General features: G+C 68.7%; 397 protein-coding genes, 3 tRNA genes, 1 other RNA gene, 34 pseudogenes and 1 riboswitch (1 of these 436 only partly in view). Of the genes and pseudogenes, 228 read left to right on the top strand and 207 right to left on the bottom strand.

Translation table 11 applies throughout. From position 1 onward, the window contains the following. The first annotated feature begins 226 nt into the window (after window positions 1–226). On the top strand, window positions 227–1,663 hold the full coding sequence (locus C6A87_RS07865; protein ID WP_311116722.1) for an APC family permease: 1,437 nt from the start codon (window positions 227–229) through the stop codon (window positions 1,661–1,663). Window positions 1,664–1,806: 143 nt separating this feature from the next. Next, a complete protein-coding gene (locus C6A87_RS07870; protein WP_311116723.1) occupies window positions 1,807–2,892 on the top strand; it encodes a PucR family transcriptional regulator ligand-binding domain-containing protein in 1,086 nt (361 codons plus the stop codon). A gap of 41 nt (window positions 2,893–2,933) precedes the next feature. On the opposite strand, the gene C6A87_RS07875 is transcribed toward C6A87_RS07870, so the two are convergent. The 20 genes and pseudogenes from C6A87_RS07875 to C6A87_RS07970 form a co-directional block, all read right to left on the bottom strand. After that, complete coding sequence (locus C6A87_RS07875; protein WP_311116724.1) at window positions 2,934–4,493, bottom strand: gamma-glutamyltransferase; 1,560 nt, start codon at window positions 4,491–4,493, stop codon at window positions 2,934–2,936. A gap of 38 nt (window positions 4,494–4,531) precedes the next feature. Continuing rightward, entirely contained in the window at window positions 4,532–4,921 is a 390-nt protein-coding gene (locus C6A87_RS07880) for a gamma-glutamylcyclotransferase (RefSeq protein ID WP_311116725.1), read from the bottom strand. Then, the gene (locus C6A87_RS07885; RefSeq protein ID WP_003929105.1) at window positions 4,918–5,607 is read right to left on the bottom strand and encodes a GntR family transcriptional regulator; all 690 of its coding nucleotides are present in this window, start codon (window positions 5,605–5,607) and stop codon (window positions 4,918–4,920) included. The genes C6A87_RS07880 and C6A87_RS07885 overlap by 4 nt, the downstream gene beginning before the upstream one ends. After that, complete coding sequence (locus tag C6A87_RS07890) at window positions 5,604–6,464, bottom strand: hypothetical protein (RefSeq protein ID WP_311116726.1); 861 nt, start codon at window positions 6,462–6,464, stop codon at window positions 5,604–5,606. Before C6A87_RS07890 ends, C6A87_RS07885 begins: the two co-directional genes overlap by 4 nt. Beyond that, window positions 6,461–7,849, bottom strand: coding sequence for an allantoinase AllB (gene allB / locus C6A87_RS07895; RefSeq protein WP_311116727.1), 1,389 nt, complete (start codon window positions 7,847–7,849; stop codon window positions 6,461–6,463). The genes C6A87_RS07890 and allB overlap by 4 nt, the downstream gene beginning before the upstream one ends. A 2-nt stretch (window positions 7,850–7,851) precedes the next feature. Then, window positions 7,852–8,631 carry an ABC transporter permease subunit gene (locus tag C6A87_RS07900; protein WP_311116728.1) on the bottom strand — a complete coding sequence of 260 codons (780 nt, stop codon included), beginning with the start codon at window positions 8,629–8,631 and terminating at the stop codon, window positions 7,852–7,854. Further along, window positions 8,628–9,446, bottom strand: coding sequence for an ABC transporter permease (locus tag C6A87_RS07905; protein ID WP_003929101.1), 819 nt, complete (start codon window positions 9,444–9,446; stop codon window positions 8,628–8,630). Before C6A87_RS07905 ends, C6A87_RS07900 begins: the two co-directional genes overlap by 4 nt. Then, the gene (locus C6A87_RS07910) at window positions 9,443–10,246 is read right to left on the bottom strand and encodes an ABC transporter ATP-binding protein (RefSeq protein ID WP_311116729.1); all 804 of its coding nucleotides are present in this window, start codon (window positions 10,244–10,246) and stop codon (window positions 9,443–9,445) included. Before C6A87_RS07910 ends, C6A87_RS07905 begins: the two co-directional genes overlap by 4 nt. Further along, window positions 10,243–11,496, bottom strand: coding sequence for an amidohydrolase family protein (locus tag C6A87_RS07915; RefSeq protein ID WP_311116730.1), 1,254 nt, complete (start codon window positions 11,494–11,496; stop codon window positions 10,243–10,245). The genes C6A87_RS07910 and C6A87_RS07915 overlap by 4 nt, the downstream gene beginning before the upstream one ends. Further along, a complete protein-coding gene (locus tag C6A87_RS07920; RefSeq protein WP_311116731.1) occupies window positions 11,496–12,053 on the bottom strand; it encodes an ABC transporter substrate-binding protein in 558 nt (185 codons plus the stop codon). The genes C6A87_RS07915 and C6A87_RS07920 overlap by 1 nt, the downstream gene beginning before the upstream one ends. A 19-nt stretch (window positions 12,054–12,072) precedes the next feature. After that, window positions 12,073–12,549: an ABC transporter substrate-binding protein gene (locus C6A87_RS07925; RefSeq protein WP_311116732.1), complete on the bottom strand. Its 477-nt coding sequence runs from the start codon at window positions 12,547–12,549 to the stop codon at window positions 12,073–12,075. Between the two features lie 23 nt (window positions 12,550–12,572). Further along, window positions 12,573–13,526 carry a 2OG-Fe(II) oxygenase family protein gene (locus C6A87_RS07930; RefSeq protein WP_311116733.1) on the bottom strand — a complete coding sequence of 318 codons (954 nt, stop codon included), beginning with the start codon at window positions 13,524–13,526 and terminating at the stop codon, window positions 12,573–12,575. 232 nt (window positions 13,527–13,758) lie between these two features. Further along, entirely contained in the window at window positions 13,759–14,556 is a 798-nt protein-coding gene (locus tag C6A87_RS07935) for a M15 family metallopeptidase (protein ID WP_311116734.1), read from the bottom strand. 112 nt (window positions 14,557–14,668) lie between these two features. Then, window positions 14,669–16,276, bottom strand: a complete 1,608-nt coding sequence (locus C6A87_RS07940; RefSeq protein WP_311117851.1) for a hypothetical protein — start codon at window positions 16,274–16,276, stop codon at window positions 14,669–14,671. Window positions 16,277–16,383: 107 nt separating this feature from the next. Beyond that, window positions 16,384–17,429 (bottom strand): annotated as a pseudogene (locus C6A87_RS07945) (hypothetical protein). Window positions 17,430–17,446: 17 nt separating this feature from the next. Next, a complete protein-coding gene (locus C6A87_RS07950; protein ID WP_311116735.1) occupies window positions 17,447–18,673 on the bottom strand; it encodes an acyl-CoA dehydrogenase family protein in 1,227 nt (408 codons plus the stop codon). 67 nt (window positions 18,674–18,740) lie between these two features. Further along, window positions 18,741–19,694: a LysR substrate-binding domain-containing protein gene (locus C6A87_RS07955; protein WP_311116736.1), complete on the bottom strand. Its 954-nt coding sequence runs from the start codon at window positions 19,692–19,694 to the stop codon at window positions 18,741–18,743. Between the two features lie 63 nt (window positions 19,695–19,757). Continuing rightward, window positions 19,758–20,749: pseudogene (locus tag C6A87_RS07960) on the bottom strand (isopenicillin N synthase family dioxygenase). Window positions 20,750–20,865: 116 nt separating this feature from the next. Then, window positions 20,866–21,639, bottom strand: coding sequence for a GolD/DthD family dehydrogenase (locus C6A87_RS07965; RefSeq protein ID WP_311116737.1), 774 nt, complete (start codon window positions 21,637–21,639; stop codon window positions 20,866–20,868). A gap of 45 nt (window positions 21,640–21,684) precedes the next feature. Further along, complete coding sequence (locus tag C6A87_RS07970; RefSeq protein WP_311116738.1) at window positions 21,685–22,605, bottom strand: sugar-binding domain-containing protein; 921 nt, start codon at window positions 22,603–22,605, stop codon at window positions 21,685–21,687. 177 nt (window positions 22,606–22,782) lie between these two features. Between C6A87_RS07970 and C6A87_RS07975 the strand changes: the two genes are divergently transcribed. From C6A87_RS07975 to C6A87_RS07990, 4 genes are all read left to right on the top strand, one after another. Further along, the gene (locus tag C6A87_RS07975) at window positions 22,783–23,820 is read left to right on the top strand and encodes an NAD(P)-dependent alcohol dehydrogenase (protein WP_311116739.1); all 1,038 of its coding nucleotides are present in this window, start codon (window positions 22,783–22,785) and stop codon (window positions 23,818–23,820) included. Beyond that, the gene (locus C6A87_RS07980) at window positions 23,817–25,379 is read left to right on the top strand and encodes a sugar ABC transporter ATP-binding protein (protein WP_311116740.1); all 1,563 of its coding nucleotides are present in this window, start codon (window positions 23,817–23,819) and stop codon (window positions 25,377–25,379) included. Before C6A87_RS07975 ends, C6A87_RS07980 begins: the two co-directional genes overlap by 4 nt. Then, window positions 25,376–26,416, top strand: coding sequence for an ABC transporter permease (locus C6A87_RS07985; protein ID WP_311116741.1), 1,041 nt, complete (start codon window positions 25,376–25,378; stop codon window positions 26,414–26,416). Before C6A87_RS07980 ends, C6A87_RS07985 begins: the two co-directional genes overlap by 4 nt. Before the next feature lie 70 nt (window positions 26,417–26,486). After that, complete coding sequence (locus C6A87_RS07990) at window positions 26,487–27,536, top strand: substrate-binding domain-containing protein (RefSeq protein ID WP_311116742.1); 1,050 nt, start codon at window positions 26,487–26,489, stop codon at window positions 27,534–27,536. Between the two features lie 244 nt (window positions 27,537–27,780). Here the strand turns inward: C6A87_RS07990 and C6A87_RS07995 are convergent, their stop codons facing one another. Continuing rightward, complete coding sequence (locus C6A87_RS07995; RefSeq protein ID WP_311116743.1) at window positions 27,781–29,175, bottom strand: aspartate aminotransferase family protein; 1,395 nt, start codon at window positions 29,173–29,175, stop codon at window positions 27,781–27,783. A gap of 151 nt (window positions 29,176–29,326) precedes the next feature. Then, a complete protein-coding gene (locus C6A87_RS08000; RefSeq protein ID WP_311116744.1) occupies window positions 29,327–30,820 on the bottom strand; it encodes a CoA-acylating methylmalonate-semialdehyde dehydrogenase in 1,494 nt (497 codons plus the stop codon). 130 nt (window positions 30,821–30,950) lie between these two features. On the opposite strand from C6A87_RS08000, the gene C6A87_RS08005 reads away from it, so the two are divergent. Beyond that, window positions 30,951–32,570: a PucR family transcriptional regulator gene (locus C6A87_RS08005; protein ID WP_311116745.1), complete on the top strand. Its 1,620-nt coding sequence runs from the start codon at window positions 30,951–30,953 to the stop codon at window positions 32,568–32,570. Here the strand turns inward: C6A87_RS08005 and C6A87_RS08010 are convergent, their stop codons facing one another. Together C6A87_RS08010 and C6A87_RS08015 are read right to left on the bottom strand one after the other, a co-directional pair. After that, a complete protein-coding gene (locus C6A87_RS08010) occupies window positions 32,571–33,923 on the bottom strand; it encodes an APC family permease (RefSeq protein ID WP_311117852.1) in 1,353 nt (450 codons plus the stop codon). 68 nt (window positions 33,924–33,991) lie between these two features. Further along, a complete protein-coding gene (locus C6A87_RS08015; RefSeq protein ID WP_311116746.1) occupies window positions 33,992–35,107 on the bottom strand; it encodes a P1 family peptidase in 1,116 nt (371 codons plus the stop codon). A gap of 129 nt (window positions 35,108–35,236) precedes the next feature. Between C6A87_RS08015 and C6A87_RS08020 the strand changes: the two genes are divergently transcribed. The 5 genes from C6A87_RS08020 (at window position 35,237) to C6A87_RS08040 (ending at window position 39,033) form a co-directional block, all read left to right on the top strand. Continuing rightward, entirely contained in the window at window positions 35,237–35,848 is a 612-nt protein-coding gene (locus tag C6A87_RS08020; RefSeq protein ID WP_311116747.1) for a TetR family transcriptional regulator, read from the top strand. Window positions 35,849–35,939: 91 nt separating this feature from the next. Then, the gene (locus C6A87_RS08025; RefSeq protein WP_311116748.1) at window positions 35,940–36,788 is read left to right on the top strand and encodes a TIGR03619 family F420-dependent LLM class oxidoreductase; all 849 of its coding nucleotides are present in this window, start codon (window positions 35,940–35,942) and stop codon (window positions 36,786–36,788) included. Window positions 36,789–36,824: 36 nt separating this feature from the next. Next, window positions 36,825–37,379 carry a nuclear transport factor 2 family protein gene (locus C6A87_RS08030; RefSeq protein WP_311116749.1) on the top strand — a complete coding sequence of 185 codons (555 nt, stop codon included), beginning with the start codon at window positions 36,825–36,827 and terminating at the stop codon, window positions 37,377–37,379. A 95-nt stretch (window positions 37,380–37,474) separates the two neighbouring features. Next, entirely contained in the window at window positions 37,475–37,912 is a 438-nt protein-coding gene (locus C6A87_RS08035; protein WP_311116750.1) for a hypothetical protein, read from the top strand. Beyond that, the gene (locus C6A87_RS08040) at window positions 37,909–39,033 is read left to right on the top strand and encodes a subtype B tannase (protein WP_311116751.1); all 1,125 of its coding nucleotides are present in this window, start codon (window positions 37,909–37,911) and stop codon (window positions 39,031–39,033) included. Before C6A87_RS08035 ends, C6A87_RS08040 begins: the two co-directional genes overlap by 4 nt. Here the strand turns inward: C6A87_RS08040 and C6A87_RS08045 are convergent, their stop codons facing one another. Then, complete coding sequence (locus tag C6A87_RS08045) at window positions 39,034–39,477, bottom strand: hypothetical protein (protein WP_311117853.1); 444 nt, start codon at window positions 39,475–39,477, stop codon at window positions 39,034–39,036. A gap of 40 nt (window positions 39,478–39,517) precedes the next feature. Continuing rightward, window positions 39,518–40,345: an SDR family oxidoreductase gene (locus C6A87_RS08050; protein ID WP_311116752.1), complete on the bottom strand. Its 828-nt coding sequence runs from the start codon at window positions 40,343–40,345 to the stop codon at window positions 39,518–39,520. Between the two features lie 201 nt (window positions 40,346–40,546). Here C6A87_RS08050 and C6A87_RS08055 point away from each other — a divergent pair, with 201 nt between their 5' ends. From C6A87_RS08055 to C6A87_RS08090, 8 genes are read left to right on the top strand one after another with little or no spacing between them, the layout of a single operon-like run. After that, on the top strand, window positions 40,547–41,359 hold the full coding sequence (locus C6A87_RS08055) for an ABC transporter permease (protein WP_311116753.1): 813 nt from the start codon (window positions 40,547–40,549) through the stop codon (window positions 41,357–41,359). A 9-nt stretch (window positions 41,360–41,368) separates the two neighbouring features. Then, the gene (locus tag C6A87_RS08060) at window positions 41,369–42,217 is read left to right on the top strand and encodes an ABC transporter permease (RefSeq protein WP_311116754.1); all 849 of its coding nucleotides are present in this window, start codon (window positions 41,369–41,371) and stop codon (window positions 42,215–42,217) included. A 15-nt stretch (window positions 42,218–42,232) separates the two neighbouring features. Further along, entirely contained in the window at window positions 42,233–43,426 is a 1,194-nt protein-coding gene (locus C6A87_RS08065) for an MCE family protein (protein WP_311116755.1), read from the top strand. Then, the gene (locus C6A87_RS08070; protein WP_311116756.1) at window positions 43,423–44,454 is read left to right on the top strand and encodes an MCE family protein; all 1,032 of its coding nucleotides are present in this window, start codon (window positions 43,423–43,425) and stop codon (window positions 44,452–44,454) included. The genes C6A87_RS08065 and C6A87_RS08070 overlap by 4 nt, the downstream gene beginning before the upstream one ends. Next, window positions 44,454–45,536, top strand: coding sequence for an MCE family protein (locus C6A87_RS08075; RefSeq protein ID WP_311116757.1), 1,083 nt, complete (start codon window positions 44,454–44,456; stop codon window positions 45,534–45,536). The genes C6A87_RS08070 and C6A87_RS08075 overlap by 1 nt, the downstream gene beginning before the upstream one ends. Beyond that, window positions 45,533–47,002 (top strand): MCE family protein, encoded by a 1,470-nt coding sequence (locus C6A87_RS08080; protein ID WP_311116758.1) that lies wholly within the window; start codon window positions 45,533–45,535, stop codon window positions 47,000–47,002. The genes C6A87_RS08075 and C6A87_RS08080 overlap by 4 nt, the downstream gene beginning before the upstream one ends. Continuing rightward, entirely contained in the window at window positions 47,002–48,198 is a 1,197-nt protein-coding gene (locus C6A87_RS08085; RefSeq protein ID WP_311116759.1) for an MCE family protein, read from the top strand. The genes C6A87_RS08080 and C6A87_RS08085 overlap by 1 nt, the downstream gene beginning before the upstream one ends. After that, window positions 48,198–49,715 carry an MCE family protein gene (locus C6A87_RS08090; RefSeq protein ID WP_311116760.1) on the top strand — a complete coding sequence of 506 codons (1,518 nt, stop codon included), beginning with the start codon at window positions 48,198–48,200 and terminating at the stop codon, window positions 49,713–49,715. The genes C6A87_RS08085 and C6A87_RS08090 overlap by 1 nt, the downstream gene beginning before the upstream one ends. Before the next feature lie 6 nt (window positions 49,716–49,721). On the opposite strand, the gene C6A87_RS08095 is transcribed toward C6A87_RS08090, so the two are convergent. Beyond that, window positions 49,722–50,237 carry a hypothetical protein gene (locus C6A87_RS08095; protein ID WP_311116761.1) on the bottom strand — a complete coding sequence of 172 codons (516 nt, stop codon included), beginning with the start codon at window positions 50,235–50,237 and terminating at the stop codon, window positions 49,722–49,724. A 125-nt stretch (window positions 50,238–50,362) separates the two neighbouring features. Here C6A87_RS08095 and C6A87_RS08100 point away from each other — a divergent pair, with 125 nt between their 5' ends. The 3 genes from C6A87_RS08100 (at window position 50,363) to C6A87_RS08110 (ending at window position 51,971) form a co-directional block, all read left to right on the top strand. Then, entirely contained in the window at window positions 50,363–50,782 is a 420-nt protein-coding gene (locus C6A87_RS08100; RefSeq protein WP_311116762.1) for a hypothetical protein, read from the top strand. Window positions 50,783–50,886: 104 nt separating this feature from the next. Further along, complete coding sequence (locus C6A87_RS08105) at window positions 50,887–51,450, top strand: hypothetical protein (protein WP_311116763.1); 564 nt, start codon at window positions 50,887–50,889, stop codon at window positions 51,448–51,450. Then, window positions 51,447–51,971, top strand: coding sequence for a hypothetical protein (locus C6A87_RS08110; RefSeq protein WP_311116764.1), 525 nt, complete (start codon window positions 51,447–51,449; stop codon window positions 51,969–51,971). Before C6A87_RS08105 ends, C6A87_RS08110 begins: the two co-directional genes overlap by 4 nt. Before the next feature lie 28 nt (window positions 51,972–51,999). On the opposite strand, the gene C6A87_RS08115 is transcribed toward C6A87_RS08110, so the two are convergent. From C6A87_RS08115 to C6A87_RS08125, 3 genes are all read right to left on the bottom strand, one after another. Continuing rightward, a complete protein-coding gene (locus C6A87_RS08115; RefSeq protein WP_311116765.1) occupies window positions 52,000–53,613 on the bottom strand; it encodes an FAD-binding protein in 1,614 nt (537 codons plus the stop codon). Between the two features lie 108 nt (window positions 53,614–53,721). Continuing rightward, window positions 53,722–54,333: a PaaI family thioesterase gene (locus C6A87_RS08120; RefSeq protein WP_311116766.1), complete on the bottom strand. Its 612-nt coding sequence runs from the start codon at window positions 54,331–54,333 to the stop codon at window positions 53,722–53,724. After that, the gene (locus C6A87_RS08125; protein ID WP_311116767.1) at window positions 54,330–55,889 is read right to left on the bottom strand and encodes an FAD-binding protein; all 1,560 of its coding nucleotides are present in this window, start codon (window positions 55,887–55,889) and stop codon (window positions 54,330–54,332) included. Before C6A87_RS08125 ends, C6A87_RS08120 begins: the two co-directional genes overlap by 4 nt. A 232-nt stretch (window positions 55,890–56,121) precedes the next feature. Here C6A87_RS08125 and C6A87_RS08130 point away from each other — a divergent pair, with 232 nt between their 5' ends. Then, window positions 56,122–56,739, top strand: a complete 618-nt coding sequence (locus tag C6A87_RS08130) for a PadR family transcriptional regulator (protein ID WP_396837077.1) — start codon at window positions 56,122–56,124, stop codon at window positions 56,737–56,739. Between the two features lies 1 nt (window position 56,740). Here C6A87_RS08130 and C6A87_RS08135 read toward each other — a convergent pair whose 3' ends face one another. Beyond that, a complete protein-coding gene (locus C6A87_RS08135; protein WP_396837078.1) occupies window positions 56,741–58,360 on the bottom strand; it encodes a 3-ketosteroid-delta-1-dehydrogenase in 1,620 nt (539 codons plus the stop codon). Between the two features lie 195 nt (window positions 58,361–58,555). Between C6A87_RS08135 and C6A87_RS08140 the strand changes: the two genes are divergently transcribed. The 3 genes from C6A87_RS08140 to C6A87_RS08150 are packed head-to-tail and all read left to right on the top strand — an operon-like array spanning window position 58,556 to window position 61,539. Beyond that, window positions 58,556–59,713 carry a Rieske 2Fe-2S domain-containing protein gene (locus C6A87_RS08140; protein ID WP_311116770.1) on the top strand — a complete coding sequence of 386 codons (1,158 nt, stop codon included), beginning with the start codon at window positions 58,556–58,558 and terminating at the stop codon, window positions 59,711–59,713. Next, on the top strand, window positions 59,710–59,973 hold the full coding sequence (locus tag C6A87_RS08145) for a hypothetical protein (protein ID WP_311116771.1): 264 nt from the start codon (window positions 59,710–59,712) through the stop codon (window positions 59,971–59,973). The genes C6A87_RS08140 and C6A87_RS08145 overlap by 4 nt, the downstream gene beginning before the upstream one ends. A 51-nt stretch (window positions 59,974–60,024) precedes the next feature. After that, a complete protein-coding gene (locus C6A87_RS08150) occupies window positions 60,025–61,539 on the top strand; it encodes an HNH endonuclease signature motif containing protein (RefSeq protein WP_311116772.1) in 1,515 nt (504 codons plus the stop codon). Between the two features lie 105 nt (window positions 61,540–61,644). Here the strand turns inward: C6A87_RS08150 and C6A87_RS08155 are convergent, their stop codons facing one another. The 5 genes and pseudogenes from C6A87_RS08155 to C6A87_RS08175 form a co-directional block, all read right to left on the bottom strand. Next, a complete protein-coding gene (locus C6A87_RS08155) occupies window positions 61,645–62,721 on the bottom strand; it encodes a hypothetical protein (protein ID WP_311117854.1) in 1,077 nt (358 codons plus the stop codon). Between the two features lie 151 nt (window positions 62,722–62,872). After that, a pseudogene (locus tag C6A87_RS08160) lies at window positions 62,873–63,828 on the bottom strand (alpha/beta hydrolase). Window positions 63,829–63,839: 11 nt separating this feature from the next. Next, window positions 63,840–64,718 (bottom strand): SDR family NAD(P)-dependent oxidoreductase, encoded by an 879-nt coding sequence (locus tag C6A87_RS08165; protein WP_311116773.1) that lies wholly within the window; start codon window positions 64,716–64,718, stop codon window positions 63,840–63,842. Beyond that, the gene (locus tag C6A87_RS08170; RefSeq protein ID WP_311116774.1) at window positions 64,711–65,187 is read right to left on the bottom strand and encodes a polyketide cyclase; all 477 of its coding nucleotides are present in this window, start codon (window positions 65,185–65,187) and stop codon (window positions 64,711–64,713) included. The genes C6A87_RS08165 and C6A87_RS08170 overlap by 8 nt, the downstream gene beginning before the upstream one ends. 74 nt (window positions 65,188–65,261) lie before the next feature. Further along, complete coding sequence (locus C6A87_RS08175) at window positions 65,262–66,824, bottom strand: acyl-CoA synthetase (protein WP_311117855.1); 1,563 nt, start codon at window positions 66,822–66,824, stop codon at window positions 65,262–65,264. Window positions 66,825–66,942: 118 nt separating this feature from the next. Here C6A87_RS08175 and C6A87_RS08180 point away from each other — a divergent pair, with 118 nt between their 5' ends. Beyond that, window positions 66,943–68,865, top strand: coding sequence for an NAD(P)/FAD-dependent oxidoreductase (locus tag C6A87_RS08180; RefSeq protein WP_311116775.1), 1,923 nt, complete (start codon window positions 66,943–66,945; stop codon window positions 68,863–68,865). After that, window positions 68,862–69,740 (top strand): annotated as a pseudogene (locus C6A87_RS08185) (SDR family NAD(P)-dependent oxidoreductase); the annotation flags it as partial. The gene C6A87_RS08180 and the pseudogene C6A87_RS08185, both read left to right, overlap by 4 nt. A 14-nt stretch (window positions 69,741–69,754) precedes the next feature. Here C6A87_RS08185 and C6A87_RS08190 read toward each other — a convergent pair. Together C6A87_RS08190 and C6A87_RS08195 are read right to left on the bottom strand one after the other, a co-directional pair. Then, on the bottom strand, window positions 69,755–70,384 hold the full coding sequence (locus tag C6A87_RS08190) for a Dabb family protein (protein ID WP_311116776.1): 630 nt from the start codon (window positions 70,382–70,384) through the stop codon (window positions 69,755–69,757). Beyond that, a complete protein-coding gene (locus C6A87_RS08195) occupies window positions 70,377–70,718 on the bottom strand; it encodes a hypothetical protein (protein WP_311116777.1) in 342 nt (113 codons plus the stop codon). The genes C6A87_RS08190 and C6A87_RS08195 overlap by 8 nt, the downstream gene beginning before the upstream one ends. Window positions 70,719–70,818: 100 nt before the next feature. On the opposite strand from C6A87_RS08195, the gene C6A87_RS08200 reads away from it, so the two are divergent. Beyond that, on the top strand, window positions 70,819–72,057 hold the full coding sequence (locus C6A87_RS08200; RefSeq protein ID WP_311116778.1) for an NADH:flavin oxidoreductase: 1,239 nt from the start codon (window positions 70,819–70,821) through the stop codon (window positions 72,055–72,057). On the opposite strand, the gene C6A87_RS08205 is transcribed toward C6A87_RS08200, so the two are convergent. The 5 genes from C6A87_RS08205 to C6A87_RS08225 all read right to left on the bottom strand — a co-directional run bounded on the left by C6A87_RS08205 (window position 72,000) and on the right by C6A87_RS08225 (window position 77,309). Beyond that, window positions 72,000–72,953: an alpha/beta hydrolase gene (locus tag C6A87_RS08205; protein WP_311116779.1), complete on the bottom strand. Its 954-nt coding sequence runs from the start codon at window positions 72,951–72,953 to the stop codon at window positions 72,000–72,002. The two genes, C6A87_RS08200 and C6A87_RS08205, sit on opposite strands and share 58 nt — an antisense overlap. Then, complete coding sequence (locus C6A87_RS08210) at window positions 72,950–73,828, bottom strand: IclR family transcriptional regulator (protein WP_311116780.1); 879 nt, start codon at window positions 73,826–73,828, stop codon at window positions 72,950–72,952. Before C6A87_RS08210 ends, C6A87_RS08205 begins: the two co-directional genes overlap by 4 nt. Window positions 73,829–74,091: 263 nt before the next feature. Next, complete coding sequence (bphC, locus tag C6A87_RS08215; RefSeq protein ID WP_311116781.1) at window positions 74,092–75,000, bottom strand: biphenyl-2,3-diol 1,2-dioxygenase; 909 nt, start codon at window positions 74,998–75,000, stop codon at window positions 74,092–74,094. Window positions 75,001–75,013: 13 nt separating this feature from the next. Next, window positions 75,014–76,204 carry an acyl-CoA dehydrogenase family protein gene (locus tag C6A87_RS08220; protein WP_311116782.1) on the bottom strand — a complete coding sequence of 397 codons (1,191 nt, stop codon included), beginning with the start codon at window positions 76,202–76,204 and terminating at the stop codon, window positions 75,014–75,016. A gap of 70 nt (window positions 76,205–76,274) precedes the next feature. Continuing rightward, on the bottom strand, window positions 76,275–77,309 hold the full coding sequence (locus C6A87_RS08225; RefSeq protein ID WP_311116783.1) for a ferredoxin--NADP reductase: 1,035 nt from the start codon (window positions 77,307–77,309) through the stop codon (window positions 76,275–76,277). A gap of 128 nt (window positions 77,310–77,437) precedes the next feature. On the opposite strand from C6A87_RS08225, the gene C6A87_RS08230 reads away from it, so the two are divergent. Then, the gene (locus C6A87_RS08230; protein ID WP_311116784.1) at window positions 77,438–79,051 is read left to right on the top strand and encodes an NAD(P)/FAD-dependent oxidoreductase; all 1,614 of its coding nucleotides are present in this window, start codon (window positions 77,438–77,440) and stop codon (window positions 79,049–79,051) included. A gap of 53 nt (window positions 79,052–79,104) precedes the next feature. Here the strand turns inward: C6A87_RS08230 and C6A87_RS08235 are convergent, their stop codons facing one another. Beyond that, window positions 79,105–79,965: an alpha/beta fold hydrolase gene (locus C6A87_RS08235; protein WP_311116785.1), complete on the bottom strand. Its 861-nt coding sequence runs from the start codon at window positions 79,963–79,965 to the stop codon at window positions 79,105–79,107. A 664-nt stretch (window positions 79,966–80,629) separates the two neighbouring features. Here C6A87_RS08235 and C6A87_RS08240 point away from each other — a divergent pair. Both C6A87_RS08240 and C6A87_RS08245 read left to right on the top strand, forming a co-directional pair. Then, window positions 80,630–81,274 (top strand): MspA family porin, encoded by a 645-nt coding sequence (locus tag C6A87_RS08240; protein WP_311116786.1) that lies wholly within the window; start codon window positions 80,630–80,632, stop codon window positions 81,272–81,274. Window positions 81,275–81,513: 239 nt separating this feature from the next. Next, entirely contained in the window at window positions 81,514–83,754 is a 2,241-nt protein-coding gene (locus C6A87_RS08245; RefSeq protein WP_311116787.1) for a SpoIIE family protein phosphatase, read from the top strand. A 24-nt stretch (window positions 83,755–83,778) separates the two neighbouring features. Here the strand turns inward: C6A87_RS08245 and C6A87_RS08250 are convergent, their stop codons facing one another. From C6A87_RS08250 to C6A87_RS08260, 3 genes are read right to left on the bottom strand one after another with little or no spacing between them, the layout of a single operon-like run. Then, complete coding sequence (locus tag C6A87_RS08250) at window positions 83,779–84,585, bottom strand: ABC transporter ATP-binding protein (RefSeq protein WP_311116788.1); 807 nt, start codon at window positions 84,583–84,585, stop codon at window positions 83,779–83,781. Further along, window positions 84,582–85,679, bottom strand: a complete 1,098-nt coding sequence (locus tag C6A87_RS08255) for an iron ABC transporter permease (RefSeq protein ID WP_311116789.1) — start codon at window positions 85,677–85,679, stop codon at window positions 84,582–84,584. The genes C6A87_RS08250 and C6A87_RS08255 overlap by 4 nt, the downstream gene beginning before the upstream one ends. Continuing rightward, window positions 85,679–86,659 carry an ABC transporter substrate-binding protein gene (locus C6A87_RS08260; RefSeq protein ID WP_311116790.1) on the bottom strand — a complete coding sequence of 327 codons (981 nt, stop codon included), beginning with the start codon at window positions 86,657–86,659 and terminating at the stop codon, window positions 85,679–85,681. Before C6A87_RS08260 ends, C6A87_RS08255 begins: the two co-directional genes overlap by 1 nt. Window positions 86,660–86,733: 74 nt before the next feature. Continuing rightward, a riboswitch (cobalamin riboswitch) is annotated at window positions 86,734–86,854 on the bottom strand. Window positions 86,855–87,422: 568 nt separating this feature from the next. Between C6A87_RS08260 and C6A87_RS08265 the strand changes: the two genes are divergently transcribed. Next, the gene (locus C6A87_RS08265) at window positions 87,423–88,778 is read left to right on the top strand and encodes a PE-PPE domain-containing protein (RefSeq protein WP_311116791.1); all 1,356 of its coding nucleotides are present in this window, start codon (window positions 87,423–87,425) and stop codon (window positions 88,776–88,778) included. Between the two features lie 153 nt (window positions 88,779–88,931). On the opposite strand, the gene C6A87_RS08270 is transcribed toward C6A87_RS08265, so the two are convergent. Together C6A87_RS08270 and C6A87_RS08275 are read right to left on the bottom strand one after the other, a co-directional pair. Beyond that, window positions 88,932–90,293, bottom strand: a complete 1,362-nt coding sequence (locus C6A87_RS08270) for an NAD-dependent succinate-semialdehyde dehydrogenase (RefSeq protein ID WP_311116792.1) — start codon at window positions 90,291–90,293, stop codon at window positions 88,932–88,934. Between the two features lie 11 nt (window positions 90,294–90,304). Beyond that, window positions 90,305–91,825, bottom strand: a complete 1,521-nt coding sequence (locus tag C6A87_RS08275) for an amino acid permease (RefSeq protein WP_311116793.1) — start codon at window positions 91,823–91,825, stop codon at window positions 90,305–90,307. A 150-nt stretch (window positions 91,826–91,975) separates the two neighbouring features. Between C6A87_RS08275 and C6A87_RS08280 the strand changes: the two genes are divergently transcribed. From C6A87_RS08280 to C6A87_RS08320, 9 genes and pseudogenes are all read left to right on the top strand, one after another. After that, window positions 91,976–92,716: a GntR family transcriptional regulator gene (locus C6A87_RS08280; protein WP_311116794.1), complete on the top strand. Its 741-nt coding sequence runs from the start codon at window positions 91,976–91,978 to the stop codon at window positions 92,714–92,716. Next, the gene (locus C6A87_RS08285) at window positions 92,713–93,474 is read left to right on the top strand and encodes a hypothetical protein (RefSeq protein WP_311116795.1); all 762 of its coding nucleotides are present in this window, start codon (window positions 92,713–92,715) and stop codon (window positions 93,472–93,474) included. Before C6A87_RS08280 ends, C6A87_RS08285 begins: the two co-directional genes overlap by 4 nt. Window positions 93,475–93,573: 99 nt before the next feature. Continuing rightward, window positions 93,574–94,776: a cytochrome P450 gene (locus tag C6A87_RS08290; protein WP_311116796.1), complete on the top strand. Its 1,203-nt coding sequence runs from the start codon at window positions 93,574–93,576 to the stop codon at window positions 94,774–94,776. 12 nt (window positions 94,777–94,788) lie between these two features. Beyond that, window positions 94,789–94,977 carry a ferredoxin gene (locus C6A87_RS08295; protein WP_311116797.1) on the top strand — a complete coding sequence of 63 codons (189 nt, stop codon included), beginning with the start codon at window positions 94,789–94,791 and terminating at the stop codon, window positions 94,975–94,977. A gap of 5 nt (window positions 94,978–94,982) precedes the next feature. Beyond that, window positions 94,983–96,368, top strand: coding sequence for a glutamine synthetase family protein (locus tag C6A87_RS08300; RefSeq protein WP_311116798.1), 1,386 nt, complete (start codon window positions 94,983–94,985; stop codon window positions 96,366–96,368). After that, window positions 96,365–97,072 carry an ABC transporter substrate-binding protein gene (locus tag C6A87_RS08305; RefSeq protein WP_311116799.1) on the top strand — a complete coding sequence of 236 codons (708 nt, stop codon included), beginning with the start codon at window positions 96,365–96,367 and terminating at the stop codon, window positions 97,070–97,072. Before C6A87_RS08300 ends, C6A87_RS08305 begins: the two co-directional genes overlap by 4 nt. Further along, the gene (locus tag C6A87_RS08310; RefSeq protein ID WP_311116800.1) at window positions 97,073–97,789 is read left to right on the top strand and encodes a gamma-glutamyl-gamma-aminobutyrate hydrolase family protein; all 717 of its coding nucleotides are present in this window, start codon (window positions 97,073–97,075) and stop codon (window positions 97,787–97,789) included. It abuts the gene before it with no gap. Then, on the top strand, window positions 97,786–98,631 hold the full coding sequence (locus tag C6A87_RS08315; protein WP_311116801.1) for a gamma-glutamyl-gamma-aminobutyrate hydrolase family protein: 846 nt from the start codon (window positions 97,786–97,788) through the stop codon (window positions 98,629–98,631). Before C6A87_RS08310 ends, C6A87_RS08315 begins: the two co-directional genes overlap by 4 nt. Beyond that, window positions 98,628–100,134 (top strand): annotated as a pseudogene (locus tag C6A87_RS08320) (PucR family transcriptional regulator). The gene C6A87_RS08315 and the pseudogene C6A87_RS08320 overlap by 4 nt, the downstream one beginning before the upstream one ends. Here C6A87_RS08320 and C6A87_RS08325 read toward each other — a convergent pair. From C6A87_RS08325 to gabT, 4 genes are read right to left on the bottom strand one after another with little or no spacing between them, the layout of a single operon-like run. Further along, window positions 100,076–101,197 (bottom strand): CoA transferase, encoded by a 1,122-nt coding sequence (locus C6A87_RS08325; RefSeq protein ID WP_311116802.1) that lies wholly within the window; start codon window positions 101,195–101,197, stop codon window positions 100,076–100,078. The pseudogene C6A87_RS08320 and the gene C6A87_RS08325 overlap by 59 nt on opposite strands. Continuing rightward, complete coding sequence (locus tag C6A87_RS08330) at window positions 101,194–102,654, bottom strand: aldehyde dehydrogenase family protein (protein ID WP_311116803.1); 1,461 nt, start codon at window positions 102,652–102,654, stop codon at window positions 101,194–101,196. The genes C6A87_RS08325 and C6A87_RS08330 overlap by 4 nt, the downstream gene beginning before the upstream one ends. After that, window positions 102,651–103,847, bottom strand: coding sequence for an acyl-CoA dehydrogenase family protein (locus C6A87_RS08335; protein WP_311116804.1), 1,197 nt, complete (start codon window positions 103,845–103,847; stop codon window positions 102,651–102,653). The genes C6A87_RS08330 and C6A87_RS08335 overlap by 4 nt, the downstream gene beginning before the upstream one ends. Window positions 103,848–103,868: 21 nt before the next feature. Beyond that, window positions 103,869–105,221: a 4-aminobutyrate--2-oxoglutarate transaminase gene (gene gabT / locus C6A87_RS08340; RefSeq protein WP_311116805.1), complete on the bottom strand. Its 1,353-nt coding sequence runs from the start codon at window positions 105,219–105,221 to the stop codon at window positions 103,869–103,871. 126 nt (window positions 105,222–105,347) lie between these two features. On the opposite strand from gabT, the gene C6A87_RS08345 reads away from it, so the two are divergent. From C6A87_RS08345 to C6A87_RS08360, 4 genes are all read left to right on the top strand, one after another. Further along, window positions 105,348–105,887, top strand: a complete 540-nt coding sequence (locus tag C6A87_RS08345; protein ID WP_311116806.1) for an isochorismatase family cysteine hydrolase — start codon at window positions 105,348–105,350, stop codon at window positions 105,885–105,887. A gap of 222 nt (window positions 105,888–106,109) precedes the next feature. Then, window positions 106,110–106,463 carry a Fe-S protein gene (locus C6A87_RS08350; RefSeq protein WP_311116807.1) on the top strand — a complete coding sequence of 118 codons (354 nt, stop codon included), beginning with the start codon at window positions 106,110–106,112 and terminating at the stop codon, window positions 106,461–106,463. 97 nt (window positions 106,464–106,560) lie between these two features. Continuing rightward, a complete protein-coding gene (locus tag C6A87_RS08355; RefSeq protein ID WP_311116808.1) occupies window positions 106,561–108,567 on the top strand; it encodes an NAD(P)/FAD-dependent oxidoreductase in 2,007 nt (668 codons plus the stop codon). Continuing rightward, entirely contained in the window at window positions 108,564–109,346 is a 783-nt protein-coding gene (locus tag C6A87_RS08360) for a glucose 1-dehydrogenase (protein ID WP_311116809.1), read from the top strand. The genes C6A87_RS08355 and C6A87_RS08360 overlap by 4 nt, the downstream gene beginning before the upstream one ends. On the opposite strand, the gene C6A87_RS08365 is transcribed toward C6A87_RS08360, so the two are convergent. Further along, on the bottom strand, window positions 109,343–112,111 hold the full coding sequence (locus C6A87_RS08365) for a LuxR C-terminal-related transcriptional regulator (RefSeq protein WP_311117856.1): 2,769 nt from the start codon (window positions 112,109–112,111) through the stop codon (window positions 109,343–109,345). The two genes, C6A87_RS08360 and C6A87_RS08365, sit on opposite strands and share 4 nt — an antisense overlap. A gap of 123 nt (window positions 112,112–112,234) precedes the next feature. Continuing rightward, entirely contained in the window at window positions 112,235–113,209 is a 975-nt protein-coding gene (locus C6A87_RS08370) for an NADPH:quinone oxidoreductase family protein (RefSeq protein WP_311116810.1), read from the bottom strand. 122 nt (window positions 113,210–113,331) lie between these two features. Here C6A87_RS08370 and C6A87_RS08375 point away from each other — a divergent pair, with 122 nt between their 5' ends. Beyond that, window positions 113,332–114,348 (top strand): alpha/beta hydrolase, encoded by a 1,017-nt coding sequence (locus tag C6A87_RS08375; RefSeq protein ID WP_311116811.1) that lies wholly within the window; start codon window positions 113,332–113,334, stop codon window positions 114,346–114,348. On the opposite strand, the gene C6A87_RS08380 is transcribed toward C6A87_RS08375, so the two are convergent. Further along, the gene (locus C6A87_RS08380; RefSeq protein WP_311116812.1) at window positions 114,324–115,667 is read right to left on the bottom strand and encodes a flavin monoamine oxidase family protein; all 1,344 of its coding nucleotides are present in this window, start codon (window positions 115,665–115,667) and stop codon (window positions 114,324–114,326) included. The genes C6A87_RS08375 and C6A87_RS08380 overlap by 25 nt on opposite strands. Window positions 115,668–115,757: 90 nt before the next feature. On the opposite strand from C6A87_RS08380, the gene C6A87_RS08385 reads away from it, so the two are divergent. Further along, entirely contained in the window at window positions 115,758–116,735 is a 978-nt protein-coding gene (locus C6A87_RS08385) for a TIGR03617 family F420-dependent LLM class oxidoreductase (protein WP_311117857.1), read from the top strand. A 40-nt stretch (window positions 116,736–116,775) separates the two neighbouring features. Next, a complete protein-coding gene (locus tag C6A87_RS08390) occupies window positions 116,776–118,326 on the top strand; it encodes an NAD(P)/FAD-dependent oxidoreductase (RefSeq protein WP_311116813.1) in 1,551 nt (516 codons plus the stop codon). An 18-nt stretch (window positions 118,327–118,344) separates the two neighbouring features. On the opposite strand, the gene C6A87_RS08395 is transcribed toward C6A87_RS08390, so the two are convergent. Further along, the gene (locus C6A87_RS08395; RefSeq protein ID WP_311116814.1) at window positions 118,345–119,487 is read right to left on the bottom strand and encodes a hypothetical protein; all 1,143 of its coding nucleotides are present in this window, start codon (window positions 119,485–119,487) and stop codon (window positions 118,345–118,347) included. Continuing rightward, a pseudogene (locus C6A87_RS08400) lies at window positions 119,487–120,624 on the bottom strand (phosphotransferase family protein). The gene C6A87_RS08395 and the pseudogene C6A87_RS08400 overlap by 1 nt, the downstream one beginning before the upstream one ends. A gap of 61 nt (window positions 120,625–120,685) precedes the next feature. Here C6A87_RS08400 and C6A87_RS08405 point away from each other — a divergent pair. Next, window positions 120,686–121,288 (top strand): TetR/AcrR family transcriptional regulator, encoded by a 603-nt coding sequence (locus tag C6A87_RS08405; RefSeq protein ID WP_311116815.1) that lies wholly within the window; start codon window positions 120,686–120,688, stop codon window positions 121,286–121,288. 17 nt (window positions 121,289–121,305) lie between these two features. On the opposite strand, the gene C6A87_RS08410 is transcribed toward C6A87_RS08405, so the two are convergent. From C6A87_RS08410 to C6A87_RS08490, 17 genes and pseudogenes are all read right to left on the bottom strand, one after another. Then, window positions 121,306–122,082: an enoyl-CoA hydratase gene (locus C6A87_RS08410; RefSeq protein ID WP_311116816.1), complete on the bottom strand. Its 777-nt coding sequence runs from the start codon at window positions 122,080–122,082 to the stop codon at window positions 121,306–121,308. A gap of 13 nt (window positions 122,083–122,095) precedes the next feature. Then, entirely contained in the window at window positions 122,096–123,661 is a 1,566-nt protein-coding gene (gene nuoN / locus C6A87_RS08415; RefSeq protein WP_311116817.1) for an NADH-quinone oxidoreductase subunit NuoN, read from the bottom strand. After that, window positions 123,658–125,238: an NADH-quinone oxidoreductase subunit M gene (locus C6A87_RS08420; RefSeq protein WP_311116818.1), complete on the bottom strand. Its 1,581-nt coding sequence runs from the start codon at window positions 125,236–125,238 to the stop codon at window positions 123,658–123,660. The genes nuoN and C6A87_RS08420 overlap by 4 nt, the downstream gene beginning before the upstream one ends. Further along, window positions 125,232–127,139 carry an NADH-quinone oxidoreductase subunit L gene (gene nuoL / locus C6A87_RS08425; RefSeq protein WP_311116819.1) on the bottom strand — a complete coding sequence of 636 codons (1,908 nt, stop codon included), beginning with the start codon at window positions 127,137–127,139 and terminating at the stop codon, window positions 125,232–125,234. Before nuoL ends, C6A87_RS08420 begins: the two co-directional genes overlap by 7 nt. A 44-nt stretch (window positions 127,140–127,183) precedes the next feature. Then, window positions 127,184–127,483: an NADH-quinone oxidoreductase subunit NuoK gene (gene nuoK, locus C6A87_RS08430; RefSeq protein WP_311116820.1), complete on the bottom strand. Its 300-nt coding sequence runs from the start codon at window positions 127,481–127,483 to the stop codon at window positions 127,184–127,186. Next, complete coding sequence (locus C6A87_RS08435; protein WP_311116821.1) at window positions 127,470–128,207, bottom strand: NADH-quinone oxidoreductase subunit J; 738 nt, start codon at window positions 128,205–128,207, stop codon at window positions 127,470–127,472. Before C6A87_RS08435 ends, nuoK begins: the two co-directional genes overlap by 14 nt. 9 nt (window positions 128,208–128,216) lie before the next feature. After that, on the bottom strand, window positions 128,217–128,741 hold the full coding sequence (gene nuoI, locus C6A87_RS08440) for an NADH-quinone oxidoreductase subunit NuoI (RefSeq protein ID WP_396837024.1): 525 nt from the start codon (window positions 128,739–128,741) through the stop codon (window positions 128,217–128,219). After that, a complete protein-coding gene (nuoH, locus tag C6A87_RS08445; protein WP_311116822.1) occupies window positions 128,734–129,966 on the bottom strand; it encodes an NADH-quinone oxidoreductase subunit NuoH in 1,233 nt (410 codons plus the stop codon). The genes nuoI and nuoH overlap by 8 nt, the downstream gene beginning before the upstream one ends. After that, window positions 129,963–132,343, bottom strand: a pseudogene (locus tag C6A87_RS08450) (NADH-quinone oxidoreductase subunit G). Before C6A87_RS08450 ends, nuoH begins: the two are co-directional and overlap by 4 nt. Continuing rightward, window positions 132,340–133,683 (bottom strand): NADH-quinone oxidoreductase subunit NuoF, encoded by a 1,344-nt coding sequence (gene nuoF / locus C6A87_RS08455; protein ID WP_311116823.1) that lies wholly within the window; start codon window positions 133,681–133,683, stop codon window positions 132,340–132,342. The pseudogene C6A87_RS08450 and the gene nuoF overlap by 4 nt, the downstream one beginning before the upstream one ends. Next, the gene (gene nuoE / locus C6A87_RS08460) at window positions 133,683–134,564 is read right to left on the bottom strand and encodes an NADH-quinone oxidoreductase subunit NuoE (protein ID WP_311116824.1); all 882 of its coding nucleotides are present in this window, start codon (window positions 134,562–134,564) and stop codon (window positions 133,683–133,685) included. Before nuoE ends, nuoF begins: the two co-directional genes overlap by 1 nt. After that, on the bottom strand, window positions 134,564–135,892 hold the full coding sequence (gene nuoD / locus C6A87_RS08465; RefSeq protein ID WP_311116825.1) for an NADH dehydrogenase (quinone) subunit D: 1,329 nt from the start codon (window positions 135,890–135,892) through the stop codon (window positions 134,564–134,566). Before nuoD ends, nuoE begins: the two co-directional genes overlap by 1 nt. After that, entirely contained in the window at window positions 135,892–136,530 is a 639-nt protein-coding gene (locus C6A87_RS08470; RefSeq protein ID WP_311117858.1) for an NADH-quinone oxidoreductase subunit C, read from the bottom strand. Before C6A87_RS08470 ends, nuoD begins: the two co-directional genes overlap by 1 nt. 41 nt (window positions 136,531–136,571) lie before the next feature. Continuing rightward, entirely contained in the window at window positions 136,572–137,126 is a 555-nt protein-coding gene (locus C6A87_RS08475; RefSeq protein WP_311116826.1) for an NADH-quinone oxidoreductase subunit B family protein, read from the bottom strand. Further along, complete coding sequence (locus C6A87_RS08480) at window positions 137,117–137,491, bottom strand: NADH-quinone oxidoreductase subunit A (RefSeq protein WP_311116827.1); 375 nt, start codon at window positions 137,489–137,491, stop codon at window positions 137,117–137,119. Before C6A87_RS08480 ends, C6A87_RS08475 begins: the two co-directional genes overlap by 10 nt. A gap of 162 nt (window positions 137,492–137,653) precedes the next feature. Next, entirely contained in the window at window positions 137,654–138,073 is a 420-nt protein-coding gene (locus C6A87_RS08485; RefSeq protein WP_311116828.1) for a hypothetical protein, read from the bottom strand. A 78-nt stretch (window positions 138,074–138,151) separates the two neighbouring features. Continuing rightward, complete coding sequence (locus tag C6A87_RS08490; RefSeq protein ID WP_311116829.1) at window positions 138,152–138,544, bottom strand: nuclear transport factor 2 family protein; 393 nt, start codon at window positions 138,542–138,544, stop codon at window positions 138,152–138,154. Window positions 138,545–138,586: 42 nt separating this feature from the next. On the opposite strand from C6A87_RS08490, the gene C6A87_RS08495 reads away from it, so the two are divergent. Then, window positions 138,587–139,216: a class I SAM-dependent methyltransferase gene (locus C6A87_RS08495; RefSeq protein ID WP_311116830.1), complete on the top strand. Its 630-nt coding sequence runs from the start codon at window positions 138,587–138,589 to the stop codon at window positions 139,214–139,216. Between the two features lie 7 nt (window positions 139,217–139,223). Here the strand turns inward: C6A87_RS08495 and C6A87_RS08500 are convergent, their stop codons facing one another. The 10 genes and pseudogenes from C6A87_RS08500 to C6A87_RS08545 form a co-directional block, all read right to left on the bottom strand. Continuing rightward, the gene (locus C6A87_RS08500) at window positions 139,224–139,637 is read right to left on the bottom strand and encodes a hypothetical protein (protein WP_311116831.1); all 414 of its coding nucleotides are present in this window, start codon (window positions 139,635–139,637) and stop codon (window positions 139,224–139,226) included. Between the two features lie 20 nt (window positions 139,638–139,657). Then, window positions 139,658–140,092 carry a hypothetical protein gene (locus C6A87_RS08505; protein WP_311116832.1) on the bottom strand — a complete coding sequence of 145 codons (435 nt, stop codon included), beginning with the start codon at window positions 140,090–140,092 and terminating at the stop codon, window positions 139,658–139,660. Next, window positions 140,089–140,418, bottom strand: coding sequence for a DUF6285 domain-containing protein (locus C6A87_RS08510; protein WP_311116833.1), 330 nt, complete (start codon window positions 140,416–140,418; stop codon window positions 140,089–140,091). The genes C6A87_RS08505 and C6A87_RS08510 overlap by 4 nt, the downstream gene beginning before the upstream one ends. Continuing rightward, the gene (locus tag C6A87_RS08515) at window positions 140,415–141,383 is read right to left on the bottom strand and encodes a phosphotransferase family protein (protein WP_311116834.1); all 969 of its coding nucleotides are present in this window, start codon (window positions 141,381–141,383) and stop codon (window positions 140,415–140,417) included. The genes C6A87_RS08510 and C6A87_RS08515 overlap by 4 nt, the downstream gene beginning before the upstream one ends. Then, complete coding sequence (locus tag C6A87_RS08520; protein ID WP_311116835.1) at window positions 141,380–142,618, bottom strand: acyl-CoA dehydrogenase family protein; 1,239 nt, start codon at window positions 142,616–142,618, stop codon at window positions 141,380–141,382. The genes C6A87_RS08515 and C6A87_RS08520 overlap by 4 nt, the downstream gene beginning before the upstream one ends. 42 nt (window positions 142,619–142,660) lie before the next feature. Further along, window positions 142,661–143,278, bottom strand: coding sequence for a TetR/AcrR family transcriptional regulator (locus C6A87_RS08525; RefSeq protein WP_311116836.1), 618 nt, complete (start codon window positions 143,276–143,278; stop codon window positions 142,661–142,663). Between the two features lie 5 nt (window positions 143,279–143,283). Then, complete coding sequence (locus C6A87_RS08530) at window positions 143,284–144,189, bottom strand: hydroxymethylglutaryl-CoA lyase (RefSeq protein ID WP_311116837.1); 906 nt, start codon at window positions 144,187–144,189, stop codon at window positions 143,284–143,286. After that, a pseudogene (locus C6A87_RS08535) lies at window positions 144,186–145,387 on the bottom strand (CaiB/BaiF CoA transferase family protein). The gene C6A87_RS08530 and the pseudogene C6A87_RS08535 overlap by 4 nt, the downstream one beginning before the upstream one ends. Continuing rightward, window positions 145,384–146,589, bottom strand: a complete 1,206-nt coding sequence (locus tag C6A87_RS08540; RefSeq protein WP_311116838.1) for an alpha/beta fold hydrolase — start codon at window positions 146,587–146,589, stop codon at window positions 145,384–145,386. Before C6A87_RS08540 ends, C6A87_RS08535 begins: the two are co-directional and overlap by 4 nt. Before the next feature lie 2 nt (window positions 146,590–146,591). Continuing rightward, a pseudogene (locus C6A87_RS08545) lies at window positions 146,592–147,706 on the bottom strand (homogentisate 1,2-dioxygenase). Between the two features lie 109 nt (window positions 147,707–147,815). On the opposite strand from C6A87_RS08545, the gene C6A87_RS08550 reads away from it, so the two are divergent. Further along, window positions 147,816–149,141, top strand: coding sequence for an HNH endonuclease signature motif containing protein (locus C6A87_RS08550; protein WP_311116839.1), 1,326 nt, complete (start codon window positions 147,816–147,818; stop codon window positions 149,139–149,141). A 32-nt stretch (window positions 149,142–149,173) separates the two neighbouring features. Here C6A87_RS08550 and C6A87_RS08555 read toward each other — a convergent pair whose 3' ends face one another. From C6A87_RS08555 to C6A87_RS08565, 3 genes are read right to left on the bottom strand one after another with little or no spacing between them, the layout of a single operon-like run. Continuing rightward, complete coding sequence (locus C6A87_RS08555) at window positions 149,174–149,563, bottom strand: nitroreductase/quinone reductase family protein (protein ID WP_311116840.1); 390 nt, start codon at window positions 149,561–149,563, stop codon at window positions 149,174–149,176. Between the two features lie 15 nt (window positions 149,564–149,578). Further along, window positions 149,579–150,745 (bottom strand): acyl-CoA dehydrogenase family protein, encoded by a 1,167-nt coding sequence (locus C6A87_RS08560; protein WP_311116841.1) that lies wholly within the window; start codon window positions 150,743–150,745, stop codon window positions 149,579–149,581. A 34-nt stretch (window positions 150,746–150,779) separates the two neighbouring features. Continuing rightward, window positions 150,780–151,343: a TetR/AcrR family transcriptional regulator gene (locus tag C6A87_RS08565; RefSeq protein WP_311116842.1), complete on the bottom strand. Its 564-nt coding sequence runs from the start codon at window positions 151,341–151,343 to the stop codon at window positions 150,780–150,782. Window positions 151,344–151,734: 391 nt separating this feature from the next. Here C6A87_RS08565 and C6A87_RS08570 point away from each other — a divergent pair, with 391 nt between their 5' ends. Together C6A87_RS08570 and C6A87_RS08575 are read left to right on the top strand one after the other, a co-directional pair. Then, a complete protein-coding gene (locus tag C6A87_RS08570) occupies window positions 151,735–152,712 on the top strand; it encodes an alpha/beta hydrolase family protein (RefSeq protein WP_311116843.1) in 978 nt (325 codons plus the stop codon). Window positions 152,713–152,795: 83 nt separating this feature from the next. Then, window positions 152,796–153,794 (top strand): MDR family oxidoreductase, encoded by a 999-nt coding sequence (locus C6A87_RS08575; protein WP_311116844.1) that lies wholly within the window; start codon window positions 152,796–152,798, stop codon window positions 153,792–153,794. Here the strand turns inward: C6A87_RS08575 and C6A87_RS08580 are convergent. The 4 genes from C6A87_RS08580 to hisN all read right to left on the bottom strand — a co-directional run bounded on the left by C6A87_RS08580 (window position 153,754) and on the right by hisN (window position 159,640). Beyond that, window positions 153,754–156,027: a molybdopterin-dependent oxidoreductase gene (locus C6A87_RS08580; protein WP_311116845.1), complete on the bottom strand. Its 2,274-nt coding sequence runs from the start codon at window positions 156,025–156,027 to the stop codon at window positions 153,754–153,756. The two genes, C6A87_RS08575 and C6A87_RS08580, sit on opposite strands and share 41 nt — an antisense overlap. A 30-nt stretch (window positions 156,028–156,057) precedes the next feature. Beyond that, window positions 156,058–157,275: an acyl-CoA dehydrogenase family protein gene (locus C6A87_RS08585; RefSeq protein WP_311116846.1), complete on the bottom strand. Its 1,218-nt coding sequence runs from the start codon at window positions 157,273–157,275 to the stop codon at window positions 156,058–156,060. Window positions 157,276–157,340: 65 nt separating this feature from the next. After that, on the bottom strand, window positions 157,341–158,732 hold the full coding sequence (locus tag C6A87_RS08590; RefSeq protein WP_311116847.1) for an acyl-CoA dehydrogenase family protein: 1,392 nt from the start codon (window positions 158,730–158,732) through the stop codon (window positions 157,341–157,343). Window positions 158,733–158,860: 128 nt separating this feature from the next. After that, on the bottom strand, window positions 158,861–159,640 hold the full coding sequence (gene hisN / locus C6A87_RS08595; protein ID WP_311116848.1) for a histidinol-phosphatase: 780 nt from the start codon (window positions 159,638–159,640) through the stop codon (window positions 158,861–158,863). Window positions 159,641–159,663: 23 nt separating this feature from the next. On the opposite strand from hisN, the gene C6A87_RS08600 reads away from it, so the two are divergent. Next, a complete protein-coding gene (locus C6A87_RS08600; protein ID WP_003928954.1) occupies window positions 159,664–160,059 on the top strand; it encodes a hypothetical protein in 396 nt (131 codons plus the stop codon). Between the two features lie 11 nt (window positions 160,060–160,070). On the opposite strand, the gene C6A87_RS08605 is transcribed toward C6A87_RS08600, so the two are convergent. Further along, window positions 160,071–161,447 carry an FAD-dependent oxidoreductase gene (locus C6A87_RS08605; RefSeq protein ID WP_311116849.1) on the bottom strand — a complete coding sequence of 459 codons (1,377 nt, stop codon included), beginning with the start codon at window positions 161,445–161,447 and terminating at the stop codon, window positions 160,071–160,073. Window positions 161,448–161,643: 196 nt separating this feature from the next. Between C6A87_RS08605 and prfB the strand changes: the two genes are divergently transcribed. From prfB to ssrA, 9 genes are all read left to right on the top strand, one after another. Further along, a complete protein-coding gene (gene prfB, locus C6A87_RS08610) occupies window positions 161,644–162,759 on the top strand; it encodes a peptide chain release factor 2 (RefSeq protein WP_311116850.1) in 1,116 nt (371 codons plus the stop codon). Between the two features lie 8 nt (window positions 162,760–162,767). Further along, a complete protein-coding gene (locus C6A87_RS08615) occupies window positions 162,768–163,751 on the top strand; it encodes a mechanosensitive ion channel family protein (protein WP_311117859.1) in 984 nt (327 codons plus the stop codon). Further along, entirely contained in the window at window positions 163,748–164,257 is a 510-nt protein-coding gene (locus C6A87_RS08620) for a hypothetical protein (RefSeq protein ID WP_311116851.1), read from the top strand. The genes C6A87_RS08615 and C6A87_RS08620 overlap by 4 nt, the downstream gene beginning before the upstream one ends. A gap of 44 nt (window positions 164,258–164,301) precedes the next feature. Continuing rightward, a complete protein-coding gene (gene ftsE / locus C6A87_RS08625; protein WP_311117860.1) occupies window positions 164,302–164,991 on the top strand; it encodes a cell division ATP-binding protein FtsE in 690 nt (229 codons plus the stop codon). Beyond that, window positions 164,992–165,888 carry a permease-like cell division protein FtsX gene (gene ftsX, locus C6A87_RS08630; RefSeq protein ID WP_311116852.1) on the top strand — a complete coding sequence of 299 codons (897 nt, stop codon included), beginning with the start codon at window positions 164,992–164,994 and terminating at the stop codon, window positions 165,886–165,888. 2 nt (window positions 165,889–165,890) lie between these two features. After that, the gene (gene smpB, locus C6A87_RS08635; RefSeq protein WP_311116853.1) at window positions 165,891–166,388 is read left to right on the top strand and encodes an SsrA-binding protein SmpB; all 498 of its coding nucleotides are present in this window, start codon (window positions 165,891–165,893) and stop codon (window positions 166,386–166,388) included. 17 nt (window positions 166,389–166,405) lie between these two features. Then, a complete protein-coding gene (locus tag C6A87_RS08640; RefSeq protein ID WP_396837079.1) occupies window positions 166,406–167,230 on the top strand; it encodes an EamA family transporter in 825 nt (274 codons plus the stop codon). A gap of 235 nt (window positions 167,231–167,465) precedes the next feature. Continuing rightward, window positions 167,466–169,601 (top strand): putative bifunctional diguanylate cyclase/phosphodiesterase, encoded by a 2,136-nt coding sequence (locus tag C6A87_RS08645; RefSeq protein ID WP_396837080.1) that lies wholly within the window; start codon window positions 167,466–167,468, stop codon window positions 169,599–169,601. 79 nt (window positions 169,602–169,680) lie between these two features. Next, window positions 169,681–170,048, top strand: a transfer-messenger RNA (tmRNA) gene (gene ssrA, locus C6A87_RS08650). Window positions 170,049–170,248: 200 nt separating this feature from the next. Here ssrA and C6A87_RS08655 read toward each other — a convergent pair. Continuing rightward, entirely contained in the window at window positions 170,249–171,019 is a 771-nt protein-coding gene (locus C6A87_RS08655; protein ID WP_311116855.1) for a uracil-DNA glycosylase family protein, read from the bottom strand. Window positions 171,020–171,466: 447 nt separating this feature from the next. Between C6A87_RS08655 and C6A87_RS08660 the strand changes: the two genes are divergently transcribed. Beyond that, window positions 171,467–171,658 carry a hypothetical protein gene (locus C6A87_RS08660; protein WP_311116856.1) on the top strand — a complete coding sequence of 64 codons (192 nt, stop codon included), beginning with the start codon at window positions 171,467–171,469 and terminating at the stop codon, window positions 171,656–171,658. A 10-nt stretch (window positions 171,659–171,668) separates the two neighbouring features. On the opposite strand, the pseudogene C6A87_RS08665 reads toward C6A87_RS08660, so the two are convergent. From C6A87_RS08665 to C6A87_RS08675, 3 genes and pseudogenes are all read right to left on the bottom strand, one after another. Beyond that, a pseudogene (locus tag C6A87_RS08665) lies at window positions 171,669–172,557 on the bottom strand (NYN domain-containing protein). Window positions 172,558–172,595: 38 nt separating this feature from the next. After that, on the bottom strand, window positions 172,596–173,312 hold the full coding sequence (locus C6A87_RS08670; RefSeq protein WP_311116857.1) for a cutinase family protein: 717 nt from the start codon (window positions 173,310–173,312) through the stop codon (window positions 172,596–172,598). A 136-nt stretch (window positions 173,313–173,448) separates the two neighbouring features. Beyond that, window positions 173,449–173,928, bottom strand: coding sequence for an acyl-CoA thioesterase (locus C6A87_RS08675; RefSeq protein WP_311116858.1), 480 nt, complete (start codon window positions 173,926–173,928; stop codon window positions 173,449–173,451). Between the two features lie 36 nt (window positions 173,929–173,964). On the opposite strand from C6A87_RS08675, the gene C6A87_RS08680 reads away from it, so the two are divergent. Continuing rightward, on the top strand, window positions 173,965–175,014 hold the full coding sequence (locus tag C6A87_RS08680; RefSeq protein ID WP_311116859.1) for a DUF2993 domain-containing protein: 1,050 nt from the start codon (window positions 173,965–173,967) through the stop codon (window positions 175,012–175,014). A gap of 1 nt (window position 175,015) precedes the next feature. On the opposite strand, the gene C6A87_RS08685 is transcribed toward C6A87_RS08680, so the two are convergent. From C6A87_RS08685 to C6A87_RS08700, 4 genes are all read right to left on the bottom strand, one after another. After that, window positions 175,016–175,627 carry a cutinase family protein gene (locus tag C6A87_RS08685; RefSeq protein WP_396837081.1) on the bottom strand — a complete coding sequence of 204 codons (612 nt, stop codon included), beginning with the start codon at window positions 175,625–175,627 and terminating at the stop codon, window positions 175,016–175,018. A 130-nt stretch (window positions 175,628–175,757) separates the two neighbouring features. After that, a complete protein-coding gene (locus tag C6A87_RS08690; protein WP_311116861.1) occupies window positions 175,758–176,075 on the bottom strand; it encodes a nuclear transport factor 2 family protein in 318 nt (105 codons plus the stop codon). A 30-nt stretch (window positions 176,076–176,105) separates the two neighbouring features. After that, window positions 176,106–176,945: an aminoglycoside phosphotransferase family protein gene (locus C6A87_RS08695; RefSeq protein WP_311116862.1), complete on the bottom strand. Its 840-nt coding sequence runs from the start codon at window positions 176,943–176,945 to the stop codon at window positions 176,106–176,108. Between the two features lie 20 nt (window positions 176,946–176,965). Further along, on the bottom strand, window positions 176,966–178,129 hold the full coding sequence (locus C6A87_RS08700) for an LLM class flavin-dependent oxidoreductase (RefSeq protein WP_311116863.1): 1,164 nt from the start codon (window positions 178,127–178,129) through the stop codon (window positions 176,966–176,968). Between the two features lie 98 nt (window positions 178,130–178,227). Between C6A87_RS08700 and C6A87_RS08705 the strand changes: the two genes are divergently transcribed. Then, the gene (locus C6A87_RS08705) at window positions 178,228–179,229 is read left to right on the top strand and encodes a tocopherol cyclase family protein (RefSeq protein WP_396837027.1); all 1,002 of its coding nucleotides are present in this window, start codon (window positions 178,228–178,230) and stop codon (window positions 179,227–179,229) included. A gap of 90 nt (window positions 179,230–179,319) precedes the next feature. After that, complete coding sequence (locus C6A87_RS08710; RefSeq protein WP_311116864.1) at window positions 179,320–180,651, top strand: APC family permease; 1,332 nt, start codon at window positions 179,320–179,322, stop codon at window positions 180,649–180,651. Between the two features lie 4 nt (window positions 180,652–180,655). On the opposite strand, the gene C6A87_RS08715 is transcribed toward C6A87_RS08710, so the two are convergent. After that, window positions 180,656–181,510: a methyltransferase domain-containing protein gene (locus C6A87_RS08715; protein WP_311116865.1), complete on the bottom strand. Its 855-nt coding sequence runs from the start codon at window positions 181,508–181,510 to the stop codon at window positions 180,656–180,658. A 535-nt stretch (window positions 181,511–182,045) separates the two neighbouring features. Here C6A87_RS08715 and C6A87_RS08720 point away from each other — a divergent pair. The 4 genes and pseudogenes from C6A87_RS08720 (at window position 182,046) to C6A87_RS08735 (ending at window position 187,582) form a co-directional block, all read left to right on the top strand. After that, window positions 182,046–182,720, top strand: coding sequence for a PAS and ANTAR domain-containing protein (locus tag C6A87_RS08720; RefSeq protein WP_311116866.1), 675 nt, complete (start codon window positions 182,046–182,048; stop codon window positions 182,718–182,720). A 14-nt stretch (window positions 182,721–182,734) separates the two neighbouring features. Then, window positions 182,735–183,097 carry an anti-sigma factor antagonist gene (locus C6A87_RS08725; protein WP_311116867.1) on the top strand — a complete coding sequence of 121 codons (363 nt, stop codon included), beginning with the start codon at window positions 182,735–182,737 and terminating at the stop codon, window positions 183,095–183,097. Continuing rightward, window positions 183,097–187,277, top strand: a pseudogene (locus tag C6A87_RS08730) (SpoIIE family protein phosphatase). The gene C6A87_RS08725 and the pseudogene C6A87_RS08730 overlap by 1 nt, the downstream one beginning before the upstream one ends. After that, the gene (locus tag C6A87_RS08735; RefSeq protein ID WP_311116868.1) at window positions 187,277–187,582 is read left to right on the top strand and encodes an STAS domain-containing protein; all 306 of its coding nucleotides are present in this window, start codon (window positions 187,277–187,279) and stop codon (window positions 187,580–187,582) included. Before C6A87_RS08730 ends, C6A87_RS08735 begins: the two are co-directional and overlap by 1 nt. A 6-nt stretch (window positions 187,583–187,588) precedes the next feature. Here the strand turns inward: C6A87_RS08735 and C6A87_RS08740 are convergent, their stop codons facing one another. The 3 genes from C6A87_RS08740 to C6A87_RS08750 form a co-directional block, all read right to left on the bottom strand. Further along, window positions 187,589–188,551: an ATP-dependent DNA ligase gene (locus C6A87_RS08740; RefSeq protein ID WP_311116869.1), complete on the bottom strand. Its 963-nt coding sequence runs from the start codon at window positions 188,549–188,551 to the stop codon at window positions 187,589–187,591. 104 nt (window positions 188,552–188,655) lie between these two features. Next, a complete protein-coding gene (locus C6A87_RS08745) occupies window positions 188,656–189,870 on the bottom strand; it encodes a sulfotransferase (RefSeq protein WP_311116870.1) in 1,215 nt (404 codons plus the stop codon). Further along, the gene (locus C6A87_RS08750; protein WP_311116871.1) at window positions 189,867–190,937 is read right to left on the bottom strand and encodes a hypothetical protein; all 1,071 of its coding nucleotides are present in this window, start codon (window positions 190,935–190,937) and stop codon (window positions 189,867–189,869) included. The genes C6A87_RS08745 and C6A87_RS08750 overlap by 4 nt, the downstream gene beginning before the upstream one ends. 141 nt (window positions 190,938–191,078) lie before the next feature. Here C6A87_RS08750 and C6A87_RS08755 point away from each other — a divergent pair, with 141 nt between their 5' ends. Then, window positions 191,079–193,106 carry a TRAP transporter fused permease subunit gene (locus C6A87_RS08755; protein ID WP_311116872.1) on the top strand — a complete coding sequence of 676 codons (2,028 nt, stop codon included), beginning with the start codon at window positions 191,079–191,081 and terminating at the stop codon, window positions 193,104–193,106. Next, on the top strand, window positions 193,103–194,122 hold the full coding sequence (locus C6A87_RS08760; RefSeq protein ID WP_311116873.1) for a TAXI family TRAP transporter solute-binding subunit: 1,020 nt from the start codon (window positions 193,103–193,105) through the stop codon (window positions 194,120–194,122). The genes C6A87_RS08755 and C6A87_RS08760 overlap by 4 nt, the downstream gene beginning before the upstream one ends. Before the next feature lie 6 nt (window positions 194,123–194,128). On the opposite strand, the gene C6A87_RS08765 is transcribed toward C6A87_RS08760, so the two are convergent. Both C6A87_RS08765 and C6A87_RS08770 read right to left on the bottom strand, forming a co-directional pair. After that, a complete protein-coding gene (locus tag C6A87_RS08765; RefSeq protein WP_311116874.1) occupies window positions 194,129–194,566 on the bottom strand; it encodes an acyl-CoA dehydrogenase in 438 nt (145 codons plus the stop codon). Continuing rightward, on the bottom strand, window positions 194,500–195,252 hold the full coding sequence (locus C6A87_RS08770) for an acyl-CoA dehydrogenase family protein (protein WP_311116875.1): 753 nt from the start codon (window positions 195,250–195,252) through the stop codon (window positions 194,500–194,502). The genes C6A87_RS08765 and C6A87_RS08770 overlap by 67 nt, the downstream gene beginning before the upstream one ends. A 116-nt stretch (window positions 195,253–195,368) precedes the next feature. On the opposite strand from C6A87_RS08770, the gene C6A87_RS08775 reads away from it, so the two are divergent. From C6A87_RS08775 to C6A87_RS08835, 13 genes are read left to right on the top strand one after another with little or no spacing between them, the layout of a single operon-like run. Continuing rightward, window positions 195,369–196,547, top strand: a complete 1,179-nt coding sequence (locus C6A87_RS08775; protein ID WP_311116876.1) for an acyl-CoA dehydrogenase family protein — start codon at window positions 195,369–195,371, stop codon at window positions 196,545–196,547. 55 nt (window positions 196,548–196,602) lie between these two features. Beyond that, entirely contained in the window at window positions 196,603–197,760 is a 1,158-nt protein-coding gene (locus tag C6A87_RS08780) for an amidohydrolase family protein (protein WP_311116877.1), read from the top strand. After that, window positions 197,760–198,044 carry a hypothetical protein gene (locus C6A87_RS08785; RefSeq protein ID WP_311116878.1) on the top strand — a complete coding sequence of 95 codons (285 nt, stop codon included), beginning with the start codon at window positions 197,760–197,762 and terminating at the stop codon, window positions 198,042–198,044. The genes C6A87_RS08780 and C6A87_RS08785 overlap by 1 nt, the downstream gene beginning before the upstream one ends. 46 nt (window positions 198,045–198,090) lie before the next feature. Next, the gene (locus C6A87_RS08790; protein ID WP_311116879.1) at window positions 198,091–198,921 is read left to right on the top strand and encodes an ABC transporter permease; all 831 of its coding nucleotides are present in this window, start codon (window positions 198,091–198,093) and stop codon (window positions 198,919–198,921) included. Beyond that, the gene (locus C6A87_RS08795; protein WP_311116880.1) at window positions 198,921–199,775 is read left to right on the top strand and encodes an ABC transporter permease; all 855 of its coding nucleotides are present in this window, start codon (window positions 198,921–198,923) and stop codon (window positions 199,773–199,775) included. Before C6A87_RS08790 ends, C6A87_RS08795 begins: the two co-directional genes overlap by 1 nt. A 1-nt stretch (window position 199,776) precedes the next feature. After that, window positions 199,777–201,156 (top strand): MCE family protein, encoded by a 1,380-nt coding sequence (locus C6A87_RS08800; RefSeq protein WP_311116881.1) that lies wholly within the window; start codon window positions 199,777–199,779, stop codon window positions 201,154–201,156. After that, the gene (locus C6A87_RS08805) at window positions 201,153–202,202 is read left to right on the top strand and encodes an MlaD family protein (protein WP_311116882.1); all 1,050 of its coding nucleotides are present in this window, start codon (window positions 201,153–201,155) and stop codon (window positions 202,200–202,202) included. The genes C6A87_RS08800 and C6A87_RS08805 overlap by 4 nt, the downstream gene beginning before the upstream one ends. A 23-nt stretch (window positions 202,203–202,225) precedes the next feature. Then, window positions 202,226–203,245 carry an MCE family protein gene (locus tag C6A87_RS08810; protein WP_311116883.1) on the top strand — a complete coding sequence of 340 codons (1,020 nt, stop codon included), beginning with the start codon at window positions 202,226–202,228 and terminating at the stop codon, window positions 203,243–203,245. Continuing rightward, window positions 203,242–204,348, top strand: coding sequence for an MCE family protein (locus C6A87_RS08815; protein WP_311116884.1), 1,107 nt, complete (start codon window positions 203,242–203,244; stop codon window positions 204,346–204,348). The genes C6A87_RS08810 and C6A87_RS08815 overlap by 4 nt, the downstream gene beginning before the upstream one ends. A gap of 5 nt (window positions 204,349–204,353) precedes the next feature. Continuing rightward, a complete protein-coding gene (locus C6A87_RS08820) occupies window positions 204,354–205,583 on the top strand; it encodes an MlaD family protein (protein ID WP_311117863.1) in 1,230 nt (409 codons plus the stop codon). Then, window positions 205,580–206,830 (top strand): MCE family protein, encoded by a 1,251-nt coding sequence (locus C6A87_RS08825; RefSeq protein ID WP_311116885.1) that lies wholly within the window; start codon window positions 205,580–205,582, stop codon window positions 206,828–206,830. The genes C6A87_RS08820 and C6A87_RS08825 overlap by 4 nt, the downstream gene beginning before the upstream one ends. 27 nt (window positions 206,831–206,857) lie before the next feature. Further along, on the top strand, window positions 206,858–207,430 hold the full coding sequence (locus tag C6A87_RS08830) for a hypothetical protein (protein ID WP_311116886.1): 573 nt from the start codon (window positions 206,858–206,860) through the stop codon (window positions 207,428–207,430). A gap of 11 nt (window positions 207,431–207,441) precedes the next feature. After that, window positions 207,442–208,179, top strand: coding sequence for an RsiV family protein (locus C6A87_RS08835; protein WP_311116887.1), 738 nt, complete (start codon window positions 207,442–207,444; stop codon window positions 208,177–208,179). Here C6A87_RS08835 and C6A87_RS08840 read toward each other — a convergent pair. Next, entirely contained in the window at window positions 208,169–208,624 is a 456-nt protein-coding gene (locus C6A87_RS08840; RefSeq protein ID WP_311116888.1) for a DUF2599 domain-containing protein, read from the bottom strand. The genes C6A87_RS08835 and C6A87_RS08840 overlap by 11 nt on opposite strands. Before the next feature lie 8 nt (window positions 208,625–208,632). Further along, a complete protein-coding gene (locus C6A87_RS08845) occupies window positions 208,633–210,105 on the bottom strand; it encodes an aldehyde dehydrogenase family protein (protein ID WP_311116889.1) in 1,473 nt (490 codons plus the stop codon). 94 nt (window positions 210,106–210,199) lie between these two features. On the opposite strand from C6A87_RS08845, the gene C6A87_RS08850 reads away from it, so the two are divergent. Then, a complete protein-coding gene (locus C6A87_RS08850) occupies window positions 210,200–210,994 on the top strand; it encodes a GntR family transcriptional regulator (RefSeq protein ID WP_311116890.1) in 795 nt (264 codons plus the stop codon). 8 nt (window positions 210,995–211,002) lie between these two features. Here C6A87_RS08850 and C6A87_RS08855 read toward each other — a convergent pair whose 3' ends face one another. From C6A87_RS08855 to C6A87_RS08875, 5 genes are all read right to left on the bottom strand, one after another. Beyond that, window positions 211,003–212,211, bottom strand: coding sequence for a CoA transferase (locus C6A87_RS08855; protein WP_311116891.1), 1,209 nt, complete (start codon window positions 212,209–212,211; stop codon window positions 211,003–211,005). 22 nt (window positions 212,212–212,233) lie between these two features. Continuing rightward, window positions 212,234–213,355: a hypothetical protein gene (locus tag C6A87_RS08860; RefSeq protein WP_311116892.1), complete on the bottom strand. Its 1,122-nt coding sequence runs from the start codon at window positions 213,353–213,355 to the stop codon at window positions 212,234–212,236. A gap of 192 nt (window positions 213,356–213,547) precedes the next feature. Further along, a complete protein-coding gene (locus C6A87_RS08865; protein WP_311116893.1) occupies window positions 213,548–215,116 on the bottom strand; it encodes an AMP-binding protein in 1,569 nt (522 codons plus the stop codon). 79 nt (window positions 215,117–215,195) lie between these two features. Beyond that, the gene (locus tag C6A87_RS08870) at window positions 215,196–216,635 is read right to left on the bottom strand and encodes an FCD domain-containing protein (protein ID WP_311116894.1); all 1,440 of its coding nucleotides are present in this window, start codon (window positions 216,633–216,635) and stop codon (window positions 215,196–215,198) included. A 4-nt stretch (window positions 216,636–216,639) separates the two neighbouring features. Then, window positions 216,640–217,500 carry an enoyl-CoA hydratase/isomerase family protein gene (locus C6A87_RS08875; RefSeq protein ID WP_311116895.1) on the bottom strand — a complete coding sequence of 287 codons (861 nt, stop codon included), beginning with the start codon at window positions 217,498–217,500 and terminating at the stop codon, window positions 216,640–216,642. Window positions 217,501–217,615: 115 nt separating this feature from the next. Here C6A87_RS08875 and C6A87_RS08880 point away from each other — a divergent pair, with 115 nt between their 5' ends. From C6A87_RS08880 to C6A87_RS08900, 5 genes are read left to right on the top strand one after another with little or no spacing between them, the layout of a single operon-like run. Next, entirely contained in the window at window positions 217,616–218,842 is a 1,227-nt protein-coding gene (locus C6A87_RS08880; RefSeq protein WP_311116896.1) for a cytochrome P450, read from the top strand. 15 nt (window positions 218,843–218,857) lie between these two features. Continuing rightward, window positions 218,858–220,123, top strand: coding sequence for a MaoC family dehydratase N-terminal domain-containing protein (locus tag C6A87_RS08885; protein WP_311116897.1), 1,266 nt, complete (start codon window positions 218,858–218,860; stop codon window positions 220,121–220,123). Beyond that, the gene (locus C6A87_RS08890; protein ID WP_311116898.1) at window positions 220,120–220,968 is read left to right on the top strand and encodes an enoyl-CoA hydratase-related protein; all 849 of its coding nucleotides are present in this window, start codon (window positions 220,120–220,122) and stop codon (window positions 220,966–220,968) included. The genes C6A87_RS08885 and C6A87_RS08890 overlap by 4 nt, the downstream gene beginning before the upstream one ends. Next, the gene (locus C6A87_RS08895) at window positions 220,965–222,428 is read left to right on the top strand and encodes a phosphotransferase family protein (protein WP_311116899.1); all 1,464 of its coding nucleotides are present in this window, start codon (window positions 220,965–220,967) and stop codon (window positions 222,426–222,428) included. The genes C6A87_RS08890 and C6A87_RS08895 overlap by 4 nt, the downstream gene beginning before the upstream one ends. Beyond that, window positions 222,392–224,557 (top strand): acyl-CoA dehydrogenase, encoded by a 2,166-nt coding sequence (locus tag C6A87_RS08900; protein WP_311116900.1) that lies wholly within the window; start codon window positions 222,392–222,394, stop codon window positions 224,555–224,557. The genes C6A87_RS08895 and C6A87_RS08900 overlap by 37 nt, the downstream gene beginning before the upstream one ends. Here the strand turns inward: C6A87_RS08900 and C6A87_RS08905 are convergent. Beyond that, on the bottom strand, window positions 224,531–224,986 hold the full coding sequence (locus C6A87_RS08905; protein WP_311116901.1) for an OB-fold domain-containing protein: 456 nt from the start codon (window positions 224,984–224,986) through the stop codon (window positions 224,531–224,533). The genes C6A87_RS08900 and C6A87_RS08905 overlap by 27 nt on opposite strands. Window positions 224,987–225,034: 48 nt before the next feature. Between C6A87_RS08905 and C6A87_RS08910 the strand changes: the two are divergent. From C6A87_RS08910 to C6A87_RS08940, 7 genes and pseudogenes are all read left to right on the top strand, one after another. Further along, window positions 225,035–226,197 (top strand): annotated as a pseudogene (locus tag C6A87_RS08910) (thiolase family protein). Further along, complete coding sequence (locus C6A87_RS08915) at window positions 226,176–227,729, top strand: AMP-binding protein (protein ID WP_311116902.1); 1,554 nt, start codon at window positions 226,176–226,178, stop codon at window positions 227,727–227,729. Before C6A87_RS08910 ends, C6A87_RS08915 begins: the two are co-directional and overlap by 22 nt. Window positions 227,730–227,740: 11 nt before the next feature. Further along, window positions 227,741–228,604 carry a mycofactocin-coupled SDR family oxidoreductase gene (locus C6A87_RS08920; protein ID WP_311116903.1) on the top strand — a complete coding sequence of 288 codons (864 nt, stop codon included), beginning with the start codon at window positions 227,741–227,743 and terminating at the stop codon, window positions 228,602–228,604. A 6-nt stretch (window positions 228,605–228,610) separates the two neighbouring features. After that, window positions 228,611–229,615 (top strand): LLM class flavin-dependent oxidoreductase, encoded by a 1,005-nt coding sequence (locus C6A87_RS08925; RefSeq protein WP_311116904.1) that lies wholly within the window; start codon window positions 228,611–228,613, stop codon window positions 229,613–229,615. Further along, window positions 229,612–230,637 (top strand): spirocyclase AveC family protein, encoded by a 1,026-nt coding sequence (locus C6A87_RS08930; protein ID WP_311116905.1) that lies wholly within the window; start codon window positions 229,612–229,614, stop codon window positions 230,635–230,637. The genes C6A87_RS08925 and C6A87_RS08930 overlap by 4 nt, the downstream gene beginning before the upstream one ends. A gap of 2 nt (window positions 230,638–230,639) precedes the next feature. Then, complete coding sequence (gene fadD4, locus C6A87_RS08935; protein WP_311117864.1) at window positions 230,640–232,169, top strand: fatty-acid--CoA ligase FadD4; 1,530 nt, start codon at window positions 230,640–230,642, stop codon at window positions 232,167–232,169. A 146-nt stretch (window positions 232,170–232,315) separates the two neighbouring features. Continuing rightward, window positions 232,316–235,141: an MMPL family transporter gene (locus C6A87_RS08940; RefSeq protein ID WP_311116906.1), complete on the top strand. Its 2,826-nt coding sequence runs from the start codon at window positions 232,316–232,318 to the stop codon at window positions 235,139–235,141. Here the strand turns inward: C6A87_RS08940 and C6A87_RS08945 are convergent. Both C6A87_RS08945 and C6A87_RS08950 read right to left on the bottom strand, forming a co-directional pair. Continuing rightward, on the bottom strand, window positions 235,131–235,841 hold the full coding sequence (locus tag C6A87_RS08945; protein WP_311116907.1) for an HAD family hydrolase: 711 nt from the start codon (window positions 235,839–235,841) through the stop codon (window positions 235,131–235,133). The genes C6A87_RS08940 and C6A87_RS08945 overlap by 11 nt on opposite strands. A gap of 494 nt (window positions 235,842–236,335) precedes the next feature. Continuing rightward, window positions 236,336–236,971 (bottom strand): hypothetical protein, encoded by a 636-nt coding sequence (locus tag C6A87_RS08950; RefSeq protein ID WP_311116908.1) that lies wholly within the window; start codon window positions 236,969–236,971, stop codon window positions 236,336–236,338. Between the two features lie 218 nt (window positions 236,972–237,189). Here C6A87_RS08950 and C6A87_RS08955 point away from each other — a divergent pair, with 218 nt between their 5' ends. Next, window positions 237,190–238,125: a DUF808 domain-containing protein gene (locus C6A87_RS08955; RefSeq protein WP_311116909.1), complete on the top strand. Its 936-nt coding sequence runs from the start codon at window positions 237,190–237,192 to the stop codon at window positions 238,123–238,125. 5 nt (window positions 238,126–238,130) lie between these two features. Here the strand turns inward: C6A87_RS08955 and C6A87_RS08960 are convergent, their stop codons facing one another. Beyond that, window positions 238,131–240,122: a DUF1214 domain-containing protein gene (locus tag C6A87_RS08960; protein ID WP_311116910.1), complete on the bottom strand. Its 1,992-nt coding sequence runs from the start codon at window positions 240,120–240,122 to the stop codon at window positions 238,131–238,133. Between the two features lie 167 nt (window positions 240,123–240,289). Here C6A87_RS08960 and C6A87_RS08965 point away from each other — a divergent pair, with 167 nt between their 5' ends. Continuing rightward, window positions 240,290–240,592, top strand: coding sequence for a hypothetical protein (locus tag C6A87_RS08965; RefSeq protein WP_311116448.1), 303 nt, complete (start codon window positions 240,290–240,292; stop codon window positions 240,590–240,592). Window positions 240,593–240,656: 64 nt separating this feature from the next. Here C6A87_RS08965 and C6A87_RS08970 read toward each other — a convergent pair whose 3' ends face one another. Further along, the gene (locus C6A87_RS08970; protein WP_311116911.1) at window positions 240,657–240,851 is read right to left on the bottom strand and encodes a hypothetical protein; all 195 of its coding nucleotides are present in this window, start codon (window positions 240,849–240,851) and stop codon (window positions 240,657–240,659) included. A 30-nt stretch (window positions 240,852–240,881) separates the two neighbouring features. Here C6A87_RS08970 and C6A87_RS08975 point away from each other — a divergent pair, with 30 nt between their 5' ends. Beyond that, on the top strand, window positions 240,882–241,304 hold the full coding sequence (locus C6A87_RS08975; protein ID WP_311116912.1) for a hypothetical protein: 423 nt from the start codon (window positions 240,882–240,884) through the stop codon (window positions 241,302–241,304). A 51-nt stretch (window positions 241,305–241,355) separates the two neighbouring features. Continuing rightward, window positions 241,356–241,955, top strand: a complete 600-nt coding sequence (locus C6A87_RS08980; RefSeq protein WP_311116913.1) for a GNAT family N-acetyltransferase — start codon at window positions 241,356–241,358, stop codon at window positions 241,953–241,955. On the opposite strand, the gene mbtN is transcribed toward C6A87_RS08980, so the two are convergent. Genes mbtN through crcB (C6A87_RS09010) form a run of 6 tightly spaced genes read right to left on the bottom strand, consistent with a single transcriptional unit; the run spans window position 241,952 to window position 246,784 of the window. Then, complete coding sequence (mbtN, locus tag C6A87_RS08985; protein ID WP_311116914.1) at window positions 241,952–243,127, bottom strand: mycobactin biosynthesis acyl-ACP dehydrogenase MbtN; 1,176 nt, start codon at window positions 243,125–243,127, stop codon at window positions 241,952–241,954. The genes C6A87_RS08980 and mbtN overlap by 4 nt on opposite strands. Beyond that, window positions 243,124–244,704, bottom strand: coding sequence for a long-chain-fatty acid--ACP ligase MbtM (mbtM, locus tag C6A87_RS08990; protein ID WP_311116915.1), 1,581 nt, complete (start codon window positions 244,702–244,704; stop codon window positions 243,124–243,126). The genes mbtN and mbtM overlap by 4 nt, the downstream gene beginning before the upstream one ends. After that, complete coding sequence (locus C6A87_RS08995) at window positions 244,701–244,961, bottom strand: acyl carrier protein (protein WP_311116916.1); 261 nt, start codon at window positions 244,959–244,961, stop codon at window positions 244,701–244,703. The genes mbtM and C6A87_RS08995 overlap by 4 nt, the downstream gene beginning before the upstream one ends. 49 nt (window positions 244,962–245,010) lie before the next feature. Next, the gene (locus C6A87_RS09000; protein WP_311116917.1) at window positions 245,011–246,030 is read right to left on the bottom strand and encodes a DUF190 domain-containing protein; all 1,020 of its coding nucleotides are present in this window, start codon (window positions 246,028–246,030) and stop codon (window positions 245,011–245,013) included. Beyond that, window positions 246,027–246,392 carry a fluoride efflux transporter CrcB gene (gene crcB, locus C6A87_RS09005; protein WP_311116918.1) on the bottom strand — a complete coding sequence of 122 codons (366 nt, stop codon included), beginning with the start codon at window positions 246,390–246,392 and terminating at the stop codon, window positions 246,027–246,029. The genes C6A87_RS09000 and crcB (C6A87_RS09005) overlap by 4 nt, the downstream gene beginning before the upstream one ends. After that, on the bottom strand, window positions 246,389–246,784 hold the full coding sequence (crcB, locus tag C6A87_RS09010) for a fluoride efflux transporter CrcB (RefSeq protein ID WP_311116919.1): 396 nt from the start codon (window positions 246,782–246,784) through the stop codon (window positions 246,389–246,391). The genes crcB (C6A87_RS09005) and crcB (C6A87_RS09010) overlap by 4 nt, the downstream gene beginning before the upstream one ends. Before the next feature lie 60 nt (window positions 246,785–246,844). On the opposite strand from crcB (C6A87_RS09010), the pseudogene pgm reads away from it, so the two are divergent. The 10 genes and pseudogenes from pgm to purU all read left to right on the top strand — a co-directional run bounded on the left by pgm (window position 246,845) and on the right by purU (window position 257,470). Then, window positions 246,845–248,480 (top strand): annotated as a pseudogene (gene pgm / locus C6A87_RS09015) (phosphoglucomutase (alpha-D-glucose-1,6-bisphosphate-dependent)). 13 nt (window positions 248,481–248,493) lie between these two features. Then, window positions 248,494–249,760: pseudogene (locus C6A87_RS09020) on the top strand (MFS transporter). 53 nt (window positions 249,761–249,813) lie between these two features. Then, window positions 249,814–249,886, top strand: a tRNA-Ala gene (locus C6A87_RS09025). Window positions 249,887–249,988: 102 nt separating this feature from the next. Next, complete coding sequence (locus C6A87_RS09030; RefSeq protein WP_311116920.1) at window positions 249,989–250,246, top strand: DUF3297 family protein; 258 nt, start codon at window positions 249,989–249,991, stop codon at window positions 250,244–250,246. A 495-nt stretch (window positions 250,247–250,741) separates the two neighbouring features. Continuing rightward, window positions 250,742–251,866: an LLM class flavin-dependent oxidoreductase gene (locus tag C6A87_RS09035; RefSeq protein ID WP_311116921.1), complete on the top strand. Its 1,125-nt coding sequence runs from the start codon at window positions 250,742–250,744 to the stop codon at window positions 251,864–251,866. Next, on the top strand, window positions 251,863–253,014 hold the full coding sequence (locus C6A87_RS09040; RefSeq protein ID WP_311116922.1) for a sulfotransferase: 1,152 nt from the start codon (window positions 251,863–251,865) through the stop codon (window positions 253,012–253,014). The genes C6A87_RS09035 and C6A87_RS09040 overlap by 4 nt, the downstream gene beginning before the upstream one ends. Further along, window positions 253,014–254,258 (top strand): DUF1214 domain-containing protein, encoded by a 1,245-nt coding sequence (locus tag C6A87_RS09045; RefSeq protein WP_311116923.1) that lies wholly within the window; start codon window positions 253,014–253,016, stop codon window positions 254,256–254,258. The genes C6A87_RS09040 and C6A87_RS09045 overlap by 1 nt, the downstream gene beginning before the upstream one ends. A gap of 1 nt (window position 254,259) precedes the next feature. Further along, the gene (locus tag C6A87_RS09050) at window positions 254,260–254,766 is read left to right on the top strand and encodes a VOC family protein (protein ID WP_311116924.1); all 507 of its coding nucleotides are present in this window, start codon (window positions 254,260–254,262) and stop codon (window positions 254,764–254,766) included. Continuing rightward, complete coding sequence (locus C6A87_RS09055; protein ID WP_311116925.1) at window positions 254,763–256,208, top strand: carboxylesterase family protein; 1,446 nt, start codon at window positions 254,763–254,765, stop codon at window positions 256,206–256,208. Before C6A87_RS09050 ends, C6A87_RS09055 begins: the two co-directional genes overlap by 4 nt. A 359-nt stretch (window positions 256,209–256,567) precedes the next feature. Beyond that, window positions 256,568–257,470, top strand: a complete 903-nt coding sequence (purU, locus tag C6A87_RS09060; protein WP_311116926.1) for a formyltetrahydrofolate deformylase — start codon at window positions 256,568–256,570, stop codon at window positions 257,468–257,470. Between the two features lie 78 nt (window positions 257,471–257,548). Here the strand turns inward: purU and C6A87_RS09065 are convergent, their stop codons facing one another. Genes C6A87_RS09065 through C6A87_RS09075 form a run of 3 tightly spaced genes read right to left on the bottom strand, consistent with a single transcriptional unit; the run spans window position 257,549 to window position 259,835 of the window. Further along, window positions 257,549–259,054: an HNH endonuclease signature motif containing protein gene (locus C6A87_RS09065; RefSeq protein ID WP_311116927.1), complete on the bottom strand. Its 1,506-nt coding sequence runs from the start codon at window positions 259,052–259,054 to the stop codon at window positions 257,549–257,551. A gap of 41 nt (window positions 259,055–259,095) precedes the next feature. Continuing rightward, a complete protein-coding gene (locus C6A87_RS09070; RefSeq protein WP_311116928.1) occupies window positions 259,096–259,308 on the bottom strand; it encodes a hypothetical protein in 213 nt (70 codons plus the stop codon). After that, window positions 259,305–259,835, bottom strand: coding sequence for a DUF2243 domain-containing protein (locus C6A87_RS09075; RefSeq protein WP_311116929.1), 531 nt, complete (start codon window positions 259,833–259,835; stop codon window positions 259,305–259,307). Before C6A87_RS09075 ends, C6A87_RS09070 begins: the two co-directional genes overlap by 4 nt. 242 nt (window positions 259,836–260,077) lie before the next feature. On the opposite strand from C6A87_RS09075, the gene C6A87_RS09080 reads away from it, so the two are divergent. Then, window positions 260,078–260,278, top strand: a complete 201-nt coding sequence (locus C6A87_RS09080) for a LuxR C-terminal-related transcriptional regulator (RefSeq protein WP_311116930.1) — start codon at window positions 260,078–260,080, stop codon at window positions 260,276–260,278. A gap of 51 nt (window positions 260,279–260,329) precedes the next feature. Here the strand turns inward: C6A87_RS09080 and C6A87_RS09085 are convergent, their stop codons facing one another. The 3 genes and pseudogenes from C6A87_RS09085 to C6A87_RS09095 all read right to left on the bottom strand — a co-directional run bounded on the left by C6A87_RS09085 (window position 260,330) and on the right by C6A87_RS09095 (window position 263,472). Next, entirely contained in the window at window positions 260,330–261,691 is a 1,362-nt protein-coding gene (locus C6A87_RS09085; protein WP_311116931.1) for a hypothetical protein, read from the bottom strand. 371 nt (window positions 261,692–262,062) lie between these two features. After that, window positions 262,063–262,739 (bottom strand): annotated as a pseudogene (locus C6A87_RS09090) (Crp/Fnr family transcriptional regulator). A 178-nt stretch (window positions 262,740–262,917) separates the two neighbouring features. After that, window positions 262,918–263,472 carry a hypothetical protein gene (locus C6A87_RS09095; protein WP_311116932.1) on the bottom strand — a complete coding sequence of 185 codons (555 nt, stop codon included), beginning with the start codon at window positions 263,470–263,472 and terminating at the stop codon, window positions 262,918–262,920. Between the two features lie 48 nt (window positions 263,473–263,520). Here C6A87_RS09095 and C6A87_RS09100 point away from each other — a divergent pair, with 48 nt between their 5' ends. After that, entirely contained in the window at window positions 263,521–264,285 is a 765-nt protein-coding gene (locus tag C6A87_RS09100; protein ID WP_311116933.1) for an endonuclease/exonuclease/phosphatase family protein, read from the top strand. 33 nt (window positions 264,286–264,318) lie between these two features. Here the strand turns inward: C6A87_RS09100 and C6A87_RS09105 are convergent, their stop codons facing one another. Continuing rightward, a complete protein-coding gene (locus tag C6A87_RS09105) occupies window positions 264,319–265,563 on the bottom strand; it encodes a sulfotransferase (RefSeq protein WP_311116934.1) in 1,245 nt (414 codons plus the stop codon). A 27-nt stretch (window positions 265,564–265,590) separates the two neighbouring features. Between C6A87_RS09105 and C6A87_RS09110 the strand changes: the two genes are divergently transcribed. From C6A87_RS09110 to C6A87_RS09125, 4 genes are all read left to right on the top strand, one after another. Further along, window positions 265,591–266,166 carry a TetR/AcrR family transcriptional regulator gene (locus tag C6A87_RS09110; RefSeq protein ID WP_311116935.1) on the top strand — a complete coding sequence of 192 codons (576 nt, stop codon included), beginning with the start codon at window positions 265,591–265,593 and terminating at the stop codon, window positions 266,164–266,166. Further along, complete coding sequence (locus tag C6A87_RS09115) at window positions 266,163–267,275, top strand: DUF1214 domain-containing protein (RefSeq protein WP_311116936.1); 1,113 nt, start codon at window positions 266,163–266,165, stop codon at window positions 267,273–267,275. The genes C6A87_RS09110 and C6A87_RS09115 overlap by 4 nt, the downstream gene beginning before the upstream one ends. A gap of 128 nt (window positions 267,276–267,403) precedes the next feature. Further along, entirely contained in the window at window positions 267,404–268,288 is an 885-nt protein-coding gene (locus C6A87_RS09120) for a universal stress protein (protein WP_311116937.1), read from the top strand. Further along, window positions 268,285–268,950 (top strand): hypothetical protein, encoded by a 666-nt coding sequence (locus tag C6A87_RS09125; protein ID WP_311116938.1) that lies wholly within the window; start codon window positions 268,285–268,287, stop codon window positions 268,948–268,950. The genes C6A87_RS09120 and C6A87_RS09125 overlap by 4 nt, the downstream gene beginning before the upstream one ends. Here C6A87_RS09125 and C6A87_RS09130 read toward each other — a convergent pair. Both C6A87_RS09130 and C6A87_RS09135 read right to left on the bottom strand, forming a co-directional pair. Continuing rightward, complete coding sequence (locus C6A87_RS09130) at window positions 268,922–270,061, bottom strand: acyl-CoA dehydrogenase family protein (protein ID WP_311116939.1); 1,140 nt, start codon at window positions 270,059–270,061, stop codon at window positions 268,922–268,924. The two genes, C6A87_RS09125 and C6A87_RS09130, sit on opposite strands and share 29 nt — an antisense overlap. Continuing rightward, on the bottom strand, window positions 270,062–271,294 hold the full coding sequence (locus C6A87_RS09135) for an acyl-CoA dehydrogenase family protein (RefSeq protein WP_311116940.1): 1,233 nt from the start codon (window positions 271,292–271,294) through the stop codon (window positions 270,062–270,064). A 330-nt stretch (window positions 271,295–271,624) separates the two neighbouring features. On the opposite strand from C6A87_RS09135, the gene C6A87_RS09140 reads away from it, so the two are divergent. Continuing rightward, complete coding sequence (locus C6A87_RS09140; RefSeq protein WP_311116941.1) at window positions 271,625–272,509, top strand: hypothetical protein; 885 nt, start codon at window positions 271,625–271,627, stop codon at window positions 272,507–272,509. Here C6A87_RS09140 and C6A87_RS09145 read toward each other — a convergent pair. From C6A87_RS09145 to C6A87_RS09155, 3 genes and pseudogenes are all read right to left on the bottom strand, one after another. Continuing rightward, window positions 272,490–274,339, bottom strand: a pseudogene (locus C6A87_RS09145) (putative bifunctional diguanylate cyclase/phosphodiesterase). The gene C6A87_RS09140 and the pseudogene C6A87_RS09145 overlap by 20 nt on opposite strands. 7 nt (window positions 274,340–274,346) lie before the next feature. Then, window positions 274,347–276,522 (bottom strand): annotated as a pseudogene (locus C6A87_RS09150) (Rv1355c family protein). Next, window positions 276,519–277,268, bottom strand: coding sequence for a hypothetical protein (locus tag C6A87_RS09155; protein WP_311116943.1), 750 nt, complete (start codon window positions 277,266–277,268; stop codon window positions 276,519–276,521). The pseudogene C6A87_RS09150 and the gene C6A87_RS09155 overlap by 4 nt, the downstream one beginning before the upstream one ends. 604 nt (window positions 277,269–277,872) lie before the next feature. Here C6A87_RS09155 and C6A87_RS09160 point away from each other — a divergent pair. The 3 genes from C6A87_RS09160 to C6A87_RS09170 all read left to right on the top strand — a co-directional run bounded on the left by C6A87_RS09160 (window position 277,873) and on the right by C6A87_RS09170 (window position 280,661). After that, a complete protein-coding gene (locus C6A87_RS09160) occupies window positions 277,873–278,325 on the top strand; it encodes a MaoC family dehydratase (RefSeq protein WP_311116944.1) in 453 nt (150 codons plus the stop codon). A gap of 90 nt (window positions 278,326–278,415) precedes the next feature. Next, window positions 278,416–279,756: an NAD(P)-binding domain-containing protein gene (locus C6A87_RS09165; RefSeq protein ID WP_311116945.1), complete on the top strand. Its 1,341-nt coding sequence runs from the start codon at window positions 278,416–278,418 to the stop codon at window positions 279,754–279,756. Then, a complete protein-coding gene (locus tag C6A87_RS09170) occupies window positions 279,753–280,661 on the top strand; it encodes an alpha/beta fold hydrolase (protein ID WP_311116946.1) in 909 nt (302 codons plus the stop codon). The genes C6A87_RS09165 and C6A87_RS09170 overlap by 4 nt, the downstream gene beginning before the upstream one ends. Here C6A87_RS09170 and C6A87_RS09175 read toward each other — a convergent pair. Both C6A87_RS09175 and C6A87_RS09180 read right to left on the bottom strand, forming a co-directional pair. Then, window positions 280,632–281,453, bottom strand: coding sequence for a mycofactocin-coupled SDR family oxidoreductase (locus tag C6A87_RS09175; RefSeq protein WP_311116947.1), 822 nt, complete (start codon window positions 281,451–281,453; stop codon window positions 280,632–280,634). The genes C6A87_RS09170 and C6A87_RS09175 overlap by 30 nt on opposite strands. Then, a pseudogene (locus C6A87_RS09180) lies at window positions 281,450–282,621 on the bottom strand (acyl-CoA dehydrogenase family protein). Before C6A87_RS09180 ends, C6A87_RS09175 begins: the two are co-directional and overlap by 4 nt. Before the next feature lie 119 nt (window positions 282,622–282,740). On the opposite strand from C6A87_RS09180, the gene fabG reads away from it, so the two are divergent. From fabG to C6A87_RS09205, 5 genes are all read left to right on the top strand, one after another. Next, window positions 282,741–283,499, top strand: a complete 759-nt coding sequence (gene fabG / locus C6A87_RS09185) for a 3-oxoacyl-ACP reductase FabG (RefSeq protein WP_311116948.1) — start codon at window positions 282,741–282,743, stop codon at window positions 283,497–283,499. Beyond that, complete coding sequence (locus C6A87_RS09190; RefSeq protein ID WP_311116949.1) at window positions 283,499–284,713, top strand: acetyl-CoA C-acetyltransferase; 1,215 nt, start codon at window positions 283,499–283,501, stop codon at window positions 284,711–284,713. The genes fabG and C6A87_RS09190 overlap by 1 nt, the downstream gene beginning before the upstream one ends. Then, the gene (locus C6A87_RS09195) at window positions 284,710–285,903 is read left to right on the top strand and encodes an acyl-CoA dehydrogenase family protein (RefSeq protein ID WP_311116950.1); all 1,194 of its coding nucleotides are present in this window, start codon (window positions 284,710–284,712) and stop codon (window positions 285,901–285,903) included. Before C6A87_RS09190 ends, C6A87_RS09195 begins: the two co-directional genes overlap by 4 nt. A 3-nt stretch (window positions 285,904–285,906) precedes the next feature. Then, window positions 285,907–286,575: a GntR family transcriptional regulator gene (locus tag C6A87_RS09200; RefSeq protein ID WP_311116951.1), complete on the top strand. Its 669-nt coding sequence runs from the start codon at window positions 285,907–285,909 to the stop codon at window positions 286,573–286,575. Between the two features lie 81 nt (window positions 286,576–286,656). Then, on the top strand, window positions 286,657–287,841 hold the full coding sequence (locus C6A87_RS09205; protein ID WP_311116952.1) for a CoA transferase: 1,185 nt from the start codon (window positions 286,657–286,659) through the stop codon (window positions 287,839–287,841). Here the strand turns inward: C6A87_RS09205 and C6A87_RS09210 are convergent. From C6A87_RS09210 to C6A87_RS09235, 6 genes are read right to left on the bottom strand one after another with little or no spacing between them, the layout of a single operon-like run. After that, entirely contained in the window at window positions 287,818–289,356 is a 1,539-nt protein-coding gene (locus C6A87_RS09210) for a class I adenylate-forming enzyme family protein (protein ID WP_311116953.1), read from the bottom strand. The genes C6A87_RS09205 and C6A87_RS09210 overlap by 24 nt on opposite strands. Continuing rightward, window positions 289,349–290,917 (bottom strand): class I adenylate-forming enzyme family protein, encoded by a 1,569-nt coding sequence (locus tag C6A87_RS09215; protein WP_311116954.1) that lies wholly within the window; start codon window positions 290,915–290,917, stop codon window positions 289,349–289,351. The genes C6A87_RS09210 and C6A87_RS09215 overlap by 8 nt, the downstream gene beginning before the upstream one ends. Then, a complete protein-coding gene (locus C6A87_RS09220; RefSeq protein WP_311116955.1) occupies window positions 290,914–292,359 on the bottom strand; it encodes an AMP-binding protein in 1,446 nt (481 codons plus the stop codon). The genes C6A87_RS09215 and C6A87_RS09220 overlap by 4 nt, the downstream gene beginning before the upstream one ends. After that, on the bottom strand, window positions 292,359–293,138 hold the full coding sequence (locus tag C6A87_RS09225) for an enoyl-CoA hydratase/isomerase family protein (protein WP_311116956.1): 780 nt from the start codon (window positions 293,136–293,138) through the stop codon (window positions 292,359–292,361). The genes C6A87_RS09220 and C6A87_RS09225 overlap by 1 nt, the downstream gene beginning before the upstream one ends. Further along, window positions 293,135–293,947, bottom strand: coding sequence for an enoyl-CoA hydratase/isomerase family protein (locus tag C6A87_RS09230; RefSeq protein WP_311116957.1), 813 nt, complete (start codon window positions 293,945–293,947; stop codon window positions 293,135–293,137). Before C6A87_RS09230 ends, C6A87_RS09225 begins: the two co-directional genes overlap by 4 nt. A gap of 13 nt (window positions 293,948–293,960) precedes the next feature. Further along, on the bottom strand, window positions 293,961–294,758 hold the full coding sequence (locus C6A87_RS09235) for an enoyl-CoA hydratase-related protein (RefSeq protein ID WP_311116958.1): 798 nt from the start codon (window positions 294,756–294,758) through the stop codon (window positions 293,961–293,963). Between the two features lie 108 nt (window positions 294,759–294,866). On the opposite strand from C6A87_RS09235, the gene C6A87_RS09240 reads away from it, so the two are divergent. The 3 genes from C6A87_RS09240 to C6A87_RS09250 all read left to right on the top strand — a co-directional run bounded on the left by C6A87_RS09240 (window position 294,867) and on the right by C6A87_RS09250 (window position 297,819). Then, the gene (locus tag C6A87_RS09240) at window positions 294,867–295,649 is read left to right on the top strand and encodes a GntR family transcriptional regulator (protein ID WP_311117865.1); all 783 of its coding nucleotides are present in this window, start codon (window positions 294,867–294,869) and stop codon (window positions 295,647–295,649) included. Further along, window positions 295,646–296,566: an enoyl-CoA hydratase/isomerase family protein gene (locus C6A87_RS09245; RefSeq protein ID WP_311116959.1), complete on the top strand. Its 921-nt coding sequence runs from the start codon at window positions 295,646–295,648 to the stop codon at window positions 296,564–296,566. The genes C6A87_RS09240 and C6A87_RS09245 overlap by 4 nt, the downstream gene beginning before the upstream one ends. Before the next feature lie 77 nt (window positions 296,567–296,643). Beyond that, window positions 296,644–297,819, top strand: coding sequence for a thiolase family protein (locus C6A87_RS09250; protein ID WP_311116960.1), 1,176 nt, complete (start codon window positions 296,644–296,646; stop codon window positions 297,817–297,819). 61 nt (window positions 297,820–297,880) lie between these two features. Here C6A87_RS09250 and C6A87_RS09255 read toward each other — a convergent pair whose 3' ends face one another. Beyond that, on the bottom strand, window positions 297,881–298,639 hold the full coding sequence (locus tag C6A87_RS09255; protein ID WP_311116961.1) for a TetR family transcriptional regulator: 759 nt from the start codon (window positions 298,637–298,639) through the stop codon (window positions 297,881–297,883). Window positions 298,640–298,894: 255 nt separating this feature from the next. Here C6A87_RS09255 and C6A87_RS09260 point away from each other — a divergent pair, with 255 nt between their 5' ends. The 8 genes from C6A87_RS09260 (at window position 298,895) to C6A87_RS09295 (ending at window position 307,424) form a co-directional block, all read left to right on the top strand. Next, entirely contained in the window at window positions 298,895–299,656 is a 762-nt protein-coding gene (locus C6A87_RS09260) for a crotonase/enoyl-CoA hydratase family protein (protein ID WP_311116962.1), read from the top strand. 32 nt (window positions 299,657–299,688) lie between these two features. Next, window positions 299,689–300,486, top strand: coding sequence for an SDR family oxidoreductase (locus tag C6A87_RS09265; protein WP_311116963.1), 798 nt, complete (start codon window positions 299,689–299,691; stop codon window positions 300,484–300,486). 156 nt (window positions 300,487–300,642) lie between these two features. After that, complete coding sequence (locus tag C6A87_RS09270) at window positions 300,643–301,476, top strand: enoyl-CoA hydratase (RefSeq protein WP_311116964.1); 834 nt, start codon at window positions 300,643–300,645, stop codon at window positions 301,474–301,476. Further along, window positions 301,473–302,723, top strand: coding sequence for an amidohydrolase family protein (locus C6A87_RS09275; protein WP_311116965.1), 1,251 nt, complete (start codon window positions 301,473–301,475; stop codon window positions 302,721–302,723). The genes C6A87_RS09270 and C6A87_RS09275 overlap by 4 nt, the downstream gene beginning before the upstream one ends. A gap of 2 nt (window positions 302,724–302,725) precedes the next feature. Further along, entirely contained in the window at window positions 302,726–304,348 is a 1,623-nt protein-coding gene (locus C6A87_RS09280) for an acyl-CoA synthetase (RefSeq protein WP_311116966.1), read from the top strand. After that, window positions 304,345–305,184, top strand: coding sequence for an amidohydrolase family protein (locus C6A87_RS09285; RefSeq protein ID WP_311116967.1), 840 nt, complete (start codon window positions 304,345–304,347; stop codon window positions 305,182–305,184). The genes C6A87_RS09280 and C6A87_RS09285 overlap by 4 nt, the downstream gene beginning before the upstream one ends. Window positions 305,185–305,186: 2 nt before the next feature. Beyond that, entirely contained in the window at window positions 305,187–306,227 is a 1,041-nt protein-coding gene (locus tag C6A87_RS09290) for an acyl-CoA dehydrogenase family protein (RefSeq protein ID WP_311116968.1), read from the top strand. Between the two features lie 3 nt (window positions 306,228–306,230). Further along, a complete protein-coding gene (locus C6A87_RS09295) occupies window positions 306,231–307,424 on the top strand; it encodes an acyl-CoA dehydrogenase family protein (protein WP_311116969.1) in 1,194 nt (397 codons plus the stop codon). On the opposite strand, the gene C6A87_RS09300 is transcribed toward C6A87_RS09295, so the two are convergent. From C6A87_RS09300 to C6A87_RS09315, 4 genes are all read right to left on the bottom strand, one after another. After that, window positions 307,394–307,771, bottom strand: a complete 378-nt coding sequence (locus tag C6A87_RS09300) for a hypothetical protein (protein WP_311116970.1) — start codon at window positions 307,769–307,771, stop codon at window positions 307,394–307,396. The two genes, C6A87_RS09295 and C6A87_RS09300, sit on opposite strands and share 31 nt — an antisense overlap. A gap of 13 nt (window positions 307,772–307,784) precedes the next feature. Next, the gene (locus C6A87_RS09305; protein ID WP_311116971.1) at window positions 307,785–307,967 is read right to left on the bottom strand and encodes a hypothetical protein; all 183 of its coding nucleotides are present in this window, start codon (window positions 307,965–307,967) and stop codon (window positions 307,785–307,787) included. A 178-nt stretch (window positions 307,968–308,145) separates the two neighbouring features. After that, the gene (locus tag C6A87_RS09310) at window positions 308,146–309,291 is read right to left on the bottom strand and encodes a thiolase family protein (RefSeq protein ID WP_311116972.1); all 1,146 of its coding nucleotides are present in this window, start codon (window positions 309,289–309,291) and stop codon (window positions 308,146–308,148) included. A gap of 25 nt (window positions 309,292–309,316) precedes the next feature. Then, the gene (locus C6A87_RS09315; RefSeq protein WP_311116973.1) at window positions 309,317–310,126 is read right to left on the bottom strand and encodes a thioesterase family protein; all 810 of its coding nucleotides are present in this window, start codon (window positions 310,124–310,126) and stop codon (window positions 309,317–309,319) included. 88 nt (window positions 310,127–310,214) lie between these two features. Here C6A87_RS09315 and C6A87_RS09320 point away from each other — a divergent pair, with 88 nt between their 5' ends. Continuing rightward, the gene (locus C6A87_RS09320; protein WP_311116974.1) at window positions 310,215–311,414 is read left to right on the top strand and encodes a cytochrome P450; all 1,200 of its coding nucleotides are present in this window, start codon (window positions 310,215–310,217) and stop codon (window positions 311,412–311,414) included. 3 nt (window positions 311,415–311,417) lie between these two features. Here C6A87_RS09320 and C6A87_RS09325 read toward each other — a convergent pair whose 3' ends face one another. Continuing rightward, window positions 311,418–311,792, bottom strand: coding sequence for an NYN domain-containing protein (locus C6A87_RS09325; protein WP_311116975.1), 375 nt, complete (start codon window positions 311,790–311,792; stop codon window positions 311,418–311,420). Between the two features lie 105 nt (window positions 311,793–311,897). After that, window positions 311,898–313,112: a CoA transferase gene (locus C6A87_RS09330; RefSeq protein ID WP_311117866.1), complete on the bottom strand. Its 1,215-nt coding sequence runs from the start codon at window positions 313,110–313,112 to the stop codon at window positions 311,898–311,900. Between the two features lie 204 nt (window positions 313,113–313,316). Between C6A87_RS09330 and C6A87_RS09335 the strand changes: the two genes are divergently transcribed. Then, on the top strand, window positions 313,317–314,780 hold the full coding sequence (locus C6A87_RS09335) for an aldehyde dehydrogenase family protein (RefSeq protein ID WP_396837082.1): 1,464 nt from the start codon (window positions 313,317–313,319) through the stop codon (window positions 314,778–314,780). A gap of 59 nt (window positions 314,781–314,839) precedes the next feature. Here the strand turns inward: C6A87_RS09335 and C6A87_RS09340 are convergent, their stop codons facing one another. Continuing rightward, the gene (locus C6A87_RS09340; protein WP_311116977.1) at window positions 314,840–316,051 is read right to left on the bottom strand and encodes a cytochrome P450; all 1,212 of its coding nucleotides are present in this window, start codon (window positions 316,049–316,051) and stop codon (window positions 314,840–314,842) included. A 93-nt stretch (window positions 316,052–316,144) separates the two neighbouring features. Here C6A87_RS09340 and C6A87_RS09345 point away from each other — a divergent pair, with 93 nt between their 5' ends. Next, a complete protein-coding gene (locus C6A87_RS09345; protein WP_311116978.1) occupies window positions 316,145–317,623 on the top strand; it encodes an aldehyde dehydrogenase family protein in 1,479 nt (492 codons plus the stop codon). On the opposite strand, the pseudogene C6A87_RS09350 reads toward C6A87_RS09345, so the two are convergent. From C6A87_RS09350 to C6A87_RS09360, 3 genes and pseudogenes are all read right to left on the bottom strand, one after another. Continuing rightward, window positions 317,610–319,258 (bottom strand): annotated as a pseudogene (locus C6A87_RS09350) (acyl-CoA synthetase). The gene C6A87_RS09345 and the pseudogene C6A87_RS09350 sit on opposite strands and share 14 nt — an antisense overlap. Before the next feature lie 69 nt (window positions 319,259–319,327). Continuing rightward, a complete protein-coding gene (locus C6A87_RS09355; RefSeq protein WP_311116979.1) occupies window positions 319,328–319,942 on the bottom strand; it encodes a cysteine hydrolase in 615 nt (204 codons plus the stop codon). Beyond that, window positions 319,939–320,949, bottom strand: a complete 1,011-nt coding sequence (locus tag C6A87_RS09360) for a Rieske 2Fe-2S domain-containing protein (RefSeq protein WP_311116980.1) — start codon at window positions 320,947–320,949, stop codon at window positions 319,939–319,941. The genes C6A87_RS09355 and C6A87_RS09360 overlap by 4 nt, the downstream gene beginning before the upstream one ends. 117 nt (window positions 320,950–321,066) lie before the next feature. Between C6A87_RS09360 and C6A87_RS09365 the strand changes: the two genes are divergently transcribed. Further along, complete coding sequence (locus C6A87_RS09365; RefSeq protein WP_311116981.1) at window positions 321,067–322,695, top strand: NAD(P)/FAD-dependent oxidoreductase; 1,629 nt, start codon at window positions 321,067–321,069, stop codon at window positions 322,693–322,695. Beyond that, window positions 322,692–323,810 carry an alpha/beta hydrolase gene (locus tag C6A87_RS09370; protein ID WP_311116982.1) on the top strand — a complete coding sequence of 373 codons (1,119 nt, stop codon included), beginning with the start codon at window positions 322,692–322,694 and terminating at the stop codon, window positions 323,808–323,810. The genes C6A87_RS09365 and C6A87_RS09370 overlap by 4 nt, the downstream gene beginning before the upstream one ends. On the opposite strand, the gene C6A87_RS09375 is transcribed toward C6A87_RS09370, so the two are convergent. Further along, window positions 323,807–324,421, bottom strand: coding sequence for a TetR/AcrR family transcriptional regulator (locus C6A87_RS09375; RefSeq protein WP_311116983.1), 615 nt, complete (start codon window positions 324,419–324,421; stop codon window positions 323,807–323,809). The two genes, C6A87_RS09370 and C6A87_RS09375, sit on opposite strands and share 4 nt — an antisense overlap. A 67-nt stretch (window positions 324,422–324,488) precedes the next feature. Between C6A87_RS09375 and C6A87_RS09380 the strand changes: the two genes are divergently transcribed. The 3 genes from C6A87_RS09380 to C6A87_RS09390 are packed head-to-tail and all read left to right on the top strand — an operon-like array spanning window position 324,489 to window position 327,009. Further along, window positions 324,489–325,586, top strand: coding sequence for a phosphotransferase (locus C6A87_RS09380; protein ID WP_311116984.1), 1,098 nt, complete (start codon window positions 324,489–324,491; stop codon window positions 325,584–325,586). Further along, on the top strand, window positions 325,583–325,957 hold the full coding sequence (locus C6A87_RS09385) for a nuclear transport factor 2 family protein (RefSeq protein ID WP_311116985.1): 375 nt from the start codon (window positions 325,583–325,585) through the stop codon (window positions 325,955–325,957). The genes C6A87_RS09380 and C6A87_RS09385 overlap by 4 nt, the downstream gene beginning before the upstream one ends. Next, complete coding sequence (locus C6A87_RS09390; protein ID WP_396837030.1) at window positions 325,954–327,009, top strand: TIGR03857 family LLM class F420-dependent oxidoreductase; 1,056 nt, start codon at window positions 325,954–325,956, stop codon at window positions 327,007–327,009. The genes C6A87_RS09385 and C6A87_RS09390 overlap by 4 nt, the downstream gene beginning before the upstream one ends. Before the next feature lie 55 nt (window positions 327,010–327,064). Here the strand turns inward: C6A87_RS09390 and C6A87_RS09395 are convergent, their stop codons facing one another. After that, the gene (locus tag C6A87_RS09395; protein ID WP_311116987.1) at window positions 327,065–328,561 is read right to left on the bottom strand and encodes a carboxyl transferase domain-containing protein; all 1,497 of its coding nucleotides are present in this window, start codon (window positions 328,559–328,561) and stop codon (window positions 327,065–327,067) included. A gap of 78 nt (window positions 328,562–328,639) precedes the next feature. Here C6A87_RS09395 and C6A87_RS09400 point away from each other — a divergent pair, with 78 nt between their 5' ends. Continuing rightward, window positions 328,640–329,671 carry an LLM class F420-dependent oxidoreductase gene (locus C6A87_RS09400; protein ID WP_311116988.1) on the top strand — a complete coding sequence of 344 codons (1,032 nt, stop codon included), beginning with the start codon at window positions 328,640–328,642 and terminating at the stop codon, window positions 329,669–329,671. 14 nt (window positions 329,672–329,685) lie between these two features. Then, window positions 329,686–330,924: a cytochrome P450 gene (locus C6A87_RS09405; protein ID WP_311116989.1), complete on the top strand. Its 1,239-nt coding sequence runs from the start codon at window positions 329,686–329,688 to the stop codon at window positions 330,922–330,924. A gap of 87 nt (window positions 330,925–331,011) precedes the next feature. Here the strand turns inward: C6A87_RS09405 and C6A87_RS09410 are convergent, their stop codons facing one another. From C6A87_RS09410 to C6A87_RS09425, 4 genes and pseudogenes are all read right to left on the bottom strand, one after another. Then, on the bottom strand, window positions 331,012–331,215 hold the full coding sequence (locus C6A87_RS09410; protein WP_311116990.1) for a YbdD/YjiX family protein: 204 nt from the start codon (window positions 331,213–331,215) through the stop codon (window positions 331,012–331,014). Further along, complete coding sequence (locus C6A87_RS09415) at window positions 331,149–333,455, bottom strand: carbon starvation CstA family protein (protein ID WP_311116991.1); 2,307 nt, start codon at window positions 333,453–333,455, stop codon at window positions 331,149–331,151. The genes C6A87_RS09410 and C6A87_RS09415 overlap by 67 nt, the downstream gene beginning before the upstream one ends. A gap of 113 nt (window positions 333,456–333,568) precedes the next feature. Beyond that, window positions 333,569–335,114, bottom strand: a pseudogene (locus C6A87_RS09420) (ATP-dependent DNA ligase). Window positions 335,115–335,162: 48 nt separating this feature from the next. After that, window positions 335,163–336,680, bottom strand: coding sequence for a molybdopterin-dependent oxidoreductase (locus C6A87_RS09425; RefSeq protein WP_311116992.1), 1,518 nt, complete (start codon window positions 336,678–336,680; stop codon window positions 335,163–335,165). Window positions 336,681–336,794: 114 nt separating this feature from the next. Between C6A87_RS09425 and C6A87_RS09430 the strand changes: the two genes are divergently transcribed. The 3 genes and pseudogenes from C6A87_RS09430 (at window position 336,795) to C6A87_RS09440 (ending at window position 340,452) form a co-directional block, all read left to right on the top strand. Then, window positions 336,795–337,562, top strand: a complete 768-nt coding sequence (locus tag C6A87_RS09430) for an SDR family NAD(P)-dependent oxidoreductase (protein ID WP_311116993.1) — start codon at window positions 336,795–336,797, stop codon at window positions 337,560–337,562. A 71-nt stretch (window positions 337,563–337,633) separates the two neighbouring features. Then, window positions 337,634–339,370 carry a ubiquinone-dependent pyruvate dehydrogenase gene (gene poxB, locus C6A87_RS09435; protein WP_311116994.1) on the top strand — a complete coding sequence of 579 codons (1,737 nt, stop codon included), beginning with the start codon at window positions 337,634–337,636 and terminating at the stop codon, window positions 339,368–339,370. A 30-nt stretch (window positions 339,371–339,400) separates the two neighbouring features. Then, window positions 339,401–340,452: pseudogene (locus C6A87_RS09440) on the top strand (phosphotransferase family protein). 4 nt (window positions 340,453–340,456) lie between these two features. Here the strand turns inward: C6A87_RS09440 and C6A87_RS09445 are convergent. Further along, the gene (locus C6A87_RS09445) at window positions 340,457–341,221 is read right to left on the bottom strand and encodes a sulfite exporter TauE/SafE family protein (RefSeq protein WP_311116995.1); all 765 of its coding nucleotides are present in this window, start codon (window positions 341,219–341,221) and stop codon (window positions 340,457–340,459) included. A 239-nt stretch (window positions 341,222–341,460) separates the two neighbouring features. On the opposite strand from C6A87_RS09445, the gene C6A87_RS09450 reads away from it, so the two are divergent. Further along, window positions 341,461–341,907, top strand: coding sequence for a homocitrate synthase (locus tag C6A87_RS09450; protein ID WP_311116996.1), 447 nt, complete (start codon window positions 341,461–341,463; stop codon window positions 341,905–341,907). Between the two features lie 77 nt (window positions 341,908–341,984). On the opposite strand, the gene C6A87_RS09455 is transcribed toward C6A87_RS09450, so the two are convergent. Further along, window positions 341,985–343,466 (bottom strand): cytochrome P450, encoded by a 1,482-nt coding sequence (locus C6A87_RS09455; protein WP_311116997.1) that lies wholly within the window; start codon window positions 343,464–343,466, stop codon window positions 341,985–341,987. A gap of 128 nt (window positions 343,467–343,594) precedes the next feature. On the opposite strand from C6A87_RS09455, the gene C6A87_RS09460 reads away from it, so the two are divergent. Further along, entirely contained in the window at window positions 343,595–344,233 is a 639-nt protein-coding gene (locus C6A87_RS09460) for a TetR/AcrR family transcriptional regulator (RefSeq protein ID WP_311116998.1), read from the top strand. Window positions 344,234–344,281: 48 nt separating this feature from the next. Beyond that, window positions 344,282–345,154, top strand: a complete 873-nt coding sequence (locus tag C6A87_RS09465; protein WP_311116999.1) for an SDR family oxidoreductase — start codon at window positions 344,282–344,284, stop codon at window positions 345,152–345,154. 4 nt (window positions 345,155–345,158) lie between these two features. Here C6A87_RS09465 and C6A87_RS09470 read toward each other — a convergent pair whose 3' ends face one another. From C6A87_RS09470 to C6A87_RS09485, 4 genes are read right to left on the bottom strand one after another with little or no spacing between them, the layout of a single operon-like run. Next, window positions 345,159–346,325 carry an AAA family ATPase gene (locus tag C6A87_RS09470; RefSeq protein ID WP_311117000.1) on the bottom strand — a complete coding sequence of 389 codons (1,167 nt, stop codon included), beginning with the start codon at window positions 346,323–346,325 and terminating at the stop codon, window positions 345,159–345,161. 34 nt (window positions 346,326–346,359) lie between these two features. Further along, on the bottom strand, window positions 346,360–347,073 hold the full coding sequence (locus tag C6A87_RS09475) for a GAF domain-containing protein (RefSeq protein WP_311117001.1): 714 nt from the start codon (window positions 347,071–347,073) through the stop codon (window positions 346,360–346,362). 29 nt (window positions 347,074–347,102) lie between these two features. Next, on the bottom strand, window positions 347,103–348,167 hold the full coding sequence (locus C6A87_RS09480) for a DNA polymerase IV (RefSeq protein WP_311117002.1): 1,065 nt from the start codon (window positions 348,165–348,167) through the stop codon (window positions 347,103–347,105). Next, on the bottom strand, window positions 348,164–348,781 hold the full coding sequence (locus tag C6A87_RS09485; RefSeq protein ID WP_311117003.1) for a helix-turn-helix domain-containing protein: 618 nt from the start codon (window positions 348,779–348,781) through the stop codon (window positions 348,164–348,166). Before C6A87_RS09485 ends, C6A87_RS09480 begins: the two co-directional genes overlap by 4 nt. Window positions 348,782–348,869: 88 nt before the next feature. Between C6A87_RS09485 and C6A87_RS09490 the strand changes: the two genes are divergently transcribed. The 4 genes from C6A87_RS09490 (at window position 348,870) to nrdE (ending at window position 352,914) form a co-directional block, all read left to right on the top strand. Next, window positions 348,870–349,421 carry an NAD(P)H-dependent oxidoreductase gene (locus C6A87_RS09490; protein ID WP_311117004.1) on the top strand — a complete coding sequence of 184 codons (552 nt, stop codon included), beginning with the start codon at window positions 348,870–348,872 and terminating at the stop codon, window positions 349,419–349,421. 569 nt (window positions 349,422–349,990) lie between these two features. Next, on the top strand, window positions 349,991–350,245 hold the full coding sequence (locus C6A87_RS09495; RefSeq protein WP_311117005.1) for a redoxin NrdH: 255 nt from the start codon (window positions 349,991–349,993) through the stop codon (window positions 350,243–350,245). Window positions 350,246–350,320: 75 nt separating this feature from the next. Continuing rightward, window positions 350,321–350,779 (top strand): class Ib ribonucleoside-diphosphate reductase assembly flavoprotein NrdI, encoded by a 459-nt coding sequence (nrdI, locus tag C6A87_RS09500; RefSeq protein ID WP_311117006.1) that lies wholly within the window; start codon window positions 350,321–350,323, stop codon window positions 350,777–350,779. Then, window positions 350,746–352,914, top strand: coding sequence for a class 1b ribonucleoside-diphosphate reductase subunit alpha (nrdE, locus tag C6A87_RS09505; protein WP_311117007.1), 2,169 nt, complete (start codon window positions 350,746–350,748; stop codon window positions 352,912–352,914). The genes nrdI and nrdE overlap by 34 nt, the downstream gene beginning before the upstream one ends. A gap of 95 nt (window positions 352,915–353,009) precedes the next feature. Here the strand turns inward: nrdE and C6A87_RS09510 are convergent, their stop codons facing one another. Next, entirely contained in the window at window positions 353,010–353,396 is a 387-nt protein-coding gene (locus C6A87_RS09510) for a DUF5997 family protein (RefSeq protein WP_311117008.1), read from the bottom strand. A 40-nt stretch (window positions 353,397–353,436) separates the two neighbouring features. Here C6A87_RS09510 and C6A87_RS09515 point away from each other — a divergent pair, with 40 nt between their 5' ends. Together C6A87_RS09515 and C6A87_RS09520 are read left to right on the top strand one after the other, a co-directional pair. Continuing rightward, window positions 353,437–354,144, top strand: a complete 708-nt coding sequence (locus tag C6A87_RS09515) for a LysR family substrate-binding domain-containing protein (RefSeq protein ID WP_311117009.1) — start codon at window positions 353,437–353,439, stop codon at window positions 354,142–354,144. Between the two features lie 146 nt (window positions 354,145–354,290). Then, a complete protein-coding gene (locus tag C6A87_RS09520) occupies window positions 354,291–354,635 on the top strand; it encodes a cupin (protein WP_311117010.1) in 345 nt (114 codons plus the stop codon). A gap of 4 nt (window positions 354,636–354,639) precedes the next feature. On the opposite strand, the gene C6A87_RS09525 is transcribed toward C6A87_RS09520, so the two are convergent. Both C6A87_RS09525 and C6A87_RS09530 read right to left on the bottom strand, forming a co-directional pair. Beyond that, the gene (locus tag C6A87_RS09525; protein WP_311117011.1) at window positions 354,640–355,056 is read right to left on the bottom strand and encodes a VOC family protein; all 417 of its coding nucleotides are present in this window, start codon (window positions 355,054–355,056) and stop codon (window positions 354,640–354,642) included. Window positions 355,057–355,060: 4 nt separating this feature from the next. Further along, the gene (locus tag C6A87_RS09530; RefSeq protein WP_311117012.1) at window positions 355,061–355,465 is read right to left on the bottom strand and encodes a VOC family protein; all 405 of its coding nucleotides are present in this window, start codon (window positions 355,463–355,465) and stop codon (window positions 355,061–355,063) included. Window positions 355,466–355,584: 119 nt separating this feature from the next. On the opposite strand from C6A87_RS09530, the pseudogene C6A87_RS09535 reads away from it, so the two are divergent. Then, a pseudogene (locus C6A87_RS09535) lies at window positions 355,585–356,951 on the top strand (OFA family MFS transporter). Next, on the top strand, window positions 356,948–357,100 hold the full coding sequence (locus C6A87_RS09540; RefSeq protein WP_311117013.1) for a hypothetical protein: 153 nt from the start codon (window positions 356,948–356,950) through the stop codon (window positions 357,098–357,100). The pseudogene C6A87_RS09535 and the gene C6A87_RS09540 overlap by 4 nt, the downstream one beginning before the upstream one ends. Before the next feature lie 8 nt (window positions 357,101–357,108). Here C6A87_RS09540 and C6A87_RS09545 read toward each other — a convergent pair whose 3' ends face one another. Together C6A87_RS09545 and C6A87_RS09550 are read right to left on the bottom strand one after the other, a co-directional pair. Next, a complete protein-coding gene (locus tag C6A87_RS09545) occupies window positions 357,109–357,669 on the bottom strand; it encodes a hypothetical protein (protein WP_311117014.1) in 561 nt (186 codons plus the stop codon). A 15-nt stretch (window positions 357,670–357,684) separates the two neighbouring features. Further along, entirely contained in the window at window positions 357,685–358,866 is a 1,182-nt protein-coding gene (locus tag C6A87_RS09550) for an NAD(P)/FAD-dependent oxidoreductase (protein WP_311117015.1), read from the bottom strand. Window positions 358,867–358,973: 107 nt separating this feature from the next. On the opposite strand from C6A87_RS09550, the gene C6A87_RS09555 reads away from it, so the two are divergent. The 3 genes from C6A87_RS09555 to nrdF all read left to right on the top strand — a co-directional run bounded on the left by C6A87_RS09555 (window position 358,974) and on the right by nrdF (window position 362,466). Beyond that, a complete protein-coding gene (locus C6A87_RS09555; RefSeq protein WP_311117016.1) occupies window positions 358,974–359,714 on the top strand; it encodes a TetR/AcrR family transcriptional regulator in 741 nt (246 codons plus the stop codon). Window positions 359,715–359,832: 118 nt separating this feature from the next. Then, window positions 359,833–361,362: an NAD(P)/FAD-dependent oxidoreductase gene (locus C6A87_RS09560; protein ID WP_311117017.1), complete on the top strand. Its 1,530-nt coding sequence runs from the start codon at window positions 359,833–359,835 to the stop codon at window positions 361,360–361,362. A gap of 141 nt (window positions 361,363–361,503) precedes the next feature. Beyond that, window positions 361,504–362,466, top strand: a complete 963-nt coding sequence (nrdF, locus tag C6A87_RS09565; protein ID WP_396837083.1) for a class 1b ribonucleoside-diphosphate reductase subunit beta — start codon at window positions 361,504–361,506, stop codon at window positions 362,464–362,466. Between the two features lie 2 nt (window positions 362,467–362,468). Here nrdF and C6A87_RS29175 read toward each other — a convergent pair whose 3' ends face one another. Then, window positions 362,469–363,674: an ATP-binding protein gene (locus C6A87_RS29175; RefSeq protein ID WP_396837084.1), complete on the bottom strand. Its 1,206-nt coding sequence runs from the start codon at window positions 363,672–363,674 to the stop codon at window positions 362,469–362,471. Continuing rightward, window positions 363,653–364,831: pseudogene (locus tag C6A87_RS09575) on the bottom strand (PAS domain S-box protein); the annotation flags it as partial. The pseudogene C6A87_RS09575 and the gene C6A87_RS29175, both read right to left, overlap by 22 nt. Here C6A87_RS09575 and C6A87_RS09580 point away from each other — a divergent pair. Continuing rightward, the gene (locus tag C6A87_RS09580) at window positions 364,727–365,095 is read left to right on the top strand and encodes a response regulator (protein ID WP_311117021.1); all 369 of its coding nucleotides are present in this window, start codon (window positions 364,727–364,729) and stop codon (window positions 365,093–365,095) included. The pseudogene C6A87_RS09575 and the gene C6A87_RS09580 sit on opposite strands and share 105 nt — an antisense overlap. Here C6A87_RS09580 and C6A87_RS09585 read toward each other — a convergent pair. After that, a complete protein-coding gene (locus C6A87_RS09585) occupies window positions 365,073–365,726 on the bottom strand; it encodes a response regulator transcription factor (RefSeq protein ID WP_311117022.1) in 654 nt (217 codons plus the stop codon). The genes C6A87_RS09580 and C6A87_RS09585 overlap by 23 nt on opposite strands. A 203-nt stretch (window positions 365,727–365,929) precedes the next feature. On the opposite strand from C6A87_RS09585, the gene C6A87_RS09590 reads away from it, so the two are divergent. Next, complete coding sequence (locus C6A87_RS09590; protein ID WP_311117023.1) at window positions 365,930–366,058, top strand: hypothetical protein; 129 nt, start codon at window positions 365,930–365,932, stop codon at window positions 366,056–366,058. Between the two features lie 268 nt (window positions 366,059–366,326). After that, entirely contained in the window at window positions 366,327–366,671 is a 345-nt protein-coding gene (locus C6A87_RS09595) for a DUF3349 domain-containing protein (RefSeq protein ID WP_311117024.1), read from the top strand. On the opposite strand, the gene C6A87_RS09600 is transcribed toward C6A87_RS09595, so the two are convergent. After that, the gene (locus C6A87_RS09600; RefSeq protein WP_311117025.1) at window positions 366,668–367,714 is read right to left on the bottom strand and encodes an NAD(P)-dependent alcohol dehydrogenase; all 1,047 of its coding nucleotides are present in this window, start codon (window positions 367,712–367,714) and stop codon (window positions 366,668–366,670) included. The genes C6A87_RS09595 and C6A87_RS09600 overlap by 4 nt on opposite strands. A gap of 152 nt (window positions 367,715–367,866) precedes the next feature. Next, entirely contained in the window at window positions 367,867–369,009 is a 1,143-nt protein-coding gene (locus tag C6A87_RS09605) for an iron-siderophore ABC transporter substrate-binding protein (RefSeq protein ID WP_311117026.1), read from the bottom strand. 199 nt (window positions 369,010–369,208) lie between these two features. Here C6A87_RS09605 and ctaD point away from each other — a divergent pair, with 199 nt between their 5' ends. Both ctaD and serB read left to right on the top strand, forming a co-directional pair. Then, window positions 369,209–370,954, top strand: coding sequence for a cytochrome c oxidase subunit I (gene ctaD, locus C6A87_RS09610; protein ID WP_311117027.1), 1,746 nt, complete (start codon window positions 369,209–369,211; stop codon window positions 370,952–370,954). Between the two features lie 31 nt (window positions 370,955–370,985). Continuing rightward, window positions 370,986–372,235, top strand: a pseudogene (serB, locus tag C6A87_RS09615) (phosphoserine phosphatase SerB). A 3-nt stretch (window positions 372,236–372,238) separates the two neighbouring features. On the opposite strand, the gene C6A87_RS09620 reads toward serB, so the two are convergent. Continuing rightward, window positions 372,239–373,681 (bottom strand): PLP-dependent aminotransferase family protein, encoded by a 1,443-nt coding sequence (locus C6A87_RS09620; protein ID WP_311117028.1) that lies wholly within the window; start codon window positions 373,679–373,681, stop codon window positions 372,239–372,241. Between the two features lie 64 nt (window positions 373,682–373,745). Here C6A87_RS09620 and C6A87_RS09625 point away from each other — a divergent pair, with 64 nt between their 5' ends. The 8 genes from C6A87_RS09625 to C6A87_RS09660 all read left to right on the top strand — a co-directional run bounded on the left by C6A87_RS09625 (window position 373,746) and on the right by C6A87_RS09660 (window position 379,962). Then, on the top strand, window positions 373,746–373,898 hold the full coding sequence (locus C6A87_RS09625) for a hypothetical protein (protein ID WP_311117029.1): 153 nt from the start codon (window positions 373,746–373,748) through the stop codon (window positions 373,896–373,898). Then, window positions 373,898–374,581 carry a YitT family protein gene (locus C6A87_RS09630; RefSeq protein WP_396837032.1) on the top strand — a complete coding sequence of 228 codons (684 nt, stop codon included), beginning with the start codon at window positions 373,898–373,900 and terminating at the stop codon, window positions 374,579–374,581. The genes C6A87_RS09625 and C6A87_RS09630 overlap by 1 nt, the downstream gene beginning before the upstream one ends. Before the next feature lie 63 nt (window positions 374,582–374,644). Further along, complete coding sequence (locus C6A87_RS09635) at window positions 374,645–375,511, top strand: ABC transporter ATP-binding protein (protein WP_396837033.1); 867 nt, start codon at window positions 374,645–374,647, stop codon at window positions 375,509–375,511. After that, window positions 375,508–376,341 carry an NUDIX hydrolase gene (locus C6A87_RS09640; RefSeq protein WP_311117030.1) on the top strand — a complete coding sequence of 278 codons (834 nt, stop codon included), beginning with the start codon at window positions 375,508–375,510 and terminating at the stop codon, window positions 376,339–376,341. The genes C6A87_RS09635 and C6A87_RS09640 overlap by 4 nt, the downstream gene beginning before the upstream one ends. Next, the gene (locus C6A87_RS09645; protein ID WP_311117031.1) at window positions 376,338–377,018 is read left to right on the top strand and encodes an enoyl-CoA hydratase; all 681 of its coding nucleotides are present in this window, start codon (window positions 376,338–376,340) and stop codon (window positions 377,016–377,018) included. Before C6A87_RS09640 ends, C6A87_RS09645 begins: the two co-directional genes overlap by 4 nt. Before the next feature lie 10 nt (window positions 377,019–377,028). Continuing rightward, entirely contained in the window at window positions 377,029–378,006 is a 978-nt protein-coding gene (locus C6A87_RS09650) for a methyltransferase domain-containing protein (protein WP_311117032.1), read from the top strand. Continuing rightward, window positions 377,940–379,166, top strand: a complete 1,227-nt coding sequence (locus C6A87_RS09655; protein WP_311117033.1) for a THUMP-like domain-containing protein — start codon at window positions 377,940–377,942, stop codon at window positions 379,164–379,166. Before C6A87_RS09650 ends, C6A87_RS09655 begins: the two co-directional genes overlap by 67 nt. Before the next feature lie 88 nt (window positions 379,167–379,254). Next, window positions 379,255–379,962 carry an esterase gene (locus C6A87_RS09660; RefSeq protein WP_311117034.1) on the top strand — a complete coding sequence of 236 codons (708 nt, stop codon included), beginning with the start codon at window positions 379,255–379,257 and terminating at the stop codon, window positions 379,960–379,962. Here C6A87_RS09660 and C6A87_RS09665 read toward each other — a convergent pair. Further along, on the bottom strand, window positions 379,955–381,505 hold the full coding sequence (locus C6A87_RS09665; RefSeq protein ID WP_311117035.1) for an alanine/glycine:cation symporter family protein: 1,551 nt from the start codon (window positions 381,503–381,505) through the stop codon (window positions 379,955–379,957). The two genes, C6A87_RS09660 and C6A87_RS09665, sit on opposite strands and share 8 nt — an antisense overlap. Before the next feature lie 108 nt (window positions 381,506–381,613). Continuing rightward, entirely contained in the window at window positions 381,614–382,906 is a 1,293-nt protein-coding gene (locus C6A87_RS09670; RefSeq protein ID WP_311117869.1) for a PQQ-binding-like beta-propeller repeat protein, read from the bottom strand. Window positions 382,907–383,025: 119 nt separating this feature from the next. Between C6A87_RS09670 and C6A87_RS09675 the strand changes: the two genes are divergently transcribed. Beyond that, window positions 383,026–383,763: an acyltransferase gene (locus tag C6A87_RS09675; protein WP_003928718.1), complete on the top strand. Its 738-nt coding sequence runs from the start codon at window positions 383,026–383,028 to the stop codon at window positions 383,761–383,763. Window positions 383,764–383,775: 12 nt separating this feature from the next. On the opposite strand, the gene C6A87_RS09680 is transcribed toward C6A87_RS09675, so the two are convergent. Genes C6A87_RS09680 through C6A87_RS09690 form a run of 3 tightly spaced genes read right to left on the bottom strand, consistent with a single transcriptional unit; the run spans window position 383,776 to window position 387,397 of the window. Further along, window positions 383,776–385,002 carry a glycosyltransferase family 4 protein gene (locus tag C6A87_RS09680; RefSeq protein WP_311117870.1) on the bottom strand — a complete coding sequence of 409 codons (1,227 nt, stop codon included), beginning with the start codon at window positions 385,000–385,002 and terminating at the stop codon, window positions 383,776–383,778. Window positions 385,003–385,004: 2 nt separating this feature from the next. Continuing rightward, window positions 385,005–386,603, bottom strand: a complete 1,599-nt coding sequence (locus C6A87_RS09685) for a glycoside hydrolase family 57 protein (RefSeq protein WP_311117036.1) — start codon at window positions 386,601–386,603, stop codon at window positions 385,005–385,007. Further along, complete coding sequence (locus C6A87_RS09690) at window positions 386,600–387,397, bottom strand: class I SAM-dependent methyltransferase (RefSeq protein WP_311117037.1); 798 nt, start codon at window positions 387,395–387,397, stop codon at window positions 386,600–386,602. Before C6A87_RS09690 ends, C6A87_RS09685 begins: the two co-directional genes overlap by 4 nt. 207 nt (window positions 387,398–387,604) lie before the next feature. On the opposite strand from C6A87_RS09690, the gene C6A87_RS09695 reads away from it, so the two are divergent. From C6A87_RS09695 to mnmA, 6 genes and pseudogenes are all read left to right on the top strand, one after another. Beyond that, window positions 387,605–388,396, top strand: a complete 792-nt coding sequence (locus C6A87_RS09695) for an electron transfer flavoprotein subunit beta/FixA family protein (RefSeq protein WP_311117038.1) — start codon at window positions 387,605–387,607, stop codon at window positions 388,394–388,396. Window positions 388,397–388,437: 41 nt separating this feature from the next. Further along, a complete protein-coding gene (locus C6A87_RS09700; RefSeq protein ID WP_311117039.1) occupies window positions 388,438–389,394 on the top strand; it encodes an electron transfer flavoprotein subunit alpha/FixB family protein in 957 nt (318 codons plus the stop codon). A gap of 148 nt (window positions 389,395–389,542) precedes the next feature. Next, a pseudogene (locus C6A87_RS09705) lies at window positions 389,543–390,410 on the top strand (GNAT family N-acetyltransferase). Further along, window positions 390,407–391,261 (top strand): lysophospholipid acyltransferase family protein, encoded by an 855-nt coding sequence (locus C6A87_RS09710; protein WP_311117040.1) that lies wholly within the window; start codon window positions 390,407–390,409, stop codon window positions 391,259–391,261. Before C6A87_RS09705 ends, C6A87_RS09710 begins: the two are co-directional and overlap by 4 nt. A gap of 46 nt (window positions 391,262–391,307) precedes the next feature. Beyond that, window positions 391,308–392,513 (top strand): cysteine desulfurase family protein, encoded by a 1,206-nt coding sequence (locus tag C6A87_RS09715; protein ID WP_311117041.1) that lies wholly within the window; start codon window positions 391,308–391,310, stop codon window positions 392,511–392,513. 2 nt (window positions 392,514–392,515) lie between these two features. After that, window positions 392,516–393,589, top strand: coding sequence for a tRNA 2-thiouridine(34) synthase MnmA (mnmA, locus tag C6A87_RS09720; RefSeq protein ID WP_311117042.1), 1,074 nt, complete (start codon window positions 392,516–392,518; stop codon window positions 393,587–393,589). A 7-nt stretch (window positions 393,590–393,596) separates the two neighbouring features. Here the strand turns inward: mnmA and C6A87_RS09725 are convergent, their stop codons facing one another. Continuing rightward, window positions 393,597–394,235, bottom strand: coding sequence for a sensor domain-containing protein (locus C6A87_RS09725; protein ID WP_311117043.1), 639 nt, complete (start codon window positions 394,233–394,235; stop codon window positions 393,597–393,599). A 35-nt stretch (window positions 394,236–394,270) separates the two neighbouring features. Between C6A87_RS09725 and C6A87_RS09730 the strand changes: the two genes are divergently transcribed. Continuing rightward, entirely contained in the window at window positions 394,271–395,281 is a 1,011-nt protein-coding gene (locus C6A87_RS09730) for a methionine synthase (RefSeq protein ID WP_311117044.1), read from the top strand. Window positions 395,282–395,395: 114 nt separating this feature from the next. After that, window positions 395,396–397,165 (top strand): diguanylate cyclase domain-containing protein, encoded by a 1,770-nt coding sequence (locus tag C6A87_RS09735; protein ID WP_311117045.1) that lies wholly within the window; start codon window positions 395,396–395,398, stop codon window positions 397,163–397,165. Window positions 397,166–397,172: 7 nt separating this feature from the next. Here the strand turns inward: C6A87_RS09735 and C6A87_RS09740 are convergent, their stop codons facing one another. Next, window positions 397,173–398,792: a 4-coumarate--CoA ligase family protein gene (locus C6A87_RS09740; RefSeq protein WP_311117046.1), complete on the bottom strand. Its 1,620-nt coding sequence runs from the start codon at window positions 398,790–398,792 to the stop codon at window positions 397,173–397,175. Window positions 398,793–398,819: 27 nt separating this feature from the next. After that, window positions 398,820–399,221, bottom strand: a complete 402-nt coding sequence (locus tag C6A87_RS09745; RefSeq protein WP_311117047.1) for an MmcQ/YjbR family DNA-binding protein — start codon at window positions 399,219–399,221, stop codon at window positions 398,820–398,822. Window positions 399,222–399,308: 87 nt separating this feature from the next. Between C6A87_RS09745 and ligA the strand changes: the two are divergent. Next, window positions 399,309–401,422: pseudogene (gene ligA, locus C6A87_RS09750) on the top strand (NAD-dependent DNA ligase LigA). A 22-nt stretch (window positions 401,423–401,444) separates the two neighbouring features. Here ligA and C6A87_RS09755 read toward each other — a convergent pair. Beyond that, on the bottom strand, window positions 401,445–402,104 hold the full coding sequence (locus C6A87_RS09755; RefSeq protein WP_311117048.1) for an amino acid-binding protein: 660 nt from the start codon (window positions 402,102–402,104) through the stop codon (window positions 401,445–401,447). 108 nt (window positions 402,105–402,212) lie between these two features. On the opposite strand from C6A87_RS09755, the gene gatC reads away from it, so the two are divergent. From gatC to C6A87_RS09780, 5 genes are read left to right on the top strand one after another with little or no spacing between them, the layout of a single operon-like run. Continuing rightward, window positions 402,213–402,512, top strand: coding sequence for an Asp-tRNA(Asn)/Glu-tRNA(Gln) amidotransferase subunit GatC (gene gatC, locus C6A87_RS09760; RefSeq protein WP_311117049.1), 300 nt, complete (start codon window positions 402,213–402,215; stop codon window positions 402,510–402,512). Then, a complete protein-coding gene (gatA, locus tag C6A87_RS09765) occupies window positions 402,509–403,999 on the top strand; it encodes an Asp-tRNA(Asn)/Glu-tRNA(Gln) amidotransferase subunit GatA (RefSeq protein ID WP_311117050.1) in 1,491 nt (496 codons plus the stop codon). Before gatC ends, gatA begins: the two co-directional genes overlap by 4 nt. 17 nt (window positions 404,000–404,016) lie before the next feature. Then, window positions 404,017–405,048: an ATP-dependent 6-phosphofructokinase gene (locus tag C6A87_RS09770; RefSeq protein ID WP_311117051.1), complete on the top strand. Its 1,032-nt coding sequence runs from the start codon at window positions 404,017–404,019 to the stop codon at window positions 405,046–405,048. A gap of 58 nt (window positions 405,049–405,106) precedes the next feature. Continuing rightward, a complete protein-coding gene (gatB, locus tag C6A87_RS09775; RefSeq protein WP_311117052.1) occupies window positions 405,107–406,609 on the top strand; it encodes an Asp-tRNA(Asn)/Glu-tRNA(Gln) amidotransferase subunit GatB in 1,503 nt (500 codons plus the stop codon). After that, window positions 406,610–407,974, top strand: a complete 1,365-nt coding sequence (locus tag C6A87_RS09780; protein ID WP_311117053.1) for a HAMP domain-containing sensor histidine kinase — start codon at window positions 406,610–406,612, stop codon at window positions 407,972–407,974. Window positions 407,975–408,014: 40 nt separating this feature from the next. On the opposite strand, the gene C6A87_RS09785 is transcribed toward C6A87_RS09780, so the two are convergent. Continuing rightward, window positions 408,015–409,118 carry a PQQ-dependent sugar dehydrogenase gene (locus C6A87_RS09785; RefSeq protein ID WP_311117054.1) on the bottom strand — a complete coding sequence of 368 codons (1,104 nt, stop codon included), beginning with the start codon at window positions 409,116–409,118 and terminating at the stop codon, window positions 408,015–408,017. A gap of 154 nt (window positions 409,119–409,272) precedes the next feature. Here C6A87_RS09785 and C6A87_RS09790 point away from each other — a divergent pair, with 154 nt between their 5' ends. Beyond that, window positions 409,273–410,106: a DoxX family protein gene (locus C6A87_RS09790; protein ID WP_311117055.1), complete on the top strand. Its 834-nt coding sequence runs from the start codon at window positions 409,273–409,275 to the stop codon at window positions 410,104–410,106. A 6-nt stretch (window positions 410,107–410,112) separates the two neighbouring features. Here the strand turns inward: C6A87_RS09790 and C6A87_RS09795 are convergent, their stop codons facing one another. Next, the gene (locus C6A87_RS09795; protein WP_311117056.1) at window positions 410,113–410,454 is read right to left on the bottom strand and encodes a PH domain-containing protein; all 342 of its coding nucleotides are present in this window, start codon (window positions 410,452–410,454) and stop codon (window positions 410,113–410,115) included. A gap of 434 nt (window positions 410,455–410,888) precedes the next feature. On the opposite strand from C6A87_RS09795, the pseudogene C6A87_RS09800 reads away from it, so the two are divergent. From C6A87_RS09800 to C6A87_RS09815, 4 genes and pseudogenes are all read left to right on the top strand, one after another. Beyond that, window positions 410,889–412,666: pseudogene (locus C6A87_RS09800) on the top strand (acetolactate synthase large subunit). Beyond that, the gene (gene ilvN, locus C6A87_RS09805; protein ID WP_311117057.1) at window positions 412,663–413,166 is read left to right on the top strand and encodes an acetolactate synthase small subunit; all 504 of its coding nucleotides are present in this window, start codon (window positions 412,663–412,665) and stop codon (window positions 413,164–413,166) included. Before C6A87_RS09800 ends, ilvN begins: the two are co-directional and overlap by 4 nt. 50 nt (window positions 413,167–413,216) lie before the next feature. Next, window positions 413,217–414,218: a ketol-acid reductoisomerase gene (ilvC, locus tag C6A87_RS09810; protein ID WP_311117871.1), complete on the top strand. Its 1,002-nt coding sequence runs from the start codon at window positions 413,217–413,219 to the stop codon at window positions 414,216–414,218. A gap of 88 nt (window positions 414,219–414,306) precedes the next feature. Continuing rightward, the gene (locus tag C6A87_RS09815; RefSeq protein ID WP_311117058.1) at window positions 414,307–414,927 is read left to right on the top strand and encodes a DUF3159 domain-containing protein; all 621 of its coding nucleotides are present in this window, start codon (window positions 414,307–414,309) and stop codon (window positions 414,925–414,927) included. Window positions 414,928–414,937: 10 nt separating this feature from the next. Here C6A87_RS09815 and C6A87_RS09820 read toward each other — a convergent pair. After that, a pseudogene (locus C6A87_RS09820) lies at window positions 414,938–416,372 on the bottom strand (phytoene desaturase family protein). A gap of 32 nt (window positions 416,373–416,404) precedes the next feature. On the opposite strand from C6A87_RS09820, the gene serA reads away from it, so the two are divergent. Genes serA through C6A87_RS09835 form a run of 3 tightly spaced genes read left to right on the top strand, consistent with a single transcriptional unit; the run spans window position 416,405 to window position 419,624 of the window. Further along, entirely contained in the window at window positions 416,405–417,991 is a 1,587-nt protein-coding gene (gene serA, locus C6A87_RS09825; RefSeq protein WP_311117059.1) for a phosphoglycerate dehydrogenase, read from the top strand. A gap of 8 nt (window positions 417,992–417,999) precedes the next feature. Next, on the top strand, window positions 418,000–419,010 hold the full coding sequence (locus C6A87_RS09830; protein ID WP_311117060.1) for a 3-isopropylmalate dehydrogenase: 1,011 nt from the start codon (window positions 418,000–418,002) through the stop codon (window positions 419,008–419,010). A 38-nt stretch (window positions 419,011–419,048) separates the two neighbouring features. Continuing rightward, complete coding sequence (locus C6A87_RS09835) at window positions 419,049–419,624, top strand: hypothetical protein (protein ID WP_311117061.1); 576 nt, start codon at window positions 419,049–419,051, stop codon at window positions 419,622–419,624. An 18-nt stretch (window positions 419,625–419,642) separates the two neighbouring features. Here the strand turns inward: C6A87_RS09835 and C6A87_RS09840 are convergent, their stop codons facing one another. Continuing rightward, on the bottom strand, window positions 419,643–420,851 hold the full coding sequence (locus C6A87_RS09840; protein ID WP_311117062.1) for an MFS transporter: 1,209 nt from the start codon (window positions 420,849–420,851) through the stop codon (window positions 419,643–419,645). Window positions 420,852–420,967: 116 nt separating this feature from the next. Here C6A87_RS09840 and C6A87_RS09845 point away from each other — a divergent pair. From C6A87_RS09845 to C6A87_RS09860, 4 genes and pseudogenes are all read left to right on the top strand, one after another. Continuing rightward, window positions 420,968–421,752 (top strand): annotated as a pseudogene (locus C6A87_RS09845) (fumarylacetoacetate hydrolase family protein). 2 nt (window positions 421,753–421,754) lie between these two features. Further along, complete coding sequence (gene gltX, locus C6A87_RS09850; RefSeq protein WP_311117872.1) at window positions 421,755–423,239, top strand: glutamate--tRNA ligase; 1,485 nt, start codon at window positions 421,755–421,757, stop codon at window positions 423,237–423,239. 118 nt (window positions 423,240–423,357) lie between these two features. Next, window positions 423,358–423,432: transfer RNA gene (locus C6A87_RS09855), tRNA-Gln, on the top strand. Window positions 423,433–423,493: 61 nt separating this feature from the next. After that, window positions 423,494–423,566: transfer RNA gene (locus C6A87_RS09860), tRNA-Glu, on the top strand. 76 nt (window positions 423,567–423,642) lie between these two features. On the opposite strand, the pseudogene C6A87_RS09865 reads toward C6A87_RS09860, so the two are convergent. Next, window positions 423,643–424,340 (bottom strand): annotated as a pseudogene (locus tag C6A87_RS09865) (IclR family transcriptional regulator). A 38-nt stretch (window positions 424,341–424,378) separates the two neighbouring features. Here C6A87_RS09865 and leuC point away from each other — a divergent pair. From leuC to C6A87_RS09880, 3 genes are all read left to right on the top strand, one after another. Further along, window positions 424,379–425,824, top strand: a complete 1,446-nt coding sequence (gene leuC, locus C6A87_RS09870; RefSeq protein ID WP_311117063.1) for a 3-isopropylmalate dehydratase large subunit — start codon at window positions 424,379–424,381, stop codon at window positions 425,822–425,824. A gap of 16 nt (window positions 425,825–425,840) precedes the next feature. Next, window positions 425,841–426,434 carry a 3-isopropylmalate dehydratase small subunit gene (gene leuD, locus C6A87_RS09875; protein WP_311117064.1) on the top strand — a complete coding sequence of 198 codons (594 nt, stop codon included), beginning with the start codon at window positions 425,841–425,843 and terminating at the stop codon, window positions 426,432–426,434. 201 nt (window positions 426,435–426,635) lie between these two features. Beyond that, window positions 426,636–427,292 carry an HU family DNA-binding protein gene (locus C6A87_RS09880; RefSeq protein WP_311117065.1) on the top strand — a complete coding sequence of 219 codons (657 nt, stop codon included), beginning with the start codon at window positions 426,636–426,638 and terminating at the stop codon, window positions 427,290–427,292. Between the two features lie 89 nt (window positions 427,293–427,381). Here C6A87_RS09880 and C6A87_RS09885 read toward each other — a convergent pair whose 3' ends face one another. From C6A87_RS09885 to cofC, 3 genes are read right to left on the bottom strand one after another with little or no spacing between them, the layout of a single operon-like run. Then, on the bottom strand, window positions 427,382–428,314 hold the full coding sequence (locus tag C6A87_RS09885) for an NUDIX hydrolase (protein WP_311117066.1): 933 nt from the start codon (window positions 428,312–428,314) through the stop codon (window positions 427,382–427,384). Between the two features lie 40 nt (window positions 428,315–428,354). Then, a complete protein-coding gene (locus tag C6A87_RS09890) occupies window positions 428,355–430,541 on the bottom strand; it encodes an RNA degradosome polyphosphate kinase (protein WP_311117873.1) in 2,187 nt (728 codons plus the stop codon). A gap of 48 nt (window positions 430,542–430,589) precedes the next feature. Beyond that, window positions 430,590–431,255 carry a 2-phospho-L-lactate guanylyltransferase gene (cofC, locus tag C6A87_RS09895; protein WP_311117067.1) on the bottom strand — a complete coding sequence of 222 codons (666 nt, stop codon included), beginning with the start codon at window positions 431,253–431,255 and terminating at the stop codon, window positions 430,590–430,592. A gap of 53 nt (window positions 431,256–431,308) precedes the next feature. Between cofC and C6A87_RS09900 the strand changes: the two genes are divergently transcribed. Genes C6A87_RS09900 through C6A87_RS09910 form a run of 3 tightly spaced genes read left to right on the top strand, consistent with a single transcriptional unit; the run spans window position 431,309 to window position 434,535 of the window. Continuing rightward, entirely contained in the window at window positions 431,309–432,286 is a 978-nt protein-coding gene (locus C6A87_RS09900) for an NAD(P)H-dependent glycerol-3-phosphate dehydrogenase (RefSeq protein WP_311117874.1), read from the top strand. 6 nt (window positions 432,287–432,292) lie between these two features. After that, window positions 432,293–433,402, top strand: coding sequence for a cystathionine gamma-lyase (locus C6A87_RS09905; RefSeq protein ID WP_311117068.1), 1,110 nt, complete (start codon window positions 432,293–432,295; stop codon window positions 433,400–433,402). Window positions 433,403–433,431: 29 nt separating this feature from the next. Continuing rightward, window positions 433,432–434,535 carry a D-alanine--D-alanine ligase family protein gene (locus C6A87_RS09910; protein ID WP_311117069.1) on the top strand — a complete coding sequence of 368 codons (1,104 nt, stop codon included), beginning with the start codon at window positions 433,432–433,434 and terminating at the stop codon, window positions 434,533–434,535. Here the strand turns inward: C6A87_RS09910 and C6A87_RS09915 are convergent. Together C6A87_RS09915 and C6A87_RS09920 are read right to left on the bottom strand one after the other, a co-directional pair. Continuing rightward, window positions 434,532–435,098, bottom strand: a complete 567-nt coding sequence (locus C6A87_RS09915; RefSeq protein ID WP_311117070.1) for a DUF3515 domain-containing protein — start codon at window positions 435,096–435,098, stop codon at window positions 434,532–434,534. The genes C6A87_RS09910 and C6A87_RS09915 overlap by 4 nt on opposite strands. Before the next feature lie 10 nt (window positions 435,099–435,108). Then, on the bottom strand, window positions 435,109–435,351 hold the full coding sequence (locus C6A87_RS09920) for an Lrp/AsnC ligand binding domain-containing protein (RefSeq protein WP_311117071.1): 243 nt from the start codon (window positions 435,349–435,351) through the stop codon (window positions 435,109–435,111). Between the two features lie 97 nt (window positions 435,352–435,448). Here C6A87_RS09920 and C6A87_RS09925 point away from each other — a divergent pair, with 97 nt between their 5' ends. Next, on the top strand, window positions 435,449–436,411 hold the full coding sequence (locus tag C6A87_RS09925) for a thiamine-phosphate kinase (RefSeq protein ID WP_311117072.1): 963 nt from the start codon (window positions 435,449–435,451) through the stop codon (window positions 436,409–436,411). A 26-nt stretch (window positions 436,412–436,437) separates the two neighbouring features. After that, window positions 436,438–437,115 (top strand): uracil-DNA glycosylase, encoded by a 678-nt coding sequence (locus C6A87_RS09930; protein ID WP_311117073.1) that lies wholly within the window; start codon window positions 436,438–436,440, stop codon window positions 437,113–437,115. 11 nt (window positions 437,116–437,126) lie between these two features. On the opposite strand, the gene rpmB is transcribed toward C6A87_RS09930, so the two are convergent. Continuing rightward, window positions 437,127–437,321 carry a 50S ribosomal protein L28 gene (gene rpmB / locus C6A87_RS09935; protein ID WP_003928664.1) on the bottom strand — a complete coding sequence of 65 codons (195 nt, stop codon included), beginning with the start codon at window positions 437,319–437,321 and terminating at the stop codon, window positions 437,127–437,129. 220 nt (window positions 437,322–437,541) lie between these two features. Between rpmB and C6A87_RS09940 the strand changes: the two genes are divergently transcribed. The 7 genes from C6A87_RS09940 (at window position 437,542) to C6A87_RS09970 (ending at window position 446,134) form a co-directional block, all read left to right on the top strand. After that, window positions 437,542–439,182, top strand: coding sequence for a DAK2 domain-containing protein (locus C6A87_RS09940; RefSeq protein WP_311117074.1), 1,641 nt, complete (start codon window positions 437,542–437,544; stop codon window positions 439,180–439,182). Beyond that, window positions 439,183–441,444, top strand: a complete 2,262-nt coding sequence (gene recG / locus C6A87_RS09945; protein ID WP_311117075.1) for an ATP-dependent DNA helicase RecG — start codon at window positions 439,183–439,185, stop codon at window positions 441,442–441,444. Further along, on the top strand, window positions 441,441–441,779 hold the full coding sequence (locus C6A87_RS09950; RefSeq protein ID WP_396837034.1) for a hypothetical protein: 339 nt from the start codon (window positions 441,441–441,443) through the stop codon (window positions 441,777–441,779). Before recG ends, C6A87_RS09950 begins: the two co-directional genes overlap by 4 nt. Beyond that, on the top strand, window positions 441,776–442,486 hold the full coding sequence (locus tag C6A87_RS09955; RefSeq protein ID WP_311117076.1) for an HNH endonuclease family protein: 711 nt from the start codon (window positions 441,776–441,778) through the stop codon (window positions 442,484–442,486). Before C6A87_RS09950 ends, C6A87_RS09955 begins: the two co-directional genes overlap by 4 nt. Window positions 442,487–442,625: 139 nt before the next feature. Then, the gene (locus tag C6A87_RS09960) at window positions 442,626–443,630 is read left to right on the top strand and encodes a hypothetical protein (protein WP_311117077.1); all 1,005 of its coding nucleotides are present in this window, start codon (window positions 442,626–442,628) and stop codon (window positions 443,628–443,630) included. A 690-nt stretch (window positions 443,631–444,320) separates the two neighbouring features. Beyond that, on the top strand, window positions 444,321–444,557 hold the full coding sequence (locus C6A87_RS09965; protein WP_311117078.1) for a hypothetical protein: 237 nt from the start codon (window positions 444,321–444,323) through the stop codon (window positions 444,555–444,557). Window positions 444,558–445,486: 929 nt separating this feature from the next. Continuing rightward, a complete protein-coding gene (locus C6A87_RS09970; RefSeq protein ID WP_311117875.1) occupies window positions 445,487–446,134 on the top strand; it encodes an FHA domain-containing protein in 648 nt (215 codons plus the stop codon). Here the strand turns inward: C6A87_RS09970 and C6A87_RS09975 are convergent. The 3 genes and pseudogenes from C6A87_RS09975 to C6A87_RS09985 all read right to left on the bottom strand — a co-directional run. Further along, window positions 446,118–447,587, bottom strand: coding sequence for a hypothetical protein (locus C6A87_RS09975; RefSeq protein ID WP_311117079.1), 1,470 nt, complete (start codon window positions 447,585–447,587; stop codon window positions 446,118–446,120). The two genes, C6A87_RS09970 and C6A87_RS09975, sit on opposite strands and share 17 nt — an antisense overlap. Then, complete coding sequence (locus C6A87_RS09980) at window positions 447,584–449,353, bottom strand: AAA domain-containing protein (protein ID WP_311117080.1); 1,770 nt, start codon at window positions 449,351–449,353, stop codon at window positions 447,584–447,586. Before C6A87_RS09980 ends, C6A87_RS09975 begins: the two co-directional genes overlap by 4 nt. 986 nt (window positions 449,354–450,339) lie before the next feature. Then, a pseudogene (locus C6A87_RS09985) lies at window positions 450,340–450,990 on the bottom strand (serine/threonine protein kinase); the annotation flags it as partial. A 252-nt stretch (window positions 450,991–451,242) separates the two neighbouring features. Between C6A87_RS09985 and C6A87_RS09990 the strand changes: the two are divergent. Next, window positions 451,243–451,416, top strand: a pseudogene (locus C6A87_RS09990) (hypothetical protein); the annotation flags it as partial. Window positions 451,417–451,425: 9 nt separating this feature from the next. On the opposite strand, the gene C6A87_RS09995 reads toward C6A87_RS09990, so the two are convergent. From C6A87_RS09995 to C6A87_RS10015, 5 genes are all read right to left on the bottom strand, one after another. Beyond that, window positions 451,426–452,631, bottom strand: coding sequence for a Dyp-type peroxidase (locus C6A87_RS09995; RefSeq protein WP_311117081.1), 1,206 nt, complete (start codon window positions 452,629–452,631; stop codon window positions 451,426–451,428). After that, complete coding sequence (locus C6A87_RS10000) at window positions 452,624–453,127, bottom strand: copper chaperone PCu(A)C (protein ID WP_311117082.1); 504 nt, start codon at window positions 453,125–453,127, stop codon at window positions 452,624–452,626. Before C6A87_RS10000 ends, C6A87_RS09995 begins: the two co-directional genes overlap by 8 nt. After that, window positions 453,120–454,535, bottom strand: a complete 1,416-nt coding sequence (locus tag C6A87_RS10005; protein WP_311117083.1) for a PepSY domain-containing protein — start codon at window positions 454,533–454,535, stop codon at window positions 453,120–453,122. The genes C6A87_RS10000 and C6A87_RS10005 overlap by 8 nt, the downstream gene beginning before the upstream one ends. A gap of 127 nt (window positions 454,536–454,662) precedes the next feature. Beyond that, a complete protein-coding gene (locus C6A87_RS10010; RefSeq protein ID WP_311117084.1) occupies window positions 454,663–455,202 on the bottom strand; it encodes a hypothetical protein in 540 nt (179 codons plus the stop codon). A gap of 64 nt (window positions 455,203–455,266) precedes the next feature. Then, a complete protein-coding gene (locus C6A87_RS10015) occupies window positions 455,267–456,106 on the bottom strand; it encodes an aldo/keto reductase (RefSeq protein WP_311117085.1) in 840 nt (279 codons plus the stop codon). Between the two features lie 299 nt (window positions 456,107–456,405). On the opposite strand from C6A87_RS10015, the pseudogene C6A87_RS10020 reads away from it, so the two are divergent. The 4 genes and pseudogenes from C6A87_RS10020 to C6A87_RS10035 all read left to right on the top strand — a co-directional run. Further along, a pseudogene (locus tag C6A87_RS10020) lies at window positions 456,406–457,328 on the top strand (alpha/beta hydrolase). Window positions 457,329–457,582: 254 nt separating this feature from the next. After that, a pseudogene (locus C6A87_RS29180) lies at window positions 457,583–457,987 on the top strand (DsbA family protein); the annotation flags it as partial. 127 nt (window positions 457,988–458,114) lie between these two features. Continuing rightward, complete coding sequence (locus tag C6A87_RS10030) at window positions 458,115–458,750, top strand: vitamin K epoxide reductase family protein (protein ID WP_311117086.1); 636 nt, start codon at window positions 458,115–458,117, stop codon at window positions 458,748–458,750. 65 nt (window positions 458,751–458,815) lie between these two features. Then, window positions 458,816–461,373, top strand: the 5' portion of a protein-coding gene (locus C6A87_RS10035) for a pyruvate carboxylase (RefSeq protein WP_311117876.1). The gene runs 886 nt beyond the window's last position; 2,558 of the gene's 3,444 nt are visible here — the first part of the coding sequence; the start codon lies at window positions 458,816–458,818; its stop codon lies off the right edge, out of view.

Consider the following 461,373-nt stretch of genomic DNA (forward strand, 5'->3'; position numbering starts at 1 on the left):
TGCGTGACTGTCACAGCATCGACGCAACGCCACCGCCGGACAACGCTGCCCGCGCAGCTTCCAACAACCTGTGTGACGAGCCGCCGCTGCGACGGCCCCGCCTCCCACAACGTGTTGGAAGAAGCCCGGCCCGCGCTGACAGGGCGCGGGGTCGTCTCGCACAATTCAGCCCGCAACTCGACGGAGCCGGCGATCTTCGGCTCCGCAGGCGAAGGAGGATGAGCCCATGTCCGACGTGGTCAACGCGGACGACACTCGCGACCGCGAGTCGTCACCGGATGGCCGTCGTGGCCACCTGCGCGGAAATCTCGGCGTCCCTGCCATCGTCCTGATGGTGGTGGCTGCGGCGGCGCCGTTGTCGACCATCGGCGGCAACGTGCCGATCGCGATGGTGCTCGGTGACACCACCGGCATCCCGGTCGCGTTCCTGGTCGCGGGTGCGATCTTCCTGCTGTTCGCGGCGAGCTTCGTCGCGATGTCGAAGTACGTCAAAGATGCCGGCGCGTTCTACGCCTACATCCGCACGTCGCTCGGTAAGGCGGCCGGAACCGGCGCGGCCGTGCTCGCCCTACCGGCGTACATGGCGACGCTGCTGGGGGTCTCGGCCTACGACGGTGTGATCCTCGCCGGGCTCATCGAGCGCTTCAACGGCCCGGCCATCCCGTGGTGGCTGCTGACCGCCGGAGTGCTCGCGGTGGTCGCCTGGCTGGGGTATCGCGACATCGACCTCAGCGCCAAGGTGCTGGGCATCTTCCTGGTGTCCGAGGTCGCGATCCTGTTGGTGCTCGACCTGGTCATCGTGCTCCGGGGCGGCGAGCAGGGCATCACGGGCGATTCGTTCACCCCGCAGGGCCTCGCAGGCGGTGTGGGGATCGCGCTGCTGTACGCGCTGTGGGGCTTCGTCGGCGTCGAGGCGACCGCGGTGTTCCGCGACGAGGCCAGGGACCCCGACCGCACGGTGCCCCGGGCCACCTACTGGGCGGTGGGCATCGTCGCGGTGTTCTACGCGTTCTCCAGCTGGGCCCTGATCGAGGGCAACGGCGGCTCCGGCGCAATCCAGGCCGCCGTCGACGACCCCGACAACTTCATGGTCAACACCGCCCAGAAGTACCTCGGGATGGTCGGGCGCGACCTGACCACCATCCTGTGGTTCGTCAGCGTGTTCGCGTGCGCACTGGCCTTCCACAACATCAGCTCGCGCTACGCGTTCGTGCTCGGTCAGAGTGGCGTCTTCTCGCGCAAGATCGGCGAGGTGCACCCCAAGCACGGCTCGCCGGCCAACGCCTCGCTCGTCATCACCGTGGCATCGTTCGTGGTCATGGGCATCCTGGCGGCGCTCCAACTCGACCCGGTGCTGCAGATCTTCGGGCCTCTGGGCGGCCTCGGCATCCTGGCGCTGGCCATTCTGTGGCTGCTGACGACGATCTCGGTGGTCATCTTCTTCGTGCGGCGCGGCAACTCCACGGGCAAGGTGGTGTTGGGCTCGTTCGCGACGCTCGCGCTCGCGGGTGCGCTGGTTCTGGTCGTGTCGAACCTCACCCTCGTGGTCGGGGGCTCGCCCACCCTCGCGGTGGTGTTCGGTGCGATGCCGCTCGTGTTCTTCGGGGTCGGCATGCTGCTGAGCCGCCGGTCAGACGACCTGGGGTCGATCTCGGCGAAGTGATCCCGGGACGGCCGGTGACCACCTGCGGCTCGGGGCAACGCCCCAGCCGGTGGTCACCGGCCGCACCGGTGCCCCGGGTGCGCTGATACCGTCTGCCCCGCCGACGGGTCCGCCGGGGCAAGTCGATCAGGAGAAGGGACGTCATGTCGCGGGTGTCGCCGCTGAGCGTGGCGGCGGCGTTGACCGTTCCGCCACTGGATCAGGGTTCGGTCGTCGCCGGTCACCGGGGCCTGACCCGCGAGGTCCGGTGGGTGGACATCATGCACGCGCCGGCCGAGTCCTTCGTGCGGGCCGGCGACCTGGTGCTGACGACCGGCGCGGACGTCCGACAGAGCGGTGTGCTCGAATTCCTCACCTTCCTGGTCTCCTCGCCGGCGGCCGGGGTGGTGGTGAGCCCGCCGCCCCAGGTGGCCGTCGACGAACTATTCAGCGCACTCGTCCCGCTCGCCGATCGCCACGACTTCCCGCTGGTCCATCTGCCGTGGGAGGTCGCCTTCTCCGAGGTCCAGCGCACGCTGCTGCCGCTGCTCACCTCGTCACGGCACGATGCTCACGTCCAGATGGTCATCGGACGCCGCGAACGGGCAAGCGCCGATTGGAACGACGTCGCCGACGCGTTCGCGAACGCGCTTCAGGAACTCGCCCGCTCGGCGGGTATGACCGTGCGGTCATCAGTCACCGACGACCTCGTGATGAGCCACTTCACGTCGGCCCCGCCGGCGACGACGGTGTCCGAACTACTCGACGCCGCACGCAGATCCAGTGCCTTCCCGGACGGGCTCGCCAGTTGGGTGCTGCTCCCGCCGGAGCAGGGGAGCGCGTTCACGCTCCCGTCGTCGGTGCCGGCGGCGGTGCCCGACGGTCCCGGACATTTCGCCGAGGTGCTCCGTCGCCACCCGCGCAGCATGGCGACCGTCCTGCAGACCTTGCAGCCGCTGATCGACTACGACAAAACCCGTCGTGGCCAGCTTGTCCGCACGCTGGAGGTCCTGCTCGACGAGGCCACGAACACCAGTGCGGCAGCCAGAACGCTCTTCCTCAACCGCCACAGCCTGCTGTACCGGATAAAGCTCATCGAGGAGCTCACCGGCCTGTCGCTCAAGAACCCCGCGGACCGATTCCATCTGGAGGTCAGCGTTCGCGTGCTCCAGCTCAATGAGGTCGGCACCGACAGCCTTCAGGGGAGCTCCCGACCCGGCGCTTCCGTGGATCACGGGGCTGTCGGCTGAAGGGGGGCGCCCCGGTAGCCGTGTGCTGAACTCGCGTCCACTCAGAACGCCATCGCCGCCGATTCCATGCGATGGTCGGCTCCGCCATGCAGGAGCCCGGACGGCGCGCGGGTGACGCCCTGCCCGCTGCCGAAGAAAGTGTCAGAGACCACGGTGTGGTGTCCTCGTGCGGCCAGGTGCTGGGCCAGCTCGGGTGCCTGCCTCGCCAGGGCGGGTTCCAGTAGTGCGGTCCGGCCGTCCGGGTCGCTGAGGAAGCGTGGGCTGTCCACCGCCTGCTGGATGTTCATTCCGAAATCCAGTACGTTGACCAGCATTTGGCGCACCGTCTCTACCCTCGTCTTGCCGCCCGGTGATCCCACGATGACCCTGATGGCGCCGTCGGGATCGAACACCATTGCCACACAGGGATTCTGCTCGAGTCTGCGACCCCCGCACACCGAATTGGGCAGTGTCGGGTCGACGTGGGCGAAGTACAGCGAGCTGTTGGTGACGATTCCGGTTCCGTCGACGACCGCACCGCTGCCGAATGGTGCGCCGATCGTCTGCATCAGGTGCACAGCGTCGCCGTTGCCGTCGACGACCACCAACGTGATGGTGTGCGAGGGACCGGCAGTGTCCACGAGGGTCGTGGCGGCCTGCGGCCCGATATGTGCGAGTAGTTCTCCGATGCGTCCGCTACCGGTGAGCCAGTCGAAAGACTCTGGCGGCAGCGGTGATTCACCGAGGTGCCGCGTGCGGTCCCGGCGCACGAGTTTCGCCGATTCCAGACTGAAGTGCACATAGTCAGGGTCGGTCGGACCGGCGAAGGGCGGCAGGCGGTCCATTAGGTGTAGGCCCTGGATGAAGGCGACGTCGCCCAGCGGCGCCGGCGCGCACACCACCCGGTGCCCCCGGAAGTGGCCGATCAGCGGTGCTGCCCAGCGGGGCCGATAGTCGGCGAGATCCGCCATGGTCAGGGTGCCGCCGTGCTCCTGATAGAACGACGTCATCGTCCGTGCGAGTTCACCTGTGTAAGCCGCGTCCGGTCCTGCGGTCGCCAGCGTGCGCAGGGTCGCGGCCAGGTCGGGTTGGCGCAGGATCGCGCCGACAGGAAACGCGTATCCGTCCCGCAGGTAGGTCTGGGCACTGGCCGGCCACAACCGCATCTTGTCTGCGGCCTCGTTCATGTTGTCGTGCAGGACTGCTGACACCGCAAAACCCGCTTCGGCATAGGCGATCGCGGGCTGGAGCGCCTCCGCGAAAGACCACGTGCCGCGACTGGCCAGCAGTTCCGCCCATCCTGCGGGTGCACCCGGCACCAGGCTGCCCAACAGGCCGGCGCTGGCGGCTTCCAGCGCCGGCCCGTCGACCAAACCTTCGGTGTCAGGTGTGAAGAGTTCTGCCCGGGTGGCATACGGCACCCGGCCGTGAAACTCCAGGACCTCGGTCACGCCACTGCTCGCGTGGTGCACGGTGGCCCAGCCACCACCGCCCACGCCGCTGGAGAACGGCTGGACCACAGCGGCCACCATCGCGGCGACCACGGCGGCATCCACCGCGTTACCGCCGTGTGCCAGCACGTCGAGCGCCGCCTCGCTGGAGAGCTGATGCGGGGTGGACACACATCCGCGCGTCCCCCGCGTGTTCACTGCAGCGGCGTTCACCGGGTGAGCAGGTAGTCGCGCCAGCCGCTGCCCGCCTCGATCTCGGTGATCCCTGGGTCGGAGGTGGCGATCCCCCGCCGTAGCACCATACTCAGGGCGCCTGCGCCATCATCGAGTTCGATGATCGACAGCTCCAACTCCGGAGGCTCGTAGGGCAACACCTCCTCGCGCAGCACCGCATAGCTGACGCTGTACAGTTCGCCGGGCACGGACCATCCTCCTTCGGTCGGGACCAGCGCTGGAAATTCGTTGTGGCAGGCGAAGAATCGATACCGCGCTGCGGTACGCGCGGCACCCAGCGGGGTACCGCTGCGCTGTAGCGGGCCGTTGAGCGAGCCACCCGCCATCGCCTGTCCATTGACGAAGAACTGCACCTGGGCGGTCACTTCCGTTCCCCCCGCGTCCCTGTGAGATGGTCGTTCATCACATGTTCCCGGTGTCCGCGGCGGGCGTGGGCTCGCATTTCCGCGACGGCGATCTCCTCGTCACCGCTGGAGAGCGCATCAAGCAGCTCCCGATGCTGGATGACCGGTTCGTACCCTTCCTGTTGGACGTAATCGTCGCTGGGATACATGTAGGTCCCGACCGCGAGGCCGCGGGCTGCACCGGTGAAGGCCGCCTTGTTGATCGCCGAATGCAGATCCAGGTGCGCCATCGCATAGGCAGGGGAGTGAATACCGTGCTTACGATACGCATCCTCCAGCGGCTGCAGATGGGCGTACAACTCCTGCCATTCCACGTCAGCGACCTTCTCTGTGAGCAGGGTGGCCACCAACTGGTCAACCGCCAGCCGTAGCAGGTGCAGCTCCTCGCGTTCACGTGCGCTGATGCTGACCACCTCGAGGTGCCCGCGACGGAGCCGGACGATCAGCCCTTCGCTGGCAAGGCGCTGCAGCGCTTCCCGCACCGGGGTCCGGCTGACTCCCAGGTCACTGGCGATCTGCTCCTCGACCACGCGGCGCCCGCTGGACATCTCACCGGAGACGATGGCCTGGCGCAGGTAGGTGTAGGTGCGCTCCCGGGCCGACGGTGCGGCGGCGCCGGCAGTGCCGGGATCCTCGGGTGGGTTCATCGTGCGTCCATCCAGCGCCGCATGCCGGCGGCCCGGCAGTGATGGGTGATGCGCTGCATGTAGGTCCCGGACATCACGACGCAGCCTGCGTCGAGAGCCTGTTCGACCAGTGAAGACCGGCGATTGTTCAGATCGAAGTACGCTGCGCCCGGTCGCAGCGCTGCCGGGAGGTCGAACGCGAACGGGGTGTCCTCCGAGGCGGCGGTTTCGCCCCAGGTGGTGGTGTTGATGATGACGTCGGCGGCGAGCTCGGCGATACCGGCGGCCTCGGCGACCCGGGCGCCGAACATCTGCCCGATGGGTTCGGCCTTGGCCAAGTCGCGAGCGCTGATCACAGCGTCGACGCCCGGCCATTCCCGTTGCACCGCCAGCAGCGCCGATCGGGTGGATCCGCCCGATCCCAGGACCAGCACCTGATTCGGCGGTGTGCCGCCGATCAGGCGTCGCAGCACGGCTCGGACCGCCCAGACATTCGAGTTTGCCCCGAATGCTCTCCCAGCCCTGGCGAACACGGTGTCGACCACGCCGGTGGCCTGCGCCGACGGGGACAGGTCCCCGACTAGGGATGCCGTCTCGATCTTGAAGGGGCTCAGCACGATTCCGATATCCCAGTTCGTGTCGGCGATCAGGGACCCGGCATCGGGAAACGGCTCGGCGGTGCTGACCTCGAGACCGACGTCCGCCAGGGCGCGGCGCAGCAACGGTGAGGAGAGCGGCTTGGCGGCGGTGGTGCCGATGGCCGCCAGCCGCACCGTCCCCTGACCAGACGGGGAAAGTGCTGGAACGGACCTCATCTCCTGGGCGCAGAATTCGTCGACGATCGACGTGGTGGCAGCAGGTGTCTCGGTAATGCTCACAGCGGTCCCCCCAGGGTTGTCGGTTTTCTGTCGCGTGGTGCCAGGTGTCTACCCCGGGGCGGGCCCACGATCTCGCCGTGTTCAGCGATCAACTCGCCGCGCAGGTACGTCGCCTCCACCGAGCCGGTCGTCTCCCAGCCTTCGTACGGGGTGACGGGATGTTTCGAGTGCAGGTGAGCACCGGTGACCACACCCGGCGCGGCGGGGTCGACGATGACGAAGTCGGCGTCGGCCCCCACATCGAGATGCCCCTTTCGGTCATCGATTCCCCAGATTCTGGCCGGGTTCGCCGCGCACAGTCGAACGACGTCGTTGATGGTCAACCGTCCCTGCGCGACCTGCGTCAGCATGAGCGGCAGGCTGGTCTCCACGCCTATCCAACCTCCGTGCGCGCACCACACGTTGGGCTCGGCCTGCTCCTCGCCCGAGTGTGGCGCGTGGTCGGTGGCGACGATGTCGACGTCCCCGCTACTGATGCCGGCCCACAGCGCGGCGCAGTGCTCGGCGGGACGCACCGGGGGATTGAGCTTGACCAGATTGGCGAATTCGTCGTACGCCGAGTCGTCGAGCAGCAGATGCCCGACAAGGGCTTCGACGGTCAGTCGATGCCCCAGTGCGCGCAACATCTTCACTCGTTCCAGCCCGTCCCGGGTAGACAGGTGATGGATGTGCAGTGTGGTCCCGACCGCGCCTGCCAAGGTCGCGATCCGCGTGACGGCTTCCACCTCCACCAGTGGCGGTCGACTTTCCAGATGCGCCCGCACATCGGTACGGCCTTGAGCGCGTAGCTCTTTGGCGAGTTGTTGGAGCAGTGGGTTGTTCTCCGCGTGGACGCCCACCACCAGTCCGGATTCCTCGGCCGCGCGCAAACCGCGGTAGATGGCGCCGTCGTCGGGGCAAGGGTTGTCGCCGGTGGTTTGGCCCATGAACAGCTTGAGTCCGATCGCACCTGCCCCGGCGAGTTTCGGGATCTCGTCGGCGTTGTCGTGACCGAGCATGCCGTACAGGCCGAAATCGACGTGAGACTTGCCGGCGACCGTGTCCAGCTTGTGCTCGAAGATGTCCAGGGTCGCCACTGGCGGCACGGTGTTCGGCATGTCGAAGACCGTGGTCACCCCACCGACGGCGGCTGCCCGACTCCCGGTGCCGAAGTCCTCCTTGTACGCCATGCCCGGCTCGCGGAAGTGCACGTGGGCGTCAACGACGCCGGGCAGGATGTACCGGCCGGTGGCATCGATCTCCTTGTCCGCGTGCGCAAGTGAAGTACCGATCGCGCACACTGTTCCGTCGGCGACGGCAAGGTCCGCGCGGATCAGGCGTTCGGGGGTGACGATGGTGCCACCACGGACGACGAGTTCGTAGTTGACGGTGGGGGCGGTGCCCATTCCTAAACCTCCTGTGTGCCGACGGCGACGGTGTACCCGCGGCGTTCGGCGATATGGGTGATCACATCGGGAGCGGCGTACGCCAGCAACCCGAGAGTGGCGGCCACAACGGTCGCCGCCCACAGCATCGGGGTGTCGCGGTTGGCCTGTGACAGTGCCATCAGGCTGCCGAGACCAGGCCTGCCGGACAGCCACTCCGACAGGATTACGGCCATCACCGACAGCGGCACCGTGATCCGGAGGCCGACGACGAGCCCGGCCCAGGCTGACGGCAGGTAGATGGTGCGACAGCGGCGCGCGAAGCCCGCCTGATACAGCCGTGCCAGGTCGTCCAGCGCGGACGGCGCCGATCGCACGCTGGTCACTGCCGAGACGAAAAGGGTGAAGGTGGCGACGATGACCACACACAGCACCGATGTCCAGAGTCCGCGGCCCACGACCAGGGTGATCAGCGGGGCCACCCCGACGATCGGGATCGTCCGCAGCACCAACGCGTATCCGGTGACGGGGCGTTGCAACACCGGCCACCGCACCACAGCGACTGCCAGCGCCAGGGCCAACACTGCGGCCACCACGATTCCTGCCGCCGCAGCAGAGGCCGTTGCTCCTGCCCGTGCCGCCAAGAGCCCGGAGTGCTCGAGGATGTGGCCGAGGGTGGCCACCGGCCCAGGCAGGCTGTAGGCGGGGATATCGTGGGTCAGGATCGCCAGTTGCCAGGTCGACAGGAGCAACACCAGCGAGAGCACCACGCCGGCGACCACACGCACGTTGGTAGTGGTCATTGCAGCGCCTTCCGGATCGGCGCCATGATCAGCGCCACCGCGCCGAGCAGGCTCACCGCCACCGCGCAGGCAAGGATGATCGCGGCCCACAGCAGCGGCGCCTGATAGCTGTACAGTGCGTTGGCCATCAGGCCGCCCAACCCGCGTTCGCCTGCGGCACCGGACCATTCCGCGACGATGGCGCCCACGAAACAGGCCGGCAGCATCGCGCGAAGGCCGATGTCGACGATCGGTACGGTGCGTCCGAGTCCGACGAACCGCCACCAGCGCAGTGCGCTCGCCGAATACAGCGCGCCGAGTTCACCGCGACCCACCTGGGTGGCGTGTGCCGCCGACCCGAGCATCGCCGCCACCGGTACCAGCCCGCTGAGCACCGTGACGACGATGATCAGTGAGGTGCCTCGAGGAATGAATATCGACAGCACCGGCGTCAGGCTGATCAGCGGCAGGCTCCCGACGACCACGCTGACGCTCACCAACCAGGGTGACAGCCAGGGCGCCATCCCTACCAACACCAGGCCGACGGCGGTGACTACAAGCAGCAAACCGGCACCGGTGACCGCGGCCACGAGCGTAGGCTCGGCGTTGTACCAGATGATTTCCCACTGTCCCACGAGTGCGCCGAGCGCACTGTGCGGCGCGATGAAGCTGGGGCCGAGGACTCCGCTGGTAGCAGTGCCCCACCACAGCATCATTAGAGCGGCGATCCCCCCTGCGATCCAGAGGAGTTCACGTAGCACGACGGGAATCTGCTGCCGTTCGCCACGTCTGGGGATTCCCACGCTGTCGATGGCGGGCGCCAGTGCGGCGGTCATGACAACTCCAAGCTGGCGCGGATATCGGCACAGATTTTGGCGAACTCAGCGGAATCCCGGAAACTCCGACGATCGCTGCGGGCGATGTCAACGTGGTGCAGTGCGCGCGGCGTGCACGGTCGTGGCGAAAGCACCATGATGCGGTCCCCGAGCAGTACCGCCTCCTCCACCGAATGCGTCACCATCAAGCAGGTGGTGCCGGTGTGGTCCAGGATGTCGAGCAGTTCGAAGTTCAGCTGCGCTCGGGTGAGTTCATCGAGGGCGCCGAACGGTTCGTCGAGCAGCAACGCCCAGGGCTTGGTAGCCAGCGCTCGAGCAACCGAGACGCGCTGTCGCATACCTCCGGAAAGCTGGCGCGGACGGTGCCCAGCCCAGTCAGTCAGGGAAGTGATCGCCAGCAGATGGTCCACCCAGGCGGCATCTTTGGGCAGCCCTGCCAGATCGAACGGCAACTCGAGGTTCTTGCGCACCGAACGCCACGCCAACAGGGACGGATCCTGGAACGCGAAGCCGATCCTCCGCTGGTCGCGCAAGTCGTGTGGTGACGCCCCGGAGTAGCTCAGGGAGCCGTGGGTGGGATTGATCAAGCCGGCCGCAAGTCGGAGCAGCGTCGACTTCCCACATCCGGACGGACCCAGCAGCACGCCGACATGCCCGGGTTCCAACGTCAGTGACACCTGGTGGACTGCAGGTACCGAGGTTCGCCCGTTCCGGTACTCATAGGAGACGTCCGTAATGTCCAGTCCCAGCGAATTGCCCTGGGCAAGAGTGGCGTTGGTGTACATGCTCAGATTGCTCATGCCATGCCTCCGATGCTGAGAACAGGTCGACCCGTATCGTGACCACGATCGGCGCCGACGGCGACTCCACTCACCCACAGTGCGTGTACGGCCACCCGCGCGGCCAGCACGATCTCGGGCAAGTACCAGTCGTCTCGGTCGAGCAGCTGTGCCCACTCGCCGATATCGACCACTAGGAGATCGGCCCGGCTACCGTCGGCCATCGGCTCAGGGCGTTGCGCACCCATTGCGCCGGCGTGGAAGCCCAGCGCCAGAATGTCGGCAGCGCTGACGGTTTCGTTCGACTGGGCCTGGGCGATGCCCCGGAGCAGCCGCAGTTCGGTCCATGGATCGCTGTCTTCATTGAGTGACAGTCCATCGAGTCCCATCGCGGTCGGCAGACGGGCGGCCCGCGCCGCGGCAACGGGTGCAAAGCCGGAGCACAGGCGCAGGTTTGAGCTGGCGTTGACGGCCAGCCCGCAGCCGCGCTCGGCAAGCAGTTCCAGTTCGTCGGAGCGAAGCTGGGTGCCATGGGCGAAGGTGACGTGCGGCCCCAGAATTCCACGGCGGTCCAACCAGGCCACCAGCCCTTCGGGATACACCTCGTCGGCCCAGGCCCGCTGCGACGGAGACTCCAACAGGTGGGTGTGCAGACGCACACCGTGATCGAGCGCGAAGTCGTTGAGCTCCAAGAGGGTGTGTTCACTGACCCACTGTGGGCCCACCGGGCCGAGCTGCAACTCGAGGTCGGGCGCGCGCTGTGCCAGCCGCTGGAACATCTGCAGGCGCGCAGACAACTCCGTGGCGGTATACCCCGTCTCGTCGCGACCCCGCATCCGCCCTGCCGCGTCGGCGAACGGCACAACGACTGCGGTGCGAATCCCGGCGGAACGCGCTGCGGCACAGGCCGTGTCGATCTCATATTCGAGATCTGGCGTTCCGGGGTTGACACACAGGACCGTGGCGCCGATCCCTTGGCAGAGCATCTGCTCCGCCGCTCGCCCCACCAGGTCGGTCTGGTCCCGGCGATCGGCGGACAGTCGGTCGATCCACACTTCCAACGGCCCATCTGCGATACCGGCAGCGGTCAGTCCGCGGCCCCGGCCGTGGTCGTGGCTGTTGACCAGCGGGGGCATGGCCACCAGCGTCGATCCGTGCGCCGACGCCTGCGTCTGCACCGAGAGGATCCCGGAGTCGACGGTCAGCTTGGCGGGTCCGGTGGCACGGTGCCCGTCGGGTCCGAGGATTCCGGCCACCACATAGGTGGACATCAGGTGTCCTTGGCGACCGCAGACAGAATCGACTGAGTCATCACGGTGTTCACGTCCACCGGCGCGTCGATCGCTCCGGCATCGGCGTAAAGGACGGCCACGGTGGCGAATGTCGCGGGCTCGATCCACATCAGGCCGTTCTGCTGGGCCGCACCCGAGGTGATGAGCGGGACCGCAGCCGCAGCAGAGACTTTCTCGTCGGCCAGTACGGCCCCGGTCTCCTGGTGGTATTGGTCCCAGGTGTACTGGGCGATCTCTTCAGGGTGGGCGACGAAGTACTCCCATCCCCGCATGTCGGCGCGCAGCCACCTGGTCAGCGCCTCGGCTTTACCTGACACCGTCTCCTCCGTCGCGAACAGGGCATTGCCGTAGTCGGGATTGCCCAACTCGGCGAAGTACACAATGTCGACACCCACACCTTGCTGCTGCAGCGAAAGCCCCTGCTGCGTGCCGTAGCCGATGTACCCGTCGACCTGGCCGGAACTCAGGATGGACGGGTCCGTGCCCACCGGCACCATCGTGACGGTCGCGGGGTCGACGCCTGCCTTCGTCAACATGGCCTTGAGCAGAGCATGCTCACCGGCCAGGCAAGCCCACCGTTTTTCCGCTCATCTGGTCCAAGGTGGTCACCGGATTGGACTTCAGCGACATCAGCGCGTTCGGTGTTTCCTGATAGATGGTGGCGAACGCCTGGATCGGAATGCCCTGGCTGCTGGCCTTGATGATGTCGGATCCGTTCGCGTCACCGATGTCAGCCTGGCCGGTCACGACCACGTTCACCGGGTCGATGTTGGGACCTCCGGAAAGGAATTGGGCGTTGATACCCTCTTCCTCGAAGTAGCCGTTCTTCAGCGCGGCGAAGTGGCCGCCGAACTGTGCCAGCTTCTTCCATCCGAGTTGGGTGGTAACTGTGGTCAGGCCCGGCACATCAGTCTGCGACGCTCCGCCGGCGCAGGCCGCCAGCGCGGGGCCTGCTACCGCGAGTGCACTTACGCCGAACAGGCCGCGGATCAACGTGCGACGGTCAACGGGTCGCGTCAGTGGTTCGTACATGGATCTCCTGTCCGAGAAAGGTTTCAGCGCACTGCAGAGGTGCGCCGGTTATGCAGCCATTCGCTCATGAGCACGGTGCCGGTCGGCTGAACGGCGGTGTTAAACGGTGTCAGCGCGCGACTGTCGTTGGGGCGGTAGAAGAATGGAATCGACACCCGGGGCGTCTGGGTGGAGGAATCCTCGACACGTGCCGCGGTGACCTCGTGTGGCACCGCCCACCACCGGTTTGCGGTGAGATATGTCAGCAATGCGCCGATGTTGACCAGGTAAGTCTCGGCGACGGGGGGCACATCCACCCACCGGCCGTCCCGGCGTTGCATCCGCAGGCCACCGCCACCGCCGTCATCCTGGTAGAGGATGGTGAACAGCGTGTCGTCGGTGTGCACTGCGTTGCGCGACCCCGTGTCGTCTGGGCGTGCCGCTGGATAATAGTTGGCGGCGAGGTCGGCCCAGTTCGTGGCGACCAACTCCTGCCAGACGGCGAGCTCAACACCCAAGGTTGCGGCCATCACCTCACCCAGCACCATCGCGGATTCCTGCATCTGCCGGTAATAGGCGTGCCAGGCCTCGGTGAACGCGGGCAGGGTCCGGGGCCACAGGCTGCCTCCGATCGCGCCGGGAGGTGCATCGAAGTGACCCCCGGGATCGGGGGTGGCGAGGGTCGGCGAGATCCGTGGTCCGATATGGAACATCTCTTTGCGCTTGCCCGAATCCCGTTCGCTGCCTTCGGTTGGCCCGTGCCAGCCGATATAAGGATTGCCGCCGGGATCACGCAGCGCCTCTTTGCTGCCCTGAGGCAATCGGAAGAACTCGAGGGTCTGTTCGTACACAGCGGCCAGGACGGGCTCGGAGATCGGAAGCCCTGTCAGGGCAAAGGCTCCAGACTCGGTGCACACCGCATCGAACTGGGCGAGGGTGTCGGTGTCGCCGGTGCGGGCGGCGATCACGAGGTCAGGTAAAGCGAACTGCCGAATCATGGAGGTCTCCGGTCTTCGTCCCGAAAGGGACCCTGGCTGCTTTGGATCCAAGAATGGATCCAAACTATTGCCGTGGTGTTTCGGCCGTATCCAGAGCAGGTAAACGCTGTGACGACCGTTCGCAAAATTTCAGCTCTACGGCAAACCTTCAGGCGCGGGCAGTCGGGCTGGCCCTTCTGCGCGAAGCAGGCCCAAAAGCGCTGAAGTAACCCGGCCGCGGATTGGATTGCGGTCAGCCCACATTCACCAGCGACGACGGTGTGACCGGGAAGTCGAAGTAGGTGTCGGGGAACGGCTCGGGCTTATACGTGAAGTGCCACCACTCGTTCTCATAGTTCTGCAGGCCCTGTTTCTCCAGCCCGTCCTTGAGCAGCAGCCTGTTCTTGAGCTGCTCGCCCTGGATGCGGGGGTCGAGCGTGTGCGACAGCGTGTCGAAGCAGTCGTACCCGGTGCCCATGTCAAGGGAGTTGTCGGGGAAGCGTTCCGGGGCCGGCGCCGCGCAGTCGACCAACGGCTGCCCCGGCACGTACGCGGGCTGCGGGGGCGCGGGCAGCGGCACCAGCGTCAGATCGACGGTGCTTCCCCGGCTGTGGCCCGACTGTTCGGCGATGTAACCGTCGGCGAAGAGTTGTGTCTTGTCCACGCGCGGATAGAACTCCGTTTCCATCTGCCGATCGGACAGGTCGCCGGCCCAGGCGACGAAGGAGTCGACAGCGCGTTGGGGTCGGTAACAGTCATAGATCTTCAGCGAGTAGCCCTGCGCGACGAACTCTTGTTGGGCGCGCTGCAACGCCTCTGCCGCCGGGCGGGTCAGGATGCACATCGGCGCCTCGTAACCGTCCACGGGTGCGCCTGTGAAGTTGTGCGGCGTGATGTAGCGGATGTCCAGCAGAATGGAGGGATCCACGCTGGTGACCGACACGAAATCCGGCGGAGCATCCGCGACGGGCTCGGCTGCTGCGGCCGGTGCCGACGCAAGCGCGACCAGGAACGTGGCGGCGAGGACCGCTGACTTCGACTTGTTGGGCATGCCCCATTCCAACACTCAAACGCGATCGTCGCAGCGGCACCGAAAACTCGGAGGCGACGAGCCACGGCCCGTTACAGGCGGTGCGGGACAGGTGGGCCCGCGCTCGAGGCACTCAGCGACTGGTGGAACAACACGGCGAAATCCCGCCCGGCTCCGACGACCGGCTGCAGAAACACGACGACCGCACCTCGGGATCGGCCCGACCCAGCGCGACGTCGAGCAGCGGTTTGATCACCCGGCCCTGAGCGCCGCGGCCGAGGAGTTCGTAGCAGCGGTGTAGCCCGATCAGCGCCCAGACGTTGTTCGGGTGCCGGTTGGACCGCGGTACATCGTCATTGAGGCCGAGGTCGGCTTCGTAAACGCGTGCCGCATCGTCGACGTGGCCCTGCTCGAGCAGCAGCGCGCCGAGGGCGTGCCTGCTGGGCATCATCCATCCCCACGGTTCGTCGTAGGGCAGGGTGTCTTCGTTGCGCACCGCCTGACGCAGATGCCGGAACGCGGAATCGTAGGCGCCGCTGTGGTAGTCGATCTCGCCGGCCAGGACTTCTCTAGCGACGCCCAGGATGTCGACGCACATCACCACGTGCAGGTGCCGAGATTCGGCGACCGTGGCCGCGGTCTGCTCGAAGAGCCGTTGAGCCGCGCGGGCCTGATCGTGTTGCTTCAGCGCGGCGTGGGCCACTCCCTTGCCGTAGTAGTTCATCGCGGCGGTCATGCAGAACAGCGACGGATCCTTCGGCAGCGGGGTGTCGATGAGTTCCTGCCAGCGGCCGAACCGCACCAGCGCGTGCGTCCCGATCGACATGTAGCCCTCCAGCCAGTCGGCCATCGGCGGGCTCTCGATGTGCACGAGCTCAACGGGGATGGTTTCGCGCATCCCACGCACCGCCTCGATCGCCGGTCGGTACTGGCCCAGCAGCATCGCGCCGTAGAGCTTGAAGTGATAGTTGTGCACGCGGTAGTTCGAGTAGAAGTTGTGTGCTCCGGCGTAGCGCCAGTACTTGACGTCCTTGTCGATGCCGACGCTGTTCCAGTCCACGACGTCCTGGTAGTTGCCGCACAGCACGTCGATGTGGGTGGGCATGTGCGCGAGATGCCCGGAGTCCGGTACCAGCCGCCGCAGTTCGTCGCCGACGCGCAACGCGGCCTCCGGGGTCGGTGACATCTCCATCAGGTGGATGTACAGATGCCACAGGCCCGGATGCGGCGCAAGGCCGCGGTCGCGTCGATGCTGGATCGCGTTCTCCAGCAACGCTCGGCATTCCAGCGTGGCTGCTCCGCCGACCGGTTCGCCGGTGCGGGGATCCCACATGTTCCACGGCGTCAGATTCATCAGCGCTTCGGCGAGCAGTGCCGCGACGTCGGGATCGTCGCCGAACGTCGCGTAGACGCAGCGCATCGCCTCGGCGTACTGCTCGTTCCAGCCGTCCAGATCGCCCGGTGTCTCGGCTTGATATCGCGCTTGCAGTGCCGCGATCAACGCCCGCTCCACCGGCGATGCGTCGACCGACCGCGCCAGTGCCGCCGCGCACGCGTGCCGGGTGCGGGTCAACGTCTCCTGAATCTCGTTGTCGTCAAATAATTCCCACGGCTTGTTGTAGTTCGGGCCCGCGACATAGGCCAGCCCCCACCACGCCATCGCACATCCCGGATCGTGGGCCAGCGCCTGCTCGAAGCAGTGCGCCGCCTCCTCGTGGTTGTAGCCGAACGTCCAGTTCAAGCCACGGTCGAACCATCGCTGAGCCTCGGCCGAGGAGGTCGTCACTGGGCGCGAGTACCCACCCAGGTCGAAGTCGTAGTAGTCGTGGTCGACCAAGAGAGCCCCTGTCAGCCGGCGAGCGCCGGTTGGAGGCTACCGTGCAGTTCGCGCCAGGCTTCGAGCACTGCTTCGAGCTGTTCGGCGGAGTCCGGCCCAGCCCGCACTCGGTGGACAGGCCGAAGGAGGGCAGGAATTCGGCGGCGATCGCCGCGCGGCGCCGTGCGCCGGCCGCCCCGTCCTCGGCGTGGACGAGACCGAGGTAGAACTCGGTGTGCGGTTCCACGGCGAGGTCCGCCAGTGGCTGCCAATGCGCCCGCCGTGTCCACGCCGCCACGGTCGCGGCCTGAATCGCGTTGATCGGGCGGGTGATATGCCGGGACAATCCGTTGGCCAGCGCGACGATCGCCGACGCGTCCCGGGGCAGGATGTGCCGTCCGCCGCGCGCGGCGGCCTCGTCGCTCGGCGGCTCACCCATGAACGGGGACGCCCCGAACTTGGAGTCCCCATAGCAGAGGTGGAACGTCAGATCGACGTCGTCAGCCACCCACTGCGCGAGCCGAGCGGTGGCCGCGAAGATCGGCTCGGTGTCACCGTAGGGGTTCGGGAACCAGCCCTCGATCGTGGCGAGCTCGGTGGGTAGGTCCCACTGGACGGCGAGGTCGGTGTGCGGGACAGCGTCCTGGATCGCATCGACGCTGCGGCGCAGCGCATGTTCGTAGGCCAGCGCCACCTCGACCCGAGAGTCGAACTCCACGAACGAGTTCACCGCGTTGAGTGGCGTGGCGATCGATACCAGGAACCGGGAATCATCGGCGAGCACGCCGGCATCCCGCGCGGCCCGGAACTCGTGATAGGACGCGATGGCCGAGGTGTGGTAGTCGATGTCGCCGAAGACCACCGCCGTTCCCGGCCGAACCCGGGCGCGTACCCCGTCGGAATCGAGAGTGGGGTTGGACAGGAACTGCGACGAGTGCACCAACACCCAGTTGGCGCGGTCGCCGGGCTCCCCGTCGGGTACCCGCGTCACCCCTGGCTGGAGCCGCTCGCCGACCAGCCGGAAGGCGGCCTCGGTGGTGGGGACGTTGATGCTGCCGGTGAGGTAGAAACTGGTCATCGACTTTTCCTTAGGTTTCAGAGAAGCAGGCCGAGGCGTGGGGGAACGGTGCCGTCGAGGGTGTGCCGGCCGAGGTGGACGTATTTCCAGCGGGCCGGGTCGTGCAGGGTGTGCACGCGGACGTTCCGCCAGTGGCGGTCGAGCGCGAACTCGGCGTCGGTGGCCGAGGTGCCGGCGAGTTCCAGTACCCCGCCGGCGATCTCGACGGCGAACTCCTGGGCGAGCGCTTTGGCGGCGGCGACCTGAAGGGAGGCCTGCGCGGCGGCGACGCGGGTCACCTCCGGCAGGCTCAAAGCCTCGTCGACCAACGCGGACCCGCGGGCCAGCAGCGCTTCCAGCGCATAAAGCCTGGCGGTCAGTTCGCCGATGCGGCGGATGACGTGCGGTTCGTCGGCGGCCCGGTCGACGCCCGCCTCGAACCACGGCCGGCTGCGGGTGGCGATGAAATGGGCGCCGTCCTCCAGTGCCGCCCTGGCGATCCCGACGTCGATCGCGGTGTGCAGCGCCTGATCGAAGGCGCCCAGCACCGACGGCGGGGCGGTGACCGGATCGGGATCGGGGCCTTCGTCGATGATGTACTGCTCGGCCACCGGGACGTTGTCGAGGACGACCTCGCCGCTGGCCGTGCCGCGCTGGCCGAACGACGACCACCGATCCAGGTTCAGCGCCACCCCGGGATCGGTGGGCCGCACGAAGACCGTGGCGCCGTGGTCGGTGCCGTCGATGCGCGCCGCCACCGCGATCCACGTCGCACCGAGTGACCCTGTCGCGTAATACTTGACGCCGTTGAGCACCCAGGCGTCGTCGGAGCCTCTGCGCAGCACAGTGTTTCGGTCGACGCTCAGGCGCGTCCCGCGCTCCACCGAGGCGTTGCCCAGCTGTGCGCCCGCCAGCACGTCGGCATAGATCGTCGGTGCGGGTTCGGTGTCGCCGAGGCCGCGGATCGCTGCGTTGATGACGAAGTGGGCCAACAGCAACTGGCCGACCGCTGAGTCGGCGCGCGAGAGGATGCGCAGCACCTCGACCGCTGTCGAGCGGGGCAGGTCCGGTCCGCCGAACGTGGCCGGGACCAGGATGCCCAACAACCCCGACTCGCCGATGCGGGCCAGCGCCTCGGTCGGCAGCGCACCGTCCAGTTCGCGCTGCGCCGCTCCCGCGGCGATCTCGGCGGCGACGGCGGACGCCGTGGCCAGTGCCTGCTCGCCGGTCCGAAGAACGGGAACGGTGGTCTCGACGGTGGTCATCGGTGAGCTCCTCACGTTGTGGTGCGCCACGGAAACTACGGAGCCGGGGTGTCTGGGTCGAGATGGTTCAAGCGACGCTGGAAACGTGTGCAGGAACGCTGTACACACCGTCGTCGGAGAGCCGGGAGCCGGCGGCGGTGATCAAGCCGACCACTGCGGCGAGCATGCTGCCCGGAGTCGGGGCGGACACCGTGGCCACGGAGACCCGGCGCAGTGGCCGATGGCCGGTGACTCTGCGCACGGCCACGTCGCGTCGCGCCTGCGCGGCGGCGAGCGACGGCACCAGCGATACGCCGAGACCTGCTGCCACGAAACCCTGAACCGTCGAGTAATCCTCGGCGCGGAAGGTCACCGACGGTTCGAAACCTGCGCGCTTGCAGGCATTTCGAAAGACACGCGTGTCGGGGCAGGCTCCTGTCTGGGAGCTGACCACCCAGTTCTCCCGGGCCAGCGCGGCCAGCGGGACCTCGGCGCGCTCGGCGAGGCGGTGGGAGAGCGGGAGCACGGCGAAGAACTCGTCGTCGTAGACACCGACAGTGGCGATCCCCGGATACTCGGGGCGGTCGCCGGGCACCTCGGTGACCATCGCGGCGTCCGCGTCCCCCGCCCGCAGCAGGTCGACGCCATCGTCTGGATCGGCAGCGACCAGCTCAACCTCGACGCCGGGCAACGCGGCCCGGACCCGCGCGATCGCCGGGGGCAGGATGGCGGCGGCGGCGCTGGCGAACGACGCGATCCGCAGGACGCCGCGCCGCGAGGTGCTCAACTCGGTGAGGTCTTGCTCCGCGGCGGCGATCGCGCCGAGGATCACCGGCACGTGCTCAAGAAGACGCGCGCCGGCCTCGGTCAGGCGCGTCCCCGACGGTCCACGCTGCAGCAACGTGCAGCCGAGATCGCGCTCCAGCGCGGCGACCTGTTGCGACACCGCCGAAGTGGTGTAGCTCAGCGCCGCCGCAGCCGCGCTCAGCGACCCGGCGCGGGCGATCTCCTGCAGGACCACAAGACGGCGCACATCGAACACGTCGCGAACGCTAGAACCGCGGACGGCCCCCGGACAGGGTTGAAATCAGCGGGACGGCAACCCTCAAATGACCGGCAGCGGCCTGGCAGGAACGATGCCGTGATGCAGCTCGGCGACGTCGGGATGGGCGCGGGTACGCGACTTCCACGCGTTCTCGCCGTAGGTGTGGAAGATCGGATTGTCGGGATCGGCCTCCACCCCGCGGGACAGCGCCGCCAACTCCGGCGGCAACGTGATGATCGGGACGAGGGCGTCGAGTGCCGGATTGAGGAAGTAGGGGATGGAGACGCGATCGGTGCCCGGTTCCGGGGCGAGCACCCGATGCTGGGTGGCGCGCAGATAACCGCCGGTGGCCACCTCGAGCAGTTCGCCGATGTTCACGATGAACGCCCCAGGCAGCGGCGGCACGTCGACCCACTCCCCGGAATCGAGCTCCACCTGAAGGCCCACCGATCCGGGCTCGACGAGTAGGAGGGTCAGCACCCCGGAATCCTTGTGGCCGCCGACGCCCTGCGCGGTGTCGGCGGTGCCCGGGTAGCGGACCACTTTGATCAGCGTGGCGGGCCGATCGGCGAATGCCGCGTCGAACAGGTCCTCGGCGGCGCCCAGCGAGACGGCCCAGTGCCGCAGCAGTCGCAGCCCCACGGCCGACAACGCGGCGTCCCACCGTTCGAACGCCGACCGGAAACCCGTCGGCCGTGCCGGCCACAGGTTGGGGCCCTGTACCGCCAATAACCCTCGGCGGCCGGGATCGTGTCCCGCTCAGGCCCGATGTCGATCTGCTCGCGCCAGTCGACCAGGCCGTTCGTCAACTCGCCGCCCAGTCGTGAGTAGCCGCGGAACTGCGGACTTTTCAGCTGGCTGATCTCATTCTTCTCGTCGCGCGGCAGATCGAAGAACTGCCGCGCCAGCGAAAGGATCTCGGCGATCTGCGCGTCGGGGACGCCGTGCCCGGTCAGATAGAAGAATCCTGACGTGTGGGCCGCCTCCCGAAGCGCGACACGAAACGTGTCGGGGTCGGACTCGGCGGTGGCCAGATCGAGCACGGGAAGCATGAGACGACTCTGCGCCATTTCGCCGCCGCGGCCAACCCGTGTGAACGGATCCTTCAGGTGTGTGAAGGATCGCTTCGGTGGGTCGGTGACGTCCACCGCCGACGCCGCCGTCCGACTCACTTGATGGTGTAGCCGCCGTCGATGAGCAGGTCGGCGCCGGTGATCATGCCCGCCGCGTCGGAGGAGAGATACACCGCAGCCGCGGCGATCTCGTCGGGATACGCGAAGCGGCCCATCGGGATGAGCTTCTTCAGTTCATCGCCGCGCGGCCCTTCCCAGGCCTTGCGGCCGAGGTCGGTGAGCACCACTGTCGGCGAGATCGTGTTGACCCGGACACCGCGGGGACCCCATTCGGCGGCGAGCACCTTCGAGACCCCGACCACACCGAATTTCGACGCGCAGTAGGCGACGTGCTGATCGAGGGCGACCGTTGCCGCCTGAGACGCCATGTTCACGATTGCGCCGCGGCCCGCCTCGAGCATGTGCCTGCCCACGGCCTGACACATCAGGAAGGTGCCCTTGAGATTGATGTCGATGGTCTTGTCCCAGGCGTCGATCGGCAGATCCTCGGCGGGAGCCAGCATGACGACCCCGGCACTGTTGACCAGGATGTCGATGCGCCCGAACGCGTCGACCACGGAATCCACGGTCGTGGTGATGGCCGCGGGATCGGCGACGTCGCAGGCGAATCCGCGGCTGTCCGGTCCGGCTTCGGCGGCCCGCGCCGCAGCGGCGTCCCCGTCGAGGTCGACGACGGCCACGCGGGCGCCCTTGGCCGCGAACGCCGCGACGATCGCGGCCCCGATGCCGGAGCCGCCGCCGGTCACCAGCGCAACCTTGTCGCTGAGCGGAAAGCTCAGGTCCACAACGGGTTCGGTGTTCGATGTCATGTCCGTCCTTGTCCTCGTCGTTGATCGTCGGTGATGTCAGGGTATTCAGGTGAGCATCGCGGTCGCGATCTCGGTGTCGGTGACGAGTGCCGATATCAGGCCGGATCTCAGTACAGCCCTGGTCGCCTCGATTTTCGCCGAACCGGTGCTGAGTGCGATGACCGTCGGGATCGCGCGCAGCGTCTGCTCGCTGATACCCATCCGGCGTTCGTCCAGGTCGCCGATCCTGTTCCCGTCGGCATCGAGCAGCAGAGCGCACGTCTCGGCGCAGACGCCGGCGGCCTGCAAAGCGGTGGCCTCCGCGACGGGAAGCGAGGGATACACCTGGGAGGTGTCCGGCCCCCACGCGCCGACGGAGACCAGCGCGCAGGTGACGTTCGCGTGCTGGGCGCAGGTGTCCTGGATCTGCTGGCTGCTCGCGAGGCTCTTGGCCGTTCGGGCGTCGGACACCACCAGTGGTGCATAGAGCGGCCACGACGTGCCGCCGGTGATCTCGCTGATGCGCCGGGTCAGGTCCGCGCCGTTATAGGAGATGGCGCCGGCCAACCCGGTCAGTTGCACCACGTCGCACTTCGGCAGTGACCCGAGGTAGGGCGCGATGTGGGTCATGGTCCTGCCGCAGTCGACGCCGACGACGTCGTCGTCGCGCAGGATCGACTGCAACAGGTCGGCCATCGCCTTGGCGACGGCCTCGATTTTGTCGGCGGCATTCTTGGACTCCGCGGCGACCGCATACACGTGCTGCAGGGAGTACTTGCGTTGCAGTGCAGTCGACAATTCGACGTCGAGAGCTCCCGGATCGTGGACCGTGATTTCCACCATCCCGGTTTCGAGGGCCTCCTCGAGCATCCGGGCCACCTTGAACCGGGACAGGCCGAACTCCTCGGCGATCTCGACACGGGTGCGACCCTCGAGGTAGTAGCGGCGTGCGATCACTGCGCGCTGGAACAACTCGTCGGGTCCCATGACGCCCTCCTAGGCGACTGGCGGGGGTGCGCTCATATGAGCGGGGTCGCTTGACACATGAGCATAGCGGAGACAATGATCCTGGTCACAAGCATTCAGAGGCCAACAAGTGCGACAAATGAGCGCGGCGGTCGGACGAGCATCGGCAGGCCGTCGGCATCGACGAAGGGGATCGAAATGACCGCTGCGGTCGAACCCGTGCCGGCCACCATGCGGGCCAGCGTCATGACGGGTGTACGAAGCCTACAGATCGTGGACCGCCCGGTACCGACGCCCGGCGAACGTCAGGTCCTCGTCGAGGTCGCCGCCGTCGGCGTGTGCGGCTCCGACGTGCACTACTACCTGCACGGCCGCATCGGCGATTTCGTCGTCGACGAGCCCATGGTCCTCGGGCACGAATTGTCCGGCCGCATCGCCGCTGTCGGGGCGGGGGTCGACCCGGGCCGGATCGGCCAGCGTGTCGCGGTCGAGCCGCAGCACCCGTGCCGCCGCTGCACGCAGTGCAAGGCCGGGCGTTACAACCTGTGCCCGCACATGGAGTTCTACGCCACCCCGCCCGTCGACGGAGCCTTCTGCCGGTACGTGCTCATCGACGACGACATGGCTCATCCGGTACCCGATACGATCTCCGACGAGGCGGCGGCGCTGCTCGAACCGCTGTCGGTCGCGATCGCCACGATGCGCAAGGCGCAGGTCGCCCCGGGAACGTCGATCCTGATCGCGGGTGCGGGACCCATCGGCGTGATCTGCGCGCAGACCGCCCGGGCCTTCGGCGCATCGCGCATCGTCGTCACCGATCTCGTCGCGGAGCGCCGGGAGAAAGCGCTGCAGTTCGGCGCGACCGAGGCGCTCGACCCCACCGTCGTGGACGTCGCGGCGATCGACCCGGTCGATGCCTTCGTCGACGCCACCGGTGTACCGGCCGCCGTCGTCAGCGGGATCAAAGCCGTCGGGCCGGCCGGACATGTGGTGCTGGTCGGAATGGGCGCCGACGAATACGCACTGCCGGTCAGCCACATCGCCAACCGCGAGATCACCGTGACCGGGGTATTCCGCTACACCGACACCTGGCCCGCCGCAATCCATCTCGTCGCCAGCGGTGCCGTCGACCTGGACGGCATGGTGACAGGGCGCTACGACCTGGAGCATGTCGGTGAGGCCCTCGACAGCGACTCCGATCCCGCCAGCCTCAAATCGATCGTGGCGCCCAGGTGAACGCGGCACAGGCACCGGGCACCGCCACGCAGTCGCAGCTGCGCTGCACCGACATCCACAAGAGCTTCGGCGGAGTGCCGGTGCTCAAAGGTGTCGCGCTGGAACTGCAGCCCGGCACCGTCACCGCGTTGGCCGGAGAGAACGGGGCGGGTAAGTCGACGCTGATGAAGATCATCAGCGGGCAGTACACCGCCGATCGCGGCGTGGTGGAGGTCGGAGACACCACCCTGACCCCGGGCAACCCCAAAGACGCCGTGCGTCACGGAGTGGCGATCGTGCCGCAGGAACTGGCCTCGATCGAGGACATGACGGTCTACGAGAACCTCTTCGTCGGAAGGGAACTCAAGATCGGCCCGTTCCTGAACCGGCGAGCGATGATCGACGAGGCGCGCGACGCGCTCGGGGTGTTCGGCATCGAGATCAACCCCTCCGCGCGGATGGGCAGCCTGCCCGTCGGCTTGCGTCAGATCGTCGAGATCGTCAAGGCCGCCCGTGCCGGCGCCCGGGTGGTCATGCTCGACGAACCCACGTCGGCGATCTCCGAACGAGAGGTGGAAGGCCTCTACAAAGTGGTCCGCACCCTGCGCGAGCACGGAGTCGCGATGGTCTACACGACCCACAAGATGGCCGAGATCCGCGCCATCGCCGACCGGGTCGTGGTGCTGCGCGACGGCGGGCTGATCCTCGACAAGGGCATCGACGACGTCACCGACGACGAGATCGTCACCGCGATGATCGGCCGCGAACTCGACGCGCTGTTCCCCGAGCGGCCGACGCCGGGCTCCGAGACGGTGCTCGAAGTGCGCGACCTGCAGGTCGAGGGCGCGACCGGGCCCGTGTCGTTCACCGTGAAGGCAGGCGAGATCGTCGGGCTGGCAGGTCTTGTCGGCGCCGGGCGAACCGAACTGCTGGAAGCGATCTTCGGTGCCCGCACCAGCACCGGCGGCGTCATCACCGTGCGGGGCAAGGCCGTCAAGCGCAATCATCCCGCCGCGGCGATCACCGCCGGTATGGCGATCGTGCCCGAGGACCGCAAACTGTCCGGTGCCGTGCTGTCGATGAGCGTGCTGGACAACGGGACCCTGCCGCGGTTGTCGTCGTTCTCAGTGGCCGGCTGGTTGCGCGGCAAAGCCCGTACCAAGGCGGTGTCGGAGGTGATGTCCTCGGTGCGACTGCGCAGCCGCGGGCTCAGCCAGGAGGTCGGCACACTGTCCGGCGGCAACCAGCAGAAGGTGGTGCTCGCGCGCTGGCTCACCGGCGACGTCAACGTGCTGCTGCTCGACGAGCCGACCCGAGGGGTCGACGTCGGTGCGCGCAGTGAGATCTACCGCATCGTGACCGAATTCGCGGCCCAGGGAATGGCGGTGCTGATGGCGTCGTCGGATATGCCCGAGGTCGTCGGCCTTTCACACCGGGCCTTCGTCATGCGGGGCGGCACCCTGGTCGGCGAGCTCGACCGCGATGCACTCGATCATCCCGAAGTACAGGAATCCGTGTTCCGCCTGGCGACCGCGCTGGACGGCGGACCCAAGACCACGACGCAGCAGGAGGCACCATGACGACCGACGTCGACGCAGACCAGCAGCCACCCGGGCCCGCCAAGGCTCCGACCGTGGCGTCGCCGGTCACCGGGGAACCGGTGAAACTGTTCTCCCGGCAATGGATCTCGGATACTCTGCTGCGCTACTCGATGGTGATCGTCGTGCTGTTGGTGATCGCCTACTTCAGCTACCGCAGCGCGCGTTTCGCGACACCCGAGAATCTCGTCACCATCCTGGTCGCGGCCGCCCCCTTCGCGTTGATCGCCCTGGGCCAGACGCTGGTGATCCTCACCGGCGGCATCGACCTGTCGGTGGGCAGCGTGATCGCGGTGTCGGCGATGGCCGGGGCGGCGACGGCCAAGGCCAACCCCGGGCAGGTCTGGATGACGGTCACCGTGGCGATGGCCGTCGGGCTCGCATTCGGCTGCATCAACGGAGTCCTGGTGTCGCGCATCAACGTGCCGCCGTTCATCGCGACGCTGGGCACGTTGACCGCCGGCTCCGGCGTCGCCTACGTCATCGGCGGTGGCGCACCGATCAACGGCCTCCCCGCCGAATTCGGCTCGATCGCGAACACCAAGATCCTCGGCCTGCAGATCCCGGTGCTGCTGATGATCATCGGCATCGTCGCGCTCGCCATCATCATGAAGCGCACCTCCTACGGGATGCGCGTGTACGCCGTCGGCGGCAACCGTAACGCCGCCGAACTCGCCGGCATCAATGCCAAGAACGTGCTGTTCAGCGTGTATGCGTTCTCGGGTCTGCTCGCCGGCCTCTCCGGCGTGATGCTGGCCTCGCGTGTCATCTCCGGTCCGCCGAACCTCGGACAGGGTTACGAACTCGACGCCATCGCCGCCGTGGTGATCGGTGGCGCCAGCTTGATGGGTGGACGCGGCAGCATCTGGGGTACGACGTTGGGCCTGTTCATGATCATGACGCTGAACAACGGTCTCGACATCCTCGTGGTTCCTGCGTACTGGCAGGACGTCATCAAGGGCGTGTTGATCGTCGCCGCGGTCGCGGTCGACGTGTGGTCATCCAGGAGGCGAACCTGACTTCACTCGAACGCTGACCCGCGCACAGTCTTTCACCGTCGAAACACTGCAATCGAAAAGAGAGAATGACATGAGACTCACCACCAGAATCGCGGCGATCGCCTCGGTGGGCGCCCTCGGCCTCGGGCTGACCGCCTGCGGCGCGGGTGACACGACGGCCAACAACGACACCACCCGCATCGGTGTCTCGGTGTACGACATGAGTTCGTTCATCACCGCGGGCAAGGAAGGCATGGAGGCCTACGCCAAGGACAACAACATCGAACTGATCTGGAACTCGGCCAATCTGGACGTCTCCACCCAGGCCAACCAGGTCGACTCGATGATCAACCAGGGTGTCGACGCGATCATCGTCGTTCCGGTGCAGGCGGATTCGTTGGGCCCGCAGGTGGCCACCGCCAAGGAGAAGGGCATTCCGTTGGTGCCGGTGAACGCGGCGCTGAACAGCCCGGACGTCGCCGGTAGCGTGCAGCCCGACGATGTGGCCGCCGGTGAGCAGGAAATGCAGATGATGGCCGATGCGCTCGGTGGTCGCGGCAACATCGTGATCCTGCAGGGCCCGCTGGGGCAGTCCGGTGAGATCGACCGCACCAAGGGCATCAACAACGTGCTGGCCAACTACCCGGATATCAAGGTGCTGGCCATGGACACCGCGAACTGGAAGCGCGACGAGGCCGTCAACAAGATGAAGAACTGGATCTCCGGTTTCGGCAACCAGATCAACGGTGTGGTCGCCGAGAACGACGACATGGGTCTCGGGGCCTTGCAGGCCCTCAAGGAGTCCGGCCGCACCGACGTGCCGATCGTGGGTATCGACGGCATCGAGGACGGTCTCAACGCCGTCAAGAGCGGTGAGTTCATCGGCACGTCGCTGCAGAACGGCACCGTCGAGCTGGCGGCGGGCCTTGCCGTGGCCAACGCGTTGGCCAAGGGCGAGGAAGTCAACACCGAGCCGGTGTACATCATGCCCGCCATCACCAAGGAGAACGTCGACGTCGCGATCGAGCACGTGGTGACCGAGCGGCAGCAGTTCCTCGACGGCTTGTCCGAGCTGATCAAGAAGAACCTGGAGACCGGCGATATCGCCTACGAGGGGATCCCGGGGCAGACGCAGCCCTGATCGCAGTCATACGCGACGAGGACCGGCCCGCCATCGGCGGCCGGTCCTCGTTGTCGTTGGGGGGTGCTCACCGGATCGGGTGTCGCCCGAGCGGGTTTCGCTCACCCGCAAGGTTGGGCGAGTGTGCGCCTCGCGTTCTTCTACGGCGCGTTCTTTTTGGACGGGGAAACAGCACAGCGCCTATGCGGATCGCGGAGCCGCGATCTGCATAGGCGCTGGAGCAGGAGAAGCGAGCGGACCTCGGTCAGACGGTGTACTCGTCGGCCACGCTCAGCGCGGCGTCGAGGATCCGAAGTCCTTCGGCGACTTCGTCATCGGTGACGTTGCACGGCGGCACCGCGTGGATCCGGTTGAAGTTCGCGAAGGGCAGCATGCCGCCGGACTTGCACGCCGCCAGCACCGCGGCCATCGCGGGGCTGGATCCGCCGTAGGGCGCGAGCGGCTCGCGGGTCGCCTGGTTGGCGACCAGTTCGATCGCCCAGAACACCCCGAGGCCGCGGACCTCGCCGACGGAACGGTGGCGGGCGGCGAGATCCCGCAGGCCCGGGCCGAGGATCTGCTCGCCGATGCGGGCCGCGTTGGCGACCATGCCCTCGTCCTCCATGGCGTTGATCGTCGCGACCGCACAGGCGGCGGCCAGCGGATGCCCGGAGTAGGTGAGACCGCCCGGGTAGGCGCGGTCGGCGAAGGTCGAGTAGATCGCGTCGTTGATCGCGACGCCGCCGAGCGGGACGTAGCCGGAGGTGACGCCCTTGGCGAAGGTGATCAGATCCGGCACCACGTCGAAGTTCTCGATCGCGAACCACTTACCGGTACGGCCGAATCCGGCCATCACCTCGTCGGCGATGAACACGATGCCGTGGCGATCGCAGATCTCTCGGACACCGGCCATGTATCCGGGCGGGGGCACCATGATGCCGGCCGTTCCGGGAACCGATTCGAGGATGATCGCCGCGATCGTCGACGGGCCTTCCATCTGGATCAGACGATCGAGATGTTCCAGCGCCCGCTGGGTTTCCTGCTCCTCGGTGTCGGCGTGGAACGTGGAGCGATAGAGGAACGGGCCGTTGAAGTGCACGATGCCGGCGTTGCCGTGGTCGTTGGGCCAGCGGCGGGGGTCACCGGTGAGGTTGATCGCGGTCTCGGTGCCGCCGTGGTAGGAGCGGTAGCGCGACAGCACCTTGTAGCGGCCGGTGTGCAGCCGGGCCATCCGCACCGCGTGCTCGACGGCGTCGGCGCCGCCGTTGGTGAAGAACACCCGATTCAGGTCGCCCGGCGTGCGCTCGGCAACCAGCCGGGCCGCCTCCGAGCGCGCGTCGTTGACGTGCTGAGGCGCGATCGTGCACAGAGTCGCGGCCTGCTCTGCGATGGCGGCCACGACCTTCGGGTGCTGATGGCCGATGTTGGTGTTCACCAACTGCGACGAGAAGTCGAGCAGCTTGTTGCCGTCACCGTCCCACACGTAGGACCCCTGCGCGGCCAGCACCGTCATCGGCTTGATCTGCGCCTGCGCCGACCACGAGTGGAACACGTGCTTGCGATCGAGCTCGTAGGCGCGTTGCCCGCGGGCGATCGCGGCGTCGAGGTCTTCGCCGGTGGGCAGCGCGGCGCTCGAGGTGGGCTGTTCGGTGATGGTCACTGGCGATCCTTCGACGAGAAAGTGAGTGCGGGGCGGGATATGGGACCCGCGTGGCAGGGGATGGGGCTCACCACCGCGAGCGTGCGTGTTCTGCGGGCGACACACCGGGTGTCGGCTGCAGACACGCACGCTCGCGCAGTGGTGTTGGGGGTCAGGCGTTTTCGGGGAAGCCGAGGTTGATGCCGCCGTGGCTGGGGTCGAGCCAGCGGGTGGTGATGGCTTTCTGGCGGGTGAAGAACTGCACGCCGTCCATGCCGTGGGCGTGGCTGTCGCCGAATAGGGAGGCTTTCCAGCCGCCGAAGCTGTAGTAGGCCATCGGGACGGGGATGGGGACGTTGATGCCGACCATGCCGACCTCGACCTCGTTCTGGAACTTGCGGGCTGCGCCGCCGTCGTTGGTGAAGATCGCGGTGCCGTTGCCGTAGGGGTTGGTGTTGATCAGTTCCAGGGCCTGCTCGTAGGTCTCGACACGGACCACTGACAGGACGGGGCCGAAGATTTCGTCGGTGTAGACGCTCATGTCGGGGGTGACGTTGTCGAGCAGGGTGGGGCCCAGCCAGAACCCGTCAGCGCCGCCGTCGGCGGATACGGTGCGGCCGTCGACGACGACTTTGGCGCCGGCGGCTTCGCCGGCGTCGATGTAGGAGGCGACTTTGTCGCGGTGGGCCTTGGTGACCAGGGGGCCCATGTCGGAGTCCTTGGTGCCGTCACCGATCTTGAGGCCGGTGGTGCGTTCGGTGATCTTGGCGACCAGGTCGTCGGCGATCGGTCCGACGGCCACACACGCCGAGATCGCCATGCAGCGTTCCCCGGCCGAGCCGAACCCGGCGTTGACCATGGCGTCGGCGGCCAGGTCCAGGTCGGCGTCGGGCAGGATCACGGCGTGGTTCTTGGCCCCGCCCAGAGCCTGGACGCGCTTGCCGGCGGCGGTGCCGGTGGCGTAGACGTACTGGGCGATCGGGGTGGACCCGACGAAGGACACGGACTTGATCTTGGGGTTGGTGAGCAGTTCGTCGACGGCGGTCTTGTCGCCGTGCAGCACGTTGAACACCCCGGCGGGCAGGCCGGCTTCTTTCCACAGGTTGGCCAGCCACAGCGAGGCCGACGGGTCCTTCTCGCTGGGCTTGAGCACGACGGTGTTGCCGGTGGCGATGGCGATGGGGAAGAACCACATCGGGACCATGGCGGGGAAGTTGAACGGGGAGATGATCGCGACCGGGCCCAGGGCCTGGCGGATGGAGTGCACGTCGACGTTGGTCGAGGCGTTCTCGGTGAACCCGCCCTTGAGCAGGTGGGGGATGCCGCAGGCGAACTCCACGACTTCCTGGCCGCGCGACACTTCGCCCAGGGCGTCGGAGACGACCTTGCCGTGTTCGGCGGTGATGATCTCGGCCAGCTCACCCTTGCGCTCATTCAACAGCTCGCGGAAGGCGAACAGGATCTGGGTGCGCTTGGCCAGGGAGGTGTCGCGCCAGGCCGGGAACGCCGCAGCAGCGGCATCGATCACCTTCTGAGCGTCGGCGACCGAGGCCAACGCGACCTGACCGGTCACCGCCCCGGTGGCCGGATTCGTCACCGGCGCCGAAGCGCCACCGTTGCCCGCGAACAGGGCGTTGTCGACCCAATGGGAGATGGTCGTCGTCATGAAATGGCTCCTCGTCGCCTCGTCATCTGCCGGCGTCGTGCACCGGGGGTGCATCCAGTGTGGAGCCGCGCGGGCGCGCTGCGCCCTTGCACTCCGTATCGATCTCGCGCGCGCTGCTTACACTATGTAAATGGCGATCACTGTGGGAGAGGTCATCGATCTCCCCGTCGTGCAGCGTGGGTCACCGGAGGTCCTGAGCGCGTGTCGCTGGTCGGAGCCGGTGCGTTGGCTCCATGTCGGCGGGGTGGCCGATCTGTCGTCCCTGCTGCAGGGCGGTGAGCTGGTGCTGACCACCGGTTCAGGGCTCGGAGGCAAGCCGAAACGCTATCTGCAGGGTCTCGCCGACGCCGGCGCCCTCGGAGTCGTCGTCGAGCTCGGATCGACGACGACGGCGCCGCCACAATCCCTGACAGCACTGGCCAACGAACTCGATCTCGCGTTCGTCGTGCTCCATCGACAGATCCGGTTCGTCGACGTGACCGAGGTCGTGCACCGCCGCATCGTCGCCGAGCAATACGAGGAGGTCGCGTTCGACCGGCGCGTCCACGAGGCGTTCACCGAACTCAGCATGAAGCGTGCCTCGGTGGCCGGGATCGTCGACGCCGCCGCACGCATCCTCGATCTCCCCGTCGTGCTGGAGGACCTCGCGCACCAGGCCATCGCGGTGTCGGCCAGCGGTGCCAAGACAGCTGCGCTACTCGATGACTGGGAGAACAGATCGCGTCGCACCCGAACAACCGGCGGCGGACCCGAACAGTGGGCGCTCACCGCGGTCGGGCCGCGGGGCGAGGAGTGGGGCCGGCTGATCGTGCCGCTGCCCGCCACCGACCGGCCGCGGGTGACGATGGTGCTCGAGCGTGCGTCGGCGGCGTTGGCGCTCAACCGCATGGTCGAACGGAACAACACCGGACTCCATCAGCAGGCGCAGAGCGGACTGATCGACGACGTTCTGCAGGGTCGTGTCGCCGACGAACGGGAAGCCGCAGCGCGCGCCCACGCCCTGGGGCTGTGCAAGGCGACACGCTACTTCCCGCTCGTGGTGAGCGTCGAGCGCACCGGTGTGGCAGCCGATCCACTCGTCGCGCAACGGCGCAACGTCACACTGCTCGACGCCGTCGCGCACACCGTGAACGCCGCCGGCCACACCGGGGTGTTCTCCAGCCGCCGCGACGGAGAGATCGGGGCGTTGCTGGCGCTGAACGCCACCCGCGGGGGGGTGGACAAGGCGCTCGCCGATCTCGGTGCACGCCTGCGCACCGACCTCCGCCGGGTCGACGGGGTGACCCGTTCGGTGTGCGCGGTGGGCGCCGCCGAGGCCGAGATCACCGACGCGATCCGCGGGCTCGGAGAGGCCGGTCACGTCGCGGAGGTCGCGCTCGCGATGCGGGACAGTTCACGGCCGTACTTCCGGGCCTCCGACGTGCGGCTGCGCGGGTTGATGACATTGCTGCGTGACGATCCGCGGGTGCAGCGGTTCGCCGAGACAGAACTCAAGCCACTGCTCGATGTCGGTGCCGCCGCGGACCTCGACGTGCTCCGTGAATACCTGAGCATGGCGGGCAACAAAGCCGCCCTGGCACAACGGCTGCACATCAGCCGGCCTGCCCTCTACAAACGGCTGGCCGCCATCGGACAGACCCTGGGCGTCGACCTCGACGACGCCGAATCGATGACGTCGCTGACGGTGGCGCTGATGGTGCTCGATGCGCGGCAGCGCATCGAGCCCGCCAGCCTGGCCGACGGCAACTGATCAGTTCGTCGACGACAACGACCGCGACGGCCGCCAGGCCACGAAACCGAGCACGAGCCCCACGAACGGGATCGCGGCCAGGATGGTGCTCAATGTCGCGCTGCCGCCGGTGACCAGCGTGAAGTTCGACAGCACCAGCCAGAGGCTGGCCAGCAGGCCGGCGACCGCCACGGCCGGGGCGATCCGCGTCGTCCAGAGCCGTCCGGACACGCGGTCCCGCGCCCGCAGGAAGAACACCAGCACGGCGATCGAGGTGGTGAGCATCAGCGTCACCATGCCGACGGTCGCGACACCGGCCATCGAACCGAACACCCCGACCAGTGGATCGATGCCGAGGAGTGCCAACACCGCGATGATGACCGCGGCGGTCAGGGTCTGCACCACCGACGAGAACGACGGCGACTCGTGCAGGTCATGCACCTTCGCCAGCCGTGCCGGCAGCAGTCCCTTGCCTGCCAGTACGAACTGATAGCGGGCGATCACGTTGTGGAACGACAGCACGCAGGCGAACAGGCTGGTCAACAGCAGGACGTTGACGATGTCGCGACCGACGGTGCCCAACATGTCACCGGTGGTGTCGAGCAGCATGTTGCCCTCGCCGTCGAGGGTCCGCTGCGCCACCGCGCCCACCTGGTCCGGCCCGATGGCAACCACGAAGGCCCACACCGTGATCGCGTAGAAGGCGCCGATGAGGATCACTGCGGCATAGGTGGCGCGGGGGATCGTGCGTGCCGGCTCGCGCGCCTCGTCGCGGAACACCGCGGTGGACTCGAACCCGATGAACCCGGTCAGCGCGAACAGGATCGCGATGCCGATGGTGCCGCTGGTGAACACGGCCGGATCGAAGGAGGCGAACGTGATCCCAGCCGGACCGGGGTTGGCGACCATCACGACGTCGAGCACCACGACGATGCCGATCTCCAGCGCCAGCGCCACCCCCAGCACTTTCGCGCTGAGCTCGATGTGCCGGTAACCCAGCACGGCGACGACCGCGAGAACGGCGAAAGAGTAGACGGGCCACGGGATCACAGGCCCGCCGTAGTGGATCACGGTGTCGTTGATGGCCCAGCCGATGTAGCCGTAGATCCCGATCTGGATGGCGGTGTAGGCGATCAGCGCGACCACCGCGACGCCCTTGCCCATCCGCTCGCCCAGACCCACCGTCACGTAGGAGAAGAACGCGCCCGCTTCAGGCACGTGCGGCGTCATCGTCACGAATCCGACGCTGAACACCAGCAGGACGAGTGCGGCGATGACGAAGCCCATCGGCGCGCCGGCGCCGTTGCCCAGTCCCATGGCCAACGGCATGTTGCCGCCGATCACGGTCAGCGGGGCGGCCGCCGCGACGACCATGAACACGATGCCGACGGGGCCGAGGTGCCCGGTGAGGCGCCGCCCCTCGGTGCGGGTGGGTGCAGTGGTCACGAGATCTCCTGAGACGAAGGGGGGTTGATATCCAGCGCCTGCCGCAGCAGGCCGTGATCGAGAGCGTGGGCGGTGAAGCCGTTGTGGCCGGTCATCGTGGTCGCGGCCACCATCGCGTTGACGATGGCCTCCTCGGTGGCCTCGATCGTCAGATCGAACAGCCGGGTCATCAGCTGGGGCGCGACCATCCGCACCGCCACTTCGGGCCGGGAAACGTTGACGTCCTCGTCCCACGCGTACGGCGGGATTCCGCGATTGCCTGTGGAGAACGCCAGCATGAGGTCGCCGCTGTACTGCTCGCCGGTGCCGCCCAGGCGACCCACCGCCAGCGCCGCGCGCTGTGCCAGCCGGGTGCACTGATGGGGGAGAAGGGGCGCATCGGTGGCGACGATGACGATGATCGACCCCGACCCGGGCTCGTAGCGGGGCGGCAGGTCCGGCAGTGGAACCTCCGAGGGGCCGATGAGTTCGCCGACGGGGACGCCGTTGATCCGGAGTCGTTCGCGCCGGCCGTGATTGGCCTGGACCAGCACGCCCACCGTGTACCTGCCGGTGGCGGTATCGGTGACCCGCGACGAGGTGCCGATGCCGCCCTTGAAACCGTGGCAGATCATGCCGGTGCCGCCCCCGACATTGCCCTCGGCGGGCGGCGCGGCCGAGGCGCTGTCGAGCGCGGAGCGCACGTGCTCCGGCCGGACATGGAAGCCGTTGATGTCGTTGAGCAGGCCGTCGTAGGTCTCACCCACCACCGGCAGCGACCAGTAGAGCCCCTCGCCGCGGGCGCGCACCTGGGCCGCCACCAGCTCGTCGCGCACCACGCCGACGCTGTGGGTGTTGGTCAGTCCGATGGCGGTGGTCAGCTCGCCGGACTCGCGGATCCACTCCAGGCCGGTCAGTTCGCCGCTGCCGTTGAGCCGGTGGGAGCCGGCGAACACCGGCTCGGTCCAGATGTCGTCGTGTGGGACGACCACGGTCACGCCCGTGTGGACGGCCGGGGGACCGTCGGCATCGAGGGTCGTGTGCCCGACCCGCACGCCTGCGACGTCGGTGATGGCGTTGGCAGGTCCGGTGGGGTGTTCCCCGATCACCAGGCCCAGGTCTCTGGCACGCACTCGGTGGGCTCGTTTCTTCCGATTCTTTTCCTAAGTGGAAAAGAACTATGCGCCCGTGTGGTGCGCCGCGCAAGCGGAACGGCAGAATATCTTCGACGAGGAGCCGACAGCGGAGGAGGTGACCACGTCGTGGGGCGGCCGAATCGGCAGGAAGAACGGCGCGGCGACATCATGGATGCCGCGATCGCGCTGATCGAACACCACGACGTGGCCACCCTCAAGCTGGCCGACGTCGCCGCCGAACTCGGTCTGACGACCAACGCGGTGCGCTACTACTTCAAGGACATGTCGCAACTGTTGTCGGAGTTGGCGCTGCGCTCCGACGTCCGGTTCTACGACGACCGGCAGCGACTGGCCGCCGAGGCCGCGGACCCCCCGGCGCAGCTGGCGGTGACCATCGCCGCGGGTCTGCCCAGCGGACCTGAGGACGCCGAGTGGCGTGCCATCTGGCGCGCCGTCCTGGCCGCCGGTTTCGAACTCGACCGGCGCGCCGATGTGCAAGGCATCTACCACCGTCAGGTCGGCCTCTACGCCGATCTGCTGGCCGCCGGCGCGGAATCCGGGGCGTTCACGCTGACGCATCCGGCCGACGACATCGCGATGACGCTGATGGGGATGGAGGACTACTTCGGATACCGCATCGTGGCGCGGGACCCGCAGATCCACCGGCCGACCGCGCTGCGACTCATGCGCCAGTACGCCGAATTGGCCACCGGCGCAACGCTTCCCGAGACGGTCTGACGTCCCCTCTTGGCCCACCTGAGATCGCCGGCCCCGGTTCCGTGCAACCCCGACCCGGGGATGTTCCCCGCACACGGCTATAACTACAGTGATGCTGATCGGACTGTCGACGCCCGTCGTGGTGCAAACCCCGGCGGCGGCAAGTTCCTGGGAGGCCGGCGCCGGTATCGAAGACGTCGCCCGCATCGCCGAAACCGCGGACCGACTCGGCTTCGATTTCCTGACGTGTTCGGAGCATGTGGCGGTTCCTGTCGAGGACGCCGCTGTCCGCGGTTCGGTGTACTGGGATCCGCTGGCCACCCTCGGATTTCTGGCGGCCCGGACCAGCCGCATCCGGCTGGCCACCTCGGTGCTGGTCCTTGGTTATCACCATCCGCTGGAGATCGCGAAGCGCTACGGCACCCTGGACCGGGTCAGCGGCGGGCGGCTGGTCCTCGGCGTCGGCGTCGGCTCGTTGCGTGCGGAATTCGATCTGCTCGGCGCGGCGTGGGAGGACCGCGGTGCCAGGGCCGACGACGCGATCCGCGCGCTGCGTGCTTCGCTGTCTACGCCCGAGCCCTCCTACCAGGGCGAGTTCCACCGCTACCGGGGAATGACGGTCGAACCTCACGCCGTGCAGCCGCGGGTACCGATCTGGGTGGGCGGACGCAGCAGGCGTTCGCTGCGTCGCGCGGTCGGACTTGCCGACGGCTGGATGCCCTTCGGCTTACGACCCGCCGAGATCGCCGAGATGCTGGCCGGTGTCCATATTCCGGACGGTTTCGACGTCGTGCTGCCGGTCGGTCCGCTCGATCCACGCGCCGGCGACGAATGCCTGCGCCGGTTGCGGACGTTACGCTCGGCCGGGGCCACGGGCGTCACCTGTTCGGTGGCCGCGTCCTCGGTCGAGGATTACTGCGACCAACTCGCCGGCCTGCGTGCTCTCGTGGACGAGTTGTGACGCCGTGCGCCCAGCCACCCCGGGAAGGAAGCATCGATGACAAGTGAGCCGGAGGCCCTCGAAACCCGTTTGCGGCGAATGGAACAGCGCCTGCAGGCCCTCGAGGACGAGCGGGAGATCGCGCGTCTGATCGCGAGTTACGGTCCGAGCGTGGACGCCGCGGATGCGGTTGCGGCAGCGGCACTGTGGAGCGCCGACGGCACTTACGACGTCGAGGGCTGGCACATGTCAGGCCGCGACGACGTTGCGGCGATGGTGGATTCGGATCACCACCGTCATCTGGTTGCCAACGGGTGCGCCCACTTCCTCGGCCCGGCAGTGGTCACCGTCCGCGGAGACGACGCCGTCGCGGTGTGCGAGTCCCTGGTGGTGCTGCGGGCAGACGACGGTTATCCGCAACGGGAGCCCCGGGCGACCCGAGACGGGGTGCCCGGGCCGGAGTACGTGGTCTGGCGCGCGGCCGCCAATCATTTCCGGTTGTGTCGCGTCGACGGACGCTGGAAGGTGGCGGCACGCACAAGTCGCCTGCTCGACGGGAGACCCGCGGCCCACGAGCTGCTCACCGCGGGGGTCGCCGGCCGGACCGTGTGACGGCGTGCGGGGAGCTGAACCGCGGTATCCGTCGCCGGGCCCTGCGAGTCCGTACGGTGGAGGCAACCCGTAGCAGCTCCACGAAGAAGGCAGCGATGGCCGACTCGCAGATCAGCCGCAGAGCACTGCTGGCGGGTCTGGGGTGCGCGGTCGGAACCCTGGCGTCGGCCTCGTGCTCGGGCCCGGTCCCCGATGCACCCACCGTCGCGGCGCCGCCGGGCCTCACGTTCGACCCAGCCGCATTCTCCGAGAAGACCACCACCGTCGCGACCGCCGCAGGCGACAAGCAGGTCACCTATCGGTTCTTCGGCCCGATCACCTACGTCGCGAATCCGGTCGACGCGGACTACCAGAGCCTGGTGGTCAGCGTGCCGACGGCCATCGACGGGCGAGCCGTCGACGCCACCGGCGCACCGATTGTCTTCGCCAACTCGGTGGGCGGCTATCTGCCGGCCTCGGTCAAGGACGTCACCGGCGTCGGCGAGGCGGGCAGGAGGGGGCCCCCACCCCCGGGCTGCCCGGCGGCGAGGTGACACCCGGCGGCAACGCCATGGTCGACGCCCGCGGCGACTTGGTGAGCCTCGCTGCGCTGGCGGTGGCGGCCGGCTACGTCGCAGTCGAACCAGGCTGTCGCGGAAGGACTCTGGTCACCCCCGACGGCGTCTGCTACGGCACCGCCCCGGCTGCGGTCGTCGACCTCAAAGCCGCCGTCCGGTACCTCCGGTCGAACGCGGCCACGATGCCGGGTGACACCGACCGCATCGTGTCCACCGGCACCAGCGCCGGCGGTGCGCTCTCGGCGCTGCTCGGCGCGTCCGGCGACAGTCCGCTCTACGCCGGTTACCTCGACGACCTGGGTGCAGCCGATGCCGGCGACGCGATCTACGCCAGCGGTGCGTGGTGTCCCATCACCGACCTCGAACACGCCGACGGCGCCTACGAGTGGAACTGGGGTGCCAATCCGCTGTCCACCGGCGGACAGGTCGACAGGGAGGTGTCCGCAGCGCTCGGCGCGCAGTTCGCGGAGTACCTGAAGGCCGCGGAGATCCACGGCCTCAACGACTTCGGCGTCTTGAATGCCGCCAACTACCCGCACTACCTACTCGAGCACTCACTGCAGCCCGCCGCCACCACCTATCTGACGAACCTCACCGAGCACGACCGCGCCGGGTACCTCGCGCAGAACCCGTTCATCACCTGGACGGCCGGTGAAGCGACGTTCGACTGGACCGGCTTCGTCGGACACGTCGGCACCCGACGCAAGACCGCGCCCGCCTTCGACGCCTTCGACCTGTCCACCGCAGAGAACAACCTGTTCGGCGCGGGCACCGTCGCCGCGCGCCACTTCACCGCCTACAGCGCGGCCCGAAACACCGACGGCGCGGTGCCGCTGGCGGCAGGCATCCCCGAACTGTGCGATCTGATGAACCCGATGTACCACCTGTCCCGAGCTGAAACCGAGGTGGCGCCGCACTGGTGGATCCGCGTCGGCACCAGCGACACCGACACCGCGCTGAGCGTGTCGGCCAACCTGGCCGCCGCAGCGGCCGCCGCCGGCGCCTCGGTCAGCCACCGCATGTACTGGGATGAAGGGCACGGCGCGAACCCCGACGCCGCGGAGTTCATCACGTGGATCGACCGGATCTCCCGGTGATCAGAGTCGCACCAGCGCGAACGGATAGGTGAACGTGCCGCCCGGTGCGCCGTCGCAGCCTGCGCCGAACGACGAGGTCAACGTCCCCTGCAACGTCGCGGCATCCCAGTCGTACACGTCGCGGGTCGGGATCACCGGACCGTAATAGACGTTTCCGCACCGCAATCCGTCGGGGACGTCGACGGTGAGGGTGTACCTGCCGTCGGCGAGGCGGGCGTCGCCGCTGTACTCGAACGCCCTCGCGGTCGGCATCGGTATCGCCTTGATGTGGGCGCAGTCCTCGGCAGCGGGGATGCAGTAGGTCACCGCCCACGTCCAGGTGTGGAAGTCGTACCGTCCCTGGATGTTCAGCGAATAGTTCGCGAAGAACGGCGCCGCCTGCGCCGCCGGCGCGGCCCAGGCCAGCGTGAGCACCGCCACCGCCGCCCAGCCGACTCTGTGCATATTCATGGTGTGTCCTTTGGATATTCGGGCGCGGCGCCGATCACATGTGCGAGCCGCCGTCGATGCGGACCTCGGTGCCGGTGATGAAGTACGCGTCGTGACTGCCGAGCATCGCCACCACGCCGGCGACGGCGTCCGGGGCGGCGAAGATCGCGCCGCCGTCCAGTGGCAGCATCGGCGCGACCTTACCGAACAGCGTGTAGTCGGCGTCCTCGGGCAGACCGGGCCCGATGCTCTGCCGGGATGCGCCGGTGCCGTCGGTCATACCGGACGAAATAGAGCCGGGCTGAACGCAATTGAACCGGATGCCCGCCTTGGCGAACTCCAGGGCCCATGAGTGGGTCATCGCCAGCACCCCGCCCTTGGACGCGGCGTAGGCGGCCATGTAGGGGTGGGCGAACTGCGCCGAGGTCGAGCTGAAGTTGACCACGGCAGGGCCGCTGCCCTTGTGCAGCGCCGCGATCGCCTCGCGGGTGACCAGGAACGTCCCGATCAGGTTGATGCGCAGCACCTGCTCGAAGTCGGCCAGCGTGGTGTCCGTCAGGTGCGCCGACCGCAGGATCCCTGCGGCGTTGACCAGTGTGTCCAATCCGCCCAGCGCCGTGATCGCCTCGGCCACCCCGGCCGACACAGAGGCTTCGTCGCCGACATCCATCACGACCGTGGTCAGGCCGGTGCCGAGAGCGCCGGCCTTCTCCACGGTGTCGGCGAGACCGTCGGCGCTGATGTCGGCGGCCGCCACCCGGCCGCCCTCGCCGAGAATGCGCAGCACGCACGCCTGCCCGATGCCCGAACCGCCGCCGGTGACGAGCACCCGTCGATCGGCGTAACGCACCAGGGAGGACGACCCTGCCGAGGTAGAGGACACAGCGCAACTCCTGTCGGTTCGAGGCGGTCGCTGTCGAGTGTGACACCGGCCGTCCACGTTCACGTGCGATCGGAGCGCAGTGCCGGGTGCTTCCCGGTGGATGGGACGGGGTGTGTCCCACGCCACGGCCAGCTGTCAACGTGTGTCTCGCCGCGCAGTCGGCAGGGTTTCAGTCGGTATCGAAGAAGGGTTCGGCGGCACATGGTGAACAAGGCCGCGGACCGCTGGTCCATCGGACTGCCGGCGCTGAGCGCCGGGATGTCCGGGCCCATGCAGGGCGTCGGGGGACTGCTGTCGATGTCCGCCGACGCCGTGAAGTTCTTGTTCCGGCGCCCGTTTCAGGGCAGCGAATTCCTGCTGCAGTCCTGGTTCGTGGCACGGGTGTCCCTGGCGCCCACCCTGCTCGTCGCCATCCCGTTCACCGTCCTGGTCAGCTTCACGCTGAACATCCTGCTCAGTGAACTCGGTGCCGCCGACCTGTCCGGTGCCGGGGCCGCGTTCGGCGCGGTCACCCAGGTGGGTCCCATGGTCACGGTGCTCATCGTGGCCAGCGCGGGGGCGACCGCGATGTGCGCCGACCTCGGGTCGCGCACGATCCGCGAGGAGATCGACGCGATGGAGGTGCTGGGCATCAACCCGGTGCAGCGCTTGGTCACCCCGCGCATGCTGGCCTCCGGCCTGGTGGCGCTGCTGCTCAACAGCCTGGTGGTGATCATCGGGATCGTCGGCGGCTACGTCTTCTCGATCTTCGTGCAGGGGGTCAACCCGGGTGCGTTCGCTGCGGGCATCACGCTGCTCACCGGGGTGCCCGAGGTGATCATCTCCTGCGTCAAGGCCGCGCTGTTCGGCCTGATCGCCGGTCTGGTGGCGTGCTACCGCGGGCTGAGCATCACCAGCGGCGGCGCCAAGGCAGTCGGCAACGCGGTCAACGAGACCGTCGTGTACGCCTTCATGGCGCTGTTCGTCGTCAACGTCGTCGTGACGGCGATCGGCATCCAGATGACGTCGGGTTAGGGGGCGGCGATGGCGGCGATACGCGCACTGCACCCGCGGCTGGCCCAGCAGGCAGGCCGGCCGGTCGACACCCTGGGCCGGATCGGGGACCACACGGCGTTCTACGGCCGTGCACTCGCCGGTGTCCCGCATGCAGCGGTGCACTACCGGCGTGAGATCGTCCGGCTGATCGCCGAGATCAGCATGGGGGCAGGCACTCTGGCGATGATCGGCGGTACGGTCGTCATTGTCGGGTTCCTGACGCTGGCAGCCGGCGGCACCCTGGCCGTGCAGGGCTACAGCTCGCTCGGCGACATCGGCATCGAAGCGCTGACCGGCTTCTTGGCCGCGTTCATCAACGTGCGGATCTCCGCACCGGTGGTGGCAGGAATCGGATTGGCCGCGACGTTCGGCGCGGGCGTCACCGCACAACTGGGCGCGATGCGCATCAACGAGGAGATCGACGCGCTGGAGACGATGGGGATCCGCCCGGTCGAATACCTGGTCAGCACCCGCATCGTCGCAGGCATGATCGCGATCGCGCCGCTGTACTCGATCGCGGTGATCCTGTCGTTCGCCGCGAGCAAGGTGACCACCGTATTGCTGTTCGGGCAGTCGGCCGGCCTGTACAACCACTACTTCACCACCTTCCTCAACCCCCGGGACCTGCTGTGGTCCTTCCTCCAGGCGATCCTGATGGCGATCGCGGTCCTGTTGGTGCACACCTATTTCGGCTACTTCGCCAGGGGCGGACCTTCAGGGGTCGGCGTGGCGGTCGGTAACGCCGTCCGGACCTCGCTGATCGTCGTGATCTCGGTGACGCTGCTGGTGTCCCTGTCGATCTACGGCGCCAACGGCAACTTCAACCTGTCGGGTTAGCGGGGGGAGCAACTGATGGCAGCGAATCGACGTTCCGGACGTCCACTGATCGGTCTGGCCACGGTGCTCGCAGTGGTCGCGGTGATCGCGGTCGCGGTGGGCCTGTTCCGCGGCAGCTTCACCAGCACAGTCCCCGTCACCGTCCTGACCCACCGCGCCGGCCTGGTGATGAACGCCGATGCGAAGGTGAAATGGCATGGTGCGCAGGTTGGTTCGGTGCAATCCATCGCGGCACTGCCGGACGGCAGGGCCGCGATCGAGTTGGCGATGGACCCGTCCTACCTCGACATCATCCCGTCGGACGTCCGGGTGGACATCGCCTCGTCGACGGTGTTCGGATCGAAGTACGTGGACCTGGTGCCCCCGGCCGTGTCCTCACCGCAGCCGCTGCAGGCGGGCCAGATCCTGAACGCCGAGCACGTCACCGTCGAGATCAACACGGTGTTCGAGCAACTGTCCTCGGTGCTGGCGAAGATCGAGCCCGCCAAGCTGAACCAGACCCTCGGTGCGCTGGCCACCGCGCTGGACGGCCGCGGTGACCAGATAGGGCAGACCATGTCGGACTTCGACGCCTTCCTCGCCAAGATCGAACCGAGCCTGCCGGCCATGGAGCACGAACTCACGGTGGCCCCCGTGGTCATCGGCACCTACGCCGACGTCGCGCAGGATCTCGTCGACACCGTCGAGGCCGCCACCACGGTCGGTGAGACCCTCGTGGCAGAACAGGAACACCTGGACAGGCTGCTGGTCAGCGTGATCGGGCTGTCCGACATCGGCAACGAGGTGGTGGGCGGCAACCGCCAGGCCATCAGCAACGTGATGGAACTGCTGGTGCCCACCACCGACCTGCTGAACCAGTACCACGAGGCGCTCAACTGCGGCCTCGGTGGCGCCGTCCAGTTGGCCAAGGCGCCCGGTACCCCGGTGCCGGGCGGCCTGCTGCTGCAGACGATCGTGCTCGGCCAGGAACGCTACCGCTACCCGCAGAACCTGCCGAAGGTCGCGGCCAAGGGCGGTCCCCAGTGCACGGATCTGCCGAAAGTCGGCTTCCAGAAGCATCCGCCGTTCGTCATCACCGACGTCAACGCCAACCCCGCGCAATACGGAAACCAGGGCATCGTGCTGAACTCCGACGGCCTCAAACAGCTTCTGTTCGGCCCGATCGACGGGCCGCCGCGCAACGGCGGACAGATCGGGCATCCGGGATGACGGACGTGGGCAAGGCCGCGACCAAGTTCGCGGCGTTCGGGCTCACGATGGTGCTGCTGACCGTCGGACTCTTCATGATCTTCGGCGAGTACCGGTCGGGATCGGCCAACCGGTACTCGGCCGTCCTCGCCGACTCCTCCAGCCTGGAGAGCGGAGACTCGGTGCGGGCCGCCGGGATTCGGGTCGGAACCGTCAGGGCCGTCGCGCTGCAGGACGACGGCACCGTGGTGGTCGACTTCGACGCCGACGACAACGTCCGGCTCACCGAGAGCACCAAGATCGCGGTGCGGTATCTGAACCTCGTCGGGGACCGATACCTGGAGCTTCTCGACGAACCCGGCACGGCGAAGATCCAGCCCCCCGGCTCCCGGATCGGTGTGGAACGCACCGAGCCCGCACTGAGCCTCGATCTGCTGCTGGGCGGCCTCAAACCCGTCATCCAGGGACTGAACCCCGCCGATGTCAACGCGCTGACGGGCTCACTGATCCAGATTCTGCAAGGGCAGGGCGGAAACCTGGAGTCGTTGTTCAGCAGAACGTCCTCGTTCACCAACGCGCTGGCCGACAACGGACAGACCGTCGAACGGCTCATCGACACCCTCAACGACACCATCACCACGGTCGCCGCGGACGGGGAGAACTTCTCCACCGCCATCGACCGGCTCGAACAGCTGGCCACCGGGCTCGCCCAGGACCGCGACCCGATCGGTGCAGCCATCACCGCGCTGGACGACGGCACCGCGTCACTGGCCGGTCTGCTGACCGAGGCCCGGCCGCCACTGGCGGGCACGGTCGACGAGTTGAACCGGCTGGCGCCACTGCTGTCGAACGAAACCGATTTGGCCCGGCTGGATCTGACGTTGCAGAAAACCCCACAGAACTATCGCAAGCTGGTCCGGCTGGGCTCCTACGGAAGCTGGCTGAACCTGTACATCTGCGGAGTCTCGATCCGGGTCAGCGACCTGCAGGGAAGGACCGCGCACTTCCCGTGGGTCATCCAAAACACCGGAAGGTGCGGTGAGCCCTGATGCAGAAGTACCGCGGATCTTCGCTCATCCGAGCCGGTTTCCTCGGCGTGGTCCTCATCGCGCTCGTGATCACCGTGGGCCTGCAGCCCCAGCAGCTGTGGGCGATGGCGACCTCGGTGCGGTACCAGGCGGTGTTCGCCGAAGCCGGCGGACTGACGTCGGGCAACGACGTGAAGGTGTCGGGGGTGACGGTGGGCTCCGTCTCCGACGTCGAACTCGCGCGCGGCACAGCGCTCGTCACGTTTGCGGTGAACAGCGCGGTGCGCGTCGGCAGCGACACCACCGCCACCGTGGGCATCTCGACCGTGCTGGGGGAGCGGGTGCTGGTGCTCAAACCGGCGGGCAGCGAGGGCCTCGGCACGATGGGTGTCATCCCGCTGAACCGCACCGGTTCGCCCTACTCGCTGACCGATGCGGTGGGGGAATTCACCTCCAACACCGAAGCCACCGACACGGCCGCGATCAACCAGTCCCTGGACACGTTGTCCGACACCATCGAACGGATCGCGCCGCAGCTGGCGCCGACGTTCGACGGGGTGTCGCGGCTGTCGAAATCGCTGAACAGCCGCAACGAGTCGCTCGGCGCTCTGCTGGACGCCGCCTCCGACGTCACCGGCGTGCTGTCCGAGCGCAGCGCCCAGGTCAACACATTGCTGCTCAACGCCAACGACCTGCTGGCGATGCTGCAGGAACGCCGGTACGCGATCGTCAACCTGCTCGCGAGCACCACCGCGGTGGCGCAACAACTGTCGGGGATGGTGGCCGACAACGAGCAGGAACTCGCGCCGACCCTGGAGAAGCTGAACACGGTCTCGGAGATGCTCGAACGCAACCGGGACAACATCACGGCCTCCCTCAAAGGCCTCGCCAAATACCAGGTCACTCAAGGTGAGGCCGTGAACAACGGGTTCTACTACAACGGGTTCGCGTCGAATCTGCTGCCCGGCCCGGCGATCCAGCCGTTCCTGGACTACGCGCTCGGTTTCCGCCGGGGCGTGGACGCCGGGCAACCCCCGGACAATGCCGGGCCGCGCGCCGAGTTCCCCTGGCCCTACAACGGTATTCCCGGAGGGTCGCGATGACCGGACGACTGAAGCGGGCGCCGCGCGTGCGGGCGCTGCTGCTGGCCGCACTGGCCGTGATCGCCGTGGCGGGCGCCGGAGTGATCGTGTACCGGCACTTCTTCAGCCCGTACACCGTGACTGCGTACTTCCGCTCGGCCACGGCGATCTACGCCGGAGACGACGTGCGGGTCGCCGGGGTGCGGGTGGGCACGATCGAGTCCATCGAACCGCAGGGCACCAGCGCGAAGCTGACGCTGGCCATCGACCACGATGTGCCGATTCCCGTGGACGCCGAGGCGATCATCGTGGCGCCCAACCTGGTGTCGGCCCGGTACGTCCAGTTGACGCCGGCGTGGGGCGCGACACCGGAGACCAGCGGGCCGACGATGGCCCACGGCGCCGAGATCGGTCAGGACCGCACGGCGGTGCCGGTGGAGTGGGACGAGATCAAAGAGCAGCTGACCCGCTTGGCCACCGAACTGGGTCCGCGCGGCGGGGTCTCGGAGACCTCGCTCGGACGGTTCATCGACACCACCGCCGACGCGATGGCCGGCAACGGGGACAGGTTGCGCGACACCATCACCCAGCTGTCCGGCGTCGGGCGCATCCTGGGCGAGGGCAGCGGCGACATCGTCGAGATCATCACGCATCTGCAGACGTTCGTCACCGCGTTGCGCGACAGCAACGTTCAGATCGTGCAGTTCCAGGACCGGTTGGCCGATGTCACCGGCGTCGTGAACGGCAGCCGCTCCGAACTCGATTCAGCGATCACCAAGTTGTCCGAAGCCGTCGGCGAGGTCCGGCGGTTCGTCGAGGGCTCGAGGAGCCAGACCGCCGAACAGGTGCAACGCCTCGCCAACGTGACGCAGGTGCTGGCCGACGACAGCACGGTGCTCAAGAACATCCTGCACGCCGCGCCGAATGCGCTCGTCAACGGCTACAACATCTACAACCCCGACAGCGGGGGACCGCGCGGCTCCTTCGCGATGAACAACTTCGCCAACCCCGTGTCCCTGATCTGCTCGTCGATCGCCGCGGTCGAGAACGTCACCGCCGAAGAGTCCGGCAAGGCGTGCGCGCAGTACCTCGGACCCGCGCTGCGGTTGATGAACTTCAACTACCTGCCGATGCCGTTCAACGCCTACCTGGGGCCTGCGCCGCAGAACGTGATCTACTCCGAGCCCGGGCTCGCCCCGGGCGGAGGGGGGACCCCGCCTGCGCCGGCCGAGATACCCCCTGCGGTGTCCGCCTACACCGGCGCCGGAGACGTTCCGCCGCCGCCGGGATGGACGGATCCACCGCGCCAGCCCGGCGCCTTCGCACCCGGCGGACTGCCCGCCAACCCGTCGCCTGCGCTGTATCCCGGCGCGCCGATCCCACCCGGGGTGCCCGGCCTGCCACCCGCGCAGCCGAAGCCGACCTCCATCGCCGAGATGATGCTGCCCGCCGAGGCCGCGGCGACGCCGTCAGAAGGGAACCCGTGATGGCACGTCCCGTCAGCCGGCAGACGCGCCGATGGGCGGCGCTGGCCTGCGCTGTGGCGCTGACCGCCACGGGATGCTCCTTTGACGGGCTGAACTCCCTTCCGCTGCCGGGCACCGTCGGCACCGGACCGGACGCCGTCGTCTATCGCCTGAAACTCGCCAATGTGGGCTCGCTGGAATCCAATTCGCCGGTGATGCTGAACGACGTCGTGGTCGGCGCGGTGCGCGACATGACCTTCGACGACTGGCACGCCGAGGTCGACGTCTCGGTGAAGCCCGACGTGGTGGTGCCGGCCAACGCGGTCGCCACCGTCGGGCAGACCAGCCTGCTCGGCTCGATGCACGTGGCCCTCGACCCGCCCGTCGGGGAGGAGCCCACGGGTCGGCTGCAGCCAGGCGCGTCGGTCCCGCTGAACAGGTCCTCCACGTATCCGTCGACCGAGCAGACGTTGTCCTCGTTGTCGGTGGTCGTCAACGGTGGCGGGCTCACCCAGATCGGTGACATCATCAGCAACTTCAGCGCCGCACTCGACGGGCGCCAGGACCAGATCCGCAGCCTGCTCACCCGGATGAACGACGTCGTCGGCATCCTCGACGGCCAGCGCGACAACATCAACGCCACGATCGACGCGCTGCACCGGCTGACCACGACGTTCGCCGGCCAGCGGGAAGTGCTCACCGCGGCACTGAAGCGCATCCCCGAAGCCCTGGAGGTGCTCAACCGGCAACGGCCGCGCATCGTGACCGCGATGCAGAAGCTCGGCGAGTTCAGCGACACTGCAACGCATCTGATCGACGAGTCGCAGGACGACATCGTGCGCAATCTGCGCAACCTCGACCCGGCGGTGCGTGCCCTCGCCGACGTCGGGCCCGATCTGGCGACGGCGCTGTCGTTCCTGCCGACCTATCCCTATACGCAGGAGTTCATCGACCGGGGCATCCGGGGCGATTACATGAACCAGTTCATCGTCTTCGATTTCACGATCCCGCGCCTCAAGAGCGGCATGTTGCTGGGCACCCGGTGGGGCGAGCCGGGCGCCTCGCTGGTACCGGCCCCCGGGGATCCGTGGTACTCGTCGTACACGCTCGACCCGCTCCAGGCTCCGGTGACACCGGTCCCGACGGAGGTCGCGACCCTGCCCCCGCTCATCGATCCGCCGGCCACGGGCGGGCAACCTGCCGAAGGCGGCAACTGATGCTGACACGTTTCGTCCGGATCCAGTTGATCGTGTTCTCGATCGTCTCCGTGGTGGGGCTGTCGACGATGGTGTTCGGCTACCTGCAAGCCCCGATGCTGCTCGGCATCGGCCGCATCGCGGTGACCCTGCACCTGCCGAACACCGGCGGCCTGTACGAATTCTCGAACGTCACCTACCGCGGAGTCGAGGTCGGCAAGGTCACCGGAATCCGGCCGACGAACGAAGGTGTCACGGTCACCATGTCGCTGAAGACCTCACCCCGGATCCCGGCCGACCTGAAAGCCAACGTGCGCAGCGTCTCCGCGGTCGGCGAGCAGTACGTCGACCTCGAGCCGCGCTCGGACGACGGTCCCTTCCTGGAGGACGGTTCGGTGGTCACCGGTGACCAGACCTCGATCCCGCAGGCCGTCGGCCCGATGCTGGACCAGATGAGCGCCCTCGTCGACAGCATCCCCACCGGCACGCTGAGTGGTCTGCTCGACGAATCGTTCAAGGCACTCAACGGAACCGGCTACGACCTCGGCTCGCTGCTCGACTCGTCGGCACGACTGGCCGCCGACGCCAACGCCACCGGTGACCAGGTCCGCACCCTGATCGACGACAGCCGGCCGCTGCTCGACGGTCAGGCCGACAAGGCCGACGCGATAACCACGTGGGCGCGCAGCCTGGCCGGGATCACCAGGCAGGTCGCCGATAACGACCAGGCCGTCCGCACCATCCTGCAGACGGGTCCGGATGCCGCCGACGAAGCGAGCCGGTTGCTCGACGAGGTCAAGCCGACGCTGCCGGTGCTGCTGGCCAACCTGACCGCCGTCGGCCAGGTCGGTGTCGCCTACCATCCGTCGCTGGAACAACTGCTGGTGCTGCTGCCTCCGTATCTGGCCGCAACCCAGTCCTACGGCTCCTCGCTGAACAACCCGACCGGCATGGCGCTGTCGGAATTCACGCTCACCCTGGGAGATCCGCCCGCCTGCACGGTCGGCTTCCTGCCACCGTCGTCGTGGCGCTCGCCGGCCGATCTGACCGACGTGGACACCCCCGACGGCCTGTACTGCAAGCTGCCGCAGGATTCGCCGATCGGTGTGCGCGGGACCAGGAACTTCCCGTGCATGGAGCAGCCCGGCAAGCGCGCGCCCACGGTCGAGATCTGCGAGAGCGACAAGCCGTTCGAACCGCTGGCGATGCGCCAGCATGTGACCGGGCCGTACCCGATCGATCCCGCGCTGATCGCGCAGGGCGTCCCGCTCGACGACCGGGTCACCTTGGACGAGGGGATCTTCGGGCCGCCCGCGGGCACACCGGTGCCCGAACCCGCTGCCGGTGGTGCGCTTCCCGTCGCGCCGAGCGCTATCGACACCGCGGACGGCGGACCGTCCGTCGCGGTCGCCACCTACAACCCGGAGACCGGACAGGTCGCGGCCCCGGACGGGACGGTGTTCACGCAGTCGAATCTTGCGGCGTCGAACCCCGCGCCCACAGCACCCGCCGGCTGGCAGGACCTGTTCCCCAGGTGAGCAGGCTCAGCCGATCTTGACCAGTTTGAACGGCATGTTGATGTACACCGGCCTGCTCACCCCGCAGGCGCCGCTGACTCCGGTGGTGATGTCCTCGCCGACAAGGGTGTCCGACGTCGGGTCGGCCACTGCGCCCTCGGCGTTCATCGCCTTGAACCGGAAAACCTGAAGGCCGGGCGCCGAACTCCCGTCGGGGCACGGGATCCAGTTCTCGACGGTGTGCTTGACGTACCAGACGCCGCTCTTCTGGTAGATCGGGGCGCTCCAGCCCCATTCGCTGTCGACTGTGCCCGTGCACTCGCCGGGATAGCTGCACTGCGTGCGGATCGTCCAGGTGCTCCGCAGGCTGGCCTGGGCGTAGAACACCTCGTTCTTGCGCGCCCGCTCGCCGTTGGACGTGGCGACGTAGGTGCCGTTGAGGCCCCAGTCCGTGGTGTCCGCGACCGCTGTCGGCAGACCCGCGGTGACACCGCAGATCGCCATCGCCGCGACGGTGGTCGCCAGCGCAGGTACCCGGATCATGGCTGCTCCTCACCCCGTCGACGGCAGACGCCGGCGGCGCACGAAGCTAACACCGGGACGTGCGCGGCGACGGACCGGTTTCCGCTGAGCGGACTTCCGCAACCGCTTCCGGCGATACCGCTGCCATGCTGTCCGTCGTGCACAGGGAGATCGTCGCCGCGGCATCGCTGACCGCCGGACTGCTAGTGTCGGCGCCGGCCGCCCAGGCCGACCCGCCTGCGCTGCGACAGGTCACCTACACCGTGACCTCGATGCAGCCGGTCACCGCCGAGATCTACTACCGCGACAGCGATCCGCCGACCTGGGCCGAGTACAGCCACAACCCGTACCGCTTCAGCCCGAAGGCGCGGGTCGACATCGGACCTGACCAACCATGGGTGCTCCATGTGGTGTTGGCAGATCCGGACCGCTGGGCGATGGTGTCGGCGACCGCTGGACCACATGTGGGGGATCCCCAGATCAGGTGTGAGCTGGCCGTCGACGGGGTGGTGGTCGCCACCGGGGAAGGGCCGCGGGGCGCACTGTGCTCACTGCGGCACTGGTGACGCCGCCCGCTGGGTGGGAAGGCGCCGCCGGTGCTGCGGCGGCGGGTCTTACCGTGCCGTCGAAGGGTCGCCGCACCAGCCGGGGGGACGGAGGAAATGCGCAGATGTCGAAGGTCGAGGCCCCGCAGGCAGAAGCTGAGCAGGTGGAAGCCGTGGGCTCGGTTGACTCCGGCGGTCGCCGCCGGCCGCGGTGGCCGGTCGTGGCCGGTGTCGCGGCGGTGCTGTGCTCGGTCGTCATGGCGGCAGCCAGCGGCCACATCCTGTGGGAGCACCGCAACCAGGCGCGGGATCAGCAGAACCGGGCCGAGTTCGTCGCCGCCGCGAAACAGATCGTCGTCACCCTGATGTCGATCGACTTCCGCGACCCGCAGGCCGGTGTGCAGCGCATCCTCGACAACTCTGCCGATCCGTTCCGTACCGAATTTCAGAGCGGGGCCGACGACTTCGTCAAGTTGTCGACCGATGCCGGGGTCACCACCAAGGCCACCGCGAACGCCGCAGCCGTGCGAGCGACCACCACGGAATCGGCGGTGGTCCTGGTCGCGGCCACATCCACGGTGACCAACGCCAACGGTGTCGCCGAAGCCCCGCGCAGTTGGCGGCTCGCCGTGGACCTGCAGCGCGACGGAGACCGGATCAAGATGTCGAAAGTCGAGTTCCTCCAGTGACCGTCGATACTGCGCCCCGGCGCACCGCTCGGCCAACGGTGTCCCGCCGGTGTCTGCTCGTCGTGTCGGCTCTGTTGATCGCCTCGGCCACGGTGCTGACGACGCTCTACGTCACGCAGTACCGCGTCGACCGCCAGACAACTCCCGCCGCGGAAGAAGCGGTGGTGGAGGCGGTCTCCGAGGCGACCGAGGCCCTGCTGTCGTACGGCCCCGACACCATCGACACCGACCTCAGCGCCACCGGATCGTTGACGACCGGCGAGTTCGCGACGTACTACGGAAAATTCACCGAGAACGTCGTCGCACCCGCGGCGCGCGAGCGCGGCGTGAAAGCCCAGGCCCGCGTCATCGATTCAGCCCTGATGGAACTCCACCCCGAGCAGGCCAAGGTGCTCGTGTTCCTGAATCAGGCGACAACCAGCCGTGAGCGACCGGAGCCCGCGGTGACCGCCAGCAGCGTGATCGTGAGCGCGACCAAGGTCGACGGCGACTGGCGCATCTCCGCACTGGATCCCGTGTAGGCGCCGCCCCTGGGACCAGTGGTGTCCGTCACGCGGGTGTCGCGTCGGTGGTCACCGTCTTCGTGGCGGCGTCGGCGCCGGAGCGGCGGCCGCTGAAAATGCAGTCGGCGATGGACAATCCGCTCACATAACTGTTGGAGCAGATACCCACTGCGTTACGGCCGGCGGCATACAGGCCGGGCACGGTGCCACCGTCGCGGTGCACGACCTCGCCGGTGGCCTCGTCGACCACGAGCCCACCGAGGGTGAGGCCGGGGATGGGGAAGAACATCGAGGAGTCCGCCGAGATGTTGATCGCATAGTAGGGCCCGCTGCTCATGCTCGCGCACAGATCGCGCTCCTTGTGCGCGGGATCACCTGCGCCGCTGAGCAGACCCTTCCGGTAGGCGTCGACCGTCCGGCGCAGTCCGGCGGGATCGATGCCGCTCTTCGCCGCGATGCCCTCGATCGACCTGGCCTTCTTGTGGCCGGTGGTCAGCAGATAGATCAGCTGTAGACGTTGAAACAGCTGGGTCTGCTCACGGATCTGGGAGCGCACCTTGCGCCACGTCGCAGCGTCGTAGACCGCCCAGCCGGAGCCGCCGAACTCCCGCATCATCACATCGCCGTGAGTCGCCCCGTAGAGGTCCTCGTTCGCGATGCGCCGCCCGTCCTCGCCGACGGTGAGCCCCTCCAGAAAGGCACTCGGAGGTGCGAGGAATCGCCAGGCCGTGACGTTGCCCATCTTGTCGGCGATACCGCCGGCCTTCAATCCCAGCGCGATGCCTGTTCCGTCGTCCCCGGCGGTGCCGAGCGGCGAGACCTTCATGAACTTCGGTGCGAACGTCTGCATCCATTCCCGGTTGTAGACGAATCCTCCGGCGGCCAGGATCACGGCCTCGGCATGGGCTTCGCCGTCGACTGCCGCGGCGTCCCAGAGCTTTTCGGTGTGCGCCACCACGCCCCTGACGACGCCGGGCAGCCAGTTGCCGACCTTGCCCGTCACCTTCGTCAGCGCGGCGTGCCTGCGGACGTGCTTGTGGTTCGGGTCCATCGCGCGGTAGCGCACCCCGGTGATCCGGCCGTCGTCGGCCGTGATCAGGGCATGCACCCGGGCCAGCGGCAGGACAGTGACCCCCTTGGCCTCGGCTGAGCGCCGGAGGTGCTCGAAAAGCGCGCGGCCGGAACTCATTCCGGGTGAGACGACGCGATGGCCCCGTGGTGCGGGACGCGCCGTCGTCACGTACGGGTGAGCCTTCTCGTTACCGGAGTAATACAGGTAGTGGTCGTCGGTGGGATACGAGGTCTTGTACGACGAGACCGGGCCGCCCCGGAACGGAACGCCCTGGGCTTTGAGCCATTCGATCAGGGCGGGGCTCTGATCGCAGAACCTTGTCAGGGTTTCCGGGGTGACGGCGTCGCCGACCTCCTGCCGAAGGTAGGCCAGCATGTCCTCGGTGCTGTCGGAGTGTCCACCGGCGCGTTGCTCGGCAGTTCCACCGCCGGCATAGACGATTCCTCCGGACAACGCCGTCGCGCCGCCGCCGTATCCGCGGTCGACCACGAGCACGCGTGCACCGCGGTCGGCTGCCTCGATCGCCGCCGCGGCTCCTGCGGCGCCGAAGCCGACCACGATGACGTCGAAATCACATCCTGTAGTCATGGAAACTCCTGTCGGAGAGGTCTGTCGCGTTGTGAGCGTGCGTGGTCTCGGGGATTTTCGCGGCGTGTCGCCTGCAGACCCGCACGCTCGCGGTATGGGGGGCCGGCGTCATGGCTTTGCTCTCGGGCGGATGAACACACCCTCGGCCTCCACGCTCACCGCGCCGTGCTCATCGCTGATCTGGCCTCGGGCAATGGTCTTCGATCCTGCATCGTGATCGACCCACGCCTCCACGTGCAGCGGGCCCAGGCGCGTGGGCGCCACATATCGGATGGTCAGGGTGCCGGTGACCGCGGGCTTTCCCGGCCGGTGCGCGGTGGCGCCCAGGATGTGGTCGAGTAGCAGCGCGCAGATCCCGCCGTGGACGTGGCCGGCCGGGCCCTCGTAGGCCGGCCCCAGCGTCACATTCGTTGTCACCCTTCCGGTCTCGTCACGGTGGACGTCCAGCGGGGGAGCGATCGCGTTGCGCGTCCCGATCGCCACGTTGCCCCAGGTGAGAAACCTGCCCTCGGTGGTGGTCCGCACCGGGTGCGGCTCAGGATGCAGACGACTGCCCAGCAACTCGGCGGCCTCGTCGATCAGCCGGTGAGCCCGCCGCACGTCGGCATCGCCGACCTCGCTGCGGATCGTCACGTCGACGAGCCGGCGCAGCGACCGGGTCAACGGTCCGTACAGTTCCTCGGTGCGGCGGGCCTCATCGGGGTCGAGGGGTGTGTTCACCCTTGGCCGCCCCCGCCGGCCATGTCCAGCGCGGCGAGATGGCTGAACAGCAGCGACGCGCCGATCGGATTGCCCCCGCCCGGGTACGTGGTGCCCGACACCGCAGCCATCGTGTTGCCCGCTGCATACAGCCCCGGGATAGGGACGCCCCCGGTGGTCAGGACCCGCGCCCGCGCGTCGGTGCGCAGTCCGCCCTTGGTGCCCAGGTCGGACAACCCGAAGGTGGCCGCGTGATACGGCGGGGTGTCGATCGCGACCAGCGGCGATTCACCGTTGGTGAACACCCGGTCGTACGGTTCGGCGCCACGACCGAAGTCCTCGTCGACTCCGGCCGCGGCGAGCTTGTTGAAGCGCTCGACGGTGGCCTCCAGTTCGCCGGCCGGCACCCCGATGGCGTCGGCGAGTCCGGCGAGGGTGTCGGCGGTGTGCCACAGCCCGGCAGCGCGGTACTGCTCCGGATCCACCATCGACACGTTGGTCGCGCCGACCGGCGGCACCGCCCCGGCACGGTTGTCGTAGACCATCCAGAACGGCAAACGTGTTGTGCCTTCGCCCATCTGGCGGATGACCTCGCGTCCGAGCCGGTCGTAGGGTGCGGACTCGTTGACGAAGCGGCGGCCGTCCTGGTTGACGAAGATGCCGCCGGTGAACCACAACGCGAACGCCGAGCGTCCGTCGGGATGCGTCATCCCGGGCGACCACCACGCCTGGTCCATCAGGTCGAGGTCCGCGCCGATCGCGATCGCGGCCCGGTGTGCCCGGCCTGTGCTTCCCGGCCCTCCCATCGTGTCGTCGGCACTGCCGGGCACACCGTACTCGGAGCGCATCGCGGCGTTCTGCTCGAAGCCACCGCTGGCCAGCAGAACCCCACGCCGGGCCCGGACGCGGATTCTGTTGCCGCCGTGCTCGATCACCGCGCCGACGACGCGTTCACCATCGGTGAGCAGTTCGACGAGCGCGGCGTTGCGCCGGCAGGTGACGTCAGGCAACTGCGCCATCGCGGCGAGGAATCTGCCGACCAGCGCCCGTCCGCCGACGAGCAGGTCAGGTGCAGCGGCGCCGAGGCGTTCGGTGTCCAACGGCCCGCGTACCAGACCGGCGTACTCGCCGAGCGCGTCGTCGGGCAGGGGCACCGGGACGGTATGCCGGTAGCCGTCCCCGCGCGCTCCCGGCGCTGAACCGAAGTAATCCGGCCACGGCAGAGCGGCGAACTCGAAAGCCGGATCCTGCTCCAGGTACTCGATCAATCCGGCGCCGCCGCGGACGTAGGCGTCCTGCAGGGCGCGTGGGGTCCGGTCGCCGACCACGGCGTGGAAGTAGGTCAGCGCGTCGTCGACGGTGTCGTCGGTCCCGGCGCGCAGCAGCACCGGGTTGCACGGGAACCACATGCCACCGCCGCCCGAGTAGGCCGTGGTGCCGCCGAACTTGTCGGTGGCCTCCACCAACAGCACCGACAGTCCCTCCCGCGCGGCGGTGTAGGCGCCCGCGACACCGCCCCCGGATCCGGCCACGACGACGTCGAACTCGGCATCGAACGCAGTGGCGGGATCAGTCACGGGCACCGCCGTGTCCGCCGTGACAAGCGGTCATGCCCCTCCTCGGTGTTAGGTCGACCCGGTGTCGGATCACTGTGGCCCGGTCCCATCGGTGGCGCAACGGCCCCTCCCGGTCAGCGGTAGTGACGAGACGCCGCGATCCGCGCGTTGCTAGCCTTGGCCGGTGACGGAAGAGGCCGACGACGCGCCTGGTGGGCTGAATGTGTCGCCCACAGGGTGGGCCTTGCTCGGGATGCTCTCCGGCGGTGCGGAACTGTCGGGTTACGACATCAAGAAGTGGATCAATTGGGCCATCCAATTCTTCTACTCCAGCCCGGCGTACAGCCAGATCTACTCGGAGCTCAAGCGACTGGAACGGCTCGGACTGGTCACCTCGCGCGTCGACGCCGGCATTCGCAGCCGGCGGATGTACAAGATCACCGACAAGGGTCTGGTCGCGGTCACCCGTTGGGCCAACGAGGAATCAGTGGAACCGCCGACCCTGAAACACAATCCGCTGCTGCGGGTGATGCTGGGCCACCTGCTCAACCCCGGGCGGCTCCGGGAGATCCTCACCGAGCACGCCGCGTACGCCGAGCAGATGCACCAGGCCGCAGCCACCGAGGTGCGGTGGACCGGTGAGCAGCCCGCCTGGTCGTACGCGCGGCTGGCCCTGCGGTGGTCGGAACAGTATTACGCCGCCGAGCGTGATCTGGCCTTGCAGATGATCAAGGAGCTCGACGCCGTCGACGAGACCTTCGGTGAGTCCGGCCCGGCGGGTGTGGAGTTCCCGGTGCGCGAGTACTGGTACGAGGTGGAGCGGCGGATCGCCGCCGAACGCGAGCCCGACGCCGAAGCACCCGGGAACTGACTCAGGCGAGGCGGCCCGCGGCGTGCCGGGCGGCGATGTAGCCGAACACGACACCCTGCCCGATCGTCGCGCCCGCGCCCGGATAGGTCTTACCGAACGTGTTCGCGGCGGTGTTGCCGATCGCGTACAGCCCGTCGATCGTCGAACCGTCCTCACGAAGCACCCGGCCGCGGGCGTCGGCGCGCAAGCCGCCACAGGTGCCCAGGTCGCTGAGCACCACCTGCACCGCGTAGTACGGTCCCGAATCCAGCGGGCGCAGATTGGGATTGGGGTCGACCGTGGGATCGCCGTAGTAGCGGTCGTAGGCGCTGGCACCCCGGCCGAAGTCGTCGTCGACGCCCGCCGCGGCCAGTGCGTTGAACCGGTTGACGGTCGCGGCGAACGTCTCCGGTGCCACACCGATGCGCCGAGCCAGCTCCGGAAGACCGTCGCTGCGGTGGGCGATCCCGGCGTCGTACCACGTCCGGGGAATCGGCATGCGCGGGAACAACTCCGCCGCCATCAGGTAACTGTTGCGGTAGCGCTGGTCGAAGACCATCCACATCGTCTCGACCGGGTCGCCGGCCTGTTCGCGTCTGAGCATCTCCTGCCCGAAGGTCATGTAATCGGTGGCCTCGTTGATGAATCGCCGGCCGTTCTGGTCGACCAGAAGGCATCCCGGCAGGGACCGCTCGGCGAGCATGACGGTCGGGGCGCCGCCGGGGAGGGGGGCGAATGCGGGGAACCACCACGCCTGATCCATCAGTGCGGTGTCGGCGCCGAGATCCTGGGCAAGCCGGATGGCGTCGCCGGTGTTGCCTTCCGCACCCAGGCTGAGGTGCTCACCGAGCTGATCGGACTGGAACTTGTGCCGCCAGCTCATCAGATGGTCGAAGCCGCCGGCGGCCAGGACGACACCGCGACGGGCCGTGACCTGCACCTCGGTGCCTGCGCGGTCCACCACCGCACCGGTCACCCGGTCGCCGTCGACCAGCAGCGTCGAGACCGGCGAGTCGGTCCACACCGGAATTCGTGCGTTGAGCACACCGGCGAACAGGCCGGCGGCCAGCCCCTGGCCTCCGGCGGCGTAGCGGCGACGCAGCGCCAGCCCCCCGATGCCCTGCACCGCCCGCAGCAGGATGCGCGGCCAGGACTTGCGCGGCGTCCGGGCCATCAGGTTCAACCACCGGTAGTCCGCGCCGGTCACCGGCATCGGGAAGTCGGATTCCATGACCCCCGGGCGTAGCCGGGCCAGTTCGGTCCCGAGCACCGCGGTGTCGAACGGACGGCACTCGCAGGTGCGCCCGACGGCGCTGCCGCCGGGCTTCTCCGGGTGATAGTCCGAGTAGCCCTTGGCCCAGAGGAACTTCATCGTCGTGGTGCGGCGCAACATCTCGATGGTCGCGGGACCGTACTGCACGAACGCGTGCGCCCTGTCGACGGGGGCGTCGCCGTCGACCAGGGCGTCTAGGTATTCGCGACCGAACTCCAGGGTGTCCCCGGAACCGGCCTCGGCGAGGATCGGGTTGCCCGGCATCCAGAACGCGCCCCCGGAACGGGCCAGCGAGCCACCCACGTACCGCGTCTTCTCCACGATCAACGCCGAAAGGCCCGCCTCGTGCGCCGCCAGGGCGGCGGCCATGCCGGTGCCGGATCCGACGACGAGCAGATCGACGGTGAAGTTCTCCCGAGATGTCACCGGGCGATTCTCGGGGCGGTCGGCCACGGTGTCCCCGGTGATGCCCGGTCAGTGGAACATCACCCGGCTCACCCGGGAACACCGGTGCTACAACGGAATTTCGCTAGCAGCACGCAACAACAGTGAGGATGACCGGCGATGACTTCGGTGCAGCCCGACAATGCCACAGAGGTCCGGCAGATCGAGGCGCAGGCCGCGCCGACCAGGTATGCCCGGGGCTGGCACTGCCTCGGGTTGACCCGCGACCTCGGCGACGGAAATCCCCATCCGGTCGATGCTTTCGGCACCAAGCTGGTGGTGTTCCGCGGCGAGGACGGCAAGATCAACGTCCTCGACGCGTACTGCCGGCACATGGGCGGAGACCTGTCCGACGGTGAGGTCAAGGGCAACGAGATCGCGTGCCCGTTCCACGACTGGCGGTGGGGCGGTGACGGTCGGTGTAAGCAGATCCCGTACAGCCGTCGCGTGCCCAAACTGGCGCGGACCGCGACGTGGCCGACCCTGGAGCAGGACGGCATGCTGTTCGTCTGGAACGACCCGGAGAAGAAGGCCCCGCCGGCCGACGTGACAATCCCGCACATCGAGGGGGTCGGCACCGACACCTGGACCGAGTGGCATTGGTACAGCACGGTGGTGCACACCAACTGCCGCGAGATCATCGACAACGTCGTCGACATGGCGCACTTCTTCTACATCCACGGCGGGCTTCCCACGGGCTTCAAGAACATCTTCGAAGGCCATGTCGCCACGCAGTACTACCGCAGCGACGCCCGCCCCGACCTCGGCAGCGGGGAGGGCGCCAAGATTCTCGGCACCACCTCCGTGGCGTCCTACTACGGGCCGTCTTTCATGATCGACGACCTGACCTACCACTACGAGCACGGGGACCAGCGCACCGTGCTGCTCAACTGCCACTACCCGATCGACGCCGATTCCTTTGTGCTGCAGTACGGCATCACGGTGGAGAAGTCCGACGCGCTGCCCGAGGACGCGGCGGTGCAGATGGCCGTCGCCCTGGGCGATTTCGTGAAGATGGGGTTCGAGCAGGACGTCGCGATCTGGCGGCGCAAGGCCCGTATCGACAACCCGCTGCTGTGCGAGGAGGACGGCCCCGTCTACCAGTTGCGCCGGTGGTACGAGCAGTTCTACGTCGACGCCGCCGACGTCACCCCGGACATGGTGGACCGCTTCGAGTTCGAGATCGACACCACCCGTCCGCGCGAAGCGTGGATGAAAGAGGTCGAGGCGAACCTGGCGGCGGGCCGGTTGCCGAAGCTGGTGGGCCTGACCAAATGAGCGTGCGCCCCGACAACCGGCTCGCCGATGCACCGATGCAGCCGGTGGACTGCGGGGCGTGCGGGGCACGTGTGCTGGTCCGCAAGAGCAGCTGGGAGCAGACCAGCGTGCAGTGGGATGCTGCGTCACTGGCGTTGTGTGAAAAGCGTCGAGGTGCGATGCGGACCGCGGGGAGCTTCCTGTCAGGATGCATCGACCTGCGCGAATCCATCGAATCCGCGGTGCTGCGGGGGGCTCTGCGAGTCCTGTCGGACACTTAGGTGTTGCGGAGCAGGACTGTCACCGATGTCCTGATTTCTGTCGGTGGTCGAATGTATGTTCGAGTTATGGCGGGCGGGGACCTACAGGACGCGATGACCGCGTTGCGGGCCGCCTTCGACGAGGTCGCCGGCTGTGAGGTCGACCTGCTGACCCGGCCCGATCTTGTTGCCGCCCTTGACGAGCTGGAAACCCTGTCGTGTCGGCTGCCCGCTGTGGGTTACCGGTTGTTGGCGCGGTTGCAGGTCGAGGCGACTCCGCAGCAGATGGGTGCGAAATCGTGGAAAGAGGTGTTGACCGTCCGGTGGCGGATCTCCACCGGTGAGGCCCACCGCCGGCTGGCCGAAGCCGCGGTGTTGGCGCCGCGGCCGTCGGTGACCGGGCCGACCCTGCCGCCGGTGTTGCCCGCAACCGCGGTCGCCCAGGAACACGGGCTGATCAACGCCGAACACGTCGATGTGATTCGCCGATCGCTGACCAAGGTGCCGGGCTGGGTGGACACCGCCACCCGCGAGCAGTTCGAGCTCGACCTGGTCCGTACTGCAGTGGGCAATGGGCCCAAGGAGCTGAAGGACTCGGCCGATCGCGCCCTGTTCCTGCTCGATCAGGACGGGCCCGAACCCGATGACACCGAACGCGCCCGCAAGCGCGCGGTGACCAGGAGCAAGCAACGCCCCGACGGGATGACCGACCTGTCTGTGACGTTGACCCCGGAGGCGTGGGCGGTGTGGGAGGCGATCTTCGCGAAATTCGCCGCGCCGGGCATGTGTAATCCCGACGATCCCGAACCGTGCACGTCGGGCACACCGTCACAGGCGCAGATCGACAACGATCAGCGCAGCCTGGCCCAGCGTCAGCACGACGCGATGGTCGCGGCCGGGCGCATCGCGTTGATGAGCGGCGACCTCGGCCAACTCAACGGATTACCGGTGTCGGTCATCATCCGGACCACCCTGCAGGACCTGGAATCGCGCGCCGGGGTCGGCACCACCGGCGGCGGCACCGTCATGCCGATCGCCGAGGTGATCCGGATGGCCGGGCACGCCAATCACTATCTGGCGGTGTTCGACCGCGCGACCGGCTCAGCGCTGGACCTGTTCCGGGCCAGGCGGACCGCCACGGCGGCGCAGCGGATCATGCTGATCGCCCGCGACGGGGGCTGCACCAAACCGTGCTGCACCGTCGGGGCGTACGGTTCCCAAGTCCATCACGTGGTCGCTGATTGGGCCAAGGGCGGCAACACCAACGTCGACGAACTCGGGCTGGCCTGCGGACCCGACAACCGCAGCGTCGACGACAACGGCGGCTGGACCACGCGGATGAACGACCGCTGCGAGGTCGAATGGATCCCACCACCGCACCTGGACACCGGCCAGACCCGCACCAACAACTACCACCGACCGGAACGGCTACTACGGCCACCGGACGACCCGGAACCTGAGATTTCCGTGTCGGCCGAGCCCACCGCGGGCGGTAACGTCGGCGACGCGGAATCCGACGTCGTACGGCCCGCCGACGATCCCGGTGAACCCGGCGGACCCGCACCACCGGAAGGCCGGGCGGCCTGACGGCCGTGGCCCTCACTCACCATCACCCGGGTGGGCGGGATAACGGTCCTCCAGAAGGCAAGTCGCGGTGGTGAACGGTGCGCTGCCCTTATGAGGTACCGGCGCTCAGGACATGACGAACGCGCTCAGCGGCGCTTCCTCCGGGTAGATGGCCGGGCCGCCGAGGTCGTAGGCGGCGTTCAGCGCGCCGATGAACGCCGGATCATGCAGCGGTGCGCTCGGGATGTCGATCGTGATGCCTTTGCCGGCGAGATCGTCGACCATCATGTCGATGGCCTTGTCGATCGTCAGGTCATCGGAGTGGTCCATGTTCTTCTTCAACTCGTCGTAGTCGGAGTACACCTCCGCCGACCAGTGCACCAGGAACCGGAGCTCGTCGGTGTGGTGACGGGCGATGACGTCGTCGCCGTTGCGCAGCACCCAATGGTCGCGCGATTCCGGGTCGCCGGCGAACACCGTGTCGAACGACAGGCCGGGCGGAACCTGTTGATCCAGTGGGCCGTTGGCCTCGCCGCGGTGCACCAGCATCTCGTTCTGTACCACCACTCCACGGTTGTAGACAGGGGGCAGAACCCGCCTGGGGGCCTTCAGCGGGCCGTCGGGCCAGTAGGTGAATCCGCTGCCCTCGTCGAGGGAGAACCAGGTGATCACCTGTGCCATCTTGATCAGATAGTCGGTGAACAGCCCCGACTTGCCCATCACGCTGACCAGCCAGGTCGGGGCGTTCTCGTACCGCACACCGCGGAAGCTCGGCGAATCCAGATGGCCGGGATCGCGGTTGCAGCACGGGCCGTTGATGTTGAACAACATCATCTGCGGCTTGGCGTACTCCGCTCCCCAATACGATTTCGCTTCGTCCAGGAACTGCGCGTTGTAGAAGCAGTCGTGCAGCTCGGGGTAGAGCAGAGTGCCGTAGTTGGCGAGATGCCCCCGAAATGTGGGTGTCAGGAACAGATCGAGGGTGGGGGTGAAGCCCTCGGGGAACTGCCCGCTCATCGTCGCCATCAGTTCTTCGGGCGACGAGAAGTGCTGGGCGATGATCAAGCTCCAGGGCGCGTCTTTGCGCACCACATCCAGCAGGCGCTGTCGCTGATCGTCGGTGTAGACGTTGTCGACCTCGCGCGGGGGAGCCACAGGGCGCAGGATGTCAGACAGCTCCATGCGCCGTTCGTCGGTGAGCATCACGGGCACTCCTTTTCTCGGGATCCGGCGTGGATGCGCCGTTGCTGCGGTCAATTGTGGGTTCCGCCAACGCCGTCGGGACCGGAGATGTCCGGCCATCGGGAGGTTGGTCGTCCCGGCAAATGGCGCAACGCGTCAGACGTCGAAAAGCTCAGGTGTCGAAAAGAACAGGGTGGTCGAACTTGGCGCGCAGCAACGCGCCGATCTCGGCCATCGCCAACCGTCCCCGGGCGGTGGCCTCCGGGCGCATCAGGAATCCGTGGTAGATACCGGGATAGCGGGTGACGGTGGTCTGCACCCCGGCGTCCCGCAACCGTCCGGCATAGCGTTCGCCCCAGTCGGTGATCGGATCGAGCTCGGCGGTGACCACGATCGCCTGTGGCAGCCCGGCGAGGTCGGTGGCGTAGGCCGGTACCCGCCGGGCGTCGTGCGGAGAGCCTGCGCCGATGTCGGCGAGCTCGTGCAGATAGACGATGTCGTCGTGAACCAGCATGGGCGCGTCCATATTCGACAAGATCGACGGCGCGGCCATATCGCGGTCCAGCCCGGGATACATCAGCACCTGGGCGAACAACCGGAAACCGCCGTCCTCACGGGCGGCCAGCGCGACCGCCGCGGCCAGGCCGCCGCCCGCGCTGTCTCCCGAGACCACGATCCGGTTGCCGTCGAAGCCGAGCCGTTCCGCGCCGTCGGCGACCCAGCGGGTCACCGCCCACGCGTCCTCGAACTGTCCGGCGGTGGATTCTCCGGCGCCAACCGGTAGTCCACGGCCACCACGGCGGCACCGCTGGCCGTGGCGAGCGCCCTGGCCATCGGCTCGAAGGAGCGGTTGGAACCCATCACCAGCCCACCGCCGTGCAGGTGGACGAGTACCGGTGCGGGGCTGTCGGTGTCGCAGGGCCGGTAGATCCGCACCGGGATGGGTCCGCCGGGACCCACGACCTCGGCGTCGTCGACAGCGGCCATCGCCGGCATGTCGGCGGGCAGCGGCGCTGATTCGAGTGCATCGCGTACCGACTGCAGCCCCCGTTCCCGGATCGGGACCGGCGGGCCGAAGGCGGCGACCCGGGCTGCCGCGTCGGGGTCGAGTGCGGGCCGGTGAGGCATCGTGGCCCGCCTCAGTGCCTGGCCGGGTCGAAGCGACGTTTCGTGCGCAGCTGCGGCGGTGTCTGCGTGCTCAGCACGTCGGCCCGTTCGGCCATCGCCGATGACACGTATTCCGGCTGCGTCAGCAGATAGAACGCACCCCGGGCGGACTGTTCGAACACCACCTCGGCGGCTTCGACGGGATCCATTGCGGCGGCTTTGATCTCGAGCATGGCTTCACGCTGCGACTCGGCCGCCGCCACGTCGGCGCCTGCGGCAGCGGGATCGACGCCGCCGGCGGTCTCGAAGATGTTCGACTTCACGGCTCCGGGCAGCACGGCCTGCACCTGGATCACGTCGTCGTGGCCGGCCAGTTCGACGTCCAGGCGCAGGCATTCGGTGAGGGCGAGCACCGCGTGCTTGCTGACGATGTACGGCGTCTGCAGCGGGACGGCAGCCACCCCACCGATCGAGGAGAGATTCCACACCCAGGCGGGAAGGCCGGTTGCGATCATCCGGGGCAGGAACGCGCGGACGCCGTGGAAGACACCGCTGACGTTGACGTCCATCACCCGGTGCCAGTTGTCCACCGGGGTGTCCCACAGGTAGCCGAACTGTTCGACGCCGGCGTTGTTGACCAGCAACCGCACTGGGCCGATCTCCCGGTAGACGTACTCGGCGAGCGCGGCCATCGCGTCCGCGTCCCGGACGTCGCAGGTCCGGGCGTACGCGGTGCCGCCGTCGCCGGTCAGTTCGTCGCGCATTGCGGCGATCGCGGGCCCGTCGACGTCGGTCAGCACGACCGTCATGCCGAGCCGGTGGGCCTGCCGGGCCAGGCCGGCGCCGATACCGGCACCGGCTCCGGTGATGACGGCGATGCCGCCGCCGAAAGTGTCCCGCGCACTACGCATGCGTCGACTTCGCCCGGTGCTCGGCGAACGGAATCGAGTCCTCGGCGTCGAGGATCACGGTCATCGAGGTCAGCTCCAGGCCGGCACCGGCGCGCCGGATACCGACGTCGACCACCCCGGAGGACACGTCGAAGGGCACGTTGTTGGTGACCTGGTTGACGTACAGGTAGAAGCGGGCCTTGGTGACCTCGCCGTCGGTGCCGGTGCGGAAGAGGTTGGTGGCGTGATGCCGTAGCGGGTAGGGGTTCTCGTCGCGGTGCTGGCTCAGCCAGGCCAGCGTTTCCGGGCCGCCGCTCACCTCGGCGGCGAGCAGCTCCTCGAACGGGCAGTTGCCGGAGTCGGAGCGGCTCAGGTACTGCATGTCGTCGGCCACCCAGGCGCTCAGCACGTCGAACTCGCCCTGGTCGTAGTGGTACCAGAAACCGGCGATGAACTCCTGGATCTCGGGCAGGGTGATCTCGTTGGTCATGCTGACGAGTGAACCGCCACCGGGTGCGTGGCGACACACCGTCGCCCGGTCAGCGGGAACACCTCAGCCCCCGACTAGCTGAAGCGTTCCCGCAGAACACGCTTGAGCAGTTTGCCGCTCGGGTTCTTGGGCAGCGCGTCGACGAAGAACACCTGCTTCGGCGTCTTGAAGCCCGCCAGGTGGGCGCGGCAGTGCGCGACCACGTCGTCCTCGGTGACCTCGACACCGTCGCGGGCCACGACCGCGGCGACGACCGCTTCCACCCACACCGGGTGCGCGATGCCGAACACTGCGACCTCCTCGACCGCCGGGTGGCGGTAGATCGCCTCCTCGACCTCCCGGCTGGCCACGTTCTCGCCGCCGGTCTTGATCATGTCCTTCTTGCGGTCGACCACGTGGAGCAGGCCGTGCTGGTCGTAGTAGCCGAGATCACCGGAGTGGAACCAACCACCGCGGAAGGCCTCGGCGGTCCTTCTGTCGTCGTCGAGGTAGCCGAGCATCAGATGCGGACTGCGGTGCGCGATCTCGCCCACCACGCCGGCGTCGACCGCCGTGTTGTCGTCGTCGAGGATCGCGGTCTGGACGTTGACCACCGGGCGGCCCGCCGAACCGGCGTGGGCGTCCTGTTCGTCGGGGCCGAGCGCGGAGGCCAGCGGCCCCATCTCCGTCTGGCCGTAGAAGTTCCACAACCGCAGATTGGGTAGGCGCTCGCGCATCTCGGCCAGGATCTCGACGGGCATCGCCGACGCGCCGTAATAGCCCTTGCGCAGACTCGACAAGTCGACTTGATCGAACACAGGGGAGCGCAACAGCGAGATCCACACCGTCGGAGGCGCGAAATAGTTCGTCACCCCGTGCTTTTCGATGCCTCGCAAAACTGCCTCGGGGTCGGGGCGGGGCAGGATGATGCTGGTGGCGCCGAGATAGACGTCGGTGATGAGGAAGTTGTCCAACTGCGCGCAGTGGTAGAGCGGCAGCGAGTGGATCTCGACGTCGGAGCCTTCCATCGACCCGGCGATGATCGAGCTGACGTAGTTGCCCATCAGGCTGCGGCTGGAGTGCATGGCGCCCTTGGGATGCGACTCGGTCCCGCTGGTGTACATCAGACGGACGAGCTGATCGTCGTCGATGTGGGGTTTCGGTGCGTTCGACGTCGTCTGTGTCCACTGCGCGAAGTCGGTCCAGCCCGCAGGCAGGGACTGGCCCGGCAACACGAGCGCCGCCGTGGTCCGGACCGTGCCGCCGAGCCGCATGGCCTCCTGTGCGGTTGGCGCCAGGTCCGCTTCGACGATGAAGCCCGTCACCCTGCTGTGGCCCAGGATGAACGCGATCTCTTCGGCGGTGAGCATGAAGTTGACCGGGACGAGGACCACCCCGGCCCGCGCGGTGGCGAACGCCAGCACCGCGTACTGCCAGCAGTTGTGCGCCAGCAGCGCCAACCGGTCACCGGGGCCGAAACCGTTGTCGGACAACGCGGCAGCAGCGCGGTCGACATGATGCTCGAACTCGGCGAACGTCAACTCCACGTCACCGTCGACGACCGCGAGCTTGTCCGGATGCTTGCGTGCCGGCCGACGCGGGATGTCGCCGAGGGCGTGGCTGCGCGCCGAGGCGAGTACGGCCTGCAGGTCGTCCATACCCGGACAGTACGTGCCGCGCCGTGACGAGCGGCCGATCACGTCCCGCTCGGTGGACAGGGGCCGTGCCAGGCCCGGCGTCGCGGTCACATACTCGACCGCGGACCCGAGGAGGATCATGACGACCGGTGTGACCGTGGCAGCTGCGGACGGGGCGCTCGACCCGGACGAGATGCGCGCCAACCTGCGCCGCGCCGATGCGGGAATCCTCGTCGCGGTGCTGGCCCAGCTGCGGGGCGACCCCGGCGTCGTCGAGCGGTACGCGGCACGGATCTCGTTCGTACCGGATCCGCCCGAGATCATCGGAGCCACCGACCCGGCCACCCTCGACGCGCTCGTCGACGAGGTGGCCGCAGCAGTGGCCGCGCCCCGGCGCGACGACGGACTGCGCTTCGACGACCCCGCACTGTTCAGCCGCATCGCGCCACTGGCGCTCGGCGCCGAGGTGGGGGAGGACTACCTCGGTCTGCTGCTCGAGCAGGGCGGATTCCACCCCTCGCAGCCGGTGCTGCCCCGAACCGCGACGTTGCCCGACGGTTTCAAGGTGGTGATCGTCGGCGCCGGCATGGCCGGCATGGCGGCGGCGCTGGAATGCGCTGCGGCGGGCATCGACTTCGAGATCATCGACCGCAACGGCGAGGTCGGCGGTACCTGGTACACGACTGTGTATCCCGGCATCGGAGTGGACACCCCGTCGGCGTACTACTCGCTGTCGCGCGACATCAACGGGGACTGGACAAGCTACTACCCGCAGGGCGCGGAGTACCAGCGGTACCTGCAGTCGGTGGCCGACAAGAACGCGCTGCGCGACCACATCCGGTTCGGCACCGAGGTCGAGGCGTTGACGTGGGACGACCAGCGCGCCATGTGGGAGATCCGCACCAGGGCGGCAGACGGCGCCCGCGCGGTGAGCCATGCCAATGTGGTGATCCCGGCCGCCGGATACCTCAACCGCCCCCGGTGGCCCGACCTCGTCGGCCGGGAGTCCTTCGGCGGTGTCAGCGTCCATTCGGCCCAGTGGGATCCCGACCTCTCCCTGGCCGGCAAGAAGGTGGCGATCATCGGCGCGGGATGCACCGCCGTACAGATCGTCGACGCGTGCGTCGACGAGGTCGAGCACCTCACGGTCTTCCAGCGCCAGCCCCACTGGGTGGCGCCGCGCAAACGTCTGACCGACGACGTCCCCGAACACCGGCGCTGGCTCAACGCCCACGTCCCGTTCTACGCCAACTGGGTGCGCCTGAAATCGTTCTGGGGCACGGCGGACAACAACTATCCGGTGATCGTCCGTGATCCGGAATGGGCGGCCGATCACCTGTCGATCTCACCGGCCAACGACGTCCTGCTCCGGCTGTGCCTGGACTACATCGAGCGCACGTTCGGGAAGGACTCCGAACTGGCGAAGAAGGTGACCCCCGACTTCGCGCCGTACGGCAAGCGCATCATCCGCGACCCCGGCGGCTACTACGCGGCCCTGACCCGTGCCCACGTCGACGTCGAAGCCGCCGAACCGGCCCGCGTCAACGAACGCGGCATCGTCACCGCGGACGGCCGACAGATCGACCTCGACGTGATCATCTACGCCACCGGCTATCACCTCGACTTCCTGTCCACCGTGGACATCCGCGGCCGCGACGGGCTGCAGCTGAAGGAGGTGTGGGGGGACAGCCCGGCCGCCTACCGCGGCGGACTGGTGCCGGGCTTTCCCAACATGTTCATCTCCTCGGCGCCGAACTACAGCCCGGGGCACGGCGCCGGTCACAACTTCGGCGTCGAGGTGATGGTGCACTACGTGATGGAGTGCCTGCAGCTGATGGCGCAGCGCAACGCCGCCACCCTCGAGGTCACCCCGCGGGCGTTCACCGACTACGTCCGTCACATCGACGACACGATGGCGCAGACCGTGTGGTGCCACACCCCGACCGCACACACCTACTACCGCTCCGGCGGCGGGCGCATCGTGACGGCGTTCCCGTTCCGGCTGATCGACGTGTGGCAGAGCCATCGCACCCCGAACGAAGAGGATCTCGAACTCCGGTGAGTGAATTGTTGACCGGCAGAACGGCTCTGGTCACCGGCAGCAGCCGGGGGATCGGCCGGGCCATCGCGCAGCGGCTCGCCGCCGAAGGCGCCACCGTGGCTGTCACCGCGAGGTCCTACCGGCCGTCGCCGTCCACCAGGGCGGGGGAACAGGTGGAGCTTCCCGGCACCATCGGCGAGACGATCGCCCTGATCGAGGCCGCCGGCGGTCAGGCGTTCGGGATCGCCTGCGATCTGGAGGACGCCGACGCCCGCGCCGGCCTGGTCGAGCAGGTCGTGGCACAGACCGGCCGGATCGACATCCTGGTCAACAACGCCGGCTACGCCGACTACTCCGTCGTCGCGGACATGCCGATGGACACCTTCGAACGCACCGTCGAACACTATGTGCGCACGCCTTTCGTGTTGACCCAGAGCGCCGTTCCGCACATGCGGCGCCAGGGTGCCGGCTGGATCGTCAACATCGGATCGGTGACCGGGCTGGCCCCCGCACGGCCCTACCGGGAATACAACAAGTCCTCCGGCGACGTCATCTACGCATCGATGAAGGCCGCCTTGCACCGGTTCACCCAGGGGGTGGCGGCCGAACTGCTGGACTCGAACATCGCGGTCAACGTGGTCGGTCCGTCCAGTGCGGTCCGCACCCCGGGCGCCGCGAGCCTGATCCCGGACACCTTTCCCACCGAGCCCGTGGAGTATCTGGCCGAGACGGTGCTCGCGATGTGTCACCTGCCGGCGTCCGTGCGCACCGGTCTGGTCGCATTCAGCCTGCACTACCCGTGGTCGCAGCGGTTGCCGGTGCACACTCTGGACGGCGCCACGGAGCTGCCGCCGCTGGAGCCGCCGGCCACCGCGAACCCGAACATTCTGCCGGCCTGTAGCGGATCGCCTCAGCGCAGCACCCGCGTGCTGTCGAGGCAGAAGCTGTGGCACACCCGTTCGCGGACAATCGCGTTCGGGCACTCGGGGTCGAACCACTGGTCGACGACCGCCCAGTGGATCGGATGCATCAGGTAGGCGCCCATGATGCCGTCGGCGTCGGTGAACTCCTGCTCGAACACGTGCGTCCACTGCGTGTCACCCACGGTGTGGTCGGGCCTGCTCAGTTGCCACGCGCTGATCGTCGAGACGAACCCGGGCAACAACGTCAGATCCGCCTCGAAACGTGACAGTGTGTCCGCGGCGGCGTCGGGTGCGACACGCAGCAACAGTGTCCGATAGACGGTCCCTGGAGCACGGTCGGAGATGGTCTGAGCCAGACCGTGGTAGCCCGCCCCGTTGACCCGGGTGACGGCCGGATCGCGGAGGATCTCGTCGAACTGATCGGCCACCGCGGACCAGTCCCCGGCGCTGTCGAAACGCAGGTGCAGCAGCAGGTCGCCGCCGTTGCGGCTGCCGGGCAGGGTCGGTGCGACCAGATGCGTTGGTGCGCAGCACTGTTCGGCCAGCCGCTGCAGTTCCCCCTGTACGCGGTGCCGTTCGTCCTCGGCCACGTCGACGAGGCGGGTGACGCTATACATCGCAGAGCCGCTCGACGTCGGCGTATCCCGCGGCGGCGCTGCGCTCCCGCTCGACGATCAGGTGGGCCACCGCGTCCCACCACGCGCCAAGGGACGGGTCCGGCCTGCCCTGCCAGGTCATCTCCCACCACGCCTGCGCACTCGGCAGCGTCCAGGTGATGGTGACGGTGTTGGGCTCGTCGTCGAACCAGATCGGCGGTGAGACCAACACGTCGCGCAGCGACATGCCTCGCTGCCGCGCGCCGGGGGCGTAGCCTTCCAGGTAGGTGTCGACGAACTCGCGGGCGCATCCGGGGCGGGTGACCACCCGGTCGATGACGAAGACCTCGGCCATGGGAGCGAGACTAGGGATCACGCTGCGGGCCTGCGGGTTCGATCCCGGCCATCGGGATACCGCCGTTGACGGCCCCGCTCATGTGCCCGACGGTAGCGTGATGAGCGACCTCATTCCGGACGCGTTCGCGCCTGCCGGCCTCGGACCGGTGCGGTTACGCAACAGGATCGTCAAAGCCGCGACCTCGGAGGGGCGTTCACCCGACGGCATGGTGACCGACGACCTGATCGCGTTCCACCGCCGGTTCGCCGAGGGCGGTGTCGGGATGACGACCGTCGCGTACTGCTGCGTCTCCGAACACGGCGCCAGCGCCCCGGGGCAGATCGTGATGAACCAGGCCGCGCTGCCCGGCCTGCGCAGGCTCACCGACGCCGTGCACGACGCGGGTGCGGCGATCTCGGCGCAGCTCGGCCATGCCGGCGTGGTGGCGCCCAAGAAGCTGACCGGGGTCACCGCGGTGGCGCCGAGCCGGTTCGTGAACCCGACGTCGTTCGCGTACTGCCGCGAGATCCGCCGCGACGAGATCGCCTCGGTGATCGACCAGTTCGGGCAGGCGGCGCAGATCGCCGTCGATGCCGGGTTCGACGCCGTCGAACTGCATTTCGGGCACCTCTACCTGCCCAGCTCGTTCCTCAGCCCGCTGATCAACCGCCGTAAGGACGAGTACGGCGGCGACATCGACAACCGCTCGCGGCTGGTGCGCGAGATCGCGCGCCGGGTCCGCGACGTCGTCGGTGACCGCATCGCGGTGATCGCCAAACTCGACATGGACGACGGCCTGCCCGGCAGCATCTGGATCGACGAGGCCCTGCGCACCGCGCAGCTGCTCGACGCCGACGGCGCGCTCGACGCGCTGGAGCTGACCCAGGGATCGTCGGTGTACCGGCCCATGTACCTGTTCCGCGGTGACGTGCCGGTCCGGGAGTTCGCCGCGGTGATGCCCCCGCTGCTGCGCCCCGGAGTGCGGCTGATGGGCAAGTCCGTGATGGGCAGCTATCCGTACGAGGATCTCTACATGCTGTCGGCGGCAAGGCAATTCGTACCCGTCATGAAGAACACCGAGCTGATACTCCTCGGCGGCATCACCAACCGCGAACACGTCGAGACCGGCATGCGCGAAGGGTTCGGATTCGTCGCCATGGGCCGGGCGCTGCTGCGCGAACCGCATCTGGTGAACAGCATGATCGCCGACCCCGGGGTGCGCAGTCGGTGCAATCACAACAACAGGTGCATGGTCACCGTGTTCGGCCGCACGCACTGCGTGCTGGATCCGGAGCAGCGCTACGGCGAGGTGGCGCCGATGCCGGCCACCAGATCGGCGACGTCCGCGCAGACCTGAGTGCGGGCGCGCCGGCAGATGTCGAAAGACGGCATCGTCATGAATCCGTGGACGCCGCCTTCGAAATACCGGCACACGGTCCGGACGCCCGCCGCCTCCAGCGCTTCGACATAGGCCAGGCCTTCGTCGCGCAGCGGGTCGTGTCCGGCGACCACCGCGACAGCAGGCGGCAGGCCGGACAAATCCGCGGCGCTCAGCGGTGAGGCGTACGGATCGCGCCGGTCCTCGGCAGACGGCACGTACTGGTCCCAGTACCACTGCAGGGCAGGCCGGGGATTGTAGAACCCCGCACCGAACTGCCGGTAGGACGCGGTGTCGAAATCGGCGGCGATGACAGGGTAGAGCAGCACCTGACCCGCCAGCGCGGGCCCGCCGCGGTCCCTGGCCATCAGCGCGGTGACGGCGGCCAGATTGCCCCCTGCGCTGTCGCCGCCGACCAGCACCGCCGACGCGTCGCCGCCGAACTCGTCGATGTGTGCGGCGACCCAGGCGGTGACGGCGTAGACGTCCTCGGCGGCCGCCGGCCACCGGCCCTCTTCCGAGGCGCGACGGTAGTGCACCGACACCACCACTGCCGACATCCCGTTGGCGAAGGCCCGGCACAACCCGTCATGGCTGTCCAGATCGCAGAACACCCACCCGCCACCGTGTGCGAAAACCATTGTGGGAAGGGGTCCGTCGGCTCCGGCGTGCGGTCGGTAGACGCGCACGGGCACCGGCCCGGCCGGGCCCGGTATCGTGCGGTCCTCGACGGAGGCCACGGGCTCGGGCTCGGCGGGCGCGACGAAACGGGAGCGGATGACGGCGCGAGCCTGCTCGCCGGTCATCGTGTGGACGGGGGGAAACCCGGAGTCCAGGGCCTCGATGATCGCGGCGATCTGCGGGTCGAGGCTCATGCGTGGTGCTGCATGGTGGGCTGGCCGGGACGCGCGACGGGGCCGCCGCGCAGCGGGCGCGCCTGTTGCAGGGTCGGAGCCACTCGGGTGGGGCCGCCTTCGACCGCCCGCCAGATGCGCATCGCCGCCATCCGGACGGGAGCCACCAGGCGCTGGTCGAACTTCATGTGGCTCATCGGGCCGCACACCGACACCGCCGCGGCCGCCTGGCCTGGATCGCCGATCGGTGCGGCCACGCAGCCGAAGCCGGGTACGGACTCCTCGCGGTCGAACGCGATGCCGTGCGAGCGCACCTTCGCCAGTTCGGTGCGTAACTGGGCGTGCGTGGAGATGGAGTACTTGGTCAGTCGCGGGAGAAGGTCCGCTTCGTGCACCTCGAAGTCCTCCTCGGCGGTGTAGGCGAGTATCGCCTTGCCGACCGCGGCGCAGTGGGCGGGCCGGCGGCCACCCACGCGGGTGGGAAGGGCCGCGGTCATCCGGTTGCCGACCTTCTCCATGTACACGACGTCGGCTCCGTCGAGCACCGCAAGGTGCACGACCAGTCCGGTCGCGGCGTGGAGTTCGTGCAGCATCGGGATCGCGGCCTTGTGCAGGCGGTCCTGGTGGACAGCGAGCGAACCTAGCTCGACCAGCCGCATGCCCAGCTCGTAGTCGCGGCCGTTGCGCCGCAGCCAGCGCAGCTGGACCAGACGTTCCAGCATGCGGTGCGCCGAGGACCTGGGCAGACCGGTCCGTCGCACGATCTGCGCGAGCGTGAGCCGGCCGGGTCCGTCGAACGCGTCGAGCACCAGCGACACCCTGTCGATCACGGCGCTGGGGGTTTCGGGGGCGGCCTTGACGGCGGCGGACACGGGGTGGTCGACGGTCACGGTCATCGGGAACCTCCGAGGTCATATTTCTAATAGGCATATGCCTATTGGTCATATAGAGGTACCACATCGTTGTGCCCGCTGTCACATGAATCAGGCAAACGTTGCGGGCACCACAAGCGGCCCGCGCGGTCGCCGTTGCGGCTGCCGCGCGGGCGGTTTCGGGGCACGGGCCGCTCGCTGCGGTACCACGCAGCGACCACGGGCGTCAGCTCCGTGGTGTGTCCGCTGGTAGCGCTATGGGGCGGGGAGGGGTGGAACGTCGGCGGTCACGGGCGCATCGCGGCGGGCAGGTCGTCGACCCACTGATGGCCCCAATAGCTGTCGGCGGTGATCTCTTCCGCCGTGTACCAGGTTTCGTCGACCAGCATCCCGTCGGTCCCGAACTCGATGTCCCAGTCGCCCGGGGCTCGCACGTAGAACGACACCATCTTGTCGTTGGTGTGCCGGCCCAAGGTCGACGACAGCTGGAAGCCGTCCTCGGCGACCCGGTCGAGTGCCTGCCCGACGGCGTCGAGCGTGTCGACCTCCACCATGAGGTGGATCAGCCCGGGATCGCGCAGCGTGGCGGACGGGCACAACGCCAGGCTGTGATGGCGTTGGTTGACGCCGAGGAACCGCACACGAATCGGACCGAACTCGGGTGGCGCCGGAACCCGGAACGCGCCCCGCGACTTGAATCCCAGTACGTCGGTGTAGAACTCGAAGACCCCGTGGACGTCCATCGCGGGCAGCACGACGTGGCCGAGGCCCTGCTCGCCGGTGACGAACTTCGCCCCGAACGGCGTGACGACGGGGCTGTGGTCGAGCACGGCCCCGTGGAAGACCTCCAGTGAAGTGCCGGCCGGGTCCCGGAACGCGATGACCTCTTCGGCCCTGCGGAGGTCGGCCTCGGCCGGCGACAGCTCCTCGAACGGGGTGCCGGCACCTGCGAGAGCACGCTTGACCTCCTGGAGAGCGGTGTGGTCTCGCACCTCCCATCCGACGGTCACGATCTTGTCCGTGTCGCCGGGGGTCACGATGACGCGGGCGGCCCGTTCATCCATCCGCAGGTACAGCGCGTCGGGATCGGGTCCGCTGCCCTGGGCGAAACCCAGTACGTCGAACGCGAACTGGCGCCACCGTGCCATATCGTTGGCCTGCACGGTGACATAGCCGAGACTCTTGATCGCACTCATCGTCTGACCGTCCTCAGATCATCGCCCGCAGCGGACCCTGCGGGTCCACCCCGAGTGAGCTCAGCGCCGAGGCGTGGTAGACGGTCCCCGGCACATGGATGGCGTGTGCCTGAGCGACATGGACGTCACGCCAATAGCGTTGCAGTGGTTTGTCCATGCGGGCGGCGTTGCCACCGCAGCGGGCGAAGATCTCGTCCACGGCGGACACCGCGCGCCACACCGCACGCACCTGGGTGCGCCGACCGGCCGCCCGGTCCTCGAACGACACCTCAGTGCCGGCGGCCACCATGTCGTAGATGCGGCAGGCGTTGGCCAGCAGCTCCTGGCGGGCGGCGTTGATGTCCGCGGCCGCCTCGCCGATCGCGTACATGACGTACGGGTCGTCCTTGATCGCCACCCCACTGGAGTTCACGCGCTGGCGCTGATAGTCCAGAGCGGCCGCCAGCGCCCCCTCGGCGATGCCGATGGTGGCCGAGGAGATGCCCAGCGGGAACATCGTCGACCACGGCATCAGGTACAGCGGCTCGGTCATCCCGGCTTCCCGCTGGGCGGTGCCGTCCATCACCTTCATGCCGTCCATCGTGCGGTAGGAGGGCACGAAGGCGCCGTCGACGATGACATCCTTGGACCCGGTTCCGCGCAGGCCGACCACATCCCAGGAGTCCTCGACGATCTGGTAGTCCGTGCGCGGCAGGATCATGTGCAGCATCTGCGGCGGCATCAGTGGCCTGCCGTCGCTATCGCCGACCATGGCGCCCAGGATGATCCAGTCGCAGTGGTCGGTTCCGGAGCTGAACTGCCAACGGCCGGTGAAGATGTAGCCACCGTCGGTGGGGACGGCGACACCTTGAGGAGCGTAGGGGGAGGCCACCCAGGTGTCGACTCCGCCTTCTGAGTCGCACCAGATTTCCTGTCCGACATGGGGATCGGCGTAGGCCAGCTGATACGGGTGGACGCCGACCACGCCGTTGATCCAACCGGCGGACGGGTCCAGCGCCGCAGTGGCCATCACCGTCTCGGCGAATTCGCGCGGGTGGACTTCCAGACCGCCGTGCTGCGTGGGCTGCAGCAGCCGGATCGACCCGGCCTGCTTCATCGTCTTCACCGTGGCGTCGGTGAGCTTGCCGATCTTCTCGGCCTCCACGGCCTGCTCGCGGAGCTGGTCGGCCAGATCCGCGATGCGGTCGATCACCCGTTGCGTCATGGTTTCGATGGTGCCGCGTCAGGCCCCCGCCCGGGGGCGGTTTCCCGGTCAGCGGACGTGATTCGCCGGGTCAGAACTCGACCTGCACCGTGTCCGACAGCGGGCGGGCCTGGCATGCCAGGAACAGACCGTCGGCGATGTCGTCGGCTTCCAGGATCGAGGCTTCGCCGAGGTCCACCTCGCCGTCGACGAGGGTGGCCGCGCACGATCCGCAGTTGCCCTCGCGACACGAGTACGGCACCTCGATGCCCGCTGACAGCATCGTGTCCACCAGGTTGCTTCCCGTCGGCCAGCGCAGTCGGTGGACCTGCCCGTCGATGGAGACCTCGGCATCGGCCGCGCGGCCGTCGTCTGCGACGGTGGCGACCGGAACGTCGGTGAACGGATCGCCTTCCAGGGACTGGAAGACCTCCAGATGGATGTGGTCGCGGGGGACGCCGGCTTCGGTGAGCGTGTCCTTGACCACCGCCATGAACGGCGCCGGTCCGCAGATGAAGGACCGGTAGCCGGCGAAAAGGCTGGCGAAGCTGCTCAGCTGCGTGCGAGTCGGTAACCCCTGCACGGATTCCAGCCAGTGCAGCACCGTGAGACGTGGTGCGTACCGCGCTGCGAGGTCACGCAGCTCTGCGGCGAAGATCACCGAGTTCTCCTCCCGGTTGGCGTAGCACAGCACCACCCGGCCGGTGCCTACCGTGAGGACCGACTTCAGGATCGACATGACCGGCGTGATGCCGCTGCCTGCGGCCCACAGCAGGAAGTCACCGTCGAGCTCCTTCGGGGTGAAAGTCCCGGCCGGGGGCAGGGATTCGATGACATCGCCGACGGAGACGTTGTCGCACAACCAGTTCGATCCGTAACCGCCGTCGGTGCGTTTGACGGTCACCTTCGGGGCATCGTCGGTGTGCGGCGAACTGGCGAGCGAGTAGCAGCGCGCCACCGAACCGGTCCGCTCACTCGGGATCCGCAGCGTCAGGAACTGGCCGGGGCGGTAGCCGAACCGCGGCCTGTGCTCGTCGGGCACCGAGAGCACCAGTGACCTGGCGTCGGGGCATTCCTCGATGACGGCGGTGACGGTCAGCGGGACGGCACGGGACGCGGAGCTCATGAGCGGCCATCCTGGCTCAGACCTGTCGGCGGGGTGGCGGCGTTACCGGTGGACGGGACGAAATCCCGGTGACCGTTGACCGGGAGACGTGCGCGGCGGGGCGGTACCGCGGTCCTAGCGTTCAACACGTGAGTAGCGCGGCTGAGAGTTCTGTCGATGTCGTCGTGGTCGGCGCGGGCTTCGCCGGCCTGTACGCCCTGCACAAGTTCCGGGCGCAGGGATGGTCGGTGCGGGTGTTCGAGTCGGCGCCCGAGGTCGGCGGCACGTGGTACTTCAACCGGTACCCGGGAGCGCGGTGCGACGTCGAGAGCCTCGACTACAGCTACTCCTTCTCCGACGAACTCCAGCAGGAGTGGACCTGGACGGAGAAATACGCCACCCAGGGCGAGATCCTGAGGTACATCAACTGGGTCGCCGACCGGCTCGACCTGCGCTCCGGCATCACCTTCGAGACCAGGGTGATCTCCGCGGTGCTGGACGAGAGGACGCTGCGGTGGACGGTGCGCACCGACGGCGGCGAAAGCGTCAGCGCGCGGTTCGTGGTGATGGCCACCGGCCCCCTGTCGTCGCCGTTGACGCCCGACATCCCCGGGCTCGACACCTTCGGCGGCGAGATCTATCACACCGCCGACTGGCCGCACGACGACGTCGACTTCACCGGTAGACGAGTCGGTGTCATCGGCACCGGCTCGTCGGGAATCCAGTCCATCCCGATCATCGCCGAACAGGCCGACAGCCTCGTGGTGTTCCAGCGGACACCGAATTACAGTGTGCCCGCGGGTAATCGGGATCTGTCGGCCGACGACGTCGCCCAGGCGAAGGCCACCTATGCCGAGCGGCGGAGGATGTCCTGGCGCAGCGGGGGCGGCTCGCCGCATGTGGCGCACCCGAAGCTGACGATGGAAGCCACCCCGGAAGAGCGCCGTGAGGCGTTCGAGAAGCGTTGGCAGCTGGGCGGTGTGCTGTTCTCGAAGACCTTCTCCGACCAGATGATCAACCCCGAGGCCAACGAGGAGGCCCGGAAATTCTACGAGGAGAAGGTCAGAGCGGTCATCGACGACCCGGCGGTGGCGGACCTGCTGATCCCCACGGATCATCCGATCGGCACCAAGCGGATCTGCACCGACACCAACTACTTCCAGACGTTCAACCGGCCCGACGTGAGGCTGGTCAGCGTCCGGGACACCCCGATCACCTCGATCGACGCCACCGGTGTCAACACCACCGGGGAGCATTTCGCGCTGGACGCGATCGTGCTGGCCACCGGGTTCGACGCGCTCACCGGAACGCTTGCGAAGATCGACATCGTCGGGCGTGACGGACAGAAACTGGTCGACGACTGGTCGGGGGGTCCGCGCACCTACCTCGGTCTCGGCGTCGACGGCTTCCCGAACCTGTTCCTGGTGTCGGGTCCCGGCGCACCGGCGGTACTGGCGAACATGGTGCTGCACGCCGAGGCGCACATCAACTGGATCGCCGACGCGATCGCCTACCTGAACGAGCGCGACCTCGCCGCGATCGAGGCAGGCACCGAGGCGGTGGACAACTGGATCGCCGAATGCAACCGCCGGGCCGAGGGCACCCTCTTCCCGCGGGCCAATTCCTGGTACATGGGGGCCAACGTGCCGGGTAAGCCGCGAGTGTTCATGCTCTTCATCGGTGGCTTCGGCGTCTATCTCGACATCTGCGCCGAGGTTGCCGCCGCCGGGTACAAGGGCTTCCACCTGATCGACGCGCCGTAGCGCGACCGCGCCGGCCCGCGGTCTCCGCTCGGGTGAACCCGGGGCGCGCAGGCCTAAGCGCCGCCCCCGGCGAGGAACGCCAGGACCGTCCGCTCGAACGCGTCCTTCGCCTCGATCATCACCCAGTGCCCACAGTTCGGGAACACGTGAAACTCCGCGTTCGGGATCGTGCGCATCGGCACCAGAGCCATGTCGAGCGGACTGACCCGATCGTCACGGCCCCAGGTGAGCAGCGTGGGGGCCGACACTTTGTGCATCGTCGCCCACGGCATCGGCACGTCGGCCTTGCGCATCATCGCCATCATCGCCGCGAACGCGGCCTTGCCGTACATCCGCCGGGCGGCCGCGAGGGTCTCCGGGTCAGTGGCCAGCGCCCAGCGTTCCTCGATCAGCTCGTCGGTGACCAGAGCGGGGTCGTAGACCATCGAGCGCAGCCAGTCGATCAGGCGTTGGCGGGTGGGCTCCTCGGTGAACTCCTGCAGCAGTCGGATGCCCTCGCTCGGGCCGGGGCTGAAGATGTTGGTCCCGATGCCGCCGATGGTCACCAGCTTGCCGATCCGGTCGGGGTGGTTGATCGCGAAGTTGATGCCGACCCCGCCCCCCATGGAGTTGCCGATGACGTCGACCCGGTCCAACCCCAGCGCGTCGGCGAACGTGATGACCGCGCCCTGGGCGTCCAGCAACGGGTGTCCGCCGAAATCGTCACTGACGCCGAAGCCCGGGAACTCCAGAACCAGGCACCGGAAGTGCCGCGCGAACACCTCCAGGTTGCCGCGGTAGTTCCGCCAACCTGTCACCCCCGGCCCGGAGCCGTGCAAGAGCAGGAGTGCCGGACCGTCGCCGGCCTCGTGATAGCGCAGCACGCCGGACGGAGTGCTGATCTCCCGCAAGGTCTCGTGGTAGTCGACTGTCATCCTGTGATTCCACCTCATCGCCCGCGGGGCGACGACCAGGGTTCCGGTGAGTGGCCGTCGGCTTCGGCCGCGTGCGCGGGCCCGCGGGCGGGATGTGACGAGGGTCGCATTTCTTAATGACCGGCCGAAACTGCCAGGCGACGGTCCGTAGCGGCCCAGCGAATCGCATACCGGGCCGTCACCAGCGGAATTGGGAAGAAGAGGCAAACTCGGCATCACGCGGGGGCAACAAAAGTCTGTGAGAAGTCTGCAAATGAATTCAACATGGCTGAAAACCCATTTTTATTGAATGCGCAAACAACTGACCGTGGTTGTCTCTCGCGTCAATTATTTTCCGGGATCTGTTTCTGTGAAATGTGCGGTGCTTCCCATCGTGATGATCGAGATGAATGCGCTGGTCACAGCCATATCGGCGAGGTGTGGGCCCCGCCTCTATTGTTGCTTCTGCAAATAGACTGGAGGTTGGCTGTGAAAATCGGCTCCGAGATGTTGCACGGCGGGCGCATCCGTTCGATATGAATTACATTAGGTCCGGCTTAAGGCCACGTGAGAAAGCGGAAATTCAGGAGGTCCTGATCTCCCGCCCATCCGGGTCCGGAAGGTCGCCAGTATTCAGCCAGGTACGACGATCGACGGCTACGCCGTCGAATTCCAAGGGAGATCCATGAAGACAATCAGTCGGATGTTGATCGCGATGGTCGCGGCCATCGCTGCGCTGTTCGCCAGCACTGGCACCTCTCATGCGGGGCTGGACAATGAGCTGAGCGTGGTCGACGGCCAGGGCCGGACGCTGACGGTTCAGCAGTGGGACACGTTCCTCAACGGCGTGTTCCCGTTGGACCGCAACCGGCTGACCCGTGAGTGGTTCCACTCGGGTAAGGCCAGCTACATCGTGGCCGGCGAGGGTGCCGACGAGTTCGAGGGCACGCTGGAGCTGGGCTACCAGGTCGGCTTCCCGTGGTCGCTGGGTGTGGGCATCAACTTCAGCTACACCACTCCGAACATCGCGTTCGACGGTTACGGGCTGGACTTCGCCGACCCGCTGCTGGGCTTCGGCGACAGCATCGTGACCCCGCCGCTGTTCCCGGGTGTGTCGATCTCCGCGGACCTGGGCAACGGCCCCGGCATCCAGGAGGTCGCGACCTTCTCGGTGGACGTGGCCGGCCCCGGCGGCTCGGTCGTGGTGTCCAACGCCCACGGCACGGTGACCGGTGCTGCCGGTGGCGTGCTGCTGCGTCCGTTCGCCCGCCTGATCTCGTCGACCGGTGACAGCGTCACCACCTACGGCGAGCCCTGGAACATGAACTGACCCATCTCGACGGTGGCCCCCCGGCGCGAGCCGGGGGGCCACTTTCGTCCCGGCACCCGCACCCGGCAGGACCGTCCGGGCCGATCGGGGCCCCGTCGCCCGACCGGCTGGTTTGATGGCTGCCAGGTGTCGGCCCGAAAGCCGGGCCACTGACTGAGCCGAAGCGGAGGGCACACCATCGGTCATCGAACGCTAGGGGCTTCACACGGACGGGAATCCGGTCCGTGCCGGGGGTTCGCGTGACCGGCGCCGATGGCCTGGTCCCGGTGGGCACACCGATCGACCTCGACAACTGCGCCCGCGAACCGATCCACATCCCCGGCAGTGTCCAGCCCCGCGGGGTACTGGTGGTGGTGGATGAGCCCGACTTCCGGATCCGGCAAGTCAGCGCCAACGTCGCCGACGTGCTCGGCCACGCGGTGGAGGACGTGCTCGGCCGCCATCTCTCGGCTCTGATGGGCGCCGACCAGTCGGCGAAAGTGGCCACAGCGGCATCGATCGTCGGCGACCTGCACCGACGCAACCCGGTCGAATGTGTGCTCGACGTCGCCGGCACCGCGCGTGCGTTCGACGCGATCCTGCATCGCGAACCTGGGGGAGTCCTGCTCGTCGAGCTCGAGATCGCCTACGGTGAGCGGCCCTACGCGTTCCCCAACACCTATGCGGCGGTGCGTAGTTCCGTCGAGGAGCTCAACCGTGCGGTGGGGCTGACCGAGCTGTACGGGGTGGCCGCCCGTGCCGTGCGCGAACTCACCGGCTTCGACCGGGTGATGATCTACCGCTACGACGCGGAATACAACGGTGAGGTGGTCGCGGAATGCAAACGCGAAGACCTGAACTCCTTCCTCGGTCTGCACTACCCGGCCACCGACATCCCCGCCCAGGCGCGGGCGCTGTACGAGAAGAGTTGGCTGCGGCTGATCTCGGACGTCGACTACGTTCCCGTGCCGCTGGTGCCCGCCGTCGACCCGGCCGGCGAGCCGCTGGATCTCACCCATGCCACCTTGCGCAGCGTGTCGCCCATCCATCTGGAGTATCTGCGGAACATGGGTGTGCACGCCTCGATGTCGATCTCGCTGCTGCGGCATGGGCGGTTGTGGGGTCTGATCGCGTGCCATCACTACGCCGGACCGCACCTGCCGCCGTACGGGGTACGGGCAGCCGCGGAGTTCCTCGGATCCACGCTGTCGCTGCGGCTCGTCGACCAGTTCGACGACGACCGGTTGCACCGACGACTGGCCGCCCAGGCGGTACTGGCCAAACTCACCACAGCCACGCTGGACGCCGCCAAGCCGCTGGCGACGGCTCTGCTGAGCGGACCGGACCTGCTCGACCTGGTACCCGGCGACGGCGTCGTCGTCGACATCGGGGGCCGGCGACGGGAGACAGGCTCGGTGCTGGCGCCCGAGGTGGTGGCCGCGGTCGTGGCATGGGCTCGAGAACTCGAGGACGACATCGCACACACCGAGAGCCTGCAGGCGGCGATACCCGGACTCGAGCCCGGGCCGGTACCCGCGGCCGGTGCACTGGTGCTCAAACTGCCTGAAGGCCAGTACGTTGCGTGGTTCCGGCGCGAGGCATTGCGTTCGGTGGACTGGGGCGGCGACCCGCACAACAAGGCGATCGCCGTCAGCGAGGGCGACGGCGTCAGGCTCAGTCCCCGTAAGTCATTCGACCGGTGGCGTGAGGTCGTCCGCGACCGGAGTGAGCCGTGGACCGAGACCGAGATCGACTCCGCCGACGCGATGCGCCGCCACCTGGTGGAGGTGCTGTACCACCGCACGCGAGGAGCGCTGGTCGTCGCGGAGCTGGTGCAGCGCAGCTTGATGCCCGAATCCGTTCCGGTACTGCAGGACTGGCAACTTTCTGCGCACTATGAACCGGCCGAGGGCGACCGTGTCGGCGGTGACTGGTACGACGCGTTCGAGCTGCGCGACGGCAGGCTGGTCGTGGTGGTCGGGGATGTCGCCGGACACGGAGTCACCGTCGCCGGCACGATGGCGCAGTTGCGCAACGCTCTTCGCGCGCACCTGTTCGCCGGGGCGGCGCCGGACGAGGCCGTCCGGCTACTCAACGAGTTTGCGCTGCACATGCTGCCGGGGGCGTTCGCCACGGCGCTCGTCGTGCGGATCGACCTCGACTCCGGCCGGGTCGAGGCCACCGCGGCCGGGCATCTGATGCCGTTCCTGACGAACGAGGTCTCGCCCGCGCCGGCGGCGCCGATTCGGCTTTCCCCGCCGATCGGTGTCAACGGCGGGGTCTACACGCTCAGCGAATTCACCCTCGAACCGGGGCACGGCATGGTGATGTTCTCCGATGGACTGGTCGAGCGCCGCGGCGGGGTGATCGACGACGGCCTCGACCTGGTGGCCGCGACGCTGGGCCGCGAGTCGGTGCCCGACGCGTCGTCGATCTGGTCGGCGATGGCGGCCGGGCACACCGACGACGACGTCACCGTCGTCGCGCTGCGCCGGCTCTGAATGCCCCCGCCCGGGCTCCGCGCGTCACCATTGTGTGGCCACGAGCCGATCCGCACCGCATGACGGGTCGAAGGTCACGTGCGGCCTCCCTGTCTGCGGGTGCGGGCCGACGGCGGCGGTCACGCCCCAGACCTCGGCGATCAGCTCGGCGGTGAGCACGCCTTCGGGCGGGCCGGCGCACACCTGGATCCCGTCGCGCAGCACCACCACCTCGTCGCAGTAGTGGGCGGCCAGGTTCAGGTCGTGCAGCGCGATCACCGCCGTCACGCCGAGCCGGGCGGGCAGCGCGAGCACGTCGAACTGGTGCCGCACGTCGAGGTGATTGGTCGGCTCGTCCATCACCAGCAGCCGCGGTTGCTGTGCCAGCGCCCGCGCCACCAGAACCCGTTGCCGCTCCCCGCCCGACAGCAGCGCGAAAGCCCGATCGGTCAGATCGACGGCGCCGACCAGAGCCAGCGACTCGGCGATGACCGCGTCGTCGGCGGCACTGTCGCCCTGGAACCTCCGCTTGTGGGGCGCCCGGCCCATCGCGACGACGTCGCGCACCTGCAGGTCGAAATCGCCGGTAGCGTCCTGTAATACGGCCGCAGCCGTCCGTGCCAGCTGCCGTGGCCGCATCGAGGTGACGGAGACGCCGTCGATCGTGATCGAACCCGACGCCGGCGACAGGATCCGGAGCACCGCTTGCAGCAGTGTCGACTTTCCGCAGCCGTTGGGGCCGACGACGCCGATCACGGCGCCCGGGTGCGCGGTCAGGCACACGCGGTCCAGCACGCGCCGCGCGCCGCGGATCACGCAGAGGTCGGTGATCTCCAGCCGTGCCGCGTTCACTGCTGCGCTCCGGTGGCGGCACGGCGCGCATCCCGGCGCAAAAGCCACAGGAAGAACGGACCGCCGCACAGTGCGGTGAGGACGCCGACCGGAATCTCCTGAGGCGAGGCCAGAGTCCGCGCCGCGATGTCGGCAAGAACCAGGAAGCTGGCGCCCGCCAGTGCCGCAGCGGGTAGAGCGTGCCGATGATCGCTCCCGACGATCAACCGCACGGCATGCGGCAGGATCAGACCCACGAACCCGATAGGGCCGCTCGCGGCGACCAGCACACCGGTCAGCAGAGAGGTCAGGACGAACATCTGGGCACGGAAGCGGGCGGTGTCGACGCCCATCGTGGTCGCCGCGGCATCGCCGGCGAGTAACACGTTCAGGGTGCGGGCCTGAGCCAGCAGCAGGATCAGTCCGGTGACCACGACGGCCAGCGGCAGCCACAGGGTGTCCCAGCGCGCGCTGCCCAGTCCGCCGAGCAACCAGGTCAGCACCTGGCGGGCGCGGTCTCCACTGTCTGCGGTGAGCAACATCAGACTGGTGAGCGCCGAGAGCACGTAGGACACCGCGACACCGGCCAGGACCAGCCGAGTGGTGGTGATCTGGCCTGCGGCGCTGGACAATCCGTAGACCAGGGTCAACGCAGCCAACGATCCGGCGAACGCGGCCACGGAGGGGGAGAGCCAGCCGGCGAAACCGATCCCGGACACGATCACCGCCACAGCCCCCACCGAGGCGCCCGAGGACACCCCGAGAAGGAACGGCTCGGCCAGCGGATTGCGCACGAGCGCCTGAAGGGTCATGCCGATCACCGCGAGGCCCGCGCCGACCACCGCGCCGAGCAGCACGCGGGGGGCGCGCACCTGGGTGACGACCGTATGGACATGCGGAGCGACGTCGGCGTCGACGACCGACGGGAACAGCGCGGCCCCGACACTGCGCACGACGTCCGCAGGCGCTATGGCGATGGAGCCGATGGCCAGGCCGGCGACCATCGAGCCGACGAGCAGGACCGAGAGCCCGACGAGCACGAGCGGGTAGGGCGGACGGCGGCTTCCGCCGCGGCCGGGCTCGGTCCGGTCGACTGCGACCACCGGAGCGCTCATCAGAACCGGTCGGGATGGAGTTGCCGCGCCAGGGCTTCGACCGCGAACGGGGCACGGATGCCGAGCACCGCGTCCTGCAGGGTCAGCACCGCGAAGCGGTCGTCCCGGATCGCGGTGACGGTCGCCAGTTCCGGTCTGCTCTTGAGGAACTGCTTCTTCTGCTCCACCGACGGGGTGCCGAAATAGTCGTAGATGACGATCACGTCGGGGTTGCGCTCGATCACCTGCTCCCAGGACACGTCGGCGAACGTGTCGTCGAGGTCGGCGAAGATGTTCGTCGCGCCCGCCAGGTCGATGATCTGGTTACCGATGCCCTGCCGGCCCGCGGTGAAGGCGGAGTCCTCGCCGCTGTCGTACACGAACGCCTTGAGCGGTTCGACACCGGCGACGCGCTCCCGGGCGCTGTCGACGCTGGACTGCATGGTCTCGACCAGGGCGTCGGCCCGCTCTCCGACGCCGAAGATCTCAGCGATGGTGCGGACTTCGCCGTACACGTCGTCCATCGTGATGGGTTCGGTAGCACAGTATTCCGGGTTGAGATACGTGGTCACCCCCGCGTCGGTGAGTGCCTGCCTGGACCGCCCGGCCGACTCGTCGAACGCGCTGGCGTAACCGCCGTAGACGAAATCAGGTGCGACCGAAAGCAGTTGCTCCAGCGACGCATCCTTGTTCGACAGCTCGGGGATGGCGCGGTAGGCCTCGTCGTGGCGGGGCAGGGGAGGGTTGTCCGGATAGACGGTCGCCGCGACGGAGTCCCGCAGGCCCAGTTCGAGCATCAACTCGACCGGGTGCTGGAAATATCCGATCGCGCTCCGCGGCGGTGTCTCGACGACGATCTGTTGGCCGCAGTTGTCGATCGTCACCGGGAAACCGTTGCGGTCCACCGCTTCCGGCGACTCCGATGCTTCGGGTGCGCAGCCCGACACTGCGACTGCGAGGGCGGACAGCACGAGTGCGCCGCGTCGGCGCGACTGCGTCATGAATGGTGTCGTGAAAGGCATTGCATCGGCTCCATCCGGGATCTCCACGTCCCAGCGAGAGGGGCCGACGAGAGCAGTATCCTGACTCCCGGATCGACGCTCGCCCCGACCTTCCAGCCTGGCGGCCGTGGTCGACGAGGGGTTCGCTCCCCGGTCACAGTGGCGGGACCATGCCGGATTCACACCGGCTTCCTGCCTGCTCGTCGGAGCCGGTCAGGCCGACCGGCCACGCTGACAATAGCTGACAAGCACTCGGTCCGGTCTGCGGGTGTGGTCCCTGTGCCTTTTCGGCCGTGGACGCTCGCGCGATCGCCGTCGTGCTTTCCCTAGAAAATACTTCGGCATTGTTTTCTCGGCAGGCGTACCGCCACCACACGATTGGGGCGAAAAGTGCACGCAATTGATTCCGAGGGAAAGTAATTGCAAACGTCGCATAAACTATGGATTTCCGATCTTGTCCGCAGACTTTATAATCGTTTACTGAGCCTTATTCAGCAACGTCGGACATGCACGCAGCTCCGTGCGCCCGGGCATCTCCGATATCCGAAGGGGTAGTAAAGCGGCCGCCGCGCAGGACCAGTAAGGAAACGGTATACGCGGTGATTGCGGACATTGCGAAAGATGGTCGCCCGGCCGCTGGGGCGATGGCGAAATGCTTTGCCAGAACAATGGCTATTAGAACGCCTGACAAATAGCTGGCAGGTGCCGAATTTCTCCAATTATTCTCCTGGGGTGGCCGGATCCCGGCCGAGAAGCTTCTGCGTTGGACGGAGAACCGATGAAAAATGGTGCACGCAAGGCGGGTGTCTTTTGCGGAGCGGCGGTCGCCGCCACAATGCTCGCTACCACTACGGCGACCCAGGCGGCGGAGGCTCAGTCCTCGGCGCTGATCATCGGCGGCATCTATACGCCGTCGCTGTCGAACCTTGTTATGCGGAATATCCTCGGCGGAAGGTTCCGCAACCAGGAACTCGTCAGTGTGGAGTGGCCCGCCGAGGCACGGCCGTTTACCGGCCTGTTCAGCGACAGTCTGACCGAATCGGTCAATGTCGGCATCGAGAGCCTCACCAATCAAATCCAGCTCGCCCTCGACCGGATCAAGGACGAGGACGGCAATTACGTGGAGGGCGAGCGGGTCACGGTGGTCGGCCTGTCCGCAGGCAACCTGGTCGTCGATGATGTGCTGCGTAACCTGCAAGCTCAAACCAACGCTCCCCCTAAGGAAGTCTTCGACTTCTACACCGTCGAGGACACCACCCGCCAGAACGACAAGGTGGTGTACAACCCGATACTCAATTACACGTTCAGGCCGCCACCGGTGACCCAATACGATCTTGTGACTGTCACAGGGGAGTACGACGGGTTCGCGGACTTCCCGCAGCGCTGGTGGAACCTTCTGGCTGTCGCCAACGCGGTGCTGGGTGAGATCTTCGTCCATGTGCCGGTCATGTTCGACAACCTGGACAGGGTGCCGGAGGACAACATCACCGTCACCACGAACGTGCTGGGCGGAGTGACGACGAACTACTTTGTGCGGCAGCCATTGCCGCTCGTGATTGTGTTCCCATTCCTGCTGCCGATTGAGCCGTTACTGCGGACGATCGTCGACGCCGGGTATACCCGCGACGCTCCCGACCCCAACACCGCTGGTTCGCCCGCCGCGACCCCGTCCACCCCGACGGTCGAGGAGGACGTCGCCGGTGACGTGGAGCAGCCGGCCGACGCTCAGACGGCACCTACCGCCCGTACCGCGGCCGGCGACACGGCGACCGCGCCGGCCGCCGAGGAGGACACCTCGAGCGATGCCGAGGTGGCCGACGATGTTTCGGGTGATGCCGAGGTGGTCGAGGATGTTTCGGGTGATGCCGAGGTGGTCGAGGATGTTTCGGGTGATGCCGAGGTGGTCGAGGAACTCGATGCCGAGGTGGCCGAGGATGTTTCGGGCGATGTTGAGGTGGCCGCGGAACTCGATGCCGAGGCTGAGGTCGATGCGGCGGTAGAGCAGAGCGACAACGCTACGGCGCCGTCGATGGACGCGGGCCAGGGATCTGAGACGACGTCCGGCACCGACGGAGTGGATTCGGACTCCGTCGAAGCGGAGTCGACATCCGCAGCGTGACCTAGCCGTACAGTCCGCCGACCGAGGTCTTCGTCACGTCAAGTCGCGTCCCGCTGTCGGCGGCATCTGGGTTGGCGAAACTGTAGGTCGCCGAGACGAGTTGGTGCACGCCCTTGGCGCGGTCCCGCTGTAGTGCGGTCCAGTGGGCGCGGGTCAGTCCGCGACGATGAACACCTGCTTGTTGACGAACTCGTCGATGCCGAGGGCGCCCAGCTCGCGTCCGAACCCTGAACGCTTCACCCCACCGAACGGGATGTCGGGCCCTTCCCCGGCAGGGGTGTTGACGTTGACCATCCCGGCGTCGAGTCGTCGCGCCACATTCTCCGCGCGCGTGACGTCGCTGCTGAACACCGACCCGCCCAGCCCGAACACCGAGGAGTTGGCCAGCGCGACGGCTTCGTCCTCGTCACGTACGCGGTAGACGACCGCAACGGGTCCGAACAGTTCCTCGGTGTAGGCCCGCATGTCCGGGGTGACGCCGCTCAGCACGGCCGGGGTGTAGAACGCCGCCGGCGCTTCAGCGAGCACTCCACCGGCGTGCAGGATGGCGCCCTTGTCGACTGCGTCGGCGACCTGCGTGGCGACCGTCTCAGCGGCTGCGCGCGAGGACAGCGGGGCGATGTCCGTGGCGGGGGGACTGGCTGCCAGCGCGGTCAATTCGCTGACGAAATCGTCGTAGAGATCCTCGACGACGATCATTCGCTTGTTCGAGTTGCACGCCTGTCCCATGTTGTAGGTGCGGAACTCCCAAGCGGTGCGGGCGAGTTCGGCGGCATCACCGTCGAGGACGATGAACGGGTCGGAACCGCCGAGCTCGAGTAGACACTTCTTCAGTGCCCGGCCGGCGGTCGCTGCGACCGCAGCGCCGGCGCGTTCGGACCCGGTCACCGAGACACCCTGCACCCGAGGATCTCCGATGATCGTCTCCACCTGGCCGAACGTCGCGAACACATTCGTGTACACCCCGTCGGGCACACCGGCGTCCCGCAACAGCTCCTCGATGGCCAGCGCGCACTGCGGCACCGATTCGGCGTGCTTGAGCAGGACCGCGTTGCCGAGCACGAGGTTCGGCGCAGCGAATCGCGCGACCTGATACACCGGGAAGTTCCATGGCATCACGCCGAGCAGCACACCGACCGGACGGCGGCGGACCATCGCGGTGCCCCCGGAGAACGACGGGATGCGTTGATCGGCCAGCAACTCCGCGGCGTGGTCGGCGTAGAACTGGAAGATCGACGCGGAGAACTCGGCTTCGCCGGTACCCTCGTCGAGCTTCTTGCCCATCTCCGTGCGGGCCAGCTCACCCAGATCCGGTGCGCGCTTGCGCAGCAGCTCTGCGACATTGCGTACCACGTCGACCCGCGCTGCCAGCGGCTGCTCCCGCCACGCCCGGTACGCGTCGTCGGCCGCGGAGATCGCCGCGGCGATCTCCGCATCGGTGGTGGTGTCGAAACTTGCCAGTACCTCGCCGGTCGCCGGGTTGACTGTCCGGTAGGGCGGTTGCGTGGCGGTCACAGTGTGTCCTTCTACTTCTCGGCAGGGATGGCGTCGGCGTAAGGCGCGGTGCTCTTGTCGTGCAGGGGGTGGATCATCATGTACACCAGCCCGATTCCGATGACCACGGCCGCAGACAGTGCGACGATCCAGTTGTCGTACCACGGTGCGTCCGGCGTGCGCGGCCAGGCCATGTTGATCATCGCGATCACGCCGTACACCAGCGCGGCGATGTTGACCGGCACGCCCCACTTGCCCAACGAGTACTTGCCGCTCGGCACCCAGCCCTTCAGCCGTGCCCGCAACGCGGCCAGGACCACCATCTGGAAGCCGATGTAGATGCCCAGCGCGGCGAAGCTGATGATCTTGGTGATGGCGTCGGTGGAGAACTTGGAACCGAGGATGATCACTGCGGGCACGGCGGCGGCCAGCAGCAGCGCGTACGGGGGCACGTGGCGCGTCGGCGAGAACTTCTTCAGAAGCGCACTGCCCATGATCATCTCGTCGCGTCCGTACGAGTACGCGAGCCGGCTCGCGGCAGCCTGCAGGCTCATCGCGCAGGACAGGAACGAGATCAGCACGATCACCAGGATGATCTTCGAGCCCACCGGTCCGAAGGCCTCGCCGAGCACCGTGCTGACTGGGTCGGTGTCCTCACCGGCGATGACGGCGGGGATGTCGGCGACCGCGAGGACCAGTGCCAGGCACACGAAAGTCGCTGCGGCGCCGCCGATGTAGATGGTGCGTCGCATGGCTTTCGGGATCAGCCGGCCGGGATCGCGAACCTCCTCGGCGACGTCACCGCACGCCTCGAAGCCGTAGTACTGGTACAGGCCGATCAACGCCGCGGCGGCGAACGCCCACATGTAGTCGCCGTCGCCGCCTGCACCGAAGCTGTCGAAGATGATGCCGATGTTGTGCTCGCGGTGCGCGATCAGCAGCCAGCCACCGACCACGAGCGCGCCGATGATCTCCGCGCTGAACCCGATGATCGCCGCTTTGGCAAGGACTTTCGTGCCCATGAAGTTGATCACGGTCGCCAGTGCGAGCAGCAGCAGGGAGAACGCGATGACGTTGTTCACCGTGGCGTCGATGCCGAAGGTGGCGGCGATGAACGGTCCGGAGCCGTAACTGACCGAGGCGATGGTGACCAGCAGGGCCACCAGATACACCCAACCGGTCATCCATGCGTACCGGCGTCCCCACAGTCGGCGGGCCCACGGGTAGACGCCGCCGGCGACCGGGTACTGGGCCACGACCTCGGAGAACACCAACGCGACGAGCAGTTGCCCGACGCCGACAATGAGGAGGCTCCAGATCATCGGCGGACCGCCTGTCGCCAGGGCGAAGGCGAACAGCGTGTAGATGCCGACCACGGGCGACAGGTAGGTGAAGCCCAACGAGAAGTTGGCCCACGGGCTCATGTCCCGCTTGAACTCCGATGTGTAACCGAGGGCCCGCAGATGGGAGGCGTCGGTGTGGTCGTGGAAGTCGTGGAAGCTCTTGCCGGATTCGTCGCCGCGCGCGTCGGAGGTGGGTTGCGTCGTGGACATGAGCCTGCTTTCTGCCGGTGGGTACATGCAGGAACCCGAGTGATCCGAAAAACTACAGTCCTATTGTTTAACCGGCAACAGAAACGACGGAATTGCTTCGAGATCGGGTAGATTGCGACGTCGGGCCTGCTGGACGCGGAGGAGGTGGCCGTGTCGTCGTTGTCGCCGCTGGTCGCCACCGAGGCACCGGTCGGTCGTGCCGACGAGATCGTCCAGCGCATCACCGAGGCCATCCATCTCGGGCTGCTCGACGACGGCGAACGTCTCCCGGTGGAGGTCGATCTGGCGGCGCAGTTCGGGGTGGCGCCGATGACCGTGCGTGAGGCGCTCGCGACATTGCGCGAACAGAAGCTGGTGGAGACGCGCAGGGGCCGCAGCGGTGGGTCGTTCGTCCGACGCCCGCCGGGGCCGCCGGTAGACCAGTTGACCGCGCGGCTGGCCGCGATGAGTGCCTCTGACCTGCGTGACCTCTTCGACGAGCACACCGCGGTGTCCGGTCAGGCGGCGCGGCTGGCTGCCGAGCGTGCGGCCCCGTACGCGGTCCGCAGACTGTTCGCGCTGACCGACCAGCTCGGTGCCGCGGCCACCCTGGGCGATCGCATCCGCGCCGACAGCCGCTTCCACATCCAGGTGGCGATCGCGTCGCAGTCGGCCAGGCTGGCCCGGCGAGAGGCCAACCTGCAGGCCGAGGCCGCCGGGCTGGTGTGGCTGCCGATCGGCCCCGAGATGGATGTCGCCGCGCACGTCCAGGAGCAGCACGCGATCGCCGCGGCCGTGGCGTCCGAGAACGCCTCTGAGGCGCGCAGGCTCGCCGAAGCCCATGTCATGGGCCAGCTCGCCAGATTGACCAAGATCAACCTTGACCTCACCAGCACCGGGTCCTCCTCATGACGACGTCGCAGGCGGCTCGCCAACTCGCCGAGGCCGCGTCGTCGTCCCTGGAGCCGTACTACGAGTTGCTCGGCGAGATCGCCGAGGACGTGCTGCGGTGCCGGCCCCCACGGGCGGCGCTGAGCGAGGCGCATTTCAGCGGACTGCACCGCCGGCTCGCCGAGAGACTCCATCGGGAACGCGCGGTATGGGGCATGGGCTTCATCGCCGCGCCGTTCGTGGTGGACGGGATGGAGCGCTACCTGGCCTGGTGGCAGCGCACCAACGACCGGGTGACCCGCCTACGGCTGAATTTCGACCTGACCAGCATCGACGTCTACGACTACCTGCAGATGGACTGGTACCAGCTGGCCAAACGCGGTCAGCAGCGCGTCGCCTACGGGCCCTACGTCGACTACAGCGGCTCCGACATGTACACGATCACCGCCACCGTGCCGGTGGTGGCCGGCGGGACATTCCTCGGTGTCGCGGGAGCCGACCTGGTGGTCGGTGACGTCGAGCGCCGACTGCTGGACGTGCTGCGCCAGGTCGAGGACGACGCCGTCGTGGTCAACGCCGAGCGTCGGGTCGTCGCGGCCAACACTCCGCGCTGGTTCGTCGGCTCCCGGCTGTCCGCGATGCCCACGGCGGGTCCGGAGCCCGACCCCGCGGCGTTCCGGGACGTGGCGGAGATGCCGATCGGGACGGGCTGGGTGCTGGCCATCGCGTGGCCGGAGGCCGACGCGGATGCGCGTGGCCCGGGTCCTGACGGCGCGTAACCGACTCTTAACGACGAATCTCGTTCCAGCTGTTGACTGCAAGGATCTACTTCTAGAGTATTTAGTGACCACTCGGTCGCACTCTCGGAGGTAGCACTGATGTCGTCGGCCCTCTCCGGCTCTGTCCCCGTGTTCGAGGTCGCCGACCCGGCCTTCTCGATCACCTCGGCCGAGGTGCACGCGGCCCGCGAGCGCAGCTGGTACGCGACCACCGAGTACGGCCTCGCCGTCCTGCGCTACGAGCAGGTGAACCGGCTGCTCAAACACCCCAAGCTCAGGCAGGGCAGCGCGGCATGGCCGGCCCACAACGGCGTCACCGAAGGGCCGTTCGCCGACTGGTTCGCCAGCTGGATCCTGAACAAGGAGGGCGAAGAGCACCATCGGCTGCGCCGGCTGATGAACCCGGCTTTCTCCAGCAAGCTCATCGGCGGGCTTGTCCCGAGGTTTCAGGCGCTGGCCGAAGAACTCATCGACGGCTTCGCCGAACCCGGCCGCTGCGAGTTCGTCAGCGAGTTCGCCGAACCCTACGCCGCCCGCGTCATCGCGATCATGCTCGGCATCCCCGAGAGCGAGTGGAAGGTCATCGCCGCCGAGTCCGCCACGATCGGGTTGGCACTCGGCGTCACGATCCGGCAGGACCTGCCGAAGATCGAGGCCGCACTCAAGACGCTCTACGAGTACTGCGACGCGCTGATCGCCGACCGGCAGGCGAACCCGCGGGACGACTTCGTCACCACACTGGTGAACGCGTCCCGCCCCGAGGACGGCCGACTCAGCGACACCGAGCTACGAGATGCCATGGTGCTGCTGATCTTCGGTGGATTCGACACCACCCGAAACCAACTCGGCCTGGCGATGCAGACGTTCATGGCCCACCCCGATCAGTGGCGGCTGCTGGCCGAACAACCGGAGCTCGGCGGCAAGGCCGTGGAGGAGGTCATGCGGGTCAACCCGACCGTGCGCTGGGTGACCCGTGAGGTGCTGGAGGACTTCGAGTACGAGGGCGTCATGCTCACCGCGGGCACCACGGTGCACCTGTACAGCGAGTCGGCCGGGACCGACCCACTGGTCTTCGATCCGGGATTCGACATCACCACAGAGCGCAAGCCGCACTTCGGATTCGGGGGCGGCGCCCACCACTGCCTCGGTCACTTCGTGGCGCGCTCGGACATGAGTGAGGCGCTGCCGCTGCTGGCTCGCCGGATGCGCGATCCGCACGAACTGCCCGGCGCCACCTGGTTGCCCGACTCGGGCAACACCGGTCCGATCACGCTGCCCATCGGCTTCACGCCCGCCCCCTGAAAGGACGACCGCATGCACGTCACCGTAGATCTCGCCAAGTGTCAGGACCACGGCCAGTGCGCCATCGCCGCACCCGCCGTGTTCACCCTCAATGACGACGGAAACCTGGAATACGACGGTAATCCCGACGATTCCGAACGCGCCTACGTCGAAGACGCGGTCGATGTCTGCCCCGTCCAGGCCATCGTGGTAAAGGACTGATCCCGATGACCGCCACCCCTCTGGACACGCACCGCGAGGCCAACGCAGGCAGCCCCGAGTTGGCCGCCGTGCTGTCCACCATCGCTGATCGCGGCGTCGAATTCGTGTACTTCCAGGCGGTCACCATCACGGGCCGGGTCGTCGGGAAAGTGGCCCCGGCACGCCATTTCGAGCGGCTCGCGATCCGCGGCGTGCAGCAACACCAGACAGCGGTCGCCAACCTCCAGGGCACCCGGGAGGGAGTGCTGCTCGCCGGTGGGGTGCACGCGCCGGAATACACGGCGATCCCGGATCTGGAGACCTTCGCGGTGCTGCCGTGGGACACCAGCTTCGCGCGCGTGTTCTGCCGCCTCTACGAACCCGACCATCTGCCGGACCGGGCCGGTGCCGAATTTTCCTGTGACAGCAGGGGTCTGCTGCGACGGATGCTGGCCGGTTTCACCGACCGGACCGGGCTGGAGCTGCGCACCGGCTGTGAACCCGAGATGACCTGGCAGGGCGAGGGTCTGCAGGCCCAGTTCCGTCCCGGATCGAGCCCGGCGTACCACATCGAACACCTCGAGCGGAACCGGCCGATCGTCAAGAAGGTCGTCGAGTACGCCCAGGCACTGGGCCTGGACATGATCGAGGGCGACTACGAAGACGAGTTCCAGGTCGAACTGAACTTCATGTACGACCGTGCCGACCTCACCGCCGACCGGTTGACCACCTACCGCCAGATCTGCAAGCAGGTGGCCCGCGAGCTCGGCATCCACGCCAGCTTCATGCCCAAGCCCGCGACCGGCATGATGGGCAACGGGTGCCACCACAACTTCAGCTTCTGGCGCGAGGACGTCAACGTGCTCGCCGAACCCGGCGTCACCGAACTGCATCTGAGCGAGGTCGGGCGACACGCACTGGGCGGGCTGCTGGCCCACTCCGCGGGCGCCATGCTGATCAACGGATCGACCGTGAACTCGTACAAACGCTACTGGGACGCAGGACAGTTCGCGCCGTCCCGGATCAACTGGGGCCTGGACAACAAGACCTGCACCGTCCGGTTGTCCGCGGTCGGGCGCCTGGAGTACAAGCTGCCCGACGCCGCGGTGAACCCGTACCTGTCGCACGCGGCGATCCTGGCCGCGTGCGAGGACGGCATGAAGAACGCCATCGACCCGGGCGAACCCACCCAGGGTTCGTCCTACGACGCACCGGTCGACGACCGCTTCCCGGCGCTGCCGCTGACTCTCGGCGAAGCCATCGGCGCCTTCCGCGCCGACCAGGTGCTCAACCAGGCGTTCGGCCCGGAACTGTCGGCGTTGCTCGTCGACTACCACGCCGACGAATGGGCCAGGTACTGCGGACACGTCACCGAATGGGAGCGCGAGATGTATTGGAACGACACGCCATGACCGACACCTTGAAACTCGCCTGCCTGGACGCCGAGGCGCCGCCACTGTTCTCGCTGTGGACGCCGGAGAACGGTCGGCAGGGTTATGAACCCGGCGTCGCCGAGGCCCTGGGCGCCGAACTCGGCAGGCCGATCGAATGGGTCCGGGTGCCGTGGGTGGACATGATCCCGTCGGTGCAGCGCGGTGAGGCCGACGCGGTGCTGTGCGGGCAGGGCATCACCGCAGAGCGGCAGGCTCGGGTGGATTTCACCCGTCCGTACGCGATCTTCCACGAGGGCGTGCTGGTCCGGCGCGGGTCCGGTATCCGGTCGGCACAGGATCTGTTGGGCCGCAAGGTCGCCGCCATTGAGAACAGCACCAACATGTCGCTGGCACAGACGTTCACCGGTGCCGAACCGGTCGCGTTCGGCGCAGGCTCGGACGACGTCTACGCCGACATGCTGGCCGCGCTGCGGACCGGGGAGGTGGACGCGGTGGTCGACGACGACGTCGTGTTCGTCCCGCTGGGCGCCACGCACCCGGACTACGAGCTCGCTTTCACGGTGCAGACCGGTAACCGGTGGGGAATAGCGGTGGCCAAGGACCGTCCGGACACGCTCGCCGAGATCGATGCGGGCCTGGCCAGGCTCATCGACTCGGGTCGCCTGCGCAAGGTCTGGGAGCAGTGGCTGCCGACCCTCGACTATCCGTTCGCGGGAGACTGAGTGATCCGACCGCTGATCGCGGTGGTCGGTCGCCGGGCGCCGCAGGTGCCGATCCTGCGGTTCTCGGCGACCTTGGCCGCCGAGGCGATCTGCGAGGCGGTCTGGGCCGCAGGAGGAGAGCCGGTTGTCCTGCACGGTCCCGCAGCTGACCCGCTGACCGAACTGGCGCGCAGGCTGTCTCGTTTCGACGGGGTGCTGTTGCCGGGGGGCGCCGACGTCGAACCGTGCCGCTACAGCGCGGAGGCGGCGCCGGAAACCACCGGCACCGTGGCCTTCCAGGACGACTTCGACCTCGGTGTGGCACAGGCGGTGAGCACGCTGGATATGCCGACGCTGGCGATCTGCCGCGGCATGCAGGTGCTCAATGTCGCACTCGGCGGCACCTTGATCCAACACATCGTCGAGACGGAAGCACCGCATCACAACGCAATCCACCATGTTCGCGTCAAACGTGGATCACGACTGCATGCCATCGTCGGGGAGCAGACCATCGACGTGTCCTCCTACCATCATCAGGCCGTCGACCGGCTGGCGCCCGATCTGGTCGTGTCCGCACTCGCCGCAGACGGCGTCGTCGAGGCCGTCGAGCACCGCCGCGCCGACGTCGTCGCCGTGCAGTGGCACCCCGAGGACCGCCACCGCGTCTCGGCCACCGACGCTGCGCTGTTCACCGACCTGGTGGACCGCGCGAGGAAACGAAAGGACTCCAGCACATGACCGCCGCCGATCGGGTGAGCCTGCGCGACGTCACCCCGGAGCAGCCCGCCCCGGAGACCCCGTGCGCCCGCTTGTGCGTGCTGGCCTCGCTGAACTTCCCCGACATCAGCGCCGAGGACGCCGCGCTGATCCGGCGGTTCACCAAGGTCGCACTGACCACTCTCGTCGAGCTCGGCGCCGCCTACGAGCTCTGGGACACCACCACGGCGTTGGAGAACCCCTCCGCGGCAGGGCAGTTCGACGGGCTGCTGCTGCTCGGCGGCGGTGACATCGACGCGTCGTGTTACGGCGGGGCGGCGCAGCACCCGAAGTCCTACGGGGTCGATGCGCGCGCCGACCGCGACGCGTTCGCGGCCATCGCCGCCGCCGAGGCCGCCGGCCGCCCGATCCTCGGCATCTGCCGCGGCAATCAACTGCTCAACGTCGCCCGAGGCGGCACCGTCCTCGGCGACATCGTCGACTACGCGCTGCACCACGGCGCGCCGGGGGAACCGGAGTTCGTCGACGAGCCGGTCGACATCATGCCGGGTACCCGACTGTCGGCGATCCTCGGCGTAGACCGGGTGACGGGACGCTCCGGACACCACCAGGCCGTCGACACCCTCGGACAGGGTCTGGTGGTCGCCGCCCGCGCGCTCGACGGGATCACCGAGGGCGTGGAGGATCCCGACAAGTTCTATCTCGGGGTGCAGTGGCACCCCGAGGACGAGGACGGCCCCGAGGACGACAGGATGCGGCTCTTCGGGGCATTCGTGGCCGCGGCGGCCGCTGAGCGGTCCAGGGAAACCACGGCTGCGGACCGGGTGAGCCAACAGGGCTACGGGGTAGCGTCGCAGGTGTGATCACCGCGCGCAGTCTGTGCCGGTACCAGAGCCTCGGCCTGGCCCTGGTTGCCGGCGAGCGGGCGGCCGACCGCCCCATCGCATGGGCGCACGCCATCGAACTAGCCGATCCCACACCGTATCTGGCCGGCGGCGAGCTGGTGATGACGACGGGCATCAACATCGGAGCCGACGCAGCCGCGCAGCGTGACTACGTCGCGCGACTGGCCACGGCCGGGACGGCGGCGCTGGCGGTCGACACCGGCACCACGCTCGCGGAGGTCCCCGCCGGGGTGCTCACCGCGGGTGACGAGCACGGTGTTCCCGTCCTGCGGGTGCCGGCGTCGACGCCGTTCATCGCCATCGCCCGGGTGGTGATCGACGCCGTGAAGGCCGACCAGCTGCGCTCGGTGCAACGAGTGGTCGACCAACAGGAGGTGCTGGCCCGGGCAACGCTGAGGGCAGGCATCCCCGGCGTGGTCGGTGCACTCGCAGACTGTCTGTCAGCGGTCGCCGTCGCCGTCGCCGCCGACGGCAGGGAGCTCGCGGCGGGCGGGAGCACCGATACCGAGCTGATCGCGTCGTTGTCCGGGGCCGCGCGGCGGGCGCGGGATCGCGGCGGTTCTGTCAGCCCGCACGGGGACGGCTGGTTGACGATCCAACGGCTGCGGGCGGCGCAGGCCGTTCGCGGGCACCTGGTGGTACGGACCGACGGACCGCTGTCCGATGCCGACAGGGTGCTTGTCGCACATGCGGTTTCGCTGATCTCCCTCGCCCTGGAGAAGCCGGCGAGAGTGCAGGACGCCGAGCAGAGGCTGCGCTCGGCGCTGACTCGGCAGCTGCTCGGGAACCCCGAGGCCGTGGACGAAGGTCTGCTGCGTTACTTCGGGTTCGTCCCGGACGGTGACGTTGTCGTGGTCGTGTTGCAGCACCTCGGTCCGGTGTTGACCGCCGAGGAAGCCGTGGGCCAGGCCCCTGGCCGACGCGGGGCCCTACCTGCTGACGACAGCGGAGCGAGAGATCGTGATCGTGCTCCCCGCGGAAGGCAGCGCAGGACGGATCCGCACCCTGATCGGCACTCAACGCGCACCGAGCGGGGGAGTGAGCCGGGCCGTGCCGATAGCCGAGGTCGCCACGGGTGTGGAGCAGGCGCGTATCGCCGCGCGGTCCACCGCGGGCCAGTTCGCCGCGTACGCCGATCTCGGGCCGCTCGCGGCGTTGCTGGACAGCTGCACCCCCGGCGAATTGCGGCTGCTGGCATCGGTATTGGACCCGCTGAGCGACACCGACGAGGATCTCGTCGCTACCCTGGCAGCTTTCCTGCGGCACAACGGCCAGGCGGAGGCCGCCGCCGCCGAGTTGCAGGTGCACCGCCACACGCTGCGGAACCGGATGCGGCGCATCGGTCATCTGCTCGGTGACGACCTGAACTCCGCCGACTCGCGGACGCAGCTGTGGTTGGCGATCAGGGCTTCTCAGCTCCTGCGGAGTCACCGAGGGCCGGGGGGCCACAGCGGTAGGTGACCGGCGTCGCCGACATCGTGATCGGGTTGGCGACCTGCGGGGCCCGGCTGCCTGGCACCTGCACCGTCGCGCCGATGCCCAGCCGCTCGGCAAACGCGAACGCCTCGGAGAGGTCGTTGATCGGGCCCGCGGGCACCCCGGCCGAGGTCAGCGTGGTGTACCAGTGTTCGGCGCCGTGCCGCTTCAACGCCGGTTCCAGCGCCGCGCACAACGCATCCCGGTTGGCGACCCGGAGCGGGTTGGTGGTGAAGCGCGGGTCGCGGGCGAGTTCGGGCAGGCCGATCGCCGTGCTGAACGCGGCGAACTGTCTGTCGTTGCCGACCGCCACCGCGATCGGTCGGTCGGCGGTGTCGAACGTCTGGTACGGGGCGATGCTCGGGTGCCTGTTGCCCATCATCGCCGGCACCACGCCTGCGCCCAGGAAGCCGGACGCCTGATTGACCATCGACGACAGCAGCACCGAGAACAGGTCGGTGTCCACGCGTTGCCCCTCACCGGTGCGGTCGCGGTGGGCCAACGCGGCCAGGATCCCGCTCAGCGCGTGCAGGCCGGCGAGCACGTCGACCAGGGCCACGCCGGCCTTGGTGGGGTGGCCCTCGGTGCCGGTGACGCTCATCAGCCCGCCGACGGCCTGCACCAACAGGTCGTAGCCCGGCAGTGCCGCCCCGCCGCCGCGGCCGAAACCGGTGATGGCGCAGTAGATGACGTCGGGCCGGACGCGGCACAGCTCCTCATAGCCCAGCCCGAGTCGCTCCATCGTGCCGGGCCGGAAGTTCTCGACGACGATGTCCGCGCCGGCGACCAGGTCGCGTGCTGCCTGCTGCCCGCCGGGATCGGACAGGTCGAGGGTCACCGAGCGCTTGTTGCGGTTGACGGCATTGAAATACGTTGCCACGCCCGAGGAATCGTAGGGCGGCCCCCAGTGCCGCGTGTCGTCACCGGTGCCCGGCCGTTCCACCTTGACGACCTCGGCGCCGAAGTCGCCCAGCATCATCGTCGCGTACGGCCCGGCCAGCACCCGGCTGAAGTCCACGACCACGATGCCGTCGAGCGCACCGGTCATGAGCGTGCCGCCCCGCCCCGCAGGTACACGGTGGTGGAGTGGGTGAAGAACTCGCGGGCGGCGGTGCCCTGTTCCTTGGGGCCGAGCCCACTCCTCTTGGCCCCGCCGAACGGCACGTGCGGGTCGGCTCCGGCGGACTCGGAGTTGACGTGCAGCACCCCGACGTCGATGTGGTCGACGGCCTGCAGGGCGCGGGTCAGGTCCTGGGTGAACACCGCTGCGGAGAGCCCGAATTCGCTGTCGTTGGCCAGGGTGAACGCCTCGTCGGCGTCGGCGGCCCGCCGCACGGCCAGTACGGGTCCGAACAGTTCGTCGGTCCAGACGTCGGCGGGTGCGCCGTCGAGCTGCAGGATGGTGGGGGCGACGAAGTAGCCGTCGGCCAGAGGTCCCTCCAGATAGGGCCGTCCGCCGGCCAGCACCGTGGCGCCCTGGGCGACGGCGGCGTCGACCCCGCCGGTCACGGACTGACGCGCCGCGGCGGTGATCACCGGACCCATCTGCGTCGTGTCGTCGACGGGGTCACCGACCTGCAGCGCCCGGGCGCGCGTGAGCAGTGCGTCCAGGAACGCGTCGGCGATGCCCGGGGTGACGATCAGACGCGAAGTGGCGGTGCACTTCTGGCCGGTGGACCGGAACGCGCCCAGCATCACCTGCTCCACCGCGAGGTCGAGGTCGGCGTCGTCGAGCACCACCGCGGCGTTCTTGCCTCCCATCTCGGCCTGCGCGGGCACGCCGCGCGCCGCGGCCGAGGCCGCGATGCGCCTGCCCACCGCGGTGGAACCGGTGAACGAGATCCCGGCGATCCCGTCATGGCCGACGATCGCCTCGCCGACGTCGGAGTCGCCGATCAGCAGGTTGAGCACACCCGGCGGCAGACCGACCTCGGTGAACGCCTCCGCGAGCCGGATCGCCAGCAGTGGCACGGTGCTGGCCGGCTTCCACACCACGGTGTTGCCGTAGACCAGCGCGGGTGCGATCTTCCAGGCCGGGATCGCGATCGGGAAGTTGAACGGGGTGATCACCGCGACGACGCCGAGCGGTCTGCGGGTGACCAGGATCTGTTCCCCGGCGCGCGGGGATGCGTAGAGCTCGCCCGAACTCCGGTCGCCCTCGCTGGCGTAGTAGCGCAGGATCTGCGCCGCGCGTCGCACCTCGCCGACGCCTTCGGCGCGCGTCTTGCCCTCCTCGGTGGCCAGTTCGAGCCCCCACTGCTCGGCGTTGCGCTCGACGACGCCCGCGGCGGCCGACAGCAGCGCGCCCCGCTGGTGGATCGGCGTGGCCGCCCACGACGGTGCGGCGCCGGCGGCCGCCGCCACGGCCGCGTCGACGTCGGCCGGCAGCGCGGCACCGCCCTCGGCGACCACGTCGCGCGGCCGGGTCGGGTTGACACTGTGCAGCGGTGCACCGTCGCCGGCGATCCACCGGCCGTCGACCAGGTGCCGGACCGCGGTCGTCATGAGCGGAACGCCGCGTGGCCGGTCAGCGCCTTGCCGATGGACAGCATGTGCATCTCCGAGGTGCCCTCGTAGGTCAGCACGGACTCCAGGTTGTTGGCGTGGCGCAGCGGCGAATACTCCAGGGTGATGCCGCTGCCGCCCAGCAGGGTGCGGCATTCGCGGGCGATCGCGAGTGCCTCGCGGACGTTGTTGAGCTTGCCGAGACTGATCTGCTCCGGGAGCACACCGCCGGCGTCCTTCATCCGGCCCAGGTGGATCGCCAGCAGCATGGCCTTGCCGAGTTCGAGGGTCATGTTGGCCAGTTTCTCCTGTGTCAGCTGATAGCCGGCCAGCGGCTTGTCGAACACGTCGCGGGTCCGGGTGTAGGCGATGGTGGTCTCCAGGCTGTCACGGGCCGCACCGAGCGCGCCGAACACGATGCCGAAACGGGCCTCGTTGAGGCACGAGAGCGGGGCACTCAGCCCGACGGCATGGGGCAGTAGTGCCGACTCGGGCAGCCGGACGTTGTCGAGCACCAGCTCCGAGGTCACCGACGCCCGCAGCGAGAGCTTGCGGTGTATTGCGTTAGCGGTGAACCCCGGTGTGTCGGTGGGCACCAGGAAACCCCGGATCCCGTCGTCGGTCTGCGCCCACACTGTGGCCACATCGGCCAGGTTGCCGTTGGTGATCCACATCTTGGTGCCGTTGAGCACCCAGTCGCGGCCGTCGCGGCGCGCCCGGGTGCGCATGCCGGCCGGGTTGGACCCGAAGTCGGGTTCGGTCAGGCCGAAGCAGCCGATCGCCTCGCCCGAGGCCAGCCGCGGCAGCCACTCGTTCTTCTGGTCCTCGGAGCCGTAGCGGTGGATCGAGAACATCGACAGGGAGCCCTGCACGGAGACGAAGCTGCGGAACCCGCTGTCACCGGCCTCCAGTTCCAGGCACGCCAGCCCGTAGCCGACGGCGTTGGTGCCAGCGCAGCCGTAGCCCTGCAGGTGCATACCCAGCACCCCGAGCTCGCCGAAGCGCCGGCCCAGTTCCCGGGGCAGCGTGGCCGACTCGAACCAGCCCTCGATGTTCGGCCGTAGTTCGATGTCAACGAATTTCCGTACCGTGGAGGCGATCTCGCGTTCGTCGTGATCGAGCAGCCGGGCGGTGTCGAACAGTTCCAGCGGGGCGTAGACGGACTTGCGGCGCGGTGCTGTCGTGGTGGTCATCGGGTCAACTCCTGATCGGGACTACAGGGCGGCGAAACCGTCGCCGACGACGTCGAAGGCCTCGGCGAGCAGTTCGTCGGAGATCGAGAGCGGGGGGAGGAACCGCAACACGTTGCCGAAAGTGCCTGCGCTCAGCGGCAACACGCCGTTGCGCTGGCAGTGCCGGGTGACGGCGGCCACTGCGGCGGGATCGGGCTCGCGGGTGCCGGGCACCACGAGTTCGGCGGCGATCATCGCCCCGCGTCCCCGGATCTCGCCGATCACGCCGGTGGTGGCCGCGATCCTGCGCAACGCCGCGGTCATCAGGTCCCCGAGGGCGCGGGCCCGCTCGACCAGTCCGCGGGTCTCGATCTCCTCGAACACCCCGAGTGCGGCTGCGCACGCGACCGGGTTGCCGCTGTAGGTGCCGCCGATACCGCCCGGGTGCGCGGCGTCCATCACGTCGGCACGTCCGGTGACCGCGGCCAGCGGCAGCCCACCGGCCAGCCCCTTGGCGGTGGTGATCAGGTCGGGCACCAGCCCGTCGTGCTCGCTGGCGAACCAGGCGCCGGTGCGCGCGATGCCGGTCTGCACCTCGTCGGCAACCAGCAGGATGCCGCGCTCGCGGCAGAAGCGGGCGACCGACTGCAGGAAGCCCTCGGCCGGGACGATGAAGCCGCCCTCACCCTGGATCGGCTCGATCACCACGCAGGACACCGCGTCGGCACCGATCTGGGCGTCGACGAGCTGGGCGAAGTGGGCGAACGCCTCTGCGGCGCAGTGCTGCGGACCCGAGGGCCACCGGAACGGGTAGGCCATCGGCGCCCGGTACACCTCGGGGGCGAACGGACCGAAACCGTGCTTGTACGGCGCGTTCTTGGCGGTCATCGACATGGTGAGCAGCGAGCGGCCGTGGAACGCGTGGTCGAACACCACCACCGCCGGCCGCCCGGTTGCCGCGCGGGCGTATTTCACCGCGTTCTCCACCGCCTCGCTGCCGGTGTTGAACAACGCGGTCCGCTTCTGGTGGGCGCCGGGGGTCAGTGCGTTCAGCTTCTCGGCGACCTCGATGTAGGGCTCGTACGGGGTGGCCAGGAAGCAGGTGTGGGTGTACTCGGCGAGCTGCGCCGTTGCACGGGCCACCACGGCAGGGGCCGCGTTGCCCACGGTGGTGACCGCGATCCCGCTGCCGAGGTCGATGAACGAGTTGCCGTCCACGTCGACGATCACCCCGCCGCCGGCCGCGGCGACGTAGACACCGGCGGCGCTGGTCAGGCCGGCCGGGAGCGCGGCACTGCGGCGGTGCGCGAGCTCGACGGACCGGGGACCGGGGATCTCGGTGTGCACCCGGCGGGCCTGGGGGAGGGTGGGGCCGCCGATCACGGACGCAGTCATGGCGCAAGCGTAGGAACACCGGCACGCCCCGCCCATGTCCGTGACGGACAATCGCCCGGCCGCCGATGTACACACCGGCGCTGCGTGCGCGGAATACTTTCGTGCTGCGCGGTTATCAATACCTCCATGAGTGATACCGCGCTTCTGGTGATCGACATGTTCAACACCTACGATCACCCCGACGCCGAGAAACTGGCCGAGAGTGCCGCCGAGGTCGTCGCACCGATCGCGGAGCTGGTCGAGCGGGCCGGCCTGCGCGACGACGTCGACGTGATCTATGTCAACGACAACTACGGCGACTTCGCCGCCAACCATTCCGACATCATCCAGGGCGCACTGGAGGGCTCCCGCCCGGATCTGGTCCGGCCGCTGGTGCCCAGCCCGGACACCCGCTTCCTGACCAAGGTGCGACACAGCGCGTTCTACGCTACCCCACTGGACTACCTGCTCAGCCGACTCGGTGTGCAGCGCATCGTGCTCACCGGGCAGGTCACCGAACAGTGCGTCCTGTACACCGCGCTCGACGGTTACGTCCGGCACTACGACGTGGTCGTCCCGCCGGATGCCGTGGCGCACATCGACGCCAAGCTCGGCGAGGCCGCGCTGGAGATGATGAGCCGCAACATGAAGGCGGACCTGTCGAAGTCCACCGACTGTCTGCCCTGACCACGCGAAACGCTGCGCAGGCCCGGGCTGCGGCAGGGCTGATCAGGAAGCTGTTGGTTTCGGCCGGAGTCGCAGTGGCACTGTCGATCTCCGGTCTCGTCGCGTCGACACCGGCGGCGGCCCAGCCCTGTGTGGGACCCAAGGCCGTCGTCGCCGGGCACGGCACGCCGTGAGCCCCGGTGCCTGCCGGGTGTCCGGGCCCGGCTGGGGTAGCCTCACCGCATGGAAGTACTACGTTCTGTAGTTGTATTGCTGCACATCGTCGGCTTCGCGATCACCTTCGGCGCCTGGGTGACCGAAGCGGTCGCCGGGCGGTTCCGGACCACCCGGGTGATGGACTACGGCCTGCTGGTCTCACTGCTGACCGGCCTCGCGCTGGCCGCGCCGTGGCCCGCGGGCATCGAACTGAACTACCCCAAGATCGGGATCAAGCTGGTGATCCTGGTGATCCTGGGAGGATTGCTGGGCATGGGCAGTGCCCGGCAGAAGCGCACCGGTGAAGCGGTGCCGCGTGGCCTGTTCTACGGAGTCGGGGTGCTGTCGTTCGCCGCGGCGGCACTGGCTGTCATCTGGTAGGGCCCACCGCTCGCCCGGTGCGGTGCCCGACTTCCCGGCGCGCGCGGAAGTCGCCAAACACTGACCATCCACTGAAGGCCGAGCGTATGGTCGGTCCGTGCCCCATCTCACCGGCGCGGAGGTGCGCAGTCCCGAGCTGACCCGGTTGACCGGACTGCCGTTCGACGACGACGACGAGGTGCTGCGAGCGGCCATCGACGACGCCAGTGTGCCCGCGCTGTTGATGTCGATGGTCCACATGACCGGCGACCTGAACATCCTCGACGAACTGCCGCGCCCGTTCATGCTCATCGCGATGGATCTGCAGGGCGGCATGAGCGAGCCGGACAAACAGGCGGTGCGGGACAAGGCTTATCAGGTCGCCCGCGAGTACCGCGACAGGGGCTGCCCGCCACCGTTCGTGCCCGACGAGCACCAGCTACGGGTGATGCTCGACGTGGTCTCGGCCGGTCAGGTCACCGACGAGTTCGTCGACTACATCGCCGCCGATCTGAGGGTCACCGACGACGACCAGTGCGGTCCGGTGTGGGCATCGGTGCCCGAGCAGCGTGCCGGCTTCCCCGTCGTGGTCATCGGCTGCGGCGAGGCCGGGCTGCTGGCCGGTATCAAGCTCAAGGCGGCCGGTGTGCCGTTCACCATCGTCGAGCGTCAGTCCGGCGTCGGCGGAACCTGGCTGGCCAACCGCTACCCCGGCTGCCGAGTCGACATCGCCAGCCAGTACTACACGTATTCGTTCGAGCCGACCGACCATTGGCGGCACCACTACGCCACCCAACCCGAGATACTGCAGTATCTGCGCGATGTCACCGACCGCTACGGACTCGCCGAGCACATCCGGTTCGACACCGAGGTGACCGGCGCGGTGTGGGACGCGGCGGCCGCGCGGTGGCGGGTGCGGGTGCGTCGCACCGGCACCGGCGAAGGCGCTGACGAGGAGCTGACCGCCCGCGCCGTGATCTGCGCCGTCGGCCAGTTCAGCACCCCGGTCATCCCGGACATCAACGGAGCAAACACGTTTCGCGGGCCGTCCCGCCACACCGCAGACTGGGACAACTCCGTGGAGCTGACCGGCAAGCGGGTCGCGGTGATCGGCGCCGGGGCCAGCGGCTTCCAGCTGGTGCCCGCGATCGCCGGCACCGCCGCGCATGTCGACGTCTACCAGCGCACCCCACAGTGGATGGCGCCCAACGTGCACTACCACGAAGCGGTCAGCGCCGGGGCCCGTTGGGCCACCCGGCATCTGCCCTACTACGGGCGATGGTTGCGCTTCGTGTCGTGGTGGCCGATCGCCGACGCCCTCGACGAACAGATCACCATCGACCCCGGCTGGGACACCGGTGGATTGTCGGTCAGCGCAGGCAATCAGGCGATCCGGGACATGTTCATCGCGTGGATGCGCGCGTTCACCGACGACGAGGAACTGCTCGACAAGGTCACCCCGAAGTACCCGCCGATGGGCAAGCGCACCCTGCAGGACGACGGCACCTGGCTGACCACCCTGCAGCGCGACGACGTCGAACTGGTCACCGACGGGATCGCCGAGATCACCGCCGACGGTGTCACCGACGTGCGTGGCGTGCACCGCAAGGCCGATGTGCTGGTGTGGGCCACCGGTTTCGACGTCAACCACCAGCTCGGCCCGATCGACATCCGCGGTACCGGTGGCGTCGGGCTCAACGAGGCGTGGGGCGACGCCGGCTACGCATACCTCGGGATCACCGTGGCCGGGTTCCCGAACTTCTACTGCATGTTCGGCCCCGGCACCAACGCCGTGAACGGCGCCAGCATCATCTACAACTCCGAATGCCAGATGCGCTACATCCTGGGCTGCATCGACATGACACTGGCCGCCGGTGCGGCCGCCGCCGCGCCCAGGGCCGAGGTGTGTGCCGACTACGACCGCCGCAGCCAACACCGGCTGACGTCGATGGTCTACGCCCACCCTTCGGTCAGCAGCTACTACAAGAACAGTGCAGGCGAGTTGCCCACCCTGTTCGCGTGGCGCATCGCCGAGTACTGGAAGTGGACGTCTCGGCCGTTCCCGGCGGACTACGAATTCACGGTCACGGAATTCACGGACACGACGGGGCAGGGGAACTCATGACAGGACGGCTGGCAGGCAAGGTCGCGCTCATCAGCGGCGGGGCCAGGGGCATGGGCGCGTCCCACGCGCGGGTGATGGCCGCCCACGGCGCCAAGGTGGTGTGCGGCGACATCCTCGACATCGAGGGCCAACACGTGGCCGGCGAACTCGGGGACGCCGCGCGCTACGTCCATCTCGACGTCACCAGCCCCGGCGACTGGGACGCGGCCGTGGCCACCGCCGTCGCCGAGTTCGGCGGGCTCGATGTCCTGGTCAACAACGCGGGCATCCTCAACATCGGTACCGTCGAGGACTATCCGCTGTCGGAGTGGCAGCGCATCCTCGACGTCAACCTCACCGGGGTCTTCCTGGGTATTCGCGCGGTCACCCCGACGATGAAGGCCGCGGGCGGAGGATCGATCGTCAACATCTCCTCGATCGAGGGGATGGCGGGCACCGTCGGGTGTCACGGCTACACCGCGACGAAGTTCGCGGTGCGCGGCCTCACCAAGTCCACGGCACTGGAGTTGGGGCCATTCGGGATTCGCGTCAACTCGGTGCATCCGGGCCTGGTGAAGACGCCGATGGCCGACTGGGTGCCCGAGGACATCTTCCAGTCCGCGCTCGGCCGGATCGCCCAGCCGCACGAGGTCAGCAACCTGGTCGTGTATCTGGCCGGCGACGAGTCCAGCTACTCGACCGGGGCGGAATTCGTCGTCGACGGCGGAACCATCGCCGGTCTGGCACACAAGGATTTCTCCGCCGTCGACGTCGCCCGACAGCCGGACTGGGTGACCTAGGACCGGCCGGTCCGATCCATCCGCCTGCCCAACTCGGCGCGCGAGCTGATGCCCAGCTTGCGGTAGATCTTGGTGAGGTTGTGCTCGACGGTCTTGGCACTGATGAACATCGCCGCGGCGATGTCCTTGTTGGTCGCCCCGGCGGCCGCCATCTCGGCGACCCGCTGCTCCGACGGCGTCAACTGGGTCAGATCCTCGGCTGGGGCGACCACTGCGCGCGCCAGTTCGGACTGCGCCCGCTGCGCCCACAGCGGGGTGCCCAACGTCTGGAAGGTCCCCAGCGCCTCGTTCAGATTCGCTGCCGCGGACTGCTTCTGGCGTAACCGGCGTTGCAGCTGGCCGAGCAGGAGCTGAGTTCTGGCCGTCTCGAACGGCATCGGCAGACCTTCATGCTCGACCATCGCGCGGTGCGCGGCCTGCTCGGCGGCCGCCACTTCGCCGCGGGCGGCCAGCAGCATCGCGCGACACCGCGCGCCCACCGCGCGCATCCAGTGCCTGCCGTGCTCGAGGCCGTTCTGTTCCAGTGCGCTGGTGAGGAATTCGGCCTCGTCGAGCCGTCCCGCGCCCACCATCGCCTCGATCACGTCGGGCAGATGCCACGCGTACATCAATTCGGTGGCAGGCATCTGCGCGGTGTCGAGGAACTTCACGTCGAGTGCCTGCAACGCCTCCCGGTGATTCCCGAGCGATTCCTCAAGGAAGCACAACGTCATTCCCGGCCAGTCGGCGATGTGGGAGGCCTGCCGGTTGGCGATGGCACCGAGCACCCAGCGGGCGTCGGAGCGGGCGTCGTCGACGCGACCGGCGTAGGCGGCCAGCGCGCCACGCACGGTCATCGGGATGATCAGCACGTCGTCGCCACCGAGCTGTTCCGCGCGTTCCACGGCTTCGGCCGCCTCGGCCTCGGCGGCGGCGAGCTGACCGCGCCACAGGTGGTTGATCGCGAGAAACCCGGCGATGGCCATCATGTCGCTCTCAGCGCCGCGATCGACACACATCGCGCGCACCTCGGTCAGCTCGCGGTGCGCCTGCTCGAGCCGACCGGTCCACGACATCGCCAACGCGTGCACGAACGGCGCCCGGAAGATGATCGGCACGTCGAGAGCCGGGTCGTAGAGCTCCATCGCGCGCCGCAGGGACTGCTCGTCGAGCCCGTGCCCGCATTGGAATTCCACGTGCACCGACCACGCCAGCGCGGCGCTGATGATGCCCGGAATTCCGAGCTCCTCGGCCAGCTTGACGGCGTCGCGGACGTACCGGCGCGCGTCGTCGAGCTCGCCGATGCTGTTGAGCGCGAACGACAACCGCAGCAGCACCTGCACCAGCACCGGGACGTTGCCCGCGCCGTCGTCGAGTGCGCTGCGCAGCAGTGCGACCGCCTCGGTGTGTTCGTTCTCGTACATCCGGACCGTGGCGAGCAGGCTCGACGCCAGCGCCCGCAGGATCGCGGGCTCCATCGAGTCGACCTGGCCCAGCACGGCGGCGGCTTTGGCGGTGTCGCCGGCCAGGAAGTGGTTCTCCGCGGACCTCATGCGGCGCACCGGGTTGTCTCCGCCCAGCCCGATGGCCAGGTCGACGAGCTCCGCGGCCGCCGCCGGGGCGCCCCGGGCACGGGCGGAGTCGGCGGCCTGATCCAGCGCGGTGAAGATCTCGTCGTCGCCGCTGGCCGACGCCAGGGCCAGGTGCCGCGCTTTGAGCTCCGGCTGGGTCTCGAGTGCGCCCATCGTGCGGTGCATCGCGCGGCGCGCTGTCGGTCCGGCGTCGGTGTAGACGCCGCTGGCCAGCAGCGGGTGGGTGAACCTCACCCGGTTCCCGTCCAGAGTGACGATGCCGGTGGACTCCACCTTCTCCAGGCGGGCGGTCACCTCCGTGGTCGTCGAGGCATGGGCGCGCGCCAGCAGGTCCACTGTGGGGGCGGCCACGCACGCGACGCTGAGCAGCAGCGAGCGGGTCGATTCGTCCAGCTGCCCGATCCGGCGCCGCACCACCTCGGTCAGCGTGGCCGGCAGCGGCGGCTCAGCCGCGGTCGGGCCGTCGCCGATGGAGTGCGCCAGCTCGAGAGCGAAAAACGGGTTGCCGCCCGAGATCTCGGCGATGCGGAGCACCGACGGCCGGGCCAGGGTACGGCCCAGGCGCTCGGAGATCAGCGAGTGCAGTTGACCCGTGGTCATCGGCCGCACCGACACGCGCTGGAGCCCGTCGGGCCGCTCCAGCCTCAGCCAGCCCGCGGTGGTGCCCTCGCCCGGGGCGCACCGCTCGGTCACCAGCACGCCGAACGGTCCGCGCAGCCGGCGTACCGCGAACTCGACGGCCGCCCGGCTCGACCGGTCCAGCCACTGGGCGTCGTCGATCGCGATCAGCACCGGGGAACGCTCGGCCAGAGTGTGCAGCACCGACACGAAACCCGCGGCCACGGTGCGCTGATCGGTGGACGGACCGTCGTTGCCTGCGCGCAGCAGCACCCGGTCCAGCGCCAGCTTCTGCAACGCGGGCAACGAGGCGTAGCAGTCGTCCTCGACATCCGCGAGCAGGTCGGCCAGCGCGGCGAACGCCATCACCGATTCGGCCTGGCCCACCCGGGCCGTGAGCACCCGGAAACCCCGTTCGCCGGCCAGCTCGAGCTGACGCAGCCACAGCGTGGTCTTGCCGATCCCCGCTTCGCCCTCGACGACCAGCGCAGTGGGCGCCGACGCCGCGGCGGCCAGGAAACCAGCAACGCGCCGATCGTCGACTGGTTGCTCTCCAGCGTGGGACACGGCCTCCATCATCGCAGCGGGCAAAGACCGGCGCACCACTTCGGCGCATTCGGTTACCGGCGGGTCACTTTCCGAACGGCGACATCATCGACCGGTGGCATCATCGAACCTTGACGTCATCGAACAACTACGTCATCGAACAAGTACGACGACCTTGCCCCTGGCCGAGCGATCCTCCAGCGACGCGATCGCCTCGGCGGCCCGCTCCAGCGGATAGACCACCGGGGTGGGCGCAGGCACCGCACCCGACGCTAGCAACGGCTCCAGCTCGGCCCACTGCTCCTGCAGATAGCCGGGGTGGGTCATCGTCCATGCTCCCCACCCCACGCCGACGGCGTCGACGTTGTTGAGCAGCAGCCGGTTCACCTTCACCGTCGGGATCTCCCCGCCGGTGAAACCGACCACCAGCAGCCGGCCGCCGGGCGCCAGCGAGCGCAGTGAATCGGTGAACCGGTCACCGCCCACCGGATCGACCACGATGTCCACCCCGCGCCCGCCGGTGAGGTCCTTGACCGCGTCCTTGAACCCGTCGGCCAGCACCACGTCGGACGCGCCTGCGGCGCGGGCCACCTCGGCCTTGTCCTCGGTGCTGACCACCGCGATGGTGCGGGAGGCGCCGAACGCAGGCGCGAGCCGCAGCGTCGAGGTGCCGATGCCGCCGGCCGCCCCGTGCACCAGCACCGTGTCGCCGGGTTGCAGACGGCCGCGGGTGCGCAATGCGAAATGCACGGTCAGATCGTTGAACAGAATGCCTGCGCCGGCCTCGAAGGACAGCGAATCCGGCAACTTGAACACCCGCTCCGCTTGCAGCGCAACGACTTCGGCCATCGCTCCGCACAGCATCGTCAGGCCGGCCACCCGGTCGCCGGGCCGTACGTGCGCGCCGGCGGGTGCGCTGCGCACCACCCCGGCCACCTCCGCGCCCGGGGTGTAGGGCATCTGCGGCTTGTACTGATAGAGCCCGCGGGACTGCAGCGCATCGGGGAACGCCACCCCCGCGGCGTGCACGTCGACCAGCACCTCGCCGTCCGCGGCGGTGGGATCGTCGATCTCCACGAGGCGGGCCGCCTGCGGGCCCGTCAGTTCGGCAATCTGTATCGCACGCATTCCCGGCCTTCCTGATTGTCGTCGCAGACCATTTAACTCACCCGCGATTCGGCGGCTCACCGCCGGTCTCCACCGGGTACAGTCCCGTACCGGGCAAAGTCGCCGGAACACAGGAGCTGCGCATGGCACGAGGAACCAGCACGCAGGCGCGGCGCCGGGGGTTCGCCCCCGCGCAGGCACTGCCGCCTGGACGCATCGTCGACGTCCGCTCCCGCGACGGCGTCCGGCTGCACGCAGAGGTCTTCGGGCCGGAGGACGGCTACCCGATCGTGCTCGCGCACGGCATCACCTGCGCGCTGCGGGTGTGGGCCTGCCAGATCGCCGACCTCGCCCGCGACCACCGGGTGATCGCCTTCGATCACCGCGGCCACGGCCGCAGCTCGATCCCGCCGCTGCGCGGTGGCTACAGCCTGGACTATCTCGCCGCCGACCTCGACGCGGTGCTGGAGGCCACGCTGGCTCCCGGCGAACGCGCCGTGATCGCGGGCCACTCGATGGGCGGCATCGCGATCTCGTCGTGGTCGGAACGGCTGCCGCACCGCGTCGAGCAACGTGCCGACGCGGTTGCGCTGATCAACACCACCACCGGCGACCTGCTGCGCAACGTCAACCTGTTGCCGGTCCCGCCGGCGCTGGCCGAAGCCCGGGTGCGGGCGGCCGGATCGATGCTGCGCCGGTTCGGCGGGGTGCCGCTGAGTCGGGCCGTGCACCGGCCCAACCGCCGCTTCGTCGCGTCACTGGCCGTGGGCCGCGACGCCGACCCGGCGGTCGCCGACTTCGTCTACGAGCTGTTCAACTCCACGTCGCCGGCGGGGCGCGGCGGGTGGGCACGGGTGCTCGTCGATCACCTCGGCCCGCGGCACATCGCGCTGTCGAACCTGACGGTGCCGACACTGGTGATCGGCAGCACCAAGGACCGGCTGCTGCCGATGGCGTCGGCCCGCCGGATCGCGGCCACCGCGCCGAACCTGGCGCGATTCGTCGAGCTGCCCGGCGGGCACTGCGCGATCCTGGAACGGCCCGACGAGGTCAACGAGCATCTGCGCTGGCTGATCGGGTCGGTCAGGGAGAGTTCCCGGGCAAGCGGGGCGGCGGGGAATGCGGCGTCCGACGATCAGGGCCGGCGCGCCAGCTCCTGATGCGCGTCGGCGGCTGCGCGCAGCCCCGACCGCACCGCGCCGTCGAGGAACCCGGTCCAGCGGTCGGCGGTCTCCGTGCCCGCCCAGAAGATGCCGTCGACCGGGGCGCGCAGCCATCGGCCGTGCGCGGTCCACGCCCCCGGCGGCACCGCCGCCGTCGGCCCGCCCGGGGCGAAAGCCTCGACGCCCCAACGATGGTCGAGGTAGTCGAGCGGGCGTGCCGCGGCTTGCCCGAACAGCGCGGTGAACCCGGCCAGTGCGACCTCGCGACGCTGCTCGTCGGGGAGCGGGTCGAACGTGCGCGCGTCGGTGAACCCCAGCAGGATGCCGGGCCCGTCGTCGCCCGGGCTGCAGTCGAACGTGATGAACACAGGACCCTCGTCGGACAGCGCCTCCCCGGAGTAGCCGGCCTTGCGCCAGAACGGGGTCTCATAGGCCGCGTAGGCCTTGCTCAGATGACCCTGCGGCCAGTGCCTGCTGAGCTCGCCGTAGTCCGCGGGCAGCGGCGGATCGAACTCGATGCCGGTGCGGTGCTCGGGCGGGACCGCGACGATGACCGCCGCGCCCCGGTATTCGGCGCGGTCGGTGGTGACGGTCAGCATGTGGTCGGCGCCCCGTGCGATCCGGCGCACCGGCGCACCGAGCACCACGCGTTCGCCGAGCTGTTCGGCCATCCGTTCGGCGATCTGCTGCGTGCCCGCCGGGAACCGCTCCTGCTGGGCGCCTCCTTCGACATCCAGCATCCGGCTCAGCCCGCCCGCCGCCTTGACGTAGCGCACCGCGTGCAGCATCGACACCGCGTCGGGCTCTGCGCCCCAGGTCACCCGGGACATGATCGTCATCAGGTCGCGGGTGGAGGCACCGGCGTGCAACGAGCGCAGCCAGCCGTCCAGCGAGACGCCGTCGAGGTTGCGCGCGATCGGTGAGGTCCACGGCTGTTCGACAGGTACCCGCCGGCAGACCCGCTCGAAGCGCCACTGGATCCGCGACACGTCCACCAACTCGATGATCGACAGACGTGGGATCGTGCTGCGGTAGGAGCGCACCGAACCCCGCCAGCGGATCAGGTTCTTGCCCTTGCCGTAGGTCGGGGTCCGTTCGCAGCCCAGCTGGTCGGCCAGCGCCAGCACGGCGTCCTGGGTCGGGCCCACGAACGTCGCGCCGAGGTCCACCGGGACGCCCGCGACGGTGCCGGTGTGCGAGCGGCCGCCCACCCGGTCGCGGCCCTCGACGACCACCACGTCGTGCCCGAAGCGGGTCAGTTCCCGCGCCGCGGTCAGCCCCGCGAAGCCCGCTCCCACCACGACGACGTCGACCATGCCCCCATCCTCGCGATTCCGGCGCGCAACCGCACCGATAGTGGCGAGATACGCGCCGGATTCGCATTAGGCTCGGCCGTTGTGCAGGTGATGACCGCGTTGTTCGGGCCGATGGACGCCATGGATCGGACACGCGCGCTGCGCGAGGCCGGCGCCAGCGGGGTGTTCACCTTCGAGGGGCCGCACGACGTGTTCACGCCGCTGACCCTGGCGGCCACCGTCGGCGGGCTGGACGTGATGACCAACGTCGCGATCTCCTTTCCCCGCAACCCGATTCACCTGGCCCATCAGGCCGTCGACCACCAGCTGCTGTCGGGTGGGCGGTTCACCCTAGGCCTGGGCACCCAGATCCGCACCCAGATCGAGAAGCGGTTCGGCGCCGAGTTCGACCGCCCGGTGGCCCGGATGGCCGAACTCGTCGGCGCGCTGCGGGCGATCTTCGAGGCGTGGAGCACGGGGGAGCGGCTGAACTTCCAGGGCGAGTTCTACCGGCACACACTGATGACGCCCACGTTCAGCCCGCGGTCGAGCTTCGCTCCGGTGCCGATCTTCGTCGGCGCGCTGGGCCCGAAGATGACCCGGATGACCGCCGAGGTGGCCGACGGGCTGCTGGTGATGCCGTTCGGGTCGAAACGTTTCCTGCACGAGGTGACGATGCCGAACGTCGATGCCGGGCTGGCCGCGGCGGGCCGCGACCGCGCCGACCTCGCCGTCGTCCCCGAGATCATCGTCTCGGTCGCCGACGAGGACCCCGACCACACCGCGACCCGCCGGCTGCTGGCCTTCTACGGGTCGACTCCGGCCTATCGTCCGGTGCTCGACGCGCACGGCTGGGGCGATCTGCAGCCCGAACTCCGCGCGCTGTCCAAGCAGGGCCGCTGGGAGGACATGGGGCGGCTCATCGACGACGACGTGCTGCACACCATCGCCGCGTGCGGCACCCCGACCGAGATCGCCAAGCACATCGAAGACCGGGTGGCCGGCGTGTCGGACCGCATCTGCCTCTACCAGCCCGGACCCATCTCGGTGGATTCGTTGGCCCGGATCGTCGACGCGCTGGCCGACTGAGTCCTAGGGTGGTACGCGAGCGGACCAATGGAGGTTACGAGTGGACCAGCGCTATCCGGAGACGGAGTTCTCCGACGTTCTGATCATCGGCGCGGGCATTTCGGGTATCGGTGCCGCATACCGGATCCAGGAGCGGAATCCCCAGCTCACGTACACGATCCTGGAGCGCCGTTCGCGCATCGGCGGCACCTGGGACCTGCACCGCTACCCGGGCATCCGCTCCGACAGCGACATCTTCACGCTGTCGTTCCCGTGGGAGCCGTGGGCCAGGCCGGAGAACGTCGCCGACGGTGAGGACATCCGCACCTACCTCACCGAGACCGCGCACCGGCACGGGATCGACCGGCACATCCGGTTCGACACCCGGGTGAACTCGGCGGACTGGGATTCGGAGACCGACACCTGGCAGGTGCAGACCGAGCAGGACGGGACGCCCCGCACCTACCGGGCCCGGTTCCTGTTCTTCGCCACCGGCTACTACGACTACGACCACCCGTACCGCCCGGACATCCCCGGGTTGGAGAACTTCTCCGGCACGGTGGTTCATCCCCAGCAGTGGCCCGAGGACCTGGACTACAGCGGGCGCAAGGTGGTGGTGATCGGCAGCGGCGCGACCGCGATCAGCCTGATCCCGTCGCTGACGAAGAAGGCCGGCCACGTGACGATGCTGCAGCGCTCGCCGACCTATCTGCTGTCCGGGCAGCGGATCAACCCGGTGGTGAACCTGCTGCGGAAGGTGCCGCCCCGCCGGCTGGGGTACCGGCTGGCATGGCTGTACAACGTGCTGTTCATCGTGGCCGTGTACGCGATCTCGCGCAAAGCGCCCCGGTTCGTCCGTCGGGCGGTCCGCGCGGTCGCCAAACATTATCTGCCCGAGGGCTATCCGGTGGACACCCACTTCAATCCCACCTACGACCCGTGGGATCAGCGGCTGTGCCTGATCCTGTCCGGGGACTTCTACGACGCCATCGCCACCGGCCGCGCCGAGGTGGTCACCGACCGGATCGACCACGTCGACGCGTCGGGCATCGTGCTGCAGTCAGGTGACCGCATCGACGCGGACGTGATCGTCACCGCCACCGGAATCCAGCTGCAGGCGCTGGGCGGCATCACGATCAGCGTCGACGGCGAAGAGGTCCGGCCTGCCGACCGGTTCGTCTACAAGGAACACCTGCTCGAAGACGTGCCGAACATGGCGTGGTGCGTGGGATACATCAACGCGTCCTGGACGCTGCGCGCCGACCTGACCGCACGCGCGGTGGCGAAGCTGTTGGCCTACATGGACTCTCACGGATACACCCACGCCTATCCGCATCTGGGCACGACGCCGATGACCGAGAAGCCTGCGTGGAACATCAATGCCGGCTACGTGCACCGGTCCGCGCACGTGCTACCGAAGTCGGGGACCCGGCGGCCGTGGAACGTGCGGCACAACTATGTGCTCGACGCCATCGACCACCGGCTCGACCGCATCGAGGAGTCGATGGTCTTCGGCCGCGCCCCCGCACCCGATGCCGCCCCCGCGCCGACATTGCATTCCAGTAGCGAGATACCGAGTGAGGACCTACTGGAACACAATCTCGGCGGGTGACGGTCGGGGAGCTGGGCGTCAGGGAGCGACGGTGAGCCAGTCGGCGAAGCCCGACGGGTCGTGACGGCCCAGCGCGCCGTGTTCGAACAGCCCCCAGCCCTCGCACTCGGTGCCGTCGGCGTCGCGGCACACCGCGCGGCCGACGTGGTCGATCACGCCGAACGCGGCGCGGCCGATGATCGCGGGGTCGGTCATGTCGTAGGTCAGGCGTTCGGTGAAGTTCTCGCCCTTCCACACCCCGTGTAGCCAGTCCGAGTCGCCGCCGTAGCCGCCGCCGACGTGGATCGGTACCGGGAGCCTGGACTCCACGTCGAAACGCAGCGGGCTGCCGTCGAACGCCGTCGCCTCGATGGTGGCGCCGGTCGGTATCCGGGTGCCGGAGCGGTAGTGCACCGTGACCCGGGGCCAGCCCAGCTGCTCGATCCGGCCGTCCTTCCAGATCCGGGTGCAGTCGTTGAGCGAGCGGAAGCCGTGCGGGTCCTCCTGCATGATGATCACGAGCGCGAAGTCGTCGAACGCCATCGGCACGTACAGCCACCACATGCCCTCGAACGGCGGATCATCGGGCCGCCCCGGGGGTTCGGCCTCGCCGACCGGCCGGATGCCCCAGGACCGGTCGCGGGTGCCGATCCAGTTGGCGGGATCGACCGCGATGTCCTGCCCGTCGATCGCCAGCTGCCCGCTCCACGAACCGACCTGGGCGAAGCGTTGCGCGTCGAGGGTCACCCGGGTACCGCGGCGCATGATGTGCGGCTGCTCCTGCACGACGTCGAACAGCCCCTCCCAGGTGAGATCGGCTGCGATGCCTTCGGTTTCGTCGAGAATGATCCGCAGTTTGCGCAGGGGTTCGACGACCTCGACACGGTAGTTGCCGACGTGCTGGTTGAGCCTGTCCTGGTCGATGGCATCCGACAGGTGCACCGCGGTCTGGGTGTGACCGCTGCCGCCGAATCGGCCGCCGCCGCGGCGTGACACCAGCATGAACGCGTCTTTGACGCCCAGGTTCGGGTAGTAGCCGATGCCGGTGACGACGAAGATGTCGCCGGTGCGGTCGTGGGCGTTGAAGTAGGACCGGTCGTAGAAGTTGCGGTCCGAGGACCCCGGCCACGCGATCGGCTGGGGCACCTGGTGCACCGGATATTCGTCCATCGGTCCGAGCATCAGGGGGCCTCTCCGATCAGTCGTTTCAGCAGCGATCCGTGGTAGAACAGCGTCTCGACGTCACCGGGTTTCTCGATCTCCCCGAAGTGCACGCGACGGGCCCCGGTGCGCATGAACACACAGCACCACACCACCGCCGAGTACACGTGGAACCAGCGCAGGTCGCCGACCTCGACGCCGGTGAGGTCCCGATAGGTGGCGCGCACGTCGTCCTCCCGCAGGAAGTCCGGCATCCCCGGCAGCCCGGCCAGCTTGGTCAGTTCCTGGAAGACCATGTGCGCGAAGCTGATCCATGCCAGGTCGAGTTCGCGCGGGCCGACGGTGGCCATCTCCCAGTCGAGCACGGCGACGGGGGAGAAGTCGCGGTACATCACGTTGCCGATGCGGGAATCACCCCAGCACAGCACCGGTTCGGTGGCCGCGACGTCGTCCGGGAAGTGGTCGTCCAGCCAGGTCAGTGCCCGGTCGACCAGCGGCGAGCGGCCGATGTCGGGCACGCTGAACTCGTACCAGCTCTTGAGCCAGCCGAAGTGGCGGTGCAGCGCGGTCTCCCCGGGCGGGTCGACATCCTGGAGGAAGCCGAACACCTGCTGCGCGTCGGGAATCGAGTGCAGGGTGGCCAGCACGCCGACGGTGTGGTCCTGGAGCTGACGCTGTTGTTCCGGGTCGGCGTCGAAGAGCCAGTTGTCGCCGAAGGTGTAGGGCATCACGTCGGGAGGCACGATGCCGTCCACGCGGTCCATCAGGAAGAAGGGCCAGGCCCAGCACCTCGCCGGTGGGTTCGAGCCAGCGCACCGGCGGCACCGCGACGTCGGTGAGTTCGGCGACGCGTCTCATCACCTCGTGCTGGTGGTCGAGCCTATAGTGTTCGAACACGGGGATGTCGGCGTCGGTGGGCGCCACCCGGGCGACCCAGTGCTGCTCGACGGGCTCGCCTGCCTGCAGCCATCGCCCACGCAACAGGATCGTTTCGGAGGACATGCCATTGGCGTCGATGCCGCTTTCCACGGTGATCTCGGGCGTCGTGTCCGGCAGCAGCGTCGAGAGCCACTGGGACAGTGCCGCAGGCACATTCGACATGTCACGGCTGGAGCGCTGGAGGCGGTCCACATTGTCGACGGCTGGTTCGGTGGTCACAGACAGGATCCTTCCCGCCCCGGCACAGGCGTGGCACTAATACGATACCGTGGGTAGCGATATGAAAACAGACCCGAGGCCGGGTGACAAGACCCCGGGTGCCGGTCGCCCGCGGGATCCGCGCATTGACGCTGCCATATTGCGCGCGACCGCGGATCTTCTTGTCGAAATCGGCTATTCGAACGTCACGATGGCAGCCGTCGCCGAGCGGGCCGGCACCACCAAGACGGCGCTGTACCGGCGGTGGTCGAGCAAGGCCGAACTCGTGCACGAGGCCGCGTTCCCGGCGACGCCGTCAGCGATGGACACCCCGCCCGGTGACATCGGCGCCGACCTGCGCGCGATGATCGAGGCGGCCCGCGACGTGTTCACCAGCCCCGTGGTCCGGTCCGCGCTGCCCGGGCTGATCGCCGACATGTCCGCCGACCCCGACCTCACCGGACGGGTCGGGGCGCGCTTCACCGATCTGTTCGGGGCCGTGCGCACCCGGCTGCACGGCGCGGTCGAGCGCGGCGAGGTCCGCGCCGACGTCGACCCGGACCGGCTGGTGCACCTGATCGGCGGAGCGACGCTGTTGGCGCTGTTGCAGACGCCCGAAGACCTGGAGGACCGGGCATGGGTGGACCGGACGACCGACATCCTGCTGCACGGAGTGCTGGCCTGACCCGCACGCCCGCGCGGTCAGGTGGGCCGGATCTGCTCCTTGTTGCGCCGGGTCACCGCACCGAACCGGTTGCCCAGCCCGTCGAGATCGCGGTGCTGGGCGAACGCGATCTTCTCCTCGGCCGCCAGCGCCGGATCGGTCACCGCCGCGGCGCCGGTCGTATAGATCTCCTTGAGGCCGCGCATCGTCGGACCCGGCACCTCGGCGATCTGGGCGGCCAACTGCACCGCCCGCTCCAGCAGCCGGTCGTGCGGCACCACCTCGGTGACCAGCCCGATCCGCTCGGCGCGTGCGGCGTCGACGACCTCACCGGTCATCGACAGCCGTCGGGCCATCGCGGCCCCGACCAGCTGAGGCAGCCGCGCCGTCATCCCGCCGCCGGGCAGAATCCCCACCCGCGCATGGGTGTCGGCGAACACCGCGCGCTCGGAGGCGATCAGGAAATCGCAGCCGAGCGCCATCTCCAGCCCACCCGTGAACGTGGCCCCGTTGATCGCACCGACCACCGGGGTGCGCATCTGCGCCACCGCGGCGATGCAACTGTGCGACCGGAACTCCTCGAAGTACGAAAGCCCGTCGCGTGAAGCCTCTTTCAGGTCCACACCGGCACAGAACGCCGGATCGGCGCCGGTGAGCACCACGGCGCGCACCGCCTGATCGGCGTCGGCGGACGTCAGCGCCGCGTAGGAGGCCCGGATCAGGTCGCGGCTCAACGCGTTCCTGGCGGCGGGGCGGTTCAGCGTGATCACCCGCACGCCGCCGTGGTCGGCGGTCAACACCAGTTCAGAGGTCATGTGCACGTTGCTATCAGAAGAAGCGGTCGGCAGAGTCGGCGAGGTCCAGAAGCGGTTGCGGCAACGCGCCGAGGACGAACGTGACGGCTGCGGTGACGGTGACCACCGCGGTCGTCAGCGCACTGGGCACCACCACCTCCGGCGCATCGGCGGGGCGTTCGGTGAAGAACATCAGCACGATCACCCGCACATAGAAGTACGCGGCGATGGCACTGGCGACCACGCCGACGACCACCAGGGGCAGCGCGCCGCCTTCACCCGCGGCCTTGAACACCGCGAACTTGCTGACGAAACCGCTCGTCAACGGAATCCCCGCGAACGCAAGCAGAAACAGCGCGAACACGGTGCCCACCACCGGGTAGCGCCTGCCCAGACCGGCCCAGCGCGCCAGCGCACTGTCCTCCTCGCCGTCGGCGTCGCGGACCAGGCCGACGACCGCGAACGCGCCGACGGTGGAGAACCCGTACGCGAACAGATAGAACAGCGTCGACGAGACCCCGGCGGCGTTCCCGGCGATCACGCCGGTCAGGATGAAGCCGGTGTGCGCGACCGCCGAGTAGCCCAGCATCCGCTTGACGTCGTTCTGGGTGACGGCGGTGACGGTGCCGACGACCATGGTCACGATCGCGATCGCCCACAGCACCGGGCGCCAGTCGTCGCGCAGCTCGGGCAGCGCGACGTAGAACAGGCGCAGCATCGCGCCGAACGCGGCGATCTTGGTGGCGGCCGCCATGAACGCCGTGATCGGGGTCGGCGCCCCCTGGTAGACGTCCGGGATCCAGGAATGGAACGGCACCGCACCGACTTTGAACAGCACACCCACCAGCACCAGCCCGGTACCGATCAACGCCAGTGAGGTTTTTCCGGTACCGGAGGACACCGCCTCGGCGATCCCCTGGAACCGCAGGGTGCCCGCATACCCGTACAGCATCGCCGCGCCGTACAGGAAGAACGCCGACGCGAACGCGCCCAGCAGAAAGTACTTCAGCGACGACTCCTGCGACAGCAGTCGTCGCCGCCGCGCCAGTCCACACAGCAGGTACAGCGGAAGGGACAGCACCTCCAGCGCGATGAACATCGTCAACAGATCGTTGGCGGCCGGGAACAGCAGCATCCCGGCCACGGCGAACATCGTCAGCGGGAAAACCTCGGTCTGAACGACGCCCGCGCGGGTGGCCAGCTTCTCGGCCACGCTGCCCGCGACCGCCGACGCCTGCGGTGTGAACGCGTCCAGCCCCCGGGACTCGATGTCCGGCGACGCGGGCTGCCGCTCGCCGATCAGCAGGATTCCGAGCACGCCGACCAACAGGATCGTGCCCTGCAGGAACAGCGCGGGCATGTCGACCGCGATCGCGCCCATCACCGCTTCGACACCGTTGCCGCCGTGCAGATCACGTGCGATCAGCACCACCGCGCCCAATGCCGCCAGCAGGCCGGCGACGCTCACCGTCACCTGCGCGGGGTAACGCTGCCTGCGGGGCAGCAGCGCCTCGACGAGCACGCCGAGCACCGCCGCCGCCAGCACGATCAGCATCGGAGAGACGAGTCCGTACTCGACGGACGGGGTAGGCAGGTTCATCGCAGCGGGCCTTCCGCCATCCGGGGCGCCGGGTCGGGTTGGTCGATGGTGGTCAGGGTGTGGGTGACCGCCGGGTTGATGACGTCGAGCGCGACCTTCGGATACACCCCGAGCACCAGCAGCAGCGCGATCAGCGGCGCCACCACCGCGATCTCGCGCGGCACCAGGTCGCCGATCCTGTGCTCACCCTCGGCCAGTGCCGCCGGGACCGGGCCGGTCATCATCCGCTGGTACATCCACAGGATGTAGATCGCCGAGAGCACCAGCGCGCCCGCGGCCAGCACCGCGAACACCGGGTAGCGGGTGAACGTCCCGATCAGCACCAGGAATTCACTGATGAACGGCGCCAGCCCGGGCAGCGACAGCGTCGCCAGCCCGGCCACCAGGAAGGTGCCGGCCAGCACCGGGGCCAGCTTCTGCACCCCGCCGTAGGCGGCGATGAGCCGGGATCCGCGCCGCGACACCAGGAATCCGGCGATCAGAAACAGCGCCGCCGTCGAGATGCCGTGGTTGACCATGTAGAGCGTCGACCCGGACTGGCCCTGGGTGGTCATCACGAAGATGCCCAGGATGATGAAACCGAAATGGGAGATCGACGTGTAGGCGATGAGCCGCATCACGTCGGTCTGGCCAATGGCCAGCACCGCCCCGTAGAGGATGCCGATCACCGCCAGTGTGATGATCAGACCGCTGAAATACGTTGCCGATTCCGGGAACAGCGGCAGACAGTAGCGGATCATGCCGAAGGTGCCGACCTTGTCCATGATCGCCATCATCAGCACGGCGCTGGCCGGGGTGGCCTCGACCGCGGCGTCGGGCAGCCAGCGGTGGAACGGCCACAACGGCGCCTTCACCGCGAACGCGAACATGAATCCGCCGAACAGCAGGTGCATCACCACCGGGTTGACCACGAACTCGCCGCTGGCTACGGCGGCGACGATCGCACGGAAGTCGAAGGTGCCCGCCTCGAACGCGTCGCTTCCGGCCGTCGCCACATACAGGCCGACCACCGCGGCGAGCATGATCAGCCCGCCGAACAGGTTGTACAGCAGGAACTTCACCGCGGCCCTGCTGCGCTGCCCACCGCCGAACCCGCCGATCAGAAAGTACATCGGGATCAGCATCGCCTCGAAGAACACGTAGAACAGCAGGATGTCCAACGCGACCAGCGAGATCAGCACCATCCCCTCGACGGCCAACGTCAGCGCGAAGTAGATGTGCACCGACCGCCCGCCCCAACTGTCCTCGTCGCGGGCGTCGTTCCAGCCTGCGACGATCAGCAGCGGCAGCAGTACCGCGGTCAGCACCACCAGGGCCAGCGCGATGCCGTCCACACCGAGGATGTAGCCGGTGCCGAAAGACGGTATCCAGCGGTAGTTCTCGACGAACTGGAACTGCTCTCCGCCGGGGTCGAAGCCGACCGCGACCACCCCGGCGACGGCCAACACCACCAGCGACACCGCCAGCGCAACCCATTTCGCCAGCGTGCGCGCCGCCGCGGGCAACACCATCACCACCAGCGCACCGACCATCGGGACGACCCACAGCACGGTCAGCAACGGGAACGAGGTCACCACAGATTCACCGCCAGGATCATCGCGAGGACGAGGGCCGCACCCGCCAGCATCGACAGCGCGTAGGAGCGTGCGAACCCGGTCTGCAGACGGCCCAGCCCGTGGGAGACACGGGACACCCCGGCCGCCAGGCCGGTCGCCGCGCCGTCGACCGCCTCGTCGTCCAGTTCGACCAGTTCCCGGGTCAGCGTCAGGCCGGGGCGCATCAGCACCGCCTCGTTGAACGCGTCGCCGTACAGGTCGCGACGCGCGGCCATGGTCAGCGCCGAACCGGCGGGAACCTGTTCGGGCACCGGCCGCGTCCCGTACATCCGGTACGCGATCGCGATACCGACCGCCACCACCGACAGCACGATCACCGTCACCACCCACACGGGGAGCACGTGGTGGATCTCGCCGCTCCCGACCACCGGCTCCAGCCAGTGCTCCAGGGTGCCGCCGACGGCCAGCGCCGCGCCCGCGGTCACCGAGCCGATTGCCAGCACGATCATCGGCCACGTCATCACCGCGGGCGCCTCGTGCGGGTGCGCGTGTTCTCCCGTCGCTTCGCTCGCCCCGTGGCCCGCCCAGCGCTTCTGCCCGAAGAACGTCATCAGCATCACCCGCGTCATGTAGAACGCGGTGATCCCGGCCCCGAGAATCGTTGCACCGCCGAGGATCACGCCCTTGAGTCCGCCTGCGCCGAGGGCGACCTCGATGATGCCGTCCTTGGAGAAGAACCCGGCCAGCGGCGGGATGCCGATGATCGCCAGATAGCCGAGGCCGAACGTGACGAAGGTGACCGGCAACGCCTTGCGCAGCCCGCCGTAGCGGCGCATGTCGACCTCGTCGTCCATCGCGTGCATCACCGAGCCGGCCCCGAGGAACAGCCCGGCCTTGAAGAACCCGTGGGTCAACAGGTGCATGATCGCGAACGCGTACCCGACCGGGCCCAGACCGGCGGCCAGCACCATGTAGCCGATCTGGCTCATCGTCGACGCGGCCAGCGCCTTCTTGATGTCATCCTTGGCGCAGCCGACCACCGCGCCGAACAGCAGCGTGACCGCACCGACGACCACCACCGCGGTCTGCGCGTGCGGGGCCAGGTTGAACACCGGGCCCGAACGCACGATCAGGTACACGCCGGCGGTGACCATCGTGGCGGCGTGGATGAGCGCCGACACCGGCGTCGGGCCCTCCATCGCGTCTCCCAGCCACGACTGCAGCGGCACCTGCGCGGACTTGCCGCACGCCGCCAGCAGCAGCATCAGCCCCATCGCCGTCAGCGTGCCCTCGCCCAGCCGCGGTGCGGCGTCGAACACCGCGGTGAACGACACCGCCCCGACCGCACTGAACATCACCATCAGGGCGATCGCCAGCCCGACGTCGCCGACCCGGTTGACGACGAACGCCTTCTTGGCCGCCGTGGCCGCCGACGGTTTGTGCGACCAGAACCCGATCAGCAGGTACGACGCGAGACCGACGCCCTCCCAACCCATGTACAGGCCCAGGTAGTTGTCGGCGAGCACCAGCAGCAGCATCGCGGCGACGAACAGATTGAGGTAGGCGAAAAACCTGCGCCGGTCCGGATCGTCGGCCATGTAGCCGATCGAGTAGATGTGGATCAACGAGCCGACACCGGTGATCAGCAGCGCGAAGCACATCGACAGCTGGTCGAGCTGCAGCCCGAAGTCGACGCGCAGCTCACCGACCGGCACCCAGCTGAACAGCGTCTCGTGGGTGGCGCGGTGTTCGGCGTCGCGGCCCAGCATGCCGGCGAACAACACTGCGGCACACACGAACGACGCTACCGCGGCCGCGGTGCCGAGCAGGTGCCCCCAGCGGTCCGAGCGCCTGCCTCCCAGGAGCAGGACGACGGCACCGGCCAGCGGGAGCGCGATCAGAAGCCACACGGGTGCAGTCATCCGGTCCTGTCCTCAGTTCCTTCTCTTCTTCGCGCAAGCGCTCATCAGTTCTTCAGCAGGCTGGCCGCGTCGACGTTCGCCGAGCGCCGGGTCCGGAAGATCGTCATGATGATGGCCAGCCCGATCACGACCTCGCACGCCGCAACCACCATGGTGAAGAACGCCACCACCTGTCCGTCGAGATGCCCGTGCATGCGCGAGAACGCCACGAACGCCAGATTGGCGGCGTTGAGCATCAGCTCCACGCACATGAACATGACGATGGCGTTGCGGCGCAACAACACTCCCGCCGCGCCGATGGTGAACAGCAGTGCCGACAGGTACAGATAGTTATCGGGGCTCATGCCCACCCCCGTGGGTCCGCTCGTCATGCTCCTGGGCGGGCACCGTGCGCACCTGCAGGATCGCGCTCACCGACAGCTCCGCGGCGGTCCCGTCGGGAAGCCGGCCGGGCACGTCGACGGCGTTGTGGCGGGCGTACACGCCGGGGTTGGGCAGCGTCGTCGGATGCGCACCGGGAGCGAAACGTTCGATGGCCAGCTCGCGTTGGGTCTTGCGGCGCTGGAACCGTTCCCGGTGGGTCAGCACCATCGCGCCGAGGGCCGCGGTGATCAGCAGGGCGCCCGTCAGCTCGAACGCCCACAGGTACCGGGTGAAGATCAGTGCCGCCAGCCCCTCGACGTTGCCGTCCCGGTTCGCCTGCTCCAGACCGACGAAGCCGTCTCTGGTGACGTTGCCGATACCTGCCACCAGCAGCACGCCGAAGCCGAGGCCGGCAGCGATGGCCGCCACCCGCTGCCCGCGCAGGGTCTCCACCAGTGATTCCGAGGAATCCACGCCGATGAGCATCAGCACGAACAGGAAGAGCATCATGACCGCACCCGTGTAGACCACGATCTGGACGACCCCGAGGAACGGCGCACCCTGCGCGATGTAGAGCACCGCGAGCGCAATCATGGTGGTGGCCAGTGAGATCGCCGAGTAGACCGCCTTCCGGGCGGACACCACACCGAGCGCGCCTGCCACCGACACCACCGCGAGCACCCAGAACAGCACCGCCTCACCCATGTGCGCCCCTCATTTCGCGTCCCCGGCGGCGGGACCGATGTTGCCCAGGTAGTAGTCGTCGTCGGTGGTTCCCGGGGCCATCGCGTGCGGAGGGTCCTGCATGCCCGGCTGCAGCGGGGCCAGCAGTTTGTCCTTGCCGTAGATCAGGTCGGCGCGGTTGTCGTCGGCCATCTCGTAGTCGTTGGTCATCGTCAGCGCGCGGGTGGGGCACGCCTCGATGCACAGCCCGCACCCGATGCACCGCAGATAGTTGATCTGGTACACCCGGCCGTACCGCTCGCCCGGCGAATACCGTTCGGACTCGGTGTTGTCGGCGCCCTCGACGAAGATCGCGTCGGCCGGACAGGCCCACGCGCACAACTCGCAGCCGATGCACTTCTCCAGGCCGTCGGGGTACCGGTTGAGTTGATGGCGGCCGTGGTAGCGCTTGGCCACCGGTCCGGGCTTCTCCGGGTACTGCTCGGTCACCGGCTTCTTGAACATCGACCCGAAGGTGACGCCGAAACCGGCGACGGCGTCGAGGAACCTAGGCATCTGCACTCTCCTTCGGACGGTCCCGGGCGGGCAGCGGGGGTACCGGGTACGCGGCGACGGCGGCCGGCACGGGTTCAGGCCGGATCCGGCCGGCCCGCAGCCGTTTCCACCCGAGCAGCGCCAGCAGCAGCACTGCGACCACGGCAAGCCCGATCAGCGCGGAAGCCCACGGCTGCAGACCCCGGTCGCGCAGCGAGTCGGTGGTGGCCACGATCGCGATCCAGACCAGCGACACCGGGATCAGGATCTTCCAGCCCAGTGCCATGAACTGGTCGTAACGCATGCGCGGGAGGGTGGCACGCAGCCACATGAACACGAACAGGAACACCCACACCTTGGCGGTGAACCACAACAGCGGCCACCATCCGCTGTTGGCGCCCTCCCACAGGCTGATCGGAAAGGGCGCGCGCCAGCCACCCAGGAACAGGGTGGTGGCCAGCGCGGACACCGTGGTCATGTTGACGTACTCGGCGAGCATGAACATCGCGAACTTCAGCGACGAGTACTCGGTGTGGAATCCACCGACGAGCTCACCCTCGGCCTCCGGCAGATCGAAAGGCGCGCGGTTGGTCTCACCGACCATCGACGTCAGGTACACCAGGAAGGACGGCAGCAGCAGGAAGATGTACCAGGTGTCGGCCTGGGCGGCGACGATGCCCGACGTGGACATCGTGCCCGCGTAGATGAACACCGCGACGAACGACAGCGCCATCGCGATCTCGTAGGAGATCACCTGCGCCGTCGAGCGCAATCCGCCCAGCAGCGGGTAGACCGACCCCGACGCCCAGCCGGCCAGCACGATGCCGTACACCCCGATCGAGGTCACCGCCAGGATGTAGAGCACCGCGACCGGCAGGTCGGTCAGCTGCAGCGCGGTGCGATGGCCGAACACCGAGACCTCGCCGCCGAGGGGGATCACGGCGAACGCCATGAACGCCGGGATGACCGCGATCACCGGTGCGGCCAGGTAGATCCCCTTGTCCACACCGGCCGGGACGAGGCCTTCCTTGAGCGCGAGCTTCACCCCGTCGGCCAGCGACTGCAGCAGCCCGCCGGGGCCGACCCGGTTGGGGCCGAGCCGCAACTGCATGCGGCCCAGGATCTTTCGCTCGATGAGGATCGCCGAGAGCACGGTCAGCAGCAGGAACACGAAGATGCCGAGGGACTTGGCCAGGATCAGCCACCACGGGTCGTGGCCGAACAGCGTCGGATCCGGGTAGGTCATGACCGGCTCCGGCCGTTGCCGATCGACACCACGGCGCCAGTGGTCACACCGAGGGTCCGGTGCACATGACTGCCGGGGGAGTTCAGGGGCAGCCAGACCACCCTGTCGTCCATGGCGGTCACTTCCAGCGGCAGCGAGATCTCACCGCGATCGGTGCCCACCGTCAGCAATTCACCGTCGGCGACGCCGATCTCCGAGGCCGTCGCCTGCGACAGCCGGGCCACGGGCAGGCGCGCGGTGCCCGCGAGATGGGGCTCGCCGTCCTGCAACCGGCCGTCGTCGAGCAGCATCCGCCAGCCGGCCAGCACCGCCTGACCGGCCTGCGGCTGCGGCGGCGACGGGTCGACCGGGGCCGGGACGGGCCGATCGCCGGCCCACAGCCCGAGCCGGGCGCGCTCGTCGGCCGCCGACGCCAGACCGAGATCGACCCCGGCCTCGTCGGCCAGGAAGCTCAGCACCCGCAGATCCGAGACCGCGTTGGTGTGCAGGGCCTGCCGAAGGAGCGGATCCGGCCCTCCCAGTTGACGAACGAGCCCGCCTTCTCGGCGACCGGCGCGACCGGGAACACCACGTCGGCATGTTCGGTGACCGCGCTGTGGCGCAACTCCAGGCTGACGACGAACGGTGCGGATTGCACCGCGGCCAGCGCGGCGTACGGGTCGGGGAGATCGGCCAACTCCACGCCGCCGATCAGCAGCGCGCCCAGCGCGCCGTCAGCGGCGGCGGACAGGATGGCCGCGGTGTCCCGGCCCGGGACGGTGGGCAGCCCGTCGACATGCCACGCGTCGGCGACCTGGCTGCGGGCCGACGCATCGTGGACCGGCCGGCCACCCGGCAGCAGGTTGGGCAGCGCGCCGGCTTCCACCGCACCCCGGTCGCCGGCCCGCCGCGGGATCCACGCCACGCGGGCGCCGGTGGACTCGGCGAGCCGGCCCACGGCGGACAACGCGCCGGGCGACGCGGCGAGACGTTCGCCGACGAGCAGCAGCGCCCCGCGCATCGAGAGCAGTGCGTCCTCGGCCAGGCCGTCCAGCGCGTTCGCCTCCGAGCCCGGGGCGCAACGGATCAACCGGCCCGACAGCTTGTCCAGGCTGCGGGTGGCCAGCGGCGCCACCGCCAGCACCTGCAGCCCGCGCTTGCGCACCGCCTTGCGCAGCCGCAGGTACACGATCGGCGACTCCTCTTCCGGTTCCAGGCCGGCCAGCAGCACCGCGGGCGCGTTCTCCAGGTCGGCGTAGGTCACCGTCATCGGCAGTCCCGCGACGTGGGCGGCCAGGAAATCGGCCTCCTCGGCGCTGTGCGGCCTGCTCCGGAAGTCGACGTCGTTGGTGCCCAGCACGATTCGGGCGAACTTCGCGTACGCGTAGGATTCCTCGGCGGTGACCCGGCCGCCGACCAACACGCCGGCGTTGCCCACGGCCGCGGTCAGCCCCGCCGCGGCGACGCCGAGCGCCTCCGACCACGACGCCGGTCGCAGGACGCCCTCGTCGCGTACCAGCGGTGTGGTGAGGCGGTCGCCGACCGTCGCGTAGGTGAACGCCCAGCGCCCCTTGTCGCAGTTCCATTCCTCGTTGACCTCGGGATCGTCGCCGGCCAGTCGGCGCAGCACCTTGCCGCGACGGTGGTCGGTGCGCTGTGCGCATCCCGACGCGCAGTGCTCGCACGCGCTGGGACTGGACACCAGGTCGAACGGGCGCGCCCGGAAGCGGTACGCGGCGCCGGTGAGCGCGCCGACGGGGCAGATCTGGACGGTGTTGCCCGAGAAGTAGGACTGGAACGGTTCGCCGGGTGCGATGCCGACCTGCTGCAGCGCGCCGCGTTCCATCAGATCGATGAAGCGGTCCCCGGCGATCTGATCCGAGAAGCGGGTGCAGCGGGCGCACAGCACGCAGCGTTCCCGGTCCAGCAGCACCTGGGAGGAGATGTTGATCGGCTTCGGGAACGTGCGTTTGACGTCGTCGAAGCGGGTCTCGGTGCGCCCGTTGGACATCGCCTGGTTCTGCAGTGGGCATTCGCCGCCCTTGTCGCAGACCGGGCAGTCCAGCGGGTGGTTGATCAGCAGGAGCTCCATCACGCCGTGCTGCGCCTTGTCCGCCGCCTCGGAGGTGTGCTGGGTGCGCACCACCATGTCGGGTGTCACCGTCGTGGTGCACGAGGCCAGCGGTTTGCGCTGACCCTCGACCTCGACGAGGCACTGCCGGCACGCGCCGACCGGGTCGAGCAGCGGGTGGTCGCAGAAACGCGGGATCTGCACGCCGATCAGCTCCGCCGCGCGGATCACCAACGTGCCCTTGGGCACCGAGATCTCGGTGCCGTCGATGGTCAGCGACACCATCTCCACCGGTGGCGCGTCGTGACTGTGCTCGGCGAGCGTCATGCGCCGACCCCTTCCGGTGCGGCCAGCATCGAGGCGAACGGATCGAACGGGCACCCCGCGCGGTCCAGGTGCGCCTCGTACTCGGCGCGGAAATGCTTGAGCGACGACAGGATCGGGCTCGCAGCGCCGTCGCCGAGTGCGCAGAACGACTTTCCGAAGATGTTGTCGGAGATGTCGAGCAGCTTGTCCAGATCCGCTTCCGTGCCGGTGCCGGTCTCCAGTCGCTGGTAGATCTGCGCCAGCCAGTATGTGCCCTCCCGGCACGGCGTGCACTTGCCGCACGACTCGTGGGCGTAGAACTGCGTCCAGCGCCGTACCGCCCGCACCACACAAGTGGTTTCGTCGAAGATCTGCAGAGCTTTGGTGCCGAGCATGGACCCGACCCCGGCCATGCCCTCGTAATCCAGTGGCACGTCCAGGTGTTCGGCCGTCAGCAGCGGTGTCGACGAGCCACCCGGGGTCCAGAACTTCAACTCGTGGCCGGCGCGCACCCCGCCCGCGTATTCGAGCAACTGCCGCAGCGTGATTCCCAGTGGCGCCTCGTACTGGCCGGGAGTGGTGACATGACCGGACAGCGAGTACAGCGTGAACCCGGGCGACTTCTCGGTGCCCATGGACCGGAACCAGTCGACACCGTTGCTCAGGATCGGCGGCACGCTGGCGATCGACTCGACGTTGTTGACCACCGTCGGGCACGCGTACAGGCCGGCGACGGCGGGGAACGGGGGACGCAGCCGGGGCTGGCCCCGCCTGCCCTCCAGCGAGTCCAGCAGCGCGGTCTCCTCACCGCAGATGTAGGCGCCGGCCCCGGCATGCACGATCAGCTCGAGGTCGAAACCGGATCCGTGGATGTCGCTGCCCAGATGCCCTGCGGCATAGGCCTCGGCGACCGCGGCCTGCAGCCGCCGCAGCACCGGCACCACCTCGCCGCGCAGGTAGATGAACGCGTGGTGTGCCCGGATCGCGTACGCGGCGATGATCGCACCCTCGACCAGGAAGTGCGGGGTGGTCATCATCAGCGGAATGTCCTTGCACGTCCCGGGTTCGGACTCGTCGGCGTTGACCACCAGGTAGTGCGGCTTGGCCGCCGCGCTCGGGTCACCCTGGACGGTCTGGTCGTTGCGCTCCTGCGGGATGAACGACCACTTCGTTCCCGTCGGGAACCCGGCCCCGCCCCGACCGCGCAGGCCGGAATCCTTGACGATGCCGATCACGTCGTCCGGGCTCATCGCCAGCGCCCGCTCCAGCGCCCGATAGCCGCCGTGGCGGACGTAGGTGTCCAGCGACCAGGGCTCCGGTTCGTCCCAGAAGCTGCTCAGCACCGGAGTCAACGCCGTCATCACGAATCCGTCGCTCGGGGATCGGTTTCCGGCGTCCCGCCCTGTGCCGGCACGTCGGCCGACGGCGCAGGCGCCGGTTCGTCCTTCACCGTTTCGGCGGCCTCGGCCTGATCCCGGCCGGACGGACCGGCCGGCTCGTGCCCGGTGCTGTCCGTCGGGGTGCCGGCCTCGGGCGCCGTCATGTCGTGGTCCCGGGCGAACCGCAGCCCCGCCAGCGTGGCCGGGCCCACGACACCCGGGGTGCCGGTGTCGCACGGACCGTCCAGTCCGGCAAGAATTCTCGAGGTGTCCCGGAACGTGCACAGTGATCCGCCGCGCGACGGCGCCGGCGACTCACCCGCACGCAGAGCGTCCACCAGCGCCCGCGCCGACGACGGGGTCTGGTTGTCGAAGAAGTCCCAGTTCACCATCACGACGGGCGCGTAGTCGCACGCGGCGTTGCATTCGAGATGCTCCAGCGTGACCCGGCCGTCGTCGGTGGTCTGACCGGGCGTGATGTCCAGATGACTCTGCAGGCTTTCCAGGATCGCGTCACCGCCCATCACCGCGCACAGCGTGTTGGTGCAGACCCCGACCAGATACTCGCCGGTGGGTTGCCGCCGGTACATCGAGTAGAAGGTCGCGACCGCGGTGACCTCGGCGTCGGTGAGCCCCAATTGCCCTGCGCAGAAGCGGATTCCTGCCGGCGTCAGGCAGCTGTCTTCGGCCTGCACCAGGTGCAGCAGCGGCAACAGCGCCGACCTGGCCTGCGGATAGCGGGCGATGATCGTCGCCGCGTCGGTCGCCAACCTGGCCGTGACCTCGGCCGGGTACGCCGCGGCACCGTGGATCGGCGGGCCGGGCTCGTCGGGCCGCTGGCCCAGCTCCAGAAAGACACTCATCACCTGTCCACCCCGCCCATCACCGGGTCGATCGACGCCACCGCGGTGATCGCGTCGGCGACCATGCCGCCCTCGCACATCGCCGCCACCGCTTGAAGATTGGTGAACGACGGATCCCGGTAGTGCACCCGGTAGGGACGTGTCCCGCCGTCGGACACCATGTGCACGCCGAGCTCACCCCGCGGTGACTCCACCGCGACGTAGACCTGACCGGCCGGCACCCGGATACCCTCGGTCACCAGCTTGAAATGGTGGATCAGGCCCTCCATCGAATGACCCATTATCTTGGCGATGTGCTCGGGGGAGTTGCCCAGCCCGTCGGGCCCGACCTGTAGGTCGGCAGGCCACGCCAGCTTCTTGTCGGTGATCATCACCGGTGCGCCAGTCAGCCTTTCGAGCCGCTCGACGCACTGCTCGACGATCCTGATCGATTGGTGCATCTCCTTCACACGGATCAGGTACCGGCCGTAGGAGTCGCACTGGTCGTCGGTGACGACGTCGAAGTCGTAGGTCTCGTACCCGCAATAGGGTTGGGTCTTGCGCAGGTCGTGCGGCAGCCCGGTGGACCGCAGGATCGGACCCGTGATGCCGAGCGCCATGCACCCGGTGAGATCGAGATACCCGACACCCTGGGTGCGGGCCTTCCAGATGTAGTTCTCGTTGAGCAGATTCTCCATGTCGCGCAGGCGTTCGGGCAGCAGTGTGAGCAGGTCGCGGATCTGGGGGAGTCCTTCGGCGGGCAGGTCGGCGGCCACGCCGCCCGGCCGGATGTAGGCGTTGTTCATCCGCAGTCCGGTGATCGTCTCGAACACCGACAGGATGAGCTCGCGTTCCCGGAAGCCGAGGAACATCGCCGTCATTGCGCCGAGTTCCATGCCGCCGGTGGCCAGCGCGACGAGATGGCTGGAGATCCGGTTGAGTTCCATCATCATGACCCGGATCACCGAGGCCCGTTCGGGTATCGCGTCGGTGACCCCGAGCAGCTTCTCCACGGCGAGGCAGTAGACGGTCTCGTTGAAGAACGGTGACAGATAGTCCATCCGGGTCACGAACGTGACGCCCTGCGTCCAGTTGCGGAACTCCAGGTTCTTCTCGATCCCGGTGTGCAGATAGCCGATCCCGCACCGGGCTTCGACGATCGTCTCACCCTCGATCTCGAGAATGAGGCGCAGCACGCCGTGCGTCGACGGATGTTGCGGGCCCATGTTGACGACGATGCGCTCACCGGCGTGTTCGGCCGCGTTCTGCCTTGCCGCAGAGACGACCTGGTCCCAGTCCTGGCCGCCGACGACGACCACCCGCTCGGGCGGTGGGGGTGAGGTGGCCATCAGTTGTATGCCCTCCGCTGGTCCGGCGGGGGGATCTCGGCACCGTGGTACTCCACCGGAATCCCGCCCAGCGGATAGTCTTTGCGCTGCGGATGGCCCACCCAGTCGTCGGGCATCTCGATCCGGGTCAGCGCCGGATGGCCGTCGAAGATCAGGCCGAAGAAGTCGTAGGTCTCGCGCTCGTGCCAGTCCGTGGTGGGGTAGATCCGGAACAGCGACGGAATGTGCGGATCGCCGTCGGGTGCGGCCACTTCGACACGGATGCGGCGGTTGTGCGTGATGGACATCAGCGGGTAGACCGCGTGCAGCTCACGGCCGATCTCGTCGGGATAGTGCACGCCGCTGACGCCGAGGCACAGTTCGAAGCGCAGCGCCGGATCGTCGCGCAGGGTCTGCGCCACCGGCACCAGCCGGTCGCGGTGCACCTCGATGCTGAGCTCGTCGCGGTAGACCACCACCCGTTCGATCGACTCGGCGTAAACGTCTTCGCCGAGGGCGGCTTCCAGCGCGTCGACGACGTCGTCGAAGTAGCCGCCGTAGGGACGCGGCGAGCTGCCGGGCAGGGCGACCGGACGGACCAGCCGCCCGTACCCGGAGGTGTCGCCGGTGTCCCTGGCACCGAACATGCCGCGCCGCATGCCGATCACCTCGGGGCGCGGGTCGCCGTCGGAATCGGCCGTCACCGCAGCAGCCCCTTCAACTCGATCGTCGGCGTCACTGCCAGCGCGGCCTGCTCGGCCTCGCGGATCGCCTCCTCGCGGTTCACGCCGAGCGGCATCTGCTGAATCTTGTCGTGCAATTTGAGGATCGCGTGCAGCAACATCTCCGGCCGGGGCGGACAGCCGGGCAGGTAGATGTCCACCGGCACCACATGATCGACGCCCTGCACCACCGCGTAGTTGTTGAACATGCCGCCGGAAGACGCGCACACCCCCATGGCCAGCACCCATTTCGGTTCGGCCATCTGGTCGTAGATCTGGCGCAGCACCGGCGCCATCTTCTGGCTGACCCGCCCGGCCACGATCATCAGATCGGCCTGCCGCGGCGTGGCTGAGAACCGTTCCATGCCGAACCTGGAGATGTCGAAACGTGGCCCCGCGGTGGCCATCATCTCGATCGCGCAGCACGCGAGGCCGAAGGTCGCCGGCCACAGCGACCCCTTGCGCACGTACCCGGCGACCTTCTCCACGGTCGACAGCAGGATGCCACCGGGCAGTTTCTCCTCTAGTCCCATTGCAGGCCTCCTCGTCGCCAGACATAGGCGTAGGCAACGAACACCACGACCATGAACAACAGCATCTCCACCAGCGCGAACACGCCGAGGCTGTCGAACGCGACGGCCCACGGGTAGAGAAAAACGATCTCGATGTCGAAGACGATGAACAGCATCGCCGTCAGGTAGTAGCGGATCGGGAACCGATGTCCGGTGGCTGCCGCGCCCGGGTCGGACGGGTTCATCGGCTCGATACCGCACTCGTAGGCTTCGAGCTTGGCCCGGTTGTAGCGCCTCGGGCCGATCAGCAGCGCGATCCCGACGGACCCGACGGCGAACACAGCGGCGATCGCACCAAGCACCAGAATCGGCGTGTACAAATCCATACTGCGTTGCAGCTCCTCGGGGCAGTCGATGTGAGCTACCACACAGCCTAGCCGTGTTTGCGATCCGCGCCACATATTTTGGCTAGTATCGCCAGTGGCGTCGTCCGGCGATCCCGCCTGCCCCGAATATGCAACTGCGGCAGGGGTTTTCCCTGATCAGGGTCAGGACGAGGGGCGCAGGAGCGACACGACCGCGTCGCCCAGCCGGATCGGGTCGATCGGATGCGGGACGGCAGCCTCCGCGCGCGACCACCTGGCCAGCCACGCGTCGTCGGGGCGTCCGGTCAGCACCAGCACCGGCGGGCAGTGCTCGATCTCGTCCTTGAGCTGCTTGGCGATCCCCATCCCACCGACGGGCGCGGCCTCCCCGTCGAGGATGACCAGGTCGAATCCGCCCTCGTCCAGACGCCTGATCACCATCGGCCCGGTGGCGACGTCGAGGTAGGTCAGTTCCGGCAGTTCCGGGTGGATGCGTTTGCCCAGCGCGAGCCGGACCTGGTCCCTGGTCCCGGGGTTGTCGCTGTAGACGAGGATCCGCAGCGGGTCCTGCGCCGGCGACGGCTCCGGAGATGGCACAGCCATGGGCGCGATGTTAACCCGCGACCGTCACGTCGAGGTTCGAACACCGAAAAGGGCTGCTGCGTGGCTGTTTTCCGAAGGTCACGACGATGTCTGCGACAGCAGCGGGGCGATCTCGGCGGGGTCGAAGTACTCGTCGATGCGGGTGATCAGGCCGTCGGGGCCGACCTTGATCACGATGCACACGCGCATCGCGATCGTCGCTCCGGTGCGGCCACGCGCATGCAGGACGTGCTGTTGCACGAATCCTCCGTCGAACATCTGCCGGTCCAGAACCTCGTACCGGCGATCGAGGGTGGCATCGACGAACCACGTGATGATCTTGACCGATCGGGCATGGTCGTTGTCCCGCGTGTCGCCGCTCTTCCACACCGCCACGACCGGGCTGAACAGCTGCGCCACCGTCGCGATGTCGCTGCGCTCGATCGCCGTGAACAACCGGTCGGCCACATCGGTGGCCACTGCGTCGGGCATAGGGTTGACCTCAACTTCGGTTCAGGTTGAACACTCGCGAGTATGGATCTGACTCCCACCCTCTCCGGTTTCAACGACTTCTACAAGCACACGACCCCGCCGTGGGTCATCGGCGAGCCGCAACCGGCCGTCCTCGGGCTCGAACGCGCCGGCCTGATCACCGGCCGGGTGCTCGACGTCGGATGCGGCACCGGGGAGCACACCATCCTGCTGGCCGCGGCGGGCTACGACGTGCTCGGCGTGGACGGCGCACCGACCGCTGTCGAGCAGGCCCGGCGCAACGCCGAGGCCCGCGGTGTGGCCGCGCGCTTCGAGATCGCCGACGCGCTGCACCTGCCTGAGCAGCCGAAATACGACACGATCGTCGACAGTGCGCTGTTCCACATCTTCGACGACGGCGACCGCGTGTCCTACGTGCAGAGCCTGCGCGGCGCGACCCGGCCGGGCTCGCGGGTGCATGTGCTCGCGCTGTCGGACGCGGGCCGCGGATTCGGCCCCGAGGTCAGCGAGCCCGTCCTGCGCGGCGCGTTCGCGACGGGCTGGGAGGTCGAGGCGCTCACCGAGACCACCTACCGGGGGACCGTCGGTGAGGCGCACGCCGACGCGCTGGGCCTGGCGGTCGGCACCGTTGTCGACGAACCCGCGTGGCTGGCACGATTCCGCAGGTTGTGAGCGCGACTCAGCGCAGCTGAACCACCGAGCCGCTCTCCGCGGCGACCCACACCGCCCCGTCCGGGGTGACGGTGATTCCGTGCGGTTCGGAGACCGTCGGCGGCAGGCCGTACTCCTCGACGGTGCCGTCGCGGCAGATGTGCCCGACGCGGTCGACGGCCCACTCGGTGAACCAGCAGCCGTGCGCGCCGGCGACGATCGCGTGCGGACGACATGCCGGGTCGGGCAACGGGAACTCGGTGACCTCGCCATCGGCGATCCGCCCGATGCGACCTGCGCCGATCTCGGCGAACCACACCGCGTCGTCGGCCCAGGTGATGCCGACCGGGGCGGCTCCGGGAGCGGGGAGGGCGAACTGTTCGAGAGCACCGTCCGGCGCCACGCGCACCACCGCGTCGGCCTGGTTGGCGGTGGCCCACACCGCCCCGTCGGGACTGCCGGTCAGGAATGCGGGGAACGCGCCGGCAGCGCGACGTGCGTAACGGATCCGTCCCGGTCGAGGCGCCCGATCCGGTCGGCCGTGGACTCGGTGAACCACACCGCGCCGTCGTCGGCGGCCCAGATGCCGTACGGGCCGCTGCCGGGCGCGAGGTGCACGGCCCGGAGCGCGCCGTGGGCGTCCAGCGCGCCGATGCGGTCGTCACCGTTGCAGGTGAACCACACCGTGCCGTCGCGCGCCACCGTCACCACCGACGGCCGCGAGGTCGGGGACCCGACCGGGAAGCGCTGTTGCCCGCCGTCGGCGCTGAGCCGGGCCACCGCGCCGCTGTGCACGAGCGTGACCCACAGCGTGCCGTCGGGCGCGGCCGCGATGCCGTACGGGTCGATGCGGTCGGTCAGGTCGATCTGCGTGACGGAGGTGACGCGGGCACTCATCGCCCGTCGGCATACCCCGGATGGTCGATCGACAACCGGTGACGCACCATCTCGCGCAGGCACGCCATCACGTCGTCCGGTCGGCCGTCGAGCTCGCCGCCCCGGATCGCCTGCGCCAACGACTGCTCGTCGGGGTGACCGAGATCGGCCAGCGCCGCGCGCACCCGCACCTCGTCCGCGTCGAGCAGTTCTCGCTCCACGATCCGCAGCACATTGGCCGCGACGCGGGAATGGAAGCCGACCTGACCGCCGACCGCGCGGACGTCCTCGTCGAGGAAGTCGGCGACGGCGGCGACGAGTTCCGCTGCGGTGGGCCGGCGAGTCATCGGGGACCCCCTCCGGACAGCAGATCCAGGACATCCCATTCGGTTTCGCTCACCCGCCGGCCGATCGCCGCGAGCTCGACCGACGGAGAGTCGCCGGACAGGTGACGCTCGGCCTGGTGCCGGCAGATGACCCCCCACCGCAGCGTCGCCACCGTCAACCACCAGCGAAAAGCGTTGCGGTCCAGCGCGCTGTCGGCGGCGGTCTCGTAGGCCTGCAGGAATGTCTCCACGCTGCCGAGCCCGCCTGCCCCGAGCGATTCGGGGGCGCCGAACCGCCATGCCCGGATGCAGAACCACGCGAGATCCTCGTAGATCTCGCCGATGTGGGTCAGCTCCCAGTCCAGCACGGCGGCCAACCCCGAACCGTCGACGATCAGGTTGCCCATCCGGAAATCGCCGTGCACCAGCCGCATCGGCGACGGGTCGGGACGCGCGTCTGCCAACCGACGGAAGGCCCACTCGAAAGTGGCTGTGGTATCGCCTATCTCGTCCAGACGGGTGCGCCAGCCCGCGAGCTCGTCCGGGGCCGTCAGCCCGATCCCCGCCGTGTCGGCGCGGTGGATCGCTGCCAGCGCCGTCGCGCACTGCTCGAGCAGGCGTGCCCGACCGGCGTCGTCGAGGCCGCGGAAGATGCGGCGCACGATGGTTTCGCCATCGATCGCGTCGCAGATCAGGTACGGATTTCCGACGGCCTCAGGCGAATTGTCAGCGGCCAGGATGTGGGGGACCGGCGCACCCGCGGCGGCGGCGCGCTGCTGCACCTGCGCCTCCAGCTCCATGCTGGCGTGGATGTCGTCGCGGGCGCCGGTGCGCAGGATCAGCGGGCGGGTCTGCGTGCCGCTCTGCGCGGTGAAGGCCCAGGTGGTCCGGCTGGCGCCGCCGGTGAGCGGCTGCAGGTCCGCCACCGTGGTGTCGCCGAGCACCGGCCGCAGCACCCCTTCGAGCGCCTGGGCGAGCTCGCTCACTTGCGGCCGAACCCGAACAGTCGCTGTGCCACCCTCCTGATCTGAATCTCCTCGGCGCCCTCGGTGATCCGGTACCGGCGGTGGTGCCGGTAGATGTGTTCGAACGGCTCGTGCCTGCTGTAACCGACACCGCCGAGCACCTGCATCGCCCGGTCGGCGGCCTCGCACACCAGGCGGTTGGCCCGGTAGTTGGCCATCGACACCTTGTCCGACACCTCCATGTGGTGGTTGCGGTCCAGCTCGGACGCGGCGTAGCGCACCAGCAGACGCACCATCTGCGCCTCGGTCTGCAACTCCACCAGCGGCCACTGCACGGCCTGATGGGTGGCCAGCGGTTTGCCGAACACCTTGCGGTCGTTGGCGTAGGCCACAGCGCGGTCGATGCAGTACTGCGCGGCGCCCAGGCTGCTGGCGGCCTGTCTGATCCTGTTCTCGTGCAGGAACGTCTGCCCGACGTCCAAGCCGTGATCCACCTCGCCGAGCACCGCGTCCGACGGCACCCGCACGTTCTCCAGCAGCACCTCGCCGTGGTCGGTGGGCATGTTGAACGTCCACCAGTAGTAGGGCACCGAGAAGCCCGGGGCCTCGGTGGGCACCAGGAATGCGGTGATCCCGCGTGCCTGGCCCGCCTCACCGGAGGTGCGGGCGAACACCAGGTCGTGCGTCGCGCGATGCACTCCGGTGTTGAAGCGCTTGGCGCCGTTGATGATCCAGTCATCACCGTCGGGCACGGCGGTGGTCTCCAGCCAGGTCGCGTCCGACCCGTGATTGGGTTCGGTCAGCCCGAACGCCATCGACCGCTCACCGGTGATCAGCGCATCGGTCCACTCCCGCTTCTGTTCCTCGGTGCCGAAGCGGTCCATCATGATCACCTGCGGGAAGTTGCCGACGATCGACGATTCGTCCTGCAGGTCGTTGTGCAGTCCCAGCCCCTTGTGGGCCAGGTGCTCCCGGATCACCGCCATGTCGAGGTTGCTGCCGTCCCGGCCGCCGAACTGTGACGGCAGTCCGTACCGCAGCCAGCCCGCCGCATCTGCGCGCCTGCGCATCTCGTCGAGCAGATCCTCCCACTCCCGGCGCGGGACGCCGCCGTTGTCCCAATCGGTGCGGGCATGCTCGCGGCGCTGGTCGAAATACTGGATGTGCTCGCGCTCCAGCGGTTTGATCTCGGCTTCGATGAACGCATCCATCTCGGCGAGCAGTCCGGGCAGATGATCGGGCAACGTGAAGTCCACCGGTTCTCCTTTGAACGTCGTCGTGGTCAATCTGGGTCGTGATCAATGTCCGTACAGGGTCTTCTTCCAGATGCGCGACAGCGTGGCGATCGCGGCCTCGTCGTCGATGTCCACGCCGAGGCCGGAGCCGCCGACGAACACGGTGGTGAAGTTCTCGAACAGCAGCGCGATCGCGGCTGCGGTGTGCTCGGGCTGCAGTTCCCCACCGTAACCCTGTTCCTGGGCGCGGCGGACCGAAGCGGCGACGATGTCCATGCCGAAACGCCGGAATTCGTTCTGCACCGCCGCGAATCGCGGCTGGGTGGCGGCGAGTTGCGCCACGGCGATCATGATGCCGATGTTCTGTTTGAACATCGTCCAATAACCGGTCACCACCGTGCTGAAGAACGCGTCGTCGTCCGGCGATTCGGGGAGCGGGACGGTCAGCCCCGACGGGGCGACGACATCGTGCAGGAACGACTGCGCCAGCGCGGCGAGCAGGTCCTCCTTGTCCGTGAAATACCGGTAGAACACCGCGGGTGACTTGCCCGCTGCCGACGTGATGTCGGTGAGCGTGGTGCCGTGGAAGCCACGCTCGGCGAACAGCTTCCGGGCGGCCTGCTCGATCGCGCCGCGGGTCTGACGGCCCTTGGCGCTCAGCGCGGCGGCTCCCGGCGGCACGGTCGCTAGCCCAGAATCCGGTCGCCGGCGCGCAGCAGCGAACTCGGCAGCTCGTGACCCACCGCGCTCTGCGCCACCCGCGCGGCGGCGATGGCCGCCGCCAGATCCACGTCGACGCCGACGCCACTGTCGCGCAGCAGATAGACCAGATCCTCGGTGGCGATGTTGCCGCTGGCGCCGGGGGCGAACGGGCATCCGCCGAGTCCGCCCACCGATGCGTCCAGCCGGGTGACCCCGGCGCTCACCGCGGCGTAGGCGCTCGCCAGCCCGGCGCCCCGCGTGTTGTGGAAATGTGCGCCCAGCGGCAATCCGCCGGTCGCGGGCCGGATCAGCGTGACCAGCTCGGTGACCCGGCGCGGTGTCGTGGTCCCGATCGTGTCGGCGATCGCCAGCCGGTCGACACCGGCGTCGACGCCCGCGCGGACGATGTCGAGCACCCGCTGCGGCGCTGTGGGGCCGTCGAACGGGCAGTCCCAGGCGGTCGCGACGATGACCTCGACGGACACCCCGCTGTCGTGGGCGATCGTCACGATCTCGGGAATCTGCGCGGTGGCCTCGGCCGACGACCGTCCGACGTTGGCGCGGCTGTGCCCGTCCGCGGCCGAGACCACGTACTCGATCGAGCGCAGGCCCGCGGCGATCGCGCGCTTGGCACCGTTCGGACTGGCCACCAGCGCGGAGAACTCGATGCCGGGGAAGTTGTGCAATTCGGCGGCCAGCTCGGCCGCATCGGCCAGCGCGGGCACCTTCGACGGCGACACGAACGCCGTCGCCTCCATCTCCCGCACCCCGGTGGCGGCGATGGCGGCGAGAAGCTCGAGCTTGGCGGACAACGGGATCGGATCCTCGATCTGCAGTCCGTCACGCATCGACACGTCACGGATGTCGACGTGTGCGGGCAACCCGGTCACAGCACCCCCTCCTCTCTGAGCGCAGCCAGTTCGGCTTCGGTCCTGCCGAGCAACCCACGGTAGACGTCGTCGTTGTGCTGGCCGGGCCGGGCAGAACCGGCGTACCGGATGGTGCCCGGTGTCTCCGAGAGCACGGGCACGACGCCGGGTCCCTTGACGTTCCGTTCGATCCGCTCGTCCCAGTGGTCGGCGATCATGCCGCGCGCCTGCAGCTGCGGATCGCGGACGACCTCGGCGACGGTGTTGATGGGACCGCTGATCACCCCGGCCTCCGACAACGTGGAGATGACGTCGGCCGGCTGGCGCTGCGCCGCCCACGCGCCGATGATCTCGTCGAGTTCATCCTGATTGCGCCCGCGCGCAACGTGGTTGGCGAACCTCTCGTCGGTCGCGAGTTCCGGTTGGCCCATCGCGGCGCACAACCGGCGGAACACGGTGTCCTGGTTGGCGGCGATCACCACCCAGCTGCCGTCCGCGGTCGGATAGATGTTCGACGGTGCGATGCCTTCCAGCCGGGTCCCGGACGGCCCGCGCACCACGCCGCCGATGTCGTAGTCAGGGATGGTGGATTCCTGTACCGCCAGGCAGGATTCGGTCAGCGCGGCATCGACGATCTGGCCTTCACCGGTGACCGACCGGCGATACAGGGCCGCGAGCGCGCCCTGTGCGGCGAACATCCCGGCCAGGCTGTCGCCCAGCGACAGCGCCAGGCGCGGGGAGGGCCACCGGGGAAACCGTTCATGTGCCGCAGCCCGCTGGCCGCCTCGGCCACCGACGCGTAGCCGGCCTTGTGCGCGTCCGGGCCCGTCTGGCCGTAGCCCGAGACCCGCACCAGAATGATGCCGCGATTGCGTTCGCGCAGCGCATCGTAGCCCAGTCCCCACTTCTCCAGGGTGCCCGGCCGGAAGTTCTCGACGATCACGTCGCACCGCTCGACCAGGTCGAGGAACAGGTCACGCCCCTGCGGGACACGCAGATTCAGCGTGACGGCTTTCTTGTTGCGGGCGTGGACGGTCCAGAAGAAGTGGTGTCCGTCGAGCTCAGCCTGCCCCCAGGTGCGCAGCGGGTCCGGCGCTCCGGGCGGTTCGATCTTGATGACCTCGGCGCCCATGTCACCGAGAAGTCGACCCGCGAACGGGCCCGAGATCAGCGTGCCGACCTCGATCACCCGGATGCCGTCGAGCGGACCTGTCGTCATCGAGCGCCCACGAAGTCGTGACGCTCCAGCCAGTCGGTGACGATGCCGACCGCTGCGCGCAGCTTGTCGCGCTGATCGGCTCCCGCGTAATAGTGGTTGGCTCCGGGGATCTCGTGCATCTCCTTGTCGGGATGCCCGATCGCGTCGAACAACCGGCGGGTGTGGCTGGGCGTGCAGGCGTCGTCGGCGAGGTTGCCGATCACCAGCGCCGGCACGGCGATGTCCGGGCCTGCCTTCAGCGCATCGCCGTTGGCGTCGTCATAGCTCCACTGCGACAGCCAGCTGCGCAACGTGCAGAACCGGGCCAGCCCGACCGGGCTCATGTTCACCACCTGGGGGTCGCCCAGATAGCAGGTGCCGGGGGTGCGCTCGTTCGGATCGACCGTCGGATCCAGCCACCGCGGATCGGCCATGGTGCCGTGCACCACGAACGCGTACTCGTCATCGGGACGTCCGGCGGCCCTGAGCTCGGCCAGTTTTTCCTTGACCCACTTGGTGATTCGCCGGTTGCGGGCGATCTGCGCCTGATGGTAGCGCTCCAGGAACTCGGGTGTGTAGGGCGGCTGGTGGGGGTTGTCCGGGTTGTACAGGTCCAGTTCGGGGTCTCGCTGGGACGGGTCGTTCTCGTCGAGGATCGAGGCGTCCATCCACTCGGTCATCGTGCCGTGCCTGCTGATGTGCGCGGCGAGCAGCATGATTCCGTCGGCGGGGATCAGGCCGAGCTTCGTCAGATCGGGCCCGTCGCCGGACGGGCTGGCCGTCACCGTGGGGTTCTGGGCCTGCTGCTGATAGAAGGCCGACAGGGAGCCGCCACCGCTCCACCCGGCGAGGACCACCTTCGAGTAGCCGAGCCGGTTCTTGGCGTCCTTGATGCACTCGCCGAGGTCCTCGACGACCTTCTCCATCAACAGCGCGGAGTCGGTGCCCCGGAACCGGCTGTTGCAGTAGATGACGTGATGTCCGGCGCGGGCCAGCGCGTTGATCATCGGCAGGTAGGCGCCGCCGCCGATGGGGTGCATGAACACCAGCACGGTATCGGACTGCACGGTCTTCGGTTTGAGCAGGTAGCTCTCCAGCACCACCAGCTCGGCGACACCGCCGTAGACGTCCCGCACACCCGAATTGTTCTGATAGGCAACCAGATAGGGGATACGGTCGTATTCGTACCTGGTCGTCGTGGTGGTGTCTGCTGTGGTCGTCATACTCAGTGCTGCCCCAGGTCGTTGGCGAGAATCTCGGCGGACGGCACCAGTCGGCGCCGGGTGTCGACGGCGATGACCGACCAGTCCACCCGGTCGTAGTCGTCGAACTTGCGGCGCGCGCGCTCACGGGCCTTCTCCGGCGCCCCGTGGTGCACCCCCTGCGGAGCGTGCGACACCAGCCCGGGTGGCATCGGGATGCCGTACAGGGACCCGTCGTGGAAGAACGCGATCTCGTCGTAGTCGACGTTGCGGTGATACCACGGTGTGCGTTCGGTGCCCGGGACCATCTCGGCCGGCTTCGGCAGGAAGTTCATCACGTAGACCCCGGTGGCCTCCATGAACAGGTGCACCGTGGGTGGCAGATGGACGCTCTCGGACGTGATGACCGTGTAGTCGTCGATGTTGAACGTGAACGGGAAATTGTCGCCCCGCCATCCTTCGACGTCGAGCGGATGATGTTGGTAGAACAGCGAGGTCGTCCCGGCGCCGCCTATCTCGGAATGGACCAGTCGCACCTCGTACTCGCCGTCTTGCTGCGGGCCGTCGCCGGTGTCGAGGGGCAGGGGTTCGGGGATCACCGCCTGGGCGGGGTCGAACGGGAAGTGCCTGCCCAGGGTTCCCGCGGGTGGGACGCGGAACTCGTCGGTGGCCTGGATCATCAGCAGCGTGGTCTCGGTCGCCGGGATCTGCCGCCAGGTGCACGCCTTGGGGAGGTAGATCCAGTCGCCCTGGCGGTAGTCGAGCGGTCCGAACTCGGTTTCCAATGTCCGGCGCCGCGATGGACGAACGACAGCAGGTCGCCGTCGACGTGGCGGACGAAGAACGGCATCTCCTGGGCGCGCCGGGACAGCAGTACCTGGCAGTCGGCGTTGGAGAACATCAGCAACGGGCTTCCGTGTGCATCGGTGGCGTCGCTGGGCTTGAGTTCGCTGCTCAGGACGTCGGTGGGGCGGAGCGGGCCGACGGTCCGGTACGCGGTGGGGTCGTTGCGCCGGTACATGTTCGCCGTGCGCCCGACGAACCCGCCGCGGCCGAGCTCGTCATCCTTGAGGCCATCCAAATCGGCGTGAATCCGCTTGGGAGTTCTGCCTTTTCGAAGGTGCACGAACGATTCCACCGCGATCTCCTCGACTAGAAGTAAAAGTGACTTTAGTTTTATGTCACATTCGGGTCAATAGGTTAGGGAGAGCACTTTTTTGTCGGACCGTCGAACTAGTGTTCGAGGTATGGAGTTGGTGGCCGAGGCGGTGGGGACGATCACCGAGCAGGTCGCCGTGCTGTCGAAGGCCGCCGAGGAGTTGTCCCACCGCGAGCTGATCGGCATGTTGGCCGAGCTGACCACGGTGTTGCGGTCGGTGCCTGCGGTGGAGCACAAAGTGCTGAGCCGATTGACGGAGGAGACCGAACCCTGCCGACTCGGCGAATCCTCATGGAAGAAAGTCCTGACCACCGCGCTGCGGGTCAGCGGCGCCGACGCTGCGCGCAGGCTCAAGCGAGCAAAAACGCTGGGGCCGCGCCGGGCGATTACCGGTGAACCGCTACCGCCGCTGTGGGAGGCCACCGCGGCGGCGCAGGCCCAGGGCCTGCTCGACGCCGAGCATGTCGAGGTGATCGCGGATTTCCACCGTGCGCTGCCCGCCTGGGTGGACGTGGGTACACGCGCCGCCGCCGACGCCCAACTGGCCACGCTGGCGTGCGGGGTCGACCCGCGCGCGGTAGCGCGTGCGGCGCGCCGCCTCCTTGGTCATGTCGACGCTGACGGGCCGACACCCGAGGACGCCGAACGCGAGCGGGCCCGTAAGCGCGGCATCACCGTCGGGGAGCAGCAGCCCGACGGGATGAGCCGGATCAGCGGCTATCTGACTCCGCAAGCCCGCGCGGTATGGGATGCCGTGTTCGCCGCGCTGGCCGCCCCCGGCGCCAACACCGACGAAGACGGGCCCGACACCCGCACTCCGGCCCAGCGCCGCCACGACGCATTCCTGACCGTCGGTAGTAATGCGCTGAGTTCGGGCGAACTGGGCACCCACAACGGACTACCGACCACGGTGATCGTGTCCACCACCCTGCAGGAACTGCAGAAAGGCGCCGGGGTCGCGGTCACCGGCGGTGGATCACTGTTGCCCATGCGGGATCTGATCCGGATGGCCGCGCGCGCCCACCACTACCTCTACGTCTACGACCAACACAGCGGCCAATCCCTGTATCTGGGCCGATCGAAGCGGTTGGCCACCGCAGCGCAGCGGATCGTGTTGCACGCGCGCGACCGCGGCTGTACGCGGCCCGGGTGCAGCGCTCCCGGGTATTGGTGTCAGGTCCACCACGCCACCGCCGACTGGAAAGACGGCGGCCACACCGACATCGACGACCTGACCTTCGCCTGCCCGTCAGATCACCGGATGCTCGACAAGACGGGCTGGAGCACCACCCGCAACACCAAGAACCAGACCGAGTGGATTCCGCCGCCGGAGCTGGATACCGGCCAACACCGCATCAACGGCTACCACCACCCCGACCGCTACCTCCTCCCCGAAGACGACCAAGGCCCATGAGAGACGACAAGGCCCATGAGAAGCGCTGCCGCTCAATCGATCAGGTCGACCCGCACGGTGAGCAGATTCGTCCCGAATGTGCGCACGCCGACGTTGTTGTACTGCGGCAGGGTGCGCATCCGTGCCCGGGCGTCGTCCTCGGGGAGCAGGTGCGCCGTCCCGCGGTGCCAGCGTCCGTTCAGTCGCACGCGGACGTCAGGGTCGGCTTTGATGTTGCGGATGTAATCCGACTTCTCGCCGAATTCGGAGACGAACCAGAAGCTGTCGCCGATGCGGCGTCCGCCCAGCGGGGTGGTCCGGGGTTCGCCGGATCTGCGCCCGGTGGTCTCCAGCAGCGTCTGAAACGGTAGGCGCCGCATCACCCGGTTGGCGACGTTCTTCTGGAAGAACTTGGTGACGCGGTCACGCAGCGTGTCCGTCATCGAACCTCCCCGGTCTCACACCATCGCGGTGCGCGGAATCTTCCTCCCCATTGTGAGGGCGCCGGCCAGTTCACGGCTGGTGTCGTAGTCGAAAATGACATGGCCGATGATCACGTCGACGTCGCGTTTGATGCGTTGCAGCGGGTTGTCCAGAAAGTGGGCGCTCGCGCCGGACGCGGCCAGCAGGTCGGCGACGATCGCCCGCGACTCGTGCACGATGTGCGCCGCCGCGAGCCTGGCCTGCCCGCGCACCGACCGTTCCACCGGTTCCCCCGCGGCCACGATCGCCTCGATCTCTGCGACGGTGTCGGCCAACAGGCTGCGCAACGCGCGCAACCGCACGTTCGCCTCGCCCAGATGCATCGCCGCGACCGGCTTGTCCTTCTGCATGACGCCCTCGTAGGCCAGGAATCTCTGCGAGAGCCGTTCGCCGTAGATCTCGGCGGCGCGCTCCGCACTGCCCAGCGCCGGCATCGCGGCCAGCAGCGCCAGCGCCGGCACCATCGGCCATCGGTAGGTGTCGGCGTCGTGCAACGCCGCGCCGGGCGCCGTCCCGGTGTAGATGTCGGACACTTCGACGACCCGGTGCGACGGCACGAAGGCATCGTCGATCACCACGTCGTTGGATCCGGTGGCGCGCATGCCGTCGGTGTGCCACACGTCCTCGATGCGGGCGTCCTGGATCGGCAGCAGTGCCAGCACCGGGTAGATCGTGCTCGGATCCCCGGCCGTGCGCTCGCACAGCGCGCCGACCATGATCCAGTTGCCGTCCATCACCCCGGTCGCCCACGACCACCGGCCGGTCAACCTCAGGCCGCCGTCGCAACTCACCCCGTGCCCTGTCGGGGCCAGCGGCGCCGGCGCCAGGAACGGACGCGTCGCGAACGCCTCCTGCTGAGCCTGCTCGCTGAACAGCGCGAGCATCCAGTTGTGCAGTGCGTAGAAACCGAGCGTCCACGCGCTCGACGCGCACCCGTGGGCCATCCGGCGGACCGGGTCCAGGATCGCCGGGAAACGCGCCTGCATCCCGCCGTAGCGCGCGGGGACCAGCAGGTCGAAGAAACCGGACGCCGTCGCGTCGGCGACGGTGTCGGCGGGCAACCGGCGCAGCCGCTCCGCCTCGGTCGCGCGGGCGGCGAGCCGGTCGACGAATTCGGGGGTGACAGGCGGGGCGGTGGACATGGCCGGAAATTACCATACCTTTAGGTATGGAAGGTCAGCGCGAGAGCATCAGTTCCAGGAAGCGCTCACGTTGCGCGTCCACGGCCGGCCCCGGCGGAATGTCGGAGAGATGAAGGAAGCCGATTCCCGCGGCGAACGTGGCCCGTGCCCGCATCTCGGCTTCTGCGGTATCGAACCCCGCGTCGACGAACGCCTGCCGGACCGCGGCGAGCACCAGGTGATCGGCATGCCGCACGCCGGCGGCGACGACGGGGTCGGTGCGAGCCCATTCCCGCATCGCGCGCTCCAGCGTCCACTGCCGGTCGCCGAGCAGTGAGGCCATCATCCGGCTCAGCCGCTCACGAGGGCCCAGGTGCTCCAATTGCCCGAAATGCCGGCGATCGCGGTCCTGCAGCTGCGCCCAGGACTGCACCAGTGCGGCGCGGTAGGTGGTCATGTCCGTGAAGTGCCAGTAGAAGCTGCCCTTGGTGACGCCGAGGCGCGTGCACAGGCGGTCGAGTTTGAGCGCCTCGCGTCCTTCGTCGGCCAGGATTTCGTAACCGGCCTGAATCCAGTCGTCGGACGACAATCTGCCTGAACGCGCCTGGGCTTTCGCCATTCGCGGAGCTTACTGAACGAGGGGGCGTGCGACGGCGTCGCCGCAACCGCCGAGAGCTTCGCTGTAGCCGGGTCACCTGCGACGATGGCCGTCCCGGGATCGGTTGGTCCACCCACCTCGCACCCCTGATTGTCGCCGTCGTAAGATTCGCCTTTCCGCAAATAGATGCGGCATTCCGCGTGGCCGGGCTTTCTCCCGTCGTGGTCCCATGCTTTACTGCAACCGCTACAACTGAAGTTTTCTCGGCCCACTCCGCCGCCCATCGGCAGGTTCGGAGAGGTGAGACAGCGCGGTGGAGACATCGCTGTGGTGTCTGTGGCGTCGACGTCAGACCCGGGGGAACGCAGACAGGCCGCGCAACGCGGTACCGGAAGATGGATGGATTGACGGTATGAGACTTCTTGACAGGATTCGTGGGCCCTGGGCGCGCCGTTTCGGCGTCGTGGCTGTCGCGACAGCGATGCTGCCCGCTCTGGTGGGCCTGGCTGGAGGGACGGGGACTGCCGGAGCATTCTCCCGACCAGGTCTACCGGTGGAGTACCTGATGGTGCCTTCACCATCGATGGGGCGCGACATCAAGATCCAGTTCCAGAGCGGTGGCGAGAACTCGCCGGCCCTCTACCTGCTCGACGGTCTGCGCGCGCAGGAGGACTTCAACGGCTGGGACATCAACACGCAGGCTTTCGAGTGGTTCCTCGACAGCGGCATCTCCGTGGTGATGCCGGTCGGTGGACAGTCCAGCTTCTACACCGACTGGTACGCCCCCGCCCGTAACAAGGGGCCGACCGTCACCTACAAGTGGGAGACCTTCCTGACCTCGGAGCTCCCGGGCTGGCTGCAGGCCAACCGTGCGGTCAAGCCCACCGGCAGCGCCGCCGTCGGTCTGTCGATGGCCGGTTCGGCCGCGCTGAACCTGGCGACCTGGCACCCCGAGCAGTTCATCTACGCGGGCTCGATGTCCGGCTTCCTGAACCCCTCCGAGGGCTGGTGGCCGTTCCTGATCAACATCTCGATGGGTGACGCCGGCGGCTTCAAGGCCGACGACATGTGGGGCAAGACCGAGGATCCGAACAGCGGTTGGAAGCGCAACGACCCGATGCTGAACATCCCGACCCTGGTCGCCAACAACACCCGGATCTGGGTCTACTGCGGTAACGGCCAGCCCAATGAGCTCGGTGGCGGCGACCTGCCCGCGACCTTCCTCGAAGGTCTGACCATCCGCACCAACGAGACCTTCCGCGACAACTACATCGCCGCGGGCGGCCACAACGGTGTGTTCAACTTCCCGACCAACGGCACGCACAACTGGGCGTACTGGGGTCGCGAGCTGCAGGCGATGAAGCCTGACCTGCAGGCGCACCTGCTCTGACAGACGTACGAGAACGAAGCCCCCGGCCGATGCGGCCGGGGGCTTCGTTTATCCGCGGCCGTCCTGGGCTTACTGTGGCCAACATGACCGAAATCAACGCGATGGTGGCCCACCAGGACGCCGAGGGTGTCATCGCACTGCGCCACGAGGTGGTCGACGAGTCGTTCCTGCCCGACGGCGAGGTCGACATCCACGTCGAGTACTCCAGCGTGAACTACAAGGACGCGCTGGCCGTCTCCCCGAAGGGCGGCGTCGCCCAGACCTATCCGTTGATTCCCGGCATCGATGTCGCGGGCACGGTCACCGCGAGCACGTCCCCGGACTTCGCCGTCGGCGACCGCGTGATCGCCCACGGCCAGGACATCGGGACGGGCCGGCACGGTGGCTACGCACAGGTCGCCCGCTATCCCGCCGATTATCTCGTCAAGCTGTCCTCGCTGAGCACCGCCGACGCCGCGGCGGTCGGCACCGCAGGCTTCACCGCGGCGATGAGCGTCAACGCCGTCCGCGCGCACGGCATCAACCCCGGCGACGGACCGGTCCTGGTGACCGGAGCCACCGGCGGCGTCGGCAGCATCAGCGTGGACCTGTTGTCCGGCCTGGGCTACGAGGTGGTGGCGTCCACCGGAAAGGCCGAAGCCCACGACCTGCTGCGCGACCTCGGGGCCGCCGAGGTGATCGACCGGGTCCCCGGCCCGGACGACAAGGTGCGGCCGCTGGGCAAGGCGCACTGGGCCGCCGTCGTCGACTGCGTCGGCGGCAAGACACTGGCCTATGCGCTGAGCACGCTGAGATACGGCGGCATCGCCGCGATCTCCGGGCTGGCAGGATCGCCGGATCTGCCCGCCACCGTGCTGCCGTTCATCCTGCGGGGCGTCACCCTGGCCGGCATCGACTCCGTACTGCTTCCGATCGGGAAACGACGCGAGGTCTGGGCGCAGATCGAATCAGAGCTGATGCCAACCCATCTCGCGCGGGTCACCCGCGAGGTGTCTGTCCTCGAGGTCGAGGACGTGCTGAAGACCATCATCGGGGGCGGCGTCACCGGCCGCACCCTGGTGGCGGTGCACGACGGGTTCTGACCCGGCACGGCACCCCGTTGACCACCTGGGTGTTGCTCGGGACATCCACGAGCGCACCCGGATTGAGCAGGTTGACGTTGACGCCCGGGTGGGCGTTGGCCACATCCATGCGGGTTCCGTCGACGCCGTGCCCCCAGCCGTGCGGTAACGACACCACGCCCGGCATCATCTCGTCGCTCACCTCGGCGACCACCACGACAGATCCCTCGCTCGTCGACACCTCCACCAGCTGCCCGTCGGATACCCCGTTGCCGGCCGCGTCGTCGGGGTGGATCAGCAGCGTGCACCGCTCCCGGCCGCGCATCAGACCCGAAACATTGTGCAGCCACGAGTTGTTCGACCGCAGATGGCGCCGGCTGGTCAACACCAGGTCGGGCGCTGCACGCTCCGAGCGATCCGCCAGCCGCGCGACATCGGCAGTCAGGACGGGATGGACGAGTTCGATCCGGCCCGACGGGGTGGTCAGCACCTCGGCCAGCCGACCGCCGTCGAGTTCGCCGAGCCGCAACCCGCCGGGGTGGCGGCGGACCTCGGCGAGTGTCAACCCTCCGGGGCGGCGGCCGATGTCGTCACCCCATGGGCCGACGCGGATGCCGAGATCGAGCATCCGTTCCGGGCCAACACCTTCCAGCGCCGCGAACACCTCGGCAGGGTCACGTCCGAACAGGGGAGTGTCGGAGGCCTGGCAGGCGGTGTGGATGATGCCCTGGGTGTAGAGGTCGTCCATGGCCGGCACGTCGACCTCGGGCAGCGGAGTGCCCAGCAGTGCGCCCGCCAGCCGCAGCATGATCTCCCATTCCTGCGGCCGGTCCGGCGGCGGTGCCAGCGCCGGCTCGGACCACTTCACGCACGACGCAATGGAGTACATCCAGTACAGGTCGTCGCAGTGCGGCCGTTCCAAGGGAGACAGCCCAGGCAGGACCACGTGTGCGTGCCGACTGGTCTCGTTGAGCCAGTTGTCCACGGAGATCATCGCGTCCAGGCCTGCGAGTGCGGCGTCGAGGCGGCCGGCGCCCGGCGCGGAGAGCACCGGATTGCCGGCGACGGTGATCAGCCCGCGGATGCGGCCATCGCCGGGGGTGTCGATCTCCTCGGCCAGGCAACTGACCGGAAACTGGCCGAGCACTTCCGGGGTCCCGCGCACCCGGCTGCGGAACCGGCCGAACCGCCACCCCGGCCCGGGCTGATCGGGTGGCTTCATGAACATCGGCGACCACACGGCGGCCTTGGGGAACAGCGCCCCGCCGGGACGGTCGATGCTGCCGAGCGCGACGTTGAGCACGAACACCAGCCAGGTGGCCAGTGTGCCGAATTCCTGTGTGCACGCACCGATCCGGCTGTACAGGACCGGACGCTGCGCCGCGGCGAGATCCGCGGCCAGGCGTCGGATCGTCGCCGCGGGAACTCCGGTGGCCGGCTCGACACCCTCCGGGGCGAACGGTTCGGCCAATGCGACGACGTCGTCGAGGCCGTCGACCAGGCCGTCCAGGTGCGCGGGGCGACGGATGGCGCCCTCTTCGGCCAGCGTGCGCAACACGGCGAACAAGAGCAGCGCGTCGGTGCCCGGGCGCACCGGGACCCACTCGGAGGCGCGGCGCGCGGTCGCGGTGCGGCGGGGGTCGACGACCACCACCCGGCCGCCGCGGGCCCGGATCGCGGCCAGGCGTCCCATGACGTCGGGCGCCGAGAGCATCGATCCCTGCGACGCCGCGGGGTTGGCCCCCACCATCACCAGGTGGTCGGTGCGGTCGAGGTCGGGGATCGGCGCATTCCACATCCCGCCGAACAGCAACGCGCTCACCACGTTCAGCGGCCACTGGTCGACGGTGCCTGGCGTGTAGTACGCAGGCATGCCCGCCGCGCCGGCCATTCCGACCAGCGCTCCGACGTAGGTTTCCAGTCCCAGGTTGTGCGCCACCGGATTACCGAGGTAGACGGTGACCGCGGCGGTTCCGAACCTGTCGACGACCGGCCGCAGCACCTTCTCGGCCTCGGCGAACGCATCATCCCACGTGACCGGCACGTGGTCACCGGTCCGGGCGCGCACCAGCGGCGTGCGCAACCGATCCGGGTCGTGGTGGATGTGGTGCAGCGAGGCACCTTTGGGGCACAGATGGCCCCGCGACCACACGTCGTCGGGGTCACCGCGCACCGAGGTGGCGGTGCCGCGGTCGACGGCGACGCGCAGACCGCACATCGCCTCACACAGCGGGCAGGTGATGCGATGTTCCACGAGCGCACCGTAGCAACCGGTGCGCAGTCGCTACTTCAATTCGGCCGAGGAGAGTCCGAGCAACCTGCGGGCGACCACCAGCTGCTGGATCTGCTGGGTGCCCTCGAAGATGTCCAGGATCTTGGAGTCGCGTGCCCACTTCTCCAGCAGGGTCTGCTCCGAATAGCCGGTGGTCCCGGCCATTTCGACCGCCTTGAGGGTGATGTCGCTGGCCACCCGGGCGGCCTTGGCCTTGCCCATCGAGGCTTCCTTGGAGTTCGGGATCCGGTTGTCTGCCTGCCAGGCCGAGCGCACCGTCAGCAGGTAGCCGGACTCCCATTCGGCCTCCATCCGGAGGAACTCCGCGGCCGCGGCGCTCTGCGCGTGGGCGGGCTTGTCGTAGGAGATCTCGATACCGGCGTCGGTGAGGATCTTGCGCAGGTCCTCGAGCGCGGCCCGGGCCACCCCGACGGCCATCGCCGCGACGATCGGGCGGGTGTTGTCGAAGGTCTCCATGACCCCGGCAAAACCCTTCTCCACGTGGATCTCCGGATCGCCGAGCAGGTTGTCCTTCGGGATCCGGGCGTTGTCGAACCGGATCACCGCGGTGTCGGAGGCTTTGATGCCGAGCTTGTGCTCCAGCCGTTCGACCGTCACGCCCGGGTGCTCGCGAGGCACGATGAACGACTTGATCGCCGCTCGGCCCTTCGACTTGTCCAGCGTCGCCCACACCACGATGTGGCTGGCCCGGGATCCGGCGGTGACGAAGATCTTCTCGCCGTTGATCACGTACTCGTCACCGTCGAGCACCGCGGTGGTGGACACCGCGGCCGAGTCGGAACCGAAGCTCGGCTCGGTGATGGCCATCGCGGCCCACACGCCCTTGCCCAGTCGCTCCAGTTGCTCCGGGGTGGCCACCGACGAGATCGCCGCGTTGCCGAGGCCCTGGCGTGGCACCGACAGCAGCAGCGCCACGTCACCCCAGGAGATCTCCAGCGCGTTGAGCAACGCGGACATGTTGGCGCCGTTGATATTCGACTTCTTGCCGTCGTCGGCGGCTCCCACGAACGCGTCCGTGCCGGCGAACGAGATGGTCTTGGCCTCCGAGATGCCGTCGAACAGGTCGGCCAGGGTGTCGAGTTCGACGGGGTAGGCGTGCTCCATGAGGTCGTATTTGCGCGAGATGGGACGGATCATCTCGGCGGCACCGTCGTGGCCCTTCTCGATGACCGCCTGGAGCTTCTTCGGCATTTCCAGATTGATCGCCATGATGTTCAAGCCTTCCTAGAGGGCGCTATCGGTTGAAGGACGCTGTCGGTTGAAGGACGTATCGGTCAGAGAACGACGACGCCTTCGGCGACGCCGATGGCCCGCAGGTCGCGGTACCAGCGTTCGACCGGGTGTTCCTTGGTGTAGCCGTGGCCGCCGAGCAGTTGGACGCCGTCGAGGCCGATCTGCATCGCCTTGTCACTGCCCAGCTTCTTGGCCAGCGCCGCCTCGCGGGCGAACGGCAGCCCCTGCTCGGCCCGCGCGGCACCGCGCCAGGTGATGAGCCGCAGGCCGTCCAGTTCGATCGCGATGTTGGCGCACATGAACGCCACCGACTGCCGGTGGGCGATCGGCTCACCGAATGCGGTGCGCTCCTTGACATACGGGATCACGTAGTCGAGGACCGCGTGCGAGGTGCCGACCGCCAGTGCGGCCCAGCCGAGGCGCGACAGCGCGATCGCCTCGGAATAGTTCTGCGCGTGCTCGGCCTCGGTGGCCTCTTCGCCCAGTCGCGCGCTGAGCGGGACGGTGACCTTGTCGAGTTCGACGCGGCCCAGCGCGGCGGCCCGGATGCCCATGCTCGGGTCCGGGGAGACCGTCAGCCCCGCGGTGTCCGCCTCGACGACGAACAGTGCGGGCCTGCCGTTGAGTTGCGCTGCGATGATGAAGATCTCGGCGTCGGCGGCTGCGGGGACCAAGCTCTTGACCCCATCGAGGCGATACCCGCTCGGGGTGCGGACCGCGGTGGTCTTCAGCGCGGTCGGGTCGAACAGCGGGTGGGGTTCGGCGATGGCGACACAGCCCTGCGGCACATTGTCTCCGGCGAACTCCTTCAGGTAGGTGGCCTGCTGGTCGGCGCTGCCCCAGTAGGTCAGCGCGGACGCGACGCCGCCGGGCGCCAGGATCGGCAGCGCCAGCCCCATGTCGCCGTAGGCGAGCGCCTCGGCGACGAGTGCGTTGGTCACGGTGGTCCGGTGCTCGGCGATGCCGTCGAAATCCTCCGGCACGTTGATGGCGGTGATGCCCAGTTCGGCGGCCCTGGCGATCAGGTCCGGGGGATAGGCGGCGGCGTCGTCGGCGTCATGGGCCGCGGGCCGCAGGATCTCCTCGGCGAACTCCTCGACGGTCGCAACGATCATCTTCTGGTCGTCGTCCGGGGTGAGGTCGAAGTAGTCCGAACCCTTGGGCCGGTGACCTTCCAGCCGGGTGGCCGGCTTGCCGAGGCCCTGCACGCGCTGCCACTGCCGGGTGGAGGCTCCGACGGCCGAGAACGCCTGCTGGACCCCGTAGCGCAGGCTCCGGTTCAGCGGGTCGCGCAGGTTGTACTTGTCCAGGAACTCCTGCCCCATGATCGGCGTGATCAGCGCCAGGCCGATGGCGGTGACCGACCGCTTGTGCTTCTGCAGGCCCACGGCGCTCTCGTGGCCGTGGCGCTTGGACGGCAGGGTGTTCGTCATGGGCTGCTGCCTCGTCTCATCGTCGGCGATACGCGAATGCGCAACTGACTCCAGAGTAAGGTATCGGAACTGACTGCCCGGTAAGGTGGTGCCGTTCTGTAGCGCACTTCACAGCGCCACCAGCGGCGTCAGTCGGACAGCGCCGCCAGCACCGCGTCGTGCAGCCGGCCGTTGGTCGCCACCGCGCTGCCGCCGTGCGGGCCGGGCCGGCCGGACAGATCGGTGAAACGCCCGCCCGCCTCCCGCACCAGGATGTCCAGCGGCGCCAGATCCCACAGCTTGACCTCCGGCTCCACCGCCACGTCCACCGCTCCTTCGGCCACCAGGCAGTAGGACCAGAAATCGCCGTAGCCGCGCACCCGCCACACCGAGTCGAGGAACTCCAGGAACCGTGGTCGGGCGTCGTCCCAGCCGGTCGTCAGGTCCGAGTACGACACGCTGGCCGCGTCCAGGTCGCCGACACCGGACACCGAGATCTTGCGGGTCTGGCCGCCGAACGACGTGTGCGCGCCGTGACCGTCGGCGGCCCACCACCGCCGGCCCAGCGCGGGCGCGCTGACCACCCCCACGGCGGGGACGCCGTCGACGAGCAACGCGATCAACGTCGACCACACCGGAACGCCGCGGACGAAGTTCTTCGTGCCGTCGATCGGGTCGACCACCCACTGCCTGCCGCTGAATTCCTTGGTCCCGCCGAACTCTTCGCCGAACACGGAGTCCTGCGGGCGGGCCTCGGCCAGCCGGGCGCGCAGCAGGCGCTCGGCGTCGAGGTCCGCGTCGGTGGCCGGCGTCAGGTCCGGTTTCGTCTCGACCTTCAGGTCGACCGCGCCGAACCGCTGCATCGTCAAGACGTCAGTTTCGTCGGCCAGTCGCAGGGCCAGAGTCATGTCGTCGGCGAGGGTGCTCATAGGTGCCGTCCTACCATGGCCGTGTGTTCGAATTCGCGATGATCCTGTTGCTCGTGGGTGCGCTGGTGCTCCTGGCCCGCCCGTTGCTCGCACGACGGCGGGGCGTCGGCAACGACTGGGTGCCCGGCATGCTGCTGGTCACCGGGGTCAGCCCGCGGCCCGACGGGGTCACCGGCGAGCAGTTCGTCACGATCACCGGGGTCATCAACGGCCCAACCGTGAACGAGTACACGGTGTACACCCGGATGACGGCCGACGTCGACAACTGGCCGACGATGGGCCAACTCATGGACGTGATGTACTCGCCGGGCAATCCGGAGAAGTGGGCGTTCGGTACCCGTCCGGAGCCGATGCCCCCGGTGGGTCCGATGGATCCGACAGATCCGGCGGATCCCGCGGGCCCGCCGCCGCGCCCCTGAAGCTCCTGGCGTCAGCCGTGCCCGATCCGGAGCAGGTCCTCGAGGCTGGTCAGCTTCACCCGCGGGCGTCCTGAGCCTTCGCCGGCGGTCCGTTCGTGGGCGTCGATCAGCTGCCAGTGCTCGGTGGTGACCAGCTTCGGCTGACGCTCCAGCAGCCACTGCCGGATCTGGTCGAGGTGGTCGGCGCCGAACTCGGCGAGCTCCGCGCCCGCCAGGTCCGCCAGCAACGTCTCGACGGTGTCGGCGGAATCCTTCTTGTTGCTGCCGATCACGCCGGTCGGACCACGCTTGATCCAGCCCACGACGTACTCGTTGCGCCTGCCGTCGATCCGGCCGTCGGTGTGCGGAATGGTGCCCGCCCGCTCGTCGAAGGGCAGCCCCGGCGTCGGCAGGCCGCGATATCCGACGGCGCGCACCACCAGCTGCGCGGGCACCTCCTCGCGCTCACCGGTGTCCTTGGCCGTCACCCGGCCGTCGGCACCGCTGATCAGCTCGTTGCGGCCCAGCACGATCGCCTCGACCTTTCCGTCGCCCTTGATCTCGATCGGCGAGGTTCGGAACCGGAACACGATCCGGCGCTTGGCTCCCTTCGGCTCGGCGTCGGCATATCCACGAAGCACCTTGATGTTGTTGCGCACGGTCTTGCCCGCGGCCTCGAGATCCTCGTCGGTGATGTCGGCGAAGTCGTCGGGATCGATCACCACGTCGACGTCGCCGAGGGCTTCGAGGGCGCCGAGCTCACGCAGCTCCAGCGTGGTGAACGGCGCCTGCAGCGGGCCGCGCCTGCCGATGATCAGCACCTCTTCCACGCCGCGGGCGTGCAGCGACGCCAGCGCATGGTCGGCGATGTCGGTCTCGGCCAGCAGATCGGGGTCGCTGACCAGGATGCGGGCCACGTCGATGGCGACGTTGCCGTTGCCCACCACCACGGCACGGCCGCCCGACACGTCGGGTGCGATCTCGCCGAAGTGGGGGTGGGCGTTGTACCAGCCGACGAAGTCGACCGCCGCGACGCTGCCGGGCAGGTCCTCGCCCGGAATGCCCAGCGCCCGGTCGGCCTGTGCGCCGACCGCGTACACCACCGCGTCGTAGCGCTCGGCCAGCTCGGCCGGTTGCACGTGCTCACCGATCGCGACGTTGCCGAAGAAGCGGAAGCGGGGGTCCGCGGAGATCTTGTCGAACTGGGCGCTGATCGACTTGATCTTCGGGTGGTCGGGGGCTACGCCGGAGCGCACCAGACCCCACGGGGTCGGCAGCATCTCCAGCATGTCGACGCGGACGTCGCGGTTGTCGCCGTCCCCGCCGAACTTCAGCAGGGACGCGGCGGCAAAGTACCCGGAGGGTCCAGAGCCGACGATGGCCACGTAGTAGGGCCGCAAAGGGGGCATGTGGGCTGCCTTCTGTCGCTACCCGGGCACGCGCAGGGGGCTGTCGCGACGTGTCCGGACGGAGGTTCCGCCCCGATGCTAGATCGCCGACGAGGCCGCGGACGGCATTCTGGAATGGTCGCGGCAAAATCCGTCCCGATCGCCGGTCGGGCTGCGACGCCGGACCCCGCGCGCGGAGTGAGTAACCTCTAGTCCCGTGGATCCTGACCGCCAAGCCGACATCGCCGCCCTCGACACCACGCTGACCACCGTGGAGCGTGTCGTCGACGTCGACGGGCTGCGCGGACGCATCGATCAGCTGGAGAAGGACGCCTCCGACCCCCAGCTGTGGGACGACCAGACCCGCGCGCAGAAGGTGACCAGCGACCTGTCCCACGCGCAGAACGAACTCCGCCGGCTCGAGGAGCTGCGCGGCCGGCTGGAGGATCTGCCGGTCCTCTACGAACTCGCCTCCGAGGAAGACGGCGCGGGTGGCGCCGAAGCACTGGAGGAGGCCGACGCCGAGCTGGCCAAACTGCGCGAGGACATCGCCGCGATGGAGGTGCGCACGCTGCTGTCGGGGGAGTACGACGAGCGCGAGGCAGTCGTCACCATCCGGTCCGGCGCGGGCGGGGTGGACGCCGCCGACTGGGCCGAGATGCTGATGCGCATGTACATCCGCTGGGCGGAGCAGCACGACTACCCGGTCGAGGTGTTCGACACCTCCTACGCCGAAGAGGCCGGCATCAAGAGCGCCACCTTCGCGGTGCACGCCCCGTACGCCTACGGCACCCTGTCGGTGGAGCAGGGCACCCACCGCCTGGTGCGCATCAGCCCGTTCGACAACCAGAGCCGACGTCAGACGTCGTTCGCCGACGTCGAGGTGCTCCCGGTGGTCGAGACCACCGACCACATCGACGTCCCCGAGACCGACCTGCGCGTCGACGTGTACCGCTCCAGCGGGCCCGGCGGGCAGTCGGTGAACACCACCGACTCGGCCGTGCGGCTGACCCACATCCCGACCGGGATCGTGGTCACCTGCCAGAACGAGAAGTCCCAGCTGCAGAACAAGGTCGCGGCGATGCGGGTGCTGCAGGCGAAATTGCTGGCGCGTAAGAAGCAAGAGGAACGTGCCGAGCTCGACGCGCTCAAGGGCGACGGCGGCAGTTCGTGGGGCAACCAGATGCGGTCCTACGTGCTGCACCCGTATCAGATGGTCAAGGACCTGCGCACCGAGTACGAGGTCGGAAACCCGGCCGCCGTGCTGGACGGAGACATCGACGGCTTCCTGGAGGCCGGGATCCGGTGGCGCAACCGGAAAGACGACGACTGATCCAGCTGATGGACATCCAGCCGACGGACGTAGTTCTGGCATTCGACATGGCCTCGCGGTGGCACGGCTTCTGGCGGGGCGATATCGGGGTGTGGATTCTCGACCGCGGGGTGCGCATCGCGCTGCTCCTGATCGGTGGGCTGCTCGCCGCGCGGTTCATCAACTGGGCCGCCCAGCGCATCACCCGCCGGATCGACGCCGAGTACCAGGAGAGCGATCAGCTGGTGCGCACGGAGAGCGCCAAGCACCGTCAGGCCGTCGCGTCGGTGATCTCGTGGGTGTCGGTCGCGCTGCTGTTCGTGATGGTGGCGGTGCAGATCACCGACATCCTGGCGATACCGATCGGTTCGCTGGTGGCGCCCGCGGCGGTGATCGGCGCCGCGCTGGGTTTCGGCGCGCAGCGCCTGGTGCAGGATCTGCTGTCCGGTTTCTTCATCATCACCGAGAAGCAGTACGGGTTCGGTGACCTGGTGGCACTGACCGTCTCGGGCATCGCCGCACCCGCCGAGGGCACCGTCGAGGACGTGACGCTGCGGGTGACGAAACTGCGCTCGGCCGAAGGCGAGATGTACACCATCCCCAACGGGCAGATCGTCAAGACGGTGAACCTGTCCAAGGACTGGGCCCGCGCCGTCATCGACATCCCGGTGCCCACGTCGGCGGACCTGAACCTCGTCAACGAAGTGCTGCACGACGTCGCGCAGAACGCGATCGACCAACCCGAGTTGCACGATCTCCTGCTGGACGCGCCCCAGCTGATGGGCGTGGAGAGCATCGAACTCGACACCGTGAACCTGCGGATGGTGGCCCGCACGTTGCCCGGCAAGCAGTTCGAGGTGGGCCGAGCGCTGCGGGTGCTGGTCGTGCGGGCACTGCGACGCTCCGGGATCGCCGCCCAGGGTGAGGCGGCGCCGACCGTCGGCGCGATTGTGCACCCGGCCACCGCGGGCGGGGCCGAGAAGGAGACCCAGGGACCGGAGTCGAACCGATGAGGATCTTCTCGCCGCGCGAGGGCGACACCCGCTCCTGGCCCACCTATCTGTTCCACGGGCGCATGCGGGTGTCCACGGCCGCACTGATCCTGGCCTTCTGCGCCCTGTTCTGGGTCAACCAGAACTACCGGCCGGAGCCGCCCGCGCCTGTCCCGAACCCCGCCCAACAGGTGGTGCCGCCCGGGTTTGTGCCCGATCCGAACTACACGTGGGTGCCGCGGACCAACGTGGCGCCGCGGGAGCCCGAGTACACGACGCGGACGCCGACGACGACCACCACCACGACCACCACGACCCCGCCGTCACCGACCCCGACCACCTCGGAGCCGGCGACCACGACGTCGCCCGGACCGGTGGTGCCGTTCGGCCCGACGACGACCGTGATCGACCCTGACGGACCCGGCCCGCTGGGCCCGCAGACGTTCACCCAGGAGTCGCCGACGGAGACCACCGGCACCCCCACCCCGTCCGAGCAGACACCGCCGACGGTGCCGCCACTGCCGTAGTGACGGGGCGGACCCTGCGGGCCCCGCTACACTGGCGTGCCGTGATGATCACCCTCGACCGCGTCTCCAAGCAGTACAAGTCGTCAGCGCGCCCAGCGCTCGACAACGTATCGGTCAAGATCGAGAAGGGTGAGTTCGTCTTCCTCATCGGCCCGTCGGGCTCGGGCAAATCCACGTTCATGCGACTGCTGCTCGCGGAGGACACTCCGACGAGCGGTGACATCCGCGTTTCCAAGTTCCACGTGAACAAGCTCTCCGGCCGCCATATCCCAGGTCTGCGGCAGGTGATGGGGTGCGTGTTCCAGGATTTCCGGCTGCTGCAGCAGAAGACGGTGTTCGAGAACGTCGCCTTCGCGCTCGAGGTGATCGGCAAGCGCGGCGACACCATCAACCGGGTGGTTCCCGAGGTGCTCGAGATGGTCGGCCTGTCCGGCAAGGCCAACCGGTTGCCCGCCGAACTGTCCGGCGGCGAGCAGCAGCGGGTCGCGATCGCGCGCGCGTTCGTGAACCGGCCGCTGGTGCTGCTGGCCGACGAGCCCACCGGCAACCTGGACCCGGAGACCAGCAAGGACATCATGGACCTGCTCGAGCGCATCAACCGCACGGGCACGACGGTGGTGATGGCCACCCACGACCACCACATCGTCGACTCGATGCGTCAGCGGGTCGTCGAACTCGAACTCGGCCGGCTGATTCGTGACGAACAGCGCGGCGTCTACGGAATGGATCGCTAAGTGCGCTTCGGCTTTCTCGTCAACGAGGTCCTGACCGGGCTTCGCCGCAACGTGACCATGACGGTCGCGATGATCCTCACCACCGCGATCTCGATCGGTCTGTTCGGCGGCGGCATGCTCGTGGTGCGGCTGGCCGACCAGTCCCGCGCGATCTATCTGGACCGGGTGGAAAGCCAGGTCTTCCTCACCGACGACGTCGCGGCCGACGACCCGACCTGCGATGCCGACCCGTGTAAGGCGTTGCGGTCGCAGATCGAGGCGCGCGACGACGTGCGGTCGGTGCGCTTCCTCAACCGCGACGATGCGTACGCCGACGCGATCCGGAAGTTCCCGCAGTACAAGGATGTCGCCAGCGCGAACGCGTTCCCGGCGTCGTTCGTGGTCAAGCTGGAGGATCCCGAGCAGCACCAGAGTTTCGACGAGGCGATGGTCGGCCAGCCCGGCGTGCGCAGCGTGCTCAACCAGAAGGATCTGATCGACCGGCTGTTCGCGGTGCTGGACGGGCTTTCGAATGTGGCGTTCGCGGTGGCGCTGGTGCAGGCGATCGGCGCGGTCCTGCTGATTGCGAACATGGTCCAGGTCGCGGCCTACACCCGACGCACCGAGATCGGCATCATGCGGCTGGTCGGCGCGACCCGGTGGTACACCCAGCTGCCGTTCCTGGTGGAGGCGATGCTCGCCGCGTTCATCGGCGTCGTCATCGCGATCGTGGGGCTGATCCTGGTGCGCGCACTGTTCCTGGAGAAGGCGCTCGACCAGTTCTACCAAGCCAACCTGATTGCGCAGGTGGACTACGCCGACATCCTGTACTACAGCGCGCCGTGGATGCTGTTCCTCGGCCTGGCGATGTCGGGGGTCACGGCGTACGTCACGTTGCGGCTGTACGTGCGGCGGTAGCTGTGGCCAAGAAAGCGAAGTCTCCCAAGGACAGCAACAACCAGGTCGTCGCGAGCAACCGCAAGGCCCGGCACAACTACGCGATCCTGGAGACCTTCGAGGCGGGCATCGCGTTGATGGGCACCGAGGTCAAGAGCCTGCGCGACGGGCAGGCCTCGCTGGCCGACGCGTTCGCCACCGTCGACGACGGGGAGATCTGGCTCCGCAACCTGCACATCCCCGAATATCACCACGGTTCCTGGACCAACCACGCCCCGCGGCGCAACCGCAAACTGCTGTTGCACCGCAAGCAGATCGACAATCTGATCGGCAAGATTCGCGACGGTAATCTCACCCTGGTCCCGCTTTCGCTGTACTTCACCGGAGGCAAGGTGAAGGTCGAGTTGGCGCTGGCCCGCGGTAAGCAGGCCCACGACAAGCGCCAGGACATGGCGCGCCGGGATGCGCAGCGCGAGGTGACCCGCGAACTGGGGCGTCGCGTCAAGGGCATGACCTCCTGACCGCGATCTTCACCGCGCTGCTCGCCGCGTTCGGCTACGGCGTCAGCGACTTCGTCGGGGGCATCGCGTCGCGGCGGGTGGCCGCGCTGCGGGTCGTCCTGGTGTCCTACCCGGTGGCGCTGGTGCTGCTGACGTTCCTCGCACTGCCGATGGGCGGCGAACTGAGCGGTCCTGCTGTCGGGTGGGGCCTGCTGGCCGGGCTGGTGCAGGCGTTCGGGGTGTGGTGGTTCTACGCGGCGCTGGGATCGGGTCCGATCTCCGTCGTGTCACCGCTGACCGCGCTTCTGGTCGCGGGCATCCCGGTCCTGGTGGGGATGGTGCTCGGCGAGAGACCCAGTGCGCTCGCCGGGGTCGGCATCGCGCTCGCGCTGGTCGCGGTGGTGCTGGTCAGCCGCGGCACCGACGACGGGGACGCCACCCCGCACCGCTTCACCCCGAAGGTCGCCTGGTTGACGGTCGGGTCCGGCACGGCGTTCGGGATGAACTTCGTCGTCCTTCACCAGGTCCCGCCCGAGGCCGAACTCTGGCCGCTGGTGTTCGGCCGGTTGGCCGCGACCGCGGTGGTGCTCACCGCCGCTGCGATAACGGCAAACCTGGTGCTCGAACGGGGCGTACCGCTGCGGCTGGCGTTTCTGGCCGGGGGACTGGACACGGTCGCGAACGTCGCGACATTGCTGGCGCTGCAATCCTCGATGTTGTCCCTGGCAGGTGTGCTGATCGCGCTCTACCCGGCGTCCACGGTGGCGTTGGCGATTGTGGTGCTGCGCGAACGGGTAACTCGCTGGCAGGCGATCGGCATGCTGTTGGCGCTGGGTTCCGTCGCATTGATTGCGGCGAACTAGCGAGGTCATGCGAGCGCACACCGCCCGGGGGGCCTGGGGAAGGAGGCGGGTGGCAGCCACATCATCATCACTGCTCCGACTCCTGGTCATTGTCGGCGTCCCGGCGTTGGCGGTGGTCAACGCATTCTCGTTCTGGGGCGCCGAGACGGCCCGGCGCGGCGAGTTCGTGCTGCAACTGGCCACCGCGCTGGGCGCGGTCGTCTGCGGGATCGTCGTCGCGCGCCGGCTGACCGGCATGAGGCGATGGTGGCGCCTGCTCTATGTGGCGGCCCTGGCGGCCTGGGTGGTGGGCCAGGTCCTGTGGTGGACCGGCGGTGCCCACACCGCGCCGCTGGCCGCTCGCATCGCCTACCTGTCGCTGCCGGTGCTCGCGCTGGCTGCGGTCTTCCTGCTGGTGCGCTCCAGCGGGGGCGTGACGGCCACCCCCGACCGCCCGCTACGGCACCCCTTCGTCACCCACGCCTTCGACGGTGTGATCGCCGGGATCTCGTTTCTGATCCTGGCCGCGATGGGCGACTTCGGCACGCGCTCGACCGAGTCGCTGCCGCGGTCCGGGATACCCGCCCTCGACATCGTCTTCGCGATCGCGGAGTTGCTGTTGGTGGCGTGGGCCGTGGTGACCGCGATGATCTACGAGCCCGGCAGGCCATACCGCAAGAACTACCTGCTGCTGGCCGGGGGGCTGGTGATGATGGCCGCGTCGGACCGGCTCGTCGCCTACTTCCGCTCGATCGGTGTCGAGGGCGGCGACCTGTGGGGCGGCATCGGGATCATCGTCGGGCCGGTCGTGATCGCGTTCGCGATGCTGGAGACCTCCAACGGCGAGGGCAGCGAGGACGCCGAGGACGGCGAGGACGGCGAGGGTTACGACTGGGCCCGCCTCGTCCTGCCCTACCTGGGATTCCTCGGTATCTCGATCCTGGTCGGGTTCCACGTGCTGATCGGCAGGCAACTGCATCCGCTCGTGGTGTGCCTGATGCTGGCCATGGTCATTCTGGTGACCGTGCGTCAGATCGTGGTGATGCGGGCGCAGGACATGCTGAACCAGCATCTGTACTGGGCCCAGCGCGGACTGGCGTACCAGGTGCACCACGACGCACTGACCGGACTGCCGAACCGGCTGCTGTTCGCGCAGCGCCTCGATGACGCCCTGACCCACGGCCGGTTCGTGCTGATCTTCGTCGACCTCGACGATTTCAAGGAGGTCAACGACCGCTTCGGACACGCTGCGGGCGACAACCTGTTGTGCGCAGTGGGGGAACGCCTCAAGCGGTGCGTGACCCACGGGGACACGCTGGCCCGCATCGGCGGCGACGAGTTCGCGATCCTGATCATCGCCGAGGTCGAACAGCTGGAGATGGTGGCCGAGCGGCTGCGGGTCGCGTTGCGCGACCCGTTCCCGCTGCACGGCTCGTCGGTGCGGGTCAAGGCCAGCATGGGGCTGGTACGGCCACGCTCCGACGGGGTGCCACAGACGTCCGACGACCTGCTTCGGCAGGCGGACATCTCGATGTACGCCGGCAAGCGGATGGGCAAGGACACGGCGGTCGTCTACCAGCCGGCATCCGGGGTCACGGTCGACTTCCCCACAATGTTGCGCGAAGCCGGGGGAGCGCGCCCGGCGGGTTTCCGGCTGGTCTATCAGCCGGTGGTGGAGTTGCCGCAGCGCACCGTGGTGGCTGTGGAGGCACTGGCGAGGTGGACGGCGCCGAACGGCATCGACATTCCGCCGGAGACGTTCGTGGCAGTGGCCGAGTCTGCCGGACTCGGCGCCGACCTGGACGCACTGGTGCTCGATATGGCGTGCCGTCAGGTCCAGGCGACGGGGCTCACCGTCGACATCCATGTGAACATCGGGGCCGCCCGGCTCGGGAACCCCGGGTTCGAGGAGCAGGTACGCACAGTGCTGAGGCGCCACGCCATCCCGCGCAGGAGACTGGTCCTGGAGATCACCGAGACGGAGCCGATCGTCGACCTCGACCGGGCGGCCGCGCAGATCCGCCGGCTCAGCGAACTCGGCGTCAAGGTCGCGCTGGACGACTTCGGTGCGGGCTACAACTCGCTGACGTATCTGCACTGCCTGCCTGTCCACATCGTGAAGCTGGACCGCAGCCTGGCCTCCGGCGGCGAGCCCGCGCGCGACCTGAGGTTGTACCGCTCAGTGATCGGGCTGTGCGACGACCTGGGGCTGGACGTGATCGCCGAAGGCATCGAGTCGCACGGTCAGTGCGAGATGGTGCATCGGGCCGGCGGCAGGTTCGCACAGGGTCATCTGTTCAGCCGCCCGCTGCCGATGCCGGAGCTGGTCGAGCTCTTCGCCCGGGGTGGGCGTCGCGAGCTCTCGCCGGCGGCCCCGTACAAGCCGGAGTGACCTGGAATGGATATTCGGTGGCCGATGTTGCAGAGCCCGGTAGTATGGGGAGTCCGTCGAAGGTCGGCGGGTTGTGCGAGGGGCTGAACGGTTTCGACTTCGCGCATCGAATCAAGGGAAGCGTGCCGGTGCAGGCAATTGACCACCGTAAGCGTCGTTGCAACCAATTAAGCGCCGATTCCAATCAGCGCGATTACGCTCTCGCTGCCTAAGCGAAGCTAATCCGTCAGACCGGGAACGCCCTCGACCCGGACCCTGGCGTCATCTAGAGGGAACCACCCACGGATCCGGTCGCGGGGACCGTGGGGACATCAAACAGCGACTGGGATCGTCATCCTGACTTGTTCGCGTGATCAGGAGATCCGAGTAGAGACATAGCGGACTGCGCACGGAGAAGCCTCGAGGGAATGCCGTAGGACCCGGGTTCGATTCCCGGCAGCTCCACTGGATAGACCGGCACAGGCCCCCCAAAATAATGGGGGGCCTGTGCTTGTGTCAGGAGTCCAAGCTGACTGGGCGGTATGTTCCCCTGATCGGAATCGCCCCCTTGTAGACGCATACGCACACCTATGTAGTGCTGGTTGGCTTCGTGGGGATCGAGCGCAGGCTGACGCGGTTCTCGTTGCTCGCGTCATCCGAGGTCGGCGTTATCGGTCGGCCACCCTGCGGTTGAGCGCGCTAAAGCGCCAGCGGTTACCCGGATATACGCCAGGCTCGCTATGGGCGTGGTGCAGGTTGTTCATTTCAGCTGCCACAGCCGTGGGGGTGCGGCCGAGCCGACGAGCGAGGTTCTGGATCTCGGCGTGCTCGGCGCGTAGCTTGCCGTGCTCGCGATAGAGGTCATCGACTGCGATCACGTCGGTCTCGGTCCAGGTATTACGGGCCTCGGTCTCGCTCTCAAAGCTCCAGCGCAGCGCTTGCGCCAGGCTGGCCACGTATCCGCGTTCGTAAGGCTCGCGCTCCTCCCTGGGTAGCTTGTTTCGCCGCCGAAGAGCCGCGGACGGATGCAGGGCGTACAACAGGGCAGGGTCCTTGGTGATCGGTGTGGGAGGCGCTGTGAACGGCCACGGCAGTTCGGGTGCTTCGGGGTACAGCGGCCTTACCGTAGTCGCCGCGACTTGCCCTAGACAGATGACTAGCCTGGGACGGATGGCATCCAGTTCGGCCGTCAGGCGGGGCAACTCTTCATCAATATCCTGACGCGTGAGCCGATAATCGTTCGTTGGGTGCCAATCGACGACGTTGGTAGTAAAGACTTCGTCCTTTGTTCTGTTCGCTTCCTTCAGTGCCTGGTCGAGCAACCGCCCGCTACCGCCGTCAAACGGGATCCGTGACTTCTGAGAGCCGAGACTCTCTCCGACGATGACTACGGGTGATGCTGGCGAACCCTTCATGGCCACAAGACTTTGTCTAGTCATCGGTCTGCCTCCTTACAACGTCACTCTGCTGACGCCCCGCGTCCGGCGATCAGTGAGACCGGCACGCCGGCGGCGCGCATTCGCCGGGTCGGCGCGACCTGCTTGGCACTCGGTGGCCCCGTCGCGCGCTGTCGTGCCACCTGGACTTGTCCGTGGCGACCTAGGGCCACACTTCACCCAGAACGGTCGTCTCAGCAGCAGCGAGATCGAAGAGCGTTCGGGATCAGCTGTACCTGGTTCGACGCATCCACGTTTGGATAGTACGGCTTTGCCCGGGAGATGCTGGGACAACTTTTCACCGGATCGCGACCTCGCACACCTTCGTGCCCAGACGGTATGAGGCAACCCACAGATTTTCCTCAGTTTCCATCATCGGTGCGGGATTACCGTCTCAGTCGGGGAGAAGAAGTCAGTCGGGGGGAGAAGACAGTGCCATATCAGCTCAAAGTGGTGTTCTTCGTTTCAGCGCTCTTGGTCGTCGTCTCCGGCGGCATCCTCGGCTTCTGGGCCTACATGGAGCTTGCGCACAGAGACGACCAGCAGCGCCTTGTGGACTGCATCCGCGCCGAGACGGTCGGCGACGGCCAGCAACCCGCGATGCAGGTGGTCGAGGCCAGCATCATGCAGTGCCAGGACTGAACGCTCGCGGCTATTTCGCCGCCGGTTCGGCCAACCGCACCAACCGCGTCGTCGAGCTCTCGTCCAGTTCCACCACGCCCGAGCGCGAGCGCAGGAAATCGCTGAACGAGCGGTAGCCCAGGGATTTCTCGTTGAACGACGGGTCCATCCGCTTCATCTGCGCCTTCACCGCCGAGTTGTGCAGCCACTCGGCGTCGTCCTTCTCCAGCCCGATCTGGAGCGCGCGCGTCAGCAGCCCGGTGGCGGTAGCCTGCGGGTCCGGTGTCTCCTCCGGCTCCTCGGAGGGTTTGGCCCTGCCCGACCGTCGCCTCGGCGCCGGTTTCTCGTCCACCGCGGCCGGCTCGGGTGCGGGGATGCCGGGCAGCGCGTCGTACGTGACGAACTCGTCGCACGCCGCGGCCAGCATGCGGCTCGACGAGCCGGGCCACGCCGATGCCGACGACGTAGCGGCCCAGGCGTTTACATCGCTGGGCCAGCGCGATGTAGTCGGAGTCGCCGCCGACGATCACCACATGGGTGAGGTCGGGCAGCCGGAACATGTCCTCGACCGCGTCGACGGCCAGCCGGATGTCGGCGCCGTTCTTGCCGTAGGCCGCGGCCGGGAACAGCTGCACCAGGTCGACCGCGCGCCCCACCAGCTGCCCGCGGTAGCGCGCGTTGATCTCGGCCGACCAGTCGGCGTAGGCGCGGGTCAGCACCAACGTGCCGAAGGACGACGCGAAGTCGATGATGGCGCCGACGTCGACGGTGGCGCGGTCCAGCTTGTCCGCGCCGTCCTCGGGCGGCTTGGCCTTGTCCTTCTGGAAGGAGTTGCGGCCGTTCACCTGGTCGTACCGCGAGATCACGATGTTGTCGAAGTCGAGATACACCGCGACGCGGGCGGCACCGGAATCGGTCATGAACCTCAGTGTTACCGACGGACCGGCCGCGGTGGAACTCAGCTCTCGGCTGTCGGCGTGTCCGTCGGGGCAGCGACGATCTTGCTCGCGGCGAAATCGGCGGCCTGCACCACCAGGCCGTCAGGGACGTAGCGCGCGTGCGCGCCGATGTCGTTGCCCTCCGAGCACACGAAGTCATTGGGCACGCACAGCTCGAGGGTCTTGGGCTGGTACAGCGCCCCGATCGCCACCGGCGGCTGCTGGATCATGTCCATGAACCGCTCCGACGGGACACCCAGCAGCGCGACCGCAGCGACGTGGTCGGCGATGTCCGGCGGCATCGGCTCCGGAACCTCGGAGGCCGAAACCCCGTCGGGGACCAATTCCGTTGTCACAAAACCCATCACGGCCGCGCCCTGCGAATAGCCGCCGAGCACCAGCTTGGTGTCGGGGCAGTTCATGGCCATTTCCTGCACGTGCGTGCTGGCGTCCTTGATGCCCAGAACCGCGGTAGGGAAATCCGGGCTTGCCGGGTAGTCCACCGCGTAGACGCCCACCGACTTGTCACCGAGCCTGGCCTGCAGGTCATCGACGAACGCCTGTCCGATGTAGCCCAGTCCCGGCGCCTCCGTGGTGCCGCGCGCGAAGACCACCTGGACGTCCGGACATGCGGGCGCGGCGACTGGCGGGGCCGGTAGCGGAGGGGGCGGCGCGGGCTGCGCCAAAGCTGGGGGAGCGACGAGAAGCGCACCCACCACGCCTGTCGCAGCCACCATCGCGGATCGTCGGACACTGGTTAGACGCACTGACCATCCCACGGATCGATGGTGACACAGTTGCCGCATCGAGGCACGCTCTGACGCCGGCCCCGCCGCCCGCGAAACCGGATGTCACGGCTGACCTGGGATATCGCTACCCGCCGTCGGCGAGTCGCAGCGACTCGAGGTCGGCCCGCACCTCGTCCGGGATCGGGCTCGGGCCGTCGTCACCGAGGAGCACCAGCACCGTGTCGCACAGGCTGACACACGCGCCGTCGAGGAACAGCGCACTCGACGCGACGAACGAGGTGCGGCCGAGGTGGCCGACACCGACCGCGGTCTGCAGCACCGCCGGCCACGGCGCTTCGCGCAGGTAGTGCACGACGATCGTTGACGTGACGAGGCGCTGCGTTCTGGTGGCGAGGTCGTAGGCGGCGGGAAACACCCGCCGGTTGAAGGTCGCCCTGGTGTTCTCGTGCAGCGACTCGATGGCGACGTTGTTGAGATGGCCGTTGGCGTCCATGTCGCCGAACCGGGCTGCGACGGAGTCGTGCACGGGATAGGTCGCGGCGTCCAGACGCGCCGGATGCGGTCGCGGTGCGGAACTTATCAACGAGGGCGGACCGGATTCCATGGGGTCAAACTAGCCGCGTGCGGCAGAATGGCGGCGATGACGAATCCGCCGCGGCCACCCGGGCAACCCGGCCGGCGTGGACGCGGGCAGCCGGACGGCGATCCGGCTACCCGGCGGTTGCCCCGTCCCGGCGGGCCCGACGCTCGTACCGAACGGCTCCATGCTCGGCCGCCGGACGCCGTGCCCACCGAAAAGCTGCGCCGCCCACCGCCTCCGCCACCGCCGCGGGCACGGCCCGCACCGCCGCCACCGCCTGCTCCGCCGCCACCGCCTGCTCCGCCGCGGGCACGGCCCGCACCGCCGCCACCGCCTGCTCCGCCGCGGGCTCCGGTGGCGCCACCGGCGCGGGACGCTGCGCGCCGCGGCACCGGCCTCAACCGGCAGACCGGGATCCTGCTCGCGGTCATCGTGGTGGCGGCGCTGGTGGGCGGCCTGGCCGGCGCCGAACTGTATGCGCGGCACCGCGCCGACGACGTGCTGGTCGGCATCGCCGAATGTGTTGTGGAGGATGGGGCGAGCATCTCCTACGGGGTGAACCCGCCGTTTCTGTGGCAGCACATGACGGGTCACTACACGAACATCTCGGTGCACACCGCCGGCGACCGGGTGCAGGCCGCCGACGGGATGACCGCCGACGTCACCCTCGAGGACATCCGGCTGCACGAGACCGCGGACTCCAAGGGCACGATCGGGTCGCTGAACGCCACGCTGACGTGGCGTTCGGACGGCATCAGGGACACCGTCGCGGAGAATCTGCCCGGCGTGGGCGCCCTGGTCACCGGCGTCCGCACGGACCCGGCGGCGGGCACCATCGTGCTCGACGCCGGCGCTGCCAGCGTGACCGCCAAACCTGTTGTGGCAGATGGTGATCTGAACCTAGAGGTGCTCGACGTACAGGGGCCGTTCCCGAAGGAGGTCGTGCAGGGGGCGTTGAACGACCTGACGAAGAACCTGAACGACAACTACCCGTTGGGTATCCGCGCCGACAGTGTCGAGGTGACGGACGCCGGCGTCGTGGGGACCTTCTCCAGCCGGGACGCGTCGATTCCGCGCGACGACGACGATCCGTGCTTCGCCCCGCTCTGAGTCAGACCTGTTGGCGCACATGCTTGGTGACCCACTGGGCCGCCAGTTTGACCAGCCCCGACTGCGGATAGCGCACGTGGGCGGAGAAATCCTCGCCGCGTGAGCACACCGGATCGTTGGTGTTGCACAGATCGGCGGTGCGGGCACCGAAGTCCGGGCTCAGCAGGGTCAGGGGCCTGCCGAGGCGTGCCGACGGGTTGCCGAACACCGCGATCGCCGCGACATGCGGGACCACGGCGGCGGGCAGTGGGGCGGTGTAGCCGAGCCCGGCGATCGGGGCGGTGGCCACGACGTCGATGACGGCGGCGCCCTGCGAGTAACCGCCCAGCACGATCCTGCTGTCGGGACAGTTCGCGGCGATGGTCTGCACACGCCTGCTGGCGTCGTTGGCGCCGGTGGCCACCTGGAGGAAGTCCCAGGACGCGGGGTAGCGGACGGCGTAGGTGCCGATCGTCTGGTCTTTGATCATCGGTCGCAGCGTGTCGACGAGTGACTTGCCGACGACCCCGAGGCCGGGGGGTTCGTCGGTGCCCCGGGCGAACACGACCTCCACGTCGTGGCATTGCGGGGCCGCGGCCGCGGTCGGCGCACCGAGCAGCGCTCCGGCCGTCATCAGCGCCGTCGCCGCGGTGGCTGTGATCGTGGACAGGGTGGTGCTTCGGACGCTCACGGACCTCTCCTCGACCGGGCGTGGTTGGACGATGACCCTCGGTCAGTACCCGTTAGTCACAGCTTTCACTCCTTTAACAGCGTGAAGAAGCTGTGCGAGGGATCCTCCGGGCCGGGGCTGCCCTCGGCGGTGTCCCTGGTGATCGGATGGCCGAGGTTCCTCGGCGACGGGGCATCGCGCGCAGGTAGGGCCGTGCCGCCGCGATCTGGTCGACGAACGCGCTCGCCGATCCCGACGAGAATCCGCCGTGGGCGTCCTGTGCGCCGGTGTCGTACAGGCTCCTCAGTGTGTCGACGTCACCGCGGTCGACGGCGCGGCAGTAGCGATGCACCAGCTTGAGAAGCTGATGCTCGTCGAGCATCTCCTGCAGTGCCGCGTCGGTCGAGCCCATCCGCCCAGCCACCTTCCGGTTCGTCGTGGTTCAGTCCTGCACGGCCTTGGCGACCGCCACGTATCTGGTCAGCGCGTCTGCGCCGGCGTGGGTGTCGGACACCGGTTCCCGGGTGGCGGTCCACACCACGCGGATCAGCGTCCAGGCCCTGGCGCGGTCCTCGTCGAGACCCGCCGTGTCGACGAGAGTGTAGAAGCGGCGGCGCACACCGTCGCGGACATCGTGGGTGAGTTCGTCCCAGCGGTGCCACAGCATCGGAGCCAACTCGTAGTGCGGGTCCCCGTTCATCGGCTCGGGCGAGATGGCCAGCCATGGCAGGCGGTCCGCGGCAAACACGTTGCCGGAGTGCAGATCGCCGTGCAGCACGACCGAATCGACTGAGTCCGAGGTCAATTCGCGAGCCAGGGCCGCCGCCTGCTCGACCAGCCGGTGCGGAAGCGGAGAACGGCGGGGTAAGCGGTCGGCGGAGTCGATCCATTGGGCAATCTGCTCGTGCAGCGAAGGCAGTTGCGGCATCGGCGGCACGTGCAGCCGGCGGTAGAGGCCGGCGACGATCTCGCACGCCTCGGAGTCCGGCCTTTCCGTCAGCGACTGCGGGTGCAGCCTCTCCAGCAGGACCGCGTGCTGCGGCGGGTCGGCGCGCAGCAGCCGTACCGCTCCGTCGCCACCCCAGCGCCGCAGCACGAGATGCTCGTGACCGGCGGGGCTGTCACGCGCACCGACCTTGAGGACGGCGGGGACGTCGTCCGCGGTGACGACCGGTGCCACCAGCGACGCCGGACCCTCGCGGATCGGGCCGTCGGTCCGCAGCTTCCACCGGTCGAGTTGGTCACGCAGCGCAGCACTGAGATCGCGGTGTCGATCGGTCATCGATTCCGTTCCGGGAGTGCTTAATTCGCCGCCGGGTGAGGGGCGCGCTGTTCGGCCGCGTGATCCTCGATCGCCTTGCCGATCGCGTGCGCCGCCTGGTCGACGAACGTGCGGCCGCTTTCGGTGACCCAGTCGCGGGAGGCCGTCGGCGCGGTGAGCTGCCCGGTGAAGTGCGGAATCACATACTGCGCGAACAGCTCATAGCTGTGTAGTTTGGCCGCGGGCGGCGCCCAGTCGTGGTCGAACAACAGGAACGCGCCGAACCCGCCGTTGCTCGCCTCGACCAGTTCCTCGATCTTGGCGATCGCGTCGTCCGGGGTGCCGATCACCGCGAAACCGGTCGCGTGATTGTTCGCGATGATCTCGGCGGGTGTGTCGCCCTGCACCGGCCCGGCGGGCAGGATGTGCGAAAAGTACTGCGAGAACTGCGCGATCCCGTATTCCACGTCGCGCTCGGCCTGCTCGCGGGTCTCCGCCAGATGCATCGGGCCCACCAGCCGCCACTTCGACCGGTCGGCGACATGGCCGTTCTCGCGGGCCACCTCCTGCCAGGTATCCCAGTGCTGGGCAAGCAGGTCCATGCCCTGCCGGGCCGTGGCCGCGATCGAGAGCATGCCGATGCCGTGGCGGCCCGCGCCGCGCGGGCCGGTGGGAGAGAACGACGCGGCAACGGCCACGTCGAAGCACGGTTCGCTGTAGGGCAGCATCTGCAGCCGGGCGTCCCGCAGCGTGAACCCATCGGTGTGCATCGTGACGGTCTCCCCGCGCAGCAGCCGCATGATCGCGTCCAGGCACTGTTCCATGCGCGGTCGCTGCTCGTCGGCGGGGATGCCCATCATGTGCGCATCCGAGGTGAGTTGGCCGGGCCCGCAACCCAGCATCACCCGCCCCCGGGTCAAATGATCCAGCAGCACCATGCGATCGGCGAGCAGCAGCGGGTGGTGGTAGGGCAGCGAGCTGACCCCGGTGCCCAGCCTGATGTGCTTCGTGCGTTCGGCGGCCGTCGCGATGAACACCTCGGGGGAGGCGATGATCTCGAATCCCGCCGAGTGGTGCTCACCGACCCACGCTTCGTGGAATCCGAGGCGGTCCATCGCGACGATCAGGTCGAGGTCCCGTTCGAGGGCGAGGGTGGGGTTCTGCCCGACCGGATGGAACGGGGCCATGAAGCTACCGAAGCGCATCCGGCCATTCTGTCTGCGGAACCGGTCGCGCACGGGCTTTCGGGCAGACCCCGCGCCGAGACGCCGACGTCGCTGTGAACTTCAGCCGGTCAGTGGGTATGGACGCCGGTGTGGATGTCTCCTCGCTCGTGACACGCACAGGCCGCCAGATGGTGTCGCTCTACCGTCGCAGCGGTGCCGACGTGCCCTTCGGCGACCCGCTGCCGACGCACGGCACCGAGATGGAGGGCTGGTTCTGGCGACTGTCCGACCCGACGTCGAGGCGCGTCGTGGTCGCGCTGTGCAGCGTGAACCGCCATCCCGACGGCGACTGGTCGACCGCCGCGATCGCTGCGCACCCGGGTGCGGTGGTGCGCTCGGCCGAGATCGGCGGGACCACTGCGGCCTCCGAGCGGTTCGAGGTCGCCGCCCAGTCGGACGGGAACCGGCTGCACGCCGATCGTGATCGTCTGCGGCTGGCCATCGACGACGTCGAGGTGGACCTGAGGTTCCACGACGAGTCGGCCTGGCCGCTGGCCTTCGGCGGCGGCGGCGTGTTCTCGTCGGTGCCGTTTCTCAACCAGTACTGGCATCCCTACCGGCTGGGCGGCAAGGCCACCGGCACCGTCTCGTGCGGGGATCAGCGCTGGGACCTCACCGACGCGACGCTGTACTGCGAACGCAACTGGGGTGCGGGGTTCCCGCGCCGCTGGTGGTGGGGCCAGGCGCACGACTTCGGTGACGCCGACGTGTCGGTGGCGTTCTCGGGCGGCCTGCTGGAGTTCGGCCCCCTGCGCCGCGACGTCACCGGGGTCGTCGTCCGGATCGGCGAGCGGGTGCTGAGGATCACCCCGCCGGCGCTGGTCACCAACGAGTGTGACGGCGAGCGCTGGCACGTCGACGCGAGGACCCCGCGGTTGCGCGTGGAGCTGGACGGCTACGGAATCCCGGAAGGTCCGCACGTGCTGCCGGTCCCGTTGCCCGCCGAGCGGCGCAACATCGACTCGGACTACGAGTACCTCGCCGGGCGCCTGCACTGCCGGGTGCGCGAGTGGGGCCGGACGATCTTCGAGGGCACCTCGGAACTGGCTGGGCTGGAGGTCGGCAGCCGGCCCGGCTGAGCCCGGGGTGTCGATTTCGCGCTTCGGGGTATCTGCCTCTACGGCTCAGCGCGGAGTCCGGGTGAGCACATCGCGACAAGGAGGCGACGCATGTCTTCCGACACCACGGAGGTGAGCGCGGGTTCGACCAAACTGGCGCGCAAGATCACCGGTCCGCTGCTGTTCCTGTTCATCCTCGGCGACGTGCTCGGCGCCGGCGTGTACGCGCTGATGGGGAAGCTGTCGGCGGAGGTCGGCGGGGTGCTGTGGGCACCGCTGGTGGTCGCGATGCTGCTGGCGTTGCTGACCGCCGGCTCCTACGCCGAGCTGGTGACGAAGTATCCGCGTGCGGGAGGCGCGGCGGTGTTCGCCGAGCGTGCGTTCGGAAAACCGCTGATCGCGTTCCTGGTCGGATTCAGCATGCTCGCCGCGGGCGTGACCAGCGCCGCGGGTCTGGCTCTGGCGTTCTCCGGTGACTACCTCGCGACGTTCGTCGACGTCCCGGTCGTCGTCGCGGCGCTGGTGTTCCTGGCCCTTGTCGCCTGCCTGAACGCCCGCGGCATCAGCGAATCGCTCAAGACCAACGTCGTCATGACCGCGATCGAGCTGACCGGCCTGGTGATCGTGATCGCCGTGGTCGCGATGATGCTGGGGCGCGGGGACGGCGACATCGGCCGCGCCGTCACGCTGCCGGACGGCGCCTCGCCGGGCCTGGCGATCCTCGGCGGCGCGATTCTGGCGTACTACTCGTTCGTCGGTTTCGAGACCTCGGCCAACGTCGTCGAGGAGATCAGGAACCCGCGACGGGTGTACCCGGCGGCGTTGTTCGGGGCACTGCTCACCGCCGGCGTGGTGTACGCGCTGGTCGGTCTGGCCAGTGCGGTCGCGCTGCCCTCTGACGAACTCTCGCAGTCCTCCGGGCCGCTGCTCGAGGTGGTGTCGGCCTCCGGCGTCGGGGTGCCGGACTGGCTCTTCAGCCTGATCGCGCTGATCGCGGTCGCCAACGGCGCGCTGCTGACGATGATCATGTCGAGCCGGTTGGGCTTCGGGATGGCCGAGCAGGGCCTGCTGCCCGACGTGCTGTCCCGGGTACTGCCCAACAGGCGCACCCCATGGGTCGCCATCCTCGCGACGACGGCGGTGTCGATGCTGCTCACACTGGTCGGTGACCTGTCCATGCTCGCCGAGACCGTGGTGTTGCTACTGCTGTTCGTGTTCCTGGCCGCGAACGTCTCGGTGCTGATGTTGCGGCGCGACCACGTCGAGCACGACCACTACCGGGTGTGGACGTTCGTTCCGGCCCTCGGCGTGGGTTCGTGCGTGCTGTTGATGACGCAGCAGAGCGGCAAGGTCTGGTTGCTGGCGGCGCTGCTGCTCGGGGTCGGTGTGCTGCTGTACTTCGTCACCCGGCGGTTCTCCGGCACCGCCCCGGCGAACGCGTGAGGGCTCAGCGCTTGGTGGCCGTCACCAACAGATACTCAGCCTCGTAGGCGGTCCGGTCCGGCTGCCCCGAGGTGTTCCACTGCTCCAGGAATGCCAGGAAATCGCGGTCCAGCGCCGACAATCGATCGGGATCCTCGGCGTTGAAGCCGTACACCGCGATCGTGGGTCCGTAGTGGGACTTCCAGTATTCGCGGAACTCCGCAGGTGTCGCGCAGCGGTCCATCAGGATCGACCGGCGGTGCATCGTCAGATCGCCGACCTTGTCGCCGAACAACTTCCGTACGTGGTCCTCGCTGCCCCACAACGGCGCGGGACTCGCACCCGGCGGTGGCGGGGCGGCGTAGGGCTTCATCGTGGCGAACAGGTTGCCGATGAAGCCCTCCGGCGTCCAGTTGATCAGGCCGATGGTCGCGCCGGGACGGGCGACCCGGACCAGTTCGTCTGCGGTGGCCTGGTGATGGGGCGCGAACATCGCGCCCACACAGGACATCACGACGTCGAACTCGTTGTCGGGGAACGGCATCGCTTCCGCATCGGCTTCCACCCAGTCGAGTTCCACGCCGCGCTGCGCGGCGGTGGCACGCCCGGCGTCGAACAGCTCCGGGGTCAGGTCACTGGCCACGACGCGCGCGCCGGTCGCAGCGGCCGGGATCGCGGCGTTTCCCGAGCCCGCGGCGACGTCCAGCACCCGCTGGCCGGGGCCGATGCCGCAGGCTTCGACGAGCTGTGCCCCGAGCGCGGGGATCAGTTCCGCAGCGACGGCCGGGTAGTCGCCCGAGGCCCACAGCGCGCGGTGGCGGGCCTTGAGCTGACGGTCGGCGTCGGGTTCGCCCGTCACATCGGTATCGGCGGTGGTCATCTGTGTCCTCGAATCTGTCGACGGGTGCCGCGGACTGGCCGACGGCTGCAAACACGGTCGCCCGCCGACGGCTCGCCCACATCGGGGAGCGACTACCTCTTTCTGTGCCCATCACCCCCTCAGGTGAGGATCCCGGCCTCTCGCCGGGCTGCGTACCGCGGGGCGGCCTCCGTTGCCAGGCGTGTGTCCTGGCTGCGCGTCATCGCTTCCGGGTGCCGGACGGCAGGTCCGTGGCGGACGCCGGACGACGGCATCGCACCGTCCCCGGGTTTCGCGCGCGCCGCAGCCGCGCTCCGCGGTGATGCTATCCGCATTCGACCGGTTCCCTCAGGGAAAACGGCAGGTTCGGCGGTGGTTGGTGATGCGATCGGTCTGCCGAGCCGCACGACGGGATGTTCCCCGGCGACCTGCCGGCCTCCTCGTCGACGACGTCGTTCCGGTGGCCGGGTGCCGTGGAGCCACAGCCGCGCCGACCGCGGTCGGCCTGTCCGGCGCACCGTGTTTGCCAAATGCGCTGAAGTGGAATAATGCGGCAATGCCGCGTGCCGATCAGTCGTGTGAGTGGGGGTCTTCTGCCCACGAGTCGCCTCGGGCGGGCGGCGATCTTCACATCGGCGGCTTCCGGTTCTGGTTCGTCGGCCAACGGTGGGAGTGGTCTGACGAGGTGGCCCGGATGCACGGCTATGAGCCCGGCACGGTCACCCCGACCACCGAACTGCTGCTCTCGCACAAGCATCCCGACGACCGCAGGCATGTGCAGGAGTTGCTCGACCGCGCGCTGCACTCCGGCGGGGCGTTCTCCAGCCGGCACCGCCTCCTCGACACGTACCACCGCGAACACAGCGTTCTCGTGCTGGGCGACAGGATGTTCGACGACAGTGGCGCGGTCGTCGGCACCGAGGGTTATTACGTCGACCTGACCGACGCGCTCGACCAGACCCGCCGCGACGTCCTGAACACCTCGCTGCCCGACCTGTTCGCCGCTCGCGCGGCCATCGAACAATCCAAGGGCGCGCTGATGCTGGTGTACCGCATCGACGAGGGCCAGGCGTTCGAGCTGTTGCAGTGGCGGTCTCAGCAGACGAACACCAAACTTCGCGCGCTCGCCGGTCAGATCGTCGCCGAGTTCCACCGGGTGGAGCTGCGCGGCGACGATCTGCGCAGGCAGTTCGACCATCTGCTCCTGACCGCGCACCAGCGCGTCGAGTAAGTGTCGCCGAACCCGTGAAATCGCTGAACATCATGCAGGAAGAGCGCGACGGCGCCGTGATCGTCCACGTCGGAGGCGAGATCGACACCGGCACCGTGCAGCGGCTCACCGCGGCGCTGCAGGCCGCGACCGCCGACGCGCTCGCCCGGCCGTCGCGGGTACTGGTCGTCGAGCTCAACGACGTCACCTATTTCGGCAGTGCCGGATTGAACGCGCTGCTCGACAGCGTCGAGGCCGGTGACGGCCGCGGCGTCGCGGTCCGGGTGGTCGCCGCGAACGCGGAGGTGATCCGGCCCATCGAGGTCACCAAGCTCGACGAGGTGCTGCGGCCCTATCCCACGGTGACGGATGCCCTGACATCGAGCGAAGGTCTGTGATGAGCAGCGCGGATATCGGGAAGCCCTCGCCGGCAGGTCTTTTCGCCGACGTTGGCCAGATCGGCCGCGACCACGCCGAGGTCGACTGGACGGCGACGCCACTCGGCCCGCCGGCCCGGTGGCCGCAGAGCCTCCGGACGGCGGTGAGCATTCTGCTGTCCTCCCGGTTCCCGATGTGGATGGCGTGGGGACCGGAGCTGACGTTCTTCTGCAACGACGCGTACCGGCGCGACACCCTGGGCCGTAAGTACCCGTGGGCGCTGGGGCGGCCGGCCCGCGAGGTGTGGGCGGAGATCTGGGACGACATCGGCCCGCGGATCGAGCGGGTGTTCTCCACCGGCGAGGCGACGTGGGACACCGCACTGCTGTTGTTCCTGCAGCGGTCGGGCTACGTCGAGGAGACCTACCACACGTTCTCCTACAGCCCGTTGCGCGACGACGACGGCCGCGTGGTCGGGATGCTGTGCGTGGTCAGCGAGGACACCACCCAGGTGATCGGCGAGCGACGCATGGCGACACTGCGCGACCTCGGTTCGGATCCCAGCCTGGTGCGCGCCGAGGAGGACATCCTCAGCTTCGTCGACGAGCAGCTGGCCCAGAACCTGCGGGACCTGCCCTTCACGCTGACCTATCTGTTCGACGACGACGGGTCGGCTCGATTGGCGGGCACGAGCGGCATCGCGGCGGGACATCCCGCGGTGCCGGCGCGGCTGCGCGCCGGCGGCTCGACTCCCGACGACGGGCGGTGGCCACTGGCCGAATCGGCGCGCGGCGAATCGGTTCTGGTCGATCTCGGCACGGACGAGTATCCCGCGCTGCCGACCGGGGACTGGCGCGAGCCACCGGTGCAGGCACTGGTCGTGCCGCTGCTGCACCAGGGCGGTTCGCCCAGCGGCTTCCTGGTCGCCGCGCTGAACCGCTACCGGCTGTTGGACGAGTCCTATCGCGGCTTCGTCACCCTGGTGGCCGCCCACATCGCCGCGGGCATCGGCCTGGCCCGCAGCTACCGGGCCCAGCAGCGCCGGGCCGAGGAACTCGCCGAAGTCGACCGGGCCAAGACCACGTTCTTCTCCAACATCAGCCACGAGTTCCGCACCCCGCTGACGCTGATCCTGGACCCGGTCTCCGAGCTGCGCCGCGCCGACGGAGTCGACGACAGTGCCCGCCGGGAGCTGGACGTGGTGTGGCGCAACGGGTTACGACTGGCCAAGCTGGTCAACACGCTGCTGGACTTCTCCCGGATCGAGGCCGGCCGCGCCCAGGCTCTCTACCGGCCGGTGGACCTCGGCACGCTGACCGGCGAACTCGCCAGCGTGTTCCGCTCGGCGATGGAGCGTGCCGGGCTGGTGTTCGACGTCGACTGCGAACCGTTGCGCGAACCGGTGTTCGTCGATCGCGACATGTGGGAGAAGGTGATCTTCAACCTGTTGTCGAATGCGCTGAAGTTCACCTTCGACGGCACGGTGTCGGTCCGGGTGCGCAAGGACGGGCCCGACGCCGTCGTCACCGTCGCCGACACCGGTTCCGGGGTGCCCGCCGCGGAGATGCCGCGGCTGTTCGAGCGCTTTCACCGCATCGAGAACGCGAGGGCCCGCTCCCACGAGGGCAGCGGCATCGGGCTGGCGCTGGTCAAGGAATTGATCGGGCTGCACGGCGGCACGATCGGTGCGGACAGCGTCGAAGGCCGCGGAACCACGTTCACCGTCCGGCTGCCGCTCGGCGCCGCGCACCTGCCCGACGCCGCGCTCGCCCCGGCCGGGGAGGACCGGGCCACCGCGAGCGCTGCGGACGCCTACGTCGAGGAGGCGCTGCGCTGGATCCCCGGCGAACACGATCAGGCGATCTCCGAGTCTTTCGGTGCCCCAACAGGAGTCGCTACCACCGCGACGGGATCGGCGAACCCGGCGCGGGTGCTGGTCGCCGACGACAACGCCGACATGCGCGAGTATCTGAGCCGGCTGCTGAGCGCCGACGGCTACCGGGTGGAGGCCGCCGTCGACGGCGTCGAGGCGTTGGAGAAGATCCGGGCCAGCCCGCCCGACATCGTGATCAGCGATGTGATGATGCCGCGCCTCGACGGGTTGGGGCTGGTGGCCGAACTGCGCACCGACGGGCGCACCGCGGCCCTGCCGGTGCTGCTGCTCTCGGCGCGCGCCGGCCAGGAGGCGTCGATCAGCGGCCTGCGCGCCGGTGCCGACGACTACCTTGTCAAACCCTTCGCCGCCGCGGAGTTGCTGGCACGGGTGCGCACCAGCGTCGAACTGGCCCGGCTGCGCGCGCACCACGCCCGCTGGCGCTCGGCACTGGTCGACTCGCTGCAGGAGGCCTTCTTCGTCTGTGACGATCAGGGTGCCGTCGTGGAGATCAACTCCGCTTTCGCCGACATGCTCGGGTTCGACGCCGCCGGGCTGCCGTACCGGCCGGTACACCCGTGGTGGCCGTCGGCAGAGCACGATCCCGAGGCGCACCGGCGGACCAGGGATGCGTTGAACACCGTGCTGTCGGAACCGCACGGCAGCATCAGCGCGGTGCCGGTGACCCACCGCGACGGGCACCGGCTGTGGATGGCGGTGACCTTCGCCCACGCCGAGGATCCCGAGACCGGCCGGGAGGTCGTCGTCGGAACCCTGCGCGACGTCAGTGCCGAGCACTACATCGTGCAGCGCGAAACCGCGCTGGCCTCACTGACTCAGCAGCTCTCGCAATCGGACACGCTCGACGACGCGGTGCTGGCGGCCACCGAGGAATTCGCCGCCGTGTGGGGTGCGCGGCGCGTCCTGGCCGCCACCTGGCCCGACGACGAGGACCGCGACGACGACGCCGGGGAGCCGCATCTGGGGTGCGTCGGGGAACCGGCAACCTGGGGTGACCTGTCACCGCAGACCCGCGCGGCGATCACCGCGCTGCGCGATGGCCAGTTGCTCGACCCGGACACCTCGACCACCGGCGCGGCCGGGGTGGCGCTGCGGCATCCGCGGGGCGTGCTCGTGATGTACATCGAGCTGTTCGAGCACCGGCGGTTCACCTCGGACGACCACACGCTGCTCACGGTGCTCGCCGCCGGCTCGGCCAGGGGCTGCAACGCGTGCACCAGATCGATCAGCAGCGCGAGACGGCACTGGCCCTTCAGCACGCGATCCTCGGCCCGGCGCTGTCCAGCGGGTTCGCCGTGCGGTACCAGCCGGCGACCAGTCCGCTGCAGGTCGGCGGCGACTGGTACGACGTCGTCGACCTCGACGACGGCAAGATCGGGCTGATCGTCGGTGACTGCGTCGGCCACGGCCTCACCGCCGCCACCATCATGGGTCAGCTGCGCAGCGCCTGCCGCGCGCTGCTGCTGGAACACCCCAGCCCGGCCGCGGCGCTGTCGGCGCTGGACCGATTCGCGGCGCGGCTGCCGGGAGCACGGTGCACGACGGCCTTCTGTGCGGTGCTGGACCCGCAGAACGGCGAGTTGGTGTACTCGTGCGCGGGTCACCCGCCCCCGATCCTGGTGACCGCGGACCGTTCCACCCGACTGCTGGAGGGGGCGCGCGCGACACCGCTGGGGCTGACGAAACCGCCGCACCGCACCGAGGCCCGGGAGACGATGCCGCCGCGGGCCACCCTGCTGCTGTACACCGACGGTCTGGTCGAACGCAGACGGGAGTCGATCGACGACGGGATCGCCCGCGCGACCGACGTCGTGCAGGACAACCGCACCACCGCGCTGGACGAGCTGGCGAATGTGATCATGTCGCGGCTCGCACCGGCCGACGGCTACCACGACGACGTGGCACTGCTTCTCTACCGCCAGCCCGCCCCGCTCGATCTCGAGTTTCCCGCGGACGTGGCGGAGTTGGCCGGCAGCCGGGCCGTGCTGCGGGATTGGCTGACCGCCGTGGGGGTTTCGCAGGAGCAGGCGCTGGATGTGCTGATCGCAGTCGGGGAGGCACTGGCCAATTCCATCGAGCACGGGCATCGCGAGAGTCCCGACGGGACGGTGCGGCTGTGTGCCACGGCGCTGCCCGACACGGTGTTCGTGACCATCGCCGACTCCGGCACCTGGAAGGCGCCCGCAGAGGTGCCGGCGCTGCATCGGGGGAGGGGCATCGCGCTGATGCAGGCCTTGATGCAGGATGTCACCATCGACACCCAGTCCACCGGCACCACGGTGCGCATGAACACCAGGATTCACTGATGCCCACCCCGCTGAGCCTGCACACCGACCGTCAGGGCGACGGCTCGATGATGCTGACGGTTGTCGGCGAGCTGGACATGAGCAACATCGCCGGATTCGCCGAGGCCGTCGACGCCGCGGTCGGGCCCGACGGACAGACACTGCTCGTCGACCTGAGCGCGGTGGGCTACCTCGACAGCGGCGCCATCAACGTGCTCTTCGAGTACGCGGAATCGATTGAGCTGCTGGTGAACCCGATCCTGCTACCGGTGCTCACCATCAGCGGGCTGACCAGGGTGACGGTGGTCAAGCCGACCGGCGGGTAGGGCGTCCTAGGGATCCTCGCCCGAGCGTCGCGCCCTGGCGCGCCGTTTCCCCTCGTGCATCGCCGCGACGCGTGCGACCGGGATGGTCCGCCCGTGTTCGATCAGCTCGGCCGGCAGCCGTTGCGGCGCCGGCATCGCGTCGGCCCAGGGGTCGCGCCCGGCGAGCGCTTCCGGGGCGGTGTGCACTGTGAAATCGGACGGGTGCACCCGGTCCAGATCCGACCAGGACACCGGGAAGGACACCGGCGTGCCCGGCCGCAACCGCGGGCTGTAGGCCGCGGCGACGGTGGCCCCGCCCGCGCGGGTGGCGTCGACGAACACCTTGTCCTCGCGGTCGGAGACGATGAACGCGGTCGTGGCGATCGACGGATCGAGCGCCTCGGCGCGCGCGGCCACCGCCCGCGTGGCCGCGGCGACGTCGTCGACCGGTGCGGTGTCGTCGATCGGGACGAAGATGTGCAGCCCGCGCGAACCGCTGGTCTTCACCGCGCCCGACAGCCCGCTGTCGGACAGCGCCTGGCGAACCAGGTGGGCGACCGCCACCACCGCGGCGAAATCGGCGCCGTCGGGCGGGTCGAGGTCGAGGATCAGATGGGTCGGGCGGTAGATGTCGCCGGCCGGCCCGAGCGCCGGGTGGTACTCGACGGCACGCTGATTGGCCAGCCACATCAAGGTGCGGAGGTCGTCGCAGACGGGGTAGCGGATCTCCCGCTTGGACGCCTCCGCCCAGATCGGCACCGTGCGCACCCAGTCCGGGGTGTACTTGGGCACGTTCTTCTGCATGAACGGGGCCCGCCCCGGCAGCGCCCGCAGCACGGTCAGCGGCCTGCCGGCGAGCACCGGCAGGATGCGGTCGGCGACGGCGTCCAGGTAGTCGACGAGATCGCGTTTGGTCGCCCCGGCCGCGTCGGTCAGCGGCTGATCGAGATTGGTCAGCTCGACCCCCGCGCGCTCCCCGTCGCTCGTCATCGGACCAGCCTAGCGGCGCGGCGCCGAAACGCCGGTCGAACGCACTGCCGCGGCACGCTCTTCCGAAGAGGTTCCCCGCCAGCGATTCTCGTCAGCCACATTGGTCAGTCGTAGGGCAGGAACGAGAATCGGTCCCGCAATTGCGCGGGATCGAGGCCGAAGTCGTGCGGGGTGTAGCGGTGGCCGGCCTGCCCATCCCGGGGGTGGGCGCGATGGTAGTCGGCGACGAAGCCCTTCAGGTCCGCCGGGGGCGGCATGTCTGCCGCGGCGTAGATCCTCTCCAGCACGGATTCTGGGCGGTCGACGAGATCTCGGTAGGCGACGTCGATGAGGGTGACCTGCTCGCGGTGGGCCGAGGACCGGAACGCGACGGCGCGCCGGAACCAGCGTTCGCTCTGTTCGACCTGCCTGCGGCCGACGTCGACAGGGTCCACGGCGTCGCTGTAGGTCGACTGGTACACGGCGAACAGGCTGGCCCCGGATGCGATCGTGGTGACGATGTCGCGGTGGAGCTGGATCACCACGGCGCCGGGAAACGTCGATGCGACATGGTCGAGTTCGGCCATGTGGGCCGGCGCCTTGAGCACGAATCGCCGGTCGTCGCCGAGTTCGAGCAGTTGGAGGATCTCCCGGTACCGCGCATAGGGTTCGGCGAAGTCCTGGCCGCCGAGCCAGTCCGCGTACTTCGGCACCCGGAACATCGACGTGAACCCCCAGTTGCGCATGTCGGTGCCCATCGCCAGGACGCATTCCTCCGGGAGGTCGGGTCCCGACGGATGGACGACCGCCATCGCGGGGTTGAGGGTGTGCAACATCGAGGTCCGCGCCGCGGCCGCCTTCGCGGGTTTCCGGGCCGACGGCGTCGTGAACGCCCACGGCGCAACGAGTTCCGCGGGCAGCGGGGCGTGCAATCGCGGATCGCGGCCGAGCAGCCGGAACAGGAACGTGGTGCCGGTCCGCCAGCCGCCGGTGATGACGATCGGGGAGCGGACCGCGTTGTCGCCCGCGGCGGGGTTGTGCTGATGGCACCGGCGGATCGTCGCGCCTGCGCTGAGCCGGCCCAGCGCGGCCGTCACCGCCGTGCGGACTCCGACGGCGTTGAGCCGGCCCTCCTCCTGCGCCGAGGCGAGAAACATTTCCAGGCCATCTCGCCAGCCGGGCGCGAACTCCTCGGGTGTCACCTCGCCGCGTGCGGCCATGCGGTCGAGCACGGTCTCGGGATCGAGGGTGTAGCGCTGCGGCCGGTCCAGGCGGTCCTGCTCTGCGGCGCAGTACATCTCGCGCGCCGCTGCCGAGCGAGGGGACGGTTGCCAGCTCATGCCGGCCTCAGGTCGGCCATCGGTACGCACTGCACGGAGGGGAGTTCGGGGGTATCCGAGGGCTGCAGGAAGCGCATGACGAACACCCCGAACGTCCGGCCCTCGGTGTCGAGCCAGTCGTATCCGGCGATGCCGGGATCCCGGGCGGCCAGGACGAAACGATACGCGCCGCCGGCGGTGTGGGCGTGGGCCCCGGTCAGGGACACCGGACGGTGCCGGTAGTCCAGTGAATTCAGGAATCTGCTGTAGAGCACGATGTTCCAGTGCCGGCAGTCCACCGGCGGGCCCTCCACGACCAGTGCCTCACCGGGGCTCAGCGCCCATGCGCCCCGCAGATAGTGGATGCCCGGCTCGGTGAAGGCCGCGCCACCGGTCATCGCCGACCAGTGCCTGACGGCGTTGGGCGACTTGATGTCCCGTGCCGTGGACATCTCGAACACCGTCGGCACCTGCGCGAGCACCGTTCCCAGCTTCGCCAGGTCGCGGGCGAACTCAGCTGCGTCGGGGACCGGCACACGGTCGAGTTCGTCGCAGCGGGTGATCCGGCAGTCACCTTCGTGGACCGGGTCGTGCCGGTCGTGGACGAAGCGGACCCACACCGAGGTCGTCTCGGCGGGCAGATGCAGGTGCGACGGCGAGGAGCGCCGGTCGGGGGACAGCGTCAGGGTGAATCCGCCACGGTCGTCGACCACGAGTCCGTCGGAGTCGATGCGCGCCACCGCCGACGCATCGGCCACCCCGCGTCCGGTGTAGGCGGTGATCGACTGGTAGACGGAGTCTCCGATGTTGCCGGTGAGCCGGTACTCGTGCCGGCCGGAGATGCCGGCGATCCAGTACCGGTAATCGGGGTTGTCCATGAAGAACTTCTGCCGCCAACCGTTGAACGGCACCAGCTCCGGCGCCTCCGGGTCGGTCTCGAAGCGGCCGAGCAGATTGTTCGTCGCGCGCAGCAGCGCACGGTAGCCGTCGGCGCGTTCCTGCGGGTCCAGTGTCGCGCCGGCTTCCTCGAGCTGCCGCCCCGCGCTCGCCAGCCCGTCCACCAGGCGCGCCCACGCCTCGGCGCTCACGTCCCGGCGGCTTCCGGCATGGGAAACGAGTGTTCTCGATGACGGCACAGGTGTCAACGACGTCGCGATGGCGCCGGTCCCGCCCGGTGATTGCGAGATTCTGGTCCGGACACCGTGTTCGGGGCATAGCGTCTGCATGCAATGGACCGGAGCTCAGCAACAGAGCCGGGCAACCCGCCGACGGTGGTTGCCACGCCGCCTGCGGCGCTCCAGGTCGACGATCAGGAGAAGCCGGCCCGCGAGTTGTCCGGCTGGACCGGGCGGCTGGTCGCCGGGGTGGCGTTCGCTGTCGCGCTGCTGACCATCGGGCAGGTCTTCCGGCCGCTGTCGCAGGGCAGCCAGTACTACCTGATCGTGTTCCTGGCCGGCTCGCTGCCGTTGGTGTACCTGGTCTACCGGTCGGGCTGGCGCGAGCGCCTCGACCCGCGGGACCGGCCGGGGCCGCTCGACTGGGTGCTGGCCGTGATCACGTTGCTGGTCTGCCTGTATCCGATCCTGCCGATCCGGATCGGCGCCGGCGGCGGCGGATACAACGCGTTCCTCGACCGTCAGGGCATGCTCGTACCGACCGACATCGTGATGGGCACGCTGCTGCTGATCCTCATCCTCGAGGCCTGCCGCCGGACCACCGGCTGGGCGTTGCCGGTGGTATGCGGCGCCTTCCTGGCCTACGGCTATTACGGCGGGCTGATGCCCCAGGGGTGGGCGATCGGTCACGCGGGCCTGGATTTCGACCAGATCGTCGACGCGCTGTACAACTCCGGCAGCGGGTTCTTCGGCACGCCACTCGATGTGGCCGCCACCTACATCGTGTTGTTCACCATCTACGGTGCCGTGCTCGAGCTGTCCGGCGGCGCCCGGTTCTTCGTCGACCTGTCGGTCGCGGCCTTCCGGCGCTCGCGCAGCGCCGCGGGCCGCACCACGGTCGCCTCGGGGCTTCTGCTCGGCACCGTCTCCGGCTCAGGCACCGCGACCGCAGTCACCGTCGGTGCGATCACCTGGCCGATCATGAGGAGTGCCGGCTACACCCCCGAACGTGCCGGCGGGGTGCTCGCCGCGGCGGGGGTCGGTGCGCTGCTGTCTCCGCCCACGCTGGGCGCGGCGGCGTTCATCGTCGCCGAATACCTCGAGGTCTCCTACCTCACGGTGCTCGGCTGGGCGATGATCCCCACCGTCCTGTACTACCTGGGCATCCTGCTGGCCGTCGAGATCGACGCCCGACGCTTCGGCATGAAACCGGCCCACCTCGGCACCGAGTCGGCGTGGAAGCTGTTGGGCCGGTTCGGCTACCACTTCGCCTCGATGATCGCGATCGTGGTGTTCCTGGCGCTGGGGATGTCGGCCACCAGGGCGGTGGTCTACGCGACGGCGCTGGCGTTCGTGCTGAGCTTCCTGGACCGGCGGGGCCGGTTGACCCCGCGCCGGCTCTTCGAGGCGTTGAGCGTGGGCGTCCGTGGGGTCCTTCCGGTGGTCGCGGTCTGTGCCGCGGCCGGCGTCATCACCGCGATGACGACCAAAACCGGTCTGGGATCGCAATTCTCGTCCGTTCTGGTGGGCGGGGTGGACTCGCTCACCGACAACCGAACCGTGGTCCTGGCGCTGACCGCTGTGTTCGCCGCGGTGGCGCTGGCCCTTCTCGGGTTGGCGATACCGGTGACGGCGTCGTTCGTGATCGGTTGGGTCATCATCGGGCAGGCCCTGCTCGCCCTCGACGTGCCCGCGCCGGCCGCCGCGATGTTCGTCTTCTACTACTCGGTGCTGTCCGAGGTCACCCCGCCGACCGCGCTCGCAGCGGTCGGCGCGTCGGCGGTCACCGGGGGTCGTGCGATCCCCACGATGTGGCAGGCGCTGCGGTACGCCGCGCCTGCGTTCCTGGTGCCGATCGCGTTCGTGTTGACCACGCCCGGCGAGTATCTGCTGGGCCGCGGTCCGGTGCTCGGTGTGCTGTGGGCTTCCGCCGCGGCGTGCGCCGGCATCGTCGCGCTGTCGTTCGCGGCCGGCGGCTGGGCCCTCGGGGTCGGTGCGCTCGGTCCGATCGCGCGCTCGCTCAGCGCACTCGGCGCACTGCTGCTGCTGTTCCTGCACCCCGTCACGATCGCGGCGGGACTGGTGTGTCTGCTCGGGGCAGTCGCGCCGACCTTCATCACCGACAAGAGGAGACGGACATGAGACGTGCGACGAGAACCTTGGCCGGCCTCGCGGCGGTGGTGTGCGCCGCGGCCGCGACGGCCGGTTGCGGTGGCAGGCAGGACGCCCCCACCGCCGATTCCGGCGGCGAGATCACCTGCGAGGTCGGGCCGGACACCCGGGTCAGCATCGCGACGGGCAACTCGACGGGGGTGTACTTCTCGCTCGGCAACGCGTACGCCGAGCAGATCTCGGTGGCCACCGACGGCACGGTCAAGGCCACGGCCGCCGAGACCGGCGCCTCGGTGCAGAACATCCAGCAGCTCGTCGGCGGCAGCTATCAGGTGGCGTTCTCGCTGGCCGACACCGCCGCCGACGCGGTCGAGGGCACGGGCAGTTTCGATGGGGAAAAGCAGCCGGTGCAAGCGATCTCGCGCATCTACCCGAACTACACCCAGGTGATCGCGCGCACCGACAGCGGCATCACCTCGATCGCGGACATGCGCGGCAAACGGGTCTCGACGGGCTCGCCGGGATCGGGCACCGAGGTCATCGCCAACCGGCTGCTGGAGTCGGCCGGACTCGACCCGGCTGCCGATGTCGCCGCCCAGCGCCTCGATCTCACCAAGACCGTGGACGGCATGAAGGACGGCTCCATCGACGCGCTGTTCTGGTCCGGCGGGCTGCCCACGCCGGGGATCACCGACCTGCTCACCACGTCGCGCAACGAGGTGGTCTTCCTCGACATCACCCCGCAGCTGTCCCGGATGGCCGAGATCAGCCCCGCCTACGAGGAGGGCGTCATCCCCGCCGCGACCTACCAGTTGCCCGGCGACGTCAAGACCATCGTGGTGGCGAACATGCTGCTGGTGCGCGACGACCTGGACGCGAACCTGGCCTGTGTGCTGACCAGGACGCTGTTCGACCGGAAGCCGCAACTGGAGCAGGTGGTCGGCGCCGCGAAGGGCATCAACCTGGAGACCGCCCGCGACACCGATCCGGTGCCGCTGAACCGCGGGGCCGCGCACGCCCTGGACGAACTGGGCGCGGCCGGCTGAATCCGGTTACGCCTGCGCCGATTCCAGTAGGTGGCAGAGCCGTTCACGGTGGAAGCGGGTGTCGCCCGACAGCAGCGCGTCCGTGCGTGCCCGCCGCAGGAAGAGATGCAGGTCGTGCTCCCAGGTGAAACCGATCCCGCCGTGCAGTTGCAGCGCCTCGCCGGCGATGCGGCCGGCCGCGTCGGAGACATAGGCCTTGGCGACGCTGACCGCACGGTCGGCGTCCTGCGGGTCACCGTCGAGCGCCATCGCGGCGTGGTAGGTCGCGGCGGTACTGGCCTGTACCCAGATCCGCATGTCGGCGCACTTGTGTTTGACGGCCTGGAAGCTGCCGACCGGGCGGCCGAATTGGACCCGTTCCTTGACGTAGTCGACGGTCATCGCGAGGAGCCGCTGCCCGATGCCGACGAGCTCGGCGCACAGCAGCACGGTGTGCAGACGCATCGATTCGGCGAGTGACTGTGCGGCCGGTCCGCCGGCCGCGCACAGTGCCGTGGAGTCGACCGCCACGTCGTCGAAGGTGACATCGCAGTAACTGCGGGTGACGTCGAGGGTGCGTTGCCGGTCGATGCGCACCCCGACGCTGTCGGCGGGCACGAGGAATCGGGCGGCGAACCGTCGAGGACGGCGTCGACGAGCAGCAGGTGGGCCGCGTCGGCGTCCTGAACCGACACCTTCGAGCCGCGGAGCAGGTAGCCGCCGTCGTGGCGGTGCGCGACGGTGCCCATGCTCGCCGCGCCCCAGGACCGGCCGAACTCCGCGTACGCCCAGGCGGCGATCAGCGACCCTTCGGAGATCGCTTGCAGCAGCTTGTCTTTGTCGCCGACGTCGGATCGGCTCACCGCGTCCGCGGTCACGACGACGGGGATGAACGGAGTCGCGGCCAGGCCGTAACCCAGTTCGACCGCCACCAGCGCCAGGTCGACGGGGCGCTGTCCGAGGCCGCCGTCGTTCTCGGCGATCCCCAGCGCAGGCCAGCCGAGATCGGCGCCGCGGTCCCAGAGTTGGGCGTCGAAGCCTTCGGTGCCGTCGAGCAGCCCGCGGGCCCTGTCCACCGAGTGGAGTTTGGCCAGCAGCGCGCGGGTGGAATCGACCAGCCCTCGTTGTTCGTCGGTGAGCTCGAAGTTCACAGGCGCTCCTTAACTGGGAGGAGGTGATCGGGGTCGGGGCCGCGAAACCCTTCACAAAGATACAGGATACTGATTAAGCTCAATCAGGCTTGCGGGATCGGACAGCGGAGGACGCTTTGCAACTCACTCAGGACGCGGGACTGGGCGCACTGCGAGGGCGTGTCCGCGATCTGGCCGCCCGGCACGCCCCGCCGAGGCAGGCGCGCACCGGGGTCCGCGCACCCGAGCCGGACCAGGTGCCCGCGCTGCGTGAGTGGACCGGGCTGTTGTTCGCCGAGCAATTGCTGGGAGTGAACTGGCCCGTCGAGTACGGCGGCCTGGCCGATTCGCATCCGCTCCATGAGTCGGTGGTCGCCGACGAGCTGGTCCGGGCGGGTGCGGCGGGACCGGTGGGCGGCGGATTGCTTGCGGCAGGGGCGATCATCGCGTCGGGCAGCACCGAGCAGAAGGATTACTTCCTGCCGCGGATCCGGTCGGGGGAGCACATCTGGTGTCAGCTCTTCAGCGAGCCCGACGCGGGCAGCGACCTCGCCGGCCTGCGCACGAGGGCCCGCCTGGACGGCGACGAGTACGTGGTGGACGGGCAGAAGGTCTGGACCACCAACGGTCAGCACGCCGACTGGGGTTACCTGTTGGCCCGCACCGACGCCGACGCCCCCAAACACGCGGGCATCACCGCGTTCGCACTCGACATGACGACACCCGGCGTCACCGTGCGGCCGCTGCGGGAGATCACCGGCACGTCGGACTTCAACGAGGTCTTCCTCGACGGCGTGCGCATCCCCGCAGACCGGGTCATCGGCGAGGTCAACCGGGGCTGGGCGGTGACCACCGCGAGCCTGGCGCACGAGCGTTCCAGCGCGGGAGGCGGCGCGTCGCTGTTCGGCGCGCTGGACAGGCTCGTCCGCCTGGCCACCGAGATCAGCTGCGACGGCGGCTCGGCGATCGACCGCGACGACATCCGCCAGGAGATCGGCAAACTGGCCGCCGACGTCCACGTCAACGCGCTGGTCTCGGCGTTCGGGGACAGCAGGTCGCTGCACGGCACCGGCGACTTCGGCGACGCACCCGTGTCGAAGATCCTGTTCAGCGAAATCAACCTGGCGCTCCACGAATTCGGGTTCGAGCTGCAGGGCCATGACGGCATCCGGGTCGAGGGGGACCCCGAGGTGTGGGACGACGGATGGTGGCAGGACGGCTTCCTCTACGCGCGTGCGTTCACCATCGCCGGCGGCACCAACGAGGTGTTGCGCAACGTGATCGCCGAGCGGGCACTGGGGCTGCCACGCGGATGACGGGGGCGGCCGGGCCACCGGCTGCGGACAGAGTGTTGGACTCGGAGGACAGGCAATGCCGCTACAGGACTGGATGAAGATCATCTCGGTGGACGACCACGTCATCGAGCATCCCCGGGTATGGCAGGACCGGTTGCCCGAGAAGCATTGCCAGGCCGGACCTCAGATCATCGAAACCGCTGAGGGCCACCATGTGTGGCGGTTCGAAGAGCAGCTCTATCCGCAGATCGGCCTCAACGCGGTCGCCGGCAAGCCACCTGCGGAGTACGGGATGGAACCGGTCCGCTACGACCAGATGATCCCCGGCTGCTACGACCCCGTCGAGCGGGTCAAGGACATGGACATCGACGGCGTGCACGCCGCACTGGCCTTCCCGTCCTTTCCCGGATTCGGTGGCGGGGTCTTCCAGCGCGCCCGGGACAAGGACCTCGCGCTGAACTGCGTGCGCGCCTGGAACGACTTCCAGATCGACGAATGGTGCGCGACGGCGCCGGACCGATTGATTCCGTTGGGGATTCTGCCCACCTGGGATCCCGGGCTGGCCGCCGATGAGGTGGAACGGCTGGCGCGCATCGGCACCAAGGCGGTGTCCTTCCCCGACAGCCCCGTGCCGCTGGGCCTGCCGTCGTTCCACGATCCCTCCCACTGGGAGGTGCTCTGGGATGCGCTCGAGGCCGCGGACATGCCGGTGTGCCTGCATTTCGGCTCCGGGGGATACGTCCCCGGCTTTTCGTTCGCGGCCGGCTCCTACGACCCCAACGCGCCGTTCGCCGTGGCCATCGCAACGTTCTCGACCAACTTGATGTGGAGCACCGCCGACCTGGTGTTCTCCGGTGTGCTGCAACGTCACCCGAAGCTGAAGTTCATGCTGTCCGAAGGCGGCATCGGCTGGATTCCGTATCTGCTGGAGCGGCTGGACTACACCTGGGAGCGGCACCGGTGGTACCAGAAGATCAGCCGCACCGACCGGCCGTCGGACCTGTTCCGCAGGCACTTCTGGGGATGCTTCATCGACGACGTGCACGGGGTCGAGGCGCGGGACGCGATCGGCGTGGAGAACATCCTCGTCGAGGTCGACTACCCGCACTCCGACTCGAACTGGCCCAACAGCCGCAAGCGGATCGCCGAGAACCTTCTCTCGGTCGACGACGCCGACGTCCACCGCATCGTCGAACTCAACGCGCGTGCCCTCCTGCGCTTCGGGGAGGCCTGATGACCGAGCCGCGGCCGGACACCGACGATTACGACCTGTTGACCTTCGGTGAGGTGGCGGCCCGGCTGGCCGAGGAACTGACTGAGGCCACCGAACAGCTGGAACGGGTCCGCGCCCGGACACCGTCGGACACCGATGAGATCGCTCGCATCGAGAGCCGTATCGCGCTGCTGCGTGAGAGCGGAGACCGCTACCGGCGCGAGCAACAGACGAACGAGTCGTTCACCAGGCGGTTCGGCTCCGTGGCGAGCCCACCGTCCGGTCAACGCCCCGAGTGGCGCTGAGAAGCCAGGACGGGGGAACCGGGAGTCAATGGTGACGACACGGGACATGCCCTCACCGCTCGGTGAGGTCGGCGAATGGACGAAGGGCTATGCCAGGCGGCATCCCGTCGCATCGCTGGAAACCGTGGGCAGCCAGTTCATCCTGGGATTGCGCTCGCTGCAGTACCTGATCCTAGACATCGTCAGGTGGCGCTTCCCGTTCGCGGAGTTCGTCCAGCAGGCGTCCTTCATGGCGTCGACCGCCATGCTGCCGACGATGTGTGTCGCCATCCCGATCGGCGTGACCCTGCAGATCCAGTTCGCGCTGCTGGCCGGCCAGGTCGGGGCCACGTCGCTGGCCGGCGCAGCCAGTGGACTCGCGGTCATCCGTCAGGGCGCACCGCTGGTGGCCGCGCTGCTGATGGCCTCGGCGGTGGGCTCGGCCATCTGCGCCGATCTCGGCTCCCGGACGATCCGTGACGAGGTGGACGCCCTTGAGGTGATGGGTATCTCGGCGGTCCGCAGGCTGGTGGTGCCGCGCCTGGCGGCCGCGATCGTCGTGGGTGTCGCGCTGACGGGGTTGGTGTGCTTCATCGGTTTCCTGGCGGGCTATCTGTTCAACACCTTCGCCCAGGACGGCGCCCCGGGAAGCTTCGTGACCACGTTCGCGTCCTTCGCGACGGTCGGTGACCTGGTGCTGACCCTGATCAAGGCGGTGGTGTTCGGCGCGATCGTCGCCGTGGTCGCGTGCGACAAGGGGTTGACCACCAAGGGCGGGCCTGCGGGAGTGGCGAACTCGGTCAACGCCACGGTGGTCGCCTCGATCCTGCTGCTGATGATCACCAACGTGGTGTTCACGCAGATGTACGTGTTGCTGTTCCCGAAGGTGGCTCTCTGATGGCGGCGCCGTACTACCCGCGTGGGATCCGGCCCCTCGTGGTCGCGTCGACGGCGGTGGCCGGCGGCGGTGTCCGCCTGGGTCACATGCTGACGTTCTTCGTCCGCGCGGTGGCCGGGATCCCGGTGACGCTCACGCGCTACCGCAAGGCCTTCCTGACCATCCTGTCCGATGTCACCTGGGGCAACGGCTCCATCGTGGTCGGCGGCGGCACGGCGTGGGTGATCATCCTGCTCGGCGCGTCCGCCGGGGCGATCGTCGGCATCGAGGGACTGCAGGCACTGCACCTGCTCGGCATGGAACCCGCCGCGGGCCTGCTGTCCTCGACGGTGTCCACGCGTGAGCTGGCGCCCGTCATGGCGGCGCTGGCCTTCGCCGCGCAGGCAGGCTGCCGGTTCACCGCGCAGCTGGGTTCGATGCGCATCTCCGAGGAGATCGACGCGATGGAATCGCTGGCGATCCGGCCGATCCCGTACCTGATCACCACCCGGCTGCTCGCGTCGGTGGTGGCGATCATCCCGCTGTACATCCTGTGTCTGCTGATCAACTACGCGGCCGTGCAGACCGTGGTGAGCTTCGCGGGCGGGCTGTCGGCGGGTTCCTACGATCACTACTTCCGGTTGGTGCTGACAGGCTCCGACATCCTGTACTCGGTCTGCAAGGCCGTCGTGTTCGTCACCATCACCTCGACGATTCAGTGCTACTACGGCTATTTCGCCAGCGGCGGCCCGCAGGGCGTCGGTGTGGCGGCGGGCCGCGCGATGCGCGCCAGCATCTCGGTGATGATCATCGTCAACCTGCTTCTGACCGTCGGGCTCTGGGGCATCGGGTCCGGCGCGAGGCTCGGTGGCTGAGATGGTGCAGAGGTTCGAGTCGGCGGCCAAGGACGTCTCCCCACGGCGGCTGCTGCTGCGCGGAGTGGCCCTGCTGATCGGCACCGCACTGCTGGCCGCCGCCGCCGTCGCGAAATCAGAGGGGATGTTCTCCGGCCACGTGCAGGTGCTCGCGCTGCTCGCCGACGTCGGCGACGGCCTGCCGCAGGGTTCCGACGTCAAGTTCCGCGGTGCGCTCGTCGGCAGGGTCGACGGTGTGGAACCGGCGCTCGACGGCGGCGCGAACACCGTCGCGCTGACCCTCGATCCCCGTTTCGCGCAGGCCATCCCGGCGACGGTGACCGCCCGCGTGGTGCCCGGCAACGTGTTCGCGGTGTCGTCGATCCAGCTCGTCGACAACGGGCCCGCGCCCGCGCTGCGCACCGGCTCGGAGATCGTCCAGGACCAGAGTCTGGCCACCGTCCAGTTCCAGACCGCGCTGACCAAACTGCGCAACGTGCTCGGAGCGGCCGGGCGGCCCGGGTCCGGCGACTCCGTCGGGGTGCTCGCCGCGGTCGCCGAGGCCACCAGCGGGCGGGGCGACGAGCTGACCCACGCGGGCGGCGGAGCCAAACGCATCGTCGACCAGCTCAACGCGCTGATGGTGGACGACGGTACGACGCCGACGCTGGAGGTGCTCTCGGATGCGTTGCAGGGCCTGCAGTCCTCGTCGCCGGAGCTGCTCGACGCCGTCCATCAGGCCGTGGTGCCGATGCGCACCGTCGCCGAGAAGCGCCGAGAGCTGGCCGATTTCCTGTCCGCCGGGAACACCACGTTCGGCTCGATGGGCACGGCGTTCGAGAACCACACCGACCGGCTGATCGCGATCACCACCCAACTGTCGCCGGTACTCGGCGTGCTCGCCGACGGAGGAGCGGAGTTCCCGGCCATCGTCACCCGGATCAACAATCTGTCCACCCGGTTCTTCGACGAGGTGTGGAACCCCGACAGGAACCACGGCACCGGAAAGTTCATGCTGGTGTTCACCCCGAACCGGATGTACACCCGGCAGGACTGCCCGCGCTACGGCGCACTCGAAGGACCCAGCTGCGCGACCGCGCCCGTCACCCAGGACGTCCCCGCGCTGGCGCCGATGACCGATCCGCGCAGCTACCCACTGCCCAGGACGATGCCGGGCGGCAACGTCGGCCCGGTGGGCAGCGCCGAGGAGCGGGCGGCGATCGCCGAACTCCTCGGCCCCGACACCAATGTCGCGTCCGAGATCCTCCTCGGGCCGGTGGCCCGGGGCAACACCGTGCACGTCGTGCCGGAGCCAGTACCGAATTCCGACGCGGCCACGCCGCCGCTGCCGCTGCTGCCCGCCGAGGCGCAGCCCGTCGCACCGGGAGGTGAGAACCCGTGAGTTACCGGCGCCCACTGATCTGGGTATGCGTGTTCCTGTCGGTCTGCCTGGCCCTGATCTGGACGGTCTTCGTCACGCTGCAGCGCAACGTCGGTGGTGACACCGAGTCCTACGGCGCGATGTTCACCGACGTGTCCGGCCTGAAGGTCGGCGACGAAGTCCGGATGGCAGGGGTGAAGGTCGGCCGCGTCGACGAGGTGGCACTCGACGGCGACATGGCCAGGGTCGGGTTCCGCGTGCAGACCGAGCAGGTGCTCTACGGAAACACCAAGGCGTCCATCGTCTACCAGAACATCATCGGCCAGCGCTACCTCGGCCTGTCACTCGGCGACCGCTCCACCAACCCGAGCGAACCGGTCGTACTTCCCGCCGGCGCGGTGATCCCCGTCGAACGCACCGAGCCGTCGTTCGACATCTCCAACCTGCTCAACGGTTTCGAGCCGCTGTTCGCGTTGCTCAACCCCGACCAGGTCGACAACCTCACCACCGCGATCGTGCGCTCCACCCAGGGCGACACGGGCGCGCTGACCATGCTGATCTCCGAAACCACCCGGCTGGCCCAGTCGTACTCCGGCACCGACCAGATCCTGGAGAGCGTGCTGGCCAATCTCAACTCCGTGGTGGGTTCGCTGGCCGAACGCGACGGCGACCTGAAGTCCACCCTCGACTCCGCCGAGGAGGTGTTCGACGGGTTCGCCGTGCGCCGAGAGGAATTCGTCACGTCGATGGATCAGGTGGGCATCGTCGGTGAGCGGCTCGCGCAGGTCATCACCGACGTGCAACCCGATCTGCGCGAGTGGCTGGCCCGCGAACCCGGATTCGCCAAGCACTTCATGGAGAACAAACAGGGCTTCGCCTACATGGGGTTCAACACCCCCCTGATGCTCAAGGGGCTCGCCCGGATCAGCCAGGGCGGAACGTATCTGGACATCTACGCATGCCATCTGACGGTCAGTCAGTTCCCGCGCATCGACAGTCTGATCGACGCGATCATCCGGAACGCCACTCCAGGCGGCAGGATCCAGCAGAGCGCGAAATGCCAATGAACACCGGGGGGAGACTCACAGCGGTGTTCCGCAAGCCGATCGAACACCACAGCACCCTGCGGTTGGGGATCATCGCGGTACTGGTCATCGTGCTGACCCTGGGCGGGCTGCTCGGCGTACAGCGCCTCGGCCTCGGCAAGACCACCTACGACGCGGATTTCGCGCAGGCGGCTGGACTGAGCGCCGGCGATCAGGTGACCGTGGCCGGCGTCTATGTCGGGTCGGTGAAAGGGCTCCGGCTCGACGGCGACAAGGTGGTGGTCACGCTGGAAGTCGACAGGAACGTCCACCTCGGTGCGGCGACCCGCGCAGGGATCAAGCTCACCACGCTGCTCGGCGCCCGGTACGTCGACCTCAAGCCCGCCGGGTCCGGCGAGCTGACCGACAACCGCATCCCGCTGGCCAACACCGAGGTGCCGTACACCCTGCAGGACTCGCTGCAGGATGCCACGACGACGTTCGAAGCGGTGGACGCCCAGAAGATCGCCCAGTCGATGACCGCGCTGTCCCAGCAATTGCAGGGCTCTCCCGAGATCCTGCCGCAGGCACTGGACAACGTCGCGCATCTGTCCGCGGTCCTCGCCGGTCGCCGCGACGAGATCGGGGATCTGCTGCGCAGTACGCAGCAGATCGCCGAGTTGCTCGGCGGTCAGCAGCGCAGCCTCGCGACACTGATGACGCAGGGTCGGGACGTGCTCAGCGATCTGGCGGCCCGCAGGGAGATGATCATCCGGCTCATCGACGCCACCACCGAACTGGTGAACCAGTTGAAGCCGGTGCTGGTCGAAGACCGTGCCCCGATGGACGAGCTGTTGACCAACCTCGACGGCATCTTGACCTCGGTCGGCAAGAACGACGCGCTGTTCCGCAACACGCTGCAGATGATGCCCGTGCCGCTGCGCAACTTCACCAACGCGACCGGCAACGGCAACGAGTTCGACTTCTCCTCCTCGGGCGGCACGCTGATCGACTCGGTCATGTGCGCGTTGAGCGGTCGCGCCGAACAGTTCAACCTGCCGAACTACTTCGAGGACTGCCGGTGACGCGGCGCACGCTCGGCAAGGGGGCGGCCATCGTGGCGATGGCCCTGGCGGCGGGCGGATGCTCGGGCGGGCCGATGGCATCGAGCGAACGCGGAATGGTCATCACGGCCCAATTCGACAGCGCCAGTGGACTGTACGAGGGCAACGCGGTGTCGATCCTCGGGATGCGAGTGGGTGAGGTGACCGAGATCGTCCCCACCGGGCAGTACGTCGATGTCACGATGCACATCGATGCCGGGGTCAAGATTCCGGCCGACGCGCAGGCGGTGACGGTCTCGACGTCGATCCTGACCGACCGGCACGTCGAGTTCACCCCGCCCTACCGCGGTGGCCCGACGCTCGCCCACCGCGACACTCTCAGCCTGGCCCGGACCCGCACCCCCGTCGAGTTCGACCGGGTGCTGGCGATGATCGACGAACTGGCCGTGCAACTGCAGGGCAACGGCCGCGGCGGCGGCCCGGTCGCCGACCTGCTGAGCGTCAGTGCCGCGATGACCAGTGGCAACGGCCCCCGGATCCGGGAGTCGCTCGGGGAGCTGTCGACGGCGTTGAAGCTGAGCAGGGACCGCGGCGCACCGACGGGGGACGCGATCACCACCATCGTCACCAACCTCGACAGCCTGACCAAGGCCGCCGCGGAGAACGACGAGACGATCAGGGAATTCGGTTCTGCGTTACGGCAACTCAGTGCCGTGCTGGCCGCCGAACGGCTGGGCAGCGGGTCCGCCGGCGCCCAGGTCAACCAGATCCTCTCCGGGACAGCCGATCTGCTGGAGGCCAACAGGGAGTCGTTGAAGTCCACAGCGGCCAACACCGAGCTCGTCACCCGGGCGCTGGCGGACTACCGGCGGGAACTGGGGGAGGCGTTCGACCTGGTGCCGACCCTGACCAACAACGTCTACAACATGATCGATCCCGAGAAGCAGGCCATCAGAGCGCATCCCGTGCTGGACAAGATCGAACTGAACACCCAGGCCACCAAGGAGATGTGCAACCTGCTGGGAATGAAGCAGCTCGGCTGCTCCACCGGAACCATCCAGGACTTTGGTCCCGACTTCGGGATCACCAGCATGCTCGAGGGATTGGCGGGGTTGGGACCGTGAACGTGATGCGAGGGGTACGGCGGGCACTGGCGGTCGCCGCTGTGCTGGGGGCGACGGGCGCGCTGACGTCGTGCGCGGTGGGCCTGGACCGGCTTCCACTGCCCGCACCGTCGGCGGGAGCCCGCACATACCCCCTCAGCGCGACGTTCACGAACGCGCAGAACCTGCCGTTCAAGGCCAAGGTACGGCTGTCCGGCGCCGACGTGGGTGAGGTGGAATCCATGGTGGCCGAGAACTACACGGCCGTGGTGCACATGCGGATCGCCTCCGACGTCCAGATCCCGGTCGGCACCAGGGCCGAACTGCGCTCCGCCACCCCCCTCGGCGACATCTTCGTGTCCCTGACCCCGCCGGCCGTCATCGACGAATGGTCGGCGCTGAACCCCGGTGACAAGATCCCGCTGGACGCCACCGCGTCCGCGGCGTCGGTCGAAGAGGTGCTGAGCACCGCGGCGCTGCTCGTCAACGGCGGCGCCATCCGCAATCTGACGAAGGTGCTCAACGGCATGGGCCGGGCCGTCGGCGGCAAGGGGGAGGACCTGGGCGAGTTCCTCGACGAGTCCACCAGATTGATCCAGAGCCTGTCCGAGCGCTCGGCGGTGGTCAAACGCGCGCTGACCCGGACCGGCGACCTGGCCGCCACCATGTCGGCGCGCCAGCAGTCGATCGACGCGGCGATCGCCGCGGCCGGCCCCGCACTGGGCACCGTCGCCGACAACACCGGCCGCATCGTCGATCTCGTCGCGCAGGTGAACCGGATCACGCTGCAGCTGGCCAAGCTCCCGTCGGTGCGGGGTGAGCCGTCGCGCAGCATGATCGCCGACCTGAACCGGCTGTCGGCCGAACTCAACGCCGCGTCGCTGGAACCCAACGCCTCACTGGACCAGTTCAACTCGATGTTCGGCTCGGTGCTGAAGGTCACCAACGGGACGGCCGCCCACGTCGACATCGACCTGGCCGATTTGGCGATCGGCGGGTTCGCCGATCCCTACCATCCCGCCGACGCAGGCAGCCATGCGCCGACCAGAGAGGACTTCCGGAACATGGTCGGCAGCATCAGCTACGAGCTGATGATGCTGCGCAACAAGTTCTGGGGTGCCCCCACCGCGCCACCCGGTACGGTGCCCCCGCCCGACCTCGTCGGGCCTGCCCCGGGTTCGCTCACCCCCGCGCCGCCACCGCCGCCACTGCTGCCGCCCACCACGAATCCGCCTGCCCCCGGGGGTGCCCCGTGAACGTCCTCCGTAGCGCGGTCGGGTTCGCGCGCACCAGACGACTGGGCCTCTCAGCCTGCGCTTTGGCGATGATGTTCGTGGTCGGCGTCGCCTACGTGCTGTTCGGGACGCTGAAACTCGACCCGACCCGGTCCGACACCCTGGTGCGGGTCCACCTCCCGGTGACGGGAGGGCTGCTGCCGGGCCAGGACGTGACGCTGCGCGGCGTACCGGTCGGCCGCGTCCGCTCGGTCGACATGACCTCCGACGGCGTGGTGGCCGTCGCGGCCATCCACCCCGACGTACGGGTCCCCGCCGACACCCACGCGCGGGTCTCGGCACTGTCGCCGGCCGGCGAGCAGTATCTCGACTTCCGCGCCGACCGCAACGACGGCCCCTACCTCGCCGACGGCGACGAGATCGCCAGTGACAGAACGCAGACCCCGGTCACGCTGCCGACGCTGCTGGCCGACCTGGACGGCACCCTCCAGCAGGTCGACACCGAGCAGCTCGCGGCCGTGCTCGACGAGCTGCGGGTGGGACCGCAGGGCGGGCAGAAGCTGGCGGCCATCCTGGACGGCGGCGCGTTCCTGGTGTCCACACTGGACTCCGTGCTGCCGCAGACGGTGCGCCTGATCCGCAGCAGCAAGGTGGTGCTCTCGACGGTGCACGACGTCAGCCCCGGGCTCGAGGCGACGTCGACGAACCTGGACTCGATCCTCGGCGGGGTGGAGCGGATGGACGGCGGCTACCGGACGCTGGTGGATTCCGCGCCGACCACGTTCGCCGGCATCGACGATCTGATCGCCGACAACTCACCCACGATGGTCCAGCTGCTCGGCAACCTCACCACGGTGGCCCAGCAGTCCTACATCCGGGTGCCCGCACTGCAGGAGCTCTTTTTCCCCCAGTACCGCGCGGGGTCGGCGTTGGAGGCGGTGGCCAGCACGTTCCGCGACGGGGGAGTGTGGGGCGCGGTGAATCTGTACCCGCGGCATTCGTGCGACTTCAACCTGCCGAAGTCACCGCCGACGGTGGGCGACTTCCCCGAGCCGTACCTGTACACCTATTGCCTCAACCCGGATCCCAAGTACCTGGTACGGGGTGCGCGCAGTGTGCCGGTGCCCCCGGGCGCCGACACCGCCGGCCCGCCGCCTGGCGCGAACCCGCTGCAGCGGGCCGACCCCACCCCGACCGGGCCGCTCACGATCCCGACACCCTATGCGGGCCCGAATCTTCCGTTGCCGCCGACACCGCGCGGACCCTGACCCGATCATCTTGGAGAGGCCACACCGATGACGAACGACCAGGTTCTGACGCCGGACACCGAGAGTGACACGGCCGATGCGGCCGCCGGTGAGCCCGGCGCGCGCAGGGGCGTGCGGCGCCCGTCGCGGCGCACCGTCGCCGTCGGCGCGGGCGCGGTGCTGTTGGCGGGGGCGCTGGCCGTCGCGGGGATGCTGGGCTGGGAGCTGCGCACCCAGCGCATGCTCGCCGACGCTGAGGCGCAGGCGTCGGCGGCCGCGCAGCAGTACGCCGTCATCCTGACCGGTGTCGACGCCGCGAAACTCGACTCGAACTTCGCGGCCGTACTCGACGGTGCCACAGGCGAGTTCAAGGACATGTACAGCCAGTCCAGCGCGGGGCTGAAACAGGTGCTGATCGACAATGAGGCGAAGGCCACCGGAACGGTGATCGCGGCAGGCATCAAGTCGGCGACGCCGACCAGGGTCGAGGTCATGCTGTTCGTGGACCAGGCCGTCACCAACGCGCTGAATCCCGAACCCCGACTGGACCGTAACCGGATCATCATGACGATGGACAAGGTCGACGGCCGGTGGCTGGCCGGCGACGTCGAGTTGGCCTGAGGGGTCAGCGGATGACGAGCATGCGACACATCGGACGGTGGGTCGGCGTGGTGGTCGTCGCGACGGCCGCGGTGTTCGCCACGGCGCACCCGGCGAGTGCCGACACCACGTCCAACGGCGTGGTCTACACCGTGGTGCCCGACGTGCGCGCCGGCGTCAGTCCCCAGGGCCCCGGGGACTGGACGGTCAACTACGAGAAGGCCGCAGGCGGCGACCCCGCGGTGACCGACGCGATCAACCGCATCCTCGACGACGAGGCCGACGGCCAGGTGTGGCTCTACGCCGCGAGCGCCAGCAAGAGCTCGCCGTGGACGTTCCGCTCCCAGGGCCGGTTGCTGTTCCGGCCGATGACCATCTCTGCGCTGTTCACCGGCCGGTACCACGCCACCGAGCTGCCGAACATGCCGGTAGATGCGGTGGCCACGCGAGTGTTCGACTCTCGCAGCGGAATCCAGATCGTCTGGGACAACCTGTTCGTCGACCGGCAGGCAGGCCTGGTGCGGCTGTCGGAGCTGACGAAGAAGATCCTGCCCGCGGCCTACCCGACGCCGCCTCTGGGCGGATGGGCCGAATACGGGGCCGCGCTGGCTCCGCTGAAACGCAACTTCAAGTTCTGGCTGCCGACCGCGGACGGTATCGAGTTGCACTTCCCGGACGGTCAGATCGGGCGCGGGGTTCGCACCGTCACGGTGCCGTGGCCCGCGGTCACCGACCTCATCGCGCCGGTGTTCCTGCCCATCACCAGTTGAGCACGTCGTCCGGGCCACCCGGATTGCATCCGGCGTTGAACAGCATCGTGTTCGAGACCACCGGCCGCCACGGTTCCAGGTTCCACGTGCCCACCTTGCCCGGATTGGTGAACGCGTTCTGCTGCCAGTGGCAGAAGAACTGGTGCTGCATGGTCAGGGTGTTGGCGTCGGGGGCGTGCTGCAGCAGTTCCGCCCAGGCGTCGTAGAGCTGTGCGCCGTTGCTGAACATGCCGACCGAGCCCCAGCCCCACGAGGTCGGGAGAATCCGCAGGGTGGCACGGTCGCCGCCCGGTGCGGGGTGGTACTCCCAGACGGTGTGGTCGATGTACTGAGGGCTTCCCGGCGGCCTGGGCGGTGGCGGATCGGAGTGCGCGGGTGCGACGCCGAGTGTGGCGGCCACGGCCAGTGCCGCCAGTCCCGGCAGCCGGTGTCTTGTCGACGGCATCGTCGACCCTAACCGGTCGGCCACTGAAGGGCCTTGTGCTGCAGGTACTCCGACAGCCCGTACTCGCCGAACTCGCGGCCGATCCCGCTCTGTTTGTACCCGCCGAACGGGGCCCCCGGATTCAGCCCGCCCCCGCCACCGTTGATGACGACCATCCCGGTGCGCAACCGGCGCGCGACCGCCACGGCGCGCAGCGGGTCGGCCGACCACACGCCGCCGGACAGGCCGTACCGGCTGTCGTTGGCGATCCGCACCGCCTCGTCGTCGTCACCGAACGGAATCACCACGGCCACCGGACCGAAGAACTCCTCCTGGGCGATGCGCATCCCGTTGTCGACGCCGGTGAACAGCGTCGGCTCCAGGAAGTACCCACGGTCCAGATGGGCGGGGCGGCCGCCGCCGAACTCGATCTGCGCGCCTTCGTCGACGCCGGCGGCGATCATCGACTCCACCCGGGTGCGCTGCACGTCGCGGATCAGCGGGCCCACCATTGTGGCCGGGTCGGCCGGGTCGCCGACCGAGAGGAACCCGAGCACGCCGACGATCCGGGCCACCAGGTCGTCGTGCAGCGACCGGTGCACCAGGATCCTGGTCTGCAGGGCGCAGCCCTGCCCGGCGTGGGTGATGAACCCGGCCAGCACGCTCTCCAGAACCTTGTCCAGATCGGCGTCCTCGAGGATGATGTTCGCCGACTTGCCGCCCAGCTCGAGGACCACCTTCTTGATGGTCTCCGCGCCCTGGCCGTACACCTTGCGCCCGACGGCGTCGCTTCCGGTGAAGCTGACGATGTCCACACCGGGATGGCGGGTCAGCGTCTCACCCGCGGCGACGTCGCCGGTGACGATGTTCAGCGTGCCCGGCGGCAGCCCGGCGGCCTCGGCGATCTCACCGAGCACCAGCGCCTCCAGCGGCGTGTACGGCGACGCTTTGAGTACGGCGGTGCAGCCGGCGGCCAGGGCCGGTCCCAGTTTGGCGAGGTTGAGCAGGAACGGGAAGTTGAACGCGGTGATCAGCGCGGCGACGCCGTAGGGTTCGCGGACCACGACGCCCTGGCCGATACCGTTGCCGTAGACCGGCGGTGCCGGCTGCTCGAACGCGAACCGGGGCAGCACCCGATCGGCCATGTCGCGGAAATGATCGATGGGCGTGCCGACTTGCAGGATCTCGGCGAGCATCCGGGTGGACCCGGCCTCGGTGATGTTCAGCTCGACCAGTTCGGCCCGTCTGCGGTCCAGTTCGTCGGCCATCGCGGCGAGGATGCGGGCGCGCTCGGCGGGCCGCATCGCCGGCCACGGGCCCTCGTCGAACGCGCGGCGGGCCGCGGCCACGGCGGCGTCGACGTCGGCCGGGGTGGCCTGGGGCACCTCGGCGATGGTCTCCTCGGTCGCCGGATTGAGGACGAGCAGGGATTCGTCGCCGACGCCGTCGGTCCATGCGCCGTCGATGAAGAGTCCGCGGGTGGCCAGTGGTGTCGACGTCATCGAATACTCCTGAGGTTTCGGCAATGAGTAAGATCAGTTAGGTAATTGGGCGGTGACGCCCGTCGCACTTGCAGTGGTATGGACGGATGGCCTGATGGATGCGGTGAGCCGGCCGAAGAACGTGACCAAACTGGTCCGTGCGCCGAAGACGGCCGAACTCATCGCCGATCAGTTGCGGAGCCAGATCGTGCGCGGTGTGCTCAAGCCCGGCGACGCGCTGCCCACCGAGGTGGAACTGGTCAAGCAGTTCGGGGTCTCCCGTCCCACGTTGCGTGAGGCCTTCCGCATCCTGGAGAGCGAGTCGCTGATCGTGGTCCGGCGCGGATCTCGCGGTGGGGTGCTGGTCTGTTCTCCCGAAACCTCGGTCGCCGCACGCCATTTCGGTCAGCTTCTGCAGATGTCGGGGACCACGCTGACCGACGTCTACGAGGCCAGGAAAGTGTTCGAGCCGGCGGCGGCGGAGATGCTCGCGCGGCGCGCGACGCCTGAGGACATCGCCGACCTGAAGGCCGCGGCCGGCGCGTTGGCGGTCCTGGTCAACGACGGCACCGAGGGCGCGGACTTCGCCGAGTGGTCGGCGGCGACGTTCCGGTTCCACGATCTGATCATGGAGCGGGCCGGTAACAACACGCTGATGCTGGTCGGCACGGTGTTGCGCGAGGTGATCACCAGACACATGACGCGGGTGATGAGGTCGGTGACCGACCACACGGAGATCGAGAAGCAGTTCAAGCGGACCATCCGTAGCTTCACGAAGTTCACCGCGCTGGTGGAGGACGGTGCCGCCGCCGAGGCCAGGGACTTCTGGGCCGCACACATGGACCGGGCAGGCCGCAGCATGCTGTGGGGCGGCCTCGCAAAGGAAACGGTGATCGATCTCTATGTGTGACACGGTAATCAGCCCAGCGCCCCGCCATCGCGTAACTCGCTGATCCGGTCCCAGTCCCAACCGGATTCCAGCAATACCTCCTCGGTGTGCTGCCCGAGTTCGGGTGCCGGCCCGGCGGGAACCGACGGTGTCCCGTCGAACTGGTACGGCGGAGCCACCAGCCGGAAGTCGCGGCCGTCGGCGCCGGTGACGGTAGGCAGGTATCCGTTCGCGGCGACCTGGGGGTTGCCGCACACTTCGTCGAATGTCGCTGCGGCCGACCACACTCCGGAGAAGCCGGCCAACGCCGTCTTCCATTCGGCCATGGTGCGGGCGCCGAACGCCTTGTCCAGTTCGGCGATGCAGGCCACCCGGTTGACGTAACGGGACATCCCGTCGCCGAACCGCTCGTCGTCGGCGAGGTCCGGCCGGTCGATCAGCTTGCACAGCTCGACCCAGTACCGATCGGCCTGCAGGCACACCAGATTCAGCCAGCGGTCGTCGGACGTGCGGTACAGGTTGACGATCGGGTTGGGGGCATCGTGGCGGCCCATCCGCGGTAGTTCGCCGCTGCCCGCCGCGGTGGCGGCCAGGTCCGGGCCCATCGTCCACATGCCGGTGTTCAGCAGCGACACGTCGACCACCGCGCCCTCGCCGGTGCGTTCGCGCCGGTACAGCGCCATCGCCACCGCCCCCGCGATCGCGCTCGAGCCCTGCAGATCGAAGAATGCGGCAGGCTGCGCCGCGGGCGCGTCCGCGCCGGGTGCGGTGAGTTTGTGCTGGATGCCCGCGGCCGACCAGGCCGCGGCGGAATCGAAACCACCGGCGTCGGCCATCGGACCTGCTGTGCCCCAACCAGAGCCACGCACATAGATCAGCCGGGGATGGTCGGCGCGCAGGTCGTCGACGTCGATGCCGAGTTTGGCCCGGACCTTGGGCAGATAACTGGTGAGGAAGACGTCGGCACCCTTGGTGAGTTGCACCAGAGTGGCCACCCCGGCCGGGGAGGTCAGATCGAGCGTGATGCTGCGCTTGCCGCGGTTGGGCACGTGCAGAAAGGGATTGGGCGACGAGTCGTCTGAGTTGAGGGCGTTGCGCAGAGCGCGTTGTGGGTCACCGGTGGGGGGCTCCACCTTGATGACGTCGGCCCCGAGGTCGGCCATGATGGCGCCGGCACCCGGAACGAACGTCCAGGCGGCGACCTCCACCACCCGGACACCGTGGAACGGATCGGTCACCTGCTGCTCCTCATCGGTTGCGTCACCGCACTGCCTGCAGCGCTTCGAGCATGCGCGCGAAGTGTTTCGGGTGCCAGATGTCCTGGTCCTCCCCCCAGCCGATCCGGCCGTCGAACTCCCAGCGCATCAACGCGGTGCTGCCGCCGCCGCGTTCGCAGATGTGGCTGACAGTGAAACCCTCGGCCTCCATCGAGCGGCCGGTGAGGTCGGCGAGCCGGACCTCCATGTGGGCGCTCCACCCGGTCACGGGGTCCCGGAAGTTGCGCATCCTGCTGGCGGACTTGTCCAGCCGCTCGAAGCGGCCGTCGCGCAACAGCCATCCGTGGTTGAGCGGCGACCACCCCGCGGCGTCGCCGTCGGCGACGCGGGCGAACGCCAGAAACCCGACGTCGGCACCGGCATGGCCGAAGATGTACTGGATGCGGCCGCGTCCCCGTTCCCGCTCGATCTCCCGCCACCGCGGACCCCCGGGGTGGCGCACCCGGGACTGTTCGTCGACTCCGCCGCCCGACACGCTGCCCGCGGGGGTGGTCCTGGCCGGGGACGGGCCGCCGCGCGGCGCCCAGGACCGGTCCCGGATGGAGTAGCAGTCGACGGGGATGCACTCGCCGGACAGCGTGAGCTCGCCGGTGACATGACCCAGTTGGTCGAGGTGGGTGTGCTCCATGAACGGAGGTTCGCCGGGGGTGTAGCGACGCGGGTCGTGCACGCCGTCGAACATCAGCCGCACGGCGAATTGTGCTTCCGGGTCGTCGAATTCGATACGGTAGGCGCGCAGCGGACGCAGCATCCGGACGCTGAAACCACCACCGGGAATGAGGATGTCGCGCAGATCCGGGGCCGGATCCTGCATCGGGACATCGGTTTCCATCCGGAAGTACCGCACCTCGTCGGCCGGTGCGGCGCTGTCGTCCCAGACGTACACCCGCCAGGTGACGGTGCCGCGGTTGGTGTTGAACTGTGCGTGCAGCCAGCCGCCGAGCTTGCGTTCGGGCACATTGAACGACCACCACGTGGTCTCGGCCCAGTACGGGTTGTCGTCGGGCGATTTGTGGAAGTCGTCGTCCACCGGGCGAAAGGGGGTGTCGGCGGTGACGGGCACCGGGTTCTCGCCCCTCGCCTCCGGCGTGACCGCGCTCACCATGATGCGATCCTAACGTAAAGGATACTTATTTAGGTATTGGTTTGGGAATGCGTACACGCCCCGGCCGCCGCAGACGCTCAGCGGTTGCAGGTCGACGAGTAGCCGGTCGTTGGGAGTTCGGCTGTGGTGCAGCCAGACTGCGCAACACCTCCGCGACCGTCGTGGGCGGTGGACCGGGGCAGGAGAGCGGCATCAGACCTGCCGACCCGCCCCGGCCCAGTAGGGGTCCCTGATCTCGCGTTTGACGAGCTTGCCGCTCTCGGTGCGCGGAAGTCTCGTCGTGAAGTCCACCGACCGTGGGCATTTGAATGCCGCGAGCCGGGCCCGGCAGTACGCGATCAGCTCATCGGCCAGCGCGGGCGGGGGGTCGGTGTCGTCGACGGGTTCGACCACGGCCTTGACCTGTTCGCCCCATTCGGGATCCGGGATGCCGATGACCGCGACGTCGGCGACGCCCGGATGGCCGGCCAGCACGCCTTCGATCTCGGCGGGATAGATGTTGACCCCGCCGCTGATGATCATGTCCTTGGCGCGGTCGCAGATGAACAGGTAACCGTCCTCGTCGAGGTATCCCACGTCGCCGATGGTGAATGCCGAGCCGCGGTGCACCGATGCGGTGAGCTCTACGTCGTTGCGGTACTCGAATGACTGTCCGTCCAGGCGCTCGATGTAGACGTTGCCGACGGCGCCTGCAGGCAGCGGGTTTCCGGCGTCGTCGAGGATGTTGACCCGGACGCCGCGGATCGGGCGACCGACGGTGCCGGGCTTCTCCAGCCATCGGTGCGGTTTGGCGATGGTGGCGGGGCCTTCGGTGCCGCCGTAGGTCTCCCAGATCACCGGACCCCACCACGCCATCATGTCCGTCTTGACCTGCAGCGGGCACGGAGCTGCGGAATGGATCACCGAACGCAGGCTGGACAGGTCGTACTTGTCCCGGACGTGCGGCGGCAGCTTGAGCATCCGGACGAACTGGGTGGGGACCATGTAGGCGGTGGTGACCGAATGCCGGTCGATCGCGGCGAGGGTCTGCTCGGCCTCGAAGCGGCCCAGGATCGCCAGGGACTGCCCGACGTTCAGCGCGCCCAGATAGAAGCTCTGGCAGCCGGCGTGGTGCATGCCGGTCGAGACCAGGTGGACCCCTTCCTTGGGGCGGAAGTCGAAGGCGCGCCCGAATATCGCGTGCGCGTTGGCGGCCTCGGACGGGTCCTGCCCGTCGAGCGGGCGGACGATGCCTTTGGGCGTACCGGTGGTCCCCGACGAATACCGGATCGCGTCACCCTGGGTGCGGTCGGCGGGTGGGGTCGACGGGTGGCCGGCGAGGAAGTCCGCTTCGGTGTCGAATCCGGCGGGGACCGCGGAATGCGCACCCACGACGATCCGCAACCGCGCACCGGCAGGCACCGTGGGGAAGCGGTCGAGGTGGTCGACGTGGGTGACCAGCGCGGCGGCCCCGGAATGGTCCAGGATCGAGGCGAACTCGTCGGCGGACAGTGCGGTGTTCAACGTCAGGTAGCGCAGCCCGATCTCGGTGGTGGCCAGCTGCCAGATCACGGCGTCGACGTCGTTGGGCAGCGCGTAGGCGACCACGTCGCCGGGGTCGAGCCCGTGTTCCCGCAGCGCGTTCGCCACCCGGTGGGCCGCCGCGGTCAGCTCGGCGAAGGTCAGGGTCCGGCCGCTGGGCGATTCCACGATCGCTGGTGCGTCGGGGTGATCCTCTGCAATCCACCACACGCCGAGACGCTGATCCCATGGATGCTGCATCGACCCTCCCGCTCCGAATTAGACAGAACAGTATCCTTAACTCGCGGAGGTGGGAAGACCTGGCGCCGCGCGGATCCCGTCAGCCGGAGCGGGTGACGGTATCGGCCATGTGCGCGCGCATCCGCATGACGGCCAGCTCGGTGTCGCCGGCGGCCAGCGCCTCGGCGATGCCCCGGTGCGCGGGTCCGACCGTGGTGGGCAGCGACTTCGACAGCGCGGCCACGCCGGGATCGTCGGCGGCCAGCTGGGAGAAGAACTGCCAGCCCAGGCGCATCGTCACGCTGTGCACGAGTTGCATCGCCCGGTTGCCGGTGAGGCGGCCCAGGGCGGAGTGGAAGTCCTCCCCGTGACCGAAGGCGGGCGCCAGGCCCTGCGCGGTCTCGGCGCTCAACGCCTGCTCCAGGATGGCTGCGTCGCTGCTGCCGGTACGCAACCTGTCGGCGACCTGCTCGACGACCGCGAGTTCCAGCCCCGTCCGCAGCTGCGTGATGTGGCGGACCGTCACGCCGCGTCGGCGCAGGTAGATGGAGATGATGTCGGTCAGCGCGGAGATGTCGGGCTCGTCGACGAACAGCCCGCCACCCGGGCCGCGCCGGGTGCCCGCGATCTGGTGGTACTCCAGGATGCGGATGGCTTCCCGGACGACGGCGCGGCTGGCGTGGTGTTTCTCCATCAGCGTGGCTTCGGACCCGACGAAAGCGCCCGGTGCCGCACCCGAGTTCACGATCCCGGCGAAGATCTCGCGCGCCAGCGCCTCGCCCCGTTTGTCGCCGAGGGTGCCCGCGAGCGCCACCGCCGGGTCGAGACGCTGCACGGTGGTGGGCCGCCTGCTGATGAAGGCGGCCTCCGCACTGAGGTGGCGCCGCATCCGGTCCCGGGCCAGGCCGGGATTGTTGCCCAGTATCGCGCGCGCGATCGCGTCGTGGGCGCGGCACACCTCGTCGGCGAATTTGCCGGGGACGGAAGCGCGTTCGTCGAAGAAGAAGTTGCTGACCCGGGTCAGGACCTCGACGAACAACTCGAGAACGGGGTTGGCGGTCAGCGCGGCGAGCCGGCTGTGCAGCAACCGGAAGTGGGAGATGCCGCCCGCGGACTCGCGTTCCAGGGTCTCGCGGACCGCGACGATGTCGGCCTCGTCGGCGCGTTGCGAGGCGATCTCGGCGACGAGCTCCTCGAGCGCGATCCGGGTGTCGAAGATCTCGTCGAGGGTGGCCCCGACCCGGAGCAGATAGATCACCGCGGGCCCGATCACGCCCTCGACGTCGGGCTCGACGATCACCAGCCCGCCATTGGTGCCGCGGCGCATCCGCGCGACGTGCTGGTGCTCGACCAGTCTGATCGCCTCCCTCAGCACCGCGCGGCTGACCCCGTAGCGGTCGAGCAGTTCGGTCTCCGACCCGAGCACCTGGCCGACCGGCCATCCCAGCTCGATGACGTCGGCGACGATCTGTTCGGCGGCCCGGCCGGCCAGTTTGGCGCGACGGGAGTCGACGCGAGGCGCGATCAGCTCGGAGGTCACGGCATCACCGGTAGACGGGTGGGCCGTTGCGCCGCGGCGCGGCCCGGCGCTCGTGCAGCGGAGGGTTGCCGATATGGGTGTAGGCCATGCCGTTCTGCAGCGCCGTCGACCTGGTCATGTCTAAAGACTCCCATATCGCGCGAACACTGCCCTGGATCGCGGTGGGGCTGCGCATCGCGATGGAGGCCGCGATGGCGTGGGCCCGGTCCCACAGCTGTGCCCGGTCGACGATCTCGGACACCAGTCCGATCCGCAGCGCGGTCTCCGCCGAGATGCGCTCCTCGGTGCCCATCAGCGCCCACCGCAGCACCTCGCCCAGTGGCACCCCCCGGTGCAGCATGCCGATGGGTTCGAGCGCGGAGACGATCGAGGCGTTGGCGTGGGGGTCGAAGAACGCGGCGTCGTCGGAGCAGATGATGATGTCGGACTCGTTGAGCAGGTACTGGGCGCCACCTGCGGCGAACCCGTGCACCGCGGTGACGACCGGTTTCCAGCACCGGTGGTGCAGCTTCGGGGAGATGACGGTGCCGGGGTCGAAGGTGTTCCACACGTTGGTGCGGAAGAACCAGCCGGCCTCGCCCTTGACGTCCACTCCGGTGCAGAACGCCTTGTCGCCTGCGGCGCGCAGCACCACGGCGTGGATGTCGTCGGTGTCGCGGATCGTCTGCCACGCCCAGGCCAGCTCGGCTGCCATCCCGCCCGAGATCGCGTTGAGGGCATCGGGCCGGTTCAGGGTGATCGTCGCGACGTGGTCCTCATCGACCCCGAACGTGATGTCCTGCAGTCGGACTGCGCCGTTGCCGTCGGCTTCGGGGTCGACGTCGAGATTTCCTGAGGTGTTTCCGGAAGGGCTAGCCAGAATCATAGAAATCAGTGTACTAATAAAGCGGATGCCGCACGGAGTTAAAAAGAACTCGACATGGGCTGTGTGCTCGACGCCCGCGGTGTGGCGCCGGACGTGAGGAGCTGGAGGAGCGGCCATGTCCAAAGTGATTGAGACGCTGGACAGAACAGATCTCGACACGCGGGAGATGCTCGACGATCCCCACGCCCGATTCGCCGCCCTGCGGGCCGACCGGCCCGTGTCCTGGGCGACGGCCACCGGGCTGCTGCAGGGCAAGGGTGGGTACCTGCTGACCCGCTACGACGACGTGATGACGGTGCACAGTGACGAGCGGTTCTCGACCGACGTCCTCAAGAACTCGGCGGCGGGCAAGTTCATCTGGTTGCTGCCGCCGAGCCTGCGGATGCTTGCCCAGACCATGGTCTTCAAGGACGACCCGGACCACAAGCGGCTCCGCACGCTCGTGCACAAGGCGTTCACCCCGAAGCTGGTGACCACGATGGCGCCGGACATCGCCAAGATCGCCGACCAGGTCGCCGATCAGGTCGCCGCAAAGCAGGACGTGGATCTCGTGCATGAGTTCGCGGTGAAGCTGCCGTTGGCGGTGATCGCCACCATGCTCGGCGTCGCCGACGAGGACCGCGACATGTTCCACACACTGGTCGAGAAGATGGGAAACCAGCAGGGCAGCCCGCTGCGTCAGTACCCGACGGCGCGCAGGCTGGCGAAACTGTTCGAGGCCCTCATCGAGGACCGCCGGCTGAAGCCCGACGAGGGTCTGATCTCCGAGCTAGTCCGTGCCAACGAGGGCGGCGACCGGTTGAGCCACCGGGAGCTGGTCTCCATGGTGTTCCTGCTGCTGCTGGCAGGCCACGACACCACCGCGAACCTGATCGGCAGCAGTGTGCTGGCGCTCATCGAGCACCCCGATCAGCTCGAGCTGGTGCGCTCCCACCCCGAGCTGCTGGAGACCACCGCGGTCGAGGAGCTGCTCCGGTTCACCTCGCCGGTCGCCGATGGGGCAGCCCGATTCGCCCTGGTGGACATGGAGATCCGCGGCGTCCCCATCCCGCGTGGGTCGCAGGTGCTCGGATCGATCACCTCGGCCAACCGTGACGAAACCGTGTTCGACCATCCCGACCAGCTGGATCTGACACGGAAACCTAACCGCCACTTGGCGTTCGCGTTCGGTATCCATTACTGCCTGGGACACCAGCTGGCGCGCCTGGAGGGCCGCATCGCGTTGGCGGCACTGCTCGAGCGGTTCCCGAAATGGGAACTGACCGTTCCCCGGGAGTCCCTGCGCTACAAGCCCACGGTGTCCCTGCGGGGGCTGACGAAACTACCGACACGGATGCACTGACCGGAAGAGCCGACCATGACACAGACCGAACAGGCCCAGGACTTCGACCACGCGATCAAGGACGAGGACATCGAGCGGGCCCAACTCCTGCTCGGGATCGATGCCCCGATCAGCATCGACGAACACCACCGCTGCCTGAGTGTGGACGGGATCCGCCAGTTCGCGATCGGCTACGGCGACGACAACCCGCTCTACGTCGATCCGGAGTATGCGGCGGGCACGCGGTGGGGCGGTCCGATCGCGCCGCCGATGATCCACAGCGCGCTGTCCCGAAAGATGCTGGGGGATCCCATTCCTGACGACATCCGTAAGGCGACCAAGGGCCTGTTCTCCGGCGTGCACCTGTTCGTGTCCGGACAGGACACCGAGTGGTTCCAGCCGGTGCGGCCCGGCGACGAGTTGTACGGCTTCGGCGGCATGGAGTCCACCGAGGTCAAGAACAGCGAGTACGCCGGCCGCTCGGTCATCAGGATCCGGCGTGCGGTGCGGATCAACCAGCGTGCGGAGGTCGTGGCGATCGAGCGGACCATCCTGATCGCCACCGAGCGCAAGAAGTCGCGCGAACGCGGCAAGTACATGGATCTCAAGCCCGCGAGCTACACCGACGAGCAGATCGCCGAGATCGACGAGATCTACGCCGCGGAGGGCCCGCGTGGGGCCGAGCCCCGGTGGTGGGAGGACGTCGCGGTCGGCGACGCGCTGCCGAAGATGGTCAAGGGTCCGCTGACGCTGACCGACATGATCAGCTTCCACTCGGGGGGCTACGGTTTCGGCCCGTACGGAATCGGCGGCGCCCGTGTCGGTTACCGGAACCGGCAGCGGGTGCCGAAGTTCTACATCAAGAACGCCGCGGGCATCCCGGACGTCGCGCAGCGCCTGCACTGGGAGAACGAGTGGTCCCAGTCGATCGGCAACCCGATGGCCTACGACTACGGCGTGATGCGGGAATGCTGGCTGACGCACTACGTCACCGACTGGATGGGTGACGACGGGTGGCTGGTGCGCCAGCACGACGAGATGCGCAAGTTCAACTACATCGGCGACACCCAGTTCATCACCGGTGAGGTGACCGGCAAGCGCGTCGAGAACGGCAACGCGGTCGTCGACCTCGAGTTCCGGGCCACCAGCCAGCGCGGCGAGGTGACCGCACCGGCCACCGCGACTGTCGCGCTGCCGAGCCGCGAGTTCGGCGCGGTCGTGCTGCCGCAACCCGACGAGGAGTTGCGCCGCAAGGCCGGGGCGATGATGGCCCGGCACAACGAACTGTCGCGCGGCAGGTGACGGTGCCGGGGGACCGGGCGCAATCGGTCGACACCGGCACGGACACCGTACGGGCCGAGATCGTCGACCGGGTCGCCGTGCTGACGTTCCACCGGCCGCAGCGCCGCAACGCGCTGCATCCCGAGATGTACGAAGCCGTGCCGCGGCTGCTGGAACGGTTCGCCGACTCGGTCGACGTCGGGTGCGTGCTCGTCACCGGCGCCGGGACCGCGTTCTGCGCGGGCGGTGATGTGCGCGACGGCGGTTCGGCCAACGATGTCCCCGCCGGCGACCCGGAGGAGCAGATCCGCGCCCGCAGCGCCCTGCTCGCCGACAACGCCCGGATGGTGACGCTGCTGCACTCGATGCCGAAGGTGACGATCGCGGCGCTGCCGGGCGCGGCGGTCGGAGCCGGAATGAGCATCGCGCTGGCCACGGATCTGCGCATCGCCGCGCGGTCGGCGCGGCTCATCCCCGGATGGGCGAAGCTGGCGTTCTCGGGCGACTTCGGCGGTGCCTGGCTGCTGACCCACCTGGTCGGGCCGTCGCGGGCACTGGAGCTGCTGGTCTCCGGTGCGCCGATCGACGCCGCGGCGGGGGAGCGCCTCGGTCTGTTCAACCGGGTGGTCGACGATGCCGACCTGCCCGCCGCGGCACTGCGCTGGGCCGCCGAGATCGCCGCCGGACCCACCGCCGCGTTCGCCGGCACCAAAGCCAACATCTTTGACGCGCAGCGGTTGTCGCTCGCCGAGGCGCTGTTGCCGGAAAGCGAGCGGATGGTACGCAGCGCGCTCACCCAGGAACACCGCGACGCGGTCCGGGCGTGGCTGGCGAGCGCGTCGAACAAAGTGGGTGCGCACTCATGAGCACGCGGCGTCCCGAGATCCCGGCCGACCTGCGGCAGTGGATCGCGGAGGTGACCGGGGCGGACGAGGTCGAGGTCAGGCAGGTCCCCGGTGGCGCGAGCAGGCAGGCGTGGTTCGTCGACGCCGGTACCGGCGCACAGTCGCGTGCCCTGTTCCTGCGCTACGACCCGCGGGAAGCCGATCCGGGCAGTGCCTTTCACCCGCTGCAGATCGAGGCCGAGATCATGGCCGAGCTGCACCGGCACGGCGTGACCGTGCCCCGGGTGATCGCGGCACACCCCACCCTGCAGGCCGTGCTGTTGGAACGGATTGGGGGTGACACCTGGTTCCGGCTGATCGAGGATCCCGACGAACAGGTGCGGACCGCCCGGGACTTCATCGACAAACTGGCTGCCCTGCACCGGATCGACGCGCGGGACCTGACGATCCCCAGCCTCGGCCCGGCCGGCCCGGTCGCCGGGCACGTCCGCGCGGAGATCGCCGCGATGCGGGCGCGACTCAGCAGGTACGGCAAACCCGCACCGCTGCTGGCGTTCTGCATCGACTGGCTGGACCGGCACGTACCCGACTACGACGGGCCGACCGTGATGGTGCAGGGAGACACCGGACCCGGCAACTTCATGTACTCCGGCGGTGTGGTCACCGCAGTCGTCGACTGGGAGCTCGCCCATTTCGGCGATCCGATGGACGACATCGCGTGGCTGTCACTGCGCACGGTGCAGGACACCTTCACCGATTTCCCGGCGCGGCTGGCCGAGTACGAGCAGCTGTCCGGCCACCGGATCGACGAGGGCCGGATCTGGTACTACCGGCTGTTCGCGGAGACCCGGCTGGCCTCGATCAGCCCGGGCAGCATCGACACCCGTGCCTCCGCACCGCCCGCGTCACCCGATGCGGGCAACAGCCTGATCTACGGCATGCTGCACCGGCGCCTGCTGGTGGAGGCGCTCGCGCATGTCGTCGGCATACCCGAGGTCGACGTCGAACTCCCCCCTGACACGGATGCCGACACCCGCTCGGAGCACTCGCCGGTGTACGAGGCCGCCGCTGCGGCCATGTCCGGCGCCGCGGCCCGCTCGACCGATGCATTGGCGTTGCGGTACGTCAAAGGTGCTGCGCGACTGATGAAGTACCTCGCCGAAATCGATCGCATCGGTGCGGTGGTCGATGCCCAGGAGACCGCCGAGCTGGCCGCGGTGCTGGGCTGGGCGCCGCGCTCGGTGCCCCAGGGGCGCGCGGCACTCGCGGAACTGGCCGGCCGCGGAGAGATCACCGACCGCGACTACGTCACCCAGCTGTGGCGCGGGATCAAACGCGACGACTACCTGACCCGCACCGCCTCCGGGGCACTGGGCCGGCGGACCTGGCCGCCGCTGCGGCATCCCGACCAACCCCCCACCCTCGAGCGAGGAGAACGAGACCGATGGGTATCGCCATCACCGAAGACCACCGTGAGCTAGCCGGCGTCGTCCGTTCCTTCCTGCAGGCCCGTGGTGCCCGCACCGCGGCCCGTGAGCTCCTGGATGCCGAAACCGAGGCGAGACCGGCCTTCTGGGCCGAGCTGGCCGGCCTGGGCTGGCTGGGGCTGCACATTCCCGAGGAGTACGGCGGCGCGGACGCCGGCCTGCCCGAGCTGGTGGTGGTGGCCGAGGAGTTCGGCCGGGCCGTCGCCCCGGGACCGTTCGTCCCGACGGTGATCGGCTCGGCCGTGATCTCGGCGGCGGGTAACGACGAGCAGCGCACGCGCTGGCTGCCGTCGCTGGTCGACGGCACCCTTACCGCCGGGTTCGGGGCCGCGCCCGGTGTCACGGTCGAGGGCGACCGGTTCTGCGGTGACGCAGGGGTGGTGTTCGGCGCCGGGCTGGCCGATCTACTGATCCTGGTCGTCGGCGAGGACGTCGTCGTCGTCGACGCGACCGCCGACGGCGTCACCGTCGACGTGCCCGCCAACCTCGACCCCGCCCGGCGCTCGGGCCGGGTCACGCTGACCGATGTCGTGCTGACCGCCGACTCCGTGCTGCCGGGCGCCGCCGCGGCCGCACTTGCGCTGGCGCGCACCATCGCCGCCGCCGAAGCCGTCGGCGGCGCGCACGACTGCGTCGACGCCGCGGTCGAATACGCGAAGGTCCGTGAGCAGTTCGGCCGCACCATCGGCACCTTCCAGGCGGTCAAGCACCACCTGGCGAACATGCTGGTCGCCGCGGAACAGGGCACCGCCACCGTCTGGGATGCGGCCAGGGCGGCCGAATCCGGCGAGCAGGCCTTCACGCTGATGGCGGCCGCCGCCGCGACGCTGGCGTTCCCGGCATACGTGCACAACGCGGAGCTCAACATCCAGGTGCACGGCGGCATCGGGTTCACCTGGGAGCACGACGCGCACCTGCACCTCCGGCGGGCGGTGACGATGCGCGGGCTGCTCGGGGGCCGGGATGCCCCGGCCGACGTGTACACCCTGACAGCCAAAGGGGTGGTCCGGGAGAACTCGATCGACCTGCCGCCCGAGGCCGAGCAACTGCGCGCCGAGCTGCGCGCCGAACTCGCGTCCTGGTCGGAACTCGACGACAAGCAGTTGCGGCGGCGGATGATCGAGACGGGCTACGTGATGCCGCACTGGCCGAAGCCGTGGGGCCGCGCCGCCGACGCGGTGGAGCAGTTGGTCATCGAGCAGGAACTCGCGCAAAGCGGTTTCAAACGACCGGAATACGGCATCACCGGCTGGGTGATCCTGACGCTCGTCCAGCACGGCACGCAGGACCAGATCGAGCGGTTCGTCAACCCGGCGCTGCGTCACGACCAGGTGTGGTGCCAGTTGTTCTCCGAACCCGGCGCCGGATCGGACGCCGCCGCAGTGAGCACCAAGGCGGTCCGCGCCGACGGCGGCTGGCTCGTCACCGGACAGAAGGTGTGGACCAGCAACGCCCAGCACTGCCAGCTGGGCCTGGCGACCGTGCGCACCGATCCGTCCGCGTCCAAGCACGGCGGTATCAGCACCGTGATCATCGACATGTCCGCCCCGGGGGTGGAGGTGCGCCCGCTGCGGCAGATCACCGGCGGCTCGGAGTTCAACGAGGTGTTCTTCACCGACGTGTTCGTCCCCGACCGGGACGTCGTCGGGCGACCGAACGACGGCTGGACGGTGGCGCGGGCGACGCTCGGGAACGAACGGGTCAGCATCGGCGGGGGAGCGGCCGGTGCGCAGGGTGCCGCGAGCACGATCGTCGACCTGACCCAGCGCTTCGGTGACCGGGTTGCCGGTGCCGCCGAGCGGGCGGGGCGCTTCCTCGCCGAGGATCATGCGCTGCGGTTGCTCAATCTGCGCCGGGCCGCCCGCAGCGTCGCCGGCGCCGAACCCGGACCGGAAGGCAACGTGACCAAGCTGCTGATCGCCGAGCACGTGGTCGCACGCGCAGGACTGTCCGCCGAGCTCTTCGGCGCCGACGTCGCGCTGTTGTCCCGCCCGGCGAAGGTGACCGGGCTGCTGGTGCTGGGGTCGCGCGGTATGACGATCGCCGGGGGCACCTCGGAGGTCACCCGCAACCAGATCGCCGAACGGATCCTCGGGCTACCGCGGGACCCGCTGATCAGGTGACGCCGGTGCGAACACCGGGACGAACACGGCCCCGGCCTCCAGCTCGTGCCGCTCGAAGCGGACCCGCAGCGGCATGCCCGAAACCAGTGCCGCCGGGTCGCATTCGACGATGTTGGTGACCATCCGCAGGCCGGGCTGTTCGGCGAGTTCGACCACGGCGATCACGAAAGGTGTTGGGACGTCGGGATGGAACTGCTGGTGCGCGACGGTGTAAGTGAACAGCGTCGCGTCACCGGAGACCGCGACGAACTCCAGTTCGCCCGCGCAGTCCGGGCACCCCTGCCGGGGCGGATGCACGTACTGCCCGCAGTCGCGGCAGAAAGCGATGCGCAGTCGCCCGTCGGCGCCGCCGGTCCAGTAGGGCCGGGACCAGTCGTCGACCGCGGGCAGAATCCGCGGCGGCTTCGCGGAAACGGGTGAGGTAGACACCCCGAGAAGAGTACACTGATTAAACTCAATGAGGCCGGAAAGGGACGGATGGTCACAGCAGGCGGGGCCGCCCCGGTGATCTCGGGCGTCGGGATCTCCCGAATCGGTCGACGCACCGGCATCCCCGGCGCGGACCTGACGGTGCAGGCCGCGGCGGCCGCCATCGCCGACGCCGGGCTGACCGCGGCCGACATCGACGGCATCGTGACCCTCGGTGACACACCGGCCGCCGAAGCCGCTGCGCTGCTCGGTGTTTCAGATCCGGGTCGATTCGGTGAACCGTTCGGGCCGAGCGGCCTGCTGGAACCACTGGTGCAGGCCTGCGCGGCCGTCGCGGCCGGGCGTGCCCGCCACGTGCTCGTCTACCGCACCGTGCAGATGATGGGCGGCACTGTGGAGTCAGGCCAGAAGCAGAGCGCCCGCCCGCCCACGGATAAACCCGCGAAGGGCCCCGGCCCGTTCGACCATCTGCTTGCCGCCCATGCCTATTCGGCAGCCAACTGGCTGGCCATGCACTGCCGCCGACACATGGACGTGTACGGCACCACCAAGGAACAGCTGGGCTGGGTGGCGATCAACGCCCGGCGCAACGCCGGCCGGAACCCGCTGGCGGTCTACCGCGATCCGATCACGATGGACGATTACCTGAACTCGCGGCCCATCTCGTCGCCGCTCGGGCTGCTGGACTGCGATGTGCCGGTGGACGGGTCGATCGCGTTCGTGGTGTCCACCCCGCAACACCGGGCGGACAGCCCTTCCGGTGCGGTCACCGTCGAGGCCACCGGCGGAGCGTCCGGCGCGGGTGGATGGTACGAACGCCCGGACTACCCGAACATGGCGGCCACCGACGCCGCCGCCGATATGTGGTCGAAGACCGCGCTGTCACCCGGGGACGTCGACCTGGCCGAACTCTACGACGGATTCAGCTATCTGACGCTGGCCTGGCTCGAGGCCCTCGGTTTCTGCGCCGAAGGCGAGGCAGGCTCCTTCGTCGACGGCGGGACGCGGATCGCGGCGGACGGCGAACTGCCGCTGAACACCTACGGCGGGCAGTTGTCGGCCGGCCGGATGCACGGGTACTGGGTGCTGTACGAGGCCGTGCAACAACTGCGCGGCCGCGCGGCCCGACCGCGCTGCCGAAGCGGCCGGAGGTCGCCGTGGTGTCCGCCGGTGGCGGTCCGATCGCGGGATGTGTGCTGCTGACATGCTGACCGACGAGATCGTGGCTGCGGCCCGCCGGAATCCGGGCGCCGTGCTGGAAGTGCACAGCGACGTCAACCCCACGCAGACCACACTGGGTGAACTGTTCGCCGAAAGCTGCCGGCTGGCAGCCGGACTCACCGCGCTGGGTATCGGGCCCGGCGACGTCGTCGCGGTGCAGCTGCCGAACTGGCGCGAGTGCTTCGCCGCGCACGCCGCGGTCTGGCTGACCGGGGCGGTGGTCCTGCCGATCGTGCCGATCTACGGACCCGCCGAACTCCGGTCCATCGCACGCCGGTCCGGGGCGTGTGCGGTGATCCTGGCCCGCACCACACGCGGGCGGGACGCCGCGGGCACGCTGGCGGCGCTGGCCGACCTGCCCGGCCTGGACCACCGCGTCGTGGTCGGAGAGCGGTTGCCGGGCACCATCTCCTATGCAGACCTGGCCGACTGTGCTGCCACCGGCTTCGCGCCGGTATCCGGGGTGCACCCGGAGGACCGTTGCCTGCTGGTGTACACCTCGGGCACCACCGCAGAGCCCAAGGGCGTGCAGCACACCCATGCGAGCCTGCTGGGCGAGCTCGCCGCGACCGACGAAATGCGCTCCACCACAGACGATCGCATCACCCTGTCGGTGTTCCCGCCGGGACACATCGCCGGCACGCTCGGCATCCTGCGGATGCTGTGCCGGGCCGACACCACCGTCGCGATGGACACCTGGCACCCCGAGGCGGCGGCCCGGCTGATCCAGCGGCACTCGGTGAACAGCTCCGGTGGCGCGCCGATCCATCTGGCCGGCATCCTGGACGTCGCCGAGCGCGACGGCTTCGACCTGTCCAGTGTGCGGGAGTACACCACCGGCGCAGCCGGGGTCGCCGGAATGCTGATCCGCCGCGCCGCCGAATTCGGTGTCGGTGCCTACCGCTGCTACGGGTCGAGTGAACACCCGACCGTCAGTCTGGGGCGGCCGGAGGATCCGCTGGACAAGCGCGCGGACACCGACGGGCGGATCTGCCCGGGGACCGAGGTCAGGATCGTCGACGACGCGGGCCGGGACGTCTCGCCGGGTAACGCGGGTGAGATCCTCACTCGCGGACCCGAACTGTTCCGCGGATACACCGACGCCGAGCACAACAGCGCCGGGATGGCGGACGGGTGGTTCCACACCGGCGACGTCGGACGTCTCGACGCGGACGGCTACCTCATCATCACCGACCGGAAGAAGGACATCATCGTCCGCGGCGGCGAGAACATCTCGTCGAAGGAAGTCGAGGACGTCCTGGCCGGGCACCCGGCGGTCGCCGAGGCGGCCGCGGTCGGCGCGGCGGACGACGTCTACGGCGAACGGGTGTGCGCGTTCGTGGTGGTCAACTCGGGGCACCGGTTCGGAGTCGGCGACGCCGCAGCGCATTTCGCCGCGTGCGGTCTGGCGCGCCAGAAGACGCCCGAGCGGGTCGTCGTCGTCCCGGAACTCCCACGAACGGCCAGCGGCAAGGTGCAGAAGCATCTGCTCAGGGCGCAACTGTCATCGATCAACGACTGAAGGGCACGGACATGGGCACGGTCAACGGCAGGGTAGAAGGCAAGGTGGTACTGGTCACCGGCGGCGCCCGCGGACAGGGCCGCCGGCACGCGGTGCGCCTGGCCGAGGAAGGCGCCGACATCATCCTGTTCGACATCTGTCAGGACATCGAGCACAACGTGTACCCGCTGTCCACGGAGCAGGACCTCGAGGAGGCCTGCCGGGAGGTCGAGAAGTCCGGGCACCGGGTGGTTTCCGCGGCCGTCGACGTCCGCGACCGGTTCGCGCTGGAGACTGCGCTGGCCTCCGCGGTCGCCGAACTCGGCAAGCTCGACGTCGTCGTCGCCAACGCCGGAATCTGCCCGCTGGGCGATCAACCGATCGGGGCGTTCGCCGACGCGTTCGACGTCGACTTCGTCGGCGTGGTCAACACCGTGCACAGCGCGCTGCGGTATCTCTCGGCCGGAGCGTCCATCGTGACGGTCGGGTCGGTGGCGGGCCTGCTCGCCGAGAAGGCCGGTCCCGGTTCGGCGATGGGGCCCCAGGGGGCCGGCGGCGCCGGATACAACCTCGCCAAACAGTTCATCGACCGCTACACCATGGCGCTGGCGGCGCAGCTGGCCCCGCTGTCGATCCGCGCCAACGTGGTGCACCCGACCAACGTCAACACCCCGATGCTGCACCACGAGGCGATGTACAAGATGTTCCGGCCCGATCTCGAGCACCCCGCACTCGACGACGCGCTGCTGACGTTCCCGATGATGCAGGGCATGCCGATCCCGTACGTCGAACCGGAGGACATCTCGCACGCCGTCACCTACCTGGCCTCCGACGAATCGCGCTACGTCACCGGCGTGCAGCTCAAGGTCGATGCCGGCGCCAGCCTGAAGTTCTGAACATCGATGAGATGGGGAATGCCCTGGCCGGGAACGCAACTCGCACAGCGGTGTGAGGAGGCCGGCGCGGCGGCGTTCTGCGCCGGGGAGTTCGCCGACGCCAACGCCTACGTCAGCGCCGCGGAGATGGCGCACGGCACGGCGCGGGCCAGGATCGGCCCCGGGATCGCCTATGCGTTCGCCAGGTCCCCGTTCGTGCACGCCGCGGCGGCGCGCCACCTCGACAAGATCGCGCCGGGCCGCGTCTTCCTCGGTCTGGGGGCCGGCACCGCGCGGATGAACCGCGACTGGTTCGGGGTCGACTCGACCCACCCGGCGCGGCGCATGACGGAACTCGTCACATGCGTCCGGGCCTTCCTCGCCGCCGAGAACGACGAGAAGGTCCGCTTCGACGGCGACTTCTACTCGATCGACGCGTATGTCAGGGCACCGGTGCTGGGGCCCATCGACGTCCCGATCCTGCTGGGAGCGTTCAACATCCACATGATCCGCGCTGCGGGCAGCGTCGCCGACGGGATCCTCGGCCACGGCCTGTTCACCGACCGCTGGTGGGACGAGGTGGTGGACCCGCAGCTGAACCTCGGGGCGCAGCGGGCGGGGCGTGACCCCGCCGGGCTTCTTCGCTGGGGCTGGGTCATCACCGCCGTCGACGACGAGAACCCCGCCCGGGCGATCCAGGACGCCAAACGCCAGATCGCGTTCTACCTGACCGTCCGGACCTACGACGCGCTGGTCGAACTGCACGGCTGGCAGGACGAGGTCGCCGCGATCCGCGCGGACTTCGGCGCAGGCAACGTGCGTGACCTCGGTGCCCACGTCAGCGATGAGATGCTGCACGCGATGGCCGTCTGCGGGGACACCGCGCAGGCCCGCGCCATGCTGTCGGCCCGCAGGTGCCTGCCCGATCTCGGATTCGCGTCCCCGCCAGGGTTTCTGGTGAGCCCCCGACGCCGCAGCTTCTACGGCGGGCAGATCGCCGGACTGTTCGCAGAGATTGGAGCTGTGCTGTGACCGCAGAGCAGACCACCAGGCCGGAATCGGAGAACTTCGACCGGCTCTGGACCGGCGCCAAGGACTCGCCGCCGATCGTCTGGCTGGCCCGCCTCGGCGCGGTGTTCGTGGTCTTCCAGGCCTACGTGTACCTGCGCTGGATCTTCTCCGACGCGTTCACGCCGTCGCCGAACGGACCCGACGCGATCCCCGGCGCCACGATTGCCTGGATCCGGTTCTGGGAGATCGGCTGCCTGGTGCTGGGGGTCGGCCTGTTCTGGTTCATCATCGCCAAGATGCGCCGCGAGCGGCAGTTCCCCACGCTGGGCGTGTTCGTCTTCGCCTGGCTGCTGGCCGCCTGGCAGGACGTCGGCGTCAACGCCGTGCGTCCGGTGTTCGGGTACAGCGGCGGCTTCTTCAACATGGGCACCTGGGGGGAGTTCATCCCCGGCTGGGTGGAGAAGGGGCCCGAGAACCCGCAGCCGATCATCTACTTCCTGGCCAGCTACATCGTGCTGACCCCGCTGGCGATCATGGGCATCGACAAGCTCATCGAGACGGTCCGCAAGAGGTTCCCGCGGATCAACAAGGCCGGCGTGATCGCGTTCATGATCGCGTTGTTCTCCGTGCTGTGCATCGTGGCCGAACAGTTCTTCCACCGGATCGGCGCGTGGCACTACCTGCGGGTCAACGAGGACTGGGCGATCTTCCCCGGGACCATGCACCAGTTCCCCCTCTACGAGGGGATCTTCTTCGGCGGCGTGGTCACCGTGCTGTCCATCGGCATCTACTGCTTCCGGGACGACAACGCAATGATGCTCACCGACAGGGGAATCGAGCAGATCCGCCACACCCGGTGGCTGCCGGTCGTGCGCATCCTGGCGCTGACGGCGGTGTTCAACCTGATCATGATGGTGTTCATGCTGGGCTTCAACTTCGTCAACCAGCACGCCGACGTCCAGCCGGCCGAGGACGTGCCCAGCTACGTGCACCACGGCATGTGCGGTATCGACCCCAATCCGCCCTGCCCGCCCCCGGCCTGACCGTGCAGATCCGCCGATGGGCCGACACGGGACGCCCCGCGCTCGTCATGTACCCGGCCGGCACGCGAATCAGCTTCGGCGAGCTGGAATCCCGGGCGAACCGCGTCGCCCGGCACTTCCGCGCCGCGGGTCTGCGCGAGGGCGACGTGGTGGCCGTGCTGATGGAGAACAACGAGCATCTGCTCGCGATCCTGTGGGGCGCCCGGCGGGCTGGGCTCTACTACGCGACGATCAACACCCACCTGACGCCGGAGGAGACCGCCTACATCATCGACGACTGCGGCGCCGAGGCCGTCGTCGGTTCGGCCGCGCTGCAGACGCTGTGCGCCGCGGTGGAGCCGCACCTGCCGCGCGGGTTGCCCGGGCTACGGCTGATCGCCGACGCCGACCTCGACGGGTGGCAGCGCTACCCGGAATGCGTGGCCGGGTGCCCCGACAGCCCGCTGCCCGATGAGCGGGAGGGCGACCTGCTGCAGTACTCGTCGGGAACCACGGGCAAGCCCAAGGGAATTCGCCGCCCGCTGCCGCATCGCTCGCCGGACGAGGCCGGGGTGATGCTCGCGCCGCTGCTCGGTGCCGTCGGCATCGACGAGCAGGCCGTGTATCTGACCCCGGCGCCGCTGTACCACACGGCTCCGTCGTTCTGGTCGATGTCGGCGCAGGCACTCGGCGCCACGGTGGTGCTCATGGACAGGTTCACCCCCGAGGGTGCGCTGGAGGCCATCCAGATCCACGGTGTCACCCACGGGCAGTTCGTCCCGACCATGTTCGTGCGGATGCTGAAGCTGCCCACCGCCACCCGCACGGCCTACGACGTCTCCACGCTGCGCCGGGTGGTGCACGCCGCGGCACCGTGTCCGCGCGACATCAAGCGCCAGATGATCGAGTGGTGGGGCCCGATCGTCGACGAGTTCTACGGCGCCTCCGAAGGCGTCGGGGTGTCGTTCATCAGCGCCGAGGAATGGCTCACTCACCCCGGCTCGGTGGGACGCCCGCTGGTCGGAGCCGCGCACATCGTCGATGAGGACGGCCGGGAACTGCCGCCGGGAACAGCCGGTGACATCTACTTCGAAGGTGCGGGCACGTTCTCGTACCTCAACGACGAAGCCAAGACCGCCGCGGCGCACAACGACCGCGGCTGGGTCAGCGTCGGGGACATCGGCTACCTCGACGCCGACGGCTACCTGTACCTGACCGACCGCAGGCACCACATCATCATCTCCGGCGGCGTCAACATCTACCCGCAGGAGGCCGAGGATCTGTTGATCAGCCATCCGCGCGTGCTGGACGCGGCGGTGTTCGGAATTCCCGACGAGGCCATGGGGCAGTCGGTGACGGCCGTGGTGCAGACGGTCGATCCGGCGGACGCGACCGACGCGCTCGCCGGCGAACTTCTCGATTGGCTGCGCGCACGCCTGGCCCACTACAAATGCCCGCGATCGCTGTCGTTCACCGCCGAACTGCCGCGCACCGCGGTCGGCAAGTTGGACAAGCGGGATCTCGCCGCGCGCCACGCCGCCGACCGGCGCTGAAGCCGCAGGTCAACCTGTGAATTGCCTGTCAAGCACCGATTGACAGCCGATGGTTTGACGGACTAGATGTATGACACGCGGCACGCGATGTGTCACGCGCACGGCATCGGGGCGGGCGCCCGGGCGGCCTGATCGGGGGCGAGGGAATGGCAGCTGCCGGGCGGTCCCGGATCGCCAGGATCATCCGTCTGCTCGCGGTGCCGGTCGTGCTCGGTTGGGTGCTACTGACGGTCTTCAGCAATGTGGCGGTGCCGTCGCTGGAAGAGGTCGGGGAAGCCCACACCGTGGGGCTGAGCGCCCACGACGCGCCGTCGATGGTGTCGATGAAGCGGATCGGCGCCGATTTCGAGGAGTTCGACTCCGATAGCAGCGCGATGGTCGTGCTGGAAGGTGAGCAGCCGCTCGGCGGCGCGGCCCACCGCTACTACGACGAGCTGATCCGTGCGCTGGAAGCCGACACGGAACACGTCCAGCACGTCGCCGACTTCTGGGGCGATCCGCTCACCGCCTCCGGCGCGCAGAGCACCGACGGCAAGGCCGCCTATGTGCAGGTCTACCTGCAGGGCAATCAGGGTGAGCCGCGCGCCAACGAATCCGTTGCGGCGGTGCGGGACATCGTCGATTCGACGCCCGCGCCGCAGGGACTCAAGGCGTTCGTGACCGGCGGGGCGCCGCTGGTCGCCGATCAGCACAGCGCCGGGGACAAGAGCATCCTCCGCGTCACGCTGATCACGATCGGCGTGATCGCCGCGATGCTGCTGCTGGTCTACCGCTCGATCGCCACCATGGTGCTGATCCTGCTGATGGTGTTCGTCGAACTCGGAGCTGCCCGCGGCGTGGTGGCCGCGCTGGCGCACTACGAGTTCATCGGGCTGTCGACGTTCGCGGTCAACCTACTGACCCTGATGGTGATCGCCGCGGGCACCGACTACGCGATCTTCACCGTCGGCCGCTACCAGGAGGCCCGCGGCGCCGGTGACGACCCGGAGGCGGCGTACTACACGATGTTCGGCGGCACGGCGCATGTCGTGCTGGGCTCGGGACTGACGATCGCCGGTGCGATGCTGTGCCTGAGCTTCACCCGGCTCCCGTACTTCCAGACGATGGGTGTGCCGTGCGCGGTGGGCACGCTGGTCGCGGTGTTCGCGGCACTGACCCTCGGCCCGGCGGTCATCGCGATCGGCACCCGCTTCGGACTGTTCGAACCCAAGCGGGCCATCAGTTCCCGCGGGTGGCGTCGCATCGGCACCTCGGTGGTGCGCTGGCCCGGGCCGGTGCTGGCCGCGACGCTGGCCCTGGCGCTCATCGGCCTGGTCGCCCTGCCGGGCTACAAGACGAACTACGACGCCCGGGACTACCTTCCCGAGGACGTCCCGGCCAACGTCGGATACGCCGTCGCCGACCGGCATTTCGGCTCGGCGCGGATGAACCCGGAACTGCTGATGGTCGAAAGCGACCACGATCTGCGCAACCCGGCGGACTTCCTCGTCATCGACAAGATCGCCAAGGCGATCTTCCGGGTGCCCGGCGTGTCCCGGGTGCAGACGATGACCCGCCCCGACGGCAAGCCGATCAAACACACCACCATCCCGTTCCAGATGAGCATGCAGGGCACCACGCAACGGCTCAACGAGAAGTACATGCAGGACCGGATGGCCGACATGCTGGTGCAGGCCGACGAGCTGCAGACCACCATCGACACGATGACCCGGATGTCGGCGCTGATGCAGCAGATGTCGGAGACCACCCATCAGTTGGTGCAGAAGACGAAGGCGACCGCGGTCGACATCGCCGAGATCCGGGACAGGCTCGCCGATTTCGACGACTTCTTCCGGCCGGTCCGCAACTACTTCTACTGGGAGCCGCACTGCTACGACATCCCGGTGTGCTGGGCGCTGCGTTCGGTGTTCGACACCCTCGACGGCATCAACCCGCTGACCGACGACATCCAGGAGCTGGTACCCGAGCTCGAGCGGCTCGATTCGCTGTTGCCGCAACTGGTCGCGTTGCTGCCGAGTCAGATCGAGACGATGAAGAACATGCAGGCGATGATGCTGACGATGCGTCAGAGCCAGAAGGGCATGCAGGACCAGACGGCCGCGCAGCAGGACGACGCGAACGCGATGGGCGACGCGTTCGACGATTCGATGAACGACGACACGTTCTATCTGCCGCCGGAGGCGTTCGACAACGCCGACTTCAAACGCGGCATGGAGAACTTCCTGTCCCCGGACGGCAAGTCGGTGCGCTTCATCATCGGTCACGAGGGTGACCCGGCCACGATCGAGGGCATCTCGCGCGTGGTGCCGATCAAGACCGCGGCCAAGGAAGCGATCAAGGGCACCCCGCTGGAAGGGTCGACGGTGTACCTGGCCGGCACCGCCGCCACCTACAAGGACATGCGCGACGGTGCCTTCTACGACCTGTTGATCGCCGGGATCGCCGCTGTCACTTTGATTTTCGCCATCATGCTGATCATCACCCGCAGCATCGTCGCGGCGGCGACGATCGTCGGCACCGTCCTGGTGTCACTGGGGGCGTCGTTCGGGCTGTCGGTGCTCGTGTGGCAGCACATCCTGGGCCTCGAACTGCACTGGATGGTGTTGCCGATGTCGGTGATCCTGTTGTTGGCGGTCGGGTCGGACTACAACCTGCTGCTCGTGTCGCGGTTCAAGGAGGAACTGCCCGGCGGGTTGAAGACCGGGATCATCCGCGCCATGGCTGGAACCGGGTCGGTGGTGACGTCGGCCGGTCTGGTGTTCGCGTTCACGATGGCGTCGTTCGCGTTCAGCGACCTGCTCGTGATGGCGCAGGTGGGCACCACCATCGCCCTCGGGCTGCTGTTCGACACGCTGATCGTGCGGTCGTTCATGACGCCGGCGGTGGCGGCCCTGCTGGGGCGGTGGTTCTGGTGGCCGCAGCGGGTGCGCAGCCAGGCCTCGCAGCGCCGGTTGGCCCGGATCAGGAGCTGATCCGGCGCGCCAGCTCGCCGATCACGGTCGACTCGATCTTGGCCAGCAACTCTTCGGGGTTCTCGAAGACGTCCTTCGCGCCGGCCTCGCGCAGTTCACCGCGGGACACCCCGCCGCTCAGCACCGCGATGGACGGTACCCCGGCGCGTCCGGCGGCTTCGCAGTCCCACACCGCGTCGCCGAGGAACACCGCGTCGTCGGCGGTGACACCGGCCCGGTCCAGCGCGACGTGCACGATGTCGGGCTTCGGTTTGGCGGTGTCGACGTCTTCGGACGACGTCACCGCCGCCACCACGTCATCACTGTCCAGAACCTCACGCAGCAAGCGCAATTCGTCCTCGGGCGCCGAGGTCGCGAACACGACCTGCAGTCCCAGCTCGGCCACCCGGCGCAGGAGGTCGCGCGCGCCGGGCAGGGGAGTGAGCAGGCCGGAGGTCTCCCGGTAGAAGTCGCTGTGGCGAGCTTTGAGCCTGTCCAGCACGTCCTCGTCAACGTCGCCGGCCAGGGTCCGCATCAGCGTGGTGCCGTCCATGCCGATACACCGATGGATGCGCCAGCCCTCGACTGGGATGTCCTCGGTGTCGAACGCACGCAACCAGGCGCTCACGTGCAGATAGACCGAATCCACCAGCGTTCCGTCGATGTCGAAAAGGACGGCAGGCGCGGCTGTTTCGTTACTGGTCTGAGCACGGTCGTTCATGGGTCGTGGCATTACCCCGAGCGTCCCGGCTCAAACTCGGGGCACGGCTACCCGGCGCTGCTGTCGTTCGGCTGTCGGGAGCCGACTCTTCGGCCGCGGCACCGCGCTCGGCGGTGTCGCCTCCGGACGGGGCCTCGGATTCCCCGGTCTCCCCGTCGTCGGCGGCCGAGGCCGGCGCCACCGGATCGGCGGGGTCATCGGCGTCCTCGGGGTCTCCCGAGTCGTCCGGGTCCCCGGAGTCCGACGGAGGGTCTCGAGGTTCCCGGTCGGGGGCGTTCCCGTCGGCGGGGGCCCGGCCGTCGTCCGGTGGGGACCCGGACGGAGACGGTGCGGTGGTCGGCTTCTCGGCGCCTCCCGGGACTTCGGGCAGCCGCACGGGCGCCGCACCCATGTTCGGGATGTCGGTTGCTCCCGCGCCGGAGTCGGCCGGTGCGGAGATGGTGTCGCCGATCCGCTGCAGCGAGTCGACCAGATGCGCGACCGGGCCGGTGAGCTCACCGGCGACCGGAGTGGTGGCCTGCGGGCTCAGCAGGCCGGCGGGTGTCGCCGACGCCGTCGACGCGCCCGTTGAGGAAACCGTCGACGATCCGCGCCGGGATGTTGGTCAGGGCGCCGAACGCACCGACGGCGTCGAGTCGGAGCAGCGCTTTGACGACGTCGAGCACCGCGGAACCGGTGGCGAGTGCGCCGCCGGCGACCGGCAGGGCGAGCCGGACGATCAGACCGGCGGCGGTACGGAACGGCTCGCCGGAGCCGGCGACCCTGACCAGGTTGACCACGGGGACGGTGACGGAACGGGCCACCGCCTCGGCGATCGCCAGCGGGTCACCACTGCGCACCGCGGCGACGACGTCGGCGAACGCGGCCCTCTGGTTGTCCGCGACCGCCGTGACGATCGGCAAAGGTGCGGCCAGGTATTCGCCGAAGCGGTCGCCGGCGTTGTCCAGCGAGCGCATCAGCATCTGCGGGTAGTAGTCCAGCGGGTTGGGAGCGGCGGCGACGTCGACGGCCGAGTTGGTTATCGGGACGTCGGCGAAGGCCGGACCCGGATCGACGGGGGCGAATGCGATCACGCCCACGCCGACGAGAGCAACCCCGGTCGTCACCCACGGGCGAATCGAACTCGCCATCGCGCACCCCCAGCTGTCGATCGCCGGGAGCCGCGGCCGGGCAGCTGCCACTGGCGATCGGTCCCTAAAACTAACTCAACCGCAGGTCACTGCGTAAGTGTTGACGGCATGTCGTCACAGTGGCCCGGCGTGTCGGCGCGACATCGGATGCGGCGGGCTAGGTCAGCTCCGGTTGGGTAACCTTCGCCAATGACTGTCGCATCGATCAGGGGGATCCGGTGAGCGGGGGGTTGTTCGCACTGCTCGACGACGTGGCCGCGTTGGCGCGGCTGGCCGCGGCCTCCGTCGACGACATCGGCGCCGCCGCAGGCCGGGCGACGGCCAAGGCAGCGGGCGTCGTCATCGACGACACCGCGGTGACCCCGCAGTACGTGCACGGGATCGCCGCCGAGCGGGAACTGCCGATCATCAAGCGCATCGCGCTGGGATCGCTGCGCAACAAGATCGTGTTCATCCTGCCCGCCGCGCTGCTGCTCAGCCAGTTCGTGCCGTGGCTGTTGACACCGATCCTGATGCTCGGCGCGACCTATCTGTGCTTCGAGGGCGCGGAGAAGGTCTGGGGCAGGATCCGCGGCCACGACACGCACGGTGCGCCCGTCGCCGCGTCCGGCGCGGACGCCGAGAAGTTCATGGTCACCGGCGCGATCCGCACCGACTTCATCTTGTCGGCGGAGATCATGGTCATCGCGCTCAACGAGGTGGCCGATCAGGCGTTCGTGCCGCGCCTGCTCATCCTGCTGGTGGTGGCCGTGGTGATCACCGTCGCGGTGTACGGGGTGGTCGCCGGGATCGTGAAGATGGACGACGTGGGCCTGAGCCTGACCGGGCGTTCGTCGGCGATCGCCCAGAAGGTCGGCCGCGGTCTGGTGGCCGGCATGCCGAAGCTGCTGTCGGCGCTGTCGGTGATCGGCACGGTGGCGATGCTGTGGGTGGGCGGGCACATCCTGCTGGTGGGCACCGACGAACTCGGCTGGCACGCGCCCTACGGCGTGGTCCACCACGCCGAGGAGTACGTCCACCACGTCGGCGGGGTCGGCGGGGTGCTGGCCTGGCTGGTCAACACCGGCGCGTCGGCAGTGATCGGCCTGGTCGTCGGTGCGCTGGTGGTGGCCGTCGTGCACGTGCTGCCGTTCGGGCGCAAAGCCAAGCACTGACCGGATCAGTCGCCGGCGGCGAACCGGCTGTCGAAAGCGGCCCGCCGGAGCGCGAGCATGGTCTGACGCTGCGCGGCGGTGACGTAGGTCGTGGTGGGTGGCAGCACCGCCGCGAGGTCCGGGAGGCGCACCAGGCGGGCGGTCACCGTCGGAGTCGGTGAGGACGCCAGGTCGAGGTCCTGGAATCGCAACGACAGCGTGCCCTTGTTCAGGCCGCCGGTGGACACCCAGTTGTACACACCGGGGTCGGTCGGCGCGATCACGAACGTGTAGGAGCCGTCCGGGTTCTGGTGCGCCTGGGCGTTGTTCAGACTCGTCTGGTCGGCACGATAGTCGCCGGTGATCGTCCACAGGTTGGTGACGGGGACGGTGAAGTAGCGGGCGTTGCCCGGGGTGACCGTGACGACGAGTGCCTCGTCGTCGCCGAGATGGAAGTAGCCGGCGCTCTGCAACTGGGTGGCCAGGAACTCGGCGTTGCGTGACGGGTCCTTGAGCACGTTCGCCCCCAGCCGCCCGCCGGTTTCCGGGTCGGTGGTGGCGACCTTGATGTACTTCGATTCCATGCCCAGCCCGAGCGCCATGATCACGGCGGTGAACGCCCCACGCAGGATCCGCGGCGGCTCCTTCATCGGCGGGATCAACGACACCAGCGCCGTGAGCAGTGGGCTCCTGGTCACCATCGGCCCGAGTCCGGGGATCGCGAAACCGCCGAGCTGACTGAACAAGCTGTCGCGCGGACCTGACAGACGTTCGATGGACAGGCTCATCGGCGGTTGGGTGGTCCAGTCCGACAACGTGTTCCGCACCGCGATCAGCGTGGTGTCCGCGGTCAGCCGCAGGTGGTTGCGCTGCCCGGGCGCCGCGGGGGAGCCACTGACGGTGATGGTGAACGAACCGTCCGGTGCGACTTCGAGTTGGCGGCCGCTGAGGTTGTCCGCGGTGATGCCCGACAGGCCGGTCAGCACGCTGAAGTTGGTGTCCGCCGGAGTTTCGCCGGTGAACCGGCCCCGGATCACGTAGGTGGAGGTCATGTTCACCCCGGTGAAGCGGTACACCGTGTCGGGGTTGTCGTAGAGGATGCGCGAGCCCTGCACGTCCTGGCCGAACCAGCTGTGCGGCGGCGCGACCTGGGTGACCACGGTCGGCCTCATCGGGTTGAGCAGCTGCTGCTGGAACGCCGCGCCCATCGCGTACTCGTCGACCGCGCGGCCCAGCTGGGCGAGGTTCTCCCGGTCGGGCCCGCCGATGTCGCCGTACTCGCGGTGCGCGGTGGCCAGCCACCCGGCCCCCAGCACGAACTTCATCAGCCGCACCGGCCAGGTCTGCACGGTCTCGGCGGCGATCCGCTCCGCTTCGAGCTGCTGCGCGGTGGCCAGCGGACTCGTCGCAGAGACCTGCGGCGACGCCGCGGGCTCGGGGGCGGCCTCCCGGCGCGCGGATCCGGCCACCATCCACGCCGCAGCGGGTGCGGGGCTGCCGGGTTCGTCGGTGACCTCCACCTCGCCCGTGTCGGGTTCGGCGTCCGCGTCGGGTTCGGCGTCCGCGTCGGGTTCGGGGGAGGCGACGGTGACGGTGGTGCGGTCGCCGCGACGTTCGGGTGCGTCGCTGTCGTCTTCGGCGGCGTCGTTTTCGGTGTCGTTTTCGTCGGCGGGTGGCTCCTCGGCCGCGTCGTCCTGCGCGTCGGCGTCGGTGTCGGTCTTGTCGGCGTCGTCGCGGTCGGCCGGCCCCGGATCGCTCTCGGACGCGGCACTGGACGGTGATTCCGCGCTTGCGGTGCCGTCATCCGCCGCTGCGACAGCGGAGGCGTTGGCGATCGCCAGCCCGATGCCCAGCGCGACCGCGAGTGAACCGACCCGGCCGATGACCGGCCCGTGGCGCACGAACGCAGTGGACACCGCTTCTGCCGAACGCCCCGTTGCTGCCACGAGCGCCGTCCTTTCCTGCGACCGTGCCCGTACGGTAGCGCCACGCCCCTTGTCTTCCCGCCGAAATCGCATTCCGTGAGGGCTTTTCCGGGGTGTTCACGCCGTGGTCGCAGTCTCGGCGACGGGTTTCTGCCACCGGTGCGGCCAATTTCTGCCAGCCGAAATTATTGCTCTGACCTGCCGGTTCTAGCCATCAGAAGCAGAAAAGAAACACACCGCCAGGGAAGAAGTTGAGACCAATGAAGAACCTCACCATTGCCACCGCGTTCGCCGCCGGCCTGGGTGCTGCAGTCCTCGGACTGGCTGCCCCGGCTGCTGCCGCACCGTCGGGCTCCAACGCCGATGCCACCATCAGCCAGCTCGAAGCCCAGGGCCACCGCGTGGTCGTCAATCGCCTCTCGGACGCTCCGCTGAGCGAAGCCAGTGTCGTGGGCATCAACAAGGGTGGCGACATCCGCTCCACCACCCGCGACTACTTCAACGACCGCACCTACCAGAACACCAAGACCGGCAACAGCATCTACTACGTCGACGTCAAGTAACCCGACAGAGCTTCCCGGGTGACAGGGCCACCTCCGTAAAAAGGGGTGGCCCTGTTGCGTGCGTTCAGTCCTCGCTGCTGACCCGGTCCCCGAGGAACGCCAGCAGCCGAGGATCGGCACTGCTGAACCGGGCGGCCTCCTCGCCGCCGTCGCAGCGCAGCAACGCGACCGTCGCCCCGGACGAGCCGCGGTCGATCACCCGCCACACCGCGCCCGCGTCCTCCCACCGTTGCAACTCGGCGACGCGGTCTTCGGTCATCAGCTCACCCTCTCACCTAAGCTCCGCCTCATGCACGGTGCTCTGGGTGTCGCCATCGCCGCGACGTTCATCTGGCTGGGCATGGTGGTCGCGATCTCCTTCGTGGAGGCGCCGCTGAAGTTCCGGGCGCCCGGCGTGACGCTCCAGATCGGGCTCGGGATCGGGCGTCTGGTGTTCCGTGCGCTCAACGGCTGCGAGGCGGTGCTGGCGGCGACGGCGGTGACGGTCACGCTGCTCAGCGGTGGCTCGACGGCGGCGCTGGCGGCGCTGCTCACCGCCACCGGGATGCTCGCCGGTCAGATCGTGTTCGTCCGGCCGGCATTGACCCGGCGCTCCGACCGGGTGTTGGCCGGCGCCGAGGGGCCGCGTTCGCGGGCGCACTTCGTCTACGTCGCCCTGGAGCTGGTCAAGGTCGTCGCGCTGATCATCGGCGGCGTGCTACTCCTGACGTAGCGAATGTAGGTAAACCTTGCCTCACCTGCTCGGGTAGGCTCTGCGGTCACGATGACTGACGTTCTGCCGATCCTTCCGCGGGAGCTCACCGAGATCAGTGACGAGGTGCGCGCCGTGCCGCCGCCGCCGATCCCCATCCTCGCTGAGCCGTACCAGATCCGGCTCGTCGACCCGGACGCCGATGCGGCGATGATCTCGGAGTGGATGAACCGTCCGCACCTGGCCGAGGCCTGGGAGTACGACCGGCCGGTGCAGTGGTGGCACGGCTACCTGCGCGCGCAGCTGGCCGGCCGGTACTCGCGCCCGTTGATCGGCATGTTCAAGGGTGAGCCGCACGGGTACATCGAGGTGTACCGCGCGGCAAAGGATTCCATCGCCCCGAGGTATGACGCCCATCCCTACGATCTGGGTCTGCACGCCGCGATAGCCGACCTCGACATCGTCAACCGCGGCTTCGGGCCGATCCTGTTGCCCCGCCTGGCGGCCAGCCTGTTCGCGATCGAATCACAGTGCCGTCGCATCATGTTCGACCCCGACCACCGCAACGTCGGCGCCCGCCGGCTGTGCGAGTACGCCCGATGTGACTTCCTCGGCGAACACCAGATGTCGAACCGGCGGATGGCGCTGTACGCGCTGAACCGGCCCGTCTAGTCGGATGCTGCTGCGCCGCCGATCATCTCGGCGTAGCTGTCGAAATCCGGTTTCATCGCCGCGGCCACCAGTTCCCAGAGCACCTCGTCGGTGCCGCCACCCACCCGGGCGAGTTTCATGTCACGCCACCACCGGCCCAGCGGTGTCTCGTCGACGAGGTAACCCGAACCGCCGAAGATGTGCATGCACTCGGAGAGCACCTCTTCACCGAGCCTGGCCGCGGTGACCTTCACCGCGGCGGCAGCGCGCAGATCGAGCTTGCCCTGCGCGGCGATGCCGTTGAGGCCGTGGCGGAGCAGGTCGACGCGGGCCTGCAGATCGGCCATCCGCAATCGCAGCGCCTGATGCTCGAAAAGTGTTGCGCCGAACTGTCGACGCTGCACCATGCGCGCGTGGGTGACACCCAGTACGCGCTGACAGGAGGACGCCACCTGGCCGGCGATGGACATGCGTTCGTGCGCGAGTCCCCATGAGATCGCCGCCAGCCCGGTCCCGGGGCGCGCCACCAGATGGTCGGCCGGAACCCAGGTGTCGATGTGCACGGCCGCGGTGTCCAACGGGCCGGCGCCGACCTTGCGGTACGGCTCCTGGACCTGCACCTGGGTGGTGGGCACGGCGATCACCAGCACGTTGCCGTGCCTGCTGGTGGGGTCGTTGTCCATACCGCGGGCCACGACGAGGATGTGATCGGCGATGGGGGACAGCGACACGAACTTCTTGACCCCGCGGACGTGGAAGCCGTCACCGACCGAGTGGACCTCGGTCTCGACGATCTGCAGGTCCGAACCGCCGGACTCCTCCGAGGCGCCGATGCACAGCACCGCCTCGCCGTCCACGGCCTGCTCGCACAACGCCTTCAGGTGGTCGGACCTGGCGAACCGGCGCAGCACCGCGATCGCCGAATCATGCAGGCTGACACCGACGCCGATGCCCGCCGAACCCAGCCGGCCGAGATGGAACGCCAGCTCGTTGAGCTTGGCCACATCGGGGTGCTGGCCACCCGCAGGGCCCCACTTGCTTCGGAAAACCCCTGCGGCGCCGAGGTGTTCGATGAGCTTGCGGGGGAACCGTTCGGAGGCTTCTGCTTCGGCGGTCCATTCGGTCACCGTGTCGCCGAACACCTCCGCGAGCAGGTCGCGGTAGCTGTCGACGTCGGTGGACGGCGAGGTCATACCCGTGCAGCCTCCAGATCTCGTTTGACTTGCAGACGCCGCAGCTTGCCCGAGGACGTCCGGGGCAGTGACCCGGGGGCCAGGAACACGACGTCGGCGGGGACGACGCCGCAGTGCGACGCGACCCGCTGCACCACTTCGCTTCTCGCGCCCGCTTCGTCGGGACCGCGGAACTCGGCGGCGATGATCAGGCCCTGCCGGGCCGAGTCGCCGTCGGTGCCGACCGCGACGACGGCGCCGTCACGGACACCGCGGACCTGCGCCGCGATCCGTTCCACCTCGCTGGGGAAGATGTTGCGTCCGGCCACGGTGATGAGTTCCTTGACCCGGCCGCAGACCACCAGCCCGTCGTCGGTGAGGTATCCGAGATCACCGGTGCGGAACCACTGACCGGCAGGCGGCGGTTCCTCGCCCAGGTAACCCGTCATCATCGACGTCCCGCGAATCTCGATCTCGCCGATGACATGATCACCGGCGAGGCCGGAGTGCTCGGATTCCGAGATCCGCAGTTCCATCCCGGGAATCGGGCGGCCGAGCACCGCGTGGCGACGTACCGCGTCGGTGTCGGGGTCGGTGACCTCCTCCACCAGCAGGCCCGTCCCCGGCGCGGGGGAGGTCACCGCACAGGTCGACTCGGCCAGCCCGTAGGACGGGGCCGCGGCGCGCGGGTCGAGCCCGAACCGGGCCAGCTCGTCGAGGAACAGCCGGAAGCCCTCGCAGTCGATGGGCTCGCCGCCGTTGATGGCGAACCGCAGGCGGCCCAGGTCGACGTCGGGGACCCGCCGCGCGTACTTGCCGATCACCGAGTACGCGAAATTCGGTGCGGCGGTGAGGCTCGCGCGGCTCTCCGACAGCCAGCTCAGCCACCGGAACGGCGACGCGGCGAATGCGGCGGTCGGTGCGACCCACATGTCGGCACCGGACAGGAACCCGGTGAGCAGGAACGTCAGCCCCATGTCGTGGTAGAGCGGGAGCCATGTCAGCCCGATGTCCTCGGCCGGGTCGGCTCCGGTGTGCTGCAGCAGCGCGGCGACGTTGTTCAGCACCGCCTCGGGCGAGAGCATCGCGGTGCGTGGGGTTCCGGTGAAGCCGGCCGTGCCCTGCAGCACCGCGGCGGAGCCGTCGGGGGCGGCCTGCGGCGCCAGGGTGCTCGACCGCTGCGCGTGACCGACTTCGCGCACGTCGTGCAGCGTCAGCGGTGATCCGTTGGTGCGCAACAACTCCAGCTGTGAGCCGTGACTGAAGACCTGCGCGACGCCGATGCCTGCGAAGCGTTCGGCGGTGGCGTGCGCCCACTGCTGGTCGTCGGCACCGCGCACGGGCCCGGGCAGGATCGACAGCGGGCGGCCGGCCAGCCAGGCGCCCTGGATCCCGGCGACGAATTCCACCGTGGGTTCGCCGACGAGGCCGACGGCGCCGTCGGGTCCGTCCAGTACCCGGGCGGCGATGTTCTCCGCGCGCGCATGCACTTCCGGCCACGGGTGCCGGTTCCACCGGCCGGTGTCGCGGTCGAGCAGCACCAGGTCCCGCGGCGAGGACGTCATCGCCCGCGACAGTGCCGAGGCCAGAGCGCTCACTGAGCCGCGGGCGTCTTCGCCAGGATGGCCTGCTCGAGATCGCCGACGGTGTTGCAGGTCAGCAGGTCTTCCTCCGACAGCGCGACGCCGAGCTTGTCCTCGATCGCGACCATGCCGACCGCGAACGCCACCGAGTCCAGGCCGACGTCGTCGATCAGGCGCGAATCCCGCGTGATGCGGGTGACGTCGACGTTCAGGTCGTCGCGCAGGATCTCCTCAAGGGCGGCGCTGAGGCCATGCGGGGGTGACGTGCTCATGGCGGCAGAGGTTACCTCGTCGGATAAAGATAGGCTACCCTCACTTCTGCTACGGGGGTGCGGAGCCCAGATCGCCGAACCGGCGTCCCGCGTGCACCTCCAGCATCCCGGCCAACGACTCGACGGTCACCAGCCCCGCCTGTGCGGTGACCTCGTCGATGATCGGGTAGCACGAGGCGATGTCGGCCGCGGTGCCGACGATGACCGTGCACACCGGGACGTGCCGGGTGATCTGCAGGAAGCGGTCCCCGTGCGGCTCCTCGTCGCCGCGAAAACCCCAGAGCGCCCGCAGCACCGTGGCGCCACCGGCGTGTCCGGACTCCCTCAGCCGGCGGATCAGCGCGCGGTGGACGGGGCCGCCACGGGCCGGGGCCTCCTCGGTGTGCACGGTGACGCGCTGGAAGCGTCCGTGCTTCGGTAACGCGGCCGGCGTCCACCCACCGGATCTGCAGACCTCGGTGGGCGCCACGCTGAGCACCGCGTCGGGCAGTGCGGCGCGGAGCTCGTCGACGGCAGCCGCGGCCTGGGCCGCGGTGCCGACCCCCGTGACGGACAGCGGCACGTCGGAGTTCCCGCCGAAGAACCGCGCCCGGCGGCGGTGCCCGGCGACCGCGCCGTCGACGCCGAGAAAGACGTCGGCGGCGGCGAAGCCGTGGCGGCGCAACATCTCGCAGACCGCGACGTAGCCCGACGTGCCGGCCACGCGGTGGTGGCGCCCCAGATGAAGCGACAGACGCACCGTGGCGACGTCGTCGGGGACCCGCTGCCTGCCGTGCTCGATCGTCAGCATTCCGCTGGTGACCAGAGGAGCCGCGGCGTCGGCGAGTTCACGCACCCGTGCCGGGCTGTCGGTCGCCCAGACGGTCACCGGCGGGTCCTCCGACAGGCTCAGCGTGAGATCGCTGCGGATGAGGTGGGCCGGACCGAATCCGGCGATGCCGCGCAGCACCACACTGGCCGCGATGCCCCGCTGCGCGCACAGGTCCGTCAGCGCGTCGGCGACGAACCGGTCCGCGCTGCGCTGCCGTTCGGCGAAGTACACGCGCAGCGTCGAGCGCTGCTCGCTCACAGCAGTGCCCCCAGCCACTGGCCCAGCGCCGCGGCCGCCAGCCCCAGCACCACGCTGACCACGAGATTGGCCACGGCAGAGGCGATCTGGCGTTCCTCGGCGAGGCGCTGGGTCTCCAGCATCCAGGTCGAGAACGTGGTGTAGGAGCCGACGAACGCAGTGCCGGCCAGCAGCGCCAGCTCGGCGGGCAGCATCAGCCCGGCCAGGAAGCCGAGCAGCAGCGCCCCGCTGATGTTGACGACCAGCGTGCCGACCGGGAACGGCCGGGCCGCCCGCCGCGACACCGCACGGTCGACGGTCAGCCGCGCCACCGCGCCCAACCCGCCCAGCAGTACGACGCCGAGCCAGAGCAGAACCGTCATCGGCGCCATCCGCCGCGACGCACCAGCGCGGTGCCGACGAACACGGCCGACAGCCCGGCGGCGATGCTGGCCGTGGTGTATCCGGCGGCCAGCGCGTAATGGCCGTGTTCGACCATCGACAACGTCTCGACCTGCATGGTGGAGAACGTCGTCAGCCCGCCGCACAGGCCGGTGCCCAGGAACGGTCGCCGGTAGCTGGAGACCGGCAGCCGTTCCAGCAGGCGGGTGACCAGCACGCCGAGCAGGAACGCGCCGACGACGTTGACGGTGAACGTGGGCCACGGCCACCGGCCGGGGTCGGCAGCGGCCAGTTCCCCGAAGCCGGCGCGCGCCAGCGTGCCCAGCGCGCCACCGGCGAACACGGCAGCCAGTTCACGCCGGTCGTGGGCCATGTGCGAAGTATGCCGCCCCGGAGGCGGTCCGGAGCGTCACCAAGGAGCAGAATCGACACCATGGCGGCCAACCCCCGCGCCGGGCAGCCGGCGCAAGCAGAGGACCTCATCGACATCGCGGCGGTGGTGACGGCGTACTACACGCTCGCCCCCGACCCCGACAACGTGGACCAGCAGGTGGCGTTCGGCACGTCGGGCCATCGAGGCTCGAGCCTGGACGCGGCGTTCAACGAGGCGCACATCCTGGCCACCACGCAGGCGATCGTGGAGTACCGCGCGGCCCAGGGGACCACGGGCCCGCTGTTCATCGGCCGCGACACCCACGCGCTGTCCGAGCCGGCCTGGGCCTCCGCGCTGGAGGTCCTCGCCGCCAATGACGTTGTCGCGATGATCGATTCGGCGGACCGGTACACCCCGACGCCTGCGGTCAGCCATGCCATCCTGTCGTTCAACCGAGGCCGGGAGGGTGACCTCGCCGACGGGATCGTCGTGACGCCGTCGCACAACCCGCCGCGCGACGGCGGCTTCAAGTACAACCCGCCCAACGGTGGGCCAGGCCGACACCGACGCCACCAGCGTGATCGCCAAACGGGCCAACGAGATCCTGCGCGGCGGGCTCGCCGACGTGAAGCGCATCCCGTTGACGCGGGCGCTGGGCACCGCGCAGCGGCACGACTACCTCGACGCCTACGTCGCCGACCTGTCCAACGTCGTCGACCTGCACGCGATCAGCGCCGAGGGCATCCGCATCGGCGCCGACCCGCTCGGCGGGGCCAGCGTCGACTACTGGGGTGCGATCGCCGAGCGGTACAACCTCGACCTGACCGTGGTGAACCCGTTGGTCGACGCGACGTGGCGGTTCATGACACTGGACACCGACGGCAAGATCCGGATGGACTGCAGCTCGCCGAACGCGATGGCCTCGCTCATCGCCAACCGGGACCGGTATCAGATCGCCACCGGCAACGACGCGGACTCCGACCGGCACGGGATCGTCACCCCCGACGGCGGGTTGCTCAACCCGAACCACTATCTGGCCGTGGCGATCGACTACCTGTTCGCGCACCGCCGGGAGTGGGCGGCCGGGACGGCGGTCGGCAAGACCGCGGTCAGTTCGTCGATCATCGACCGCGTGGTGGCCGGTCTGGACCGCAGGCTGGTCGAGGTGCCCGTCGGTTTCAAGTGGTTCGTCAACGGGCTCATCGACGGGTCGATCGGGTTCGGCGGCGAGGAGAGTGCGGGGGCGTCGTTCCTGCGCCGCGACGGCTCGGTGTGGACGACCGACAAGGACGGCATCATCCTGGCGCTGCTGGCGTCGGAGATCCTCGCCGTGACCGGTACGTCGCCGTCGCAGAGGTACGCCGAGCTGACCGAGCGCTACGGCGCGCCGGCGTACGCCCGCATCGACGCCCCGGCGAATCGGGAGCAGAAGGCGCGGCTGGCCAAGCTGTCGCCCGAGCAGGTCACCGCGACCGAGCTGGCGGGCGAGCCGATCACCGCGAAACTGACCTCGGCGCCCGGCAACGGCGCACCGCTGGGCGGGCTGAAGGTGACGACCGAGAACGCCTGGTTCGCCGCGCGGCCGTCGGGCACCGAGGACGTCTACAAGATCTACGCCGAATCATTCCGCGGCCCTGACCATCTCGTGGAGGTCCAGGACGCCGCCCGAGATGTGGTGGCGGCGGTCATTTCGTGATGTGGGTCATTTCGTGAGTTCGCGCACGGAGGACGACTGTCCGGGCACAACCAGGCAGAAGCTGCCCCGCGAGGTGTGGGTACTGGTCGTCGCCAACTTCGTGGTGGCGCTGGGCTACGGCGTGGTGGCTCCGGTGCTGCCGCAGTACGCACGCCATTTCGGGGTCAGCATCGCCGCCGCGACGTTCGTCATCACCGCGTTCGCGGTGATGCGGCTGGTGGGCGCGCCGTCGGCGGGGATGCTCGTGCAGCGGCTGGGGGAGCGGCGGATCTACCTCAGCGGCCTGATCATCGTCGCGCTGTCCACGGCTGCCTGCGCGTTCGCCGAAACCTATTGGCAGCTGCTGCTTTTCCGCTCGCTGGGCGGCATCGGTTCGGCGATGTTCACGGTGTCCTCGCTGGGGCTGATGATCCGGATATCACCGCCGGATGCGCGCGGCCGGGTCGCCGGCCTGTTCTCGTCCGGTTTCATGGTCGGCTCGGTGGGCGGCCCCGTGCTGGGCAGCCTGACGGCCGGGTTCGGTCTGTCGGCGCCCTTCCTGATCTACGGCGCCGCGCTGCTGGTGGCCGCGACGGTGGTGTTCGTCAGCCTGCGCAACTCGACGGTGGTCGGTGGTGAGGACGAGGACGTGGAGCCGCCGGTGCCGTTCCGGGCCGTGTTCGGCCATCGCGCCTACCGGGCGGCGTTGTTCTCCAACTTCGCGACGGGGTGGGCGTCGTTCGGGTTGCGCATCGCACTGGTACCGCTGTTCGTGGTGGAGGTGCTGGGCCGCAGCCCGGGCGCGCGGCCTGGCGCTGACGGCGTTCGCGGTGGGCAACATCTCCGTCGTCATCCCGAGCGGGCACCTGTCGGACCGGCTCGGACGGCGCAAGCTGATGATCTTCGGGCTGGCGCTGGCAGCGGTCTCGACCGCGCTGGTGGGGTTCACCAGCTCGTTCCCGGTGTTCCTGGCGGCGGCCTACGTGGCCGGTGCGGCCACTGGGATCTTCGTCTCACCGCAGCAGGCCGCGGTCGCCGACGTGGTGGGCAACAAGTCGCGCGGGGGCACGGCGATCGCGACGTTCCAGATGATGGCCGACCTGGGCTCGATCGGCGGCTCGCTGCTGGTGGGACTGATCGCGCAGTACACGTCGTTCGGGTGGGCGTTCCTGGTCAGCGGCATCATCCTCGCCATCGCCGCGGTCGGCTGGATCTTCGCCCCCGAGACGCGGCCCCGGGCGTCGACCGAGCACACGAAGGCCCGCCCGCTCGGTCCGGAGGCTGGTGGCGAAGTCCCGTGACCAGCGATTTTGAACCGCAACGGGTCGTGGTGTAACTTCGGTGAGCACGACAAGGGGCTATGGCGCAGTTGGTAGCGCACCACACTGGCAGTGTGGGGGTCAGGGGTTCGAATCCCCTTAGCTCCACTCACGGAACGAGCAGTCCAGGGACTCGGTCGCGACGGTCAGCATCGGGTAGGTTCACTGCGATTCAACCCGAGACCGACGCAGCATCTACCGAAAGCCATCATGTCCGAGGACCAGAGCATCGACGTTCCACCGAACCACCTCTCCATTGATCCGAACAGCCCTTTCTTCAGCGAAGAGGCGCTCAGCCGCGATGTCGGCATTCGCTTCAACGGCGCCGAGAAGACCAATGTCGTCGAATACGACGTGGCCGAGGGTTGGGTGCGTGTTGCGGTGCCCACCGCCAAGGATCGCCGCGGGAATCCCATGGTGGTGAAGCTCAGCGGCACGGTTGAGCCGTATTTTCGCCAGGAGAACTAACTCCGGTCGGCGCTGATCCCCGACGTGCAGCGCTGTGCGGCCGTGGAACTCGCCTCTTGCGGTAGGGCATCGACTTGGCCCGATTGATCCGAATGCGGCAGCCCATGATCTTTCCCCGTGGTATCAACGACGAGTCTGTCTACCTGACACGACGTCGAGACGGGGGTTTGCTGTGAACGATCGTGTTGGCCTGTCCGCGCGCGGCACCGCTGTCGCCCGGCCGCGACGGTCGGTCCGTCGTCTTCCGGTGCTCGCGGCGACAGTCGCGATCGTCGCACTGACCGCGGGTTGCAGCGACGGTAGCGGTCCGACCGAGGCAACGGGCACGTCAACCGCGCCGGCGACCACCACCGCGCCGGCGGCCACATCGCCGGCCCCAACGTCCCCCGCGACGCCGCCGAAATCCAAGAAGGACAGTCTTCCGAAGTAGCAGTGCTGAGCGAATGCTCAGCAATCTGCGGACGCGGCACTCGTCCTCGGTGTAGCTTCCGCTGCATGCCCTTGGAGCTGGCCTCGTTCTTCCGGACGACCCTGCCGCTCGACCTCACCGGGCTCGACGCTCTCGATGATGGCCGCTACCACTCCCTTTGGCTGCCCGATCACCTCGTCAGCTTCTGGCCGGACTCGATCTGGACGACCGAGTTCACCGACCTCGCCGAAGTCTCGCCGTCGCCGCACCGCTACCTGGACGCCCTCACCGTCGCCGGTGCCGTCGCAACCCGCACCACCCGCACGCGGGTCGCCACGAGCGTCCTCGACACCGTCCGCCGCCACCCGGTGATGCTGGCCCAGTCGGCACTGACCCTGAGCCATCTCTCGGAAGGCCGATTCATCCTGGGGCTCGGTGCCGGCGAGCGCGAGAACCTGGCTCCCTACGGCTTCGACCACCGCGGCACGGTGAGCCGGTTCGCCGAGGCGCTCCGGTTGATCCGGCTGCTCTGGGACACCGACGGGCCCGTCGACTTCGCCGGCCGGTACTTCACGCTGGAGCACGCCCGGCTCGACGCCGAGCTGCACCCCACCGGACCGCCACCGATCTGGATCGGCGCCAACGGTCCCCGCATGCTGCAGCTGGTCGGTGAGTTTGGCGACGGCTGGTGGCCGACGGGCAGCGCCGGGCCCGAGACGTACGCGAACCAACTGGCATGCATCCGGCACGCAGCCGACCAGGCCGGGCGCGACCCGGACGCGATCACGCCCGCGAAAATGGTGGTCTGCCTCATCGGCGAACCCGACGAGCTCGGCGAGATTCTGCAACGCCCGCTGGTGAAGTCGCTGGTGCTGCAGCTGACGGCCGAGGCGCTGGCCGCCGCCGGTCACCGGCATCCGATGGGGGAGCACTGGCGCGGCATCCAGGACATCGACCCGCGCGTGCTGACCCGCGACCGACTGCTCCGGCTCTTCGAGCAGGTGGACCCGGCGGCGATCCTGTCCGTCGTTCCGCACGGTACCCCGAAGCAGGTGGCTGGGCAGATCGCCGGCTTCGGCGAGGCCGGTGCCCGGGTCGTCTCGGTGCTCGACTACAGCGGAATGGCTGGGCAGGCCTACGCCGCCGCATCGACACGCAAGGTCCGCGAGGTCGAGGACACACTGCTGCAGCTCACAGGAAGCACGCCATGACACTCTTGGACGCCGACGTCCTCATCGCCGACGCGCAGAAATCGACAGGGCACACCGACTTCGGCGACGACACCCTGCCCGCGCGCGTGGCGCTGGTCGTCGACCGGCTCAACAGCGCTGACCTCGCGGACAGCGGGTCGCGGGCAGCCGCCCACACGATCAAGGGACTGCTGACCCGCCGTCTGCGCTTCATGGCCGACCGCGCACGCCTACCGCTTGCGGCCGTACAGATATCGGCCCCGCTCTTCGCCACGGGCGAGCCGCGGTCGGGCACGACGCTGCTGCACGCGCTGCTCGCCGAGGACGAGGATTCGCGGGCCCTGCGGTTCTGGGAGGTCATGTATCCCTCGCCGCCACCGGGTCCGGCCGTCGACGACGATCCGCGCCGGGCTCAGGCCGATGCCGACTGGCGGGAGATTCTGGACCGCATCCCGCCGTGGATCGTCAGCCACCCCTACAACGATCTGCTCGGCGACGGGCTGCCCGAATGCGAACGCACGTGGGCCTTCGACTTCCGTGCGACGAACCCGAGCGCGTGGTGGCGAGTTCCGTTGGCAATTCAGAACTTTGCACAGGATTATCACGCGCAGTACGCGCTGCACCGGATGGTGCTGCAGCACATCCAATACACCCGGCCGCCGAAGCGATGGGTGCTCAAGGGCTTCCACGGCCGACGCCTGCGAGCACTCTTCGACACCTACCCCGATGCCCGCATCGTCTGGGTGCACCGCGACCCCGTGCAGGTGCTCGCCTCGCAGATCGTGGCCTTCGGGCAGATCAACGAAAGCCTCGCCGGGACACTGGACTGGGATCAGTACGCCAACGCCACGATCGAGGGGTCGCGGGCCAACTTCCACGCCTACCTCACCGACCCGCTCGTGGCCGACCCACGCATTCATCACGTCCGCTACCGCGACTTCGTCGCCGACCCGGTCGCCACGATCGGCGGCTTCTACGACTTCGCCGGAGTGCCGTTCACGGCCAACGCCGAGAAGGCGATGCGCGACTACCTCGTCACCAATCGCAGCGACCGGTACGGCAAGTTCACCTACTCCACTGACGTCCTGCCGGTTCCCGTGCAGCGACTACACGACGAATTCGCCGCCTATCGCGAACGTTTCGGCATCGACATCGAGACGAGGCGCTGATGGCCTTCGGTGACAGCGACGACGACGTGGCGCTGCGTGCGGCATGGCACGAATTCTGCGACCGGCTCAAGGCGGCAGGGGATCTCGCGTTCAAGGACACTTCGCCGGCCAATGCCCTGCAGCGCGCCGACGCCTTCCGCTACCTGACGCAGAACCTCGGTCAGGCCTACGATCTCGCGTTGGAGACCAAGAACACCCGCTATCCGATGATCCATCCGTTCTGCGGGCCTGCCCGCAAGCTCGGCGGCGACAACGCCGACTTCGTCTATCTACAGGCGTGGATCGACGGCGCCTCGACGTACCGGATCGCGGGCGACCGCGGCACGGCGCGATTCATCAACTTCACCGTCCAGGGCCCGCGGCCCGAGAAGGACGTCTACTACGGCGCCGATCACCCGAACCTGCACGAGCCCTTCGGCGACACCCCCGAGGCGAACATCACCGGCGACGACCTGGTGACCGAGCCCGACGGCAGCTTCGTCCTCTACATCGGTGGGCAGCGGCGCGAGCCGAACTGGCTGCCGACCACGCCCGGTTCGCGAAAGCTGTTCATGCGGCAGGGGTTCGACTCCTGGACCGAGCGCTCGGCACAGTTCAGCATCGAGCGCATCGACATGGACGAGGCACGCCCCGTGCCGACACCGCAGGAGCTGATCGCGTCGATGCAGTGGGCCGGCGACTTCCTCACCGGGGTGATGGCGGACTGGCCGGACCGCGAACTGCAGATCGGCTCGCTCTTCGGCGAACCCGAGCCGAACGTGTTCCCCGGTGCGCGTTTCGCCGGCACGGCGGAGCAACGCGATACGCGCCGCGGCCGGCTGATCGTCACGATGCCGTGGCGTCTCGGCCCGGACGACGCGTTGATCTTCGAGTTCGCCGACGACGGCGAGTTCTGGATGCTCACCAACATGGGCGCGTTCTGGAACAGCATGGACTACCTGTACCGGTCGGTCAGCCACACCCCGAGCAGATCGGCGATCGACGCCGACGGCCGGGTGCGAATGGTGATGGCGCACAACGACCCCGGCGTGCACAACTGGATCGACACCCAGCGCTTCAGCGAGGGCTACCTGACCATGCGCGTCATCGGAAGCCGGCAGCTGCCCGAGGTCAGCACCACCGTCGTGGCCGCCTCCGAGCTGGACACCGTCCTGCCGGCCGACACCCGGCGCGTCACCCCCGAGGAGCGGGCCGGGCAACTCCACGCACGCTTCGACGCCATCCGCGACAGGTACAGGATCTGACATGGACCCGACATTGGAGACCCTTGCCGCGTCGGCGTTCGACAACGTCTACCACGTGGGCCATGTCGTCCCCGATCTGCTCTCGGCCATGGACTCGCTCGCCGGCGCCATGCAGATCACGTGGGCACCGCCCTTCGAGATGCGCAGCGGCTTCACCCGCCCGGACGGATCCGCCGACGACCAGCCCGTGCGCCTGGCGTTCTCCACGTCCGGCCCGCCGTACCTGGAGCTGATCGAGGTCGTCGCTGCCCCCGATTCGATTTTCGCCGAACCGAGGCTCGGCGGCATGCACCACATGGGCTACTACGCACAGAGCTGGCGCGACGACACCGCACGGTTGCAGGACGACGGGTGGGAGCTGGAACGCACCGGTTCCGGCGTGGCGTTCCTGCGCGACCCACGCAGCGGGCTGCGCGTGGAGGTGGTGAGCGCCAAGGGCCGCGACTTCCTGAGCCGGGTGCTCAGCGGTGAGATGGCCGAGGCTTACCCGCTGACCGTGCGCCCGTGACCGCGGTCGCCCACACCTCGTACGGAGCGCTGCGTGGCGACTCGACCGGATCCGGCGCATGTGGAGACCCCGTCGCCTTTCGCGGGGTGCCGTACGCGGCACCGCCGACGGGCGAACGGCGTTGGCGTCCACCGCAACCCGTGCCGAGGTGGGCCGGCGTACGCGAGGCGGTCGCGTTCGGGCCGATCGCCCCGCAGGACATCTCGCCGCAGCGGCTGGCCAAACGCGGCCTCACGATGAGCGAGGACTGCCTCACGCTCAACATCTGGACACCCGCGGTCGACGACAACCGCCGACCCGTGCTGGTCTTCCTGCACGGCGGCGGGCAGGCGCAGGGGCACGGATCGGCTCCGCTGCTCGACGGTGCGCGGCTCGCCCGGCGGGGCGACATCGTGGTGGTGACGCTGAACTTCCGGCTCGGTGTGCTGGGGTCGCTCTACGCGCCGGACTGGCACGGCGCCGGCTCGAGCAACCTGGCACTGCGCGACCAGAGGCACGCGCTGCAGTGGGTGCGCGAGGAGATCGGCGCTTTCGGCGGCAACCCCTGCGCTGTCACGGTGGCGGGGCAGTCGTCTGGCGCGATCGCGATATCGGCTCTGCTCGCCGGAGGGTGCGACCTGTTCGACCGGGTGATCCTGCAGAGCGGCGGCCTGGAGCGCGTGCGCTCGACGGCCGCCGCTGCGGCCGTGGCCGCGCAGCTCGGTGCCCTGAGATGCGGCGAGGAACCGACCGTCGAGGAGATCCTTGCCGCGCAACGCGGCATCGACAGCGGATTCGTGCCGCCGCAGGGACCGTTCCATCCCTGCATCGACGGCGACGTGATCGTCGAGCATCCGTTGGTGACCGCACAGACGCGTGACCTGCCGGCAATCCCGATCCTGGCCGGGACGACACGCGACGAATGGCGGATCTTCGACGCGATGCTCGACGAGGGCGTCTTCACGGAGAAGTACGTGCGGAACAGGGCGCGTGAGCTCGCCGGGGTTGGTCACGAGGTCGACGCGGTGGTTGCGGCCTACGGTGCCGACCAGCGCACGCCACGCAATGTCGCCAGCGCGATGGTCACCGACTACCACTTCACCGCACCGACCGAGCAGTTCGCCCGCGCACACGCCGACCGCGGCAACCCGGTGTTTCGCTACGAACTGCAATGGCCCTCTCCGCGTGTGGAATTGGGGGCATGTCACGATTCGTGCCTGCCTCTTACTTTTGGCAACCTGGACGCCGCGCCCGCGCTGGTCGGCAACGACGCGGCGGCGCGCCACATGTCGGATGCCGTTCAGGAGCTGTGGCTGCAATTCATCCGCGGGGGAGAGCCGTGGGAACGCTACGACGGCGCCGGCGGTTCCACGCTGCTGCTCGGCCCCGAGCCCGGAATCGCCCGCGGCCACCGCGCAGAGCAACTCGCCCTCTGGGAGAATCGCTATCCCGCCTACGGGTGATGGTGCGTGAGGTCGGCAGGTCGGCCCGAGTTCGTCGGCTGGCAACCGATACCTCCGGCGAGATCGGCATAGTGCTGTACGCATCCATACCTAGAGCTTTAGGCCCGGTCGCCTTGTCGCAGCCGCGGCGGCGACCTCATCCCTGGGTAGCCGGGAAAACGCGTCGGCCTCAGCGCCGTTGCTCGAAGCGCTGAGTTTCTACGCGCCCGGCCGACATGACGCCCGCGTTCGCCGCACTCGACCGCGTCCTTGAGCGGGTCTGCACCACACACCGGAGGCCGCCCGGCACGGGTAGCCGGTAGGTGCCGCCGGGGCAGCGCTCCGGCCGTTCTACGATCTGAGTCCGAAAGGATGATGCCGTGACTACCGACCCCACAGGCCAGCTGTCGCCCGACGACGCCGCGACGACCGGAGTCCAATTCGTCCTGACCTTGTCGTGCCCGGATCGCGCCGGAATTGTGCAAGCCGTCGCCAACGCGCTGGTCGAGGCCGACTGCTCGATCACCGACAGCCAGCAGTTCAGCGACGCGCCGTCGCGACGGTTCTTCATGCGGGTGGCCTTCGTGCGCGAGAGCGGCCCGATCGCCCGGGACTCGCTGGGATCCGTCATCTCCAGGCACGTCGACGGTTTCGGCATGTCGTGGCAGCTCTACGACGCCGCGGACCGGCACCGCATCGTGGTGATGGTCTCAAAGCAGGGACATTGCTTGTCGGACTTGCTGTTCCGGGTGCATTCCGGGTTGTTGCCGGTCGACATCGTGGCCGTGGTCTCCAACCACCCCGACTTCGAGGAGCTGACCCGCTGGTACGGCATCCCGTTCCACCACGTTCCGGTCACCAAGGAGTCCAAGCCTCACGCGGAGGACGCGCTGCGGGAGATCATCGCCCGGTACTCCGCGGACACCGTCGTGTTGGCCCGGTACATGCAGGTGCTGTCGAACGAGCTGTGCCGCGAGCTCGAGGGCCGGGCCATCAACATCCACCACAGCCTGCTGCCGAGTTTCAAGGGTGCCCGGCCCTACTACCAGGCCTACGATCGCGGCGTGAAGGTCATCGGAGCCACAGCCCACTATGTGACCGCCGATCTCGACGAGGGTCCCATCATCGAGCAGGACTTCGTCCGGGTGGACCACACCCGTGACCCGGGGGAACTCGCCGCGATGGGCCGCGACAACGAGGCGCTGGCGCTGGCGCGCGCGGTGAAGTGGCATGCGGAGCGGCGGGTGCTGCTGTTCGGTAACCGGACCATCGTCTTCACCTAGCCAGGGGTGACCGCGACGCAGCGCGCAGACCTGCAGCGCCGCCGCGCATACGGATCGCGGTGTGCGACTCCGAGACGGTCAGGCCGCGCGGTTGTCGGGTGGTGCGGGTCCGCCGGGTTCGCCGGGATGGTCGGCAGTTCGTGGGGTGTCCGGTTCGGTGTCGCGGATTTCATCGCCAGCCGTAGGTGCGGGGTTGTCGGGTTCGGGGTCCTCGGGTCGTCGGAGGAGTCGTTCGGGTTGGTGGTAGTTGTTGAGCCGGGCCTGCCCTCGGTCCAGGTGTGGTGGTGGGTCCCATTCGACCTCGCAGCGCTGGTTCATCCTTGTGGTCCAGCCGCCGTTCTGGTCGACGCTGCGGTTGTGTGGTCCGCAGGCCAGGCCGAGTTCGTCGACATTGGTGTTGCCGCCGTTGGCCCAATCAGCGACCACGTGATGGACCTGGGAACCGTACGCGCCGACAGTGCAGCACGGCTTCGTGCAGCCCCCGTCACGCGCGATCAGCATGATCCGCTGCGCCGGGGACGCGACCCGCCTGGTGCGGAACAGGTCCAGCGCCGACCCGGTGGCTCGGTCGAACACCGCCAGATAGTGGTTGGCGTGCCCGGCCATCCGGATCACCTCGGCGATCGGTAGCACGGTGCCGCCGCCGGTGGTGCCGACCCCGGCCCGCGATTCCAGATCCTGAAGCGTGGTCCGGATGATCACCGACACCGGTAACCCGTCCAAGTTCCCGAGTTCCCCACTCATCAACGCAATACGGCCAGCCGCAACCAGCGCGTCGTGCTGACGCTGGGCCAGGCTGCGATGGTCGTTGTCGATCTGGGCCTGCGACGGGGTCCCCGAGATGCACGGTTCCGGATCGTCGGGATTACACATCCCGGGCGCGGCGAACTTCGCGAAAATCGCCTCCCACACCGCACGCGCTTCCGGGGTCAACGTCGCCGACAAATCAGTCATCGCGTCGGGGCGCTGCTTACCCAGTGTGACGCCGCGTTTGCGGGCGCGCTCGGTGTCATCGGGTTCGGGCCCGTCCTGATCGAGCAGGAACAACGTCCGATCCGCAGAGTCCTTCAGCTCCTTGGGTCCGTTGCCGACCGCGGTATGGACGAGGTCGAGTTCGATCAACTCGCGGGTGGCGGTGTCGACCCAGCCCGGCACTTTGTTCAGCGATCGGCGAATCACGTCGACGTGTTCGGCGTTGATCAGCCCGTAGGCTTGGGCGGCCGCGGTCGCGGGCAGCACCGGTGGCAGGGTCGGTCCGGTCACCGATGGCCGCGGCGCCAACACCGCGGCCTCGGTCAACCGCCGGTGGGCCTCATCAGACGAGATTCGCCACCGGACGGTCAACACCTCTTTCCACGATTTCGCACCCATCTGCTGCGGAGTCGCCTCGACCTGCAACCGCGCCAACAACCGATGCCCCACCGCCGGCAATTGGCACGACAAGGTTTCCAGCTCATCCAGGGCCGCAACAAGATCGGGGCGGGTCAGCAGATCCACCTCACTGCCGGCCACCTCATCGAAGGCATCCCGCAACGCGGTCATCGCGTGCTGTAGGTCCCCACCCGACATACTTCGAACATACATTCGACCACCGACAAATCCGCGTCGCGGCCGAGCGGCGACGCCTAGCCGGTGGCCGGATACGTCTTGACGATCGCGCCGTCCTCACCGCTGTGCCGCAGTTGCACATAGCGGTGCTGCGTGGGCACCAGCCTGGCGTGCTCCTCGAAGTCCGCTTCGGCCTCCGCGAGCGTGGTGTCGCGTGAGATCGTCTGCGCATCGCGGTCGCGAACGTCGCCGACCACGACGTCGAAGGTGCCTTCGTCGGGCTCGGTCATCGCCGTCCTCCCTCGGCGGACTGGGCTTCCAGTACCCGAGCGCCCCGCTTGTACAGAGCCCAGCCGCCGGCGATCAGCAGCGCGCCGAAGATCAGGAACCCGATGTCCCACGACAGTGGGGCGCCGAGGTCGTCTCGCACGTGGTGGATGCCGAGAATCTGATGGTTGATCAGCCCCTCCACCACGTTGAAGATGCCCCAGCCGGCGAGCAGCAGCCCGAAGTGGAACGACCACGTCGGTGCCAGCCGGCCTTTCCGCCAGGCCACCACGGTCAGCAACGTGCCCGCCCACACCAGCAGCCAGGTTCCGACGTGAAAGAAGCCGTCGGCGAGGACGTTGACCTCCAGGCCGGCCACCGTGTCCGTCGGGTACTCGTCGACGTGGCTGACCATGTGATGCCACTGGAGTATCTCGTGCAGGACGATGCCGTCGATGAAGCCGCCGAGGCCGAGGCCGAGCAACAGGGCCGGCGCGATGCTGGGCTTCTGCGGGAGGACCGATGGCTCGCGGGTCAGGGATCTCGACATGGCGGGGGCTTACCCATCGACCGGCGCCGGAAACGCCCGTTTGGGGCGCCGCCTCCCACGGAGACGGCGACCCGCCGTCCGCTCAGGCGGCCGCGTCGGTCTTCGCCGTGGTGCCGTCGCCCTTCGTCGACGTGGAGTCCGCCGCGCCCGAATCCGCCGGGGAACTCGTGTGCGACTCGGCGCTCGACTCCGGGGCGGTATGCGGGCGTTGACCGAAGCGGCGGAGATCTATCGACGCGTCGGTGCGGTGTCGGGAAGCCGTTCTGTGGCAGGGCTTCTGCGCAGGCACGGCGTCAACGACGTCCGCATCGGAACTGGGTGTCTCACCGAACACCGTGAACACACATCTGCGGTCGGTCTTCCGCAAGCTCGACGTCCGGTCGCGTGTCCCGCTGACCATCGCATTGCGAGAGCAGCCCGGTCTGGCCGAGCAACTCGGCTGACGGAGAACGGCCCCCTCGTGCCGAGGGGGCCGTTCCGTGGCGGGGACCTTGTTACTCGCCGCTGTCCGACTTGCCGCTGTCGGACTTGCTGTCGGACTTGCCGCTGTCGCCGGCATCCGAGGAATCGCCGGCCGAGCCGCTGCCGGTATCCGGCGACTCGCCGCCGGCGTCCGTATCGGATGCCGCGTCGTCGGACTCGTCCGCCGAGTCGTCCGCCGAGTCGGTCGTGTCCTCGTCGGTCACGTCGTCTTCGGTCACGTCGTCTTCGGTGACGTCATCGGACTCCTCCTCGGTGGCGTCCTCCGCCGGATCGGCGACGGTCTCGTCCTCGGCTGCGTCCTCGTCGTCGACCGGTGTGGTCGTGTCGGTGGGCGTCGGCTCGGCCGGGGCGGTGGTGCCGGCGTCCTCGTCGGGCACCGCGGTGGCGGCGTCCTCCTCGGTGCCGGTGCTGACGGGCAGCGTCACCAGGCTGTCGCCGCCGGCCAGCGCGGGCGACGACACCAGGCTCAATTCGTCTGCCGCCGTGCCGGTCTCGGTGTCCTCGTCACCCGCCGCCACCCCGGCCAGCGCCGCGGCGATCGCCTTGGGCAGCTGCACGAAGAACGCATCGATGGGGCCGTCCTTGCTGAACACGCCCGGGAAGAACTCCCATTCGGCCGCCACGCTCGGCTGGTATCCGTTCAGGAAGGCGTTCAGCACCTTGGCGGGGGCGTTGATCACCTCGCTGATCGCCGTGACCCAGTCGCCGTCGTAGATCGAGGCGGAGACGACGTTCAGGATGTCGGTCAGCTGGTAGACCGCGGTGATCGGGGGGCTCAGCAGCGAGTACGCGTAGCCGGTGGTCGCGTTGTCGGCGACCAGCAGCACGTCGAGCACCGCGGCCACCGACTTCAGGCCGAAGTCCCGGGCGATCTCGCCCGGGATCTTGAAGATCGGCTCCAGCGGCCAGCCCAGTTCACCGAGGCCGAAGATGTTCCAGCTGGTGATCGTCGCGAACGCCTTGGTGAACTGTCCCTGCAGGACGAAGTCCCAGGCAGTCTGCAGTGCCTCCGGCAGCTTGCCGTAGTGCTCGGCGGAGCCGGCGGCCGACTCCTTCAGGCCGGTGCCGATCGTGGTGGCGTACGTGGAGAGGTTGCCGAAGAACTGCTCGAATCCCGGGAACGGATTGAACACCGCGGTGGCGATCTCGCTGTACAGCGACGAGGCGGTGATGATCTCCCACGCCGCGGGCAGACCCTCGGTGAGGATGCCTGCGCCCTGGGTGCCCAGGTTGCGCACGGTGGTGGTGATGGTGTCACCGACCACGCCGATCGGATCGATCCAGCCGGAGAGCTCGACGGCGCGCTCCTGCACGACCGGGAGGGTGGGCGCCACCGGATTGATGGCGATCACCGACGCCCCGGCGATTGCCACAGCTGCACCCAGCAACTTGGTCGGGCGGGGCGAGGACGCGGAAAGCTCAGGCCAGTAGCGGTGAGCCGGTTCGGCACGGCGGGCCAGTTGCACAGTGACTCCTGAAAATGTGAGAGAGGGATCAGCCGGGGAGGCTTCCTGAAGATTAGCTGTGCCTAACCTAAGTAACAAGCCCTACCGCAGCGATCAGCTACGCACGAATAGTTAACTGAAATGCCGCTATCCGCCCGCACGCAAAGAACGTTGAGGCGTGGGCGGACGGAGCGGGCCGCGGGCAACCCGGGGCTGCCTGACCGACGCGAACGTTATCCAACCGGCCGCCGGCTGTGGGCGCCACGTCCCGCCGACGTGGCTCAAATCACGTCGGCGCGTCAGTGCTGAGCGCGGCGGGCCAGCCGGGCCGGATCGCGGATGATGGTCGTCTTGCCCCGCTGCTCGATCCACCCGCGCTGGGCGAAATCCGACAGGGCCTTGTTGATCGTCTCCCGCGAGGATCCGGCCAATTGGGCGATCTCCTCCTGGGTGAGGCCGTGCTCGACCCGCAGCGCGCCGTCCTGCTGGGTGCCGAAACGGCGGGCGAGGTCGAGAAGCTGCTTGGCGACGCGGCCGGGGACGTCGGTGAAGATCAGGTCGCACAACGCATCGTTGGTGCGGCGCAGCGGCGGGCGAGTACACGCAGCAGCTGGTCGGCGATCTCCGGGCGCTCGGCGATCCAGACCCGCAACGCATCCCGGTCCATGGTGACCGCCTGCACCGCGGTCAGGGTGGTCACCGAGGACGTCCTCGGGCCCGGGTCGAAAATGGCGAGCTCGCCGAACATGTCGGCAGGCCCCATCAGCGTCAGCAGGCTCTCGCGGCCGTCGGGGGTGGCGCAGCCGACCTTCACCGTTCCCGCCGTGATGATGTAGAGCCGGTCGCCGAGTTCACCTTCGTTGAAGACCCGGTGACCCCGCGGAAAAGAAACCTCCTGGAGTTGGCTGCACAATGCCGCCACCGCGCTCGGGTCCACACCCTGGAAGATGGCGGCCCGGGCCAGAACTTCGTCCACGCTGTCCTTTCTCGCTCTCACGACCCCCGCTCCGGGCGTAGCCGGCGGAGGTGTTACATGACTGAGAGCACGGGTAACCTACCAGGTGAAGTGCGATTTCCGCGACCTCGCCTGTCCGGCTGCCGGTCACCGAACTACCGAAAACGCCACGAGCGCAATGACTTCAGTGTGGCTTCAGTCAGTCGACGGCGATTCCCAGAGGTTCGCACAGGGACAGGAAGGCGACGGCGAACGGGTTCTCCGCGGTGTCCCGGCGCAGCTGGGGCCAGTCGAGTTGCTCGCGGACCGCGCGCACCGGCGGGATCAGGCGAGAGAAGTCGCAGTGGTGCTCGTGCAGGGCCCGCAGCTTCTGGGTCACCACTTCGGTGGGGGACAGGACGGGCACCGTGAGCGCGAGCACTTCGCGCATCTGGGCCCGGTCGATCATCTCCCGGTCCACCGGCACCTGATTGATCCGGTGCAGCACGTCGATCAGTGGAGGCTCGTCCACCCCTAGGGCGGCCTTGAACAGCCAGTCCTCGGGCGGCCTGCGGATGTCGAAGCCGGCCTTGGACAGCGTTGCGGCCGCCGCCTCGGCGTCGCCCTCGGCGACCACGAAATCGACGTCGTGGGTCGGTTCGGGGCCGCCGTGCACCCACAGCGCGTAGCTGCCCGCCAGTGCGAACGGCGGGCCCTCGGCCTTCAGCGCGGACGCAGCCCGGCGCAGCGACTCACGCAGCTCGTGGTGGGACATCAGACCCCGTCCGTTGGTTTCCGTTGCAAGGTGGGTAGTGGGGTACCCATGAAGTTGGTGACGTTCAACATCCTGCACGGCCGTACCCTCGGTCACGGTGTGGATCTGGACCGCTTCACCGAATGTGTGGCCGGACTCGACGCCGACATCCTGGCGCTGCAGGAGGTGGACTCGATCCAGGCGCGGTCGGGGCTCGCCGATCTGACCGCACTGGCCGCCGAGGCCATGGGGGCGCGGAGTCACCGCTTCGTGGCGGCCATCGCGGGCACCCCGGGGGCCACCTGGATGGCGGCCACAGGCGAGGAGCAGCCCGGCACCGCGGCGTACGGGGTCGCGCTGTTGTCGCGGTATCCGGCGCTGAACTGGCAGGTCCTCCGGCTGCCGCGGATTCCGTTCCGATTCCCGATGTACCTCAACGCGCCACGCCAGGTGCAGATCATCCACGAGGAGCCCCGGGCGGCGGTGATCGGCCAGTTCGACACCCCGCTGGGCAACCTGACCGTGGTCAACACCCATCTGTCGTTCGTGCCCGGATGGAACCGCGTCCAACTGCGCCGGCTGATCCGCGACGTGCGCGGCCTGCCCTGGCCGCGGATCGTCACCGGCGACCTCAACATGTCCGAGCACGCGGCCCGCCGCTGGACGGGTCTGCGGCAGCTGGCGTCGGCGCCGACGTTTCCGGCCGACCAGCCCACCCGCCAGCTCGATCACGTCCTGACCGACGACCCTGGGCTGGCAGCCGTGGCATGCGAGACCCCGCAGGTGCCGATCTCCGACCACCGGCCACTGGTGGTGCGACTGCAGCGGCGGTGACCGGAAGAGGCTCGCCGCCGGCGACTTCCGGTCTCAGTCCAGGAATCTCGCCCGGTAGGCGGCGAACCGGTCGCTGAGCTCGTCGGGATCCAGGCCGAACATCTCCGGCGAGGTGTGCACCCGGCCGTGCCTGCCGCGGCGGTGCGCCGCCAGATAACGGCCGATCGACCCGCGGGCGTCTTCGGTGAACTGTTCTGCCGCGACGTCGTACACCCTTGCCGCGGTTGCCATCTCGTCGGCCATGAAGTCGTCGAAGCCGATGTCGACCGACCTGGTGGCCGGAATGACGCCACGGTCGCGTATGCAGGTGGTCAGCAGCCGGTCTAGCCGGTCCACCCATGCGCGCGCCACCGTTTCCACGTCGACGCTGTCGCGGTGCATCCGCTCGGAATAGGTCACCATCGCGATCATCGACAGCGCGACCGGCACCGGGTCCCGATGTGTGAACACCACGACGACTCCGGGCATCACCGCGTCGAGCGCGCGTAGCTGACCCAGGTGCTGCGGGGATTTGAGCACCCATCGGCGCCCGCCGCGCAGGAACTGCAGGGCCTTGAGTTGGGTGACCAGATACTGGTACGACGACGTCTGGTCGCTGCTCCAGAAGTACTCCGTCCAGCGCGGCACGTGGGCGAGGGTGTCCATCAGCATCGTCGAGAAGTCGTTGGCCAGCAGCTGGATCTCCTCGTGCGCATGATCCGGGGTCATCTCGTGCATCAGGGCGAAGTGCGGCATCAGCAGGTCCATGGTCTGCACCGCCACCTCCATCCGGGCGATCCGCGGGTCTGGCTCGACCCCCGCCTCGGCGGGCAACGGGAACGGTTCGACGCTCTCCCAGTAGGGCAGGCTGCGGAAGGTCGGCGCCGAGGCCAGCATGTTGTGCAGATGGGTGGTGCCCGATCGGGGCAGCCCGGCGATGACCACCGGCGGGACCAGTTCGATGTCGGCGATCTGCGGATGCCGGGCGACAAGATCGGTCAGCAGCAACCGGTTCTTGAGCCACTGCACGAGCTGGGCGTGGAAGTTCACGACACCCGCCCCGTGCATGTCGATCTCGCGCAGTTCCGCGACATAGCGATCCAGACGTTCGCGGTAGTCGTCCGGGCCGAAGTCGGTCAGTCCGGTGGCCTCGCGGGCCCGGGCGTGCAGAACATCCGGATCCAGCGGGCAGTCCGCCGCCAGTGTCGCCATCATGTCGCGAAGCTGTTGTGCCGCAGGGGAATAGCGCGGCTCGGCGAGGTCGTCGAGATGGACGAGATCCTCTGTGGTATCGGTCACAGCCGATATGTTACTGTGAGTATCGTAATGATGACAGAGGTGGGACGACCCAGGGACCGCGGCATCGACGAAGCGGTACTGCGCGCGACGGTCGAATTGATCAGCGAATCGTCCTACGCAGAACTGTCTCTCGACGCGATCGCCGCTCGGGCGGGCACCAGCAAGCCGGCCATCTACCGACGCTGGCGGGGCAAGGCCCACCTCGTGCACGAGGCGGTCTTCCCGCTCGATGCGTCCACCGGGATTCCCGCGACCGGGTCCCTGCACGGCGACGTGCGCGAGATGCTGGCCACGACGCTGGCGATGTTCAGCGCACCGGCGGCGCGGGCGGCGCTGCCGGGGTTGGTGGGGGAGATGGCCTCGGACCCGACGTTGCACGCGGCCCTGCTGGAGCGGTTCGCCGACGTGCTGGTCGGCGACCTCAGCGCGTTCCTGCAGTCCGCGGCGGACCGCGGCGAGGTGCGCACGGACGTCACCGCGACCCAGCTCGCCGAAGCCGTGGCCGGAATGACGTTGTTGGCGTTGCTCACCCGGGGCACCGACATCGACGCCGACTGGACCGAGCAGACCGCGACCCTGATCACGAAAGGAATCGGTGCATGACCCCGGACGCGCACGAGGCCACCACGGCGTGGCGCGAGCTGCTCGACACCCTGCGCGGCCTCGACGACTCGTTCATGACCGGCCCGAAGGCCGTCACCGACGATCGCCACGTCGCCGACGGCTACCGGATGCTGGCCACCACCCTCGGGGTCGCCTTCGACACCTACCTGTTCGCCGACCCCAGCCGCCCGCGGTGGATCGAGCTGAACTCGCCGTGGCGGCCCGACCGGCGCTGGGGCGGGGACAACACAGACGCCATCTACTACATGTGCCCGGTCGATCCGGCCCGCAGATACCGGATCAGCGGGAATCGCGGTGACAGCGTCTACTTCTCGGTCACCGCGTACAACGAACCGGCGCCGGGGGCGTGGTCGGACCGCATCGTGGCGCTGGTGCGCGACGACGATCTCGACATCGACGACGCGGGCAACTTCAGTTTCGAATTCGGCCCCGAGCCCGACGCCGCGGTGCTGATGACGCGCGACTACCAGGCCGATCCTCTGGTGGGCCGACCGGCAACGTGGCAGATCGAGGCTCTCGAGCCGCCCGCCCCGTTCCGCCACGGCGAGGTCGAGACGGCCGCGGCGCTGCGGGCCGGCGCGGCCTGGCTTCGCACGATGTTCGCGATCCTGCCGCTGACGGTGGGTGTCAGGAACGCCGACGAGCACCGGCTGGGGCATCAGACCGCAATGGCGGCAAATGATTTCGCCGATCCGTACCAGGTGCCCGATGCGAACTTCGGCTGGTCGGCACGCGACGCCTGCTATTCCTACGGCAGTTTCGACCTCGCCGAGAACGAGGCGCTGGTGATCACCCATCTGCCCCCGGACTGCAGGTTCTGGAACCTGGTGGTCTGGAATCAGTTCATGGCGGTGCCGGGCGTGGCCGACGCGCGCAGTTCCGTCAACGGCGCCACTGCCGTGCCCAACAGCGACGGTACGGTGACGGTGGTGGTGTCCCGCGGGATGACCGGTCACCCCAACGCGCTGACCACTCTCGACTATCCGCGCGGGAATCTCGCCTTCCGCTGGTTCATGGCCGACCGGGTGCCGGAGCGGCCGCGGGTCGAGCTGGTCGACATCGCCGACGTGCCGACGGCGGTGAGCTGAGCGCCGACGCGAGGGACTTTGGTCCCACCGGGTGGTGACGGCTTGCCACTTACGCCGAACGCCGCCGTGGCGATACCGTCGTGGTGTCCGAGGGCACCGGTGCCGTCGGCCACAGGTGAGGAGCACATATGTCCACCAGCGCAGCACCCAACGGCATCGTGGTCGCGGTCGACGGTTCGGCGGAGTCCAGGGTCGCGGTCGACTGGGCCGCCCGCGACGCGGCCATGCGCCGGGTTCCGCTGACGCTCGCGCACGTCCTGCCCGGTGCGGCGATGCAGTCGTGGATCCAGGCCCCCCTGCCGATGTCGTACCTGGAGGACGAGCGGGAGGAGGCGCGGAGAATTTTGGCCGACGCCCGTGCGGTCGCCGAGGCGGCCACCACCGCCGACCCCGTCGAGGTCGACGAGGTGGTGCTGTCCGGACAACCGGTGGCCACGCTCGTCGACCTGGCCAGGGGCGCCGACATGCTGGTGGTGGGCAGTCGCGGCAAGGGCAAGTGGGAACGCAGGCTCCTCGGCTCGGTCAGTACCGGGCTCGTGCAGCACGCCCGTTGTCCCGTTGCGGTGATCCACGACACGGATCCGCTGATTCCGCATCCGGCGCAGGCCCCCGTGGTCGTCGGCGTGGACGGTTCGCCGGCCTCCGAGCGTGCCACCGCGATCGCGTTCGACGAGGCATCGCGCCGCGGGGTCGAGCTGGTCGCCGTGCACACCTGGAGTGACGCGGGGTACGAGCTGCCCGGTTCCGACTGGACGGAGGTGCAACCGGAGGAGGACATGCTGCTGGCCGAGCGGTTGGCCGGATGGCGGGAGCGCTATCCCGACGTCGTCGTGCGTCGGGTGGTGTGCCGGGACCAGCCGGCCCGCCGGCTTCTGGAGGAGGCGGCCAACGCCCAGCTGCTGGTGGTGGGAAGCCACGGCCGCGGCGGCTTCGCCGGCATGCTGCTCGGCTCGGTGGCCTCCCAGGTCGCGCAGTCGGCCCGCGGTCCGGTGATCGTCGCCCGCACCTCGTGAGCGTGCGGCGGTCCCGGTGGTGGCCGGCAGCCGCCGCGCTGTCGGCGGCACTGGTGGTCGGTTTCCGGAGCCGGATACGTCCGTGGATGTACTCCTGGGGTGCGACACCCGAGGAGTCGGTGGCCGGGCTACCGGGCGACGACCTGGTCGCCGGCGGGCCACGCACCACCCGCGCAGTCAGCATCGCGGCGCCACCGGAGGCAGTGTGGCCCTGGCTCGCCCAGATCGGTGAGGACCGCGGTGGCTTCTACAGCTACAGCGCGCTCGAACGGGCTGTCGGCGCCGACATCCACAACGCGTCCGTCATCCACCCGGAATGGCAGTCCCTGCGGGTCGGGGACACGGTCTGGCTGGCCCGCCGCGGCGGTGACCGCGGCAGGCAGGTCGTCGCCGCGCTCGACCCGGGGTCGTCTTTGGTGCTGATGTCGCCCGACGATTACCGGCGCGTCCAACTCGGCGAAAAGGCCTTCGGCAGTTGGTCTTTCCACGTCCTTCCGGAGGGTGCCGGCACCCGGCTGCTGGCGCGCGGCAACGGCGGCTACGCGGGCAACGCACTCTACGACGTCGTGCACTTCGTGATGGAACGCAGGATGCTGCTCGGCATCCTGCGCCGCGCTGAAAGCGCGGCGCGTCCTACCGCGTCAGCTCGGCGTAGCGCGTGACGTGGTGGTCGGTGGACCCGAACTCGTACTGCAGCGCGGTCAGCCGCTTGAAGTAGTGGCCGATCGCCAACTCCTCGGTCATGCCCATGCCGCCGTGCAGCTGCACCGCCTGCTGCCCGACGAACCGGGCCGCCCGGCCGACCGTGGCCTTGGCGGCGGACACCGCGCGGGCGCGGTCGGCCGCGTCGGCGTCGAGCTTGAGGGTCGCCAACAACGCCGCGGCGGCGGCCTGCTCGACCTCCATGTACATGTCCACCATGCGGTGCTGCAGCACCTGGAAGCTACCGATGGGCTGACCGAACTGCTGGCGTTGCTTGCAGTATTCGACGGTGTCGGCCAGCACCTTGCGCATGCATCCCACCGCCTCCGCGCAGATCGCGGCGGCGCCTTCGTCGCGGGCATGGGCGATCGAGGCCCACGCGCGGCCCTCTTCGCCGAGCAGTGCCGCCGAAGGTAGCCGCAGATCGTCGAAGACGATGTCGGCCGCACGCCGGTCGTCGACCGTCCGGTAGCTGTGCATCTCCATACCCGTTGCCGCCGAACCGATGTCGACCAGGAACAGCGAGATGCCGTCAGCATCGGCGCGCTCGCCCGCGGTTCTCGCGGTCACCAGCACGTGGCCGGCCAGCGGGGTGGCGGCCGAGACGATCTTGGCTCCGGACAGCAGCCAGTCGTCACCGTCGCGCCGGGCCGTCGTGCTGACGTCCTGCCAGTGCTCACCGGAGGTCGGTTCGGTGGCCGCGAGCGAGACGACGGCGTCGCCGGCGACGATCTTTTCCACCAGCGCCGTCGCGGTGTCGCCACCGGCGCGGTGCAGCAGGCCGGCCGCCACGACCGCGGTGTCCACGTAGGGCTCGATGACCAGCGCATGCCCGAGGGCCTCGGCGATGAGCATCATCTCCACCGGGCCGCCACCGATTCCGCCGGCCTCCTCCGGTAGCGCCGCGCCCAGGATCCCGAGCTCCTCGGCGAAGGCGCGCCAGATCTCGGGCTGCCAGCCCGAACCGGTCTTGGCCGCGGTGCGGCTCTTCTCGAGGTCGTAGCGGGTGGCCAGGAAGCGGGTGAGGCCGCCGCGCAGCAGTTCTTGTTCGTCGGTCAATGTGAAGTCCATTTACAGCCCCAATGCAGCCTTGGCGAGGATGTTGCGCTGAATTTCGTTGCTGCCGGCATAGATCGAGCCGGCCCGGTCGTTGAAGTACCGCAGCGGTGCCACGGCCTGCCATGGTTCGCCGCTGACGTAATCGCCTGCCGGCGGCTCGAATTCGGCGATCGGTCCGCCGGGGCAGGTGGCGTGCGGTTGATAGGCCCGGCCGCGCGGGCCTGCGGCCTCCATCGCGAGCTCGGTGATCGCCTGGCTCAGCTCGGTGCTGAGCACCTTGAGCATCGAGGACTTCGCGCCCGGGTTGCCGCCTGCGGCGACCACGGCGAGCACCTGGTACTCCAGGATCTCCAGCACCTCGGTGCGGATGCCGACCTCGGCGAGCTTGCGCGCGAAGGCCGGGTCGTCGATCAGCCGGCCACCGGATGGACCGGGTTGTTCGACCGCAGCGGTGCTGATCTCCTCGACCATCACCTGCAGCGCCGGCGCGGTGGCGCCGCCGCCGCGCTCGAACTCCAGCAGGTACTTGGCCACCGTCCAGCCGTCGTCGATCTCACCGATGACGTTGCCCTTGGGCACGCGTACCTCGTCGAAGAACACCTGATTCTGCACCTCTTCGCCGGAGGTCATCACCAGCGGTCTGATCTCGACGCCGGGCGTGGACATGTCGATCAGCACGAAGGTGATCCCGCGCTGTTTCTTGTCCGAGCGGGTGGTGCGCACCAGCGCGAACATCCAGTTGGCTTCCCGGGCATGCGTGGTCCAGATCTTGCTGCCTGTGCAGACCAGATCGTCGCCGTCGTCGCGTGCGGCCATCGACAACGCGGCCAGGTCCGAACCTGCCTCCGGCTCCGAATAGCCCTGGCAGAAGAAGACCTCGCCGGTGAGGATGCGCGGCAAGAAGTAGTTCTTTTGCTCGTCGGTACCGAACTTGATGATCGCGTGGGCGACCATCCGAATACCCATCGGTGACAGCGACGGGGCGCCGGCGAGCGTCGATTCGCGGCTGAAGATGTAGTGCTGGATCAGGCTCCAGTCGCATCCGCCGTGCGCGACGGGCCATGCCGGTGCGGCCCAACCGCGCTCGTGCAGGATCTGCTGCCACTGCATGCTCGCGTCGTGATCGGCATACACGCTGGTCATCAGGCGTCCAGCCCGGCGTAACTCGGGGGTGAGCTTCTCGTCGAGGAAGGCCCGCACCTCGTCACGGAATGCCAGGTCGGCTGCCGACCATTGGAGGTCCATCGCTGTCTCCTTTCCGCTGAGCGCTAGAGACACAGTAAACCTAGTTAGTTAAGTGGGGGGCACGTGGGGTGTCCTGGCGTGTTCTCGCCGCCTTTTGTGCCCCAGCTCACCTGCGGCGCCGGGCCGCAGGAGGTCGAACCCGCCGACCTCCGAACCCCGCAATGTGGGCTTTTGTTCGTTGCCACTGTTCATGATGGCAAATCCCCTCCAAGCCCATCACGGCCGTGGCGACCCCGGCCAACGGATCGGTTTGGCGTCCATATTGTCGATGCCATAGCCTTTCAGCGGGTCGACCTTCTCTCGGCCACGGCAAATAAGAGGCGAATAACCTTGTTCTGTGAGCCCGAATGGGACGACGAAGTCGACGTGGTGGTCACCGGCACCGGTTCGGCCGGCTTGGCGACGGCCATTTCGGCGGTGGAACACGACGGTGAGGTCTTTCTCGCCGAGGTCGCCGGAGCGGACCGGTCCGACGGACTTTCCGGGCTCCGCCGGTATTTCGCCGTCGACGCCGAGGACGACAGCGGCGACGGCGAGGACGAGGACGACCGCGACGAGGCGACCAGTAAGTACTTCTGGGCGCTGACCGAGGACCTCGACCTCACCACGCTGGCCCAGCGTGATCCCGACCTGCCGGTACGTCTGATGCCCGAGACCGCACCGGTCCGCGGACGCAGGGTGCCGCCGTTCGAGGGATGGCGCTTGCGGGAGTGGGCGGCGGTCTGCATCCCATCACCGACGGGTTACCTCTACACGCAGGTCACCGACTGGACCTCGACCTCGACGTGTACCGAGAACGGGGAACAGTTCGAGATCACCGAACTCGGCGTGATGTCGCCGGACCCCGCCGATCCCGCCGGTTCGGTGCACCGGTGGCTGGCCGAGGAAGCCGACGACCGGGGCCTGTCGCCGAGCCCGGTCCAGCGGCTGGAGAGACTGGAGTTCGACGAGGGACGGGTGATCGGAGCGGTCTTCGCTACCGACGACGGTCCGCTGGCCGTCCGGGCCCGCCACGGCGTGCTCATCTGCGGTGACGACGTCACCGGGCGGGGTGCACCCTGGCCCGCACTGGCAAACGGCACGCGGTTGCGGGTCGCCCTGGTGGGCAAGGATGCGAGCCGATTCGGGCGGTTGGAGCTGCTGACGTCGGATCCCGCGGTGGTGGCCGCGATCCCGCCCTATTCGGCGACGACGGTCACGACTTCGCGAAGCTGACCGGAATCCGTCCCTTGGCCAGCAACTCCTCCATCGCGGCGCCGGGGATGGGGCGGGACAGCAGGAATCCCTGCGCCCGGTGACAGCCGTGCCGGAGCAGCGTCAACGCCGCCGCCTCGGTCTCGACGCCCTCGGCCACCAGCTCCAGACCGAACGCCTCGGCCAGCGCGATGATCGCCCGGACGATCGCCAGATCGCCCGGGTCGGAACCGAGTTCGCGGACGAAGCTCTTGTCGATCTTGAGGGTGTCCACGGGCAGTGACTTCAGATGGGACAGCGCGCTGTACCCGGTGCCGAAGTCGTCGATGGCGATGCGCACGCCGGCCTCCTGGAGGCCGTGGAGGGTGACGCGGGTGGTCTCGATGTCCTGCACGACGACGCTCTCGGTGATCTCCAGGCAGATCGAGCCCTTCTCGAGTCCGAACTCCTCGACGATCACCGCGACCGCGTCGACGAAGCCGTCGGTGACCAGCTGCACCGGGGAGACGTTGATGCGCATCACCGCGTCGGTGCCGATGCCCCGTGAGCGCCAGGCGGCGAAATCTGCGCATGCCGCACGCATCACCCAGCGGCCCAATTCGCCTGCCAGGTTGATGGATTCGGCGACACCGATGAACGACTCGGGAGACAGCAGTCCACGCGTCGGGTGCTGCCAGCGGACCAGGGCTTCGCATGCCAGGATCTCGCCCGTTCGCATGTCGACTTCGGGGAGGTAGTGCAGTAGCAGGGCGCCGTTCTCGATGACACTCTGCAGATGCAGCTCGATGTCGTTGTCGAACTCGTTCTGCAACGACATGTCGTCGGTGAAGGTGACGATCTTGTTGCCGCCGGAACTCTTCGCGCTCAGCACGGCCTGGTCGGCGCGGCGGAGCAGATCCGAGGTGGTGTCGCGACCCGGAATGCCTTGGGCCACACCGATGCTGACCGTGCGGGTGAGCAACTCTCCGTCGATGGAGACGCGTTCGCACAGCGTCGCCCGCAGGCGGTGCGCGAGCGCTTCGGCCTCCTCGACGGCCATCGGTTCGGCGGGGACCAGGACGAACTCGTCACCGCCGAGACGTGCGATCAGATTGGGGCAGTCCGCACCCCGGCGCAGCCTCTCGGCCAGCACCCGGATGAACCAGTCGCCCGCGGTGTGCCCGAGGTAGTCGTTGATCGCCTTGAGGCGGTCGAGGTCGAAGAACAGCGCCGACACCGGCCCGGGTTCCCCGGCCGCCAGCCGCTCGTCGAGATGGGCCAACAGGGCCCGGCGGTTGCACAGCCCGGTCAGGTCGTCGTGCTCGGCCAGATAGCGCAGTTGTTCCTCGGCCTGCACCCGGGCCTGTACCTGGGCGAACAACGACGCGATCGCTTCGAGGCCGTTGAGTTCCTCGGCGGTCCACTCCCGGTCGCCGAACTTGATGAACCCGAGCACACCGGTGGTGAGTTCCCCGGAGACCAGGGGAGCGGCCGCCATCGAGGTGGCCGGCACGGCCCGGGTCTCCTCGATGCGCTTCTGGTAGTCGTCGGTGGCTCGGGGCGGAACACCATCGGCTTCTTGCCGTGCTCGGAGTGCGCGAAGACAGGATCGGCGTCGGCGAAGTACACCAGCGCGAGCGGGTCCGGGTCGGGCACACCCGGTCGCACGGGCCATTCGGTGACCAGTCGGGACGCGCGGATCTTGTGGTCGTTGTAGCGCAGGAAGCTGACGTCGACGCCCAGATAGGCGACGAGTTCGGCCAGTACCCGCTGGCTCACCTCGACCGAGGTCGCGGCGTTGGCCGCCATCAACTTGGTGGCCACCGAGGTGACCACCAGGTCGAGACTGCGGAGCGTGTCGCTTTCAGGCATCGTGAAGTCAGAATACGGGGGCGTCAGCAAAAGTGACGGGACGCCGTCTACTGCGCACCGAGGCCGGTGGTGCGACGGTGAGTCGCAGGATCAGCGCGATCACCTCGCCCGGTTCCTCGGCCGTCAGGTCCCGGAACCGTGATTGCAGATCGCCGAGCTGCGGCGCGAAACGCGGTGAGAGCTCTTCGAGTTCGTCGCGGCCATGGGCGTAGAGGAAGACGGGGGAGATCGGCTGCACCGCCAGCCCGTGCTGCTGCGCGGCGATCCACACGGCCTCGGTTGCCGAACCGCCCCTTGCGTAACCGGTCAGCGAAGGATCGTCGGTCATCACCATCGCAAGCGCGGAACAGCCGGCGATGCGGGCACGGGTGTCGGCGCCCAGCACCGCCCCAGCGTCCCAGGCGTTGAGCAGCGCCATGACATCGGGCCAGGCGCAGGATGTCGAGCGTGCCGAGTTCGGCGGCGCCCAGCTCCAGGCTGCGCACGTCGATGCCGAAATCGGGCAAATCGTCTCCCGCCCAGCGCAGCTCCGAGGCCATGTCCGCGTGCAGACGCGGCGTCAGATAGCGAATGCGGTCGGTCTCGGCCAACAGCGCGGAGATCCCGGTCAGCACGTCCCGGTCACCGACCAGTTTGAGCCGGGCACCCTCCCGTTGCGCCGCCGCCCGCAGTGCGTCCGCCACCGGCGCGTCCACCGCCGAGGGCGTGCCGTGTCGGCGGTTGGTCTCCCGGGTGGACAGCGCCGGATACAGCGCGGCCAGTTCGTCGTCGGCGCCCTCGGTGAGTTCGATCACAGTGGTCAGCGGTGCGTGCCCGTCGCCCTCCCGGAAGGTCACCGCACCGAGCATCTGGTGGGCGGCCGCGGCGACCCGGGCGTTGAACGCCGCGGCCCCGACGGCCACCGCGCTGCCGCGCAGCCCGACGTCGATCGTGGACTGGTAGTGCGGGTCCAGTCGGATCGTGACGGCATTGCGGGCCGTCTCGATGCGCCAGGGCTGCACATTGCCGCCCGACGGCGCCTGGTTGGCGGCCAGGGCCACCGCGTGCACCGCGTCCCGGACATCGGAGCCGTCCCCCGGCGAAGCCGGTTCCCACTGCGGCGGAGCCGGTTCCCACCGGGGCGGCGACGGCAGGTGCAACGGGTCGGTGAGCCCGTCCAGCGCCGCCGCCGTGTCGATCCGCACCCGCCCCGACGAAAGTGGTTCGCCGAGGCCGATTCTGCGAATCGCCTCGGCGACCGCCGCGGCGCCGACGAGCACGTCGCCGACCAGTTGCGGCCACGTCGACAGGCTCTGTCCCACCTCGACGAGGGACGCGGCACCGCGCGCGGACAGGTTCGCCCCGTCGACCAGGCGCAACACGTACGGGATCTTCTCCCGGCTGTCCAGACCGGCGAGCATCGCGGCGTCGACGTCGCCGAGCAGTCCGTGGAAGATCGGCCTGTCCGGTTGGAGGTCGAATCTCTCGATGTCGATCAGGCCGCGGTCACTGGTGGCCATCAGCACCGGCTGCCGGCGTCGCCGCGCCTCTTCGCGGACGAGCGCTTTGACGTCGAGCGAGTCACATTCCTCGACCACCACGTCGAGACCGTCGAGGAACCCGGCGATCGTGTCCGGGGTCAGGCCTGAATCCACCACGTGCACAGTGATGTACGGGTCGACCTCGGCGATCCTGCGGGCGGCGATGTGCGCCTTGTTCTCGCCGATGTCGAACACCGATGCCGGAACACGGTTGAGATTCGACAATTCCAGTTCGTCGAAGTCGGCGAGGCGCAGCTCGCCGCACATCCCCTGCATCGCCAACGTGTGGGCCACCGCGTGCCCGACGCTGAGGCCGACCACCCCGATGCGCAACGTGCCGAGTCTCTCCTGTTCCTGCGCGGTGATCAGGTTGCGGTTGCGGTCCGAGCGCACCCGCGCGTAGCCGCGTGGACCGAGGATGCCGACGACGGTGCGCCGCCACGGGTAGTACGCCCAGCGCCGCGGCTCGTCGGTCAACTCGGGTGGCGGTGCCGGCAGTAGCCCGGCCAGCGTCTTGGCCTGTTCGGCGCTGTGGTCGACGAAGGTGACGGCCGGGTCCTCGCGCAGGGAGCGCAGGGTTTCCCGGTAGGCCGGATCGGCGGGATCGAGGACGGTAGCGCCGGCGGCGTCATCTGGATAGGCACGAGAGTGCTCGAAGCTCACAGGGCATTATCGCGCAGCTCGTCAATTTGCCCGGCAACGACTCGCGAGCGTTCCATCGCCATGATCTCGCTGAAGATCTTCGACACCTGGGCGGGCTCGGCGTGCTGGATGAACGCCCGGCGGTCCCACCACATCATCTTGGTGCGGTAGCGCGGGTCCGGGTACGGGGTGGCCGGAATGGCCGCGACCACGCCGCCGGAGGACCGCCACTTGTCGAGCACGTGCGGCGCCGAGGTGGCCATGCAGAACTGCACGTCCATCGCCGCCATCGCATGGAAACCGCTACGCGCCAGCGCGCGGGTCACCCCCTTGGTGCGGCTCGGATCGTCGGTCACGAATGCCGACTTCATCTCGAGGATGCCGAACGGCGCGCGGTCGTCGATCATCTTGCGCACCGCGGCCAGCCCCGGCTGGCCGTCCCACTCGACGACCGCGTGCGAGTCGTCGGCACCGGTGAGCGGGCCCTTGGCGCGGACGCCGCCGATCACCTGTCCTGCCGCGTCGAGTGCCGCCCAGAACAGCGCGGTGTCGTGGCCGTCGCTGATCTCGTCGACGTCGAGAGCCATCTCGACCCCGTGCTTGCGGTAACTGCGTTCGGCGCCTCTGAGATACTGCATCCACAGGTCGGGATCGAGATCCGGCTGCGACATCACCAATGTGCATTCCGCATCGGCGTCCCACCAGCTGTGGTTACTCGCGAGTTCGAAATCGTGGGCACGCAGGGATTCGATCGAAGCAATTGACACAGTCATTCCTTTCGAGGGTGTTGGCAACTCAGAAAAGCGATGACACCGGCTGCCAACTATCTGATCCGGTGCCACTCGTTATATGGCGACACTAAGTATGTCGCTGCCGGTCACTCCATTTCTAGCTAGGCGGCAAATATTTTCTCCTTTTCGATTTATGGACATCAAAACCCGTGATTACGGATAGCCGTGACGGTCGGTTGGCAACAGAAATTCGGGCGCTCTCGACTGCCGTCACCGTGACAATTCCAAGCTGCTGAACACCTGGCGACGTGCAAACTGTTCAATCTGCGTGGCAGTCAGTTTCCGGTGGCGCTGCAGCTAACTGTCGAACGCGGGCCGCCGCGGGCGGTGGTGCGCAATCCCGGTAAGTTACCGGCCGATGACACCGGGTTGGCGAGAATATGACATTGCAAACGCAAATTATTTGCTGACGGAACAATGTGCAATGGGTCGCGCCACCTCGTGGGGGGCCCGGACTCGGTCGTGGGTATCGGTCGGTCCGAGATGTGCCGGTGCCGTTGTGGCACTGTGAATGCTGCAAACTCGCATGCGGCGCAACCGCTTGTCGTTGCCGCCGGCGCCCGGGTCAAAGGAGACAACGTTGAAGAAGTTCAAGGATCTCGCCGAGTTCGTCGCTGCCGAGGGCACCCAGCTCGGCCCAACCGAATGGCTGGAGATCACCCAGGACCGGGTCAACTTGTTCGCTGACGCCACCGACGACCACCAGTGGATCCACGTCGATCCCGAGCGGGCCGCCACCGGCCCCTTCGGCGGCACGATCGCCCACGGGCTGCTGACGCTCTCGCTACTGCCGCACTTCACCCATCAGCTCTACTCGGTCGACAACGTCGCGATGGCCATCAACTACGGCTACAACAAGGTCCGTTTCATCACGCCGGTCCGGGTCGGGGCGAAGCTGCGCGCCCGTGCGGAGATCACCGCGGTCAACCAGCTCGACAACGCGGTGCAGGCCACTGTCAGCACGACGGTGGAGATCGAGGGTGCGGACAAGCCCGCCGCGGTCGCCGAGTCGATCGTGCGATTCATCGGCTGACAGCCGGGGGTCCACGTCGCCGACGGGTGTCAGGAACCATTGACGTTCGTCAAAAACGTTCCTAGATTGCCAGGTGGCGTGAGGAGCGACGTGGACCAGACACACCCCAGGGTTGCGGTGATCGGTGCCGGGATCAGCGGATTGACCGCAGGCAAGATGCTCAAGGACTACGGGGTCGACTACACGACGTTCGAGGCCAGTGACCGCATCGGCGGCAATTGGGCGTTCGGAAATCCGAACGGCCGCAGCAGCGCCTACCGGTCACTGCACATCGACACCTCCAAGGACCGGTTGTCCTTCAAGGACTTCCCGATGCCCGGGCACTATCCGTCGTTCCCGCACCACACCCAGGTGAAGGCGTATCTGGATGCCTACGCGGAGGCGTTCGGGCTGCTCGAGAACATCGAGTTCGGCAACGGGGTGGTGCACGCAGCGCCGGACGGGGACGGTGGCTGGCGGATTCGGGACCAGGCCGGGGCCGAGCGCAGTTTCGACCTGCTGGTGGTCGCCAACGGCCATCACTGGGATCCGCGCCTGGCCGAGTTTCCCGGCTCGTTCGCCGGCGAGACGATCCACTCGCACTCCTACATCGACCCCGGTACGCCGCTGGAGCTCACCGGCAAGCGGATCCTGGTGGTCGGCATCGGCAACAGTGCCGCCGACATCACCGTCGAGTTGTCGTCGAGAGCGCTGCGCAACGAGGTGACGCTGTCCACCCGGTCCTCGGCGTGGATCGTGCCCAAGTACATCGCCGGACGCCCGGGGGACACGTTCTGGCGCACCTCGCCCCATCTGCCGTTGTCGTGGCAGCGCAAGGCCGTCCAGTTGGTGGCCCCGATGCTGGGCACCGACCCGACGATGTACGGGTTGCCCCCAGCCGACCACAAGTTGTTCGAGGCCCATCCGACGCAGTCGGTGGAACTGCCGTTGCGGCTCGGCTCGGGCGACGTGACCCCGAAGCCCAACGTCGCCCGCCTCGACGGCCACACGGTCCATTTCGTCGACGGCACGTGTGCCGACTTCGACGTCATCATCTACGCGACCGGCTACAACATCACGTTTCCGTTCTTCGATCCCGAGTTCGTCAGTGCGCCCGACAACGCCATCCGGCTCTACAAGCGGATGTTCAAGCCGGGCATCGACAACCTCGTGTTCATGGGGTTCGCCCAGGCGGTGCCCACACTTTTCCCGTTCGTCGAGTGTCAGGCCCGGCTGCTGGCGGCCTACGCGGTCGGGCGCTATGCGCTGCCGCCCGTGCACGAGATGGAGCAGACCATCGACGCCGATCAACAGTTGCACGCGGGCCACTGCACCGACCGGCCGCGGCACACCCAGCAGGTCGACTACTTCGTCTACGAACACGATCTGCTCAAGCGGGAGATCCCGGCGGGCATGAAACGCGCGCAGCGCGGTGCGGCGGTGGCCCGGTGACGCGATCCGAGATCAGCTTCCGCAGCGGGGCCGACGCGTGCAGTGCATGGCACTTCCCGGCCGGTGGCGACCTGCGACCGGTGATCGTGATGGCGCACGGGTTCGGCGGCACGAAGGACTCCGGGCTCGAACCGTTCGCCCGGCACTTCGCCGCGGCGGGCATCGACGTGCTCGCGTTCGACTACCGCGGCTTCGGTGCATCGGGAGGCTTTCCCCGCCAATCTCTTTCGATCGCGAGGCAGATCGACGACTACCACGCGGCCGTCGAGGCGGCCAAGACCCTCGACGGGGTGGACCCCGCCCGCATCGCGCTGTGGGGGGCGTCGTTCTCCGGCGGACACGTGATCCGGGTGGCCGCCGAACGCGACGACATCGGCGCGGTCATCGCGTTGACGCCGCTGACGAGCGGCCTGGCGGTCAGCCGCGCCGCCGCGTCGTCCCGGGATCTCGTGACATCGCTGCGCTGGACCCTCACCGGGGTCAAGAGCCGACTGGCCGTGCGACGGGGCGGTGCGCCCACCCTGATGCCGCTGGTGTCCCCGGTCGGCGAGCCCGGCGCGCTGGCCCTCGACGGCGCGTACGACAGTTACACCGCAATGGCCGGCCCGACATGGCGCAACGAGATCGACTGTGCCGTCGGCCTCGAGGTGGTCGGGGTGCGCACCACGGCGGCGGCCAAGAAGCTGCGCACTCCGCTGCTGGTGCAGATCGCCCACTTCGACCGGTACGTCCCGGCATCGGCGGTCGCCGCGACGGCCGAAGCCGGCCGGGCGCAGGTGCACCACTACCCGTGCGACCACTTCGACGTCTGGCCCGGCAGCGACTGGTTCGACAAGACCGTCAGCGACCAGGCCGCATTCCTGGCCAGGACGTTCTCAGTAGTGCGTGGAGCCCTGGTCGACTGAGATCGCGCTCGCGGTGACGAATTTCGACTCGTCGCCGGCCAGCCAGCACACCGCGTCGGCGATGTCCTCCGGCTCGACCGCCCAGGTCGGCAGGAACGGCGTCATCATGTTCGACAGCTGGGGATTGGTCTCCATCGCCTTGCCGAGTGCGGAGACCATGTCCCCGGTGCCCATGTCGGTGAGCACCGGGCCCGGGTGCACGCTGTTGACCCGGATCGAGTGCTTGCCCAGTTCGGCGGCGAACGCGCGGGCCATCCCGGTCACCGCGTGCTTGCTGGCGGTGTAGTGGATCATGAACGGCTGCAACTTGATCCCGGCCGCCGAGCTGATAAGGATGATCGATCCGCCCCGGCCGCCGTCGATGATCTTCTGCGCGCCGGCCATCACGGTGTTCCAGGTGCCGGTCACGTTGACGTCCATCACGTCGCGGAAGTCGTCGGCACTGATCTGGTCCCACGCCTGCGGTGCGGTCACGCCCGCGTTGGCCACGATCACGTCCAGCCGGCCCAGTTCGGCGACGCCCTTGTCGACGGCGGCCCGCAGGGCTTCGCCGTCGCGGGTGTCGACCGCGGTCGCCAGGATGCGCCGCCCGGTGGCCTCGACGAGGTCGACGGTCTCGGCCAGATCCTCGGGGGTCGCGTGATCGTAAGGGACGCAGGGCGGTAACGGTCCGGCGATGTCGACGGCGATGATGTCGGCGCCCTCTCGGGCCATCCGCACGGCATGCGCGCGGCCCTGCCCGCGGGCCGCGCCGGTGATGAACGCGACGCGTCCCTCCAGTCTGCCGCTCATCGGGTGGTCGCCTTCTGTGCCGCTTTCACGAGTCCGCCGCCGAGGATCAGCCGCTGGATCTCGCTGGTGCCCTCGTAGAGCCGCAGCAGCCGCACGTCGCGGTAGATCCGCTCGACGGGCACGTCGCGCATGTAGCCGCTGCCGCCGTGGATCTGCACCGCGAGATCGGCGACCTTGCCTGCCATCTCGGTGCAGAACAGCTTGGCAGCCGACGGTGCGAGCCTGCGGTCCTGGCCGGTGACCCACAGCCGTGCCGTGTCGCGCACCAGCGCGCGGCCGGCCATCACGCCGGTCTGCTGGTCGGCGAGCATCGCCTGCACCAGCTGGAATTCGCCGATCGCGGTGCCGCCCTGGGTCGCGGTCGCGGCGTAGGCCACGGACTCGTCGAGCGCCCGCTGCGCCGTGCCCACCGCCAGTGCGGCGATGTGCACCCGACCGCGTGCCAGCGACGTCATCGCCGCGCGGTAGCCGATGTCCTCACTGCCGCCGACCAGCGCGGTGTTCGGCACCCGCACGTCGGTGAAGCTGACGTCGGCGGTCCAGGCGCCTTCCTGGCCCATCTTCTTGTCCTTGGCGCCGACCGTCACGCCCGGCGTGTCGGCGGGCACCAGGAAGACCGCGATCCCGGCGCCCTTGTCGTCGGCCTGCTCCTGGCGAACGTGACGAACAGGTCGGCATTCGGGGCGTTGGTGATGAATCGCTTCTCGCCGTTGATGATCCAGTCATCGCCGGAGCGCGCGGCCTTGGTGCGCAGGCCCGACGGGTTGGAGCCGGCGCCCGGCTCGGTGAGCGCGAACGACGCGACGACCTCACCTGAGGCGATCCGTTCCAGCCACGTCGCCTTCTGCTCATCGGTGCCGTACCCCACCAGGACCTGGCCTGCGATGCCGTTGTTGGTCCCGAACATCGACCGCAGGGCCAGCGAGGTGTAGCCGAGTTCCATGGCGAGCTCGACGTCCTGGCTCAGGTCCAGCCCCAGACCGCCCCACTCCTGGGGAATCGCATAGCCGAACAGTCCCATGGATTTCGCGGTGTCGCGCAGGTCGTCGGGCACCCGGTCCTCGGTGAGGATCTCCTGCTCGCGCGGTACCACCGCGGTGCGGACGAACTGGCGCGTCTGCGCCAGGATCTGCTGGAAGTCCTCGTCGCCGACTTCGGATGTGGTCATCGTCAGATGCTCCTGGAAGGGGTTCGCGGCGGGGCCGCACGAAGCGTGGGGGCCCGATCGGCCAATATCGTATATGAAATATGATGCGCTGAATGATCCGGTCGGATCTCCCTACGTGCATGAGGACGGGTGAACAGGTGTCGTTGCTGACAGGTCAAATCGCGGTGATCACCGGCGGGGCGCAGGGGCTGGGTTTCGCCATCGCGCAACGGTTCGTCGACCAGGGCGCGCGAGTCGTGCTCGGCGACGTGAACATCGACGCCACCCGGGCCGCCGCCGACAAACTCGGCGGCCAGGACGTGGCCCGCGCCGTCCGTTGTGACGTCACCGATTCGGCCGAGGTGGACGCGCTGGTCGCGGCCGCGGTCGACGGCTTCGGCGCGCTCGACATCATGGTCAACAACGCGGGCATCACGCGCGACGCGACGATGCGCAAGATGACCGAGGATCAGTTCGACCAGGTGATCGCCGTTCACCTGAAGGGCACCTGGAACGGCCTGCGGGCCGCCGCCGCGGTGATGCGGGAGCAGAAGAGCGGCGCGATCGTGAACATGTCGTCGATCTCGGGCAAGGTCGGCATGGTCGGCCAGACCAACTACTCGGCGGCCAAGGCCGGCATCGTCGGCATGACCAAGGCCGCGTCCAAGGAGCTCGCCTACCTCGGGGTGCGGGTCAACGCGATCCAGCCGGGGCTCATCCGCTCGGCAATGACCGAGGCCATGCCGCAACGCATCTGGGACTCGAAGGTGGCCGAGGTGCCGCTGGGCCGCGCGGGCGAGCCGGAAGAGGTCGCCGACGTGGCGCTGTTCCTGGCCTCGAAGCTGTCGTCGTACATGACCGGCACCGTCCTGGAGGTCACGGGCGGACGGCATCTGTGATGCGTGAGGTCGTCATCTGTGAACCCGTGCGCACCCCGATCGGGCGCTACAACGGGATGTTCAAGTCACTGACCGCCGTCGAGCTCGGGGCGGCGGCGCTGCAGGGCCTGCTCGCACGCACCGAGGTGGCGCCCGAGGCCGTCGAGGACGTGATCGTCGGGCACTGCTACCCGAGCATGGAGGCACCGGCGATCGGGCGGGTCATCGCGCTGGACGCGGGCCTGCCGGTCACGGTGCCCGGCATGCAGATCGACCGCCGCTGCGGCTCCGGGCTGCAGGCCGTGATCCAGGCGGTGATGCAGGTGGCAAGCGGCAACAACGATCTCGTGGTGGCCGGCGGTGCCGAGTCGATGAGCAACGTGGTGTTCCACTCGACCGATATGCGGTGGGGCGGCGCCAGGGGCGGCGTCACGGTGCACGATGCGCTGGCGCGCGGGCGCACCACCGCAGGCGGTAAGAACTACCCGGTGCCGGGAGGCATGCTGGAGACCGCCGAAAACCTGCGTCGCGAGTACGGGATTCCCCGCGAAGAGCAGGACGAACTCGCCGTGCAGTCGCACCGGCGGGCCGTCACCGCGCAGAAGGACGGACTGCTGGCCGAGACGATCATCCCGGTGACGGTCACCAGCCGGTCCGGTGACGAGGTGATCGACACCGACGAGCATCCGCGCGCCGACACCTCGGTGGAGTCGCTGGCCAAGCTCAAACCCGTTCTCGCCAAGTCGGATCCGGAAGCCACGGTGACGGCCGGGAACTCCAGCGGCCAGAACGACGCCGCGTCGATGTGCCTGGTCACCACGCGCGAGAAGGCCGCCGCGCTCGGACTGCGGCCGCTGGTGCGGATGGTGTCGTGGGGCGTCGCAGGCGTCGCCCCCCAGGTGATGGGCATCGGGCCCGTGCCTGCCACCGAGGCCGCGCTGGCGAAGGCCGGCCTCACCCTGGCCGAGATGGACCTGATCGAGCTCAACGAGGCGTTCGCCGCCCAGGCGCTGGCCTGCATGCGGGAATGGAAGTTCACCGCGGCCGACCTGGAGCGGACGAACGTGCACGGATCGGGAATCTCACTGGGACACCCGGTGGGCGCCACCGGCGGCCGGATGCTGGCGACGCTGGCACGGGAGCTGGACCGCCGGGACGGCCGCTACGGCCTGGAGACGATGTGCATCGGTGGCGGCCAGGGACTGGCCGCCGTCTTCGAAAGGGTGGCGCAATGACCAAACTCGCCCAGACACTCGGGCTGACCGAGTTCCAGACCGAGATCGTCTCGACGGTGCGGCAATTCGTCGACAAGGAAGTCATCCCCACCGCACAGGAACTCGAGCACTCCGACACCTACCCGCAGGCGATCGTCGACGCCATGCGCGACATGGGCCTGTTCGGCCTGATGATCCCCGAGGAGTACGGCGGGCTGGGGGAGTCGCTGCTGACCTACGCGCTGTGCGTGGAGGAACTGGCGCGCGGCTGGATGAGCGTGTCGGGGGTGATCAACACCCACTTCATCGTCGCGTACATGATCCGCCAGCACGGCACGGACGCGCAGAAGAGTTACCACCTGCCGAAGATGGCCACCGGCGAGACCCGCGGCGCGTTCTCGATGTCCGAGCCCGAACTCGGCAGTGACGTCGCGGCGATCCGCACCAGGGCCAAGGACAACGGCGACGGCACCTACACCATCGACGGACAGAAGATGTGGCTGACCAACGGCGGCAGTTCCACCCTGGTCGCCACGCTGGTGCGCACCGACGAGGGCGCCGACAAGCCGCACCGCAACCTGACCGCGTTCCTGATCGAGAAGCCAACGGGCTTCGGTGAAGTCGTGCCCGGGCTGACCATCCCCGGCAAGCTCGACAAGCTGGGCTACAAGGGCATCGACACCACCGAGCTGATCTTCGACGGGTACCGCGCCCAGGCGACCGACATTCTCGGTGAGGCGCCCGGTCAGGGGTTCTTCCAGATGATGGACGGCGTCGAGGTCGGCCGGGTCAACGTCTCTGCGCGTGCCTGCGGCGTCGGCATCCGGGCGTTCGAGTTGGCGGTGCGCTACGCCCAGCAGCGCAGCACGTTCGGCAAGCCCATCGCCGAGCACCAGGCCATCGCGTTTCAGCTGGCCGAGATGGCGACCAAAGTCGAGGCCGCCCACCTGATGATGGTCAACGCCGCACGCCTCAAGGACTCCGGCGAGCGCAACGACGTGGCCGCGGGCATGGCGAAGTACTTCGCCAGCGAGGTGTGTGCCGAGGTGACCCAGCAGAGCTTCCGCATCCACGGCGGCTACGGCTATTCCAAGGAGTACGAGATCGAGCGCCTGATGCGCGATGCGCCGTTCCTGCTGATCGGCGAGGGCACCAGCGAGATCCAGAAGAACATCATCAGTAAGCGGCTGCTGGCCGACTACCGGGTCTGACCAGTGAGCATCCCCGAGTTCGCGGCCCGGCCACAGCTGGCCGAGGATGTGGCGCGGTTCGTGCGGCGGCGCATCTTCGAAGGCACCTATCCGGCGGGCAGCTACATCCGGCTCGAACAGCTGGCCGCCGAACTGGGTATCAGCGTCACCCCGGTGCGGGAGGCGCTGTTCGGGTTGCGTGCCGAGGGTCTGCTGGCCCAGCAGCCGCGCCGGGGATTCGTCGTGCTGCCGATCACCAAGCGTGACATCGCCGACGTCGCCGATGTGCAGGCGCACATCGGCGGCGTCTTGGCCAGCCGCGCCGCCGAACTCATCACCGACGAACAGCTCGCGGAGCTCGAGCGGGTGCAGGGCCAGCTCGAAGCGGCGTACCACGCCGACGACCACGAAGCCGCGGTACGCCTCAACCACGCCTTCCACCGCGGGGTGAACGTCGCGGCCGGCTCACCGAAGCTCGCACAGCTGATGGGCCAGATCACCCGGTTCGCCCTGGAATCGGTCTATCCCACCGTGGAAGGCTGGCCCGAGCATTCGATGCGCGACCACCGGGTGCTTCTCGACGCGTTGCGCAAGCGCGACGGTGACGCCGCCCGCGATGCGATGTCGGAGCACCTGTGCGCCGCTGCCGGACCCCTGATCGACCATCTTGCCGGTCGGGGCGTGATCGGATGATCCGCGAGCAGACACAAATTCGCACGCTTTTGCGCTGAACCGTGCGAGTTTGTGTCTGCTCGCGACAGAGGGAGGTACGGCATGGGGGTCCTCGACGGGGTGCGCGTGCTCGACTACGGCCGGTTCATCGCCGCGCCGTGGTGCTCGGCGCTGCTGGCCGACATGGGCGCCGATGTCGTGCGCGTCGAGAAGCGCGAGGGCGGTGAGGACCGCTGGGTCCAGTCGGTGACCGACAGCGGCGAGGGCGGGACCTTCCTGCAGTGCAACCGCAACAAACGGTCGCTGACGCTGGACACCTCGACCGCCGAAGGCAGAGACGTCAGCCGCAGGCTCGTCGAGCGCGCCGACATCGTGGTCGCGAACATGCCCGCAGCGGGCATGCGGGCCAACGGTCTGGACTACGAGACGCTGCGGGCGATCAAACCGGACATCATCCTGGCCAGCGCGACGGCTTTCGGCGAGGGCGGCCCGTACAGCGACCGGATCGGTTTCGACGGCGCGGGGCAGGTGATGTCGGGTGCGGTGTCCCGCCAGGGTCTGCCCGAGCAGCCGATCCGAACCATGGTGCCGTACGCGGATTTCGGCACTGCGCTGACGCTGACCATCGGGGTGATGATGGCGCTGTATCACCGCGAGCGGACCGGTCAGGGTCAGCACGTCGAAGGCGCGTTGTTGCCGACGGCGATGATGCTGTCCAATGCGTTCCTGATCGAGCGTGACCTGCTGGGCGTCGACAAACCGCGCATGGGTAACCAGGGCGCGTCGGTGGCGCCGTGCGATCTGTACCGCACCAGCGACGACGACTGGGTGCTGTTGCAGGTCGCCGGACAGCCGATGTTCAAACGGTGGTGCCGCCTGGTCGGGCGCCCGGACCTGTTCGACGATCCGCGCTTCGCCGACGACGATTCGCGCTGGAAACACGGCGACGAACTCAACGGCATCATGGCCGCCTGGTGTGCCGAGCGGACCAAGGCGGATGCGCTCGTTGAACTGGAGGCCGCGAAACTTCCTGCGGCGCCGATGCTTTCCACGCAGGAGGTGCTCGACGATCCGCACGTTCAGGCCATGGGTTACCTCCAGCGGGTGCCGTTTCCCGGCGCGGCCAAGGACGTCCCGATCATCGAGACGCCGTTCCGCATGTCCGCCACGCCCGGGGAGATCCGGCGCCGGGCACCGCTGCTCGGAGAGCACACCGACGCCGTGCTGGCCGAGGCGGGCTACGGCGAAGCCGATGTCGCCGGGCTACGGGACCGCGGGATCGTCTGACCCTGCCGCATCGGTGAGTCGGGCCCGCAGTGCGGCGACGTCCACCTTTCCGGTCGCGCCGCGGGGGATCTCCGCGGCGTCGCCGACGACCAGCCAGACCGTGGGAATCTTGAAGCTGCTCAACAGCGTCCGCACCGTCGACCGCAGCTCTGCGGTCCCGACGGCACCGGCGATCATCGCACCCACCTGCGGTCCCCGGCGGCCGTGGACGTCGGTGACGGCGACAGCCTGCACGCCGCTGATGGTGCGGAGGGCGTCCTCGACCTCGCCGGGATAGACCGTGGCGCCGCTGACCTTGAACATGTCGTCGGATCTGCCGTGGTAGAACAGGAACCCGTCGTCGTCGAGGTGTCCCAGATCGCCGGTGGGGTAGAACTGGTCGGCGGTGAACACCTCGTGGCGCGTCCGGCCCAGGATGCCGCGCAGCACGTGCGGTCCGCGAATCTGGATCTCCCCGACCTCGCCGGACGTCACCGGTGCGCCCGTGTCCGGGTCGGTGATGCGCACCTCCATGCCCGGGAACGGTTTTCCGCAGCTGCCCCACGCCGAGCGCGGCATGTCGGTGTCCGCGGCGAACCCGCAGTACGGCCCGAACGACTCGGTCATACCGAACAGGTTGGCGCGGGCGCCTTTCGGGCTGCGCAGGTGTTCGGGCAGCAGCGCCTCCAGGCTTCCGGGCCGCAGCGCCGACAAGTCGGCGCCCACCGAGTCCAGCCGGGCGGCCAGTGCCTCGGCCTGACTGGGCCATCCGCGGAACAACGTGACCCGCTCGCGCTCCACCAGCCGCAGCGTCGACTCGGGCGTCGGGATCGGTTCGGTCACCAGCGTGGCGCCGCTGACCAGCGCCGTCAGTGCACCGGCGCCGAACCCGCCGACCCAGAACAGCGGCATGGGCAGATAGAGCCGGGACTCGGCGGTGACGCACCGCGCGGCCAGCCCGGAGCGAACGGCGCCCAGCGCGCTGCCGTGGCTGTGCAGCACGCCTTTCGGTGCGCCGCGGCTGCCGGAGGTGAACATGATCACCAGGTCCGCACCGGGCCGCACATCGGCGGTCACCGCGTCCACGACGGCGTCGCCGACCGCGGCGCCGGGCAGAGACAGCGCCTGTTCGGCCGTCCACACGCTGCGCAGCGCGGGGAGCTCGGCCCGGAGCGCATCCACGGTCTGCCGGTAGCGGTGACCGCGGAACTCGTCGACGGCGATCAGGTGCTGCACGGACGCGGTACGCAGCTGTGCCAGCAGCTCGCGCGGCGCCAGGAGTGTGCTCAGTGGCACCAGCACGGCGCCGATACGGGTGGCTGCGAACGCGAGCCGGATCCAGTCGACCCCGTTGGGCATCAGCAACCCGACCCGGGCGCCCCGGTGCACCCCGGCCTGCAGCAGGCCCGCCGCGACAGCGCGGGTGGACAGCTCGAGGTCGCCGAACGTCACGCGGCTGCCGGGGTCGACGACCGCGAGGGCGTGCCGGCGGAGCAGTGCCTGCCGGCGCAGCGCGGCATCGACCGTGTCAGTCATCGAAGAACGCCTTCAACGCAGGCAGGTCGGGCTTCCCGCTGGACATCAGCGGGACTTGCTCCCGGCGGCAGACCTTGAACCGGCGCGGGATCTTGTAGGCCGAGAGTTCCTGACGCAGCGCCGAGCGCACCGCGTCGAGGTCCAGGTCCGGGATTGTGGCGAAAGCCATCAGCGCGGCGACGATTTCGCCGCGGCGCGGATCGGGCAACCCGACGACGTGCACGGCGCCAGGGCAGCCCGCCGCGGCCAGGACACGGGTGAGCGCGGCTTCGACCTCACCGGGGGTGACGTTGGCGCCTGCGGTCTTGATCATCGCGCCCGCCCTGGCGACGAAGTACACGAACCCGTCGTCGTCGGTGCGGACCAGATCACCGGTGCGGAACCAGCCGTCGGCGTCGAAACAGTCCTCGCGGCTGCGCCCGTGGCAGTGCGTCATCAGATGCGCGCCGCGCAACCACAGTTCGCCGAGCCGGCCGACCTCGACCGCGGTGGCGGTGTCGGAGTCGACGACGCGGGTCTCGAAGCCCTGTGCGGGTCGGCCGAAGGAACCGCGGCGATGCTCGGGCTGATCGGTTTCGTCGCCGCTGAGCAGGACCACGCTGCCGGCCTCGGTCATGCCGAGCATGCCATGGCGCAACGCCGGATCGGCCGGTCGGGTGTGGGCGGCCATGATCGGGTAGAGGTTGCCCCGTGTCGCGGTGAACATGCGTCGCGGGTAGCTCGGATGCTCGGCGAGACGCGCCACCGCCGCGGTGAAACCATTGGTGACTGTCGGCTTCTCGGCGTCGATCAGGTCGAGGGTGGCCCCGGCGTCCTCGGCGTTCGAGCAGACCAGCGTGGCCCCGGCGACCAGCGTCGCCAGCAGTCCGAATGCGAAGCCGCCGATCCAGAAGAACGGCGAGTTGCAGAACAGCACGTCGCCCGCGTGCAGTCCCCGGACGGCGTTGAGGTTGCGCTGGTGCGCCACCAACCCGCCGTGGGTGTGGACTGCGCCCTTGGGTGGGCCGGTGGATCCGGAGGTGTAGACGATCGCCAGCCGGTCGTCGGCGTGGACGTCGTCCTCGAGCTGGCGGAGCCGGCGCTGATCGGTGCCCGGCGCCGGATGGTTCGTGCCGATGATCACGTGCCGGAGGACGGGTGCGGTGGTGACGAACAACGGCGCGGTGTGGGCGAGGTCCGGCCCGGTGACCTCCAGTGCGGCGGCGATCCGTGCGCCATAGTCATGGTCGCGGAAGCACCTGGCGGTCAACAGGATCGACACCTCGGCGGCGCGGAGTTGGGCGCGCAGTTCGGCCGTGCTGACGAACGTCGAGAACGGGACGACCACCGCCCCGATCCGGGCTGCGGCCAGCATGGCCACCACGAACTCGCTGCCGTTGGGGTACAGCACGCCGACGTGGGTGCCCTTGCCCGCGCCGAGGTCGACCAGGCGGCGAGCCAGATGCGCCGAACGGATATCGGCCCCGGCATAGGTGATTCGGTCTTCGTCGCAGACCAGGAGCGGCTTGTCGCCGCGGTGGCGCTGCGCGCGCAGCACGTCGACGACGGTGGGCGCGGTCATACCCGCGCGAAGAGTGACCGGACCGCGGGCAGGTCGGGCTTTCCGGAGGGTGTGCGCGGGAGCTCGGCGACGATCACGATCTCGGTGGGGATCTCGTAGCGCGCCAGCCGGGAACCGAGGAACTCGGTGAGCCCGGCGGGATCGCCGCCGGCGCCTTCGCGTAGTTCCACCACCGCGACCGGTGTCTCCCCGAGGCGCGGATCCGGCGTGCCGATCACGGCGGCACCGGCCACCGCCGGGTGGCTCTCCAGCGCGGCCCGCACGTCGTCGGGCAGCACCTTGAACCCCCCTCGGATGATCGCCTGATCCGCGCGGCCCAGGATCCACAGGAATCCGTCGGCGTCGATGCGGGCCAGGTCGGTGGTGCGGATCCACTCTGCGTCGGGACCGAGCTGGGACGGCTTGACCTCCAGCAGACCGGGCTGGTCGGGCCGCAACGGCTGCCCCGCGTCGTCGACCACCCGCAGTTGCGCGCCGGGGTTGGCGCGGCCCACGCTGCCCCGCTTCGCATGCCAGTGCTCACGGTGGTCGGCCAGCGTCCAGCCGGCCACCCCGCCGCCGAATTCCGTCGCGGCGTAGGAGGTCAGCACCGGGACGCCGAACTTCTCGGTGAACGCGTCGGCGTCATCGGCCGACAGCGGCGCCGTCCCCGACGTCACCGCCAGGACACCTGCGAGGTCGTCGCGGGTCAGGTCGGAGTGCAGCACCGTGCGCAGCGCGGCGGGCACCAGCGACACCGCGCGCGGCCGGTGCTCGCGCACCGCGCGGGCCCACTTGTCGAGATCGAAACGGCGCAGCAGCACGAACCGTCGTGCCTCGGCGACGCACAACAGGATGCGGTACACACCGCCCACGTGCACCAGCGGCGAGTTGACGATCGCCACCCCGCGGCGCAACTCCGTCGGGGGAGCGGACTTCTCCGGGTCGTCGCCGATCACGCTGCGCGCGAGCATGTCGTAGGTCAGGTCGACCCGTTTGGGTGGTCCGGTGGTGCCGCTGGTCAGCATCCACACCGCCACACCCGGCCGACCGGCATCGGCGCCGGCCGGGCCGGGGGTGATCACCGGCGCCGTGTCCAGATCGCCGATTGCCACCGTGGTCGCGGTGGTCTGCCCGGCCAGCGTGTCGAGGTCCTCGGGCAGCCCTACGAGCACCGGCAACCGCAGCGCGGCGAGGTCCGCGCGGGTGCGGTCGTCGCCGCGAGCCGGGTTGATGACCACGACGGTGCCGCCGGCGGCCAGCACGCCGAGCAGCGCGGCGACATGGGCGGGCTCATTGCGCAGCATGATGCCGACCCGGCCGGTGCCTCCGGCCGCGCCGACCCGCCGCGCGAGCGTCGCCAGCTGTGCCCAGGTGAACCACTCACCTTCGAACTGCAGTGCGGGCGCGGCGGGGTCGAGGTCGAAGACGTCCGAGATGCGTTGTGAGAGTGCGCCCGCCATCACCGGATCCGGGGCGGGGTCTTCGGGATGGGGCGCTGGGCCAGTTCGTCCTTGGCTATCGGGTTGCCGAGCCGGGTGTAGATCAGGCCCTGGTCCATGGCGGCCCGGTAGGGCTTGTCGAGCGATTCCCAGATGGCTTTGACCGTGCCCTGGGTGGCCGTGGGGGGTTTGTCGGCGATGGTCGCGGCGATCTCGCGGGCCCGGTCCCACAGCTCGGCCTCGGCGACCACTTCGGTGACCAGGCCGATCCGCAGCGCGGTCTGGGCGCTTACCCGTTCGTCGTTACCCATCAACGCCATTCGCAGGGTGTCACCCAGACCGACACGGCGCATCAACCCGACCGGCTCGAGGGCCGACACCAGTCCCGCGCTGACATGGGAGTCGAAGAACGTCGCGCCCTGCGCGCAGATCACGATGTCGGCCTCGTTGACGAAGTACAGCGCCCCGGCGGTGCACATCCCCTGAACGGCGCACACCACGGGCTTCCACATCTTCTGCCACTTCGGGCTGAGCAGTTCGCCGGGATCTTCGTGGTTCCACACGATGTCAGGTTGGCCGTAGCGCGATTTCACGTCCAGGCCCGCGCTGAAGGCCCGTTCACCGGCGGCGCGCAGCACGACGGCGTTGATATCCTCGTCGGCTTTGATGATCTGCCAGACCGTGCGCATCTCCTCGCACATGGTGCGGTTGAAGGAGTTCAGCGCCTCGGGCCGGTTCAGGGTGACCGTGGCGACGCGGCTGTCGTGGTCCAGGTCGAGCAGGACGGTGTCGAACATCATCGGCATTGCCAGTCCGGGGTGCGCTTCTCGACGAACGCGCGCGGGCCTTCCTGGGCGTCCTCGGTGCGCACCACCCGCTCGCGGAACGTCTCGGCGAGGATCTCGCCCTCCAGCAGGGGCAGATCCAGGGTCTTGTGAATGGCCAGTCGGGTGCCGCGCACCGCCAGCGGGGCGTTGGAGTTCACGATGTCGGCGATCTCGTGCGCGCGTGCGAGCAGGTTGTCGTGCGGAACCACCTCGGTGATCATGCCGAGTTCGTAGGCGCGTTCGGCGCTCATCCGTTCGTGCTTGCCGGTCAAGGCCATCCGCAGCGCCACCGACCGGGGCAGCACCCGCGCCAGCCGCACCATCTCGCGGGCGGCGACCAGACCGATGCTGACGTGCGGGTCGAAGAAGGTGGCCTTGTCGGAGGCGATCACGATGTCGCCGGTGGTCACCCAGTCCAGCCCGGCGCCGCAACAGATTCCGTTGATCGCGGCGAGCACGGGCTTGGCCATCCTGCGGAATGGCGGGGTGCCTTCCTGGGGCGCCTCCCACTGGTCGTAGGTGGACAGGTAGGGCCGTTCGTAGAGGACCCTGCCGTCGTCGGGAATCTCCTTGACGTCGGCGCCGGTGCAGAATGCCCGCCCGGTGCCGGTGACGATCATCAGCCAGATGTCGTCGTCGCTCTCGGCTTCGTCGTAGGCGGCGCGCAGCTCGGTGATCATGTGCGGCGACAGCGCGTTCAGCGCCTCGGGCCGGTTCAGGGTGATGGTGGCCTTGTGGCCGTCGACCTCGTAGCCGATCGTGTCGTAGCTGGAAGAGCTCACGTGCCTACTTTCCTCATCTACCTTCGAAGCCGGGGGCGCGACGGTCCCGGAAGGCCGCCAGACCCTCCCTGAAATCAGCGGTCCTGCAAGACAATTCCAATCCGGACAGTTCGTGGGCCATCGCCTGGGGCAGGGTCGCGTGCAGGCCGTAGTGGATCGCCTGCTTGGCCAGTCCGATCGCGACCGTGGGTCCCGAGGCCAGTCGGGCCACCAGATCGTCGGCCGCCGAATCGATCTCGGCGTCGGGCACGCTCTGGTGGATCAGCCCCCAGTCGGCCGCGTCGGCACCGGTCACCTTCTCGCCGAGGAGCAGCATGCGTTTGGCGCGTGCCACCCCGGCGAGGCGGGGGAGCAGCCAGGTCGAGCCGGAGTCCGGACTGAACCCGCGGTCGACGAACGGCTCCCACAGGGTCGCGTCGGGCGTGGCGAGGGCGAAGTCCGCGGCCAGCACCAGGTTGGCGCCGAGGCCGACGGCCCAGCCGCGCACGGTGCAGACCACCGGCAGTTGAACGGTGGCGAGAAGTTCCACAACGCGGTTCGCCGCATGGGGGATGCGCCGGACCAGGTTGCCGGGCCGGGGCTTGCGGTCGCTGTCGTTGGTGGTCACCCAGTCCGCGCCGGCGCAGAAGTCCCCGCCGCTGCCGGTCAGGTGGATCGCGCGCAACCCGTCGTCGGAGGCGGCAGTGGTCAGCACGCCGACGAGTTCGTCGATCATCCTGTGGCTCAACGAGTTCCGGCGCTCCGGACGGTCCAGGGTGATCCGCAGGACGGAATCGTTGCGGGCCAGTCGCACCGCGCCTTCCTCCGGCACCGTCCCACCTTTCGATCGGCTATACAGATAGCCATACAGTTAGTGCCTCGATTACTATCCTGTACAACTTAGCAAGGAAAGGCTGTCCGCGGAACAGTGTCGTCTCAGCTGCCAGCACCACGCATTCGTCAGCCGCGGGTCGCCGAACTCGTGGCCTCCCGGCTGCGCGACGACATCCTGACCGGCCGCCTCGCCGAAGGTGACGTGCTGCCGTCGCAGGAGTCCTTGTTCGCTCAATTCGGGGTGAGTCCGCCGGTGGTACGGGAGGCGATGCACATCCTGGAGTCCGACGGGCTGATCTCGGTGCGCCGGGGCAACGTCGGGGGAGCGGTCGTGCATCTGCCGTCCGCCGAACGCACCGCGCAGATGATCGGCATGGTGCTGCAGACCCGCGCGGCCACCCCGGCCGACGTCAGCGAGGCGCTGCTGCATCTCGAGCCGATCTGCGCAGGGCTGTGTGCCGCCCGCGAGGACCGGATGACCGAGGTGGTGCCGCATCTGCAGGCCGCGATCGATCTTCAGGTCGAGCAGTTCGACACGTCGTCGCGTTATGTGCCGAACGCCCGCAGGTTCCACGAGGCCATCGTGCGCCGGTGTGGCAACGAGCCGATGATCCTGGTGATCGGCGCGCTTGAGGTGATCTGGTCGGCGCACGAGTCCTCGGTGTGGAGTGACGAGTGCCGTCCCGCGGACCCGATGCGACCGCCCACCATGCGGGCCGCGCTGCGCGACCACCACCGGTTGCTCGCGGCCATCGCCGAGGGCGACCCGGCGCGTGCGGTGCGCCTGGCCCAGCAGCACCTGGCGGCGGCTCGCCGCGACACGCTGGCCGCAGCATCCAGCGAAACCATTGAGGCAAGACTGATTTCGAACGGACAGGACTGGACATGACCACCGCCGCCGATGACCGCGTGCTCTTCGACGTCGACCGCGACAAGCGGATCGCGACCATCACTCTGAACAACCCGGCCCGGCGCAACTCCTACGACGCCGCCATGCGGGAGCAGCTGGCCCGCTATCTCGATCAGGTGGCCGAGGACGACGACCTGACCGTGGTGCTGCTGCGCGGCGCCGAAGGCGTGTTCAGCACGGGGGCGGATATGAACAACGCGTACGGCTGGTATGGCGGCGGCGGCGGCGATGAGCGCTCGCGCGAAGAGCAATCAAGTGAAGAGGGGTCAGGTGGTGCGCGCTCGCGCCGGCCCAGCCAGCGCAGGCGCCTCACGGTGGACCGCAAGTCTTTCGGCTTCTACCACAATCTGATGGGCTTCCCGAAGGTCACCGTCGGCGAGATCAGCGGGTATGCGCTCGGCGGCGGCTTCGAGATGGCGCTGATGACCGACATCTCGGTGGTCGCCCGCGACACCAGGATCGGGATGCCGGCCACCCGGTTCCTGGGCCCGGCGCTGGGCAGCCTGCACATGTTCTTCCACCGCCTGGGTCCGGTGCTGGCCAGGCGGCTGCTGTTGACCGGGGACGTGATCACGGCCGCTGAGGTCGAGCACCTGGGTGTCTTCACCGACACCTGCGACGCCGCAGCGGTGCCGGTGCGGGCGCGGTACTGGGCCGAGAAGGCCGCGAAGATGCCCGCCGACGGTGTCGTCATCGCCAAGGAGGCGTTCCGTCTGGTCGAGCAGAGCCAGGCCTACCAGGGAGAAGAGGTCGCCAGTTACCTGTTCCACGCCTACGGCACGAACCTGCAGTTCGCCGACGGCGAGTTCAACTTCGTCAAGACCCGCGCCGAGCACGGCACCAGGGAGGCGTTCCGGCTGCGTGACGAGCATTTCTTCGTCCCTGAGCCGGAGTGACCCGCCTCACCCGTGATCAGGGCTACAGTATCTGTTAGTTTTGTAACGTATTTCTGTAACGAAACCGAGGTCAGAGCATGCCAACACCCGTCATCGTCGGTGCTGCCAGGACGGCCATCGGCCGCTCGTTCAAGGGCACACTCGTCAACACCCCGCCCGAGACGCTGATCACCACGGTGCTGCCCGAGGTCGTCCGCCGCTCGGGCGTCGACCCGGCCGATATCGACGACATCATCTTCGCCGAATCCCATTACGGCGGCGGCGATCTCGCGCGGTACGCGGCAGACGCCACCGGGCTGCAGCATGTTCCGGGCCAGTCGGTGAACCGGCACTGCGCCGGCAGCCTGACCGCGATCGGCAACGCCGCTGCGCAGATCGGCTCCGGCATGGAGCGGGTGCTGATCGCCGGCGGCGTGCAGTCGCTGTCGATGACCCCGCTGACCAACTGGCGCATCCCGGGACCCGAGCTGAAGTTCGAGGAGCGGTGGATGCCGCCCACCCACGTCGAGACCCCCGACGCCCCGACCAAGGACATGTCGATCACGGTCGGCTGGAACACCGCGCAGGCCGCCGGCATCACCCGTGAGGACATGGACGCGTGGGCGGCGCGGTCGCATCAGCGCGCGGTGGCGGCTCAGGATGCCGGCAAGTTCCTCGACGAGATCGTGCCGTTGAAGGTCGAGCAGTTCGACGGTTCGGTGATCGACTTCAGCGTCGACGAGCACCCGCGCCGTGACACCACGGTCGAGAAGCTGGCCGGCTTGAAGGTGCTGCATCCCGAGATCGAGGGCTTCTCGATCACCGCGGGCAACAGCAGCGGGACCAACGACGCGGCGGCCGGCGTCGCTGTCGTCGAGGCCGACTACGCGGCCGCCAACAACCTCACGGTGATGGCCAAGGTCCGGGCGTGGGGTGCGGTCGGCGTCGCCCCGCGCGACACCGGTCTGGGCGGCGTCCGGGTCATCGGCCGGGTGCTGGACAAGGCTGGTCTGAAGCCGTCCGATGTGACGCTGTGGGAGATTAACGAGGCGTTCGCGTCCGTGCCGATCGCCGCGGTGCGCGAGTACGGCATCGACGAGGAACTGGTCAACTTCTCCGGCAGCGGGTGCAGCCTCGGTCATCCGATCGCCGCCTCCGGCGCGCGGATGATCACCACGCTGATCTACGAGCTGCAGCGCCGCGGCGGCGGTATCGGTGTCGCCGCGATGTGCGCGGGCGGTGGCCAGGGCGGCGGCGTGGTCATCGAGGTCTGACCCTTGCGCCGAACGCGCTTTCCGCGCGCGAATTCATGCGGAAAGCGCGTTCGGCGGGGGCTCAGCGCTTGCGGGCGGTGGCGGCCTTCGTGGCTTTCGTCGCCTTGCGGGCCGGCTTGGCGTTCTGCGCGATGAGCCGCTCGGCGTGGTCGAGGATGCACGTCAGCCCGAACTCGAAGTTGCGGTCGTCGGACCCGCTCAGGTGGTGGCCCTGCTGGGTCACCGCGGCCAGCAGTGGGGCGGTGACCGGATCGATCGTCATCGTGTCGTCGATGTCCCCATGGCTGTCCTCGCCCGCGAGGTTCTTCTCGCGGAGACGCTGCAGCACCACCGAGCCGCGCACGTGCACGGACATCGCCGAGTAGGTGTCGAAGGCGTCCTCGGGGGACAGGCCGGCCTCGACCAGGCTGCTGATCGCCTTCTCGACCTCTTGCGCACCGAGCTTCGCCGCCCGCGGGCTCAGCGCGGAGCGGATCAGGATCAGATCGCACAGGATGGGGTTGCCGTTGAACGTCTGCCGCATCGACCGGGCATGGTTGGCCAGGGTCTCGCGCCAGTCCTTGGCCTCCACGTACGGCGTCGCGAACGCGTACTGCCGCAGCGCGCGGTCGGTCATCGCGTTGAGCAGATCGTCCTTCTTGCGGAAGTACCAGTAGATGCTCGTGACGCCGACGCCGAGATGCTTGCCCAGCAGCGGCATGCTCAGGTTGTCGATGCCGACCTGTTCGGCGAGTTCGAAGGCGCCGTTGATGATGTCGTCGGGGTTGATGGATCCGCGCTCGCGTCGTTGACGCTTCTCGGCGGTCGCCTGCTTCGCCACTGTCGGGCACCTCCATCGCTTCGATGCTGCACGGAGCAGCTCCCCGGGCCGGGGTGGTGGTCGTACCAGACGGCGCTGGATAGGCTGGCCTGCGCCTTTGCCGCCAGAGGACCGCACCGCCGTGTGCAGCGACCTTACCGCCTGCCTCGGGACCGGAACCTCGCGCGCCCGTTCCGGCCTTTTACTGTAAGTCCTATAGTAAGGTTTTCCAGCGATATGCGGGGACAACTCCGCGCGAAAGGCGAAGGGCGACAAGTGGCTGACGAGGTTCTTCTGGAACGCCGGGACCGGGTGCTGATCATCACCATCAACCGTCCGGAGGCGCGCAACGCCTTCAACCTGGCGGTGGCGCAGGGGCTGGCCGATGCGATGGACGAACTCGACGCCACCCCGGAACTGTCGGTGGCGATCATCACCGGCGCAGGCGGAAACTTCTGTGCCGGCATGGACCTGAAGGCGTTCATGGCCGGCGAGGTGCCCGCCATCGAGGGCCGCGGGATCGGCTTCACCGAGCGTCCGCCGCGCAAGCCGGTGATCGCCGCGGTCGAGGGCTACGCGCTGGCCGGTGGCACCGAGATCGTGCTGGCGACCGATCTGATCGTGGCCGCCAAGAACGCGAAGTTCGGCATCCCCGAGGTCAAGCGCGGGCTGGTGGCGGCCGGCGGCGGCCTGCTGCGGCTGCAGAAACGGATCCCGTACCAGAAGGCGCTCGAGCTCGCGCTGACCGGTGACAGCTTCACCGCCGAGGAAGCGTCGCAGTGGGGCTTCGTCAACGTGCTCACCGAACCCGGCGAGGCGCTCGACGGCGCGCTGGCGCTGGCCGAGCGGATCACCGCCAACGGTCCGCTCGCGGTCGCGGTGACCAAGGAGGTCATCGTGAAGTCGGCGGACTGGACCGAGGCCGAGATGTGGAAGAAGCAGGGCGAGATCGTCTTCCCGGTCTTCTCGTCCAAGGACGCGATGGAAGGCGCGACGGCGTTCGCCGAGAAGCGCAAGCCGAACTGGACGGGGACCTGAGCGGGCCGGTCCGGTTGGACGGGCACGTCTGAATGGACCTGGGTCTGCGTGACGCCACCGCGGTCGTCGTCGGCGGCGGCCGCGGCATGGGGCTGGCCGCGGCGCACTGCTTCGCCGACGACGGGGCGCGGGTCGCGCTGATCGGCCGTACCGGGGAGGTGCTCGAGGCCGCTGCCGCCCGACTGCGTGACCGCGGCAGCCCCGACGCCGTCGCGGTGGTGGCCGACATCGGCGACGACGCCGCGGTCCGAAGCGCTTTCGCCGAGTTGGGCCGGCGCTGGGACGGCGAGCTCAACATCCTGGTCAACGCCGTCGGGCCGTCGGTGCGTGGCACGTTCGACGAGCTGACCGACGCCGACTGGCGTCAGGCCGTCGACGAGGGCGCGATGGGCATGGTGCACTGCGTCCGCGCGGCGCTGCCGCTGCTGCGCGCGGCCGAGTGGGGGCGCATCGTGAACTTCTCCGCCCACTCGACACAGCGCCAGAGCGTGATCCTGCCGGCCTACACCGCGGCCAAGGCGATGGTCACCAGCATCTCGAAGAACCTGTCGCTGCTGCTGGCGCGCGACGAGATCCTGGTCAACGTGGTCTCACCCGGCAGCATCGCGTCCGAGGCGTTGGTCGGCTGGGCCGACTCGGTCGGCGTGGACGGCACCGACCCGTATGCGTTGATGGCCGCCATCGACGAGCACTTCGGCCATCCGGCGCACCTGCCACGAGCCGGCCTGCCGACCGAGATCGGGCCTGTGGTCGCGTTTCTGGCGTCCCGCCGCAACTCGTACATGACCGGTGCCGACATCAACGTCGACGGCGGTAGCGACTTCACCTGAACAGGCGCGTGTCGACGGCCGCCCGCTACCGGCATCAAGCGCTGGTACGCAACGGTTTTCGGCAATCGCGCGACACCCCGGTGGCAGGTGGTTCCGGCCTCGCGGAAGTCGCTACCGATAGGTGTACAGTATGAGCATCCGTCGAGCTGGGGAGGTATGTCGGTGAGCACCGCCGAGAGTGCCGATCCGGTCCTGTTCGAGCGTCGCGACAGTGGCGTCGCGGTCCTGACCCTCAACCGGCCCGAGCGCATGAACGCCTGGGGCGGTGGGCTCGCCGGCGCGTTCTACCGGTGCATCGACCGCGCCGAGGCCGACCCCGACGTCCGCGTCATCGTGCTCACCGGAAACGGCCGGGCGTTCTGCGCCGGCGCCGACATGGGTGATCTCGACTCGATCAGCGGAGCCTCCGAGTCGTCCTCCGACACGGACGTGTCCCAACTGGTCGGCGAACGTCATCCCCACTTCGTCACCCAGGTGCGCAAGCCGTTGATCGCGGCGATCAACGGCGCGTGCGCGGGTATCGGACTGACGCAGGCGCTGATGTGCGACATCCGGTTCGCCGCCGCGGGCGCGAAGTTCACCACCGCGTTCAGTCGCCGCGGCCTGATCGCCGAGTACGGCATCTCCTGGATCCTGCCGCGGCTGGTCGGGTGGGGCGCCGCGACGGATCTGCTGCTGTCCGGTCGCACGTTCTACGCCGAGGAGGCCAGGGAGCTCGGTCTTGTCAAGGACGTCGTCGCGCCCGAGGAGCTGATGACGCACACGCTCGCCTACGCCGAGGACATCGCGCGCAACTGTGCTCCGAGCTCGCTGGCGGTGATGAAAAGCCAGCTCTACCGCGATGCTTCGCGAAACCTGCACGACGCGAGCGCCGAAGCGGAGAAACTGATGCACGAGTCGATGCTTCGCCCCGATTTCATCGAAGGCATCACCGCCTTCTTCGAGAAGAGACCGCCCCGCTTCCCGCCGCTCAAGGAGGAGACGCCATGACAGCCCCGCAGCAGGAAGCGCAGCGGACTGCGCCTGCACCCAAGCCCCTTGACTACCAGGCGATCGACGTCGACAACCACTACTACGAGCCGATCGACTCGTTCACCCGGCACCTGCCCAAGGAATTCAAGCGCCGGGGCGTGCAGATGCTGACCGAGGGCAAGCGGACGTTCGCGGTCATGGGCGGCGTCGTCAACCACTTCATCCCGAACCCGACGTTCGACCCGATCATCGAGCCGGGGTGCCTGGATCTGCTGTTCCGCGGGGAGATCCCCGAGGGTGTCGACCCGGCGTCGCTGATGAAGGTCGACCGGCTCGCCGACCATCCCGAGTACCAGAATCGTGATGCGCGGGTGAAGATCCTCGACAAGCAGAACCTCGAGACCGTGTTCATGTTGCCGACGTTCGCCTGCGGGGTCGAGGAGGCGCTCAAGCACGACATCGACGCCACCATGGCCTCGGTGCACGCGTTCAACCTGTGGCTCGACGAGGACTGGGGTTTCGACCGCCCCGACCACCGTTTCCTGTCGGCGCCGATCATCTCACTGGCCGACCCGGAGAAGGCCGTCGACGAGGTCGAGTTCGTGTTGAGCCGCGGCGCCAGGATCGTCTGTGTCCGGCCGGCGCCGGTGCCGGGTGTGGTCAAGCCCCGCTCGCTGGGCGACCCCGCTCATGACCCGGTGTGGGCCCGGCTGGCCGAGGCCGGTGTGCCGGTGGTGTTCCATCTGTCCGACAGCGGCTATCTCGCGATCGCGGCACTGTGGGGCGGCCAAGCGACGTTCGAGGGGTTCGGGAAGAAGGATCCGCTCGACCAGGTGCTGCTCGACGACCGCGCCATCCACGACGCGATGGCCTCGATGATCGTGCACCAGGTGTTCACCCGGCACCCGAAGCTGAAGGTGGCCAGCATCGAGAACGGCTCCTACTTCGTCTACCGCTTGATCAAACGGCTGAAGAAGTCCGCGAACACCGCGCCGTACCACTACAAGGAAGACCCGGTCGAGCAGCTCAGGAACAACGTCTGGATCGCCCCGTACTACGAGGACGACGTGAAGCTGCTCGCCGAGACCATCGGGGTGGACAAGATCCTGTTCGGCTCGGACTGGCCACACGGTGAAGGGCTGGCCGATCCGATGGCGTTCACCGCCGACATTCCGCAGTTCCCGGAGTTCAGCGCTGAGGACACCCGAAAAGTCATGCGCGACAACGCACTCACCCTCCTCGGCGCCCACGTCGCCACGGCCTGACCGTGGGGGAGTGGACCATCGGCGGGGTCGTCGACGCCATCGCCGACGCGGTACCGGACCGGTTGATGACGGTGTGCGGACGCCGCAGAAGCACCTATGCCCAGACCGCCGAGCGCACCCGCCGGCTGGCGAACTTCCTGACCGCCAATGGAATCGGTGCACACCGGGAACGGGACGCGCTGCAGGGCTGGGAGTGCGGACAGGACCGGGTGGCGCTGATCATGCACAACGACCTGTACCCGGACATGGTCATCGGCGCGCTGAAGGCACGTGCCGTGCCCGTCAACGTGAACTTCAACTACACGCCGCGCGAGGTCGACGAGCTGCTGGATTACCTGCGGCCGCGGGCGGTGATCTTCCACCGGTCGCTCGGCGCGAAGTTCGCCGACGTGCTGCCGCGCGACGGCGTGGACCTGATGATCTCGATCGACGACGGAAGCGGTGCACCGGAACCGACCGGAGCGGTCGGCCTCGAGGACGCCCTGGCCCAGGGGGAGTCCGACCGTGCGGTGACGCCGTCGCCGGACGACGTGATGATGATCTGCACCGGCGGCACGACGGGGCCCAAAGGCGTGATGTGGCGCCAGTCCGACACCTACGTGATCTCGATGAACGGCGCCGACCACGACTCGGTCACCGAGATCCACGACAAGGTGCGGCATGCCGGGCCGCCGTGGTTCGCGGTGTCCCCGCTGATGCACGCCGCGGGCATGTGGACCGCGTTCGCCGCGCTGCTCAACGGCCAGACCGTGATCCTCTACGACAAACCGACGCTCGACCCGGCGGCCGTGCTGGCCACCGCGGAGCGGGAGAAGGTGGGTCTGATGACCATGGTCGGCGACGCGTACGCCGGACCACTGATCGACGAATTACACAAGCGCCCCTACGATCTGTCGTCGCTGTTCGCGATCGGCACCGGAGGCGCGGCGACCAACCAGCGCCACCAGGATGCGCTGCTCGCACTGCTACCGCAGATCACGCTGATCAACGGCTACGGCTCCTCGGAGACCGGGAACATGGCGTTCGGGCGCAGCCGGCACGACGACCGCAAGGACACCTTCGAGCGACGCGACGGGGTGGTGCTGCTCTCCGAGGACCGCACCAGGTACCTCGAACCGGGTGAGGACGAGGTCGGCTGGGTGGCCCGGAGCGGACGAATACCGTTGGGCTACTTCGACGACGCCGAAGGAACCCGCCGCACCTTCCCCGTGGTCGACGGGCGGCGCGTGGTGATCTCCGGGGACCGCGCGTCGCTGGAGGCCGACGGCACCCTGCGCCTGTACGGGCGCGACTCGCTGGTCGTCAACACCGGCGGCGAGAAGGTCTTCGTCGAGGAGGTCGAGGAGGTGCTGCGCGCACAACCCGGCGTGGCCGACGCGCTGGTGGTGGGCCGCGACAGTGAGCGCTGGGGCCAGGAGGTCGTCGCGCTGGTGGAGACGCAGCCCGGCGCCGACGTCGCACCCGATGCGCTGGTGCGGGCGTGTACAGCCGAACTCGCCCGCTTCAAGGCGCCGAAGGAGATCCTCTTCGTCGACCGGGTGCGTCGGCTGGGGAACGGAAAGGCCGACTACCGATGGGCGAAGAGCCAAGTGACACCACGCGACCAACCGGTGGCTCAGCCGTGACCCCGCGAGTGCTGGACTGCCTGGTCAACGTGCACTTCGGCGAGACGGCCCGACAGCCCGAGTTCATGCTGAAGGTCCGCGACGACTACTTCAAGGGTCCGCGGTCGCTCTACGACCAGGTCGAGTTGCCGGCCCTGCTCGACGAGATGGCCGAGCACGGGGTTGAGAAGGCCATCCTGATGGACAACCTGGTCAAGCCGTCGCTCACCGCACGCAAGTTCGTCGAGGAGCGGCCGGACAAGTTCGCGCTGGCGATCGGCGGGGTCGACCTGCTGCGCCCGATGCCGTCGCTGCGTGAACTCGCCGCGGTGGTGGCCGATCTGCCCGTCGCGTACACCGCTGTGGGGCCGAGCTTCTGGGGTGACGGCGTGTACCCGCCCAGTGACGCGGTGTACTACCCCCTCTACACCAAGTGCGCGGAACTCGGGCTCCCGCTGTGCGTCAACACCGGACTGCCCGGCCCGCCGATACCGGGTGAGGTGCAGAACCCGATCCACCTGGACCGGGTCTGCGTGCGGTTCCCCGAACTGAAGCTGTGCATGATCCACGGGGCCGACCCGTGGTGGGACGTCGCGATCCGGATGCTGATCAAGTACCAGAACCTGCGGATCATGACGTCGGCGTGGTCGCCGAAGCGCCTGCCCGAGTCCCTGCTGCACTTCATGCGCACCCGCGGCAAGAACAAGGTGATCTTCGCCTCGGACTGGCCCGTGCTGCGGCAGAGCCGCGTCGTGCCCGAGGCGCTGGCGCTCGATCTGCCGGCCGACGTGCTCGACAACTACCTGTACAACAACGCCGCCGAATTCTTCTTCGGCACCCCAGAACAGGAGACCTGACCGTGGACCGGTACGAACTGCGCAGGCTGGACTACAGCCTGTCCGAGGACCATCAGGCCCTGCAGGCCGCCTACAAGGATTTCTTCGGCACCCGCTGCACCATCGAGACGGTGCGGTCGGCCGAGGAGTCCGGGTTCGACAAGAACCTCTGGGAACGGTTGTGCGCGATGGGTGCGACGACGATGGCGCTGCCCGAATCCGTCGGTGGGGACGGCGCCACGCTCGTGGATCTCACGCTGGTCGCCGAGGAGATCGGCCGTTCCCTGGCGCCCGTGCCGTGGATCGACCACGTCTGCGCGGCCCGGTTGCTGGCGCGTCTGGGCGGGGTGGACGCCGACATCGTCGGCGGCAGGCAGATCGTTGCGCTGGATCCTCAGCAGGACAACGGGTCCGGCGTCAGGCTGATCCCGGCGGGGTCCATCGCCGACCATGTCGTGGTCCGCGACGGTGACGACGTGGTGCGCCTGAGCTTCTCGACGCGGCCCGCGCGGGTCGACAACATCGGGAAGCTGCCGATGGCATGGGTGGATCCCGCGGCTGCGGACAGTCGCACCGTGCTGGGCAGTGGGGCCGGGGCATTGGCCGAATACCAACGCGCGCTCGACGAATGGCGCCTGCTGACCGGCGCCGCCCTGGTCGGGCTGGTCGAGGAGGCCATGACGATCGCCGCCGAGTTCTCCAAGACCCGCTACACGCTCGGCGTGCCGATCTCGACACTGCAGGCCATCTCGCACCCGCTGGCCAACATCGCTATCACGGTGCAAGGCGGCCGCAACCTCGCGCGGCGGGCCGCCTGGTTCCTCGACAACGAACCCGGGGAGCGCAGGGAACTGGCGCCGTCGGTGTTCGTGTTCATGGCCGAGGAGGCCGCCAAGGCCGCCACCATGGCCGTGCACGTGCAGGGCGGGCTCGGCGTGTCCGCGGAGGCCGCCGCCACGGCGTACCTGGTGCGGGCCCGGGGCTGGGCGGTCGCAGGCGGCGATCCCGGCGCCACCGCGAAGCACATCGCCGCGATCGTGGCCGAGCGTGAAGGACGGAGCTGAGCAATGGATTTCTCCCGCGTGGTACTGAGTGACGAGGACCGGCAGTTCCAGGACGAGCTCCGCTCCTTCCTGCGCGAGATCGTCACCGACGAGGTGATCCGGCGCGACCGCGAGACCGGTGACAACTTCGACGAGGGAGTGCATCTGGCGCTCGGGGCGGCCGGCTATCTGGAACGGGACTGGAACCCCGACTCCGCGCAGGCGTTCACCCGCGTGCAGCGGCGGATCTGGGAGTTGGAGAAGCGGCGGGCCCACGTGCCGTGGGTGACCTCGGGCACGACCGCGATGATCACCAAGTCGGTCGCGAAGTTCGGTTCCGCGGAACTCAAGGACGAGGTGATTCCCCGGGTGTACAGCGGACACGTCCGGCTGTGCCTGGGCTACACCGAACCGGAGGGCGGCTCCGACGTCGCGACGTGCAAGACGCGGGCGGTCCGCGACGGCGACCAGTGGGTGATAAACGGCTCCAAGATGTTCACCACCGGCGCCCACAACTGCCAGTACGTCTTCCTGATCACCAACACCGACCCGTCCGCACCGAAACACAAGAGCCTCACCATGTTCCTGGTGCCGCTCGACTCGCCGGGCGTGGAGATCCAGGGCATCCGGACCGTCGACGGCGACCGCACGAACATCGTCTACTACAGCGATGTCCGCGTCGACGACCGCTACCGCCTGGGCGAGGTCAACGGCGGCTGGACGGTGGTCCGCGAACCCCTCAACGCCGAGCACGGTGACGTCGAGGCCGCCGACGACGGACTGGCAGACGTGTCCATCATGATGCACCAGGCCATGTTCATGGCCGCGGCCGCCGACAAGGCCGCACAGCGGTCGACCGTCGCAGACCCCAATGGCCGCAGGCTGATCGACGACGGTGCCGTCGCCTACCGGCTGGGTCGCAGTGTGGCCCGGCTGGAGGCATCACTGTCGGCGCCGAGCATCTTCGGCCGGGTCGCGCTGGCGCAGACCATGCGTGACATCTCACCCGACCTGATGGACATCCTGGGCGCGGCGTCCGCGCTGCCGGTCGGCACCGACGGCGCCGCCGACGACGGGGCCGCCGAGTACGTGTACCGCTTCGCCCCACTCGTCGGCATCTACGGCGGCACGCTGGAGGTGTTCCGCAACATGATCGCCCAGTACGTGCTGGGCCTGGGCAAGCCGAACTACTCGTCGCCGGCCCGGAAAGCGTCCTGACCGGCCGTCGCCCACGCGTACGCCCCCGCAGCACCGAACGCTGCCGCACCGGCCACCGAGCCCACGCGCTGCGACGTGTTCAGCGCGGCCGCGGTTCCGTTGACGACGCATTCGGCCGCTGCCAGTCCGGTCAGCGCCAGAAGTACCGGCCTGCGGCCCGGGGTAGCGCTGGTGGCCAGCAGGATCGCCCCCAGTGCGACCTCACGAAGCGCCCACATCCGCGTCAGGTTCTCGCTCTGCGCGGTGACCGGACCCTGGGTGAAGCGCTCGGGGGCGACGGTGGCCAGCGCACCGAACAGGGCCATGGTGGCGCCGATCCCGCGCTGAATCGTCGTAGAACGTGACATCGTGTCTCCTTCGCTACTGCTGCCCCGCCAGCACCGCGTCGATGCCGAGCTCGGTCAGCCCGACGCCGGTGAGCAGGGCGGTGCCGTATGCGGCCAGTACCAGCTTCTGGTCGTCACTGTGACCGCCGGTGAGGGTGTCGGCGTGACAGTCCGAATTATGAATGTCACGTTCCGATTCGGTGTGTGGATCGGACATTTCGTTATAAACGTCCGATTACCGGGCCGGGTCGAGCCCGCGCAGTGCTGCGGGTGCGATCGGGGTCAGGGCGCGTCGACACGAGCGCGCTTCCCCGACCGCGGCCGGTGCCGCCGCGTGGGGCCGGCCGTCGGCTATCCGCTGCGTGAACAGCGGACCGAGCCGATCGTGCCGCGGGCTAGGTGGTGAGGATGGTCGCGCCCGCGGTGCCGGGGGCGCCGTAGAGCTGGGCGAAACCGACCTTCGGCTCGCCGGGGATCTGCCGGTCGCCGGCCTGCCCGCGCAGCTGGCGGACGATCTCGTGGACCTGCCGCAGACCGGACGCGCCGATGGGTTCCCCGTTGGCCAGCAGGCCGCCGTCGGTGTTGACCGGCATCGATCCGCCGATCTCGGTGGCGCCGTCGGCGATCAGCTTCTCCTGCTCGCCGTCGGCGCAGAAGCCGGCTTCGGCCATGTGGATGATCTCGGCGCCGGCGTCGGTGTCCTGCAACTGGATCACGTCGACGTCGGACGGTGCGATGCCGGCTTTCTCGAACGCGGCACGCGACGCGTACACGGTGGGCGCCACGTCCTCGTCGACCGGCGCGAAGGTGGTGTTGACCTCGTAGGCGCCGTACTTGCGGGTACGCACCTCCACCGCGCGGACGAAGACCGGCTTGTCGGTGTAGCGGTGCGCGAGGTCGGCCCGGCACATCACGACCGCGGCGGCGCCCTCGTCGGGCGAGCAGAACATGTACTGGGTCAGCGGGTAATTCAGCATCGGTGAGTTCAGGATCGCGTCCTCGTCCATCGGCTTGCGGCGGAACGCGTTCGGGTTCAGCGCCCCGTTGCGCAGGTTCTTGTTGACGACCTTGGCCAGGGTGCGGTGGCTGATGCCGTATTGGTGCAGATAGCGGTTGGCCTTCATGCCGAAGAACTGGGTGGTCAGGTACTGGCCGTTCTCCGCATACCAGCTGGGCATGCCGACCAGACCGGGATCCTCGGTGAACGCGCCGCGCGGGTGCTTGTCCAGGCCGACGGCGATGCCGATGTCATAGTCGCCCAACCGGATTCCGTCGGCGCACGCCTTGGTCGCGCTGGCCGCGGTGGCGCAGGCGTTGAACACGTTGGTGAACGGGATGCCGGAGAGCCCCACCATGCCGACGATCGCGTCGGGGTTGGCCACGGTCCAGCTGCCGCCGACGCCGAACTGGATGTCGTTCCAGGACAGGCCCGCATCGCTGACCGCGGCGGTGATCGCGTCCACACCCATCTGCATCGCGGTCTTGCCCTCGAACCTGCCGAACGGGTGCAGTCCGACCCCGATGATCGCGACGTCGTACATCGTGAGGATCCTTTCCCGAAGACCGTTAACGGCGTGGCCGCACCAGCTGGGCCTGTTGGATAGCGGCCACCGGCCCGCTCTCGTCGAACAACATTCCGCGCGACACACCGACTCCGTCGGCGCCGTAGTGGTTTTCGGCCCGGACACCGATCCACGGGCCCACCGGCAGCCGATTGATGTGCACGGCGAGGTCGGTGTTGAGGAACGTGAACTCGGTGGTGTCGAGCCGGCTGCCCATGCCGTTGGCGATGTCGGCGACGGTGAACAGGCGCTGCGCGGGCGTCATCTCCTCGCCGGCGACGAGGTTGACCAGCGGCGTGACCCAGCATTCGGCCAGCTCGCTGTGCAGGATGTCGTTGAGCCAGCGCCAGTCCAGACTCTGGATGTAGGTGCGATCGGTGCCGTCGTCGGGCAGTCTGCGCCGGCCCTCGCCGACCGGCCGCATGGGCTCGGCGGGGGAGTGCGGCAGCGGTGCCGTCTCGGACCGCTGGAACCGCCACGCCGACGCGATCGCGACCGGCCTGGCCGTCCCGTCCGGTCCCGCGGCGAGCATCTCGGCCTCGATCAACTCGATCCGGCGGCCGGGGCGCCGAACGGTGGCGTGCACCCACAGGTCCCCGGCCACCGGCACCGGGCCCAGTAGGTCGACGACGACGCGGCTCAGCCGGGTGTCGTCGCGGGGCGCGCAGCGTTCGGCGGCTCGGACCAGCAGCGCCGACACCGGGGCGGCGTTCTGCATGTCGCTGCCCCATGTGCTCACCACGTGGTCGGAGGCGGTGAACTTCTCGCCGCGGACGTCGTCGGCGTCGACGAGGTCGTAGTAGGCGTCGGTCACGTCCCGTCCTGTCTCGCATGCTGCGGCGGCCACCAGCAGGATAGGGTGCCTTTTACCGAAAGCACAACTGGATGGCTTACAGGAGGCGATGGTGGCCGTGGTCTTCGACCCCTTCAGTGCGGAGTTCTACCGAGACCCGCACGCCGCCTATCCGCAACTGCGCGCCGAGGCGCCCGTGTACTACAACCCCACCCACGAGTTCTACGCGCTGAGCCGACATGCCGACGTCGCTGCCGGGCTGAAGGACTTCGCGACGTATTCGTCGGCGTACGGGGTGGACCTCGGTATGGTCCGGCGCGGGGAGAAGGTGCCGGCCAAGATGCTGATCTCCATCGACCCGCCCGAGCACCGCGCGATGCGCAGCCTGGTCAACAAGGTCTTCACCCCGCGGGCGATGGAGGCGCTGCGCGCGATGGTGACGCAGACCGTCGAACGGTTCCTCGCCGAGGTGCAGGGCGGTGAGTTCGACGTGGTGCAGGACTTCTCCGTCTACTTCCCGGTGGACGTGATCACCCAGATGCTGGGCGTGCCGGAGAAGTACCGCCAGCAGGTCCGGTTGTGGATCGACGAGTCACTGCACCGCGAGCCGGGGCAGATCGACATGTCGGAGTCCGGCACGCAGGCGATGGCCGAAACCTGGCTGATGTACTACGAATTGATCAAGCAGCGGCGCGCGGATCCGTGCGACGACATGATCAGCGCACTGATCGCCGCCGAGGTGACCCGCGAGGACGGAACCGTCGACCGGCTCAAGAACTCCGAGATCGCCGGCTTCGCGACGCTGCTCGGCGGCGCCGGCGCCGAGACGGTGACGAAGCTGGTCGGCAGCGCCGCGGTGGCGTTCGCGCAGCATCCCGGGCAGTGGCGCCGGCTGGGTGAGGACCGCGGCAAGATCGGCGTGGCGATCGAGGAGCTGCTGCGCTACGACTCACCGGTGCAGTACAACGTGCGCCGGTCCACCCGTGATGTCACGCTGCACGGGGTCACGATCCCGGCCGGGGCGCCGGTCTTCCTGCTGGGTGCGTCGGCCAACCGCGACCCGGACGCCTGGACCGCCCCGGACGTGTTCGACATCGACCGCGACCGGACCGAGGCCCAGAACCTGGGCTTCGGCTACGGCATCCACAGCTGCCTGGGCGCGGCGCTGGCCCGGCTGGAGACCTCGATCGCGCTGGACAAGCTGCTGGACTTCATGCCGCGCTACGAAGTGGACTGGGGCGGGTGCCGGCGGGTGAGCATGCAGAACGTGTCCGGGTGGTCACACGTGCCGGTGCGGGTGCTGCGGTAGCTCTCAGCGCGGCTCGATCAGGTCGCGCAGCCGCTCGGCCGGAACGACCGTCGCGCCGAGCGCGCCGACCTGCTCGGCCAGCGCCCGGTCGGATGTCGCGACCCGGATCTGTTCCGGGTGCGCGTCGGCCCCGATCATCCGGACGATCTCGTCGTCCGCGGAATTCGGCGCCGCAGCAGGTGCGTTCGCCACCGTCACCACCGAGGATTCGATCGGCGGCGACGGCGGGCGCTCGAAGACCACCGTCACGTCGGCGTCATCGGCGGCCGCCCACCGCTCAAGGTTCTGCACCAGCGTCACCATCGCCCGGTGCCGGTCGCGCCACCACCCGTCGGGGCGGCAGCCGATCACGTTCATCCCGTCGACGATCCAGCGCATTGTGGGCAGATTAGCGAAGCGCGGCCCTCTCTCCGCCGAAATTGCATTCCACGCGCTGTTTTGCGGACTTGACGCGCGTGGAATGCAATTTCGGCGGGGATGACGTCAGGCGATCGCGCCGCTGTCCTTGAGCGCCTCGATGCGGTCCCAGTCCAGGCCGAGCTCCATCAGCACGATCTCGGTGTGCTCGGAGGCCTGCGGCGCGCGGGTGGTCTGCAGCGGCTCGTGGTTGAACTGCACAGGCCCGCGCACCACCTTGAACGGTTCCCCGCCGTCACCGGCTTCCACCTCGACGACCATGTCGTTGGCCAGCGCCTGCTCGTCGCTGCCGAGATCGACCAGGCTCTGGAACGGCGCCCACTGACCCTTCATCGTCTTCAGATGTTCGCGCCAGTAGTCGAACGGCTTGCTGCGGATCGACTCGGCGATGAGTTGCACTGCGGCCGGGGCGTTCTCGATCAGCGGCATGACCTCGCTGAAACGCGGGTCGTCGGCGAGCTCGGGCAGGCCGAGATGCTCGAACGCGTCGCGGATGTAGCCGGTCGGGCTGACGATGCACAGGTTGATCGTGCCGCCGTCGGAGGTGAGGTAGTTGCCCAGGAACGGGTTGACCGACGGGCTCGCCGAGTCCGGCATCAGCGAGCGCATGGTCTGGCCGGTCTCCATGCCCTGGGTCACGCTCGCGCCGGCCGCCCACCAGGCGGTGCTGAGCAGCGACACGTCCAGCTCGACGGCCTCGCCGGTGCGCTCACGGTGGAACAGCGCCGCCGAGATCCCGCCGGCGATGTTCATCCCGCCGATCGAGTCGCCGAACGCCGGAATGCCCTGCGACAGCGCACCGCCGATCTCCTCCGGCGTCAGCGCGTGCCCGACGCCGCTGCGCGTCCAGAACGCGGTGCCGTCGAAGCCGCCGGTGTCGCGCTCGGGGCCCTTGTCGCCGTAGGCGCTGCCGCGGGCATAGATGATGTCCGGATTCACCGCGCGGATGTGCTCGATGTCGAACTTGTTCTTCTGCCGCTGGGCGGGCATGTAGTTGGTCAGGAACACGTCGGCGGTCTTGGCGATCTCGTAGAGCACCTCCTGGCCTTCGGGGGTGGAGACGTCGATGCCGACGCTGCGCTTGCCACGGTTGGGATGCTCGATCAGCGGGTGGCGGTTGGGGTCCAGCTGGAACCCGCCCATGTTGATGAAGCCGCGTTGGGTGTCACCGCGCACCGGGTGCTCGACCTTGATGACGTCGGCGCCCCAGTCGGCGAGGATCGCGCCTGCCGCGGGTACGAACGTGAACTGCGCAACCTCGAGGACGCGAACGCCCTCCATCACCTTGATCAAGTGCAATCCCTTCTGACGACGATGTCTTTCGCGGAGTCTAGCGGAGCTCCGATACTGTAATGTTTACCGTTGAACATCCCGGAACAACGGCCGCGGAGGTCCCAGGTGAGCGAAGCGCGGGCCGGCACGGTCGACGGCACCGAGACCAGTGTGGAGTGGGGCAGGCGCGCGGCGCAGCACGCCGAACCCCGAATGCTGATCGCGGGCGACCTCGTCGAGGCGGCCGCCGGGGCGCGGTTCGACAATCTCAGCCCCGCCACCGGCGCTGTGCTGGGCAGCGTCGCGGCAGCGGACACACGGGACATGCTGGCGGCCGTCACCGCGGCACGTACCGCGTTCGACGCGACCGACTGGTCGACCAACCGGGAACTGCGCAGACGGTGCCTGGACCAGTTGCAGGCCGCGATCGAATCCGAAAAGAGCGACCTGCGAACCGAACTCGTCGCCGAGGTGGGTTGTCCGGTGATGACGACCGAGACCGCGCAGCTGGACTGGCCGCTGGCCGAAGCGCTGCGCTACCCTGCCCAACTGATCGACACCTTCGAGTGGGAGCGGGTGCTCGAGGGCGGCGGCCTGTTCGGCGAGCGCAACATCCGTACCGTCGTCAAGGAAGCCGTCGGCGTGGTCGCCGCGGTGACCCCGTCGAACTTCCCGATCGAGGTCATCCTCAACAAGCTCGGACCGGCGCTGGCCGCAGGCAACACGGTCGTCCTCAAACCGGATCCGCACACCCCGTGGAACGCCACCCGACTGGGCAGGCTCGTCGCCGAGAAGACCGACATCCCGCCCGGCGTGGTCAACGTGGTGACGACCCCGGCCAACGAGGTCGCCGGCCTGCTCGGCACCGACCCGCGGGTGGACCTGGTGTCGTTCACCGGTTCGACCGCGGTCGGCAAGCTGCTGATGCGCCAAGGCGCGGACACGATGAAACGCATGTTCCTCGAGCTCGGCGGCAAGTCCGCGGCCATCGTGCTCGACGACGCGAACCCCGCGGTCATCGTCCCGACGGCCATGGGCGTCTCCGTGCACGCCGGGCAGGCCTGCGCGGCGACCACCCGGATGCTGATCCACCGGTCGCTCTACGAGCAGGCCGTCATCGACATCACCGCCGCGTATCAGCTGCTGCCCGTCGGGGATCCGGCCGATCCCGGCACCCTCGTCGGGCCGGTGATCAGCGCCGCCCAGAAGGACCGGGTGCTCGCCGCGATCGAGGGTGCCCGGAGCGCGGGGGCGGAGATCACCGTCGGCGGCGGGCCCGTCGAGGAGCTGCCGGAGTATCTGCGCGGCGGCCATTTCGTCGCACCGACCGTGGTGACCGGGGTCGACAACAGCGCCGCGATCGCGCAGCAGGAGGTGTTCGGGCCCGTTCTGGTGCTACTGCCGTTCGACGATGACGACGACGCGGTGCGCATCGCCAACGACAGCATGTTCGGGCTGGCCGGTGCGGTGATGTCGCGCTCGGCCGAGCGGGGGATGAGCATCGCCCGGCGCGTGCGTACCGGCGCCTTCGGGGTCAACGGCGGCATGTTCTACGGCGCCGACGCCCCGTTCGGCGGGTACAAGAGCAGCGGCGTCGGAAGGCAATGCGGCATCGAGGGTTTCCAGCAGTACCTGGAAACCAAGACCATCGCCCGCCGCGAGCGACGGCAGAGCTGATCCTCTGCGCGAGCGTGAAGCCAGGGCTGTGCTTCGAGCCCGTTTCGCGACCCGGAATGCTATTCCGTGGGGGTGGGGGTGAAGGTGACCGGCAGCGCGGTCGGGGAGCGGAACGGCTGACCGAAGATGTGCGGGTCGTCGTCGGTGCGCAACCGGATGTCCGACAGCCTGCCCAGCAGCCTCTCCACGGCCACCCGGGTCTCCATCCGGGCAAGGTGCAGACCCATGCAGGTGTGCTCGCCGGCGGCAAAAGACAGGTGCGGCACCCTCTTCCGGAAGATGTCGAAGTCCTCGGGCCGCTCCCAGCGCGTCTCGTCACGGTTGGCCGACCCGATGCACACGTCGATCACCGCACCGGCTGGGATCTGCACCCCGTCGATCTCGGCGTCCTCGGTGGCGAAGCGCTGCACCGTGGTCAGCGGTGTCTCGTAGCGCAGCGCCTCCTCGATGGCCGGACCGATCAACGCGGGGTCGGCGTTGACGGCGTCGAACTGGTCGCGGTGGGTGAGCAGCAGGTAGAGCAGATTGCCCGAGGACCGGAACGTGGTCTCCAGGCCGGCGGGCAGCAGCAGGCGCAGAAACGAGTAGATGGCCTCGTCGGTGAGGCGTTCACCGTCGATCTCGGCCGACACCAGGTCGCCGATGATGTCCTCGGTGGGCGCTGACCGGCGCCGGTCGATCTGATCGAGAAAATAGTCCTTCAGAGCAGCCGACGCCTCGAACGCCCTCTTGTGCTTGATGGTGTAGCTGATCAGCTCGACCGCGCGCTTGCGGAACCACGGCAGGTCCTCCTCGGGCAGGCCGAGCAACCGGGAGATCACCCGGGTGGGGAACTCCAGGGCGAAGTCGCGGATCAGGTCTGCGCTGCCGTGGTCGACCATCTCGTCGATCAGGCCGTCGACGACGGGGCGCACGATCTCGGGCTCCCACCGTGCCAGCGATCTGGTCTTGAACGCCGCGGAGACGAGGTTGCGGTGCGCCCAGTGCGTCCTGCCCTCCATCGCGAGGATGGTCGGGCCGATGAACAATCCGATCGTGGAGTCGTAGATCTTGGAGTTGAACACCTTGCCGTCGCGGAACACCCGGTTGACCGCATCGAACGACACCGCGGCGTAGAGGTTTTCGGGGCGTAGCGAGTCCGGGGTCTTGGACCAGTCCATCACAGATCCGCGGAACACCCCGCACTCGGCGCGGCGGCGCGCGAACATCGGATACGGATCGCGGAGATCGATGGGCTCGTCCATCGCGAGGTCCTGCGGGGGTGCCTCCATGCAGTTACTGTAATCCTTACGGTAACCTGCTGTACAGTGTCTGCGGTATCGCCATGGCCGATACCGCAGACAGCGTCGGAGGAGGGCTCGCGCATGGCAGTGCTGCTGGGCGGCATGACCGCCAGGCGGGAACCGATGCCGGCGATCCTCGAACGGCAGCGGGCGGCGTTCGTCGCCGACGGCCCGCCCGATGCGGCGCTGCGCCGCAACCGCATCGACCGGATGCTTGCCCTGGTCCTCGACAACGCCGACGACTTCGTCGACGCGATGTCCGCGGACTTCGGCACCCGGCCACGCGCCGGATCGCTGTTCACCGAGATCATGGGCATGATCTCGGTGATCGAACACACCAGATCCCATGTGCGGGAATGGATGAAGCCGGCCGCGCTGATGCGCCCGGCACGTCCGCTCGGCCTGCGGGCCGAGGTGCGGCCGTCACCGCTCGGTGTGGTCGGGATCATCGGCCCGTGGAATTTCCCACTGAACCTGGTGGTGCTGCCCGCCGTGGCGGCCTTCGCCGCGGGCAACCGGGTGATGATCAAGATGTCGGAGGTGACACCCCGGACCGCCGAGCTGATGACGGCCGTGGCGCCCGCCTATTTCGACGCCACCGAACTCGCGGTGATCACCGGGGACGCCGACGTCGCCGCGGCTTTCGCCGCAATGCCGTTCGACCACCTGTTCTTCACCGGGTCTCCGTCGGTGGGCGCGCTGGTGCAACGGGCGGCCGCAGCCAACCTGGTGCCGGTGACCCTGGAGCTCGGTGGCAAGAACCCGGTGGTGGTCGGCCCCGCAGCCGATGTGGAGCGTGCCGCTGCGCGAATCACGCAGGGCCGCATGATCAACGGCGGCCAGGTGTGCGTGTGCCCGGACTACGTGTTCGTGCCGGCCGACCGGATGGAGAAGTTCGTCGCGATCGCCCGGGACACCCTGCGCGGCATGTTCGCCTCGATCGTCGACAACGACGACTACTGCTCGTCGGTCAACGAGGCCAACTTCGACCGCGTCGTCGGCCTGATCGAGGACGCCCGAGCGAAGGGCGCCCGGGTGGAGACGGTGGCGCCGCCACACGAGACCCTTCCCGACCGCCGGACGCGCAAGATCGCGCCGACGCTATTGCTCGGCGTCGACGACGGCATGCGGATCGCCGGCGAGGAGACGTTCGGCCCGGTGCTCACCGTCGCGCCCTACGAACGGCTCACCGACGTCGTCGACCACGTCAACGCGCGCCCCGCGCCGCTGGTGGCCTACTGGTTCGGCCCCGACGACGCCGATTTCCGGTGGTTCGTCGAACACACCCGCAGCGGGGGCGTCGCCCGCAATGACTTTGCCGCACAGATGATCCCGTCGTCGGCGCCGTTCGGCGGCGTCGGGCGCAGCGGCATGGGCGCCTACCACGGCAAGGCGGGGTTCGACGCGTTCAGCCACTACCGCACGGTGGTGGGCAGCGACCTGCCGTTCACCGTCACCGGCCGCGCGGCGCCACCGTTCACCCGGTCGATGACGATGACCACCACGCTGGCGCTGCGGATGGCCCGGCGCCGCACGCGCAGGCGGCTCAGGAAACGCTGACGGCCTGCTCGCGTGCCCACCGGTAATCGGCCTTGCCGGCCGGGCTGCGCTCGATCACCGGCCGGAACACCACCGCCTTGGGCAGCTTGTACCGGGCCACCACCGTCGAGGCGTGCTCGACCAGTTCGTCGGCGGAGACGGTCTTGCCGTCGGCGAGCGCCACCACGGCGACCACTTCCTGGCCCCAGCGTTCGCTCGGCCCGCCACCACGACGTCGGCGACCGCGGGGTGCGACGCGATCGCGGACTCGACCTCCTCGGCGAAGATCTTCTCGCCGCCAGAGTTGATGGTGACCGAATCGCGGCCGAGCAGTTCGATCGCGCCGTCGGCGAGGTGGCGGGCCCGGTCTCCGGGCACCGAGTAGCGCACCCCGCCGATGACGGGGAACGTCGCCGCGGTCTTGGCGGCGTCGCCCTTGTAGCCCAGCGGCACGTAGCCGCGCTGGGCCAGCCAGCCCATGTCGTCATGGCCGGGTTCCAGGATCGAGCCGAGATTCTCGGCGGCGACGAAGGTGTCGGGCCCTGCGGTGAACTTGCCGGTCGACACCGCGCCCGGAGCCGACATGTGGGTCATCTGGGCGCCGGTCTCCGAGGAACCGACCCCGTCGACGACGATCAGATTCTGTTTGGCGTCGATCAGGCGCTGCTTGGCGGTCGGGGTCAGCTGCGCGCCGCCGTTGGCGACCACGGCCAGCGACGACAGGTCCGCACCGGTGCGCTCGAACGCCTCGGCCAGCGGCCGGGCCATCGCGTCACCGACCACGGTGACCGCCAGGATCTTCTCGCGCTCGATCGTGGCGATCACGTCGTCGACGTCGAGGTGGCTGGTGATCGGCGAGAACACCACGGTCTGGCCGGTGTTCATCGCGGTGAAGACCGCCCACTGCGCGGCGCCGTGCATCAGCGGAGGCAGCACCATCAGCGTGCTGCCGGGGGATTCGGCGCACCGCTGCGCGAGATCGTCCAGCGACGAGATCAGCTCGCCGGTGTAGAGGCTGCGTCCGCCGAAGGAGGCCATGAAGATGTCGTGCTGGCGCCACAGCACGCCCTTGGGCATGCCGGTGGTGCCGCCGGTGTAGAGCACGTACAGATCGTCGGGGGAGGGTTCCACCGGCGGCGGATCGGACGGGCCGTCGGCCACGATCGACTCGTAATCGACTGCGCCGGGCAGTAGTTCGTTGCCGGAGTCGTCGGCGATCTGGATCAGCAGCTTGAGGTCGGGCAGCCCGGGCAGCACCTCGGCCAGCCGTGGGGCGAACGCGGCGTGGTAGAGCAGCGCGGTGGCGCCGGAGTCGGCCAGCAGATACTGCAGCTCGCTCTTGACGTAGCGGTAGTTCACGTTGAACGGGGCCACCCGGGCCCGCCACGCGCCCAGCATGGCCTCGACGTACTCGGGGCCGTTGTGGGCGTAGATGCCCAGCAGGTCCTGGCCGACCTCATGGCCGGGCAGCGCGGACCGCTCGGTGCGGCAGCCCAGCCCCCGCGCGTGCAGGAACGCGCCGAGCCGGTTGGACCGCGCGACCACCTGCGCGTAGGTGTAGCGGCGGTCGCCCTGGACGATGAACTCGCGATCGCCGATCACGGCGGCGACGGCGTCGGCGGCGGCCGGGACGGTGAACTGAATCGACTCGGTCATGCGAGGGACTCTAGACGGAAGCGCCGCCTGAGTGGACAGTTGTCCAAAAGTTGTATGCCCGTCGTCGGGTCATGTCCACGCGGCGATCAGGTCGTCGGTGGTGGTCACCGTCGCCAGCCGCTTCAGCGTGTTGTCGATGACCGCGGTCGCATACTCCGCCGGTATCCCCGCGACGGCGTCGCGGGGCAGGACCACCCGGTAGCCGGCGTTGACGGCGTCCATCACCAGGTTGGTGATCGCGACGTTCACCGACACGCCGACGGCCACGATGGTGCGGACGTCGAGGTTGCGCAGGATGGCGTCGAGGTCGGTGCCGCCCATCGGGCCCAGGCCGTGCCAGCGGTGCAGCACGAGATCCGTTGGCTGCAGCCCCAGCTCGGGAACGGGTTCGGTGCCGGGGCTGCCCGGGGTGATGCCCACCCCGGACGCGCCGAGCGCGAAGAGCTTGGCGTTGTGATTGGCTCCGCGCCCGTCGGCGCGTCGCTGCACCAGGCAGTGCACCACCGATGCGCCCGCGGTCCTGGCCACGGGCAGCAGCCGGGCGATATTGGGCAGTGCCTCCCGGCGCGCCTCCTCGGCCAGCACGGCAAGTCCGGCATCGGGTCCGACCACGGCGCGCTGGCACTCCTGCGTCACCACCGCGGTGTGCGCGGGCAAGACGAGTTCGGCGAGTGGAATATTCATCCGGTGGCCGCACCAGCGGGCGGCACCTCGTAGAACCGTTGCGCCCAGTTGCGCAACGCCATGTACGGTTTCGCGTCCACCTTGGCCAGCGGGGGATTCTCCACGTACCTCTGGTAGCGCCAGATGTCGCAGTCCTCCCACACCGTCTTGAGGAACTGCCGCTCCACCTTCTCGATCACCTGCGGCGGCGGCACGTCGGACGTCTCGCCGGGCAGCTTGGGCCACCAGATCGAATAGAACATGTCCGAGACCTCGTCGTCGACCGGGGTGCACGCGAAGATCAGCCGGTGGTTCGACGACCCCTCGAACGCGCTCATCGCGAACCCGAGGCCGGAGAAGTGGCTGTGGATGCGCAGCGCCATGGTGTCCGGGTTGTCGCTGCGGGCGTCTGGCCAGCCGGTCAGGAACCGCCACTCCTCGTCGACGTGCTCCCAGTGCAGGCACACCGGAGTCACGCTGGCGCCGTGCACATACCGGAAATGTGAGCTGTCGGGCCCGTTCTCGGCGACGATCTGCGGATGGACCGGGATGGCGTCGGCGCGGCTGGAGAACTCCGGATACGGCCGGTAGTAGGCGTTCGCGTCGGTCTCGAACTGCGGGAACTTGTGGAAGATGTCGGGCAGTTCCCACTGCGGTTCCTTGCCCTGGGGCTGGTGCCACACGAAGACGCAGCCGTACTGCTCCTGGACCGGGTAGCTGCGCAGTCGCAGGCCGCGGTTGGGCCGGTCCGGCTGGTAGGGAATGTAGGTGTTGGCGCCGTCGGGTCCCCACCGCCAGCCGTGGAACGGGCATTCGACGCAGTCACCGACGACCTTGCCGCCGTGGCCGATGTGGGCGCCGAGGTGTTTGCAGTGCGCCTCCAGGACGTGCAACAGGCCGGACTCGTCCCGGTATACGGCCAGGTCCTCGCCGAAGTACTTGAGCGCCTTGACGTCACCGACCTCGTACTCGGCCGACCAGCCGATCATGAACCAGCCGGTGACCTTCCAGGTGAACGGGACCTTCATGACGACTCCCTCCGGGGCCACGAACGGAGGTCGCGGCAGCGGATCGGCCGGATCCCCCACGTGCTCCTGTAGACGTCGATACTGTAACAGCGACAGTATCCTGAGCCCGGAGGAATCGTGACGATCGACGGTGGCCCTGCCCGATTCGACGTGGTCGTCGTCGGCGCCGGCTTCTCCGGCCTGTATGCGCTGCACCACCTGCGCGAGCGCGGACTGCGGGTGCAGGTCCTGGAACGGGCCCACGACGTCGGCGGCACCTGGCTGTTCAACCGCTATCCGGGGGCGCGCTGCGACATCGAGAGCATCGAGTACTCCTACAGCTTCTCCGACGAGATCCAGCAGGAATGGGTCTGGACGGAGACGATGCCGACCCAGCCGGAGATCGAGGCGTATCTGAACTTCGTGGCCGACCGGCTCGACCTGCGCCGTGACATCGCGTTCGGGAGGGACGTGGTGGCGATGACGTTCGACGAGCACGCCGGTGAGTGGGTGGTGCGGACCGCGAGGGGGGAGTCGTTCGTCGCGCCGTTCCTCGTCGCCGCCACCGGGATCCTGTCGGTGCCGTTGGAACCGGCGATCCCAGGGATGGACAGCTTCGCGGGCAGATCGCTGTTCACCAGCCGCTGGCCTGCGGACGGCGTCGACCTGGCCGGCCTGCGGGTCGGGGTGATCGGCACCGGTTCCACCGGGGTTCAGCTCATCCCGGTGGTGGCCCGGGAAGCCGGTCAGCTCATCGTGTTTCAGCGCTCGCCCGCCTACACGCTGCCGTGGGAGGTGCGCGCGTTCGCACCGGGCGAGCTCGACGCGCTCAAAGCCCGCTATCCGGAGATCCGCGCCGCCCAGCGCGAGCATCCGGTGGGCGCGGCGCGGCTGAGCGCATTCTCGGTGCTGCTGGAGATGCTCGCCAAACCGGCGCTGAAGTCCGCGTCCGAACAGCAGCGGACGCACGCAGTCGAAGAACACGGCATCATGGGTGCGCTGAACTGGGGTGACCTCTTCTTCGACATCGAGGCCAACCAGCTGGCCGCACAGCTCTACGGGCAAGCGGTCGCGCGCATCGTCGAGGACCCCGACACGGCCAGCGCGCTGACGCCGAGCCACCCGTTCGCGTGCAAGCGGCCCATCATCGACCAGGGCTACTACCAGACCTTCAACCGTGACAACGTGTCGCTGGTGGACCTGCGCCAGGATCCGATCGTGGCCGTGCGTCCGGGTGGACTGGAGACCGGGAGCGGGCTGCACGAGGTGGACGTGCTCGTCTACGCGACGGGCTTCGACGCGATGACCGGGGCGCTGAGCCGGATCGACGTCCGGGGCCGGGGCGGGGTGTCGCTCGGGCGGTTCTGGGCCGAGGAGGGGCCGCTGAGCTATCTCGGGCTGGCCGTCGCGGGATTCCCGAACCTGTTCACCGTCCAGGGGCCCGGCAGCCCCGCTGCCGCGTCGAACTTCGTTGCCGCGCTGGAACAGAACGTGGAGTGGATCGGCGCCTGCGTGAGCTACCTGCGCGAGCACGGCTACCGCACCATCGAGGCGCTGCCGGAGGCGCAGCAGGAGTGGATCGACGAGGCCACCGCGCTGGTGGCGTCCACCGTGCTCGTGCACCCGTCGTGCAACTCCTGGTACAACGGCGGCAACGTGCCCGGCAAGAAACGCATGTACATGGGGTACACCGCAGGCATCCCCGAGTACCGCCGCCGATGCGACGAGATCGCGCAGGCCGATTACCGCGGGTTCGCACTGACGTGAGGCTGCCCGAACGGATCGTGCGGATCGGCGGGGACCTGGCCGGCGTGGTGCCCCGGGCCCATTCCGCGGTGGCTTCCGACGCCGGGTGGAACCCGTTGTCGCTCCAGGGTGTCCGTCAGTTCGGCGAGGTGTTCCTCGACGAGCTGGCGCTGACGGGGATGACACTGACCGCGCCGCCGCCCGAGCCGCAACGGTCGCTGGACTCCTGTGCGGCCGCGGCGGCCGAATTGTCGGCGCTCGGGGTCAGCGGTGCGCATGCCGACCCGGCGCCGGTGCGGGTCAACGCGTGTCGCCGGCGCCGGTTCGGCAGGCACACCTACGAGCAGCTGCGTTTCGACCACGATCCCGCGCTGCCGGCATCCCTGTCCGCGTTCGGCGGGCAGGCGCAGGCCGTCGTGCATCTGTGCCGCGCCGGTGAGGCCCGCAGGCCCTGGCTGGTGTGGGTGCACGGCGCCGGACAGGGGCAACCGATCGACCTGCTCGTGTCGCGGGCACGCCGCCTGCACGAGGAACTCGGGTTCAACGTCGCGCTTCCCGTGCAGCCGGGATGCGGGGTCCGGCGCGGCGCGTGGCCGGAGTACCCGAATATGGATCCGCTGGCCAACATCGCGGGGATGATGCGGGCCGTCTCGGAGGTACGTGCCCTCGTGCGGTGGCTGCGACCGCGGGCAGAGGCCGTCGTGGTGGCTGGAGTATCGATGGGAAGCCCGGTGGCAGGCCTGGTTTCGCATCTGGAACGGGTCGACGCCGTCGCGGTCTACACCCCGATCTCCGGGCTGAACGCGATGATCGCCGCCCACCTCGGCCGCTGGGGACCGTCGGTGGCCGACGTCGCGGCGGTGCTGCGGTCGACGGCGGCCGAACAGATGGCCGCGGCGGTCGACTACCAGGCCGTCGCACCCACCGCGGCGCCCGAGCACCGGCTGATCGTCGGCGCCTGGCACGACCAGATGGCGCGCCGGGAGCCCGCGCTCGCGCTGCACGACCGCTGGGGCGGGCAGTTGTACTGGCATCGCGGCAGCCACGTCGGACACCTGTTCGCCGGCGGGGTGCAGCACGCGTCGGAGGAATTCCTGGGGTCCGTCGTCGCGCGGACACGCCGGGGCCCGGGCTAGCCGGCGCCGTAGTCGGCGACCAGACGCGCCCGCGCGCAGGCCAGCTCTTCGGCGATGTCGTAAGGATAGGCCTGCATGACCCACTGATAGGCCGTGCCGAGCACGGCGGAGCCGAAATCGTTGACCGCCCTGGCGATGTCGACGTCGGGTCGCACGGATCCGTCGGTGACGCCGGTGCGCAGACCCGCCTCGACGGTGTGCGCCGCACGTGCCAGCCACATGCGGATGTACGGGTGGGCCTGTGACGTCGCCTTGGCCGCCTCGAAGGTCAGCACGAAGATCGCGCGGCACAGGTCCGGGTCCTCGGCGTGCAACGACGCGATCCGGTCGGCATGCGCCAGCGCCTGTGTCATCCCGTCGGAGCCGGGATCGGCCGCCGGGCTCAACTTCTTCTCGTACTCGACCGCGAACAACGTCTCCAGCAGCGCGTCCTTGCTGCCGTAGCGGGCGTGCACCATCGCCCGGCTGTAGCCGGCGCGCTGGCCGATCTCCGCTGCCGTGGTTGCGTCCCAGCCCTTTTCGCCGATCAACGCGACGGCGGCCCGGAGCAGCCGGCTCGCCGAGAGCTCAAGGCGCTGAGACTGGGTCAACCCTCTGGCGGGAGAAGGCACCCTTGCATGTTAAACGCCCGACCTCTAACTTAGTTGCGCGGCGTCAAATAAATATGGGAGGTCAACGGTGACTTCAGGAACGACCGACGCGGGCAACGCGACCGCAGTGCCGGGCGGCGTCGCGGGCCTGACGCCGCAGTGGCTGACCGACGTGCTGCGCACCGACGCCGGCCTGCCGCGCACAGCAGCCGTCACCGACGTCCGCGCCGAGCGGATCGCCGAGGACTCCGGGTTCTCGTCGCTGCTCTACCGCCTGCACCTCACCGGTGACGACGTGCCTGCCACGCTGATCGCGAAACTGGCCGCCGAATCCGAGGCCCGCGGCGCGATGGAACTGCTGGAAGGCTACCGGCGCGAGCTCAGGTTCTACCGCGACGTGGCCGGGCGCGCGCCGATGGACACGCCGCGGGTCTATGCCGCGCGGATCGCCGAGGACTCGGTGGATTTCGTGCTGCTGCTGGAAGATCTGCGCGACTGGGACAACGCCGACCATCTCGCCGGATTGTCGATGGACCGGGCCCGGCTGGCCATCGCTAACCTGGCGGCCCTGCACGCCTGGTCCACCGATCCCGTCAACTGCTCGGCGCTGCAGAGCTTTCCGAGCCTGTCCACAGCGGTGGTGCGGGAGTTGCTGGTGCCGGCGTTCGGGCCGGGCTGGCAGGTCTACCGCGAGAAGTCCGGTGCCGCCGTGCCTCGCCGGGTGGCGCGGTTCGCCGAGCGGTTCGCCGAGTCGGCGCCTCAGGCGCTGTCGGCGCTGACCGAGCACTCGATGCTGCTGCACGGCGACATCCGGGCCGACAACATGTTCTTCGACGGTGACCGGCTCAAGATCGTCGACTTCCAGTTCGCGTCGGTGGGTTGCGGTGCCGCGGACATCGGCTATCTGGTCAGTCAGGGGCTGCCCACCGCGCTGCGCCGGGGTCACGACCAGTCACTGGTGCGGGAGTACCTCGGGGCGTTGCGGCAACGCGGCCTCACGTCCTACCACTTCGACGACGCCTGGCGGCACTACCGGTTCGCGGTGGCGTACCTGATGATGCTTCCGGTGATCACGCTGATCGGCTGGGACAGCATGCCGGAACGCTCGAGGGCGCTGTGTCTGGAACTGACCGCCCGGTCCGTCGCCGCGATCGACGACATCGACGCGACAGAGGTTTTCGGGTGACCCGGTCCGCACGAGAGGTGGTCGAGCAGTACAACCTCGTGGTGTGGAATCAGCGGGACTTCGCACTCGCCGAGGAACTGATGGGCGACACCGTGATCCGCCACGACGTGGGGGAGTCCTCCACCCTGACCCACGAGCAGGCGGTGGCCCGCATCGTGGACCACTGGGACATGTTCTCGGCCATCCGTTTCGACCTGAACCTGGTGGTCGCCGGTGACGACGGAGAGCACGTCGCGATCGTGTACCAGTCGCCGATGACGCTCAAGGACGGCACCGAGACGACGATCAGCAGTATGGAGATCTTCCGCGTGGTCGATGGCAGGATCACCGAAGTCTGGAATTGCGGCTACAAGCAAGGGATTTGGTCATGAAGCACAGCGGCGTGACGAGCACTTTGGATGAACTGGGCTACTACCTGCTGGCCGGTGCCGGCGGTGAGGGTCCCGCCACGCTGATGGACGAGGCCCGCCGCGGCGAGGAACTGGGCTTCGGGACCGGGTTCATCTCCGAACGGTGGAACGTCAAGGAGGCCTCGTCGTTGACGGGTGCGGCGCTGGCGGTCACCAGCCGCATGCAGATCGCCACCGCGGCCACCAACCACAACACCCGCCATCCGCTGATCACCGGCTCGTGGGCGACGACGATGCACCGGCTCTCCGGCGGCCGGTTCACCCTCGGCATCGGCCGCGGCATCGGCGCGATCTACAGCGCGTTCGGGATACCCGCGGTGACCACCGCGCAGATGGAGGACTTCGCGCAGGTGATGCGCAAGCTCTGGCACGGCGAGCTGATCTTCAACCACGACGGCCCACTGGGCAAGTACCCGGTGCTGTTCCTCGACCCGGACTTCCGTGAGGACATCCGGCTGGCCATCGTCGCGTTCGGCCCGCAGACCCTCGCGCTGGGCGGGCGGGAGTTCGACGACGTCATTCTGCACACCTACTTCACGCCCGAGACGCTGCAGCGTGCGGTCAAGACCGTCAAGGACGCCGCCGAACAGGCCGGCCGGGATCCCGCGTCGGTGCGGGTGTGGTCGTGTTTCGCGACCGTCGGCGACCACCTGCCCGAGGAGCTGCGGCTGAAGAAGACCGTCGCCCGGCTGGCCACCTACCTGCAGGGTTACGGTGATCTTCTGGTCAACACCAATGGGTGGGATTCTGCTGTGCTGCAACGCTTCCGGGATGACGAGGTGGTGCAGTCCATCGGCGGCGGCATCGACCACAAGGCCACCGCCGAACAGATCGAACACATCGCGACGCTGATCCCCGACGAATGGCTCGAACCCGCTGCCACCGGCTCGGCGCAGCAGTGCGCGGCCCGGGTGCGCAAGGAGTTCGACTACGGCGCGGACGCGGTGATCATGCACGGCGCCACACCCGACGAACTGGCCCCGGTCGTCGCCGCCTACCGCGCCACCCGGTGAATCCGGCGCGCAATGCGACAGCGAGGGTGCTCGAGCGCGCCGGATTCGCGGGGCGCTAGGGGGTGATCGCCGTGCGGGTCACCGGTTCGGCCGCGGCCTGGCGGCTGTAGAGGCCACGCTCGAGCGCGTCCAGCAGAGCGTCGCGTGTCTCCTCCGGATGGATCAGGTCGTCGAAGCCAAGATGACCGGCCGACCGGAACGACGCGTCCACCTCGGCCTGACGCAGCTTGGCCTCGATGTCCTCGGTCGCGTGCGAGGCCCGGCTCAGCGCCGCCGCGCTCATCGCGCCCATGGTCGCGCCCGGGTAGGCGAACGTCGCGCTCTGGCTGTCAAAACCCAGCAGGGACATCACCATCGAACCGAACCCGTAGGCCTTGCGCAGTGTCACATGCAGTTTCAGCGTGGTCGCGGTGGTCTGGGCGGCGAACATGCGGGCGCCGCTGCGCAGGACGCCGGCCTTCTCCGAGCGGCTGCCGGGCAGCATCCCCGGGTTGTCGGCCAGGAACACGATCGGCAGATGAAACGCGTCGGCGACCATGATGAAATGCGCTGCCTTGTCGGCGGCATCGGCGTCGATGGAGCCGGCCATCACCTTGGGCTGGTTGGCCACCACCGCGACCGGGTGCCCGCCGAGGTGGGCCAGCGCGGTGATCATCGCGGGCCCGAATTTCGGCTGTACCTCGAACCAGTCGGTGTCGTCGAACACCACGTCGAGCACCGCGCGCATGTCGTACACCTGGCGGTTGCCGCGCGGCACGATGTCCAGCATTTCCGGTGTCGACCGCCGTGCGGTCGCCGGGCCCGCCGGAAGCGACGCCGGGTACGACCACGCGCTGGACGGGAAGTACGACAGGTACCGGCGGATGTCGTCGAGCACCGCGGCGTCGTCTCGCCCGAGGTTGTGGATCACCCCGCTGGCCAGGGCCACCGACGGCCCGCCGAGGTCCTCCTTCGAGATCTCCTCGCCGGTGGACTCTTTCACCACAGGCGGGCCCGCGGTGAAGATCGCGCCCTGAGTGGTCATGATCGTCCAGTCGCAGACCGGCGCGACCAGCGCGCCGTGCCCGGCCGACGGCCCGAACAAGCCGCTGACCGTGGGCACCATGCCCGAGCACCTGGCCTGGGCCAGCAGGTCGGTCGGGGTGCGCCCGTAATGCTCCCCGCTGGGCCGGAATCCCGCGCCCTCCAACAGCATCACCAGCGGCACCCGGTCCCGCAGCGCGAGCTCGGCCAGCCGGTACCGTTTGGCGTTGCCGCCGGGCCCGATGCTGCCGGCCAGCGTGGTGAAGTCCTCGGCGCCGACGAGCACCGGCCTGCCGTCGATCAGACCGGACCCGGTGACGATGCCGTCGGCGGCGATGTCGCCGCCGACCAGCGTGCCGAACTCACGGAACGAGCCCGGGTCCAGCAGGTGCCCGATCCGACCGCGGGCGTCGAGTTTTCCTTTGCCGTGGTGCCTGGTCAGGCGGTCCTCGCCACCCATGGAGGTGGACACCACGCGCCTGCGGGCGAGCTCGTCGAGGGTGTCCTGCCAATCCTCGGCACTGGCCATGCGCAGACTCCTGTCCTCGGGCGGCACGCGGTTCGCAACGTTGACCTTACTGAATTGCTTACTGTAGCTTCGTTCAACATGGGTGCTGAAGGCGGCCTGAAGGTGGACGCTGCCGTCGTCAGTCAACTGTCCCACGTCCCCGTCGCGGCCAGGACGCTGGAACAGCGGGGCTACGACGGTTGCTGGACGGCCGAGATCAACCACGATCCGTTCCTGCCGCTTACCCTGGCGGCCGAGCACACCCACTCCATCGAACTCGGCACCAGCATCGCGGTGGCGTTCGCGCGCAACCCGATGACCGTGGCCCAGATCGGCTGGGATCTGCAGGACTACTCACAGGGCCGGTTCATCCTGGGGCTCGGGTCGCAGATCAAACCGCACATCGAGAAGCGCTTCAGCATGCCGTGGGGCCGACCCGTCGCCCGGATGCGGGAATTCGTGCTGGCGCTGCACGCAATCTGGGCGTGCTGGGGCGACGGCGACCGGCTGGACTTCGACGGTGAGTTCTACACCCACAAGCTCATGACGCCGATGTTCGTCCCACCGCGGCAGCCGCACGGCGATCCCAAGGTGTTCGTCGCCGCCGTCGGCGACCGGATGACCGAGATGTGCGGTGAGGTCGCCGATGGCCTGCTCGCACACGCGTTCACGACGCAGCGTTACGTCCGGGAGGTCACCATCCCGACGTTGACGCGGGGGATCGCGCGGGCCGGGCGCACCCGCGCCGACGTCGAAGTGGCCTGCCCGCTGTTCGTCGTCACCGGTCACGACGAGCAGCAACTGGCCGCCGCGGCGGTGGCCACCCGCAAGCAGATCGCGTTCTACGCCTCCACCCCGGCCTACCGCAACGTGCTGGATCTGCACGGCTGGGGCGACTTACACGACGAGCTGCACCGACTTTCCCGCGCCGGCGAGTGGGACACGATGGGCTCGCTCATCGACGACGCCATCCTCGAAGAGTTCGCGGTCGTCGCGCCGGTCGACGGCCTGGTCGACAAGATCCGCGCTCGCTGCGACGGGTTGATCGACCGTGTGCTGGTGGGATTTCCGCCGTCCATCGACGAGGCGACGGTCGTCGACCTGGTCACCGATCTGCGCAACGGCGCATGACGAAGGAGACATCGATGAGGGTTCGAATCGCCGACGAAGCGGCCGGGGTGTTCGCCGACCCCAGCGCGTATGCCGACGAAACGCGGCTGCACGCGGCGATGACCCATCTGCGGGCCCATACGCCGGTGTCCTGGGTGGAGGCGCCGGGCTACAACCCGTTCTGGGCGATCACCAAGCATGCCGACATCATGGCGATCGAACGCGACAACGCGGTGTTCACGAACTCCCCGCGGCCGGTGCTGTCGACCGCCGAAGGTGACGCCCAGCACGCGTCGATCGGCATCAGCACGCTGATCCACCTCGACGATCCCGAGCACCGCAAGGTCAGGGCGATCGGCGCCGACTGGTTCCGGCCGAAAGCCATGCGCGCGCTGAAGGTTCGGGTCGACGAGCTGGCGAAGACCTTCGTCGACCAGATGTACGAGCGGGGCGGGGAATGCGACTTCGTGCAGGAGGTCGCGGTGGGATTCCCGCTGTACGTGATCATGTCGTTGCTGGGCATTCCGGAGTCGGAATTCCCGCGGATGCTCACCTACACCCAGGAGTTGTTCGGCAACGACGACGCCGAACTGCAGCGCGGCGCGAGCATGGAGGAGCGCGGGCTGGCGCTGTTCGACATGTTCAACTACTTCAACGAGATCACCGCGGCGCGACGGGCCCAGCCCACCGACGATCTGGCCTCGGCGATCGCCAATGCCCGCATCGACGGCGAACCGCTGTCCGACATCGACACCGTGTCCTACTACCTGATCGTGGCCACCGCCGGGCACGACACCACCAGCGCGACGATCTCGGGAGGCCTGCAGGCGCTGATCGAGAACCCCGACCAGCTGCAGCGGCTGCAGCAGAACCCCGACCTGTTGCCGTTGGCGGTCGAGGAGATGATCCGCTGGGTCACCCCGGTCAAGGAGTTCATGCGAACAGCACAGCAGGACACCGTGGTTCGTGGTGTGCCGATCGCGGCGGGGGAGTCGCTGCTGCTGTCCTATCCGTCCGGGAACCGCGACGAGGATGTGTTCACCGATCCGTTCCGCTTCGACGTCGGGCGTGACCCGAACAAGCACGTCGCGTTCGGCTACGGCGTGCACTTCTGCCTGGGGGCGGCGCTGGCCCGCATGGAGATCAGCAGCTTCTTCGCCGAACTGCTGCCGCGGCTGAAGTCCATCGAGTTGGCCGGGCGGCCTGAGCACATCGCGACGATCTTCGTCGGCGGGCTCAAGCACCTGCCGATCCGGTACTCGCTGACCCGCTAGCCCGCACGAGGACCCGCCGAAATTGCATTCCACGCGGCCGCTGGCCGGGATTTCCCGCGTGGAATGCAATTTCGGCGGGGTCGGGCGTCAACAGCAACGGGCCCCCGGATTGGCGTCGGCCGCCGCGTGACGGTGCCGCCAGTACTCGCGTTCGGACATCGCCGGTTCAGCGTGGTGCGTGCGCGCGTGATGGTCCAGGTAACGCTGATAGTGGTTGTCGCCCATCAAGGATTTGCAGTACCAGCCGAGGTGACCGAGGGCCGCCCGTGTACTTGCGGTAATGCGTCCCATTGCTTCTGCACCTCCTTCTCTGCCGGGGTCATGAACATGCCGGACGGGGCGAAGATCCGCGACGGTATCGGGTCGTCCTCGCTCGTCGGGCCTGCGTTGCCGCGAATCGTCTTGAGCGCCACGATCACTCCGGCGGTGACCACGATGATCACCAGCACGGCGAAGACGATCGACAGCGTGCCCTGGATGAACGTGTTGCGGATGACGGCGTCGAGCTGACCGGCATCCTTGGCCGCCCCGAAACTCGTGGCGCCGCCGTCACGGGCGTTGCGGTACTGGAAATGCTGCGTCCAGTAGCCGACCTTGGGATCCCCGGAGAAGATCTTCTGCCAGGAGGCCGTCATGGTCACCACCAGGTCCCACAGCAGCGGAATGCCCGGTATCCACGCCCATTTCAGCATCCCGCGTTTGATCACCACGACCGTCACCACCGTCAGGGCGATGGCCGCCAGCAGCTGGTTGGCGATACCGAACAGCGGGAACAGCGTGTTGATGCCGCCCAACGGGTCGGTGACCCCCATCAGCAGGATGCTGCCCCACGCGGCGACGACGACCACACTGCAGATCCACGCACCGACCCGCCAGCTCGGATTGCGCAGCTTCGTGAACGGACCGCCGAGGTTGCTCAGGCCGTCGGACAGCATGAACCGCGCCACCCGGGTGCCCGCGTCGACGGTGGTGAGGATGAACAGCGCCTCGAACATGATCGCGAAGTGGTACCAGAACGCCTTGAGGCTCTCGCCACCGAAGACCTGGTGCAGCACCTCGGACATGCCGAACGCCAGCGTCGGGGCGCCACCGGTGCGCGACACGATGGATTCCTCGCCGACGCCCGCGGCGGCATCGGTGATCTCCTGGGCGGTGATCGGCGCACCGGACAGGCCCAGCCCGTTGACGTAGTCGGCCGCGCTCTGGGCGGTGGTGCCTGTCGAGGCGGCGGGGGCGTTCATCGCGAAGTACAGGTGCTGGTTGAGGATCGCGGCGGTGATCAGCGCCATGATCGCCACGAACGACTCGGTGAGCATGCCGCCGTAGCCGATGAGCCGCATCTGGCTTTCCTTCTCCAGCAGCTTGGGCGTGGTGCCCGAGGAGATCAGCGCATGGAATCCCGACAGCGCACCGCAGGCGATGGTGATGAACAGGAACGGGAACAGTGAACCGGCGAACACCGGCCCCGTGCCGCTGGCGGCGAACGACGAGATCGCCGGCGCCTCCATCACCGGCCGTGCCAGCAGGATCCCGATCGCCAGCAGCGCGATGGTGCCGACCTTCATGAACGTCGACAGGTAGTCGCGGGGCGCCAACAGCAGCCACACCGGCAGCACCGACGCGGCCAGGCCGTAGAGGATGATGCACCACGACAACGTCACCTTCGACAGCGTGAACCACTCGACGCCCCACGCGGTGTCGGCGACCCAGCCGCCCGCGACCACCGCGAGCAGCAGCAGCGCCACGCCGATCAGTGAGACCTCCGAGACGCGGCCCGGGCGCAGGTATCTCAGGTACAGGCCCATGAAGATCGCGATCGGGATCGTCATCGCGATGGAGAAGACGCCCCACGGGCTTTCGGCGAGCGCGCCGACCACCACCAGCGCCAGCACCGCCAGCAGGATCACCATGATGACCAGCACGCCGACGATCGCGGCAACCCCGCCGACGACACCGAGTTCGTCGCGCGCCATCTGCCCCAGGGACCGGCCGCGCCGCCGCACCGAGATCGACATCACGAGGTAGTCCTGCACGCAGCCGGCGACCACGGCGCCGATGATGATCCAGATCGCCCCCGGCAGATACCCCATCTGGGTGGCCAGCACCGGGCCCACCAGCGGTCCCGCCCCGGCGATCGCGGCGAAGTGGTGACCGAAGAGCACCCGCCGGTCGGTCGGCATGTAGTCGGTGCCGTTCTCGAAAACCTCTGCCGGCGTGGCGTTGTCGTCGCGCGGGCGGACGATCTTCATCTCGATGAGCCGGGCGTAGAACCGGAAACCGATGACGTAGGTGCAGACCGCGGCGACGACGAACCAGACCGCGTTGACCGTCTCTCCGCGGAAGAACGCGATCATCGCCCAGGCGATGGCGCCGAGCACGGCGACGACGGCGAAGATGATCCGGTGCTTGACGGTGATCGGTGATCTGTCGATGATCGCGACAGGCGGCAGATCCTTGTCCGTGCGGATGTAGGTGATGTCCCCGTCGGTCTCTTCGACGCGTTCCGATGGTGCGGCGGTGGGTGTGGCCACGATGTCTCCCGGTTCCTTCGTCGGCTCGACTGCGTTTCTGCCCTGGATCCATGCCTCGTCTCGATACTGGCACCGGACGGAGCGCACATGTGGGGAAACCCCCGTTTGGGACCTCAGCTTCCGCGATCGTAGATTTCGCGCACGGTGTCGATGGTGTCGGCCTCGGCCGCGGTCTTGTCGTCGCGGTATCGGAGCACGCGGGCGAACCGCAGCGCCATGCCGCCCGGATACCGCGACGATGTCTGCAGACCGTCGAACGCGATCTCCACGACCTGCTCCGGCCGGACCGTCACCACGTACTGATCTGTGGGGCCGTCGGCCAGCTCCAGGAACCGGCCCGTCTGCCACGCCAGCATCTCATCGGTCATCCCCTTGAATGTCTTCCCGAGCATCACGAAGCCGCCGGTGGCCGGATCGCGGGCACCGAGATGGATGTTGGAGAGCTTGCCGGTGCGCCGGCCCGAACCCCACTCCACGGCCAGCACCACGAGATCGAGGGTGTGCACGGGCTTGATCTTGAGCCAGCCCGCACCGCGCCTGCCGGCCTCGTACGGGGCCGACGGGGACTTCGCCATCACGCCTTCGTGACCCGCGGTCAGCGTCGCCTCGAGGAAGGCCTGCGCGGCGGCGGGATCGGAGGTCTCCAACCGGTCGACGCGGTGGGCGGCAGGCACGGCCGCGTCGAGCCTGGCGATGCGCTCGCGGGCGGGCAGGTCGAGCAGGTCGACACCGTCGGCGTGCAGCAGATCGAAGAAGAACACCGACAGGCGCTGCTGCATCGGGTCCGGCGTGCCGCCGCGGCGGCCGAAGCGCGACGCGGTGACCTGGAAGCGGTGCGGACGGCCGTCGGGGCGCAGCGCGATGGCCTCGGCGTCGGCGATCAGGTCGGTGACCGGGAGGGCCAGCGTCGCGTCGACGACCTCGGGCAGCCGGGCGGTCACGTCGTCGAGGCTGCGGGTGAAGATCGACACCACGTCGCCGCGGCGGTGGATCTGCACGCGTGCGCCGTCGAGCTTGGCCTCGAACAGTGCGGGCCCGCCGAGGCGGACGAGGGCGTCGGCGACACCGGAGGCCGTCTGGGCCAGCATTGGCCCCACCGGCCTGCCCACCTGCAGAGTGAACTGTTGCAGCGCGGGTTCGCCGCCGGCGACCGCCGCGGCGGCCACCGCGGGCAGGGCACCGCCCAGCATCGCGGCGCGGCGCACCGCGGCGGCGGGCACGCCCGCGGCCCGGCCGACCGCGTCGGCCATCACCCCGACCAGCGCGCCCTGCCGCAGCTCGCCGGTGAGCAACCGGCGCAGGAACGTCTGCTCGACCGCGGTGGCCTCGGCGAAGAGCGCGGCGAGCAGTTCGGCGCGCCGGGCCTGCGATCCGCGGCCCGCGGTCGCACCGATCTCCCCGAACCGGGCGTCGACGTCCTCGACGGTCAGGGTGGGGGTGTCGGCCAGGCCCCGGAACGGAGCGCAGTGACGCCCAGCCGACGCCGATCTGGCGCTGGGTGAGATCCCCGGACAGCCACGACACGACGATGGCGACCAGCCGCGGATCACCCTGCTCGCCTGCCGAACGCAGCAGTTCGGCGATGCGGGCGGTCTTGGCCAGCCGCGACGACGAGGACGCGACATCGGCCGAGGCGGTGGCGACGTCAACCAGCAGCACCACACCACCCTGCCACGGTGCCCGGCCACGCCTGGCGGGCGCCGACGGTCAGCGCACCGCGAACGTGATCGAGTGCCATCCGGTCGCACCGTCGGGGACGGGATCGGCCCGGTCCGGCGTCTGGGCGTAGCCGGAATTGTCGGTGGCCCGCACGGTGACCGTGTGGAAGCCGGGGTCGCGGGCGTCCCAGCCGAAGCTCCACAACCGCCAGGTGTCACCGGAGTAGGCGTCCCCCAAGGTCGCAGGCTGCCACGGACCGTCGTCGATCTGGACCTCGACGGCGCGCACCCCGCGCTTCTGCGCCCACGCGGCGCCGCCGAACGTCACCGGACCGACCGGGACGTCCTGCCCGCTGCGCGGCACGTCGATGCGCGAGGCCGTCTTGATGGGGCCGCGGGCCGACCAGCCCAGCCGGGTCCAGTAGGCCTGCGCGCGGTCGAAGCGCGTCACCTCAAGATCGGTCACCCATTTGGTGGCCGACACGTAGCCGTACAGTCCGGGCACCACCAGACGGGCCGGGTAGCCGTGCTCGAGCGGCAGCGGCTCACCGTTCATCCCGACGGCCAGGAGTGCGTCGTCGCCGGTCAGCGCCTCGACCGGGGTGCCCGCCGTCCAGCCGTCGACCGACATCGACAGCACCATGTCGGCCTCGGACTGCACCCCCGCCTCGGCGAGCAGGTCCTTGACCCGGTAGCCGGTCCAGACGGCATTCGAGATGAGCTCGCCGCCAACCGGATTGGACACGCAGGTGAGTGTGACGACCTCTTCGACCACCTCGAAGCGCGCCAGATCCTGGTAGCGGTAGGTGACTTCGCGGTCCACCAGGCCGTGGATCCGCAGCTGCCAGTCCTCCCGGCTCAGCTGCGGAACCGTCAGCGCGGTGTCGATGCGGTAGAAGTCGGTGTTCGGGGTGACGAACGACGGCAGCGCGACATCTGCGGGCTGCACCGTGGCCGGGATGGGTGGGGCGGCCCGGTCGATCTTGGGCAGCGCGAACGCCTCCCGGTCGCCGGACACCGACGACATCCAGCGGTTCACCACCACCCCGAGGACCCCGGCGGCGACGCCGCCGCCGAGCAGGCCGAGGGTGACCAGCGACAGCCGTCTGCCCTCGTCGGTGCCGTCGCGTTCGTCGGCGTCGGTGAACCGGCCCGACACCAGCAGGCGCAGCACTGCGACCCCGCACCCGACGCCCACCACGGTGGGCACGATGTCGGGTGCGGTGGCGCCGGCGCGGGACAGCACCGCGGCGCATCCCACCCCGCCGGCGGCCACGAACATCGCGCTGCCCAGCGGCCGGCCCCGGGATTCGGCGATCCCCGCGACCGCGGCGATCGCCGCGATGGTCAGCAGCAGGATCACACCGAGCGCCAGCTTGTCGGCGGTGCCGAAGGTGCTGATCGCCCATTCCTTCACCGGGCCCGGCGTCAGATCGATCACCGCGGAGCCGACCGCGGTGCGCACGTCGGCCTCCGGCCCGAACGCGGCGGCCACGAGTTGGGCCACCCCGACGCCGACCGCCGCTGCGGCCACCCCGGCCAGCGCCCTGGCGCCGCGCGTGCTCATCCCGCCAAGGTACCGCCGCGCAGAACCCGTAACCCTTACCGAATGGTGTCATCGGCTAGGTTGCAGGTGGGCTTTACACATCGTCCATGTTCTGGAAAGTGCGAAAGGGAGCAGATGGAGATCGAGGGCAAGAAGGCCGTCGTCGTCGGCGGCGCGTCGGGCTTCGGGCGGGCCACCGCGGAGGCGCTGGCCAAGCGGGGAGCCAGCGTGGCGGTGCTGGACCGGCCGCAGTCCAAGGGCAAAGAGGTGGCCGACCAGATCGGCGGCACCTTCCACGAGGTCGACATCACCGACTTCGACGGCACCGAGGCCGTGCTCAACCAGGCCGTGGAGGCGCTGGGGGGCCTGCACATCGCGGTCACCACCGCCGGTGGCGGCATCGCCGAGCGCACGGTCAAGAAGGACGGTCCGCACAGCCTGGAGTCCTTCCGCAAGAGCATCGACCTGAACCTGATCGGCACGTTCAACATCAGCAGGCTGGCCGGCTGGCACATGTCGAAGAACGACCCGGTCGACGACGAGGCCGAGGAGCGCGGCGTCATCATCAACACCGCCTCGATCGCGGCGTTCGAGGGCCAGATCGGGCAGGTCGCCTACACCGCCTCCAAGGCCGCGATCGCCGGCATGTGCCTGACCATGGCGCGTGACATGGGCAGCCTGGGGATCCGCGCGCTCGCGATCGCGCCCAGCCTGTTCGCCACCGGCCTGACCGAGGGCATCCCCGACGAGTTCGCCAGCGTGCTGACCAAGGACGCGGCTTTCCCGAAGCGGCTCGGCAAGCCCGAGGAGTACGCGAAGCTCGCGCTCGCGATCGTGGAGAACCCGATGCTCAACGGCCAGTGCCTCCGACTGGACGCCGGCCAGCGCTTCGCCCCCAAGTAACCGAGGGAATCGGGCGCGCTGACGACGCTGAGTGTCGCTTGGCGCGCCCGATTCGCCACTAGGGTGGCGGCATGGCCACAGTTGCTGATCACGTCATCGCGACCCTTCGCGCCAGCGGCGTCCAGCGGGTCTACGGCCTGCCCGGGGACAGCCTCAACGGGTTCACCGACGCGCTGCGCCGATCCGGTGAGATCAGCTGGGAACACGTGCGCCACGAGGAGACGGCCGCCTTCGCCGCGGCCGCCGACGCGGGGCTGACCGGACAGCTCGCCGTGTGCGCGGGCAGCTGCGGGCCGGGCAACCTGCACCTGATCAACGGGCTGTTCGACGCCCAGCGCAGCCGGGTCCCGGTGCTGGCGATCGCCGCGCACATCCCGCGGTCCGAGATCGGCTCCGACTACTTCCAGGAGACCCACCCGCAGGAGCTGTTCCGCGAGTGCAGCGTCTACCGGGAGATGGTCAGCACCCCCGAGATGCTGCCGCGGATTCTGCACATGGCGATGCGGGCCGCGGTCGAGGAGCGGGGCGTGGCCGTGGTGGTGATCCCCGGCGAGATCTTCCTGCAGAAGGTCGACGCGACCGCGTGGCAGAGCAGGCCCGTGCTGCCGACGCGATCGGTGGTGCGCCCCGACGACGCCGCGCTGCGCGACGCCGCGGCGATGCTCAACGAGGCGCAGGCGGTGACCATCCTCGGCGGCGCAGGCGTCGAAGGCGCGCACGACGAGCTCGTGCAGCTCGCCGGCACGCTGAACGCCCCGGTGGTACATGCGTTGCGCGGCAAGGACTTCATCGAATACGACAATCCGTACGACGTCGGCATGACCGGCCTGCTGGGCTTCGCGTCCGGCTATAAGGCGATCAAGGAATCCGACCTGCTGCTGATGCTCGGCACCGACTTCCCGTACCAGCAGTTCTATCCCGATCATGCCAAGGTGATCCAGGTGGACATCCGCGGCCGCAACCTCGGCCGGCGCACACCGATCGACCTCGGCCTGGTCGGCTCGGTCGGCGACACGCTGTCGGCACTGCAGCCGCTGCTGAGGCAGAAGACCGACCGCACGCACCTGGACCGCTCGCTGAAGCACTACCGCAGAACCCGCAAGACCCTCGACGACCTCGCCGTCAACGACCGAGACCGCACCCCGATCAGGCCGGAATATGTTGCCGCACTGGTGAACACGCTGGCCTCCGACGATGCGGTGTTCACCGCCGACGTCGGCTCGCCGGTGGTGTGGGCGGCGCGCTACCTGGCCATGAACGGACGCCGAAGGCTCCTCGGATCGTTCAACCACGGCACCATGGCCAACGCTTTGCCGCACGCGATCGGCGCGCAGACCGCGTTCCCGCAGCGGCAGGTGGTGGCGCTGGCCGGCGACGGCGGACTGACGATGCTGTTCGGTGAGCTGATCACGTTGATCCAGAACCGATTACCGGTCAAGGTCGTCGTGTTCAACAACTCCTCGCTGAACTTCGTCGAGCTGGAGATGAAGGCCGCGGGCATCGTGACGTTCGGCACCGATCTGGTCAACCCGGACTTCGCCGCCGTCGCGCAGTCGATGGGGGTCTTCGGGCGGCGCGTCGAGCGTCCCGACGAGCTGGAGTCGGCGCTGGCGGCCGCGTTCGCGGTCAGCGGACCCGCTGTCGTGGACGTCGTCACCGCCCGCCAGGAACTGTCGATCCCGCCGGCCATCACCGCCGAACAGGCCAAGGGTTTCTCGCTGTATGCGATCAGGACCATCCTCGCCGGCCGCGGGGACGAACTGCTGGACCTGGTGACCACCAACGTGGCGCGGCGCATTCTGGACTGATCCCGTCCGCCGACCTGGCACCATGGCGGCATGCCGGTGGACATGACGCTGACCGAGGCCGAGACCGACGCACTGCGGAAGTGGGTGCGGGGGAGCGGGATCGGGTCGACAGTCACCGACGTCGAACCGCTGACCGGGGGCTCTCAGAACATCGTGGTGCGCCTGCGGGTGGACGGTGAGCCGATGGTGCTGCGCGGCCGCCGGAGCACCCGCGGCCCACGAGCGACAACACCATGCGACGAGAGATCGCGGTGCTGCAGACGCTGAAGGGCACCACGGTGCCACACCCGGAATTGATCGCCGGATGCGAGGACCTCGGTGTGCTCGGAGTGGTGTTCTATCTGATGGAGGCCGTCGACGGGTTCAACCCCGGCACGGAGGTCGACGAGGCCTACGTCAGGGACGCCGACATGCGGCGCAGGATCGGGCCGTCCTACGCGGCGAGCCTGGCCGAACTCGGCAAGGTGGGCTGGCAGGGCAGCCCGCTGGCCGCACTGAAACGTCCGGGATCCTTTCTGGCACGGCAGGTTCCGCAGTTCATGCGGCTGCTGGAGAGCTACCGGCACGACAACTACGCGCCCGAGTCGTTCCCGTCGGTGCACGTGCTCGCCGACTGGCTGGACTCGCGCAGGCCCGACGACGCCGAGCCCGGAATCATGCACGGGGACTGCCATCTGAACAACGTGCTGCTGCGCCGCGACGTCCCCGAGCTCGCGGCGTTCATCGACTGGGAGATGTGCACCGTCGGGGACCCGCTGCTCGACCTCGGCTGGATGCTGGTGTGCTGGCCGGACGGACCCAACCCCATCGACGCCGGATCGGCACTGGCCGCCCTCGGCGGGCTGGCCACCAGGGCCGAACTGATCGAGGCCTACCTGGACGCCGGCGGGCGCCGGACGCCGCGGCTGGACTGGTATGTCGCGATGGCGTGCTTCAAACTCGCGATCGTCATCGAGGGAACCTGGTCGCGCCACCTGGCCGGGCAGGCCAGTGCCGAGGCCGGTGAGCGGCTGCACGCGTCCGCGGAGAACCTGATCGCGCTCGGAACGCGAGTGTCGGCGGGCGACAACCCGTTCGGGTGACCGCTCAGCGGTAGGCGTCGACGCCGAGCTTGACCGCCAGCGCGACGCCGGCGAGGCCGATGAGGATGCGCAGGGGCTTGTCCGGGCTGTGCCGCACCACCACCGGGCCGAGCCGGGAGCCGAGCAGACAGCCGATTCCGAGCGCGAGCACCGCCGACCACTGCACGGGCGCCACGACCGCGAAGATCAGCGCGGCCACCCCGTTGGCCAGTCCGAGGACGACGTTCTTGCCCGCGTTGGCATGGGCCAGTGTCTGGCCGCCGAGCCGCAGGAACAGCGCCAGCAGCAGCACGCCCGCCGCGGCGCCGAAATAGCCGCCATAGATGCAGATCGCGAACACCGCGGCACCCTGCAGCGCGAGGGTGAGCCGCTGCCGGCGTCGCGACGCACCCGAGGTGTCCGGGGCGGGCCGCACCGGCAGCAGGATCGCCAGGGAGGCGAACCCGAGCAGCGCAGGCACGATCTTCTCGAAACCCTCGGCCGGCGTCGACAACAGCAGGATGGCGCCGGTGACCCCGCCGACCGCGGCGAAGGGCAGCACCCGCTTCAACATCGCACCCTGGCCGGCCAACTCGGGCCGCGACCCCAGGACCGACCCGACCCCGTTGAACACCAGCGCCACGGTGTTGGTGACGTTGGCGCTGACCGGCGGCAGCCCCGCCAGCAGCAGCGCCGGATAGGTGGCCACCGAGGCCAGGCCCGCGATGCTGCCGGTCAGCCCGCCGGCGATTCCGGCCACGAACAGCAGCACCGCTTGCGACCAGGACACCGGCACATTGTGCCCGTCCCGCCGGATGGGGACCGGCCGAGAGAGGTGTTTGCGCCAAGGGAGCGGGGAGGTCTAGCATCGCTGACGTGCCGAGGCGACTCGTAGTAGAAACCCGCAGCGGGGTCTGATTCTGACCGACCCCCCGCTGTGGGTCGTTCGCTACGTTCGTCGGTCGTGTCCTCTCGGATCGAAAAGGCCGGCACATGAATTCCCTCATCACCCCGTCAGGTGGCCCACTCATGACTTTCTCCGCCGTCGTCGACGGCCGACTGCCGAGCGCACTGCGCGGGCCGGCCGAGAGCAAGACGTTCGATGAGTTCTGCGACGAATACGCGCCCGCGTCCGGACCGGTGCGCCTGGGCCAGTGGTCCTGCGTGGACAACGAGCGGCGGCTGGGCCCGCAGGTCCGGACCTATCAGGCCACGCTGGCGTTGGGGGACCGCATCGGCACGTCGCGAGCGGCGGCGTGCGGCCCCGTCGCCGCGCTGACCGCGATGCTGTACGACCACGGCGTCGCCGTCGAGATGACGGCGTTCCACCAGTTGCCCGCAGGCGCGCACACCGCGACGTTCATCCACGGCAGCGACGGTGGCAGCTCCCGGTGGGCGATGGGGTGGTCCGACGATCCGACCGAGTCGGCGTTGCGCGCGGTCGTGGCGTGCGCCAACCGGTTGATCACCCGCTGACCTGAAACGCCGAAATCGCATTCCGCGCGGGCCTTTTCGCGTGATGGCCGCGTGGAATGCGATTTCGGCGAGGGAAATCAGTGCCGCGGGCGCAGCATGATCGGCATGCCGTCGAGTGGCACCGGCATGCCGCCGTAGTCGTAGCGCGGCTCATAGCCCGGACGCGGCAACTCCAGTCGGTAGTTCTGCAGCAGCCGGTGCATCACCGTCTTGATCTCCAGCTGGCCGAACACCATGCCGATGCACTTGTGGGCGCCGCCGCCGAACGGGGCGAATGCGTACCGGTGCTTCTTGTGCTCGTTGCGCGGCTCGGTGAACCGCTCCGGATCGAACTTGTCCGGGTCGGTCCACAGCTCCGGCAACCGGTGGTTGATCGACGGCCAGGTCACGACGCTGGTGCCGGCCGGGATGTAGTAGCCCAGCAGGTCGGTGTCACGGACGGCCTGGCGGAAGTTGAACGGCAGCGGGGTCATCATCCGCAGCGACTCGTTGATCACCAGGTCGTAGGTCTCGAGCTTGTCCAGCGCCTCGATGTCGAGCGGGCCGTCGCCGATACGCGCCGACTCCTCGCGCAACCGGTCCTGCCACTGCGGGTTGGCGGCCAGGTGGTAGGCCATCGTCGTCATGGTCGACGTCGACGTGTCGTGCGCGGCCATCATCAGGAAGATCATGTGGCTGACGATCTGGTCGTCGGTGAAGGTCTGGCCGTCCTCGTCGGCGGAATGGCACAGCACGCTGAACATGTCAGTGCTCTCCGAGCGCCGCTTCTCGCCGATGCGGCTGGAGAAGTAGTCCTCCAGCGTCTTGCGCGCCTTGATCCCGCGCCACCACGTCAGCGGCGGCACCGGCTTGCGCACGATCGCGTTGCCCGCGCGGGTGGTGGTGGTGAACGCCTGGTTCACCGTCGTGACCAGAGCGCGGTCCGTGCCCGCGGGCACGCCCATGAACACCTCGGAGGCGATGTCGAGCGTGAGCTCCTTGATCGCCGGGTGGAACAGGAAGCGCGGGTCGTTGGCCACCCAGTCGTCGGCGAGCACCGCCGAGGCCACCGAGTCGATATGGGACACATAGCCGGTCAGCCGGCTGCGGGTGAACGCCTCCTGCATGATCCGGCGGTGGAACAGGTGCTCGTCGAAGTCGAGCAGCATCAGGCCGCCCTCGAAGAACGGGCCTATCACCGGGTCCCAGGCACGCTGGGAGAAGTCCTTGTTGCGGTTGGTGAACACCGCCTGGGTCGCGTCGGGACCCAGCGCCATCACCGACGACAGCGCCGGCGACTCGGCGAAGTACACCGGGCCGTGCTTGCGGTAGATCTCCAGGATGAAGTCGGGGCCGCCGCGGAAGATCTCGATCATGTGGCCGAGGATCGGCAGGCCCGCGTCGCCGCGGATCGGCTTCAGGTCGCTGCCGGCGGGCGGATCGGCCAGCACGAACTGGTCCCATTGCTTGTCCTTGAGACGTTTCTCCACCACCCCCATGCCGGGAATCGTGACCGGCGTCGGCTTCAGCCGCCGTTTTGCCTGGTCGAGCAAATAGTCAGTGGTCGAGACTGTCGGCACCTGAACGCTCCTGGAAGTCGAAGGTTGTGGTCGATGTCACTCTGAACGCCATCCTGACCGACCCACTTGACGGCTGTCAAGTTATTGAGGTTTGTGTCAGGGGTGCCGTGGTGCCAAGGTTTACAGGCATGACGGCTGAACCTGCCCCCGACCTTCGCCGCAGCAGAGGCGATCGTCAGCGGGACGCGATCGTGGCCGCCGTCCGCGAACTGCTCCAGGAACGTCCGTTCGCCGACCTGTCGGTCAGCACGATCAGCGAGCGGGCCGGGGTGGCCCGGTCGGGTTTCTACTTCTACTTCGACTCCAAATACGCGGTGCTCGCGGTGATCGTCGCCGACGCGATGGCCGAACTCGACCAGCTCACTCACGATTTCGCGCCGCGTAAGCCGGGGGAGTCGCCGTCGGAGTTCGCCACCCGCATGGTCGGCTACGCCGCCACGGTGTACGCCAGGAACGACCCGATCATGAGTGCCTGCAATCTGGCCCGCAACACCGATGCCCAGATCCGCGAGATCATGGACGATTTCCAGGACACCGTGGTGGACAAGATCGTCGGCCTGGTCGCGCACGACACCGGCGCCCGCCCGATCTCCGATGACCTGACCTCCCTGGTGCGCACGCTGATCGCGGTGACCTCGATGACACTGGCGCACGACAGCGCGTTCGTCGGCCGCGGCGATGATCCGGCCCGGGCCGTCGAGATCGCGCGGCGGCTGTGGCTGAGCGGGCTGTGGGGGGCAGGCAGCCTTCCCGGAGGCCACAGCTAGTCCGCGGCTGCACGGGCCGCCCCGCCCGCGCCGGTAGTGTCGTTTCCCATGGCCAAGGGCAACGGAATCGACGGGTTCGCCGGTAAGCGGTGTCTGATCACCGGCGCCGCCAGCGGGATCGGCCGCGCGACTGCGCTGAAGTTGGCCGCCCAAGGCGCGGAACTGTTTCTCACCGACCGGGATGCGGACAAGCTCGCGCTGACCGTCGCCGACGCCCGGGCCCTCGGAGGTGTGGTCGCCGCCCACCGGGCCCTCGACATCTCCGACCACGACGCGGTCGCCGGCTTCGGCGCCGACATCCACGCCACGCACCCCGCGATGGACGTGGTGATGAACATCGCCGGGATCTCGGCGTGGGGCACCGTCGACAAACTGACCCACCGGGACTGGAAGTCGCTGGTCGACGTGAACCTGATGGGCCCGATCCACGTCATCGAGACGTTCGTGCCGCCGATGGTCAAGGCGCACCGCGGCGGTCATCTGGTCAACGTGTCCTCGGCGGCCGGGATCGTGGCCCTGCCGTGGCACGCGGCCTACAGCGCAAGCAAGTACGGGCTGCGGGGACTGTCCGAGGTGCTGCGGTTCGACCTCGCCCGCCACCGCATCGGGGTGTCGGTGGTGGTGCCCGGCGCGGTGCGCACCCCGCTGGTGAACAGCGTGCACATCGCCGGCGTGGACCGCGACGACCCGAACGTGCAGAAGTGGACGGGGCGGTTCTCGGGACACGCGGTATCCCCGGAGTTCGCGGCGGACAAGATCCTGCAGGGGGTCCTCGCCAACCGCTACCTGGTGTACACGTCCAACGACATCCGGGCGCTGTACCTGTTCAAGCGGACCATGTGGCTGCCCTACAGCATCACGATGAAGCAGGTGAACGTGCTGTTCACCCGTGCACTGAAGCCGAAGGCCAAGCGCCGCTGAGGTTTCAGCGCCCACCCCAGTCCCACGGCGGGGTGGTCGACAGGTCCTGACCGGCGACCTTGGTCTCACCCCAGTCCTTGTACAGCTCGACCTCCCAGGCGTCGCCGTCCGCGCCGATCGGTTGGGCCCCGAGGTGGGTGCGCAACGCCGACGAGTGCGTCACCACCACGACCTGCGTGCGCGCCGCGGCGGCGACGATCAACTCGGCCAGCGGGTGCACCAACTCGGGATGCAGCGAGGTCTCGGGCTCGTTGAGCACCATCAACGACGGCGGCTGCGGACTCAGCAGAGCCGCCGCCCACAGCAGGAAACGCAGTGTGCCGTCGGAGATCTCGGCGCTGCGCAGCGGGCGCAGCATGCCGCGCTGGTGCAGGCGCAGATCGAAGAGGCCGTCGGTGACCGCCACCGACACCGTCGCGCCGTCGAACGCACCGGCCACCGCGCGGGCGAGATCGTCGGTGCCCGTCTCGAGGATGGTCTGTACCGCGGCGGCGAGGTCGGCGCCGTCGTCGGCGAGCACCGGTGTGCGGGTGCCCACCTGGGGGCGCCGGGCCGGCGCGTGGCTGTCGGCGCGGAACCCGTCGTAGAACCGCCAGTCGCGCAGGCGTTCCCGGACCAGCACCAGCTCCGGAGCCGCACCGGCCCAGTCCGCCAGCACGCTGCGGTGGGCGGGAAGGCCGCGCGTCAACTCGTCGAAACCGCGGCCGCTCTCGGCGGCCACCTCGACCATCCCGCGCACGCGCCGTACCAGCGTGGCCGCGGGACGGGCGACCGGCCCGGCGAAGACCAGCTCGCGCTTGACCTCGGGGTCGCGGGCGAATGCCGTGTCGGCGGCCTGAGGCAGGCCGAGGTCGATGAGATATCCGAAATCATCGGCGGCATAGCCCATGTCGATGGACACCGCGCGGGTGCGCGGGCCGCCCCGCGCGGTGCCGGTGCGCCGCGCGCCGCCCAGGTGTTCCGGGCCCGCCCACATCGCCGATTCCACTCCGCCTTCCCGGGCGAACGACCCGATCACCTCACCGCGGCCACAGTCGGCGAGCAGCCGCAACGCCCGGTACAGCGACGACTTGCCGGTGCCGTTGGCGCCGGTGACAACGGTGAGCCGGCGCAGCGGCAGCACGAGTTCGCGCAGTGAGCGGTACCCGCGGACCGCGACGGTGTCGAGCATGTTCCGAGCCTATTGGCCGGCTCCGACGAGTCGCTCAGTCCGGGGCGATGCCGAAGATCCGGGCCCGGATCATCGCCACGAAGTCCTCCAGCACCTGAACCTGCCCCGAGGTCCATCGCCTCGGCTGGGGATCCCAGGCGCTCAAGGTGCCGATGGTGTGGCCCGAGCCGTCTTTGAGCGGGAAGCCCGCGTAGGCGACCACGACGCCGTCGCGGACCGCGTAGTGGTCCCGCAGCAGCGGTTCACCGCGCGCATCGTCGATGATCAGCGGTTCGTTCGACACCACGACCTCCGCGCCGAGTGAGCCCCGGACCGGACCCCTCCGGTTGACCTCCAACTCGCCGGTGAGGCCGACTCCGCTGCAGACGTATTGGGTGTCCCGGTCGACGAGCGTCACCGCGGCGCCCGGCACCGCCACCGCGGCCGCCACCATGTCGACCACCCGGTCCAGGGTGTTGGTGCGTTCGGCGTTGAGCATCCCGCTGTCGTAGAGCGCCTGGAGCCGCTGCGGATCGGCGATGGCCGAGTCGGTTCCGGAGGCCGCCGGAACCGGGGTCTGCAGCCCGGCCGCGTGCATCCGGTCGAGAAGTTCGGGCAGGCCGTGCTCGCCGCGGCGTGCGCGCTCGGCGGCGATCCGGGCGGCGACCGCCCGGCCGACGAACTGGTCGGGGGTCTCTCCCGCCGCGGCGGACTCGGCGACCAGCAGGTCGCTCATCCACGCATCGAACCCGGGCACAGTCGAGGACATGGCCGTCACGCTAACGCGGGCGGAGCCCCTCAGTTGCCCGAATCGGGCATCACGAGTTCCAGCCGCACGCCCAGGAGCCGGACCGGACGGTCCGCGTCGAACTCGTCGAGGAGGTCGAGGGCGGTGCGGACCACCGGATCTCGGTCGGTGGTGGGGACGGCGAGCTTGCGGATCTTGGTGCGGGTGTAGAAGGTGCTCGTGCGTACGGTGACCGCGACGCGGGCGACCACCCGTTGCTGGGCGACGACCTCGGCCAGGGTGCGCTGTGCGAGGTCGACGACCGCCGCGGCCATCTCGCCGCGGTCGGTCAGGTCGTGGGCGAAGGTCACGACGTGGCTGCGGGAACGCGGCACCCACGGTTCGGCGGTGACCGTGGTGTCCCCGCCGCCCTTGGCCAGCAGCAGGATCCACAGTCCGGTCGTCGGACCGAACGCGGCCGTCAGTACCGCCGGGTCGGTGCGCGCCAGCTCCGCGACCGTCGTGATGTCCATGGCGGCAAGCTTTTTGGCGGTCTTGGGGCCCACCCCCCACAACGTGTCGACCGCCCGGTCGCCCATCGTGGACATCCAGTTGTCGTCGGTGAGGGCGTGCACGCCTGCGGGCTTGCCGAAGCCGGTGGCGACCTTGGCCCGCTGCTTGTTGTCGCTGATGCCCACCGAGCAGGACAGCCCCGTCTGTGTGCGGACGTCGTGCTGGATCCGGCGGGCCAGCGCCACCGGGTCGTCCACCTGCGCACCGATGTAGGCCTCGTCCCAGCCCCACACCTCAACGGGGTGTCCGAGGTCGCGCAGCAGCCCCATCACCTGTTCGGAGGCGGCGTCGTAGGCCTCGGGGTCCGACGGAAGGAAGGTGGCCCCGGGACACCGGCGGGCGGCCGCCCGCAACGGCATCCCGGCGTGCACGCCGAACTCGCGGGCTTCGTAGGAGGCGCAGGTGACCACCTTGCGGGGTTCGGTGGGGTCGCCGCTTCCGCCCACGACCACCGGCAATCCCACGAGTTCGGGGCGGCGTCGCAGTTCGACCGATGCCAGGAACTGGTCGAGGTCGACGTGCAGGATCCACTGTTTCCGGGCTGCGGTCCCGGAGCCGGTCATGAGCCGCAGAGCTTGCGCGCCACGGTGTCCCACCCGTCCCCGAGTTCGGCGAGGGTGCGGTGCCGGTCGTAGATCTCGTGATGGACGTAGTCGGCGTCCAGCAGCGCCAGCAGCGCACTGGCCTGAGCGTCGAGGTCGCCGGTGGTCCCGGCGGTTTCGAGAATGATGCGGACGTGGCTGTGATGCAGGGACGCCGGCGCGTTGTAGCGCATCTGCGGATCCCGGCCGATGTCGGTGAGCAGCGCGTAATGCGCGTCGACGAACTTCAGCCGTTCCCTGCCGTAGGCCAGCAGGCGCTGTAGCGGCGGGGCCTCGGGCCCCAGCGGGGCCGGTCCGAACAGGAAGGCCTGTTGCAGGGCTTTCTCGTCCTCGTTGAGCAACTCGAGCATCAGCCCGGCGCGGCTGCCGAACCGGCGGAACAGCGTGCCCTTGCCCACCCCCGCGGCCGAGGCGATGTCGTCGGTGGTGACGGCCTCGGCGCCGCGCTCGTCGATCAGGCGGCGGGCCGCCTCGATCAGCAGGGCCCGGTTGCGTGCGGCGTCGCCACGTTCGGCCGGTCCGGGGCCCCCCACCGGTAGTGCCGGTGAGCCGTTACGGTTCTCCGGCAGGTCCATCTCGCAACTTTAACTCAGCCGGAATAGATCGGACTGCAGTCCGGTTAGTTCGTGCGAGGATTTACCTCCGACGAAGGGAAGGACCGCGATGACGCAGAGCGCGCACAGCACCGTACTTGTTCTGGTCGGCAGCCTCCGGGCTGCCTCGGTGAACCGTCAACTGGCCGAACTGGCGCTGGAGACCGGGCTCGACGGCGTGGTGTTCGACTGGTTCGACCGGCTGGGCGAACTGCCGCATTACAACGAGGACATCGACACCGACGACGTGGCCGAACCCGTCGCGGCCCTGCGCGCCGCCGCCGCGCGTGCCGACGCGGCGCTGGTCATCACCCCGGAGTACAACGGCACCGTCCCGGGGGTGCTGAAGAACGCCATCGACTGGCTCTCGCGCCCCTACGGCGCCGGCGCGCTCAAGGACAAGCCGCTGGCGGTCGTGGGTGCGGCGCTGGGGCGGTACGGCGGCCAGTGGGCTCACGACGACACGCGGAAGTCGTTCGGCATCGCCGGGCCCCGGGTCGTCGAGGGTCTGGACCTGTCGATCCCCAGCGCGTCGCTCGACGGCCGGCATCCGCGGGAGAAGGCCGAGGTCGTGGACCGGCTGCGCGACATCGTCGGCAAGCTGGTCGCCGAGATCGGCTGATCGGTCCCGGGCGCGCTTGCCGAAGGTGCGCCACGGCAGCCGTCGCCGCCCGCGGAAGCGGGCGGCGACGAGCGCGTGAGGACAGTCGAGCAGGGCTTTTCGAACGCCCGGGCGCTGCCCGGGCTCGTTTGCTGTCTGGGGTTTGGCGGCGGTCTGCGGAGCCGGGGGAGTCGGGGGATGTCAGGGGGTTCTGGTAGATCTGGGCGACGTGCCGCACGGGTGGGGCCGCGACACGCCGATGTGACGTGCGACACGCCGGTCCGGTGCTTGTCAGAGACGCTTTTGGGGGCTTACGACCTGGGAATTCCAGAAATGTCATTCAGAACATCTTGTAGTGCTTCTGAATGTCGGACACTAGGTGTAGTGTTTCGAACACCGACGGACCCCCAAGATGTGGAGTCAGCCGGAGCCCCAGAGTTCCGGCGGCGTCGGGTCACCGACACACCGGCGTGTGGCCCGGGACGGCCCGGAATTTCGGGGGCCGCCGGACCGCTGAACGTATAGCAGAAGAACCACCCAAGCAGTTGCCCGCCCGTTTTGCCCCCTTGGCGTAAGGAGCCGTACCGCAGATGACTCAGCCAGCCACCGTCACCGTGTACACCAAGCCGGCCTGTGTTCAGTGCAACGCCACCTACAAGGCGCTCGACAAGCAGGGCATCGCGTACGACATCGTCGACATCAGCGTGGACGCCGAGGCCCGTGACTACGTGATGGCCCTCGGATACCTGCAGGCGCCGGTCGTGGTCGCGGGCAACGACCACTGGTCGGGTTTCCGCCCGGACCGGATCAAGGCGCTGGCGGGCGCGGTCTCGGCATCTGCGTGACGGGTGTGGCCGCGGGCCACGACTGAGTGGTGAGCGGGTAATCGAAGCGGACGGACCGGAGTGGAGGGGATGGGCATGAGCAATCTGGTCTACTTCTCCAGCGTTTCCGAGAACACCCATCGCTTCGTGGAGAAGCTCGAGATCCCGGCCGTCCGGATCCCGATCCACGGGCGCATCGAGGTGACCGAACCCTATGTGCTGGTGCTGCCCACCTATGGTGGCGGGCACGCCAACGAGCCCGATCCCGATCGCGGGGGCTACGTGCCCAAGCAGGTGATCGCCTTCCTGAACAACGAACACAACCGGTCGTTGATCCGCGGCGTCATCGCCGCGGGCAACACCAACTTCGGCGCCGAATTCGGATACGCGGGGGTTGTCGTGTCCCGCAAGTGTGGCGTCCCTTTCCTGTACCGATTCGAACTCATGGGAACCACGGACGACGTGTTCGCCGTCCGTGCGGGCCTGAGCAATTTTTGGGCCGAGGCCCGGAAGGACCAGACGTGTCACCAACCGTCACAGCTGCAGAACCTGTAACCACCGGCGCCCACGCGCTCCCGGGGGAGACGGATTACCACGCGCTCAACGCGATGCTGAATCTGTACGACGCCGACGGCAAGATTCAGTTCGAGAAGGACGTGCAGGCCACGCGGGAGTACTTCCTGCAGCACGTCAACCAGAACACCGTGTTCTTCCACAGTCAGGACGAGAAGCTCGACTACCTGATCGAGAAGGAGTACTACGAGCGCGAGGTGCTCGACCAGTATTCCCGCAACTTCGTCAAGGACCTGCTGGACCGCGCGTACGCGAAGAAGTTCCGGTTCCCGACGTTCGTGGGGGCGTTCAAGTACTACACCTCCTACACGCTCAAGACCTTCGACGGGAAGCGCTATCTCGAGCGCTTCGAGGACCGCGTGGTGATGGTCGCGCTGACCCTGGCCGCCGGCGACACCGTGCTGGCCGAGAAGCTCGTCGACGAGATCATCGACGGCCGGTTCCAGCCGGCCACCCCGACGTTCCTGAACTCGGGCAAGAAGCAGCGCGGCGAGCCGGTGAGCTGCTTCCTGCTGCGCATCGAGGACAACATGGAGTCCATCGGCCGCTCCATCAACTCGGCACTGCAGCTGTCCAAGCGCGGTGGCGGAGTCGCGTTGCTGCTGAGCAACATTCGTGAGCACGGCGCGCCGATCAAGAACATCGAGAACCAGAGCTCCGGGGTCATCCCGATCATGAAGCTGCTGGAGGACTCGTTCTCCTACGCCAACCAGCTCGGTGCCCGGCAGGGTGCAGGCGCGGTGTACCTGCACGCGCACCATCCCGACATCTACCGCTTCCTGGACACCAAGCGGGAGAACGCCGACGAGAAGATCCGGATCAAGACGCTCTCACTGGGTGTGGTGATCCCCGACATCACCTTCGAGCTGGCCAAGAAGAACGAGGACATGTACCTGTTCTCGCCGTACGACGTCGAGCGCGTCTACGGCGTGCCGTTCGCCGACATCTCGGTGACCGAGAAGTACTTCGAGATGGTCGACGACGCGCGGATCCGCAAGACGAAGATCAAGGCGCGCGAGTTCTTCCAGACGCTGGCCGAGCTGCAGTTCGAGTCCGGCTACCCGTACATCATGTACGAGGACACCGTGAACCGGGCGAACCCCATCGCCGGCAAGATCACCCACTCGAACCTGTGCTCGGAGATCCTGCAGGTCTCCACGCCGTCGGAGTTCAACGACGATCTGTCCTACAAGAAGATCGGCAAGGACATCTCCTGCAACCTGGGTTCGCTGAACATCGCCAAGGCGATGGATTCACCGGATTTCGCGCAGACCATCGAGGTCGCGATCCGGGCGCTGACCGCGGTGAGCGATCAGACCCATATCTGGTCGGTGCCGTCGATCGAGCAGGGCAACAACGACTCTCACGCGATCGGCCTCGGGCAGATGAACCTGCACGGCTACCTGGCGCGCGAGCGGATCTTCTACGGCTCCGAAGAAGGTGTGGACTTCACCAACATCTACTTCTACACCGTGCTCTACCACGCCCTGAGCGCGTCGAATCAGATTGCGAAGGAACGGGGCCGGGCGTTCAAGGGCTTCGAGAAGTCGAAGTACGCGTCGGGGGAGTTCTTCGACAAGTACACCGATCAGGTGTGGGAACCCAAGACCGACAAGGTGCGCCAACTCTTCGCCGACGCCGGCATCAGCATCCCCGACCAGCAGGACTGGCAGCGGTTGAAGGAGTCGGTGCGTGAGCACGGCATCTACAACCAGAACCTGCAGGCCGTGCCGCCGACGGGGTCCATCTCCTACATCAACCACTCGACGAGCTCGATCCACCCGATCGCCAGCAAGGTCGAGATCCGCAAGGAAGGCAAGATCGGGCGCGTCTACTACCCGGCGCCCTACATGACCAACGAGAACCTGGAGTACTACCAGGACGCGTACGAGATCGGCTACGAGAAGGTCATCGACACCTACGCCGCAGCCACTCAGCACGTCGACCAGGGGCTGAGCCTGACGTTGTTCTTCAAGGACACCGCCACCACGCGCGATGTGAACAAGGCGCAGATCTACGCGTGGCGCAAGGGCATCAAGACGCTGTACTACATCCGGTTACGCCAGATGGCTCTGGAGGGAACCGAAGTCGAGGGCTGCGTCAGCTGCATGCTGTAGCTCGGGCATCGGTGGTGCCGCGAGCGTGCATCCACGGTAGTTGCGGCGTCGCCCTCGCTACCGTCAGTGCACGCTCGCGGACTGCCGACTAGGGCTCAGCTCTTGCGAGCCTCCTCGGCCCGCACCGCTTTGAGGCGTCGCTGCTCGCGCAGCACCTCCTGGTAGCTCTCGCGTTCGGCGACCAGCCACTCCGGCTTCTCCTCCAGCAGCGCATCGATCTGCTCGGTGGTGAGCGCGTTGTCGACGTCGTGGCGCGCCAGCGCGGCGATCGAGATGCCGAGCTTGGCCGCGACCAGGTTCTTCGGGTGCGGTCCGTTCTTGCGGAGGTCCTTGAGCCACTGCGGAGGGTCCGCCTGCAGCTCGGCCAGCTCGGCGCGGGTGATCGGGTTCTGCTGAAACTCCGCCGGCGTGGCGGGCAGGTACACGTCCAGCTTCTTGGCCGCCGTGGCGGGTTTCATGGACTGGGCGTTCGGCCTGCTCATGGCCTCAGCTTATCGAGGAGCCCAACGATAGCCTGATGCGGTGACCCTCTCCCTGGTCCTCGGCTATGTGCCCGGCGGGACGCCCGCGAAGTGGGCCCGGATCTGGGCACAGCGCCACCCCGACACCCCGCTGCAAATGCGCACCGTCGGCGCGGCCGACGCGGCCACCGCCGTGCGCGCCGGCGACCTCGACGTGGCGGTGCTGCGGCTGCCCACCGACACGTCCGGGCTGGCCGTCATCCCGCTCTACGAGGAGACGACGGTGGCCGTGGTGCCGACCGATCACCTGCTCACCGCCGGGGACGAGATCACCGCCGCCGACCTCGCCGACGAGCCGGTCCTGCTCCCGCTCGACACTGTGGTGTCCTGGCCGGACGCTCCGGGCGTCCCGGTCGAGCACCGGCCCGAGACCACCGGGGACGCAATCGAACTCGTCGCCGCGGGACTCGGCGCGCTCATCGTTCCCCAGTCCCTGGCGCGGCTGTATCACCGCAAAGACCTCACCTACCGCCCGATCGCCGATGCGCCCAGCTGTCCCGTCGCGCTCGCCTTCCCGGAGGGGCCGCAGCCGCCGTTGGTCGAGGAGTTCGTCGGGATCGTGCGGGGCCGCAAGCCCGGCTCGTCGCGCGGCCAGAGCGAGCCGCCGCCCAAGCGGACCGCACGCGAGAAGACGCTGGCCAAGCAGGCCGCCCGTGCCGCGGCGGGGAAGACCGCGCGCAAGCCGGGGCGCCCGCGCGGCCGCCGCTGACACGCACCTCGTGACTCTGCCGACGGCAGGCTTCAGAAGGTACTACAGCGTCGCGGTGACACCGGATCCGCACGCCGGGTCGTGCGAAGTCGGACTGACACTTCGCCTGGCCCAGAACTGACGACAGATCGGGAAGGACGGAACCGGTGAACACCAATCAGGACGTGATCTCGTTGCGAGGGCTCGGCGAGCAACAACTCGACGCGGCGCGCGATGCCCGCGCGGGCCGGGCCGCGCAGTCGGTGTACGGCGGGCAGCAACGCACGCTGCGCCAGACGGTGCTCGCGCTCACCGCGGGCAACCGGCTCGACGACCACGAAAGCCCAGGCGGGGCAACGCTTCTGGTGCTGCGCGGACGCGTCCAGATCGGCTCCCCGACGAGCACGGTCGAAGGCGGGGAAGGCGACTACCTGGTGATCCCCGACGAGCGGCACAACCTGGTGGCGCTGGAGGACTCCGTCGTGCTGCTGACCGTGGTGCCGCGGCGCTGACCACTCAGATCGTCAGCGTGCCGTCGTCGTTGATCGTCCACTCGGGGTTGCGCGCGACCTCCCAGACATGGCCGTCGGGATCGGCGAAGTACCCCGAGTAGCCGCCCCAGAACACCCGCTCGGCCGGCTTCAAGATCGTCGCGCCGGCCGCCTCGGCCTGGGCGAGCACCGCGTCGACGTCGGCTTCGGTGCGCTGGTTGATCGCGATCGTGATGCCGCTGAACCGTCCGTCCACCGGATGGTGGGCGTCCTCGGCGAGGTCTGCGCGGCCGAACAACGCGAACGCGATGCCGGGCAACTGGTAGAACACCACGCCCTCCGGCGCCGCGGCGGGCACCCAGCCCAGGCCCTGCTCGTAGAACCGGCGGGCCCGGTCGAGGTCGTCGACGCCGAGGGTGATCAGGCTGATGCGTTGCTCCATGCGCTCATCCCCTCTGGCCCGGGAGGTAGGTGCCGATCGACCACTGCCGCCCCTCGGGGTCCAGCAGCTCTGTGCGGAAGTTACCCCACTCCGTGGTCTCCGGGGCGACCAGCACCGTCGCCGCCGCATCGACCGCGCGCCGGTGAATGGCGGTCACCTCGGTGTCGTCGACGACGAGGTACAGACCGGCGCCCACGCAGTCGCCCTTGACCACGGGCACGTCGTAGCCGCGGTCGTCACGCTGCACGCACAGCACCGCGTCTCCGCGCTTGAGCTCGGCATGGGCCAGGATGTCGCCGTCGTCGCGGAAATCGCGCACCATGTCGAATCCCAGCACGCCGGTGATCCAGCCGACCATCGCGTCGGGATCGCGGTAACACAGAAACGCGCTCAGCTGCGTCGACGTCATACTTTCCGGTTCTACCGGAGGACACCGACAAGCGGCCCGACCCGTCGGCGCCGGCGCGAATGTGCACGATGTGGATGACGCAGGTCACACTTCTCGTTCTAGTGGGTATGACACCGGCCATGACCGCGCCGTTTTTCAGCCGAGAACGAATCGTCGCTTCGCCCGGATGGAGTCGGTGGCTCGTCCCGCCCGCAGCGCTGTCCATCCACCTGTCGGTCGGCGCGGCGTACTCCTGGAGCGTGTTCAAGCTGCCGCTGCAGGAATCCCTCGGGATCTCCGGCACCCTGAGCGCGCTGCCGTTCACCGTCGGCATCGTCGTCCTCGGGCTGTCGGCGGCGATCTTCGGCACCTGGGTGGACCGCGCCGGGCCCCGCGCGGCGATGTTCGCCGCGACCTGCTGCTTCTGCGGCGGATGGTTCGTCGGATCGGCCTGCTGATCGGCCAGTTCTGGCTGGTGCTGCTCGGCTATGGACTGCTCGGCGGCATCGGCTGGGGGATCGGCTACATCTCGCCGGTCGGGACGCTCATCAAGTGGTTCCCCGACCGGCCCGGCATGGCAACCGGGCTGGCGATCATGGGATTCGGCGGCGGCGCGCTGATCGCCTCGCCGTGGTCGACGGCGATGCTGGACATGTTCGGCACCGACACCGCCGGCATCGCGAAGACCTTCGCGGTGCACGGCGCCGTCTACGCGGTCTTCATGTCGCTGGGCTGGATGCTGATCCGGGTGCCGCGGGCGGACTGGAAGCCGTCGAACTGGACGCCGCCGCCCGTGCAGAGCGATTCGATCATCACCGGCGGGCAGGTGTCGGCCGGCAATGCGATCAAGACCCCGCAGTTCTGGCTGCTGTGGATCGTGTTGTGTTTCAACGTCACCGCCGGCATCGGCATCCTGGAGAAGGCGTCGCCGATCTACCAGGACTACTTCCCGGCCGCAGGGGCGGCCGCCGCCGGTCTGGCCGCCGCGGCCGCCGGATACGTCGCGATGCTCTCGCTGGGCAACATGCTCGGCCGCATCGGCTGGTCCAGCCTGTCGGACAAGATCGGCCGCAAGAACGCCTACCGGCTCTACCTCGGCGCCGGCGCGCTGCTGTACCTGACGATCACCGTGATGGAGAACTCCAACAAGCTCGTGTTCCTGCTCGCGACGATCCTGATCCTGTCCTTCTACGGCGCGGGCTTCGCTACGGTGCCGGCCTACCTGCGCGACCTGTTCGGCACGTTCCAGGTCGGCGCCATCCACGGCCGGCTGCTGACGGCGTGGTCGGCGGCCGGGGTGCTGGGCCCCATCATCGTGAACTTCGTGGCCGACCGGCAGGCCGCCGCGGGCAAGGAGGGACCCGCGCTCTACACCCTGTCGTTCTCCATCATGATCGCGCTGCTGGTCGTCGCGTTCGTCGCGAACGAACTGATCCGCCCCGTCAACGACAGATGGCACGAGCCCGACGCCCAGAGACCTTCCGACAGACAGGATGCCGTCCGATGACCGACCAACCCGCCGACACCGAGCTGCGTGAGTACACCCCGACGGTGCCCAAGGTCTACATCGTGTTGGCCTGGTTGTGGGTGGCTGTCCCGTTCGGCTACGGCCTCTACGAACTGTTGATCAAGGCCGGTCGGCTGTTCGGCGCCTGAAACACGCGTCAGGTCAACAGGTCCGACCAGAATCGCACGGTGGCGGCCGCAGCGGCGCGGTGCCCGCCGGACCCGAACTCTTCGTCGACGTAGTCGGCCAGGTCCGCGCCGCAGGTTTGGACGTCGGTCCGCACCACCGACAACACCGGATGGCCGAACGTGCCCCGACCGGCAGGCAGATATCGGTGCGAGCACACCGGGACCAATTGCGGGACACGGGCAAGCTGGTAGCGCGCGCTGCGCAGTGCGTCGCGCATCCGGGCGGGGCGCCGGCCCCACCCGGATGCCCAGAACTGACTCCATTCCACGGCGAACAGCACACCTTCGACCGGCAACTGCAGCCGCTTGGTCAGGCTTCGGCGGCCCTCGTTGCGCCAGTCCGGCCAGCCGGCACCCAACGGTAGCCCGGCAGCCAGGAACGCCCGGTGGTCGTCGGCGAACTCGAAGCCGAAATCTGCTTCGATGCTTGCCAACTCGTCATCGGACAGGCCGGTGTCGATCGTGACCGCGCCGAGGGCCGCCAGCCGTGCGGCGGCTTCGGTGCCGAGGCGCTCACCGGTGGAGTCCATGTACGCGCGCCGGTATCAGAAGCTGTGCTGCGGACCCTGGGCCTTCTTGTAGAGCGCCTTGAGCATGCGGTCGCGGAACGCGGCGTTGTCGATCAGCTTCACGCCCGCGCCCGCCAGCTTGGGCTGGCCGATCAGCTTGTGCATGATGCGACCGCGCCGGTACTCCCTGCCCCACGCGGCTTCCATCCGCTGCGCGTAGTTGGTGAAGTCGTCGGGGCCACCGTTGGTCAGCGCCGCGATCGCGCATTCGCCTGCGGCCAAACCGGATTCGAGTGCCTTGGAGATACCCGCGCCCGAGGCCGGCTTGCCTGCGCCCAGCGAATCGCCGGTGAACAGCACGCCCGGACGCCACGGCGGCCACGCGGTGAAGCCCATCGGCAAACGCCACGCGCGCACGCTCTTGTTCTTCTTGAGCTCTTCGATCGGCGGCAGATCCCACTCGCGCGGCAGGGTGCGCAGGAAATCGCCGAGGAACTGGGTGGCGTTGATCGACTGCCAGTTCTTGTAGCTGTTCACATAGCCGAGGCCGATGTTGAAGATGCCGTCGCCCATCGGGAACACCCAGCCGTACCCGGGCAGCTGATCGCCCTGGAACAGCAGCTTGAGATAGATGTCGAGCGAATCGGAGTCCGGGCGATTGGCCGGCATCTCCGAGCGGATGGCGATCGCCGAGTAGCCGTTGTACTCGGAGTCGATCTTCAGCGCGCGCTTGATGGGGGAGTAGGCGCCGTCCGCGGCGATCACCGCATCGGCGTACACCTTCTCGCCGCCCTTGAGCACGACGCCGATCACCCGGCCGTTGGCGTCCAGCTCCGGGCCCGACACCTCGGCGCCCTGCCGGATCTCGGCGCCCGCGGACTCGGCGTGCTTGAGCAGCACGGTGTCGAGGTGCTCGCGGCTGACCGTGTGGCCGTGGTCGGGCATGCCGGGACGTTTGGGGAACGACAGCTCCCAGCGGCTCGGGCTGAACACCGTCACCCGGTTGACCCGGTGATAGGTGGCGACCTCGTCGGCCAGGCCCATCTTCTGCAGATAGCTGACCGCGCGCGCGGTCAGCCCGTCGCCGCAGGGCTTGGCCCGGGGGAACTGTGCCTTGTCGCACACCAGCACCTTCGCGCCGGTCTGCGCGGCCTGCCATGCGGCGGCCGAACCCGATGGTCCTCCACCTGCGATGACCAGGTCGTATCGCTGCGTCATTGATCTCTCTCGTCGAGCGGCTGTCGCAGCGATAGTACCGAAAGACCCACCATTCGGCCGACCAGGTCTGAGCAGGTCAGCGGCGTCTGAGCGGGTACAGTGATCGGGTGCGACGAGGGTCGAGGGCGCGTGCTGCCGAGCAGGCGGGTGTCAAGGTGGACGCCCGCAGTGAACGGTGGCGCGAGCACCGCAAGAAGGTGCGCTCCGAGATCGTCGACGCGGCGTTCCGGGCCATCGACCGGCTGGGCCCCGAGGTGTCTCTGCGGGAGATCGCCGAGGAGGCCGGCACTGCCAAACCCAAGATCTACCGCCACTTCACCGACAAGTCCGACCTGTTCCAGGCGATCGGGCAGCGGATGCGGGACATGTTGTGGTCGGCGATCTTCCCGTCGATCAACATCTCGACCGATCCGGCGCGCACGGTGGTCTTCCGGGCCGTCGAGCAGTACGTGCGGCTGGTCGACGAACATCCGAACGTGATCCGGTTCCTGATGCAGGGCCGCTTCGCCGAGCAGACCTCGTCGGCGATGCGGGCGCTCAACGAGGGCCGCGACATCACTCTCGCGATCGCCGACATGTTCAACAACGAGCTCAAAGACATGGAGCTCGACTACGCGGCGTTCGAGCTGGCCGGGTTCGCGACCTTCGGTGCAGCGGCCTCGGCGACCGACTGGTGGCTGGGCGCCGATCAGGACAGCCCCCGCCGGCTGCCGTCGGCGAAGTTCGCCGACTACCTGACCACGATCATGGTCGGGTCCATCAACGGCACCTGCGAGGTGCTGGGTGTCCAGATCGACCCCGACGTGCCGCTGCACAAGGGCGTCAAGCGCCGCCAACAGGTCGCCTGAGTCCTTCCGCCCCGGGCGACGCCGAGATTGCGTCCACGTCGGGAAAAGCCGCCCGATAGCCGCGTGGAATGCGGTTTCGGCGTAATCGGTACCGGCGTTCCCAGGTACTATCGGGGCCATGACGCTGGCTGAACAGGCTGACCAGGCCGACACCACCTCTGCCGCCCAGGCGCCCGTGCACACCCGCGCCCTGATCATCGGCTCGGGCTTCTCCGGGCTGGGCATGGCCATCGCGCTGCAGCAACGCGGCGTCGACTTCCTGATCCTGGAGAAGGCCGACGAGATCGGCGGCACGTGGCGGGACAACACCTACCCCGGCTGCGCGTGCGACATCCCGTCGCACATGTACTCGTTCTCGTTCGAGCCGAAGGCCGACTGGACCCACATGTGGTCGTTCCAGCCCGAGATCCAGGATTACCTGCTCGGGGTGACCGCCAAGTACGGGCTGCGCCGCTACATCGAGTTCGGCGCGCACGTCGACCGCGCGAACTGGGACGACGACGAGATGCGCTGGCACGTGTTCACCAAGGACGGGCGCGAGTTCATCGCGCAGTTCGTCATCTCCGGCGCCGGTGGTCTGCACATCCCGCTGATCCCGGAGTTCGACGGGTACGACGAGTACCTGGCGGCCGGCCGGGCGGCGTTCCACTCCGCGGAGTGGGACCACGACGTCGACATCACCGGCAAGAAGGTCGCGGTGATCGGCACCGGCGCCAGCGCCATCCAGATCGTGCCCGAGATCGTCAAGGACGTCGCCGAGCTGCACCTGTACCAGCGCACCCCGGCCTGGGTGATGCCCCGGCCGAACAACCCGATCCCCGAACGGGTGCAGCGGGTGTTCGCCAACGTGCCCGGCGCCCGGGCGGCGATGCGGGCCGGCATCTACTGGATTCACGAGGCCGTCGGGTTTGCGATGACCCAACAGCCCAGGTTGCTGAAAATCGGTGAGCTGCTGGGGAAATGGAACATCCGCCGCTCGATCAAGGACCGCGAACTGCGCCGTAAGCTCACCCCGGACTACCGGGCCGGCTGCAAGCGAATCCTCAACTCCGACAAGTACTACCGCGGTATCGCCGACCCGAAGGCCGAGGTGATCACCGACCGCATCGCGCGCTTCACCTCGCGCGGCATCGTCACCATCGACGAGCACGGTCGGGAGTCCGAAACCGAGGTCGACGTGGTGGTGTTCGCCACCGGGTTCCACGTCACCGACTCCTACACCTATGTCGACATCAAGGGCCCCAACGGCGAAGACCTCGTCGACCGGTGGAACCGGGAGGGGATCGCCGCGCTGCGCGGCATCACCGTCGCCGACATGCCCAACCTGTTCTTCCTGCTCGGGCCGAACACCGCGCTGGGGCACAACTCGGTGGTGTTCATGATCGAGTCGCAGATCCGCTACGCGGCCAAGGCCATCGCCGCCGTCGACAAGGCGGGCGCGCAGGCGCTGGCGCCCACCCGGGCGGCGCAGGACCGCTACAACGACGAGCTGCAGGACGACCTCGGCGGCACCGTGTGGAGCACCGGTGGGTGCCGCAGCTGGTATCTCGACGAGCACGGCGTCAACCGCACCCTGTGGAGCGGGATGACCTGGCAGTACTGGCTCGCGACCCGGAGGTTCAAGGCCTCCGAGTACACGTTCCGCTGACTGGGCCCGCGACACGCCTGACACAACATCTCGTGCAGCGCTGGGATGTCGCACACCAGTTGTAGTGTTGTGGGCGTCGCGGGCGTTCCCGCGGCGACGTTACTAAAAGCCAGGTGAAATGGGGTCCTCGTGAGCGATGGCATGAAACTGATCGACCGGGTCTCGGCCATCAACTGGAACCGCCTGCAGGACGACAAGGACGCCGAGGTGTGGGATCGCCTCACCGGTAATTTCTGGTTGCCGGAGAAGGTGCCGGTATCCAACGACATCCCGTCCTGGAACACGCTGACCGCTCACGAGAAGCAGCTCACGATGCGGGTGTTCACCGGGCTCACGCTGCTCGACACCATCCAGGGCACCGTCGGCGCGGTCAGCCTGATCCCCGACGCGCTGACCCCGCACGAGGAGGCGGTGTACACCAACATCGCGTTCATGGAGTCGGTGCACGCACGCAGCTACTCCAACATCTTCTCGACGCTGTGCTCGACCAACGAGATCGACGACGCGTTCCGCTGGTCGGAGGAGAACCCGAACCTGCAGCGCAAGGCCGAGATCGTGATGCAGTACTACAAGGGCGACGAGCCGCTCAAGCGCAAGGTGGCTTCGACCCTGCTGGAGAGCTTCCTGTTCTACTCCGGCTTCTACCTGCCGATGTACTGGAGCAGCCGGGCCAAGCTCACCAACACCGCCGACATGATCCGGCTGATCATCCGCGACGAGGCCGTGCACGGCTACTACATCGGCTACAAGTACCAGCGCGGTCTGGCCTTGGCCGACGAGTCCACCCGCCAGGAGCTCAAGGACTACACCTACGAGCTGCTGTTCGAGCTCTACGACAACGAGGTGGAGTACACCCAGGACCTCTACGACGAGGTCGGCCTGACCGAGGACGTCAAGAAGTTCCTGCGCTACAACGCCAACAAGGCGCTGATGAACCTCGGCTACGAGGCGCTGTTCCCGCGCGACGAGACCGACGTGAACCCGGCGATCCTGTCCGCGCTGAGCCCCAACGCCGACGAGAACCACGACTTCTTCTCCGGCTCGGGGTCGTCCTACGTGATCGGCAAGGCCGTCAACACCGAGGACGAGGACTGGGACTTCTAGGCTCAGTCGACCGGGATGGTCGCGCTGATCGTCGTGCCGTCGCCGGGGTGACTGGTCACCGTCAGCCGGCCCGACAGCGCCTCCACCCGGTCGCGTAGGCCGACCAGGCCTGAGCCGCCGCCGTCCGTGGCGCCGCCGGCACCGTCGTCGGTCACCGAAAGGCGCAGCAGCGTGCCGCCGTCCGGGCTCTCGTCGAGCCCGACCGTGACCGTCACCGAACCGGCGTCGGCGTGCTTGGCGACGTTCGTCAGCGCCTCTGCGACAACGTAATACGCGGCCACCTCGACCGGTTCGGGCAGGCGGCGAGCGACGTCGACGGACAGCTCGACCGGAACCGTCGAGCGCCGCGCCAGGTTGCGCATCGCCGGCTTCAGCCCGCCGCGCGACAACACCGCCGGATGCAGACCGCGCGATAACTCCTGCAGATCCGAGTGCAACCCGGCCAGGCCGGTCACCGCGTTGGACAGCAGGGTGCGCAGCGCGTCGTCCTCGGTCGCCGCCTCGGCCTCGCGCAGTTGCAGGCTCAGCGACACGATGCGCTGCTGGGCGCCGTCGTGCAGATCGCGTTCGAACCCCCGGCGGGCCTCGTCGGCGGCCGCCACGATCCTGGCCCGCGACGCGGTGAGCTCGGCGCGGGTCTCGGCGTTGGCGATCGCGGTCGAGATCAGATCGGCGAAGTCGCCGATGTGGGCTGTGGTTCCTTCCGGAATCCCTTGTGGGGCAGAAGAACCCACGACAAGCGCGCCGCGGGTGCGCCCTTCCACGACCAGTGGTACGCCCGCCCCTGCGCGGACACCGAGCCCGCGCAGCCGGTCCGGGATCTCCCCGGACAGCGCGCCGTAGTCGCCGACATAGGCCGACTGGTCCTGCGCACCCGCTCGCACAGGCTGTCGCCGTCGAGCGAAAGACGCTCTCCCGCAGTGAATCCCGGCTGGCTCTCGGTCTTCAGCGCGGCCTTCACCACGACGTGGTCGTCGGCGTCGAAGGCCAGCAGGGTGACGTGGTCGACCCCGAGGCTGTGCGCGAGCTCGGTGACGGCGACGTCGTAGACGTCGGCCAGCGCGGCGCCGCGCGCGACCAGGGTGGCGACCCGACGCAGCGCCGCCTGCTGGGTCCTGGCCACCCGCAGGCGTTCCTGCTCCTGCTTGCGTTCGGTGGTGTCGCGGGCCCCGCCGACCAGCACCCCGTGGTCGAACACCACGTTCCATTCCAGCCAGCGCACGGTGCCGTCCCGGCGCAGACTGCGGCTCTCGAACTGCGTGGCGCCCGCGGTCTGCGGCACGGCGGCGAGCGCGGCCGCAGTGGCTTCCCAGTCGTCCTGGACGATGAACTCCGACAGCGGCCGCGCGGTCAGTTCCGCGGCCGAATAGCCCAGCGCCCGTTCGAACGCCGGATTGACCCGGGTCAGGCGCGCCTCCCCGTCGTCACACGTGCCGATGAACAGCAGATCCGATGCCACCGCGAAGAAGCGTTCCAGCTCGCGACGGCTGACCTCCAGCTCGGCGGTGATGACCTCGCGGTCGCACGCGGCGGCCAGCAGGGCCTGCAGCGACGGCACCATGCGATGCACCCGCCGCACCGACGCCGCGGGCAGATCCTGCGGGATGAGCAGCGTGCCGGTGCGTTCCGAACCGTCGAGCAGCGCGATGGCCAGCTCGTCCGGGGCGGCGGGGGTGGCCTCGACCGTCAATGTCGCGGAGGGCAGCCCGAGCACGTCGGCGAAACGGCGGCCGGCATCCTGCAGCGCCGGGCCGAGCGCCGGGGCCCGCAGCATCACCCGGGCCAGATCCGCGGCCAGATCGGCCTCGTGGCGGCGCTGCTCGGCCTCGGCGGCACGCAGTCGGGCCTGGCCCACCAGGGCATTGGTGAGAAACGCGAGCGTCAGGAAGATGACCAGCGCCGGAGCCAGGCTGTCGCGGCCCTCCAGATGCAGATAGGCGTAGACGGCGGCGCTGGCCAAAGAGGTGGTGATCGACAACCCGAAGCCCCACCCGGCAGAGACCACCAGCACGCCGAGCAGCAGCAGCGCGCCGAACGCGTTCTCCGGAGCGATCTTCTTGAGCGCGAACACCGCGAGCACCTCGGCGGCCAGGAACCCGGCCGCCACCGCGATTCCGACCCCGAGAGGTCGCGCCGGTGACCGCACGACACGCTCGAAGAAGCTGGTCGGCACCGATTGCCAGGTCACCGGCCGATGGTAATCCCGATTTTTCCCGTTAACAGGAATGCCGACAGCCGAAGATCCTGACAGGCTCGAGTCATGACCGGTCCGCGCTGCTTGATCGTCGACGACAGCGCCGACTTCCGGGACGCAGCCCGCGCCATTCTCGAACGCGGCGGCATCGTGGTCGTCGGCACTGCCCACGACGTGGCCGAGGCGCTGCTGCGGGCCCGCGAACTGCATCCGGACGTGGCGCTGGTCGACGTCGATCTCGGCGCCGAAAGCGGATTCGACGTCGCCGAACAGCTCAGCGGCATCCCCGTCATCCTGACCTCCACCCACGACGAGCTGGACTTCGCCGACCTCATCGCGGCCAGCCCGGCGCTGGGCTTCCTGCCCAAACTGACGTTGTCACCGGGCGCGGTGCGTGAACTGCTCGACCGCGTCAGCGGGTCTCCAAGTACATGATCACCGCGCGGACCCGGCGGTGGTCGTCGCCGGTTTCGGGCAGGTTCAGCTTGGTCAGGATGCTGCGCACGTGCTTTTCCACCGTGCCCTCGGTCACCCACAGCCTGCGCCCGATCCCCGCGTTCGACAGGCCCTCGGCCATCAGGGTGAGCACCTCGCGTTCGCGCGCACTGAGCGCGCCCAGCGGGTCGTCGCGCTTGCGCGCAGACACCAACTCGGCCACCAGCGCGGGGTCCACCACGGACGCGCCGTTGGCGATCCGCTGCAGCGTGTCGATGAAGTCGGTGACGTCGGTGACCCGGGTCTTGAGCAGGTAACCGATGGCATGGCCGCCGGCCAGCAGCTCCATCGCGTGATCGACGTCGACGTGGGCCGAGAGCACCACGATGCCGACCTCGGGGGACTCTTCGCGGATCACCCTGGCCGCGTCCAGACCCTCGCTGGTGTGGGTCGGCGGCATCCGGATGTCGGTCAGCACCAGCGCCGGCCTCTGCGTCCGGACCATGTCCAGCAGCGTGACGCCGTCACCGGCCTGCCCGACGATCTCGAAGCCGGAGCGCTCCAGAAGACTGGCCAGCCCCTCGCGCAACAACACATCGTCGTCGGCGACGACAACCTTCAGCGCGCTCATGTGTCCTCCGGCCCCCGCGTGAACATGGCGCCTCATTGTCGCACCGGCACCGCGATTTGCCAGTGGGACGGCGTGATCGGGTGCCCCGGAACCGATTCAACGTCGCGAGGTAGGCGGGCGTCAGCGCTCGTGGCTGTCCTCCATCACGGTGCGTCCGATCCGCCCCTATCGAGGCGGCGCCCCGCAGCGGATAGACCAGCGTGGTGAACACGTTGCCCCGGTGGGCTTTCCGCACCCAGAAGGACCACACCACGGCCACCGAGCAGATCGCCTGGACGAGGATCATCGCCGCGGTGCCGATCAGCGCGCGCAGACCGTGGATGTTCGTGTAGGGGACCAGCGCCGGCGTGTCCACCGGCACTCCGGCGGCGCCGGGCACCTGCACCGCGACAGCGCACAGAACCCATGGAACATCCACGTCCACAATGCTTTTCGCAGCATCATTGGCGAAGTGGACGCAGCCGCCGATCAGCGACCCCGCGAACACGACGTACGCGAAGGTGGCCGGGAGGTGTCTGGCCATCGCCACGTAGCCGAGTGCGAACGGCGTCAGCGCGCTCCCAGCGACGGCCCCCGGGAGTGGGGGAGGACACTGGAGCGGTGACGACCAAGTCCCTGTTCCACTCCGTTCTGGAATGGCTGCGCGCCGGCTATCCCGGCGGTGTCCCGGGGCCCGATCGCGTTCCGCTGCTGGCACTGTTGCGTGCGACTCCACTGACCGAGGAACAGATCAAGGAGGTCATCGCGCGCCTGACCGAAGAACGGTCACCGGGCGCCGGGGCCGGGGCCGGCCAGATCGAGGCCGACGAGATCGCGGCCTTCATCGAAGACGTCACCCACCACGACGCCGGCCCGGAGAACGTCGCGCGGGTGGCGGCGAAGCTGGCCGCCGCGGGCTGGCCGTCGACCGGCGAGCACCGCGGCGATCCCGGGACGGACGGTTAGCGCAGGCCGGCGGTGTCGATGACGAACCGGTACCGGACATCGCTGGCCACCACGCGCTCGTAGGCCTCGTTGATGTAGTCCGCTTCGATGATCTCGATCTCGGGGGTCACGTCGTGCTCGGCGCAGAAGTCCAGCATCTGCTGGGTCTCGGCGATGCCACCGATCATCGAGCCCGCGATGCTGCGCCGCCCGCCGACCAACGACGTGGCCGGCACCGACATCGGATGCTCGGGCATGCCGAGTTCGACCAGCGTGCCGTCGACCTTGAGCAGCGCGAGGTAGTCCGCGAGATTCAGGTTCGCCGACACGGTGTTGATGATCAGGTCGAACGTGCCGCGCAGCTGCTTGAAGGTGTCGCGGTCGCTGGTGGCGTGGTACGCCGTGGCGCCCAGGCGCAGACCGTCCTCCATCTTCTTCAGCGACTGGCTGAGGACTGTCACCTCGGCGCCCATCGCCGCCGCGATCTTGACCGCGAGGTGACCGAGACCACCGAGGCCGATCACCGCGACCTTCTTGCCGGGACCGGCGTTCCAGTGGCGCAGAGGTGAATAGGTGGTGATCCCCGCACACAGCAGGGGAGCGGCCTTGTCCAGCGCGATGGAGTCGGGGATGCGCAGCACATAGTTCTCGTCGACGACGATCGCACCGCTGTAGCCCCCCTGCGTCGGCTGACCGTCACGGCCGACGGCGTTGTAGGTGCCGACCATCCCACTGCCGGTGCAGTACTGCTCGTCACCGTCGCGACATTGGTCACACTCGCGGCAGGAATCGACGAAACAGCCCACGCCGACCCGGTCGCCGATCTTGAAATTGGTTACCTGCGAACCGATCTCGGTGACGATGCCGGCGATCTCATGACCGGGCACCACCGGGTAATTGGCCCGCCCCCACTCGCCGCGGACGGTGTGGATGTCGGAGTGGCAGATACCGGCGAAGTGGATGTCGAACGCGACGTCATGCGGCCCGACCTCGCGCCGGGTGATGGTGGTCCGGGTCAGCGGGGCGTCGGCGGAGGTCGCGGCATACGCGGTAACGGTGGTCATCAGTGCCTCTTGTCTCATCGATTTTCTGCATAACGGGGTCTCGCACAAGGGTCGGCGGGTTCGGATTCGCCGAGAATCACGGCGCGACGATGCGCCTGATCGGGTTCAACGGCCACTGGCGCCGGGTTAGTTCCGCCGCTGACGTGGTGCGGTCAGTTGATGGGGGCGTTGACCCACCGTAGATCGGCGAGGATCCCGCGTGCGGCGACGACATTACCGCCGGTCTGCCACACCTCGTTGTTCACCGCGAACACCCTGCCGTCGCGGTTGGCCGACAGCCGCCGCCACGCGTCGCTGCCCAGCACTTCGGGGGCGCGTTCACGTGCCTCGGCCGTGGCGAACGACACATAGAGGAGGTCGCCGTCGGCGATCGAGAAGTCCGGTGAATCGCCGAGGTCCTCGTCGGAGATGCCCACCTCGACGAAGGGCTTGTCGGTGAACCGCTGCGCGGCCGGGCGGCCGACCCCGACGTCGGCGAGCACGCTGCCGGGGAAGCTGTCGGGGCCGAACACCCGCATCGTGGTGTCGGTGAACTGCACCACCGATGCCTGGAAGTGGGTCGCGTCGTTGTCCTGCCCGGTCCGGTCGGCGGCGCGGTCGAACTCCTCGATCACCTCGTCGGCCGCGCGTGCGCGGCCGGTGGCGGCCCCGACGGTGCGCAGCGTGTCCTTCCACGCCGCGCCTCCGGGCCCGGTGAACACGGTGGGCGCGATCCCGGCGAGCTCGGGATGGTCCTGCGGGGTCAGCGCCACCGAGCCGAGGATCAGATCCGGTTCGGCCGCCCGGATCGCGTCGAGGTCGGGCTCGCTGCGGCTTCCGGCGCCGGGTAGGTCGTGGACGACGGCGCCGAGGTAGGCCGGCTGGGCGTCGGAGCCGTCGGGCAGCGCCGCGGCCACGATCCGCGATTGCAGGCCCAGCGCGCACAACGCATCGAGCTGGTCGCCGGAGAGCACGACGATGCGCTGGGGATCGGCCCGCACCTGCGTGGTCTCCGGAATCGGGGGAGTGACGCCGTGGCCGGTCGCGTTGCGGACCTCGCGCTCCGGCGGGCCGTCGTCCAGGCGCGCCGGTTCGGGCGCACAGGACTCATCGGGCCTGCGGTCGTTGCCGAGCACGCCGGCACTGGCGATCCGGGTCACGCTGGTGGTGGGCGTCGCCGTGCCGGAGCCGTCGGCGGGTGTGTCGCCGGACGATCCGCAGCCGCCCAGCGCGGACACCACGACCGCGGTGGCGAGGGCGGTCAGTCCCGCCGACCGGGAGACCCAGCGGCCTGCCCGCACTCCCGTGATCAGCACGCGCCGACGTTAACATCCAACGGTTACCGAGCTGGTCAGGGTCTGTGCCCAGATAGGTGCGCCGTCAAATACGACGGTTTGTAGGACCACCCCGACCGCTGTCAGTTCGGGCAGCTAGGATTCATACCGATCGTCGGCCTCGCCGACTGTCCTATCCGGTGTTGTTACCGGTCAGCGATACGGAAGGTTGGAGGACCAGTTGGTTGCGGAAGCGCCCCCAATCGGCGAACTCGAGGCACGGCGGCCGTTCCCGGCCCGGCTGGGACCCAAGGGCAACCTGCTCTACAAACTGATCACGACCACCGATCACAAGCTGATCGGCATGATGTACTGCGTCGCTTGCTTCGCGTTCTTCTTGATCGGCGGCCTGATGGCGCTGTTCATGCGGACCGAGCTCGCCGCCCCCGGGCTGCAGTTCCTCTCCAATGAGCAGTTCAACCAGCTGTTCACCATGCACGGCACGGTGATGCTGCTGTTCTACGCGACGCCGATCGTGTTCGGGTTCGCGAACCTGGTGCTGCCGCTGCAGATCGGCGCCCCCGACGTCGCGTTCCCGCGCCTCAACGCGTTCTCGTTCTGGCTCTTCCTGTTCGGCGCGCTGATCGCCATGGGTGGCTTCATCACCCCCGGCGGCGCCGCCGACTTCGGCTGGACCGCGTACTCGCCGCTGACCGACGCCATCCACTCACCCGGCGCGGGCGGTGACCTGTGGATCATGGGTCTGGCCGTCGGCGGTCTGGGCACGATCCTCGGTGGCGTGAACATGATCACCACCGTGGTCTGCATGCGCGCCCCCGGCATGACCATGTTCCGGATGCCGATCTTCACCTGGAACATCCTGGTGACCTCGATCCTGGTGCTGCTGGCCTTCCCGCTGCTGACCGCGGCGCTGCTCGGCCTGGCCGCCGACCGCCATCTCGGCGCGCACATCTACGACCCGGCCAACGGTGGTGTGCTGCTGTGGCAGCACCTGTTCTGGTTCTTCGGCCACCCCGAGGTGTACATCATCGCGCTGCCGTTCTTCGGCATCGTCAGTGAGATCTTCCCGGTGTTCAGCCGTAAGCCGATCTTCGGCTACACCACGCTGATCTACGCGACGCTGGGCATCGCCGCCCTGTCGGTCGCGGTGTGGGCGCACCACATGTACGCCACCGGCGCGGTGCTGCTCCCGTTCTTCTCCTTCATGACGTTCCTCATCGCGGTGCCGACCGGTATCAAGTTCTTCAACTGGATCGGCACGATGTGGAAGGGCCAGTTGACGTTCGAGACACCGATGCTGTTCTCCATCGGCTTCATCGCGACGTTCCTGCTCGGCGGCCTGTCGGGCGTGCTGCTGGCCAGCCCGCCGCTGGACTTCCACGTCACCGACAGCTACTTCGTCATCGCGCACTTCCACTACGTGCTGTTCGGCACCATCGTGTTCGCCACCTACGCGGGCATCTACTTCTGGTTCCCGAAGATGACCGGCCGGCTGCTCGACGAACGCCTGGGCAAGCTGCACTTCTGGCTGACCTTCATCGGCTTCCACATGACCTTCCTGGTCCAGCACTGGCTGGGCGACGAGGGCATGCCGCGCCGCTACGCCGACTACCTGGCCAGCGACGGCTTCACCACGCTGAACGTCGTGTCGACCATCGGCGCGTTCATCCTGGGCGCCTCGACGCTGCCGTTCCTGTGGAACGTGTTCAAGAGCTGGCGTTACGGCGAGGTGGTGACCGTGGATGACCCGTGGGGTTACGGCAACTCGCTGGAGTGGGCGACCAGCTGCCCGCCGCCGCGGCACAACTTCACCGAGCTGCCCCGGATCCGTTCGGAGCGTCCGGCGTTCGAGCTGCACTACCCGCACATGGTCGAGCGCATGCGGCGTGAGGCCCACGTGGGCCGCGCGCACGGTCCCGAGGACGGCGACGTGACGCGGATCGACAACGAGAACGTCCGTACCTGACCGAGACACTGAGCGGCACCGTGTGAGCGCAATGCAAAGGTGGCCTGACGGGTCCTCCCGCGACCGGTCGTCGCTGCTGATCACCGTCACCGGCAAGGATCAGCCCGGCGTCACATCAGCGCTGTTCGAGGTGCTGTCCCGGCACCGGGTCGACCTGCTCAACGTCGAACAGGTCGTGATCCGCGGCCGGCTGACGCTCGGCGTGCTCGTCGCGGCGCCCCCGGAGGTCGCCGGGGGAGCCCCGCTGCGCGACGAGGTGACCGCGGCGATCCACGGCGTCGGGCTCGACGTCACCATCGAGAGCAGCGACGGGCTGCCGGTGATGCGACAGCCGTCCACCCACACCATCGTGGTGCTGGGCCGGCCCATCACCGCCGAGGCGTTCGGGGTGGTCGCCAGGGAAGCCGCTGGGCTCGGCGTGAACATCGACTTCATCCGCGGGGTGTCGGACTATCCGGTGACCGGCCTGGAGCTACGGGTGTCGGTGCCGTCCGGGGTGTACCGCGAGCTGCAGGCGGTGCTGGCCCGGGTCGCGGTCCAGGAGAAGGTCGACATCGCCGTCGAGGACTACAGCCTGGCGCGGCGGGCCAAGCGGCTCATCGTCTTCGACGTCGACTCCACGCTGATCCAGGGTGAGGTCATCGAGATGCTGGCCGCGCACGCCGGTGCCGAGGCGGCGGTCGCCGAGGTCACCGAAGCGGCGATGCGCGGCGAACTGGACTTCGCCGAATCCCTGCACCGCCGGGTGGCCACGCTCGCCGCCTGCCGGCCTCGGTGCTCGACGACGTCGCCGAACAGATCGAGCTCACCCCGGGTGCGCGCACCACGATCCGCACACTGCGCCGGCTCGGCTACTACTGCGGAGTCGTGTCGGGCGGGTTCCGCCAGGTCATCGAGCCGCTGGCCCACGAGCTGATGATGGACTTCGTCGCCGCCAACGAACTCGAGATCGTCGACGGCAAACTCACGGGACGGGTGGTCGGCAACGTCGTCGACCGGCCCGGGAAAGCCAAGGCGCTGCGCGACTTCGCCCAGCAGGCCGGGGTCCCGATGGAGCAGACGGTGGCGGTCGGTGACGGCGCCAACGACATCGACATGCTCTCGGCCGCCGGGCTCGGGGTGGCGTTCAACGCCAAGCCGGCGCTGCGCGAGGTCGCCGACGCGTCGCTGAGCCACCCCTACCTGGACACTGTGCTCTTCATCCTCGGTATCACCCGCGGTGAGATCGAGGCCGCGGACGCGCTCGACGGCGTCGTCCGTCGCGTCGACATCCCCGACTGACGGTCATACCACCACGACGGCCGGTTCCGATGGCGTCAGCCCGGTGACCGTGCGCCACGCCTGCGCCAGCAGTTCGACCGCCCCGACCAGCTCGGCGTCCGGCAATGCGTAAGGCACCCGGATGAAGCGTTCGAGCGTGCCGTCGACCCCGAAGCGCGGCCCGGGCGGGATCTCCAGTCCCAGCCGGGACGCGGCAGCCGACAGCGCCGAACTCATCGGTGCGGGCAGCCGCACCCACAACGACAGACCGCCGGTGCCCGGCGCCGGCTGCCAGTCCGGAAGGTGTTCGGCGAGCAGGTCCAGCAGCAGCGCCCTGCGTGCGCGCAGCAGCTCCCGGCGTTCGGGCAGGACCTCGTCCTCGGCGGCCAGAAGCCTTGCCGCGGCGAGTTGTTCGAGGATCGGGGTGCCCATGTCGATCGACGGGCGCAGCGCGGCGATGGTGGCCAGGGAACCGCGGTCGCCGCGGATCCAGCCGATCCGCAAGCCGCCCCAGAACGACTTCGACATCGAACCGACCGTGAGCACCAGATCGCGCCGGGTGGTCATCGACGCCGCGAACGGTGCGGGCACCTGCTCGTCGAGCCACATGTCGGTGATGGTCTCGTCGACGATGGTGCGGGTGCGCGTCTCGCGGATGATGTGCGCCAGCCGGGCGCGCCCCGCGGGCGGCAGTGTCATGCCGGTCGGATTGTGGTTGTCGGGGATCAGATAGGCCAGCGCCGGGGCGACCTGCCGGACCGCGGCCTCGACGGCGTCGAGTTCCCAGCCGTCGGGCGCCATCGCGACCGGGACGGGCCGCAGGCCGCGGGTGGCCATCGTCGCCAGAGCGCCGTGGTAGGTCGGTTGTTCGACCAGCACGCGGTCGTCGGGCTGGGTGAAGGTGGCCAGGATCAGGCCGATCGCGTGCAATGCCCCGGTGGTCACCATGATCTCGTCAGGTTCGGTCGGAAGTCCACGCGCGCAATATCTTTCGGCGATCGCCTCCCGCAGGGGAGGCACCCCGGCCAGCTCGATGCCGAACGCGTGCAGGTACGGGGTGAGCTGGCCGGAGGCCTCGGCGAAGGCCCGCGACACGATCGCGGCCGGTGCCGCGAGGGTGGCCGCGGCCAGATTGGCGGTCGGTGCGGCGACCGGCGCCGCCCGGCTCGGGCTCAGCGGAAGTGCGGTGGTGCTGCGGGCGCCGCGCCGCGCGTGGAGGTAGCCGTCATCGCGCAGCTGGGAGTAGGCCGACGTCACCGTGGTGCGGGACACCCGCAGGGTGTCGGCCAGCGCCCGCTCGCTGGGCAGCCGGGCCCCGACCGGGATGCGGCCGTCGACGATGAGTAGCCGGATGGCGTCGGCGAGACCGTGATACGCAGGTCCAGTACGACTGGATGTCCGCCAGTTGCCCAGCTCGCGGGCCAAAAGGTCCACATCGAGCGAGCGGTTCGCCATCGTCGCGGTCATTGCAGGCCAGTATTGCCCTACTGGCTATTGAAGAGCAAGCCAGTTGGCGCCGATCATTGGCCGCATGACGCACTGGTTATCCCGGCTGGGCCAGCGGCTGGCCGACCTGTACTACCTGCCGACGATGGGCGGCGCCCTCGACGAGCGCGACTCCGACGCCCGACGTCTGCGCAGCGATCTCGACGCGATCCGGATGCATTTCCCGGACCACGCGTAGTGCCGGCGCTGGGACGCGCCGCGCTACGCGGTGCGGCGCTACTGGCCGGGCTGTGCGGCTACGGGATCTCGATGGCGATGATGGTCCGCAGCGGCCTCGGTCTGGACCCGTGGGACGTGTTCCACCAGGGTCTGTCCGAACGGACCGGCATGACGATCGGAACGGCCTCGGCGGTGGTCGGGGTGGCGGTGCTGCTGGCCTGGATCCCGCTGCGCAACCGGCCCGGCATCGGCACCGTCGCCAATGTCGTGGTGATCGCGATCAGCGTCGACGTCGCGCTGATGCTGATCCCGACCCCGGCGTCGCTGCCCGTGCGCACCGCGCTGATGGTCGCGGCAGTGGTGCTCAACGCCGTCAGCACCGTGCTCTACATCGGCGCCGGGCTGGGCCCCGGTCCGCGGGACGGGCTGATGACCGGTCTGGTGGTGCGCACCGGCCGGTCGGTACGCACCATCCGCACCTCGATCGAGGTCTCGGTGCTGGCGGTCGGGTGGGTGCTCGGCGGGACCGTCGGGGTCGGCACCGTCGTCTACGCCCTCGGTATCGGACCGTTGGTACAGCTGTTCGTGCGGCTGACACCGCGGCGGATCCTGGCCGTCAGCGGTTGGGCCCCGGTGAGTTCGGCGCGCCGGGGCGCCGACGACGGGGAGCACACGCCGGTCACCGGCGTCGCCTGCGGTTGACGCGGCCGCGCCGACGTCCGCGGCGCACACCGCGGGCAGGGGCGGCCTGACTACGATGGTCGGGTGCCAGTCGACGACAGCCCCGATGCGGTGGCCGCTCCGGCGCCGGAAGCAGATCCCGACCTGCTGATCGACTTCACCGACGTCACGTTGCGTCGCAACGGCCGGCTGCTGGTGGGTCCGGTGACCTGGTCGGTGGAACTCGACGAGCGCTGGGTGGTCATCGGCCCGAACGGTGCGGGCAAGACCTCGCTGCTGCGGATGGCGGCCGCGATGGAGCATCCGTCCTCTGGCACCGCCTACGTGCTGGGGGAGCGGCTGGGCCGGGTCGACATGTCCGAACTGCGCGCCCGCGTCGGGCTCAGCAGCGCGGCGCTGTCGCAACGGGTGCCCGACGACGAGACCGTGCGCGATCTGGTGGTCTCGGCCGGCTACGCCGTACTGGGCCGGTGGCGGGAGAACTACGACGACATCGACTACGTCCAGGCCGTCGACATGCTGGAGAGCGTCGGGGCCGAACACCTCGCCGAGCGGACGTTCGGCACGCTGTCCGAAGGCGAGCGCAAACGGGTGCTGATCGCGCGGGCGTTGATGACGGACCCGGAACTGCTGCTGCTCGACGAGCCTGCGGCCGGGCTCGACCTGGGTGGCCGCGAGGAACTGGTGGCCCGGATGAGCGATCTGGCCGCCGATCCGGACGCCCCGGCACTGGTGCTGGTCACCCATCACGTCGAGGAGATCCCGCCCGGGTTCTCCCACTGCCTGATCCTGTCCGAGGGACACGTGGTCGACGCCGGGCTGCTCACCGACGTGCTGACCGCCGAGAACCTGTCGAAGGCGTTCGGGCAGTCCATCGCGCTGGACTACATCGACGGACGCTACTTCGCGCGCCGCACCCGCAGCCGCGCCGCACACAGGAGGCGTGCATGACCCCTCAGGACCCACTGGTGCCCCGCCCGGCCGCGACGGTGATGCTGGTGCGCGACACCCCTGACGGGATCAAGATCTTCCTGATGCGCAGGCATTCGGCGATGGACTTCGTCGCCGGGGTGATGGTCTTTCCCGGCGGCGGGGTCGACGACCGCGACCGCAATGCCGACATCGCGTGGCACGGTCCCGACCGCAACTGGTGGGCGCAGCGCTTCGGCGTGGACCCCGAACTCGCCGAGGCGCTGGTGTGCGCGGCGGCCCGGGAGACCTTCGAGGAGTCGGGCGTGCTGTTCGCCGGTGCGGCCGACGACCCCGACCTGCTCGTCGACGACGCGTCGGTGTACCGCGAGCAACGGGCCGCGCTGGAGGACAAGTCGCTGTCGTTCGGCGAGTTCCTGCGCTCGGAGAAGCTGATGCTGCGCGCTGACCTGCTGCGGCCGTGGGCGAACTGGGTCACGCCGAAGGAGGAGCGCACCCGCCGCTACGACACCTACTTCTTCGTCGGGGCGCTGCCGCAGGGCCAACGGGCCGACGGCGACAACACCGAGACCGACAAGGCCGGCTGGATCACCCCGCAGGAAGCGCTCGACGACTTCGCCGACGGGCGCAGCTTCCTGCTGCCCCCGACCTGGACCCAACTGGACGCGCTCAACGGTCGCACCGTCGCCGAGGTGCTCGCCGTCGAGCGCAGGATCGTCGCGGTGGAGCCGTCACTGGCCGCCGAGCAGGGCGGCAACTGGGAGATCGAGTTCTTCAACAGCGAGCGCTACAACGCCGCGCGCAACCGGCGGGCCCCGCAGGGATACACCGACGGGGCGCCACTCGCGTGACGGAGTTCGTCAGCACCGTCCTGGCGCCGGGCGACGGGCGCAGGATCGCGACGCTGCTGGTGTCGCGCCCGCCGACGAACGCGCTGACCCGCCAGGTGTACCGCGAGCTGGCCGAGGCCGCGACCGCACTCGGCGCCCGCGACGACGTGTCGGCCGTCGTGGTGTTCGGTGGGCACGAGATCTTCTCCGCAGGCACGGACATGACCGAGCTGAACACGCTGACCGCCGAGGAGGCCGTGGCCGCCGAACGGGTCTCCGGCGACGCGGTGGACGCGCTGGCCCACCTGCCGAAACCGACGGTCGCGGCGATCACCGGCTACGCGCTCGGGGCGGGGCTGACGCTGGCGCTGGCCGCCGACTGGCGGATCAGCGGTGACAACGTGAAGTTCGGCGCCACCGAGATCCTGGCCGGGCGTGCTCCCGCAGGCACCGGTGCGGTGCGTCTGGCCCGCGCGATCGGCCAGAGCAAGGCCAGGGACCTGGTGTTCAGCGGCCGCTTCGTCGACGCGCGCGAGGCGCTGCAGCTGGGGCTGATCGACGAGATGGTGGCGCCGGACACCGTCTACGACGCGGCCCTGGCCTGGGCGGGCCGGTTCGCCGACTACCCGGCCGAGGTGCTGGCAGCAGCCAAGTACTCGTTCACCCGCGATGAGAGCGCGGCCGCCGGCGGACGTTAGGCTGCCCTGCATGACAAGTTCCGATGTCACCGATCCCGCGCCGCAGCCCCGCGCGACCCAGGAGCAGGTCGAAGCTGCGATGCACGACACCAAGCTGGCCCAGGTGCTCTATCACGACTGGGAGGCCGAGACCTATGACGACAAGTGGTCGATCTCCTATGACCAGCGCTGCGTCGACTACGCCCGCGGCCGGTTCGACGCCGCGGTGCCCGACGAGGTGCAGCGGGAACTGCCCTACGACCGGGCCCTGGAACTGGGCTGCGGCACCGGGTTCTTCCTGCTCAACCTGATCCAGGCCGGGGTGGCGCGGCGCGGCTCGGTGACCGACCTGTCGCCCGGGATGGTCAAGGTCGCCACCCGCAACGGTCAGTCGCTGGGACTGGACATCGACGGCCGCGTCGCCGACGCCGAGGGCATCCCGTACGAGGACAACACGTTCGACCTCGTGGTCGGCCATGCGGTGCTGCACCACATCCCCGACGTGGAGCTGTCCCTGCGCGAGGTGGTCCGGGTGCTCAAGCCGGGCGGGCGGTTCGTGTTCGCCGGCGAGCCGACCACCGTCGGCAACCGGTACGCCCGCGAGTTGTCGACGTTGACGTGGCGGGTCGCCACCAACGTGACCAAGCTGCCCGCTCTGGCCGGCTGGCGCAGGCCACAGGCCGAGCTCGACGAGTCGTCGCGGGCGGCGGCGCTGGAGGCCGTCGTCGACCTGCACACCTTCGACCCCGCCGATCTGGAGCGGATGGCCGCCAACGCCGGCGCCGTCGAAGTCCGCACCGGCAGTGAGGAATTCACCGCCGCCATGCTGGGCTGGCCGGTCCGCACCTTCGAAGCGGCGGTGCCCCCGGGCCGGTTGGGCTGGGGCTGGGCGAAATTCGCGTTCGGTAGCTGGACGACGCTGTCGTGGGTCGACGCCCACCTGTGGCGCCACGTGGTACCGAAGGGCTGGTTCTACAACGTCATGGTGACCGGGGTCAAACCGTCGTAGAGTTCGGCCTCGGCGATGTCGCCTACCTGCGCAGCGACGCGGGCGGGGCTGCGTTGGCCGAGGTGTCCCGGTACCCGCTGACCGACACCTCGCTGGTGTCGGACATCGCTTTGGCCCGAACGCTTTTCGGTGACCGCACCGCAGTCCTGGTGGAAACCGTCAGGCTGCGGCGCAAAGCCGTCACGAAGTTCGCCGACGCCGACGGGTGGCTGTTCACCGACGACGCGCTCCAGCAGGCCACGGCCGCGCCGGTGGCCGAGCACCGGGCCCGCCGGCTGGCGGGCGCGGTCGTGCACGACGCGACCTGCTCGATCGGCAGCGAGCTTGTGGCGCTGCGGAACCGGGCGTCCTTCGTCATCGGTAGCGACATCGACCCGGTGCGGCTGGCGATGGCCCGCCACAACCTCGGCCCGACGGTGCCGCTGTGCCGCGCCGACGCGCTCGCGCCGGTCACCACCGGCGCGGTGGTCGTCGTCGACCCGGCGCGCCGCAGCGGGTCCCGACGCCGGTTCGACCCGCGCGCCTACCTGCCACCGCTGGACGAGTTGCTCGACGTGCTGTGCGACCGCGACCACGTCGTGAAGTGCGCTCCCGGAATCGATTTCGCGGTGCTGGCCGAACTCGGCTTCGAGGGCGAGGTCGAGGTGACCTCGCTGGGCGGAAGCGTCCGCGAGGCGTGTCTGTGGTCGCGCGGACTCGCCGATGGGGTGCGCCGCCGCGCGACCGTCCTCGACACCGGTGAGCAGCTCACCGACCGCGACCCCGGCGAGTGCGCGGTCGCTCCCGCGGGCCGGTGGATCGTCGACCCCGACGGTGCGGTGGTGCGTGCCGGTCTGGTGCGCCACTACGCCGCACGGCACGGGCTGTGGCAGCTCGATCCCGACATCGCGTATCTGTCGGGCGAGCGGTTGCCCGACGGCAGACGCGGCTTCGAGGTCCTGGAGCAGGTGGCGTTCAACGAAAAACAGCTTCGGCAGGCGCTTTCGCGCCACGACGCCGGGGCCCTCGAGATCCTGGTCCGCGGTGTCGACGTCGATCCCGATGCGCTGCGCGGCCGGCTGCGGTTGCGCGGGGCCGCGCAGGTGACGGTTGTCATAACCCGACTGGGTTCCGGGGTGGCAAGCCGGGCAACGGCATTCATATGTCGTCCGTCACGCTGATCGCTCACGTACCCTGTCCGTACCTGTTCGACCTGTATCGACCATTGCGCCGTACCCGCGAGGCGCCGACCACGAGGACGTCCCAACGATGCGCATCTTCGCTGCTGCTCTGACGGCTGCCGGTGTCTCGGTGGGCCTGCTGGCCGCACCCGGGGCCGCAGCCCAGTCGGCCTGTGCGGCTCTGGGCGGCACGGTCGATGCCGACCAGATCTGCCACGTCCACGCCGAGAAACCCGCCTACCGGCTGGATTACGCGTTCCCCGCCGACTATCCCGACCAGCAGGCGCTGGCCGACTACCTGACCCAGACCCGTGACGGGTTCGTCAACGTCTCGGAGATGCCGGGCTCCTGGAACCTGCCCTACGTCCTCGACGCCAAGGGCACCGGCTACCGGACCGGGCCCGACGACGGTGGCACCCGCAGCGTGGTGTTCGAGGTCTACGAGAACGTCGGCGGCGCACACCCCCAGACCTGGTTCAAGTCGTTCAACTGGGATGTGGCCGAGAAGGCGCCGCTCACCTTCGAGACGCTGTTCAAGCCGGACACCCAGCCGCTGGACGTCATCTTCCCGATCGTGCAGTCCGAGATCTCCCGGCAGCTCGGTGTCGACGCCCCGATCTCGGCGGCCGACGGGCTCGACCCGGCCAAGTACCAGGAGTTCGCCCTGACCGACGACTCGCTGATCTTCTACTTCGGCCAGGGCGAGATCATGCCCGGCGCCGGCGGGGCGCTGCAGGCCACCGTGCCGATCATGGCGGTCGAGGGCATGCTCGCCGACGGGGTCGTGCTCAGCTAGCGGTCGTCGACTGCTTGTCCTCGTCGCTGGCGCGTTTGTAGGTCTCCCAGAACGTGGCGTTCTTGATGTCGAGAGCCACCGGGTCGAACACCGGGTCCAGTCCCTGCTTCTTCTGCCTCTCGTAATCCCACAGCGCCTTGTAGGCGGGCTGCTGCAGGATCAGGATCCCGATGATGTTCAGCCAGGCCATCAGGCCGACCCCGATGTCGCCGAGCGTCCAGGCCTCCGAGGCGGTCGAGACGGCCCCGATGGTGACCGCCACCAGAATCAAGGCCTGCAGCAGCATCGTGGACGTGAAACCGACCGTACTGCGGATCCCCGGGATCTCGATGGTGGCGGCCCGGCCCAGCAGGAAGCGCAGGTTCGTCTCGGCCATGTAGTAGTAGGCGATGATCGTGGTCAGGCAGAAGAACGCCAGCGAGACCGCGATGAAGCTGGATCCGGCCCCGCTCCACAGCGTGTCGAAACCGACCTGGGCGAATGCCGGACCGACTTCGGCGTCCGCGGGCAGGATGTTGCCGCCCTCGCTGATCACCGCGCCGTCGGCGCTCTCACCCTCGAAGACCCGGTAGGCGCCGGTGGACAGGATAAGGAAGCCGGTCGCCGAACAGACGAACAGGGTGTCGACGTAGACCGCGAATGCCTGCACGAGGCCCTGCTTGGCGGGGTGGGACACCTCGGCCGCCGCCGCGGCGTGCGGGCCGGTGCCCTGACCCGCCTCGTTCGAGTAGATGCCGCGTTTGACGCCCCACATCACCGCCAGGCCGATGATCGCGCCGAACGCCGAGTCGATACCGAAGGCACTGGAGAAGATCAGCGACAGGATCGCCGGGATCTCCGAGGCGTTCACCAACACCACGACCAGCGCCAGCGCGATGTAGACGACGGCCATGAACGGCACCACGATCGAGGCGAAGGTCGCGATCCGCTTCACGCCGCCGATGATCACGAAGGCCAGCACGATCACGATGCCGACGGCCACCCACCACTTCGAGAAGCCCCACGCGGAGTTCATCGCCGACGCCATCGAGTTGGACTGCACACCGGGCAGCAGCAGACCCATCGCCACCAGGGTCACCGCGGCGAAGATGTAGCCGTACACCTTCATCGCGCCGGCCGCCGCGGTGTGGGACAACGCGGTGCTGAAGTAGTAGGCCGGGCCGCCGCGGTACTCGCCGGTGAGCTTGTCGCGGTCCTTGTAGATCTGGCCGAGCGTGCATTCGACGAACGACGTCGAGGCTCCGAGGAACGCGACCATCCACATCCAGAACAGCGCGCCCGGGCCACCGAAGGCGATGGCGGTGGCCACACCGGCGATGTTGCCGGTGCCGACGCGACCGGCCAGCGACATCGTCAGCGCCTGGAAGCTCGACACCCCGGAGGGCGATTTCTCGCCCCGCAGCATCAGCCGCACCATCTCCGGAATCTGCCGCACCTGCACGAAGCGGGACCTGATCGAGAAGTAGACGCCGGCGGCCAGGCAGAGGTAAACCAGGCTCTCGTGCCACACCAGGTCATTGACGGCGGCAAGAAATTCCGACACTCGTTTCCCCTCGTTCGACTTGTCGGTGTCTGCGGATCATCCGACTGTGAATGCTCGCACGGCTTCGTCCGCTCCGCATTTCCGACGGGAACGCCCACGTCAGGGGGATCAGGACGGGACGAACCCGTAGACCTGCCCGGCGCTGGTCGCGGCCACCACCCGCCGGTCGTGGCCGATGGACACCCCGACCGGCCATCCGTCCGCGTTCGGCAACGGGTGGGTGCCCAGGGTGGCCCCGTCGCCGAGGCTGAAGACCTGCAACGCCAGCCCGGACCGGTCCTCACCGTCGCCGTCGCGGACCACCGCGTAGCCGACGCCGGCCAGGCTTGAGGTGGTCAACGGCTCGACCTCGTCATGGGTCCAGAGCACCTCGCCGTCCTCTGCGGTGTCGCGGACCGCTGTCAGCCGGGCTCCCGGTCCGCCCCCGGCCACGATCATCCCGCCGGGCGTCACCGACGGCGGGGTCTGGGCCAGGTAGCCCAGCGGCACCGACCACTTCGGGCTGCCGTCGTCGGCGTTGATCGCCCACAGGCTCTCGTCGCGGCCGTTGACGTAGACCGTCGACCCGTCCGCCGAGATCACCGGGCTGGCCAGCGGGCCGCCGCCGACCGCGTCACTGGTCCATTCGCGGGTGAGCTGCGGGGTCTGCCCGGGGTTGTACCGCAGCCCGACCAGCACCGGCTGCTCCGCGTCGGGCTCCCACAGCGGCACCACCACCATGCCGGTGGCCTCGGAGTACGCGGGCGCGGCGGCCACCGGGCAGCGCGGACCGGCCGCGCGGCAGTCGTCGAGGCCGCGTTCGGAATCGGTCGGGTCCACGCCGGCGACCAGGTCGAGCGTCGTGCCGGTCACGGTGCCGCGATGGGCGTCGAATACCAGCACCTGACCCAGGTGGGTGAGCACCAGCAGCCGCCCGGGATCGAGGATCCGTGCGGTCATCGGCATCCCGATCACCAACTGGCGCCAGCGGATCCACTGGGTGGCCGGGAAGGACATGATCAGCCCGGGCTGACCGATGTAGAGATTGTCGAACCCGTCGAACAACGGGCTGGCCATGGCGCCGCCCTGCACCAGCCGGGTGCACCAGCGCTGCCTGCCCCGGTTGTCGGTCTCCCACACCATCAGCGAACAGCCCGCCTCGGTCTGACCGTTGACCGCCAGATAGTTGCCGGAGCCGAGGGCCACCTGCGCGCCCAGTTCGCCCTTGACCGATCGCGTCCACTCCAGGCGCAACGCGTCGGCCCCTGCGACCGGGGAGGAGCTGCTGTTCGCGGCGTCGGCGTACTGGGCCGCCCAGCCGGTGGCCGCGCGGGCCTCGACCCAGGAATCGGTGTTGCCACAGCCGGTCAGCGCACCTGCGACCAACGCCGTCGAGGCCAATGCGAAGATTCGCCGGAGCACGGGATCCCTTCTGGTCGCGGTGTACGTCGAGCCCAGGTGAGGGTAACCGTTGACCCCTTCGGGGGGCATGAGCGGAGCGACCCGGGAATGTCTCGGGCGGACGCGTAGGCTTTCCGGCCATGACAACGATGTGGGGAGCGCCGCTGCACAAACGCTGGCGAGGATCGCGTCTGCGGGACCCTCGCCAGGCCGACTTCCTCACGCTCGCCTCGCTGAAATGGGTGCTTGCCAACCGCGCCTACACCCCGTGGTACCTGGTGCGGTACTGGCGGTTGCTGAAATTCAAGCTGGCCAACCCGCACGTGATCACCCGGGGCATGGTCTTCCTCGGCAAGAACGTGGAGATCCAAGCCACCCCGGAGCTGGCGCAGATGGAAATCGGCCGCTGGGTGCACATCGGCGACAAGAACACGATCCGCTGCCACGAGGGTTCGCTGCGCATCGGCGACAAGGTGGTGCTGGGCCGGGACAACGTGATCAACACCTACCTCGACATCGAGCTCGGCGACTCCGTGCTGATGGCCGACTGGTGCTACGTCTGCGATTTCGACCACAAGATGGACAGCATCGAACTGCCGATCAAGGATCAGGGCATCGTCAAGAGCCCGGTGCGGATCGGGCCGGACACCTGGGTCGCGGCCAAGGTCACCGTGCTGCGCGGCACCACCATCGGCCGCGGTTGCGTGCTGGGTGCCCACGCGGTGGTCAAGGGGGAGATCCCGGACTACTCGATCGTGGTCGGCGCCCCGGGCAAGGTCGTCAAGAACCGCAAACTGTCGTGGGAGACCTCGGCGGCCGAGCGGGCCCAACTGGCCGCGGCACTGGCCGACATCGAACGCAAGAAAGCCTCCCGCTAGCTCGCCGAAAGCTCAGCGGTCGGGCAGCGGCCGTTCCACGATCGGCCGTCGCGGCTGCGGCCTGCGCTCGGCGCGTTTGGCGGCCAGGTAGACCTGCGCGGTCTCGGCGGCCACCGTGTGCCACGCGAAATCCGATGTCAGGCGCTCGCGCGCGGCGACCGCCCGCCGCTGGGCGCCGGCCGGGTCGTCGAGCAGCGTGCGCACCGCGGCGGCCAGCGCCGGCACGTCGCCGGCCGGATAGGACAGACCCGTCACACCGTTGATGACCGCCTCGCCGAGCCCGCCTGCGGTCGAGGTCACCAGCGGGGTGCCGGTCGCGGCGGCTTCGAGGGCCACGATTCCGAAGGGTTCGTAATGCGACGGCAGGACCGCCGCGTCGGCCCGGTGCAACAGCTGCAGCAGCTCTGCATGATCGACGCGGCCGATGAAATTCGTCGCCTTGAGCACCTTGTGCTTACGCGCCTGCGCGGTCAGGAAGTTCAGCTGGGTGCCGTCGCCCGCGATCGTCAGTGTGGTGCCGGGGTGGCCGCGGCGGATGCGCGGCAGGGCGGCGATGGCGTCGTGCACGCCCTTCTCGTACTCCAGCCGGCCGAAGTACAGCAGCTCGGGCGGCCCGATGCGCGGCCGCCGAGCCGCGAACGGCCAACCGTCGGTGTCGATCCCGTTGGGGATGACCGAGATCTCGGCGATCTCCGGACCGAACAGCGTGGTGATCTCTTCACGCATCGACGCCGAACACGTGATCAGCGAATCCGAATCACGCACCAGCCACGACTCCAGCGCGTGCACCTGGCGGCTGACCGTGCCCGAGACCCAGCCGGAGTCCAGGCCCGCCTCGGTGGCGTGGATCGTGGAAACCAGTGGGACGTCGAAGAACTGGGCAAGTGCGACGGAGGGCTGGGCGACCAGCCAGTCGTGTGCGTGCACGATGTCGGGCCGCCAGTCGGCCAGCACCAGGCCGGCCCGGACCATCGCGTGCCCCATGGCCAGGGTCCAGGCCATCATGTCGGTGCCGAAGGTGAACTCGTGCGGATCCTCGGCGGCCGCGATCACCCGCACGCCTTCGCAGACCTCGTCGGTGGTCGGATGCGTCTGCGGGTCGGTACCGGTGGGGCGACGGCTCAGCACCACGACCTCGTGGCCGGCCAGGGCGAGCTCGGTGGCCAGGTGGTGCACATGCCGGCCCAGCCCGCCGATCACCACCGGCGGGTACTCCCACGACACCAGCAGGATCTTCATCTTCATCCGGCGGGCAACCTCCGTGCGTCCAGTGCCCCGAACAGTCCGTCGGCGCGGTTCCAGCTCTCGGCCAGTTTCTGCGCCTGTTCGCTGCGGCCGGAGGCCACCGCCGCCGACATCTCCCGCGTCGCATGCGCGTGCAGATGGGCCCGGTAGCGCGCGTACTCGGCGGCCGAATCCTTGCTGACCATGAACGGCCAGTCGCTGGATACCGTCAGCAGCGTCTCGCGCAGGATCTGATCGGCGACGAAATCCCTTGGCACGGCGGCATCCACCGAAGCAGGGCGGGCCAGCGCCTTGTCCACGGTGCTCAGCGCGGTCTCGACGACCTCGTTGTTGAGCTGGACCAGGTCGGCCACCTTCTCACCCGACCACACCTGCCAGTCCTTGCCCGAACCCCAGGAGCTGGGCGGCAGTTCCACGGGCGCGCCGACGTAGCCCTGGCTGATCGCGTCCGAGAGGGTGCCGACCTGCACCCCGGCGGCGGGCAGGGCCCGCAGCACCCGCTCCAGCCAGACCGGGCCCTCGTACCACCAGTGGCCGAACAGTTCGGTGTCGAACGCGGCGACGACGTGCGCGGGCCGTCCGATGCGCTCGCTCTCGTCGCGCAGGCGTCGGCGCACCGTCGCGACGAAATCGGCGACGTGCAGGTCCACCGCGGCGTCCGCGCGCGCCGGGTCGTAGGGCGCCTTGTCCTCCGACGGCACGTTGCGGCCGGTGACCCGCGCCGGCTTGAGGCCGGTGGCGTGGTCGTAGGTGTGGAAGTCCCGGTAGGCGGCATGGCCGGGATAGCCCGACTTCGGCGACCAGACGCGGTAGCTGACCTGGAGGTCGCGACCGAAGGCCACGACGTTCGAGTCGCCGACCGGCAGGCCCAGCGCGGTGTCACCGCGCAGCGACGGGCCGTCGACCATGAAATGGCTGACTCCCGCCGCGGCGTAGCCGGCCTCCATGCCGGGTGCGTAGGCGCATTCGGGCGCCCAGATGCCTGTCGGCGCATGGGCGAAGCGGTGCGCGGCGTCGGCCAGGCCCTCGCGCAGCGCGAACTCGCGCAACCGCGGGTTCAGCAGCGGCTGGAACGGGTGGGCCAGCGGCCCGCCGAGCAGTTCGACGATCTCGCCGTCCAGAAGCTCGCGCAGCACCGGGGCGGCGCCGTGGCGCCACAGCGTGTCGAACTCGTCGAGCTCCCGCTGGGCTTCGATGTACTCGCGGGAACCGAAGCGGCGCAACGCCTCCGGTTGGGAGGCGGGGCAGGAGCCGGTCGCCGTGCGGGCCGTCGCGGCCTCCAGCGCGCGCAGCTGCCAGTTGGCCAGCCAGTGCTGCAGCCCCTGCAGGCAATACGGGTCGTCGAGCTGGGCGGCAACCACCGGCGTGACACCGAGGGTGAGCAGGTGGCTGCGGTCCTCGGCGGCCAGCGTGCGCAGCACCCGCACCAGCGGCAGGTAGCACGCAGACCACGACTGGTAGAGCCATTCCTCGCCGACCGGCCAGCGGCCGTGGTGGGCCAGCCACGGCAGGTGGGTGTGCAGCACCAGGGTGAACAGCCCGGGGACGGGCTCCGGTGCTCCGCCGTCCGGCGCTCTGCCCTCCGGTGAGCTCACGGACGCACCGCGATCGCCACCAGATCCAGACTGTCGTCGATGTGCCTGCCGGGCACGTCTGCCGAACCCGGCACCAGGTCGAAGTCGTCGATGGTGACCGACTCGATGTCGGCCAGCAGGTCGGCCGGCCACGGCGCGTCGGCCAGGGCCCGCTCGATCTGCGCGTCGATGACCGATCCGCCGTGCCGGGCGTCGATCTCGGCGAGGCGCGGGCCGTGATAGACCCCCAGCATCGCCTCCATCGCGAACCCGGCCGTCTCCAGCAGTTCGGTCAGCTCGGCGGCGTTGAGCTCGCGGGTGTGGAACGGGTTGACCGGCGTGTCCCGCCCGGGGGAGAAGGTGATGCGGTTGGGCGTCGACATCAGCAGCACCCCGCCGGGGCGGAGCACCCGGGCGCACTCGGCGGCGAACTGGCCCTGATCCCACAGGTGTTCGATCACCTGGAAGTTGACCACCACGTCGACAGCGCCGTCCGGGAGCGGGAGCTGGGCGAGGTTTCCGTGGCGCATGTCGACGCGGGGATAGCGGGCGCGCACGTGCGCCACCGCGGACTCGTCGTAGTCGAGGCCGACCACGGACCGGGCGACGTCGGCGATCAGATCGGCGCCGTAGCCCTCGCCGCTTCCGGCCTCCAGCACGTCGCGGTCGCGGCACCGCTCGACCAGCCTGCGGTAGACCACCTCGTGGCGACGGAACCAGTAGTTCTCCTCGGCCACGCCGGGGACGGTCCGCTCACCGGTCAATGCCATCGGTGCGGGATCGCCGGCGGGACCGTCGGTAACAGATGCGCTCATTGCAAGGCAGGCTAACCCCTAACCGGCCGATGGCGAACTCTTCGTGAGCGCCATCGGATCGCCGTGCCGGTCGATCGCAAACTTCGACCGGCTATGGTGTTCGTGCGACGCACTCCAAGTTACCGGCTGGTAACATCGTGGTGCCTGCGTGAAACGTGGTATGGCGGGTCGACCACCGGCCCCTTTCGAGGAGGACGAACCAGAGTCATGACGAACATCGTGGTCCTGATCAAACAGGTCCCTGACACATGGTCTGAGCGCAAACTGTCCGAGGGCGACTACACCCTGGACCGCGAAGCCGCCGACGCCGTGCTCGACGAGATCAACGAGCGTGCCGTCGAGGAAGCGCTGCTGATCAAGGAGCGTGAGGGCGGGGACAGCACCGTAACCGTGCTGACCGCCGGTCCCGAGCGCGCCACCGAGGCGATCCGCAAGGCGCTGTCGATGGGCGCCGACAAGGCCGTGCACCTGGTGGACGAGGGCCTGCACGGCTCCGACATGGTGCAGACGGGCTGGGCACTGGCCCGCGCGCTGGGCACCATCGAGGGCACCGAGCTGGTCATCGCCGGCAACGAGGCCACCGACGGCACCGGCGGCGCCGTGCCGGCCATCATCGCCGAGTACCTCGGCCTGCCGCAGCTGACCCACGTGCGCAAGCTGAGCGTGGAGAACGGCAAGGTCACCGCAGAGCGTGAGACCGACGACGGCCTCTTCACCCTGGAGGCCTCGCTGCCTGCCGTGGTGAGCGTCAACGAGAAGATCAACGAACCCCGCTTCCCGTCCTTCAAGGGCATCATGGCCGCCAAGAAGAAGGAAGTCACCAAGCTGACCCTCGCCGAGATCGGCGTGGAGAGCGACGAGGTCGGCGTGGCCAACGCGGGTTCGAAGGTGCTGTCCTCGACCCCGAAGCCGCCCAAGACCGCGGGCGAGAAGGTCACCGACGAGGGCGACGGCGGCACGAAGATCGCCGAGTACCTGGTTTCCCAGAAGATCATCTAGAACTTCCCATCGACCGACAGACATAGAGGCAAACAGAACCCATGGCTGAAGTACTTGTGCTCACCGAGCACGCTGAAGGTGCGCTGAAGAAGGTCACCAGCGAACTGATCACCGCCGCCCGCACGCTGGGCGAGCCGGCCGCCGTCGTGGTCGGCAAGCCCGGCACCGCCGAAGGCCTGATCGAGGGCCTGAAGTCGGCCGGCGCGGCGAAGATCTACGTCGCCGAGTCCGATGACGCCGAGAACTACCTGATCACCCCGTACGTGGACGTGCTGGCCTCGCTGGCCGAGACCGCGACGCCTGCCGCGGTGCTGCTCGCGTCGAGTGCGGACGGCAAGGAGATCGCGGGCCGGCTGGCCGCCCGGATCGGCTCGGGCATCCTGAGCGACGTCGTCGAGGTCCGTGAGGGCGGCAAGGGCATCCACTCGATCTTCGGTGGCGCGTTCACCGTCGAGGCCGAGGCCGTCGGCGACACCCCGGTGATCACCGTGCGTCCCGGTGCGATCGAGGCCGAGCCCGCCGCGGGCGCCGGCGAGGTCGTCAACGTCGAGGTGCCCGCCCCGGCCGAGAACGCCACCAAGATCACCTCGCGTGAGCCCGCCGTGGCCGGTGACCGTCCGGAACTGACCGAGGCGACCGTGGTCGTCGCGGGCGGCCGCGGTGTCGGCAGCGCCGAGAACTTCAACATCGTCGAAGAGCTCGCCGACTCGCTGGGCGGCGCCGTGGGCGCTTCCCGTGCCGCGGTCGACTCCGGCTACTACCCGGGCCAGTTCCAGGTGGGCCAGACCGGCAAGACCGTGTCGCCGCAGCTGTACATCGCCCTCGGTATCTCCGGGGCGATCCAGCACCGCGCCGGCATGCAGACGTCGAAGACGATCGTCGCGGTCAACAAGGACGAGGAAGCGCCGATCTTCGAGATCGCCGATCTCGGCATCGTCGGCGACCTGTTCAAGGTGACGCCGCAGCTCACCGACGCGGTCAAGGCTCGCAAGGGCTGATCTCCGCCCACGTTCGTCAGAAAGGCCCCCATCCCGACACGGGATGGGGGCCTTTCGTCTGACCGGACACCCCAACCGTCACCCAGCGCTCACTGACACGTCACGCGGCGCTTGCCGGCCCGCCGGACGGCTCGGCGACCGTGCAGCTATGAGCACTGCCTGTGTACTCATCGCCAGCGAAAGACCGGACCTCAGCGCGGTCCCCGACGATCCGACCGCCCCTCCGCGGTATTCGATGCTGCTGAGCACCGACGCCGACGCCATCGAGGCCGCCCAGCGGCTGCGCCACGACGTCTTCACCACCGAGCCCGGTTTCACCCTCGACGCCGACGCCAACGCCGGCCCCGAAGGCCGCGACGCCGACCGGTTCGACGAATACTGCGACCACCTGCTCGTGCGCGACGACCGCACCGGCGAGCTCGTCGGGTGCTACCGGATGCTGCCGCCACCGGCCGCGATCGCCGCCGGCGGGCTCTACACCGCAACCGAATTCGACATCACCGCGCTGGACCCGCTGCGCCCGTCGCTGGTCGAGATGGGCCGCGCCGTGGTGCGCCGGGACCACCGCAACGGCGCGGTGGTGCTGCTGATGTGGGCAGGCATCCTGGCCTACCTCGACCACAGCGGTTACGACCACGTCACCGGATGCGTGTCGGTGCCGGTGACCGACCCGGCGGGGGTGTCGGCGCCGGGCAGCGCGCTGCGGGGTGCGCGACTTCGTCAACCGGCGGCACGCCGCACCCGCCGAGTACACCGTGCGCCCCTACCGGCCGGTGATCGTCGACGGCCGCAGCCTCGACGACATCGCACCGCCGGCCCGCGTCTCGGTCCCCGCGCTGCTGCGCGGCTACCTGCGGCTCGGCGCCCAGGTGTGCGGCGAACCCGCGCACGACCCGCAGTTCGGCGTCGGCGACTTCCCGGCGCTGTTGGACAAGAGGCGAGCCAACACCCGCTACCTGCGTCGGCTGCGCTCGGTCGGGGCGGCCGCCGCGCTCCCGGATGGGGCGCGGGCGTGACCCCGGCCCGCAACGCATGGTTGCCTGCGGCCACCTGCGGGGTCGACTGCCTCGATGCCGGTGCCCTGTCCCCGGGCAGGCGCGTCGCGGTCGGTGCCCGGGTCGCCCTGCGTGCCACCCTGACCGTGCTGCTGCTGCCGACGCTGCCGCTGCTGGCGGTCCCGCTGCCCGGACGGACCCGCGTGCAGCGCAGCTACTGTCGCCTCGTGCTGCGCTGCCTGGGCATCCGAATCGCCGTGTCCGGCGGTCCGATTCGCAACGTGCCGGGGGTGCTGGTGGTCAGCGGCCACGTGTCCTGGGTCGACATCTTCGCGATCGGGGCCGTGATGCCCGGAGCGTTCGTCGCGAAGGCCGAGATGGTCGGCTGGCGGGGGTGGGGCACCCTGGCACGGATGCTGAAGGTCATCCCCATCGAGCGCGACAACCTGCGCAGACTGCCCGAGGTGGTGGCCGCGGTGGCCGACCGGCTGCGCGCCGGGCGCACCGTGGTCGCGTTCCCGGAGGGCACCACCTGGTGCGGACTCGGCTACGGACCCTTCCGCCCGGCGATGTTCCAGTCCGCGATCGACGCCGGACGTCCGGTGCAGCCGCTGCGGCTGAGCTACCACCACCGCGACGGCAGCCGATCCACCGCGGCGGCCTACATCGGCGACGACTCGCTGCTCACCTCGATCCGCAGGCTGGTCACCGCACGGCGCACCGTCGTGCACGTGTACGTCGATTCCCTGCAGCTGCCGGGCACCGACCGGCGCGAGCTGGCAGCCCGCTGTGAGGCCGCGGTCAGGGGAGTCACCGACGCGGCCGGCGCCGCCCGCGCGCGCCGCGGCGAGGGCCACGCGCTGGCGGCCTGAGCGCGATACGGGGGAGAAGCGCCGCGACGGCTATCCTTGAACGGTTATGTCTTCGTCGGTGTCCCCTCCCCAGCCGGTGTACCTGGACCACGCCGCCACCACCCCGATGCGCCCCGTCGCCGTCGAGGCGATGACCGCTGCGATGGCCACCGTGGGCAACGCCGCTTCGCTGCACGGGTCCGGCCGACTGGCCCGGCGCAGGCTGGAGGAGTCCCGCGAGACCATGGCCCAGCTGCTGGGCGCCCGGCCGTCCGAGGTGATCTTCACCGCCGGCGGCACCGAGAGTGACAACCTGGCCGTCAAGGGCATCTACTGGGCGCGGCGCGGCGCGTCGCCGCAACGCCGCCGCATCATCACCACGCCGATCGAGCACCACGCGGTGCTCGACGCGGTGCAGTGGTTGGTGGACCACGAGGACGCCGAGGTGACCTGGCTGCCCGTCGACCGGTTCGGCGCCGTCGACCCGGCCGACCTGCGCACCGCCGTGGGCGACCCGGCCGACGTCGCGCTGATCTCGGTGATGTGGGCAAACAACGAAGTCGGCACGGTGCTGCCGATCCCCGAACTTGCCGCCGTGGCAAACGAATTCGACGTTCCGATGCACAGCGATGCGGTCCAGGCTGTCGGCCAGCTGCCGGTGGACTTCGCGGCCAGCGGGCTGTCGGCGATGAGCGTCACCGCCCACAAGTTCGGCGGGCCGACCGGCGTCGGCACGCTGCTTCTGCGGCGGGAGACCGCGTGCGTTCCGCTGCTCCACGGCGGCGGACAGGAACGCGACGTGCGTTCCGGCACCCAGGATGTCGCCGGGGCGATGGGGATGGCGGCCGCCGCGCGGGACGCCGTCGAGACCATGGACTCCGCCGCCGAGCGGGTGCGTGCGCTGCGCGACCGGCTGATCGACGGCGTGCTCGAGACCATCGACGACGTGGACGTCAACGGTGCGCCGCGAGCGCGGCGGCTGCCCGGCAACGCACACTTCACGTTCCGCGGCTGCGAAGGCGACTCGCTACTGATGCTGTTGGACGCCAAGGGAATCGAGTGCTCGACCGGTTCGGCGTGCACCGCGGGCGTGGCGCAGCCCTCGCACGTGCTCACCGCGATGGGCGCCGACCCCGCCAGCGCGCGGGGGTCGCTGCGACTGTCGCTGGGCCACACCAGCACCGACGCCGACGTCGACGCCGTGCTGGAGGTGCTGCCCGCCGCGGTGGAACGCGCGCGGCAGGCCGCGCTGGCCAGTGCGGGGCGGCGGTAGCCGTGCGGGTACTGGTCGCGATGAGCGGCGGCGTGGACTCCTCGGTGGCCGCCGCCAGGATGGTCGATGCCGGACACGACGTGGTCGGTGTGCACCTGGCGCTGTCGTCGGCGCCGGGCACCCTGCGCACCGGGTCCCGCGGCTGCTGCTCCAAAGAAGACGCCGGCGACGCGCGCCGGGTAGCCGACATGCTCGAAATCCCGTTCTATGTTTGGGATTTCGCCGACCGATTCAAAGAGGACGTGATCGACGACTTCGTCGAGTCCTATGCGCGCGGCGAGACGCCCAACCCGTGTGTGCGCTGCAACGAGCGGGTGAAGTTCTCCGCGCTGGCCGACCGTGCGCTGGCGCTCGGGTTCGACGCACTGGCGACCGGCCACTACGCCCGGCTGTCCGACGGCCGGTTGCGCCGTGCGGTCGACCACGACAAGGACCAGTCCTACGTGCTCGCGGTGCTCACCGCCGAGCAGTTGCGGCACGCGCTCTTCCCGATCGGCGACACCCCGAAGTCGGAGATCCGGCAGGAGGCGGCCCGGCGGGGTCTCGCGGTCGCCGACAAGGCCGACAGCCACGACATCTGTTTCATCCCGTCCGGCGACACCAAGGCCTTCCTCGGCGCGCGCATCGGTGTGCGCCCCGGCAGCGTCGTCGACGCCGCCGGGACCGTGCTGGCCGAGCACGACGGCGTGCACGGTTTCACCATCGGCCAGCGCAAGGGTCTGGGCATCCCGGGCCCCGGGCCGGACGGCCGGCCGCGCTATGTCACCGCGATCGACGCGGCAACCGGCACCGTCAGCGTCGGTGACGTGGCCGACCTCGAGGTGACCGGGCTGGTCGGTGACGCGCCGGTGTTCACCTCCGGCGTCGCGCCCGCGGGCCCGGTCGAGTGCGAGGTGCAGGTCCGCGCGCACGGCGGGATCGTCGGCGCGGTGGCCGAACTCGGCGACGGCACGCTGACGGTGAGTCTGCGCAGCCCGCTGCGCGGGGTGGCTCCCGGACAGACCCTGGTGCTGTACCGGCCCGACCCGGACGGCGACGAAGTGCTGGGCAGCGCGACCATCCGCGCCGCCCACTGACCCCCGGTCAGCCCGGCACGTTGGCCAGGATGTTGGTCATCACGATGTCAGGCACCGACTCGGGGAAGGCGCAGTAGGTGACCTCGACCAGCACCGCGGACTTCACCCGGTAGTCGCGGCCGCAGTCGCCCGGCCTGGTGTGCACGGAATCGGCGGTCGTGGACACCGTGCCGACCAGTACTCCGCCCGCAGTGGTGCTCGCGCATCCGTCGATCCGCCCGACGACGGACTCGAAGGCCCGCCTGGCCGTCGGGGTGTCGCGGTACCCGGCCGCAGCCTGGGAGATCAGCGCGCCCCGCGCAGGGTTCTGGAAGGTCAGCTTGTGGAACTCCTCGACCTCGGGCCCGAAGACCTGGGTCTCGGCGTAGATCCATTCACATTGCGGCGGAAGGCTTTCGGCCAGGAAATCGATGTCCACCGGAACCTTGCTGTCAGTGCCCGGGATCGCGGTCAGCTGCCGGCCGGAACCGGTCACCGCCTGCATCTGTTCGCGGTCGAGCAGCACGGTGTCCACGTCGACCGGAGACAGGGAGTCCTCGTCCACACCGGGCGCCGCGCGCAGCGGGGCGCCGCCGACCTGCTGGATGCACCCGACCGTCATGAGCACCATCGCGCACCACAGCAGCGCCGATGCGCGGCCCGTCATGCCCTGACTTTAGGCGGTCGAATATCGTCGGGCGAGTGACTGTCTTCGCGACCGCGACCGGAATCGGATCCTGGCCGGGCACCTCGGCCCGGGAAGCCGCCGAGGTGGTCGTCGGTGAGCTGCACCGCCTGCCCCATCTGGTCGAACTTCCCGCCCGCGGCGTCGGCGCCGACCTGATCGGCCGGGCGGCGGCTTTCCTCGTCGACATCGCGCTCGACACGGTGCCGCGCGGCTACCGCATCGCCCAGGGCCGCCGCTCGGCGACCCGGCGGGCGGTCAGCCTGCTCGACGAGGACCTCGATGCGCTGGAGGAGGCCTGGGAGAAGGCCGGTCTGCGCGGCGCGGACCGAGCGGTGAAGATCCAGGCGCCCGGCCCGGTGACCCTGGCCTCGAGTCTGGAACTCGGCGGGGGACACCGGGCGCTCACCGATCAGGGCGCGGTCCGCGACCTGACCGCGTCGCTGGCCGAGGGGGTGGCCACGCACCGCGCCGCTCTGGCCCGTCGACTGGAGAGCCCGGTGGTGGTCCAGTTCGACGAGCCGTTGCTGCCGGCCGCGCTGGCGGGCCGGCTCACCGGGGTGAGCAGCCTGAACCCGGTGCACCCGGTCGACGAATCCGTGGCCACCGCACTGCTCGACGAGTGTGTCGAGGTCGTCGGCGGCGAGGTCGCGGTGCATTGCTGCGCAGCTGATGTTCCGTGGAAACTGTTGCAACGCAGTGCAATCAGCGCGGTTGCGGTGGACATCGCGATGCTCACGCCTGCCGACCTGGACGGCATCGGGGAGTTCGTCGAGTCCGACCGCACAGTGCTGCTCGGCGCGGTCCCCGCCGTCGCCCCTGACGCGCGCCTGTCGGCAGAACAGGTCGCGGCATCGGTGGCCTCGGTGACCGACCGGCTCGGATTCAGCCGGGATGTGTTGCGCCACCGGGTCGGAATCACGCCGGGCTGCGGGCTGGCCGGGGCCACCCAGGCATGGGCGCGTACCGCGATCGAGTTGGCCCAGCGGGCCGCCGACGGACTGGCCGAGGACCCCGAGGCGGTCTGAAAGTCGGGAACACCGGCGCGTACTCGTCTACTCTCGGGTAGGCGCGGCCGGGCTCGGCCATGGGAGGCGCCGAAGACGCAGGGATGGGTGTAGTTGTCGGAGATGCTCTCGAGGATGCTCTCGAGCCCGCGCGGGTCGTCCGGGAGTCATCTTCCCGGCGAGGTTCCGCGTCTTCGGGCACTGGGCTCCTACGAGATCCTCGACACCGCTGCCGAGGAGTCGTTCGACCGGTTGGCCGCGCTCGCGGCATATGTGTGCGAGGCGCCGCTCGCGCTCATCGGCTTCGTCGACGCGACCCGGCTGTGGGTCAAATCCGGCCACGGCCTCGACATCACCGAGATCCCCCGCGAGCGGTCGTTCTGTACCCAGGTCGTCGCCGACACGGCGCTGATGGAAATCCCTGACACACACCTCGACCCGCGCTTCGACGCAGCGCCGGTGACTTTCGGCGGTCTGCGCCCGCGGTTCTACGCCGGGGCCCCGCTGGTCACCGACGACGGGCACGCGCTGGGCACCCTGTCCGTGATGGACCTCGTGCCCCGGGTTCTGACCGCCGCCCAGCGCGCGCACCTGCAGACGCTGGCCGAGCAGGTGGTGGGCCTGCTGCACCTGCGCGGCCTGCCGCGGCACGCCCCCGAGCACGTCCGCACGCCCGCGGCCGGGACGGTGTTGCGCGATCAGCAGCCGATGCTGGCGGCGGTACTGCAGCACACCGACGTGCTGGTGTACGCCAAGGACGTCGACGGCCGGTTCGTGATGGCCAACCGCGCGCTCGAAATCGTCACCCGGGCCCGGGGATCATTGGTCGGCGGGACCGACCACGACTTCTTCGATGCCGACATCGCCGACGACTACCGGCGCAACGACCTGCAGATCATGGCCAGCCGGGAGCGGCGGGTGTTCACCGAGGAGGTCGTGCACCCGGACGGATCCGCGCACATCTACCGCTCGACGAAATTTCCGCTGTTCGACGACGACGGGGAGGTCATCGGCACCGGCGGGGTGTCCACCGACGTGACCGAGCTGGCCACCGCGCGCGCCGCGCACGCGGCGGCCGAACAGCGGTGGCGCACCCTGGTCGAGCAGTCACCCGCTGCGGTCGTCGTCATCGACGACGGCGGCGGACTGGTCTACGTCAACAGCGAAGCCGTCACGCTGCTCGGCGGACAGAGCGCCGAGCAGATCACCGCGACGCCCGGTCTGGCCTTCGTGCCGGAGCGCTTCCGGTCGCTCGCCCAGGCGCTGCTCGACAAGATCGTCTCCGGCGGCATCCTGGCCCGCGCCCAGCGTGGGTCGCTGCTGCGGATGGACGGCAGCGAGATCGTCGTCGAGTTCAACTGCACGGCGATCGAACACGCCGGTGAGCTCAGTGTGCAGCTGGAGGTCCGCGACGTGTCCGCGGTCGCGGCCGCGCACGCGGCGCTGAAACACTCCGCGTCCACCGATCCGCTGACCGGCGCGCTGAACCGGCGCGCCTGGGACGCCCGGGTCGCGGCACGGCTCGCCGGCGCCGACGCCGTCCCGATGACCGTGGCGGTCATCGATCTGGACAACTTCAAGGCGTTCAACGACACCCGCGGCCACACGGTGGGCGACGCGCTGCTGCAGCACTTCGCCGCCGCCGCGGCGGCGGTGATCCGCAGTGACGACATCTTCGCGCGCTGGGGCGGAGAAGAGTTCATCGTGGCGCTGCCGGCCACCGCGCCGGAGCAGGCGGAGACGATCCTGAACCGGTTGCGCCGCTGCGTGCCCTTCGGTCAGACGTGCTCGGTCGGCTACACCGCCCACCTGCCTGCGGACACGTTGGGCGACACCGTCGCCCGTGCGGACCGGGCGCTCTACGACGCCAAGCGCCGGGGCCGCGACCAGCTGTGGCGGCGCTAGCCCCGGCCTAGCTCTGGGTGCGCAGATCCTTGCGGAGGATCTTGCCCGAGGCCGATTTCGGCACGGCGTCGATGAACGTCACCATCCGGACCTTCTTGTACGGCGCAACGTGCCCGGCGACGAACTCGATCACCTCGTCCTCGGTGAGGTCCGCACCGGACTGCTTGACCACGAACGCTTTCGGCACCTCTTCACCGTCGGCGTCGAGTGCACCGACCACCGCCGCGTCGGCGATGTCCGGGTGCGACAGCAGCACCGCCTCCAGTTCGGCCGGCGGCACCTGGTAGCCCTTGTACTTGATCAGCTCCTTGAGCCGGTCGACGATGTACACCAGGCCCCGGGCGTCGACCTGGGCGAGATCGCCGGTGTGCAGCCAGCCGTCGTCGTCGATGGTCGACCTGGTCGCCTCGTCGTTGTTCAGGTAGCCGGCCATCACGTTCGGGCCCTTGAACCAGAGTTCCCCGGTCTTGCTCAAACCCTCTGCCGGAACGGCGATCTCCTCGCCGGTCTCGGGGTCGACGAGCTTGGAGGCGGCGTTGGACACCGTCCACCCGACCGAACTCAATGGCGCTTCCTCGTGCATGTCGGCCAGGCCGCCGTCGAACGGGGTGATGTGGCTGACCGGGCTGAGCTCACTCATGCCGTAGCCCTGAACCACCTTGCAGTGCAACCGGTTCGCGACGGCGTGACCGAGGTCGGCGTCCAGCGGCGCTGCTCCGGACATCACCACGTTCAGCGAGGACAGGTCGTGGTCGTCGACGAGTGGGTGCTTGGCCAGGGCCACCGCCACCGGCGGGGCGATGAACGCGATGGTGCACCGGTGTTCGGCGATGTTGCCCAGGAACTCGCCGAGGTCGAAGCTGGGCATGATGACCAGGGTGGCGCGGGCGTGCAGAGCGGCGTTGAGCAGCACGGTCATCCCGTAAATGTGGAAGAACGGCAGCACGGCCAGCACCACGTCGTGGGGCTGCATGCCGTGCAGCGGCCGGATCTGCGCGACGTTGGCGACGAGGTTGCGGTGGGTCAGCATCACCCCTTTGGGGTTGCCCGTCGTGCCGGAGCTGTACGGCAGCACCGCCAGATGCGACGACGGCGCGAAATTCACCTGGGGCGCAGGGCCTCCCGACTCCAGTATGTCGGCCGCATTCGGATGACCGTCCGCGGCGCGGCCCGGACCGTCGAGCACGATGAGGTTCTCGTCGGCGAGCCCGGCCGCGGCGGCAGCCTCCTTGGCCTGGGCCGCCAGTGGGGTCACCGTGATCAACGTGGTCGCCTTGGAGTCGCCCAGCTGCTTGGCGATGTCCTTGGCGGTGAACAACGCGTTGATCGTCGTCGCCGTCGCGCCGGCGCGCAGGATGCCGTGGAACGCGACGGCGAACGCCGAGCTGTTGGGTGCGAGCAGGCCGACGACGTCGCCGACACCGATGCCGCGCGCGGCCAGCGCGCCTGCGAAGGAGTCGACCCGGTCGAGCATCTCGCGGTAGGTGGTCTTGCGGCCGCTTTTCGCGTCGATCAGCGCGACCCGGTCCAGGTCCGGGTCCTCGGGTCCGGAGAACCCGGAGAACAGGTAGTCATAGACGCTGGCCGTGGGGATGTCGACTTCGGGGAAGGGGCTTGAGAAGGTCATGGTGTCTCCGATCGAATCATGCCGGGGTCAGGCGTCGTCGAGCTGTCGGATCAATTTCTTCGCCGCGGTCATCCGGTAGGACGCGTCGAGCAGTTCGGTGACCTCGGCCCAGTCCACCGGCGCGGCGTCCAGGTCGAGTCCGAGCCAGCCGAAGGGGCCCAGGTAGGCCGGGAAGAAGAACCTGGCGTCCTGTTCGAGCGCGCGCCGGTCGCTCTCGTCGACCTTGACCAGCACCGAGTGCGGGTACTGCAGGTACCGGCCCTTGGTGGAGGTCTTGACGCTTCCGCCGTACATGGCGAACATCTTCGGCACGCAGAACACCGGCCTGCCCCAGGAGATCTTCTCGAAGGCCCCGGGAAAACCGAGGGCGATGTCCCGGAGTTCGGCCAGGCCGGGGTCGTCGTCGCCGAACATCAGCGGGTGCGGCATGGGGAGCAGCCTACGCAGCGGAGCGGTGTCGGCGGTCTTCGATAGCCTGCCAGGGTGAGTCCCGAGGTGGCCCCGGATCCCGAGGCAGTGCTGGCCGAGCAGTCCGACGACGCGCCCGACGCCGCGCTGCGCCGGCAGTGGCAGGAGCTCGCCGACCAGGTCCGCGAGCATCAGTTCCGCTACTACGTCCGGGACGCCCCGATCGTCAGCGACGCCGAGTTCGACGAGATGCTGCGCCGGCTGCAGACGCTGGAGGACGACCACCCGGAGCTGCGCACCCCGGACTCGCCGACCCAGCTCGTCGGCGGCGCCGGGTTCGCCACCGACTTCACCGCCGCCGAGCATCTCGAGCGCATGCTCAGCCTGGACAACGTGTTCACCCCGGACGAGCTGGCCGCGTGGGCCGCCCGGATCAAGAGCGAGATCGGCGCGGACGCGCAGTATCTGTGCGAGTTGAAGATCGACGGGGTCGCGCTGGCGCTGGTCTACCGGGACGGCGGCTGGTCCGGGCGGCCACCCGCGGCGACGGGCGCACCGGCGAGGACGTCACCCTGAACGCCCGCACCATCGATGACATTCCCGAGAAACTCACCGGCACAGACGAATTCCCGGTTCCCAAAGTCCTCGAAGTGCGTGGCGAGGTGTTCTTCCGGGTGGCCGACTTCGAGGACCTCAACGCGGGGCTGGTCGCCGAGGGCAAGCCGCCGTTCGCCAACCCGCGCAACAGCGCGGCCGGTTCGCTGCGGCAGAAGAACCCGGCGGTGACCGCCCGGCGCAGGCTGCGGATGATCTGCCACGGGCTGGGCCACATCGAGAGCGCAGGCGGCTATCCGTTCAAGACCCTGCACGACGCCTACCGCGCGCTGAAGGCGTGGGGCCTGCCGGTGTCCACCCACACCGCCCAGGTCAAGGGCCTCGACGCGGTCACCGAGCGCATCGCCTACTGGGGAGAGCACCGGCACGACGTCGAGCACGAGATCGACGGCCTGGTGGTCAAGGTCGACGACGTGGCACTGCAGCGTCGCCTCGGGGCCACCTCGCGCGCACCGCGGTGGGCGGTGGCCTACAAGTACCCGCCCGAGGAGGCGCAGACCAAGCTGCTCGACATCCGGGTCAACGTCGGCCGCACCGGCCGGGTCACCCCGTTCGCGTACATGGAGCCGGTGAAGATCGCCGGGTCCACCGTCGGGCTGGCGACGCTGCACAACGGGTCGGAGGTCAAACGCAAGGGCGTGCTGATCGGCGACACCGTGGTGATCCGCAAGGCGGGCGACGTGATCCCGGAGGTGCTCGGCCCGGTCGTCGACCTGCGCGACGGCACCGAACGCGAGTTCCACATGCCCACCCACTGCCCGGAGTGCGGCACCGCGCTGGCCCCGGCCAAGGAGGGCGACGCCGACATCCGCTGCCCCAACTCGCGCACCTGCCCGGCGCAGTTGCGGGAGCGCGTGTTTCACGTCGCCGGCCGCGGCGCGTTCGACATCGAGGGCCTCGGCTACGAAGCCGCCACCGCGCTGCTGCAGTCGGGGGCGATCACGGACGAAGGCGACCTGTTCGACCTGACCGCCGAGGACCTGCTGCGCACCGAGCTGTTCACCACCAAAGCGGGGGAGCTCTCGGCCAACGGCAAGCGGCTGCTGGCCAATCTGGGCAAGGCCAAATCCCAACCGCTGTGGCGGGTGCTCGTCGCGCTGTCGATCAGGCACGTCGGGCCCACCGCAGCCCGCGCGCTGGCCACCGAGTTCGGCAGCCTGGACGCGATCGTCGCCGCCTCCGAGGAACAGCTGGCCGCCACCGAGGGGGTCGGGCCGACGATCGCGGCGGCGGTCACCGAATGGTTCACCGTCGACTGGCACCGCGCGATCGTCGACAAATGGCGCGCGGCCGGCGTGCGGATGGCCGACGAGCGCGACGCCAGCATCGAGCGCACGCTGGAGGGACTGTCGATCGTGGTGACCGGCTCGCTGGCGAGCTACAGCCGGGACGAGGCCAAGGAGGCGATCATCGCCCGCGGCGGCAAGGCGGTCGGGTCGGTGTCGAAGAAGACCGCCTACGTCGTCGCCGGTGACGCGCCCGGATCCAAGTACGACAAGGCGATCGAACTGGGCGTGCCGGTGCTCGACGAGGACGGCTTCCGCCGGCTGCTGGAGAGCGGGCCCCCCTCGGAGGACGATCAAGCGGCGGGGGACGAGCCGCGGTGAGGAGTCCGACAGTCGGGACGCGTCAGCTGATGATCGTGGTGACGATGCCGGCCAGGTAGCCGAGGCGGGCGACCTCACTCGGGCGGAACGCCGGCCCACCGGGGCGGCCGAGCAGCATCGCAGTCCGCGGATCGCCCAGCGGCGCGGCCGCCAGCGTGGTGTCCATGTCGCGCCACACCTGGGGCACCCAGTCCGCGGTCGCGTCCAGCGCCGCGGCGCGCTGCAGCGGCAACCAGGGCGTCTCGGCGGCCTGTGTCTCGGGGGCGCCAGCGCTGCCCACCACGCGCTCGGAACCGGTGTCGGTCAGTTGCACGACGGTGCACCAGCCGACCCGCAGCACCCGCGGCGCCTCGTCGACCAGTACCTGCAGCCGCTTGAGCGTGCCGTCGGCCGCGGCCACGTGATCGATCAGCTCCAGCTCGCGGTGCGCCTCCAGCAGCCCGGTGTGCGGGCGGATGCTGTCGACGTAGACGCCCTTGAGCTTCTCGGCGGCGGTGATCAGCATGTCGGGCATCGCGCCCAACGGAAGCTCGACCACCAGATCGTCGACCGCGTAACCGGCGGAGCGTTCCACCACGTCCAGGGACAGAATGTCGGCGCCCACCGAGCCCAGCGCGACGGCCAGGGAACCGAGGCTGCCCGGCCTGTCCTCGAGCTGGACCCGCAGCAGATACGAAGGCACGGCCAACACTGTGTCACGGACCGCCCCGACCGGGCGACTCGGGCGACCGAGCTCTTGTCGGCTCGGCCGACGTCGGGCCGCGAGCGGGTTGAACTAGGGTTGGTGGCCGTGTCACAGATCTCCCGCGACGAGGTAGCGCACTTGGCGCGTCTCGCTCGACTCGCCCTGACCGACAGCGAATTGGACAGCTTTGTCGGTCAGTTGGACGCCATCCTGGGCCATGTCGGCCAGATCCAGGCCGTCGACGTCACCGGCGTCGAAGCCACCGACAACCCGTTGACCGACGTCAACGTGTTCCGGTCCGACGACCCGCAGCCGAGCCTGTCCCAGGACGACGCGCTGGCCGCCGCGCCGAACGCCGCCGACGGGCGCTTCGCGGTGCCGCGAATCCTAGGAGAGCCCGAATGACCGACACCGAGCTGATCAGGCTGGACGCCGCCACCCTCGCGGCGAAGATCGCGGCCAAGGAGGTGTCCTCGACCGAGGTGACCCAGGCCTGCCTGGACCAGATCGCGGCCACCGACGAGCAGTACCACGCGTTCCTGCACGTCGCCGCGGACCGGGCACTGGAAGCCGCCGCGGCGGTGGACAAGGCGGCGGCAGCCGGCGCCGAACCGGCCTCCCCGCTGGCCGGTGTGCCGCTGGCGCTCAAGGACGTCTTCACGACCACCGACATGCCCACCACCTGCGGATCCAAGATCCTGGACGGCTGGACCTCGCCCTACGACGCGACGGTCACCGCGAAGCTGCGCGCCGCGGGCATCCCGATCCTGGGCAAGACCAACATGGACGAGTTCGCGATGGGGTCGTCGACGGAGAACTCGGCGTACGGCCCCACCCGCAACCCGTGGGACACCGACCGGGTGCCCGGCGGGTCGGGCGGCGGCAGTGCCGCGGCGCTCGCGGCGTTCCAGGCCCCGCTGGCCATCGGCACCGACACCGGCGGATCGATCCGCCAGCCCGCCGCGCTGACGGCCACCGTGGGCGTGAAGCCGACCTACGGCACGGTGTCCCGGTACGGGCTGGTGGCATGCGCGTCGTCGCTGGACCAGGGCGGGCCGTGCGCGCGCACCGTGCTCGACACCGCGCTGCTGCACCAGGTCATCGCGGGGCACGACCCGAGGGACTCGACGTCGGTGGACGCTCCGGTGCCCGACATCGTCGGCGCCGCCCGCGCAGGCGCCGAGGGCGACCTCAACGGTGTGCGCATCGGCGTGGTCAAGCAGCTGCGCAGCGGCGAGGGCTACCAGCCCGGCGTGCTCGCGTCGTTCAACGCCGCCGTCGAGCAGCTGACCGCGCTCGGCGCCGAGATCAGCGAGGTCGACTGCCCGCACTTCGACTACTCGCTGCCCGCCTACTACCTGATCCTGCCGTCGGAGGTGTCGTCGAACCTGGCGAAGTTCGACGGCATGCGTTACGGGCTGCGGGCCGGCGACGACGGCACCCACAGTGCCGAGGAGGTCATGGCGATCACCCGGGCGGCCGGCTTCGGCCCCGAGGTCAAGCGCCGCATCATGATCGGCACCTACGCGCTGTCGGCCGGCTACTACGACGCCTATTACAACCAGGCCCAGAAGGTGCGCACGCTGATCGCGCGCGACCTCGAGCAGGCCTACCGCAGCGTCGACGTGCTGGTCTCGCCTGCTACTCCGTCCACGGCGTTCCGCCTCGGGGAGAAGGTCGACGATCCGCTGGCCATGTACCTGTTCGACCTGTGCACGCTGCCGTTGAACCTGGCCGGGCACTGCGGGATGTCGGTGCCGTCGGGGCTGTCGGCCGACGACAATCTGCCCGTAGGCCTGCAGATCATGGCGCCCGCGCTGGCCGACGACCGCCTCTATCGGGTGGGTGCGGCCTACGAAACCGCGCGAGGACCGATGCCGACCGCGCTCTGAGCGGGTTAGATGGTGTCATGCGTATCGGAGTGCTGACCGGCGGAGGTGACTGTCCAGGGCTGAACGCCGTGATCCGCGCGGTGGTCCGCACCTGTGACGCGCGGTACGGATCGTCGGTGGTCGGTTTCCAGGACGGATGGCGTGGGCTGCTGGAGGACCGGCGGGTCCAGCTGCGCAACGACGACCGCAACGACCGGCTGCTCGCCAAGGGCGGCACCATGCTCGGTACCGCACGGGTCAACCCCGACAAACTGCGGGCCGGGCTGGACCAGATCAAGCAGACGCTGGAGGACAACGGCATCGACGTGCTCATCCCGATCGGGGGAGAGGGCACACTGACCGCCGCGCACTGGCTGTCCGAGGAGAACGTCCCCGTCGTCGGGGTGCCCAAGACGATCGACAACGACATCGACTGCACCGACGTGACGTTCGGCCACGACACCGCGCTGACCGTCGCGACCGAGGCCATCGACCGGCTGCACAGCACCGCCGAATCCCATCAGCGGGTGATGCTGGTCGAGGTGATGGGCCGCCACGCCGGCTGGATCGCGCTCAACGCCGGGCTGGCCTCGGGAGCCCACATGACCCTGATCCCCGAGCAGCCGTTCGACGTCGAAGAGGTGTGCCGGCTGGTCAAACAGCGCTTCGTGCGCGGTGATTCGCACTTCATCTGCGTGGTCGCCGAGGGCGCGAAGCCGGCCGAGGGCTCCATGCAGCTGCGCAGCGGCGGCATCGACGAGTTCGGTCACGAGCGGTTCACCGGCGTGGCCCAGCAGCTCGCGGTCGAGGTGGAGAAGCGGATCAACAAGGAGGTCCGCGTCACGGTGCTCGGCCACGTGCAGCGCGGCGGGACGCCCACCGCCTACGACCGCGTGCTGGCCACCCGGTTCGGCGTCAACGCCGCCGACGCCGCACACGCCGGCGAGTACGGGATGATGGTGTCGCTGCGGGGCCAGGAGATCGGCCGGGTGCCGCTGGAGGAGGCGGTCCGCCAGCTCAAGCTGGTGCCGCAGAGCCGCTACGACGACGCCGCCGAGTTCTTCGGCTGATTCGCCCGCGCGTTCGTGTCTGTTCGCGGCGAAAAGGCGACCCATTAGGATCGGTGACATGTCTGTCGCTACCGCTGAGCTGCTCGATTACGACGAGGTCATCGCCAGGTACGAGCCCGTTCTGGGCCTGGAGGTGCACGTCGAGCTGTCGACCGCGACCAAGATGTTCTGCGGATGCGCCAACAGCTTCGGCGCCGAACCCAACACCCAGGTGTGCCCGGTCTGCCTCGGTCTGCCCGGCTCGCTGCCGGTGCTCAACGAGGCCGCAGTGGAGTCCGCGATCCGCATCGGCCTGGCGCTGAACTGCGACATCGCCCCGTGGGGCCGGTTCGCCCGGAAGAACTACTTCTACCCGGACCAGCCGAAGAACTACCAGATCTCCCAGTACGACGAGCCGATCGCGATCAACGGCTACCTCGACGTGCCCCTCGACGACGGCACGACGTGGCGGATCGAGATCGAGCGCGCCCACATGGAGGAGGACACCGGCAAGCTGACCCACCTGGGCAGCGACACCGGCCGCATCTCGGGCGCGACGACCTCGCTGGCCGACTACAACCGCTCCGGTGTCCCGCTGATCGAGATCGTCACCAAGCCCGTCGAAGGGACCGGGGCGCGGGCTCCGGAGATCGCCCGCGCCTACGTCACCGCACTGCGGGACCTGTTGCGCGCGTTGAACGTCTCCGACGTCCGGATGGACCAGGGCTCGATGCGCTGCGACTCCAACGTGTCGCTCAAGCCGATCGGGCAGGCCGAGTTCGGTACCCGCACCGAGACCAAGAACGTGAACTCGCTCAAGAGTGTCGAGGTCGCCGTCCGCTACGAGATGCGCAGGCAGGCAGCGGTTCTGGAGGGCGGCGGCACCGTCGTGCAGGAGACCCGGCACTTCCACGAGGACGGCTACACCTCGCCGGGCCGCAGCAAGGAGACCGCGCAGGACTACCGCTACTTCCCGGAACCGGACCTGGAGCCGGTGGCGCCCAGCGCCGAGCTGGTGGAACGGTTGCGGGGCACCCTGCCCGAGCTTCCGTGGCTGGCGCGCAAGCGGATTCAGCAGGACTGGGGAATCTCCGACGAGGTGATGCGCGACCTGGTCAACATCGGTGCGCTGGATCTGATCGCCGCGACGGTCGAGCACGGCGCGTCCAGCGACGCCGCGCGCGCGTGGTGGGGCAATTTCCTGGTGCAGAAGGCCAACGAGGACGGGGTGGAGGTGTCGGATCTGCCGATCACCCCGGCCCAGGTCGCCGCGGTGGTCAAGCTCGTCGACGAGGGCAAGCTGTCCAACAAGCTGGCCCGCCAGGTCGTCGAGGGGGTGCTGGCCGGTGAGGGCGAGCCCGAGCAGGTGATGACCGATCGCGGGCTGGCCGTGGTGCGCGACGACTCGCTGATCCAGGCCGCGGTGGACGAGGCGCTGGCCGCCAACCCGGACATCGCCGAGAAGATCCGCGGCGGCAAGGTGCAGGCCGCCGGTGCGATCGTCGGCGCGGTGATGAAGGCGACGAAGGGACAGGCCGATGCGGCGCGAGTGCGTGAACTGGTCATGGCCGCCTGTGGCTAGATGAGGCGCGTCCAGGACCTGGTCTTCCGCGTCCTGCAGCATCCGCTGCGGATGCTGTCGCTGCGGTCGATTGTCATTCTCTCCCAGCTCGGGGTCATCATCCTGGTGCTCACACTGGGTGTGTGGGTCTGGGTTGGTGTCACCAACGACCAGTACGACCAGCTCGACCGCAGGCTGGATTCGTTGTCCAGCCTCGGCGACGTCACCACGCTGCTGCGCAGCGCCCAGGACGGTGTCGGTCCCGAACCCGCCGAGGGCGGACTGGTGCGCACCGCGCGCATCGGTGCGATCACCGTGTCGACGCCGCCCGACATCGTGCTGCCCGAACGGCCCAACGGCTACTCCGACGCCACCATCGACGGTGTCGAGTACCGGGTGCGCACCATCACCACCGGCACCGCGTCGATCGCCCTCGGCGCGCCGCTGGCCGACACCCAGGCCCGCATCGACTCCCTGCACTGGCGGGTGTTCTGGATCTGTTTCGGGGTGATCCTGGGCACGTTGCTGATCGGCTGGGTCATCGGCCTGATCATGGTCAACCCGTTCCGGCTGCTCGCTCAGCAGGCGCGGGCCATCAACGCCCAGTCCGCCCCCGACGAGGTGCAGGTACGTGGGGTGTGGGAGGCGGTCGAGATCTCCGAGGCCGTGGAGGGGATGCTGGCCCGGATCGGTGACGAGCAGCAACGCACCCGGGCCGCGCTGGAGACGGCGCGCGACTTCGCGTCGGTGGCATCCCACGAGCTACGCACCCCGCTGACCGCGATGCGCACGAACCTGGAGGTGCTCGCGACGCTGGACCTCGGCGCCGAGCAGCGTGAAGAAGTGATCAGCGACGTGATCCGGACCCAGTCCCGGATCGAGGCGACCCTGACCGCGCTGGAGCGGCTGGCCCAGGGACAGCTGACCACCGTCGAGGACTTCGTCCCGGTCGACGTCGCCGAACTGCTCGACCGCGCCGCCCACGATGCGATGCGCAACTATCCCGGGGTCGAGGTGTCGCTGGCCTCGTCGACGACGGTGCTGATGCTCGGCATGCCGGCCGGGCTGCGACTGGTGATCGACAACGCCATCGCCAACGCCGTCAAACACGGTGGCGCGAGCCAGATCCGGCTCAGCGTGGTCAGCTCGCAGGCGGGGGTGGAGATCGCCGTCGACGACAACGGTTCCGGGGTCCCCGAAGAGGAGCGCACCGAGGTCTTCGAACGTTTCCACCGGGGCACCACCGCGTCCCGGTCGGGATCGGGCCTGGGTTTGGCGCTGGTCGCCCAGCAGGCCGAGATCCACGGCGGCACAGCCTCGTTGGAGGTCAGTCCGCAGGGCGGGACGCGTCTGATGCTCCGGCTGCCGGGTTCGGGCCCGAGCTGAGCGGCGCCGCCACCAGCCCGTCCCAGGCGGATATCGCGGGTCAGGTGTTGTCGGCGTTGGTGCGCGGGAAGCCGCCGCCCTGCGGGAACAGCGGGAACACCACGTCGTCGAGCCGCATCGCGTCGCCGGAGGTCTTGTTCACCGTGGCGCCCCACACGTTGCCGTCCGGTGAGACCTGCAGCGCCCATGCGTGCCCGTGCTGATCCTCGCGGACCACCTCCGGATCCCCGGTCACCGCACCGGTTTCGGGCGCCATGCGCACCGCGACGGTCTGCTTGACGTTGACGAGATTGACCAGCACGGTGCCGTCCAGCGCGGCGCAGCCCGCCACCCCGGGCCGGTCCGGCCACGTCCACACCGTCGAGACCTTGGAGTCCTTGGTGATGCGTTGCAGCCGGTCGGCGGTCGGCGTCCGGTCGGTGACGTAGAGCGACTCGTCGGAAGGATCGATGCACACGCCGCCGCCCGGGCCCAGCCCGGACAGGGCGGTCGTGGTCGGCGCCTGGTCGACCGTCGTCGGCTGCTCGATCCGCAGCAGCTTGCCCGCCAGCGAGCCCGGATCGGCGGCCAGGGCGGGGTTTCCGGCGTCACCGGTCTGCACCAACAACGTGGTCGGGCTGGTGAAGATCAACGAACCGGTGTTACCCGTGGCGCCCTTGGGGATGCCGGTCAGGATCGGCTTGGGCGGATCGCCCTCGACGATGCGCACCACCCGGTTGTCGGTGGGCGTGCTGATGTAGGCGTACATCAGCCGGTCCTGGACGAACGTCGGCGACATCACGATGTCCATCAGGCCGCCGTCGCCGGCCGGGTCGACGGGAATGACGAGTTTGGTGACCGGTTCGGCGCGCACCGACACCTGCTTGACCGCGCCGGTCGTGCGCTCGGCCACCAGCGCGGACTGGCTGTCGGGCAGCATGATCAGGCCGCTGGTGCTCTCCAGGCAGCCCTGCATGACGCCGGGGGCCGGGCATTCCTTCGGGAACGGTTTGGCCGGCAGGGGAGGGGGCGGCGGCGGCGTCGAGGTCGGGCCGGGAGCCAGTTGCGGTTCGGTCGTGAACGGCTGGGACTGCGCGGAGTCGAACCGGGCGCAGCCGGACCGGCAAGCAGCGCCGCGCTCAGCAGCACGACGAAAGGTCCCCACGACCGACGCTCGCTCATGCAGGCCAGGTTACGGATCGCCGAACAGTGCCCGCCACGGGCTCCCCGCCGCGACCTGCGCCGGGTGACAGAAACAGGTGCTCAACGCGCCGCGCCAATTCCCGTCTCCGGGCGGTGTAGCACTTACCCTGGCTGACGTGACGAGCCCCCATGATCCCGGCCCCTGGCAGCGGCCCGACGATTCGGCTGGGCGGCCCTCGTCGGCGAGCCTGGTGGACCCGGAAGACGACCTTCCCTCGGCGAACTACGGCGGTGACTTCGAGACCACCGCGATTCCCCGCTACGACTCGGCCAAGCCCGCCGGTCAGCCGCAGCCGTTCGGCTTGCTCAACGACCCCGACCCGCTGCCGTACGTGCAGCCGGGCGCCGGGCTGGCCCCGGGCGCCTACGGTGCGACCGCGGCGCCCACCGAGGTCGGCGTCGTCGACCCGGACCGCCGCGACGATCGCCGCGGCACCCAGGATCTCGGCCTGCTCCTGCTGCGCGTGGCCGTCGGCGTGCTGCTCATCGGTCACGGACTGCAGAAGGTGTTCGGCTGGTGGGGCGGTCCCGGCCTGGACGGCTTCCGCCAATCGCTGACCGACGTCGGATTCCAGCACGCCGACATCCTGACCTACGTGGCCGCAGGCGGTCAGATCGCCGCAGGCGTGCTCCTGGTGATCGGTCTGTTCACCCCGATCGCCGCAGCCGGGGCGCTGGGCTACCTGATCACCTCGGTGCTGGCCGAAGCCACGATCGCCCACGAAGAGGCCCGGCTGTCCTCGTTCCTGACCGACGGCCACGAATACCAGCTCGTGCTGGTGTGCGCGGTGGCGGCGATCATCCTCGTCGGCCCGGGCCGCTACGGCCTGGACGCCGGCCGTGGCTGGGCGCGCCGCCCGTTCATCGGCTCCTTCGCCGCACTCGTGCTGGGCGTCGGCGCCGGCGTCGCGATCTGGGTGCTGCTCAACGGCGCCAACCCGCTCGCCTGACCCCCGCTACTGATACGGGTTGGGGACCCGCCCGCCGCTGGCGGCGGCCAGGATCGGCAACGTCGAGAACGTCACCGCCGGCAATCCCAGTTCGGTACCGTCGCGCAGCTGAGCGACCGCCCACGCGGTGCGTCCGAACCGCAGGCCGGCGATGTCCTCCCAGCGCACGGTCCGGCTGCCGAGCATCGTGCGTGCGGTCACCGTGTCCCTGCCTGCGATGGTGCGGTTGCGCATCACGAACACCGACAGCAACGCCGGGATCAGAAAGAACAGGATGAACCATCCCGGGCCGGCGAACACCACGGCCAGCATGGCCACCGACAGGAAGCCGATCGCCACATGTGCCATCGGGGAGATCCTGACGACGACGGGGGCCGACTCCGAAGTCGAACGAGTACGCATGCCTCAATCATTGCACCGGACCGCTCCGCTCCCGACGCACGTGCTGGTCGGGGCACCCGGATTTGACCTATCGAGAGTCCGGCGGCTACCGTCGTCTGCTATGCAGACCATGCTCGTAGTAATTGGGTTGCGCGTTGATGCCGCGCTGGCCCTGCTTCGGGCATAGCACAACAGCATCGACGCGCAACCCTCGTACAGCCGCCGGGCTGGCGAGGGTTTTTTGTTGCCTCAGCACCGATTTGAGAAGATAAGCCGACCGAGAAAGACCAGAGGACACCGTGAGCGCACCCACCACGCGACCGCCCGAGCAGTCGGAGACCCCGACGAACGGGACAGCGGCTACCGCGAAGCAAAACTCCGCGACAGCCCCGTCGCAAACCATACGCAAACCGAATACCATTGCCCCGCAACAGATGAGCGGAGCGCAGGCGGTCATCCGATCGCTTGAGGAACTCGGCGTCGAGGTCATCTTCGGTATCCCGGGTGGGGCGGTGCTCCCGGTCTACGACCCGCTGTTCGACTCACAGAAGCTGCGCCACGTGCTGGTGCGGCACGAGCAGGGCGGCGGACACGCGGCCAGCGGTTACGCCCACGCGACCGGCCGGGTCGGTGTGTGCATGGCCACCTCGGGTCCCGGGGCGACCAACCTGGTGACCCCGCTGGCCGACGCCTACATGGACTCGATCCCGATAGTGGCGATCACCGGGCAGGTCGGCCGTGCGCTGATCGGCACCGACGCGTTCCAGGAAGCCGACATCTCGGGCATCACGATGCCGGTCACCAAGCACAACTTCCTGGTGCGTGACGGTGACGACATCGCCCGCGTCATCGCCGAGGCCTTCCACATCGCCGCCAGTGGGCGCCCCGGACCGGTGCTGGTCGACATCCCCAAGGACATCCTGCAGGGGGAGTGCACCTTCGCGTGGCCCCCGCAGTTCGAGCTGCCCGGTTACAAGCCGAACACCAAGCCGCACAACCGGCAGATCCGCGAGGCCGCCAAGCTGATCGCCGAGGCGCGCAAGCCGGTGCTCTACGTCGGCGGCGGCGTGATCCGCGGCGAGGCCAGCGAGCAGCTGGCCGAGCTGGCCGAGCTCACCGGCATCCCGGTGGTCACCACGCTGATGGCCCGCGGCGCGTTCCCGGACAGCCATCCGCAGAACCTGGGCATGCCCGGCATGCACGGCACCGTCTCCGCGGTGGCCGCGCTGCAGCGCAGCGATCTGTTGGTCGCGCTGGGCACCCGGTTCGACGACCGCGTCACCGGCAAGCTGGATTCGTTCGCCCCCGACGCCAAGGTGATCCACGCCGACATCGACCCCGCGGAGATCGGCAAGAACCGGCACGCCGACGTGCCGATCGTGGGCGACGTCAAGGCCGTCATCACCGAGCTGATCGAGGTGCTGCGCCGGGCCGGCGCGCCGGCGAAGAACGCCGGCTCGACAGCTGGTGGGAGTACCTGCGCGGGATCCAGGAGACCTACCCGCTGAGCTACGGCCCGCAGAGCGACGGCAGCCTGTCGCCGGAGTTCGTGATCGAGACGCTGGGCAAGATGGCAGGCCCGGACGCGGTCTACGTGGCCGGGGTGGGCCAGCACCAGATGTGGGCGGCGCAGTTCGTCTCCTACGAGAACCCGAAGACCTGGATCAACTCCGGTGGTCTGGGCACCATGGGCTTCGCGGTGCCCGCGGCGATGGGCGCCAAGATGGGCCGCCCGGAGGCCGAGGTGTGGGCCATCGACGGCGACGGCTGCTTCCAGATGACCAATCAGGAACTCGCCACCTGCGCCATCGAGGGCGTGCCGATCAAGGTCGCGCTGATCAACAACGGCAACCTGGGCATGGTGCGCCAATGGCAGACGCTGTTCTACGAACAGCGGTACAGCCAAACCGATCTGGCCACCCACACCCGCCGCATCCCGGACTTCGTCAAGCTGTCCGAGGCGCTGGGGTGCGTCGGGCTGCGCTGTGAACGCGCCGAGGACGTCGCCGACGTCATCAACCAGGCCCGCGCGATCAACGACCGCCCGGTGGTGGTCGAGTTCGTCGTCGGCGCCGACGCGCAGGTGTGGCCGATGGTGGCCGCAGGCACCAGCAACGACGAGATCCAGGCGGCGCGCGGTATCCGTCCGCTGTTCGACAACGAAGAGGGACATGCGTGATGAGTACCACCCACACCCTGTCGGTCCTCGTCGAGGACAAGCCCGGCGTCCTGGCCCGGGTGGCGTCGCTGTTCTCCCGCCGCGGCTACAACATCCAGTCGCTGGCCGTCGGAGCCACCGAGCACAAGAACCTCTCCCGGATGACCATCGTGGTCGACGTGGAGGAGTCCCCGCTGGAACAGATCACCAAGCAGCTCAACAAGCTGATCAACGTGATCAAGATCGTCGAGCAGGACGAGGAGAACTCGGTCGCGCGCGAGCTCGCGCTGATCAAGGTCCGCACCGACGCCGCCACCCGCGGACAGGTGATCGAGGCGGTCAACCTGTTCCGGGCCAAGGTCGTCGACGTCTCCAACGAGTCGCTGACCGTGGAGGCCACCGGGACACCTGGCAAGATCGAGGCGCTGCTGAGGGTGCTCGAGCCCTACGGGATCCGCGAGATCGTGCAGTCCGGTGTGGTCTCGCTGTCCCGCGGGCCTCGCGGTATCAGCACCAAGTAAGAACCTAAAAGCAAACCGAAGAAAGAAGATTCACGAAAATGGCAGTTGAGATGTTCTATGACGCCGACGCGGACCTGTCGATCATCCAGGGCCGCAAGGTCGCCGTCATCGGCTATGGCAGTCAGGGGCACGCGCACTCGCTGAGCCTGCGCGACTCCGGCGTCGAGGTGAAGGTCGGTCTCAAGGAGGGCTCCAAGTCACGCGAGAAGGTGACCGAGCAGGGCCTGGAGGTGGGCACCCCGGCCGAGGTCGCCAAGTGGGCCGACGTGATCATGCTGCTGGCGCCCGACACCGCGCAGGCCGAGATCTTCAAGAACGACATCGAGCCCAACCTCAACGACGGTGACGCGCTGCTGTTCGGCCATGGTCTGAACATCCACTTCGGGCTGATCAAGCCGCCTGCCAACGTCACCATCGGCATGGTCGCCCCCAAGGGGCCCGGCCACCTGGTGCGCCGCCAGTTCGTCGACGGCAAGGGTGTGCCGTGCCTGATCGCGGTCGACCAGGATCCCAAGGGTGAGGGCCAGGCGCTGTGCCTGTCCTACGCCGCGGCGATCGGCGGTGCCCGCGCCGGCGTCATCAAGACCGACTTCAAGGAAGAGACCGAGACCGACCTGTTCGGCGAGCAGGCCGTGCTGTGCGGTGGCACCGAGGAACTGGTCAAGGCCGGCTTCGAGGTCATGGTCGAGGCGGGTTACGCCCCGGAGATGGCCTACTTCGAGGTGCTGCACGAGCTCAAGCTCATCGTCGACCTGATGTACGAGGGCGGCATCGCGCGGATGAACTACTCGGTGTCCGACACCGCGGAGTTCGGTGGCTACCTGTCGGGCCCGCGGGTCATCGACGCCGACACCAAGGAGCGGATGCGCGCCATCCTCAAGGACATCCAGGACGGCACCTTCGTCAAGCGCCTGGTCGCCAACGTCGAGGGCGGCAACAAGGAGCTCGAGGCGCTGCGCAAGAAGAACGCCGAGCACCCGATCGAGGTCACCGGCAAGAAGCTGCGCGACCTGATGAGCTGGGTCGACCGGCCCATCACCGAGACGGCGTAACACCACATCTGGACGAATCGGGCGCGTTCGGCAACCCCTGGGGTCGCCGAACGCGCCCGATTCGCGTCAATCGGTACGCTCGGTGCTCATGACGGGCACCTCTACGCCGGCCGCCGCGCTGCTGGCCCGTGCCGGGGGCCTGCGAGGACTGGTGTACACGGCGTTGCCGGTGACGATGTTCGCCGCGCTCAACGCCGCGGTCGGGCTGATGCCCGCGCTGGTCGCGGCGGTGGCCGCCGGTGCGGTGATCCTGACCTGGCAGCTGGTGCGTCGCGAGTCGACGCGGCCCGCGCTGTTCGGATTCGCCGGGATCGCGGTGGGGGCGGGCTTCGCGCTCGCCACCGGTCAGGCCAAGGACTTCTACCTGCCCGGCATCTGGATGTATCTGGCGATGGCGGTCCTGTTCACCGGATCGGTGCTGGCCCGCCGGCCGCTGATCGGGGTGGTCTGGGCCTGGATGACCGGCCGCGACGACACCTGGCGGCGTACCCGCCGGGTGCGCACCGCGTTCGACCTCGTCACGCTGATGATGGCGGTGGTGTCCGCGACGCGCTTCGGGGTGCAGTTCCATCTGTACGACACCGACCAGGAGGGCATGCTCGCCGTGGCGCGGATCGCGATGGGCTGGCCGATCTTCCTGGTCACCTCGACACTGATCTACCTGGCCATCCGGACGGCGATGCGGACGCTGCCCAAGGGCGCGTCGTAGCGAGCCGGCATCACCGCGGCGCGAGGGACGGCAGGTCCTTGATGCCGAACTCGCGGCGCAGCACGGTCCGGGCGGCGTAGAGGCCGGCCATCCCGTGCACGCCGCCCCCCGGCGGGGCCGCCGACGAACACAGGTAGGCCTTCGGGATCGGCGTCGACCACGGATTCCACCGCAACGCCGGTCCGGTCAGGGCGCTGACCATGTTGTTGCCGCCCACCCCGATGTCGCCGCCGACCAGGTTCGCGTTGTGCTCGGACAGGCGCGCCGCGGGCACGCTGCGCACGCCGACCACCACGTCGCGGAAGCCCGGCGCGAACCGCTCGAACACCTCGGTGACCGTCTCGGCCATGTCGACCGTCGATCCCGCGGGCACGTGGGCGTAGGCCCACAGCGGCCGACGGCCCTGCGCGTCCACCCGTTTCGGGTCGGCCAGGTGGGGGAGCGAGGCCAGCACCATCGGCCAGCGCGGGTGCCCGGCCCGCGGCGATCTCCTTCTCCGCCAACGCCATCGTGGCGCGGTCGCCGCCCATGTGCAGCGTCGGCGCGTCGGCCAGGCGGGCGTCCCGCCACGGGATGTCGCCGGACAGCACGAAATCGACCTTGGCCACCCCGGGCCCGTAACGGTAGCGCCGCAACGTCTTTGCGTACCGCGACGGTAGCCGGTCGCCGTAGATGTCCAACAGCGCCGTCGGCGCGGTGTCGTAGAGGACCACGCCCGACGGCGGGCTGGTCACCTCCTCCCCGACGACGAGTTCGCCGCCGTGGGCCAACAGGTCGGCGATCAGCGCGTCGGGGATCGCCTGCGAGCCGCCGACCGGGATCGGCCAGCCGACCGCGTGCGCGAGGGTGGCCAGCATCAGGCCGGCGCCGGCCGACACCAGCGACGGCATCCGCGAAATCGTATGTGCGGCAACACCGGTGAACAAGGCACGGGCATCCTCGCCGGCCAGCGTGCCCCACGCCGGGCTGCCCTGGGCGAGCAGCCGGGGAGCGACCCGCAGCGCGGCGGGCAGGCTGGGCGGCACGGACCTCTTGTCGCCCAGCAGCAGGCCGACCACGCCGTCGCAATCGGCGGCCAGCGGCCCTAGCAGCCGTCGCCACGAAGCGCCGTCGTCGAGTTCGTCACAGGTGCGCGAGAGATCGCGGTAGCCGATGGCCGCCGGGCGCCCCGGCAGCGGATTGGCGTAGGACACCTCGGGCACCGCCAGCGTGACGCCGCGGGCGGGCAGATCGAACTCGGCGAAGAACGGCGAAGCCAACGCCAACGGGTGGACCGCCGAACAGATGTCGTGCGTCACACCGCCGAACTCGGGGTCGGCCAGCGTGCGCGCACCGCCGCCGGGTGTGGTCTGCGCCTCGATCACCCGCACCGAAACCCCTGCTCGCGCGCAGATCACGGCCGCGGCCAGTCCGTTGGGCCCACTCCCGACGACGGTCAATTCCACCTGGACATTAGAGCCCATTAGGCTGAGACCTCGTGAGTCTTCCTGTAGTACTGATCGCCGACAAGCTGGCCCAATCGACGGTGGAGGCCCTGGGCGACCAGGTCGAGGTCCGCTGGGTCGACGGCCCGGACCGGGAGAAGCTGCTGGCCGCGGTGCCCGACGCCGATGCGCTGCTGGTGCGTTCGGCGACGACCGTCGACGCCGAGGTTCTCGCCGCGGCCCCCAAACTCAAGATCGTGGCCCGCGCGGGCGTCGGTCTGGACAACGTCGACGTCGACGCCGCGACCGCGCGCGGGGTGCTGGTGGTCAACGCGCCGACGTCCAACATCCACAGCGCCGCCGAACACGCCCTGGCGCTGCTGCTGTCCACCGCCCGCCAGATCCCGGCCGCCGATGCGACGCTGCGCGAGCACACCTGGAAGCGCTCGGCGTTCTCCGGAACCGAGATCTTCGGCAAGACCGTCGGCGTGGTCGGCCTGGGCCGCATCGGCCAGCTGGTGGCCCAGCGGCTGGCGGCGTTCGGCGCCCACATCACCGCCTACGACCCGTATGTGTCCCAGGCGCGGGCCGCGCAGCTGGGCATCGAGCTGCTCACGCTCGACGAGCTGCTGAGCCGCGCCGACTTCATCTCGGTGCACCTGCCCAAGACCAAGGAGACCGCGGGCCTGATCGGCAAGGAGGCGCTGGCCAAGACCAAGCCGGGCGTGATCATCGTCAACGCCGCCCGCGGCGGGCTGATCGACGAGCAGGCGCTGGCCGACGCGATCACCGCGGGCCATGTCCGGGGCGCGGGCCTCGACGTGTTCTCCACCGAGCCGTGCACCGACAGCCCGCTGTTCGAGCTGCCGCAGGTCGTGGTGACCCCGCACCTCGGCGCGTCGACCGCCGAGGCGCAGGACCGGGCAGGCACCGACGTCGCGGCGAGCGTGAAGCTCGCGCTGGCCGGTGAGTTCGTGCCCGACGCGGTCAACGTCGGCGGCGGGACGGTCGGCGAGGAGGTGGCGCCGTGGCTGGACCTGGTGCGCAAGCTCGGTCTGCTCGCCGGCGTGCTGTCCAGCGAGTTGCCGGTGTCGCTGTCGGTGCAGGTGCAGGGTGAGCTCGCCAGCGAAGACGTCGAGGTGCTCAAGCTCTCCGCGTTGCGCGGCCTGTTCTCTGCGGTGATCGAGGATCCCGTCACGTTCGTCAACGCACCCGCCCTGGCCGCCGAGCGCGGCGTGGACGCGTCGATCAGCACCGCGTCGGAGAGCCCGAACCACCGCAGCGTCGTCGACGTGCGTGCGGTCGGCGCCGACGGCTCCAGCGTCAACGTGGCCGGCGCGCTGTCGGGTCCGCAGCTGGTCGAGAAGATCGTCCAGATCAACGGCCGCAACCTGGATCTGCGCGCCGAGGGCGTCAACCTGATCATCAACTACGACGACCAGCCCGGCGCGCTCGGCAAGATCGGCACCCTGCTGGGCGGGGCGGCGGTGAACATCCTGGCCGCACAGCTGAGCCAGGACGCCGAGGGCAGCGGGGCGACGATCATCCTGCGCCTGGACCGTGAAGTGCCCGAGGACGTGCTGGCCGCCATCGGCAAGGACGTGCACGCCGTGACGCTGGAAGTGGTGGACCTGACGTGAGCCCGTCGATGAAGTTGGCAGTGATCGCCGGTGACGGCATCGGACCGGAGGTCGTCGGCGAGGCACTCAAAGTGCTCGACGCCGTGCTGCCCGGCGTCGAGAAGACCGAGTACGACCTCGGCGCGCGGCTGTACCACCGCACCGGCGAGGTCCTGCCGGACTCGGTGCTGGAGGAGCTGAAGGGCCACGACGCGATCCTGCTCGGCGCCATCGGCGACCCGTCGATGCCCAGCGGGGTGCTCGAACGCGGACTGCTGCTGCGCATCCGGTTCGAACTCGACCACCACATCAACCTGCGGCCCGGCCGGCTCTACCCGGGGGTGAAGAGCCCGCTCGCCGGTGACCCGGAGATCGATTTCGTCGTGGTGCGGGAGGGCACCGAGGGGCCCTACACCGGCAACGGCGGCGCGATCCGCGTCGGGACACCGCACGAGATCGCCACCGAGGTCAGCGTGAACACCGCGTTCGGGGTCCGCCGGGTGGTGCAGGACGCGTTCAAGCGGGCGCAGCAGCGCCGCAAGCATCTGACCCTGGTGCACAAGAACAACGTGCTGACCAACGCCGGATCGCTGTGGTGGCGCACGGTTCAGGCGGTGGCCACCGAGTTCCCGGAGGTCGAGGTGGGCTACCAGCACGTCGACGCCGCGACCATCCACATGGTCACCGATCCCGGCCGGTTCGACGTGATCGTCACCGACAACCTGTTCGGCGACATCATCACCGATCTGGCCGCCGCGGTGTGCGGTGGTATCGGACTGGCGGCCAGCGGCAACATCGATGCCACGCTGACCCATCCCTCGATGTTCGAACCGGTACACGGAAGCGCGCCCGACATCGCCGGCCAGGGGATCGCCGATCCGACGGCGGCCATCATGTCGGTGTCGCTGCTGCTGGCGCACATGGCCGAGATCGACGCCGCGGCCAAGGTCGACGCCGCGGTCGCCGAGCACCTGGCCACCCGGGGAGACCGGAAACTGTCGACCGTCGAGGTCGGCGAGCGGATCCTGGCGAAGCTGTAGCCATCGCCGGATTCGCGACGCCGGGCCGTCAGTACCGGTTGTTCGCGATCGGTGCGTCGTTCTTCGCGTCGGCGACCGCGCCCGGATTCGCCGCGTGGGCGGGTGCGGGCCCGGCCAACCTGCTGTGCTTTGCCGGTTCCTGGTTCTTCACGGTCGCCGCGTGGATGCAGTTGGATCTCACCGATCGGGCCAGGCGGGTCGAATGGTCTGCGGCCGCAGTGCAATTCGTCGGCACGGTGTTGTTCAACCTCAGCACCGGCGCCGCGGTGTGGGCGCACGCGGTGCAGACCGAGCGTCGTGACGTCTGGGTTCCCGACGCGACCGGGTCGCTGATGTTCCTGATCAGCGGGGTGCTGGCGATGGCGGCGGTGACCGCCGCCGACGGTGGGCCGGATCTGGGGTCCCGCGAGTGGGTGGCGGATGCGGTCAACCTGATCGGGTGTGTCGCGTTCGCGGTGTCGGCGGTCGGCGCGTTCGTGCGCACGGACGGTGTCACCGCCGACGAGTGGCTGGCCAACCTCGGGACGTTCGTCGGGGCGCTGTGCTTTCTGGGCGCGGCGTTGATGGGACTTCCGCGCCGCCGCTGTCCGGCACGCCCGCCCGGGACGGGGTGAATCCCGAAGCGGCGACCGTTACTTCGGCGCGACGTCGCGCGGCACCGCGGGGATGGCCAGCAACGGGAACAGCGCACACACCGCGAACGCCACCGGATACCCGGCGACCGCGATCAGCGCGCCGAACAGCGGGGGAGCGACACCCTGAGCGAACAGTTGGCTGGTGTTCTGGGTGCCCAGTGCGCGCCCGCTCCAGAACGGTCCGGCGTACTCGGCGATCAGCGTGAACGCCAAACCGTTGTCCGACACCGTGATCACCGACGCGACGATCATCAACGCGATGCTTGCCGGTGAGTCGAGCCAGTCGGTCAGCGCCAGCAGCGCCATCGCCGCCGCCGCGGCCGCGGCGATCGTGCGGATGGGCCGCAGCCGGGAGGCGATCACGTCGCCGGTGCGACGGACGTAGGTATCCGACCACCGGCCGGCGCCGATCCGGCCGGCGGCGCCCAGGATCTGGGCCGCCATCACCAGCAGGCCCGCCGATTCCGGTGACCAGCCGTGCGCGGAGATCAACCACACCAGCGTGAACGTCCACACCACCACCTGCGGGACGACGAGCAGCACGGAGGTGAGATGGACGCGCCACAGCATCGACGACCCCCGGTACGGGTTGGCCAGGTCGGCGTCGGTGGCCTCGGCCCGCGGTGGGCGCGGCGGGTCGATCACCGCGACCGCACACAGCACCGCCGCGGCCGCGCACACCACCGCGGGGAACAGCAGCGCTCCTGCGGCGCCCTCGCTCTGGGCCAGGCGCGGGATCACCAGCGCGCCGAAGCCGACGCCCAGCGGTTGAGCGGTCTGCCGGATGCCCATCACCAGGCCGCGCTGCTCGGCCTCGAACCAGCCGACCACCAGCCGGCCGCTGGCGGTGTTGCTGCTCGCGGCCGCCATCCCGCCGAGGAACAGGAAAATCCCTGTCGCCGGAAGGGAGTCCGCCGTCGCCGCGGCCAGCGCCGCGGCCGCGGTCAGCGCCGACCCCAGGGCCAGCACCACCCGTTCGCCGACGCGGTCGACGACATACCCCCAGGCGATCAGCGTCACCACCATGCCGAGGCTGGGCAGCGAGGACATCAGACCCGCGGCGGCCAGGTCGAGCCCGCGCTCGTCGTGCAACGTCGGGATCAGAAAGGCGACGCCGTTGATGAACACGTTGGCGCACAGCGTGGCCAGCAGTCCGATGGCCAGCATCGACCAGCGTCGCAGCGAGCTGATCGAGCGGGTTCCCATGGCGCCATGCTTGCACAAGCGTCCCAAAATGCTGAACCTATATCTCATGATGTGAGACGGCATCCGGTCGGTGGCGCGCCGACGGGCGGGCCCGGCGCGGGCACTAGGCTGGCGGTATGCGTCTCGGACGAATAGCCAGCCCTGATGGAGTCGCCTTCGTCGCGATCGAAGGCCCCCCCGAGGACCCGGCCGCCGCGGTCGCCCGCGAGATCGCCGAGCACCCGTTCGGCACCCCGACCTTCACCGGCAGGCAGTGGCCGCTGGCCGACGTGCGCCTGCTCGCGCCGATCCTGGCGAGCAAGGTCGTCTGCATGGGCAAGAACTACGCCGCGCACATCGAGGAGATGGGCGGCGGCACGTTCGAGGATCCGATCATCTTCCTCAAGCCGAACACCGCGATCGTCGGGCCCTACACGCCGATCCAGCTTCCCGCCGACGCCGATCCGGTGCATTTCGAGGGTGAGCTCGCGGCGGTGATCGGCCCTGCAAGGACGTTCCGGCGTCCCGCGCGGCCGAGAACATCCTGGGTTACACGATCGCCAACGACGTGTCGGCCCGGGATCAGCAGAAGAAGGACGGCCAGTGGATACGGGCGAAGGGCCATGACACCTTCTGCCCGGTGGGTCCGTGGATCGTCACCGATCTCGACCCGTCGGATCTGGAGATCCGCACCGAGGTCAACGGCGAGGTAAAACAGCGCAGCAGGACCTCGATGATGATCCACGACATCGGCGCGATCATCGAGTGGATCTCGGCGGTGATGACGCTGCTGCCCGGCGACCTCATCCTGACCGGAACGCCGGAGGGAGTGGGTCCGCTCGAGCACGGCGACACCGTGAGCATCACCGTCGAGGGGATCGGAACCCTCACCAATCCCGTTGTGAGAAAAGGAAGATCGTGACCATCTCGGATGCGGCTGTTCGTGTCAGATTCTGTCCGTCGCCGACCGGCACACCCCACGTCGGGCTGATCCGGACCGCGCTGTTCAACTGGGCCTACGCGCGCCACACCGGCGGCGCGTTCGTGTTCCGTATCGAGGACACCGACGCCGCGCGCGACAGCGAGGAGAGCTACCAGGCGCTGCTGGACGCCCTGCGGTGGCTGGGCCTGGACTGGGACGAGGGCCCCGAGGTCGGCGGCCCGTACGGCCCCTACCGCCAGTCCCAGCGCCGCGAGATCTACCTGGACGTGATCGAGCGTCTGCTCGCCGCCGGCGAGGCCTACGAGGCGTTCTCGACGGCCGAGGAGGTCGAGGCGCGTCACCTCGCCGCCGGCCGGAACCCGAAACTCGGGTACGACAACCACGACCGTGACCTGACCGACGAACAGCGCGCGGCGTTCCGCGCCGAGGGCCGGCGGCCCGTCGTGCGGTTGAGGATGCCCGACACCGACATGACGTGGACCGACCTGGTGCGTGGCGAGACGACGTTCCCGGCCGGTTCGGTGCCCGATTTCGCGCTCACCCGCGGCAGCGGAGACCCGTTGTACACCTTGGTCAATCCGGTCGACGACGCGTTGATGAAGATCACCCACGTGCTGCGTGGCGAGGATCTGCTGCCGTCCACGCCGCGCCAGCTCGCGCTCTACGCCGCGCTGACCCGCATCGGTGTGGCGGAGATGACACCGAAGTTCGCCCACCTGCCGCCGGTGCTCGGCGAGGGCAACAAGAAGCTGTCCAAGCGGGATCCGCAGTCGAACCTCTTCCTGCACCGCGACCGGGGATTCATCCCCGAGGGCCTGCTCAATTACCTTGCCCTGCTGGGCTGGTCGATCGCCGACGACCGTGACATCTTCAGCCTCCAGGAGATGGTGGCCGCGTTCGACGTCGCCGACGTCAACTCCAATCCCGCGCGCTTCGACCAGAAGAAGGCCGACGCGCTCAACGCCGAGCACATCCGGATGCTCGACCCGGCCGACTTCACCCGTCGGCTCGCGGACTACTTCGCCGCCCACGGGCACCGCACGGGCCTGGACGACGCGCAGTTCGCCGAGGCGGCCGAGTTGGTGCAGACCCGGATCGTCGTGCTCGGCGACGCCTGGGATCTGCTCAAGTTCCTCGACGACGCGTCGTTCGCGCTCGACGAGCGGTCGGCGGCCAAAGAGCTCAAGGCCGCGGCGGTGCCGGTGCTCGACGCGGCTCTGGAGGCGCTGGACGGCATCGCGATGTGGGATGCGGCCACCATCGAGGAGGCGCTCAAAGCGGCGCTGATCGAGCGTCTGGAGCTCAAACCCCGCAAGGCCTTCGGTCCGGTCCGGGTGGCCGTCACAGGCTCGTCTGTGAGCCCGCCGCTGTACGAGTCGCTGGAGCTTCTGGGCCGCGACCGCAGCCTGGCGCGGCTACGGGCCGGCCGGGAACACGCCGCAGCGGCCGTAACGGAGGAGGCGTGAAAAACCACTCCGAAATCTTTGGTAGTCTGCTCGTCGGCCGGAGTTGAGGCGCCGAGCGGGACAACCGCAACGCGCTAGGTCGAAAAACGGCTTGTGACCAGCGGTGACAAGTTCGCTTTGGGGTATGGTGTAATTGGCAACACAGCGGTTTCTGGTACCGCCATTCTAGGTTCGAGTCCTGGTACCCCAGCCAAAGCCACTGATTAGGTCTGCATTCTCACCTGAGCTATGCTTTCCAACCGGCACCAGTTCTAGCCCCCGTCGTCTAGCGGCCTAGGACGCCGCCCTCTCACGGCGGTAGCGTGGGTTCGAATCCCATCGGGGGTACAACGAGAAAACTCCGGTCCTCACGAGGACCGGAGTTTTTTTGTGCGCGCCCTCGCAGGGTGCCGAGAGATCCTTGTCACAACCTGCGCGTCAACGCATCCGCGGCCGCGACCAGATCGGCGGCCCAGCGGGCCCCGGGCCGCCTGCCCATCCGGTCGATCGGGCCGGACACCGAGACCGCGGCGATCACCGCGCCCCGGCCGTCGCGGACCGGGGCCGAGACGCTGGCCACTCCGGGCTCGCGTTCGGCCACGCTCTGCGCCCAGCCGCGCTTGCGGACCTCGGCCAGGGTGCGGTCGGTGAACGTGGCCGCCGGCAGCACCGCCTGCTGGGTGGTCGGGTCGGCGAACGCGAGCAGCACCTTGGCGCCCGAGCCCGCCGTCATCGGCAGCTGGGTGCCGACGGGCACGGTGTCGCGCAGGCGGGCGGCTCCAGAGCCGCGATGCAGATTCGGGTGGTGCCCTCTCTGCGGTAAAGCTGCACGCTCTCGCTGGTGAGTTCGCGCAGCCGCGGCAGCACCACCGCGCCCGCGGCCAGCAGTGGATCGTTGACGTGGCCGGAGAGTTCGACCAGAGCCGGGCCCAGGCACCACTGTCCGTCGCCGTCGCGGGCGAGCAGGCGGTGCACCTCCAGGCCGACGGCAAGCCGGTGGGCGGTCGCCCGCGGCAGGTCGGTGCGTGCACACAGATCGGCGAGACCGCAGGGGGACTCGGCCACCGCGTGCAACACGGTGACCGCTTTGTCCAACACGCCGATGCCGCTATTCTGTCTCACAAGGAGATACTAGCTTCCCAGATTGTGAGATAGTCAAGATGGCCAACGCGAACCAGCCCCGCACGCTCGCCGAGAAGGTGTGGAGCGACCATGTCGTCGTCACCGGCACCGGCGAAGGTGCCGCACGTGAGCCCGACCTCATCTACATCGACCTGCATCTGGTCCACGAGGTCACCAGTCCGCAGGCGTTCGACGGGCTCCGGCTCGCCGGCCGTCAGGTCCGCAGGCCCGATCTGACGATCGCCACCGAGGACCACAACGTGCCGACGATCGACATCGACAAGCCGATCGCGGATCCGGTGTCGCGCACCCAGGTCGAGACGCTGCGCCGCAACTGTGAGGAATTCGGAATCCGGCTGCACCCCATGGGCGACGTCGAGCAGGGCATCGTGCACATCATCGGTCCGCAGCTGGGCCTGACCCAGCCCGGGATGACGGTCGTCTGTGGCGACAGCCACACCTCGACCCACGGCGCGTTCGGCGCACTCGCGATGGGCATCGGCACCTCCGAGGTCGAGCATGTGCTTGCCACCCAGACACTTCCGCTGCGGCCGTTCAAGACGATGGCGGTCAACGTCGACGGGAAGTTGCCACCAGGGGTCAGCGCAAAGGACCTCATCCTGGCCGTGATCGCCAAGATCGGCACCGGCGGTGGTCAGGGCTACGTGATCGAATACCGGGGCAGTGCCATCGAATCGCTGTCGATGGAAGGCCGGATGACGATCTGCAACATGAGCATCGAGGCCGGCGCCCGGGCCGGCATGGTCGCCCCGGACGAGACGACATTCGAGTTCCTGCGCGGCCGCCCGCATGCGCCGCAGGGCGCCGACTGGGATGCCGCGGTGCAGGCCTGGCGCCGGCTGCGCACCGACGACGGCGCCGAGTTCGACACCGAGATCTATCTCGACGCCTCGACGTTGAGCCCGTTCGTCACCTGGGGGACCAATCCCGGCCAGGGCGTTCCGCTGTCCGCCACGGTGCCGGACCCCGAGATGATCTTCGACGAGGGGGAGCGACAGGCGGCCGAAAAGGCTTTGGCTTACATGGACCTTCGCCCGGGTACCCCGATGCGGGAGATTCCGGTGGACACGGTCTTCGTCGGTTCGTGCACGAACGGCCGGATCGAGGACCTACGGGTGGTCGCCGAGGTGCTGCGCGGCCGCAGGGTCGCCGACAACGTCCGGATGCTGGTGGTGCCGGGCTCCATGCGGGTGCGAGCCCAGGCCGAATCCGAGGGTCTGGGTGAGATCTTCACTGCCGCAGGCGCGGAATGGCGCCAGGCGGGGTGCTCGATGTGCCTCGGCATGAACCCCGATCAGCTCGCGCCCGGGCAACGGTGCGCATCAACGTCCAACCGCAATTTCGAAGGCAGGCAGGGCAAGGGGGGCCGCACACACCTGGTGTCGCCCGCGGTCGCCGCCGCGACAGCGGTGCGCGGCACCCTGTCATCCCCCGCCGACCTCGCCGGCGAATCCGCCCACTGAGACCCAGGAGACCGTCATGGAAGCTTTTCGCACTCACACCGGGATCGGCGTTCCGCTGCGCCGCTCGAACGTCGACACCGACCAGATCATCCCCGCCGTCTACCTGAAGAGGGTGACGCGAACGGGATTCGAGGACGGCCTCTTCGCCGCCTGGCGTAACGACCCGTCCTTCATTCTGAATTCGCCGCCCTTCGACAAGGGCTCGGTTCTGGTCGCCGGCCCCGATTTCGGCACCGGCTCGTCACGCGAGCATGCGGTCTGGGCGCTGATGGACTTCGGATTCCGGGTAGTCATCTCGTCCCGATTCGCCGATATTTTCCGGGGCAACGCCGGAAAGGCCGGCCTGCTGGCCGCCGAAGTGTCCCAAGATGACGTCGAATTGTTGTGGAAGCTCATCGAGCAGCATCCGGGCACGGAAATCACTGTGAATCTTCAAGATCGGACCATCACCGCCGGAACCATGATGGTGCCGTTCAACATTGACGATTACACCGCCTGGCGACTGCTCGAAGGACTCGACGATATAGGCCTTACGCTGCGGAAAGTCGACGAGATCGAGGATTTCGAGCAGCATCGGCCGGAGTGGAAACCGCGTACCTTGCCGGCGTGAGCGGGGGCTGAAAAGACCGAAATCCCGCATCCGAAACCCTCTTTTCGCAACCTCCCGCAGGACGGTAAGGGGGCCAAGCGGATTGAAAAATGTTCGCTGAATGGGCCTGAAATTGCGCGTGGCTCTTGGAAATCAGCACGTGATGGGTTTACCGTGTCCACTAGTCGGTCCAGAGAGGACCACTGGTTTCGGAGGTTTTGCATGAACAAAGCAGAGCTCATCGACGTACTCACGGAGAAATTGGGCTCGGATCGTCGGCAAGCGACTGCGGCGGTGGAGAACGTTGTCGACACCATCGTGCGCGCCGTGCACAAGGGTGAGAGCGTCACCATCACGGGCTTCGGTGTTTTCGAGCAGCGTCGTCGCGCAGCACGCGTGGCGCGCAATCCGCGCACCGGTGAGACCGTGAAGGTCAAGCCCACCTCAGTCCCGGCGTTCCGTCCCGGCGCTCAGTTCAAGGCTGTTGTCTCTGGCGCACAGAAGCTTCCGGCCGAGGGTCCGGCGGTCAAGCGCGGCGTGACCGCGACGACCGCCCGCAAGGCGGCCAAGAAGGCTCCGGCCAAGAAGGCTGCTGCGAAGAAGGCCGCACCGGCCAAGAAGGCTCCGGCGAAGAAGGCTGCGACCAAGGCGGCACCGGCCAAGAAGGCCACCGCCGCCAAGAAGGCGGCACCGGCCAAGAAGGCCACCGCCGCCAAGAAGGCGGCACCGGCCAAGAAGGCCACCGCCGCCAAGAAGGCAGCACCGGCCAAGAAGGCTCCGGCCAAGAAGGCTGCGACCAAGGCTGCACCGGCCAAGAAGCCCACCGCCGCCAAGAAGGCGCCCGCGAAGAAGGCTCCGGCCAAGCGCGGACGCAAGTAAGTCACGTTCCACACGGATACGCCGCGGATCAACTGATCCGCGGCGTGTTTGTGTGTGTCCTGCCGACTAGGTTGAATTCAATTGCGGCGTCACTTCTTCGGGGGCAGCGGGCTGCTGATGTGATCGGCGGCGATCAACCGGCCGTCCGACAGCGACATCACCCAGGTGCTGCCCTTGCGGTTGCGTGACTTGTCCGGCCGCACCCCGTCGCGCTCGCACCACCAGGAGATCAGGTCCGGAATCACCTTGCCCTGAGTGCAGATCACCGGTGTCACCGACTTCTCCGCGATCTCCAGGACGCGGTGGCGGGCGGTCTTGCGGTCCTCGGCATAGGCCTCTTCGGTCAGCGCCGGCTCGTCGTGGATCCCCACCCCGAGCTCCTCGGCCAACGGGTCCAGCGTTTGCCGGCACCGCACCCGGTCGGCGGCGAACAACTCCTCGGCGCCGAACGCCAGCAGTTGTCCCACCAAGGATTCGGCTTGGGCGCGGCCGCGCTTGTCCAGCGGACGTTTTCGGTCGTCACCGCGGTAACGCTTCTTGTCGCCCGCGGTGCCGTGACGCACCACGAGCACCGTCTGGGTGTCGGCCGGCTGCTTGCGGAAGTGCCGCAGAACCTTGCGGTCGTGCGGATAGCTCAGCAGCGGCATCGCGTCCTCGGGGGCGAGCCAACGCAGTTCGTCGACTTCGTCGTTCGGGTGGAACTCACCGCCGAGGCAGCGCGCAGCCCAGTACCGCACGTTCTTGGTGGCGTGGTCGACCGGATAGGTGATGGTCGGCAGCCGGCGCCCGAGCCGCGCGCGGTAACCGGTCTCCTCCTCGATCTCGCGCACCGCGGTGACCGGTTCGGTCTCGCCGGGATCCACCTTCCCCTTGGGAAGCGACCAGTCGTCGTAGCGCGGACGGTGCACGAGTGCGACCTCCGATGCGCCCGTGCACTCCTGAGGCCGCCACAGCACCGCGCCGGCGGCCAGGACGGGCGCCTTCTTCACCACGACTGCATCCCGCTTGTGCTCCTTGGGCACCTCAACTCCTGCGTGTCGTCCAGCCGGTCCCGGAGAGAGGCTACGGGTGCCTGTGGAGTTCCATCATCGACCGCTGATGGTCGCGCACGGTGTGCCCCTCCTGCGGCGAGGCCGTCCAGTGCCCGTCGGGGCCGAGCTCCCAACACCGGGTGCTCGGATCGGTCGCCGATTCGAAGATCTCGTTCAGCTGGGCGGTCAGCCGCGGATCCTTAACCTGCGCCATCACTTCCACGCGCCGGTCGAGATTACGATGCATCATGTCGGCGCTGCCGATCCAGTACTCGTCGATCGCGCGGAAATGAATGATCCGTGAATGTTCCAGGAACCGGCCGAGGATCGACCGCACCGTGATGTTCTCCGAGAAGCCGAGTTCGCCGGGGCGCAGCGCGCAGATGCCCCGGACCACGACCTCGACGCGCACACCGGCCTGCGAGGCACGGTACAGCGCGTCGATGACCTGCTCGTCGACCAAAGCATTGGCCTTCAACCGGATCCGTCCGTCGGCGCCGTCCCGGGTGGCGGCGATCTCGCGCTCGATGCGCTCGATGATGCCCTTGCGCACGCCGAACGGCGCGACCAGCAGGTTGCGGTAGGACTCCTTGCGCGAGTAGCCGGTCAGCGAGTTGAAAAGGTCCGTCAGGTCGGCGCCGATGTCGGGGGCGGCGGTCAGCAGACCGATGTCCTCGTACAGGCGCGCGGTCTTCGGGTTGTAGTTGCCGGTGCCGACGTGGCAGTAGCGCCGGATCGTCGATCCTTCCCGGCGCACCACCAGACATGTCTTGCAGTGTGTCTTCAGGCCGATCAAGCCGTACACCACGTGCACGCCTGCCTGTTCCAGCGCACGCGCCCACTTGATGTTGGCCTGTTCGTCGAACCTGGCCTTGATCTCGACGAGCGCCACCACCTGCTTGCCGGCCTCGGCGGCGTCGATGAGCGCGTTGACGATCGGCGAGTCGCCGGAGGTGCGGTACAGGGTCTGTTTGATCGCGAGCACGTTGGGGTCGGCCGCGGCCTGCTCGATGAACCGTTGCACGGTGGTCGAGAACGAGTCGTACGGGTGGTGCACGAGGACATCGCTGTCGCGCAGCGCGGCGAAAATACTCTTGGGGGTCTCGCGTTCACCGAACGCCGACGGGGTCGCGGGCACGAACGGCGGGTCCTTGAGCGCGGGCCGATCCACGCCGTAGATCTGCCACAGCGATGAGAGATCCAGCAGCCCGGGCACTTCGACCACATCGCCGGGTGCGACGTCGAGCTCGCGAAGCAGCAACTCCAGCATGCCCTCGGTCATGTCGTCGGAGACCTCGAGGCGCACCGGAGATCCGAAGCGGCGACGGGCCAGTTCCCGTTCCAGCGCCTGCAGCAGATCCTCGTCGCGGTCCTCTTCCACCTCGAAGTCGGCGTTACGGGTGATGCGAAACGCGTGGTGTTCGACGATTTCCAGGCCCGGGAACAGCACCGGCAGGAACGCCGCGATCAGTTCCTCCATCGGGAGGAACCGCACCGTGCCCGGCGTGCCCTCCCGGCTGAACAGCTCCACGAAGCGGTCGACGTTGTCCGGCACCTTGATTCGGGCAAAGTGCTGGCCACCGTCGTCGGGCTGTTTGACGGTGATCGCGAGGTTGAGGCTGAGCCCGCTGACGAACGGGAACGGGTGCGCAGGATCGACGGCCAGCGGTGTCAGCACGGGGAACACCTGCTCGTGGAAATAGGTCGAGAGCCGGCCGCGTTCGGCCTCGTCGAGTTCGGACCAGGTGACGATGATGATGCCCTCGTCGGCGAGGGCGGGCCGCACCGCGTCGAGAAACACGTGCGCGTGCCTGCTGGCGATCTGCTGGGTGCGCTCGCTGATCCGGCGCAGCTGTTCCCGCGGTGACAGGCCGTCGGCCGAGCGCACCGACAGCCCCATCTCGTCGCGGCGTTTCAGCCCGGCGACCCGCACCATGTAGAACTCGTCGAGATTGGACGCGAAGATCGCCAGGAACTTCGCGCGCTCCAGCAGCGGCAGCGACGGATCGGCCGCCAGCGCCAGGACCCGGGCGTTGAAATCCAGCCAGCTCAGTTCCCGGTTGAGGTAGCGGTCCTCAGGCAACGGGTTCTCGACCGTCGGAGACGTCGCCGCCGGCGGCGCCACGGGTGCTGAATCCGCCGGCGCTGGGGGCGGGGAGAGCGTCTCCGGTGCCTCGGCTGGCTCCGCCTGATCCTGCCGGGTCTGGGCTTCGGTCATGTGAGTCGATGATTCCCTATATCCGGGTGCTCCTGCCACCGAGTCGGGTTAACGATTCATGATGCGCCCGATAACCTGCGCCGTCACCGCGCCGACGCCGAGGTCGCGTGCGGCGAGCAGGTCGTCGGGGGTGTCGATGTCCGAGCGCAGCCCGGGCCAGGATCCGGTCAGTTCCTGCGCCCCGGAACGGCGGTGCCGTCGCGCGGAGTCTGGCCCGAATCGCGGGTCCAGCGCGACGCCGAACGCGAACAGCGCCGAGGTGCCGGTGCCGTGCCGGTCGGCGACGAAACTGCGCGGGTGTGCGCGCGCCGCGGCGATCGCCCCGGCCAGTTCCTCGGTCTGTAGTGCGGGCAGATCACCTTGCAGCGCAACGATATTGGCGCTCTCCCGGCGGGCATCGGCTTCGGCCGCCGACAGCGCGTTGTTCAGCGGGTCTCGATGGCCCTGCGGTGTCGGGTCGGCGAGTACCCGGGCGCCGAGCCCGCGGGCCGCGTCGGCGGCATCCTGGTCGGGGGTCACGATGAGCACCGAGAGCACCGCAGGCACGGCCATCGCCGCGGTGATGGTGTCGACGAGCATCGCCAGCATGACGTCCTCCCGCGCGGCCGCCGAGTACACGGGCGCCAGGCGTGTCTTGGCAGCGGTGAGCCGCTTGACCGCGATCACCAGGCCGACGTCGGCGTGGTTGGTGTTCATGCCGCTCACGAGCGCCATCCTGCCAGCAGATTATTCCCGGCTACTCTGATGCCGTGGTAGAGGCGGCGGTGATGGGTGCCGGGGCGTGGGGAACAGCCCTCGCGAAAGTGTTGGCCGATGCCGGCAACGAGGTCAGGTTGTGGGCGCGCCGGCCGGAGCTGGCCGAGGAGATCAACCGGACCCATCGCAATCCCGGTTACCTGGACACCGCGCTGCCCGGGTCCATCCGGGCCACCAGCGACGCCGCGGAAGCGCTCGCCGGGGCGTGCACGGTGCTGCTGGCCGTTCCGTCGCAGACCCTGCGGACCAATCTCGGGCAATGGAAGTGCCACCTTGAGCCCGACGCCTCACTGGTCAGTCTGGCCAAGGGCATCGAACTGGACACGCTGCTGCGGATGAGTCAGGTCGTCACGCAGGTGACCGGTGCGGACCCCGCCCGGGTCGCGGTGGTGACCGGGCCGAACCTGGCCAGCGAGATCGCCGCCGAGCAACCCGCCGCCACCGTGGTGGCCTGCACCGACTCCGGCCGCGCGGTGGCACTGCAGCGTGCGCTGGCCACCGGCTACTTCCGCCCGTACACCAACTCCGACGTCATCGGCGCCGAGATCGGCGGCGCATGCAAGAACGTCATCGCGCTGGCCTGCGGGATGGCCGCAGGTGTCGGACTGGGGGAGAACACCGCCGCGGCGATCATCACCCGCGGGCTGGCCGAGATCATGCGGCTCGGAATTGCGTTGGGCGCCAAGCCCACCACGCTGGCGGGCCTGGCCGGGATCGGCGATCTCGTGGCCACCTGCAGCTCCCCGTACTCGCGGAACCGGTCCTTCGGTGAACGGCTCGGCAAAGGCGGGACCATCGAGGCCGCGCGCGAGGCGACCGGCGGCCACGTCGCCGAAGGCGTCACCTCGTGCCGGTCGGTGCTGGCGCTGGCCTCCAGCTACGACGTCGAGATGCCGTTGACCGAGGCCGTCCACCGGGTATGCCACAAGGGCCTGTCGGTCGACGAGGCGGTGGCCCTGCTGCTGGGCCGCACCACCAAACCGGAGTGAGGGCACATGGCGGGCACCTACGGAGATTCCACCAGGAGCATCAAAGCCCTTGGGGCTGAGTCGATTCCAGGAATACCGGTGGCGCCGACGCCGATGCCGGCGGCGGCGTATCACCTCGCCGCCGACGAGGACGAAACCCTGGACACCTACGGGCGTAAGTCCAACCCGAACTGGCGGCAGCTGGAATCCGCGCTGGCTCAGCTCGAAGGCGCCTCCGCGGCGCTGACTTTCGGCTCGGGCATGGCGGCGCTGACCGCGGTGCTGCGGACCGTCGCCGAGCCGGGGCGCACGATCGTGGTGCCCGCCGACGGCTACTACCAGGTGCGCGCGTATGCCCGGGAGTACCTCGCCCCGCGCGGGGTCACCGTCGTGGAGGCGCGGTGCGCACAGATGTGCGACGCCGCCCGCGGAGCGGACGTGGTGCTGGCCGAGACGCCGTCGAACCCCGGCCTGGACGTGGTCGACCTGCATCGGCTGGCGATGACGTGCCGGGCGCAGCAGACCCTGCTCGTGGTGGACAACACCACCGCCACCCCGTTCGGACAGCAGCCGCTGTCGTTCGGCGCCGACCTGGTGGTGGCCAGCGCCACCAAGACGCTGGCCGGTCACCACGACGTCCTGGCCGGTTACGTCGCGGGCAGCCACCCCGAACTGATGGACAAGATCAACCGCGAACGGCTGCTGGCCGGACCCATCCTCGGCGCGTTCGAGGCGTGGCTGGTGCTGCGCAGCCTGGGCAGCGCCGGTCTGCGGTTCGAGCGGCAGTGCCAGAACGCCGCGGCGCTGGCTCTGATGCTGCGCTCGCACCCGGCGGTGCGCTCGGTGCGCTACCCGGGCCTGCCCGAAGATCCGTCCCACGCCGTCGCGGCGGCGCAGATGCGGCGCTTCGGCGGGATCGTCTCCGTCGAACTGGCCGACGCCCGCGCGGTGCACGACCTCGTCGGCAGAAGCGAGTTGCTGGTCGCGTCGACGAGTTTCGGCGGCATCCACACCTCGGTCGACCGACGGGCCCGCTGGGGTGACCCGGTTCCGCACGGGTTCGCCCGGATCTCGCTCGGCATCGAGGACACCGACGACATCGTCGACGACGTCCGGCGGGCACTCGGGACGGCGTGAGCGCGCCGGGCCGGTAGCCTCTCTAGGTTGTGACTGCCCGTATCCGCGTCGCCGTCGTCTACGGCGGACGTAGCTCCGAACACGCGATCTCGTGTGTTTCCGCAGGCAGCATCCTGCGCAACCTCGACCCGCAGCGGTTCGAGGTGGTCGCCGTCGGTATCACTCCCGAGGGTTCCTGGGTGCTCACCGACGGCAGGCCCGAGACCCTGGCGATCACCGACGGCGCGCTGCCCGGTGTCAGCGCCGACTCGGGCGCCGAGCTCGCCCTGGCCGCCGATCCGGGCCGGCGCGGTCAGCTGGTCTCCCTCGGGGAGGGTGCCGGGCAGCTGCTGGCGTCGGTCGACGTGGTGTTCCCGGTGCTGCACGGCCCCTATGGCGAGGACGGCACGATCCAGGGTCTGCTCGAGCTCGCCGGCGTGCCGTATGTGGGTGCGGGGGTGCTCGCCAGCGCGGCGGGCATGGACAAGGAGTTCACCAAGAAGCTGCTCACCGCTGCCGGCCTGCCGGTCGGCGACCACGTGGTGCTGCGTCCGCGGGACGCCACCGTGTCGCTGGAGGACCGGGAGCGGCTGGGTTTGCCGGTGTTCGTCAAACCGGCCCGCGGCGGCTCGTCGATCGGCGTGAGCCGCGTCACGTCGTGGGACGACCTGGACCGTGCGGTCGAACTGGCCCGGCGCCACGACCCGAAGGTCATCGTCGAAGCCGCGGTGGCGGGTCGTGAGCTGGAGTGCGGCGTGCTGGAGTTTCCCGACGGCCGGCTGGCGGCCAGCACCGTCGGGGAGATCAGGGTGGCCGGGGTGCGCGGCAGGGACGACGGCTTCTACGACTTCGAGACGAAGTACCTCGACGACGCCGCCGAGCTCGACGTGCCCGCCAAGGTCGACGACGATGTCGCCGGCGAGATCCAGGCGCTGGCGATCCGGGCGTTCCAGGCGATCGACTGCCAGGGCCTGGCCCGGGTCGACTTCTTCCTGACCGATGACGGCCCGGTCATCAACGAGATCAACACGATGCCGGGATTCACCACGATCTCGATGTATCCGCGGATGTGGGCGACCGGCGGCGTCGACTACCCGACCCTGCTGGCGACCATGGTCGACACGGCCGTGGCCCGCGGCACCGGCCTGCGCTAACGGGGCGGCGGCCCGACCGGGCCCGGCTCCGGCGCGCGTGCAGGCCAGGTGTCGGCGATCGTCTGCGAGAGCATCTGGATCGGCGTCGGACCCGAATCTGCGGGCAGCGTCAGCGCCACGTACACGGGCCGGTCCACCGCGAACCAGGTGCTCCGTGAATCCTGCACCGCCCCGGGTTCCTGGACACGGAACCACTGGACCGCATCCACCACCTGCACCGGCGCGCCGGTGACGAACTCGGCGGGCCGGTCCAGGCCGCACCGCAGGATCAGCGCCTCGCCGGGCTGCTCCCGCTGCCAGGCGGCCGTCCCGGGCGGTGCCGGGTCCACCAGCGGGGCGCGGCGGTAGTCGCCGAGCTCGTCGGGCAGGGCGTCGAGCAGGGCGGCGCACTGTGGGCTCTGGGCCGCGGGGGCGGGCAGCGCCGCGATCGCTACGGGTTGGGCCTGCGGCGTGCGCTGCATGACCGCGATGGTCACGATCACCGCGACGACCCCGCCGACGGCGATGACGAGCGCGGCGATCAGCGCCGCCCGCGGGGGACCGTCGGTGGTCTGGCTGCTCACCCGCTGAACTCTAGGACGGCGCCCCACCGGCGATCGGGCAGGTCAGCGTCCGGGTGATTCCCGCCACCTGCTGCACGCCGGGAACGATCGTCGACTTCAGCTCCTCCAGCGAGGACGCGCCCACCCGCACCACGACGTCGTAGGGGCCGGTCACGTATTCCGACGACAGCACCCCGCGCAGACCGGCCAGTTGGCTGGCGATCACTTCGGCGCGGCCGACCTCGGTCTGGATCAGGACGAAAGCCTCGACCACTGGCGAAATCCCTCTCTCTGGCTGCATAGACTCCACGCCGCAGGGCCCCAACGTACCGCAGGTGCGTCGAGCGTTCACGACGGCGAGAGGATCGGCGATGGCGGACGGAGACGCCGACGACACACTGTCGGGGTTGGGCGAATTCGCCGTGATCGAGCGCCTGGTCGCCGGTCGCCGCCAGCCCGGCTTCGTCACCGTGGGCCCCGGCGACGACGCGGCGGTGGTCGCGGCGCCCGACGGCCGCACCGTGGTGTGCACCGACATGTTGGTCCAGGACCGGCATTTCCGGCTGGACTGGTCCACGCCCCACGACATCGGACGAAAAGCCATCGCGCAGAACGCCGCCGACATCGAGGCGATGGGCGGCCGGTCCACGGCGTTCGTCGTCGGCTTCGGCGCGCCCGGCGGCACCCGCACCGCGAGCGCGGTGGAACTGTCCGACGGGATGTGGCACGAGGCACAGTCGATCGGCGCGGGCATCGTCGGCGGAGACATGGTCGCGGCCCCCCAGTGGGTGATCTCGGTGGCGGCGCTGGGCGACCTCGAGGGCCGGGACCCGGTGCGCCGCGACGGTGCCGGACCCGGCGACACTGTGGCGGTGATCGGCGAGCTCGGCCGTTCGCAGGCCGGATACACGCTGTGGCGCAGCGGAATCGAGAGACATCCGGCGCTGCGCCGGCGCCATCTGGTGCCCGAGCCGCCCTACGGGCAGGGCCGGATCGCGGCCCGGGCCGGGGCGACCGCGATGACCGACGTCTCGGACGGGCTGCTCGCCGACCTCGGGCACATCGCGACCGCGTCGAACGTGCGCATCGACCTGGCCGTCGACGGGCTGCGTGCCGACCTCGCCGCGCTGGCCGAGGCGGCGGCCGACACCGGCGCCGACGCGCTGCAGTGGGTGCTCGGTGGCGGCGAGGATCACGCGCTGGTGGCGACGTTCCCGGCCGGGCCGCCGCCGGGCTGGCGCGTCCTGGGCACGGTCTCGGCGTCGGACGGTGCGCCCGGCGTGACCGTCGACGGGACACCGTGGCGCGGAGAGCGGGGCTGGCAGTCGTTCTGATCCGGCGACCGCTAAGTTGGCCTCTCGTGACTGGACGTCCGCTACGGGAATTGATCGACGACGGCTGGGCCGAGGCACTGGCCCCGGTGGAACCCCAGGTGGCGCAGATGGGGGAGTTCCTGCGCGCGGAACTGGCTGCCGGGCACCGTTATCTGCCCGCCGGGGAGAACGTGCTGCGCGCGTTCACCTTCCCGCTGGACAAGGTCAGGGTGCTGATCGTCGGGCAGGATCCGTACCCGACACCCGGTCACGCCGTCGGGTTGAGCTTCTCGGTCGCGCCCGACGTGCGCCCGCTGCCACGCAGCCTGGACAACATCTTCAAGGAGTACGAGGCCGATCTCGGGCATCCGAAGCCCGGGTGCGGCGACCTGACGCCGTGGTGCGAGCAGGGCGTGATGCTGCTCAACAGGGTGCTGACCGTGCGGCCGGGCACGCCGGCGTCACATCGGGGCAGGGGCTGGGAAGCGGTCACCGAGTGCGCGATCCGCGCGCTGGTGGCCCGCGACCGGCCGCTGGTGGCCGTGTTGTGGGGCCGGGACGCGTCGACGCTGCGGCCGATGCTGGGCGACACCGCGGTCATCGAATCCCCGCATCCGTCGCCGCTGTCGGCGTCGCGCGGGTTCTTCGGGTCGAAGCCGTTCAGCCGCGCCAACGATCTGCTCACGCAGATGGGCGCCGAGCCGATCGACTGGCGCCTGCCCTGAAAAGGGAACTGCTAGCCGCGAGCGACCTTGCCGGCCTTCAGGCACGACGTGCACACGTTGACCCGGTGCTTGTTGCCGCCCGGGCCCGACACGGCGCGCACGGACTGGATGTTCGGATTCCAGCGACGGCTGGTCCGGCGATGGGAGTGCGACACCGACTTGCCGAAGCCGGGGCCCTTCCCGCAGATCTCGCACACGGCAGCCATGTTGAAACTCCTCGAATCGGTACTCAGGGTCTTGGGTCGGGGTCCCTCGCGGCCACCTCAGCGGCGGCGCGACCCGACAACCCGATCAGAATACCGGCCGTCGCGAGGATCACCAAAACCCGGGACCCGCGGCGTCCACAGCGCCCGTCCGGCACACTACGGTGCTGTCCCCGGCACTGGTTAGGCTGACGCGGACGTCGGAAGCAGTGTGGAGGTGGGGATGTCGGTTCGGCGCCTCGATGCGTCCGCGCTGCGGCGCTGGGCCCACGCTGCTGTCACGGACCTGATCGCCCACACCGAGGAGATCAACCGGCTCAACGTCTTCCCGGTCGCCGATGCCGACACCGGTACGAACATGCTGTTCACGATGCGCGCCGCCTGGGCGCAGGCCGATGCCTGCGACGCCGCGGCCGACGTCACCGAGGTCGCGGCGGCACTGGCCGCAGGCGCGCTGCGCGGTGCGCGCGGCAACTCCGGGGTCATCCTGTCGCAGATCCTGCGGGCCGTCGCCGAGGTCACCGCGGCCGCCGCCGAGGACCGCGACGGTGTGCTGGCCGACATCAGCGCCCCGCTGCTGAGCACGTCGCTGCGGCACGCCCTGACCCTGGTCGTCACCTCGATGGGCGAAGCGGTGCCGGGCACCATCGTCACGGTGCTGCACGACGCCGCCGAGGCCGCCGAGGAGGCGGTCTCGGCGCACGGCGAGCTCGCCACGGTCGTCGGCGCGTGCGCGCAGGCCGCCGGCGCCGCGCTGGACCGCACCCCCACCCAACTCGACGTGCTGGCCCAGGCCGGAGTGGTCGATGCCGGCGGCCGCGGCCTGGTGGTGCTGCTCGACGCACTGTGCGCCACGCTGACCGGGCAGGCGCCGCCCCGCCCGGTGTACCGACCCTCGCCGAAGGCCGCCCCGGCGGCGCCGGCCGCGCACCCCGGCCCCGGCTTCGAGGTGATGTACCTGCTCGGCGACTGTGCGCCGGAGAACATCGAGCGACTGCGCACCCGGCTCGACGAGCTGGGCGACTCGATCGCGATCGCGGCCTCGGGCTTCGGGGAGGGCCCGGGGCACTACTCGGTGCACGTGCACGCCGACGACGCGGGCGCTGCCGTCGAGGCCGGCCTGGCACTGGGCACCGTGAGCCAGATCCAGATCACCTCGCTGAGCGGGGGTGCCGACCGGCCCGCCGCCGGGAGCTGGAGCAGGCAGCGCGCGGTGCTGGCGGTCGTCGACGGCGACGGCGCCGCGAACCTGTTCACCGGCGAGGGCGCCGAGGTGCTGCGCCCTCAGCCGGGCGTGCCGGTCAGCGCCCAGCAGCTGGTGCACGCGCTGGTGCACAGCGGTGCCGCCCAGGTGATGGTGCTGCCCAACGGCTACGTCGCCGCCGAGGAGATCGTCGCCGGCTGCGCGGCGGCCTCCGACTGGGGGATCGTCATGGTGCCGGTGCCGAGCGGGTCGATGGTGCAGGGCCTGGCCGCGCTGGCCGTCCACGATCCCGACCGCCGGCTGATCGACGACGGTTACACGATGGCCCGGGCGGCCGCGGGCGCCCGGTACGGCTCGGTGCGGCTCGCCACCGAGGAGGCGCTGACCTGGGCCGGCACCTGCAAGCCCGGCGACGGCCTCGGCATCTCCGGCGACGAGGTCGTCCTCGTCGCCGAAGACGTCACCGCGGCCGGGGCCGGACTGATCGACCTGCTGCTGGCCGCCGGCGGTGAGCTGGTGACCGTGCTGACCGGTGACGGGGTGGGCCCTGAGATCGCCGACGCGCTGACCGAGCACGTGCACCGCAGTCACCCGGGCACCGACATGGTCACCTTCCACACCGGCCACCGCGCCGACGCGCTGATCATCGGGGTCGAGTAGATGGCCCGACTCGACGACCGCCTGGACTTCGTGCTCGGCAAGAAGGCCGCCGACCCGCTCGAGGAGCACCTCGGGCTGCGCACCGTCAACGATCTGCTGCGCTACTTCCCCCGCAAATACAGCGACGCGATGACTGTTCGCGGGGAAGGGGAGGAACTCGACCTCGAGGAGGGTGAGCACGTCACGTTCGTCGACGTGATCGAGAAGGTGGAGATCAAGCGTGCCCAGCGGCAGCCGTCGCGGGAGTTCATGGTCATCACGCTGCGCGACCGGCGGCCCAAGGTCACCGCGACCTTCTTCAACCCCAAGTACCTGAAGAAGACGCTCGTCGAAGGCACGAAGGTGATGCTCTCGGGCGAGGTCGGCTATTTCCGCCGGACCATGCAGCTGACGCACCCGGCGTTCATGGTGCTGGACTCGGAATCCGGCAGGACCGTCGGCACCAAGTCACTGACCTCCATCGCGTCCGCCAGCGCCGCCACCGGCGACGACCTGCTGGCCGAGTTCGAGAAGGACTTCTTCCCGATCTACGGCGCCACCGCCAAAGTGCAGACCTGGGACATCTACGCATGTGTGCGCCAGATGCTGGCGGTGCTGGACCCGGTGCCCGAGACGCTGCCGGAATGGTTTGTGCGCGAACACGATCTGATGGGCGAGGACGAGGCGCTGCGCGCGGTGCACCTCAGCGAGAACGCCGAGGAACGCGCGCGGGCGATCGAGCGCCTGACCTTCGACGAGGCGGTCGGGCTGCAGTGGGGGCTGGTGGTGCGCCGTCACGGTGAGCTGAGCGCCTCGGGGCCGCCGGGCCGGCGCCGCGCCGACGGGCTGATGGCCGCCATGACAGGCCGGTTGCCGTTCGAGCTCACCGCCGGGCAGCAGGACGTGTTGGAGGTGATCTCGGCCGAACTGGAGGCGACCCGGCCGATGAACCGGATGCTGCAGGGCGAGGTCGGTTCCGGCAAGACGGTGGTGTCGCTGCTGGCGATGCTGCAGATGATCGACGCCGGCTACCAGTGCGCGCTGCTGGCGCCGACGGAAGTGCTTGCCGCACAGCATGCTTTGTCGATGCGGACGATGCTCGGCCCGCTGGCCGGTGCGGGGGAGCTGGGCGCGGCCGACAACGCGACCCGGGTGGCGCTGCTGACGGGATCGATGAGCGCGGCGCAGAAACGGGACGCCCGCAGGGAGGTCGCGTCGGGCGAGGCGGGCATCGTGATCGGCACGCATGCGCTGCTGCAGGACGCCGTGGAGTTCGACAACCTCGGCATGGTCGTCGTCGACGAGCAGCACCGCTTCGGCGTGGAGCAGCGAGACCGGTTGCGCGCCAAGTCCCGTGCGGGAATCACCCCGCACCTGCTGGTGATGACCGCGACCCCGATTCCGCGGACGGTGGCGCTGACCTACTACGGCGACCTGGAGACCTCCACGCTGCGGGAACTTCCACGCGGCCGCCAGCCGATCACCACCAACACGATCTTCCAGACCGAGAAGCCGGCCTGGCTGGACCGCGCGTGGACCCGGATCACCGAGGAGGTGGCCGCCGGCAGGCAGGCTTACGTGGTCGCGTCGCGCATCGACGAGGACGACAAACCCGCCGACGACGACAAGAAGGGCGCCAAGGCCAAGAAGGCCAAGAAGGACACCGGCGAGACGGGACCGCCGCCGGTCACCGTGGTGGAGATGCTGGAACGGCTGCAGCGCGGACCGCTTGCCGGTCTGCGACTGGGCCTGATGCACGGGCGGCTGTCGGGCGAGGAGAAGGACGCGGTGATGACCGCGTTCCGGCGCGGCGAGATCGACGTGCTGGTGTGCACGACGGTGATCGAGGTCGGCGTCGACGTGCCGAACGCCACGGTGATGGTGGTGATGGACGCCGACCGGTTCGGCATCAGCCAGCTGCACCAGTTGCGCGGCCGGATCGGCCGCGGCGCGCACCCCAGCCTGTGCCTGCTGGTCACCCGGCTGCCCCCGCACTCCAAAGCCGGCCAGCGGCTGACGGCGGTGGCGGGCACCCTCGACGGGTTCGAGCTGGCGGACCTGGATCTGCGGGAGCGCAGCGAGGGCGACGTGCTGGGCTACTACCAGTCCGGCAGGCCCATCACGCTGAAGTTCCTGTCGCTGGCCGAGCACCTCGAGATCATCCTGGCGGCCAGGGAACTGTGCGAGACCGTCTACGGGTCCGATCCGGCCGACCGCGGCATGGCGACGCTGTCGGCGCCGTTCACCGACACCGACCGGGTGCAGTTCCTGGACATGTCGTGAACCGCAGACAGACGCTGTGGCTGACCCTGTCGGTGCTGCTGGCGGTCATCGTCGCCTACCAGGTCACCGCGACCTCGCCGGTCCCGTCGCAGTACATCGCCGACGCCGACATCCCGACCGTGGCGCCCACCGCAGACGTGCTCGCCGGCATTGTCGAGATCCCGGCGCGGGTCCGCGGGAACGACTACCGCCGAGCGGCTTTCGGCGAGTCGTGGACCGACGACACCAGCGCCCCGGGCGGGCGCAACGGCTGCGACACCCGATTCCTTGGGGGGTTTGGTGTGTTGCCCTGGGCGTTGCAAGAAGCTGAGTTCACGTCAGGACCGCTCCGATGACCCGGGCCCGGCTGGCGTGGTCGAGTGCGGCCGCAGCGCTGGCGGTTGTGGTGGCCGTGCAAACGGTGATGTCGTCGACCGGGCCGTCAACGTCGGTGGCCGGGGCGGATCAGCCAACGGTGACTGCTGGGGTTGATGTTCTCGCTGGAGTGCCGGTGGTGCCGATCCGTATGCGTCATGGAGATTATCGCCGTGCGGCGTACGGGGAGGCGTGGACTGACGACACCGATGCACCGGGTGGACGAAACCAATGCGATACCAGGAACGACATCCTTGATCGTGATTTGGTCGATAAGACCTATGTGCATATCAGTCGTTGTCCGCGTGCGGTGGCCACCGGTGTGCTACATGATCCGTATACAAGTACGACGATAGATTTCCAGCGCGGAAACAAGACTGGTGCAGCCGTACAGATCGAGCACATCGTGCCGTTGGCCTATTCGTGGGATCAGGGTGCGTGGGCGTGGCCAGAATCGTTGCGTGTTCGGTTCGCCAATGATCCCGCCAATCTCCTCGCGGTGCAGGGGCAGGCGAACCAGGACAAGGGTGATAAGGAGCCCGCGTTCTGGATGCCGCCGAATGCCGCGTTTCATTGCCAATACGCGATGCAGTTCATCGCGGTGATGCGGGGCTATGGGTTGGCGATAGATGAGCCGTCGGTGCCGGTGTTGCGTGATGCGGCAGCAACATGTCCGAGCGGCGAATAAGGAAGGGTCTATTCGTGCGTGGCAGTTCTTCTCATATTGTGGGTGGTCGGTATAGCGCGTATCGGTCTCGCGGCCAGCGCCGTCATCGCAGGCTGGGCCAAGCAACCGCCGGCCGGGCTCTGACATGGGATCACCTGTTGTGACCGGCGAGAACATCGACGCACGACTGCCGCGCCCGCCCTACATTCGCGAGCACCATTGGACAGCTGTCAGCGCAGAATCTGACCGACTGCAACGTTCGCTGCAATCCAGCGACGGCTCCCAGGCGCTCGCAGACGTCAAGTGTGTGGTGGAGAGCATCGCCCGCATCGTCCTCGACGTCAACGGCACACCCGCGGACCCCAACGCCAACTTCAGTTCTATTGTTGCGCAGGCAAACTCGATCCTTAAAGGGCAGCCAGGCCACGAGTTGGCGAATCAGACGGTGTTCGGCAATATGGCAACGCAGGCGGGCAAGATCGCTCAGAACCTCGGCGACATCCGCAACCAGTTCGGCGGCGGGCACGGCCGTGCCCGTACCCCGGTCCTCACCGACGAGATGGTGAGGCTGGCCCTCGACGGGGGTCTGCTATGGGCACGGTGGGCGCTACGGCGCCTCGGATACTTCACCGAGGGCCGGCCGGACTCCCTGATCGACGACCTGAACGGCAACCCTCGAGCGATCTTCAGGTCCGGCGAGCTTCAGCGCCGACTCGTCTCTGCGAATCTGCTGACGTTGAGCGCCCAACATCAACGCGCGATCGGGGTCGCGGTCGGTCAGCGCGCGGCGAGCGGCACCTTCGTGGTCCACTGGGACGGGGTGGAGCCATGCCTGAACTCCGACGATCTGGCCATCTGGCCCCGCGACTACCGCCTCGGTGTCGCCTACGGACTCTGGTTCGACGCGGAAGGCAACGTCACATTCACTCCCGTCTCCGCCCGAGAGGCGTTGGCCGTCCTCGATCCAGTAGGGGACTGCTCTTCCGACTTGGCGGATTGGGTGCAGAGAATCGCGGCGACTCGGCAGGGCTGGACCCGTCCTGCGTGGGATGCCGAGGCTTTTGAAATCGCCGAGTTTACCCGCGGTAAGAAACCGCAGCGACCTGCGCAGGAAAGCGACGTGCTCGACAAGCTCGCCGACCTGGTAAGCCCGTATCCGTTCTGAAGTAGGGACGTAGCTGCCTGTCGTAGCAGCGGTTCGACTCGGCGCTGTCCTTCATGATTTGCTCACGTTCGCTTTGTTTCTTGCCGAACGGGTTGTTGCTGCGTCGGGCAACACGGTCAGACACAACGTCGGGTCCGCGGGTGCGCTAAGGAGCACTATCGCGTCGAATCGGTCGGATAAACTGCCCCGTTAGAAGCCGTTCCTTAAACTAAAAGAAGAGTTGTGTCTCACGGGGCCGCTCGCAATATAGATTCCCCGTCGTCGATGTGAATCCAACCATCATCGTCGGTGTCGACGGTGGTGAACCGCGCCACGCCAATTCGATAAAGGCCGTCGACGTCCCACACCAGACATCCCCGTCACCAAGATTGCTGGGTCACCTAGCTCATCTCCCTCATAGGTCAGGGTATTCGGCGTCGAAGTCGCCGCGGAACAGCCTTCCGTAGAAGCGTTCATCTTCGAGGCGGCGGGTGCGTGCCGTGTCAAGATCGCGGCGACTGCCGGTGGCGCGTCGTCCGGTACGCGTCCAGCGGCGCACTGGCGGATGTACTCGTTGTGGGCGATTGGGTTGCCTCTGGGCACTGCGGAGACGTCGGTCACCAGCCAGTTGACGAGTCGCCCCGGCAATACTCCGCCGAGCTGTCAACGCTGCTCTACGACTTGAGCTTTGGACTGTTGGCGATGTCAGGGATGCCCACCGTCGTGGCACTCGGTTCGTTCGCGGCCGCGATATACAGCCATCGAGTGCTGCCCCAGTACACCGCACACCTTGCGATCGCCGGCGCCGTAGTACACCCGCTTCTGCTCGCCGCATTCATCGTCGAGGAAGGCCCCCTTTCCCTGCAGGGCCTCTCCATGACGGCGATGCCGGCCTTCTTGTTCGCCTGGATCCTCGGGACAGCGCTGGGAATGCCTCGCCAGCATTGAGGCAAAACACCGACGCAGCGGCACCTCACGGCGAGCCCCCACCAATGACTCCCAATTTCGTGAGCCATCCGGCAGCTCCCGCACCCTCAACGACTCCCGAATTCGTGATCTTGTCGAGCACCCTAGACCACCAGAGGCGGTGAATAGCCTCGCACTGGATACGCTTTGAATCGCAAGCCTCCCGGCGTTCAGCTTGCGCCCCTCGATGGTGCAAACGCTCCCGTTTGGGCGAGTGTTCAGTGGCTTTCATCATGCGAATGCGTCATGTACCGCTGCAGCCACAATCTGCTCGTTCACGCCGTCGTACTCCTGAATCGAGTGTTCAACTTGGATCGAGAAGCCATAAAGCGATCAAGTCGCTGCCGGAGCAGGATCTGATCATCGAGAGTGAGTCGCGACGGAAATGGCATCGACGTTATTGTTCCCTCGAGATCTTCTACATCGTCGGGCGGAGTGAGGTAGAGGTGGACGAACGAGGCGTTGCCCCGTATCTGCTGGTCGACTTGTCAAACATTTGTCGCGACGAGTCTGTTGTCGGCGGGGGCGGTGGGGCGGCGGACTGGAATGCGTATCTTCGGCTGCTACAGGCCATACGGTGCTCGAATATTCAGTTCTCGCGAACGCTCCTGATTGCTGACGCGAGTTTGAGACACCACATGGACGCCGCAGGAAAGGCGGAGCTCCGTCGCCACGAGCAACGCGGTGCCTTAGAAGTCACTTCCTTGGCGGACGAGCGACTGCTGACCTACGCCTTCGAACCGGGGACGAAGTACTTCGGCGCGCTAATCGCGACCTTGGACCGATTTGACGATTTTCGTAGGCGATTTCCTCAGATCCAAGGCAGCAAAGACAGATTTGTAGGGTGGCGGATACGAGATGGAGTGCTGGAAGCCTACTTCCGTGACATGGGCATTTCTGGACACAACACGATGTCGCGCAAGGAGGAGCGAGGCGTACTTAAAGAGCGCAAATTGCGTCGTGACGAGGTCACCTCGCGAGCGGAGTCAACATTTTTTCGATGCGCCAACGATGGCTGTTTAGTCCGAAAGCTCTGGCCCGATCATCTTCGTGAACTGCCGCGGTACGACGACCGCAGAGACGTGTTTCTCTGTCCTGCTTGTCGAACGCAACTGGAGAGCGCCGGGCCCCGTCCGCACTCGGTTCAGTTGATCGTGTTCTGTGCGGGCGCAGAGCGTGCGCGCATCCTGTTGCAACACGGAGAGACCGTCGCGGTCGGTCGATCTGACGCGAACGATTGTATCGGGCTAACTCGACTCCTTGGTGATCACGACTCAAGTGCGGTGAGTCGTCGACATGCTCAGTTTAGGCTTGAGGGTAGTTCGGTCGAGGTCAGAGACATCGGGTCCAAGAACGGAACCACGCTGCAACGCAACCAATCTGATTCACCGAAGAGGCTCGCACCTAACAGGTGGACCCGGTTTGGGCGCGGCCATATTCTTGGGCTAGCTAGTGGACTATCTATCGAGCTTTCAGGTCGTCGAATTGCCTTCGATGGGGAACGGCCCCTGCCGGCGAAGCCATCTGATGGCACTGATAGTCCTACTCGCTTGGGGTGACTTCACGACTGACCATCCGTCGGTAAGCGTCGTACTGCTCCTCGACGTAGTCCGCATCTGTGATCAGGGCGCCGATCTCTTGGCGGTACTGCCGGCTCTGTTCGTCGCGGTACGAGAGCCAATTGAAACTCGTTACTACAAGGTTGCTGTCCCAGAGAAGCACTCGCTCGTCTATAGTTTCTACTGACCCAAGTTGCAGGTAGCGACTTCGGGCAGACAGGTCATCTAAGAGCGTAAATGCCTCGGCGCCAGAACCTTCAGAGTCTGCGGCAGGAGCGCTGTAACCTATAGTCACTGCAACCCGGTTGCGGCATAACCGTTCAAGTCGTTGAACAAAGTTTGCTGTGATGACTGCGGTGCTGAGGATCGGCGTGATGATCAAAACCCGCTCGGCAGCGTTTGCGAGCGCTGCGTTCAAGAGTTCTAGATGCTCGTACGTCTGAATCGCACGAGCTGGGGGCGTCTGTAACTGGGTGTTCAGATTCGCTGCGGTCGCGCGGAGTTCCTCTTCATTCTTTGAGCCAAGCGATGATGCCCGCTCGCCACCGAGAGCCGCTGTCGCTGTGCGGGTGTTCTCCAGATCCTCTTCGGCTCGCGCTTCGCGATTACGCAGCGTCTGTACCTCTATTCGGTCAAGCGCACTATCCGCGAACCGACTCGGCACGCAGCCCCATTCGCCTTCGGCGGGTCGTTCCTGGACGATCAGGCCGCATCGCTCGGGGCCGTTGGCCTCGGCGAATGCTTTCTCATGTTCGTCGGACAGTCGACCGTCGATCACGAGACCTACCTGGGATGTCGTGGCGTCGTCCCCCGCGTATACGAGTGCGAAGGCTGGCAGCACGCATCGAAAGTTCCTAACGTGAGTCAGGGCGAGGAGTTCCGTCCGATTGGCGCCCTTGAACGGAAGTTCGCGTATAGCGCGATCAACGCTATCTTTGTCAAGGTCGGAGACCTTTAGTCGTTGTTTCGACCTTGGCGGGACCTCGACGAGCTGCATTTCGGCGGAGTCTTTGGGAGACACAAGCTGTGAGGTTCGACGACCTGTCGGGGTCCAGAGCAGTCTGTCGAATCCGATGGAGATCTCTCTCCGTTGACGGACCAGCGTGGCTTCCTCGAGCGCGGATTCTCCTAGGGAAGTGATTGCGAGATGCGATTTGCCGCGTTTCGGATCCCACCGGTACTCGAGGTGGTCTTCGTGATGTTGGTTGACGATGGCTTGGTCAACTAAATCCGCTTCCAACCCGAGCAGGCCGGCAACGTCCTCTGGATGGTTAAGACCTGATACGACAGCTCGAAGGACAAACTCCTCGATGGTGGGCAGTGGCGATGGTTCTTGCACTATCACTTCGAGCGTGAGCCGAAAGAACGGCAATCCAACTTCTTCGACGGCGACCAGCTCGAAGCCAGGCCGGGAATTGCCAAACCTATCTGCAACTTCCGCTGAGGTGATCATGGTTCGAGGGTCTCCAAGGCGCATTCTTGGGGGTTGCGACGGATGTAGGACAGAACCCTCTGGAGGGGGCTGTCAGTCTGGTCGAAGAATGCTGCATCTCCGTAGATGGTCAACGAGTACCTTGCGCGGCTCAGGGCGACGTTCGCGCGTGCAATATCGCGAACGAAACCGATTTCCTTGGTTGGATTGCTACGTACGGCCGAGAACAGCAGTATGTCGGCCTCACGTCCTTGGACGGCGTCTACAGTTCCGACCTCGATCTCTAATTGCTTGCAACGCTGACGGAGACCGTCGACCCCCTTCGTGATGTGTGCGACCTGCAGTCGATACGGAGCCAGCACGAGAACCTTGACGGGTTTGCCTTCCTTAACCTTGTTCTGCAGAACAAAATTGAGCCGTTCGAGGTGTTTGAGGATCGCCTTTGCCTCAGCGAGGTTGACGTAGCTCGGGGCGTTCGGGCCAAGTTGTTTCTCATGCCGGTGTTTGATGGACTCGGTGCTGAACCAGGTCACATGAGAAGGCTGCAGAAGACTGAGATCCCAGGGTGGATCGAGGGGGTGGCTGGATAGCGCACCGCCATAAAAACACTCACTTATCAGCTTGCCGATGGCGGGCACCATTCGGTACTGGGTGGTCAAGGCGACAGAGTTCTCGTTTGGCAGCGCTGCGGCTAATCGACTGAAAATCGTGCGGCTTGACTCGGCTAGGTCGAGTTGGAACTCGCTGACCACTTTCTTGTCGCGCAGGGCGTCGTCTAATTGCGGTGGGAGCTGCTTCTCGTCGCCGACAAGTACCCAGCGGCTGGCTCGAACCATCGGAATGAGCGATTCTGTTGCGGTGGCTTTCGAAGCCTCGTCCAGGATGCACAGGTCAAACGGCGTGTCTTGAATACCCCGCGTGCGCGCCATGCCCACACACGTCCCCGCCACGACGTGGCTGGCGGCCAGCAGCGCAGCTTCGAACTCGGGTCTACGGCCGAGGTGCTCAAACCAACGTGATTGGAGTCGAACCAGTTCTGCGAGCCGACTGTCAGTCGTTGCTCCTTGAAGCAAGTCGTCGGCGGCTCTCCTGACTACCGGAACTTCGTGTGACGCGAGCCCTTTGAGCTTTCTTGCGACGGCTTTGGTGTCTCGAAGTCTGCGCGCGTCGCGGTCTAGTTGGCTGCGTCGCTGACGCAAGGAATCGCAGTCCTCCTGTGCTAGTTGCAGTTCCTCTGTCGTCATCCGCCGCCCCGAGCCGACGATTCCCGCCCCCACTGCGATCATTGTTTCGAGGTCGTTAATCTCGGCGCGCACGATCGCCGCCTCCTCGAGTACGCTCGCCAACTCGTTGAGTAGGACGATCGTCTTCAGCGTCGGTAACTCCACGCCGTCCTTTCGGGCTACGGAATCGAGATACTGTTCGCTACGCTGTCTAACGCCGGCGCGCCACAAATCGAGCTGTCTGTCCAGCGTCAAATCAGTGACGGATGCGGAGATCTTTCCCTCTGCTGCGTTGCCCAGTCGCAGGAGACGTAGAGGTTTGCCACGATGCGTCCGTAGCCTCTCTAGTGCGTTGTCGAGAGCCACATTTGTCTGACTTGCCAACAAGATTCGTGCTGCTGGCTTTCGGCGGATCTCTTGAGCCACGAGTTCAGCGATGAACGCGGTCTTGCCGGTCCCAGGCGGGCCTTGGACCACAAAAAAGTCCTTGCTGCCAAGTGCTCCGCGTACGGCACTCTTCTTACTTTCATCGATCTCGTCGTTCGACCAGATGACTGAGTCCACTTTCGACGGCGGTTGGGCGTCGGCCGCTGGATCAGGAGAGCAGGCAGATCCGCTCGCCGGAGCTGGGATCCCGCAAATCTGATTGCGTTCAGCGCCAAACGTTCTCGGCGTATTACTTCCTTCGTGGCCACCGTGTCGAGCGCCAGAATGCCCCTCGGGGGTAATCCGGAGCCAGGCTCATTAACGAGGTAGATGTCCACCTCGTTACCCTCGATCCACTCAACTTCGCCAAAGGCGATGGTGCGGACGTTCTCGTTCAACACGCAACGACGTTGTTCGACCGAGAATCCTTCGATGCCGTCCTGGATAGTGAATTTGGCGCGCTGACCCGAAATTTGGACACTGGTGTACCGGACGCGATCTTCGCGGTTCGCGTCTGCAGCCTCGCGCGCGTCGAGTTGCCGCTTCCACTGATCGAAGAGGCGCTGCTCCTCGCGTTGCTGTTGCGAGATAGCACGATCGCTCTCGAAGACTTCGACTGCGTCGATAAGGTCTGTTGCAGAGTCCGCCGCAACGGAATGATTGGGCGCAGTGCCGCACCGAAAGAGCCAGTTATCGGCCACGAACTGGCTATCTTTCCGCGAATCAGACTCGTTCTCGGAGATCGGTACCGCGCCGAGGACCTCCACCAGGGGCTCGCCGGGTTTAAAGGCCAGTCGAAAGCTCCAGAGATGACCATACGCGAATGCGTGTTTCTCGCCAGGGCGCTGTCGCGAGTTAGCCCTGGTGAGAAGCCTGATCGCGGGTTCCTCTCTCAGCTCAGTCTCGACCAACTGGGGGACATCAGAATCCGGGATCTCAGACTTCTCTGAAATCGCTGCTATAGCAGAACGTTTGAGATGAAGATACACAGTGCGCTTCTTCACCCAGTGTTTTTGGCGATTCTGTTGGTATGAAGACAGAGCCGCCAACAGTTCGACCGCCGAGGCGGGCCGCTCATGTTGATCGAAGCTGATGCATTGCCCTAGGAGGTTCACCAACTCCGGTGTTGCGTTCAAGGAATCCAACGCACTGTCGAAGTCGGAGTAGTCCTTAACATCGATTTCGCCATACGTTAGTGCCCATAGCATGAGCACTCCGAAGCTGAAGACGTCCCGTCGTTCACCAGCTGCGGAGTCGTCCAATGGAGGTGTGAACGGCTTCGAGGAAGCTCCTACGAGCGTGTGGTGGCCGTCAATTTGATACCTGACCTTACTGATTCCAAAGTCGGTCAGCTTGGGCACTCCAACATCACTCATCATCACGTTGCTGGGTTTTACGTCACGATGAGAGATTTGCCGCTCGTGTGCGGCTGACAGGGCTTGCAGAACTGGCAGCCCGATATTCTCCACCAAATCGTCTGCGCCTAAGTCTGTTTGGCGTGCAATCCAGGACTTGAGGTCTTCGGGTAGCCACTCGTAGACGAGGTACCAGCTGCCGTCGCTTTGGGTTCCGTAATCAATAAAGTCGACTATGCTTTCATGCTTCAGGTCCTTCACGTTGAGTTCTCGGTCGCATATGAGCTTTTCCAAGTGATCAACGTCCCGATGAGGGTGGATTGTCTTCACCGCGACCTGCCGCGCTCCGTTTCGCAAGTCTACGCAGTGGTAGACGATCGCCATGCCGCCTTCTCGCGGATCCTCGCCCTGAAGCGGCATGTAGCGACCCCCGAAAAGTTGGGGGTAAATTTGCTCTACTGGTCCTCCCACGAGACCGAGATTACGACCTGAACGGGACAGCGCGATGCAGATCTCCTCTAAGCGGGGTTGGCGCGAAGATCTTTCTGCGGTTTTACATGCCTCAACCCCGTCGGCCGCATGGGTCGGATCGGACCCGCGCGCCTTAGCCGCGAATCCAGGTGGCAGCGATTCGGTTGGCTATCGATGGGGTGCAAGAATCCGCGAACCCATGCTATTAAGGACAAGGGGGACAAGCCGCCGTCGGCCTGGATGCCCGACAACGACGCGTTCCACTGCCAGTACGCGATGCAGTTCATCGCGGTGCTGCGCGGTTACGGCCTGCCGGTGGACGCGCCGTCGGTGCCGGTGCTGCGCGAGGCCTCCGACACCTGCCCGCGTGGCTGAGGCGCGCGCTCACTCCAGCAATCCCTGGCCGAGGTAGCCGCCGGGCGCCGTGCCCGGCAGGATCGCGAACACCGCAGAGCCGATGGTGGTGATCCACGGATTGAGCGCGTCGGCGTCGGCGAGCCTGCGTTGCACGGGCACGAACTGGCATTCCGGGTCGCGTTGGTAGGCCGCGAAGATCAGCCCGGCATCGGTGGTGCCGGTCTGCGGCGGGTCGTCGTAGTTGTAGGCCCGCCGCAGGAACTGTTCGTCGTCGGAGCGGTGCCGGGCCAGCGCGACGTGGGAATTGGGCGGGATCACCGGGATGCCGTTCTCGGTCGCCGCCAGATCGGGTTCGTCGAACTCGTGCTCACCGGTCAGCGGCGCCCCGGTGTCCAGCCGTCGCCCGACGGTCAGTTCCTTGCTGGTGCGGTCGAGTTCGTCCCAGGTGTCCAGTTCGGTGCGGATCCGGCGCAGTACCAGCACCGTCCCACCGGAGAACCACGGCTGATCCGAACCGTCGTCCCACACGTGCCGATCGAACTCGCCGTCCTCGCGCAGATTGACCGTTCCGTCGACCTGCCCCATCAGATTGCGCATCGTGGCGCCGGAGGTGTCGGCGTCGCGCGCCGAGCGGAATCCCGCCTGACGCCAACGCTGCACCGCCAGCGTGCGGACGTTCTTGAGCAGGACCCGTGCCGTGTGCGCGACGACGACCGGATCGTCGGCGCAGATCTGCAGCAGAAGGTCACCGCCGCACCATCGCGGGTCGAGTCGGTCGTTGCCGAATGCCGGCAGCTCGGCGACCGAACGCGGGAGCCGTTGGCTCAGGCCGGTCTTCCCGAAGGCGCTCGGGCCGATGCCGACGGTGACCGTGAGGCGGGCCGGCCGGTGGGCAAGCTCGGGCTCGGTGTCGGCCACCGCGGGGCGGCCCTGGGTCAGCCGCTGCGCGTCGGAGCTCCAGAGTTTCAGGATCGCCGCCAGCGTGTCGCGGGGACCACGCCCGGCGCTCGGTGCCAGATCCAGCGCGACGAACAGCGCATGCGCCTGCGGCGCGGTGCGCACACCGGCCTGGTGCACGCCGTGGAACGGCTCGGTGTCGGTCCCGAAACCGCCGGTGGTGTCGACGGATTCGCTGCGCGCGCACTGGGTGAGCGATGCGCCGGCCGCCAGCGCGGCACCTCCGGTCAGAAGGCGCCGCCTGGTGACCCGCAACCGGTGCGGCCCGTCAGCCATGACCGTGGTGGTCGCCGGAGTATTCCTCGTCGCCGCCGGCGAAGTCGCGGACCTGCGCGGTGACCGGCAACGTCGACCCGTCCTCGAAGGCCAGGGTCAGCTCGACGTCGGCGCCGGGCCGCAGCGGCCCGGTGAGCTCCATCAGCATCAGGTGATCACCGCCGGGAGCCAGTTCGTGACTCTCGCCCGGCGGGATGGTGATGCCCCCGGCCTTGGCCTGCATGGTGTTCATCCCGCCTGCGCCCCGGGCGATCTCGTGGATCTCCACCCGCCCGGCCGCGGGCGAGCTCGCGCCGACGAGGTGGACCTCCCGGTCGCCTGCGGCGGTGAGCGTCCCGAAGACGGCCGTCATCGCCGAGTCCGACGCGCGGGCCCACGGGCTCTCGAGCGTCACGGCCGACGCCATCGGTGTGCCGTTCTCCTGGGCCGGGCTCCCGCATCCCGTCAGTGCCGCAGCGAACAGCAGGATGAGTGCGTAGAACTTCTTGCTAGACATGAGATTCCGCCTTCCGGTGGTTGATCGAACCCACGATGACATCGATGATCAGGAACGCCGCCAGCGTCACGCCGAGCAGCGGGAGGAACCAGCCGACCGCGACCGCCGCCACGGCGATGCCGCCGACCGCGAGCGGCGGCAGCGACCTGAGCGCGCCGCGGATCGGCGCCCGGCCGACCGCCCACCGCGGGCCGCGGGCGGGCCTGCGCTGCCACCACATCCGGTAGCCGCGGGCGATCACCGTGAGCAGCCCCGCCGCGACCCCGAACAGCAGCACCTGGTTGAGCATCCCGAACAGGAAACCCATGTGCGCCCGGATGCCCCAGTCGGCCAGCTTGGCCACCAGCGAGTAGTCGCGCCAGTAGTCCAGCGTCGCGACGACCGTGCCTGCGCCGGGGTCGACCGCGGCGGCGTCGGTGGTCCACCGGTACGGGTGGTCGAGCTCGGTGACCGTGACCGCGTGACCCGCTTCGGCGGGCACGCCGATCTCCACCGGCAGCTGAACTCCGGCGCCCGCGGCGGCGGCGAGCACCGCGTCGTAGTCCACCGGCCCCGGCGCTGCGTGCCCACCGCTGACCGTGCGGTGCCCGGCGTGCGCGTCGGCGTCGGCGAGCGCACTGTCCAGTTGCGGGCGTTGCCAATTCATCGCCGAACGGAGGTCCCCGACGTGTGCCCCGGCGTAGGTGGACCACGTGATGCCGGTGGCGGACAGGAACAGCAGGCCGGCCAGCAGCCACATCCCGGTGGCGCCATGCCCGTTCAGGGTGCGGGCTCTGCCGCCGGCGCTGCGGTCCACCGTCAGGATCCGGAATGCGCGGCCGCGCCTGCGGTCCCCGGCGGCCTTGGCCGCCCACAGGCACAGACCGCCCAGCGCCACCACCCACAGCCAGGACGCGGCGAGTTCGCTGTAGATCCGGCCCGGCTCACCGAGGTTCAGATGCCGGTGCAGTCCGTCCAGCCAGGTGCTGAACGGCAGATAGCCCAGCCACGTCGGTTCGGTACCCAACACGATGCCGGTGTGCGGGTCGACGAACACCGCACGCCGCAACTCCTCGCCCAGCGCGGGATCGGTGAGATAGATCCGGGTGGATTCGCCCGGCGACGCTGCCGGCCGAATCCCAGACAGCGGCAGGCCGGGGAAGGCGGCGCGGGCCGCGGCGGCTTGATCGCCGAGCGGCAGCGCGGGGCCCCGGTCATCGACGAACAGCAGGTCGCGGTAGACGAATCGCTCCACGGTCGGGGCCAGCGCGTACAGACCGCCGGTGACCGAGGCCACGATGAGCAGCGGTGCCACCAGGACGCCGGCGTAGAAGTGCAACCGGACGGCGAATGCGCGCCACGGGTGCCTCGAAACCGACTGGGGCACGGCGAGAGCGGGTGGGTCGAGGGTGTTCTCGGGATGGGTCATGAATGAGGCCTTTGCAGGTCGTCGCAGTAGGGGCGCAACGGCGGCGCGCGGCAGCGCGCGGCCCGGCGCGCGAAAGACCGCAGCGCAGTGCCGCGGCAACAGGAGAATGCGTGAGAAGAGGGAACCGTCAGGCGGTCACAGCGGTGCGCGGGGGAGCCCGCATACCCATCCCGGAAGCCAGAACCGGCCGGGCCACAATCACATTGGTGATTCGGCGGCGGATCCTGGCAGCGGGGCGTGGCGCGCGCCGGGCGAAGAGCCGCAGCCAGCACAGCACCGAAGAACAGACGACGTACAGGTATTCAGCCGCGGTGATGGCCCCGCCGAGCACGACAGCGGCGCCGAGGTGCAGCGCGGTCATCGACGGGTTCGGCACGAGGCCGTCGCCGCCGTGCTGGTGGCCGGTCACCGTCAACGCCAGGTGGCCGAGTCCCTGGGCGGCGCCCAGTGCCGCGGTGGTGGCGAGCCACCGCGCACCGCGGCTCTCGACACGCACCCGGGCAAGCAGGGCCGCGACCGTCGCGCACAGCATCAGGGCCAGCACCAGCGCGGCGCCGTGCGGCAGGCCGCCACCGGCGGCGACGTGGGCACCGACGGTCATCACCGCCGAGGACGCCCCGACGAGGACGCCACGCACCCGTCGGGCACGCGTCTTCGGCGTAGGCATATCGGGACCCTACCGCTGGCCTACTACAAGGCCCGGTCGAGCGACGGCTTCACCGGCATCGGTGTCAGGAGGCCGCGTAGGTCTCGGGGTCCGGACCGAAACGGGTGCCCTCGTCGAGCCCGTTCAGCGTCGCCATCTGCTCGTCGGTGAGTTCGAAGCCGAACACGTCGAGGTTCTCGGCGATCTGCTCCGGGTCCGTCGCATGCGAGATCACCACGTTGCCCAGCTGCAGGCTCCACCGCAGCAGCACCTGCGCCGGGGTCCTGCCGTGCGCGGCGGCGATCTCGGTGACCGCGGCGTTGCTCAGCAGGTGGCCCGCGCCGAAGGGTCCGTACGCCGCGGTGACGATGCCCTGCTCGGCGTCGAAGGCTCGCAGTTCGGCCTGGTTGAGCAGCGGATGCAACTCGATCTGGTTGATCGCGGGGGTGAAGAACGACAGGCTGATGACGTCATCGAGATGGTGGGCGGCGAAGTTGCTCACCCCGATCGAACGGGTGAGGCCAACCTCCTTGGACCTCATCATCCCGCCCCAGCTGTCGATGTACTTGCCCTGCGCACCGGCGGGCCAGTGGATCAGGTACAGGTCCACGTACTCCAGGCCCAGCCGCTCCAGGCTCGCGCGCAGGTTGTCCTGCGAGGACTGGAAACCCAGATCCTCGGCCGCGAGCTTGGTGGTGATGAACAGGTCCTCGCGCGCCACACCGGACCGGGCGACGGCGCGCCCGACGGCCGCCTCGTTGCCGTACGCGGCCGCGGTGTCGATCAGCCGGTAACCGGCCTCCAACGCCGCGAGCGCGGACTGCTCGGCCTCGGCCTCAGACAACTCACCCACACCGAAACCGAGGACCGGCATGGTGTTGTCGTCGTTGAGTGTGACGGTGGGTATAGCTGCCGCCGACGTCATGTCACCTTCTTTTCTGAAGTGGAATGCTGGCGACGACTATATTGCCGCCAACTACACCGGCCTAATCAGCGCCACCCCGAGGAGCAACCGTGACCGAAACCGTGACGGACCGCACGCCCGAACGATCCGCGCAGCAACCGCTACGTCGCGACGTCGGCCTGGCCGACGTGCTGGCGAACAAGACGGCGGGTCTCACGCTGCGCGGCATGCGTCACATCCCTGATCCGGTGAAACGGCTTCTGCTGGGCGGACGGGCCACGACGATCGACGGCAACACGCTGGACACCACCATGCAGTTGATGCTCGCCGGTCAGCGGGTACTCGGCCTGGACGGTCTGGTCGCCGACGACGACTACGTCACGGCGCGCGCCCAGCTGGACCTTCTGTCAGGCAGCTTCAAGGTGGGCATCCCGGTGTCCGGGGTGACCGACCTCACCGTCCCCGGCGGCGCCGGTCCGCGCCGGGCCCGGCACTACCGCGCCGATGCGCCCGCGGCGCCGCTGCTGGTGTTCTTCCACGGCGGCGGACACGTCATCGGCAGTATCGAGAGCCACGACGACCTGTGCCGGGAGATCTGCCGCCGCGGCGAGGTCCACGTGCTGTCCGTGGACTACCGCCTGGCGCCCGAACACCCGGCGCGGCCTGCGCCGAGGACGCCTACGCGGCATACCTGTGGGCGCGCGAGCACGCCGCCGAACTGGGCGCCGACCCGCACCGCGTGGCCGTCGGCGGCGACAGCGCTGGAGGCAACCTCGCCGCGCTGGTCGCGATCCGGGCGCGCGACGAGAAGTCCCCGCCGCCTGCACTGCAACTGCTGCTCTACCCGGTCACCGACTACCAGGGGGAGACCCGGTCCAAGACCCTGTTCAGCCGCGGCTTCTTCCTGACCAGGCACGACATGGACTGGTTCAGTGAGCGGTTCGTCGGGCCCTCCGAGCTCGACGGCACCGACCCGCGGGTGTCGCCGCTGCGCGCCGGGGACCTGTCCGGGCTGCCGCCGGCGCTGCTGGTGACCGCCGGGTTCGACCCGCTGCGCGACGAGGGCAGGCAGTACGCCGAGGCGTTGCGCACCGCCGGCACCGCGGTCGACTACCGCGAGTACGGCTCGCTGATCCACGGCTTCGCGAACTTCTTCCCGCTCGGGGGTGCCAGCGCCACGGCCACCGCCGACGTCATCTCGGCGATGCGCGCGCATCTGACCCGCGCCGGTCAGGACCGGTGAGCGTCGCCGGTACGCTGTGACCCGTGGCCACCAAACCCAAGAAGAACGCGCGCTACGACCTGAAGGCAGCTGACCGTAAGCGCAACCTGTTCATCCAGATCGGTCTGACCGCGGTCGTCGTCGTCTTCGCGGTCACCTTGGTGCTCTACATCGTGCTCTCCGCCGACGACAAGCCCACCGCAGGCGAGTCGCGCGCCATCCGGGTCGAGTCGACCAGCGTGATCAAGAAGGACGGCACCGACGAGCCGAAGGCGGTGCTCAGCGTCTACGAGGACTTCCTGTGCCCGCACTGCGGCGCGTTCGAGGCGCAGTTCGGCCCGACGATCAACAAGCTCGTCGACTCCGGCGCCATCGCGGCCGACTACTACATGGTCGGCATCCTGGACCGGCCCCAGAACAAGAACTACCCTTCCCGCGCGGGCGGCGCGGCCTACTGCGTGGCCGACGAATCCGTCGACGCGTTCCGCCGGTTCCACGGCGCGCTGTACGCCCAGCAGCCGGGTGAGCTCGGCTCGGTGTACCCGGACAACGCGCAGCTCGTGGAGACCGCGCGTCAGTCGGGCGCCGCAGGCGCGGTGGCCGACTGCATCGACAAGGGCACCTACGTCGACATGGTCTCGGGCATGGCCGCGGCGACCGGCATCAAGTCCACCCCGTCGGTCCGGATCAACGGCGAGGACTACCAATACACCACCCCCGACGCGCTGGTCGCCAAGATCAGGGACATCGTCGGCGACGTGCCCGGGCTGGAGCCGGACCGCCCGCACCCCAGCCCGCCCCGGCGTCATGACCGTGACCACAGCCGGCCCCGTCGAAGACCTCGATCCGTCGCCGCACCAGCCGGCGCAGGTCGAGGTTCGGCGGAGCAGCGCGCTGTGGGTGCTCCTCGCCGGTGTCGCCGGGCTCGCGGCGGCCCTGGCGCTCACCATCGAGAAGATCGCGCTTCTCATCGACCCGAACTACATCCCGTCCTGCAGCCTCAACCCGGTGCTGTCGTGCGGTTCGGTGATGATCACCCCGCAGGCCTCGCTGTTCGGCTTCCCGAACCCGCTGCTGGGCATCGTCGGGTTCACCGTCGTGGTCGTCACCGGCGTGCTGGCGCTGGCCAGGGTGAACCTGCCGCGCTGGTACTGGGCCGGACTGGCCATCGGCACGCTGGCGGGCACCGTGCTGGTGCACTGGCTGATCTTCCAGAGTCTGTACCGCATCGGTGCGCTGTGCCCCTACTGCATGGTGGTCTGGGCGGTGACGATCCCGCTGCTGGTGGTCGTGACGTCCATCGCGGTCCAGCCCCAACACAGCGGCAACGCCGTGATCCGGACCCTGCACACCTGGCGCTGGTCGCTGGTGACGTTGTGGTTCACCGCCGTGCTGCTGCTGATCCTCGAGCGGTTCTGGAACTACTGGTCCACGCTGTTCTGATCGGAGTCGGTAACCGGCTGCGGTGAGACCTCGCCGCGAGGTTAAGGTGAACCGTGGCCGGTCAGATCACCAAAGTCCTTGTCGCCAACCGCGGTGAAATCGCGATCCGCGCGTTCCGCGCGGCCTACGAGATGGGCATCGCGACCGTCGCGGTCTATCCGTACGAGGATCGCAATTCCCTGCACCGGCTGAAGGCCGACGAGTCCTACCAGATCGGTGAGGTCGGACACCCCGTCCGGGCCTACCTGTCCGTCGACGAGATCATCCGGGTGGCTGTCGCGGCCGGATGCGACGCGGTGTACCCGGGTTACGGATTCCTTTCGGAGAACCCGGAACTGGCCGCCTCGTGCGCCGCGGCCGGCATCACGTTCGTCGGTCCCAGCGCCGCTGTGCTGGAGCTCACCGGCAACAAGGCGCGCGCCATCCAGGCCGCCCGGGAAGCGGGCCTGCCGGTCCTGGCGTCGTCGGCGCCGTCGGCATCGGTCGAGGAACTCGTCGCGGCCGCCGACGGCATGGAGTTCCCGCTGTTCGTCAAGGCGGTGTCCGGCGGCGGGGGCCGCGGCATGCGTCGGGTCGCCGACCGCGACGCGCTGGCCGAGGCGGTGGAAGCGGCCAGCCGCGAGGCGGAGTCGGCGTTCGGGGACCCCGAGGTCTACCTGGAACAGGCGGTGCTCAACCCCCGCCACATCGAGGTGCAGATCCTCGCCGACCGCACCGGCCAGGTGATGCACCTGTTCGAACGAGACTGCAGCGTGCAGCGCCGCCATCAGAAGGTCATCGAGCTCGCGCCCGCCCCGAACCTGCCCGAGGAGTTGCGGCAGAGGATCTGCGCCGACGCGGTGGCGTTCGCCCGCGAGATCGACTACACGTGCGCAGGCACGGTGGAGTTCCTGCTCGACGAGCGCGGCCACCACGTGTTCATCGAGTGCAATCCGCGAATCCAGGTCGAGCACACCGTCACCGAGGAGATCACCGACGTCGACCTGGTCTCCAGTCAGCTGCGGATCGCGGCGGGGGAGACGCTCGATGATCTCGGGCTCAGCCAGGAGACGCTGACCGCACCAAGGGGATTCGCGCTGCAGTGCCGGATCACCACCGAGGATCCCGCCAACGGCTTCCGGCCCGACACCGGGCGCATCACCGCCTACCGCTCGCCCGGCGGCGCAGGCATCCGGCTGGACGGCGGCGCCGTGCTCGGCGGCGAGATCGGCGCCCACTTCGATTCCATGCTCGTCAAACTGACCTGCCGCGGCAGGGATTTCGACACCGCGGTGGCGCGCGCACATCGCGCGCTGGCGGAGTTCCGGGTGCGTGGGGTCTCCACGAACATCCCGTTCCTGCAGGCGGTCATCGACGATCCGGACTTCCGCAGCGGCAAGATCACCACGTCGTTCATCGACGAGCGGCCCTACCTGCTGACCGCGCGTTCGCCGGCCGACCGCGGCACCAAGATCCTGAACTACCTGGCCGAGGTCACGGTCAACCAGCCGCACGGACCGCGCCCGTCGACGGTGTACCCGCACGACAAGCTGCCCGAGATCGACCTCGACACGATGCCCCCGCGCGGCAGCAAGCACCTGCTGACTGAGGTCGGGCCCGAGGCGTTCGCGCGCTGGATGCGCGAGTCCAAGGCGGTCGGCGTCACCGACACCACGTTCCGTGACGCCCATCAGTCGTTGCTGGCCACCAGGATCCGCACCTCCGGTCTGCTGATGGTCGCGCCCTACATCGCCCGGATGACCCCGCAGTTGCTCTCGATCGAGTGCTGGGGTGGCGCCACCTACGACGTCGCGCTGCGGTTCCTCAAGGAGGATCCGTGGGAGCGACTGGCCGCCCTGCGTGAGGCTGTGCCCAACATCTGCCTGCAGATGCTGCTGCGGGGCCGCAACACGGTGGGCTACACGCCGTACCCGGACTCGGTCACCCACGCGTTCATCCAGGAGGCCACCGCCACCGGCATCGACATCTACCGGATCTTCGACGCGCTCAACAACGTCGAATCGATGCGCCCGGCGATCGACGCGGTCCGCGAGACCGGCACGTCCGTGGCCGAGGTCGCGATGTCCTACACCGGCGACCTGTCCGATCCGGCGGAGAACCTCTACACGCTGGACTACTACCTCAAGCTCGCCGAGCAGATCGTCGACGCGGGAGCACACGTGCTCGCCATCAAGGACATGGCGGGTCTGCTGCGCCCGCAGGCGGCCGCCAAGCTGGTCGGCGCGCTGCGCAGCCGTTTCGACCTGCCCGTGCACGTGCACACCCACGACACGCCGGGCGGCCAGCTCGCCACCTACTTGGCGGCCTGGCAGGCCGGGGCCAGCGCGGTCGACGGCGCGTCGGCGCCGCTGGCCGGGACGACGAGTCAGCCCGCGCTGAGCTCGATCGTGGCGGCCACCGCGCACACCGAGTACGACACCGGCCTGTCGCTGCCTGCGGTGTGCGACCTGGAGCCGTACTGGGAGGCGTTGCGAAAGGTGTACTCGCCGTTCGAGTCTGGGCTGCCGGCCCCGACCGGCCGGGTCTACCACCACGAGATCCCGGGCGGGCAGTTGTCCAACCTGCGCCAGCAGGCGATCGCGCTGGGCCTGGGCGACCGGTTCGAGGAGATCGAGGCCAGTTA

Source organism: Mycobacterium sp. ITM-2016-00317 (assembly GCF_002968295.1).
Taxonomy (GTDB): domain Bacteria; phylum Actinomycetota; class Actinomycetes; order Mycobacteriales; family Mycobacteriaceae; genus Mycobacterium.

Excerpts from the sequence above, each read along its gene's own strand:
- C6A87_RS07865 (WP_311116722.1), top strand. The coding sequence starts at position 227 with ATGTCCGACGTGGTCAACGCGGACGACACTCGCGACCGCGAGTCGTCA.
- C6A87_RS07870 (WP_311116723.1), top strand. The coding sequence starts at position 1,807 with ATGTCGCGGGTGTCGCCGCTGAGCGTGGCGGCGGCGTTGACCGTTCCG.
- C6A87_RS07885 (WP_003929105.1), bottom strand. The coding sequence starts at position 5,607 with ATGAACCCACCCGAGGATCCCGGCACTGCCGGCGCCGCCGCACCGTCG.
- allB (WP_311116727.1), bottom strand. The coding sequence starts at position 7,849 with ATGGGCACCGCCCCCACCGTCAACTACGAACTCGTCGTCCGTGGTGGC.
- C6A87_RS07900 (WP_311116728.1), bottom strand. The coding sequence starts at position 8,631 with ATGACCACTACCAACGTGCGTGTGGTCGCCGGCGTGGTGCTCTCGCTG.
- C6A87_RS07905 (WP_003929101.1), bottom strand. The coding sequence starts at position 9,446 with ATGACCGCCGCACTGGCGCCCGCCATCGACAGCGTGGGAATCCCCAGA.
- C6A87_RS07910 (WP_311116729.1), bottom strand. The coding sequence starts at position 10,246 with ATGAGCAATCTGAGCATGTACACCAACGCCACTCTTGCCCAGGGCAAT.
- C6A87_RS07915 (WP_311116730.1), bottom strand. The coding sequence starts at position 11,496 with ATGTCCACCTATGTGGTGGCCGGAATCCTCGGACCCGACGGGCACCGT.
- C6A87_RS07920 (WP_311116731.1), bottom strand. The coding sequence starts at position 12,053 with ATGTTGACGAAGGCAGGCGTCGACCCCGCGACCGTCACGATGGTGCCG.
- C6A87_RS07925 (WP_311116732.1), bottom strand. The coding sequence starts at position 12,549 with ATGTACGAACCACTGACGCGACCCGTTGACCGTCGCACGTTGATCCGC.
- C6A87_RS07930 (WP_311116733.1), bottom strand. The coding sequence starts at position 13,526 with ATGATTCGGCAGTTCGCTTTACCTGACCTCGTGATCGCCGCCCGCACC.
- C6A87_RS07935 (WP_311116734.1), bottom strand. The coding sequence starts at position 14,556 with ATGCCCAACAAGTCGAAGTCAGCGGTCCTCGCCGCCACGTTCCTGGTC.
- C6A87_RS07950 (WP_311116735.1), bottom strand. The coding sequence starts at position 18,673 with ATGACCACCGTCGAGACCACCGTTCCCGTTCTTCGGACCGGCGAGCAG.
- C6A87_RS07965 (WP_311116737.1), bottom strand. The coding sequence starts at position 21,639 with ATGACATCGAACACCGAACCCGTTGTGGACCTGAGCTTTCCGCTCAGC.
- C6A87_RS07970 (WP_311116738.1), bottom strand. The coding sequence starts at position 22,605 with ATGGGACCCGACGAGTTGTTCCAGCGCGCAGTGATCGCACGCCGCTAC.
- C6A87_RS07975 (WP_311116739.1), top strand. The coding sequence starts at position 22,783 with ATGACCGCTGCGGTCGAACCCGTGCCGGCCACCATGCGGGCCAGCGTC.
- C6A87_RS07985 (WP_311116741.1), top strand. The coding sequence starts at position 25,376 with ATGACGACCGACGTCGACGCAGACCAGCAGCCACCCGGGCCCGCCAAG.
- C6A87_RS07990 (WP_311116742.1), top strand. The coding sequence starts at position 26,487 with ATGAGACTCACCACCAGAATCGCGGCGATCGCCTCGGTGGGCGCCCTC.
- C6A87_RS08000 (WP_311116744.1), bottom strand. The coding sequence starts at position 30,820 with ATGACGACGACCATCTCCCATTGGGTCGACAACGCCCTGTTCGCGGGC.
- C6A87_RS08005 (WP_311116745.1), top strand. The coding sequence starts at position 30,951 with ATGGCGATCACTGTGGGAGAGGTCATCGATCTCCCCGTCGTGCAGCGT.
- C6A87_RS08010 (WP_311117852.1), bottom strand. The coding sequence starts at position 33,923 with ATGGTCGTCGCGGCGGCCGCCCCGCTGACCGTGATCGGCGGCAACATG.
- C6A87_RS08025 (WP_311116748.1), top strand. The coding sequence starts at position 35,940 with ATGCTGATCGGACTGTCGACGCCCGTCGTGGTGCAAACCCCGGCGGCG.
- C6A87_RS08030 (WP_311116749.1), top strand. The coding sequence starts at position 36,825 with ATGACAAGTGAGCCGGAGGCCCTCGAAACCCGTTTGCGGCGAATGGAA.
- C6A87_RS08035 (WP_311116750.1), top strand. The coding sequence starts at position 37,475 with ATGGCCGACTCGCAGATCAGCCGCAGAGCACTGCTGGCGGGTCTGGGG.
- C6A87_RS08045 (WP_311117853.1), bottom strand. The coding sequence starts at position 39,477 with ATGCACAGAGTCGGCTGGGCGGCGGTGGCGGTGCTCACGCTGGCCTGG.
- C6A87_RS08055 (WP_311116753.1), top strand. The coding sequence starts at position 40,547 with ATGGTGAACAAGGCCGCGGACCGCTGGTCCATCGGACTGCCGGCGCTG.
- C6A87_RS08060 (WP_311116754.1), top strand. The coding sequence starts at position 41,369 with ATGGCGGCGATACGCGCACTGCACCCGCGGCTGGCCCAGCAGGCAGGC.
- C6A87_RS08065 (WP_311116755.1), top strand. The coding sequence starts at position 42,233 with ATGGCAGCGAATCGACGTTCCGGACGTCCACTGATCGGTCTGGCCACG.
- C6A87_RS08070 (WP_311116756.1), top strand. The coding sequence starts at position 43,423 with ATGACGGACGTGGGCAAGGCCGCGACCAAGTTCGCGGCGTTCGGGCTC.
- C6A87_RS08075 (WP_311116757.1), top strand. The coding sequence starts at position 44,454 with ATGCAGAAGTACCGCGGATCTTCGCTCATCCGAGCCGGTTTCCTCGGC.
- C6A87_RS08080 (WP_311116758.1), top strand. The coding sequence starts at position 45,533 with ATGACCGGACGACTGAAGCGGGCGCCGCGCGTGCGGGCGCTGCTGCTG.
- C6A87_RS08085 (WP_311116759.1), top strand. The coding sequence starts at position 47,002 with ATGGCACGTCCCGTCAGCCGGCAGACGCGCCGATGGGCGGCGCTGGCC.
- C6A87_RS08090 (WP_311116760.1), top strand. The coding sequence starts at position 48,198 with ATGCTGACACGTTTCGTCCGGATCCAGTTGATCGTGTTCTCGATCGTC.
- C6A87_RS08095 (WP_311116761.1), bottom strand. The coding sequence starts at position 50,237 with ATGATCCGGGTACCTGCGCTGGCGACCACCGTCGCGGCGATGGCGATC.
- C6A87_RS08100 (WP_311116762.1), top strand. The coding sequence starts at position 50,363 with ATGCTGTCCGTCGTGCACAGGGAGATCGTCGCCGCGGCATCGCTGACC.
- C6A87_RS08105 (WP_311116763.1), top strand. The coding sequence starts at position 50,887 with ATGTCGAAGGTCGAGGCCCCGCAGGCAGAAGCTGAGCAGGTGGAAGCC.
- C6A87_RS08115 (WP_311116765.1), bottom strand. The coding sequence starts at position 53,613 with ATGACTACAGGATGTGATTTCGACGTCATCGTGGTCGGCTTCGGCGCC.
- C6A87_RS08130 (WP_396837077.1), top strand. The coding sequence starts at position 56,122 with ATGCTCTCCGGCGGTGCGGAACTGTCGGGTTACGACATCAAGAAGTGG.
- C6A87_RS08135 (WP_396837078.1), bottom strand. The coding sequence starts at position 58,360 with ATGGCCGCCGCCCTGGCGGCGCACGAGGCGGGCCTTTCGGCGTTGATC.
- C6A87_RS08140 (WP_311116770.1), top strand. The coding sequence starts at position 58,556 with ATGACTTCGGTGCAGCCCGACAATGCCACAGAGGTCCGGCAGATCGAG.
- C6A87_RS08145 (WP_311116771.1), top strand. The coding sequence starts at position 59,710 with ATGAGCGTGCGCCCCGACAACCGGCTCGCCGATGCACCGATGCAGCCG.
- C6A87_RS08150 (WP_311116772.1), top strand. The coding sequence starts at position 60,025 with ATGTATGTTCGAGTTATGGCGGGCGGGGACCTACAGGACGCGATGACC.
- C6A87_RS08155 (WP_311117854.1), bottom strand. The coding sequence starts at position 62,721 with ATGCTCACCGACGAACGGCGCATGGAGCTGTCTGACATCCTGCGCCCT.
- C6A87_RS08165 (WP_311116773.1), bottom strand. The coding sequence starts at position 64,718 with ATGCGTAGTGCGCGGGACACTTTCGGCGGCGGCATCGCCGTCATCACC.
- C6A87_RS08170 (WP_311116774.1), bottom strand. The coding sequence starts at position 65,187 with ATGACCAACGAGATCACCCTGCCCGAGATCCAGGAGTTCATCGCCGGT.
- C6A87_RS08175 (WP_311117855.1), bottom strand. The coding sequence starts at position 66,824 with ATGGACGACCTGCAGGCCGTACTCGCCTCGGCGCGCAGCCACGCCCTC.
- C6A87_RS08180 (WP_311116775.1), top strand. The coding sequence starts at position 66,943 with ATGACGACCGGTGTGACCGTGGCAGCTGCGGACGGGGCGCTCGACCCG.
- C6A87_RS08190 (WP_311116776.1), bottom strand. The coding sequence starts at position 70,384 with ATGTATAGCGTCACCCGCCTCGTCGACGTGGCCGAGGACGAACGGCAC.
- C6A87_RS08195 (WP_311116777.1), bottom strand. The coding sequence starts at position 70,718 with ATGGCCGAGGTCTTCGTCATCGACCGGGTGGTCACCCGCCCCGGATGC.
- C6A87_RS08200 (WP_311116778.1), top strand. The coding sequence starts at position 70,819 with ATGAGCGACCTCATTCCGGACGCGTTCGCGCCTGCCGGCCTCGGACCG.
- C6A87_RS08205 (WP_311116779.1), bottom strand. The coding sequence starts at position 72,953 with ATGAGCCTCGACCCGCAGATCGCCGCGATCATCGAGGCCCTGGACTCC.
- C6A87_RS08210 (WP_311116780.1), bottom strand. The coding sequence starts at position 73,828 with ATGACCGTGACCGTCGACCACCCCGTGTCCGCCGCCGTCAAGGCCGCC.
- bphC (WP_311116781.1), bottom strand. The coding sequence starts at position 75,000 with ATGAGTGCGATCAAGAGTCTCGGCTATGTCACCGTGCAGGCCAACGAT.
- C6A87_RS08220 (WP_311116782.1), bottom strand. The coding sequence starts at position 76,204 with ATGACGCAACGGGTGATCGACCGCATCGCGGATCTGGCCGACCAGCTC.
- C6A87_RS08225 (WP_311116783.1), bottom strand. The coding sequence starts at position 77,309 with ATGAGCTCCGCGTCCCGTGCCGTCCCGCTGACCGTCACCGCCGTCATC.
- C6A87_RS08235 (WP_311116785.1), bottom strand. The coding sequence starts at position 79,965 with ATGACAGTCGACTACCACGAGACCTTGCGGGAGATCAGCACTCCGTCC.
- C6A87_RS08240 (WP_311116786.1), top strand. The coding sequence starts at position 80,630 with ATGAAGACAATCAGTCGGATGTTGATCGCGATGGTCGCGGCCATCGCT.
- C6A87_RS08255 (WP_311116789.1), bottom strand. The coding sequence starts at position 85,679 with ATGAGCGCTCCGGTGGTCGCAGTCGACCGGACCGAGCCCGGCCGCGGC.
- C6A87_RS08260 (WP_311116790.1), bottom strand. The coding sequence starts at position 86,659 with ATGACGCAGTCGCGCCGACGCGGCGCACTCGTGCTGTCCGCCCTCGCA.
- C6A87_RS08275 (WP_311116793.1), bottom strand. The coding sequence starts at position 91,825 with ATGTCCACGACGCAACCCACCTCCGACGCGCGCGGCGACGAATCCGGC.
- C6A87_RS08285 (WP_311116795.1), top strand. The coding sequence starts at position 92,713 with ATGACGACGTCGCAGGCGGCTCGCCAACTCGCCGAGGCCGCGTCGTCG.
- C6A87_RS08290 (WP_311116796.1), top strand. The coding sequence starts at position 93,574 with ATGTCGTCGGCCCTCTCCGGCTCTGTCCCCGTGTTCGAGGTCGCCGAC.
- C6A87_RS08295 (WP_311116797.1), top strand. The coding sequence starts at position 94,789 with ATGCACGTCACCGTAGATCTCGCCAAGTGTCAGGACCACGGCCAGTGC.
- C6A87_RS08300 (WP_311116798.1), top strand. The coding sequence starts at position 94,983 with ATGACCGCCACCCCTCTGGACACGCACCGCGAGGCCAACGCAGGCAGC.
- C6A87_RS08305 (WP_311116799.1), top strand. The coding sequence starts at position 96,365 with ATGACCGACACCTTGAAACTCGCCTGCCTGGACGCCGAGGCGCCGCCA.
- C6A87_RS08315 (WP_311116801.1), top strand. The coding sequence starts at position 97,786 with ATGACCGCCGCCGATCGGGTGAGCCTGCGCGACGTCACCCCGGAGCAG.
- C6A87_RS08325 (WP_311116802.1), bottom strand. The coding sequence starts at position 101,197 with ATGACCGGTGCGCTCGACGGCATCGTGGTCGTGGACTTCAGCCGGGTG.
- C6A87_RS08330 (WP_311116803.1), bottom strand. The coding sequence starts at position 102,654 with ATGACGACCGCGGTCCGGCACCTGGTCGACGGCCGGTGGATCGCCGGC.
- C6A87_RS08335 (WP_311116804.1), bottom strand. The coding sequence starts at position 103,847 with ATGACCACCACGACAGCACCGCGCCGCAAGTCCGTCTACGCCCCGCTG.
- gabT (WP_311116805.1), bottom strand. The coding sequence starts at position 105,221 with ATGACTGCGTCCGTGATCGGCGGCCCCACCCTCCCCCAGGCCCGCCGG.
- C6A87_RS08345 (WP_311116806.1), top strand. The coding sequence starts at position 105,348 with ATGAGTGATACCGCGCTTCTGGTGATCGACATGTTCAACACCTACGAT.
- C6A87_RS08350 (WP_311116807.1), top strand. The coding sequence starts at position 106,110 with ATGGAAGTACTACGTTCTGTAGTTGTATTGCTGCACATCGTCGGCTTC.
- C6A87_RS08360 (WP_311116809.1), top strand. The coding sequence starts at position 108,564 with ATGACAGGACGGCTGGCAGGCAAGGTCGCGCTCATCAGCGGCGGGGCC.
- C6A87_RS08365 (WP_311117856.1), bottom strand. The coding sequence starts at position 112,111 with ATGGAGGCCGTGTCCCACGCTGGAGAGCAACCAGTCGACGATCGGCGC.
- C6A87_RS08370 (WP_311116810.1), bottom strand. The coding sequence starts at position 113,209 with ATGCGTGCGATACAGATTGCCGAACTGACGGGCCCGCAGGCGGCCCGC.
- C6A87_RS08375 (WP_311116811.1), top strand. The coding sequence starts at position 113,332 with ATGGCACGAGGAACCAGCACGCAGGCGCGGCGCCGGGGGTTCGCCCCC.
- C6A87_RS08380 (WP_311116812.1), bottom strand. The coding sequence starts at position 115,667 with ATGGTCGACGTCGTCGTGGTGGGAGCGGGCTTCGCGGGGCTGACCGCG.
- C6A87_RS08385 (WP_311117857.1), top strand. The coding sequence starts at position 115,758 with ATGACCGCGTTGTTCGGGCCGATGGACGCCATGGATCGGACACGCGCG.
- C6A87_RS08395 (WP_311116814.1), bottom strand. The coding sequence starts at position 119,487 with ATGCTCGGACCGATGGACGAATATCCGGTGCACCAGGTGCCCCAGCCG.
- C6A87_RS08405 (WP_311116815.1), top strand. The coding sequence starts at position 120,686 with ATGAAAACAGACCCGAGGCCGGGTGACAAGACCCCGGGTGCCGGTCGC.
- C6A87_RS08410 (WP_311116816.1), bottom strand. The coding sequence starts at position 122,082 with ATGACCTCTGAACTGGTGTTGACCGCCGACCACGGCGGCGTGCGGGTG.
- nuoN (WP_311116817.1), bottom strand. The coding sequence starts at position 123,661 with ATGAACCTGCCTACCCCGTCCGTCGAGTACGGACTCGTCTCTCCGATG.
- nuoL (WP_311116819.1), bottom strand. The coding sequence starts at position 127,139 with ATGACTGCACCCGTGTGGCTTCTGATCGCGCTCCCGCTGGCCGGTGCC.
- nuoK (WP_311116820.1), bottom strand. The coding sequence starts at position 127,483 with ATGAGCCCCGATAACTATCTGTACCTGTCGGCACTGCTGTTCACCATC.
- C6A87_RS08435 (WP_311116821.1), bottom strand. The coding sequence starts at position 128,207 with ATGGGTGAGGCGGTGCTGTTCTGGGTGCTCGCGGTGGTGTCGGTGGCA.
- nuoI (WP_396837024.1), bottom strand. The coding sequence starts at position 128,741 with ATGCCTAGGTTCCTCGACGCCGTCGCCGGTTTCGGCGTCACCTTCGGG.
- nuoH (WP_311116822.1), bottom strand. The coding sequence starts at position 129,966 with ATGACCTACCCGGATCCGACGCTGTTCGGCCACGACCCGTGGTGGCTG.
- nuoF (WP_311116823.1), bottom strand. The coding sequence starts at position 133,683 with ATGACGGCGTTGACTCCGGTGCTGAGCAGCTTCTGGGACGAACCGGAG.
- nuoE (WP_311116824.1), bottom strand. The coding sequence starts at position 134,564 with ATGAGTGTCTTTCTGGAGCTGGGCCAGCGGCCCGACGAGCCCGGCCCG.
- nuoD (WP_311116825.1), bottom strand. The coding sequence starts at position 135,892 with ATGGCCACCTCACCCCCACCGCCCGAGCGGGTGGTCGTCGTCGGCGGC.
- C6A87_RS08470 (WP_311117858.1), bottom strand. The coding sequence starts at position 136,530 with ATGCGGCGCGGCATGTTCGGTGCCAGGGACACCGGCGACACCTCCGGG.
- C6A87_RS08475 (WP_311116826.1), bottom strand. The coding sequence starts at position 137,126 with ATGGGACTAGAGGAGAAACTGCCCGGTGGCATCCTGCTGTCGACCGTG.
- C6A87_RS08480 (WP_311116827.1), bottom strand. The coding sequence starts at position 137,491 with ATGGATTTGTACACGCCGATTCTGGTGCTTGGTGCGATCGCCGCTGTG.
- C6A87_RS08485 (WP_311116828.1), bottom strand. The coding sequence starts at position 138,073 with ATGGCTGTGCCATCTCCGGAGCCGTCGCCGGCGCAGGACCCGCTGCGG.
- C6A87_RS08490 (WP_311116829.1), bottom strand. The coding sequence starts at position 138,544 with ATGCCCGACGCAGTGGCCACCGATGTGGCCGACCGGTTGTTCACGGCG.
- C6A87_RS08495 (WP_311116830.1), top strand. The coding sequence starts at position 138,587 with ATGGATCTGACTCCCACCCTCTCCGGTTTCAACGACTTCTACAAGCAC.
- C6A87_RS08505 (WP_311116832.1), bottom strand. The coding sequence starts at position 140,092 with ATGAGTGCCCGCGTCACCTCCGTCACGCAGATCGACCTGACCGACCGC.
- C6A87_RS08510 (WP_311116833.1), bottom strand. The coding sequence starts at position 140,418 with ATGACTCGCCGGCCCACCGCAGCGGAACTCGTCGCCGCCGTCGCCGAC.
- C6A87_RS08540 (WP_311116838.1), bottom strand. The coding sequence starts at position 146,589 with ATGACGACCACAGCAGACACCACCACGACGACCAGGTACGAATACGAC.
- C6A87_RS08550 (WP_311116839.1), top strand. The coding sequence starts at position 147,816 with ATGGAGTTGGTGGCCGAGGCGGTGGGGACGATCACCGAGCAGGTCGCC.
- C6A87_RS08555 (WP_311116840.1), bottom strand. The coding sequence starts at position 149,563 with ATGACGGACACGCTGCGTGACCGCGTCACCAAGTTCTTCCAGAAGAAC.
- C6A87_RS08560 (WP_311116841.1), bottom strand. The coding sequence starts at position 150,745 with ATGTCCACCGCCCCGCCTGTCACCCCCGAATTCGTCGACCGGCTCGCC.
- C6A87_RS08565 (WP_311116842.1), bottom strand. The coding sequence starts at position 151,343 with ATGGCGAAAGCCCAGGCGCGTTCAGGCAGATTGTCGTCCGACGACTGG.
- C6A87_RS08570 (WP_311116843.1), top strand. The coding sequence starts at position 151,735 with ATGAGACTTCTTGACAGGATTCGTGGGCCCTGGGCGCGCCGTTTCGGC.
- C6A87_RS08575 (WP_311116844.1), top strand. The coding sequence starts at position 152,796 with ATGACCGAAATCAACGCGATGGTGGCCCACCAGGACGCCGAGGGTGTC.
- C6A87_RS08585 (WP_311116846.1), bottom strand. The coding sequence starts at position 157,275 with ATGGCGATCAATCTGGAAATGCCGAAGAAGCTCCAGGCGGTCATCGAG.
- C6A87_RS08590 (WP_311116847.1), bottom strand. The coding sequence starts at position 158,732 with ATGACGAACACCCTGCCGTCCAAGCGCCACGGCCACGAGAGCGCCGTG.
- hisN (WP_311116848.1), bottom strand. The coding sequence starts at position 159,640 with ATGAGCACCCTCGCCGACGACATGACTCTGGCCCTGCGACTGGCCGAC.
- C6A87_RS08605 (WP_311116849.1), bottom strand. The coding sequence starts at position 161,447 with ATGCCCCCTTTGCGGCCCTACTACGTGGCCATCGTCGGCTCTGGACCC.
- C6A87_RS08615 (WP_311117859.1), top strand. The coding sequence starts at position 162,768 with ATGGACATCCAGCCGACGGACGTAGTTCTGGCATTCGACATGGCCTCG.
- C6A87_RS08620 (WP_311116851.1), top strand. The coding sequence starts at position 163,748 with ATGAGGATCTTCTCGCCGCGCGAGGGCGACACCCGCTCCTGGCCCACC.
- ftsE (WP_311117860.1), top strand. The coding sequence starts at position 164,302 with ATGATCACCCTCGACCGCGTCTCCAAGCAGTACAAGTCGTCAGCGCGC.
- C6A87_RS08645 (WP_396837080.1), top strand. The coding sequence starts at position 167,466 with ATGAGGCGATGGTGGCGCCTGCTCTATGTGGCGGCCCTGGCGGCCTGG.
- C6A87_RS08655 (WP_311116855.1), bottom strand. The coding sequence starts at position 171,019 with ATGACTAGACAAAGTCTTGTGGCCATGAAGGGTTCGCCAGCATCACCC.
- C6A87_RS08670 (WP_311116857.1), bottom strand. The coding sequence starts at position 173,312 with ATGGTGGCTGCGACAGGCGTGGTGGGTGCGCTTCTCGTCGCTCCCCCA.
- C6A87_RS08675 (WP_311116858.1), bottom strand. The coding sequence starts at position 173,928 with ATGGAATCCGGTCCGCCCTCGTTGATAAGTTCCGCACCGCGACCGCAT.
- C6A87_RS08680 (WP_311116859.1), top strand. The coding sequence starts at position 173,965 with ATGACGAATCCGCCGCGGCCACCCGGGCAACCCGGCCGGCGTGGACGC.
- C6A87_RS08685 (WP_396837081.1), bottom strand. The coding sequence starts at position 175,627 with ATGACGGCCGGAGCGCTGCTCGGTGCGCCGACCGCGGCCGCGGCCCCG.
- C6A87_RS08690 (WP_311116861.1), bottom strand. The coding sequence starts at position 176,075 with ATGGGCTCGACCGACGCGGCACTGCAGGAGATGCTCGACGAGCATCAG.
- C6A87_RS08695 (WP_311116862.1), bottom strand. The coding sequence starts at position 176,945 with ATGACCGATCGACACCGCGATCTCAGTGCTGCGCTGCGTGACCAACTC.
- C6A87_RS08700 (WP_311116863.1), bottom strand. The coding sequence starts at position 178,129 with ATGCGCTTCGGTAGCTTCATGGCCCCGTTCCATCCGGTCGGGCAGAAC.
- C6A87_RS08705 (WP_396837027.1), top strand. The coding sequence starts at position 178,228 with ATGGACGCCGGTGTGGATGTCTCCTCGCTCGTGACACGCACAGGCCGC.
- C6A87_RS08710 (WP_311116864.1), top strand. The coding sequence starts at position 179,320 with ATGTCTTCCGACACCACGGAGGTGAGCGCGGGTTCGACCAAACTGGCG.
- C6A87_RS08715 (WP_311116865.1), bottom strand. The coding sequence starts at position 181,510 with ATGACCACCGCCGATACCGATGTGACGGGCGAACCCGACGCCGACCGT.
- C6A87_RS08720 (WP_311116866.1), top strand. The coding sequence starts at position 182,046 with ATGCCGCGTGCCGATCAGTCGTGTGAGTGGGGGTCTTCTGCCCACGAG.
- C6A87_RS08735 (WP_311116868.1), top strand. The coding sequence starts at position 187,277 with ATGCCCACCCCGCTGAGCCTGCACACCGACCGTCAGGGCGACGGCTCG.
- C6A87_RS08740 (WP_311116869.1), bottom strand. The coding sequence starts at position 188,551 with ATGACGAGCGACGGGGAGCGCGCGGGGGTCGAGCTGACCAATCTCGAT.
- C6A87_RS08745 (WP_311116870.1), bottom strand. The coding sequence starts at position 189,870 with ATGAGCTGGCAACCGTCCCCTCGCTCGGCAGCGGCGCGCGAGATGTAC.
- C6A87_RS08755 (WP_311116872.1), top strand. The coding sequence starts at position 191,079 with ATGGACCGGAGCTCAGCAACAGAGCCGGGCAACCCGCCGACGGTGGTT.
- C6A87_RS08760 (WP_311116873.1), top strand. The coding sequence starts at position 193,103 with ATGAGACGTGCGACGAGAACCTTGGCCGGCCTCGCGGCGGTGGTGTGC.
- C6A87_RS08765 (WP_311116874.1), bottom strand. The coding sequence starts at position 194,566 with ATGCGTCTGCACACCGTGCTGCTGTGCGCCGAGCTCGTCGGCATCGGG.
- C6A87_RS08780 (WP_311116877.1), top strand. The coding sequence starts at position 196,603 with ATGCCGCTACAGGACTGGATGAAGATCATCTCGGTGGACGACCACGTC.
- C6A87_RS08785 (WP_311116878.1), top strand. The coding sequence starts at position 197,760 with ATGACCGAGCCGCGGCCGGACACCGACGATTACGACCTGTTGACCTTC.
- C6A87_RS08790 (WP_311116879.1), top strand. The coding sequence starts at position 198,091 with ATGCCCTCACCGCTCGGTGAGGTCGGCGAATGGACGAAGGGCTATGCC.
- C6A87_RS08795 (WP_311116880.1), top strand. The coding sequence starts at position 198,921 with ATGGCGGCGCCGTACTACCCGCGTGGGATCCGGCCCCTCGTGGTCGCG.
- C6A87_RS08800 (WP_311116881.1), top strand. The coding sequence starts at position 199,777 with ATGGTGCAGAGGTTCGAGTCGGCGGCCAAGGACGTCTCCCCACGGCGG.
- C6A87_RS08820 (WP_311117863.1), top strand. The coding sequence starts at position 204,354 with ATGCGAGGGGTACGGCGGGCACTGGCGGTCGCCGCTGTGCTGGGGGCG.
- C6A87_RS08830 (WP_311116886.1), top strand. The coding sequence starts at position 206,858 with ATGACGAACGACCAGGTTCTGACGCCGGACACCGAGAGTGACACGGCC.
- C6A87_RS08835 (WP_311116887.1), top strand. The coding sequence starts at position 207,442 with ATGACGAGCATGCGACACATCGGACGGTGGGTCGGCGTGGTGGTCGTC.
- C6A87_RS08840 (WP_311116888.1), bottom strand. The coding sequence starts at position 208,624 with ATGCCGTCGACAAGACACCGGCTGCCGGGACTGGCGGCACTGGCCGTG.
- C6A87_RS08845 (WP_311116889.1), bottom strand. The coding sequence starts at position 210,105 with ATGACGTCGACACCACTGGCCACCCGCGGACTCTTCATCGACGGCGCA.
- C6A87_RS08850 (WP_311116890.1), top strand. The coding sequence starts at position 210,200 with ATGGATGCGGTGAGCCGGCCGAAGAACGTGACCAAACTGGTCCGTGCG.
- C6A87_RS08860 (WP_311116892.1), bottom strand. The coding sequence starts at position 213,355 with ATGGTGAGCGCGGTCACGCCGGAGGCGAGGGGCGAGAACCCGGTGCCC.
- C6A87_RS08865 (WP_311116893.1), bottom strand. The coding sequence starts at position 215,116 with ATGCAGCATCCATGGGATCAGCGTCTCGGCGTGTGGTGGATTGCAGAG.
- C6A87_RS08875 (WP_311116895.1), bottom strand. The coding sequence starts at position 217,500 with ATGATTCTGGCTAGCCCTTCCGGAAACACCTCAGGAAATCTCGACGTC.
- C6A87_RS08880 (WP_311116896.1), top strand. The coding sequence starts at position 217,616 with ATGTCCAAAGTGATTGAGACGCTGGACAGAACAGATCTCGACACGCGG.
- C6A87_RS08885 (WP_311116897.1), top strand. The coding sequence starts at position 218,858 with ATGACACAGACCGAACAGGCCCAGGACTTCGACCACGCGATCAAGGAC.
- C6A87_RS08895 (WP_311116899.1), top strand. The coding sequence starts at position 220,965 with ATGAGCACGCGGCGTCCCGAGATCCCGGCCGACCTGCGGCAGTGGATC.
- C6A87_RS08900 (WP_311116900.1), top strand. The coding sequence starts at position 222,392 with ATGGGTATCGCCATCACCGAAGACCACCGTGAGCTAGCCGGCGTCGTC.
- C6A87_RS08915 (WP_311116902.1), top strand. The coding sequence starts at position 226,176 with ATGTGTGCTGCTGACATGCTGACCGACGAGATCGTGGCTGCGGCCCGC.
- C6A87_RS08920 (WP_311116903.1), top strand. The coding sequence starts at position 227,741 with ATGGGCACGGTCAACGGCAGGGTAGAAGGCAAGGTGGTACTGGTCACC.
- C6A87_RS08925 (WP_311116904.1), top strand. The coding sequence starts at position 228,611 with ATGAGATGGGGAATGCCCTGGCCGGGAACGCAACTCGCACAGCGGTGT.
- C6A87_RS08940 (WP_311116906.1), top strand. The coding sequence starts at position 232,316 with ATGGCAGCTGCCGGGCGGTCCCGGATCGCCAGGATCATCCGTCTGCTC.
- C6A87_RS08945 (WP_311116907.1), bottom strand. The coding sequence starts at position 235,841 with ATGAACGACCGTGCTCAGACCAGTAACGAAACAGCCGCGCCTGCCGTC.
- C6A87_RS08950 (WP_311116908.1), bottom strand. The coding sequence starts at position 236,971 with ATGGCGAGTTCGATTCGCCCGTGGGTGACGACCGGGGTTGCTCTCGTC.
- C6A87_RS08960 (WP_311116910.1), bottom strand. The coding sequence starts at position 240,122 with ATGCGATTTCGGCGGGAAGACAAGGGGCGTGGCGCTACCGTACGGGCA.
- C6A87_RS08965 (WP_311116448.1), top strand. The coding sequence starts at position 240,290 with ATGAAGAACCTCACCATTGCCACCGCGTTCGCCGCCGGCCTGGGTGCT.
- C6A87_RS08970 (WP_311116911.1), bottom strand. The coding sequence starts at position 240,851 with ATGACCGAAGACCGCGTCGCCGAGTTGCAACGGTGGGAGGACGCGGGC.
- C6A87_RS08975 (WP_311116912.1), top strand. The coding sequence starts at position 240,882 with ATGCACGGTGCTCTGGGTGTCGCCATCGCCGCGACGTTCATCTGGCTG.
- C6A87_RS08980 (WP_311116913.1), top strand. The coding sequence starts at position 241,356 with ATGACTGACGTTCTGCCGATCCTTCCGCGGGAGCTCACCGAGATCAGT.
- mbtN (WP_311116914.1), bottom strand. The coding sequence starts at position 243,127 with ATGACCTCGCCGTCCACCGACGTCGACAGCTACCGCGACCTGCTCGCG.
- C6A87_RS08995 (WP_311116916.1), bottom strand. The coding sequence starts at position 244,961 with ATGAGCACGTCACCCCCGCATGGCCTCAGCGCCGCCCTTGAGGAGATC.
- crcB (WP_311116918.1), bottom strand. The coding sequence starts at position 246,392 with ATGACGGTTCTGCTCTGGCTCGGCGTCGTACTGCTGGGCGGGTTGGGC.
- crcB (WP_311116919.1), bottom strand. The coding sequence starts at position 246,784 with ATGGCCCACGACCGGCGTGAACTGGCTGCCGTGTTCGCCGGTGGCGCG.
- C6A87_RS09030 (WP_311116920.1), top strand. The coding sequence starts at position 249,989 with ATGTCCGAGGACCAGAGCATCGACGTTCCACCGAACCACCTCTCCATT.
- C6A87_RS09035 (WP_311116921.1), top strand. The coding sequence starts at position 250,742 with ATGCCCTTGGAGCTGGCCTCGTTCTTCCGGACGACCCTGCCGCTCGAC.
- C6A87_RS09040 (WP_311116922.1), top strand. The coding sequence starts at position 251,863 with ATGACACTCTTGGACGCCGACGTCCTCATCGCCGACGCGCAGAAATCG.
- C6A87_RS09045 (WP_311116923.1), top strand. The coding sequence starts at position 253,014 with ATGGCCTTCGGTGACAGCGACGACGACGTGGCGCTGCGTGCGGCATGG.
- C6A87_RS09050 (WP_311116924.1), top strand. The coding sequence starts at position 254,260 with ATGGACCCGACATTGGAGACCCTTGCCGCGTCGGCGTTCGACAACGTC.
- C6A87_RS09065 (WP_311116927.1), bottom strand. The coding sequence starts at position 259,054 with ATGTATGTTCGAAGTATGTCGGGTGGGGACCTACAGCACGCGATGACC.
- C6A87_RS09070 (WP_311116928.1), bottom strand. The coding sequence starts at position 259,308 with ATGACCGAGCCCGACGAAGGCACCTTCGACGTCGTGGTCGGCGACGTT.
- C6A87_RS09075 (WP_311116929.1), bottom strand. The coding sequence starts at position 259,835 with ATGTCGAGATCCCTGACCCGCGAGCCATCGGTCCTCCCGCAGAAGCCC.
- C6A87_RS09095 (WP_311116932.1), bottom strand. The coding sequence starts at position 263,472 with ATGTCCCACCACGAGCTGCGTGAGTCGCTGCGCCGGGCTGCGTCCGCG.
- C6A87_RS09100 (WP_311116933.1), top strand. The coding sequence starts at position 263,521 with ATGAAGTTGGTGACGTTCAACATCCTGCACGGCCGTACCCTCGGTCAC.
- C6A87_RS09110 (WP_311116935.1), top strand. The coding sequence starts at position 265,591 with ATGATGACAGAGGTGGGACGACCCAGGGACCGCGGCATCGACGAAGCG.
- C6A87_RS09115 (WP_311116936.1), top strand. The coding sequence starts at position 266,163 with ATGACCCCGGACGCGCACGAGGCCACCACGGCGTGGCGCGAGCTGCTC.
- C6A87_RS09120 (WP_311116937.1), top strand. The coding sequence starts at position 267,404 with ATGTCCACCAGCGCAGCACCCAACGGCATCGTGGTCGCGGTCGACGGT.
- C6A87_RS09130 (WP_311116939.1), bottom strand. The coding sequence starts at position 270,061 with ATGGACTTCACATTGACCGACGAACAAGAACTGCTGCGCGGCGGCCTC.
- C6A87_RS09135 (WP_311116940.1), bottom strand. The coding sequence starts at position 271,294 with ATGGACCTCCAATGGTCGGCAGCCGACCTGGCATTCCGTGACGAGGTG.
- C6A87_RS09175 (WP_311116947.1), bottom strand. The coding sequence starts at position 281,453 with ATGAGCGGCAGACTGGAGGGACGCGTCGCGTTCATCACCGGCGCGGCC.
- fabG (WP_311116948.1), top strand. The coding sequence starts at position 282,741 with ATGAGGACGGGTGAACAGGTGTCGTTGCTGACAGGTCAAATCGCGGTG.
- C6A87_RS09190 (WP_311116949.1), top strand. The coding sequence starts at position 283,499 with ATGCGTGAGGTCGTCATCTGTGAACCCGTGCGCACCCCGATCGGGCGC.
- C6A87_RS09195 (WP_311116950.1), top strand. The coding sequence starts at position 284,710 with ATGACCAAACTCGCCCAGACACTCGGGCTGACCGAGTTCCAGACCGAG.
- C6A87_RS09205 (WP_311116952.1), top strand. The coding sequence starts at position 286,657 with ATGGGGGTCCTCGACGGGGTGCGCGTGCTCGACTACGGCCGGTTCATC.
- C6A87_RS09210 (WP_311116953.1), bottom strand. The coding sequence starts at position 289,356 with ATGACTGACACGGTCGATGCCGCGCTGCGCCGGCAGGCACTGCTCCGC.
- C6A87_RS09215 (WP_311116954.1), bottom strand. The coding sequence starts at position 290,917 with ATGACCGCGCCCACCGTCGTCGACGTGCTGCGCGCGCAGCGCCACCGC.
- C6A87_RS09220 (WP_311116955.1), bottom strand. The coding sequence starts at position 292,359 with ATGGCGGGCGCACTCTCACAACGCATCTCGGACGTCTTCGACCTCGAC.
- C6A87_RS09225 (WP_311116956.1), bottom strand. The coding sequence starts at position 293,138 with ATGATGTTCGACACCGTCCTGCTCGACCTGGACCACGACAGCCGCGTC.
- C6A87_RS09245 (WP_311116959.1), top strand. The coding sequence starts at position 295,646 with ATGACCACCGCCGCCGATGACCGCGTGCTCTTCGACGTCGACCGCGAC.
- C6A87_RS09250 (WP_311116960.1), top strand. The coding sequence starts at position 296,644 with ATGCCAACACCCGTCATCGTCGGTGCTGCCAGGACGGCCATCGGCCGC.
- C6A87_RS09265 (WP_311116963.1), top strand. The coding sequence starts at position 299,689 with ATGGACCTGGGTCTGCGTGACGCCACCGCGGTCGTCGTCGGCGGCGGC.
- C6A87_RS09270 (WP_311116964.1), top strand. The coding sequence starts at position 300,643 with ATGTCGGTGAGCACCGCCGAGAGTGCCGATCCGGTCCTGTTCGAGCGT.
- C6A87_RS09275 (WP_311116965.1), top strand. The coding sequence starts at position 301,473 with ATGACAGCCCCGCAGCAGGAAGCGCAGCGGACTGCGCCTGCACCCAAG.
- C6A87_RS09295 (WP_311116969.1), top strand. The coding sequence starts at position 306,231 with ATGGATTTCTCCCGCGTGGTACTGAGTGACGAGGACCGGCAGTTCCAG.
- C6A87_RS09300 (WP_311116970.1), bottom strand. The coding sequence starts at position 307,771 with ATGTCACGTTCTACGACGATTCAGCGCGGGATCGGCGCCACCATGGCC.
- C6A87_RS09305 (WP_311116971.1), bottom strand. The coding sequence starts at position 307,967 with ATGTCCGATCCACACACCGAATCGGAACGTGACATTCATAATTCGGAC.
- C6A87_RS09310 (WP_311116972.1), bottom strand. The coding sequence starts at position 309,291 with ATGTACGACGTCGCGATCATCGGGGTCGGACTGCACCCGTTCGGCAGG.
- C6A87_RS09320 (WP_311116974.1), top strand. The coding sequence starts at position 310,215 with ATGGTGGCCGTGGTCTTCGACCCCTTCAGTGCGGAGTTCTACCGAGAC.
- C6A87_RS09325 (WP_311116975.1), bottom strand. The coding sequence starts at position 311,792 with ATGCGCTGGATCGTCGACGGGATGAACGTGATCGGCTGCCGCCCCGAC.
- C6A87_RS09330 (WP_311117866.1), bottom strand. The coding sequence starts at position 313,112 with ATGGAGGGCGTTCGCGTCCTCGAGGTTGCGCAGTTCACGTTCGTACCC.
- C6A87_RS09335 (WP_396837082.1), top strand. The coding sequence starts at position 313,317 with ATGCTGATCGCGGGCGACCTCGTCGAGGCGGCCGCCGGGGCGCGGTTC.
- C6A87_RS09340 (WP_311116977.1), bottom strand. The coding sequence starts at position 316,051 with ATGGAGGCACCCCCGCAGGACCTCGCGATGGACGAGCCCATCGATCTC.
- C6A87_RS09345 (WP_311116978.1), top strand. The coding sequence starts at position 316,145 with ATGGCAGTGCTGCTGGGCGGCATGACCGCCAGGCGGGAACCGATGCCG.
- C6A87_RS09355 (WP_311116979.1), bottom strand. The coding sequence starts at position 319,942 with ATGAATATTCCACTCGCCGAACTCGTCTTGCCCGCGCACACCGCGGTG.
- C6A87_RS09360 (WP_311116980.1), bottom strand. The coding sequence starts at position 320,949 with ATGAAGGTCCCGTTCACCTGGAAGGTCACCGGCTGGTTCATGATCGGC.
- C6A87_RS09390 (WP_396837030.1), top strand. The coding sequence starts at position 325,954 with ATGAAGCACAGCGGCGTGACGAGCACTTTGGATGAACTGGGCTACTAC.
- C6A87_RS09395 (WP_311116987.1), bottom strand. The coding sequence starts at position 328,561 with ATGGCCAGTGCCGAGGATTGGCAGGACACCCTCGACGAGCTCGCCCGC.
- C6A87_RS09400 (WP_311116988.1), top strand. The coding sequence starts at position 328,640 with ATGGGTGCTGAAGGCGGCCTGAAGGTGGACGCTGCCGTCGTCAGTCAA.
- C6A87_RS09405 (WP_311116989.1), top strand. The coding sequence starts at position 329,686 with ATGAGGGTTCGAATCGCCGACGAAGCGGCCGGGGTGTTCGCCGACCCC.
- C6A87_RS09410 (WP_311116990.1), bottom strand. The coding sequence starts at position 331,215 with ATGGGACGCATTACCGCAAGTACACGGGCGGCCCTCGGTCACCTCGGC.
- C6A87_RS09425 (WP_311116992.1), bottom strand. The coding sequence starts at position 336,680 with ATGAGCACGCGCGGCGCCAGGGCGCTGGCCGGGGTGGCCGCAGCGGCG.
- C6A87_RS09430 (WP_311116993.1), top strand. The coding sequence starts at position 336,795 with ATGGAGATCGAGGGCAAGAAGGCCGTCGTCGTCGGCGGCGCGTCGGGC.
- poxB (WP_311116994.1), top strand. The coding sequence starts at position 337,634 with ATGGCCACAGTTGCTGATCACGTCATCGCGACCCTTCGCGCCAGCGGC.
- C6A87_RS09450 (WP_311116996.1), top strand. The coding sequence starts at position 341,461 with ATGACTTTCTCCGCCGTCGTCGACGGCCGACTGCCGAGCGCACTGCGC.
- C6A87_RS09460 (WP_311116998.1), top strand. The coding sequence starts at position 343,595 with ATGACGGCTGAACCTGCCCCCGACCTTCGCCGCAGCAGAGGCGATCGT.
- C6A87_RS09465 (WP_311116999.1), top strand. The coding sequence starts at position 344,282 with ATGGCCAAGGGCAACGGAATCGACGGGTTCGCCGGTAAGCGGTGTCTG.
- C6A87_RS09470 (WP_311117000.1), bottom strand. The coding sequence starts at position 346,325 with ATGCTCGACACCGTCGCGGTCCGCGGGTACCGCTCACTGCGCGAACTC.
- C6A87_RS09475 (WP_311117001.1), bottom strand. The coding sequence starts at position 347,073 with ATGTCCTCGACTGTGCCCGGGTTCGATGCGTGGATGAGCGACCTGCTG.
- C6A87_RS09480 (WP_311117002.1), bottom strand. The coding sequence starts at position 348,167 with ATGACCGGCTCCGGGACCGCAGCCCGGAAACAGTGGATCCTGCACGTC.
- C6A87_RS09485 (WP_311117003.1), bottom strand. The coding sequence starts at position 348,781 with ATGGACCTGCCGGAGAACCGTAACGGCTCACCGGCACTACCGGTGGGG.
- C6A87_RS09490 (WP_311117004.1), top strand. The coding sequence starts at position 348,870 with ATGACGCAGAGCGCGCACAGCACCGTACTTGTTCTGGTCGGCAGCCTC.
- C6A87_RS09495 (WP_311117005.1), top strand. The coding sequence starts at position 349,991 with ATGACTCAGCCAGCCACCGTCACCGTGTACACCAAGCCGGCCTGTGTT.
- nrdI (WP_311117006.1), top strand. The coding sequence starts at position 350,321 with ATGAGCAATCTGGTCTACTTCTCCAGCGTTTCCGAGAACACCCATCGC.
- C6A87_RS09510 (WP_311117008.1), bottom strand. The coding sequence starts at position 353,396 with ATGAGCAGGCCGAACGCCCAGTCCATGAAACCCGCCACGGCGGCCAAG.
- C6A87_RS09525 (WP_311117011.1), bottom strand. The coding sequence starts at position 355,056 with ATGGAGCAACGCATCAGCCTGATCACCCTCGGCGTCGACGACCTCGAC.
- C6A87_RS09530 (WP_311117012.1), bottom strand. The coding sequence starts at position 355,465 with ATGACGTCGACGCAGCTGAGCGCGTTTCTGTGTTACCGCGATCCCGAC.
- C6A87_RS09540 (WP_311117013.1), top strand. The coding sequence starts at position 356,948 with ATGACCGACCAACCCGCCGACACCGAGCTGCGTGAGTACACCCCGACG.
- C6A87_RS09545 (WP_311117014.1), bottom strand. The coding sequence starts at position 357,669 with ATGGACTCCACCGGTGAGCGCCTCGGCACCGAAGCCGCCGCACGGCTG.
- C6A87_RS09550 (WP_311117015.1), bottom strand. The coding sequence starts at position 358,866 with ATGACGCAGCGATACGACCTGGTCATCGCAGGTGGAGGACCATCGGGT.
- C6A87_RS09560 (WP_311117017.1), top strand. The coding sequence starts at position 359,833 with ATGACGCTGGCTGAACAGGCTGACCAGGCCGACACCACCTCTGCCGCC.
- nrdF (WP_396837083.1), top strand. The coding sequence starts at position 361,504 with ATGAAACTGATCGACCGGGTCTCGGCCATCAACTGGAACCGCCTGCAG.
- C6A87_RS29175 (WP_396837084.1), bottom strand. The coding sequence starts at position 363,674 with ATGGAACGTGGTGTTCGACCACGGGGTGCTGGTCGGCGGGGCCCGCGA.
- C6A87_RS09580 (WP_311117021.1), top strand. The coding sequence starts at position 364,727 with ATGACCGGTCCGCGCTGCTTGATCGTCGACGACAGCGCCGACTTCCGG.
- C6A87_RS09585 (WP_311117022.1), bottom strand. The coding sequence starts at position 365,726 with ATGAGCGCGCTGAAGGTTGTCGTCGCCGACGACGATGTGTTGTTGCGC.
- C6A87_RS09600 (WP_311117025.1), bottom strand. The coding sequence starts at position 367,714 with ATGACCACCGTTACCGCGTATGCCGCGACCTCCGCCGACGCCCCGCTG.
- C6A87_RS09620 (WP_311117028.1), bottom strand. The coding sequence starts at position 373,681 with ATGACCGCGACGATGGCGAACCGCTCGCTCGATGTGGACCTTTTGGCC.
- C6A87_RS09625 (WP_311117029.1), top strand. The coding sequence starts at position 373,746 with ATGACGCACTGGTTATCCCGGCTGGGCCAGCGGCTGGCCGACCTGTAC.
- C6A87_RS09640 (WP_311117030.1), top strand. The coding sequence starts at position 375,508 with ATGACCCCTCAGGACCCACTGGTGCCCCGCCCGGCCGCGACGGTGATG.
- C6A87_RS09650 (WP_311117032.1), top strand. The coding sequence starts at position 377,029 with ATGACAAGTTCCGATGTCACCGATCCCGCGCCGCAGCCCCGCGCGACC.
- C6A87_RS09660 (WP_311117034.1), top strand. The coding sequence starts at position 379,255 with ATGCGCATCTTCGCTGCTGCTCTGACGGCTGCCGGTGTCTCGGTGGGC.
- C6A87_RS09675 (WP_003928718.1), top strand. The coding sequence starts at position 383,026 with ATGACAACGATGTGGGGAGCGCCGCTGCACAAACGCTGGCGAGGATCG.
- C6A87_RS09680 (WP_311117870.1), bottom strand. The coding sequence starts at position 385,002 with ATGAAGATCCTGCTGGTGTCGTGGGAGTACCCGCCGGTGGTGATCGGC.
- C6A87_RS09690 (WP_311117037.1), bottom strand. The coding sequence starts at position 387,397 with ATGAGCGCATCTGTTACCGACGGTCCCGCCGGCGATCCCGCACCGATG.
- C6A87_RS09695 (WP_311117038.1), top strand. The coding sequence starts at position 387,605 with ATGACGAACATCGTGGTCCTGATCAAACAGGTCCCTGACACATGGTCT.
- C6A87_RS09700 (WP_311117039.1), top strand. The coding sequence starts at position 388,438 with ATGGCTGAAGTACTTGTGCTCACCGAGCACGCTGAAGGTGCGCTGAAG.
- C6A87_RS09715 (WP_311117041.1), top strand. The coding sequence starts at position 391,308 with ATGTCTTCGTCGGTGTCCCCTCCCCAGCCGGTGTACCTGGACCACGCC.
- C6A87_RS09725 (WP_311117043.1), bottom strand. The coding sequence starts at position 394,235 with ATGACGGGCCGCGCATCGGCGCTGCTGTGGTGCGCGATGGTGCTCATG.
- C6A87_RS09735 (WP_311117045.1), top strand. The coding sequence starts at position 395,396 with ATGCTCTCGAGCCCGCGCGGGTCGTCCGGGAGTCATCTTCCCGGCGAG.
- C6A87_RS09740 (WP_311117046.1), bottom strand. The coding sequence starts at position 398,792 with ATGACCTTCTCAAGCCCCTTCCCCGAAGTCGACATCCCCACGGCCAGC.
- C6A87_RS09745 (WP_311117047.1), bottom strand. The coding sequence starts at position 399,221 with ATGCCGCACCCGCTGATGTTCGGCGACGACGACCCCGGCCTGGCCGAA.
- gatA (WP_311117050.1), top strand. The coding sequence starts at position 402,509 with ATGACCGACACCGAGCTGATCAGGCTGGACGCCGCCACCCTCGCGGCG.
- C6A87_RS09770 (WP_311117051.1), top strand. The coding sequence starts at position 404,017 with ATGCGTATCGGAGTGCTGACCGGCGGAGGTGACTGTCCAGGGCTGAAC.
- gatB (WP_311117052.1), top strand. The coding sequence starts at position 405,107 with ATGTCTGTCGCTACCGCTGAGCTGCTCGATTACGACGAGGTCATCGCC.
- C6A87_RS09780 (WP_311117053.1), top strand. The coding sequence starts at position 406,610 with ATGAGGCGCGTCCAGGACCTGGTCTTCCGCGTCCTGCAGCATCCGCTG.
- C6A87_RS09795 (WP_311117056.1), bottom strand. The coding sequence starts at position 410,454 with ATGGCACATGTGGCGATCGGCTTCCTGTCGGTGGCCATGCTGGCCGTG.
- ilvC (WP_311117871.1), top strand. The coding sequence starts at position 413,217 with ATGTTCTATGACGCCGACGCGGACCTGTCGATCATCCAGGGCCGCAAG.
- C6A87_RS09815 (WP_311117058.1), top strand. The coding sequence starts at position 414,307 with ATGACGGGCACCTCTACGCCGGCCGCCGCGCTGCTGGCCCGTGCCGGG.
- C6A87_RS09830 (WP_311117060.1), top strand. The coding sequence starts at position 418,000 with ATGAAGTTGGCAGTGATCGCCGGTGACGGCATCGGACCGGAGGTCGTC.
- C6A87_RS09840 (WP_311117062.1), bottom strand. The coding sequence starts at position 420,851 with ATGGGAACCCGCTCGATCAGCTCGCTGCGACGCTGGTCGATGCTGGCC.
- leuC (WP_311117063.1), top strand. The coding sequence starts at position 424,379 with ATGGCCAACGCGAACCAGCCCCGCACGCTCGCCGAGAAGGTGTGGAGC.
- leuD (WP_311117064.1), top strand. The coding sequence starts at position 425,841 with ATGGAAGCTTTTCGCACTCACACCGGGATCGGCGTTCCGCTGCGCCGC.
- C6A87_RS09880 (WP_311117065.1), top strand. The coding sequence starts at position 426,636 with ATGAACAAAGCAGAGCTCATCGACGTACTCACGGAGAAATTGGGCTCG.
- C6A87_RS09890 (WP_311117873.1), bottom strand. The coding sequence starts at position 430,541 with ATGACCGAAGCCCAGACCCGGCAGGATCAGGCGGAGCCAGCCGAGGCA.
- cofC (WP_311117067.1), bottom strand. The coding sequence starts at position 431,255 with ATGGCGCTCGTGAGCGGCATGAACACCAACCACGCCGACGTCGGCCTG.
- C6A87_RS09900 (WP_311117874.1), top strand. The coding sequence starts at position 431,309 with ATGGGTGCCGGGGCGTGGGGAACAGCCCTCGCGAAAGTGTTGGCCGAT.
- C6A87_RS09905 (WP_311117068.1), top strand. The coding sequence starts at position 432,293 with ATGGCGGGCACCTACGGAGATTCCACCAGGAGCATCAAAGCCCTTGGG.
- C6A87_RS09925 (WP_311117072.1), top strand. The coding sequence starts at position 435,449 with ATGGCGGACGGAGACGCCGACGACACACTGTCGGGGTTGGGCGAATTC.
- rpmB (WP_003928664.1), bottom strand. The coding sequence starts at position 437,321 with ATGGCTGCCGTGTGCGAGATCTGCGGGAAGGGCCCCGGCTTCGGCAAG.
- C6A87_RS09940 (WP_311117074.1), top strand. The coding sequence starts at position 437,542 with ATGTCGGTTCGGCGCCTCGATGCGTCCGCGCTGCGGCGCTGGGCCCAC.
- recG (WP_311117075.1), top strand. The coding sequence starts at position 439,183 with ATGGCCCGACTCGACGACCGCCTGGACTTCGTGCTCGGCAAGAAGGCC.
- C6A87_RS09955 (WP_311117076.1), top strand. The coding sequence starts at position 441,776 with ATGACCCGGGCCCGGCTGGCGTGGTCGAGTGCGGCCGCAGCGCTGGCG.
- C6A87_RS09965 (WP_311117078.1), top strand. The coding sequence starts at position 444,321 with ATGCCCACCGTCGTGGCACTCGGTTCGTTCGCGGCCGCGATATACAGC.
- C6A87_RS09970 (WP_311117875.1), top strand. The coding sequence starts at position 445,487 with ATGTCGCGCAAGGAGGAGCGAGGCGTACTTAAAGAGCGCAAATTGCGT.
- C6A87_RS09975 (WP_311117079.1), bottom strand. The coding sequence starts at position 447,587 with ATGATCACCTCAGCGGAAGTTGCAGATAGGTTTGGCAATTCCCGGCCT.
- C6A87_RS09995 (WP_311117081.1), bottom strand. The coding sequence starts at position 452,631 with ATGGCTGACGGGCCGCACCGGTTGCGGGTCACCAGGCGGCGCCTTCTG.
- C6A87_RS10000 (WP_311117082.1), bottom strand. The coding sequence starts at position 453,127 with ATGTCTAGCAAGAAGTTCTACGCACTCATCCTGCTGTTCGCTGCGGCA.
- C6A87_RS10005 (WP_311117083.1), bottom strand. The coding sequence starts at position 454,535 with ATGACCCATCCCGAGAACACCCTCGACCCACCCGCTCTCGCCGTGCCC.
- C6A87_RS10010 (WP_311117084.1), bottom strand. The coding sequence starts at position 455,202 with ATGCCTACGCCGAAGACGCGTGCCCGACGGGTGCGTGGCGTCCTCGTC.
- C6A87_RS10015 (WP_311117085.1), bottom strand. The coding sequence starts at position 456,106 with ATGACGTCGGCGGCAGCTATACCCACCGTCACACTCAACGACGACAAC.
- C6A87_RS10030 (WP_311117086.1), top strand. The coding sequence starts at position 458,115 with ATGACCGTGACCACAGCCGGCCCCGTCGAAGACCTCGATCCGTCGCCG.